We start from the raw sequence: 369,476 nt of genomic DNA, 5'->3' as shown, positions 1-369,476 counted from the left end.
TCGTCGGGGGGGGGGCGGGTGGGGGGGGGGGGGGGGGGGGGCGCGGGGGGGGGGGGGCGCGCGGGGGGGGGGGGGGGGGGGGGCGGCCCCCCCCCCCCCCCCCCCCCACCACCAACCAACAGCGGGTCCGAGTGGGGGCCGGCGGTGAGTGTGTACGTCTCGCGCAACGCGAAGTTGGGCGATTTGCCGCGAGACCGGTCGACATCGGCTCCGCCGGTACAGCCGGGACCGGCCGACCCGCCGCTGCTGACACACGTTTGGCGGACTGTGTTCGAGCGGCAGGCACGGAAGCGCGGTCCGCGATGAACAGCGACGAAGACCGTCCCGTCGGCGCTGGATCGCCCGCGCCATCGGAGCAACCGCCGTTACGGCCGATGGCGCTGCCAGGGCGGCCGGTCGAGGCAGTCCGCGTCGAGCCGTCCCGGCCGCATCTGCCTATGCGTCCGCTATGGCTGTGTCGGCGGTGCGGCCAGCCGTGGCCGTGCGGCGCAGCGAAGGTCGCCCTTCTGGCGGAACACCGGGACAGCCCGGTCAGCCTCTTTCTCTACCTGGCCAGTTGCCTGCACGACGCGATCGACGATCTGCGTCAGCTCCACCCCCACGACACCGGTGGCACCGCCGATGTCTTCGACCGATTCCTCGGCTGGCCCACCCGGCACCGCAGCCGCCGCCCGCCTACGGACGATCCGCAGACACCGGCGAGGACATGAGCGTGCGCGACATCGGAGTCATCACCGCACTGAGGGATTCGCTCCGGGACAGGGCTGATCCTTCGATGTCGACGTTCGGCAGTGCCCGGTCGAGCCAGGCCGGCAGCCACCAGGCGCGGTCGCCGAGAAGATGCATCAGTGCCGGGACCAGGACCAGTCGGACGACAAAGGCGTCGAAGAGGACTCCGGCCGCGAGGCCGAAGCCGAGTGGCCGGATCATCGTGAGGTGGGAGAAGACGAATCCACCGAAGACGGCGATCATGATGATGGCTGCGGCGGTCACGACGACGCGTCCTCGGCGGTGCCCGATGGTGACGGAGAGTCGGGCGGGTCGGCCGTGTGCGAAGGCTTCGCGCATGCCGGAGACCAGGAAGATCTGGTAGTCCATGGCCAGGCCGAACAGGATGCCCATGATGACGATCGGCGCGAAGCTGAGCACGGGCCCCGGTCTGTGCACGCCGAACAGGTCGGCCAGCCAACCCCACTGGTAGATGGCAGTCACCGCGCCCAGTGCGGCGCCGAGGGAGAGGACGTACCCGGCGGTGGCGACGATGGGCACGAGCAGGGACCGGAACACCGCGATCATGATCAGGAGCGACAGCCCGATCACGACGAGCAGGTAGACCGGTAGGGCGTCGGCGAGCTTCCGGGAGATGTCGATGTTGCCGGAGGCCTGGCCGGCCACGCCGATGGTCATGTCCGCCGCGAGTGGTGGTAGGGCACGGAGGTCGTTGACGAGTTGTTCGGTCGTCGTGCTGTTCGGTCCTTCGGCCGGTACGACCTGGAAGGCGAAGGTCTTGCCGTCGGCGGCGACCGCGACGGGTGCGGCGGCGACGACGTTCGGCTGTCGCAGGATCGTCGTGACGATCTCGGCCTGGGTGGCGACCTGGTCGGCTTCGGCGACCGGCGTGGGAGATTCCGCGACGACGAGCAGTGGCCCGTTGATTCCCTCGCCGAAGCCCTGAGCGACCTTGACGAATGCGCGGTACTGGGGGCTGTCCGGAGGTTCCGAGGAGCCGTCCGGCAGGCCGAGACGCAGGGACATGACGGGTACGGCGATGATCGTCAGGACGGCGACGACGAGTACCGTCGCGGCGACGGCCCGTCCCGTGCGCATGGGCTGTGGCGGCTTCTGTCGCCGGACGGTGGCCCGGCTCCGTCCGGGCAGGACGCGCTTGCCCATGAGGCCCAGCAGTGCCGGGGTGAGGGTGATCGACACCAGGACCGCCACCATGACGCAGAACGCGGCGACCGCGCCCATGACCGTGAGGAACGGGATGCCGGTGACCGCGAGGGCGACCAGGGCGACGACCACCGTGGAGCCGGCGAAGACGACCGCCGTTCCCGCCGTGCCGTTGGCGACACCGATCGACTCGTGCACCGGCATGCCGTCGCGGGCCTGACGGCGGTGCCGGTCGAGGATGAACAGGGAGTAGTCGATGCCGACGGCGAGTCCGAGCATGACGCCGAGGATCGGTGTCCCCGACGTCATGTCCACGACGTCGCTGAACGCCATCGATCCCACCACACCGACGCCGACGCCCACGATCGAGGTCAGCAGCGGGGTGAGGGCGGGTATCAGCGCACGTAGCAGGATGAGCAGGACGATCAGCGCCACGGCGAGCCCGATCACCTCGCCGATGCCGAACGGGCTGCCGGCCGTCGCGGCGATGGTCGAGGAGTAGTCGACCGCGACTCCGGGGATATCCGCCTCGTCCAGCGCCGTGGCGATGTCGCGTTGCAGCTCCGGTGACAGGTTGAAGATGCCGTCGCGGAACATGACGGCGGCTACCGCGACGGTTCGGTCCTCGCTGACCGTCCGGATCGACGAGGCGGCACCGCTCAGCGTGGTGGCGTCTTCCATCTGGCGGAGTTGGGCCTCTTGTTCGGCCGTCAACGGCCGAGGGGCGCTCTCCAGGGCGGCGAGACCGGCATCGAGCCGCCTGGACTGTTCGGCGCGCTGCTGCGCGGCGGTGAACGGGTCGATGACCGCGGCTACGCCGTCGCGTTGCCCGATGCCCGCCAGCACCTCGCCGATCCGTGCCTGCTGAGCGGGGGTGAACGCCCCCTCGGCACTGGTGAACACCACCGAGCCGGTGGCGCCGGTCAGTTCGGGAAACGCCTCGACGAGCCGTTCGTTGACCTTCTCGGTCGGGGTGCCCGGGATCGAGAAACCGGTGGCGAGCGAGCCTCCGAAGGTCACCAGCCCGCCGACGGCGAGTGCCAGCACGGCCAGCCATCCGGCGATCACCATCCCGGACCGGCGAGCGCCGAAACGCCCCAGACGGTGCAGAAGTATTGCCACGAAGTCCTCCCCTGACAGCGGCTCCGGGCAGGTGGCCCGCCCGGCCACCAGACAGTAAACCAACACTCGTTGGTTATCCAACACATGTCGGTTAAGTTGCCGCCGAGAAGGACGTGACAGGATCGAGCCATGGATCCACGGGTGGCGCGAACACGGACGAGCCTGCAGGAAGCGCTACTGGCCCTCGCCCGCGAACGCCCCTTGGACGAGATCGCCGTCGGAGACATCACCGGCCGGGCGGGCATCAACCGCAGCACCTTCTACCAGCACTACGACGACAAGGAACAACTCCTGACGGCCGCACTCAAGAGCGCCGTCGACCAGGCCTCCGCCGGAATCCACACCACCAGGCGGGACCCCCTCGTCCCGGGTACCGCACCCGAGATGAGGCTCTATCTCGAACACATCGCCGCCAACGCGACCGTCTACCGGCAGGTCCTGCAGAGCAACAGATCCTCGATCGTCGCCGCAGCTCTCCGCGAGCGGATCGAGGAACTGATCACCAGCGGCCTCGACGCGCCGACCGCCCTCGACGAGGACGACCTGCCCCGCGACGTCCTTGCCGCCGCACTGTCGGGCATGACGATCGGCATCATCACCGCCTGGCTCCGACGCGACCCTCTCCCCGATGCGTCCGTCGCGGCAAGATGGCTCTGGCGCAGCCTCACCCGCCCGGCGGCGCCACAGACTTGACCGACAGGTCCCTTCGAGATCCGCCACGGTTCAGTAGCGTCACAATCCACCTCGACGCGCGGTCGTGTGGAGGTCCGGCGCAGTACCCAGGCTCCGGTCGGCGGATCCCGCCCATCTCTGGAGGAACGATGAGACGACGTGAACTGTCCGGTGGCTCGGGAATCCAGGTCAGCCAACTCTGTCTCGGTGCGATGTCCTTCGGGACCGTGATCGACGAGGCGACCTCGTTCGCGATCCTGGACCGGTTCGTCGAGGCCGGTGGCACCACCATCGACACCGCGAACTGCTACTCGTTCTGGGTGCCCGGTGGGTCCGGCGGCGAGAGCGAGACGGTGCTGGGTCGCTGGCTGGCCAGCCGGGGCAACCGGGACGATCTGGTCCTGGCGTCGAAGGTCGGCTCCGGGTTGGCGGCCGGCGGAGGGGCCGAGGGACTCGGCGCGTCGGTGATCCGGGAGCAGCTCGCCGGCTCGCTGAAGCGGCTCGGCGTCGACCATCTCGACGTCTACTATGCCCACCGGGAGGACCGCGTGACCTCCGACGAGGAGACGCTGGCCACGTTCCACGAGGCGGTGACCGAGGGCAGGGTACGGACACTGGGCGCCAGCAACCACGCGGCCTGGCGGCTGGCCGAGACGCGGGCGTTGGCCTCGGCGCGGGGCTGGACCCCGTACACGGTCGTCCAGCAGCGCTACTCGTATCTGCTGCCGCGTCCGGCGACCGTGCTGCCGGAGGGTGGGCACGTGCACGCCGGGGACGAGCTGCTGGACCTGGTACGCAGCCGCGATCTGACCATGTTCGCGTACAGCACGCTGTTGTGGGGCACCTACACCCGGTCGGACAAGCCGTTGCCGGAGCACTACGCGCACCCGGGCACCGAGCGCCGGTTGCGGGTGCTGGGGTAGGTGGCGGCCGAGTTGGGCGTCACCCCGAACCAGGTGGTGTTGAGTTGGCTGACCGGTGGCGATCCGGCGATCGTGCCGATCGTCGGGGTCAGCTCGGTGGCGCAGCTCGACGAGTGTCTCGCGGCGGCCGACCTGACGTTGCCGACCGAACTGCGCCGACGCCTGGACGAGGCTGCCTGAGCTGCGCTGATGCCTGGACGAACCGCCTGAGCTGCGCCAGCGCTCGGACGAGGCCGCCTGAGCAGGAACGCAACGTGACGGGCCGGGGACACGCGCGACGTCCCCTGCCCGGCTCAGTCGGCGGCGCGGGCGCGGGCCTCGTCCCAGAGGGGCATCTCGCCGGGGTCCTCGCCCGCCTCCGCCGCGTTCCACCAGCCGGTGTCCTCGACGTAGTGGGTGAGCCAGGCGTGCAGGCTCGGCGAGTCGACGAACCAGGCGGCATCGGGGTCGCCGGGGTTGGGTTCGAAGAGCAGCACGGTGCCGTCGGCGGATCGACAGTCCACGCAAGCGTACATGCCGCAGCCCCAGTCGAGTATGGGCAGGACGCCTTCGGGCCAGGCCCACTCCGTACCGGCGGCGTCGGTGCGGGCGGTGAGGTAGACGTCGACGGCCTGGTCGCCGTCGGCTCCGTCGACCAGGCCGAGGAGTTGGTAGTCGGGGCCGAAACCGCCGTTGGCCAGCTCGCCGTAGAGCTGTGCGAGCAGCGGGTGCAGGCGGAAGCCGAGCCGCTGCTCGGCGCGGGCGATGGCGTCCGGAGGCAGGGGCGCCGGCAGGTCGTCGGCGATGTCGTCCGCACGGATCCGAGCGGTGATCCGGGCCAGCAGGGCGTGGTGGTCGTGCACGGGTGGGACCCTGCCACAGCCCACCGACACGACCGCGCTTGACGCAGCGGCGGGAGGCGGTAAGCCTTGTCACGCCTGCGATGCCGGTCGTCGGCGGCGGGCCGAAGGGGTGACCGATGAGGCGCTGGACGTACGACGATGTTCCCGACCAGCGGGGACGTACCGCGATCGTGACCGGCGCCAACACCGGCCTCGGGCTGGAGACCGCCCGGCTGCTGGTGGGCCGGGGTGCGCGGGTGGTGCTCGCCAGCCGCGATCCGGGCAAGGGCGAGGCGGCCGTGGCGCGGCTCCGGGCCGAGTTCCCGTCGGGCGAGGTGCGGTTCCTCCGGCTGGACCTGGCGGATCTCGACTCGGTGGCCGAGTTCGCCGCCGCATACCGGGCCGCGCACGACCGGCTGGATCTGCTGGTCAACAACGCGGGCGTGATGTATCCGCCGCTGCGGCGCACCCGGCAGGGCTTCGAGTCCCAGTTCGGGGTGAACCACCTCGGGCACTTCGCGCTGACCGGTCGGTTGCTTCCGGCGCTGCGGGCGACCGAGGGGTCGCGGGTGGTCGTGGTGGCCAGCAACGCGTACCGCACCGGGCGGATCGACTTCGACGATCTGAACTGGGAGCGGCGGCGCTACGGGCGGTTCGCCGCGTATGCGCAGAGCAAGCTCGCCGTCTTGCTGTTCGCGCTGGAGTTGGACCGCCGGTTGACCGGGGCGGGTGCGTCGGTGCGGGTGACCGCGGCCCATCCGGGGTGGACGTACACCGGCCCGGGCCAGGGGCGGGACCGGTTCGTCGACGTCGTCAACGCCGTCGGGCGGTACGTGGCGATGAAGCTCGACGACGGGGTGCTGCCGACGTTGCGGGCCGCGACCGACCCGGAGGCGGAGAGCGGCAGTTACTGGGGGCCGGCGCACCGGATGGAGAACTCCGGTCCGCCGGTGCGGGCCCGCCGCAGCGCGCGGGCGCTGGACGTCGCGGTGGCGGCGCGGCTGTGGACGGAGAGCGAGCGGCTGACCGGCGTGCCGATCACCGTGGACCCGGTCGAAAGTACCGGGCCCTGAGAGGCGCGGCTCGCCGCCCTCGTGAAACCGGCCATGGACCGGTGACAGTCGATATCGTGTGACGTCGTGCCCGGCGGGACCCGCCCGTACGACACGGCTGAGGCGGTGCGGTATGACGATCACTGCGGACCACGCCGCGTTGGTCGTCGCCGCGCAGGCGGGGGACCGGTCGGCGCGCGACCAGCTCGTCTCGGCGCACCTTCCGCTGCTCTACAACCTCGTCGGCAGGGCGTTGAGCGGGCACCCGGACGTGGACGACGTGGTGCAGGAGACGCTGCTCCGGGTGGTCCGTGACCTGCCGACGCTGCGGGCGCCGGAGAGCTTCCGCTCGTGGCTGGTGGCGATCGCGCTGCACCAGATCGCCGGGCACCGGAACCGGGTCCGCGGTGCGGTCGACCGGCTCGCCGTGGTCGCCACGGTGGAGCACCTGCCCGGTGGCGGTGACGTCGAGGGTGAGGCCATCCTGCGGCTGCACGTGTCGGACCAGCGTCGGCAACTGGTCGAGGCGACCCGGTGGCTCGACCCGGCGTACCGGCCGTTGCTGGCGCTGTGGTGGCAGGAGTGCGCCGGGCGGCTGAGCCGGGCCGAGGTCGCCGCCGCGACCGGCCTGACCGTCGCGCACGTCGGCGTACGCCTGCATCGGATGCGGGAGCAACTGGAGTCCGGCCGCAGCATCGTCGCGGCGCTGTCCCTCCGTGCGCCCTGCCCGGACCTCTCGACGGCGGTCCGTGTTTGGGACGGGCGGCCCACACCGGTGTGGCGCAAGCGGATCGCCCGGCACGTCCGCGACTGTCGGTACTGCGGGGCCGGTGCCGAGGACCGCGTCCCCGCCGAACGGCTGCTGCTGGGCATCGCGTCGCTGGCGGTGCCGACCGGACTGACCGCGGCGCTGGTCGCCAAGGGCCTGCTGACCGGTGCGGCCGGGGGCACTCCGGCCCTGGCGGCGCACACCGTCGCCGGGACTACGGCGGCAGGTGGAACGGCGGTCGCCGGTGGGGCAGCGGTCAGCGGCGGGGTGGCCGCCGGGCAGGGCGGGTCGGTGCTGGGCATGCTCACCCAGGCGGTGGTGGCGCATCCGGTGGCGAGCGTCGCGGCCGGTGCCGTGCTGATCGCCGGCACCACCGTCGGCGTCGCGCTACGGCCGGACCCCGTGCCCGCGCCGCCGCCGGCCGTGGCGGCGCCGGTGACGTCGTCGGCTGCCCCGCCGCGCCCCACCCCGACTCCGGCCGCCACCACCCCGGCCCGCACCCCGGCCGCAGCACCGACGGCGGTACGCCCGTCCGGGCCGGCCGGCACCATCCCGCTGGGCACCTGGTCGTTCGAGTCCGTACGGGCACCGGGCCGGTACCTGACCGTCGACGGTGACCTCGCCGGGCTCGACGAGGTCACCGGGGCCAGCAGTACGCAGGTCCGACGACGCGCCACCTTCACGGTCAGCCGAGGGCTCGCCGATCCGGGCTGCGTCACCCTGCGCAGTGCCGACGGGCGTTACCTGCGGCACGCGAGCCTGCGCCTGCGCCTGCACCCGGACGAGGGCACCCCGCTGTTCCGGGAGGATGCGACCTTCTGTCCCGAACGAGGAGCGACGGCCACCTCGGTGACGATGCGCTCGCACAACTACCCGCACCTGGTGGTGCACGAGCGTGACGTCGGGTTCTGGATCGACTTTCCCGACGGTTCGGAGACGTTCGCGCGGGCGAGTTCATTCCGGGTCCGTACCCCCTGGGCCTGATCGCCGGGCCCGGACTCGCGCGACCGGCGACGCACGATTTCGGCGACGCACTTTTCGTAACGCCGGACCGGCTGCCGGGCCTCCTACTGCGTGGGGCGTCGGCGGCTCACGGCCGGTCGTACGCCGCACGCCGTTCGTCCGAGTCGGCGGGAGTCGCATGCAGGTGAGGCCACGGTCATGACCGAAGAACGTCAGCCGCCGACTCCGCACCAGGTCGTGGCCGAGCCGGCCGAGCATCCGCCGATGCGTCCACTGTGGTTGTGCCGCCACTGCGGTCATCCCTGGCCGTGTACCCGCGGCAAGCTCGCCCTGTTGGCCGACTACGAGGGTGCCCCGGTCAATCTCTTCGTCTATCTGGCGGGTTGCCTGCACGAGGCGATCGACGACCTGCACCGGCTGGATCCCTGTCAGACCGGCAGCGCCGCCGACATGTTCGACAGGTTCCTGGGCTGGCCGAACCGACTGAACCGGCGGTACCGGGTGACCCGGACGGGCGGGCGCGGCGACCGGCCACCGACGGGAAGTCGACCGATGCCGGTCGATCGCGCCGAACGTGCGGACGAGAGCGGTCGACAGGAGCAGGATCGGCTCGGGTAGCGACGAGTCCGGTGTTCGCGCGGTCACCGAGAGATGAACGTCGCCCCGGCGCGGTCCGTCGTGAAGGTGCCGGGCCACCGCCCACCCGAGTTCCGGGGTGTACGGCGGTCGGTCCGGACCTGTCTCGTCCCACGATCAGGAGATCACGCCTTGAGGGTAAATCTGAAGAAGGTCGCCGCCGGAGCTCTCGCCGCGGTCGCGGTGACCTTCGCGCTGCCGGCAAATCCCGCGTACGCCATCAACCGCGTCGACTGTGCCGGGCGGACCGATCTTCTCGCCGTGAGCTATGAGACCAGCAGCGGGATCGGCTCCACCCAGTGCTTCGCGAACGCCGGAGCCGTCGCGGTGAACATCGGCAAGGTGCACCGCGTGAACTCCGGCAACAACAAGGTGACGGTCAACTACGAGTACGCCGGCCGCTACCACTCGACGACGTTGGAGAAGCAGCGCTACCTCAACTTCGCCGCCGTCCGGGTGTACGAGCTGCGGATCTGGTGACGGCCGCCGGTCGCCGTCGGTAGTACGTCAGCGGGGACGGCCGACACGTCGGCCGTCCCCGCTGACGTGCCCGTCTCGGCGGTTACCCGTTCATCAGTCTCAGCATCTGCTGGATCCCGCCCTGCCGGGAGGCGCGGACCCGCTCGCCGAAGGCCCTGGTCTCGGCGTTCTCGCCGCCGTTGCGGACCAGGTTGGCCAGCTCCATCGCGTTGTGCTGGTGGGCCAGGAAGAGGTTCAGGAACGCGGTGTCGAACTCGGCGTCCTTGACCGTCGTCAACGCCTCGATCTCGGCGGGTCCGGTGCCGGGCAGCCCACCGTGGTGGGCGTGCAGGTTGGGCGCGGTGTCGACCTCGGTGGACTTGCCCCAGCTCCTGAGCCAGCCCTCGATCATCTTCAGCTCGTCGGACTCGGTGACCTGCACCGCCTGGGCCAACGTCTTCAGCTCCGGGTCCTGGGCACGCTGCACCGCGGTGGCGGTCATCTGCAGGGCCTGCCGCTGGTGGTGCACGAACATCTGCAGGAACATCACGTCGGTGTCGTTGTACTCGTCGCCGGCCTTGATCTCGGCGACCGTGGTGTCACTCGTCGCGGCGGGCGGCTGCTGCGTGGTGGGCGATCCGCACGCGCCGAGCAGGAACGGCACGACCATGACCGCCGCGACCAGGCGGCGCCTCACAGCGGGAGCCACAGCGCGAGGGTGTAGATCGAGGGCTCCCAACTGTTGATCGCGGTGTGGCCCTGCCGGCACTCGTACCGCCTGCCTTCGAACGTCACCACGTCACCGGTGCGGTAGCTGGCCCCGGCCGCCCAGGCGTCACCGCCGGCTGCCGGCGGCGGGGCCGCGCTGGTCGGTGCGGCGGTGGTGGGTGCGGCGCTGGACGGCGCGGTGCCGGGCCGGGGAGGTGCGGTGGTGGGCGCGGCCGTGGGCGGTGCGGTGGTGGGCGCGGCGGTGGTCGGCCGGGGTGCGGGCGCGGCCCCGCCGCCGCCGACGATCAGGTCGACGCAGTTGTAGAAGGCCATCGGGGTGTCGCCGATGTTCCAGACCGCGAGCAGCCGCTGCCGTCCCGGAAAGTTGCTCAGGTCGATCGTGTGTGACACGGTCGCGTCCGGCTGGGCGTTGCCCTCGTCGATCTCGGCGACCAGGTTGCCGTCGATGAAGTACTGCCAGTCGGCGGTCCGGTGCCGGGCGGTCAGCACCCAGGTGAGCGTCACCGAGCTGCCGACGTTGCGGGCCGGCCAGTCGCGGGACTCGTCGGAGAGTACGGACCACTGGGCCACTCCGCCGTCGCATCGCTGCGAGCCCTTGGGCGCTTCGACGCTCTGCGGCTCGAACTGGATCGGGCCGCAGTCGGTGACCGTCCCGGCCGCGCAGAGTGCCTGCCGGCTGGGCGGGTTGGACACGTATCCGTGGGCCTGGGCGGGCGAGGAGACCGCCAGTGACGAGGCGACCATGCCGAGGGCCACCAGTGGGTAGCTGATCTTCCTGCGCATCTGAACTCCGTACGGCTCGCTGCGGCTGTGACGGCGAGGACGCTAATGCGCGGTTCCATAAAGGAGCCTTAACGGCTCCGGAAAGGATCATGAAAGCCGGTGGCTGCTCCCGAGTCACTCCGGAGCGTGGTCGACCGGCCTGAGCAGGATCCCGACCCGGGCACCACCGAGCGGACTGCGGGTGACCACCAGGTGACCACCCGAGGTCTCGGCGGCCCGCCGCACGATGTCGAGACCGAGGCCGGTCGACCCGGCGGCGCTCACGCCCCGCTGCACCGCCCGGGTCGGGTCGGCGATGCCCGGCCCGGCGTCGTCCACCACCACCCCGTCGGGGGACACGCTGACCCGGAAGGCGGTGCCGTCCGGCGTGTGCGCGAAGACGTTGCCGAGCATCGCGTCCACCACCAGGATCAGCTCGCTGCGCGGCATCGGCAGGACCACCGGCACGTCGCCGCCGGTCACCTCCCACGGGCGCTCCTGGTCCTCGGCCAGCACCGACCAGAACGCCAACCGGTCGGCGAGCACCTCCACCAGGTCGGCGCTCTGCCCGTCCCGCCCGTCGGTGCCGCGTCGCACCCCGCGGATGATCGAGTCCAACTCCTCGTCGAGCAGGTCGCAGGCCTGCCGCATCCGCTCGCCGATCGGGCCCGGCGGCATCGCCTCGGCGTCGAGACGCAGCGCGGTCAACGGCGTCCGCAACCGGTGGGAGAGGTCGGCGGCCAACTCGCGTTCCCGGTTCATCAGCAGCCGTAGGTCGTCGGCCATCGTGTTGAACGACCGGGCCGCGTCCTGGAGTTCACGCGGACCGGCTGGCTCGGCCCGGGCGGTCAGGTCGCCACCGCCGAGCCGCCGCGCCGACGCCGACAGGTCCCGGGTGGCGCGCACCAGCCGCCCACCGAGCCGGTCGGCGAGCAGCGTCGAACCGGCCACCAGGACGATCGCCAGGCCGCCGAGCACGAACCAGGCGGTCCGTACGCCCCGGCGCAGTTCGGTCTCCGGCACGAACACCTCGACGATCACGGTCCGGCCGTCGGCGAGCACGGTGGGTTGCAGGTACGCGACACCGTCGCCGGCCGGGGCCAGCACCGAGCGGCGGTCCCCGGCGGCGCTGCGTACCTGCGCGTCGGTGACGTGGGTGCTGCCGATCGGCGCGCTGTCCGGCAGGTGCACGGCGAGCCGCCCCGCGCTGCCCGCCGTGGTGCTGGCCACCGCGTTGGTGAGCAGCGTCGGGTCGGCGTCCATGCCCAGCACGGTGACCAGCGCGGTGGCCTGCTGGCGGGCCTCGCTGACGGCCCGGTCCCGGGCGATCTGCCCGGTGGCGATCGCCAGCGGCACCAGGAAGGCCAGTGCCACCATCGAGGTGATGGCGATGGCCAGCCGGTTCAGCGCCCACCTCATCGCGGGTCGACCATCATCACGCCCACCCCGCGCACGGTACGCAGGAAACGCGGTCGGGCGGCCGTCTCCCCGAGCTTGCGCCGCAGCCAGGAGATGTGCACGTCGATGGTCTGTTCCTCACCGATCTGCGCCTGGTGCCACACCTCGTTCATCAGCTCCCGACGGCTGACCACCTGACCGACCCGTTCGGCCAGGTACGCCAGGACGTCGAACTCGCGTCGGGTCAGTTGCAGCGGTTGCCCGCGCAGTTCGGCCAGGCGTTGCCGGGGACGGATGGTCAGCTCGCCCACGCTGATCGACTGTGGGGTCTCGTTCGCGGTGGGCCGGGCCCGGCGCAGCACCGCGTCGATACGGGCCAGGATGTGTCCACCGGAGAAGGGTTTGGTCACGTAGTCGTCGGCACCGGCACCGAGCAGGCTGATGATGTCGGTCTCGGAGCGGCGCGCGGTCGCCACGATGACCGGTACGTCGGAGACCGAACGGATCATCCGCAGCGCGTCGGCACCGTCGATGTCGGGCAGTCCGAGATCGAGGATGACCAGGTTCGGTCGCTCGGTGGTGACGATTCTCAGCGCCTCGGCGGCGTGCCCGGCGGGCCGTACCACGTGACCGGCGTCGGTCAGTGCACGGGTGAGGGCGGCCGCGATGTTGCGGTCGTCCTCGACCAGCAGGATCATCGCCATGGCGTACACCATATGGGTAGATGAGACGATGTCCTCGTGCGATCTTCCTGGTGGGCGCCGATCACGGGATGGTGCGTCGCCACCGCGTCGAGCATCGTGCTCGCGTCGATGGCGATCCTGCCCGTGTTGCGGGAGCCGGTTGCCCAGGACCAGGCGCTGAGCCCACCGCCTGCGGTGGAGACGCCCGGACCGCCGACGCCACTGCCCTCGTCGGCACCGCCGCCGACGTCGGCGGCACCGCGACCCAGCGTGAGCCCGACCCCCACCCCGAGCGCCACGCCGGAGCCGGTGGAGAGCCGCCGCCCGACGACGAGCCCGAGCCGGACCACCGCCCCGACCGTGACCACCGAGGACGGTTGGACGGTGACGGTGGGCGACGACGGCGTCCGCAGCTACGTCCGCTCGTTCCGGGTGGAGGGCGGCCAGGCCGTCGTCCGGATGACCTCGACGGGCGTGGTCGAGCTGGTCACGGCGACCCCGGCGGACGGGTACGCGGTGCAGAAGGTGCAGAACTCGCCGGACAACATGGCGGTCTACTTCAACGCGCCGGGACGCAGCTTCATCATCCACGCGATCTGGTGGGACGACCGCCCGTTCGTGCAGGTCAGCAAGGTCGGCTCGTAGCACGGGCCGCCGACCGGCGGGTCAGAAGAGCGTCGTGGGCTCCACCGGGATCGGTTCGGGCAGCGGTGCCAGCTCGGGCACGCGGGCGCGGACCTCGTCGTGGAAGCGGCGGGCGAGCACGGGAGCCTCCGCGTTGTCGGGGGTGTGCACGAACATCGTGGGGGAGCGGCCCTCGCGCAGCCAGTCGACGGTGACGTCGACCCAGCGCTGCCAGCCCTCGACCGTCCGGTCGGTGTCGTCGCGGCCGAGATACCGCACGATGGGCCGGTCGGTCAGCGCGCGGGTGCGCAGTGGCATTCGTGGCTTCTTGGTCCAGGCGTCACGTTCGGCGTCACTGGTCGGCGGGTCGGCGAAGAAGGCGGTGGTGTCGAACGGGACCCATTCGGCGTCCGCCTCGTCCAGCGCCGTCTCCAGCAGCCGGACCGCGTGCGGCTCGGTGAAGAAGGCGGGGTGGCGGACCTCCACCGCGGCCCGGTGGGTGGCGGGCAGCCGGCGCAGGAAGCGGGCCAGCGTGGGTACGTCGTCCGGGCCGAACGAGCCGGGAAGCTGCACCCAGAGGGCGTGTGCGCGTGGGCCGAGCGGTGCCATCGCGTCCAGGAAGACCCGCATCGGCTCGGTGACGTCGGTGAGCCGACGTTCGTGCGTCACCACCTTGGGCAGTTTGACCACGAACCGGAAGTCCGGGCCGGTCTGCTGCGCCCAGGTGGCCACCGTGTCCCGGGTCGGGGTGGCGTAGAACGTCGTGTTGCCCTCGACCGCGTCGCACCACCCGGCGTAGTGGCGCAGCCGTTCGGAGGTCGGCAGCGGGTGCGCCAGCAACCGACCCTGCCAGGACTTGTGTGTCCACATCGCACACCCGACGTGCAGCCGCATGGCCGCGACCACCTCCCCTGCGACGACGTCCACGCCGCCGACGTACGGTATCCGGACCGTCGGTGCGGGCCGGTGACCGGGCGGGCAGTGCCCGGCCCCCGGCGGATCGTCAGCCGTCGGCGTCGGTGCGGTCGACGGTCAGGCTGGAGACGCCGGAGGTGGCGTCGATGTCGTACCGGTCGGTGGCCGACTCCCACTCCGGTGGCGTCAGCACCGTGCCGCCGGCCACGCCGGACTGGGTGGACCCGTCGACGGTGACCGAGCCGGCACCGCCGCCCGCGCGTACCCGCACCGGGGCGGAACCGGCCAGGCGGACGACGACCTGGTTCGCCCCGCCGCCCAGGACGGTGCGTTGGGTGCCCTCGGCCGGCGGCAGGGTCAGCTCGATCCGGCTCGCCCCGGCGGTGAACTCGACGTCGCCGAGCTGGGCGTTCCGCAGGTCGAGGTGTTGTTCCTTGGCGCCGCCGCCGAGCCGGAGATGCCAGCGTACGGAGTGGTGCAGCACCACCTCGACGATGGCCGGCCCGTCCTGGCCGGTGCCGCGCAGGCTGGTGAGCACGCTGCCGTCGGTGAGGGAGACGGCGGGCCGCACACCCGCGTCGCGGGGCGTCGACACCCGGTACGCGTCCGCGCCGAGGTCGTCGGTGCGCAGCCGGACCACATCGGCGCCGTCGAGCAGGACGAAGGTGGCCTCCCGCAGGTCGTCGGCGCTGCCGGTGACGACGTGTCCGGCCCGGCCGTCACCGCGCACCGTGACCCAGGTCCAGGTGGACACCAGCACCACCACCAGGACCAGCAGCACCCCGCCGAGCCACCACCAGAACCGTCGCCCGTCGGCCGCTTGAGCGTTCTCCACGTCGCCTCCCGTACCTCGGTGCCCGCAGAGGGCTACTACCCGCCGGGCCCGTCACCGACTCTTACGGCTGGGAAGGCGTGTGGGCTCACCGCCGACGGCGGTGAGCCCACAGGAACTGCGCTCAGACGCGGGACCACTTCTGGTTGGCGGTGCCGGCGCAGTCCCAGAGTTGCAGCCGTCCGCCGTTGTTCGGGTTGTTCTCCCGGACGTCGACGCACCGGTTCGCGCTGAGGTTCACCAGGTCACCGGCGGGGCTGAGGGTGAACCGTTGGGCCGGGTTGCCGTTGCAGGTGACCAGGTTGACCTCGGTGCCGTTGGCGGTGCCGGCCCAGGCCGGGTCCATGCACTTGCCCATGGCGCGGACGGTGCCGTCGGCGGCGAAGGTCCACGCCTGGGCGGCGGTGGTGTTGCAGTCCCAGATCTGCAACGGTGCCCCGTCGTACGGGTTGGCGCTGGGGATGTCGATGCACCGTCCACTCTGCTGGCCCCGGATCCGGGTGGTGCCGGTGTTGCCGTCCGGGACGTAGCCGTGGACGCGGACGTAGTCGATGAGCATCTGCTGCGGGAACTGGGTGCTGCCGTCGGGGTAGCCGGGCCAGTTTCCGCCCACCGCGACGTTCAGGATCATGAAGAACGGGTGGTCGAACACCCAGCGGTTGCCGCCGAGCCGGCTCGGGTCGATGCGGAAGAACTCCTGGCCGTCGAGGTACCAGCGGATGCTGTTCGGTTCCCAGTCGACCCGGTAGGTGTGGAAGGCGTCGGCCAGCGGCTGTCCGATGACGCGGCTGCCGGTGATCCCGCCGCCGCCGGAGTAGCCCGGCCCGTGGACGGTGCCGTGCACGGTGTTCGGCTCGCGACCGATGTTCTCCATGATGTCGATCTCGCCGGAGGCCGGCCAGCCGACGTTGCCGAAGTCGTTGCCGAGCATCCAGAAGGCGGGCCAGATGCCCTGGCCGCGAGGGATCTTGATGCGGGCCTCGAAGCGGCCGTACGCCTGGCTGAAGGTGGCGGCGGTGAGCAGCCGGGCCGAGGTGTACTCGCATCGACCGTAGTGGCACTGGTAGTTGGCCGGGTTCTCCCGGCGTGCGGTGATGACCAGGTTGCCCTGCCCGTCGTGCACCGCGTTGCTGGTGCTGTTGGTGTAGTACTGCCGCTCGTTGTTGCCCCAGCCGTGGCCGCCGATGTCGAAGCGCCACTTGGACTGGTCGACCGGCGTGCCGGCCGGGGCGTTGAACTCGTCCTGCCAGGTGATTCCGCCGATGGCGGCGGCGGCCGGTGCGGCGGTCACGGGTACGACGAGCAGGCTGGCGACGACGGCCGCGGCGAGGACGGCGGCGCCCCGTCGGAGCCTGCGGGAGATGGTGGACACGATGGGTCTCCTTGGGGTGGGCGGATGAGGCTGGCGCCCCGGCGAGGAGGGGAGAGCGCTCTCCATATCGCAGTCTGTCTATTTCAACAGAATTAGTCAAGGTTGTTAACAGCGATCATGGGGTGGGGCGACGCTCAGTGATCGTCAACCATAGGTTGACGGCAATGGCCCGTCAACCTATGGTTGACGCATGACGAATCCCGTCCAGATGAACAACCCCGTCCGGCTCGACGACCTGATCCAGGCCATCAAGCAGGCCCACCCCGACGCGCTCGACCAGCTCACCGACGCGGTCATGGTCGCCGACCACATCGGCGAGGTCGCCGACCATCTCATCGGTCACTTCGTGGACCAGGCCCGCCGCTCGGGCGCCTCCTGGACCGAGATCGGCCGCAGCATGGGGGTGACCAAGCAGGCCGCGCAGAAGCGTTTCGTGGCCAAGAGCGACGCCGAGCCGATCGACCCGCAGCAGGGGTTCAACCGCTTCACCCCGCGTGCCCGCAACGTCGTGATGGCCTCGCAGAACGAGGCCCGTGCCGCCGGCAACACCGAGATCGGCCCGGTGCACCTGGTGCTCGGCCTGCTCGCCGAGCCGGAGGCGCTGGCCATGTACGTGCTGGCCGCCGGAGGCGTCACGGCCGAGGCGGTACGCGAGGCGGCCACCGCCGCGCTGCCGCCCTCCACGGGCGCGTCCCCGGACCTGATCCCGTACGACGCGGCCGGGAAGAAGGCGCTGGAGCTGACCTTCCGGGAGGCGCTGCGCCTGGGACACAACTACGTGGGCACCGAGCACATCCTGCTGGCGCTGCTGGAGCAGGAGGACGGCGAGGGTGTGCTCACCGGCCTCGGCGTGGACAAGGCCGCCGTGGAGACGGCTACCACGGCGGCCCTGGCCAAGCTCCAGGTGAACGAGTAGCGGATCAGGACTCGGTGGGGAAGCCGTACCGGGCCGCGTGCTCCGGGTCGTCCGGCTCGATCTGGCGCAGTCCGGCGTCGGCGAGGCGCTTGTTGACCTCGTCCAGGTGCTCGCGCACCAGTCGGGCCTCCTCCTCGGTGACCCGCCCCCGGTGCGGCTTCCCGGCATGCTCGACGGTGCCGTAATCGATCTTCTCAGCGGCGCGTCGCGCCTTCGGCGGGCGTACCCGCTCGGCGGTCTTGAGCAGTTGGGCCATCGGCATGTCGGTGGCCATCGCGTCGAACTCGCTCGCGGTCAGCACCACCCGGCGCGGCTCGCCGTTGCCGTGCCGGTCGTGGATCTCGACCACCGCCACGTCCAGCGCGGCGTCGTCGATGGTCTCCACCTCCACCGGCGTCGCGTCCAACTGCACAGGCCCGGCCACCAGGTCAGGGTGCTCGACGACGACGACGCGGACCGCCTCGTCGTCGGGACCCAGCACCGTGCCGCTGAAGTCGGAGACGCGGATCGTCTTCTTGCCCATGTGCGCAGTTGCTCCCGTCGTGACCTGTCGGAGGACCAGCAGACGTTACCCGACAGGTGTGCGAAAGGACGCGCTGGCTCGCCGGGTCGCCCCGGGCGCCGGGGCCCTCAGAGGGTGTTGAGGTGGCGACGGGGAGAGCGGCCCGCCGGCAGCTCGTTCAGGTCATGCCAGGAGAGTGTGCCGAGGTCGGCGCGGTGGCCGCGGTACGAGGGCTGGCCCGGGAACTGTTCGGCGCACCGTCGTGACCGTCTGGTGTCCTGCGCGGATCGATCGTTCGGCTGAATCGGCATGTCCCCCACCGTCCCAGAGAAAGTTGTCCATGTATGGAAATGGATATGACGGCTGGTCGATGGCTCGGGTTCCCGGACGAGGCGTTGGTCACCTGATCGGTACCGCCGCGCGTGGCGGCCGACGTACCGTGATCGGCGGAAGCCGGAGCGACGGTGCGGAGGTGGACGATGCTCGACCGGCGACTCCACCTGCACCTGGCGACCTGGCTCGGACAGTGGCCGGCGGGCCCCGGGCTGCACGTGGTGTGTGCCGGCCGGCGTGCCCGCCCGGCCTGGGGCGGTCGGCTGCGGCCGGCCATCGCGGTCACCGCCGGTGCCAGCACCGTGCTCTCGGTGGCCCCGGACCGGGTCGCGGCGGTCCGCGAACTGGCCCGTCGGCCGGAGTCGCTGCCCCACGCGTTGCCGGCGGCGGTCGGCCATCCGCGCTGGGTGGTGCACGACGACGTCTTCCGGTGGAGCGTCGCTCCCGCACCCCTGCCCGACGTCGGTGAGTGGGTGCCGCCCGGCTCCGCCGGGCTGCCGTCCTGGTTGCGCCTGTTCGACCGGCCGGTCCTGGTGGTGCGCGACGACCGGGGCCGCTACCTGGCCGGCGTCGGCGTCAAGCGGCACGACCGGCACGGCCACGAGCTGGCGGTGGGCACGGTCCCGGCCGCCCGGGGGCGCGGGTTGGCCCGGCGGCTGGTGGCCCAGGCCGCGCGTCGGGTGCTCGCGGACGGCGCGGTGCCGACCTATCTGCACGCCCGGGACAACGCCGCCTCGGCCCGGGTGGCGGAGGCGGCGGGCTTCCCCGACCGGGGCTGGCGGTCGTACGGCGTCTATCCCGGCTGACCGTCGACCTGACGGCAGGGCGCGGACCGTGGATCCCGGGCCGGATCCACGGTCCGCAGCCTCCCCCCAGGCCCACGTGCGGCTCGCTGCGATCACGCTACGTATCCGAGTGGTGGTCGGCAAGTAGCCACCGCGTGGCCCGTGCTGTCGAGAAGTGGACTTGACCTGGCCGGACGCCTCGGCACGGAACCGGCGGCGGGGTGACTCAGCGTGTGGTTTCGGCGTGCCCGGTCAGACCCAGCGCCTCGGCGGCGGCCCGCCCGTTGGCGTGGCTCGCACCGAAGGTGGTGACGAAGGCCTGGACGCCGGCCGGTCGCCAGGCGGCCGGCCATCCCATCTCGACCACCGCCACCGGGTGCGTGGCGGCCAGTGCGGTGGCCAGTTCCCGACCCCCCGGCAGGCGGTGCAGGTGGCGGCCGACCAGCACGATCGGGCGGGTGCCGGCGCGGCGGCGCAGGGCCTCCGGGTCGGCCTCGGCGGCGACCACCCGGATCTCCTCGGTGCCGTCGAGGTGTGGGCCGAGCCCCCACGGCACCCGGCCCTGCGCGACGGTGGAGCGGGCGTACAACTGGACCACCAGTGGCGTGTCCAGCCCGGCCAGCACGCCCTCCACCCGTACCGCCCGACGTGCGGCGGCATAGCCCAGACCGTCGGGGACGACGCTGCTCCCGGGGCGCGCGCTGCGGGTCCAGGCGGCGAGGGCGGCGACGCGGTCGGCGGCCTGCTCCACCCGGGCGCGGTCGAGTCGGCCGTCACCGAGTGCGGTGACGATCTCGGCCGCGACGCTCTCGACCAGGTTCGCGTCGACCGTGGCCCCGATGCAGAGCAGGTCGGCTCCGGCGGCCAGGGCGCGCACCGCACCGGGTGCGACGCCACCGGCGGCGAGGGTGGCCCCCCGCATCTCCAGCGCGTCGGTGATCACGACGCCGTCGAAGCCGTACCCGTCGCGGAGCAGGTCGGTCAGGACGGCGCGGCTGAAGGTGGCCGGCAGGTCGCCGGTGAGTGCCGGGACCCGGATGTGCGCGGTCATCACCGCCTTCGCCCCGGCGGCGATCACCGCCGCGAACGGTGGCAGGTCGCGTCGGCGCAGGAGATCCGGCGACGCGTCCACGGTGGGTAGTTCGTGGTGGGAGTCGGCGATCGTCGCGCCGTGGCCGGGGAAGTGCTTGGCGCAGGCGGCCACCCCGGCGGCCTGGAGCCCGGTGGTCGCCGCCGCCGAGTGGGCGGCCACCCGGACCGGGTCGGCGCCGAACGAGCGGGTGCCGATGACCGGGTTGTCGTCGGCGCTGTTGACGTCGACCGTGGGGGCCAGGTCGACGGTGATGCCCAGGGCGGCCAACTCGGCGCCGATGGCGTGGTAGACCCGGCGGGTGAGGGACACGTCGCCGATCACGCCGAGCGCCGCGTTGCCCGGGTACGGGCTGCCGGTGCCGTGTGCCAGCCGGGTGACGTCGCCGCCCTCCTCGTCGATGGCGACCAGTACGTCCGACCGCCCGTCCCGCAGTGCCGCCGTGGCGCTCGCCACCTGCTCGGGTCGGTGGACGTTGGTGCCGAACAGGGTGTGTCCGGCCAGACCTTCGGCGACCAACTCGACCGCCCAGTCGGGCGGGACCGGACCCGGGTACGCGGCCAGCAGGGTGCCCAGCGCCAGTCGGCGGAGTCCTGGATCGATCCCCACGGGGGTGTCTCCTCTCGGTGCCGGCCGGTGCGGATCTCGTACCGGGTCGGCCGAGAGCCCTGCCTCCACCCGGCCGATACGCTACGGCTACCCGTTCCAAGGTCGGTTTACTGTTACCAAAGCAAGATAGTTAGCAAAGTTTACTAATACATGAGGACATGGCATGAGTGCGACCCGGTTGCCCGGCACCCCACGTCTGTTGCGCGCCCTCAACGACCGTGCGGCCCTGGAACTGCTGCTGGAGCAGGGGCCGCTGACCCGGGCTCGGCTCGGCGAGCTGACCGGCCTGTCCAAGGTCACCGCCTCCCAGCTCGTGGAGCGGCTGGAGGAGCGTGGTCTGGTCGCCCGGGTGGGTGAGCAGGCCGGCGGGCGGGGGCCCAACGCCCAGCTCTACGCGGTGCGGCCGAGCAGTGCGTACGTGGTCGGCGTGGACGTCGGCCCGGAACGGGTGGTGGCCGCCTGTGCCGACATCACCGGCGCGGTGATCGGCCGGGTCGAACAGTCCACCCAGGACACCGACGACCCGGTCGGTGTGGTGCACAACGCGGTGGTGCAGGTGGCCGGCAGTGCAGGTGCGCAACTGTCGAGCGTACGGCGGATCGTGCTCGGCACCCCCGGCCTGGTGGACCCGGGCACCGGCGACATCACCTTCGCGTTCAACCTGCCGCGCTGGCACCGTGGCCTGCTCGCTGCGCTCCGCGACGACCTCGACACCCCGGTGGTCTTCGAGAACGACGTGAACCTGGCCGCGGTGGCCGAGGCGCAGTCCGGCGCGGCCCAGGGCCTGTCGGACTTCGTGCTGGTCTGGGTCGGTGCCGGTGTCGGTCTGGCGATCATGCTGGGTGGTCGGCTGCACCACGGCAGCAGCGGCGCGGCCGGCGAGATCGGCTACCTGCCGGTGCCCGGCGCGCCCATCCCGCGCGATGTCTCCCGACGGGCCAAGCCGGCCTTCCAGCAGGTGGCCGGCGCCGACGCGGTCCGCGCGCTGGCCCGTGAACACGGCTACCCGGACACCGGGGCGGCCGACGCGGTCCGCGCCGCGATCGCCGACGGCACCGCCGGGGGGCCGATGCTCGACGAGGTGGCCCGGCGGCTGGCCCTGGGGGTGGCGAGCACCTGTGTGGTGCTGGACCCGCCGCTGGTGGTGCTCGCCGGTGAGGTCGGTCAGGCGGGCGGGGCGGCGTTGGCCGAGCGGGTGCAGCACGAGGTGGCCGCCATCACGCTGGTCCGTCCCCGGGTGGTGTCCACCGGGCTGACCGAGGAGCCGATCCTGCACGGCGCGTTGCGTACCGCGCTGGACGCCGTCCGGGACGAGGTCTTCGGCTCCACGGTCGGCTGAGCAGCCGTCCATGTGAAGGAATTCTTCAGCATTGGCCCGAAGGTGGCAAGGAGTTGCCGCCTCCGGGTCGGTGCTCGGGTCAGGTCGCGGCGTCGGAACAGCACGAAGGCCGTCACGGTGAGCCGACGGTGAGCGACAGCAGCACGGCCAGCGCCGGCCGCCAGGTCAGGACGTACAGGCCGTCGCAGTAGCCGGACAGCAGGTTGGTGCAGGCGCTGTTACGTCCTCGACCCGGGCGATCGGTACGCCACCGCACCTCCGGCGACTGCTCGGGGGGCGGAGGCGCCCAGCACCCGCCCCTGGGGTGAGGAATGACACGGCGCCTCACCCTACGGCGGGCGCGTACGCCCGTGGGGGCAGCCCGCTGCTGCGTGGTTGGATGGGCGGGTGACTGGTGACCTGATCCCTGGCGCCGGTGGCGCCACCCCCGCCCCCTCACCCGTGGACGCGGATCTGGTGGTCAGCCTCGACGGCGTCGCCGTACGCCGGTCCGGCACCGCCCTGCTGCACGATGTGGACTGGCGGGTCGAGTTGGACGAACGCTGGGTGGTGCTGGGCCCCAACGGTGCCGGCAAGACCACGTTGCTCAACCTCGCCGCCGGGCGGCTGCACCCGACCACGGGGACGGCGCACGTGCTGGGCGAGCGGATCGGCCGTACCGACGTGACCGAGCTGCGTACCCGCATCGGGCTCACCACCGCCGCGCTCGCCGATCGCCTGCCCGCCGACGAGCGGGCCGTGGACGTGGTGATGACGGCGGCCTGGTCGGTGGTGGGCCGCTGGCGGGAGAGCTACGACCCGACCGACGAGTCCCGCGCCCGGGCGCTGCTCGACCAGCTCGGTGTCGGAGCGCTGACCGACCGGACGTACGGCACCCTGTCCGACGGGGAGCGCAAGCGGGTGCAGATCGCCCGGGCGCTGATGACCGACCCGGAGCTGCTGCTGCTGGACGAACCGGCGGCCGGGCTCGACCTCGGCGGGCGGGAGGACCTGGTGGGCCGCCTCGCCGAGCTGGCCCAGGACCCGGACGCCCCGGCGCTGGTGCTCGTCACGCACCACGTGGAGGAGATCCCGCCCGGCTTCACCCACGCGCTGCTGCTGCGCGACGGTGCCGTGATGGCCCAGGGCCTGCTGGAGCACACCCTCACCGCCGACAACCTGACCAAGACCTTCGGCCTGCCGCTGCTGGTCGAACGTCACGGCGAGCGGTACACCGCGCGCGCCGCCTGACGGCGTGAAAGGAAGGGCACCTTTCTCACGCCTGCGGTATAGCAGGGGACCCTTCCTTTCATGCCATCGATCCAGCCGCAGGAGGCTTCCGTGCGCCAGACCCGGATCGTCGTGGTGGGCAGCGCGAACATGGACCTGGTCGCCACCGCGCCGACCCTGCCCCGGCCGGGGGAGACCACGCTCGGCACCGACTTCGTCATGGTCCCCGGCGGCAAGGGGGCCAACCAGGCCATCGCCGCCGCCCGCGCCGGTGCCGCCTGCACCTTCCTCGGCGCGATCGGCTCCGACTCCTTCGGGGTGACCCTGCGGGGCCGGATCACCGCCGCCGGGGTCGACGCGAGCCAGCTCCGCACCAGCTACGGCGCCTCCGGGGTGGCCCTGGTCATGGTCAATGCCGAGGGTGAGAACGCGATCCTGGTGACGCCGGGCGCGAACGCCTCGATGAGCGCGCTCACCGAGGCCGAGCTGGCCGCCGTACGTGATGCGGACGTGCTGGTCGCACAGTTGGAGACCCCGGTGGAGACGGTGACCGAGGCGGCGGTGGCCGCCCGGGCCGCCGGCACCCGGGTGGTGCTCAACGCCGCGCCGGCCATCGCGTTGCCGCCGGAGCTGCTGGCCGCCGTGGACCTGCTGGTGGTGAACGAGAACGAGGCGCAGACGTACACCGGGCGGGGCCGGGACGAGCCACGGGCGTTGCTCGACCTGGTGCCCCGGGCGGTGCTCACCCTCGGTGGGCAGGGCGCCTGGTACGGCGACCGGGAGGGCACCGCCGTGCACGTGCCGGCCGTGCCGGTGGACACGGTGGACTCGACGGCCGCCGGAGACGCGTTCACCGCCGCACTCGCGGTGGCCTGGGGCGAGGGGCGGGACCTGGTCGACGCGGTCCGCTGGGCGGCGGCGGCGGGCGCGGCCTGCGTCCGTCGGCTCGGCGCGAGCGTGTCGCTGCCGCACCGGGTCGAGATCGACCAGCTCTACGTCCCGGGACCCTGACCGGGAGGCCCGTTGCGGCGTCCGTCGCCGGGGCCGGTCGCGCGCGTCGTCGTGGCGTCGCCGTCGGCGCGGAACGCCCGGCGGTACGCCGACGGCGAGGTCCGCATCGTCCGCGCGAAGTGGTGGCGGTAGGTGACCGGCGTGTCGAATCCGACGGCGGCGGCGATCTCGGTGACCGGTGCGTCGCTCGTCTCCAACAGCGCCAGGCTGGATCGGATCCGCTGATCGATCAGCCACCGGATCGGGCTGGTGCCGGTGGCCCGGGCGAAGTGCCGCAGGTAGGTGCGGGGTGACATGTGCGCCTGCCGGGCCAGCCGCGCCACCGTCAGCGGCTCGCTCAGGTGGGCCGACGCCCAGGCGAGGCTGCCGGCGATCCGGTCGTCGTCCGGGCCGGTGGTCACCGGCGCCTCGATGAACTGCGCCTGACCGCCGTCGCGGTGCGGTGGGATCACCAGCCGTCGGGCCACCGCGTTCGCGACCGCCACCCCGTGGTCGAGGCGGACCAGGTGCACACAGAGGTCCAGCCCGGCGGCACTGCCCGCGCTGGTCAGCACGTCCCCGTCGTCCAGGTACAGCACGTCGGGATCCACCGTCACCCGGGAATAGCGGCGGGCCAGCAGGTCGGCGTACCGCCAGTGGGTGGTGGCCCGACGCCCGTCGAGCAGGCCGGCACCGGCCAGCGCGAACGCGCCGGAGCAGAGGGAGACCACCCGGGCGCCGGCCCGGTGCGCCCGGCGCAGGGCGGCGACCAGTGCGGGCGACGGTGTGCCGTGCACGTCGGGCACGCCGGGCACGATCACCGTCTTGGCGGCGGCCAGATCGCCCAGGCTGTACGGGCTGTGCAGACCGGCGCCGCCGATCAGCGGCACCGGGCCGGGACGCTCGGCGCAGAGCCGCAGCGTGTACCAGGGCACGCCGAGTTCGGGCCGGGGGAGCCCGAAGACCTCGGTGACGATCCCGGTCTCGAAGACCGACATCCCCGGGTACGCGAGCACGGCGACGGTGCGGTCCGCCGGAGCCATGGCGGGATGTTAGCGCAGTACGGCGTGACCGCCACTGGTCGTCGTCCCGTCAGCGGTCGAGGATCGAGACCATGACCCGTGCCTTCGCCGTACCGGCCGCCGCGCCGGACGCCGCCGTCACCCACTTCCTCGCCCGCCTGCGGTACGAGACCGACGTCTCCGACGTGTACGCCGACCTGACCTCCGGGGTGCCCGACCTGGTGGTGGTCGACTCCCGCTACGACGACGCCTGGGCGCAGGGCCGACTGCCCGAGGCCGTGCACCTGCCCACCGCCCGGATCGCCGCCGAGGCGGTGGCGACGGTGCCGCCGGGGGCGCGGGTGGTGACGTACTGCTGGGGTCCCGGCTGCGACGGCGCCACCCGGGCGGCGTTGGAGTTCGCCCGGCTCGGCTACCCGGTGAAGGAGATGCGCGGCGGCTACGAGTACTGGGTCCGCGAGGGACTGCCGGTCGTCACCGGGACCGGGGTGACGCGCCGGCCGGTGGACGAGCTGACCGCGCCCCGTCGGGCCGCCTGCGGCTGCTGACCGGGACCCGGGCGGGATCAGCCCGCGTCGTCGCTCAGCTTCTCGCCCCGTCGACGCAGCATGCCCAGGCCGGGGATGCCGGCCACGGCGAGCTTGAGGTCCCGGGTGACGTCGAGCAGGTCGTGCAGGTCCGGGCCGACCCGGTCCAGGGTGGCGAGGATCGGCAGGACGTCCGAGGTGAGGTGTTCACGCAGCCTCGGCAGCTCGTCGACCAGGCGTACGGCGGCGGTGACCTCCTCCTCGCTGAGCTGCTCGACGAAGTGGTTGGCCATCGGGGCGGCCCGGCGCAGCGCCGGCTCGTACGCGGCCAGCAGCTCGGCCGCGGTCGCCGCCGCCTCGGCCGCCGCGCCCACCGTGCCGGCGGCGCGCCCGGCCACCGACGTCGCGGTGTCGACAGCGCCCTCGGCGGCCTGGGCCACCCGGTCGGCGTTGGCCACCACCGTGGCGGCGGCCGTCGACACCTGCTCGGCGTTGGCCACCACCGTGGCGGCAGCGGCCGACACCCGCTCGGCCTCGCCGATCACCCCGGCCGCCGTGGTGGTCAGCTCGGTGGCCTGCCGGACGGCGGTGGTGGCCGCCGCGCTGATCACCGCCACCTCGCGGACGGCCCCGTCGGCGTCGGCGAGCATCTGGTCGGTGCGGTCCAGGGTCTGTTCGACCCGGTCCACCACGCCCTCGATCCGGTCGACCACGCCGTTGATCCGGGTCAGCAGCTCCTCCACGCCGTCGAGCACCGCGAACGCGCGGGTCGGGACCGCCGCGAACGACGCGGCCTGGTCGAGGGCGGAACGGGTGAGACCGACGACCGAGGTCGGCCGGGGAAGAGGGATCGCCATGGAGTCAAGTGTGCGTCGTGCCGGCCAGCGGCACCGCGCGGCCGGTCACCAGTGGTCGCCCTGCTGTTCGACGGCGCGCTGCACCGCCCGGTAGATCTGCCCGAACCGCAGCGCGTCGGGGGTACGCAGCACCATCACCTCCTGGCCCCGGTACTGCACCCACAGCTCGTTGACCCGGTTGCCGCGCTCGTAGGAGCGGTCCAGCCAGCCGAGCGGGATCTCCAGGAACGGCACCAACGCCAGCGCGATGACCACGCAGGCGGCGAAGACGATCAGTGCGGGCATCCACTCGCCCCGGTCCGAGGCCGACCAGGCCAGCGAGATCACGCAGATCAGCCCGACCAGCGGGGGCAGGGACAGCAGCAGGACCAGGACGCCGCGGCCGAGCACCCGTCCCCGTACGGCGAGGGTGGTCTGTCCCTTGGCGTGCCAGACGTAGGTCACTTCGGCCATCGGGATGACGTGTCCTGCGGCCCGGATCGACTCCGACGTCACCTGCACCGTGTCGTCCCGGTAATAGAGCGCCATCACTAAGCCTAACCACCTCCGGGCGTCCCGTGTCTGTCACGCGGAGGTCAGCCTCCGTCACCCGGAGGTCAACTCGGTCAGCGACGGCGGGGCGGCCGGGCCGGTTCGGTCGCCTCCATGGCCCGTTGCACGGCACGGTAGATCTGCCCGAACCGCAGCGCGTCCGGCGTCTGGAGCAGCCGGACCGGGTGTCCGCGCCAGCGGATCCACACCTCCCGCTGGCGGCTGCCCCGGGCGTACGAGCGGTCGAAGTACTCGAAGAGCTGGTCGGCGATGGGTCCGGCGGCCAGGCCGATCAGCACGGAGGTGCCGATGACGGCTACGGTGACGGTCGGGGACTTGTCGAGCCAGATTCCGATGACGATGCCGATGACGGCGAAGACCAGCGGGACGACCATCGCCGCGCCGAGGGCGCCGCGCCCGGCCAGCACCCGCCAGGACAGGGTGCCCCGGTGGTGCCAGACCTCGCTGATCTCGGTCAGCGGGTATGAGTCGCCGTCGACGGTGACGGCGCGGGAGGTGACCTGAACGGACCTGTCGTCGTAGTACGTGACCATCGCGGGAACTCCGGGTGGTGGGACTGGCGGCCAGACTACGTGTCCGACCAGGTGCGCCGTAAGGTTGGCAGGCGACTTCGACGAGGAAGTGAGGGCCAGCGTGGGTGAGTTCGTGCGGCTGGAGACCAGGGACGGCATCGGCACCATCCGGTTGGACCGGCCACCGATGAACGCGCTCAACACCCAGGTGCAGGAGGAGTTGCGGGCCGCCGCGTCGGCCGCCACCACCGACCCCGAGGTCCGCGCGGTCATCGTGTACGGCGGCGAGAAGATGTTCGCGGCCGGCGCGGACATCAAGGAGATGGCCGACATGTCCTATGTGGACATGGCCGACCGGGCGGCCGACCTGTCCAGCGCGCTCGGTGCGATCGCCCGGATCCCCAAGCCGGTGGTGGCCGCGATCACCGGGTACGCCCTCGGTGGCGGCTGCGAGCTGGCGCTGGCCTGTGACTGGCGGGTGGTGGCCGAGGACGCCAGGCTCGGCCAGCCCGAGATCAAGCTCGGCATCATCCCCGGTGCCGGTGGCACCCAGCGGTTGGCGCGGCTGGTCGGGCCGGCGCGGGCCAAGGATCTGATCATGTCCGGCCGGATGGTCGACGCCGACGAGGCGCTGCGGATCGGTCTGGCCGACCGGGTCGCTCCGGCCGGTGAGGTCTACGACGCGGCGGTGGCGCTGGTGCAGCCGTACCTGCGCGGCCCGGTGCAGGCGCTGCGGGCGGCGAAGCTCGCCGTGGACGGCGGCCTCGACATGGACCTGAACTCGGCCCTGGCCTGGGAGAGTCAGCTCTTCGCGGGGCTGTTCGCCACCGACGACCGGCGGGAGGGGATGGCGGCGTTCGTGGCGAAGCGGAAGCCGGACTTCACCGGCCGGTGAAGATGGTTCACATTCCAGCTACCGGCCAGTAGCGTGTGACTCCGGTCGGCCGACGAGAAGGAGCGGGAATGACGGAGCGGATCGAGGGGCACGGCGGGGAACTCGCACTCGCGGCGCTGCGCGCGTACGGGGTGCGGGAGATGTTCACCCTCTCCGGCGGGCACGTGTTCCCGCTCTACGACGCCGCGTACAAGTCCGACTTCCCGATCTACGACGTACGGCACGAGCAGTCCGCCGTCTTCGCCGCCGAGGCGGTGGCGAAGCTCCAGCGTCGCCCCGGCCTGGCCGTGCTCACCGCCGGGCCGGGCGTGACCAACGGTGTGTCCGGGCTGACCAGCGCCTACTTCAACGCCTCACCGGTGCTGGTGCTGGGTGGCCGGGCCCCGCAGTTCCGCTGGGGCTCGGGCAGCCTCCAGGAGATGGACCACCTGCCGCTGGTCGCCCCGGTCACCAAGCACGCCGAGACCGTGTTCACCGCCGACGACATCCCCCGGGCGGTCGCCGCCGCGTTGCGCACCGCGCTCACCCCGCACCGGGGTCCGGTCTTCCTCGACTTCCCGCTGGAGGCGATCTTCTCGGTGGGCGACGCCGAGCTGCCCACGGCGGCGGGCGTCGAGGCGGTCGAGGCCGACCCCGACGAGGTGGCCGCCGCCGCGCGGCTGATCGCCGGTGCGGCCCGCCCGGTCATCGTCGCCGGTTCCGACGTGTACGCCGGTGACGCCGTGGACGCGCTGCGCGCCGCCGCCGAGGCGCTCACCGTGCCGGTCTTCACCAACGGCATGGGTCGGGGCGCGCTGCCGCCGGAGCATCCGCTGGCCTTCGCCAAGGCCCGCCGGGTCGCCCTCTCCGGCGCCGACGTGGTCGTGGTGGTCGGCACCCCGCTGGACTTCCGGCTCTCCTTCGGCGACTTCGGCGACGCCACGGTGGTGCACGTGGTGGACGCGCCGAGCCAGCGCGCCTCGCACGTCGAGACGGCCGTCGCTCCCGCCGGTGACCTGCGGGCGGTGCTCACCGCGTTCGCCGAGTACACCGGCGAGCGGGCCGACCACGGTGACTGGGTGGCGCAGTTGCGCACCGCCGAGGACGCCGCCAAGGCCCGCGACGCCGAGGAGATGGCCGCCGAGACGGACCCGATCCGGCCCGCCCGGGTCTACGGGGAGCTGCGCAGGGTCCTCGCCCGCGACGCGGTCACCATCGGCGACGGCGGCGACTTCGTCTCGTACGCCGGGCGCTACCTGGAGCCGGCCCAGCCCGGCACCTGGCTCGACCCGGGCCCGTACGGCTGCCTCGGCACCGGCCTGGGCTACGCGATGGGGGCCCGGATCACCCACCCGGACCGGCAGGTCTGCGTGCTGATGGGCGACGGCGCGGCCGGGTTCTCGCTGATGGACGTCGAGTCCCTCGTCCGGCAGAAGCTGCCGGTGGTGATCGTGGTCGGCAACAACGGCATCTGGGGTCTGGAGAAGCACCCGATGCGGGCCATGTACGGCTACGACGTCGCCGCCGACCTCCAGCCCGAGCTGCGGTACGACCACGTGGTGAGCGCGCTCGGCGGTGCGGGGGAGACGGTCGCCAAGGCGGCCGACCTCGGGCCTGCCCTGGCTCGGGCGTTCGACGCCGGAGTGCCGTACCTGGTCAACGTGCTCACCGACCCGGCCGACGCGTACCCGCGCTCCTCGAACCTGGCCTGAGCGCGGACCCCGCCCCGGCCGGTCACACCTCGGGGCGGGGTTCCTCGCGCGGCGGGTCGCCCTCGCGTCGGCGCAGGTCGTCCTCGCGCCGACGGAGGTCCTCCTCCCAGCGCTGGAAGAGTTCCTGGTCCTCCTTGCGGGACCGTTCCTCGATCGAGCGCAGGAACTCGGGATCGTCGTCCGGGGCGAGTGGCCGCTGGGGCCCCCGCTCGGCCGGTCGCGCGCCCGTCGACCACATACCGCCACCGTCGGCCTTGCGCTGGCGCCCGGCGACGAACCAGGCGATCGAGCCGATCAGCGGGGCGAAGAGGATCATCAGCAACCAGGCGATCCGGGGTAGGTGACGGATGTCGTCTTCCTCGGCGGACAGGCAGCTGATCAGGGCGCAGACGGCGAGGACGACCTGCACCACGAAGAGGAGGATGTACAGCCGGGCCATGTACCCATCATGTCCTACCGGACGAGATGGTCACACCCCGCGCAGCACCAGCAACACGCCGAGCAGGGCGAATCCGGCCGTCCCCAGCCCCACCAGGGCGAGCGTACGGCCGCCGCCGGCAGCCGCGCCGACGGTGCTGCTCCGCCGCCAACAGAGCGTGACCACCGCCACCCAGCCGAGCACGGCCAGCGCGGCCGGCAGCGCCCCGACGGGGCCGCCGGTGAGGGCGAGCCGGACGGCCAGCAGCACCACCACGGTCATCGCCAACGCGGTGCGCCGCCAGGCCAGCCGGGTCCGCTCGGGTTGCAGCCCGGGATCGCGGACGGCGCTCATCGGCCCACCGCGCCGACCAGCACCGCCACCGTGAGCAGCAGCGCGCCGAGTGCGACGACCAGGGCGAGCACCGCCGGGAACCGGGACGCGGGCAGTTCCCGGCCGAGCCGGATGGCGCGTTCGCTGCGCGCCCAGTGGTCCACCGCCCGGAGTGCGACCACCCCGCCGAGCAGCAGCAGCGCCACCGAGATCACCTCGCGCAGGTGGGACGCGGGCATCTCCGGCAGGAACTGCGCGGAGGCGAGCCCACCGGCGATCAGCGCCAGCCCGGTACGCAGCCAGGCCAGGAAGGTCCGCTCGTTGGCCAGCGAGAAGCGGTAGTCGGGGGTGCGCCCCGCCGACCGCATCTCCTGCGGGTCGAACCAATTCTTGATCAACTGCCACACGCAGGTGATTATCCGGTTCCGGTCGGGCATAACTGGAAACATGGCGGATCTTGACGCGATCACGTTGCGTACGGCGTACGACACCCATCTGCGGCCGGGGCTGCCCGATCCGGTGCCGGACGGGGTCCTGGTCCAGCGGGACGGTCCGGTGTTCCGGGTGCTCGGTCGGGACGGCCGGGGCCTGGTGACCTATCGCGATCTCGACGGTCTGGGCGGCGCCGAGCTGGACGAGTTGATCGCCCGGCAGGTGGCGGTCGCCGTCGAGCGGGGCGAGCCGGTGGAGTGGAAGCTGCACGGCCACGACGAGCCGACCGACCTGCCGCAGCGGCTGCGCGCGGCCGGGTTCACCCCGGAGGCGGAGGAGTCCGTCATGGTCGGGCCGGTCGCGCCGCTGGCCTCCGCGTTGCCGGTGGTGCCGGAGGGCGTACGCCTGCGCGAGGTGACCGGCCGCGCGGACCTGGAGCGGATCGCGGAGTTGGAGACGCAGCTCTGGGGCGAGGACCTGTCCGGCCTGGCCGATGGTCTGGCCCGGGAGATCGACGCCGACCCGCAGTCGATCACCGTGGTGGTGGCCGAGGCGGACCAGACGCTGGTCAGTGCGGGCTGGGTGCGGTATCCGGCGGAAACCACCTTCGCCACGCTCTGGGGCGGTTCGACCCGGCCTCGGTGGCGGCGGCGGGGGATCCACCGGGCGCTGGTCACCTACCGGGCCCGGTCGGCCGGTCAGCGCGATCGGACGCTGTTGCAGGTCGACGCCGCAGTGGAGAGTCGTCCGCTGTTGGAGCGGCTCGGGCTCGTCGTGGTCACCACCACCACGCCCTACGTCTACACTCCGTGATCATGACGCAGCGGCTGACGGACGAGGAGAAGCTGACCCTCAAGACGGGTGCCTTCGGCGCGGTCCTCATGGTCTCGAACGCCGAGCCCGGCCTGTTGGCGGTCTTCCGGGAGAGTTTCGCCGCCTCCGGGGCGATCTCCGATGCCAGCGGGGTGGTGAAGGAGGCGCTGACCAGCGGACCGCTGCCGAAACTGCCGCGCGACTCGGCGCTGGAGATCGAGTCGGTGGTGCTCCCGGCGCTGCGCCGGGCGGTCGGCATCCTGGCCGAGAAGGCGCCGCAGGACGTCGGGGTCTACCGCGAGGTGGTGCTGACCGCCGCGGACCGGACCGCCCGCGCCCATCAGGGGGTCAGTCCGGCCGAGGCCGAGGCGATCGGTCGGATCAAGGACGTGCTGGGCGAGTCGTCCTGACCGACGCCTCCTCCGGTGAGCTGCGTCACGTCCGTCGCGCGGGGAAGCCTATGCTACCGACAGGTAACATCGCCTCGTGGGCAACTGCACAGCAGCCCACAGTTGACCTGACGGCAACAGACACGCAAGGCTGCGCCCCAGACCAGGGGCGATTGAGCACACCACCACAGCAGGAGGGTCGTCGAAGCGCGATGAACATCGTCGTACTCGTCAAGCAGGTGCCCGATTCGGGCGCGGACCGCAACCTGCGTACTGACGACAACACTGTCGACCGCGGTTCGGCGAACAACGTCATCAACGAGATGGACGAATACGCCATCGAAGAGGCGTTGAAGATCAAGGAGGCGCACGGCGGCGAGGTGACGATCCTGACCATGGGGCCGGACCGGGCGACCGAGTCGATCCGCAAGGCGCTGTCGATGGGCCCGGACAAGGCGGTACACGTGGTGGACGACGCCCTGCACGGCTCCTGCGCGGTGGCCACCTCGAAGGTGCTGGCCGCGGCGCTCGGCCAGCTCGGCGCGGACCTGGTGCTCTGCGGTGCCGAGTCGACCGACGGCCGGGTGCAGGTGCTGCCGCACATGCTGGCCGAGCGGCTGGGCGTGGCGGCGCTGACCGGCGCCCGCAAGCTCACCGTCGACGGCGGCACGTTGACCGTCGAGCGCCAGACCGAGGAGGGCTACGAGGTGGTCACCGCCTCCACGCCCGCCGTGGTCTCCGTCTGGGACACCATCAACGAGCCGCGGTACCCGTCGTTCAAGGGCATCATGGCCGCCAAGAAGAAGCCGGTGCAGACGCTGGGTCTGGCCGACCTGGGGGTCGCCGCCGACGAGGTGGGCCTGGCCGGGGCGACCAGCACGGTGCTGGAGCACAGCAAGCGCCCGCCGCGTTCCGGTGGGGTCAAGGTCACCGACGACGGCTCCGGTGGCGTCCAGTTGGTCGAGTTCCTCGCCACCGAGAAGTTCGTGTGAGGGGTGCGGGATATGTCTGAGGTTCTCGTCGTCGTCGAAGCCACTCGGGAGTTCGGCGTCAAGAAGGTCACCCTGGAGATGCTCACCCTCGCGCGCGAGCTGGGCACTCCGGCGGCGGTGGTGCTCGGCGGCGCCGGTGCCGCCGACGCGCTCGCCGGCAAGCTGGGCGAGTACGGCGCGGAGAAGATCTACGCCGCCGAGGGTGAGGAGATCGACGGCTACCTGGTGGCGCCCAAGGCCACCGTGGTCGCCGACCTGGTCAGGCGGGTGCAGCCGGCCGCCGTGCTGCTCGCCTCCTCGCAGGAGGGCAAGGAGATCGCCGCCCGGCTGGCGGTCAAGCTGGACAACGGCATCCTGACCGACGTGGTGGGCCTGGCCGCCGACGGCACCGCCACCCAGGTGGCCTTCGCCGGCTCGACCGTGGTCACCTCCAAGGTGACCCGTGGCCTGCCGCTGGTCACCGTCCGGCCGAACTCGGTCACCCCGGCCCCGGCCGCCGCCACCCCGGCGGTGGAGCAGCTCACGGTGACCGTCGGCGACACCGACAAGCTGGCCAGGGTCGTGGACCGGGTGGCCGAGCAGAAGGGCTCGCGCCCCGAGCTCACCGAGGCCGGTGTGGTGGTCTCCGGCGGTCGCGGCGTCGGCAACGCCGACAACTTCAAGCTGGTCGAGGAGTTGGCCGACCTGCTCGGCGGCGCGGTCGGCGCCTCCCGGGCCGCCGTCGACTCCGGGTACTACCCGCACCAGTTCCAGATCGGCCAGACCGGCAAGACCGTCGCCCCGCAGCTCTACGTGGCGCTCGGCATCTCCGGTGCGATCCAGCACCGGGCTGGCATGCAGACCTCGAAGACGATCGTCGCGGTCAACAAGGACGGCGAGGCGCCCATCTTCGAGCTGGCCGACTTCGGCGTGGTCGGTGACCTGTTCAAGATCGTCCCGCAGGCCGCCGAGGAGATCCGCAAGCGCAAGTGAGGCGTGACCGCGAAGCCGCCGCCCGCAACACCGGGCGGCGGCTTCGTCGTCTGAGCCGAGGGAGCTGATCGGCGGGCCGGGGAGCTGAACCGGCCCGCCGATCAGCCCGTCAAAGAGCCCCTCAACAGGCTGTCCCCGGAGTGGGCGGTGTCGTTGTCGAACCGTTCGGCGGAGACGTCGACAACAGAGTACTTCCCCAGGTCGACGTTGGGCGGTAGCGGCAGCAGCACCTCGTTGCCGGTGCCGAGCACGCCGATCGAGAACATCTCCATGGTGTTCGGGTTGATGAGCCAGACCTCGTAGTACCCCGGCACGGCCGGGAGATTCGCCACATGCGGGTGCAGCTCGCCGCTGTCGAGCACCCGCGCGTCCCCCCGGGCCCGAGCCGGCGTGCTGCCGTACGCGTCGAGCCGGGCGCTGGCCACCACCGTCTGGGCCGGTGGGGCCGGGTCGGTCGCGCAGGTTCTCCCACTTGCCCCGGCAGTGTGGACAACCGTCGAGGTGGGTGCGGTCGGTCTCCTCCGCCTCGCTCTCGCCGAGTGCCGGAAGAGACCAGCCGATCGTGCGCCAGGTGCGGCACCGGTCAGCGGTGCCGACGGCGAGCCGCGCGTCGTGGTGACGGCGGTTCCGGCGTGAGCCCGGCGGCCGGTACTCCGGACTGCGGCCGAGGCGGGCACGGTCGTTAGGCTGAACCGTGATGGCTTACCTGGATCATGCCGCGACCACTCCGATGCTCGACGAGGCACTGGAGGCGTACGTCGCGACCGCCCGCGAGGTCGGCAACGCGTCCTCCCTGCACGCGTCCGGCCGGCTCGCCCGGCGGCGGGTCGAGGAGTCGCGGGAACGGGTGGCCGCCGCGCTGGGGGCCCGGCCGTCCGAGGTGATCTTCACCGGAGGTGGCACGGAGAGCGACAACCTCGCGGTCAAGGGCATCTTCTGGGCGCGCCGGGACGCCGACGGTGGGCGGACCCGAGTGGTCTCCAGCGCCGTCGAGCACCACGCGGTGCTCGACGCGGTGGACTGGCTGGGCGCGCACGAGGGCGCCGAGGTGGGCTCGTTGCCGGTCGACGGGACCGGCCGGCTGCACCCCGACGCGCTGCGCGCCGAACTGGCCGCGCACGGCGACCGGGTGGCCCTGGTCACCGCCATGTGGGCGAACAACGAGGTCGGTACCGTCCAGGGGGTCGGCGACCTGGCCGCGGTCGCCGCCGAGTACGGCGTCCCGTTCCACACCGACGCGATCCAGGCGGTCGGCCAGGTGCCGGTCGACTTCGCCGCCAGCGGCGTCGCCGCGCTCACCGTGACCGGCCACAAGCTCGGCGGCCCGGTCGGCATCGGTGCGCTGCTGCTGGGCCGGGACGTCGCGGCGGTGCCGCTGCTGCACGGCGGCGGTCAGGAGCGTGACGTGCGCTCGGGCACGCTGGACACCGCCGGCATCGTCGCCTTCGCGGTCGCCGTCGAGGCGGCGGTCAAGGGGCAGCAGGAGTACGCCACCCGGGTCGCCGCACTCCGCGACGACCTGGTCCAGCGGGTACGGCAGGCGGTGCCCGAGGTGGTCTTCAACGGCGACCCGACGGACCGGCTGCCCGGCAACGCACACTTCTCCTTCCCCGGCTGCGAGGGCGACGCGCTGTTGCTCCTGCTGGACGCCCAGGGCATCGCCTGCTCGACCGGTTCGGCGTGCTCCGCCGGAGTGGCGCAGCCCTCGCACGTCCTGCTCGCGATGGGCGCCGACGACGACCGGGCGCGCTCGTCGCTGCGCTTCTCGCTCGGTCACACCAGCACCGCCGGTGAGGTCGACGCGCTCATCGCCGCCCTGCCGGCGGCCGTCGAGCGGGCCCGACGGGCGGCGGCGCTGCGGACGCCCCGCTGACGTAGCACGCGTGGCGGTGGGACCGGCTTCGACGCCGGACCGGGACGACCGCCGACCGGCGGCACGGAGATAGGCTCGGCGGGAAGGGAGCGTGGTCCGGGTGAGGGTGTTGGCGGCGATGTCCGGCGGGGTGGACTCCGCCGTGGCGGCGGCACGGGCGGTGCAGGCCGGTCACGACGTCACCGGCGTGCACCTGGCGCTGGCCCGCAACCCGCAGACCTACCGCACCGGAGCGCGGGGCTGCTGCACCCTGGAGGACTCCCGGGACGCCCGCCGCGCCGCCGACGTGCTGGGCATCCCGTTCTACGTGTGGGACATGGCCGACCGGTTCCACGCCGACGTGGTCGACGACTTCGTGGCCGAGTACGCCGCCGGGCGTACCCCCAACCCGTGCCTGCGCTGCAACGAGAAGATCAAGTTCGCGGCGGTGCTGGACCGGGCGGTGGCCCTGGGCTTCGACGCCGTGGTCACCGGCCACCACGCCCGGCTCGGCCCGGACGGGCTGCTGCGGCGCAGCGTCGACCTGGCCAAGGACCAGTCGTACGTGCTGGCGGTGCTCACCCGCGCGCAGTTGGACCGGTCGATCTTCCCGCTCGGCGACTCGACCAAGGCACAGGTCCGGCAGGAGGCCGCCGACCGGGGCCTGGCGGTGGCCGACAAGCCCGACTCGCACGACATCTGCTTCATCGCCGACGGCGACACCCGGGGCTTCCTGGCCCAGCGGCTCGGCGAGACGCCCGGCGACGTGGTCGACGCCAGCACCGGCGCGGTGGTGGGCACGCACGCCGGTGCGTACGCGTACACCGTGGGCCAGCGACGCGGCCTGCACCTGGACCGCCCGGCCCCGGACGGCCGACCCCGGTACGTGCTCTCCATCACGCCGACCACCAACACCGTGACCGTCGGCCCGGCCGAGGCGCTGGAGGTGGCGCAGGTGCGGGCCACCCGTCCGGTCTGGACCGGTGGCCCACGCCCGGACGGCCCGATCGACTGCGAGGTGCAGTTGCGGGCGCACGGCGTCGTGGTGCCGGCCGAGGTCACCGTGGACGGCGACGCGCTCCGTGCCGACCTGCGGCAGCCGGTCCGGGGCGTCGCCGCCGGCCAGGCGATCGTCGCGTACCGACCCGACCCGGCCGGTGACATCGTGCTCGGCTCCGCCACGATCACCGACTGACCGGTACCCTTCGGCCGTGAGTGATCAGGTTTGGCCCTGGCCGGCCGGCGCGGCGACCGGCATCGGATCGCTGCCCGGCACCGACGTCGCCGAGGCGCAGCGGATCGTCCTCGGCGAGTTGCCCACCCTGCCCCACCTGCCGGAGCTGCCGGCCCGTGGCCCGGGCGCGGACCTGATCGGGCGCGGTGCCGGCCTGCTGGTCGAGTTGCCCGTGGAGTTGTACGCGGCCCGCTGGCGGGTGGCCCTGCGCCCCGGTCGGGACCTGCGCCGCGCGCGGGACCTGATGGAACGCGACCTCGACCAGCTCGCCGAGCAGGCCGAGGAGTACGCCGGCCCGATCAAGGTGCAGGCACCCGGTCCGTTCACCCTCGCCGCCTCGCTGGAACTGCCGGTCGGCGGCCGGATGGTGCGCGACCCCGGCGCGGTGCGCGACCTGGCCGGCTCGCTCGCCGAGGGACTGCGCGCGCACGTCGCGGCGGTGGCCCGCCGGGTGCCCCGGGCCGCCGTCCTGCTCCAGGTGGACGAGCCGTCGCTGCCGGCGGTCCTGGCCGGACGGGTGCCCACCGAGAGTGGCCTCGGCACCTACCGGGCGGTGCTGCCGGAGGACGCGCGGGCGTTGCTGGGCACGGTGGTCGAGGCGGTCGGCGTACCGACCGTGGTGCACTGCTGTGCTCCGGACGTACCGCTGGATCTGATCCGGTCCACCGGCGCGGTCGGTGTCGCCCTCGACCTGGACCTGGTCACCGACCTGGACGCGCTGGGCGAGGCGATCGACGCCGGGCTGGGCCTGTTCGCCGGTGCCGCGCCGACCACCGCACCGGCCGGTCGCGCGCCGACCTCGGCCCAGGTCGCCGACCGGGTCCGCACCGTCTGGGACCGGCTCGGCTTCCCGCGTCGCCGACTCGCCGAGCAGGTGGTGGTCACCCCCGCGTGCGGTCTGGCCGGCGCCACCCCGGCGTACGTCCGCGCGGTGCTGTCCGCCTGTCGCGACGCGGGTCGGCGGATCGTCGAGGAGTGAGGTTTCGGCACGCTGCTCGGGGGCAGCATGCCGGGCATGATCGGACGACTGCGTTCCACCGTGATCGACTGCCCCGACCCGCGTGCCCTGGCCGCCTTCTACGCCGAACTGCTCGGCCTGCCGCTGATCGAGGAGGACTGCGACGGCGACGAGTGGGTGGTGCTGGGCGGGCATCCCGGCCACCAGCCCCGGATCGCCTTCCAGCAGGCACCCGACCTGCGTCCGCCGACCTGGCCCGACCCGGAACGGCCGCAACAGTTACACCTCGACGTCACCGTCGACGACATCGAGGTCGCCGAGCGGGCCGCGCTGGCGCTGGGCGCGCGGCGGCTGCCGGGGGAGGGCGAGGGATTCCGGGTCTACGCCGACCCGGCCGGGCACCCGTTCTGCCTGTGCTGGGAGGTCTGACCGTCGCGCCGGCCCGCCCGAGCGGGCATGATCGTCACCATGATCAGCCCCTCGCGCGGGTGGGCCGCCGGCTCGCTCCTCGGACTCGCCTACGGTGACGCCCTGGGCAAGCCCACCGAGTTCCTCAGCGTGGCCGAGATCGAGCGCCGGTACGGCCCGACCGGACCCCGGGACCTGGTCGGTGATCCGGCGTTGGTCACCGACGACACCCAGATGGCGCTCGCGGTCGGCTGGGCGCTGTACGACGCGCCCGCGTACACCCCCGACGCGGTCGAGCCGCTGCTGCGGCAGCGCTTCCTGGCCTGGGCGGCCAGCCCGGACAACGACCGTGCGCCCGGGATGACCTGCCTGCGGGCCTGCGGCGAGCTGTCCCGTGGGCTGCCGTGGCAGCAGGCCACCCAGGTCGAGTCGAAGGGCTGCGGGGCGAACATGCGGGTCACCCCGGTCGGTCTGCTCGACGTCGACCTCGACACCCTCGCCGGGCTGGCCCAGCTCCAGGCCGGGCTGACCCACGGACACCCGACCGCGCTGGCGGCCAGCGAACTGACCGCGTACGCGGTGCGGCTGTTGGTCGACGGCGCGGCGCTGGCCGACCTGCCCGGCCTGCTCACCGCCCGCGCCCGGGACCAGCGCGAGGTCTACCGGGGCGACTGGCTCGGTGACCTGTGGCAGCGCGCGGGCGCGCGGACGCCCGCCGAGTTCGCCGCCCTGGGCTGGGACGAGTGCCTGCGTGCGCTGTCCCGGCTCGACGCGGCGCTCGCCGGAGCGGACGACGGCGGTGACCCGTGCCGGTGGACCGGTGAGGGTTGGATCGCCGAGGAGGCGTTGGCGACCGCGCTGCACTGCGCCGTCCGGCACCCCGACGACCCGGTCGGGGCACTGGCCCGGGGGGCCCGGACCGCCGGTGACTCCGACTCGATCGCCGCTCTCGCCGGGGCGTTCGTCGGTGCCGCCGTGGGGGTCACCGCCTGGCCCGCCGACTGGGCCGGTCGCATCGAGTACGCCGACCAACTCGCCGCCCTCGCTGCCGCCTGGCAGCGCTGACCCGGCGGCGCGGCGGCGCTGACCGGCGGGAACCGGTGGGGTTGTCGGCGAACTGTCCGACCCGCCGGATACCGTGCCGGGGTAGCCATCACAGGAGGTCGCGGGGTGTCCGAGGAAGCCATCGGCGAGCAGGTCAGCGCGGCACAGGAGGCGGCGGCCGGCGCCGAGCCCACCCCGCAGGCACGGGACCGGCACGCCACCCTGAGCCAGGAGCTGACCGAGCACCAGTACCGCTACTACGTGCTCGACACGCCGACGGTCTCGGACGCCGAGTTCGACCGGCTGCTGCGGGAGTTGGCGGCGCTGGAGGAGGAGTTCCCGGCGCTGCGCACGCCGGACTCGCCGACCCAGCGGGTCGGCGGCACCTTCTCCACCGACTTCGCCCCCGTCGCGCACGCCGAACGGATGATGTCGCTGGACAACGCGTTCGCCGACGAGGAGTTGGCGGCGTGGGCCGAGCGGGTCGAGCGGGACGCGGGCGGCCCGGTGCCCTACCTGTGCGAGCTGAAGGTCGACGGGCTGGCGATCAACCTCACCTACGAGTCGGGCCGGCTGGTGCGGGCGGCGACCCGGGGCGACGGTCGCACCGGTGAGGACGTCACCGCCAACGTGCGCAGCATCCGGGACGTGCCCGGCCGACTGACCGACTCGGCGGAGTTCGGGCCGGTCCCCGAGCTGATCGAGGTGCGTGGCGAGATCTACTTCCCGGTCGCCGCCTTCGCCGACCTGAACGCGGGCCTGGTCGAGCAGGGCAAGGCGCCGTTCGCCAACCCGCGCAACGCCGCCGCCGGCAGCCTGCGCCAGAAGGACCCACGGATCACCGCGTCCCGGCCGCTGCGCCTGGTGGTGCACGGCATCGGTGCCCGGCACGGTTTCCAGCCGGCCACCCAGTCCGAGTCGTACTCGGCGTTGCGGGCCTGGGGGCTGCCGACCAGCGACCGCTGGCGGGTGGTGCCCGACCTGACCGGCGTCCGGGACTACATCGCGCACTACGCCGCGCACCGGCACGACGTGGAGCACGAGATCGACGGCGTGGTGGTCAAGGTCGACCCGGTGCCGATCCAGGGCCGGCTCGGCTCGACCAGCCGGGTACCCCGCTGGGCGATCGCCTTCAAATATCCACCCGAGGAGGTCAACACCACCCTGCTCGACATCGAGGTCGAGGTCGGACGGACCGGTCGGGTCACGCCCCGGGCGCTGCTCCAGCCGGTGAAGGTGGCCGGCTCCACCGTCGCGTACGCGACCCTGCACAACGCGCGCGAGGTGGAGCGCAAGGGGGTGCTGATCGGCGACACGGTGGTGATCCGCAAGGCCGGCGACGTGATCCCCGAGGTGCTCGGCCCGGTGGTCGAGCTGCGTCCGCCCGACGCCCGGGCCTTCGTCATGCCCACCGTCTGCCCGGCCTGCGGCACCCCGCTCGCCCCGGCGAAGGAGGGCGACGTCGACATCCGCTGCCCCAACTCGCGCAGTTGCCCGGCGCAGTTGCGCGAGCGGGTCTACCACCTGGCCGGGCGCAAGGTGTTCGACATCGAGGCGCTCGGCTACAAGAGCGCCGCCGCGCTGCTGGACGCCCAGGTGATCACCGACGAGGGGGACCTGTTCTCGCTCGACGCCGAGCAGTTGGCCCGCTCGCCGTTCTTCGTCAACAAGGACGGCAGCCTCGGCAGCAACGCCGTCAAGCTGCTCGACAACCTCGCCGTCGCCAAGGAACGCGAGCTGTGGCGGGTGCTGGTGGCCCTCTCCATCCGGCACGTCGGGCCGACCGCCGCGCAGGCGCTCGCCCGGCACTTCCGGTCGATCGAGGCCATCGACGCCGCCTCCGAGGAGGAACTCTCCTCCGTCGACGGTGTCGGCCCCACCATCGCGGTGAGCATCCGCGAGTGGCTCGCCGTCGACTGGCACCGCGAGGTGATCCGCAAGTGGGCCGACGCGGGCGTACGGATGGCCGAGGAGGCGCAGGGGGAGGGGCCTCGACCGCTGGAGGGGGTGACCGTGGTGGTCACCGGCACCCTGTCCGGCTACTCGCGGGACCAGGCCGCCGAGGCGATCCAGTCCCGGGGCGGCAAGGTCAGCGGCTCGGTGTCCAAGAAAACCGGTTTCGTGGTGGTCGGCGACAACCCCGGCTCCAAGGCGGACAAGGCGGCCGGGCTGAAGGTGCCGATCCTCGACGAGGAGGGCTTCCGGGTGCTGCTCGACTCCGGCGCGGACGCGGCGCGCGCGGTGGCCCGCGTCGACGAGTGACGCGAGACGTGCCGATCTTGCGGGCACTCGCCCGGATACCAACTTAATTACGACTACGACCGATTCGTGGCTGTCGTACCTGGTTTCCGGCCGTCGGGGGCGTTTCATTGGGACACGGCGCGTGAACCCACGCGTCGCGGCCCGTAGCGGGAGGTGTGATGGAGCCGCCCGATCCGCGCAACCTCGTCCCGCCCGGGCGCACCACGCCCTTCGCGGTCTTCGTCGGCCTCGTGCTGGTCGTGGCCGTACTCCTCACCGTCGGGCCGCTGGTGTCGTTCGCCGGGACGCTGCCGGACCTGCCGGCGGCGTTCTGGACGATGGCCGTGCTCGCCGTCGCCTGCGACGCGCGTCCGTTCCTGCCACCCGGCCGGCGGCCCTCCTCGTCCGCCGTCTTCCCGTCGACCTGCTTCACCTTCGCCATCCTGCTCGGCTGGGGTCTCGGCCCGGCGGTCGCGGTGCAGGCGGTCGCGGTGCTGGTCTCGGGGATCCGGATGCGGCACGCCCCCTGGCGGGTCGCCTTCAACGCCGGGCAGTACGCCGTCGCGCTGGCCGCCGCGTACGCCGTCACCCGACTCGGGCCGGGCGGCATCTTCGACGGTGGCCGTCTGGGGTGGACCGACATCGTCGCCATCGGCGGGGCCGGGGTGGCCTGGTTCGCGATCAACTACGGACTGGTGACCACGGCCGTCCGGCTGCGCTTCGGCGAGCGGTGGTGGCCCAACGCCCGGCACGGCCTGCCGTTCGAGCTGCTCTCCACCGGGTCGCTGCTGCTGCTCGCGCCGGTGCTGGTCACCGCTGCGCGGGCCAGTGCCGCCCTGGTGCCGCTGGTGCTGGTGCCGTTGTTCGCGGTCTACCGGATGGCCCGACTCACCGTCGAACAGCACCAACTCGCCGCCATCGACCCGTTGACCGGGCTGCCCAACCGCAAGGCACTGCTCAGCGAGGTCAACGAGCAGGTGCACCGGCACGCCGAGCGCGCCGCCCGGGGTGAGCCCGGCGCCCGCCTGGCCCTGCTCCTGATCGACCTGGACCGCTTCAAGAACGTCAACGACGCGCTCGGGCACGCCGTCGGCGACCGGCTGTTGGTCGAGGTGAGCGCCCGGCTGACCGACCTGGTGCCGGCGCCGGACCTGGTGGTCCGCCTCGGCGGCGACGAGTTCGCCATCGTGATGACCGGGGTGGACGACGTCACCCAGGCCCGCGCCCTGGCCGACCAGGTGGTGCGGGTCCTCGCCGAGCCGGTGGCGCTGGACGGGCTGCCGCTGGACGTCGGCGGCTCCATCGGCATCGCGCTGTACCCGGAGCACGGCGAGGACTTCGCCACCCTGATGCGCCACGCCGACGTGGCGATGTACGACGCCAAGCACCGCAACGACACGGTCGCCGTCTACACCGCCGAGTCCGACCACAACTCCGCCGAGCGCCTGGGCCTGCTGGCCGACCTGCGCCGGGTGCTGGACGCGGGCGCGGCGGGCCGGCCCGCCGCGCCGGACGGGCCGAGCGGCGGGTCGGGAGACGCGCCGGTGGTGCGGGGCGGGGACGGGGCCGCGTTGACCGCGACCCCGGTGGTGCGGCAGCGCGGCGCTGGCCGCTGGTTCCGTCGTCGTCACCGGCCTCCCGTGGTCGCGTCCGACGACGAGCTGATCGCCCGGATCGTCACCGGCGCCGACCCGATCCTGCGCCGTTCCGTCCGGCCCGCCGACCCGGCGGTGGTCCCCGGCGAGCCCTGGTCCGGCCCGGTCGGCGCGCACCGGCCGGGTGACGAGGTCCCGTCCGCCGCCGGTGCGGTGTCCGGCGGCGATCCGGCCGGGGACGCGGGCGAGATCACCATGTACTACCAGCCGCAGATCGCCATCGCCACCGGCGAGGTGGTCGGGGTCGAGGCGCTGCTGCGGTGGCGGCACCCCCGCCGGGGCATGGTCGACCCGGAGGAGCTGATCCGGGTCGCCGAGCAGAGCGCCGTGATGCGCCTGCTCACCCGCCGGGTGGTGGACGACGTGGTCGAGCAGTTGGCCAAGTGGTCGGCCGCCGGTCTGGGCCTGCGGGCGGCGCTCAACGTCAGCGTGCGGGACCTGCACACCGGCGAGATCGCCGACCAGATCGCCGACCGGTTGACCCGCTACGGCGTGCCGCCGGAACGGCTGCAACTGGAGATCACCGAGGGCGCGCTGATGGCCGACCCCCGCCGGGTGCTGACCACCATCACCCGGTTGCACCGGATCGGGGTCGGCATCGCGCTGGACGACTTCGGCACCGGCTACTCGTCGCTGCAACACCTGCGTCGGCTGCCGCTGTCGGAGGTGAAGGTCGACCGGTCCTTCGTCCTCGGGATGACCGAGGACTCCGACGACGCCGCGATCGTCCGGTCCACGATCGAACTGGGCAAGGCGCTCGGGCTGCGGGTGGTGGCCGAGGGCGTGGAGGACGAGAAGACCTGGCGGATGCTGCACGCGGCCGGGTGTGACGCCGCGCAGGGCTGGTTCTACGCCCGGCCGATGCCGGCCGAGGAACTGGTCGCCTGGCTGGGTCGGTACCGGCCGGTGCGCCCGATCGGTGGCCACGAGGAGCCGGACGTACCCCGCCGCAGCCCCCGGTGACCGAAGGGCGGGACCGCCGCGCGTCGCCCGCCCCGCGCGTACCCGGCTCCCCGGTCCGGACGCCCCGGGGAGCCGGGGGCGGCGGGCCGGGCGCGGAACAATAGACTCGCTCCGGTCACCGCGCGTCGCGTCGCACGCCGCGCGGTGGGCGTACGCAGACGCAGGACAGCCACGAAGGGGGCACCGATGGCCGCCATCTCCCGCGAGGAGGTCGCGCACCTGGCGCGACTGTCGCGGCTCGCCGTGACGGAGGAGGAGCTGGACACCTTCGCCGGCCAGCTCGACGTGATCCTCCAGGCGGTCGCCCAGGTGGGCGAGGTCGCCGCCGCGGACATCCCGCCGACCTCGCACTCGGTGCCGTTGACCAACGTGCTCCGCGAGGACGTCGTGACGCCGTGCCTGACCCCCGAGGAGGCGCTGTCCGGCGCGCCCGACGCCGAGGAGCAGCGGTTCCGTGTTCCGCGGATCCTGGACGAGGATGTGGCATCGTGAGCGAGCTTCAGCGAGCGAACAATCAACTCAGCGTGGTGCCTCATGACACTACGCAGCCGAGCGGAGTGGCGTCATGAGCGACCTGACCAGACTCACCGCCACCGAGATCGCCGGGCTGGTCGCCTCCGGTGAGACCTCGGCGGTCGAGGTGACCCAGGCGCACCTGGACCGGATCGCCGCCGTCGACGACCGGGTGCACGCCTTCCTGCACGTCGACACCGAGGGTGCGCTCGCCGCCGCCCGCGAGGTGGACGCCCGGCGGGCCGCCGGAGCGGAACTGGGTCCGCTGGCCGGTGTGCCGGTCGCGGTCAAGGACGTGCTGACCACCCGGGGCGTGCCGACCACGGTCGGTTCGAAGATCCTGGAGGGCTGGCGCCCGCCGTACGACTCGACGATCGTCGAGCGGCTGCGTGCCGCCGGCACGGTGATGCTCGGCAAGACCAACATGGACGAGTTCGCGATGGGCTCCTCCACGGAGTACTCGGCGTACGGGCCGACCCGCAACCCGTGGGACACCGGGCGTATCCCGGGCGGCTCCGGCGGCGGCAGCGCGGCGGCACTGGCCGCGTACGAGGCGCCGCTGGCGATCGGCTCGGACACCGGCGGCTCGATCCGCCAGCCGGGCGCGGTCACCGGCACCGTCGGCGCGAAGCCGACCTACGGCGGCACCTCCCGGTACGGCCTGGTGGCGTTCTCCTCCTCGCTGGACACGCCCGGCCCGTGCGCGCGTACGGTGCTCGACGCCGCGCTGCTGCACGAGGCGATCGGCGGCCACGACCCGCGTGACTCCACCTCCATCCCGGCCCCGGTGCCGGACGTGGTGGCCGCCGCGAAGCTCGGTGCGACCGGTGACCTGACCGGGGTACGCCTCGGCATCGTCTCCGAGTTCGTCGGCGAGGGTGCCGAGCCGGGTGTGATGGCCGCCTTCAACGAGGCCGTCGACGCGCTGACCAAGCTGGGCGCGGAGATCGTCGAGGTGTCCTGCCCGAACTTCGCGTACGCGCTGCCGGCCTACTACCTGATCGCCCCGAGTGAGTGCTCCTCCAACCTGGCCCGCTTCGACGGCGTGCGGTTCGGTCTGCGCATCGGCGACGACGGCAACCGGTCGCTGGAGGAGGTCATGTCGCTGACCCGGGAGACCGGCTTCGGCCCCGAGGTCAAGCGGCGGATCATGCTCGGCACGTACGCGCTGTCGTCGGGTTACTACGACGCGTACTACGGGCAGGCGCAGAAGGTCCGTACGCTGATCACCCGCGACTTCACCGCCGCGTTCGAGCGGGTCGACGCGCTGATCTCGCCGACCACGCCGTTCGTGGCGTTCCCGCTGGGCGCGCGCACCTCCGACCCGTACCAGATGTACCTGGCCGACCTCTTCACCATCCCGACCAACCTGTACGGCGGTCCCGGCATCTCGGTGCCGTGCGGCCTCTCCGACGGGTTGCCGGTCGGGTTGCAGGTGATGGCCCCGACGATGGCCGACGACCGGATGTACCGGGTGGCCGCCGCGCTGGAGAGCGCGGTCGGCACTCTCACGCCGCCGACGTTGTGACGCCGTGCGGGGCGGTTCCGCACCGCCCCGCCGCGCGTCGCCCGGCCCGTCCGGTGACACGAGGTCACCGTTCGGACTCATAACGCATGGTGACGTGCGCGGGTTGGATAGAGTCCGAGCCGCTGGTGAAACGCAAGCATGGGCTTCTAGCCGACTGGAACTGCGATGAAGACGCTGCGGCCGATCACGATTGTCTCGGTGCTCACGATGCTGCTGTTCGGCAGCGCCGCGCCCGTCGTCGCAGCACCTGCCGCCGTCGATCCGGTGATCGCGGATCCGGTGATCGTGGATCCGGCGGTCGTCACCATCTCCGTCACCTCCGACCCGCCGCCGTCCGGGGTGACCGCCCACGAGCCGTACCCGGGTCACACCTTCACCGCCACCGGTGACGACGAGATCCGGTTCGCGCTGGTCGCCGGTGCGATCCCGCCCGGTCTGGCGCTCTCCTCGTCCGGCACCCTGACCGGTACGCCCACCGTGGCCGCCCGCTTCGCCTTCACCGTCCGGGCCACCGGATCGCCGAGCGGGGAGTTCGCCGACCACCAGGTGACCGTGGTCGTGGTGCAGCCGGTCGTCACCGTGACGTCGCCGGAGCCGGTGTCGCCCTGGTACGTCGGGCAGGTCTATCCGACGCACCGGTTCACCGCGTCCGGCGGCACCGCCGGGCACACCGTCGCGCTGGGGTCGGGTGCGCTGCCGCCGGGCCTGTCGCTCTCCTCGGCCGGTGTCCTCGCGGGTTCCCCGAGTCAGGCCGGGCGTTACCGCTTCGCGTTGCTGGTGACCGACGCGAACGGCTTCCAGGGGCAGCAGGACGTCACGCTGGTGATCGCCACGCCGGCCGCCGTGGTCACCTCGGCCGCGCCGCCGCGCGGCACGGCCGGGCAGGCGTACTCGTTCCGGTTCACCGCCGAGGGTGACTCCGACATCCGGTTCGGGCTGGCCGCCGGGGCGCTGCCGGACGGGCTCGTGCTCGACGCGGACGGCGTGCTCGGCGGCACCCCGACCGTCGCCGGCACCTTCGACTTCACCGTTCGTGCCACCGGCACCGCCACCAGTGACACCGAGGAGGTGTCGCTGGTCGTCTACCCGGACCCGACGGCCACCCCGTCGGTCTCGCCGACCCCCACCGAACAGCCGACCGCGTACCCGACCACGCCGTCGCAGAGCCCGACGCCGACCGCCGCCGCGCCGTCGCCGTCCCGGACGACCGGGGCCTGGCTGCCGGTCACCGGGGAGAACTCGGCCCTGGTGCTGATGCTCCTCGGTGTCGTGGCGTTCAGCATCGGCGGCATCCTGCTGGTGGTGGCGTACCGCCGTCGGCAGGGGTTCACCGCGGGGTGACGCCCGACCGAGGCCAGGCGGGCGGAGCGGCTAGGCTGGGCGGCGTTGTGTCCGGATGCCGGCGCGGGCCGGCCACCGCCCGAAAGCTGGAGTTCTCATGACCACGACGCTGCCCGCGTACGACGAGGTCGTCGCGCGATTCGAGCCGGTGATCGGCCTGGAGACCCACGTCGAGCTGGGCACGAACACGAAGATGTTCTGCGGTTGCCCGACCGACTTCGGCGGCGAGCCGAACACCCGGGTCTGCCCGGTCTGCCTGGGCCTGCCCGGCTCGCTGCCGGTGGCCAACAAGGCGGCCATCGAGGCGACCATCCGGATCGGCCTGGCGTTGAACTGCTCCATCGCGCAGTGGTGCCGGTTCGCCCGGAAGAACTACTTCTACCCCGACATGCCGAAGAACTTCCAGATCAGCCAGTACGACGAACCGCTCTGTGTGGACGGCTACCTGGACGTCGAGGTGAACGGCGAGACGGTACGGATCGGCATCGAGCGGGTGCACCTGGAGGAGGACACCGGCAAGACGCTGCACGTCGGTGGCGCCACCGGCCGGATCCACGGCGCGACGGAGTCGCTCGTCGACTACAACCGGGCCGGCATCCCGCTGGTGGAGATCGTGACCAAGCCGATCCCCGGCACCGGCGCGCTCGCCCCCGAGATCGCCCGGGCGTACGTCACCGAGCTGCGCGACGTGCTCCGCTCGCTCGGCGTCTCCGACGTGCGGATGGAGGAGGGTTCGCTGCGGTGTGACGTGAACACGTCGCTGAACCTGCCCGGCGAGGAGTGGGGCACCCGCACCGAGACCAAGAACGTCAACTCGCTGCGCTCGGTCGAGCGGGCGGTGCGTTCGGAGATGCTGCGGCAGGCGTCGGTGCTGGACGCGGGCGGACGGATCACCCAGGAGACCCGGCACTTCCACGAGGACACCGGCGACACCACCCCCGGCCGGTCCAAGGAGACCGCCACCGACTACCGCTACTTCCCCGAGCCGGACCTGGTGCCACTCGCGCCGGACACCGCCTGGGTGGCCGAGCTGAAGGCGGCGCTGCCGGAGCTGCCCCGGCTGCACCGGCGTCGGCTCCAGGAGGCGTGGGGACTCTCCGAGGCGGACATGCAGTCGGTGCTCAACGCCGGTGCGGTGGAGCTGATCGAGGCCACCGTCGCCGCCGGTGCCACCCCGGCCGCCGCCCGCAAGTGGTGGCTGGGCGAGCTGTCCCGGCGGGCCAACGAGACCGGCGTGGAGCTGGCCGACGTGGGTGCCACCCCGGCCCAGGTCGCCGAACTCCAGGGTCTGGTCGACGCCGGCAAGCTCAACGACAAGCTGGCCCGGACGGTGCTGGAGGGCGTGGTCGCGGGCGAGGGTTCGCCCACCGAGATCATGACCAACCGGAACCTGGAGGTCGTCTCCGACACCGGTGCGCTGACCGCCGCGGTGGACGAGGCGATCGCCGCCAACCCCGACGTCGCCGACAAGGTACGCAGCGGCAAGGTCGCCGCGGCCGGTGCGCTGGTCGGCGCGGTCATGAAGACCACGCGCGGGCAGGCCGACGCCAAGACCGTCCGCGAGCTGATCCTGGAGCGCCTCGGCGCCTGAGGTGTAAGGAAGGGACCCTTCTTACCGTCTGGTGTATAGGAAGGGTCCCTTCCTTGCATCCGCACCACCACCCCCCGTCCCCCGACCGGGCGTCAACGACGACGCGCCGGACCCCTGGAGCGCATCGTGAACCAGCACGACATCGACGTCCTCGACGACATCCAGCGCCGGGTGCTCTGGCTCGCCACCCGGATCGTGGACGCGGCCAACCACGACCGCAGCACCGGGGACGGGGTGAAGGTCGGCGGGCACCAGGCGTCCAGCGCCTCCCTGGTCACCGCGATGACCGCGTTGTGGTTCGCGCACCTCGACGCCGAGGACCGGGTCGCGGTCAAGCCGCACGCCTCGCCGGTGTTCCACGCCATCCAGTACCTGCTCGGCAACCTGGACCGGTCGTACCTGACCACGTTGCGCGCCCGGGGCGGACTCCAGTCGTACCCGTCGCGGACGAAGGACCCGGACGGTGTGGACTTCTCCACCGGCTCGGTGGGCCTGGGCGCCGCCGCGCCGCTGTTCGCTGCGGTGACCCGGCGGTACGTCGACGCGCACTTCGGGGCGCGCCCGCACTCCCGGTTCGTGGCGCTGATCGGTGACGCGGAACTGGACGAGGGCAACATCTGGGAGGCGGTCGCCGACCCGGCCACCACCGGTCTCGGCAACGTCATGTGGGTGGTCGACTTCAACCGGCAGTCGCTGGACCGGGTCGTCCCCGGCGTCCGCATCGACCAGTGGCGGGGCCAGTTCGAGGCGGCCGGGTGGCACGTGGTCGAGGTCAAGTACGGTCGCCGGCTCGCCGAGGCGTACCAGCGGCCAGGCGGCGCGGCGTTGCGCGACTGGATCGACGCGATGCCGAACGAGCAGTACCAGTCGCTGTTCGGATTGACCGGGCCGACGCTGCGCGAGCAGTTCCTGGACGGCGCGCCCGAGGGCATCGCCGCGTTCATCGCCGACATCACCGACGAGGACCTGGGCCCGCTCGTCACCGACCTGGGCGGGCACGACCTGGCGGCGCTGCTCGACGCGTACGCCCAGTGCGACGCGGTGACCGACCGGCCGAGCGTGGTGTTCGCGTACACGGTCAAGGGGTGGGGTCTGCCGATCGCCGGCAATCCGCGCAACCACTCGGCGTTGCTCTCCGGTGAGCAGGTCGACGCGTTGCGGGCCGGGCACGGCCTGACCCGGGACACCGAGTGGGACCGCCTCGACCCGGCGTCCCCGGCCGGCATCCGGGCCGGGCAGCGTCGGGAGGCGCTGTCCCGCGCGCCCCGCGAGCGTGCGCTCGGGGTCACCGTCCCGCAGGCCACGAACGTACGCGCCAACAAGCCGATCTCCACCCAGGAGGTCTTCGGTCGGGTGCTGGTCGACCTGGCCCGTGATCAGCAGGTGGGGAAGTACCTGGTCACCACCGCGCCGGACGTGGCCACCTCGACCAACCTGGCCGGGTTCATCAACCGGACCGGGGTGTTCGCCCCGACCGCCCAGCGCTCCTGGGCGTCGGAGTCGATGCTGCGCTGGACGGAGAGCCCCGAGGGGCAGCACATCGAGCTGGGCATCTCCGAGATGAACCTGTTCCTGCTGCTCGGCCAGCTCGGGCTCGCCTGGGACCTGTCCGGCCAGCCGTTGCTGCCGGTGGGCACCGTCTACGACCCGTTCGTGCTGCGCGGGCTGGACGCGTTCCTGTACGGCACGTACTCCGGTTCCCGGTTCGTGGTCGCCGGCACCCCGTCCGGCATCACGCTCGCCCCGGAGGGCGGCGCGCACCAGTCGACCATCACCGCCAGCGTGGGGCTGGCGCTGCCCGGCGTGACCTTCGTCGAGCCCGCGTACGCGGTCGGCCTGGACTGGCTGCTCTGCGACGCGCTCGGGCACATCGCGGGTGCCCCGCAGCCGGTGCCGACCGCCGCGCCGACCGAGGACGGGGCGTACTACTTCCGGCTCAGCACCCGCCCGCTGGACCAGGCGCCGTTCGAGGCGGCCCGGGCCCGGCTCGGTGACGCGGTGCTGCGCCGACAGGTGCTGGCCGGGGCGTACCGGCTGGTCGACGCCCACCAGGCGTACCCGCACCTGGCCGACGCGCCGACGGTGCAACTGGCCGCCTCGGGCGCGGTGCTGCCCGAGGTGCTCGCCGCCGCAGCCGAGTTGGCCGACGAGGGCGTCGCCGCGCACGTGGTGGACGTGACCAGCCTGGACCGCCTCTACCGCGCGTGGCAGCGCACCCTGCGGCAGGGCGTACGCACCGCCACCGTGCCCAGCGTGCCGGGCGCGCTCCGGTCCGCCTTCGCCGACCGGGTGCCGGTGGTCAGCGTGCACGACGCCGCCTCGCACGCGATGGCGTGGCTCGGGTCGGCGGTCGGTGCGCCGGCGGTGCCGCTCGGCGTGGACGAGTTCGGCCAGTCCGGCAGCGTCGCCGAGCTGTACGAGCTGCACGACCTGCTGCCGGGCAGCATCGTCAACGCCGCCCTGGCCGCGCTCGCCCTGCGCTGAGCTGGGCCGGTGCCGGTGCCGGTGCCGGTGCCAGAGCTGGCGCTGGCGCTGGCCCCTGGGCCTGAGCCTGGCCTGAGCCTGGGCCTGGGCCTGGGCCTGGGCCTGCGCCCGGGTCGCTGGAGCGAGTGACGGGAATCGGACTCGTGTCGCCGGTTCGGAGCCCGGTCGGTGCCTGTATCTGTCGCTCCATGTCGGGCTGGGGTAGGCGTGCGTGCGTAGGTCGCGGTATGGGGTTCGGGCCCTTTCGAGCTGACAGCGTCGACGGATCGCGCAGGCTGTGTCGGCAGGTCGCTCACGGCGGATCGCGCAGGCCCGCCGTGAACAGGTTGCCCTACGACGGATCGCAGAGGCCGCCGTCGGCGGGTCGCCTCGCGACGGATCGCGCAGGGTCGCCGTGGACAGGTCGCTCACGACGGTCAGCGACCGGCCGGGTCGGTCCCTCTTCACCGCCGCTGCCGAGAGAAGCTTCTCGGACCGTTCGAGAACCGCGACAGCATGCGCGGATCAGCTCGACAGCAGCCGAGGACGACACCATCGAGCCCCGCGCCCGAGCCGGGTCCCTGCCTCAGCGTGCCGGGGGGCTTTCTCCGGCGGTAGTCGTCAGCGGGTCGGTGTCGGGGTGGGGGTGATCGGCGGGGTCAGCAGCGGCGTCGGCGGCTGCACCACGGTGCGCTCCAGGTTCACCTGCGCCTGGCCGGTGCCGCCGACGGTGATGTCGTCGTACGCCTGGAGTTGCTTGTCCTGGTCGAAGTAGAGGACGGTCATCGCCAGCGGGGTCGGCTCCTCGCCCTCCAGTCCCCGCAGCCCGGCGCCGCCGGTGGAGCCCTGCACCATCAGCGTCGTCGGCTGCTCGCCCGGCACCTCGGGCAGCGTGTTCACCCGCCGGTCGTGGGTGTGCCCGGCGAGCACCAGCGGGCAGGTGCCGGAGAGCGGACCGGCCGAGGCCGGGTCGTGCACCAGCGCGATGTTCACCGGTCGGGGGGAGCTGCGGATGGTGGCGGCGAGCTTGTCCCCGGTGGCGATCAGCTCGTCGGCGGTGGGCTGGTTGAGCCCACCGCTCGCCGGTGAGGTGCTCTTGTCCGGGGTGAATCGCGGGTCGCCGATGCCGGCGATGGTCAGCCCGGCGACCGTCGCGGTGGTGTTGTCCAGCACGATCGCGTTCGGCTGCCGGGCCACCGCCGCGGCGGTCCGGGGCGAGTCGTGGTTGCCGCGGATGTAGACGTAGGGCTTCTCCAGCAGGCTGATCGAGCCGACGTAGGAGGCCTCCGGCTCGCTGCCCCAGTCGGTGATGTCGCCGGTGTCGATCACCACGTCGATGCCGAACTGCTCGGTCACCGTGCGGATGAGCTGCCAGGCGGCCGGGTTGAGGTGCATGTCGGAGATGTGCAGCACCCGCGTGGTGCCGGGCTCCGGCTCGTACACCGGCAGGGCCGACACGGTGGTGTAGAGCTGGGTGACGTTGCCGATGAGCCGCTGGAGCTGTTCGGCGTACCGGCCGTAGTCGTTGGCGATCTTGCGGACGTCACCGACGATCGCCGGGGCGTTGACCAGCAGCCCCTCGTACGTGGGCTCCTCGATCGCCTGCGGCCGGACGGTGGCGGCGGCGGTGCCCAGGCTGCCGGCGCTGATCGCCAGTGCCAGCGCGCCCGCCCAGGCGGCCCGCCGGGTGTCCCGGAACGCCAGCAGCGCCAGCACCAGCGTGGCCAGCACGGTCGCGCCGACGGTCCGCAGCCCGAGCCGCAGTACGCCCTCCTGGACGTCGTCTACGGCCGACTGGGTGGCCCGGTTGATGCTTGCCGGGTCGTCGATCAGGGCCTCGGTGCGGCCCTGGTCCAACGCGCCCAGTTCCACGGTCAGCCGGGTCGGCCCGTCGTGGCTGTCCAGCAGCAGCGCGCCCAGCGGTGGGATGTCGACGGTGGTGCTGCCGTTGACCGCCGGCGAAACGGACAGTCGGGCCTGGAACGGGCCGATGTCGGTGTTGACGTGCCCTCCGGCGAGGACCCCGAGCAGTACCCCGGTCAGTGTGACGACCAGCAGCGCCAGGCCGGCACCCAACCGGCGCAGCCCACTGCGCCGCCCGGCGCGGGGCGAACCGGCGGCGGCGCGCCGTGGCGAGACGAAGCGACGCGGGCGACCGGTCGGGTCGTCCCCGTCCCGATCGCGGTGCGGCTTCTCGTTCTCGTGATCGTCCATGCTGAGATTCTGACCTGCCCGCCTGAGGATCTTGGCAAACCCGAGGTGCTGCGTGTCGAGAATGCCTCAGCTTCGCCCGGCGCCGCCACCTGCGAAAACAAGCCGCAACAAGCGATCATCCTCGGGTGCGGGTCGGCCGCGTCCGTCGTGGTTCGAGGTGCCCACCCAGAACGAGCCGTCCGGCGCGGCGGCGATCGCCCGTAGCCGCCCGTACTCTCCGGTCAGCAGCGCCTGCGGCTGCCCGAGCACGGTGCCGGTGTCGGTCAGCTCGACCAGCCAGAGGCGCTGCCCGCGCAGGCAGGCGGTGGCCAGCAGCCGCTCACCGGCGGCCAGGCCGGAGCAGGACGCCTCGTCGGTGGACCACTGCACGATCGGGTCGACGTACTCCTTGTCGCCGCCGCGTCCCTCGACCTCGGGCCAGCCGTAGTTCTTGCCCTTGGTCACCTGGTTGATCTCGTCCCAGGTGTTCTGGCCGAACTCCACCGCGTACATCCGGTCGCCGACCCAGGAGATGCCCTGCACGTTGCGGTGGCCGAGGGACCAGACCGGGGAGTCCGGGAAGGGGTTGCCCGGGGCGGGCTCGCCCTCGGTGGTGATCCGCAGGATCTTGCCGCCGAGCTTCTTGACGTCCTGCGACTGGTCGGTGTCCCCGGCGTCGCCGGTGCTGGCGTAGAGCTGCCCGTCCGGGCCGAAGGCCAGGCCGCCCCCGTTGTGGACCCCGGCCTTGGGGATGCCGGTGAGGATCGGGGTGGGCTTCTCGCCCAGCCGCATCCGGGCGATCCGGTTGTCCCGATCGGCGGTGTAGTAGACGAAGACCGTGTTGTCCTGCGCGAACTGAGGCGACACGGCGATGCCCAGCAGGCCGCCCTCGCCGGAGGCGACCACGTCGTCGACGGTCTGCCGCTCGGTGATCCTCAGCCCGTCCGGGCTCGACTCCGGGCCGACCTGGACGATCCGGCCGCTGTCGCGCTCGGTGACCAGGGCCCCGCCGTCGGGCAGGAAGGCGATGCCCCACGGCACCCGCAGGCCCTGGGCCAGCACGGTGGCGACCACCTCCTGGCCGCCGCCCGCGGCGCTGGCCGACGGGGTCGGCAGGTTCGGCGGCTCGCCGGCCGGGTCCGGTTCCGGTTCGCCGAGACTGCACCCGGAGGCCGCGAGCAGCAGCGCGGTGCAGGAGGCCGCGAGGAACCCGCGGACCCGACGGGCCGGAGAGTACGGGGGAGCGCTCACCCGCCCGAGCCTAGCCCGCTGTGTCTGTCGGCGTGGAGGTCGGCGGACCCCCGCCCCGGTGGCGGTACGGACGACGGGTCTATCGTCGGCTGGCGTGAAGGTATGGATCCCGCACGAGTCCGGTCACGCCCTGCTCGGTGAGCTGCCGCCGCAGATCACCGTCGAGACGATGGAGGACCCGGCGAGACCGCCCTCGTCGGTGGCGGGTGTCCGGTTCTGGGTGCCGCCCTTCCTCGCCACCCGGGAGACCGTCCCGTTCGCGCACGAGCTGCCGGACCTGGCCGTGGTGCAACTGCTCTCGGCCGGTGCGGACGCCTGGGCCGGCCGGGTGCCGGACGGCGTGATGCTCTGCGACGCCCGGGGTGTGCACGACCCGTCCACCGCCGAGTGGGTGGTCTCGGCGATCCTGTCCCGACTGCGGGCCTTCCCGGAGATGATCCGCGCCCAGGCCGAGCGGCGGTGGGCGTACGACGAGGTGGCGCCCACCGACGAGCTGGCCGGCAAGCGGGTCCTGATCGTCGGTGCCGGGTCGATCGGCACCGCCGTACGGGACCGGCTCGCGCCCTTCGAGGTGGAGTTCACGCTGGTCGCCCGGACGGCCCGCGCGGAGCAGGGGGTGCACGGCGTCGACGAGCTGCCCGAGCTGCTGCCGCACGCCGACGTGGTGGTGCTGCTGGTCCCGCTGACCGATCGGACCCGGGGCCTGGTCGACGAGAAGTTCCTGGCCGCGATGCCGGACGGCGCGCTGCTGGTGAACGCTGCGCGAGGGCCGGTGGCTCGCACCGACGCCCTGCTCGCCGAGCTGTCCACCGGTCGGATCTCCGCCGCGCTGGACGTCACCGACCCGGAGCCGCTGCCCGCCGACCACCCGCTGTGGGGGCTGCCCAACGTGCTGATCACCCCGCACGTGGCCGGCTCGGTACGCGGACTGCTGCCCCGGGCCTACCGGCTGGTCGGCGCGCAGATCCGTCGATTCGCCGTCGGTGAGCGGCCGGAGAACGTGGTGGTCGACGGCTACTGAGCCGTCTCCGGCGCACCCCGGCCGGCGGCGGCCACCAGCCGGGGCAGGTCCTCCCGGCGGACGGCCGGCAGCAGGAGCTGCTCACCGTCGTCGAGCCGGGCGACCGCCCGGCCCTGAGGATCGGCACCCAGCTCGGCCACCTGGTCCCAGGGGATCCGACGCTGCCCGGCCAGCGCGCGCAGGCGCAGCCCGGCGAGGTCGGCGTCGGTGCCGGCCCGCCACGCCCAGACCGCCACCGCCAGCGGCACCAGCAGCACCGGCAGCAGGTAGGAACGGGCGCCGGCCAGCGGCAGGGCACCGATGGTGGCGACGATCGCGGCCACCAGGATGGCCTGGTTGTGCCGGAACCGGGTGGTGTCGGAGCGAGCCATGTCCCGATGATCGCACCAGGCCGGACGCCGCCCGCAGCGGGTCGTCCCCGCCGGCGGGGCACGTGACCGGACTCACTGTCGACTGGCCGTCACTCGCGGCGAACTGACTCGTTCATCGATGTTGGGCGGTGGACCTCACCTGTCGCCGCCCACGCACCGCCGCACCGCCCCAGTGCCCCCTCACGAAGGCGACCGTCGTGCCCGTCGCGTCTGTGTTCCGAGCCGCCGTGTTCCGTGCCGGCGTCCGCTCACCGTTCCTGCCGGAGTCCTGCGTACTCGCGTCGGTCGTGCTGCTCGTCGTGGCCGGCGCGGCCGGTGCGGTGCCGGCCCTGGCGGTGGTGGCGCTCGCCGGTGCGGCCGGGTCCACGCTGGCGGGCGTCCGCCTGTCCCGGCTCGCCACCGGCACCGACGTGTCGTCCGGGCCCAGCGACGGCGGCAGGCTGGCCCGTCGTCGTGCGGCCCGGCCCCGTCGCGCCGCCGCCCTGCTGCACGGTGCCGTGGTGGCCGCCGGTCTGACCGCCGCGGTCCTGCCGCTGGTCTCCGTGGGGCAGCGGCCGACCGCCGCGACGGTCGGACTCCTCGGCACCACCGTCCTGTTCGTCAGCGGCCTGTGGAGCCTGCCCCGGCCGCCGCGACCTCCGTGGCGGGTCCGGCTGCTGCGGGTGCTGGACGCCGCCGCGCCCGGCGTCTGGCTGGTGCTCGTCGCCTGGCTGCTGTTGCCCTACGCCGGCACGGCACCGTCGGTGCGGCTGGTCGCGTCGGTGGCGTCGGGCGTGCTGGCGGTCGACGTGCTGCTCGTGCTGGCCGGTGCCCAGCGTGCGGGTGGTGTCAATCGTTGCCGGGCCGGTGCGTCGGCCGTGCTGTTCGCGCTGGTGCTGTTGACGGTGCTGCCGGCGGGTGCCGGCCGGGTGGCGCTGTTGGCGGTCGGCCCGCTGGTGGCCGGGGCCCTGCTCGTCGCGGCCGGCATGCGGCAGGTGGTGCGGGCGGGAGCCGAACCGGAGAATCGCACGGCCCGGGCCTGGCCGGTGGTGGTGGTCCCGGCCACGGCCGTCGTGCTCGCCGTGGTCCACCAGTTGCAGGCCGGTCTCCTGCTGGACAACACGGCGGTGCTGCTCGCGGTCGCCGCGGTGCCGCCGCTGGTGGCACGGGAACTGGTCCGCAGCGCGCAGAACCTTCCGGCGTCGCCGGAGCCGGCCCCGCCCGCACCGGAGCCGGTGACCGCCGAGAGCCGGGGGCCGGACGGCCGGGCCGGTCTGCTGCGGGCGCTGGCGAACTGGCCGGATCACGGTGCTCTGCTGGTGGTGGACCTGCACCTGAGCGAGTTGCCCGCAGTGGCGCTGCGCGACGACGTGGCGGCCGAGGCGGTCCGCCGGGCACGGACCGTGGTGACCGCCGACGACGAGGTGTTCGACCTGGCCGGCAGCGGACTGGCGGTGGTCACCGCCGCCGGGCCGTTGTTGGCCTACGCGCTGGGCAGCCGCCTGATCGCCGAGCTGCGCCGCCCGTACGAGGTGGCCGGTGCGGTGCTGCGGGTGCGACCGAGCGTCGGGCTGGCCGAACTCACCCCCGGCCGTGGTGAGGACATGCTGCGGCAGGCGGATCTGGCCCGGCGGCGGGCCGCCCAACTCGGTCGGGAGCGGGTCGAGTGGTACGACGCCTACCTGGAGGAGCAACTGGTCCGCCGGCTGGACCTGGAACGGGAGTTGCCGGGCGCGGTCGCCCGGGGTGAGCTGGACCTCGTCTACCAGCCGGTGGTCGATCTGGCGGACCGCTCGCCGGTCGGCACCGAGGCGCTGCTGCGGTGGCGCAGCCCGGTGCTGGGCACCGTGTTCCCGGCGGAGTTACTGCCGGTCGCCGAGGACCTCGACATCGTCGGCGAGCTGGGCGTCTGGGTGCTGGACCGGGCCTGCCGGCAGTTGGCGCACTGGTCCGGCGGCGGTCGGCGGCTCTGGATGTCGATCAACGTCACCACCCGGGAGCTGACCTCGCCGGACTTCGTGCCCCGCACGGCGGCGGTGCTGGACGCGTACGGGGTGGGGCCGGACCAGCTCGTGGTCGAGGTGTCCGACCCCCGGGTGGGTGCCGAGCTGTCGACGGTGGTGGCCCGGTTGGCCGGCCTGCGGTCGATGGGCATCCGGACCGCCCTGGACGACTTCCGGGCCGCGCACGCCTCCCTGGCCCAACTGCGGCGGCTCCCGATCGACCTGCTCAAGGTCGGTCCGGAGCTGGTGGTCCCGAGCGGGGACCAGGCCGGGCCGCTGCTGGACGTGGTGGTCACCGTCGCCGACCGGCTCGGGCTGGAGGTGGTCGCGGAGGGACTGGAGTCCGCCCACCAGGTCGACGGGGCGCAGCGGGCCGGGTGCCGCTACGGCCAGGGCTTCGAGCTCGCCCGCCCGGCGACTGCGGAACGGGTGGAGGCGTACTTCGAGGAGTTCCCGTCCACGTCGCGTTGACGATGGATGTTGCTTAACCGGTTCATGTGCGGGACGGGGGTGGGCCGGTGCTGCCGCGCGGGGTCAGGTGCGCGGTCTCGTCCTCGACGACCACCGCCGCCGCGCCCTCAATCGCCTGGAGCAGGTGTCGGGCGGCGTGCGCGCCGTACGCGGGGATGTCCCGGCCGAGCGCGGTCAGTGGCGGGTGCACCAGCCGGCACAGTGGCGAGTCGTCCCAGGCCACGATGGACAGCTCGGCCGGGACGGTGAGCCCCATCTCCTGGGCCACCGAGAGCCCGGCGATCGCCATCACGTCGTTGTCGTAGATCACCGCGGTCGGCCGGACCCGGGAGCTGAGCAGCCGGCGGGTGGCCCGGGCGCCCTCCTCCCCGGTGTAGTCGGAGGAGACCGTCACCGCCTCGGCCAGCCCCAGGCGCTGGCAGACCTCACCGAACGCCCGGGTGCGGGTCGCCGTGTGCAGCAGGTCGGGCAGGCCGCCGACCCGGGCGATCCGCCGGTGTCCCAACGCGTACAGGTACTCCACGGTCTCCACCAGCGCCGCCGCGTCGTCGGACCAGACGCTGGTCAGCCTGCCGGTGCCCGTGGGGCCGCCGATCACCACGGCGGGCAGGCGCAACTCCTCCAGCACCGGCACCCGCCGGTCGTCGGTGCGCAGGTCGCAGACGAGTACGCCGTCGACCCGCCGTTCGCCCCACCACCGCCGGTAGACCGCGATCTCGGCGTCCTGGTCGGCCACCACCTGGAGGGTCAGCGCGTACGAGCGGGCGGAGAGTTCCACCTCGACGCCGCTGATCAGCTCCATGAAGAACGGCTCGATGCCGAGCGTCTGCGCCGGTCGGGCCAGGATCAGCCCGATCGCGCGGGCGGTCGCGCCGGACAGTGCCCGGGCGGCGCTGCTCGGGCTGAAGCCGATCTCGGCGGCGATGGCGAGGATGCGTTGCCGGGTCGCCTCGGAGACTCCCGGCTGCCCGTTGAGCGCGTACGACACCGCGCCCTTGGAGACCCCCGCCCGGCGGGCGACGTCCGCGATGGTGGGCCGCTTCACCGGCGTCCTTCCTCCTGGTCGCTCTGACTGCCCGCCGGGCGGGGGCGCGGGCGTCGGGCACCAACGCTACCGGTCGGCCGCTGCTGTCCCGGTGTCGGTCCGACAGCGGCGCGTTCGGCCCGCCGGCGCGGTCACTCGTTCGATCCAGTCGACGGGCGGATCACCGGAAGACGCTGTCCATAACGGGCCGTTGACACCGTAAGGGTGCGCCCTTACGGTGGCCTGGCTTATCCGGTTCAGGCGGACGCAGCACCATCGGCAGCTCCAGCAGTGAGATCACCCTGACGATCAACTTCTGGGGCGACATGGAAGGCGCGGTGAAGTCTTGAGCGACGTACGGGGAAACCGGCCGGAACGCCTGCCGTTGCACGACGGCTGGACCCTGCGTCCGCTGCCCGGCCCGCAGGTGCCGCCGGAGGTCGACGGCCGGGTGGTGACGGCCACCGTCCCCGGCTGCGTGCACACCGACCTGCTGGCGGCGGAGCTGATCCCCGACCCGTACCTGGACGACAACGAGACCGCGCTGGCCTGGATCGGTCGTACCGACTGGGTGTACGAGACCACCTTCGACCGGCCCGACGGCGACCACCAGCGGCTCGACCTGGTCTGCGCGGGGCTGGACACGGTCGCCACGATCACGCTCAACGGCGTCGAGGTCGGCCGCACCGAGAACATGTACCGCGCGTACCGCTTCGACCTGACCTCGCTGCTGCGCGCGGAGGACAACAACCTGGTGGTCCGCTTCGACTCCGCCTACCGGTACGCCGAGGCGCAGCGCGACCGGCTCGGCGACCGGCCCAACGCGTACCCGGAGCCGTTCCAGTTCATCCGCAAGATGGCCTGCAACTTCGGCTGGGACTGGGGACCGACCCTGGTCACCGCCGGCATCTGGCAGGAGATCGGCCTGCACGGCTGGTCCACCGCCCGGCTGGCGCGGGTACGTCCGCTGGTCACCGTCGAGGACGGTACCGGCCGGGTGGAGCTGCACGTCGAGGTCGAACGCGCCACCGACGTGCCGGTCACCGTGCACGCCGAGGTGGCCGGTGTGACGACCGAGGCGACGATCCCGGCGGGGGAGCGGTCGGCGGTGCTGACCGTCAGCGTCGACGAGCCGGAGCTGTGGTGGCCGCGCGGCCACGGCGGTCAACCCCGCTACGACCTGACGGTGACGTTGCGCGGGCCGGGCGGTGCGACCCTCGATGACTGGCACCGGCGCGTCGGCTTCCGCTCGGTACGCCTGGACACCACCCCCGACACGCAGGGCGCCCCCTTCACGCTGCACGTCAACGACCTGCCGATCTTCGTGCGCGGAGTGAACTGGATCCCCGACGACGTCTTCCCCCACCGGGTCAGCCGGGACCGTCTGGCACACCGCTTCGACCAGGCCGAGGCGGCCAACGTCAACCTGCTGCGGGTCTGGGGCGGCGGCCGGTACGAGTCCGACGACTTCTACGACCTGGCCGACGAGCGGGGCCTGCTGGTGCAGCAGGACTTCCTCTTCGCCTGCGCGGCATACCCGGAGGAGGAACCGTTGCGCACCGAGGTGGCCGCCGAGGCCGCCGAACAGGTGACCCGACTGGCCGGGCACCCCTCGCTGGTGCTGTGGACCGGCAACAACGAGAACATCTGGGGCTGGCACGACTGGGACTGGCAGCAGCCGCTCGCCGGACGCACCTGGGGACACGGCTACTACCTGGACCTGCTGCCCCGGATCGTCGCCGAGCTGGACCCGACCTGTCCGTACTGGCCCGGCAGCCCGTACTCCGGCCGCGAGGACGTCCACCCCAACGACCCGGCGTACGGCACCACGCACATCTGGAACGTCTGGAACACCGACGACTACACGAAGTACCGCGAGCACCTGCCCCGGTTCGTCGCCGAGTTCGGCTACCAGGCCCCACCCGCGTACGCCACGCTGCGGCGGGCCCTGTCCGACGAGCCGCTGGCCCACGACTCACCCGGCATGGCGCACCACCAGAAGGCCACCGACGGCGACCTCAAGCTCCGCCGAGGACTGGACGCCCACCTGCCCGCGCCGCGCGACTTCGACGACTGGCACTACCTGACCCAGCTCAACCAGGCCCGCGCCATCCAGCTCGGGGTCGAGCACTTCCGCTCCCACCGGGGCTACTGCATGGGCACCATCGTCTGGCAGCTCAACGACTGCTGGCCGGTCACCTCGTGGGCCGCCGTCGACGGCGACGGTCGCCGCAAGCCCCTCTGGTACGCCTTGCGCCGGGCCTACGCCGACCGCCTGCTCACCGTCCAGCCCCGCGACGGCGGCCTGGCCCTGGTCGCGGTCAACGACGGCGGCCGACCGTGGCGCGCGTCGACCACCGTCACCCGGCTCACCCTGGCCGGCGACCCGCGCGCGAAGACCACCCTGGAGCTGGAGGTTCCCGCGTACGCGACGGTGACCGTGCCGTTGTCGACGGAGCTGACCCGGCCGGACGAGGTTCGGGAGGAATCGCTCGTCGCGGACGCCGGCACCGACCGGGCGCTGTGGTTCTTCGCCGAGGACCGCGACATCCGCTGGCCGACCGCGTCCTTCGACGCCGTGGTGGAAGAGGTCGACGGCACCCAGCGGGTACGCGTCACCGCCCGCACCGTCCTGCGCGACCTGACCATCTATCCCGACCGGCTCGACCCGTCCGCCGAGGTCGATGAGGCCCTGGTGACGCTGCTGCCCGGCGAGTCGACGACATTCGTGGTGCGGTCGTCGGCCCCCCTGGACGCGACCGCCCTCACCCGCCGCCCGGTGCTCCGCTGCGTGAACGACCTGGAAGGAAGGGGCCCTTGTTAACGCCTCCGGTAGAGCAGGGGTCCCCTTCTAACACGTGCCGCGCACGCATCCGGCACCGTCGCCATCCCACGGAAACTGTCCATGATCTCTAACGTCCGCCCGGCATGGCGAGACGAACCTCGGTGACCATGACGCGCTCGCCGTCGAACGATGACGTGGACGGCGATGACCTGCCGTGACATCGTGTCGAGTGGAGACGGGAAGCAGATGAGCAGGGCGGTCGAGCAGACGAACCGGGCGATGCTGCGCGCCCGGGACGCGATGGACCGCGCGTACGCGCAGCCGCTGGACATCCCGGCGCTGGCGAGGATCGCGTACGTCTCCGAGGCGCACTTCATCCGCACCTTCCGGGCGACCTTCGGTGAGACACCGCACCGTTACCTGCAACGGCGTCGGGTGGAGCGGGCCATGTACCTCCTCCTGCACACCGCGCAGGACGTGACCGAGGTGTGCCACGCGGTCGGGTTCGGCAGTCTCGGGACGTTCAGTCGTACCTTCCGGCAGATCGTCGGCGAGTCGCCCACCGACTACCGCAAGCGGCGCACCGCACCGACCGCGCCGGTGCCGGGCTGCTTCACCAAGGCGTGGACGAGGCCGAGCAGTTTTGGATAAGCAGCAGGTCAGAGCGTTGCACTAGCGTTCCGGGCATGACGATGAACGCAATCAGCCGCTCCCAGGTCTATGTCCTCGACCAGGATGAGGCGCTCGACTTCTACGTGGGCAAGCTCGGCCTGGAGGTGCACACCGACCAGGATCTGGGCTTCATGCGGTGGCTCACGGTGAACGTCCCCGGTGACCGCCAGCGCGAGGTCCTGCTGGAGAAGCCCGGCCCGCCGAGTCTCGACCCGGCCACCGCCGAGCAGGTCCGCGAACTGCTCACCAAGGGGGCGGCCGGCGGCTTCCTGTTCATGACCACGGACGACGCCCACAAGACGTACGAGGAACTCGTCGGCAAGGGCGTCGACATCACCGACGAGCCGATGGAACGGCCGTACGGGATCGACTTCGGCATCCGTGACCCGTTCGGCAACAAGATCCGCATCGGGCAGATGTTCGACCAGGGGTGAGGCGCGGGCCGGGAGCACCCATGTCTATTTGAAGAACTCTTCAAGTGCTAAAGTCTTCAGTGCGCCGACGGGCGTGGAGGAGGCTGAGGCATGTCCGTGCCGCTGTACCAGGCAAAGGCCGAACTGTTCCGCACCCTCGGGCACCCCGTCCGCATCCGGGTCCTGGAACTGCTCCAGGACGGTCCCAAGCCGGTGCGTGACCTGCTCTCCGCCATCGACGTCGAGGCGTCGAACCTCTCTCAGCAGCTCGCCGTGCTGCGCAGGGCCGGGATGGTCACCTCGCACCGCGACGGCGCCCTGGTGATGTACGCGCTCAGTACGCCCGACGTCGCCGACCTGCTGGCTGCCGGACGCCGGATCCTCGGCGCGGTCCTCACCGACCGGGACGCGCTCCTCGACGAACTGCGTGCCGGCGGACCGGCGGGATGAGTAGCCCTTCGGCCGCGCCGGCTGCCGCGATCCGTTCGGTCGTGGCGGCCGGCGGGCGTCGCCTCGTCGAGCTGCTGCCCGGACGGGCGGACTGGTCTGCGGTCCGTCGCGCGCCCCGCCGGGACCTCGTCGCAGGGCTCACCGTGGCCGTGGTCGCGTTGCCGTTGGCTCTCGCCTTCGGCGTCACCTCGGGGCTCGGCGCGGAGGCCGGCCTGGTGACCGCGGTGGTCGCCGGTGCGGTGGCGGCCGTCTTCGGTGGGTCGAACCTCCAGGTGTCCGGCCCGACCGGCGCGATGACGGTGGTGCTGGTGCCGATCGTGCAGCAGTACGGGACCACCGGTGTGCTCATGGTCGGTGCGCTGGCCGGACTGATCCTGCTCGCCCTGGCTCTCGCCCGCCTCGGCCGGTTCGTCCGGTACCTGCCGGTGCCGGTGATCGAGGGCTTCACCGCGGGTATCGCCGTGGTCATCGCCCTGCAACAGGTCCCCGCCGCACTCGGGGTCACCGACGTCCACGGTGAGCGGGTCTGGGCGGTGGCCGCCGACGCGGTCACCCGTTTCGTCGTGGCGCCTCGGCCGGCCACCCTCGCGGTGGCCCTCGGCGTCGCCGCGGTGATGCTGATCGGCGCGAGGTGGCGTCCCGGTCTGCCGTTCTCGCTCGTCGCGGTGGCCGCCGCCACGCTGCTCGCCGAACTCGCTCCGGTCGACCTGCTCCGGATCGGCGCGCTGCCGCAGGGGCTGCCGGCGCCGTCACTGGACTTCCTCGACCTCGGCGCGGTCGGCGTCCTGCTGCCCGCCGCGCTGGCGGTGGCGGCGTTGGCCGCGCTGGAGAGCCTGCTGTCGGCCACCGTCGCCGACGGGATGACGGTCGGCCAGCGGCACGACCCGGATCGGGAACTGTTCGGGCAGGGCCTGGCGAACCTGGCCGCCCCGCTGTTCGGCGGCATTCCGGCCACCGCGGCGATCGCGCGTACCGCCGTCAACGTACGCGCGGGTGCGGTCTCCAAGCTGGCCGCGCTCACCCACGCGGTGGCCCTCGCCCTGATCGTGCTGGTCGCCGCGCCGCTGGTCGGCCGCATCCCCCTCGCCGCCCTGGCCGGTGTGCTGCTGGCCACCACCGTGCGGATGGTCGAGGCCGCATCGCTGTGGGCGCTGGCCCGCGCCACCCGGGGCGACGCCCTGGTGCTGGTGCTCACCTTCGTCGTCACCGTCGTCTGGGATCTGGTCACCGCCGTGGCCGTCGGCGTCGGCGTGGCCGTCGTCGTGGCGCTGCGCGCGGTCGCCCGCAGCGCCCGGCTGGAACAGGTCCCACTCGACCCCGGTGAGCACACCGCCGAGGAACAGGAACTGCTCGCGGAGCACATCGTGGCCTACCGGCTCGACGGGCCGCTCTTCTTCGCCGCCGCGCACACCTTCCTGCTCCGCCTCTCCGACGTCGCCGACGTCCGAGTGGTCATCCTGCGGATGTCACGGGTCTCCACCATCGACGCCACCGGCGCGCACGTTCTCGGCGATGCGATCCAACGGCTTGAGGGGCGGGGCATCACGGTGCTGCTATCCGGCATCGTGCCCGGTCACGACCAGGTGTTGGACACCCTCGGCGTGGCCGCCCGACTACGCGGCGACGGCCTCGTCTTCCCGGACACACCGGCCGCCATCGCCCACGCCCGCACCCTCGTGCCGGTCAGTCACTCCGGGACGCGGCGGTAGGCGCCGTCGCTGGCCGAGGTGGCCATCGAGGCGTACGCGCGCAGGGCGGCGGAGACCGGACGCTCCCGGTCGACCGGGGTGTACGGGCGGTCCCGCTTCTCCTGGGCGATCCGGCGGGCCTCCAGCACGTCGGCCGGCACGTTCAGGTCGATCGACCGGTTCGGGATGTCGATGACGATCTCGTCGCCGGGCTCCACCAGCGCGATCAGCCCGCCGGAGGCGGCCTCGGGGGAGACGTGCCCGATGGAGAGCCCGGAGGTGCCGCCGGAGAACCGGCCGTCGGTGAGCAGCGCGCAGGCCCGACCCAGCCCCCGCCCCTTGAGGAACGAGGTGGGGTAGAGCATCTCCTGCATGCCCGGGCCGCCCTTGGGGCCCTCGTAGCGGATCACCACGACGTCCCCGGCGACGATCTCCTTGGCCAGGATGGCGGTCACCGCGTCGTCCTGCGACTCGTAGACCTTCGCCGGACCACGGAAGGTCAGGCACTCCTCGGGCACCCCGGCGGTCTTCACCACGCAGCCGTCCGGCGCGAGGTTGCCGTGCAGGATGGCCAGCCCGCCGTCGGCGGAGTACGCGTGCTCCCGGTCGTGGATGCAGCCGTTCGCGGCGTCGGTGTCCAGGCTCGACCAGCGGTTGGTGGTGGAGAACGGCTCGGTGGTCCGCACACCACCGGGCGCGGCGTGGAACAGCTCGATCGCCTCCGGGGTGGCCGAGCCGCCGCGCACGTCCCAGTCGGCCAGCCACTGGTCGAGCGAGGGGGAGTGCACCGCGTGCACGTCCCGGTGCAACAGCCCGGCCCGGTCGAGTTCGCCCAGGATGGCCGGGATGCCACCGGCCCGGTGCACGTCCTCCATGTGGTACTGCGGCGAGTTCGGGGCGACCTTGGCCAGGCAGGGCACGCGACGGGAGATCGCGTCGATGTCGGCGACGGTGAAGTCCAGCTCGGCCTCGCGGGCGGCGGCCAGCAGGTGCAGGATCGTGTTCGTCGAGCCGCCCATCGCCACGTCCAGCGCGACGGCGTTCTCGAACGCCGCCCGGGAGGCGACGACCCGCGGCAGCACCGAGGCGTCGTCGTGGTCGTACCACCGCTTGGCGATCTCCACGGCGGTGCGGCCGGCCTCGACGAAGAGAGACCGGCGTGCGGCGTGGGTGGCGAGCGTGGAGCCGTTGCCCGGCAACGCCAGCCCGATCGCCTCGGTCAGGCAGTTCATCGAGTTCGCGGTGAACATGCCGGAGCAGGAGCCGCAGGTCGGGCAGGCGGAGCGCTCGATGGCGTCGAGCTGGTCGTCGGTGACGGCCTCGTTGGAGGAGGCGACCATCGCGTCGATCAGGTCGATCTTGGAGTGGACGACGCCCTCGATCGCCACCGTCTTGCCGGCCTCCATCGGGCCGCCGGAGACGAAGACCGTCGGTATGTTCAGCCGCAGTGCGGCCAGCAGCATGCCCGGGGTGATCTTGTCGCAGTTGGAGATGCAGACCAGGACGTCCGCGCAGTGCGCGTTGACCATGTACTCCACCGCGTCGGCGATCAACTCCCGGCTGGGCAGGGAGTAGAGCATGCCGGCGTGACCCATGGCGATGCCGTCGTCGACCGCGATCGTGTTGAACTCCCGGCCCACCCCGCCGGCCTCGGCCACCGCCTCGGCGACCAGCCCGCCGAGGTCCTTGAGATGGACGTGGCCCGGCACGAACTGGGTGAAACTGTTCGCGATGGCGACGATCGGCTTGCCGAAATCGTCGTCGGTCATCCCGGTGGCCCGCCACAGGGCCCGGGCGCCGGCCATCGTCCGACCGTGCGTGGAGGTCTTCGACCGCAGCTCAGGCATGCGTACCAGTCTTGCACCGCGAACCCGGTGTCGGACAGGCACACGGACCGTGTCCCAACAGATGCACACCCGATCCCCACGGCGGAAGCCGATCCGGCAGAGTTGACGAGGTGCACACACCCCCGGCCATGATCGGTGTCGCGGTGTCGAGCGCGCTGGTCGCCCTCACGGCCGGTGTGCTGTTCGCCCTGGCGGTACGCCGCCGCTCCGCCCCGCACCGTCCGGCGTACGCGTTGCTGGCCGCGGGCGGCGTGATCGCACTGCTGACCCTGCTGCTCGGGGTGACCGAGGCCCTCACCGTGGGCGGGCACTGGGCACACGAGCAGGCGGAGCGCACCGGCTGGGCCACGCTGGTCGCGTTCGGCACGGCGGCGAGCAGTCTGCTCTTCGGCGCCGGTCTGCTCCGGATGCCGGGGGTCGCCGGCTCGCTGAGTTCCGCCGCCCGGCTCGCCCTGGACGGGGTGATCGTCGGCGCCGCGCTCTGGTTCGTGGGATGGGTGCTGCTCTCCGAGCCGACCCGACTACTCGGCGCGGCCACCCCGACGTCCTGCCCGGCGATCCTGGTCGCGTCGGCCAGCGCGGCGTTGAGCACCGGGTTGGCCGCGATCATGGTCTTCCGCGCCCCGCCGCCCCGAAGTCACCTCGCGGTGCTCGGCGGCGGGATCACCGTGGCCACCGGTGGCGGGCTGGCCATCGCGGCCGGGCTCTGCCAGGGCGGGCCGGGCGTGACCTTCACCGGTGCGGCGGTGCTCGCCCTGGGCCTGCTCGCCGCCGCCCTGGCGGTACGTCGGATCGACCCGCCCGACCAGGTCGCCGTCGACGTGATCCGCCGCGACAGCGAGTACGCCGTGGTGCCGATGGTCGCGATGGCCGCCTCGGCGATGTACCACCTCCTACAGGACGGCCGGTTCGACGGCTCGGCCATCGTCGCCGGCAGCATCGAGGGCTTCGCCCTGGTCGCCCGGCAGTACCTCACCCTGCACGACGTGCGGGCCTACGCCCGGCGGCTCGCCGAGCGGGAGGCGCACTTCCGCCAGCTCGCGCACACCGACGCGCTCACCGGGCTGGCCAACCGGCGGGGCCTGTCGCAGGCGCTGCACCGGTCCGCCGAGGCCCGGGTGCCCTGCGTCCTGCTCGGGCTCGACCTGGACGGCTTCAAGAACGTCAACGACATGCGCGGTCACGACGTCGGTGACGCGGTCCTGGCCGAGGTGGGCCGGCGGCTGCGCGGCAACCTGCGCCCCGGTGACCTCGCCGCCCGGCTCGGCGGGGACGAGTTCGCGGTGCTCGTGCACGGCGGCCCGGCCGAGGCGGGAGTGGTGGCCGAACGGCTGCTCAGGGTGCTCGGCGGCGCCTACGAGCAGTCCGAGGGGCCGGTCTTCCTCTCGGTCAGCATCGGTCTGGCCGGCTGGGCCGAGGAACCCGACGTCGAGCTGCTGCTGCGGCACGCGGACGCGGCCCTGCGCTACGCCAAGCAGCGCGGCAAGAACCGCATCGAGCGCTACGACGGCGCGTACGACCGGTTGCTGCGTCGCCGGAGGACGCTGGAGCACGAGCTGCGCGGCGCGATCGAGCGCGACGAGCTGCGACTGGTCTTCCAGCCGGTGGCCTCGTTGCCGTCTGTGCGTCCGGTCGGTGCCGAGGCGCTGCTGCGCTGGCGGCACCCGGAGCTGGGCAACGTCCGGCCGGACGAGTTCATCCCGCTCGCCGAGGAGTGCGGGATGATCGCCAAGCTCGGCGCGTGGGTGCTGCACCAGGCGTGCTACCAGTTGTCCCGCTGGCTGGCCGAGGGGCACGACGTCTGGGTGTCGGTCAACGTGTCACCGCGCGAGCTGCACGCCGCCGAGTACGTGGGGCAGGTCACCGAGGCGCTGCGCGCGCACCGCGTACCGCCGCAGCGGCTGGTGCTGGAGGTCACCGAACACGCGGTCGCCACCGACCTGGACGAGCTGATCCGACGGCTGACCGCGCTGCGCCTGACCGGCGTGCGGATCGCGCTGGACGACTTCGGCGCCGGCTACTCCTCCCTGGGGCAGTTGCGTCGCCTCCCGATCGACATCCTCAAGATCGACCACAGTCTGGTCGCCGAGCACGAGCCGGTCCGGCCGGTGGGGCGCGACGGCCCGGCCTTCGCGCCGATGGTCGACATCGTGATGCGGTTGGGCCACCAGCTCGGGCTGGAGGTCATCGCCGAGGGCGTGACCAACCCCACGGAACTGGCCGCGGTGGTCGCCGCCGGCTGCCGGTTCGGTCAGGGCGCGCTGTTCGGCTGGGGCGTACCGGCCGAGCACCTGGAGGCGATGCTGGAGGCGGCGACGTCGCCGGGTGCCCGTCCGGCCCGTCCGGTACCGGTGGACGGGACGCCCGCGCGCCCCTTCCCGGCACCCCTTCCGCGCGCACCCGAGGGAGCGTCCGAGCACGTCGGGCCGGGTGCGAGCGGCGTGCCGGACAGGACGCGCCGAGATCCGTGAACCAATATGTGGGATCAGTTGACTCATCGCGTGAGATGCGTCAGGCTTGGCCCATGTCGTCGAACCGGTCGCTGCGAGTACTTACCTGAGCGCACTCTCCTGACCGAGAGTGCGCTGGCCCCGTGCATCTGGCACGTGGGCTTTTTTCTTGCCGTCGAACCCATCGGACGCCGCCGGATCGCCGCGTCCACCCGTGAGCAGCCCCACCCACTCCAGCCGAAGGCAAACCGCCATGACGAGACCCACGCCAGAGACCCTCGCCCATTCCGCCCGGCGGGCCCGTAGCGCCGCCGAGACCACCGACGCCGCCCGCGCCGCCACCCCCACTCCGGCGGTACGCCCCACCCAGGCCCAGGCCCAGGTCTCGGGTGCCGGTTCGCTGGTGCGTTCCCTTGAGGCGCTCGGCGTCGACGTCGTCTTCGGCATCCCGGGTGGCGCGATCCTTCCGGCGTACGACCCGCTCTACGACTCGACCGTCCGGCACATCCTGGTCCGGCACGAGCAGGGGGCCGGGCACGCGGCGACCGGTTACGCACAGGCCACCGGCCGGGTCGGGGTGTGCATCGCCACCTCCGGGCCGGGCGCGACGAACCTGGTCACCCCGATCGCCGACGCGTACATGGACTCGGTGCCGCTGGTGGCGATCACCGGTCAGGTGGCGCGGCCCTCGATCGGTACGGACGCCTTCCAGGAGGCGGACATCCAGGGCATCACGCTGCCGGTGACCAAGCACAACTTCCTGGTGCAGAACGCCACCGAGATCCCCCGGGTGCTGGCCGAGGCGTTCCACCTGGCCTCGACCGGACGTCCCGGCCCGGTGCTGGTGGACATCCCCAAGGACGTGCTCCAGGCGCCGACCACCTTCGCCTGGCCGCCCACCCTGGACCTGCCCGGCTACCGGCCCACCCTGCACCCGCACGGCAAGCAGATCCGGGAGGCGGCCCGGCTGATGAGCAACGCCCGCCGCCCGGTGCTCTACGTCGGCGGCGGTGTGCTCAAGGCCGGCGCCACCGAGGGGTTGCGCAAGCTGGCCGAGCTGACCGGCATCCCGGTGATCACCACGCTGATGGCGCTGGGCGCCTTCCCCGACTCGCACCGGCAGCACCTCGGCATGCCCGGCATGCACGGCACCGTCGCCGCGGTCTACGGCCTGCAGAAGGCCGACCTGATCGTGGCGCTGGGCGCCCGGTTCGACGACCGGGTCACCGGCAAGCTGGACTCGTTCGCCCCGGACGCCGCCGTCGTGCACGCCGACATCGACCCGGCCGAGATCGGCAAGAACCGGCACGCGGACGTGCCGATCGTCGGCGACGCCCGGCACGTCATCGATGAGCTGCTGGCGGCGGTCAACGCCGAGCGCGCGGCGGGCCGTGGCACCGACATCACCGACTGGTGGGCGCAGCTCGACGACCTGCGTGAGCGGTACCCGCTGGGCTACGAGGAGCCCGGCGACGGCACCCTCTCCCCGCAGTACGTGATCAAGCGGCTGGGCGAGATCGTCGGGCCGGACGCGATCTACGTCGCCGGGGTGGGCCAGCACCAGATGTGGGCATCCCAGTTCATCTCGTACGAGAAGCCGCAGACCTGGCTGAACTCCGGCGGCCTCGGCACCATGGGGTACGCGGTGCCGGCGGCGATGGGAGCCAAGGTCGGCATGCCGGACACGGTGGTCTGGGCGATCGACGGCGACGGCTGCTTCCAGATGACCAACCAGGAGTTGGCCACCTGCGCCCTGGAGGGCATCCCGGTCAAGATCGCCGTGATCAACAACGGCAACCTCGGCATGGTCCGCCAGTGGCAGACGCTGTTCTACGGCGAGCGCTACTCCAACACCGACCTCGGCACCCACAAGCACCGCATCCCGGACTTCGTCAAGCTCGCCGAGGCGCTCGGCTGCATCGGGCTGCGCTGCGAGAACGCCGAGGACGTCGACAAGACCATCGAGGCCGCGATGGCCATCAACGACGCGCCCGTGGTGATCGACTTCGTGGTCGGCAAGGACGCCATGGTGTGGCCGATGGTCCCTGCCGGCACCAGCAACGACGAGATCATGTTCGCCCGTGGCGTCCGCCCGACCTTCGACGAGGATGACATCTGATGAGTGAGCGAAGCCAACGAATCATCGAGCGCAGCGAGGTCGTGGCATGACCATGCACACGCTCTCCGTGTTGGTGGAGAACAAGCCGGGCGTGCTCGCCCGGGTCTCCGGGCTGTTCTCCCGGCGGGGGTTCAACATCGACAGTCTCGCCGTCGGTGAGACCGAGAACCCGGACGTCTCCCGGATCACCATCGTGGTCAACGCCGAGTCGTCCCCGCTGGAGCAGGTCACCAAGCAGCTCAACAAGCTGGTCAACGTGCTCAAGATCGTCGAGTTGGACCCGTCGACGTCGGTGGCGCGCGAGCTGCTGCTGGTGAAGGTGCGCGCCGACCGCAGCGCCCGCGCCCAGGTCCTGGAGACGGTCAACCTGTTCCGGGCCCGGGTGGTCGACGTGGCCTCCGACACGCTCACCGTCGAGGCCACCGGCACGCCGGACAAACTCGACGCGCTGCTGCGCGACCTCGAACCCTTCGGGATCAAGGAGATGGTGCAGTCGGGTCTGGTGGCGATCGGCCGCGGCTCGCGCGCCATCACCGCCGGCCCCGCGCTGCGGGCCGCCTGACCCGAGACCGTCGGCCCGTCGCGCGGGCCCTCCGAACCTAACCGCCGGCCCGGCTCCTCCGGCCGCGGCAACCACGAAGCCACGACGGGCCACTGCGGCCGCCGTACGAAAGGGAAGTCATGAGCGTTGAGGTGTACTACGACGACGACGCCGACCTGGGCCTGATCCAGTCGAAGAAGGTCGCCGTGATCGGGTACGGCAGCCAGGGCCACGCCCACGCGTTGTCGCTGCGCGACTCGGGTGTCGACGTGGTGGTCGGTCTGAAGGAGGGCTCGAAGAGCCGGGCCAAGGCGGAGGAGCAGGGCCTGCGGGTCCTCACCCCGGCCGAGGCGGCTGCCGAGGCCGACGTGATCATGGTGCTGGCGCCGGACACCGCGCAGCGGCACATCTACGCCGAGTCGATCGCGCCGAACCTCAGCGCCGGCAAGGCGCTGTTCTTCGGGCACGGCTTCAACATCCGGTACGGCCTGATCACGCCGCCGGCCGAGGTGGACGTGGCGATGGTCGCCCCGAAGGGCCCCGGTCACCTGGTCCGCCGGCAGTACGCCGACGGCAAGGGCGTGCCCTGCCTGGTCGCCGTCGAGCAGGACGCCAGCGGCAGCGCGCTCGCGCTGGCCCTGTCGTACGCCAAGGGCATCGGTGGCACCCGGGCGGGCGCGATCAAGACCTCCTTCAAGGAGGAGACCGAGACCGACCTCTTCGGTGAGCAGGCGGTGCTCTGCGGCGGTGCCGCGGCGCTGGTGCAGACCGGTTTCGAGGTGCTCACCGAGGCCGGGTACGCCCCCGAGGTGGCCTACTTCGAGTGCCTGCACGAGCTGAAGCTCATCGTCGACCTGATGTACGAGGGCGGTATCGCCCGGATGCGGTACAGCGTCTCCGACACCGCCGAGTACGGCGACCTGTCCCGGGGCCCGCGGGTCATCGACGGCCGGGTCAAGGAGGAGATGCGCAAGATCCTCGGCGAGATCCAGAACGGCGAGTTCGCCCGCGAGTGGGTCGCCGAGGACGAGGCCGGCCGCCCCAACTTCGGCAAGTGGCAGGCGGAGGGCGCGGCGCACCCGATCGAGGAGACCGGCGCCAAGCTGCGCGGCATGATGAGCTGGGTCGACCGGCCGATCACCGAGACGGCCTGAGATCTCGGCCACCTGAGAGCACTCTCACCGACGGCACCCGGTCCCGACGTTCTCCCCGACGTCGGGATCGGGTGCCGTGCTGTTCACCGAGGTGGCTAACGATCGTTAACACGCACGTCACGTCCGGTTTGTGAGGGCACTCACCCCGTAGTCCGGGGCACGCCGGCCTACCCGCCCCCTACGATCGCGGGTAGGTGCTCCAGGCGGCACCTGACGGCCATGGCCCCGCCCGCGCCGGGCGCAGCGAAGCGTCCCCGCACCGGCCGACCGCTCTGACGACATCTACGAGGACCAATGACTCCTGTCGTACTGATCGCCGAAGAACTCGCCCCCGCCGCCATCGAGGTGCTCGCCCACGACTTCGACGTCCGGCACGTCGACGGCACCGACCGCCCGGCCCTGCTCTCGGCGCTCTCCGAGGCCCACGCCGTGATCGTCCGTAGTGCCACCCAGATCGACGCCGAGGCGATCGCCGCCGCTGGGCGACTCAAGGTCGTGGCCCGGGCCGGGGTGGGTCTGGACAACGTCGAGGTGCCCGCCGCCACCGCGCGGGGTGTCATGGTCGTCAACGCCCCCACCTCCAACATCGTCTCCGCCGCCGAGCAGGCCGTCGCGCTGCTGCTCGCGGTCGCCCGGAACACCGCCAGCGCCAGCGCCGCGCTCAAGGCGGGGGAGTGGAAGCGGTCCAAGTACACCGGCGTGGAGATGCAGGGCAAGACCGTCGGCGTCGTCGGCCTGGGCCGCATCGGCGTGCTGTTCGCGCAGCGCATCGCCGCCTTCGGCACCCGCCTGATCGCGTACGACCCGTACATCCAGCCGGCTCGCGCCGCGCAGCTCGGCGTACGTCTGGTCGGGCTGGAGGAGTTGCTGCGGGAGAGCGACTTCATCTCCATCCACCTGCCGAAGACCCCGGAGACCGTGGGCCTGATCGGTGAGAAGGAGCTGTCCATCGTCAAGCCGGGCGTGCGGATCGTCAACGCCGCCCGGGGCGGCCTGGTCGACGAGCAGGCGCTGGCCGACGCGCTGGCCGAGGGCCGGGTCGCGGGCGCCGGGGTGGACGTGTACGCGAAGGAGCCGTGCACCTCCTCGCCGTTGTTCGCCTTCGACAACGTGGTGGCCACCCCGCACCTGGGCGCCTCCACCGCCGAGGCGCAGGACAAGGCCGGTCTGGCCGTGGCCAAGAGCGTCAAGCTGGCCCTGCAGGGCGAGTTCGTGCCGGACGCGGTCAACGTGCAGGCCGGCGGCGTGGTCGCCGAGGACGTACGCCCGCTGCTGCCACTGGCCGAGAAGCTCGGCCGGGCCTTCACCGCGGTCGCCGGGGGGATCGCCGCCAGCGTCACCGTCGAGGTGCGCGGCGAGATCGTCGACCACGACGTCACCGTGCTCAAGCTCGCCGCCACCAAGGGTCTGTTCAGCTCGGTGGTGGAGGAGCAGGTCACCTACGTCAACGCGCCGCACCTGGCCGCCCAGCGCGGTGTGGAGGTGTCGCTGACCACCCAGACCGAAACCGTCGAGCACCCGGTCCTGGTCACCGTCCGCGGCGCGCTGCCCGACGGCCGTACGGTGAGCGTCTCCGGCACGGTGACCCACGCCGGCACCCGGGACGTCATCAAGCTGACCGAGGTGGACGGCTTCGACGTGGAGATCGGTGCGGAGGGCATCCTGCTGTTCCTCCGGTACGCCGACCGTCCGGGCGTGGTCGGCACCGTCGGCACCCTGCTCGGCGAGGCCGGCATCAACATCGCCGCGATGCAGGTGGCCCGTCGGGAGGCGGGCGGCGAGACGCTGATGACCCTCACCGTCGACCAGGCGCTCGGTGCCGAGCTGCTCACCTCGGCCGCCGACTCGATCGGCGCGACCGCGGCCAGCGCGGCGGACCTGCGCGACGAGTAGTCCACACACGACCGACAGGGGCCCGGCCGTCGGCCGGGCCCCTCGTCGTGTCACCGTCACCCGAAGGGACCGACGGGTGTCGGTGCGCGGCCGGGCGGCGCGGTCAGCCGGGCAGCCGGACGGCCGGCGGCGGGTAGACCGAGCCGTCCTGTGCGTCGAACAGCATCAGCCGGTATTCGCCGGCCAGCCGCTCGATGTCCAGCAGGACCTGGTCGGGGCAGCCCGGATCCAGGTTCATCTCCACGTGGTCGGCCGCCGCGTGCAGCGGCATCGCCGCCCAGGGCGTCGGTCGGCCGTTCGGCCGGTCGGGGTAGCTGGCGGTGATCGCCCGGTAGAAGGCCACCACCCGTGGGTCCGGTTGGCGTTCGCCGTGCCGGCCGTTCCGGCACTGCTGCACCGCCGCTCGTACGTCCTCGGGCGTCGCCCCGTCCGGCAGGGCCCACACGCTCAGATCGAAACTCACGGCGGACAGCGTGCCATCCGATGTGCACCTTGTCGAAAACGGCCCGGTTGCAAATGCGTTCAGCGTGCCGCTGGAACCATTCCAGATGCTCCCCTGTGGAGCCCTTGCCGCGAATCACGTCAATTCGATAGCGTACGGGGGCGGTTACCGGCCGAGTTCGTGGCAGCGGCCCGTCTTCGGGTGGCGAGGTCGACGTCCGGCCGACCGGCCCGCACCCCTCGATTGCGTGAGCCATGCGCATTCGTCGCCGACCGGCCTCCACGGTCGTTGCCGCGGCCGTGGAGGCCGATCGCTGCTGTCGCCCACACTCGACGCTCCCGCCCCGGGCCGATGTGGGGCCTGCCCGGCCGCTCAGCGCCGGGTGGCGGACAACGCGTGGTAGTCCGAATCGGCGCGGAACCAGGCGAGTCCGGCCGACCCGGCGGCGTACAGGGCGGTGGCGTACGCGTCGGCCACCGAGAGGTCCGGGCCGACCACCGTGGCGGCGACCAGTTCGTCGGCCGGCTCGCCGGTGTGCGGATCCACCACGTGCCCCTGCCGTCCGGTCACCCCCGAGGTGCCGATCGCGCCCGCCGTCATCTCCAGCACCAGCGGTGCCCGGCGCCGGTCGGTCGGGTGGTGCACCGCGATCCGCCACGGCCCGCCGTGCGCGGCGTTGCCGCGTACCACCAGGTCGGCTCCGGCGAGCACGGCGTAGTCGTGGATGCCGGCGGCGCGCAGGCGGGCTGCCGCCCGCTCGACCGCCCATCCGCCGAGCAGGCCGCCCGGGTCGAACCCGCCGGGCACCGCCCAGGCGTCGAACCAGCCGTCCGTGGCGGCCCGCATGGCCGCGCACCGGTCGACCAGCTCCGCCAGCGGCGGGTACGACTCGGCGCTGATCTCGCCCCGACGCAGCCGGGACACCAGGCTCTCCGGTCGGTGCGGGCTGTAGGTCAGGTCGATGGCGCGTAGCTCGGCGACGGCGTCCCGCAGCGCTTCGCCGACGCCTCGGCGGCCGAGCCACTCGGGGGCGTTCAGCAGCAGGCGGTACTCCGCGGTCGAGGTGCGGACGGTGTGCGTGACGGCGATCCGGTCACCGGCCACCGTGCCGGTGCGGTCCGGCTTGGGATCGCGGGTGCCCAGCCGCAGGTCGGGCCGGCGGTAGCGGAAGACCGACGGGTCGATCCAGCGGGTCCTTGGCTGCTCGTCGGTCCACATCGTGTCCGCCCCTTCCTCGACGTCCGCCGCGCCGTTACGCCGACCGTCCGGACCCGGTGGCCCGTTGGAGATCACCGTAGGCAGCGGACATGACCGCCCCATGAATGCCTCCTGGGAAGGTGCTGTGCGTCGGAGATATCCCGAGGATCGGAGATTTCCCGAAAAGTGGAACAGTCGTACCGGGAGGCGGGACGGCAGCGTACGGTCGACCCGATACGAGCGAAGGAGCTGACGGTGGCACGGATCGCGGTGGTGGCCGGGGACGGGATCGGACCCGAGGTGGTCGCGGAGGCCCGCAAGGTCATCGACGCGGTGCTGCCCGGCGTCGAGGCGACCGAGTACGACCTCGGCGCGGCACGTTACCACCGCACCGGCGAGGTGCTGCCCGACTCGGTGCTGGCCGAGCTGGCCGAGCACGACGCGATCCTGCTCGGCGCGGTCGGCGACCCGACCGTCCCGCCCGGCGTGCTGGAGCGGGGCCTGTTGCTCAAGCTGCGTTTCGCCTTCGACCAGTACGTCAACCTCCGCCCGTCGCGCCTGTGGCCGGGCGTGGCCAGCCCGCTGGCCACCGTCAAGTCCGGCGAGGTGGACCTGGTGGTCGTCCGTGAGGGCACCGAGGGTCTCTACGCCGGTGCCGGTGGCGCGCTGCACCGGGGCACCCCGGCGGAGATCGCCACCGAGGAGAGCCTGAACACGCGGCACGGGGTGGAGCGGGTGGTCCGGGACGCCTTCGCCCGCGCCCGTCGGCGCGAGCGGCGCAAGGTGACGCTGGTGCACAAGACCAACGTGCTCACCCACGCCGGATCGTTGTGGGCCCGCACCTTCGAGGCGGTGGCCGCCGAGCACCCGGACGTCACCACCGAGTACCAGCACGTCGACGCCGCCGCGATGTTCCTGGTCACCCAGCCGCAGCGGTACGACGTGGTGGTCACCGACAACCTCTTCGGTGACATCCTCACCGACATCGCCGCCGCGGTCACCGGCGGCATCGGCCTGGCCGCCAGCGGCAGCATCAACCCGGACGGGACGTACCCGTCGATGTTCGAGCCGGTGCACGGCTCCGCGCCGGACATCGCCGGCCGTGGCGTGGCCGACCCGGTCGCCGCCGTGCTCTCCGGCGCCCTGCTGCTCGACCAGCTCGGGCATGCCGACGCCGCCGCCCGGATCACCGCCGCGGTCAGCGCGGAACTGGCCGCCCGGGGCCCGGACGTAACCCTGCGTACGGCCGAGGTAGGCGACCGGATCGCCGCCCAGGTAGCCGCCTGAGGTTGCCGCTGCGTCCCCGGTGATCCCGGTGACGAGGCGTTCGAGGTGCGCGCCGGGCGAATTCCCGGACCTCGGCCCGGCCCCGCGTCGATCAGCGCGTTCCGTGGGCTCCGTACCGGTTGTCGGCTTGCTATCCGTCGGTCGACCTACCCGCTGAACGACCGTTCGGGGTAAGTTTCTGGCACAAAAGTTTTCCGGCATGCGGTCGGCGCATGTCGTCGTCCCCCAGGGAGGTCAGCGCAATGAGCGGTGGTGACAAGCTCGACTTCGAGATCCGTCCGAATCCCGCGCCGGTATCCGCCGCCGATCGGGCCGCGCTGCTGGCCAACCCCGGATTCGGTCGGGTGTTCACCGACCACATGATCACTGTCCGCTACGCCGAGGGCAAGGGCTGGTACGACGCCCGCGTCGAGGCGCGGGCACCGATCCCGATGGATCCGGCCAGCGCCGTGCTGCACTACGCGCAGGAGATCTTCGAGGGGATGAAGGCGTACCGCGCCGCGGACGGCGGGGTGACGATGTTCCGCCCGTACGCCAACGCGGCCCGGTTCAACGTCTCGGCGACCCGGATGGCGATGCCGACGCTGCCCGAGGAGACCTTCGTCGACTCGTTGCACCGGCTGATCGAGATCGACCGCGAGTGGATTCCGGAGGGCGAGGACGGCAGCCTCTACCTGCGGCCGTTCATGTTCGCCAGCGAGGTCTTCCTCGGTGTCCGGCCAGCCAACGAGTACCTCTACTCGGTGATCGCCTCGCCGGTGGGGGCGTACTTCTCCGGCGGGGTCAAGCCGGTGACGGTCTGGGTCTCGCCCGACTACACCCGGGCCGGTCCCGGTGGCACCGGCGCAGCCAAGTGCGGCGGCAACTACGCCGCCTCGCTGGCCGCCCAGGCACAGGCCATCGAGCACGGCTGCGACCAGGTGGTCTTCCTGGACGCGGTGGAGCGCAAGTACGTCGACGAACTCGGCGGCATGAACGTCTTCTTCGTCTACGACGACGGCTCGGTGGCCACCCCGCCGCTGACCGGCACCATCCTGCCCGGCATCACCCGGGAGTCGGTGATCATGCTCGCCGAGGCGGCCGGACACCGGGTCGAGGAGCGTCCGGTGACCTTCGACGAGTGGCGGGCCGACGCCGCCAGCGGTCGACTGCGCGAGGTCTTCGCCTGCGGTACGGCGGCGGTGATCACGCCGATCGGCGTGGTGCGGTTCCCCGACGGGGAGTTCGCCGTCGGCGGCGGTGAGCCCGGCACGGTGACCATGGGCCTGCGTCAGCAGCTCGTCGACATCCAGCGCGGCAAGGGCGTCGACCCGGCCGGTTGGGTCCACCGCGTGCTCTGAGGCGCACTGAGATGCTCTGAGATGCAAGGAAGGGTCCCCTGCTAACGCCTACGGCATAGCAGGGGACCCTTTCTTACATCCGAATACCGCAGCGCCACGGGCGCGGCGGCGGCGTCGGGGTGCGCTCGCTCAGGCGAGCAGGTGGGTGCGCAGGGCGGCGAGCTGTTCGTCGGTGACCCCGGCGTGCCGCAGGTAGTCCTCGACCGAGCCGTGACCCGCCCGGATCTCGCTGAGGAACAGCAGCATCGCCTCGGCCGGCGAGGACAGGAACGGTGCCGGCAGTGGCGCGGCGTCCGGCAGGGTGGCGGCGATCCACTCGCCGAACCGTTGCGATGCCTCGGTGCTCAGCGCGTAGTCCGACGCGATCTCCTCGTCGTCGACGCCGAGCACGGCGAGGGTCAGCCCGCAGACGATGCCGGTGCGGTCCTTGCCGGCCACGCAGTGCACCACCACCGGGCTGTTGGCGGCGTCCGCGATCAGGCCGATCGCCTCGGCCACCCCGGCCGTGCCGGTCCGGGCCAGGTCGGCGTACCGGTCGGCGAGGTAGCGGGCCAGGTCGGTGTGGGACTCGTACAGCCCGGCCCACTCCGCGTGCTCGGGGTGGATGTTGCGGTAGGTCAGCCCGTCGAAGTCGGGGACCCGGCCGTCCCGCTCGACCTCGTGCGGTCGACGCAGGTCGATGACGGTGCGGACACCGAGAGCCGCGAAGGCCTCCCGGTCGCCGTCGTCGATGCGGTGCAGCGAGTCGGAGCGGTAGAGCCGGCCGGTGCGTACGGTGCGGCCGTCGTGTCCCCGGTAGCCGCCGACGTCCCGGAAGTTGAACGTCGTGGTGAACGGGATCCTGCGGTTGACCTCGATGGCGTCCACCCTGTCACGGTAGACGGCCGGCGGGCGGATGCCCACCGGCCGTCAGGCCGTACGCCCACGCGGGGCAGTTGTCAGCGCAGCGGACCGGGCGGAGTGGCCGCGTACGTGTCGTTGTAGTAGCCGCCGAGCTTGTCCCGGTACGCCGGGTCGGTGGCCGTCTCGTCGTACTCGGGAGCGGCCTTGATCTGGTCCTTCTCGCGGTCGACGTAGACCTTCTGCTCGTCGTGGTCGACGTGGTTGACGGTGCCGGCGGGCAGCATGACCTTCTTGCCGAAGATCCACGGCCCGGTGTCGACCACCAGGTAGCTCGCGTTGATCTCGGCGCTGTTGCTGTCGATCTTGCCGATCGACCCGTCGGTGGCCTCGACCTTGTAGCCGACCAGGTTGGCGCCGGCCACTCCGGCCTCGTCCCGGTAGGTCCACGGGTCGAAGGCGCCGGCGGGGGCACCGCCGGGCACCGTGCCCTGGTCGCCCTGGATGGTGACGTCCTCGCTCGACACCGCGCGCAGCGTCGGGTCGGACTGGGTGCCGTGCAGCCCCGGGTCGGGCGTGGCGTGCGTGCTGTCCGGGTTGAGCCTGTCCATGGGATCTCTCCTGCCCCGACTGTGACCAGTCGTCCTCGGAGGAAGGGGTTCGCTGTCCCGGAGACACGTACCCGGCGCGACGTCTTCTACACCCGCTGCGGGGAATCCACCTCGATGTCCCGTCCCGGTATGTGGATTGCCCCTCCCACAGGCTGTCCGAGAGTGGCAGAGTACCCACCGTGACCAGCACCGCCCTCATTATTGGCAACTAGCGCGCCGGCTTTCCCTCTGCCGAGCGCGCAGACCTCCCGCATCCGCGGGGGGTCTTTTTGTTGCGTCGGCCGGTGCCTGTACGAAGGGATCCTCCCCATGACGTTCCAGGTCTACGACACGACCCTGCGCGACGGTGCCCAGCGCGAGGGGGTCAGCTACTCGGTGGTCGACAAGCTCGCGGTGGCCCGGCTGCTCGACGAGTTCGGCGTCGGCTTCATCGAGGGCGGGTGGCCGGGTGCGGTGCCGAAGGACACCGAGTTCTTCCGCCGGGCGCGTACCGAACTCGACCTCAAACACGCGGTGCTGGTCGCCTTCGGAGCCACCCGCCGGGCCGGGGCGGTCGCCGCCGACGACCCGCAGGTGCGTGGCCTGCTCGACGCGCAGACCCCGGCGATCGCCCTGGTCGCCAAGGCCGACCTGCGGCACGTCGAGCGGGCGCTGCGGACCACCGCCAAGGAGAACCTGGCGATGATCCACGACACGGTGACGCACCTGGTCGCCGAGGGACGGCGGGTCTTCGTCGACGGCGAGCACTTCTACGACGGCTACCGCCACGACCCGGCGTACACCGCGTCGGTGGTGGAGACGGCGCTGGCGGCCGGCGCGGAGCGGTTCGTGCTCTGCGACACCAACGGCGGGATGCTGCCCTCCTGGGTCACCGCGGCCATCTCCGACCTCACCGACCGGATCGGTGTCGCGCCCGAGGTGCTCGGAATGCACGCGCAGAACGACACCGGCTGCGCGGTGGCCAACACCATCGCCGCCGTCGAGGCGGGCGTCCGGCACGTGCAGGGCACCGCCAACGGGTACGGCGAGCGGCCGGGCAACGCCGACATCTTCGCCGTCGCGGCGAACCTCCAACTCAAGCTCGGGCTGCCGGTCCTACCGGAGGGCTGCCTGGAGCAGATGGTGCGGGTCTCCCACGCCATCGCCGAGATCGCCAACATCGCCCCCGACACCCACCAGGCGTACGCCGGGGCCGCCGCCTTTGCCCACAAGGCGGGGCTGCACGCGAGTGCGATCAAGGTGGATCCGCTGCTCTACAACCACGTCGAACCCGCGGTGGTGGGCAACGACATGCGGATCCTGGTCACCGAGATGGCCGGCCGGGCCAGCATCGAGCTCAAGAGTCGTGAGCTGGGGCTGGATCTGGCCGGCCATCCGGAGACGCTGTCCCGGGTCACCAACCGGGTCAAGGAACTGGAGGCCGGTGGCTGGTCCTTCGAGGCCGCCGACGCCTCGTTCGAGCTGCTGGTCCGCTCCGAACTGCCGGACGCGGCCCCGGCCCGGCCGTTCGCGCTGGAGTCGTACCGGGTGCTGGTCGAGCACCGCGAGGACGGCGCGGTGGTCTCCGAGGCGACCGTCAAGATCCGGGTACGCGGCGAGCGGGTGATCGCCACCGCCGAGGGCAACGGCCCGGTCAACGCGCTCGACGAGGCGCTGCGCGTCGGCCTCGGGCGGCACTACCCGGAGTTGCGCAACTTCGAGCTGGCCGACTACAAGGTCCGCATCCTGGAGGGCAGCCACGGCACCGGCGCGGTCACCCGGGTACTGGTGGAGACCGCCGACAGCCGGGGCGGTGGCTGGACCACCGTCGGCGTGCACCCCAACGTGGTCGAGGCGAGCTGGCACGCCCTGGTCGACGCGCTGACGTACGGCCTCGACCGGGCCCGCGTATAGCACCGGGCGCGGAGGTAAGGAAGGGACCCCTACTAACGCCTGGAGCACTAAGGGGGTCCCTTCCTTACCTCACATCCGGTGCGGTGCGGAGGGCAGGCGCAGGTCGGCGAGGACCATCCGGTGGTCGCTGCCGGGTAGCGGGTGCACCTCCACGGCGCGTACCGCGATCCGGCGGTCGACCAGCACGTGGTCGATCACGACCGGGGGGATGGGGTCGCCGTCGTACGGTCCCCAGGTGCCGGTGAGTCCGGCGCCCACCGAGGCGGCGGCGTCGACGTACCCGGTGCGCAGCAGGGCACGCAGCGGACCGTGGTCGAGGGTGGCGTTGAAGTCACCGGCGAGGATGCCCAGCGGTCCGTCCGGGGTGGCCGCCGGTTGGGCCGCCAGGTCAGCGCGCCAGCCGGGCACCTGGTCCACCGCGTACGGGGCCGCCGGGTGGACCGACTCGACGCGGACGGTCGGCGCCCCGGGCACCGCCACCGTCGCGTACGCCTGCGTGAAGCTCCATCCGCCACGGAGCTGCCGGACCCCGCCGTCGCCGATCGGGTGACGGGCGTAGAGCCCGGATCCCGGGGTGCCGTCCATCGGGTTGAGCTGCCGGTGGGGGAGCAGGTCGGTCAGGCCCAGCCGATCCAGTTCGGTCCGGGCCTGCGGCGTGAACTCCTGCACCACCAGCACGTCCACCCGCGCGTCGCGGACCAGCGCGACCACCGCCCGTGGGTCGGCGGCACCGGCCAGCAGGTTGGCGGTGAGTACGCGGAGCTCCGGCCCGTCGACTGTCGGCTGCGGCGCGGGCAGCGCGCGGGGGACGACCGCCGCGAGCAGCGCCACCGTGGTCACCGCCGCGACCGCCGCCGGCCAGCGGCGCCGCAGCGCGACCGCGAGCACCAGCGGGATCAGGCTGCCGAGCAGCGCGTACGGCGTGAAGGCCAGCATCTGCACCAGCGGTCCCCGGTCCAGGCCGGCCAGCCGGACCACCGCCCATCCGGCCCCGGGGGCGACGGCGAGCCAGCAGAGCACGGTACGCCCGGACAGCGCCGCAGACCGGCCGAAAGTGATCGTCACAGCAGGCAGGGTAGCCGTCGCCCGCCGATCGGCGGTCGGTCGAGATCCGGTGCGTACGCGACCCGCCGAACAATTCTCACGCCCGATTCGTGAATGCGTCTCTCACATTTCGTGGCGATGATCCGACATCGCCGAAAAGGGTGAAGGGTTATTGACCGGCAGTATTTTCCGGTGTTACGTTCCTGCTGGTCGGGTGGTTGCGATCGGGGAGATATTCCCAGCTCAGAGTGCATGTGGGTCATCGAGTGCAGCCGTTTGCGGGATCGAAAAAAAATGGCGCGTCCGGCCTTCGGAAGCCATTGCGGCCCGACTTGGAAATAGGCAACATCCGCCCCGCGTGTCGCGGGTCGGCGTATCCCCACGGTCACCAAGGGAGACCTGTCATGACCAGATTTTTCCGACGGAAAGCGGCCGCGGTGTCGATCGCGGCCCTGGCACTGGCCCTCGCCGGCGGTGGTATCGCCGCGGCGAAGCCCACCGTGGCGGGCAACCAGCCCACCGCCCGTGCCGCCGCGCAGCAGCCGGCGGTCACCACCGCCTCGATGAACAGCGCCCGGGCCCTGCTGTCCAAGGGCGAGGTCGCCGCCGCCAGCGCCTCCGGGTACGCGACGGCGGTCAACGCCAACGGCACCAAGGCCCGCGGCGACGGGGTCGTGATCAAGTACGGCGTCGGCCAGTACGAGGTGCAGTTCGGCAGCAGCGTCACCACGGGCATCTACGTGGCGACGATCGGCCAAGCGGGCTCCTGCTGCATCCCGCCCGCCGGGGAGGTCTCGGTGGCACCCCGGCTGCTCACCCCGAACGGGGTGTTCATCCAGACGCGCAACTCCGCCGGTGTCGCCGTCGACCTGCCGTTCTTCCTGTTCGTGCACCACTGAGCGTGGCCCGATCACCGGCCCCCACCCGAACGGACGGGTGGGGGCCGGTGCCGTTGTGTGCCGACCGGCCCCTTTCGGGTGGTCCGGGATGGTCCACGTGGTAGCGGTAGCGCTGGGCTGGTCTGGTGCTACTACGTCCGGTAATTCCGACGTTTGTCCGAGGCGCCGTTCGGGAAGCAAGCACCGTGACGGACATCTCGGACACCATGGCCAGCCTGCCCACCCCGGTCGATCCGGACGCGAGCGCTGCCGAGCTGGACCAGACGCTCTTCGAGGTCAAACGCGTGATCGTCGGGCAGGACCGCCTCGTCGAGCGCCTGCTCATCGCGCTGGTCGCCGACGGGCACTGCCTCCTGGAGGGCGTCCCGGGAGTGGCCAAGACCCTCGCCGCACAGACCCTCGCCACGGTCGTGGGCGGCAGCTTCTCCCGGATCCAGTTCACCCCCGACCTCGTCCCCTCGGACATCGTCGGCACCCGCATCTACCGGGCGTCGAAGGAGAGCTTCGACGTCGAACTCGGGCCGATCATGGCCAACCTGGTCCTCGCGGACGAGATCAACCGGGCCCCGGCCAAGGTGCAGTCCGCGCTGCTGGAGGCGATGGCCGAGCGCCAGGTGTCGATCGGCGGACGCAGCTACCGGGTGCCGGAGCCGTTCCTCGTGCTGGCCACCCAGAACCCGATCGAGTCGGAGGGGGTCTACCAGCTCCCGGAGGCGCAGCGTGACCGCTTCCTGATGAAGATCCTGGTCGACTACCCGGACGGTGCCGACGAACTGGCCATCCTCTACCGGATGAGCGCCGACCGCCCCCGGGCGCACCCGGTGCTCGACCCGGACCGGTTGCGCGCCTACCAGCGGCAGGCCGCGCAGGTCTTCGTGCACCACGCCATCGCCGAGTACGTGGTCCGGCTCATCCTCGCCACCCGGGACCCGATCCGGTTCGGGCTGCCGGAGATCGCCCCGCTGCTGGCGTACGGCGCCAGCCCGCGCGCCACGCTCGGCCTGGTCGCCGCCGCGCGGGCCCAGGCGCTCCTGCGCGGCCGGGAGTACGTGCTGCCCGAGGACGTCCGGGAACTCGCGGGCGACGTGCTCTCGCACCGGCTGGTGCTCTCCTTCGACGCGGTCGCCGACGGGGTGACCGCCGAGGCGGTCGTACGTCGCCTGATCGAGGTGGTCCCGCTGCCCCGGGTGGCGGCCACCGGCCAGCCCGAGTACACCCCCGACCTGGCCGCCGCCTGATGGCCCGCCGGTCCGCGCCGGTGCCCGTACCGGCTGATCCGGTGCTCGCCGACCTGACTCCCGACCAGCGGCTGCGTCGGCTGGAGCTGACCGTCACCCGCCGTCTCGACGGGATGCTGCACGGCGAGCACCGGGGCCTGCTGCCCGGCCCGGGAAGCGAACCCGCCGGCAGCCGGGAGTACCGGCCCGGCGAGGACGAGGTACGCCGGATGGACTGGTCGGTGACCGCCCGGACCACCGTGCCGCACGTCCGGCAGGTGGACGCCGACCGGGAACTGACCACCTGGCTGCTGGTGGACGCCACCCCCAGCATGGAGTACGGCACCGCCGCGCTGGACAAACGGGAACTGGCGGTCGCTGCGGTCGCCACCGTCGGGTTCCTCACCACCGGCCCGGGCAACCGGCTCGGCGCCCAGGTGCTCACCACCTCCGGGCTGCGTCGGCTGCCGCCGCGCGGTGGGCGTACCCATCTGCTCGGGCTGTTGCGCGGGCTGCTGGCCGAGCCCCGGGTGGGCGGCCACGACGGGCCGGGTGGGCTGTCGCCGGGCGCGGCCGACCTGTCCGACGCGGTGGCGGGGGTGCACCGGGTGGCCCACCGGCGTGGCCTGGTGGTGGTGGTCTCCGACTTCCTCGACGGCCTGCCCGACGATCCCCGGCTGCCGGCCACCTGGGAACGCCCGCTGCGTCAACTGGCCGTGCGGCACCAGGTGCTGGCGGTGGAGATCACCGACCCGCGCGAGCTGGAGCTGCCGGATGTCGGCCTGATCACCCTGGCCGACCCGGAGACCGGCGAGCGGCGCGAGGTGTGGACCGGCGACCGACGGCTGCGCGAGCGGTACGCGACCGCCGCCGCCGCCCAGCGCGAGCAGGTCCGCGACGCGGTACGCCGATCCGGTGCGACCCACCTGAGCCTGCGCACCGACCGGGACTGGGCGGCCGACATCGTGCGGCACGTCCACGCGCAACGTCGGCTGGCCGCCGCCGGTGCCGGACCGAACCGGCGAGGTGCGGCATGATCTGGCAGTCACCGCTCCGGCTCTGGCTCCTGCTCGGCGTGCTGGCCCTGGCGCTCGCCTACCTGGTGGCGCAACGGCGACGCAGCCGGTACGCGGTCCGCTTCACGAACCTGCGGCTGCTCGACCGGGTCGCGCCGAAGCGCCCGACCTGGCGTCGGCACCTGCCGGCGGGCCTCTTCCTGGCCATGCTGGCCCTGCTGGTGGTGGGTTTCGCCCGCCCCACGGCCGAGGTGCGGGTGCCCCGGGAGCGGGCCACCGTGATGGTGGCGGTGGACGTGTCCACCTCGATGCTCGCCGGTGACGTGGAACCGGACCGGCTCACCGCGGCCAAGAGCGCCGCCCGCCGGTTCGTCGACGGCCTGCCGGACGAGTTCAACGTCGGGTTGGTGGCCTTCGCCGGCAGCGCGGCGGTGCTGGTGCCGCCGAGCACCGACCGAGAGTCCCTGCACGACGGCATCGAGCGTCTCGCCGAAGGGGTGACCGGCGTGCAGGGCACCGCGATCGGCGAGGCGATCAGCACCTCGCTGGGGGCGGTGAAGGCGTTGGACGAGGCCGCCGCCACCCAGCCGCCACCGGCCCGGATCATCCTGCTCTCCGATGGCGCGAACACCTCGGGCATGGACCCGATGGAGGCCGCCGCCGACGCCGTCGCGGTCGAGGTGCCGGTGCACACGATCTCGTTCGGCACGCTGAGCGGCTTCGTGGACCGGGGCGGCCGACCGATCCAGGTGCCGGTGGACGGGGAGACGTTGCAGGCCGTCGCCGAGCAGACCGGGGGCGTCTTCCACGAGGCCGCGACGAGCGACGAGCTACGGGCCGTCTACGACGACATCGGCAGCTCGGTGGGCTGGCGCAAGGTACGGCAGGACGTCTCGTCCCGGTTCATCGGGCTCGGACTGGTGTTCGCGATGGGTGCGGCGTACGGCTCGATGCGGTGGTTCTCCCGCCTGCCCTGACCCGACCCGGCGACCCGACCGGACCGACCCCGGCCGCCACACGTGAGGAGCGTACGAATGGCAGTGCAGACCGGACTCGGTGAGCCACGCGGACCGTGGTTCGTCTCGCCGGACCTCGGCCCGGACGGGCGGGGTGGACCGGACAGGCCGAGTGGGGGCGGGGCGGAGTGGAGTTGGCGCCGTCGGCTGCTGGCGGGGCTGGCGGTGGTCACGCTGTCCACCGGGTCGGGGGCGTTGGCCGGTGGCTGGGTGGCTGGTCGTGACGGTGTGTCGGGTCCGGCTGCGGCCTCCGCCGCGCCGGTGCCGGCCGAGCTGGTCACCGCGGCCGAGAAGACCGTGCCCGGCGTCGTGTCGGTGCTGGTGGGCGGCTCCGGCGGCGCCTCGGCGACCGGCTCCGGGTTCGCCGTCGACTCCGAGCAGCACATCATCACCAACGACCACATCCTGGCCAAGGGGCGCGGCGAGGTGACCGTCGAGCTGCCGGACGGCCGTCGGCTCGCGGCGGAGGTGGTGGGGCGGGAACCGGGCAGTGATCTCGCCGTGCTCCGGGTGCCGTCGTCCGCCGGGCTGACGGCGTTGCCGTTGGCCAAGCCGGGATCGACCCGGGTGGGCGAGCCGGTGCTGGCGGTCGGTTCGCCGCTGGGGTTGCCGGGCACGGTCACCGCGGGGATCGTCAGCGCGCTGGACCGCCAGGTGCGGCTCGGCGACAACCGGCACCGGGCGGTGCAGACCGACGCCTCGATCAACCCGGGCAACTCCGGGGGCCCGTTGGTCAACGCCCGGGGTGAGGTGGTCGGGGTGAACACCGCGATCGCCACCATCGACGGCAACGGCTCGATCGGCATCGGGTTCGCCATCCCGATCGAGCAGGTGCAGCAGACCGCCGACACGATCATCGGCAAGGGCGGCTGATGTCACTCAGGGCTACTGTCCAATTACGAATGGATGCGTGGTCTGTCGGATTTCTGGCGGTCGGTGATCGGAGAATGGAAATATTACGCTGAGTATGGATACTGGCGTGGGTGGAGCGTCCTCTCATCGCGGTCCTCCTGCTGGTGGGCCTCATCATCGGAAGTGGTGTCGGGTCGTCGTACGCGCGGGCCCGGCGCGGCTGGAACGACTACCAGGCGGCGAAGAAGACCGTGCCCGGCGCGCGTCGCGCCGCCTGGCTGCTGATCAAGGTGGTTACCACGAAGGTCGGCGTGATCGCCCTGCTGCTGGTCGGTGCAGTCGCGTACGCGGCGGTCGGCGGCGACGAGTCGAACCGGCCGGAGCCGAATCCGAGCAGCGCTCCGAAGTGATGCCCGACGCGTTAGCCTCGGTGCGTGGACGACGGACTGCGGGTGACCGACCGGTGGAGTGTCCCCGCAGCCGAGCTGCGGGAGCGGTTCTCCCGGTCGTCCGGGCCCGGCGGTCAGGGGGTCAACACCACCGACTCGCGGGTCGAGCTGAGTTTCGACCTGGCCGGGTCGCCCAGCCTGCCGGAGTCGTTGCGGGCGCGGGCGCTGGAGCGGCTCGCCGGCCGGCTGGTCGACGGCGTGCTGACCGTCGCCGCCAGCGAGCACCGGGCGCAGCTCGCCAACCGCGAGGCGGCCCGGGAGCGGCTCGCCGCACTGCTGCGCGAGGCGGTCGCGCCGCCGCCCCCGCCGCGCCGGCCGACCCGCCCGTCGCGGGCCGCCAAGGAGCGTCGGCTCGCCGAGAAGAAGCGCCGCTCGCAGCGCAAACGCGACCGCCGGGTGGACGGCGAGTGACGCGGCCCGCGCATCACGGGGCGAGTTGACGGCGAGCGGGTGGCACGGTGCTTCCGGCCGCGAGATGACTGTCCGTAGTGGAGCGTCAGACAGGGATCGCCGCCAGCAGCCGGTCGCGGAGAACCCCGGCCCGCTCGGCGAACTCCCGCTGCGCCCCGGCGTACGCGGCCCGCCCCTCCGGCGTCTCCACCCGCACCGGCGGGTAGCCGAGCGCCGCCAGATCGTACGGCGAGGCCCGCATGTCCAGCGTGCGGATGTCCCGGGCCAGCGCGAACGCGTCGGCGACCAGTTCCGACGGCACGAGCGGGGAGAGCTTGTACGCCCACTTGTAGAGGTCCATGTTGGCGTGCAGGCAGCCCGGCTGCTCGTGCTCGTGCTGCGTGTCGCGGGTCGGCCGGAGCACGTTGAGCGGACGGGCCGGCGCGGTGAAGAACCGGTACGCGTCGAAGTGGCTGCACCGTACACCCCGCTCCTCGACGACCTCGGCGGTGCGTTCCGGGCTCAGCCGCAGCGGCCAGGCGCGGTGCCGGACCTCCTCCTGGGTCTGCCGGTAGACCATCGCCCACTCGTGCATCCCGAAACAACCCAGGTGGGCGGGGCGTCCCGCGGTCGCTGTCAGCAGGGCGGCGATCCAGCGCACCGACTCGGCACGACGCGCCAGGACGGCCTGGACATCGAGGGTGAGCGCGCCGTCGACCTCCCGGTGGTCCGGGCCGAAGTCGGCCGGGTCCGCCCCGCGCAACAGCACCCCCGCGCCCGGCTGCCACCGGCGCAACTGCGCCGGTCGACACGAGTAGTAGGTGAAGAGGAAGTCCTCCACCGGATGCTTCTCACCCCGACGGCGTCGCTCCAGGTGCCCGGTCAGCCAGCCGTCCACCCGTTCCTCGTGGGCGCGGCGACGGGCCTGCCAGTCGGCCACGTCGAGCACGACGGGAGCGAGGGCGGCGGTCATCGTCCCAGGGTACGACCGCCGCCCGCGCGCCGGTCAGGGCACGTCCACCCGTACGCCGGCGGAGAAGACGCCGCTACGCAGCTCCAGGTGTCGCAACGCCTTCGCGTCGTCGACCGTGAAGACCAGCGGCAGCACCGTCCGGCTGCCCGCCGCCACCGGCTCGGCGAAGACGTCCCGCCCCCGGTTGGCCCGCCGGGTGGCCTGCTCGTCGGTGGTGACCCAGTTGCCGTCCGCCAGGTACGCCCGCTGCAACTTGCCGTGCCAGCTCTGGTGTTCCGGCGTGAGGTTGCGCACCCCCACGGTCGCCTGGCACTGGCGGGCGCCCCGGCCCGGCTCACAGGCCATCCGGTAGACGGTGAACTCGAACGCGTCCTCGCGCAGCGGCACGCCCAGCCCACCACTGATCCCGGTGCCCTTCCAAGCGCCGCTGGTCGGCTGGCTGTCGGTGTCGATCGCGGCGACCCGCCGGGTGGCGGTCCACGCCGCCACGCCGATCGTGACGATGAGCACCGTGGCGGCCACCGGCACCACCAGCCAGACCGGTGGCGTACGGCGACGGGTCGGGGGCCGTGGGGTGGCCGGGCGCGGATAGACCGTCCCCGGTCCGTCCGACGCCAGCGCGGCGGCGACCGGCCGCTCACGCCGACGCCAGGTGATGAAGCCGATGACGCCGAGCACCAGCACCGCGACCGCGCCGGCCAGCAGCGCAGGGGCCTGATGCCGCCAGCCCGACTCCGTCGCGCCGGCCGCCGGTGCGTCCGGCGACGTCCAGGTGGCCGACGCGCAGTCGTACGGCTGCTGGTCGTCGCTGCCGAAGGCGCAGGCGGGCGTGGTCAGCGGGGCTTGCGTGGAGGTGGTGGCCAGCGTGGTGTCCAGTGTCCGGGTGCTGTGCGGCGGCAGGCTCAGACGCCAGGTCACCTCGGTCGCCGCCGACCCGTCGGGGCGTACCTCCCGGCCGCCGCCGCTGATCGTCGTCGCCGTGGCGCCCTGCGGCAGCTCCTGGCGTACCGTCGTGGAGACCGGCGAGTCGCCCCGGTTGCGGACCTCGATGCGGTACCCGGGCGCGGCGGTGTTCTGCGGTCTCACCGCCACGCTGACCTCGGGTTTGGCCGCCGGTGAGGCGACCCGGGTCGGTGTGGGCACCGCCGGCGGGGCCGACGGCATGGTGGGCTCGGGCGTGGCGGCTGCCGCGTACGGCCGTCCGGGCGCCGGAGCGTCCGGGGCGGTCGCCACCGGCAGGACCGGCAGCGCCGTGAGTAGACCGACGCAGTGCACGATCGCCGCGAGCTTGCTGTGGTGTCGTGTCGATGCAGGCATACGAACGAACCTCCGGAGCCGACGCTAGGCGCGCGCGCACGTCGTGCGGGTACGAAGCGACGATTCCCACCCCGACACCGACCGTCGCGGGTAAGCTGCCCCGCCCGAACCGCCCGGGCGGGGTCGGTCCGGACGGGCCGGTCCGTGGACCGGACGGGATCGGCTCGGGCGGTCCGCTCCGGGACCGGACCAGATTGCGCTGGCGGGGCCGGTCTGCGACCGGACTAGATTGAGCTGGTGCGTATCGCTCGTTTCGCTCATGCCAAGGGAATGTCGTTCGGTGTCGTCGAGGGGGAACCGGAGGCGGGTCCGCAGGGGCTGACCGTCGCCGAGATCACCGGACACCCGTTCGGCCAGATCACGTTCAGCGGTGTCCGGTGGGCGCTGTCCGACGTCCGCCTGCTCTCACCGATCCTGCCCAGCAAGGTGGTCTGTGTCGGCCGCAACTACGCCGAGCACGCCGCCGAACACGGCAACGAGGTCCCGAAGGAGCCGCTGCTCTTCCTCAAGCCCTCCACCTCCGTCATCGGCCCCCGGGACGCGATCCGGCTGCCCGAGTTCAGCAAGCAGGTCGAGCACGAGGCGGAGCTGGCCGTGGTGATCGGCGCCCCGGGCGCCCGTCGGGCCGACCGGGCCGCCGCCGAACGGGCGATCTTCGGCTACACCTGCGCAAACGACGTCACCGCGCGGGACCTCCAGCGGTCCGACAGCCAGTGGACCCGGGCCAAGGGGTTCGACTCGTTCTGCCCGATCGGCCCGTGGATCACCACCGATCTCGACGTCACCGACCTGGAGATCCGCTGCGAGGTGGGACGCGACCCGGAGGAGATGGAGGTCCGTCAGCTCGGCCGTACCCGGGACATGGTCTTCGACGTGCCGGCCCTGGTGTCGTACGTCTCACACGTGATGACGCTGCTGCCCGGCGACATCGTCCTGACCGGCACCCCGGCGGGGGTTAGTCCGCTCATCGAGGGGGATACGGTGGCCGTCCGGATCGAGGGGATCGGCGAGTTGGCGAACCCTGTCGTGTCCGCGACCTGATCGCCGTTTGTGCAGCTCAAGGGCGGTTTGGGGAAGTCGATTTGGCCTGTCGGTGCCGGGAGGGTAGAGTTTGTTCCCGGCGCCGCAAGGGGCCGATGGGGTATGGGGTAATTGGCAGCCCGACTGATTCTGGTTCAGTTAGTCTAGGTTCGAGTCCTGGTACCCCAGCGCAGCCGCGATTCGCAAGAATCGAGGTCGCTGGATTCTGGTGGAGTTCAGCGCCGATGCTTCCGCGAGGGGGCTCGGCCTCGGGTTCTGTTAGAGTGTGGCGGCACCACCGCGAGGTGGTGTCGCAATGTGTTCTGGCCCCGTCGTCTAGCGGCCCAGGACGCCGCCCTCTCAAGGCGGTAGCGCCGGTTCGAATCCGGTCGGGGCTACAGATTCAGGTGACGGCTCGTCCCGCTCAGCGGGTCGGGCCGTTTCGCTCTGTCCCGACAGTCGATGCCCGCGCTCCCGGGATGCGTCGCCGACGGGCGCTGGCACTGGCCTGCTGGCCGCCGGTGGGGCGGGCCTCGTCGGCAGCCTCGCCGCCCGGTGCGCCCGACTCTCCGGTGCCGCCGTGCCGACCCCCGGGGCGTCGACGGCGACAGATCTTCACCCGATCGGGTGAAAACCTGCCCCGGCCCTGGCCCGACGACTTCGTCCCACCCCAGATTCCGGCACTGCGGAGGACGCCGCTAGACTACTGCCGCACCGCCCGCAGGGGCGGTGAACCAGGAAAGTCTTGGCCCCGTCGTCTAGCGGCCCAGGACGCCGCCCTCTCAAGGCGGTAGCGCCGGTTCGAATCCGGTCGGGGCTACCACACCCGAAGCCCGTCTCGCCCTTCGCGAGGCGGGCTTCACCCATCCCACCCCCCACCGCCCTGGTGAGTTGACCAAGAAGTTCGCGTCCCGATCGGGTCTTGTCGGTGACCAGAACTCCTTGATCAACCGCGATCGTCGTGGGGTGGGGGTTAGAGGCCGGAGAGGCGTTGGCCGGCGCGGACGACCGCCATCGCGTGGCGTTCGCCGGGGCGGCGGCCGAGGCGTTCGATGGGGCCGGAGATGCTGATCGAGGCGATGACCCGGCCGGTGCGGTCGCGGATCGGCGCCGAGACGCTCGCCACACCCGCCTCCCGTTCGGCGACGCTCTGCGCCCAGCCCCGGCGGCGTACCTCGGCGAGGGTGCGGCCGGTGAACTTGGACCGGGGTAGCAACGGCATCACCGCCTCGGGCGGCTCCCAGGCGAGCAGGATCTGCGCCGCCGAACCGGCCGTCATCGGCAGCACCGAGCCCACCGGGACGGTGTCCCGCAGACCGCTGGCGCGTTCCGCGGCGGCCACGCAGATCCGTTCGTCGGCCCGGCGCAGATAGAGCTGCGCGCTCTCACCGGTGGCGTCGCGCAGGGCGGCCAGCAGTGGCTCGGCGGCGGTCAGCAGCACGTCCGGAGCGGCGTTCGCCAGCTCGCCCAGACGTGGACCGGGACGCCAGCGGCCCTGGGTGTCCCGGACCAGCATCCGGTGGATCTCCAGTGCCTGTGCCAGCCGGTGCGCGGTGGCTCGGGGCAGCTTGGTGCGTTCAACGAGTTCGGCCAGGCTGGCGCCGTCGACACAGGCGGCCAGGATGACCACCGCCTTGTCGAGAACGCCGACACCGCTCATACTGTGTCCCACAAGCCGAAATTTACCTCCCAGAATTTAGGATGTCCAGATGGTGGGAGTCACTCCTGAGCCGAGGACCCTGGCCGAGAAGGTCTGGGACGCGCACGTCGTCCGGTCCGCCGATGGTGAGCCCGATCTGCTCTTCATCGACCTGCACCTGCTGCACGAGGTGACCAGCCCGCAGGCCTTCGACGGGCTGCGGCTCGCCGGTCGCCAGGTGCGCCGTACCGACCTCACGCTCGCGACCGAGGATCACAACACCCCGACCGGGTACGCCGATCCCTCGTTCCGGCAGCGGCGTGGTGACCTGCTCACCATCGCCGACCCCACCTCGCGTACGCAGATCGAGACGCTGCGCCGCAACTGCGCCGAGTTCGGCGTGAAGCTGCACCCACTGGGCGACGAGAACCAGGGCATCGTGCACGTCATCGGGCCGCAGCTCGGGCTCACCCAGCCCGGCATGACGATCGTCTGCGGCGACTCGCACACCGCCACCCATGGCGCGTTCGGTGCGCTGGCCTTCGGCATCGGCACCAGTGAGGTCGAACACGTCCTGGCCACCCAGACGTTGCCGCAGGCGCGGCCCAAGACGATGGCGGTCACCGTCAACGGCCGGCTCGGGCCCGGCGTCACCGCCAAGGACCTGGTCCTCGCGCTCATCACGAAGGTGGGCACCGGCGGCGGGCGCGGGCACATCGTGGAGTACCGGGGCGAGGCGATCCGGGCGCTCTCCATGGAGGGCCGGATGACCATCGCCAACATGTCCATCGAGTGGGGCGCCAAGGCCGGCATGATCGCGCCGGACGAGACCACCTTCGCGTACCTCAAGGGGCGGCCGAACGCGCCGGCCGGCGCGGACTGGGACGCCGCGGTCGCGTACTGGCGGACGCTGCCCACCGACGAGGGCGCGACGTTCGACTCCGAGGTGACGCTGGACGCGGCCGAGATCACGCCGTTCGTGACCTGGGGCACCAACCCGGGCCAGGGCGCTCCGCTCGGCGCGACGGTGCCGGACCCGGACGACTTCGGCACCGAGCCCGAGCGGGCCGCCGCCCGTCGGGCCCTGGAGTACATGGACCTGCGGCCCGGTATGCCGTTGCGGGACCTCTCGGTGGATGTGGTCTTCGTCGGCTCCTGCACCAACGGCCGGCTGGAGGACCTGCGGGCCGCCGCCGACGTGCTGCGCGGCCACCAGGTCGCCGACGGCGTACGCATGCTGGTGGTGCCGGGCTCCGCCGCCGTACGTGAGGCCGCCGAGTCCGAGGGGCTGGACAAGGTCTTCACCGACGCGGGTGCCGAGTGGCGCTTCGCCGGCTGCTCGATATGCCTGGGCATGAACCCCGACACGCTCTCCCCGGGGCAGCGTTCCGCCTCCACCTCCAACCGGAACTTCGAGGGCCGGCAGGGCCGGGGTGGGCGTACCCACCTGGTGAGCCCGCCCGTCGCCGCCGCCACCGCCGTGGCCGGTCGGCTGGCCGCCCCCGCCGACCTGTAGAGAAGGGCTGCGACAGATGGACAAGTTCACCGTGCACACCGGCACCGCCGTGCCGCTGCGTCGGTCCGACGTGGACACGGATCAGATCATCCCGGCCGTGTACCTCAAGCGGGTGACCCGTACCGGATTCGCCGACGGGTTGTTCAGCGCGTGGCGGGAGGACCCGGGATTCGTACTCAACGATGAATCATATTCGGGTGCCTCGATTCTGGTGGCCGGTCCGGAGTTCGGTACCGGGTCGTCGCGGGAGCACGCCGTGTGGGCCTTGCGCGACTTCGGCTTCCAGGCGGTGATCTCGCCGCGCTTCGGTGACATCTTCCGCGGCAACGCCCTCAAGGAGGGCCTGCTCCCGGTCGAGCTGGAATTGAAAGCCGTCGAGGAGATCTGGGCCCTGGTCGAGTCCGACCCGAAGGCCGCGATCACCGTCGACCTCACCGCCCGGCAGGTCCAGGCGGGCGGTTCCACGTGGTCGTTCCCCCTCGACGACTTCAGCCGCTGGCGGCTGATGGAGGGCTTGGACGACATTGGACTCACCCTTCGCCACGAGGCGCAGATCAGTGCCTTCGAGGGCACCCGGTCGCCCTTCCTGCCCCGCGTCGCCTAGCCCGTTCACCCGGCTCCGTCGCCGATTTCGCCCCCACCGGTGCCACCGGTGGGGGCGAATCCGTTACGACACAAGGGCTTTTTTCCACCGAATGTTTGTGTCCGGGCAGCACAGGGCATACCGTGCGCGCAGAATGGCTCGCGTCGAGTCAGTTGCACAATCAGGAGGAAGTAGTGAACAAGGCCGAGCTCATCGAGGCGCTCGCCGTTCGCCTGGGGGACCGGAAAACGGCGACGGCCGCGCTCGACGCGGTCCTCGCTGAGGTCCAGGCGGCGGTCACCAAGGGCGAGAAGGTGGCGATCACCGGATTCGGAGCGTTCGAGAAGCGCGTACGGGGCGCGCGAACAGCCCGCAACCCGCGTACCGGGGAGGCGGTGAAGGTCAAGAAGACCTCGGTGCCGACCTTCCGTCCGGGCGCCGGGTTCAAGGAGATGGTGGCCAACGGCAAGGTGCCGAAGGCCACGGCGGCGGCGAAGAAGACCGCCGCGGCCACCGCCAAGACCACCGGTGCGAAGGCGACCGGTGCGAAGGCGACGGGTGCCAAGGCGACCGCCGCCAAGAAGACGACCACGGCGAAGGCCACCGCGGCCAAGAAGACGACCGCCACGAAGACCACGGCGGCGGCGAAGAAGACGACCGCGGCCAAGGCGACCAAGACCACCGCCGCGGCCAAGAAGACGACCGCCACGAAGAAGGTCGCCCCGGCGAAGAAGACCGCCACGGCGTCCAAGGCCACCGCGGCCAAGAAGACCGCGACGGCCAAGAAGGCACCGGCGAAGAAGGCGCCGGCCAGGAAGAGCGCGACCCGGCGCTGAGCCGGTCGTACGACGAGGGCGTCCGCCGCACGGCGGGCGCCCTCGCCATGTCCGTCCGGTCCGCCCCCAGGCCCGGATCCGGCGGACGTTGACGGGGCGGGGCACGACGCCCAGAATCGCCGGACCACCTCTCGGCGAAAGAGGAATCGTGCTGCGTCAGCGCCATCTCGGTACCGCCACCCTGGCCCTCGGTCTCGTCGTCCTGACCGACGTGCTGCGGGTCTTCCTACCGTCGGTCATCACCATCTTCGGGCAGGCCGCGTCGACCCCGGCCGAGCTGCTCGGGGCGTTCGCCCTCGGCTGGTTCGTGTTGGCGCTCGCCGCGCCGCCGCTCGTCCGGCTGGTCGGCAGCCACGTCGTCGGCGTGGTCGCCGTGGCACTGCTGGGCGTCGCCCGGCTCGCCCTGACCGCCGGCCCCGGCGGCGTCGTGCAGCTCTGGCTCGCCGGTGTCGGTCTGCTCGCCGGTCTGGTGTGGCTCGCCGCGACCGCGACCCGGGGCGCGCGTGCCGTACCCGGACTGGCGCTCGGACTGGCCGCCGCGGCGCTCGGGCACGTGCTGGTCGGCACGTACGACCTTGCCTGGCGGGGGAGTTGGGCGGCGTGGGCGGCCAGCGGTGTGATGGTGGTGGCGCTGCTCGCCGGTGAGGTCCAGCTCGCCCGTCGTTCCGCCGTGGCCGGGCCGGTGCCGGACGGCCGGGCGTGGTTGCTCGTCGGACCGGCGTCGGTACTGGCCGGCATGGTGGCGCTGTCGCCGGCGGTGGTGGGCACCGCGACGTCCTACTGGTTCGGTGCGCCGGGCACCGCCTCGACACCGCTGTTCGCGTTCGCGCCGCTCGGTGTGGCGTTGGCGGTGTTCCTGCTCGCCGCCCTGACTCCGTCCCGGCCACGTGCCCGGCTGGTGTGGCCGGTTCTGCTGCTGGTCGGAGCGCTGCTGTTCGGGTACGGCCCGCCGTCGCTGCTCACCGTCGCCGTGCTGCTCAGCGCGACCGGTCTCGGCGGCTGCCTGGCGCTGGCCGACGGCGTCGCCGGTCCGTCGGCGCGGTCCGCGACCCGGCGGGGATACGCGGCGGTGGGCGGCATGCTCGTCTTCGCGGTCGTCTCGGTGCTCTACTACGCCGCCTACGACCTCGGTTATCCCAACGGGTGGCTACCGGCCCTGGTGGCCGCGCTGACCGGCCTGATCGCGCTGGAGGGCCGTCTTCGGCCCGGTCCGGTCACCGCACCGGCCACCGGGGATCTCGGCGCTCCAGCGGCTGCTCCGGCCGCCGGGGAGCCCACCACGTTCGCCCGGCTGCCCAGGGTGCCGATCGCCGTGCTCGCCGCGCTGACCGCCTTCGCCGCCGCCGTGGTGCACGAGCCGTGGCCGGTGGCGACCAACCGGCCGGGCCCGCCGGAACAGATCCGGGTGGTGGCCTACAACATCCGGATGGGCTTCGGCATGGACGGTCGGTTCGACCTGCCCGCCCTGGAGCGGGCGGTCCGGGAAGCCGACGTGGTGGTGCTCAGCGAGGTGGACCGGGGCTGGCTGCTCAACGGCGGCCACGACACCCTGCATCTCTTCTCCGACCGGCTGGGCCTGCCCTACGTCTTCGCGCCGGCCGCCGACACGCTCTGGGGCGACGCGGTGCTCAGCCGGTGGCCGGTGGACCGGGCCCGGACCCGGGCGCTGCCCGCCGTGGGCGCACCCACCGGCGCGCAGGCGCTCGGCGTCACGGTGGACTTCAGCGAGGGCGTGCGCCTGGCCGTGGTGAGCACACACCTGCAACCGCCGCCCGCCGCGGATCCGGTGGTGCAGGCCCGGGCCGTCGCCGAGTTCGCCACCGGGTACGCCGACGGCCTGCCGTTGGTGGTCGCCGGTGACTTCAACACCGAGCCGGGCGACCCGGCCTTCACCGCGCTCACCGACGCCGGTCTGGTCGACGCGTTCGCCGCCGCCCGTCCGGTGCCGACCAGCCCGGCCGACGATCCGCGCGCGCAGATCGACCACGTCTTCGTCTCACCCGACCTGGTCGCCTCGGACGCCGTCGCGACACCCGGCACCGCCAGTGACCACCTGCCGGTCGCGGTCACCCTCACCCTGCCCGGCGGTGCGGGCTGACGGCGCAGCGGGTCAGAGCCGATCGGCGGCGACGAGGCGGTCGCCGCTGAAGGCGAGCAGCCAACCGGTGCCCTTGTCGGTGGCGTAGTCGCCGTCCTGCCCGGCGAGACGTTCCAGCGCGCCCGGGATCACCTTGCCCTGGCTGCACACCGCCGTACGCGCGCCGGAGGCGGCCAGCGCGGCCATCCGCGCCGCCGCGGCGAGCACCCGTTCGTCGGGCTGCTGACCGGCGAGGGGCTCGTCCAGGTCGCCGCTGATCTCGATCGGCAGGTCCAGCGTCTCGGCCGCCGGGTCCAGGGTCTGTACGCAGCGGCGCGGTGACGCCGACAGCAGTCGGCTCGGCCAGGTCAGCGCGATCAGCGGCGCCACCGCCCGCGCCTGCGACCAGCCACGGTCGTCGAGCGGCCGGGCGGTGTCCGGGCCGGACCAGGTCAATCGCTTACCGGCGTGGCCGTGCCGGACCAGCACCATGGTGGCGGTGACCCGGGGCAGGGCGGCGAACGCGGCCAGCACCTCCGCGTCGTGCGGGTAGCTGGCCAGCGCCACCGCGTCGTCCACGTCGAGCCACCGCACCGCGTCGACCTCGGTGCCGGGCTGGAAGCCACCGGTGCCCATCGCCCGCATCGACCAGTAGTCGACCTCCTTGAGGCTGCCCTCGCTGCGGTACCGTACCGAGGGCAGGCGCACCTCGGGCGCGGCCCGTACGTCCGCCTCCTCGGCGACCTCCCGTACGGCCGCCTCCAACGGATGCTCGCCCGGCTCCAACTTGCCCTTGGGCAGCGTCCAGTCGCCGTACCGGGGGCGGTGCACCAGACAGACCTGGACGTCGTCGTGGGGTCCGGGCCGCCACACCACGCCGCCGGCCGCCCGGATCTCGATCACGTCGGTCATCCGGTCCGTCGCCGTTCCTCCTCGATCATCCGCTCAGCCTATTCCGGTGCCGCTCACCCGGCGGTGCCACCGACCCGACGCAGCAGCATCCCCTGGAGGTGGGCCGGGGGAGTGTCGGTCGTGTCGGTACGCCGGGTCCAGCTCCCGTCGGCGGCCAACTCGAACGCGTCGATGTCGGGGCTCATCGCGGCACCGAGCACCTGGTCCAGCTCGGCCCGCGCCACCGGGTCGCTGACCTGCACCAGTGCCTCGACCCGCCGGTCCAGGTTGCGGTGCATCAGGTCGGCGGAGCCGATCCAGAACTCGGCGTCGCCGTTGTTGCCGAACCGGAAGACCCGGGAGTGCTCCAGGAACCGGCCGAGGACCGAGCGGACCCGGATGTTCTCCGACAGCCCCGGAACGCCGGGCCGCAACGTGCACATGCCCCGGATGATGAGGTCGACGTGGACGCCGGCCTGGGAGGCCCGGTACAACGCGTCGGTGATCTCCTCGTCGACCAGCGCGTTCACCTTGAACTGCACGAGTCCCGGCATGCCCAGCCGGACGTGGGCGATCTCCCGCTCGATGCGTTCGATCAGGCCGCTGCGGATGCCCTGCGGCGCCACCAGCAGCCGCCGGTACGCGGTCTGCCGGCTGTAGCCGGTCAGCACGTTGAACAGGTCGGTCAGGTCGGCCCCGATCTCCGGGTCGGCGGTGAGCATGCCGAAGTCCTCGTAGAGCCGGGCCGTCTTGGGGTGGTAGTTGCCGGTGCCGATGTGGCAGTAGCGGCGGATCTGGTTGCCCTCCTGGCGTACCACCAGCGCGGTCTTGCAGTGCGTCTTGAGGCCGACCAGGCCGTAGACCACGTGACAGCCGGCCCGCTCCAGGGTGCGGGCCCAGCCGATGTTGGCCACCTCGTCGAACCGCGCCTTCAACTCGACCAGCACCACCACCTGCTTGCCCGCTTCGGCGGCGTCGACCAGCGCGTCCACGATCGGCGAGTCGCCGCTGGTGCGGTAGAGCGTCTGCTTGATGGCCAGCACCTGCGGATCGGCGGCGGCCTGCTCCACGAAGCGCTGCACGCTGGTGGCGAAGGAGTGGTACGGGTGGTGCACCAGTACGTCGCCGTCGCGCAGGGTGGCGAAGACGCTGCGCGGCACCTCGCCCTCGGCGAGCCGGGGATGGGTGGCCGGCACGAACGGCGGGTCCTTCAGGTCGGGCCGGTCGGCCTCGCCGTACAACTGCCACAGCGCGGAGAGGTCGAGCAGCCCCCGGACCCGCAGCACGTCCTGGGCGTCCATGTCGAGTTCCCGGACGAGCAGCTCCAGCATGTGGTCGGAGATGGAGGCGGCCACCTCCAGCCGGACCGGCGGGCCGAAGCGGCGCCGGGCCAGTTCCCGTTCCAGCGCCTGGAGCAGGTCCTCGTCGCGGTCCTCGTCCACCTCCACCTCGGCGTTGCGGGTGACCCGGAACAGGTGGCACTCCACCACCTGCATGCCGGAGAAGAGTTGGCCGAGGTGCACCGAGATGACGTCCTCCACCGGCACCATCCGCACGCCGGGCCGGTCCCGGTCGACGCGGACGAACCGGGGCACGTTGTTGGGCACCTTCACCCGGGCGAACAACTCGGGCCCGCCGTCCGGGTCGCGGACCGACACGGCCAGGTTCAGCGACCGGCCGGAGATGTACGGGAACGGGTGGGCCGGGTCGACCGCGAGCGGGGTGAGCACCGGGAAGATCTGCTCCCGGAAGTAGGCGCGCAGGCGGTCCCGCTCGGTGTCGCCCAGGTCGGACCAGCGCAGGATCCGGATGTCCTCGTCGGCCAGCTTGGGCAGCACGTCGTCGACGAAGCAGGTGGCGTGCCGGGTGACCAGGGTGGCGGCCTTCTCGGCGACGAGCGCCAACTGGGTACGCAGCGGCATCCCGTCGCCGCCGCGGACCGGCAGGCCGGCGGAGAGTCGGCGTTTGAGCCCGGCCACCCGCACCATGTAGAACTCGTCGAGGTTGCTGGCGAAGATGGCCAGGAACTTCGCCCGCTCCAGCAGCGGGGTGCGCGGATCCTCGGCCAGCGCCAGGACCCGGGCGTTGAAGTCGAGCCAGGACAGCTCCCGGTTGAGGAACCGGTCGTCCGGCAGCGGCCGGGCCGGCGGCTCGTGGCCGGACGGGGCCGTCTCGCCCGGTTCGGACACCGGGTCGAGAACCTCCTCCAGCCCGGTGGAGGCGTCGGCCGGGTCGGTGCCAGCCGGGTCGGTCGGGCGCCGGGTACGGCGGAAGCGCCCGTCGGATCCCCGGGAGCGACCTGCGTCGCGGCTGGTGTAATCGTCGATGCCGGCGGGACTGGCGTTGCCTTCGCGAGGGGTGCTCACCTGCTCATAATCACCCGATCCGGGTTAACGCAAAATGAACTTCCGCTGGGTTGCGTCAGGACATCGTCGGCAGGGTCACGCGGATCACGTCCCCGGCGGGGTCGGTCTCGACGCGGACCCGCTGGCCGAGTCGGAGCAGCCGCAGTCCGGAGGCGTCGAAGGCGCGGGCCGGGAAGGCCAGCTCCGTGCCGTCGTCGAGCAGCAGCAGTCCGCTGCGGGTCGCCGCGTCGAAGGTCGCCACCGTGCCCTGCATGCCCAGCACCGTACACCGGTGGGGGCGCTCAGCCGGTGAGGCAGTCGGCGGCCAGCCGCGCGGTGCGCGGACCGAGCCCGAGCGCGGCGGCGGCGGCCAGGTCGTCCGGGGTGTCCACGTCCCGCCGCAGGCTGGGCCAGTCGCCGGCCAGCGGTCGGGCACCGCTCGCCGCGTGGGCCACGGCCGAGCCGGGCCCGAAACACGGCCCGAGGGGTACGCCGGCCGGCGCGGCCAGCATTACGGTGCCGGTGCCCGGCGCGTCGGCCACGAAGCAGCGGACGCCCGGTGGAGCGTCCCGTGCCGCGCGCAGCGCCGCCGCCAGTTCGGCCGGGCGCAGCGCCGGAAGGTCGGCGGTGATCCCGGCCACCGGGCCGGACACCTGCGCCGCGCCCTGCCGGAACGCGCCGTTGAGCCCCGCGTCCGCGACGTCCGCCAGCACCCGCGCCCCGGTCGCGAGCGCCTCGGCCCGGACCCGGGCGTCGTCGGTGACCACGAGCACCTCGACCACGTCGGGACAGGCCCGCACCGCGTCGAGGGTGTCGGCGACGAGCGCCAGCGCCAACTCCTCGTGGGGTACGCCGGGCAGCCCACCACGCAGCCGCGACTTGGCGGCGACCAGGCGTTTGACCGGCACCACCATGCTCCAGGGCTGACTCACACCCGTCATCCTGCCAGCCCGGCGGCGGTACCCTCACTGGCCGTACCAGGGGCGAACAGGCATGATTTCGGCTGCGGGCGTCACCGGATCTCTCCGGTGGGCGGGTCGGGGTGGGCACGAGGAGGCACGGTGGGTCGGCGCAGGCTGGGGTTCTGGCGGAGGTTCGCCGTGGTGCTGGTCAAGCCGGTGATGACCGTCTGGACCCGGCGTACCTGGCGGGGCATGGAGCACCTGCCGCAGGACGGTCCGGTGATCATCGTGGCGAACCACATCTCGCACGCCGATCCGCTGGTGTCGGCGCACTTCGTCTACGACGCCGGCCGGTGGCCGCAGTTCCTCGGCAAGGCGAGCGTCTTCAAGGTCCCGGTGGTCGGCTGGATCCTGCACCGGTGCCGCCAGATCCCGGTGGAGCGTGGCTCGGTCGACGCGGCCAAGTCGCTGGAAGCCCTGGTCAAGGCGCTGAACGAGGGCGCGGCGGTGATCATCTACCCGGAGGGTACGACCAGCCGGGAGCCGGACCTGTGGCCGATGAAGGGCAAGACCGGCGCGGCCCGGTTGGCGCTGACCACCGGTGCCCCGGTCGTGCCGGTGGCGATGTGGGGGCCCGAGCAGATATTCGATCCGCGCCGGGCCCGGCTCAACCCGCGTCCCCGCATCCCGGTGACCGTGGTGGCCGGGCCACCGGTCGACCTGAGCCGCTGGGCCGGGGCCGCGCCGAGCCGGGCGGTGCTGGAGGAGATGACCGACGTGATCATGCTGCGGGTGCGGGACCTGCTCGCCGAGATCCGGGGCGGCACACCTCCGCCGCTGTGGCAGCGCGCCTCCCGTGCCAACACCGACCGCCCCGAGGCGACGTCATGAGCGAGCGTCTGCCTCGTGGCGGCACGCAGCGGAGCGGAGTGCCGGCATGAGCGAGCGTGAGCGAGTGAATCGTCATTGCAGGGCGTTGGTGTCTCGTGGCGGCACGCAGCGGAGCGGAGTGCCGGCATGAGCGAGCGTGAGCGAGTGAATCATCGGTGTGGTGCGGTGGTGTCTCGTGGCGGCACGCAGCGGAGCGGAGTGCCGGCATGAGCGGGCATGTGGCGGTGCTGGGGGCCGGGTCGTGGGGCACGGCGTTCGCCAAGATCCTCGGTGACGCCGGGCGGGACGTCACGATCTGGGCGCGGCGGCAGTCCATCGCCGACGTCCTGCGGGACGAGCGGTGCAATCCGGAGTACCTGCCCGGGATGGTGCTGCCGCAGCGGGTCACCGGCACCGGTGACGCCGCCGAGGCGATCGAGGGCGCCGAGATGGTGGTGCTGGCGGTGCCGTCGCAGACGCTGCGCGGCAACCTGGCCGAGTGGGTCGGTCACCTGCACCCCGACGCCACCCTGGTCTCGCTGATGAAGGGCATCGAGCTCGGCACCACCAAGCGGATGAGCGAGGTCATCGTGGAGACCGCCGGGGTGGCGGCGGACCGCGTGGTGGTGGTCTCCGGGCCCAACCTGGCCCCGGAGATCGCGGCCGAGCAGCCGGCCGCCACCGTGGTCGCCGGCACCGACGCCGACCGCGCCGCCCAGGTGCAGCACTCGATCACCACGCCGTACTTCCGGCCGTACACCAACGACGACGTGGTCGGCTGTGAGCTGGGCGGGGCGGTGAAGAACGTGATCGCGCTGGCGTACGGCATCGCCACCGCCATGGGGTTCGGTCACAACACCCGGGCGATGCTGGTCACCCGGGGACTGGCCGAGACGGCCCGGCTCGGGGTGGCCCTCGGTGCCGACCCGCTCACCTTCGCCGGCCTGGCTGGCATGGGTGACCTGGTCGCCTCCTGCTCGTCCCCGTCGGCCCGCAACCGCACCTTCGGCGAGCACCTGGGTCGGGGTGCGACGCTGGAGGAGGCGCGGGTGGCGACCCGGCAGACCGCCGAGGGTGTGAAGAGCGCGCTGGCGATCCGGGACCTGGCCCGTGCGCACGGCGTGGAGATGCCGATCACCGAACAGGTCGAGCTGGTCTGCCACGAGGGCGTCGACCCGCGGCGCGCGGTCCGGGCGCTGATGAGCCGCACCACCAAGCCGGAGTGAGTCGCGTGGACGAGACGCATTCGTTGTCCCCCGAGGAGTACGCCGGGACGTTCGGGTCGGCCGGTGACGGCACCCGGTGCGTACACGCGGGACTGCCCGAGCCGACGCCGGGCGCGCCCTTCCTGCCCGGGCCGGTCTTCGCCGCGCCGTACCACCTGGATCCCCGGCAGGGACCGGCGGCGGCGCCGAACGGCTACGGGCGGCCCGACAACCCGACCCGCCGACTGCTGGAGACGGCCATCGGCGAACTGGAGGGCGGTGGCTGCCGGGTCTTCGCCAGCGGCCAGGCGGCGATCACCGGCCTGCTGCTCGCGGTGCTGCGGGCCGGTGACACCGTGGTGCTGCCCGCCGACGGCTACTTCCCGGTGCGCGCCTTCGCCACCGACACGCTGGCCGGCAACGGGGTCCGGGTGGTGTTCGCGCCGACCGCCGGGCCCTACCCGGACTTCACCGGGGTACGCCTGGTGCTGGTGGAGACGCCCGCCAACCCGGGGCTCGACGTGGTGGACCTGCCCGCCCTGGCCGAGCGGGTGCACGCGGCCGGCGCCCTGCTGGCGGTGGACAACACCACCGCCACGCCGCTCGGTCAGCGTCCGCTGGACCTCGGCGCGGACCTGGTGGTGGCCTCCGGCACCAAGGCGTTGACCGGGCACTCCGATCTGCTGCTCGGCTACCTCGCCACCCGCTCCGCACCGCTGCTGGAGCAGGCCACCGCCTGGCGGACGGTCACCGGGGCGGTGCCGGGGGCGTTCGACGCCTGGCTGGCCCACCGGTCGCTGGCCACTCTCGACCTGCGGCTGGCCCGGCAGACGGCGAACGCGGAGGCGATCGCCCGGCTGCTCGTGGCCCGGCCTGACGTGTCGGGGGTGCGCTGGCCGGGGCTGCCGGACGATCCGGCGTACCCGGTGGCGTCGCGGCAACTGCGGCGGATGCCGGGCGTGCTCTCCTTCGACCTGGCCGACGCCGACCGGGTCGCCCGGTTCCTCGACGCGGCCCGGCTGGTCGGGGCGGCGACCTCGTTCGGGGGCCTGCACACCACCGCCGACCGGCGGGCGCAGTGGGGCGACGACACCGCGCCCGGCTTCGTCCGGCTCTCCTGCGGGGTGGAGGACACCGTCGACCTGGTCGCCGACGTGACGGCCGCGTTGGACGCGGCAGCCTGATGGGGCCCGTCTCCCCGGCCGAGCGCGATGCCCTGGTGCGCCGGCTACGGGAGGCGGGTTGTGTCTGGGCCGAGGACGAGAGCCGGCTGCTGGTGGAGGGCGCCGACGGCCCGGAGACGCTGGCCGGGCTGGTCGACCGGCGGGTCGCCGGTGAACCGTTGGAGTACGTGCTCGGCTGGGCGGAGTTCTGCGGCCAGCGGATCGACGTACGACCGGGGGTATTCGTGCCCCGGTCGCGTACCGCGCTGCTGGTCTCGGCTGCCGTGGCGGTGACCGGACCGGGCGCGGCCGTGGTGGAGCTGTGCTGTGGTTCCGGCGCGGTGACCCGGGTGTTGGCCGGTCGGCTCGCCGCACCCCGACTGGTGGCCGCGGTCGACCTGGATCCGGCGGCGGTGGCCTGCGCCCGACGGAACCTGGCCGACCTGGCGGTGCCGGTGCTCTGCGGTGACCTGTTCGCGCCGTTGCCGGCCGCCTGCCGGGGTGCCCTGGACCTGGTGGTGGCGAACGCCCCGTACGTGCCGACGGCCGCGCTGCCGTTGCTGCCGCCCGAGTCCCGTCGGTACGAGGCGCCGGTGGCGCTGGACGGAGGCACGGACGGCCTGGCGGTGCTGCGCCGGGTCGCCACCTCCGCCTCGCGATGGCTCGCACCCGGTGGGCACCTGGTGGTGGAGGTGGGCGAGGACCAGGTGGACGAGCTGTGGGCGGTGCTGACCGGGGCGGGGCTGGTGCCGGAGGTGGTCCGTGACGACGATCTGGGGGCCACCGCGATGACCGCCTGCCGACCGGTCTGTGCCGGGCACCGGGGCGGGAACGGCCCGGTGGGCATGGCGGGCCGGCGGACCGAGAACTAACCTCGCGTCAGGTTCGGACGGCGGGAGGCGGGTTTCGGGTGGATGGCGCAGCGGTGCCGGTGGTCGTCGGGATCGACAACGGGGGTACGAGCAACAACACCACGGTCCTGACCCTCGACGGGCGGTTCCTGGTGGACGAGTTGGTGGAGACGCCCAGCGAGGTGCAGGCCGGGCCGGAGGCGGCGGTGGCGGCGATGGCGCGGGCCTTCGACGGTGTGCTGAACCGGACCGGGGTGCCCCGCGAGTCGGTCCGGGCGGTCGGGCTGGACACGCCGGGACCGGCCAGCGCCACCGGGGTGATCTCGTCGAAGGGGTCGACGAACTTCTCCCAGCCGGCCTGGCGCGGGTACGACGTGCGCGGCGCGTTGGCGCGGCGGCTCGGGCTGCCGGTGGTCTATCACAACGACGGCAACGCCGCCGCGCTCTACGCCCACCACGTGCACTTCGGTGCCGACGCGATGCGACGGTCGTCGGTGTCGGCGATCGTCGGCACCGGGTTGGGCGGCGGCGTGGTGGAGAACGGCCGGGTGGTGTCCGGCGCGGCGGGGATGGCCGGTGAGCTGGGGCACGTGCAGATCCCGTTGACCGCTGTGTTGGGACCGGAGCAGCCGGTGCCGACCTGCGCCTGTGGTTTCGCCGGTGACGTGGAGAGCGTGGCCTCGCTGACCGCGATCGGGCGCAACCTGTTGCCGTACTGGCTGACGCGCTTCCCGGGGCACCCGCTGGCCGACGAGCCACCGGCGCGGGCGGCCAAGCTGGTACGCGGGTACGGCGAACGCGGTGACGAACTGGCCCGGGAGATCTTCGCGCAGCAGGCGCGGGCGCTCGGCGCGCTGTTCACCATCGCGGCGAACTTCACCGATCCGCACGCGTACTTCATCGGTGGTGGCGTGGTGGAGACGGCTCCGGAGTTCCGCGACTGGTTCCTCACGGCGGTACGCGAGCACACCGCGCTCCGCGCGGAGCAGGCCGCACTGGCCACGTTCGCGCTGGTGCCGGAGCGGGACATGGCCGGTGCGCGGGGGGTCGCGCTCGCCGCGCTGGAGGCGGCCCGGGACCTGCCGGCACCGCTGCCGCTGGTCGGCGACTGACCCGTCTCCGCTGGTCGGCGAGAGCCCGGCCGGCGGTCAGCCCAGTCGGACGCCTTCGAGGACCGGGAAGTCGTACCAGCTCAGCGAGAAGGGCTCGGTGGGGGCGGGGGAGACCGGGAAGACGCCCCACGTGTCGGTCGACTGTCCCGGTGCGACGATGATGTTCTCGCCGGCCCGTTCCGCGGCACACCAGGTGTCGGTGGGGCGTACGGTGCGGCCGTCGGCGAGCGTCAACGCCGAGGAGTTCAAGTCGTCTTCACGGCTCGGGCAGGTCAACGGCCACGGCAGCAGCGAGTCGTTGCGGTAGCGGAAGGTGAGCCGCATCGTGCCGTCGGAGATCTCGGCACCGGTCAGCGTGAGGCGAAACGACGACTCCTGGTAGATCTGCCGGTCCAGCCGGTACGTCTGCCGGTCGGTGTCCGGCGGGGTGTCCTCGGCGTCCCGGGCCGGGGTGCCGCTGCGGTCCGTCGCGTTCTGCGGGCTCTGGTCCGACCCGGCCTCGACCGAGGGCGACCGTGGATCGGCCAGGTGGTAACCGACGAGGGAACCGACGATGGCGAGACTGGCCGTCGCCACGACGACGGCGATCAGGACGCCGTACTTTCTCTCCACACGGACCCCCTGGCTGCTGGGCGGCAACGTCGGCCGTGAAGGTAGCACCGGCGGGGAAGGATGTGGGCATCCGAGCCGGGGCTGACCGGGCCGGCGGTGCCCTTACCGGCCCGGTCAGCGGTCCTGGGTGTGGTGGTACGGCTCAGGGGGTGCGGACCCGGTTCAGCGGGTCGGGGGCGACTGGGCGAAGGCGGTCCAGGCGGTCGGCGGGAAGTGCAGCAGCGGGCCGTCCGGGTCCTTGGAGTCGCGTACGGCCACCGTCCCGGGCACGACCGCCACCTCCACGCAGGCTCCCTCGTCGCCGCTGTGGCTGCTCTTGCGCCACCCGGCCACGGCCACCACGGTGTTGGTCGTCGGTGTCATCCTCTTACCGTCCCTTCAGGGTCTTCAGGAGTAGGTCGCGGCTGTCCGCCGGGCTGAGCGCGACGGTCCGCAGGTGTTCCATGATCTTGGTGCAGGTGCGCAGGTCACCGGGCCGATCCAGGATCATCTGGCCGGCGACGGTCTCCACCGAGGCGATGATCGGGTCCTCCGGGTCGGCGAACTCGAGGATGTGCAACGACCCTCGGGTGCCCCGGTGGTAGCCGGCGACCAGTGGGATCACCTGCACCGTGATGTTCGGCAGATCGCTCATCTTGAGCAGATGGTTGAGCTGCCCCTGCATGGCCGACTCGTCGCCGACCGGGCGTAGCAGCGCCGCCTCGTCGAGAATCGCGTCGAAGATCGGCGGATCCTGCTCGAAGACCCGCTGTTGCCGGTCGAGCCGCAGGTGGACCCGCTCCTCGACGTCGTTGTCGCTGAGCGTGTGCGGTCCGCCCCGCATCACCGCGCGGATGTAGTCGGCGGTCTGCAACAGACCCGGCATCACCGACGGCTCGAAGTTGGCGATGCCGGTGGCCTCGGCCTCCAACGCGATGAAGTCGATGGTGCGCCGGTCGAGCAGGTACGAGTACGAGACCCACCAGCCCGGCTTGCGCGCGTCCTTGGCCAGCGCGACCGCGGCGGCGACGTCCTCGGCCTTGACGCCGTAGAGGGTGAGCAGCGCCCGCACGGTGGCGGGGCTGACCAGTGTCTGCGCGTTCTCGTAGCGGGAGAGCGTGCTCCGGGTGCTGTTGATCTCGTCGGCCGCGGCCTCCAACGTGAGGCCGGCGGCTTCCCGGTGGTGGCGCAGCGCGAGGCCCAACCGGCGAGCGCGAGCGGTCTTCGGTGCCATGCATCGATGGTCGCACGTATTTGGGACTCTGTACATGAGAGAACGTCGGTGAGAGTTGCATTCACGCCCATGGACCTGTCAGTCTGTTAGTGCGTCCTCACCGCCGGTTGTCGTGGCGACGGTGGTGGTGAGCGACCGGAGGGGATGGGGCGCGCGGCGGTCGGGTTATTCCCCCGTACCCGACCGCCGCGTGCCGCGCCAGTTGTCGGCCACCGGAAGGGAATCGACGTGCGAACTGGTCAGCGGGTGTGCGCCGAGCGCCTCGGCGGCCGGCGATGACACGTTTCCTGGTAGTCCTGACCGACGTCCGTCCGTACGAGATGGACGGACGCAACGAGCGGGTCGCCCCGGAGCGCCGACGTCAGGTCGTCGGGGCGAGCAGCCGGGAGGCGGCGGACCGGATCGCCGGCGCGTTCATGGCCCTGGGCATGGTGCGCGCGGGTCGTCAGCGGGTCAAGGTGATCGCCATCGGTCGGCGGCACGCGTTCGGCGAGCGGGAACTGGTCGGTTGACCTGGCCCGGTAACGCACCGTATATGATGCGTTGACCGAATGCGGCCATCCCGCGTTCCCGCCGGGTATCGGTCACCCGTCGCCGCCACCCACAGTAAGGTCATCCGGGAGAGCGCCAGCAGTGCGTCCCGGAAAGGTGACCGCAGTGACCACCCCAGGCAAGACCCGCGTGGCGATCGTCTTCGGCGGCCGCAGTCCGGAACACGGCATCTCCTGTGTCAGCGCCGGGAGCGTGCTCGCCGCGCTGGACCCCGACGAGTTCGAGGTGGTGCCGGTGGGCATCACCCGGGCCGGGCAGTGGGTGCTGACCAACGGCGACCCCGCCCAGATGGCGATCACCGCGCGTCGGCTGCCGGAGATCACCGCCGCGTCCGGTGTGGACGTCGTGCTGCGCGCCGACCCGACCGGCAGCGGCCTGCTGGTGCTCGACCCGGCCGAGGGGACCCGCGCGCTGGCCGATGTGGACGTGGTCTTCCCGGTGCTGCACGGCTCCTACGGCGAGGACGGCACCATCCAGGGCATGCTGGAGATGGCCGGCATCCCGTACGTCGGGGCGAAGGTGTTCGCCTCGGCCGCCGCCATGGACAAGGAGTTCACCAAGAAGCTCTGCGCCGCCGAGGGCATCCCGGTCGTCCCGTACGCGGTGCTGCGCAGCGGGATGACGCTCAGCGAGGCGGACAAGGAGCGGCTCGGTCTGCCGGTCTTCGTCAAGCCCTCCCGGGCCGGATCGTCGTTCGGCGTCAGCAAGGTCAGCGACTGGGCCGACCTGGAGGCGGCGATCGCCTTCGCTCGCGAGATCGACAACAAGGTGCTGGTCGAGGGCGCCATCGTCGGTCGGGAGATCGAATGCGGCGTGCTGGAGGGCGAGGCCGGCGGGACGCCGGAGGCGTCCGTGCTCGCCGAGGTGCGGGTGGTCGGTGACTACGAGTTCTACGACTTCGAGGCCAAGTACATCGACGCGGAGTCCGCCTGCGAGTACGACCTCCCCGCCGACCTGCCCGACCGGGTCACCCGAGAGGTGCGCGACTACGCCGTCCGGGCCTTCGACGCGCTGGACTGCGCCGGACTGGCCCGGGCCGACTTCTTCGTCACCCCGGAACTGGACGTCTACCTCAACGAGATCAACACGATGCCCGGCTTCACGCCGACGTCGATGTTCCCCCGGATGTGGGCGGCGGCCGGCCTGGAGTACCCGAAGCTGGTCGACCGGCTGATCCGCACCGCGCTCACCCGGGGACCCGGGCAGTACTGAGTCCCACCGGCGAGGCGGGGCCCGCCCTCGTCGGCGGCCCGCCGCCGACGGGTGGGTCAGGCGGTGCAGCCGGTGGGCTTCGTGTCGGCCGACGGGATCGACTCGACGACGGTCTCGGAGATCGGGGCGGCCCACTGCAACGCCTCGCCGTAGAAGTGCGGCACCCGCAGGGTCACCTCCGTCTCCCGGTCGACCGTGGTCAGCTCCGTCGCGTCCGGGCCCTCCACCGCATACCAGCAGACCGAGTTGACCAGGTAGAGGTGCGCGTCGCGGGCCAGGGCGGGCCGGTCGGCGCCGCAGGCCACCGTCAGCGCCGGGTCGCCGTACGCGGCGTTCTGCTCGGGACCGGCCGATACCGGCCGCTGCGGCAGGTCACGGACGGTGTCCGGCAACTGTGAGAGCAGGGCACGACACACCACGGTCGGTCGTTCGGCCAGCTCCGGGGCGGCCATCTCGACCGGGGCGGTGGACCGGGGAGCGGCCGTGCTCGGCGACGCCGTGGGCGCGGCGGTCGGCTCACTCGACGGCAGGTTGGCCCAGGCGACCGCGCCCACCAGCAACGCCACCGGCAGCGCCACGGCGGTGGCGATCAGCGCGGCGGAGCGGGTGGTCCGGTCGGGCTTCTCCGCGTCCTCGGCGCGGTCGCCGTCGGCCGCCTTCTCGGTGGTCTCGTCCACTTACAGTCGCACCACCGAACAGGTCAGGGTGCGGGTGATGCCCGGCACCATCTGCACGTTGCTGACGATGAGCTTGCCCAGCTCATCGACGGTGTTGGCCTCGGTGAGCACGACCACGTCGTACGGCCCGGTGACGGCGTCGACCCGGACCACACCGGCGAGATCCGCGATGAGACCGGCCACGTCACGTGCCCGACCGACCTCTGTCTGGATGAGGATGTACGCCTGTACCACGCTCGACCTCCCTCCGTCGCCGCCGTCAAGCGGCCCGAAGGGAGAAAGTACCTTACGGACCAGGGGTGATCCCTATCGGTGGCCAAGGAGAAGCAGTGAGCGAGCGAGCGGAGCGGCTCCACGCGACGACGTCCCGTGTCGGCACGGGGCGTGACGGAGCAGTGGCGTGAGCGTGGCGGGTGTCGGCGAGTTCGGACTGATCGACCGGGTGACCTCCCGCCTGTCGTACGGCGACACGGTGCTGCTCGGCCCCGGTGACGACGCGGCGGTGGTCGCCGCGCCCGACGCCCGGGTGGTCGCCTCCACGGACGTCCTGGTGGAGGGGCGGCACTTCCGCCGGGACTGGTCCGGCGCGTACGACATCGGGCGCCGGGCGGCGGCGGCGAACCTCGCGGACGTGGTGGCGATGGGCGCCGACCCTACCGCGCTGCTGGTGGCGCTCTGCGTACCCGCCGACGCGGACACCGGCTGGGTCGAGCAGCTCGCCGACGGGCTCGGTGCCGAGGCGGCCGAGGTCGGCGCCAGCGTGGTGGGCGGGGACATGTCGGCCAGCCCCACCCTGACCATCGCGGTCACCGCCCTCGGCGACCTGGGCGGCCGTGCCCCGGTGACCCGGGGCGGCGCGCGGTCCGGGGACGTCGTCGCCCTGGCCGGCCGCACCGGGTACGCGGCGGCCGGGTTCACCGTGCTCTCCCGAGGGTTCCGGACGCCCCGGCTGCTCGTCGAGGCGTACCGGCGGCCGGAGGTGCCCTATCCGGCCGGACCGCAGGCCGCCCGGCTCGGCGCCACCGCGATGATCGACGTCTCGGACGGGTTGCTCGCCGACCTCGGGCACGTGGCGAGGGCCAGCGGGGTGAGTGTCGACCTCACCCGGGACGCCTTCGAGGTGCCGCCGCAGATGCGGGACGCTGCCCAGGCGCTCGGCGTCGACCCGTACGCCTGGTTGCTGGCCGGTGGTGACGATCACGCCCTGGTGGCGACCTTCCCGCCGACCACGGCGCTGCCCGCCGAGTGGCGGGTGGTCGGCCTGGTGGGGGAGGGTTCCGGGGTGACCGTGGACGGGCGGCCGTTCGACGGTCCGGGCGGCTGGGATCACTTCCGGTGACCCCGCCCGGTAAGGGGCAGGAGGGGTCGTACCCTTTACCTGTGCAGCAGATCGAGATCCACGTGGTGCCCTTCGACTCCCCGGTCGCGCAACGGTTGATCACCGCCGCGCTGGCCGACCTGGGCGCCCGGTACGGCGGCAGCGGCGACGAGACCCCGGTCGACCCCGCCGAGTTCGTCCCTCCGGCCGGGGCGTTCCTGGTCGCTCACCTGGACGGGCAGCCGGTCGGCTGCGGCGGCTGGCGCAGCCACGGCGACCAGGGCGACACCGCCGAGTTGAAGCGGATGTACACCGCGCCGCAGGCCCGTGGTCGAGGGGTGGCCCGGACGGTGCTCGCGGCCATCGAGCGCTCGGCCCGCGAGCACGGCCGCAAGCGGCTCATCCTGGAGTGCGGCGATCGGCAGCCCGAGGCGATCGCGATGTACACCGGTGCCGGCTACGAGCGGATCCCCAACTTCGGGTTCTACGCCGACGCGCCCGGCTGCCTGTCGTTCGGCCGCACACTCTGACGGTTGCTGTGTAAGGAAGGGTCCCCTGCTAACGCCTGGTGTATAGCAGGGGACCCTTCCTTACACCGAGCGACGCGCGTCTTCCGGGCGCGGACACGACGATGCCGGTGGGCCATCGGCCCACCGGCATCGAACGACAGTGTGATCCCGCGTCAGGCGCGGGCGACCTTGCCCGCCTTGATGCAGGACGTGCAGACCTTCAGCTTCTTGGTCGTGCCGCCACCGGCGGGGGTACGCACCGACTGGATGTTCGGGTTCCAGCGGCGGTTGGTCCGCCGGTGCGAGTGGGACACGTTGTGGCCGAAGCCCGGTCCCTTGCCACAGACGTCGCACACGCTAGCCACGGGATACTCCTGGGTTTGAAACGTTCATGAGGTCGCCGGCAGGTGCTGCCCGGGCAACCTGGCCAGGGTACCCGATGGTTGATCGGGCTGCCCAATCGCCCCCGGCGGGCACCGTCGGCCGCCCTCGACGGCGTCGGGAGCGGCCCGCCGGGATCCGGCAGACTCGCCCGCAGGGCGGCGGCCCGACGGTGCGGGTGGGTCCGGCCGAGTGGCACGGAGATCCCGACCGCGACGTGACACGCCCGGCGACTGTCAGCCTACGCCAGTAGGCTTCCACCGTGCTGGACACCCTCGATGCCGCCGCCGTGCGCCGCTGGTGTGCCAGCGGGCTGGCCACGCTCAAGCGGCACCAGCGGGAGATCGACGACCTGAACGTCTATCCGGTGCCCGACGGTGACACCGGCACCAACCTGGTGCTCACCCTCACCTCGGCCCAGCAGGCCCTGACGATGGACCTCGACACCGGTGCGGACGGCACCTCGACCGCGCACGGGCACGCCCTGCGGTTGCTGGCCCGGGGCGCCCTGCTCGGGGCCCGGGGCAACTCCGGCGTGATCCTGTCGCAGATCCTGCGCGGCCTCGCCGACGCGCTGGGCCCCGTCCCTGAGGTGCGCGGCCGGGAGCTGGCCGTCGCCCTGCGCGCGGCGAGCGACGCGGCGTACGCGGCGGTGGCCCGGCCGGCGGAGGGCACCCTGCTGACCGTGGCGTCCGCCGCCGCCGACGCGGCCGAGCGGGCCGCCGACGGCGAGCTGCCCCGGGTGACGCGGGCCGCCGCGTCCGGCGCGGCGACGGCCCTGGCGCGTACGCCCGAGCAACTGCCGGCGCTGGCCCGCGCCGGAGTGGTCGACGCCGGTGGGCGGGGGCTCTGCCTGCTGTTGGACGCGTTGGTCGAGGTGGTCACCGGGGAGCGCCCGGTGGCGGGCACGCCGACCGCCCGGCCGGTGCCGTCGGTCGCCGCAGGGGAGAGCACGTCCACCGGGTACGCCTACGAGGTGCAGTTCCTCCTCGACGCCGAGCCCGAGGCGGTCCGCCGGATGCGCGCCGAGTTGGCCGCGCTCGGCGACTCGCTGGTGGTGGTGGGGGACGGCAGCCCAACCGGTGGCACCTGGCAGGTGCACGTGCACGTCGACGACATCGGGGCGGCGATCGAGGCGGGCGTGGTGGCCGGTCGCCCATATCAGATCTCGGTGACCCGCTTCGCCGACCAACGGGCCCCCGAGGCGACCCCGGCCTCCGCCGCCGCCCCAGCCCTCGACCACACCCCGGTGCCCGGCGCGGCCTCGACCTCGACCCCCGGCGCGACCCTGGCCGCCGAACCGGTCTCGGCGCACGACGCGGTCCGGGCAGCCGCGCCGGGCCCGGCGCCGGACGGTCGGGGTGCCGTGGTGGTGGCCACCGGACCGGGCATCGCCGAGCTGCTGGCCGGGGAGGGGGCGGTGGTGGTGCCCGGCAACCCGTCGACCGGCGAACTGCTCGACGCGGTCCGGGCGACCGGGGCGGCGCGGGTCGTGGTGCTGCCCAACGACCCGAACGCGCAGGCGGTGGCGAACCAGGTCGCCGTCCAGGCGCACCGGTCGGGCGTGAAGGTCAGCGTGGTGCCCACCCGGTCGCCGGTGCAGGCGCTCGCCGCGCTCGCCGTCCGTGACCCGGCCCGTCGCTTCGAGGACGACGTGATCGCGATGGCCGAGGCCGCCGGGGCCTGCCGGCACGCGGAGGTGTGCCGGGCCGGACGGGACGCGCTCACCGTCGCCGGTCCGTGCCGGGCCGGTGACGTACTCGCCCTGGTCGAGGGGGAGGTCCACCTGATCGGCACCGATCTGGTGGAGACCAGCGTCGCCCTGGTCGACCGGATGCTCGGCGGCGGCGGCGAACTGGTCACCCTGCTCGTCGGCGCGGACGCGCCGGACGGGCTGGCCGAGGCGGTGCGTACGCACATCGTCGGCCGGTGGCCCTTCGTGGAGGTGCACACGTATCCGGGCGGACAGCCGCGTTTTCCCCTGTTGGTAGGTGTCGAATGACCTCGGACGCGTCCACCGTGGACACGCCGCTCAAGAAGCTCGTCGGTGACCGGACCGCCAAGGCGCTCGCCGGTCACCTCGACCTGCACACCGCCGGGGACCTGCTCTACCACTTCCCGCGCCGGTACGACGAGCGCGGCGAGCACACCGACATCCGCGCGCTCGACGTCGGCGAGCAGGTCACCGTGCTGGCCCAGGTGCAGCGCACCGCGGTCCGTCCGATGCGCCAGCGCCGGGGCAACCTGCTGGAGGTGACCGTCGGCGACGGTTCCGGCGGCACGCTCACCCTCACCTTCTTCGGCAACCAGGCGTGGCGGGAACGGGAGCTGCGCCCGGGGCGGTGGGGCATGTTCGCCGGCAAGGTCACCGAGTTCCGTGGCAAGCGGCAGCTCAACGGACCGGAGTACGTGCTGCTCGGCGACCAGACCGACGGGGAGGCCGCGGCCAACGAGCAGGTGGAGGAGTTCGCCGGTGCGCTGATCCCGGTCTACCCGGCGGCTGCCGCCGTACCGACCTGGGTGATCGCCCGCTGCGTACGGGTGGTGCTGGACACGGTCGAGCCGCCGGAGGACCCGCTGCCCGCCACCGTGCGGGCCACCCGCAACCTGATCGGCCTCGGCACCGCCCTGCGGGAGATCCACCGGCCGTCCAGCCGCGACGACCTGTACCGGGCCCGACGCCGGTTGAAGTGGGACGAGGCGTTCGCCGTGCAGTTGACCCTGGTACGCCGCAAGCAGCAGGCCGCCGCCTGGCCGGCCCGGTCCCGCCCGGCGCGGCAGGGCGGGCTGCTCGACGCGTTCGACGCCCGGCTGCCGTACGACCTCACCGGTGGTCAGCGCGACGTCGGCGTGGAGATCGCGGCCGACCTGGCGACGAACCACCCGATGCACCGCCTGTTGCAGGGCGAGGTCGGTTCCGGCAAGACGGTGGTGGCGCTGCGGGCCATGCTCCAGGTGGTGGACGCCGGTGGACAGGCCGCGCTGCTGGCCCCGACGGAGGTGCTCGCCGCCCAGCACCACCGGGGCATGCTCGACCTGCTCGGCCCGCTGGCGCAGGCGGGTCAGCTCGGTGCCGCCGAGCACGCCACCCGGGTGGAACTGGTCACCGGCTCGCTGGGCGCGGCGGCGCGACGGCGGGCGCTGGCCGAGGTCGCCAGCGGGGCGGCGGGCATCGTGCTCGGCACCCACGCCCTGCTCTACGAGGGTGTCGACTTCGCCGACCTGGGCCTGGTGGTGGTCGACGAGCAGCACCGGTTCGGCGTCGAGCAGCGGGACGCGCTGCGGGCCAAGGCCGACCAACCGCCGCACGTGCTGGTGATGACCGCCACGCCGATCCCCCGGACGGTGGCCATGACGGTCTACGGCGACCTGGAGATCTCCACGCTGTCCCAGCTACCGCAGGGCCGCTCGCCGATCGCCTCGCACGTGGTGCCGGCCGCCGAGAAGCCCGCCTTCCTCGACCGGGCCTGGCGCCGACTGCGCGAGGAGGTCGGCAAGGGGCATCAGGCGTACGTGGTGTGTCCGCGGATCGGGGAGGCGGACGCGAAGTCCGGCGGCGAGGAGGAGCCGCCGGAGTTGGACGACAACGGCCGCCGTCCGCCGCTGGCGGTGACCGAGGTCGCCCCGCTGCTGGCCGAGGGACCACTGCACGGGGTACGCATCGGCGTCCTGCACGGTCGACTGCCCGCCGACGAGAAGGACGCGGTGATGCGGTCCTTCGCCGCCGGGGAGCTGGACGTCCTGGTGGCCACGACCGTGGTCGAGGTCGGGGTGAACGTGCCCAACGCGACGATGATGGTGGTGCTGGACGCTGACCGGTTCGGCGTCTCCCAGTTGCACCAGCTCCGGGGACGGGTGGGCCGGGGCAGCGCACCCGGGCTCTGCCTGCTGGTCAGCGAGGCGACCGAGGGCAGCAGCGCCCGGGAGCGGTTGGACGCGGTCGCCTCGACCACGGACGGTTTCAAGCTCGCGGAACTCGACCTGGAGCAGCGGCGGGAGGGCGACGTGCTGGGCGCGACGCAGTCCGGCCGCCGTTCGCACCTGCGGCTGTTGTCGCTGCTGCGTGACGCGGACCTGATCCGGGACGCGCGGACGGAGGCGATCGAGATGGTCGAGGAGGACCCCGACCTGGCCCGGCACCCGGCCCTGGCCGCGTCGGTCGCCGCCCTGGTCGACGAGGACCGCGCCGAGTACCTCGAAAAGGGCTGAACTCCCGCGCTGCACGCCCGCGCCGAACGCCTGCGCTGATCACGCTCGATCAGGGATCGAGTGGCCTCGGCGCGGCTGGAAAGCACTCGATCCTGGATCGAGCACGATCACCGGGCCGCGACGTGTGCCGGGACCGGGCAGGGGCGCCTACGCCGAGGGCGCGCCGACCGGGTGGTCGACGCGCCCTCGGGACTCACACCTCGTCGGGGTCCCGCCTCAGTCGCGGGAGGGGCCCCTCAGACTCGGCTCAGGCGGTGAAGTGGATCCGACGCCGCCGGGCCATCACGAACAGCACCGCGCCGACCGCCAGCAGGGCGATCGCGCCCGCGGCGATGCCGCCGGCCGCCGCACCGGTCACCGGCAGGCCCGGGGGCTCCTCGCCGCCACCGCCACCGCCGCAGTCCTCGGGGGCGTAGACGACCTCGAGCTCCAGGTCGAGTTCGGGCAGGACGACCAGCGCGGTCTCCTCGTCACCGGCCTTGAAGGTGACCTTCTCCGAGGTGCCCGGCGCGACGGTCCGGGTCTCGGTCTTGTCGCCGTAGGTGAACTCCACCTTGACCGGCACGCCACCCTCCGGGTTCGAGGCGGTCAGCGCGAAGGTCTCGCAGTCGGCGTCGGTGGTGACGGTCGGCAGCGGGCAGTCCTCGGGGCGCTGCCACGTGTAGGTGCCGCCCTCGATGACCGCACCGTCGACGAGGACCTCGATCTTGCCGGCGTTCTCGGCGGGCACCACGGTCTCGTTGTCGGCCTTGCCCGGCTCGACGGTGACCTTCTTGGACCAGCCGTTCTCGCCGCGTACCTCGAACTCGACGGCGTAGCGGGAGAGCGAACCGTCGTTGCTCAGCGAGACGGTCACCGTGCCGTCGCAGGACGAGGCGAAGGTGGAGGCCGGGGTGGTGCAGTTCTTGTTGCCGCCGTTGTACCAGCCGGGCGGGCCGGACGAGCGGTTGCCGGGGGCACCCTTCTCGCCGAGCTTCTTGTTGCCGTAGCGCTTGCCGTTCTCGACCAGCGGGTCGATGACCTCGTCCAGGCCGCCCCAGATCAGGTCGACCTGGGTGTGGCACTCCGGGACACCGACGTTCAGTTCGATCTCGGTCTGGGTGCCGCCGAGGAAGTCGCTGGCCGGCGTGCCGTAGACGTACTGCGGGGTGGCGAACTGCGGGCGCGGCGCGAAGTACGACACCAGCGTGAAGTACTGCTTCGCGTCACCGCAGAGCGGCAGGTCGCCCTCCAGCTTCACGGTCGCGGTGCCCTTGGGGCCGTCGAACGTGTGGCTGTACTTGGCGTCGCTGGCGGCGACGCACTTGGGCGCGGGGGCGCACGCAGCGTCGGCGGCCAGGTTGATGCTGCCCTTGTTGGTCTGCTCCCGCCGGTTGTCCCAGCGGCCCTCGACGACGAGCTCGGCGGTCGCGGTGTCGCCCGGCACCCGCTGCACGGCCTCGACGAAGCCGCCTCGCGGGATCGCCACGCCCTGCAGGTCGACGGCCTCGGCGCCCGGCACGAGCACCTGGACCTTCGTCGAGGGGGAGGCCGTCACCTTCTTGATGGTGGCGGCGGTCCTGCGCTCGCTGTTGACCACCTTCCACGTGATCACCCGCTCGCCACTGAGCTGGTCGCAGACGGCGGTGGCGGTGATGGTGGTGTGGTGGGCGGCGGCCGGGGTGGCCACAGCCGCTGCTCCGGTCATGCCGATGAGGGCGGCTGCCAGGACAGCCAGCGGTCGCCGGAGCGACAGCTTGGGTCGGATCACGCGTACTCCCGGGGTGAAGAAGCGTCGGGGTCGGCACAGGTGGACGGACGGCGCCGGCGGAGGCTGCCGCGCCGGAGGAAGGTGCCACCCGTGTCGATGGCCGGCGATGATATGTGGCCGGCACCGGGGCAGACCCTAGCGAGATCGTGTGGAACGGGACAGTCCTCAGCGGGGGCTAAGGATGATGTTATGAATGCGAGATCATTGATATACGGCGGGTGATGGATCGAGGGCTGTTCGCGTCCGGATCGGACGGTCGACGGGTGTCCAGAGCCGCGTACTCGTCGCCACGGTCATCGCGTCCTCGCGTAGCGTCAGGGGCATGAGCAGGAGCGAAGGGTGACCCGGATCGTGGCCGGGAGCCTCGGTGGCCGGCGGATCGCCGCGCCGCCGGGTGCCGGCACCCGGCCGACCTCGGACCGGGTACGGGAGGCGCTGTTCAGCGCGGTGCAGGCGGAGGTCGACCTGGACGGGGTGCGCTTCGCCGACCTGTACGCCGGTTCCGGCGCGGTCGGCCTGGAGGCGCTGTCCCGGGGTGCCGCCCACGTGTTGCTGGTCGAGTCGGACGCGCGTGCCGCGCGGGTGATCCGGGAGAACATCGCGGTGCTGCGGGCCGGGCCCGCGGCGCGACTGGTCGCCGGTAAGGTCGCCACCGTGCTGGCCGGCGGGCCGGAGGGCGACCCGTACGACGTGGTCTTCGCCGACCCACCGTACGCGCTGCCGGACGACGGCGTCACCGCGATGCTCGCCGGTCTGGTCGACGGCGGCTGGCTCGCGCCGGACGCCCTGCTGGTGGTCGAGCGCTCCAGTCGCGGCAACCCGGTCGAGTGGGTGGAGGGCGTCACTGGCCTGCGCAGTCGCCGGTACGGCGAGACCACCCTTTGGTACGGTCGCCGATCATGAGACGTGCGGTGTGTCCCGGCTCGTTCGACCCGGTCACCAACGGTCACCTCGACATCATCGGTCGGGCCAGCCGGCTGTTCGACGAGGTGATCGTCGGTGTGCTCATCAACCAGTCGAAAACGGGCGTGTTCACTGTCGAGGAGCGGATCGAGATGCTCCGCGAGGTGACCGCCTCCTACGACAACGTGCGCGTGGAGTCGTTCCGCGGGCTGCTGGTGGACTTCTGCCGGACCCAGCGGGCGACGGTGTTGATCAAGGGCATCCGGGCGGTCAGCGACTTCGACTACGAGTTGCAGATGGCCCAGATGAACATCGGCCTCGCCGGGGTCGAGACGTTGTTCATGCCGACCAACCCGCTCTACTCCTTCCTCTCCTCCAGCCTGGTCAAGGACGTGGCCAAGTGGGGCGGCGACGTCAGCCCGCACGTCCCCGACCTGGTCCGTGAGGCGTTGAAGGCCCGCCTGACCCCGCCAACCTGACGCGTACCCGCCGAGAACCCGGCGGCCCTCGGCGTCGCGCGCCACCCGGGACACGGGTGCCGGACGGGGTCGCGCGCGACGCGCCGGGAGAGGGGGTGGGGTGTCGTGCGGGTGCCGGGACGACATCATTGGATGAAGCGGGAACTTGGCCGCAGCCCGCATGATGTAGGTCGGCCCGACGAACGACAGGAGTGAGGTACCGGTGGACCCGCTCGACCGCATCGACGAAATGATCGCCATGGTGGAGCAGGCGCGCTCCGTGCCCATGTCGCGCAACAACTGCATGGTCGATCGGGGCGAGATGATCGCGGCCCTGGACGAGCTGCGTGCCGAGCTGCCCGCCGACCTGCGTCGCGCCGCTGCCCTGCTGGAGGAGCGGGACAAGATCATGGAGGCGGGCAAGCGGGAGGCGGACCGGATCATCAGCGAGGGTGAGGCGGAACACGCCCGCCTGGTCTCGGTGAACGAGATCACGGTCTCCGCCGAGCACGAGGGTGCCCGGATCATCGCCGAGGCGCGTGCCGAGGCGCAGCGCCTGCGCGAGGAGGTCGACGACTACGTCGACACCGCCCTGGCCAACTTCGAGCAGTTCCTCACCCGGGCGCTGGCCTCCATCGAACGCGGCCGGGACAAGATGCACGCGCTGCGCGAGATCGGCACCTTCGGCGGTGACGAGGCGGAGCGCCCACTGCCCTTCTGACCCCACGGTCGGTACCCGCCGGTGCGGGCGTACCGCCGCCGAGCCTGTCGCCGACGCGGCCCGGCGGCCAGCCCGTCCCGGCCGGTGCCGCCGATGGCATCCCGCCGACGCCGGGGTAGCCCAGGCCGGCCCCGGTTCGACGGTGGGCCGCCGGTGCAGGTAACCTCGTTTGTCGGCCTCTCACCGGCCGGAGTCTGACTATGCCCAAGAATTCACCCATTTCACTCGACCCCAGGTCGCCGCTGGTCCTCGACACGAGGGAGCTACCGCGCCGGCCTGGTGCGTTGCGTACCGTCAAACGGGTGGTCCCGGCACCGGCGGACCTCGGCGTGGAGTTGATCGGCGTGCCGGAGGGCGCGGACCTCGACCTCGATCTGCGGACGGAGTCGGTGTCCGAGGGCGTGCTCGTCTCGGGGACCGTCAGCGGTCCGGTCCGGGGCGAGTGCGGGCGCTGCCTGCGCGAGATCAACGACTCGGTGTCGGTGACGATCCAGGAGCTGTACGCGTACGAGAACAGCACCACGGACGTCACCACCGAGGATGACGAGGTCGGCCGGATGCAGGGAGATCTGATCGACCTGGAACCGGCGGTGCGGGACGCGGTGGTGCTCGCGCTGCCGACCAACCCGCTCTGCCGCCAGGACTGCCCGGGCCTGTGCCCCGACTGTGGGGTGCACCTGGACGATCTGCCGGCCGATCACAGCCACCAGCAGATCGACCCGCGTTGGGCGGGCCTGTCGCAACTGACCCGTACAGAGGAGTAAGAACCGTGGCCGTCCCCAAGCGCAAGATGTCGCGCAGCAACACCCGGTCCCGCCGGGCGAACTGGAAGGCCGCGGCGGTCGCGACCGTGGCCTGCCCGCAGTGCAAGTCCGCGAAGCTGCCGCACGCCGCCTGCTCCGTCTGCGGCACCTACAACGGCCGCCAGGTCCTCGAGGTCTGACCTGGACGCCGAGTGACGTCTCCGACCACGGGTCGGGCGACGCGCACACCCCGGCGATCGCCCGGTACTCCCGCCGACGCCGGCCGGCTCGCGCCGGCCGGCGTCGCGACGGAGCCGGGCACCGCACGGATCGCCGTTGACCTCCTCGGCGGGGACGACGCTCCCGCCGTCGTGGTGGACGGCGCTCTGCGGGCGGTGCGCGCCGACCCTCACCTGCATCTGCTGCTCGTCGGCCCGACCGAGGTGGCCGGCGTGCTGATCCATGCCCTCGACCCGGCCGAACGCGCCCGGGTCACCGTCCGGCCCGCGCGGACCGCTGTCGACATGGCCGACGAACTGGTCACCGCGCGGACCGACTCCACCGTCCGGGCGGCCGTCGCGGCCGTGCGCGCCGGCCAGGCCGACGCGCTGGTCTCCGCCGGGTCCACCGGCGCGACCGTCGCCGCCGCCGCACTGGGCCTGGGCCGCTGGCCCGAGGTCCGCCGTCCGGCGCTCGCCGCCGTCCTGCCCGCCGTCTCCGGACCGGTGGTGCTGCTCGACGTCGGCGGTTCGCTGGAACCCAGCCCGGCCACGCTGGTCCGGCACGCCGTGCTCGGCGCCGCCTACGCCGGTGCCGCCCACGGCGTCGTCGCACCCCGGGTGGGTCTGCTCTCGGTGGGCACCGAGGCGGGCAAGGGCGACCGGGCCCGCCGGCTCACCGATCCCGTGCTCAGCACCGTGACCCTGCCCGCCGACGCCCGCTACGTCGGCATGGTCGAGGGGTACGACGTCTGCGTCGGCACGCGTGCCGATGTGGTGGTCACCGACGGGTTCACCGGTAACGTGCTGCTCAAAGCCATCGAGGGCGCGTACGCCATGGCTGGTGGACCGCCGCCCGGCGGGGGTGCGCCCCGGGCGGCCGCCCTGCTCGGCGTGGGTGGGACGGTGGTCGTCTGCCACGGTGCCGCCCGCCCCGACGACATCTCCTCCGGCATCGCCCTGGCCGCCCACCTCTGGCGTCGCGACGCCACCGACCGGGTCGCCGCGCTGCTCGCCGGCCACCGCACCGACCGCACCACCGACACCGAGGTACGCACATCATGAGCAACGACAAGCGGCGGAGGCCCTCCGTCGGCCACCTGGAAGCCGCCTTCGGCGTGACGCTGGACCCGGACCTGCTGGAGCGCGCACTCACCCACCGCTCCTACGCGTACGAGAACGGTGGTCTGCCCACCAACGAGCGGCTGGAGTTCCTCGGCGACTCGGTGCTCGGCGTGGTGATCACCACTGCGCTGTTCCACAACCATCCGGACCTGCCCGAGGGGCAGTTGGCCAAGTTGCGGGCCAGCGTGGTGAACATGCGCGCCCTCGCCGAGGTGGCCCGTGGTCTGGGCCCGGACGGCCTCGGCCCGTACCTGCTGCTGGGCAAGGGCGAGGAGACCACCGGCGGTCGGGACAAGGCGAGCATCCTCGCCGACACCCTGGAGGCGCTGCTCGGGGCGATCTACCTCCAGTACGGCCTGGACACCGCCGCGATCGTGATCCACCGGCTGTTCGACCCGCTGATGGCCGAGTCGGCCGGCCGGGGGGCCGCTCTGGACTGGAAGACCAGCCTCCAGGAGTTGACCGCAGCCCTCGGGCTCGGGGTCCCGGAATACCGTATCGAGGGCACCGGCCCGGACCACCTCAAGACCTTCACCGCCTGGGTGGTGGTCGCCGGGAACCGGTACGGCGGCGCCGACGGGCGCAGCAAGAAGGAGGCCGAGCAACGGGCGGCCGAGTCCGCCTGGCGGATGTTGACCGCCGACGCCGAGGCGGAGTCGAGCCCGGACGAGGCCACCGACCCGGCCGGCGAGCCGGACGCGGTGACCGTCGACGGGCGGACCGAGACCGTCGGCGAGGTCCAGGCGCACCGTGCCTGAGCTGCCCGAGGTGGAGACGGTCCGGCAGGGCCTGGCCCGCTGGGTCATCGGCCGCCGGATCGACGTGGTCGAGGTACGGCATCCCCGGGCGGTCCGCCGGCACCAGCCGGGCGGCGTCCACTTCGCCGACGTGCTGGCCGGTCGGACCGTGCTCGACGTCCGGCGGCGGGGCAAGTACCTGTGGCTCCCGCTGGACAGCGGCGACGCCGTGATCGGGCACCTCGGGATGTCCGGGCAGTTGCTGCTGCAACCGGCGGGCACCGCCGACGAGGCGCACCTGCGGGTGCGGTTCCGGTTCACCGACGACGGCCCGGAGTTGCGCTTCGTCGACCAGCGGACGTTCGGCGGTCTGTCGGTGAGCGAGGGCGGTGCCGCCCTGCCGACCGAGATAGCGCACATCGCCCGGGATCCGATGGACCCGGAGTTCTCCGACGACGAGTTCGTGGCCGCGCTGCGGCGACGGCGTACCGAGGTGAAGCGCGCGCTGCTGGACCAGACGCTGATCTCCGGTGTGGGCAACATCTACGCCGACGAGGCGTTGTGGCGGGCGGGCCTGCACGGCGCCCGGCCCACCGACGCTCTCACCGGACCGGCCGCCCGGCGGCTGCTCGGCCACGTCCGGGACGTGCTCGCCGAGGCGATCACCGCAGGTGGCACCAGCTTCGACGCGCTCTACGTCAACGTCAACGGCGAGAGCGGCTACTTCGACCGGTCGTTGAACGCGTACGGCCGGGAGGGGCAGCCCTGTCACCGGTGCGGTGCGCCGATCCGGCGGGAGGCGTTCATGAACCGCTCCTCGTACAGTTGCCCCCGCTGTCAGCCGCGCCCCCGGGGCTCGCTGCGCGGCTGACCGTCGGGGAGCCGCACGGGTTGTCGGTTCAGGGTGCCGGGGTCAGGGCGCGGGGCAGGGCAGTCGCCAGGCGTCCAGGGTGCGGTTCTTGCGGATGGAGGCGAATCCGTAGCCGACGCTGGTGACGCAGAAGTCCGCGGTGCCGCCGGTGTACTCGACGTGGAACACCGGCTTGCCGGCGTCGACGAGGGGCAGCAGCTTCTCACACCGCGCCAGCCGTACGCACTCCTCGTCGACCGCGAAGTCGAGCTCGGGTGCCAGCGCGGCGACCTGCGGCAGGGCACCGAGCAGGCCGGGGGAGAGGTCGAGGGTACGGGCCAGCGCCGCCACCTGACGGTTGAACCGGAGCTGGTGGTCGAAGTCCAGCGGGAACCCGGAGCGCTGGGCGTACCCGTCGGCGTCGGCCAGCAGCACCGCGCCGAAGCCCTTGCCACGGCACAGCCGGAACCGGTCGGCCAGCACCGGACGCAGCACGTCCCACCGGCGTACGTCCAGCCAGGTGCGGTCGGTGCCGGTGGAGGTGGTGCCGCGTACCTCGGCCGGGTAGCGGCTGGCGTCCGGATCGACGGGGTGCACCGACCCGACGTGCACCTGGCAGACCAGCCGGCTGTCGCGGGCGCGTAACGCGGCGGTCTGCGCCGAGGTGGTGCGGACCGGATCGAGCACGAACACGTTCGCCGGGACCTCCGCATCCAGTTCGCCGCGCAGTTGCCACTGCCACTGCCAGTGGCGCGCCGAGGCCACCGGCCAGCTCGTGGGCGCGCCGGGCGGGGGGCGCGGAGGCCGGCAGGCGGCCGGGGCGGCGAGCACCGTGAGCGCCAGGCCGGCCGGTAGCAACCGGCGTACCCACCGCGTCCGGCCCGCCCCGATCCGCATCGCCGTCTCCGCACCTCGCGGGGCGGCGTCACACCGCCCGGGTGAGGTACGCGACGGCGTACCTCACCCGGTCAAACGAGGACAGACCCGATCAGGACTCGCAGTCCGGCCGGGACCGGCGGGTCGGGTCAGCGCGGCGCGGGTCAGCGCGGCGCGGGTCAGCGCGGCGCGGCGAAGACCTGCGTCCAGTACAGTCCGTTGCCGTCGGCCACCCCGACGCCGATCTCGGTGAAGGCGCAGTTGAGGATGTTCGCCCGGTGACCGTCGCTGTTCATCCAGGCGTCCATCACCGCAGCCGGGGTGCGCTGGTTCCACGCCACGTTCTCGCCGTAGGTCCGCCAGGTGTAGCCGACGCGGTCGATCCGGTCTCCGGGGTTGCTGCCGTCACTGCCGGTGTGCGACATGTTCCGGGTGTCGGCCTGGTCCTGGCTGTGCCGCTGGGCGGCGGTCATCAGCTTGTCGTCGATGCTGAGCGCGCCGCAGCCGGCCTCGGCCCGCTCGACGTTGACCAGCCGTACCACCTCCGCCGCCTGCGAGTCGGTGCCCGCCGAGGGGGAGGTGCTGGGCGTACTGGCCCGGTTCTGGCTGCCCTGACGCTCGGTGTTCTGCCGCGAGGGCGCGGTGGTCCGTGACGCCGCCGGGGTGGGGCTGCTGCTGGCCCGGCTCGGTGACGGCGACGGTGACGCGCTGCTCGGCGAGACGCTCGGGCTCGGGCTGGGGCTCGGGGAGTCGCTCGGGTCCAGCACCGGGTCCACCGGGTCGTCCGCCACGGCCGGTGCGGTGGCGGCGGGGATGTCGGCGGCGGTGCGGTCGGTCGTGTCGTCGTCGCCGGGCAGCGCGAGGGCCGCGACGCCGATGCTCACCACGAGGGTGGCCGCCGCGGCGGCGCCGCCGAGCACCAGGGGCCGCCGCAGTCGGCGGCGCTCCCCGCGATCGTCCGGGCCGGCCGGTTCGTCCGGCTGGTCGGCGGTGCCCCGCTGCTCCGTCGGCAGGCCGTACCGGCCGTGGTCGCCGGTGCCGGCGTACGGGCCGTGCTCGCCCTCGACGGTCATGTCGTACCGGTCACCGGCCGTGTCGTACCGGCCGTGGCCGGCGGTCGGGGCGTACCCGTCGTAGCGGTCCGGGGCCGGGCCGGTCGGGTAGCCCGAGGTGGGCCCGGCCGGGACGTCGTACCCCCGGACCTGCGTGTCCCAGTCGGCACCGTGGTGATCGGTCTCCGGTGCGGCGTGCCGGGCCGGCCGCTCGGGGTCGGCCGGTGCGGGCCACCCGGGGATGTTCTGCCCGCCGGGCCCGTCCGGCGTCCAGCCACGGCCGGTCGGGTCGTGGTACCCGGCCGCCGGCTCGACGGCCTGGTGCTGGCCGGCCCGCCAGTCGGTCTCCTCCCGCCGCAGGGAGTGCGCGGCGTCCGGTCGCCACTGCTCGGTCGGCTGGTCGTCGTACCACCGGTCGGCCGAACCTCCCGGTTCGTCACCGAACAGGTAGGCAGACCTCGGTGCGGGCCGGTCGGTCAACCAGGCCGGATCCTCGGTCGGGGCTTCCGGTCGCCGAGGGTGGGCCTCCGGCTCGCGCGGGTCGTTCCAGCCGTGCACGCCTGTCGCCTCCACGGGTCGGGTACGGGCCGTCGTGACGCTACGTGTCGCCCCTGGGGGCAGCAATCCGGCTAAGGAAGAGTTAAGAGGACCCTGTACATCCGGGTGAGGTAATCCACCGGACCGGAGCGTAGAGTCGAGGCGTCCGGACAGAGCGTGTCCGCGCCTGGTGGCAGCCGCCGGTGATCGGTCGGGCCGACGTAGAGATGATCTACGGCCTGCGAGAACTTGACGAATCAGGGGCTCCCGGCTCAATATGTAGGTGTCGCCAGTCGCGCCCGGCCATGCCCAGATCTCGTGGGAGTGGTAGTCGCGTACACCAGGGCGCGCGTTGGCCGGCCTCTCCGGCAGCGCATATCAAGGAGTCAAAATGGCGAAGGCCCTCTATGGCCACGTAGGTGCGGCGCCCGACCGGCGTCTGCTCGACGAGGTCACCCGACTGCGTTCCAGGGTTCAGTCACTGGAGTTCGAGGTCACCCGACTGCGTGCCGAGAACGATCGGCTCGCGGCGGCGGCGGCGGAGGCGGACGATCTGCTCCGTCTGGCCGAGCCGGCACTGACCTGACCCACCTGGTCGCCACAACCGAATAGCACCACCGCACAGCAGCGCGCCGACACGATGTGTGCCGGCGCGCATCTCTGCCCGGCCCCGGACGCCGGCAGGCGGGTCGCGTGGGGTGGGCCACCCGGTGCCGGGTTACCCTGCGGGTTTACCAGGGTCCGCGCAGCCGGGCGACGGTACGGCGGCCACCGGACGAGGATCGGGACGTGCATCTCAAGAGCCTGACGGTGAAGGGCTTCAAATCCTTCGCCTCCGCGACGACGCTCAAGCTGGAGCCCGGGATCACCTGTGTGGTGGGCCCCAACGGCTCCGGCAAGTCCAACGTCGTCGACGCCATCGCCTGGGTGCTCGGCGAGCAGGGCGCGAAGGCCCTGCGGGGCGGCAAGATGGAGGACGTCATCTTCGCCGGCACCGCCGGTCGGGCCCCGCTCGGCCGGGCCGAGGTGACGCTGACCATCGACAACACCGACGGTGCCCTGCCGATCGAGTACACCGAGGTCTCCATCACCCGCCGGATGTTCCGCTCCGGCGAGAGCGAGTACGAGATCAACGGCGACTCCTGCCGGTTGCTCGACATCCAGGAACTGCTCTCCGACTCCGGCATCGGCCGGGAGATGCACATCATCGTCGGCCAGGGTCGGCTCGACGGCATGCTGCACGCCAAGCCGGAGGACCGGCGGGCGTTCATCGAGGAGGCGGCCGGCGTCCTCAAGCACCGCAAGCGCAAGGAGAAGGCGCTGCGCAAGCTCGACGCGATGCAGACCAACCTGAACCGGCTGACCGACCTCACCGCCGAGCTGCGCCGCCAGCTCAAACCGCTCGGGCGGCAGGCCGAGGTGGCCCGGCGGGCCGCCGTGATCCAGGCCAACCTGCGGGACGCGCGACTGCGGCTGCTCGCCGACGACCTGGCCACCCTGCGCACCACGTTGGACAAGGAGATCGCCGACGAGACGGCGCTGCGCCACCGCCGCGAGCAGGTGGAGGCGGAGCACGCCGAGGTGCAGTCCCGCCTCGGCGAGTTGGAGGAGGCGCTGGCCTCCGACGCGCCGCTGCTGGCCGCCGCACAGGACACCTGGTACAGGCTCTCCGCCCTCCAGGAGCGGTTCCGCTCGATCGAGCAACTCGCGCTGGAGCGGCTGCGACACCTCAGCGCGACCCCGGACGACGAACGTCCCGGCCGCGACCCGGAACAGTTGGAGGCCGAGTCCGAGCGGATCCGCGAGCAGGAGGAGGACCTGCGCGCCGCGCTCACCGACGACCAGATCCGGCTCGCCGAGGCGGTCGAGCACCGCCAGGAGCTGGAGCGGCAACTCGCTGCGGCGGAGCGGGAACTGGTCGCCGCGGCCAAGGCGATCGCCGATCGGCGGGAGGGGCTGGCCCGGCTCACCGGGCAGGTGAACTCGGCCCGGGCCCGGACCACCAGCGCCGGTGAGGAGATCGAACGGCTCGCCGCCGCACACACCGACGCGCTGACCCGCGCCGAGCGTGCCCAGGCCGACCTGGACGCGGTCGCCGAGCAGTCCACCGAGGCGGACCGCGACAACGCCGACCTGGACACCCGGCACGCCGAGGCGGTCGGTGCCCAGGAGCAGGCACAGGCCACCGTACGGTCGCTCGCCGACGCCGAACGGGCGGCCGAGAAGGACGCCGCCACCTGGAAGGCGCGGGAGGAGGCGCTCGCCCTGGGGCTGCGCCGCAAGGACGGCGCCGGCGCGCTGCTGGCCCGCGCCGACCAGGTGCCCGGGCTGCTGGGCAGCCTCGCCGGCCTGCTCACGGTCGCCCCCGGCCACGAGGCGGCGCTGGCCGCCGCGCTCGGCGGGCTCGCCGACGCGGTCGCGGTCAGCGGGGTCGACGAGGCCGTCGAGGCGATGCGCCTGTTGAAGATCTCCGACGCCGGGCGCGCCGGCCTGCTCGTCGGCAGCCCCGCCGGGCCGGGGATGTCCGGTGCGGCCGACACGTTGCGCCCCAAACTGCCCGACCGCGCCCACTGGGCCCCCGACCTGGTGGACTGCGACGTACAGATCCGTCCGGCGGTGCACCGGGCGCTGCGCGACGTGGTGCTGGTCGACGACCTCGCCGCCGCGGCCGAGGTGGTCACCGTCAACTCCGAGCTGCGTGCGGTCACCCGGGAGGGTGACGTCGTCGGGGCGTACGCGGCGGCCGGCGGCTCGGCGAAGGCGCCCAGCTACATCGAGGTGCAGGCGGCGGTCGAGGAGGCCCGGACCAACCGGCTCACCGCCGAACGGAGCAGTGCCGACCTGCGTGAACAACTCGTGCAGGCGCGAGCCGAGGTCACCGCCGCCAAGGAGGTGGTGCAGCACGCCGCCGCCGCCAAGCGGGAGGCGGAGAGCCACCGCAACGCCGCCGCCCGACGTCTGGCCGAACTCGGCGCCGCCGCCCGGTCGGCGACGGCGGAGACCGACCGGCTCGGCGAGTCCCGGTCACGTGCCGAGGCGGCCCGGGAACGGGACCTGACCGCGCTGGCCGAGTTGGAGGAGCGGCTGCGGCTGGCCGAGGCGACCCCGATCGACGCCGAACCGTCCACCGAGGAACGCGACCAGCTCGCCGCGATGGTCCCGCAGGCCCGACAGAACGAGATGGAGGTCCGGCTCGCGGTGCGTACCGCCGAGGAGCGGGTGGCCTCGATCGCCGGGCGGGCCGACTCGCTGCGTCGGCAGGCCGCCGCCGAGCGGGCCGCGCGGGAGCGGGCGGCGGCGCGGCGGGCGGCGCGTACCCGGGGTGCGGGTATCGCCCGGGCGGTGGCCGGCGGCGCCCGGGCGGCCCTGACCCGGCTGACCAGCAGCATCGCGCGGGCCGAGGAGCACCGCGACGCGGTGGCGCGGGAACGGGCCACCCGCGAGGCGGAGCTACAGGAGGTGCGGGCCGCCGCGAAACGGCTCGGTGGTGAACTGGAGCGGCTGACCAGCCAGGTGCACCGGGACGAGGTGGCGCGGGCCGAGCAGCGGCTGCGCATCGAGCAGTTGGAGGCCAAGGCGGCCGAGGACTTCGGCCTGACCGTGGAGACCCTCGTCGCCGAGTACGGGCCGGAGCAGCCGGTGCCGCCGACCGAGGCCGAGGTGGCCGCCGCCGAACGGGACGGCCTGCCGGTGCCCGAGCCGGTGCGGTACGAGCGACCGGCGCAGGAGAAGCGGGCCGCCAAGGCGGAACGGGAACTGACCCTGCTCGGCAAGGTCAACCCGCTCGCGCTGGAGGAGTTCGCCGCGCTGGAGGAGCGGTACAAGTTCCTCTCCGAGCAGTTGGAGGACCTCAAGGCGACCCGCCGTGACCTGCTCACCGTGGTCAAGGACGTGGACGACCGCATCCTGGAGGTCTTCGCCAGCGCCTTCGCCGACACCGCGCGCGAGTTCGAGCAGGTCTTCGAGGTGCTGTTCCCCGGTGGCGAGGGCCGGCTGATCCTCACCGAGCCGGACGACATGCTGACCACCGGTGTCGAGGTCGAGGCCCGGCCGCCCGGTAAGAAGATCAAGCGACTCTCGCTGCTCTCCGGCGGCGAGCGGTCGCTGACCGCGGTGGCGATGCTGGTGGCGATCTTCCGCGCCCGGCCCAGCCCGTTCTACATCATGGACGAGGTCGAGGCGGCGCTCGACGACGTCAACCTGGGTCGGCTGATCACGCTGATGGCCCAGTTGCGGGAGAAGAGTCAGCTCATCGTCATCACGCACCAGAAACGGACCATGGAGATCGCCGACGCGCTGTACGGCGTGACCATGCGTGGCGGGGTCACCCAGGTGATCAGTCAACGGCTCAACCGGGCCGACACCGACGACGAGCGGCACGGCCGCGGCGAGGAGAACGGGTAGTGGCTCGGGAACGCGCGACGGCGCTCCTGCTGGACTTCGACGGCGTACTGCGGCGCTTCGATCCGGCGGTGGCCGCCGGGGTGGAGCGGGAGTACGGCCTCTCCGAGGGGGTGCTCGGTGAGATCGCCATGCACTGGGAGGGGCTGCAACCGGTGCTGACCGGCCGGGTCAGCCACGCCGAGTGGGTGTCGAGTGTGGCCGGCGCGCTGGCCGACTCGGCGGGCGGACCGCAGCGGGCCCGGGCCGCCGTCGAGCAGTGGCAGCGCTACCGGGGCGAGGTGGACCCGGTGGTGCTCGACTTCGTCCGCGAGGTGCGGGGTCGGGGCATCCGGGTCGGGCTCGCCACCAACGCCACCGACCTGCTCGACGACGACCTGGCGACGTTGGGGCTGACCGACGAGCTGGACGTGGTGGTCAACTCCTCGGTGGTGGGGGTGCACAAGCCGGCCCGCGAGTATTTCCAGGCCGCCTGCGAGGCCCTGGAGACCGCGCCGGGCCGGGTGCTCTTCGTCGACGACGAGGACCGGGCGATCAGCGGCGCCCGGGTGGCGGGCCTGTCCGCGCACCGGTGGAGCGGCCCCGAGGACCTGCGCTACCTGCGGGCGGCGCTGGCCACCTGAGTGGGCCCTGCGGCCGGGTGCCCGGCGCCCGGTCGCCCGCCGTGCACGCCGCCGCGTCGTGACGTGTTGGGAAGGGGCCCTTCCGCTACCGCAGGCGTTGGCAGGGGGCCCTTCCTTTCAGGGGGTGAGCCGCTGCCGGGCCACCTCGCGCAGGGTGCCGTCGCTGGTGGTGCCCTCGATCACCACCTCCGACCCGCGACCGGCGTTGGTCAACGTCGACACCGCGTTGCCGAAGTACGGCCCGGCCAACTTGCGCCACTTCACGAAGGACCGGCGCACCCCGGCCGTACGGGCCAGGGCGCGGGCCGCTCCGGCCGGACCACGCGCCCAGCCCATCCGCATCACCGGGCGCATCCCGGCCGGCACCTGGTTGTGGATCGGCGAGCAGGTGAGCTGGTGTACGGGCGTGCGGACGTCCGGGTCGGCGAACCGGACCCGGGCCACGTACGAGTGGTGCACGTCGCCGGAGAGCACGCTGATCGAGGCCGGAGCCGGGTACGCGGGTCCGGCGCCCTTGCGGTCGTCGGGCCCGCCCGATGCGCCGCTGCCGAGGCGGGCGAACAACTCGGCGAGACCCTCGAAGGACCGCCGGAACGCGCCCCAGTGCTCCAGGTCGAGGGCGCGGCGCAGCTTCTCGGCCAGCCCGGCGACCCACGGGCGGGACGAGTCGGCGAGCTTCTCGTTCCACGCCTCGACGTGGTGGATGCCGGGCGGCAGCAGCCACGGCAGCGAGGTGCCGACGACCAGGTGGTCGTAGCTGCCGTGGGCCTGGTCGACGAACCAGGCCCACTCGGCGGCCGGCAGCATCGTCCGGCGCCCGGGCACCAGCACCCGGCTGCACCGGCTGTCCAGCATCACCAGCCGGGTCCGGCCCAGGTCGAGCGCGTAGCTCCACTGGTACTGCACGGCGCTCCAGCGCTCGGTGTCGTGCGACAGGTCGGCCTCGGTGTCGACCCGCGCGCCGAACTCGCGCAGCACCTCGGTGGCGTCCTCGGACGCGCGGACCTTGGCGTAGACCGGGTCGGCGTCGATCTCGTCCGGGGACAGGTTGCCCAGGTGCTGGTAGACCCAGTACGACGCCAGTCCGCTGGCGATCCGCTCGGCCCACCAGGGCTGCTCGCGCATGTCCGCCCGCCAGGACGCCGAGGTGTTCCAGTCGTCGATCACCTCGTGGTCGTCGAAGATCATCACGCTCGGCACGGTGGAGAACAGCCAGCGGATCTCCGGGTCGCTCCACGATTCCAGATAGAGCTTGGTGTACTCGTCGAAGCTGACCACCTGGTCGCTGGGGGCGTCCTTGGGCCGACGCCGCCGACGCCGCAGCAACCGTTTCATGGTGGGCGAGGTCTCGTCGGCGTAGACCTGGTCGCCGAGGAGCACCACCAGGTCGGGCAGCGCCGCCGGGTCCGGGTCGGCCAGCACCCGCCGGGTGTACGCGTCCAGCGCGTCCGGCGGGAGCTTGCGGGTGGTCGCGTGCTGGGTGGTCTCCCGGCAGGACCCGAAGAGCAGCCGTACCGGCTGGTCCCGGTCGTCCTCCGCGCGGGTGCGGATCACGCTGGGCGGGAAGCGGCCCTCCGGCGGCGGCCAGGCGACCTCGTCGTCGATCAGCACCTCGTAGGTGGTGGCGCTGTCCGGGGTGAGCCCCTCCACGACCACCAGCGCGTAGTGGTGCTCGTACGCGGAGAAGGTGGCGGCCGTGCCGGAGGCCCCGCCCGGCGTGCGGACGGTGACCGTCGCGGGGGCCGTGGTCTCGACCCACACGGTGGCCCGGGTGCCGACGACCCGCCGGAGAAGCGGACCGATGAGCAGTCGGGCGGTGGGCATGGCGAACCTCCGAGGTGAGGGGGAAACCTCTTCTTCTTACCCCGCCGGCGGCCGTGGCATTGCTGGCTGGGCGAGCCTACCGCTGCGGGAGCGGACGACCGGGGGAGCGGTGGATGAGACGCCGTCGCGGGCATCTGACAGGATTTCGGCATGATGGATTACCTCCTCGTCGCACTCGCCCTGCTCGGCGTGCTGATCCTCGCCGGAGTCGGGCTGGTCGTGCCGCGGCTGCGCCGACGGCCGGAGCCGCCGCTGCCGCGTACGGAGGTCGACACCCGGGCCGAGGAGGACCTGGCCGGACCACCGGTCGAGGCCCCGGAGTCGGATCTGTCCACCGGCGTCCTGGTGGAGCCACCGGTCGTCGAGGCACCGGCCCCGACCGTCGAGGTGCCCGAGCCGACCGCCGGGCGGTTGGTCCGGCTGCGTTCCCGGCTGTCGCGCTCACAGAACGTCTTCGGTAAGGGCCTGCTCGGCCTGCTCAGCCGTGACCGGCTGGACGAGGACGTCTGGGAGGAGATCGAGGACAGCCTGATCACCGCCGACGTGGGTGTCGACGCCACCCGGGAGATCGTCGACCGGCTGCGGGAGCGGACCCGGGTGCTGGGCACCCGGTCGGTCGCCGAGCTGCGTACCCTGCTCGCCACCGAGCTGGTCAACGCGCTCGACCCGGCGCTGGACCGCGCCCTGCACACCACGCCCGCCGACGGCGTGCCGGCGGTGCTGCTGGTGGTCGGCGTGAACGGCGCTGGCAAGACCACCACCTGCGGCAAGATCGCCCGGGTGCTGATCGCCGACGGGCGTACCGTGCTGCTCGGCGCGGCCGACACGTTCCGGGCCGCCGCCGCCGACCAGTTGGAGACCTGGGCCGGCCGGGTCGGCGCGGAGACCGTGCGCGGCCCGGAGGGGGCCGACCCGGCCAGCGTCGCCTTCGACGCCGTCAAGCGCGGCATCGACACCGGCGTGGACACCGTGCTCGTGGACACCGCCGGCCGCCTGCAGAACAAGGTCGGCCTGATGGACGAGCTGGGCAAGGTCAAGCGGGTGGTGGAGAAGCACGGCCCGATCGACGAGACACTGCTGGTGCTCGACGCCACCACCGGCCAGAACGGTCTGGAGCAGGCCCGCGTCTTCACCGAGGTGGTCAACGTCACCGGCGTCGTGCTCACCAAGCTCGACGGCACCGCCAAGGGCGGCATCGTGATCGCGGTACAGCGCAAGCTCGGCATCCCGGTCAAGCTCGTCGGGCTCGGCGAGGGGCCGGACGACCTGGCGCCGTTCGACCCGGCGCAGTTCGTCGACGCGTTGCTGGGTGCCGAATCCTCCGGTCCGACCGCGTAACCTCGGGTGACCAGAGACGATCGCGCGTACGCGGGCTGGCGCGACCCGAGCCACCCGTCGCAGCGCCTCGGGAGACCGTACGTGACTTCGCAGGAGATCCCGCTGCACGGCGGGAACGTGAGCACCGTGGTGCGGGTGGGCGACACGGTCCGGCGCAACGCCGGCCCGTGGACACCGGCGGTGCACGCCCTGCTGCGTCACCTGGAGTACGTCGGGTTCACCGGCGCGCCCCGCGCCCTCGGCATGGACGAGCGCAACCGTGAGGTGCTGTCGTACCTGGAGGGGGAGTGCGGGGAGTACCCGCTGGCCCCGCACTGGGTCACCGACGAGGCACTGGTCACCGTCGCCACCATGTTGCGGATGTTCCACGACGCGCAGTACGGCTTCGCCCCGCCCCCGCAGGCGGTGTGGCGCTCGTTCGGCCCGCCGCCACCGGACACCGAGGTCATCTGCCACCACGACGCCGCCCCGCACAACGTGATCTGGCGGCCGGACGGCACCCTCGGGCTGATCGACTTCGACCTCGCCTCGCCCGGCGCGCGGATCTACGACGTGGCGTACGCGGCCTGGACCTGGGTGCCGATCTTCTCGGACCGGGACTCGATCACGCTCGGCTGGAAGCATCCGGACCGGCCGCGTCGGCTGCGGCTGTTCGCCGACGCGTACGGGTTGATCCCACGGGACCGGCACCGGCTGATCCGGACCATCCGCAAGCGGATCGTGGACCACGTGGAGGGCATCCGCCGGATGGCCGCCGCCGGGGAGCCCGCCTTCGTACGGATCGTGCACAAGGGCCACCTCCGTCGGCCGATGCGGGACCTGCGGCTGCTCGACTACGAACGGCACGCCCTCGAGTACGCCCTGCGCTGATCCATCGGGGGAACGGGGTACGCCGGACGGCCGATCCGCCACCCGCCGTGTCACCGAGGCGTCCGACGTTCTTCACACGTACGAAACAAGCCGTCACGGTTCGGAAACCACTCGGGGACCCTGGGCGAAACAGCCGACAATCAGGCTTCCGCGCAACCGGCGTACGGGCGATGCTGCGCGATGCCGGGAGGGAGGGAATACAACCCGAGAGGAGGCAGCGTGCCGGAGCTAGATTCTGGTGCCACCGCCTGGATTTTGACTTCTGCCGCGCTGGTGTTGCTCATGACGCCCGGCCTGGCGCTGTTCTACGGCGGCATGACGCGATCCAAGTCCGTGCTCAACATGATGATGATGAGCTTCGGAGCGATCGGCCTGGTCAGCCTGTTGTGGGTGTTCTACGGCTACAGCATCGCATTCGGCGACGACATTGGCGGGATCACCGGTGATCTCTCCTACGTGGGTCTTCGCGGGATGTTGGAGAGCGGCACCGAGGGCGGCATTCCCGACCTTCTGTTCGCCGGTTTCCAGTTGATGTTCGCGGTGATCACCGTCGCCCTGATCAGCGGCGCGATCGCCGACCGGGCCAAGTTCGGCCCGTGGCTGCTCTTCGCCGGCCTGTGGGCCACCCTGGTCTACTTCCCGGTCGCGCACTGGGTGTGGGGCGGCGGTTGGATCGGCGAGCTGGGCGTACTCGACTTCGCCGGTGGCACCGCGGTGCACATCAACGCCGGTGCCGCGGCCCTGGCGCTGGCACTCGTGCTCGGCCGACGGGTCGGCTGGCCCAAGGACAAGTTCAAGCCGCACAACCTGCCGATGGTGCTGCTCGGTGCGGCGCTGCTCTGGTTCGGCTGGTTCGGCTTCAACGCCGGCTCGGCGGGTGCCGCCGACGGCGCCGCCGCCGTCTCGCTGATCAACACGCAGGTCGCCACCGCCGCGGCGGTGCTCGGCTGGATCGTGGTGGAGTGGCTCCGCGACGGCAAGCCGACCACGCTCGGCGCGGCCTCCGGTGCGATCGCCGGCCTGGTCGGCATCACCCCCGCCTGCGCGTTCCTGGAGCCGCTGGGCGCGATCGCCCTCGGCCTCATCGCCGGTGCGGTCTGCGCGCTCGCCGTGGGTCTGAAGTACAAGCTCAAGTACGACGACTCGCTCGACGTGGTGGCCGTGCACATGGTCGGCGGCATCATCGGCTCGCTGCTCATCGGCTTCCTGGCCATCGAGGTGCTGGCCGGCGAGGGCAACGACGGTCTGCTCTACGGCGGCGGCATCAAGCTGCTCGGCCTGCAGGCGATCGGTGTGGTCGCGGTGCTGGCGTACTCGTTCGTGGTGGCGTACATCATCGGCTTCGCGATCGAGAAGACCATCGGCTTCCGGCTCAGCCCCGAGGCCGAGGTCGAGGGCATCGACAACGCCGAGCACGCGGAGAGCGCGTACGAGTTCAGCTCCACCGGTGGTGGCGGCGCGTTCGCCGCCGCGGGCCTCACCCCCTCGGCGAAGCCGAAGAGTGAGCCCACCGAAGCGGTAAGCGAAAAGGTCGCCGGCTAACGTTCTCGGAATGGAGGGGTTGGACATGAAGCTGGTGACCGCGGTCATCAAGCCGCACCAGTTGGACGCCGTCAAGGAGGCCCTGCACACGCTGGGCGTGGCCGGGTTGACCGTGAGCGAGGTCCAGGGCTACGGACGGCAGAAGGGCCACACCGAGGTCTACCGGGGTGCCGAGTACACGGTCGAGTTCCTGCCCAAGATCCGGGTCGAGGTGCTGACCGACGAGATCGACGTGGACAAGATCGTCGACGCCGTGGTCGGTGCCGCCCGGACGGGCAAGATCGGTGACGGCAAGGTCTGGGTGACCGGTGTCGAGGAGGTCGTCCGGGTCCGCACCGGCGAGCGCGGCCTCGACGCCCTGTAGAACATCATCGATGACCTCGTCGACCGGGAGGGCAGCCGTGGGAACCGACGGCACAACGGCACTCCCGGTCGACGAGGTCGTCGGCGTACCGGCCGGGATCGGCGCTGCCGCGCGCCGGGCCCGGGCCGACGCGTACGACGCCTGGCTGGCCCGGCTGCTGCCGGACCGGCCGGGCGTCGCGCTGCTCGCGGTCGGCGGGCTGGGGCGACGGCAGTGCGCCCCGTACGGCGACCTCGACCTGGTGCTGGTGCACGCCGGGGTCCCCGGCGTCGACGAACTCGCCGCCTCGCTCTGGTACCCGATCTGGGACGCCGGGCTGCGGTTGGACCACTCGGTACGCACCGTGGCCGAGGCGCTGTCGGTCGCCCAGGACGACGTGAAGGTGGCCCTGGGCCTGCTCGACGCCCGTCTGGTCGCCGGTGACCCGGAACTCGCCGACACGCTGGTCAGCAGCGCCGTCGACCACTGGCGCCGCACCGCCGTACGCCAACTGGCGCCGCTGCGCCAGAGCGCGGCGACCCGCTGGCAGGCCCACGGCGAGCTGGCGTTCCTGCTCGAAGGCGACCTCAAGGAGGCGGCCGGCGGCCTGCGCGACGTCGGCATCCTCAAGGCCATCGCGCTCGCCGGCATCACCGACGCGCTGCGGCCCGCCATCCACGCCGCGCACCTGCGCCTGCTGGACACCCGCGACGCCCTGCACCAGCAGCTCGGTCGTCGGGTCGACCGGCTGCTCGCCCAGGAACGCGCCGGGGTGGCCGCGCTGCTCGGGCTCCGGCCGGCGCCGGCCGAGAGCGAGTCGCGCCCGACTGGGGCCGACGGTGCGGCGCACCCGGATCGGCCCGATCCCGGGCCGGACCGGCGGGCGCAGGCCGAGGAGGGTGACGGCGACGCCCTGTTGCGCCGGGTGGCCGGCGACGCGCGCACCGTCAGCCATGCTCTCGACGACGCGTTCCGCGCCGCCGACCGGCTGCGTTCCGGTCGCCGTCGAGGTGCCGACGGTCGCCCGCTCCGTCGGCCGGTCGCCCGGGACGTGGTCGAGCACGACGGGGAACTGGTGTTGGCCCGCACCGCCATCGGCGCCCGCCCCGACGCCAGCCTCTCGCTGCGGGTGGCCGCCGCGGCGGCGGTCACCGGGCTGCCGATCGCCCGGGCCACCTGTGAGTGGCTGGCCGCGTACTGCCCGCCGCTGCCGACGCCGTGGCCGGTCGAGGCACGCGCCGCGCTGACCACGCTGCTGGGCGCGGGCGCGGGTCTGCTCCCGGCCTGGGAGACCTGCGACCGGTACGGGCTGATCGACGGCTGGCTGCCGGAGTGGACCCGGCTGCGCAGCCTGCCCCAGCACAACCCGGTGCACCGGTTCACCCTGGACCGGCACCTGGTGCAGACCGCGTACGAGGCCAGCCGGCACACCCGCGACGTGGACCGGCCGGACCTGCTGCTGCTCGGCGCGTTCCTGCACGACATCGGCAAGGGCCTGCCGGGCGAAGGTGCCACCGGGCGGCCCGGCAGGCACGAACCCGCCGGCAGCTTCGCAGACCACTCGACCGTGGGCGCGCCGATCGCCCAGGCGATGGCCACCCGGATCGGCCTGCCCGAGCCGGAGGCGGCCCTGATCGGCACGCTCGTCCGGCTGCACCTGGTGCTGCCCGAGGTGGCCACCCGGCGGGACCTCGCCGACCCGGTGACCATCTCCCGGGTGGCCGAGGCGGTCGGCGACGTGACCACCCTCGACCTGCTGTACGCGCTGGTGCGGGCGGACGCCGCCGCCACCGGACCGGGTGCCTGGTCGGACTGGAAGGGGCGGCTGGTCGCCGAGTTGGTGGCCCGGGTCCGGACCACGCTCGACACCGGCACCGTGCCGCAACCCCCGGCACCCGATCCGGCGCTGGTGGTGGGGCCGCTGCCGGTCGTACACCTGACCGGGGACCGGGTGGCGGTGGCCGCGGCGGACCGGCGGGGCCTGCTCGCGACGGTGGCCGGTTGCCTGGCGCTGCACCGGCTGGAGGTGCTCGCCGCCGACGCGTCGACGGTGGACGGCCGGGCGTTGGTGGAGTGTCGGGTGCAGCCGCGGTACGGGTTGGCGCCGGATCCGGTCGCGCTCACCGCGGACCTGCGCCGGGCGGTCGGCGGCGACGTGTCGGTGACACAGCGTCTGCGCGGCCGGGCCGGGCGGGGCACCGGGGCCGAGCCCCGGGTGGTCTGGCACCGGGAGGCCGCCACCGACGCCGTGCTGCTGGAGTTGCGTGCCGCCGACGCGGCGGGCCTGCTCTACCGGGTGACCACCGCGCTGGACGCGGCCGGTGCGCAGGTCCGGGCGGCCCGGATCGCCACCCTGGGCGGGGACGTGGTGGACGTCTTCTATCTCGTCGGCTCGTGGCCCTCCGACGCCGAGCGCGACCGCCTGGAACGCGCCGTGCTCGCCGCGGTGTAAGGAAGGGCACCCTACTAACGCCTCGTGTATAGGAGGGGTCCCCTCCTTACATCCAAGGCGGCGTGGAGCGGGGGTACCGGTGGCCGGATACGCTAGCGGTGGTCGGAGCGCTCATTCGGCCCCACTCGTGCTCGCCGGAACACTGACAAACGGGATGTTCGTGTGTTTGACACCTTGAGTGACCGCCTCTCCGGGATCTTCACCAAGCTCCGCGGCAAGGGACGCCTCACCGACGCCGACATCGATGCGACCGCGCGCGAGATCCGTCTCGCGATGCTGGAGGCCGACGTCGCCCTGCCGGTGGTCAAGGGCTTCATCGCGAACGTCAAGGAGCGGGCTCGGGGGGCGGAGGTCTCCCAGGCGCTCAACCCGGCGCAGCAGATCATCAAGATCGTCAACGAGGAGCTGGTCGCGGTCCTCGGCGGCGAGGGGCGTCGGCTCCAGTTCGCCAAGCAGCCGCCGACGGTGATCATGCTCGCCGGTCTCCAGGGCTCCGGCAAGACCACCCTCGCCGGCAAGCTGGCCCGCTGGCTGCGGACCCAGGGCCACCAGCCGCTGCTGGTCGCCGCCGACCTCCAGCGCCCCAACGCCGTCGGGCAGCTCCAGGTGCTCGGCGGCCGGGCCGGCGTCGAGGTGTACGCCCCGGAGCCCGGCAACGGCGTCGGTGACCCGGTGCAGGTGGCGAAGGCCTCCATCGAGCACGCCCGGCGGTCGGCCCGGGACGTGGTCATCGTCGACACCGCCGGTCGCCTCGGTATCGACGCGGAGATGATGCAGCAGGCCGCGGACATCCGGGACGCGGTCGAGCCGGACGAGGTCATCTTCGTCATCGACGCGATGGTCGGTCAGGACGCGGTGCGGACCGCCGAGGCGTTCCGGGACGGCGTCGGCATCACCGGCGTGGTGCTGTCCAAGCTCGACGGCGACGCCCGTGGTGGTGCCGCGCTGTCGGTCCGCGAGGTGACCGGGCAGCCGATCCTCTTCGCCTCCACCGGCGAGAAGCTGGAGGACTTCGACGTCTTCCACCCCGACCGGATGGCCAGCCGGATCCTCGGCATGGGCGACGTCCTCACTCTGATCGAGCAGGCCGAGGCGGCCTTCGACACCGATCAGAAGGAGAAGATGACCGCCAAGCTGATGGGCGGCGAGCAGTTCACCCTGGAGGACTTCCTCGACCAGCTCATCGCGGTGCGCCGGATGGGACCGATCGCCAACGTGCTGGCCATGATGCCGGGCATGGGGCAGGTCAAGGACCAGCTCGCCGAGCTGGACGACAAGCACTTCGACCGGATCACCGCGATCATCCGGTCGATGACCCCGGCCGAGCGCACCAACCCGAAGATCATCAACGGCTCGCGGCGGGCCCGGATCGCCAACGGCTCCGGCGTCACCGTGATGGACGTCAACCAGTTGCTCAACCGCTTCACCGACGCGCAGAAGATGATGAAGCAGATGGGCGGCATGATGGGCCTGCCCGGCGGTGGCCGACGCAAGGCGACCAAGAGCCCGAAGAACAAGCGCAAGGGCACCAAGGGCGGCAACCGGCCGCGCAGCGGTGCCGGGATGCCGGGTGGTTTCCCGGGCGGCATGCCGCAGCTCCCGCCGGGGATGAGCCCGGACGACCTGGCCGCCGGCCAGGGCCTGCCGCCGGGCTTCAAGCTGCCGAAGATCGACTTCAACAAGCTGGGTAAGCGGGACAAGCCCTAGGTCGACCGGGCCGGGCCGGGGAGCCCGGCCACCGGTCGAAGTAGGACGGCAGCCACTGCGTGCAGTGCCGCGCGAACGGTGTGGCGGCGGGACAGACGCGCCGGCTGAAGCCGGACAGCCGTACGGCGTCCGGGGGACCGGTCCGGTGGAACAGGCCGACCGTGATGCTGAACACGCCGCGCCGGATCGCCGCCTCGACGCCGGCGGCCAGCACGTCGGAGTCGAGGGCGTCCTCGTCGGCCCCCCGGTGGATGAGTTCGCCCGCCACGGCGGGCAGCACGTTGTGGCACAGCACGGTGACGAGCTTCGGATTGGGCGACAGGTCGATCACCGGGGACCGGTAGCCGGTCCGGTTGACGTACGCCTCGGTGAAGGGCAGCAGGACACGCGTGGTGCCCCAGGCGGCCACCAGCCGGGCCGCCGTCGCCGACGCGTCGGCCACCAGCCGCAGATGTGTGGCGAGCAGCGCGTACTGGAGGCGGGGCCGGCGGGCCAGCCGCTGTGCCAGGCGCAGCTCCTCGTCGGAGAAGCAGAGCCGACCGAGCAGGTAGAGGCGTGCCAGCTCCCCGACCTCGGCCTCGGTGAGGCGGGCATCGCCGTGGGTCGGTCGGCCGTCGCTGTCGCTGGTTCGTGCGTCGGTGTCGGTCGGTCGGACGCCGCTGTCGCGACGGCGGGCGTCGGTGTCGCCGCTTCGGGCGTCGGCAGGGGGCGGTGCGTCGGGCCCGGACCGCGGCCCACGGGACCTGAGGCGGCCGGAGGCGAGGGCCTCGTCGAACGCCGCCAGGACGGTGCCGACCCCGGGGCGTACGCCGTCCGGCCCGCCCCGGCACTGTCCGACGAGATCCCGCCAGTGCGTCGAGAGCAGGTGCAGCACCTGCCGACACGACTCGGCCGGCGACGTTCCCGGGTCGGTCCGGCGGTCGATGCTGCGGAGCAGGTGACCGGCGGGGGAGTCGGGGGCGATCGTGGCGCGGGCCCGCGCCATCGCGGCGGAGGTGCTGCGCTCGGCGGACACGGTGAAGTAGTCGTCCAGCTCGTCGTGGTCGGCCGCTCCGAAGTGCACCGCCATCGGCTTGGCCCGGGTCACCCGCTGCCAGTAGTACGACCGGAGTGCCGCCGGGTCGTCCAGGAGCGGGCCGAGAGCATCCGGACCCGGACCGCCGCGCGGCAGGGCACTGCGGACGAGCGACCGGACGAACCGGTCGTTCTCGGCGACCAGATGACCGGGAGCGCTGCGCAGCCACACCTCGGAGGCCAGTTTGGCGGTCTGCATCTCCTCGTTGACGTGCCGCAGGTAGCCGTCGAGTCGCCGCCGGTCAGGTCGCATCGGCGTCGCGATCCGTCGGTCCGGCCGTATCGGTGTCGCGATCCGCCGACCTGGCCGCATCGGCGTTCCGGTCCGCCGGTCCGGCTGTGTCGGCGTCCCGTAGGAACTCCGGCGCGACCAGAGCGGCATACCGCGCGTACAGCCGTGCCGTGACCTGACGCGCGCCGTCGTCGAGCACGAGCAGGTCAGCGGCGAGCGCGGCGCCGAGCGCGCCGAACGCGGCAGCGGTGACCAGCGAGTCCGGGTCGTCGACCCGTCGCGCGGTGCGTTCGAGGTCCAGCACGAAGCGGTGCAGCGAGTCGGCCACCCGGCGCCCGTCGGTCGGCCCCCAGGCCGGGTGTACGCGCCCGGACGGCGCGGCCTGCGGCATGGCCGCTTCGAGGACGCCGAGACAGCGGCACAGCTCCGTCACCGCGTCGTCGTCCTCGGGTGCGGGTGCGCCCTGCCGGACCCAGTCGGCCCGCAACCGCGTCAGGCAGTCGTGGATCTGCTCCGGTGCCATCTCCCGGATGACGATCCGGGCGCGCTTGCGGACCTCCTCGCTCATGTCCGCGTACAACGGCATGTTCAATGGGCCCTGGAGGTCGTACCGCATCCGCCGGACCAGGCGCTCGTCGGCGGACACGGCGCCGTCGCCGGCCAGGTCGGCCTCGCGGAGCCGGTTCAGCGTGACTCCCGCGCTCTGGCGGGCGTACCAGGTGCGGAGGGCCTCACCCGTCAGCAGCCGACGGTCGGTGTCGACCACCAGGCCGGGGCGGCTGAGCGACAGGCGCAGAGCGGCCACGATGCGGGTGACCTCGCCCCGGAGGACCTCCAGGAAGCTCGACCCGGCCGGTCCCGCCAGCAGGAACCGGTCGAGGTCCGAGCCGGTCAGGTCCGGTACGCCGAGTTGGTCGGTCCCGTCGTCGACCCGGTGGAAGGACGCCATGATCGCGCTGCGCGGCGCGCCGGTCGAGGTCCGGTAGCGGTGATGGACCACCCGGCTCGCGGCGAAGATCGTGTGACAGGGCGCGGTCAGGTTCTCCAGGTGGACGACGCGCGGCTGCCGGTCGTCGAAGAACCGGGCCTGGGCGGCCAGCGCCTCGTCGACCCGGGCCCGGGACGGGAAGATGCAACTGTCCTCGTCACTCGACGCCGCACCGCCCGCGTCGACGGAACACTGCCGGAAGAGCCGGTTGGTCCGGGGCAGATAGGTGAGCCCCTGCCCGGCGGGCCCGCGATCCGTGCCCAGCGTCCAGGTCACGATCACCTTGAACTCGTCCATGAACGGGTTGTTGTCGATGTGCAGGGTGTTGTCCCGGGCGACCACGTCGAGTGGCTGCGTGTCCTTGGCCCGCAGGTCCACGATCTTCACCGGTCCACCGAGGGCGTGGGCGACGAGCGCGACCAGCAGCGGGTGGGCGAACGTCTCCCGGAAGTGCGGATCGTCGAGCAGCCGCCGCGAGTGGCTCGCGTTCAGATAGTTGTGCAGCGTGCCCCGGCTGCCGCTGGTGCTCATCTCCGCGTCGTACGCGGTGCGGGCCGCCGCGAAGCGGGCCGCGGACAGCAGACCGGCGAAGCTGAGCGCGCCCTCACCGGCGAGGTCGCGGCTCATGGCGACGAACGCCTCGGCCAGCCGCACGCCGTCCGCCTCGCCTCGACACGCCTGCCCGACGAGCGCCTCGACGGCGCGCCGGAAGTCCTCGGCGACCTCCGGCCGGCGCAACTGGCGGTACGCCTGCGGGCGCGCCAACTCGGCGGCCGACACGAGCGGCGCGTACCTGGTGCTCACGGCGTGGTCGTCCCGACCGTGAGCGTCGACCGGGTCAGGTCGGGATGGCGCTCCAGGCGGGCCAGGGCCCGTCTGACCTCGTCACCGGCGCTCTCGTCACCGAGCTCGGCGTAGGCGTGCGCCAACTGCGCCAGGATCGTCCGCACCGACCGCACGTTGCCGAGCGAGTCCTCCACCCGCCATGCCCGCTCCAGCCAGGTGCAGGCCTGCTCCAGGTCGCCGGAGCGCAGGCCCACGTCCCCGAGCAGGCGCAGCGCCAGGGCCCGGCCGTAGGCGTTCTGCGCGTCCTCACAGATCGACAGGCTGCGCAGCCCGAGGGCGTGCGCCCACCAGTGGTGACCCGTCTCGGTGAGCGCGCGGGCGGCGTCGTACAGGCCGCGCGCCTCGCGTACCGGCTTGCCCGTCCGGCGCGACTCCCGGGCCGCACGCAGACCCCACCGCAGCGCCTCGACGTACTCGCCGGAGCGCAGCGCGAGTTCGGCCATGGCGTGCTGGGCGGAGGCCACCCCGCTGTCGTCGTGCTGGGCGGCGTCGAGCGCCATCGAGGCCCGCAACTCCGCCTTCGCGTCCGCCAGCCGCCCGACGTCGGCCAGGGCCCGGCCCAGAGCCCGCCGGGAGAACGCCTCCATCGCCGGGTCCCCGGCGACCGACGCGGCGACCGCCGCCTCCTGGACGGCGAGTGTCCTGGTCACGTCCTGTCGCCAGTACAGGAACGTGTTCACCGAGCGGGCGAACCGGGTGACGAACGTGAAGTCCCCGGCGGCCGTCGCCTCCTCGACGAGGAAGGTCAGCGACGGTGTCAGCGACTCGAACCAGGCCAGCGCCTCGGTGACGTCGAAGCGGGCGGCGTCAGCCAGGTCGGCCGTCTCCCGGTCCACCGGCGACGGATGCCGGTTCGGGTCGATGGCCCGGTCGGCGGCGTAGCTGAGCGCCAGGTGGACGACGCGGACCCGGCGTGCGTACGCCTGCTGTTCCTCGTCGCTCATCACCCGGGAGCGCGTCTCGGTCAGGTACGCCTTGATGATGTCGTGCATCCGGTAGCGCCCGATGCCGATCTCGTCGACCAGGGAGGCCAGACAGAGGGACTGGAGCAGGCGGTCGCAGTCGCGCCGGGGCAGGTCGAGGATCAACGAGAGCACCGACAGCGAGCACTCGGTGCTCGGCAGCATCGACGCGACGTAGAGGACGCGCCGGGCCGGTGTGTCCAGGTCCTCGACCGACCAGGAGATCACCCGTCCCACCTCGATGCCGAGCCCGGCCCCGTCGAGGAAGCGCAGCGGGTTGCGGTCCGACTCGATGCCCAGCATCGCGTCGCGTACGGTCCAACTGCTGTGGATGGCGAGCTTGGCCGAGACGATGGCGAGCGCCAACGGGTGTCCCTCCAGGAGTTCGACGATGCGGCGGGCGCTGCGGTCGCCCTGCTCGACCCGGACGAACCCGACCCGCTCGGCGAGGAGTTCCACCCCCTCCTCCGTGGTCAGCAGCGGAAGCTTGAGCACCCGGGCCTCGTGCCGGACGCTCATCTCCGGGATGGCGCGGCGGCTGGTGACCACCAGTCCCGACCCGTACCCGGGGACCAGGTCGCGCACCTGGTCGTAGGAGCCCACGTTGTCGACGATGACGAGGCAGCGCCGGCCGGCGGTGGCGGACCGGAACACGTTGCCCCACTCGTCCTCGTTGTCCGGCAGGTCGCCCCGGGTGATCCCGAGCGTGGCCAGGAAGGTGCGTACCGCGTCGCGGGCCTCCATCCGGGGGGTGCCGGAGTACGCCCGCATGTCGACGAAGAACTGACCGTCGGGATAGTTGTCGATGCGCGAACTCGCCCAGGCCAGGGCGAGCGTGGTCTTTCCCGAGCCGGCCAGTCCCCAGAGCATGCAGGAGCGTGACCCCGGTTCGCCCATCGCCTCGTCCATCGCCTGGAGGAGATGGTGCCGGCCGACGATTCTTCCGATCCCACCGGGAAGCATGCGTGGAATTTCCGCCGACCACATCGTCGAGCGTGATTGCTGGACGTAGATCGCCCCGGACGTACCCACCTGGAGCACCTGGTTGGCAGTGAGTTCCCGGGCGACGTTGCGTGGTGTGTTCTCGTCAGCGGGGACCATGTCTTCGCCCTTTCCGGCAACGGATTCCTGGCGGAGATCGGAGCTTCCGATCGGGTCCGCCGGTCACATGGTGACGTCGCCGACGTGCTGGGCCTGGATGAGCTTGCCCACCGTGCTGGAGGTGACCGAGTTGACCGCCCCGCCCGACACCGACACCTGCCGGAGCGCCTCCAGGAGACGGGGATCCTCGGCCGCGTACGCCGAGAGCACCTCGACCAGTCGCGCGGTGTCCTCAGCGGACGGGATCCGGTCCGCGGTCCGCTCCAGCGCCCCGACGACCTCGTCCGGCTCGTTTCTGCGCAGGAATCGTTGCCGAATGGCGTCGACGACCGCGGCCCCGGACCCTTCTGCGATCTTGAGTAGTGCGGCGGAAACGATGGCCTCGATCATTTCGCGACTCCTACCGTCTAAGAACGGCCCACCCGTGTGCGGCGAGGCAAAGATTACCGATCGACGTGACCGCGAGAAAGCCTCTTTCGTGCCGATCATCGCTCGGAAGAAACAATTCTGCGAGCTCTCCACCTGCCCTGACGGCCGCGAGGAGGTGGTGATCGGGTAGGACTGTCACATGGCTCTGCACGTGCGTGGTGTGCTCCTGCCCGACGACGAGGTCCGCGACCTGTGGTTGGTCGGCGACCGGGTCACCTTCGAACCGGTGCCCGGCGCCGAGACGGTCGTCGACGGCGGCTTCGTGCTGCCCGGTCTGGTCGACGCGCACTGCCACATCGGCATCGCCCGGGGCGGCACGCCGATCGCCTCGCTCGACCACGCCCGCGCGTTGGCCCGTACCGACCGGGACGCCGGTGTCCTCGCGATCCGGGACGCCGGTTCGCCGTTCCCGTACCCGGAGCTGGAGGACGAGCCCGACCTGCCGCGCCTGGCCCGCGCGGGCCGGCACGTCGCGCCCCCCAGGCGCTACCTGCGCGACATCGGGTTGGAGGTCGACGCGGCCGAGGTCACCGCCGCCGTGACCGCGCAGGCCGCCGCCGGCAACGGCTGGGTCAAGCTGGTCGGCGACTGGATCGACCGGGGCGTCGGTGACCTGGCCCCGGCCTGGGACGCGGAGACGATGACCGCCGCGGTGGCCGCCGCGCACGCCGCCGGGGCCCGCGCCGCCGTGCACACCTTCAGCGAGTCCGCGGTGGAGATCATGGTGCGGGCCGGGGTGGACTCGGTGGAGCACGGCACCGGGCTGAGCCTCGACCTGATCGACCTGATGGCCCGGCAGGGGACCGCGCTGATCCCCACGATGATCAACATTCGGACCTTCGGCGGCATCGCCGACCAGGCCCGACCCAAGTTCCCCGGGTACGCCGACCACATGCTCGCCCTGCGTGACCGCTTCCCGCAGGTGGTGCGCGCCGCCTACGAGGCGGGGGTGCCGATCTACGTGGGCACCGACGCGGGCGGCGGGATCGACCACGGGCTCGCCGTCGAGGAGATGTTGCTGCTGCACGAGCAGGCCGGCATGTCCCGCACGGACGTGCTCGCCGCCGCCTCCTGGGGTGCCCGTGCCTGGCTGGGCTTCCCCGGCCTCGTCGAGGGCGGCCTGGCCGACCTCTCCGTCTATCCCGACGACCCCCGCCGCGACCTGAACGCCCTGCGTACCCCCACCCGCCTGATCCTCCGCGGCCACCCCCTCCGCTGACCCACCCCCACCCCGCCCGGTCGCGGTCGAGTTCGCGGTCGATCAAGGAGTTCGGGTCGGGTTCCGCGCCTGACGGCGACCCGAACCTCTTGATCAACTCGGGAGGGTGGGGTGGGAGCGGGGGAGGGGACGGGTGGGGCGCATAGGATGTGCGGTCATGGCGCGTGTGCTGACTCCCCGGGCGGAGGACTTTCCCCGCTGGTACCAGGACCTCATCGCGAAGGCGAAGCTGGCCGACAACGGGCCGGTGCGGGGGACCATGGTGATCCGACCGGCCGGCTATGCCATCTGGGAGCGGATGCAGGCCGAGATGGACGACCGGATCAAGGCGGCCGGGGCGGAGAACGCGTACTTCCCGCTGTTCATCCCGGAGAGCTACCTCAAGCGCGAGGCCGAGCACGTCGAGGGCTTCTCGCCGGAGCTGGCGGTGGTCACCCACGGTGGCGGCAAGCAGTTGGCCGAGCCGGTCGTGGTGCGCCCCACCAGCGAGACGGTGATCGGCGAGTTCATGGCCAAGTGGATCGACTCGTACCGGGACCTGCCGCTGCTGCTCAACCAGTGGGCCAACGTGGTCCGCTGGGAACTGCGGCCCCGGGTCTTCCTGCGTACCAGCGAGTTCCTGTGGCAGGAGGGGCACACCGCGCACGCCACCCGCGCCGACGCCCGCGCGTACGCCCGGCAGATCCTGCACGAGGCGTACGAGGACCTGATGGTCAACGTGCTCGGCATCCCGGTGGTGGTCGGGCTCAAGACGGCCCGTGAGCGCTTCGCCGGGGCGACCGCCACGTACACCTGCGAAGGCATGATGGGCGACGGCAAGGCGCTCCAGCTCGGCACCAGTCACGAGCTGGGACAGAACTTCGCCAAGGCGTTCGACATCAGCTACTCCTCGGCCGAGGGCGGCCGGGAACACGCCTGGACCACCTCCTGGGGCACCTCCACCCGGATGCTCGGCGGCCTGATCATGTGCCACGGCGACGACAACGGGCTGCGGGTGCCGCCGAAGCTGGCGCCGGTGCAGGCGTACGTGATGGTGGTCAAGGACGGCGACGGCGTCGGCGCGGCGGCGACCAAGCTCCGCGACGCGCTGCGGGACGCCGGTGTCCGGGTCACCCTCGACGACCGCACCGACACCCCGTTCGGCCGCCGGGCCGTCGACGCCGAGCTGCGCGGCTATCCGGTACGCGTCGAGGTCGGTCCCCGTGACCTGGCCGCCGGCAACGCGGTCGTGGTGCGGCGGACCGACGGGTCGAAGGCGCCCACGCCGGTGGCCGACGTGGTCGGTGCGGTCCTCGCCGCCCTGGAGACCGACCAGCAGTCCCTGCACGACCAGGCGCTGGCCTTCCGTCAGTCCCGCACGGTCGAGGTGGCGACCCTGGACGAGGCGCTGGAAGCGGCGGGCACCGGCTGGGCCCGGGTGCCGTGGTCGGCGGTCGGGGTCGAGGGCGAGGCGAAGGCCAACGGGCAGGGTGTCACGGTCCGCTGCCTGGTCCGCGCCGACGGCTCGGTGCCGGACACCGAGGACGAGCCCGACCTGGTCGCCATCCTGGCTCGCGCGTACTGAGGCGCCGGTCGCGACGGTGAGATTCCAACCGGGCCGCCTGATCGTGCACCGCAACGTCCGGCGGGGCCGGATCGGATGGGTGCGCCCGATGCGCGTGGTCAGCGACGACGACCGGGGCCTGCTCCTCTGGCTGGCCCGGGACACGGCGGTGGCCAGCGAGGTGACCGAGGCCGGCGTGGGCATGCGGGGCGTCCCGTTCGCGGAGTGGGTCGTCTCGACGTACCGGATGGCGACCGGCCGGTGGGTGGGACCGCCGCTGCTGAAGTTCCTGCCGACGGGTGCCGCCCACTCGGTCTGGTGGTTCCAGGACGCGCAGGGGTGCTTCGCCCACTGGTACGTCAACCTGGAGGAACACGGGGTCCGCTGGGACGACGGCGACCTGGCCGGCGTCGACATCGTGGACCAGGATCTCGACGTGGTGGTGCGTCCCGACCTGAGCTGGGAGTGGAAGGACGAGGACGAGTTCACCGAGCGGCTCGCCTTCCCGGAGCACTACTGGGTGTCGGACGAGGCGGCGGTCCGGGCCGAGGGCAAGCGGGCCGTCCGGACCGCAGAGGCGGGCGGGTTCCCGTTCGACGGCACCTGGTGCGACTTCCTCCCGCCGGCGGAGTGGACCGTCCCGCCGGAGTTGCCGCCCGGCTGGGACCGCCCACCAGCCCGCTGACCCCGCCGGTCGGGTGTGATCCGGGTCACCTTCGCCTGTCGGTCGGTGTCGCAGGGCAGGTCCGGTGTGAGGGATCCGGGACCGATCTGGCAGAATGGCTGGCTGGTATCCGGCGCGTGTCCGGCGCCCTCTAACCCGGGCGCGTCGCCAGTCCACCCGAGCGGTCTCCGGCCCAACCCCACTGTGCCGGTCGGCGTTCACCCATGCACACCGCCCATACCGGGCCGGTGATATCGCAACAGGAGCGAAACAACCGTGGCCGTAAAGATCCGGCTCCTGCGGATGGGCAAGATCCGCAACCCGCAGTACCGCATCGTCGTCGCCGACTCGCGCACCAAGCGCGACGGCCGGGCGATCGAGTTCGTCGGGATCTACCAGCCGAAGGAAGACCCTTCGGTGATCGAGGTCAAGTCGGAGCGGGTCCAGTACTGGCTGTCCGTCGGCGCCCAGCCGAGCGAGGCGGTGCAGCGCCTGCTGGAGCTGACCGGTGACTGGCAGAAGTACAAGGGCCTGCCGGCCCCGCCGCCGCTGAAGGTCGCCCCCGAGCGGGCCGACCGCAAGGCGGCGTACGAGGCCGAGGCGAAGGCCGCCGCCGGTCTGGCCGAGACGCCGGCCAAGCCGGCGAAGAAGGCCGCCAAGGCCGCCGAGGCCGAGGCCCCGAAGGCCGAGGAGCCGGCCGCCGCCGAGTCCGGCGAGCAGGCCTGACATGGCGCTGCGGCCGGCGTTGGAGCACCTGGTCAAGGGCATCGTCGACCACCCCGAGGACGTACGCGTCCGGATGGTCGACTCCCGTCGGGGCAAGCGGCTCGAGGTCCGCGTGCACCCCGAGGACCTGGGCACCGTGATCGGGCGGTCCGGCCGGACCGCCAAGGCGCTGCGCCAGGTGATCGGCTCCATCGGTGGGCGCGGCGTGCGCGTCGACATCGTCGACTCGTACTGATGCTGCTCATCGTCGGCAGGATCGGCAAGCCGCACGGCATCCGTGGTGAGGTCACCGTGGAGGTGCGGACGGACGAGCCCGAGACGCGGTTCGCCCCCGGCATGGTGTTGACCACCATGGCGGGGGCGAACGCCGCGAACGGTCGAGGCGCGGCCCCCGCCGGTCCCGGGGTGCCGTTCGAGGTGCCCGACGAGCTGACCGTGGAGTCGGCCCGCTGGCACCAGGGGCGGATGCTGGTCGCCTTCGAGGGAGTGCTGGACCGCGACGTCGCGGAGGCGTTGCGCGGCACCCTGGTCGGAGTGGACAGCGCCGGGGTCGCCCCGCCGGAGGACCCGGAGGAGTTCCTCGATCACCAGCTCGTGGGCCTGGCCGTGGTCACACCGGACGGCGAGCGCCTCGGCGAGGTGGCGCGGATCGACCACGCTCCCGCCTCCGACCTGCTGGTGCTGCGTCGTCCCGAGGGGCGTACCGCGCTGATCCCGTTCGTCAAGGAGATCGTCCCCGAGGTCGATCTCGCCGGTGGTCGTGTGGTGGTCGACCCGCCCGGCGGCCTGCTCGACCTGTAGACCCGGGAGCACCCTGATGCGCGTCGACATCGTGTCGATCTTCCCGGAGTACTTCGCCCCGCTGGACCTGTCACTGGTCGGCCGGGCCCGGACCAACGGCACGCTGCGGCTGGCCATACACGACCTGCGGACCTGGACGCACGACGTGCACCGCACCGTCGACGACACCCCGTACGGCGGTGGTCCCGGCATGGTGATGCGGCCCGAGCCGTGGGGCGACGCGCTGGACGCGCTGGCCCCGCCGGAGCTGCCCGCGCCCCGCCTGCTGGTGCCGTCCCCGGCCGGGGTGCCGTTCACCCAGGCGCTGGCGCACGAGCTGGCCGCCGAGCCGCGCCTGCTGTTCGCCTGCGGCCGGTACGAGGGCATCGATCAGCGGGTGCTCGACCACGCCGCGACCCGGATGCCGGTCACCGAGGTCAGCCTCGGCGACTACGTGCTCTTCGGTGGTGAGGTCGCGGTGTTGGTGATCCTGGAGGCGGTGACCCGCCTGCTGCCCGGCGTACTCGGCAACGCCGGCTCGCTCGACGACGAGTCGCACGCGCACGGGCTGCTGGAAGCGCCGATGTACACCAAGCCGGCGACCTGGCGCGATCTGGAGGTGCCGGCGGTCCTGCGCTCCGGTGACCACGGCCGGATCGCCCGTTGGCGTCGGGACGAGGCGCTGGCCCGGACCGGTCGGCGTCGTCCCGACATGCTCGCCGCGATCGACCCGGGCAGCCTCGACAAGCGGGACGTCGCGGCGCTGGACCGGGCCGGATTTCAGGTGCCCGGGGCGGATGTGGCAAAGTAGGGGGGTTGCCGCAGTCGCCCACACCGTGGACGGCTGCGAGGATCCCCGACCGGGGTCGGTTCCGGCCGGCCACCACCCGGGGATCAGTATCACCCATCCGCGCGCCGAGTGACGGTGCGCCGTGAGCCTCACGAGGACACCACGATGAACATCCTGGACGCCCTTGACGCCCAGTCGAAGCGCACCGACCTGCCCGACTTCCGTGCCGGTGACACCGTCAAGGTGCACGCGCGGGTCGTCGAGGGCAACCGGTCCCGGGTCCAGATCTTCCAGGGCGTCGTCATCCGCCGCCAGGGCGACGGGCTGCGCGAGACGTTCACCGTCCGCAAGCTCAGCTTCGGTGTGGGTGTCGAGCGGACCTACCCGATCAACAGCCCGGCGATCGACCGGATCGAGGTCGTGGTCCGTGGTGACGTGCGCCGCGCCAAGCTCTACTACCTGCGGGAGCTGCGGGGCAAGAAGGCCAAGATCAAGGAGCTGCGCGAGAAGCAGCCGAGCTGACATCGCGCTACGCCACGCCGCCCGAGCTGCGCGTATGCCGTACCGGCCAGACCGCACTACCCTGGTCGGTACGGGCGCAGCCAAGCGGTGATCCGCCGGACAGGCGGATGGACGCCACTGCCGCCCGGGAGGTCTCGACGAGACTTCCGGGCGGTAGTCGTTTCTGCGGACCGGGGAGTGGGCGTGGTACAGGCGCTTGACGACAGCGGCGCGGTCGATCCGTGGCGACGCCGCACCCGGCGCACCAGACCGCAGATGCCGCTCTGGCAGGAGCTGCCGCTGCTGCTCGTCGTCGCGTTCTGCCTCGCGGTGCTGATCCGCACCTTCCTGCTCCAGGCGTTCTTCATCCCCTCCGGGTCGATGGAGGACACGCTGCTGGTCAACGACCGGGTGCTGGTCAACAAGGTCGTCTACACCATGCGCGACCCGGAACGCGGCGAGGTGGTCGTCTTCCGTGGCACCGAACAGTGGGTGCCGCAGGTCGACACACAGCCGCCCACCGGTTTCGCCGACAAGCTGGGCCGCACCATCGGTGACCTGGTCGGCCTCGGCCGGCCCGGCGAGAAGGACTTCATCAAGCGCGTCATCGGGCTGCCCGGCGACCGGGTGAGCTGCTGCGACGACGAGGGCCGGGTGCTCGTCAACGGCACCCCGCTGGACGAGTCGGCGTACGTGCTGCGGGACTCGCCGCTGGAGTTGCCGCCGAACCCGGAGGAGTGCCGCTCCCGGCGGTTCGAGGAGATCGTCGTACCGCCGGGGCAGATCTTCGTGCTGGGTGACCACCGACTGGTCTCGCAGGACGCGCGCTGCCAGGGCCCGGTGCCGATCGACAACGTGGTGGGCCGGGCGTTCGCGGTGGTCTGGCCGTCGAACCGCTGGCACTCGCTGCCGATCCCGGAGACGTTCGCCGGTGTCGCCCCGCCCGCCGGGGCCGGCGGTGCCGCGCCGCCGGTCCGGCCCACACCCGTGGGGGACGTCGTCCTGATCCTCCCCATCGCGGCCACGCTGACCGTTCTCGCGCGTTCCGGACGGTGGTCCTCGACCCGGCAACGTAGGCTCCTTCCGTGATTGACGAGCAGACCGACAAGTCGCGCCACTCGTTCTGGAAGGAACTGCCCATCCTTCTGGGGGTGGCGATCGTGGTCGCGGTACTGGTACGTGCCTTCGTACTGCAGACCTTCTTCATCCCCTCGCCGTCGATGGAGAATACGCTCAAGATCGACGATCGGGTGCTGGTCAACAAGCTGGTGTACAACTTCCGGTCCCCGCACCGCGGCGAGGTGATCGTCTTCAAGGCTCCGGTCGAGTGGAGCGGCAACCCGGCGGGAGAGGACTTCATCAAGCGCGTGATCGGCGTCGGCGGCGACCGGATCGTCTGCTGCGACGACCAGGACCGGCTGGTGATCAACGGTACGCCGCTGGACGAGCCGTACATCTTCTCCTTCGACGGGCGGCGCGACAAGCCGGCGGACCAGGAGTTCGACGTGCAGGTGCCGCCGGGCCGACTCTGGGTGATGGGTGACCACCGCTCCGCCTCCGGCGACTCGCTGGAGCACTACCAGCAGTCCGGGCAGAACATCGACACGGCCACCATTCCCGAGCAGGACGTGGTGGGCCGGGCCTTCACGATCTTCTGGCCGGTCGACCGGGCCACCCTGCTGACCGTGCCCGAGCAGTTCGAGTCGATCCCGCAACCCTGATCCCGGCCGCCCGGCAACGGGTGGCGTGGGAGTTGTCGGCCGGGTCTGGCAGTCTGGTGCGGTGACGGTCTACACCCCGAGGCGCGCCGCCCGCGTGCTCCTGGTCGACGCGGCGGGCAGGTTGCTGCTCTTCCGTGGTGCCGACCCGGCCCGACCGGAGCACGGCCGCTGGTGGTTCACCGCCGGTGGTGGCCTCGACCCCGGGGAGACCTACGCCGAGGGCGCCGCCCGTGAGTTGGCCGAGGAGACCGGGTTGCGGCTGTCCGTGACCGAGATGGGCGAGCCCGTCCACGCCGACCTGATCGAGTTCACCTTCGACGGGGTGTGGTATCGGCAGGAGCAGCGGTTCTTCGTCGTCCGGGTGGCGGCGCACGAGGTCGACACCGCGGGCTTCAACGAGGTCGAGCGAGGCAGCGTGGACGGCCATCGCTGGTGGTCGGCGGCGGAGCTGGCCGGCACCGACGAGCGGTACTACCCGCAGGACCTGCCGCAGGTGCTGGCCCGGGTGCTCGCCGACGGCCCGGCCCGGACCTCGGGTGCGGCATGCTGACCCCGCCCCGCACCGTGGTGCGCCGCGACGCCGGTCTCTACGCGCTGGAGCGCGCCCTGCAACGACGGGGCTTCCGACACGTCGCCGGTGCCGACGAGGCCGGTCGGGGCGCCTGCGCCGGGCCGCTGGTGGCCGCCGCCGCGATCCTGCCCGAGGGGCGGCGCGGCGAGATCGACGGGTTGGCCGACTCCAAGCTGCTCACCCCGGCCAGCCGGGATCGGGTGTACGACGAGGTCGTCGCGCGTGCCCTGGCGTACGCGGTGGTGGTCGTACCGGCCGAGGAGGTCGACGCCCGGGGGCTGCACGTGTGCAACCTGGCCGCGATGCGGCGGGCGCTCGCCTCACTGACTGTGCGCCCGGAGTACGTGCTGACCGACGGGTTCGGCGTGGACGGTCTGGGCGTGCCGGGCCTGGCGGTGTGGAAGGGCGACCGGGTGGCCGCCTGCGTGGCGGCGGCGAGCGTGCTGGCCAAGGTCACCCGGGACCGGATCATGGTGGAGTTGGACGCGGTGCATCCCGGCTACGGCTTCGCCGAACACAAGGGGTACGTCACCGCGGAGCACAGTGCGGCGTTGCGTGACCGTGGGCCGTGCCCGCAGCACCGGTTCTCGTACGTCAACGTAGCCGCCGCCTCGGGGCGGGACGGTCGGCCGCCACGCTCCCGGCGACCGCTGGGTGCAAGCCCGGACGAGCCGATGGAGCGCTCAGCCGCCGCAGGGGGTACCGTCGGCGTGGCGTTGGGCGAGCAGCCTCGGCCTCCGGCGTCGGTGGGGGAAGATGTGGTCATGGAAGGCGGAGTGCGATGAGCGCGGAAGATCTCGAGAAGTACGAGACCGAGATGGAGCTCCAGCTCTACCGGGAGTACCGCGACATCGTCCGTCAGTTCTCCTACGTGGTGGAGACCGAGCGCCGGTTCTACCTGGCGAACCAGGTCGACCTGCACGTGCGCAACTCCGACGGCGAGGTCTACTTCGAGGTCGAGATGCACGACGCGTGGGTGTGGGACATGTATCGTCCCGCCCGGTTCGTGAAGAACGTTCGTGTGATGACGTTCAAGGACGTCAACGTCGAGGAGCTGGAGAAGCCGGACATCTCCCTCCCCGCCGACTCCGGCTTCGGCGGCTGACCCGCACGTCCCCGCCCGGACGGGCATCGTCGGTGGCCCCCACCGCCGCGATCCGTCCACCATGTCCGGTCAGCGGTCGACCTCATCGGTCGGCCGCCCGGTGAACTCGAACATCGTCACCCCGCCCGGCACCGGTCGCGGCGTACGCGTCGGTGCGACTGCCCGCAGTGGTCCGGGCCGCGCCCCGTCCAGCGCCGCGACGAGGCGGGTCCGCACCTCCGTCACCCGTCGGGACAACGACGAGGCGGGGTCGGTGTACCGGTCGTGCCAGGCGTACCAGTCACGTGTCACCCGGTCGAGCCTAGGCGCGGTGCCATAGCAGATCGGCTCCCTCCGGCGCGGCTTGTCCACAGGACGCTCCGCTGTCCACAGGCGAGGCCCGGGGGACGGCGGACAACGATCCGTCGAGTCAGGATCGCCGACATGTCCCTCCGGTCGCTGATCAGACCCGTCCCCTCCGCCGCCCCGGCGTCGCCTGTCTCGGCATGGCCCGCCCTGGTGTGGTCGGCCCTGGTGGCCCGTGCATCGGCGTGGCCCGCCCTGCTGCGGTCCGGATCGGTGGCTGTCCCGGGCGGGCGCGTATCGCCGTGGGGTGGCGAGGTTGTGCCATCTCTTGCCGCGCGTGCGCGCCTGACGGTCACTCCGTGTCCCCTTGCGTGCCGGTGTGCCGTCGTCCCGCCCGCCGATGCGGCACGCCTGCGATCGGCGGCCCGCAGAGGCGGTAGGCGGGGCGTGCTGCTCGCCGGTCCCGTCGCGCTGCTGCCGGTCCTGGCATCGCCGGCGGTCGCGGTCATGCCGCACACCGGTCCGGTGCGAACCGGGCGTGCGGCCGTCCAGCCCGCTGTCGCGCCGCGTCCGGACGTGCCGCTTGCGACTGCTGCATCGCCCTCGCCCGCACCAGCCGCCTCGTTCCCGGTCGTGCCGTTGCGAGTCGCTCCGGAGCGGTCGGTGGAGGTCGAGCGGTTCAGGTGGCCGGTCGACGGCCGGCCGCATCCGGTCCGTCGGTTCGATCCGCCACCCCGACCGTGGCTGCCCGGTCATCGCGGAGTCGACCTGCTCGTCCCGGCCGGGACGACGATCCGGTCCGCCGGCACCGGCACGGTCCTGTTCGCCGGCATGGTCGCCGGCCGTCCGGTGCTCTCCGTCGGGCACCCGGACGGCCTGCGCACCACCTACGAGCCGGTCCAGCCGGACGTCACGGTCGGCACGTCGGTGTCGGCGGGCACCGCGCTGGGCACCCTGCTGCCGGGCCACGCCGGCTGCCCCGAGGCGGCCTGCCTGCACTGGGGTCTGCGCCGGGGAGACGACTACCTCGATCCGCTGGCGCTGCTGGGTCTCGGCCGATCCCGGCTGCTGCCGCTCGACCCGGACCCGACCGTGTCCCACTCCCCGACGATCCGGGACGAGGGGCGGCGCAGCGGCGGGACGTGGTCAGCGTTGGGCGAGCAGGGCGGGCAGGCGGACGGCGAGCCGCTCGTACTCGTCCGGCGAGTTGTACACCTGACCGCAGAGTCGCAGCAGTCCCCGTCCGCCGAAGGTCATGACCGCCACCTGGGTGGCGAGCCGCTCGAAGATCCGGGCCTGCAACGCCCGCGCCGCGTCGAGGTTCGTGGCGAGGCCCGCCGGCAACGGGACGATCCGCATGGCGACGGTCGGTCCGCCGGGATCGAGCAGCTCGGCCGGCGGCACCGCCAGCGCGTCCCCGACCACCCGCTGCCCGTACGCGGCCAGTGCGGCGTTGTGTGCGCGTACCCGGTCCACGTCGAGGCTGCGCAGCGTGTAGAGCCCGGCCGGTGCGCTGAGCCACGCCGTGTAGTCCGCCGTCCCCTGCCACTCCAACCGGCCGGGGAAGCCCGACTCCTGCTCCCAGGAGACCACCAGCGGCTCGATCCGGTCCCGCCAGTCCGGTGACACCACGAGCACCGCGGTGCCGCGTGGCGCGTACCCCCACTTGTGCAGGTTGCCGACCCAGAAGTCGGCACCGATGCTCTGCACCGACGCGGCCAGCATGCCCGGTGCGTGGGCGGCGTCGACCAGCACCGGTACGCCCTGCTCCCGCGCGATCCCGACGATCGCGGCGACCGGGAACAGCCGGGCCGTGGCCGAGGTGACCTGGTCCACCACCAGCAGCCGGGTACGCCCCGGACGCAGCCCGGACCGGACGATCTGCAGGATCTCCTCGTCGGTGGCGGCCAGCGGCACCCGCAGCACACGGTGGGTCACCCCGCTCCGGCGGCATTCCCGCTGCACCGACAGGGTGACTGCGCCGTAGCCGTGGTCGGTGGTGACCACCTCGTCGCCGTCGCGCAGCCCGAGTGACTGGAGCACCACCGCCACGCCGGTGGTGGCGTTCGGGGTCAGCGCGGTGCCGTCCGGGTCGGCACCGAGGAAACCCGCCAGGTGCCGGCGGGTGTGCGCGATCCGGTCGGCCAGTCCCTGCACGAAGAAGCGCAGCGGGTCGGACTCCATCTCGTCGCGCAACCGCTGCTGGGCCCGTTGCGCGACGATCGGCACCGCCCCGAACGAACCGTGGTTGAGGTGACTGGTCGCCGGATCGAGGGAGAAGAGCAGACGGGCGCCCGAGATCGACTCGGGCGGCGGCGGGACGCTCACCTGATGATCGTAACCGCTGACCGGCGTCGCCCGGCCCGCTCCGGTCAGGCGCGGGGGTGGGCCTGCCGGTAGGCCGCGCGCAGCCGCTCCACCGAGACGTGGGTGTAGACCTGGGTGCTGGCCAGCGACGAGTGCCCCAGCAACTCCTGCACTGCCCGCAGGTCCGCGCCACCTTCGAGCAGGTGGGTGGCGGCCGAGTGGCGCAGTGCGTGCGGACTGGTCGGGGGCAGGTCGACGGCGTCGGCGTACCCGGCGACGATCCGGCGGGCGGTCGTCGGGTTCAGGCGCCCGCCCCGAGCACCGAGCAGCAGCGCGTCGCGCGAATCCGGGACTGCCAGCACCGTCCGCCCGTGCCGCAGCCAGTCGTCGAGGGCACGCTGGGCGGGCAGCCCGTACGGCACGGTCCGTTCCCGACCACCCTTGCCGAGGACCCGTACCACCCGCCGGGCGTGGTCGACGTCGGCCACGTCGAGTCCGCACGCCTCGCTGATCCGTACCCCCGTGCCGTAGAGCAACTCCAGCAGCACCCGGTCCCGCAGCCGCACCGCCTCGGCGGCCGGGTCCGGCTCGCCGGGGCCGTCGGCGGGCGGGCGGTGTCCCCGATCCGTCCGCCCGACGTCGGTGTCGGCGGCCTCTGGCACGGCATCGGTGTCGCTGGTCTCCAACGCGGCACCGTGGCCGGCGGTTTCCGGCGCGGTGCCGTGGCCGGTGGCCTTCGACGTGGTGCCGGGGGCGGGGGCGGTGACGCGGGTCGGTGCCTCGACGAGCTGGGCGGCCTGGTCGACGCGGAGCACCGTGGGCAGGGTCCGCTGCGCGCGGGGACTGGCCAGGGTGGCGGCCACGTCGGTGGGCAGCAGCCCCTCCCGGTGCGCCCAGGCACTGAAGGTCCGCGCCGCCGCCGCACGCCGGGCCATCGAGGTGCGGGCCGCGCCCGTCGTGCGTTGCCGGGCCAGCCAGCTACGCACCGTGTCCAAGGTCAACTCGGCGACCTGGGTGCAGCCCATCCGTCGGGCATGCTCCAGCAGGGACACCAGATCCGCGACGTAGGCCCGCACGGTGTGCGCCGACCGGTTGCGGACCGAGGCGAGGTGGCGGGCGAAGTCGTCCACCGCGTCACGCAGCGGCTCCGGAAGCGCCGTGTGCACCGCCCGGGTGCCGCGGACGTCCCGGCCCTGCCCGCCCGTACCCCGCACGGCTGCCAGCGTACGATGGCTCGGCACGGCCCGCGACCAGGCCGACCCGGCGGGACGCTCGCGTCGGGTGGGGACGGCCTCGCCGGCTCACCGGGACCGTGGCGGCGTCCGGCCAGCCGGGTGAGCCAGGGCGTACCCGTCCTCGCGTCGCACCACGAGGGACAGCTCCACAAGCATCGGCAACGTCCGCAGCACCGTGCGGACGGCCAGACCGGCCCTCGCGGCGATGTCGTCCACGCCGACGGTGCCGCGTCGGGGCAGTGCCTCCAGGATCGACCTGGCGTCGTCGTCGAGCGCGTCGGCGGGGTGCTCCGGACCGCGCGGCACCGGCGCCAGGTCACCGATCGGGCCCACCTCCTCCAGCACCTGGGCCAACCCGGTCACCAGCCGGGCCGCCGGATCCTCCCGCAGGATCTCGTGCGCGCCGACCGACATCGCCGAGGTGACCGGTCCGGGCACCACCATCGCGCGCCTGTTCAGGGCGAGCGCGCGCCGGGTGGTCTGGGTCGCACCGCTGCGCGCCGCCGCCTCCACCAGCACGGTGCCCCGGGTGGCCGCGGCGATCACCCGGTTACGGATGAGGAAGCGCGGACGCAACGGTTCGGCCCCCGGCGGCCACTCGCTCACCAGCAGGCCGGTCTCGGCGATCCCGTCGAACAGCGCCGTGTTGCCCAGCGGGTACGGCCGGTCCACCCCGCACGCGAGCACCGCGACGGTCAACCCGCCGGCATTCAGGGCGCCCCGGTGCGCGGCGGCGTCGATGCCGTACGCGCCGCCGGAGACCACCGTCCACTCCCGGTCGGCCAGCCCGTAGGCGAGGTCGGTGGCGACGTGCATGCCGTACGGCGTGGCCGCCCGTGCCCCCACCACCGCCACCGACCGCTCCAACGTCTCGTCCAGCCGCCACCCGCCGCGTACCCAGAAGCAGAGCGGCGGATCCGTCTCGATGTCGACCCGACGCTGCTTGCCGGGCAGCTCCAGCCGGAGATGGCGCAACTGTTCGACGGTCGTCGGCCACTCGTCGTCGTCGGGCGTGACCAGGCGGGCACCGAGCCGGTCGGTGCGGTGCAGCGCCTCGGCGGCGACGGCCCGGGGATCACCGGCCCGGGTCCGCGCGGCCACGGCGTCCCGCAGGCCCTCCTGCGGTGCCCCGCCGTCGAGCAACAGGTCCAGTGCGGCCACCGGCCCGATCTCGGCGACCAACCGGTAGACCGAGCGGGTGCCCGGTTCGGCCAGCCAGGTTAGCGCCACCCGCGCCAGCCGCGACTCCTCGTGCGTGTTCACGTGCCCTCTCCCGTCCTGAGTGTGATGGCCTCGGCGATGTCCTTCCGGTCCGGCTGGGCCCGCCCGTCCAGGTCGGCGATCGTCCAGGCGAGCCGGATGACCCGGTCGAAGCCCCGGGCGGACAGCGACCCGGAGTCCAGTCGTGCGCGCAGGTCGGCGGTGACCGGGTTGGGCAGCCGCCACGGTGCGCGGCGCAGGGCCGGCCCGGGTATCTCCGAGTTGAGTCGACGCCCCACCGCCGCCCACCGTCCGGCTGCGGCCTGCCGTGCGGCGGCGACCCGCGCGGCGACGACCGCCGAGGACTCGTGCGCGGCCGGTTCCATCAGCTCGGCCGCCCGCATCGGTGGCAGGCGCACCTGGAGGTCGATCCGGTCGAGCAGCGGACCGGAGAGCCGGGCGAGGTAGCGGCGGCGGGCCACCGGCGCGCACTCGCACCGGTCGTCGCCGGCCGGGTTCGCACACGGGCAGGGATTGGCGGCCAGCACCAGTTGGGCCCGGGCCGGATACTCGGCACCGCCCCGGCTGCGGGTCAGCAACACCCGACCGTGCTCCAGCGGCTGGCGCAGCGCCTCCAGCGCCGGCTTGCTGAACTCGGGTGCCTCGTCGAGGAAGAGCACCCCACGGTGGGCGAGGGAGATCGCGCCGGGCCGGGCCAGCCCCGCGCCGCCACCGACGATGGAGGGCACGGTGGCGGTGTGATGCGGGGCCTGGAACGGTGGCCGACGGATCAGCCGCCCGCCGGTCGGCAGCAGACCCGCGACCGAGTGCAGCGCGGTCACCTCCAACGCGGCGTCGTCGTCCAGCGTGGGCAGGATCGACGGCAGGCGTTCGGCCAGCATGGTCTTGCCGGCGCCGGGCGGCCCGATCAAGGCCAGATGGTGTCCACCGGCGGCGGCCACCTCCAGCGCCCGTCGGCCGAGCCCCTGCCCGGCGACGTCGGCGAGATCCGGGCCGGTGACCGTCTCCGGTGCGTCGTCGGCCGGCGGTTCGATCAGTGGTCGGCCGTCGCGGACGAAAGAGACCAGCCGGTGCAGGCTGTCCACCCCCCGCACGCGCAGGCCGGGCACCACGGCGGCCTCGGCCGCGTTGCCCGCCGGCACGATCACCCGGTCGACACCGGCCCGGGCCGCCGCGGCCACCATCGGCAGGACGCCCCGGACCGGGCGTACCGTGCCGTCGAGACCCAGCTCGCCGAGGATCGCCACGCCGTGAAGCGGCAGCAGCGGCAGTTCGCCGGAGCCGCCGAGCAGCGCCACCGCGATCGCCAGGTCGAACGCCGAGCCGAACTTGGGCAGGGTGGCCGGCAGCAGGTTCAGGGTGATCCGCCGGTTGGGCCAGCGCTGGCCGGAGTTCACCACTGCGGCCCGGACCCGGTCACGCGCCTCGTGCAGTGCGGTGTCGGGCAACCCGGAGATGACCACTCCGGGCAGGCCCGGTGCGAGATCCGCCTCCACCTCCACCAGGTGTCCCGTCACCCCGACCAGGCCGACGCAGAGCACCCGGGCGTAGCTCATCGCAGACCCACCGGAGACGTGCGCGCCATCAGAAGGCGCCCTTGAGGTGTTCGACCCGGGCCCGGCCGGCTGCGGGCAGCCGGACCGAGAGGACGTCGAAGCGGATCTCGTCGGCGGTGGTGCCGGTGCTCGCGAGCCAGGCGGCGGCGAGCCGGCGCAGGCGACGAGCCTTCTTCGCCACCACGGCCTCGGCGGGACTGCCGAAGCGGGTGGTACGGCGCGTCTTCACCTCGCAGAAGGCGAGTACCGGCCCGTCCCAGGCGATGATGTCGATCTCTCCGGAGGGGCAGCGCCAGTTCCGCTCCACCGGCCGTAGGCCCGTCTCGATCAGGTGCCGGACGGCGCACCGTTCCCCGTAGCCGCCGACCGCCTGGTTCCGCTTGGTCATGCCGGCACCCTGCGCCGGTACGTGCTGCCGGGGCGACCCCGTCGCCGCGGCCTGTGGACAACCGAGGGGGCTGTGGACGACCAGACGATCATGCCTTTCGTGTGCTAGGCGTGCGCTAATCCACGAATCCGGCCGTTACTCTGCGTACCTGGTCGAAATGGCACATGGCCTCTGGCCAGGCGCGGGACGGGAATGGCGTACACCCGGCCGGTCGCATACGGTGCCGACGTGGACGGACGACGCAGCTTTGCCGACGACCAGGAGTCGCGCTGGTACCCGGGTGAACGCGACCGCGGCTACGGCGACCCGGATTGGCGCGGTACCTCGGAGTCGCGGTACCGCGACGACGATCCCCTGACCGCTCCCGAGCAGCGGGCGGACGACGACGACCGGTACGGCTCACCGCGCCGCTTCGGCACCCCTGACCCGCTCGGCGACGCCCCGGCCGAGACCGAGCGTTACCGGGCGTCACGCTTCCGGCGGCCGGACGCCGCCGTCGACCCGGAGATCTCCGGTGAACTGCCGTCCGACCGTCCCGGTCGCCGGGCCGCCCGGGAGGCGACGCCGACCTCCGGCGGAGCGTTGCCGGTGACCGACCCGACCCGGCCGGCACCGCTTGGCGGGTACCCGATCGTGGAGGCCAAGCGGTCGGCCGAGACGGCGAACCCGTTGGAGATGCCGACCGGGCCGATGCCCCCGGTGGCGGCCCGGACGGACCTGCCGAACACCGAGCACCCCTACCCGATCGGCGGTGCCGCCGAGTCGCTGGCCGACCCGGCCGCCGCACACCAGACCGTCGGTACGGGCACCAACTCGCCGCCTGGCGGCACGGGCACCGGCTTCCCCGCCGGTGGTGCGGGGTCCGCGTACCCCGCCGGTGGTGCGGGGTCCGCGTACCCCGCCGGTGGTGCGGGGTCCGGTTTCCCGGGCGGCGGTGCGGAGTCCGCGTACCCGGTCGACTCCGCCACCGCCGGCTACCAGGCGCTGGCGACGCAGCCGGGGCTGCCGGCCGGTGACGGTGTCTACCGTTCGCGTCGTCCGGTGCTCGCGGTGCTGTTCGCCGTGCTGGTGGCGGTCTTCGAGGTGCCCGCCCTGCTGGTGCTGCTGCACGGCGTCACCGCCGATCCGGTCTCCGCCGCCGACGTGCTGACCGGCATGGTGCTGATGATCGGCCTGCCGATCTTCGCGGCCGGCCTCTACGGGCTGCGGACCACCGGCTTCTCGCTGAGCGACGGGGCGCGGGGCTGGCTGCGTCCGCCCACCGCCTACCTGACCGTCGGCCTGGCGCTCTTCCTCACCGCCGCGCTGGCCGCCGCCTGACGGGTGCGGGGAGGGGTGTAAGGACGGGTGTAAGGAGGGGGCCCTTCCTATACCGGAGGCGTTAGCAGGGGGCCCTTCCTTGCACCCGGGCGTGGCGGGGTGGGGAGGGCGCGTACACTGGGCGACTGGCGACCGCCTCGCGCGGTCGACCTCGCGTGCCCTCTCCACGAATCGTCGTGGGGCGACGGCCTCCCTGGTCCCGACCGTGTCGGGCCCGTCATGGCCGGCGACCGGGCGCCAGGATGCCCGACCGCCGGTCGGGCGGAACAACCAGGGACCGCAAGGAGTGCGAACCATGGCCGTCGTGACCATGCGTCAGCTGCTGGAGAGTGGTGTTCACTTCGGGCACCAGACCCGGCGCTGGAACCCGAAGATGAAGCGCTTCATCTTCACCGAGCGTAACGGCATCTACATCATCGACCTGCGTCAGACCCTCGACTACATCGAGAAGGCGTACGAGTTCGTGCGCAACACGGTGGCCGAGGGCGGCAGCATCCTCTTCGTCGGCACCAAGAAGCAGGCCCAGGAGGCGATCTCCGAGCAGGCGACGCGGGTCGGCCAGCCGTACGTGAACCACCGCTGGCTCGGCGGCATGCTGACCAACTTCCAGACGGTGTACAAGCGGCTGCAGCGGATGAAGGAGCTGGAGGCCCTCGGTGACCTCAGCGGCACCGCCGCCGGCTACACCAAGAAGGAGACCCTGCAGCTCTCCCGCGAGAAGATCAAGCTGACCCGCACCCTGGGTGGTCTCCGGGACATGCAGAAGCTCCCGGCCGCGGTCTGGGTGGTCGACACCAAGAAGGAGCACATCGCCGTCGACGAGGCCCGCAAGCTGGGCATCCCGGTGATCGCCGTGCTCGACACCAACTGCGACCCGGACGAGGTCGACTTCCCGATCCCGGGCAACGACGACGCGATCCGCTCGGCCGAGCTGCTGACCAAGGTCGTCGCCGCCGCCGTCGCCGACGGTCTGATCGCCCGCTCCGGTCGTCGCCGGGGCGGCGACGAGAAGCCGGAGGCCGGCGTGGCCACCGACGAGCCGTTGGCCGAGTGGGAGCGTGAGCTGCTCGAGGAGCCGAAGAAGGCCGACGAGCCGCAGGCGGCTGCCGAGCCGCAGCAGCCCGCCGAGCAGCCGGCCGCCGTCGCCGGTCAGTGACCGCACCGCCGCCGGCCACCGTTCGTCCCTGACGGCGGTGGCCGGCGGCGGGCAGACCGGGCACGAACCTCTCGGAACCGGGTAATCGTCACCTCAGTCCATTTCACCCGCAGTCCCAACACCGAAGAGAGAGCCATGTCCCAGATCACCGCGGCGGACGTCAAGAAGCTCCGCGACCTGACCGGCGCCGGCATGATGGACAGCAAGAAGGCCCTGACCGAGGCCGAGGGCGACTTCGACAAGGCCGTCGAGATCCTGCGCGTCAAGGGCGCCAAGGACGTCGGCAAGCGGGCCGGTCGGACGGCCGCGAACGGCCTCATCGCCCACTCCGGTCAGGCCCTGCTGGAGCTGAACTGCGAGACCGACTTCGTCGCCAAGAACGACGCCTTCATCGCGCTCGCCCAGCAGTTGGTCGAGCACGGTGAGCGTTCCGGCGCGAGCAACGCCGAGGAACTGCTGGCCAGCGAGATCGACGGCCGCTCGGTCGCCGACCTGGTCCAGGAGCAGTCCGCCAAGATCGGCGAGAAGCTGGTGCTGAACCGCTTCGCCAAGCTGGACGGCACGGTCGCGGTCTACCTGCACCGCAAGGCCCAGGACCTGCCTCCGGCGGTGGGCGTGCTGGTGCAGTACGCCGGCAAGGCCGACGAGGCCGGCGACGCCGACGCCCGTGGCGCCGCCATGCAGATCGCCGCGATGCGCCCGCAGTACCTCACCCGGGACGAGGTGCCGGCCGAGGTCGTCGAGTCCGAGCGGCGCATCGCCGAGCAGACCGCCCGCGAGGAGAACAAGCCCGAGGCCGCGCTGCCGAAGATCGTCGAGGGGCGGGTCAACTCCTTCTTCAAGGACTTCGTGCTGCTGGAGCAGTCGTCGGTCACCGACAACAAGAAGACGGTGAAGCAGGTGCTGGCCGAGGCCGGCATCGAGATCACCCGCTTCGTGCGGTTCGAGGTCGGCCAGTCCTGACCTCCGGCCGGGCGTACGCGCCCGGGCTGGGCAACGACACGACGAGGAGGCCGCCGGTGTACGCGAGACACACCGCGGTCTCCTCGTCCCATAAGGTCGGCAACGGCAGATGTGCGCACCCGGGCGCGGCAGTGGGGGAAGGACGGGCGGATGACGCAGGTTGTGAGTGACCCGACGCTGGCGGTGGAAGACCCGACGGCACCGCCGCCCGGTCGGGCCCGCCGGGTGGTGCTGAAGCTCTCCGGCGAGGTTTTCGGCGGCGGCGAGATCGGGGTGGACCCGGACGTGGTCCAGGCCATCGCCCGGCAGATCGCCACCGTGGTCCGCCGCGGTGTGCAGGTCTCGGTGGTGGTCGGTGGCGGCAACTTCTTCCGCGGCGCGGAGTTGCAGAAGCGCGGCATGGACCGTGCTCGGGCCGACTACATGGGCATGCTCGGCACCGTGATGAACTGCCTCGCGTTGCAGGACTTCCTGGAGAAGGAGGGCATCGAGACCCGCGTGCAGAGCGCGATCACGATGGCGCAGGTGGCCGAGCCGTACATTCCGCTGCGGGCGATCCGGCACCTGGAGAAGGGCCGCGTGGTCATCTTCGGCGCCGGAGCGGGCATGCCGTACTTCTCCACCGACACGACCGCCGCGCAGCGTGCGCTGGAGATCCACGCGGACGTGGTGCTGATGAGCAAGAACGGGGTGGACGGCGTCTACAGCGCCGACCCCCGGATCGATCCGACCGCCAGCAAGTTCGACGCGATCACCTTCTCCGAGGTGCTGCGCCGCAACCTGCGGGTCGCCGACGCGGCTGCCTTCAGCCTCTGCATGGAGAACGGACTACCGATGCTGGTCTTCGGCGCGCAGGGCGACGACACCATCGTCCGCGCGGTGGGCGGGGACAAGATCGGCACGCTGATCACCACCTGACCCGACCGTCGACGGTGACCTCGGCGGTCCGTCCCGGTGACCCGACAAGCCCACGACGAGCACAAGAAGGAGGCGAGGAGAGCGGTGATCGACGACACCCTCCTCGAGGCCGAGGAGAAGATGGAGCGTGCGGTCGAGCACGCCAAGGAGGAGTTCGGTGCCATCCGCACCGGTCGCGCCACTCCGGCCATGTTCTCCAAGATCATCATCGACTACTACGGCAGCCCCACGCCGCTGACCCAGATGGCGTCCGTGGGCGTTCCCGAGCCACGCATGGCCATCATCAAGCCGTACGACAACTCGCAGATCAACGCCATGGAGAAGGCGATCCGCGACTCGGACCTCGGGGTGAACCCGAACAACGAGGGCAACCAGCTTCGCATCCTGCTCCCGCAGATGACCGAGGAGCGCCGCCGCGACATGATCAAGGTCGCCCGGAACAAGGGCGAGGAGGCGAAGATCGCCATCCGCAACATCCGTCGCAAGGGCAAGGAAGAGCTGGACCGGCTCGTCAAGGACGGCGAGGTCGGCGAGGACGACGGCCGTCGCGCGGAGAAGGAGCTGGACGACGTGACCCAGCGCTACGTGGCACACGTCGACGAGTTGGTCAAGCACAAGGAAGCCGAGCTGCTGGAGGTCTGATCCGCAGCCGCCTCCGGCTCGTACGCCCGGCCTCGTCGATCGTGGGGTCGTCGCCATCCGGCCCTCCGACCGGTACGACAAGCTCATGATCGACGAGGCGGCCGGTGGGTACTGGTGCGTCCTGCGGAGCCTCCCGGTGCAGTAGGCTCGGCACGATTCCCGGCGACCCGGGGGTGAACGGTGGAGATCAACCGGCTTACCGGCCGGCGAATCAGACGGAGCGCCTCGCGCGGGTAGGGGATGGTAGTGGCTGTGCGTCAAGTGGTGGATCTCGTACCGCTGTCGTCCGGTGCGTGATGTCCCACCTCGACCCCTACGGTGGCGCCGAGGCCCGCGGCTGGGACAGCCCCGATCGGCCGACCTCGTTGCCCTGGCCCGATCCGGATCTCGAACCCGGCCCCTGGTCGCGCGGCCCGCGCCCCGGAGCTGAACTCTCCGCCGAGCCGCGCACCCGCCCGCGCCCGCCGGCCGACAACCCGTACGCCCGGCCCGTCGAGGACCGGGGCCCGGCCGGGACCGGGTTCGCCGGCCGACCCGAGCCGTACGACGACCGTGACGTCCCCGGCCGGTACGACGAGTCGGCCGACCCGTACGACGACCCGGACCACGCGCGTGACGGTTCCCCTCGCCGGGCCGACGGGAACGGACGCCGCGACCTGGAGCACGAGGACGCGCCGACGACCCAGCTCGCACCGGTACGCCTCGGCGACGGTCCGGCGCACGACGACGCGCCGACCACGCAGCTCGCCCCGGTGCCGGCCGACGAGGCACCGGAACCCGACGCGGACCCGGCGCAGGCCCGACGCCACCGGGGGCGGCGGCGAGCCGGCGCCGGCCGTCCGGCGAGCCAGCAGACGCCGAGCCGCGCCGGCCGGAACCTGCCGGCCGCGATCACCGTCGGGGTCTGCCTCGGCGCCGCCGTCCTGTTGCCGCTGTTCCTCTACACCCCGGCGTTCCTGCTGCTGATCGCGGCGGCCTACGGCGTGGGCATCTGGGAGATGTCCCGGGCGGTACGCCGTGGCGGCGCCCGGGTCCCGCTGGTCCCGATGATCGCCGGTGGCGTGCTCACCGTCACCCTGGCCTGGTTCGCCGGCCTGGACGCGCTCCTGCTCGGCCTGCTGGTCACGCTCGCCGGCACCCTGGTCTGGCGGCTCGGTGACGGCGTCGGCGGTCTCCGGCGGGACATGACCGCGGCCACCCTGATCGCGGTGTACGTGCCGTTCCTCGGCGGCTTCGCCGCGCTGCTGGCCTCCTCGCCCGGGGACGGCCCGCTGCGGGTGCTGGTGACCCTGGTCGCCGTGGTGCTCTCCGACACCGGCGGGTATGCCGCCGGCGCCAACTTCGGCAAGCACCCGATGGCACCCACGATCAGCCCGAAGAAGTCCTGGGAGGGCCTGGTCGGCTCGTTGGGTGCCGCGGCCCTGGGCAGCGCCGTGCTGCTCTGGCTGCTGTTCGACGTGGCTCCCTGGTGGGGTGCGGTGTTCGGGATGGCGATCTCGGTGGCGGCGGTCGTCGGTGACCTCGCCGAGTCCATGATCAAGCGGGATCTGGGCGTGAAGGACATGAGCAACCTGCTGCCCGGGCACGGTGGTCTGATGGACCGGCTCGACTCGGTCCTGTTCGCGGTGCCGACCGCGTACCTGCTGCTCGTGGTCTTCGTGCCGGCGGTGAACTGAGGCATGGACCAGGCCGGCGTGCCCGGGTCGCGCAGGGGGTCGCAGCGGATGCGCTGCCTCCGGACGGGTGCGTTCCTCGGCGGGCGTGCCAGACTGGACGGGCCATGACGAGTCTGCCCCTGATCCCGGTCGACCCGGACGCGCCCGGCGCGCGCCGGGCGGCGATGCCCCCGACACACCTCGCCGACCTCGACCTGACCGGTCGCAAGGAGTTGGTGACGGAGCTGGGTGAGCCGGCGTTCCGCGCTCGCCAGATCTCCACCCACTACTTCGGTCGCCTGGTGCGTGACCCGGCACTGATGACCGACCTGCCGGCGGCGTCCCGTGACCGGCTGGCCGACCGGCTGCTGCCCCGGCTGCTCGACCCGGTGCGCGAGATGGCCTGCGACGACGGGGCGACCCGGAAGGCGCTCTGGCGGCTGCACGACGGCTCGCTGGTGGAGAGCGTGCTGATGGGCTACCCGGACCGGGTCACCGTCTGCATCTCCAGCCAGGCCGGGTGCGGTATGGCCTGCCCGTTCTGCGCCACCGGCCAGGCCGGGCTGACCCGCAACCTGTCCACCGCCGAGATCGTCGACCAGGCGGTGTACCTGGCCGGGGTGGCGGCCTCCGGCGCGGTCGCCGGGTCACCGCCGAGGCTCTCGCACGTGGTGTTCATGGGCATGGGGGAGCCGCTGGCGAACTACAACCGGGTGATCGCGGCGATCCGTCGACTGGTCGCGCCGGCTCCCGAGGGTCTCGGCCTGTCGCAGCGTCACATCACCGTCTCCACGGTCGGCCTGGTGCCGGCCATCAACCGGCTGGCCAGCGAAGACCTGTCGGTGACCCTTGCGTTGTCGCTGCATGCGCCCGATGATGAGCTTCGCGACGAACTCGTGCCGGTCAACCAGCGCTGGAAGGTGTCCGAGGTGCTGGCGGCGGCCTGGGCCTACGCGGCCCGGACAGGGCGTCGTGTGTCGATCGAATACGCGATGATCAAGGACGTGAACGACCAGCCGTGGCGAGCGGACCTGCTCGGGCGGTTGCTGGCCGGCAAGCTGGCCCACGTGAACCTGATTCCGCTCAACCCGACTCCGGGCAGCCGCTGGGACGCCAGCCCGAAGCCGGTCGAGCGGGAGTTCGTCCGGCGGTTGCGCGACGCCGGGGTGTCCACCACGGTGCGGGACACCCGAGGTCGCGAGATCGACGGGGCGTGTGGGCAGTTGGCTGCCGCTGAGGACAGGGGCACCGACCCGGCCGGGGAGATGTCAGCGTGACCGGGCGTGGCGAACGAGACCAGGAGACATAGTGGCGAGTCAGGGTCAGCGTTTCCGGCGTAAGGCGCTCCGCCGGGGCTACAAGGTTGACGAGGTGGACGCTTTCCTGGACCGGGTCGAGGCGACTCTCGCGGGTCAGCCCGTCGGTGCCCCGGTGGTCTCGCAGGAGGTCCACGACGTCGTCTTCCGGGTCCGCTTCAACGGCTACGACGAGTGGCAGGTCGACCTGCACCTCGACCGGGTCGAGCGGCAGCTGGCCGAGTTGGAGGAGCGCGGCGGCACGGGTGGCGTCCGGGGCAGCGACTCCGGGATGGGCCCGTCGGATCGGATGAGCCCGTCGGATCGCATGGGGCCGCCGGACCGGATGGGCCCGCCCGACCGGATGGGCCCGCCCGACCGGATGGGGCCGCCGGATCGGATGGGGCCGCCCGACCGGATGGGCCCGCCGATGCGTGACGAACGGAGCATGGCGCCGGTGCCGCAGCCGCCGATGCCGCCCCGGTCGATGCCGGCGCAGGCCGGCCCCTACGGTCGCTACGACGAACCGACCGGCGCCTTCGCCGGCGGGTACGACTCGCCGCGTGGCGGGTACGACGGACCGCGCGGTGGCGGTCCGACAGGGCCCGGTGGCCCGATGGGCCCGCCCGGTGGTCAGATGGGTCACGGCGGCCCGCCGTCGCGTGGCCTGCCCGCCGGTCCCGGTGGCTACGGCCCGCCGGAGGGGCGCGGCGGCTACGGTCCGCCGGACGGCCCGGGTGGGTACGGCTCGCCGGACTACGGTCCGCCGGACGGTCCGGGCGGATACGGTCCGCCGGAGGGCCGGGGTGGCTACGGCCCGCCGGACCAGCAGCGGTTCGACGGCTTCGAGGCGGGACGCCACGGCCGGACCGACATGACCGCGGAGATCCGGATGCCGGACCGGGAGCCGCGTCGTGGCCCACAGGGGGGCCCGCCCGGGCTTCCTCAGCAGGCGATCAGCGGCCCGTCGATGGGTGTGCCGTCGCTGGGTGGCCCGCCGGCCATGGCCGGTCCGCCGATGGCCGGACCGCCCGGGAGCGACCTCTACCGGGTGGACGAGATCCGGCGCAGCTTCCAGGTGCGTCGTTTCGGCAGCGGGTACGACCCGGACCAGGTGGACCGCTTCTTCGACACCCTGCTCGGTGGCATGGCCGGCCGGAACCCGATGCCGGTCAACCCGAAGGACCTGGACACGCTCCGGTTCGGGCTGGTGCAGGGCGGCTACTTCGAGGCCGAGGTCGACGCCGCGCTGAAGAACGTGCAGGACATCCTCTTCGGCCGCTGAGGCCCCCCGACACGACGAGGGCCCGTCCCCCGAAAGGGGCGGGCCCTCGTCGTACGTCGTGTCGACCGGACGCCTCAGGAACGCAGGCCGTTGCGCCGCAGCACCGCGTCGCCGATCACGATCAGCAGCAGGAGCGCGGCGACCCCGACCAGCCACAGGTCCTCGACCCTGCCCTCGTGGTTGCCGCAGAGCATGGCCAGCATCGCGAACGCGGTGAGGACCGCGCCGATCCGCCCGGCCTTGCGGTGCCCGGGCTTGTGCTGGTCTGGCGACGTTACCGGCTCGCTTCCCGCCACTGTCGGTCCTTCCTCGCGTTCGGATCTCCGGTTAGTCTGGCACGCCACCCGGGAGGGGACCTGCGGTGGGGCGGATACGCGGAGCCGGACGCCTGCTGTGCCGACCTCGGGACCTTCGGCCCGGCCGGGTGGGGCGGGCGACTATGGCGGCGTCGCGGGGCGGAGACCAGACTGCCTCCGGTAGCGTTCTGACGTACACCTTGATTGTCGTTTTTGAGGGGGAACTGCGGTGCGAGTGACCGGTACCGGCCACGCCAGCATGCGGATCGACACGGCTGCGGGCAGCATCCTGTGCGACCCGTGGGTCAACCCGGCCTACTTCGCCTCCTGGTTCCCGTTCCCGGACAACTCGTTGCTCGACTGGGAGACCCTCGGCGACGTCGACTACCTGTACGTCTCGCACCTGCACCGGGACCACTTCGACGCGGCCCACCTCAAGCGGTACGTGTCGAAGAAGGCCACCGTGCTGCTGCCGGAGTTCCCCACCTCGGAGATGGAGGACGAGTTCCGGGCGCTGGGCTTCACGAAGTTCCTGAAGACCCGTAACGAGGAGGTGTACGAGCTGGACGGTGGCCTGAAAATCATGATCCAGGCGCTGACCAGCCCGACCGACGGCCCGATCGGTGACTCCTCGCTCTGGGTGGAGTACGACGGCGTCCGGCTGCTCAACCAGAACGACGCCCGCCCCACCGACCTGAGCACCTTCGCCGAGCTGGGGCACGTGCACGCACACCTGCTCCAGTTCTCCGGCGCGATCTGGTACCCGATGGTGTACGAGCTGCCGCAGTCGGCGAAGACCGCGTTCGGCAAGCAGAAGCGGGACCGGCAGTTCGACCGCACCTGGCGCTACATCGACGACCTCAAGGCCGACCACGTCTTCCCGATCGCCGGCCCGCCGTGCTTCCTCGACGACGAGCTGTGGCAGTTCAACGACATCTTCGGTGACGAGGGCAACATCTTCCCCGACCAGTCGGTCTTCCTGAGCGAGTACGCCAAGGTGGGCGGCACCAACGGCATCGTGCTGCTGCCCGGCAGCGTCTCCGAGGTGACCACCGAGGGTGCGACCACCACCCACCCGGTGCCGGTCGAGGAGTTCTTCGCCGGCAAGGTCGCGCACCTGGAGGAGATGCGCGAGCGCAAGCGGCCGGTGATCGAGGCGGAGAAGGCGTCCTGGCGGCACCCCGAGGTGGACGTGCTCAAGGAGATGAAGCGCCGGATCGAGCCGCTGCTGGACGAGTCGATCTATCTCGCCAAGGGTGTCGGCGGCCCGGTCCGCTTCGACCTGGTGGGCTACGACGGCGAGAGCATCGAGTCGATCGTGGTCGACTTCCCCGGCAAGCAGGTCCGGCCGTACGCGGACGAGAAGGTGCGCTACCGGTTCCGCACCGAGCGGGCGCTGGTCGAGCACCTGCTGCACATCGGTGAGGTGGACTGGGTCAACTCGCTCTTCCTCTCCTGTCGTTTCTCGGCCGCCCGGATCGGCCAGTACAACGAGTTCGTGTACGCCTTCTTCAAGTGCCTCTCCACCGAGCGCCTCCAGTACGCCGAGGGCTGGTACGACGAGCACGAGCGGGCGGTGGACGCCGAGGACATCACCCTGGGTGACTGGGTGGTGCAGCGGCGCTGCCCGCACCTGAAGGCCGACCTGAGCCGGTTCGGCATCGTCGAGGGCGACCAGCTCACCTGCCAACTGCACGGCTGGCGTTTCGACCTGCCGAGTGGCCGTTGCCTGACGAGCGTCGGGCACAAGGTCCGCGCCCACCGGGTCGGCGAGGAGACCCCGGAGAGCGTCCAGCCCGCAAGCTGACCGATGTAAGGAAGGGTCCCCTGCTATACACGAGGCGTTAGCAGGGGACCCTTCCTTACACACCTCAGACCGGCGGCCGGGCGGCGTAACTGCCGAATTGCGACGATGACTACGATTCCGGGATGCAACCGTCCTCCGGCGTCATCGTGCCCGAATCCGCGCTCGGCTCAACGATCTCCGCGTACCGCACCTGTGAGCTGGCGACGCTCGCCAAGGACGGGACACCGGTCGCCTGGCCGACGTCCGGGCTGCTCCGTCCGGACGGCACCATCCTGCTCACCACCTCGTTGGGCTATCCGCAGAAGGCGTTCAACGTGCGCCGCGACGGCCGGGTGGCGCTGCTCTTCTCCGACCCGACGGCCAGTGGGCTGACCGAACCCGAGCAGATCCTGGTACGCGGCACCGCGCACTGCCCGGACGAGGTGCACACCGAGCCGACCGGGGATCTGGCCGAATTCTGGACCCGGATGTTCCAGCGTCAGCCGAACTGCCGCAAGTACCTCGACTGGCCGGCGACCATGTTCACCGACTTCTACTTCATGCGGCTGCTGATCACCGTCACCCCGACCGAGGTGACCACCCGCCCGCTGCCGAGCACCGAAGCCGGTCGTCCGCTGTCGAGCACTCACGTCGGCGAGGCGTCGGCCGAGGACGGGGACGGGGACGGGGCGCTGATCGGGGCCGAGGTGCTGGCGGCGTACCCGAGTGTGGTGCTGGCGGCCCGCGACGCTGCCGGCGCACCGCTGCTGGTGCGTACCACCGCGACCGCCGGGGCCGACGGCTACCGGGTGGTGGTGCCGGACGGGGTGGACCCGGTCGAGGGCACCGCGTCCCTGCTGGTCCATCGGCACGACGCACAGTTGTGGAACCTGCACAACGCCAACGTGCGCGGTGAACTGGTCCGCGGCGCCGACGGCTGGACGCTGCGACCCCGGAGACTGATCGAGCCCGCCGCCCGGCACCGGGCCCGGATGACGGATTCGCTGCGCACGGTGCGTACCACCCGGGCCGCGACCCGTCGTTACCTGGAGCGGCGAGGCTGGCAACGGCCCAGCGTCCCGTGGGCGGCGTACCGCGCGCTGCGCCCCACGGACTGAGCCTGAGTGTGAGGAAGGGCCCCCTGCTATACACCAGGCGTTAGTAGGGTGCCCTTCCTTGCTCAGCGGCCCAGGTCGGCGAGGATGCGCTGAGCGGCGTTGTGGCCGGCGGCCCCGATCACGCTGCCCGCAGGGTGACAGCCTGCACTTCCCGCGTACACCCCGTCGACACCGGTCGCGTACGGCATCCGGTCGGTGAACGAGACGGTGTTGTCGACGTGGTGGATGTGCCCGCCGGTGATGCCGAAGTGCGCCTCGATGCCGGGCGGCGGCAGCGGCACCGCGTCGGCGATCAGGTCCCCGGTGCCGGGGGCGTACCGTTCGCAGATCTCCACCAGCCGTGCCACGTACCCGGGCAGCGCCGCGTCCCAGGTGGTGTCGGCCAGGTCGTACGGCACGGACTGCACGAACAGCGCCGACGAGTGGTGCCCGTCGGGGTCGGCCAGGGACGGGTCGACGGTGGTGTGCAGATACCACTCGATGGTCGGCTCCTGCGGCAGCCGCCCGGCCTGCACGTCGGCCCACATCGCGCGCAGCGCCGCCATCGGCGACTCGCCCCCGCCACCGGCCAGCGACGCCGATCCGGGCAACAGGTGGATGGTGGACCCGAACGGACTGGGCGCGTCCGGCGGCAGGCAGGAGAAGCGGGGCAGATCGCGCAGCGCCAGGTTGAGCTTGAGCGTGGTGCCGGTGCGTCGGACCGCCGTCATCCGCTCGCCGAGGGCGACCGGCAACGCGCCGTCGGGCAGCAGCGCCATCAGCCGGTACGGGTCGCAGGCGCCCAACACCACCTCGGCGTCGACCTGCCGCCCGTCGGCCAGGACGACACCGGAGGCGGCACCGCCGTCGAGCGTGATCGCGGTGACCGGGGTGCCGGTGACGATTCGGGCGCCGGAGGCCCGTGCCGCGTCGGCGAAGGTCCGCGAGACGGTGCCCATCCCACCTTCGGCGATCATCCAGGTGCCGTCCGAGCCGGGCAGCCGACACATGTTGTGCACCAGGAAGTTGTGCCCGGTGCCCGGGTCGTCCGGTCCGGCGTTGAGCCCGGACAGGCCGTCGGTGACCGCGTACATGCTGACCAGCAGCTCGGACTGGAACTCGAAGCGGGCCAGGTAGTCGGCGACCGAGCCGCGTACCAGGTCGACGAAGACCTGGCGCAGTTCCGGCCGGACGTAGCGGTCGGCGGTGTCCTCGGCGGGCAGCGGCTCAGCCAGCCAGGCCGGGGCGAGGTCGGTGCGCAGGGCGGCGAGCTCCGCCTGCAACGCGTCGTCGGCGGCCACGTCGGCGGGGGAGAAGCACTCGGCGAGCTGGGCCCGGGTGGCGGCGGCGTCGGTGCCGAAGAGGAGGTACGGCGACCCGACGCCGCCCGGGGTGGGCAGGAAGTAGTGCGGGTCCCGGCGGCGCACCGGGATACGGACGTCGAGCGCGGCCAGCAACTCCGGCGGCATCAGCCCGAGCAGGTAGGACCCGGTGGAGTGGCGCAGCCCGGGCACCTTGGGGAAGGGGTTCTCGGTGCGGGTGGCGCCGCCGATCACCTCGGCGGCCTCCAACACCAGCACGTCCAGACCGGCCCGGGACAGCAGGATGGCGGAGACCAACCCGTTGTGTCCGGAACCGACGACCACCACGTCCGCGCGACCCGGAACCTCATCCCTCATCCCCGCACCCTAACCCGTCCGTACCTGGTCCGGGCCGAGTCGATCATGCTGCCGGCGACACCTCGGTGCGGGTGGCGCGGCGGGTACGCCAGTCGGCCAGCGCCAGGGTGGCGGAGTAGCCGGCCAGCACGATCACGTGGAAGAGATAGAGCCAGAGCAGCACGGCCACGGCGGCACCGACCTCGACCAGGCCGCCGAAGGGCACGCCCAGGTCGAGCGGGAGCGATGCGAACAGCACGAACCCGTGCAGGAAGCCGGAGAGGTTGGCGGCGGTGAACGACCCGACCGCCAGCGTGGAGAGCCAGTCCGGCGAGGCCGGACCGACCACCCGGAAGACCCACAGCAGCACCGGGGTGAGCACCAGCCAGACCGCCAGGAAGGACAGCACCACGCCGAGCGCCCCCGCCCAGCCGCCCCGCCGCACCAACTCGGTGGTGGTCGGCAGCGCCAGCAGGATCGCCAGCAGCAGGGCCGGAGCCGGGGCGAGCAGCGGCAGCAGCAACAGCCGGCCCCGCCAGCCGACCAGGTGCTCGTCGGTGCGGGGTGCGGCGACCGAGACGAACGCCCGGCGCAGCCCCTCGCCGTAGAGCGATGCGGGCAGCAGCGCGGCCAGCGCCAGCCACGGTGTGAGACCCACTCCGGCGTCGACCAGGGCGGCCACCGCGTGGGGTGCGCCGATGGCGTCCGGCAGGGTCTCCACGGCGTACGAGGTGAGCCGGCGTACCCGGTCGCCTCCGGCGAGCAGCGAGGTGAGCCAGATCGCCAGCAGCGCCACCGGCACCACCGCGATACCCCCGTAGAAGGTGATCGCGGCGGCATGCAGGGACAGGTCCCGTCCGCGTACCGGGCGGAAGGCGGCCCGGGTGATCCGTCTGGTTCGTCGCCACGCACCGCCCATCCCGCTTCTCTTCCCCCTCGCGGCTGCGCCCACGCCTGGTGTCGCCGGCAGCACACCCAACGCGCGGCGGTCGGCGTCGTTACGATCGGCGGCCATGACCGTGGATGTGACCGAGCGCCTGCTGTTGCGCGAGTGGCGGGACACGCCGGACGAGCTGAGCCGGCTCTACGACCTCTACTCCCGCGAGGACGTGATGCGCTGGCTGGGCGGGGGAGCGGGACGACTGACCGAGCCCGACCAGGCGGCCCCCCGGCTCGCCGCCTGGCGGGAGCGGTACGCCCCGTACGACGGCCGGTACGGCCTCTGGGCGATCGAGGTCCGCCGGACCGGGGTGGTGGCGGGCAGCGTACTGCTCAAGCCGTTGCCCGGGGCCGACGGCCTGACGCCGACCGACGACATCGAGGTCGGCTGGCACCTGCACCCCGACTCCTGGGGACGCGGCTACGCCACCGAGGCGGCCCGGGCGGTGCTGGCCCGCGAGTTCGCCGTCGGCACCGAGCGGGTGTACGCCGTGGTGCTGCCGGGCAACGAGCGGTCCACGGCGGTCTGCCGCCGGCTCGGCATGACCCACCTGGGCCGGCGCACCGACTGGTACGGCGGCACCGAGGTCGAGACGTTCGAGTCGACCCGCCCCGAGCTATCGACGTAGGACTGTCGCCGCTGGTAGAACAGCCAATCATCACGGTGCCGGCGATCACGAGTCCCGGCATCCCACCTCCCTCGAGACGAGGTACGTGCGTGGCTGTTCGACGACCACTCATGGCACTGCTCGCCGCAGTGCTCCTCTTCGGACCGGCGCCCGCCGCCGTGGCGGCCCCGGCCGCCCCGGATCCCGACGGCGCGACGGTCTCCGCACCTCGCGGCCAGTCCGACACCGACCTGCCGTTCACCGTCGGGTCACCGCAGCGGCAGGCCCGTTCCGCCGAGGCACTCGGCCGGCAACCCGCGCCGCCGGTCCCGTCGGCGAAACTGCCCGGCAAACCGCGCAACGACGTGATCCAGGACGTGCCGGTGGAGCTGACCGACGCGTCCATCCCGCTCAACCTCATCCCGTACCACGACATCCCGGCCGCGCTGCGGGCGTTGCAGCGCAGCGACCGGATCAGCGTCGAGGTGATCGGGCAGTCCGTGCTCGGCCGTGACCTGCACCTGGTGGTGGCCACCGCGCCGATGTCCGACGCCGCCTGGAAGAGTTGGCAGAAACTCTCCGACCTGCGGTTCAGCGACCCGGTCGCGGCGCGGGCCACGCAGGTGGCCGGCGGCTACGACACCTGGCGTACGCCGCTGTTCGTGAACAACAACATCCACGGCAACGAGTGGGAGGGCACCGACGCCAGCCTCCAGGTCCTCCAGGAGTTGGCCTTCTCCACCGACCCCGAGGTCGTCGGGATGCTCGACCGCCACGTGATCGCCTTCGTGGTGACCAGCAACCCGGACGGCCGGGTCGCGGCGACCCGGGCCAACGCCAACGGTTTCGACATGAACCGTGACTTCATCACCGCGTCGCAACCCGAGGTCCGCGCCGTGCGCGCGCAACTCGTCCGCTACAGCCCGCTGACCATGCTGGACATCCACGGGTACGTCTCCTGCACGCTGATCGAGCCGACCACCGGCCCGCACGGCGACAACTACGAGTACGACCTCTACATCCGGCACGCGCTGCGCAACGCGCTCGCCATGGAGCAGGCCGTCCTCGCCACCGGCGAGACCCGGGCCTCGTGCGCGGACGGCAACGGAGGTCGGCGTGCCGACATCCCGTTCCGCGACCGGGCCCAGGGCTGGGACGACTGGCCGCCTATCTTCACGCCGATGTACTCGATGTACCACGGCAGCATCGGGCACACCATCGAGGTGCCGCTCAACCCGCGCGGCAACCTGACCGAGGCGGAGCGGCACGAACGTACCCGGATCAACACCGCGGTGGCCCGGGCGTCGATCGAGGGCAACCTGCGGTATGCCACCGAGAACCGGTCGGCGCTGCTGGCCAACCAGCTCGAATGGTTCCGGCGTGGGACCGCCGGGGAGCCGACCCGACCCATCGACGACCCGCTCGCCCTCTCCCTGGCCCGGGGCGGCAACGCCAAGACGCACCCGCAGGGCTTCCCCCGCGCGTACGTGATCCCGGCCGGCGCCGGTCAGCGCAGCGAGACCGCGGCGGCCCGGCTGGTGCAGTTCATGCTGGACAACGACATCGTGGTGCACCGTGCCGCGCGACCGTTCACGCTGGACGGCACGCGCCACGAGGCCGGCGCGTACGTCGTCGACCTGCGGCAGGCCAAGCGTGGCCTGGTCAACGCCCTGCTCGACGTCGGGCGGGACGTGACGAACGACTTCGACGCGATGTACGACATCTCGGCGTGGAGCCACGGTCAACTCTGGGGCGCGACCGTGCGGCGGGTGACCCGGAACGTCACGCTCGACGACAAGGTGCTGCGTCCGGTGACCGAGGCCCGTGCCACCGGTTCGGTCGCACCGGGCAACCGCACGCAGTACGCGCTGGTCGTCGATTCGGTCGCCGGTATCCAGGCGGTCAACCGGCTCCTCGACGACGGGGTGACGCTGGGACGTACCCCCGACGGGACGTTCGTGGTCTCGGCCCGCGCCGCCGTGGTGCGCCCGATCGCCGAGGCGTACGGCGTCGACTTCACCAAGATCACGCCGCCGCGGGCGCGTACCGCCGTGCCGGTGTCCCGGGTCCGGCTCGGGGTCGCGGCCAACGCCGGTGAGATCCACGCGTTGCGGCAGATGGGCTTCGCGCCGATCTCGGTGACGCACACCGCGTTCAACAGCGGGACGCTCTCCTTCGCCGACTTCGACGCGCTGTTCGTCTCCACCACCACCTTCAACCCGCTCGGCCTGGACGCCACCCGCAGTGCGGAGTTCAGCCGGTGGCTGGCCGACGGCGGGACCGTGGTGGGCCGGGGCAGCAGCGGAAAGCTGTTCAACGACCGCGCCGGACTCCTCGACGTCACCATCGCGGCGGGCCGCAGCGACGCCAACGGCATCGTCGCGGTGCACAACGATCCGGCCTCACCGATCACCGGTAACGCGCTGCCGACCGCGTTCGTCGACGCGCCGCAGTACTTCACCCGGGTCGGCGACGGCGTACGCGTCGACCAACGCCTGGCCGCCGAGGGCTTCTTCCTCGCCGGACACTGGGCTGGACAGGAGGCCGCCGCCGGTCACGCCGTGGTGGTCAGCGGCGTGGCGCAGGGCGCGACCGTGACCCTGTTCGGCACCGAACCGCTGTTTCGGGCCCACCCCGAGGGCCTCTACCCCCAGGTCGCCAACGCTCTCTGGCAGTGACCTGACCGACGCGCGCCCCGGCCGGTGCCACCCGCCCCGGCCGGGGCGATCGCGTCGCACTGTCACCGGTCGCCGTTACGATCGCGGACCATGGCGATCCTCTCCACGCCCCGGCTGCTGTTGCGCGACTGGACCGACGAACCCGTGGACCTGACCCGACTCTTCGACATCTATTCCCGCCCGGAGATCGCCCGATGGCTCGGCGCCACGTCCGGCCTGCCGCTGACCGACCCGGCACAGGCCGCCGACCGCCTCGCTTCGTGGCGGCGACGGCACGCCGACCACGGTGACCGGTACGGCACCTGGGCGATCGAGGTCCGCGACACCGGCGTGGTCGTCGGCACCGCCATGCTCAAACCGCTGCCCGGCCGCGACGAGAAGATCCTGACCGACGACATCGAGGTGGGCTGGCACCTGCACCCGGACGCCTGGGGCAACGGGTACGCCACCGAGGCCGCCGAGGCGTTGCTCGACCGGGAGTTCGCCACCGGCACACCCCTCGTCCACGCCGTCGTCGCGCCCGGCAACACCGCCTCGACGGCCGTTGCCCGTCGCCTCGGCATGACCCACGTAGGCCGACGCACCGACTGGTACGGCGGCGAGGAACTGGAAACCTTCGTCCGGCACCGGTTCGCCTGACATGCATCCCGACCCTGCTCTGGCCACCGTCGAGGTGCACACGGTCGCCGAGGCCGAACGCGTCCAGCAGGAGTTGTGCCGACACCTCGACCTGACCGGCGGCCCGGCGACCTCGCCGAGGCTGGTGGCCGGAGTCGACGTCTCCTACGACAAGACTTCCACCCGGATCGTCGCTGCCGCCGTGCTCGTCGACCTGACCACCGGCGTCGAGGTGGAGACCGTCGTCGTCCCCGGCGAGGTGACGTTCCCGTACGTCCCCGGGCTGCTGGCCTTCCGCGAGGTGCCGATCCTGCTCACGACGTTGGGCAGGCTCACCCGCCGCCCCGACACCGTGGTCTGCGACGGGTACGGCCTCACCCACCCACGGCGGTTCGGGCTGGCCTGCCACCTGGGCGTGGTCACCGGCCTGCCCACCTTCGGCGTGGCCAAGACCCCGTTCGTCGGCACGTACGCCGAGCCGGGCCCACGCCGGGGCGACCGGTCGGCGCTGCGCGACGGCGACGAGGTGCTCGGCCACGCCCTGCGTACGCAGACCGGCGTCAAGCCGGTCTTCGTCTCCGTCGGCCACCGCACCGACCTGGACCGGGTGACCGCGTTGACGCTGACGCTGAGTCCGCGCTACCGCCTCCCGGACGTGATCCGTCGCGCCGATTTCCTGTCCCGCGAAGCCCTCCGCCAGGACACGTCCGGTGCGTAGCCGCGATCGGACCATTGCTCAGCGGCGAACGATGGCGAGGCGGCGGAGGCCGACCGACGCTGCACCCGTCGATCATGGAGTTGGGGTTGCGGCAAATAGGTGCAAAAGGTGCAATCCGCAAGCCATTACTCCATGATCGACGGGTCGCCACAACTTCACGAGCCGCTGATCGCCGGGCTCGCCTGAGGTGTGGCGGGGTGGGTGGATCGGCTGTCGCTCCAGCGACAACAGATCTACCCACCGTCTCTTCACCGGTGGGGTCTCCTCGCAGCCGGTCGGGCGGTGAGCGTTGTCGGCGCGGTCTCTCGCGTCGGACGGTCGAGCGCCGATCATCGGTGCTCGGACGGTCTGTGTGATGGCGTGCCGTGCGGGCTGGCCGGTCCGAACGGTGCGAGCGGCGGCGAAGCACCCCGGGTGCATGTGTTAGCAAGGGACCCCTGCTTTACCGGAGGCGTTAGCAAGGTGCCCTTCCTTGCACCGAGGGGGCGTGGGGAACAATGGCGGCGTGACATCCCCCCGCGATCTTGTGTTGTTGGGTTGTACCGGGTCGATCGGTACCCAGGCCATCGACATCGTGCGGCGAAATCCTGACCGCTTCCGGGTGGTGGCGCTCGGCGCCGGTGGCGGCAACGTCGCGCTGCTCGCCGCCCAGGCCCTCGAACTCGGTGTCGAGGCGGTGGGGGTGGCGAAGGCGTCCGCCGCGCAGGACCTCCAGCTCGCGTTCTATGCCGAGGCGAGCCGACGGGGCTGGACCAGCGGCGACTTCAAGCTGCCCAAGATCGTGGCCGGGCCGGACGCGATGAGCGAGCTAGCGCAGTGGCCGTGCGACGTCGTGCTCAACGGGGTGGTGGGGTCGCTGGGGCTCGCGCCGACGCTGGCCGCGCTGCGCGCCGGGCGTACGCTCGCGCTGGCCAACAAGGAGTCCCTGGTCGCCGGCGGCTCGCTGGTCAAGGCGGCGGTGACGCGGCCGGAGCAGATCGTGCCGGTGGACTCGGAGCACTCGGCGCTGGCGCAGTGTCTGCGCGGCGGCAGCCGGGGTGAGGTGCGGCGGCTGGTGGTCACCGCCAGTGGCGGGCCGTTCCGGGGGAGGCGGCGCGACGAGTTGACGGCGGTGACGCCGGAGCAGGCGCTGGCGCACCCGACCTGGAACATGGGACCGGTGGTCACGATCAACTCGGCGACCATGGTCAACAAGGCGCTGGAGGTGATCGAGGCGCACGAGCTGTTCGACGTGCCGTACGCCGACATCACCGTGATGGTGCACCCGCAGTCGGTGATCCACTCGATGGTCGAGTTCGTGGACGGCTCGACGCTGGCCCAGGCCAGTCCGCCGGACATGCGGCTGCCGATCGCGTTGGGTCTGGGCTGGCCGGACCGGGTGGCCGACGCCGCCGCGGCCGTCGACTGGACCACGGCCCACACCTGGGAGTTCGCGCCGCTGGACGACGAGGCGTTCCCGGCGGTGGCGCTGGCCAAGGCAGCCGGCGAGGCGGGCCGCTGCCGACCGGCGATCTACAACGCGGCCAACGAGGAGTGCGTCGCGGCGTTCGTCGCCGGGCGACTGCCGTTCCTCGGCATCGTGGACACGCTGCATCGGGTGTTGGAGGACGCTCCCGATTTCGACGAACCGGGTACCGTCGAGGACGTACTCGAAGCCGAGTCGTGGGCGCGCGGGCACGCGCAGGAGATCATCGCTGCGGCGGTGGAAGGAGCTTGATGTCGTTCGCGTTCGGGGTGGTGCTGTTCGCCCTCGGCATCCTCATCTCGGTGAGCCTGCACGAGGCCGGGCACATGGTCACCGCCAAGGCCTTCGGGATGAAGGTCACCCGCTACTTCGTCGGTTTCGGCCCCACCATCTTCTCCTTCAAGAGGGGCGAGACCGAGTACGGCCTCAAGGGCATCCCGCTCGGCGGCTTCTGCAAAATCGTCGGCATGACGCCGCAGGACGACGACGTCGAGCCCGGTGACGAGAAGCGCGTGATGTGGCGCTACCCGGTGTGGAAGCGCACGATCGTGATGTCCGCCGGCTCGATCACCCACTTCGGGTTGGCGATCTTCGCGGCCTGGCTGGCGGCGATGACGTTCGGCCTGCCCAACCCCAACTTCCCGAGCACCGAGGAGCAGATCCGCGCCGAGCCGGCGGTGATCGCGATCCAGGAGTGCGTCCTGCCGGACACCACCTACCGGGTCTGCGAGGCCGGTGACGCGCCGAGCCCGGCCGGCGCGGGCGGTTTGCAGAACGGCGACCGGATCACCTCGATCAACGGCACCCCGATCACCAGCTACGGCGACCTGCTGACCACCCTGCGGACCACCACGCCGGGCAGCACCGCCACCCTCGGGTACGTCCGCGACGGTCAGCCCGGCACCGCCGAGACCACCCTGGCCACCACCAAGCGCCCGCCGATCGACGACCCGAACGGGCCGGTTACCGAGGTCTCCGCGCTCGGCGTGGGCCTGGTCGTCTCGACTCCCGGCCTGGTCTCCCACGGCCCGATCGACGCGATCGGTGCGACCAGCACCTTCATCGGTGACATGGCCGTCGCCACCGCGCAGGCGTTGCAGCGGCTCCCGGAGAAGATCCCCGCCCTCTGGACCGCCATCACCGGCGGCGAGCGGGACATGGACACCCCGATCAGCGTGGTCGGCGCCAGCATCCTCGGTGGCGAGGCGGTCGCCAACGACGCCTGGGAACTGTTCATCATGCTGTTCATCTCGTTGAACTTCTTCATCGGGGTGTTCAATCTGCTGCCGCTGCTGCCACTGGACGGTGGGCACATCGCCATCGCCTGGTTCGAACGCGTCCGATCCTGGGTGTACGCGCTGCTGCGCAAGCCCGACCCGGGCCGCGTCGACTACTTCAAACTGATGCCCGTCACGTACGCGGTGATCCTGATCGGTGGCGCGTTCACGCTGCTCACGATCACCGCGGACGTCGTCAACCCGATCTCGATCTTCTCAAGGTGAGTGCTTGAAGTGACCGCTGTCAGTCTCGGTATGCCCGCCGTGCCGCCGCCACCGCTCGCGCCCCGGCGGGCGAGCCGTCAGATCATGGTCGGCTCGGTGCCGGTCGGTGGTGGGGCGCCGGTCTCCGTGCAGTCGATGACCACCACGCTCACCTCCGACGTCAACGCGACGCTCCAGCAGATCGCCGAGCTGACCGCGTCCGGTTGCCAGATCGTCCGGGTGGCGGTGCCCAGCCAGGACGACGTGGAGGCGTTGCCGGCGATCGCGCGCAAGTCGCAGATCCCGGTGATCGCCGACATCCACTTCCAACCGAAGTACGTCTTCGCCGCGATCGACGCCGGGTGCGCGGCGGTGCGGGTGAACCCGGGCAACATCCGGCAGTTCGACGACAAGGTCGCCGAGATCGCCGCCGCGGCCTCCGCCGCCGGTACGCCGATCCGGATCGGCGTCAACGCCGGCTCGCTGGACAAGCGTCTGCTGGCCAAGTACGGCAAGGCCACCGCGGAGGCGCTCGTCGAGTCGGCGCTGTGGGAGTGCTCGCTGTTCGAGGAGCACGGCTTCCGGGACATCAAGATCTCGGTCAAGCACAACGACCCGGTGGTCATGATCCGGGCGTACCGCCAGCTCGCCGAGCAGTGCGACTACCCGCTGCACCTGGGTGTGACCGAGGCCGGACCGGCGTTCCAGGGCACCATCAAGTCGGCGGTCGCCTTCGGGGCGCTGCTGGCCGAGGGGATCGGCGACACCATCCGGGTGTCGCTCTCCGCGCCGCCGGTCGAGGAGATCAAGGTCGGCGCGCAGATCCTGGAGTCGCTGGGGCTGCGCGAGCGCGGCTTGGAGATCGTCTCCTGCCCGTCCTGCGGCCGGGCCCAGGTGGACGTCTACAAGCTTGCCGAGGAGGTCACCGCCGGGCTGGAGGGCCTACCGGTGCCGCTGCGGGTCGCCGTGATGGGGTGCGTGGTGAACGGTCCCGGCGAGGCCCGCGAAGCCGACCTGGGTGTCGCCTCCGGCAACGGTAAGGGGCAGATCTTCGTCAAGGGCCAGGTCATCAAGACCGTGCCCGAGGGGCAGATCGTGGAGACCCTGATCGAGGAGGCGCTGCGCCTGGCCGACGAGATGGGTGCCGAACTGCCCGAGGAACTACGCGGCCTGCTGCCCGGCGCAACCGTCAGCGTGCACTGACCCCCGCGACGGCGGGGCGTGCGGCACCGCCGATCGGGCGCTGCCGGGCAGCGGCGTCCGGTTGCCTCGGGAAGGCAACCGGCACCGCCGGGCTTGTGCCGGCAACCGGCACCGCCGGGCCTGGGCTGGCTACGGCACCGCCGGGCTTGTGCTGGCCGCCTGGCCTGTGCTGGCACGGGCACCGGCGGGTGTGTGCCGGTAGATGGCATCGCCGGGCTTGTGCTGGCACCGGCCCCGCCGAGCTGCCTGTGCATCCGCACGGGCATCCGAGACCGCTGGCACGAGGGCGGCCACCGCGCAACCTGGGTGGTCGCCCTCGGCGCGTCCGGCGATCAACGCGCCGGAGTCCCCGCGTAGCTCGCCGCACGTCACCCCGTGGCACGTGATGCCCGCTCGCCATGCCTCCGTCGCCGCCCCGTCGCCGCCCGTCGCAGCATGTCGCCGCACGTCAGCGTGTCGTCGCCGGGTAAGGCCCCGACGCCGGCCGAGATCGTGCTCGATCCAGGATCGAGTGGCTTCATGGGCCGGACGAGACCACTCGATCCTGGATCGAGCACGATCTTGGGGAGCGCCCCGGGGGCATGACGGTCGCGGTCGTGTCCGTGCTACTCGTCGGCTGCCCGAGAGCAGTTCTTTCGGGCAGCCGACCGGCGGCGGGCCTGGGAGGACTGTTCTCTCGGGCAGCCGTCGGGCGAGGGATCCGGGAGGACAGTCCCGGGGCGGACGCCGATCGGTGGATCCGAGGGGACGCCTCCCGGGCGGGTGCCGGGCGCGGGGTGCCCTGAAAGGGGGACGCCTACCGGGACGGCTGTCGGAGGGCGGATCCGAGGGGACGCCTTTCGGAGTGGGTGCCGGGCGGGTGCTCCGAGAGAGGGACCGTCCCGGGGCGGACGGCGGGCACCGGCCCTGAGAGGGGTCCTCCCAGGGCCGGTGCGGGCGCGTGACGGGGTGGGGACTGTGGCGGCCGACGGGGCGGTGGAACCGCGCCTGGTCGGGCGGGGTGGGGTCACTCGGATTCGGCGAGGATGGCGTACAGCTTGCGGCGGGTCTCGTCGAGCACCTGGGCGGCCCGTTCGCGCTGGTCGTCCGTACCGGTCATCATCACCTGGCGCAGCGCGTTCATGGCCTGCGCGCCGGCGTCCCGGATGTCGTGCCAACTGTTGATCGTGTCCTCGGCGACCTCTGCCCAGGGGGGCGTCTGCGCCGCCGTCTCGGCCTCGGGCCGACCCTGTTCGGTGAGGGTGAACCGCTTGCGCCCGCCGCCGGACTCCTCGGTGGCGGCGATGACTCCCTCGTCCTCCAGGAGTTGGAGGGTCGGGTAGATCGAGCCGGGGCTGGGCCGCCAGCCGCCCCCGGTGCGGGAGTCGATCTCCTGGATCATCTCGTAGCCGTGCATCGGCCGCTCGGTGAGCAGCGCGAGCACCGCGCCACGGACGTTCGGGCGGCGTCCCCGCCCCCGGCCGCGTCCGCCCCGGCCGTGGCCGCGTCCGTCGCCGCCGTGCGGGAAGGGGGGACCGGGCGGGAAGGGCGGGAAGCCGAAACCGCGCATCCGGGCCTCGTGTAGGGCGTGTGCCCGTCGGTGGAACCTCATCAGACTGTCTCCTCCGTAGAACTGTCGCTGATGCATCGACGATATATCGGAAACACATCGCCGACAAGTCACCGGCAGGGTGGCGGGGAGTTTTGCGACACACCGTCCGGTAGTGGGTGGTCCCGCCGTCGGGCACCGGTCACTGTCCGCCATCGCGCTCCGTTCGCATCTGGCAGGCTGTAACCGTGTTGACGGCGCCGGTGCGGCAACTGGGGGAGTCGGAACGTCGCGCGGTCGAACGGTTGCTCGACTCCGACCCGTACGCGAGCGCGCAGGTCGCGGAGCGGGTCGCCGCGCGTGGACTGGCGTGGTGGCGGGCCGAGGGCCGGGTACTCGGCTACGGCTCCCGCCGCCAGCTCGAATCGGTCTGCTGGCTCGGCGGCAACCTCACCCCGGTCCTCGCCTCGTCGCAGGCCGTCGCCGCCTTCGCCGAGCTGCTCGCCGGTGAGGAGCGGCTCTGTTCCTCGATAGTCGGCCGCGCCGACGCGGTCCTGGAACTGTGGGACCGGCTCGCCGGCACCTGGGGACCGGCCCGCGACGTCCGCCCCAACCAACCGCTGCTGGCCACCGAGGCGATGCCCGAGGTACGCGCCGATCCGCAGGTGCGCCTGGTGCGCGGCAGCGAGGTCGACCTGCTCTTCCCGGCGGCGGTGGCGATGTACACCGAGGAGGTGGGCGTCTCGCCGCTGGCCGAGGACGGTGGTCGCGGGTACCGCCGCCGGGTCACCGAGATGATCCGCTCCGGTCGGGCGTACGCCCGCTTCGTCGACGGCCGGGTGGTCTTCAAGGCCGAGCTCGCGGTCGTCACCCGGCGCACCGCGCAGGTCCAGGGAGTCTGGGTGGCACCGGAGTGGCGCGGCCGGGGGATCGCCACGTCCGCGATGGCGGCGGTGGTCCGTGACGCGCTGAACCGGGTCGCCCCGACCGTGAGCCTGTACGTCAACGACTTCAACCTGCCCGCCCGGCGGGTCTACGAACGCTGCGGATTCCGGCCCGTCGGCACCCTGGCCACCGTGCTGTTCTGAGGCACCCCGCCGCCCCGGCGACGCCGTCACCCGGCAACCCGGGAGTGGTCTGGCGGTCGCGTCACGCCGCAACCGGGGTGGCCTCCGTCACCGTGTTCCGGCACCCGGTCGGCCCGCCGCCGCCCCCTGGGTCTGCCCCCGGCGAAAATGCGTTGAGCTGCGCGGGCGCGCGGCGCAGTCTGGAACCTTCGCCACGACTCCGGAGGAACCGACCCATGCGCCTGCTCCGTGATCTGTGGGTCACCTCTGCGCGCCGGATGACCCTGGTGGTGGTCCTGATCGTGCTCGGCGGGATCGGTCAGGCGGCCACCGCCGCGCTCGCCGGTCCGGTGCTGGTGCACCGGTCCGGCGGCTTCTTCGTGCTGCTCGCGGTGGCCCTGGTCGTGGTGGTCGCCAGCGATCTGGTGGTCAGCCTGGTGATGGCCGGGGTGACCGCCGACTGGGCCGCCGACCTGCGCCGCCGGCTGTGCCGGGTGGCGATGGGACAACCGATCCCCGCCCTGGAGACCACGCCGGTCGGCGAGATGCTCGACCGGATCGACGGTGACGTGTACGACGTCGCCTCCGGTGTCCGCGGTCCCGGCGTGCGCCTGGCCCAGTCGCTGGCGGTGGGCCTGCTCTCCACGCTGGTGGCGATCACCGTCTGGTGGCCCGCCGGGATCGGCATGCTGCTGCTCTGCGTCCTGCTCGCGATCACCATGCGCCGGCCGGCGAGCCGGATCGCCCCGGCCCGGATGCACGAGGAGGCGGCCTGGTCGGACCTGGCGGCGGTGATGGAGGAGTCCATCCACGGCCAGGACGACGTACGCACCAGCCTGGCCCGCCCGTACGTGTTGCGGCTGTACGCCGGACGGGCGGCCGAGGTGCTGCGGCGCGGCTGGCGGGTGTGGCGGTTGTCCGCCCAGGTCAACACCGTGGCCGCCGGAGTGACCCGGGTCGGTGTCGCGCTGGTCGTGCTCGGTGGGGTGTGGGCGCTGACCACCGGCCGGGTCGACTCCGCCCGACTCACCGCGATCTGGCTGCTCGCCCTCTCACTCGGCATGACCGTCGAGCACGTCAGCCGGATGGTGCCCGAGGTGCAGTACGCCCTCGGCGCGTGGGGCCGGGTCCGACTGCTCCAGGGCGCCGCCCAGGAACCCGTCGGCGGAGCCGCCCCGGTCGACGGCGACCTGGTCATCCGCGACCTGACCTTCCACTACCCGTCGGCCGACGCCGAGCGGGGTCCGGCGCTGCGCGAGATCGATCTGACCTTCGCCCGGGGCCGCTCGTACGCGCTGGTGGGGCGGACCGGCTCGGGCAAGTCGACGCTGGCCAAGCTGCTCACCCGGGCGGTGGACGTACCCCCGGGAACGGTGCTGCTCGGCGGGCGCGACGTGCTCGACCTCGACGTCGACCTGCTGCGCCGGTGGATCGCCGTGGTGCCGCAACGCACCGAGATCCTCGCCGGCACGCTCGCCGAGAACGTCGCGTTGTTCGACCCCGAGCTGCTCGACGCCGCCGCGCGGGCCCTGCACGAGCTGGGTCTGGCCGGCTGGATCGCCGAACTGCCCGCCGGGCTGGACACCCGGCTCGGTGAGGGCGGGCACGTGCTCTCCGCCGGGCAGGAGCAGCTCGTCGCGTTCGCCCGCATCCTGGTCCGCGATCCACACGTGGTGATCCTCGACGAGGCCACCGCCCGACTCGACCCGGTCACCGAGGCGCGGGTGCAGCAGGCCACCGAGCGACTGCTGCGCGACCGTATCGGCATCGTCATCGCGCACCGGCTCTCCTCCGTGCGGCAGTGCGACGAGGTGGTGGTGCTGGCCGACGGCGCGGTCGTCGAGGCGGCCCCGCTGGCCCGGTCGCGTCGCTTCGCCGAACTCCTCGCCGCCGGTGACGCCGACCTGCTCGCCGACCCGGACGCCGACGCGGCCGACCTGCTGGCCGACCCGGACGCCGACCGTGCCCGTGGCGAACCGGCACTGGTCGGCGTCACCGCTGCGGTCACGGAGGTCCATCGCTTCACCGGGTCGTCCGGGCTGACCGCCGTGGTGGATCCCGCGCCCGTCGTCGGACCCGAGCCGGTCGTGCCGACCGACGGCCGGGAGGTGACCGCCCGGGAGGTCGGTGGCCGCGAGTCGGCCCCTACCACCACCGTCGCCGGGGGCGCGGACAGCACCGAGGGACCGACCGACGGTGCCGCCGTCGACCGGCGGCCGGCGTCCCGGGCGCGGACCCTGCGGGAGATCTTCCGGCTCTGCCTCAACGACCCCCGCTACGGCGCCGCCGCGGTGGGCATCTTCGCCGTGCTGGCCGTGCTGAGCCTGGACGGCCCGGTGCTGGCCTGGCTCTGGGCGGACGTGGTCGACGGCACCGGTGACCCGTGGCTGCCCGCGCTGGGCATCGCCGCCGGGTTGGTCCTCGCCATCCCCGCGCACTACTGGACGCACCTGTGGTTCCCGGCCTGGTGGGTCCGGCAGATGCTGCGGATCAGCGCCCGCCTGGTGTACGGCCAGACCGGCCCGCGCCGGGTCAGCCGGCACACCCCGGCCGAGGTGGTGGCGCAGGGCGGCGACACCGAGCGGGTGGTGCAGCTCGCCGACAACGTGCTGGACCAGGCCGTCGGCGTGATCCTGCTGGTCAGCATGACCCTGATCACCGGCAGCGTGGTGCCGGGGCTGTTCTTCCTCGGCACGATGGTGCTCTCCGGCTTCGCCGCCACGGCCTTCGGCCCCCGGCTGGAACGCGCGGCACGGGAGACCGTCACCGCCCGGGCGGCGTTCGCCACCGCACTGGTCTCGGCACTGTCGGCGGCCCGCACGGTGAAACTCGCCGGGGCGACCCGGCCGGTGCTGACCCACCTCGCCGACCTCGACACGGTGCGCAGCGACCGGCAGCGCCGGGAGATCGCCGTCCAGGTCTGGGCCCGCTCCACCCCGTCGATGGCCAGCGGTCTGCTGCCGATCGCCGTCTGGGCGCTGTTCCTGGCCGGCACGATCTCCGCCGGGGCGGCGCTGGTGTCGATCGCCACGCTGGGCGCGGCGCGCTGGTTCGCCTGGACCACCGCCTCGCTGATCTCCCAGGTGCCCTCGGCCCGGGTGTGGACGCGGCGGACGGCGGAGATGACCGGGATCGAGGCGTACTCGGCGCGGGTGCCCGGGATGGACCTGGTGGCGGGCACGGCCACCGCCCCGTCGGTGGCCCCGCGTACGCCGTTGCGGCGGCTGGAACTGGTCGGATTCGGCGTCCGGCACACCGACGGCACGGTCGCCGTACGCGACGTCGACCTGACCGTGACGCGCGGGCAGTTGGTGCTGGTGGTGGGCCCGGTCGGGGCGGGCAAGTCCTCGCTGCTGCGCGCCCTGGCCGGGATCGCCCCGCACACCGGGTCGATGACCTGGAACGGGGAGCCGGTGACCGAGCCGGAGCTGTTCCTGCGCCCGAACCAGGTCGGTTACGTCGGCCAGTTGCCCCGGGTGCTCTCCGGCACCGTGGCCGACAACATCACCCTGGGCCACCCGGTGGACCCGGCCCACGCGGTGGCGACCGCCCAGCTCGAACACGACCTGGCCGCCACCGGAAGTGGCCTCGGGCTGCTCATCGGGCACAAGGGCACCCGGCTCTCCGGCGGGCAGTTGCAGCGCCTGGCGTTGGCCCGGGCGCTGGCGCCGCGTACCGAACTGCTGGTTGCCGACGACGTCTCGTCCGCCCTGGACGTCACCACCGAACTGGCCCTGTGGCAGGCGTTGCGCGAACGCGGCGTGACCGTGGTCGGCTCCACCTCCAAACGGGCCGCCCTGGTGCGGGCCGACCACGTGGTGGTGCTCGTCGACGGTGCGGTGCGGGCCCAGGGGCCGTGGCGCGAACTGGCGTCGCGCTGGGGCCACCTGGCCGGTTGATCCCGGTGCGGACGGGCCGGATCGCTCGACCCGGCCCGTCCGCACCGAGCGCGGCGGAGGCCGAGTCAGACCGCCCGGCGGTACGGGGGCGGCCACTCCGCGTCGACGCCCAGCTCGGCGGCGGCCCGGCGCGGCCAGTACGGGTCGCGCAACAGCTCCCGGCCGAGCAGCACCAGGTCGGCCGCACCGTCGGCGAGCACCGCCTCGGCCTGCGCGGGGTCGACGATCAGACCGACCGCGCCGGTGGGCACCCGCGCCTCGCGGCGGATCCGGGCGGCGGCCGGCACCTGGTAACCGGGGCCGACCGGGATGTCGGCGATCGGCGCGGCGCCGCCGGAGGAGCAGTCGACCAGGTCCACCCCGGCGGCGGCCAGCTCGGTGGCGAGCACCACGCTGTCCTCGACGGTCCAACCGCCGTCGACCCAGTCGGTCGCCGAGATGCGGGCCAGCACCGGCACGTCCGGCCCGACGGCGGCGCGGACCGCGCGGACGACCTCCAGGGTGAGCCGCATCCGCCCCGCCCGGTCCCCGCCCCAGCCGTCGGTGCGCCGGTTGGTCAGCGGGGAGAGGAACTCGTGCAGCAGGTAGCCGTGCGCCGCGTGCACCTCGACGGCGGCGAACCCCGCCTCCAGGGCGCGGGCGGCGGCGGTCGCGAACGCCTCGACCACCCCGGCGATCCCGCCCGGGTCGAGCGCGGTGGGTTCCCGGTATCCCGGCACGAACGGCTCGGCGGTGGGCCCGACCGGCGTCCAGCCGCCTTCCGCGTCGGGCACTCCGCCGCGCTGCGGCGCCCACGGCCGGTACGTCGACGCCTTGATCCCGGCGTGTGCGAGTTGCACGACGGGCACCGCGCCGTGCGCGGTCAGGAACCGGGTCACCGGACGCCACGCGTCGACGTGTCGACCGGACCAGAGCCCGGTGTCCTGTGGGCTGATCCGCCCCTCCGGCACCACCGCGGTCGCCTCGGTCATCACCAGTCCGGCCCCGCCCACGGCCCGGGTGCCGAGGTGCACCAGGTGCCAGTCGGTGGGCAGGCCGTCGGGCCCGGCACTGTACTGGCACATCGGGGCCATCGCGATCCGGTTGGGCAGGGTCACGGTGCGCAGCGCCAGCGGAGTGAACAACGTACTCATCGCGCCATCCTCTCCCGGCCGTCGGGTGTGCGGCCCGGGCGCGAGCTGTGGGGTGGCACACTCCCGCGCCGTGCGGATCGCCGGTCAGCGCCGTGCGGATCGGCGGCCGGACACCAGGGCGAGGGCGGTGGTCAGGCCCCACACCACGGTGACCGCCAGCAGCAGCCGCTCCAGCACACCGACCAGCGAGCCCCGCCCGACGAGCAGCATGGCCAGACCGACCGCCCCGGCGAGCGGCAGCGCCACCGCCGCGGCGATCGTGGCCGGCCCGCGCAGCCGTCGGTCGGCCTGCGGGGCGAGGGCGATCGCGATCATCGCGAAGACCACCGCCGCGGTCGCGGCGATGCTGGCCCCGCCGTGCACCAGGTCCGCCACGCCGGCCGGCTCGAACGGCGGCAACGGGCAGCCGGCGCTACAGGTCACCGCCCCGGACAGCAGCGTGCACAGCGCACCCGCGCCGAGCAGCGCCACCGCGCCGGGCAGCGTCGCCACCTGCCGCAGCACCGCCGCGCCCCGGTGTCCGGCGAGCCGCCGCACCAGTGCCAGGGCGGGGTGCTCGGCCCGTGCCGAATCCGGCGAGCGGACCTCGCCGCGCAGCGCGACCGCGAGCAGCAGCAACGCCGTGGCCAGGCAGAACACCCCGATCCGGTACGTCCACGCGTAGTCGCTCTCGGCCACGCCGGCCTCGCTGACGTACCCGGTGAGGCCCGGTCCCGGACCGGCGACCACGGCGAGGACCACCAGGGTGGTTCCGGTGACCACGCCCAGCGCGGCACCCGCCGCCGCGCGCCCGGCCCGTCCCGACGCCCGGCGGTACGCCGTCGACGGCTCAGCCACGTCCGTGCGGCGTGGTCCAGCCGTGCAGGTCCGGACCGAGCGGCACCACCCCGGTCGGGTTGATCTGGTGGTGGGTGGCGTAGTAGTGCCGCTTGATGTGGTCGAAGTCCACCGTCTCGCCGAAACCCGGGGTCTGGAACAGGTCCCGCGCGTACGCCCACAGCACCGGCATCTCGGTCAGCTTCTGCCGGTTGCACTTGAAGTGCCCGTGGTATGCCACGTCGAAGCGGACCAGCGTGGTGAACAGCCGGACGTCCGCCTCGGTGATCGTGTCGCCCATCAGGAAGCGTCGGTCGGTCAGCCGTTCCGACAACGCGTCCAGCCGGGCGAACAACGCCTGGTACGACTCGTCGTACGCCTGCTGGGAGGTGGCGAAGCCGCACCGGTAGACGCCGTTGTTGACGTCGCGGTGGATCTCCGCCATCACCGCGTCCATCTCCGGGCGCAACGGCACCGGGTACAGGTCCGGCGCGTCCGGTGCGTGCAACCGTCGCCACTCGGTGGACAGGTCGAGGGTGAGCTGCGGATAGTCGTTGGTGACCACCCGACCGGTGAGCGTGTCCACCAGCGCCGGCACGGTGACCCGACCGGAGTAGTCGGCGTCGGTCGCCAGGTACGCCTCGGACAGGAAGCCGATGCCCAGCACCGGGTCGAAGCCGTCCTGGTCGAGCGTGAACCGCCAGCCCCGGTCGTCGCGGATCGGGTCGACGGTGCCCAGCGAGATGGCGTCGCCGAGCCCGAGCAGGTTCCGCACGATCAACGCCCGGTGCGCCCACGGGCAGGCGCGGCACCAGATCAGCCGGTAGCGGCCCGCCTCCAGCGGCCAGCGGTCCTGCGCGTCCGGCCCGCCGCCGGGCGGCGAGGTGGAGTGCGGGGTGACCCGCCCGGTGAACCGGTTGGGCTGCCGGACGAACGCGCCACCGTCACTGGTCTCCGCACGGAACTGGGGTCGGGCCATGCCGACAACCTATCGGGATACGCCGGGGATATCCTGGCCGCCGGACGTCCGGCGGGACCCGACGGGCGGCCGGTGCCCGCCCTTCCCACCCCCGAAGGACTCGCGATGACCGTGGCTTACCTGGTGGCCGGTGTGCGCACCCCGATCGGCCGCTACGCCGGTGCCCTGGCCGGCGTACGCCCCGACGACCTGGCCGCGCACGTGATCCGCGAGCTGGTGGCCCGCCATCCGGGGGTGGACTGGGCGCGTACCGACGACGTGATCCTGGGCTGCGCCAACCAGGCCGGCGAGGACAACCGCAACGTGGCCCGGATGGCCGCGCTGCTCGGCGGGCTGCCCGAGCAGGTCTCCGGCACCACCATCAACCGGCTCTGCGGCTCCGGCCTGGACGCGCTGGCCACCGCCGCCCGCGCGGTGACCGCCGGTGAGGCCGACCTGGTGGTCGCGGGTGGCGTGGAGAGCATGAGCCGGGCCCCGTTCGTGATGCCGAAGGCGACCACCGCCTACTCCCGGGCCGCCGAGATCCACGACACCACCATCGGCTGGCGACTGGTCAACCCGCTGATGCGGCAGGGCTGGGGCGTCGACTCGATGCCGGAGACGGCCGAGAACGTGGCCCAGGAGTACGGCGTGGACCGGGCCGCGCAGGACGAGTTCGCGTACCGGTCGCAGGCGCGGGCCGCCAAGGCCCAGGCCGACGGGCGGCTCGCCGAGGAGATCGTGCCGGTGACCGTGTCGGCCGGGCGGCGCGAGACGCGGCTGGTGGAGGTCGACGAGCACCCCCGGCAGACCTCGCTGGAGAAGCTCGCCGCGCTGCCCACCCCGTTCCGCGAGGGCGGCACCGTCACTGCGGGCAACTCGTCCGGCGTCAACGACGGCGCGGTGGCGCTGCTGGTCGCCTCCGAAGCGGCCGTCGCCGCGTACGACCTCACTCCGCTGGCCCGGGTCTGCGGTGCGGCGGCGGCCGGGGTGCCGCCCCGGACCATGGGCGTGGGTCCGGTCCCGGCGACCCGGCGGCTGCTGGACCGGCGCGGGTTGGCGCTGGCCGACCTCGACGTGATCGAGCTGAACGAGGCGTTCGCCGCGCAGGCCGTCGCGGTGCTGCGCGAGCTGGGTCTGCCGGAGGACGCCGAGCACGTCAACCCGAACGGCGGGGCCATCGCGCTGGGACACCCGCTGGGTGCCAGCGGCGCCCGGCTGGCCCTCACCGCCGCGCTGGAGCTGCGCCGCCGGGGTGGCCGGCGGGCCCTGGCCACCATGTGCGTCGGCGTCGGGCAGGGCATCTCGCTGTTGCTGGAGGCGGCCTGACCGGCCGCGTCGCCTGACGCGACACGACGCGAACGGGAAAGGTGTTCGTGGATCTCCCTCGGGCGTGACCGACCGGCCTAGAGTGGTCAGCATCACGTGACGAGCTGAGGTGCCAGTGCAGACCCCCGACGGACTCCCCTCCGAGATCGACCTCTCGCGGCCCAGCGCGGCCCGGGTGTACGACTACTTCCTGGGCGGCGCTCACAACTTCGAGATCGATCGCCGGTTGGCCGAGCAGATCGCCGCCACCACCCCCCACCTGCCGGCGACCATGCGGGCCGGTCGGGAGTTCCTGCGCCGGGCCGTACGCGTGCTGCTCGACGCCGGCATCGACCAGTTCCTCGACATCGGCTCCGGCATCCCCACCGTCGGCAACGTGCACGAGGTGGCCCGCGCCGACAACCCGAAGGCCCGGGTCGTCTACGTCGACATCGACCCGGTGGCGGTGGCGCACAGCCGGGAACTGCTGGTCGGTGACGAGCTGACCGGCGTGCTCCACGGCGACCTGCGCGACCCGGAGCGGCTCCTGGCCGACGCCGGGGCGTTGGGTCTGCTCGACTTCGACCGCCCGCTGGGCGTGCTGCTCGCCGGGGTGGTGCACTTCGTGCCGGACCCCGACCGTCCCGCCGACGTCCTGGCCACCCTGCGGGCCGCCGCCGCTCCCGGCAGCCACCTGGTCCTCTCGCACTCCACCTTCGAGGACCAGCCACCGGAGATGTTGGACGCGCAACGGCTGTCCGCGCGGACCGCCACCGAGATCACGCTGCGCTCGCGGGCCGAGATCACCGGCTTCTTCGGTGACTGGACGCTGCTCCCACCCGGCGTGGTGCACATGGAGCTGTGGCGTCCCGACGCGCCGTCCGACGTGGCCGCGAACCCGCAACGGTTCGGCGCCTTCGGTGGCGTCGCCCGGAACGACCGGTCCGCCGGCTGACCTGATGTCCGCCGTCGGCGACTCCGGCGGGAACGCCGTGGACCAGACCGGTGCCCAGCGGTACGCGGCAGACTGGGCCCGTGCCGTACGCGGGTTCGGGTTCGTGCCGTTGAGCCCGGCCGAGACCGAGCGGCTGCTGCTCGGGCACACCGTGCGGCTGGCCCGTGCGCTGCTGCACGGCGAACCGGTGACCCCGGCCGCCGAGGAGGTCGGGCGGGCACTGGTGGCGGCCCATCTGATCGCGCCGGGAGTGATCGGCTGGGCGGTGCGTACGCTCGCGGTCCGGTTCCCCACCGAGGTGCTGGACGTCCGGGCGGACCGGTCCGACCTCGCCGACCGGGTCGCGGCGGCGCAGGCGGGCCTGGCCGCCGGTTTCGCCGGTGCGCTGCGCGACCGCACCTTCGACCAGCAGGAGGGGATCGCGCGCTCGGCGTGGCAGGCCCGGGACGACGTGGAGCGGGCGCTGCGCGACAGCGAGGCGCGGTTCCGGGCGGTCTTCAGCGGGGCGGCCATCGGCATCGGCATCGCCGGGATCGACGGCACCATCCTCGACGTCAACCAGAGCTTCGCCGAGATGCTGGGCTACGAGATCGAGGAGCTGCGCCAGACGAACGTGGCGTCGCTGTTCCACACCGACGACGCCGCCGGGATGTGGGAGCTGTACCAGGAGCTGATCGAGGGCAAGCACGAGGCGGTCCGGGTCGAGAAGCGCTACTACCGCAAGGACGGCACCGCCGTCTGGACGGACCTGGCGGTCTCGCTGATCCGGCACGACGACGGCCGCCCCCGGTTCACCGTGGCGGTGGTCGAGGACATCACCGAGCGGTACGAACTCCAGCAGCGGCTGCGGTTCCAGGCGCTGCACGACCCGCTCACCGGCCTGCCCAACCGGACGTTGTTCTTCGAGTCGCTCGGCCGGCTGGTGAACCGGACGCACCCACCCGGCCGGGTCGGCGTCTGCTTCCTGGACCTCGACGGTTTCAAGGCGATCAACGACAGCCTGGGCCACGACCTCGGTGACCGGCTGCTGGTGCTGATCGCCCGGCGACTGGCCGACTGCGTGGCCGATCGCGGCTACCTGGTCGCCCGGATGGGCGGCGACGAGTTCGTCATCCTGGTCGACGGCATCGCCCGGATCGAGGACGTGACCGCGGTGGCCGAGACGGTGCTGGCCGCCGTCGCCGCCCCGGTGCACATCGGCGACCAGCAACTCGCGGTCTCGGCGAGCATCGGCATCGTCGACTCGGACCTGGCCGGCACCAGCGCCACCGAGTTGATGAAGGCCGCCGACACCACGCTGTACTGGGCCAAGGCGGAGGGCCGAGGCCGGTGGGCGGTGTACGACCCGGAGCGCAGCGCCCGGGACATCGCCCGCTCGGCGCTCGCCGCCGAGCTGCCCACGGCCCTGGACCGGGGCGAGTTCGTGCTGCACTACCAGCCGATCGTGTCCCTGCTGGACGGCCGGATGCTGGCGGTGGAGGCGCTGGTCCGCTGGCAGCATCCGGAGCTGGGTCTGGTCGGACCGGACCGCTTCATCGGGCTGGCCGAGGAGACCGGGCTGATCGTCCGCCTCGGTGAGTGGGTGCTGCGGCAGGCATGTCGGGACGCCCAGCGCTGGCACCTCGACTTCCCGGAGGCCCGATTGGTGGTCAGCGTCAACCTGGCGGCTCGCCAGGCCGACGCCCCGGCGATCGTGGACACCGTGGCCGACGCCCTGGCCCAGAGCGGGCTGCCCGCCGCGCTGCTGCAACTGGAGCTGACCGAGAGCGCGGTGATGGGTTCCGCCGGTGAGCCGTTGCGGACGCTGTACCGGCTCGCCGCGCTCGGCGTACGGCTGGCGGTGGACGACTTCGGTACCGGGTACTCGAACCTGGCGTACCTGCGCCGGTTGCCGATCACCTGCCTCAAGCTGGCCGGTCCGTTCGTGGAGGGCCTGCGGGGCGACGAGCCGTCCGCCACCGACCACCGCGACGTACGGATCGTCGACGCGTTGGTCCGGTTGGCACACGCGTTGGAGCTCTGGGTGACCGCCGAGGCGGTGGAGACCGAGGCGCAGGCCGAGCGGCTGCGGTCGCTGCGCTGCGACTCCGCGCAGGGGCGGCTGTTCGGCGCGCCCGGCCCGGCGGAGGCGATCGTCGCCCGACTGCGCGGCGAACCGTCGTGAGCAGAGGCGTCCTGCACGCGGTGTCGCGGCGTCCTGCTCGCGGCTTGGTGGCTCGGCGCGGTGTCCTGCTTGCGTGGGCGACGGCTGGGCGCGGTGTCCTGCTGACGGTTCCGCGGCCCGGCGCGGCGGCTCGGTGGCGGTGCTGGGGCACGATCTCAGCCGACGTGACGTGGGCGAGACGAGCTGATGGGGAGTCGACGTGGAGCTGACGGACACCAACGGCGTGGTGTCGGTGGTCGCCGCCCTGGCCATCCTCGCCGGGCTGGCCGGGGTGGTGGTGCCCGGCCTGCCCGCGCTGCCGCTGTGTTGGGGCGGCGTGCTGGTGTGGACGCTGTTCGGCGGGGCCGGTGCCGGCCGGTGGCTGGTGCTCGGCGCGGCCACCCTGGTCGCGCTCGGCGGCACCGTGGTCAAGTACGCCTGGCCGGGCCGCAACCTCAAGCGGGCCGGGGTACCCACCACCTCGTTGCTCGCCGGTGCGGTACTCGGGCTGATCGGGTTCTTCGTGATCCCGGTCGTCGGGCTGGTGATCGGATTCGTCGGCGGCATCTTCGCGGTGGAACGGCTGCGGCTGGGCGACACCCGGCTGGCCTGGCCGGCGACGAAGCAGGCGGTGGGTGCGGCCGGTCTGTCGATGCTGATCGAGTTCCTCTCCGGCATGGTGATCGGCATGCTCTGGGTGACCGGCCTGGTTCTGACCTGAACCGTCCAGTTCGCGTCGTTCCCACCTCTGCCGTGCGCCCCGCACCGGGCTCGGGTGGGCCGTCGGCGCGGCGCTCGCTGAGCCGTCGGGCCGTCGGGCTGTGGCAGGTCGGTGGCGGGCCGGTGGTGAACCAGTGGCGGGCACGGCGGTGGGTGCCGGGTGGCGGGGACGAGTCGATGGGCACGGCGGATGGGCGTACCGGTGAGAGAGAGGTGACTCGCCCCGCGCCACCGCGGCTGCCGGGCCGGCCGAGGGCCCGGCGGTGGTCCCGTTCCGGACCAGGTCACCGCCCCAGGATGCGTCCGGCCGGACCTGTCGGGCAACGCATTTACCCAGCCGCCCGCCGCCGCATGTTAGGAAGGGTCCCCTTTAGTGCTCCAGGCGTTAATACGGGGCCCTTCCTTGCACAAGGGCGGGGGCGGTGGTTCGGTGATGCTCATGAAGAGAGCCCCGCTGACGCTGGAGCAACTGCGGGTCGCCGTCGCCGAGGGCGAGATCGACACGGTGGTGCTGGCCCTGGTCGACATGCAGGGCCGGCTACAGGGAAAACGGTTCCACGCGCCGTACTTCCTCGACCAGGTGGTCGGGCACGGCAGCGAGGGCTGCGACTACCTGCTCGCGGTGGACGTCGACATGAACACCGTCGACGGGTACGAGATGTCGAGCTGGTCGCGCGGCTACGGTGACCTGGCGATGAAGCCGGACTTCGACACGCTGCGCCGGGTGCCGTGGCAGCCCGGCTCCGCCCTGCTCCTGGCCGACCTGCACTGGCCCGGCGACACCGGCCCGGTGACCGTCTCGCCCCGACAGATCCTGCGCCGACAACTGGACCGGCTGGCCGCGCACGGACTGACCGCGTACGCGGGCACGGAGCTGGAGTTCGTGCTGTTCCGCGACTCGTACGAGCAGGCGTGGCAGCGCGGCTACCGGGAGCTGACCCCGGCCAACCAGTACAACGTGGACTACTCGTTGCTCGGCACCGCCCGGGTGGAGCCGCTGCTGCGGCGCATCCGCAACGAGATGGCGGGCGCGGGGCTCACCCCGGAGAGCGCCAAGGGCGAGTGCAACCTCGGCCAGCACGAGATCGCCTTCCGGTACGACGAGGCGGTGCGCTGCGCCGACCACCACGTGATCTACAAGAACGGGGCGAAGGAGATCGCCGCCCAGGAGGGCATGTCGATCACGTTCATGGCCAAGCCGAACGCCCGGGAGGGCAACTCCTGCCACATCCACTTCTCGCTGCGGGACGCCTCCGGTGGGTCGGCGATGCTGGGCGACGGGCCGGGCCACCTGAGCGTCACCGGGCAGCGGGTGCTGGCCGGGCTGCTCGCCACGATGCGCGAGTTCAGCCTCTTCTTCGCGCCGAACATCAACTCCTACAAGCGGTACCAGCCGGATTCGTTCGCCCCGACCGCGTTGCGCTGGGGCACCGACAACCGCACCTGCGCGTTGCGGGTGGTGGGCCACGGTCAGGGGATGCGGGTGGAGAACCGCGTGCCGGGGGCGGACGTCAACCCGTACCTGGCGATCGCGGCCCTGATGGCGGGCGCGCTGCACGGCATCGAGCAGGAGTTGGAGCTGGGTGAGGAGTGCACCGGCAACGCGTACGACGACGCGGCGGCCGACCGCGTCCCCGGCACCCTCCGGGACGCGCTGACGCTCTGGGAGTCCTCCACCTTGGCCCCGGCGGCGTTCGGCGACGACGTGGTCGCCCACTACACCAACATGGCCCGGGTCGAGTTGGCCGCCTTCGACGCCGCCGTCACCGACTGGGAACTCGCCCGTGGCTTCGAGCGCCTCTGACCGGCCCCAGACCGTCAGCCTGGGCCTCGGCCTCCCGCTGCCCCCGCTGCCCCGCGCCGATCATGGAGTCGTGGCACCCGATCTGTCCTCTTTCGCGGCTTTCACTGCCACCACAACTCCATGATCGGCGCGGAGTTCACGGGTGGTGCGGAGTTCACGGGTGGCGTGGGGGCGCGGGTGGCGGGGACGGCGGCGGGGGCGGCGGGGAGCCGTGCCCGCAGACGAGGCGAGGGGAGTGTGGGTGGGCGTGGCTGAGGTGCGGGATCCGGCCAGCGGGAAGCTGCTGCGCGAGGTCGCGGGGGTGTCGGCGGACGAGGTCGACGCGGCGGTGGCGCGGGCGGCGGTGGCGTACGAGCGGTGGCGCCAGGTGGCACCGGGGGAGCGGGCCCGGCTGTTGCGGCGGTTCGCGGCGGTGGTCGACGCGCACGTGGAGGAGTTGGCCCGGCTGGAGGTCGAGAACGCCGGGCACACCATCGGCAACGCCCGCTGGGAGGCGGGCAACGTGCGCGACGTGCTGGACTACTACGCGGGGGCACCGGAGCGGCTGACCGGACGGCAGATCCCGGTGGCGGGTGGGTTGGACGTCACGTTCCACGAGCCGCTGGGCGTGGTCGGGGTGATCGTGCCGTGGAACTTCCCGATGCCGATCGCCGCCTGGGGACTGGCGCCCGCGCTCGCCGCCGGCAACACGGTGCTGCTGAAACCCGCCGAGCTGACCCCGTTGACCGCGCTGCGCCTCGGCGAGCTGGCCCGGGAGGCGGGGCTGCCCGAGGACGTGTTCACGGTGCTGCCGGGGCGGGGCGACGTGGTGGGCGAGCGCTTCGTCGACCATCCGGCGGTCCGCAAGATCTGCTTCACCGGCTCCACCGAGGTCGGCACCCGGATCATGGCGGGCTGCGCCGCCCAGGTGAAGCGATTGACCCTGGAGCTGGGCGGCAAGTCGGCGAACCTGGTCTTCGCCGACGCCGACCTGGAGAAGGCGGCGGCGGCAGCCCCGTCCGGGGTCTTCGACAACGCCGGTCAGGACTGCTGCGCCCGGTCCCGGCTCCTGGTGCAGCGCCCGGTCTACGACCGCTTCCTGGAACTGCTGGAGCCGGCCGTGCGGGCGTTCCGGGTCCGTCACCCGGCCGACGAGGCCGCCGAGATGGGTCCGCTCATCTCCGCCGGGCACCGGGACCGGGTCGCCGGGTACGTCGACGGCGCGCGGGTCGCCTTCACCGGCTCCTGCCCGGACGGCCCCGGCTACTGGTATCCGCCGACGGTGCTGCTCGCCGACTCGCCCGCCGACCGACACTGGCGCGAGGAGGTCTTCGGCCCGGTCGTCTCGGTGCTGCCCTTCGACGACGAGGCGGACGCGATCCGGCTGGCCAACGACACCGAGTACGGCCTGTCCGGCTCGATCTGGACCCGTGACGTGGGCCGGGCGGTGCGGGTGGCGCGGGCGGTGGAGGCGGGCAACCTGAGCGTGAACTCGCACTCGTCGGTGCGGTACTGGACGCCGTTCGGCGGGATGAAACGCTCCGGTCTCGGTCGCGAGTTGGGCCCGGACGCCCTGCACGCGTTCACCGACGTCAAGAACGTCTTCATCGGCACGGAGGAGTGAGGCGATGCAGCGGTTGCAGGACCGGGTGGCCGTGGTGACCGGCGCGGCCAGCGGGATCGGGCTGGCCACCGTCCGGCGGTTGGCCGCCGAGGGGGCGCGGGTGGTCTGCGTCGACGTCGACACCGAGGGGGGTGCCCGGGCCGCCGAGGAGGTCGACGGGACCTTCGTCGCCGTGGACGTGACCGACGAGGCCGCCGTCCGTGACCTCTTCGACGGGGTGGTCGAGCGGTACGGGCGGGTGGACGTCTCGTTCCACAACGCCGGCATCTCACCGCCGGACGACGACTCCATCCTGGAGACCGGGCTGGACGCCTGGGAGCGGGTGCTGCGGGTGAACACCACCAGCGTCTACCTGTGCTGCAAGTACGTCATCCCGCACATGCGCCGGCAGGGCCGGGGATCGATCATCAACACCGCCTCGTTCGTGGCGCTGATGGGTGCGGCGACGTCGCAGATCGCGTACACCGCGAGCAAGGGCGGGGTGCTGGCGCTGAGTAGGGAGCTGGGCGTGCAGTTCGCGCGCGAGGGCATCCGGGTCAACGCCCTCTGCCCCGGCCCGGTGGCCACGCCGCTGCTGCGGGAGCTGTTCGCCGCCGATCCGGAGCGGGCGGCCCGCCGGTTGGTGCACGTGCCGATGGGGCGGTTCGGCGAACCGACCGAGATCGCCGCCGCGGTGGCGTTCCTGGCCAGTGACGACTCGTCGTTCATGACCGCCGCGCAGTTCGTGGTCGACGGCGGGATCACCGGCGCCTATGTGACACCACTGTGATGTAGCCGACACTTCCGGTCATCGGTCGGGCGATTCGTATCGGTTGATCGACAACTGTCGTGGGCTAATCAGCGTCGCGATCGACTGATGCGTTACGTTCCTGGTTCGGCGGGGTAGAAGTCCGGTCACGGCAGCGATGATCAGGGCACGTCGCGAACAGGCCGGGGAGGCTGCATGAACTCGGCCCAGGGGGGCGTGGACGGGGGTGACCCGTCGGCGACACACGGTGTGGTACCACCGCTGCTCGCGGCGGCGTTCGCGGCCGGTGGCGAGATGGGCACTCTGCTGCGTGACCGCGACTGGTCGGCGAGTCCGCTCGGCGCGCCGGAGCAGTGGCCCACCGCGTTGGGCAACGCGGTGAGCACGATGCTCGCCTCGAAGGCGCAGATCGTCGTCTTCTGGGGTGACGAGCAGCACGCCTTCTACAACGACGCCTACCGGCCGACGATCGGAGACAAGCATCCGGCGGTCCTCGGGCAGCCGGCCCGCGACCACTGGATCGAGACCTGGGACGTGCTCGGGCCGCTGCTCACCGGCGTGGTGCGGACCGGCGACTCGTACCAGGCGCGGGACCACCACTTCCTGCTCGACCGGCACGGCTTCGTGGAGGACGTCTACTTCGACGTCTCGTACGACCCGATCCGGGACACCGACGGCTCGATCGGTGGGGTGCTCTGCATCTGTAGCGAGACCACCGGTCGGGTGCTGGGCGAGCGGCGGCTGCGTACGCTCGCCGAACTCGGCTCCGAGTTGGCCGAGGTGAGCAGCAGCGCGGAACTCGGCCGGGTGGCCGCGGCGGTGCTCGACCGGCACCGGCAGGACGTACCGTTCGGGCTGCTCTACCTGTACGGACCCGACGGCGGCCTGCGGCTGGCCGGCACGAGCGGCCCGGTGACCGGTGTCGAACAGCTTGCCGCCGGGGCGGCCGGTGCTGCCGCCGAGGGCGGCACGGTGCCCACCGTCGACCTGTTCGGCGAGGTGCCGGCCGACGCCGCCGACGAGGCGCTGCTGCTGCCGATCACCGCCACCGCGGAACAGGCCGGCGTGCTGGTGCTGGGGGTGGCCCGCCGGTTGCCGCTCTCCGACGACTACCGCACCTTCCTCGAACTGGTCGCCGCGCAGATCTCCCGGGCCGTCGGCAAGCAGCGCGCGTACGAGCAGGAGCAGGCACGCGCCGCCGAACTGGCCGCCCTGGACCTGGCCAAGACCAACTTCTTCGCCAACGTCAGCCACGAGTTCCGTACCCCGCTGACCCTGGTGCTCGGCCCGCTGGAGGATCTGCTCGCCGACCCGGCCCTGCCGGAGACGTACACCGCGCAGTTGACGATGATGCACCGCAACGCGCTGCGGCTGCTCAAGCTGGTCAACACGGTGCTCGACTTCTCCCGGCTGGAGTCCGGGCGGCTGGCCGCGCACTACGAGCCGGTCGATCTGGCCGACTACACCGCCCGGCTGGCCAGCACGTTCCGCTCGGCCACCGACCGCGCCGGGTTGCGGCTGACGGTGGACTGCCCGCCGCTGCCCGAGCCGGTCTACGTCGACCAGGAGCTGTGGGAGAAGATCGTCCTCAATCTGCTCTCCAACGCGGTGAAGTTCACCCTCGACGGGGAGATCCGCATCGAGGTGCGGGCGGTCGACGGCGTGGCCCGCCTGGAGGTCGCCGACACCGGCGTGGGCATCGTCGCCGAGGAACTGTCGCACGTCTTCGAGCGGTTCCACCGGGCACCGGGGGTGCCCTCGCGTAGCCACGAGGGCACCGGGATCGGCCTGGCGCTGGTCCGGGAGTTGGTCGAGATGCACGGCGGTCAGGTCAGCGCGACCAGTCGGGTCGACGAGGGCAGCCGCTTCGTGGTCACCGTCCCGTTCGGCTCCGCGCACCTGCCGACGGACCGGGTGGCCGAGACCTGCACCGAGCGCGAGCCGGTGCAGAGCGCACTCTTCGTCGCCGAGGCCGAGCGCTGGAGCGACGACCGGGCCGACGTGGGCGAGGTCCGTGGCCCACGCGCGGCGGCGGGCCGGATCCTGGTCGTCGACGACAATCGGGACCTGCGTGAACACGTCACCAGGCTGCTGGCGCCGACCTGGGAGGTGCGCACCGCCACCGACGGCGTGGACGCGCTGCGGCTGGCCACCGACACCGACTTCGACCTGGTCCTGACCGACGTGATGATGCCGCGACTGGACGGCTTCGGCCTGGTCGCTGCGCTGCGCTCCGACCCGCGCACCCGGTACGTGCCGATCGTGCTGCTCTCCGCCCGCGCCGGCTCGGCCGAGGAGGTGGCCGGCCTGGCGGTGGGCGCCGACGACTACCTGACCAAACCCTTCTCCGGGCAGGAGCTGGTCGCCCGGGTGCGGGCCAACGTCGAACTCGGCCAACTGCGCGGCCAGCTCATCCGGCGGTTGGCCGCACTCGCCGACGCGGCCGTGGCGGTGAACACCGCGCGCTCCACCGACGAGGTGCTCCAGGTCGCGGCACGGCACGCGTTGAGTCTCGCCGAGGCGGTCCGGGTGTCCGTCACCGCCGGAGACGCCCGGTTCGAGGCCGACGGCGGCGGCACCAGCGCCGCCGATCCCGCCTTCGTCCTGCCGCTGACCGGGGTGGGCGGCAAGCACCTCGGTGAACTGCGGGTGTGGCGGGCGGTGGCCGAGGCGGCCGGCACGGACGAGGCCGCGTTGACCCAGCTCGCCCGGCTGGTCGGCGTACGCCTGGAGAACGCCCAGCTCTACGAGGTCGAGCACCGCATCGCCACCACCCTGCAACACAGCCTGCTGCCGCGTACCCTGCCCCAGTTGCCGGGTGCGGTGGTGGCCAGCCGCTACCTGCCGGGCAGCGACGACGTCGAGGTGGGCGGCGACTGGTACGACGTGGTGACCCGCGAGGACGACGAGATGGTCCTGGTCATCGGGGACGTGGTCGGCAAGGGGGTGCCGGCCGCGGCGGCGATGGGGCAGTTGCGCAACGCGCTGCGCGCGTACGTGTTGGAGGGGTTCGACCCGGGGGAGTCGTTGACCCGGCTGAACCGGTTGGTCGGCTCGACCGGGTCGCGCTCCTTCGCCACGGTCTTCTGTCTGTGGTTCAGCCCCCGTACCGGTCGGCTGCGGTACGCCAGCGCCGGGCATCCGTCCCCGCTGCTGATCCGAGGAGGCGACGTGGCGTTCCTGCACGACCGGGCGCTGGGCCCACCCGTCGGCGCGATTCCGGGGACGGAGTACGAGACGGTCACCGGCGAGCTGTCCGCCGGCGACCGGCTGCTGCTCTACACCGACGGTCTGGTCGAGGACCGGCACGTCGACATCGACGAGGCGCTGGAACAGCTCCGGGCCGACGCGGCCCGGCCGGGGGAGCACGTGGTGGACCTGGTCGACGCGGTGGTGCAGCGGGTGGTCGACCGGCCCCGCCGCGACGACGTGGCGGTGCTCGCGCTGGAGGCCGCCGAACTCGACCGGTTCGCGCTGCGGCTGCCCGCCGACCCGACCCGGCTCAGTGTGCTGCGCAAGCGGCTGGAGGACTTCCTGGTCGCGCACGGGGTGAACGAGACCGACCTGTTCGACCTGACGGTGGCGGTCTCCGAGGCGGCGGCGAACGCCATCGAGCACCCGGTGGACCCGGTGGAGCCGACGATCGGTGTCGAGGTGACCGTGGAGGGCCGGACGGTGACCGCGACCGTACGCGACACCGGACGTTGGCGGGAACCGACCGGGTCGGGCTTCCGGGGCCGGGGACTCTCCCTGATCGAGGCACTCGGGGAGCTGTCGGTCAGCCGTACCCCGGAGGGCACGGAGGTGACGCTGCGTCGGGAACTCGGTGCCTGAGCCGTCCGGCGCGGCGGGTCAGACCGGCCGCAGCCAGTGCTGCCCGCCCAGACCGGCGATGTGCAGCACGCGGCTGACCTGGCGGGACGGCAACACCGTCAGGGTGTCCGGATAGTGACCGGCGAGCCGCACCACCGCGTGGATCGCCGCCGAGTCGAAGAAGGTCACCGCGCGCAGGTCGAGGGTCAGCCGGGTGGCTGGCTCGCGCAGCGCGGTCTGCGTCATGGTGTCCGCGGTCGCCATGTCGACCTCGCCGGTGACCACCACGCGGAGGTGATCACCGTCGATCTCCGCGCTGGCGGAGAAGACGGGCGGTGCTCCCCCTTGATCCACGCTGACACCTTGACACAGCAGTTGTGGTAGGGCAACAACCGTGGGCCACCGACGGTGACGGGGGCCACCCGGGGCGCGGCGATAGGCTTGCCGCATGACCGTCCGTGCGCCGTTGACCCCAGGCACGCTCTCCCCGTGGCGGCCGGTGCCCGCCCACATCGTCCGACCCGAGTACGTCGGCAAGAAGTCGCCCCGGCCGTGGCAGGGGTCGCACGTGCAGACGCCGGAGACGATCGAGAAGATGCGGGTCGCCGGGCGGCTCGCCGCGCAGGCCACCCAGCTCGCCGGTGAGCACTGCAAGCCCGGTGTGACCACCGACGAGATCGACCGGGTGGTGCACGAGTTCCTGGTCGACCACGGGGCGTACCCGTCGACGCTGGGGTACAAGGGCTTCCCGAAGTCCTGCTGCACCAGCCTCAACGAGGTGATCTGCCACGGCATCCCGGACTCCACGGTGCTGGCCGACGGCGACATCATCAACGTGGACGTGACCGCGTACATCGGTGGGGTGCACGGCGACACCGACGCCACCTTCTGCGTCGGCGAGGTCGACGAGGAGGTCCGGCTGCTGGTCGAGCGGACCCACGCGGCGATGACGCGGGGCATCAAGGCCGTCGCGCCGGGCCGGCAGATCAACGTCATCGGGCGGGTCATCGAGTCGTACGCGAAGCGGTTCGGCTACGGCGTGGTCCGCGACTTCACCGGTCACGGCATCGGCGAGGCGTTCCACAGCGGTCTCTACGTGCCGCACTACGACAGCCCACGGCCCACCGACGTGATGGAGCCGGGCATGACGTTCACCATCGAGCCCATGATCACCCTCGGCACCCACCAGTACGACATGTGGGAGGACGGCTGGACGGTGGTCACCAAGGACCGGAAGTGGACCGCCCAGTTCGAACACACCGTGCTGGTGACCGAGGACGGGTACGAGATCCTGACGCTGCCGTGACCGACACTCCTGCGGCACTGCGGGAACACCACCACGCGGACGTCTCGGGCGGGTGGCTGCGACCCGCCGTCTTCGGCGCGATGGACGGGCTGGTGACCAACATCGCCCTGATCGCGGGTGTCGGCGGTGGCGGCGTCTCGCCGCAGGCCATCGTGCTGACCGGCACCGCCGGTCTGGTCGCCGGCGCGATCTCGATGGCGCTCGGCGAGTACACCAGCGTCCGCTCGGCCAACGAGCAGATCGCCGCCGAGGTGGCCAAGGAACGGCGCGAGCTGGAACGCCACCCCGAGGAGGAGGCCCGGGAACTCGCCGAGATGTGGATGGCGCGGGGGTTGCCCGAGGACCTCGCCGTGCAGGTGGCCGAGGCGGTCCGCCAACACCCGGAGCAGGCGTTGCGGATGCACGTCCAGGAGGAGTTGGGCGTCAACCCGGACGAGCAGCCCAACCCGTGGGCGGCGGCACTGTCGTCGTTCCTCTGCTTCTCGGTCGGCGCGCTGGTGCCGCTGTTGCCGTACCTGCTCGGCGCGACCAGCCTGACGCTGGCCCTGGCGGTGGGCGGGATCGGGCTCTTCGTGGCCGGCGCGATCGTCTCCCGGTTCACCAACCGGCGTTGGTGGACCGGCGGAATGCGGCAGTTGCTCCTCGGTGCCGCCGCGGCGGCGGCCACCTACCTGGTCGGTGCGCTCATCGGCGTCCAGGGCGGCCTGGGCTGAGCCGACGCGCGGTCACCCACTGAGCAGGTCGTCGACGGTCCCGTCGACCGGGCGCCCCCGGGCGGTCAGCTCCGCCGACTGACGGGCCAGCACCGCGCCCACCTCGGTCATGTCCGCCCCGGCCAGCCCGGTCCGCCGGACCGCGTCGCCGGGGTCGCGGAAGTAGGTGCGGCTGAGCAGCCCGTTGACGGTCGCGGCGGCCAGCCGCGCCTCGCCGAGCATCAGCAGGGCCTGGTCCGTCTCGTACCACTCGGCCAGCCGGGCCGCCCGCGCGTGCGCGGCGCTGCCCCGGTACCACGCCCGGCGGGCGGCGCCGCTGAACTCGGCCGGACGGGCCCGGGCCAGCCGCCCGAGATGTTCGTCGCGCTGGGTACGCAGCCATCCGGTCGGGTCGTGCAGCGCCCGCGTCGTGACGTACCGGTCGGCGGTCAGCGGCCATCGCGAGGTGAGCTGCCGGGCCTGACGCAGGCGCTCCTCGGCGGAGGCCACGGTCAGGTCGACGAGCACCCCGTCGACCCGCCGGGTGGCCGAGGGCGGCCCGGCACCGGGCCGGTAGGTGACCACCAGCAGCCCGACCTCGCCGTCCCCACCGCCGTCGTCGTCGCCGTGCGCGAGCGGTCCGTGCACCGCGACGGCGAGCACGTCGGCGGGGAACCGTCGGCGGACCGCCTCGGCGACCCGATCGGCCACCTGCCACCGGGGATCGTCCCGGTGTTCCGGGACACCGTCCACACCGACCACCCCACGATCGCGCCACCGTGCGGACCGTCGCGGGCAGCGACGGCCCGGTCACCGCACACCCTAGTGCGGCGGGGGCGGCCCGTCCGGCGCGTCCGTGCCGTCGGGCGTGCCGGAGACCGTCGGCACCAACCGGAAGACCCGGATCTCCCGGTCACCGGCCCGGCGCACGTACGCCTCGTACGCGGGCCAGGCGTCGACCAGCAGCCGCCACAGGCGTTCGCGTTCGGCACCGGTCGCGGGCGTACCGCGTACCGCGATGCGGCGCCCGGCGACGTCCACTTCGGCGCGCGGCTCGGCGAGCAGGTTCACCGACCAGGCGGGCTGCTGGGTCTGGCCCCAGTTGGAGCCGACCACCACGAACCCGTCGCCGTCCGGCACATAGAGCAACGGGTTGCTGCGCGGCTTGCCGGAGCGGCGGCCGGTGGTGGTGATGACCAGGGACGGCACCAGCCCGAGCGCGACCACCCGGCCCTTGGTCAGCCGACCGACCGCCCGGTCCAGCGGCACCAGCAGCCGGGCGGTGGCACCGAACCAGGGGTGGTGACCGATCCGCCGGGTCACGTCTCGCAGTACGGACATCGGGACATTCTGCATCCACCGGCGTCGGTACGACAACGCTCGCCGACCGTCCCGCCGACGTCCCGTCAGTCCAGGCGGCGCTCCACCGGCAGCCGGGACCGGGTCAGCAGCGCCGCCCCGGCCATCGCCACCAGCGGCACCACCACCAGCACGCCGAGCGTGATCCAGGGCACCACCAGTGGGTACGGCGACTCCACCGGCCACCCCTCGGTCAGCCGTCGGTTGGTGAAGGTCAGGATGATCGCCGCCGAGCCGAGCCCGGCGACGATGCCCAGCAACGAGCCGAGTCCGGCGATCACCCCGGCCTGGCAGAGCGACAGCAGCCTTCGCACGCCCGGACCGGCACCGACCGACGCGAGGGTGGACAGGTCGGCCCGCCCCTCGGCGGCGGCGAGTCCGGTGGCGATCCCGGCGGCCCCCACGGTCACCAGCGCCGAGACTCCGGCCAGCAGGAGCAGGAGCGGCTCGGTGCTGCCGAAGCCCTTGCCGACCTCGAACTGTGCGCCGACCGGACCGAGGGACTCCAACGCGTCGACGAACCGGTCGCGTTGCCGCTGCCCCGGCGGCTCGTCGGCGGCGACCGCCCAACCGACCTGCCGGACGGCGAGGCCGAGGCGGTCGGCCGCGGCGGGCGAGAGCAGCAACCAGGGTGGTCGCAGGTCGCTCCCCGTGGCGTACCCGGGCACGGTCGCGGTGGCCGCGTCCACCACCCGGTCGTCGTCCGGTTCGACCCGCAGGTGCAGGCGGCCGTCGGCGAGGTAGCGCGGGTCGGTCACCACCGCGCCACCCGCGCGCAGGACGGCCGTGGCGTCGGCGACCTCGGCTGGCGTCGCGCCGGTGAGCATCGGCAGCGCCGCGCCGTCGTCGACCGCCACCTGGAAGTAGCCGTCGAGGTGGTCCTCCGACGGCCTCTGACAGCGCTGGTCGGCCCGGGCCCGCCGCTGCTCGGCCTCGCTCATCGCGTCGTAGGGGCGCCACGGGCAGACCTGGTCCGGCGGCGGCACCGCGCTCACCAGGCAGGCGTCGAAGACCGGCCGGCAGCCGGCCTCGATCAGCGGGGCGACCGTCGCGGCACCGAGATGGTTTTGGGCGGCAGCGGTGACGGCGGCCCGGCCGAGTGGACCGTCGGCCGCCGGGTCGTCGGCGGTGACCAGCACCGTCCGGTCCGGCAGCAGCGGCCGGTACCGCCCGTCGGAGCGGATGTCGTCACTGGCCAGGAAGGCACCCAGGGCGACGCTGCCGGCGACCGCCGCCATCACCGCCGAGATGGCCGGCGCGGTCGAGGAACGGTTGCGACTGGCGTCGCGTACCGCGATCCGGGGCGCCAGCGGGAGGAACCGGCCGAGCCGGGCCAGCAGCCCGACCAGCGTCGGCGTGGCGAAGACCAGCCCGAGTTCGCCGAGCACCAGCCCGGCGAGGATGACCGACGAACGGACCATCGCCGCACCGATCCCGGCGATGACCAGCCCGGTGGCGGCCAGCAGCACCCCGACCGCCAGCCAGAGCCGCCGGTGGGTGGGTGCGCCGCGTCGGCCGGCGAGCCCGGCGACCACGTCCTGCCGGGCGGCGGTCCAGGCCGGCGCGAGCGCGGCCAGCACCCCGGCGAGTACGGCGACCAGTGCGATCACGCCCAGCGCCGCCGGCCAGACGCGGTACCCGGCGAAGCGGTGCTGGAAGACGAACTCCTCGACCAGCGGGCGGGCGGCGAACGCGGAGAGCACGCCGAGCGCCACCCCGACGGCGGCACCGAGGCACCCCAGCAGCACGCCGTCGGCGAGCACCACGCGGCGGAGCTGGGCCGCGTCGCCGCCGGCCACGGCGACCAACGCCAGTTCCCGCCGCCGTCGCCGGACCCCCACCGCGAAGGCCGGGCCGACCAGCAGGACCACCTCCAGCAGTCCCAGTCCGCCGATCAGCATCCCGGTGCCGATCGCCTCCGCGCCCAGACTGTTGCCGAGCGGACGGACCGCCTCCACCGGGCTCGACGGAGCGGAGACGCGGGCACCGACCACCACTCCGTTGCGGTTGAGGTGGCGGAACAGGTCCTCGGTGACCGGCCCGGGCAGGTCGACCAGGAACACGGTGTCGTGGTGCAGCGAGCCCGACGGTGCCCCGGCGGGACGGAGGAACGCCATCGGCTCCAGTGACTCCGGGAGTTCGACCACACCGACGACGGTCCGGCTCCCGGTGCCGTCCCCGGCGCTGAGCACGCCCCCGACGTCGACGCCCAGGGTGCGCCGGGCGGCCCGGTTCAGCGCGACCTCGTCGGCGGTGGCCGGCACCCGGCCCTCGTGGACCCGGACGAGACCGGCGGCGAGCGGATCGGTCAGGTCGACCTCGGTGGCGGGTACGTCGTCGCGGATCCGGGTGCCGTCCCGTACCGGCATCGGCACCCCGCGGTGTACCGGGAGGGCCCGGCTGCCCTCCGGGAGCAACCGGAGGACGTCGTCCACGGTGACCGTCTCGGGGATCCGGTCGTCCGGCGCGTCCCATCCGCTGCCGTCGGCGTTCTGGGCGAGCTGCCCCGTACTGACCACCCGCAGTTCCGCGTCGGCGTCGCCGAGCCGCTGGTCCATCTTCTCGGCGGGATCGAGCTGGGCCATGTCCGCGCTGACCGCGATGAACGACAGGGCCAGTACGGGCAGGACGATCATCGCCAGCACCAGGGCGGTACGTCCACGGGCCCGCGTCGCCTCGCGACGGGCGATCCGCAGCGCGGCGCGCCACGACCCGAACGTCTCCGCCAGCCGGCTCCGGCGGGGCTGACCGGGTGGGAGTTCGTGCGACGGCCGCGACTGGGGGAGCAGGCTCACCGGGAGCTGCCGGAGAGCAATGCGTCGATGCCGACCAGCGGGGCGGTCGAGTCGACCTCCACGCCGTCGCGCAGGAACACCACCCGGTCCGCCCAGGCGGCGTGCCGTGCCTCGTGGGTGACCAGCACCCCGGCCGCTCCGCCGTCGACCCGGCGGCGCAGCAGCCGCAGGACGGCCTCACCGGTCTGCGAGTCCAACGCCCCGGTCGGCTCGTCGGCCAGCACCAGACGCCGTTCGCCGACCAGTGCCCGGGCGATCGCCACACGCTGCTGCTGGCCGCCGGAGAGCTGGTCGGGGAACCGGTTGCCGAGTTCGGCGAGACCCACCTCGGTCAGCGCGTCGAGCGCCAGCCGACGGGCCCGCCGTACGCCCGCGCCGTCGAGTTCGAGGGGGAGGGCGACGTTCTCGGCGGCGGTCAGGCTGCCGATGAGATTGAGGTTCTGGAAGATGTAGCCGATCCGGCGACGACGCAGCCGGGCCAGGCCACGCCGGTCCAGGGCGTGCAGCGGCTGTCCCTCGACGAGCACGTGGCCCTCGGTCGGGCTGTCCAGCCCACCGGCCAGGGTCAGCAGGGTGGACTTGCCGGAGCCGGAGGGACCCATCACGGCGACCAGCTCGCCGGGGCGGACGACCAGGCTCACCCCGCGCAGGGCGTGCACCGCGGCCGGGCCGCTGCCGTGGGTGCGGTGCACGCCCCGCAGCTCCAGTACCGCCTCCGGATCTGCCCCGGTGCCGTCGTCCGGTCGGCCGGGTGTGGTGGCGGTGTCGCGGGTCGCCGACGTGGGCCGGTCGTCCGCGCTCACCGCCAGGCCTCCTCAGCACTGCGGCCCGCCGCCTCGGGCAGTGGCGTCGGGCCGGCGGCTGGGGGGCGATGCCGCACCAGGCTGCTCTCGCAGTGGTCGAGCCAGCGCACCTCCGCCTCGGCCTGGAAGACCATCGCGTCGAGCACCAGCCGCCACGGCAGGTCCTCGGGCCGGTCGCTGGAGTACTTCAGCCGGGTCAGTTCCTGGAGAGTCCGCATCGTCGCGGTGCGCTGGGTCTGCACCACGGCACGGACGTCCACCCCCGGTGTGGTCAGCGCCAACGCCAGCTTGATCGCCAGTTCGTCACGGGGTCGGTCGTTGCGACTGATCGGGGTGGCGAACCACAGCGTCAGGTCCGCCCGCCCGGCTTCGGTGATCTCGTACGGCCGCTGCCCGGCCTCGCTCTCCGGCAAGGACCGCACCAGCCCGTCCCGCTCCAGCCGGGACAGGGTGGTGTAGACCTGCCCGATGTTGAGCGGCCAGGTGGAGCCGGTCGACTCCTCGAAGGCGGCCCGGAGCTGGTAGCCGTACATCTGGCCGCGTTCGAGCAGGGCGAGCAGGCCGTGACGGATGGACATGGAACCGGAGTATGCATACCTGGTATGCCATCCGCAACCGGTGCGGACCGTGACGCTGCCTACCCATCGACGGGCATGTCCACCTCAGGCGGGTCGACCCGGGAACGGCACGGTCAGCGGGGTGGTGCCGGCGCTGCGTCGCCACCGCGTCGCCCGGACCGCGTACTCGATCAGGGCGGCCAGGGCGCGCTCCCGCTCGGCGCCGGTGCTGACCGGCAGTGCCGCCCGCCAGAACGCCGCGGTCCGTTCCTCCACCTCGATCGCGAGCCGCAGCGCGCTGGCCCGGTCGGTGACCGGGTAGGGCAGGGCGTAGCCGGCCCGATCCGGCGGCACGGTCCCGCCACCGGTGCTGATCTGCATCACCAGCACGTCCCGTCGGCCCCGGTGGGCCGCCTCCGCGTCGGCGGCGGCCTTCCGATCGTCGCCGGTGAGGCGTACCCCGATCGGGCCGTAGGCCCAGATGGCCGCGTATTCGGCGGTCAGCGCCCCGGCGAGCGCCTCATCCGGCCCGGCCGGCGCACCGCGCCCGGTGGTCCATCCGCTCATCGCAACGCCTCCAGGTGGCTGGCGCGGGCGGCGGCGACCGAGCCCAGCACCGCGGCCCGCTCGGCCGGCGCGGCGGCGCAGGCGGCCTTGGCCGACTCCCGGCCGGAGCGTTCGGCCTGGCGCAGCGCGGCCAGCGCGGCGGCCGGTTCGCCCGGCGGGACGGCGGGGGACCAGGACGCCCCGGTCGGTACGGCCGAGCCGGACGGCGTCGCGGCACCGGTCAGCCGGGCCAGTTCGGCCGCGTGCGCCTCGTGCGACTCGGCGAGTGGGACGAGCCGGGCGGCCAGGTCGGGGTGGGCGGTGGCGGCGGCGCGCAGCCCCGCGGCCAGACTCCACGCCTCGTCGACCAGCGGATCCAGCGGATCCGGCTCCGGTGTCCGCTCGTCCCCGCCGAAGAGACCGCAACCGCTCAGCGGCACGGCGGCCCCACCCAGCGCCAGCAGCGCACCGGCCCGCAGAACCGTGCGCCGGGAAAGCTCGGCGGACCCGTCCGGCCGACTCGTCATGCCCATCACCACCGGACAAGTCAACACCATCGGCGTGGGCCGTGTGGCGCGGTGGCGCCGGTGCGCCGCCCGGGCTCTCCTCCGCCGGGCGCGTTACGCTCTGCGCAACCACCGGCGCGCCCGCACCGGTGGCGTACCGGCATGGCGGCCGACGAGCAGTGGAAGGTCCAACAGATGACGCAGCGTGGCCGTGCCACCAGAACGACGGGGCGACCCCGTGGCGGCCAGGCTCCGCGAGGTGGTCCCGCGCCGCGCAGCGCGCCGGGTGGTCGGGGCGACCTGTCCGCCCGCCGCGAGCGGCTGCGCGAGGTGATCGCGCCGGTCGTCGCCGAGGCCGGCTACGACCTGGAGGACCTGGCCGTCTCCCGGGCCGGCCGGCGGCACGTGGTACGCGTGATCGTCGATGCCGACGGCGGCATCAACCTGGACGCGGTCGCCGACGTGTCCCGGGCGGTCTCGGCGGCGCTGGACGCGGCCGAGGAGACCGGCGGCGACATCGTCGCCGGGGAGTACCAACTGGAGGTCAGCTCGCCGGGGGTGGACCGGCCGCTGACCCTGCCCCGACACTGGCGGCGCAACGTGGGCCGGTTGGTTCGGGTGACCGTGCGCGGCGGCGGGACGGCCGGCGACCGGCAGGTCACCGGGCGGGTGGTCGAGGCCGACGACGAGCGCGTGGTGCTGGAGACCGACGCCGAGCGCGCCGGGTGGGCGTACCCCGAGTTGGGACCGGGCCGGGTGCAGGTCGAGTTCAGCCGCCTCGACGAACTGGCCGAATCAGAAGACCTCGACGACGATGACGACGACGATGTGGAGGACGAGGAGAGGTGAACATAGACCTCGCGGCGCTGCGCGCACTCGAGCGCGAGCGGGAGATCCCGTTCGACACGATCCTCGCGGCGATCGAGACCGCGCTGCTGACCGCGTACCGGCACACCGAGGGTGCGCAGCCGCACGCCCGGGTGGAGATCGACCGCAAGACCGGCGTGGCCCTGGTCTACGCCCAGGAACTGGGCGACGATGGCACGGTGGATCGGGAGTGGGACGACACTCCGCACGACTTCGGGCGGATCGCCGCCATGACCGCCAAGCAGGTCATCCTCCAGCGGTTGCGGGAGGCCACCGACGAGGTGCACTTCGGCGAGTACGCCGGCCGCGACGGTGACCTGGTGACCGGTGTGGTGCAGGCGCACGAGGCCCGGGCCGAGAAGGGCATCGTCACGGTCGACCTGGGCAAGCTGGAGGGGGTGCTGCCCCAGTCCGAGCAGGTGCCCGGGGAGCGGTACACCCACGGCGAGCGGATCCGCTGCGTGGTGGTGCACGTGGCCAAGGGGATGCGCGGGCCGCAGATCACGCTCTCGCGTACCCACCCGAACCTGGTGAAGAAGCTCTTCGCCCTGGAGGTGCCGGAGATCGCCGACGGTACGGTCGAGATCAGCGCGATCGCGCGTGAGGCCGGTCACCGTACGAAGATCGCGGTGCGGTCCACCGTCGCCGGGGTCAACGCCAAGGGCGCCTGTATCGGGCCGATGGGCCAGCGGGTCCGGGCGGTGATGAGCGAGCTGCACGGCGAGAAGATCGACATCATCGACTGGTCCGACGACCCGGCCACCTTCGTCGGTAACGCGTTGTCACCCGCCAAGGCCCTGCGGGTCGAGGTGGTGGACCTGGCCGCTCGGGCGGCCCGGGTGACCGTGCCGGACTTCCAGCTCTCCCTGGCGATCGGGCGGGAAGGGCAGAATGCCCGACTTGCTGCCCGGCTGACCGGTTGGCGGATCGACATCCGGTCCGACGCGGAACAGTCCGGCTCCGGCGGTCGGCCCGGGGCCGATCAGGTCCGGGAGCCAGGCGGAGCGGTCTCGGGTAGCTAGGGGTAGACTCTTTCCAGTGGCACGACGCGCGCTGCCGGAGCGCACCTGTGTGGGTTGCCGGCGGCGAGCACCGGCCAGTGAACTACTGCGGATCGTCGCGGTCGGCAACGAGGCTGGGTTCAGCCTTCGACCCGATCCGGCCCGCAGGATGCCGGGTCGGGGAGCGAACATGCACCCAGATCCGGCCTGCTTCGCGCAGGCAGTGCGGCGTCGCGCCTTCGGGCGCGCGCTGCGCCTCGCCGGGGTTCCGGATGACGGCACCCTCGCGGAGTACCTGACGCGTTAACCACCACGTCCGGTCATCCGACCGGGTGTGGCCGCTAGCAAGGTAGGACGACCGACATGAGCACACGATGAAGTCCCAGAAATGACCAGGCTTCAAGTGCACGAGTGAGGTCGCTGCGGGTGCTGCCCGCACGACCTCGGAGTGAGGAGTGCAGTGGCAGGCAAGGCCCGCGTACACGAGCTTGCGAAAGAGCTCGGGGTCGAAAGCAAGACCGTTCTCGCCAAGCTGAAGGAAATGGGCGAGTTCGTCAAGTCCGCGTCCAGCACCGTCGAGGCGCCCGTCGCCCGGCGACTGCGTAACGCGTTCGTCGCCTCCGGCGGCTCTGGTGCCCCGGCGGCTGCGCCGTCGGCCGCACCGGCTCCGGCGGCAGCACCCACTCCGCCGTCGACCCCCGGCGAGCCCCGGGTGACCGCCAAGCCGACGCCGCCACGGCGTCCGGCGATGCCCGGGCCGAAGCCGAAGGCACCGGTTCCCGGCCCTCCGCCGTCGGCGACCCCGGTCGCCAAGCCGGCGAGTGCCCACGACATCGAGGTGGCCGCCGCCGAGGCGCGCGCCGCCGCGCTGAAGGCCGAGCAGGAGGCCGCGGTCAAGGCCGCGCAGGCCGCCCGCCAGCAGCAGCGCGAGAACGTCCGCCGGGAGCCTCCGGCCGACGGTGGCGCTCGTCCGGGTCCGCGGCCCGGTCCCGGCACCATGCCGCCCCGCCCGGGTTCCCCGGCCGCGGGTCGTCCCGGTGGCCCGAACCCCGGCCCGGGTGGCCGGCAGGGTCGCCCGCCGGCGCGCGGCGCCGGTAACAACCCCTTCGGTATCCAGGGCAGCCAGCAGCAGCGGCCTCCGGCCGCCGGTGCCGGTGGTCCGCGGCCCAGCCCGGCCTCGATGCCGCCGCGGCCGAGTCCCGCCTCGATGCCGCCGCGGCCCAGCCCGGCCTCCATGCCGAGCCAGCGTCCCGGTCGTCCGGGTGGCCCGGGTGCCGGTCGCCCCGGTGGCGGCGGTGCCGGTCGTCCGGGTGGCGGCGGTGGCGGCGGTTACCGTGGCGGCCCCGGTGGTGGCGGCGGTGGCGGTGGCTACCGTGGCGGCCCCGGTGGTGGCGGCGGTGGCGGCGGTTACCGTGGCGGCCCCGGTGGTGGCGGCGGTGCCGGTGCTGGTGGCGGCTTCCGGCCGGGCGGTCCGGCCGGTGGCGGCGGTCGTCCGGGTGGCGGCGGCCGTGGCCGTGGCGGCGGTGCCGCCGGTGCCTTCGGGCGTCCGGGTGGCAAGCCGACCCGTGGTCGCAAGTCCAAGAAGCAGCGCAGACAGGAGTTCGACAACCTGTCGGCCCCGACCATGAGCTCGGGTGCTCCCCGGGGTCAGGGGCAGACGGTCCGGCTCTCCCGTGGCGCCTCGCTGTCGGACTTCGCCGACAAGATCAACGCCAACCCGGGTTCGCTGGTCCAGGAGATGTTCAACCTGGGCGAGATGGTCACCGCGACCCAGTCGTGCTCCGACGACACCCTGCTGCTGCTGGGTGAGCACCTCGGCTTCAACGTGCAGATCGTCAGCCCGGAGGACGAGGACCGCGAGCTGCTCGCGCAGTTCAACATCGACCTCGACGCGGAGGTCGCGGAGGACCGCCTGGTCAGCCGTGCGCCGGTGGTGACCGTCATGGGTCACGTCGACCACGGTAAGACCAAGCTGCTCGATGCGATCCGCAAGGCGAACGTGGTGGCCGGCGAGGCCGGTGGCATCACCCAGCACATCGGCGCCTACCAGGTCCACGTCCCGCACGACGGCGAGGACCGGGCGGTCACCTTCATCGACACCCCGGGTCACGAGGCGTTCACCGCCATGCGTGCCCGTGGTGCCCAGGTCACCGACATCGTGATCCTGGTGGTGGCGGCCGACGACGGTGTGATGCCGCAGACCATCGAGGCGCTCAACCACGCCAAGGCGGCGGACGTGCCGATCGTGGTCGCGGTCAACAAGGTCGACAAGCCGGAGGCCAACCCGGACAAGGTCCGCCAGCAGTTGACCGAGTACGGCCTGGTCGCCGAGGAGTACGGCGGCGAGACCATGTTCGTCAACGTGGCCGCGAAGCCCGGCATCGGCATCGACGAACTCCTTGAGGCCGTGCTGCTCACCGCCGACGCGTCGCTGGAGCTGACCGCTCCGACCGACGGGCCGGCGCAGGGTGTGGCCATCGAGGCGCACCTGGACAAGGGCCGTGGTGCGGTGGCGACGGTGCTGGTACAGAAGGGCACCCTGCGGGCGGGCGACTCGATCGTCGCCGGTGGGGCGCACGGCCGGGTCCGGGCGATGCTCGACGAGAACGGCAACCAGGTCACCGAGGCCGGCCCGGCGCGTCCGGTCATGGTCCTCGGTCTGACCGCGGTGCCCGGCGCCGGTGACACCTTCCTCGCCGCGGCGGACGACCGCACGGTGCGGCAGATCGCCGAGCAGCGTCAGGCGCGGCGGCGGGCGGCGGCGTTCGCCAACTCCCGTGGCCGGGCCACCCTCGAGACGCTCATGGAGCAGCTCAAGGAGGGCGAGAAGACGTCGCTCAACCTCATCCTCAAGGGCGATGTCTCCGGTTCGGTGGAGGCCCTGGAGGACGCGCTGTTCAACCTCGACATCCCCGAGGAAGTCCAGCTCAAGGTCCTCGACCGGGGCGTCGGCGCGATCACCGAGAGCAACGTCATGCTCGCGAGCGCCTCGTCCGAGCCGGTCACGATCATCGGCTTCAACGTGCGGGCCTCGAACAAGGTCCGCGAGATGGCCGACCGCGAGGGCGTGGAGATCCGGTACTACACCGTCATCTACCAGGCCATCGAGGAGATCGAGGCGGCGCTCAAGGGCCTGCTCAAGCCGGAGTACGAGGAGGTCGAGCTGGGCAGCGCGGAGATCCGCGAGGTCTTCCGCTCGTCCAAGATCGGCAACATCTCCGGTTGCATCGTCCGGTCGGGCATCATCCGACGCAACGCGAAGGCGCGCCTGCTGCGCGACGGCACGGTCGTGGCGGACAACATCACGATCAGCTCGCTCAAGCGCTTCAAGGACGACGCGACCGAGGTCCGCGAGGGCTTCGAGTGTGGTCTGACGCTGTCCGGTTACAACAACGTGCAGCCGGGCGACATCATCGAGACCTTCGAGATGCGGGAGAAGGTTCGCGCCTGATCCGGTAGTGACGCACTGATCGAGGGGTTTACGCCGGATGGCGTAAACCCCTTGATCATGCGGGGTGGGGTGCGGGTAGTGTCCGCAGCGATGTTCACCGCAACCGCAGTGTTCGACCTGCTGCTGCCGGGCGACTCCCGGTCGCTGAAGGCGAAGAGATCGTATGTTCGGCCGATCGTGGCGGCGCTGCGCCGCTTCGAGGTGTCGGCCGCCGAGGTGGGTGCGCTCGACCTGCACGGGCGAGCCGAGATAGGAGTGGCGGTCGTGGCCGCGGAGGCGGCGCACGCCCGTGAGGTGCTCGACTCGTGCGAGCGCCTGGTGGCCGGTCGACCGGAGGTCGAGTTGCTGTCGGTACGCCGCCGGCTGCACGGCGCGGACGAGTGATCGGCGGCGGGTGCGGTCACCCGCCGCCCCGCGCACCGGAGCACGTGGCGCGGGTAGGGTTTCCAGTGTTGGGGTCGGTGCGGGCTCCGGTGACGGCGTCGCCGGTCCCGGCCGGCAGCGGGACGCCGTGGAGGTGGCGGAGATGACGGATCCGGCCAAGGTACGTCGGCACGCGGAGCGGGTGCGGGAGCTGGTCGCGTCGGTGGTGCGGAGCCAGATCAAGGACCCGCGGCTCGGCATGATCACTATCACCGACGCCCGGATAACCGCAGACCTGCGCGACGCCACGGTCTTCTACACCGTGCTCGGTGACGCCGCGGCGCAGGCGGGCACCGCCGCCGCGCTGGACAGCGCCAAGGGCATGCTGCGCAGCACCGTCGGCAAGGCGCTCGGGCTGCGCCACTCGCCGACGTTGACCTTCGTCCTGGACGACGTACAGGACCAGGTGAAGCACATCGACGACCTGCTCGCGGCGGCCCGGACCGCCGACGCGGAGGTGCAGCGCCTCGCCGCCAAGGCCGAGTACGCGGGTGAGTCCCAGCCGTACCGGCTGGAAGACGAGGAGGACGAGCCCGAGGCCGAGAACGGCACCGGCACCACCGACACGGACGAGACCCGGAGCGGGGAGCGGCGGTGACCGCCCCCTCCGGCGGTGCGCTGACCGAGTCGGGCCCGGGCGCGGCGCTGCCGGGCCCGGCCCGCCCCGGCGCGGCCGAGGGGGCGGCGGGTGCCGCCGCCCCGGACGCGGCGACCACCGGAGGCACGACGGGTACGGCGACGTCGCCGGACCCGGGCGGGTCCGCGCCGAGCGAGACCGCCTGGGTCGACGCGGTGGCGGCGGTCCGCCGGGTGGTCCCCGACGGCCGGGTGCTGCTGATCTGCCATGTCAACCCGGACGGCGACGCGCTGGGCACCATGCTCGGCTTCGGGCTCGGGCTGCGGCAACTCGGCGTACGCCGGTTGCAGGCGACCTTCCCGGGGCCGCCGGAGGTGCCGGAACCCTTCCGTGGTCTGCCCGGACTGGAGCTGCTGGTGCCGGCGACCGAGGCCGACCCGGAGCCGGACCTGGTGATCTGCTTCGACGCGGCCAGCGAAACGCGCCTCGGTGACCTGGCCGACCGGCTGGCCGGGCCGGGCACCGCGCTGGTGCTCGACCACCACGCCTCCAACGCCGGTTTCGGCGACGTCAACCTGGTCGACCCGGCGGCAGCGGCCACCTCGGTGGTCGCGGAGGAGTTGCTGGCCCGACTCGAGGTGCCGCTGGACGCGGGCATCGCCGAGTGCCTGTACGTGGCGTTGAGCACCGACACCGGTTCGTTCCGGTTCGACGCGACCACGCCGGCCGTGCACGAGATGGCGGCCCGTCTGCTGGCCACCGGCATCCGGCCGGGGGAGATCTCCCGGCGGGTGTTCGACAGCCGGCCGTTCGGCGCGGTACGCCTCTTCGGCGAGGTGCTCGGCCGCGCCCGGTTGGAGCCCGAGGCGGCGGCCGGGCACGGCCTGGTCTGGACGTACGCGACCCTGGACGACCTGGCCCGGCACGACCAGCGGCCGTACGTCCTGGAGGCGCTGATCGACCCGGTGCGCTGCACCGCCGAGGCCGACGTGAGCTGCGTGGTGAAGCAGACCGGGCCGCAGGAGTGGGCGGTATCGCTGCGCAGCAAGGGCGCGGTGGACGTGAGTCGGGTGGCGGTCGCGCTGGGCGGCGGCGGGCATCGACTCGCCGCCGGGTTCACCGGCCGGGGCAGCGTGGACGAGGTGGTCGACCGGGTACGCGCCGAGCTGGTGGTGCCCGGGCCGGGAAGCGGTGTCGACCCCGAGGGGTGATTTCAGGGCCGGCTCGGGGGAGTGTTGCCATACCGCCGCCGGGAGATGACGGGGAGAATCGAGTGATGGAGCAGCCCCACGACCTCACGATCGACGCTCCCCGGACCTGGGAGAGGCCGGTCGTCTGCGTACCGGTGCTGGTGGCCCTCTCGCTGGTCGGCGGCCGGTTCCCGTCGTTCTCCACGGAGGCCAACCTCTACGTCTTCGGCACCGGCGGGCTGCTGATCTGGCTGGGCCTGACCAAGCGGGTGCAGGCCCGCCCGGCACCCGAGCGTCTGGGTTCCGGCGCGGTCTGGTGGACGCTGCCGGTGGTGGTGTTCGGGGTGTTCGAGGGGGCGACCTTCTTCGCGGCGGCCGGTGACGACTTCCCGACCTTCTCGCTGCTGGCCGACCCGTTGCTGGAGGACCGACTGGTCCGTTCCGCCGCCTGGCTGGTCTGGCTCTCGGCGTTCTGGGGGTTGGTGCGCCGATGATGCGTTATCTGGCGATCGGCGGGTTCCTGGTCGGTCTGGTGTTGTTCGCGGTGGTCGAGTGGATGGCACGGCGGGAGGGCTCGCGCATCCCGACGCTCGGCGAGATGTGCGCCTACGTGATGCGCTACGAGGTCGGTCCGGTGCCGGTGGGCCGGATCGGCATGTTCGGCTTCTGGTGGTGGGTGGGCTGGCACTTCCTGGCCAGGTGACCGGGATCCGACCGGTCCAGATGGCGGGAACAGCACGCACCATGTGGACCTGAACGATAACTTGGGAATAGACCGGTGCTGCTGTGGCGCGGGTCACGGGAGCGGAGCCCTACCCGGCGTCGCTTCCCCTCCAGGGTCGACCGACCCGGGCCAACCACCACACCACCCGTCCATAGCTCCGGTGATCCTGGGGCCGGTTCCGGGTGCCTGTCGTACACCGCCCGTGATGCCGTCGCGCCAGTCGGCGCGCGCCCTGGAAGGGGTCCGCCATGCCCGCCAAGCCCAAGACCGAGACCACCGACGAGGCCCGTGAGCAGGCCCGCCGCGCCCTGCAGACCTCGATGGACACCCGTCAGTGACCGTACGCGCCCGGCGGTGACGCCGAGCCGCATCGCGCGTGAGGCGTCACCGCCTCGGACCGGCTGACGGTCCCGGGGCGGCCTGTGCCACCGTCCGCGTACCGACCCGTCGCCTGTGCTTCCACTGTCCTGGCGGACGCCCCGCTCGGGTAAGTGGCACAGGAGCTTGCTCTCCTTACACATCGCGTGCCAGGATCGGCGGCGATGAGCCAGACCTCCGTAGCCGGCCGTGTCGCCTCACCGCGCCGGTTCGCCGCCCTCGCCCTGCCGGCCCTCGTCGTGCTGGCCGCCGAGCCGATCTACGTCCTCGTCGACACCGCGGTCGTCGGTCACCTGGGCCGCGTGCCGCTGGCCGCGGTGGCGGTCGGTGGCACCGTGATGACCCTGACCGCCTGGCTGGGCACCGTGGTCGCCTACGGCACCACCGGCCGGGCCGCCCGCCGCTTCGGCGCCGGTGACCGGGCCGCCGCGGTGGCCGAGGGCGTGCAGTCCTCCTGGCTGGCGTTCGGGGTGGGGCTGCTGGTCGTGGTCGCCATGCAGTTCGGTGGCGGCGCGCTGGCCGGCGCTCTCGCCGGCGGCGGTGAGGTGGGCGAGGCCGCCGGGCAGTGGCTCCGGGTCGCCGCGTTCGGTGCGCCCGGCCTGCTGCTCGCCGCCGCCGGCAACGGCTGGATGCGGGGCGTCCAGGACACTCGACGACCGCTGATGTTCGTGGTCGGTCCGAACCTGCTCTCCGCGGTGCTCTGCCCGGTGCTCGTCTATCCGGTGGGGATGGGGCTGACCGGCTCGGCGGTGGCCAACGCGATCGCCCAGACCATCGGTGGCGTGCTCTTCGTCGGCGCGCTGATCTCCGAGCGGTCGCCGCTGCGCCCGAACCTCCGGGTCATCCGCCAGCAACTCGTGCTCAGCCGTGACCTGCTGATCCGGGGCGTCGCCTTCCAGGTCAGCTTCCTGTCGGCCACCGCCGTGGCAGCCCGGTTCGGTGCCGCCGTAGTCGGCGCCCACCAGATCGCGGTGCAGCTCTGGTTCTTCGCCGCGCTGGTGCTCGACGCGTTGGCCATCGCCGCGCAGGCGCTGGTCGGTGCGGCACTCGGCGGTGGTGACGCGGCGGTGGCGCGGGCCCTGGCCCGCCGGGTCGCCTGGCTGGGCGCGGTCTGCGGCACCGCGTTCGGGGTGCTGGTGGCGGCCGGTGCCGGCGTGGTGCCGGCCCTGTTCACCCCGGACACCGCCGTGCACGCGCAGGCGATGGTGGCCTGGCCGTGGTTCGTCGCGATGCTGCCGCTGGCCGGGGTGGTGTTCGCCCTGGACGGGGTGCTGATCGGTGCCGGTGACATCCGCTATCTGCGCAATCTGACCGTGGCCGGTGCGCTGGGCGGGTTCCTGCCGGCGATCTGGCTCGCCTACGCCTTCGACCTCGGCCTCGGCGGGATCTGGGCGGGCCTGATGCTGTTCGTCGTCGTCCGGCTGGTCGGTCTGGTGCTGCGGCTGCGCAGCGGCGCCTGGGCGGTGACCGGCGCGGTCCGGGACGAGAAGCGGCCGGTCGACGCCGTCGCGTGAGCGTCGACGGATCGGCCATCCGGTCTCCGGCCGGTCGTCCGGTGTCGGGCGGACGCCGGCGGTCTGGCAGGCTTGCACGTCGTGAGCACTGAGGGTCTGATCGTGGTGGACAAGCCCGGCGGCATGACGTCGCACGACGTGGTGGCGCGGATCCGCCGGTTCGCGCGGACCCGGCGGGTCGGCCACGGCGGCACGCTCGACCCGATGGCCACCGGGGTTCTGGTGCTCGGTGTGGGCCGGGCCACCCGGCTGCTGACGTACGTGATCGGAGCGGACAAGAGCTACACCGCCACCGTCCGCCTCGGCCAGTCCACGGTCACCGACGACGCGGAGGGCGACGTGATCGCCACCACGCCCGCCGGCACCCTCACCGACGAGGCGATCCACGCCGCGCTGGCGGACCTGACCGGCGAGATCGACCAGGTGCCGAGCGCGGTGAGCGCCATCAAGATCGACGGACAGCGGGCGTACAAGCGGGTGCGCTCGGGGGAGAACGTCGAGCTGCCGGCCCGGCGGGTCACCGTAGCCCGCCTCGCCGTGTCGGCGATACGTCGCGACCAGCCGGACGTCGTCGACGTGGACGTCGACGTGTCCTGCTCCACCGGTACGTACATCCGGGCGATCGCACGCGACGCGGGCCTGGCGCTCGGGGTCGGTGGGCACCTGACCGCGCTGCGCCGGACCGCGGTGGGCGGCTTCACCCTGGCCGAGGCCGCCACCCTCGACGAGTTGGAGCAGCGCGCGCCCGACGTGGTCGGGGTGCCGCTCGCGGTCGCCGCCGCCCGGTTCTTCCCCCGCCGGGACGCCGGCGCCGACGAGGCGAAGGTGCTCTCCCACGGCGGGCCGCTGGAGCCGGTCGGGCTGGCCGGACCCTACGCGGTCTTCGATCCGGCCGGTGGGTTGATCGCTATCGTCAGCGAGCGGGGTGGCCGGGCCCGTGCGGAGATCGTGCTCGCCCCGGCCTGACGGCGGTGCCGGCCCGGTCGGTGCGGGCGGGCGGACTAGCGGAGGAACAAGCATGCAGCGGTGGCGGGGCTTCGACGCGGTGCCCGGCGGGTGGGGGCGGTCCGTCGTCACCATCGGCGTCTTCGACGGCGTGCACAAGGGGCACCAGGCGACCATCGGCCACACCGTGGCCCGGGCCCGCGAGCTGGGCGTGCAGTCGGTGGTGGTCACCTTCGACCCGCATCCGGCCGAGGTGGTCCGGCCCGGCTCGCACCCGGCGGTGCTCACCGAACCGGCCCGCAAGGCGGAGCTGATCGAGTCGCTCGGCGTGGACGTGCTCTGCGTGGTGCCGTTCACCGCCGAGTTCTCCCGGCTGCCCGCCGAGGCGTTCGTGCACGACGTGCTGGTGGCGCACCTGCACGCCGCCCTGGTGGTGGTGGGGGACAACTTCCGGTTCGGGCACCGGGCGGCCGGGGACGTGGCGCTGCTCGACCGGCTCGGGCGTACGTTCGGCTTCGCCGTCGAGGACGCTCCGCTGGTCTCCGAGGCGGGCACGGTCTTCTCCTCGACCTACATCCGCTCCTGCGTCGACGCGGGGGACGTGCCCGCCGCAGCGGTCGCGCTGGGCCGTCCGCACCGGCTGGAGGGGATCGTCGTCCGGGGTGACCAGCGCGGTCGGGAGCTGGGCTTCCCCACCGCGAACCTGCTCTGCCACCGGTACGCGGCGGTGCCGGCGGACGGCATCTACGCGGCCCGGTTGATCCGTCGGGGACAGCCGCACCCGTTGGCCGCCGCCGTCTCGATCGGCACCAATCCGACCTTCTCCGGCCGGGAGCGGCGGGTCGAGGCGTACGCGCTGGACTTCGACGGCGACCTGTACGGCGAGCGACTCGCCCTGGACTTCGTCGCCCGCCTGCGCGGGCAGGTCCGGTACGACGCGATCGAACCGTTGGTCGCGCAGATCACCGAGGACGTCGCGCAGACGCGCCGGGCGCTGGGCTGAGGGCTCGCCAGGACGATCCGGACCAGGTGCTGGTAGGCTGGCGTGGACGTCGGCTGACCGACGTGGGGCCTCGCTGCCTGCTCGACGCCGCGGACGCGAGGGCCGTTCGTCGCCGGTGCCCTAGCCCGGCCCGACGAACCGTATCGACAACCCATCAGAACAGGGAGAACATGGCGCTCGACCAGCAGGCCAAGGCCAAGATCCGCGAGGAGTACGCGACCGCCGAGGGTGACACCGGGTCGCCCGAGGTGCAGGTCGCGGTCCTCACCAAGCGGATCGCCGAGCTCACCGAGCACCTGAAGGTGCACAAGCACGACCACCACAGCCGCCGTGGGCTGCTGCTGCTGGTCGGCCGTCGCCGTCGGCTGCTCAACTACGTGCAGAAGAAGGACATCAACCGCTACCGGTCGCTCATCGAGCGACTCGGTCTGCGTCGGTGACGTGACGGGGGGAGTGGCCCGCTGGGCCACTCCCCCCGTCGGCGTCCCACCCGAGACACGGGCCGCGCGCACCTGAGACAAGGGGAGCCGTCGGCGTACCGGTCTCCGGTAGTGGCCTCCGGAGGCCCCGGCAGTTCGCCGGTGGTACCGGGCGCTTCGATCGAAGACCGGCCGTCCGTACAGCTCCCGCGTCGTGGCCCCCGATGCGAAGGAGCACCACAGCACCATGACCGAGACCAAACTCGGCACCGAAGTCCGCACCGCCGTGATCGACAACGGGTCGTTCGGCACCCGTGAGATCACCTTCTCCACCGGTCGGCTGGCCCGTCAGGCCGCCGGCTCCGTCATCGCCCAGCTCGGCGAGACGGTCGTCCTCTCCGCCACCACCGCCGGCAAGCAGCCGAAGGAGCAGTTCGACTTCTTCCCGCTGACCGTCGACGTCGAGGAGCGGATGTACGCCGCGGGCCGGATCCCCGGCTCGTTCTTCCGCCGTGAGGGTCGCCCCAGCGAGGACGCCATCCTCACCTGCCGCCTGATCGACCGGCCGCTGCGTCCCTCGTTCGTCAAGGGCCTGCGCAACGAGGTCCAGGTCGTCGAGACCATCCTCGCGCTCGACCCGCAGCACCCGTACGACGTGGTGGCGATCAACGCCGCCTCGATGTCGACGAAGCTCTCCGGCCTGCCGTTCTCCGGCCCGATCGGGGCCACCCGGATGGCCCACGTCGACGGCCAGTGGGTCGCCTTCCCGACCCACGAGGAGCTGAGCCGCGCCACCTTCGACATGGTCGTGGCCGGTCGCGCCCTGGCCGACGGCGACGTCGCGATCATGATGGTCGAGGCCGAGGCCACCGAGCACACCGTCAAGCTGGTCGCCGACGGTGCCCCGGCACCCACCGAGGAGGTCGTAGCCAGCGGCCTGGAGGCCGCCAAGCCGGCCATCCGTGAGCTGTGCCGCGCGCAGAGCGAGCTGGCCGAGGTGGCCGCCAAGCCGGTCGCCGAGTTCCCGGTCTTCCTGGAGTACCAGGACGACGCGTACGACGCGGTCGCCGAGTTCGCACGCGCCGACGTCGCCGAGGCTCTGCAGATCGCCGGCAAGGCGGACCGCGAGGAGGCCCTGGACGCGGTCAAGGCCCGCCTGCTGGACGAGGTCGGCCCGCGTTTCGAGGGTCGGGAGAAGGAGCTGTCGGCCGCCTTCCGTTCGCTGACCAAGTCCGAGGTGCGCGGTCGCGTGCTGCGGGAGCAGGTCCGCATCGACGGACGTGGCCCGCGCGAGATCCGTCCGCTGAGCGCCGAGGTCGGCGTGCTGCCCCGGGTGCACGGCTCGGCGCTGTTCGAGCGTGGCGAGACCCAGATCCTCGGCGTCACCACGCTGAACATGCTGCGCATGGAGCAGGCGCTGGACACCCTCTCCCCGGAGAAGTCCAAGCGCTACATGCACAACTACAACTTCCCGCCGTACTCGACCGGTGAGACCGGCCGGGTCGGCTCGCCGAAGCGCCGCGAGATCGGGCACGGCGCGCTGGCGGAGCGGGCGCTGATCCCGGTGCTGCCGTCGCGCGAGGAGTTCCCGTACGCGATCCGGCAGGTCTCCGAGGCCCTCGGCTCCAACGGCTCCACCTCGATGGGTTCGGTCTGCGCCTCGACGTTGGGCCTGCTCTCCGCCGGTGTGCCGCTGAAGGCGCCGGTGGCCGGCATCGCCATGGGCCTCATCTCCGACGAGGTCGACGGCAAGACCCAGTACGTGACGCTGACCGACATCCTCGGTGCCGAGGACGCCTTCGGCGACATGGACTTCAAGGTCGCCGGCACCCGGGACTTCGTCACCGCCCTGCAACTCGACACCAAGCTCGACGGCATCCCGTCGGACGTGCTGGCCGCCGCGCTCCAGCAGGCGTACGAGGCCCGGCAGACCATCCTCGACGTGATGCAGCGGGCGATCGAGGCCCCGGCCGAGATGTCCGACTACGCGCCTCGGGTCACCACGGTGAAGATCCCGGTCGACAAGATCGGCATGGTGATCGGCCCGAAGGGCCAGACCATCAACGCCATCCAGGACGAGACCGGCGCCGAGATCTCCATCGAGGACGACGGCACCATCTACGTCGGCGCCACCAACGGCCCGTCGGCGCAGGCCGCGGTCGAGCGGATCAACGCGATCGCCAACCCGACCCTGCCCAAGATGGGCGACCGCTTCCTGGGCACGGTCGTCAAGACCGCGCCGTTCGGCGCGTTCGTCTCGCTGCTGCCGGGCCGCGACGGTCTGCTGCACATCTCCAAGGTGGGCGACGGCAAGCGGGTCGAGAAGGTCGAGGACTTCCTCAACGTCGGCGACCGGGTCGAGGTCGAGATCGCCGACATCGACCAGCGCGGCAAGATCTACCTCGACAAGGTCCGGCCGGAGGGCGCTGAGGCGCCCGCCGCCGAGGCCGGTGGCGAGCGGCCGGCCGGCCGCGACCGGGGCGACCGGGCTCCGCGTGACCGGGGCGACCGCGAGCGCGGTGGCGACCGGGGCGGGCGTGGCCCGGAGGGTGGCGAGGGCGGCGGGGACTCCCGTCCGCGGCGCCGCACCCGGCACAGCTGATCGCCGTTTAGGAGTACCGCACCGCTGACCGGCCGGGCGACACCGTCGCCCGGCCGGTTCGTGATCCACCACCCCTCGTCGTACTTGGAAGCAGGTTGCCGTGAGTCGGACCCGCCGTTCGTCCCCGCCCACGGCGCGACCGGGAGGGACACCGTCCGGCGTCCGGCACGCCGCCGCGACCACCCGGGCGGTGACCAGGACGTTGAGTGACGACCCACTGGGCGGTACGGTGCGCCGCACGGTGCTGCCCAGCGGGCTGCGGGTCCTCACCGAGGCGATTCCGGCGATGCGCAGCGTCTCGTTCGGCATCTGGGTGGCGGTCGGCTCGCGGGACGAGACGGGGCCGCAGGCCGGTGCCGCCCACTTCCTGGAGCACCTGCTGTTCAAGGGCACCCACAAACGGGACGCCCTGGAGATCTCCTCGTCGATCGAGGCGGTCGGCGGGGAAACCAACGCCTTCACCACGAAGGAGTACACCTGCTACTACGCCCGGGTGCTGGACGAGGACCTGCCCCTGGCCATCGACGTGATGTGCGACTTGGTCGCCGACTCCCTGATCGAACCGGCCGACGTGGAAACCGAGCGGGGCGTCATCCTCGAAGAGATCGCCATGCACGACGACGAGCCCGGCGACGAGGTACACGACCTGTTCACCCGGGCCGTCTACGGCGACCACCCGCTGGGCCGGCTGATCTCCGGCACGGCGGAGACGGTGACGCCGATGACCCGCCGGCAGATCCAGAGCTTCTACCGCCGCCGCTACGTCGCGCCGCAGATCGTCATCGCCGCCGCCGGGAACCTCGACCACGCGACCGTGGTCCGGCTGGTCCGGTCGGCGCTCAAGGACAGCCCGCTGGACACCGACCCGGCGACGCCCGCGCCGCACCGGCCGACCACCCCGGCGGTACGCACCGAGACCGCCACCGTGGTCGTCCACGCCAAGGAGACCGAGCAGGCGCACGTGGTGCTCGGCAGCCCCGGCATCGACCGGCTCGACGAGCGCCGCTTCGCCCTCGGCGTGCTCAACAACGTGCTCGGTGGCGGCATGTCCAGCCGCCTGTTCCAGGAGATCCGCGAGCGACGCGGCCTGGCGTACTCGGTCTACTCCTACGCCAGCCAGTACGCCGACACCGGCCTGTTCGGCGTGTACGCCGGCTGCGCCCCGGGCCGGGTGCAGGAGGTGCTGGAGCTGACCCGGGCCGAGTTGGCGCGTACCGCCGCGCAGGGCGTCACCGAGGCCGAGCTGGCCCGGGGCAAGGGGATGAGCAAGGGCTCGTTCGTCCTCGGCCTGGAGGACACCGGCTCGCGGATGAGCCGGCTGGCCAAGGGGGAGCTGCTCTACGGCGACCTGGTCCCGGTCGACGAGTTGCTGCGCCGGGTCGACGCGGTCACCCTCGACGAGGTCAACGCGCTCGCCGCCGACCTGCTCAGCCGACCCATGTCGCTGGCCGTGGTTGGTCCGTTCGGCGAGTCGGACTTCGTCGCCTGACCCGGCCGCCCGGGGGTGCGACCGTCGTACCCCCGGGGTGCCGCCGTCCCGATTGGGATAGGTTGTGCCGCGTGACTGACGAGCAGGAGAAGGGCGCGACCGGGCCGATCCGGGTCGGTGTGCTGGGTGCCCGGGGCCGGATGGGCCTCGAGGTGTGCAAGGCCGTCGACGGCGCCGCCGACATGGAACTGGTGGCCACGGTCGACCAGGGTGACCCGCTGACCGCCGTCGCGGAGGCCGGTGCGCAGGTGGTCGTCGACTTCACCACCCCGGACGTGGTGATGGACAACCTGCGCTGGTGCGTGGACCAGGGCGTGCACGCGGTCGTCGGCACCACCGGCTTCACCGGGCAGCGGCTGGACCAGGTGCGGGAGTGGCTCGGCGGCAGGCCGGAGCTGGGCATGGTGATCGCCCCGAACTTCGGCATCGGCGCGGTGCTGATGATGCAGTTCGCCACCCGCGCGGCCCGGCACTTCGAGTCCGTCGAGATCGTCGAGCAGCACCACCCGCGTAAGCTCGACGCGCCCAGCGGCACCGCCACGCACACCGCCCGCCTGGTCGCCGCGGCTCGCGCCGAGGCCGGGTTGGGCCCGATGCCGGACGCGACCACCGACGAGGTGCCCGGTGCCCGGGGCGCCGACGTCGACGGGGTACGCGTGCACGCGGTCCGGGCCACCGGCCTGCTCGCCCACCAGGAGGTGCTCTTCGGCACCACCGGCGAGACGCTGACCATCCGGCACGACTCGTACGACCGGGTCTCGTTCATGCCCGGCGTGCTGCTGGCCGTGCGCGCGGTGCCCAGCCGACCCGGGCTGACCCTCGGCCTGGACCCGCTGCTCGACTGAGCCCGGCCCGGGCGGCCGGGACGCGCGACGCGGGCCCCTCCCGGACGGAGGCCGTCGTGACGGACCGAGGCCGTCGTGACGGACCGAGGCGGTGTCCTACCCCTGCGTCGGGCCCTGTCGAGCTGAACCGTCTGCGCTATCGCTGCCCGGTCGGCCGCCCGTCACCGTCGGTCGGCTACGTGTGATCGGTCGCTGCCGGGCGGGCCGTCGCTGCCGGGCGGGCCGTCGCTGCCGGGCGGGCCGTCGCTGGTTGCTCGCTGCCGAGTGGGCAATCGGTGATCCGTCTCTGCTCTCAGCTCGACAGGCACCGGGGTGGCAGTACGTCTCCGTCGGGGGGCACCGGCGGATCGTGGCCGGTCGGAATAGGGCCGGCGACGGTCGAGCGACGGTCGCCGGGGTAGCGGTGCGTCCGAGCGACGGTCGTCACCGGGCCTGGCCGTCCGAAGGCCGCTCAGTCCGCCTCGGCGGGCGGGGCGGCGGGAGGGGCGGCCGGTTCGCCGGGTTCGCCCGCCTCGGTGGGCACCGCCACGTGCAGGCGGAGTTGCGGCACCAGCATGTCGTCCACGTCCAGCGCCCGGCCCGCCCCGTCGGGCTCCCAACCGGCCGCGCCGAGGAACTTCCGGGACGCCTCGTCGCCCTCGAAGACCCAGGCGAGCGCCCGGGTGAAGCCGGACTCCCGCCACAGGTCCACACTGGCGGCGAGCAGCCGGCTGCCGTGCCCGCGCCGACCCCAGCGCGGCTCCACCAGCAGGTCCGTCACCGCCACCACGCCGGTGCCGAGCGTGTCGGCCGGCTCGTTGGGGGCCAGGGCCTCCGCGTCGACCGGCCCGGAGGCGGCGAAGCCCACCAGATACGATTGCTCGGCCTGTTCGACGGCGACCAGCACCCGATGGGTGTCGCCGGGCGGCTGGCGCACCGCGGCGTCCCACCGCCGCGCGAGCCACGCCTCGTCGAGGTTCTCCAGCACGTGCCGGGGCAGCAGCCGCCGGTAGGCGACCCGCCAGGTCGCGAGCTGGATGCGGGCGATCTCGGCGGCGTCCTCCGGACGCGCCGGGCGGACAAACCCCAGAGCCATGGGACGACAGCCTACGCAGGGTGAGGGAGGCGACGGTGGCGCAGGGTGCCAGGCGGACGGTCGGACAGGTCGTCGCAGTGGTCGTACTCGCCGTCGCGGTGACCGCGTTCCTGTCCGTGGCGGCGGTCCGGCACGGCTTCTTCGACCTGCACGTCTATCGCGGCGCGCTGGTCTGGTGGGTGCACGACGGCGGTGAGATCTACGACTACCTCAAGCCCGGCACCCAGTACGGCTTCACCTACCCGCCGTTCGCCGCGCTGGTGATGCTGCCGATGGCGTACCTGCCCTGGCACGGGGCGATCGCGGTGAGCGTCGCCGCCGGGGTGGCCGCCGCCGCGGTGCTGATCTGGTGGCTGCTGGACCCGGTGTCCCGGCGCGCCGGCTGGACCCGCTGGTTCGCCTTCGCGGTGGCGCTCTGCCTGGCCGCCGCGTTCGAGCCGATGCGCGAGACCATCAACTTCGGTCAGGTCAACACGCTGCTGCTGTTCCTGGTCGCGGTGGACCTGCTGCGGCTGCTGCCGCGCGACAGCCGGTGGGCCGGTGTCGGCATCGGCCTGGCCACCGCGATCAAGCTCACGCCCGGCATCTTCCTGGTCTACCTGCTGGTCACCGGCCGCTGGCGGGCGGCGCTCACCGCCACCGGCACCGCCGCCGGAGCGACCGTGCTGGCCGCCGCGCTGTTCCCGGACGCCTCCCGCGAGTTCTGGACCTCCGCCCTGTGGAACACCGGCCGGGTCGGCGAGCTGGCCTTCGTCTCCAACCAGTCGCTGCGCGGCGTGGTGGCCCGGCTCGACCCGCAGAGCCCCAGCACGCTGGCCTGGCTGGCGCTGGTGGTCGCGACGGTCGTGGTGTGGATCTGGCGGTCGCGGGCCGCCGTGGCGGTCGGTGACGAGGCGGCTGGCCTGGCCCTGACCGGAGCGGTGATGTGCCTGGTCAGCCCGGTCACCTGGGTGCACCACCTGGTCTGGCTGCTGCCGGGGCTGGTGCTGCTGGTGGATCACGGCATGGCCGCTCCGTCGCGTAGCCGCCGACGCCGCCTGCTGCTGGCCGCCGCCACCGTCGGGTACGGCTTCCTGACCAGTCGGATCGTCTGGGCGTGGGAGCAGGACTTCAGCGGGGTCGACGGCTTCCTGTTCGGCAACACGTACGTCTGGATCAGCCTGGCGCTGCTGGCCTTCCTGCCGTTGGGCCGCCGGGACGGAACGCCGGGCCGGGGCGGCCCGTCGACGCCGGTCGCGCGGTCAGCCGTCGAGGCGACCGGTGTACCGCAACTCGACCAGCCCGATCGGCGGACGCCCGCCGGACAGTGGCACCGGATAGGTCGACTCCGCACCATCCGGTGACAGACCGGCTCGTTGGTAGAACCGGCGGGCCCGGTGGTTGTCCGCCAGCACCCACACCCGGTACTCCGACCAGCCGCGTTCCCGCAGGCCGTCGTGCGCGGCCGTGAACAGCGCCGCAGCCGTGCCGTCGCCCCAGTGGGCAGGTGCCACGTAGAGCGCCAGCACCTCGCCGTACGTCGGGTCGAGGTCGCCCCGGTCCTGGTCGTTGCGGTACGGCCCGAACGTGGTGAACCCGGCCAACGCCCCGTCGACCTCGGCGAGCAGGGTGGTGAACGGGTGCTCCGGGTCGGCCGTGCCGAGGGCCCGGCGGCGCTGCGCCCAGGCCACCGGGTTGAGCCGCTCCAACACCTCGTCCGGCATGATCCCGGCGTACCCGGCCTGCCAGCCGCTCACGTGCACTCGGGCGATCGCCTCGGCGTCCTCGGGTTCCTCCCGACGGATGGTGGGCATGGCTCCAGTTCTAGGCGGCGCGCGGCGTCAGGTCCAGTGTCCGCACCGGTGTCGTACGGGTGACGTAGCCTGCGCTGCGATGGTCGCACCGGAATCGCTCTCGCTCGCCCAGGCCCGCCGGGTGGCGCTGGCCGCACAGGGCTTCGCCGACCCGCCGCCCACCGGGGTGCCCACCCGCCGTCACCTGCGGCGGGTGCTCGACCGCGTCGGTCTGATCCAGATGGACTCGGTGAACGTGCTGCAACGCGCGCACTACCTGCCGCTCTACAGCCGGCTCGGGCCGTACCCGGCCGCGCTGCTCGACACCGCCGCCTACCGCCGGCCACGTGACCTGTTCGAGTACTGGGGGCACGAGGCGTCGTTGGTGCCGGTCGGCCTGCATCCGGCGCTGCGCTGGCGGATGGCGCGGGCACACACCGACGCCTGGGGCGGGATGCGCCGCATCGCCCGGGAGCAGCCCGCCCTGGTGGCCTGGGTCCGCGACGAGGTGGCCGCACGCGGCCCGCTGACCGTCGCCGAGATCGAACACGACGCGCCCCGGGAGACCGGCAACTGGGGCTGGAACTGGTCGGCGGTCAAGCAGGCGTTGGAATACCTCTTCTGGGCCGGCGAGGTGTGCGCGGCGGACCGCACCACCTCCTTCGCCCGCCGCTACGACCTGCCCGAACGGGTGCTCCCCGCCGAGGTGCTGAACGCACCGACGCCGAGCGACGCCGAGGCGTACCGCACGCTCGTCGGCGTCGCCGCCCGCGCGCTCGGGGTGGCCGCGGAGGTGGAGCTGCGCGACTACTTCCGCCTGCCGGTGGCCGGTGCCCGGCAGGCGGTCGCCGAGCTGGTCGAGGCCGGGGAACTGCGCCCGGTGACGGTGCCGGGCTGGCGGCAGCCGGCCTGGCTGCACGCGCAGGCCCGGGTGCCCCGCTGGGTCCGCGGCAACACCCTGGTCAGCCCCTTCGACCCGCTGGTCTGGGAACGAGGCCGCACCGAGCGGCTGTTCGGCTTCACCTACCGCATCGAGATCTACGTGCCCGCGCCGCAGCGGGTGTACGGCTACTACGTGCTGCCGTTCCGGCAGGGGGAGCGGTTCACCGCCCGCGTCGACCTCAAGGCCGACCGCAAGGCCGGGGTGCTGCTGGTGCCGGCCGCCTGGGTCGAGCCGGGCGCCGACCCGGGGGAGACCGCCGTGGCCCTCGCCGCCGAGCTGTACCGGCTCGCCGGTTGGCTCGGCCTGGACGCGGTCGCTCCGCCCTCCGCCGGTGACCTGGCCGCGCCGCTGGCCGCCGCGCTGCTGGGCGTGGCAGGTGTACGGTGAGCAACGTGACGAGCGTTGACCGACCGGGCGCCCAGCCACCCCCGCCCGCCGGCCATCCGGGGGACCACCCCGGCGGTCATCCGGGGACTTATCCCGGCGGCTATCCGCCGGGCTACTACCCGCCGATCGCCGAGCCCGACCGCCTCACCCGCTTCGTCACGCGCCTGCACGCGCGCACCCCGCGCTGGGTGGTGCCGCTGGCCGCCGTCGGGTGCGTCGCCGCCGGCATCGGGTACGCGCTGATCAGCGACCCGACCCGCTCCGCGCCGGACGCGCTGCCCAGTTGCCTGCTCAAACTCACCACCGGCCTGGACTGTCCCGGCTGCGGCGGCACCCGAGCACTCTGGTACGTCCTGCAGGCCGACCTGCCGGCTGCCGCGCGGCACCACTTCCTCTTCGTCTTCGCGCTGCCGTTCCTGGCGTACTTCTTCGTCGCCTGGGCCGGCAAGCAGGCGTTCGGCTGGCGCCTGCCCGAGCTGCGCGTCGGTCCGAGGCTGATCGGTGGTTTCCTCGCCGCCTGGCTGGCCTTCACGGTGGTCCGCAACCTCCCCTGGCCCCCCTTCACCGCCCTCTACGTCTAACCCCCACCCCACCCCCCCACCCCCCCCACGGCCTGCACCCCTGCCCCGCGTGATCAAGAAGTTTTGGTCGTTAACGCCGTCGTCCGTGACCGAAAGCTCTTGATCAACGCGGCCGGCGGGGTGGGAAGGCGTGGGGTGGTGGGTGGGGGTGGGGGTGGGGGGTGATGGGTGGGCCAACTACAGTCGCAGGAATGCCGGAGATGGTGCAGCCCCAGGTCAAGCTGATCGCGTGGACCCACTTCGACCCGCCGGAGGACGTGCCGTGGTCGACCGACGCGGACGGGGGACAGGCGCTCGCGGAGTTCGCCGGGCGGGCCTGCTACCAGAGCTGGAAGAAGCCGAACCCGGCGACCGCCACCAACGCCGGCTACCTCGCGCACATCCTGGAGGTCGGGCACCTCTCGGTGCTGGAGCACGGGTCGGTCAGCTTCTACTTCAGCGGGGTCTCCCGGTCGTTCACGCACGAGCTGATCCGGCACCGGCACTTCTCGTACTCGCAGTTGTCCCAGCGGTACGTGCCGGAGCGGGACGCGGCGATGGTGGAGCCGAGGGTGATCGCCGAGGACCCGGAGCTGCACAAGCGGTTCGTCGAGGCGGCCGAGGCGAGCGTGCGGGCGTACAACGAGTTGTTGGCGGGGTTGGAGCAGCACTTCGCCGACGAGCCCAACCCGACGTTGCGGCGTAAGCAGGCCCGGCAGGCTGCGCGGGCGGTGCTGCCGAACGCCACCGAGACGCGGATCGTGGTGACCGGCAACTACCGCGCCTGGCGGCACTTCATCGGTATGCGGGCCACCGAGCACGCCGACGTGGAGATCCGGGAGCTGGCGGTGGAGTGCCTGCGGCAGTTGCAGCGGGTGGCGCCGAACGTGTTCGCCGACTTCGTCGTCTCGACCCTCGCCGATGGCACCGAGGTGGCGGCGAGCCCACACATCGCGGCATCCTGAGCGGGAGAGCCCTTCCGCTCACCGAGGGGTCCTGAGGCCTTCCCCGGCGGCCGACCGCCGGCCGTCCGCTAGGTTGTCACCATGACGCACGACCACCTTGACACACCGGTCCGGGCGGCCTCCCGCCCCTTCGGACGAGTGCTCACCGCGATGGTGACCCCGTTCACCGCCGACGGTGCGCTCGACCTCGACGGCGCCGCGCGACTCGCGGACCACCTCGTGACCGAGCAGGGCAACGACGCGCTGGTGGTCAACGGCACCACCGGCGAGTCGCCGACCACCACGGACGCGGAGAAGGAACGCCTGATCCGGACCGTGGTGGAGACCGTCGGTGAGCGGGCCCGGGTGGTGGCGGGGGTCGGCACCAACGACACCCGGCACACCGTCGAGCTGGCCGCCACCGCGGAGAAGGCCGGTGCGCACGGGCTGCTGGTGGTGACCCCGTACTACAACAAGCCGCCGCAGGCCGGGTTGCTGCGTCACTTCACCGAGGTGGCCGACTCCACTGGCCTGCCGGTGATGGTCTACGACATCCCGCACCGCGCCGGGGTGCCGATCGAGACCGAGACGCTGGTCCGGCTCGCCGAGCACGGCCGCATCGTCGCGGTCAAGGACGCCAAGAACGACATCACCGCGACGAGCTGGGTGACCAGCCGTACGGACCTGGCGTTCTACAGCGGCGACGACGCCTTCACGCTGCCCGCGCTCGCGGTCGGGTGCGTCGGCGTGGTCGGCACCTCGACGCACTTCACCGGGGCCGACACCAAGCGGATGATCGAGGCGTACGACGCGGGGGACACCGCGACCGCGCTCGCCCTGCACCGTCGGCTGCTGCCGCTGTTCACCGGGATCTTCCGTACCCAGGGCACGATCCTGGTCAAGGCGGGTTTGAACGCGTCGAAGCTGCCCGCCGGGCCGGTCCGGTCGCCGCTCGTGGAAGCCACCGAAGACCAGCTCGCCCAGCTCCGCGCCGACTGCGCGGCGGCCGGGCTACCGCTGCCCGAATGATCAAACGACACGACGGACGCCGGGTGACGGCGTCGCAGAATGAGGTGAACGCGTGACCGAGGCGCACAACGAGGAGGCCCAACTTCCCCCGCCGCTGCCGGAGGGCGGACTGCGGATCATTCCGCTCGGCGGGCTCGGCGCCATCGGCCGGAACATGACCGTCTTCGAGTACGACGGCAAGCTGCTGGTCGTCGACTGCGGCGTGCTCTTCCCCGACGTGGAGCAGCCCGGCGTCGACCTGATCCTGCCGGACTTCGGTCCGATCCTCGACCGGCTCGACGACATCCAGGCGATCGTGCTGACCCACGGCCACGAGGACCACATCGGCGCGGTGCCGTACCTGCTCGCCCACAAGCCGGACATCCCGTTGGTGGGCTCCCAGTTCACCCTCGCACTGGTCGAGGCGAAGCTGGCGGAGCGGCGGATCCAGCCGTACACGTTGACGGTGCGCGAGGGCGGCCGGGAGCGGCTCGGTCCGTTCGAGTGCGAGTTCTTCGCCGTCAACCACTCGATCCCGGACGCGCTGGCGGTGGCCATCCGTACGCCGGCGGGCCTGGTCCTGCACACCGGCGACTTCAAGATGGACCAGCTTCCGCTGGACGGTCGGATCACCGACCTGGCCGGGTTCGCCCGGCTCGGCGCCGAGGGTGTGGACCTGCTGCTGTCGGACTCCACCAACGCGGAGATCCCCGGCTTCGTCACCCCGGAGCGGGAGATCGGCCCGGTCCTCGACTCGATCTTCGCGAAGGCGCGCGGCCGGATCATCGTCGCCTCGTTCGCCTCGCACGTGCACCGGGTGCAGCAGGTCTTCGACTCGGCGCTGGAGCACGGCCGCAAGGTCGCGCTGATCGGCCGGTCCATGGTCCGCAACATGGGTATCGCCCGTGACCTGGGGCTGCTCAACATCCCGGCGGGTCTGGTGGTGGGTCTGGACGAGGCCACGTCGATGCCGCCCGAGCAGATCGTGCTGATGTCCACCGGGTCGCAGGGCGAGCCGATGAGCGCCCTGGGCCGGATGGCCAGCGGCGACCACCGGCACATCACGATCGCCCCGGGCGACACGGTGGTGCTGGCCTCGTCGCTGGTGCCGGGCAACGAGACCTCGGTCTACCGGGTGATCAACCGGTTGGCCCGGGCCGGTGCGGTGGTGGTGCACAAGGACGTGGCCAAGGTGCACGTCTCCGGTCACGCTCCCGCCGGTGAGCTGCTCTATCTGCTCAACGTGGTGCGGCCCAGCAACCTGATGCCGGTGCACGGGGAGTGGCGGCACCTGCGGGCGCACGCCCGCCTCGGCATCGAGTCCGGGGTGGCGGCCGACCGGGTGGTGCTCTGCGAGGACGGCGACGTGGTCGACCTGGTGGAGGGGCGGGCCAGCCTGGTCGGGCGGGTCAAGAGCCGGTACGTCTACGTCGACGGTCTGGCCGTCGGTGACGTCAGCGAGTCGCTGCTCACCGAGCGTCGCATCCTCGGTGACGGCGGGTTCATCGCCGCGACCGTGGTGGTGGATTCGGTGACCGGCAAGGTGGTCGCCGGGCCGACCGTGTCCGCGAAGGGCTTCTCGGAGGACCAGCAGGCGTTCAACGCGGTGATCCCGCTGGTCACCGAGGCTCTCAACCGGGCCGCCGCGGACGGCATCACCGACCCGCACCAGCTCCAGCAGATCGTCCGCCGCACCGTGGGCCGCTGGGTCAACGACGCCTACCGGCGTCGGCCGATGATCGTGCCCACTGTCGTCGAAGTCTGAACCGTTCGGTCCATCCGCCCGTACTCCGATCCGGCAGGCGTGCCCCGCGCCCGCCGGGAGGAGCATGGCGGATGGACCGCAGACGATTGACAGCCATCGGTGTCGTGGTGGCGGCGGTGGGCGCGGCGGCGGCGGTGGCCCTGCCGTCCTTCGCCGGTGACGGCAGCGCGCCGAGCACCGCGCCGACCGGCCAGGCCGTGGCGGGCGCCGACGCCGAGGTGGTCGAGGCCATGCGTCGGGACCTGGGGTTGGACCAGGCGCAGGTCGCGGCGCGGCTGAAGACCGAGCGTTGGGCCAGCGGGGTCGTCGACCAGCTCCGGGCGGACCTCGGCGGGGACTACGCCGGTAGCTGGCTGAGCGCCGACGGCGGCCAGCTCAACGTCGGGGTCGCCGACGCGGCCCAGGCACAGCGGGTACGCGCCACCGGCGCGGTGCCGAAGGTGGTGGAGCGCGGCGTCGGCCAGCTCGACGCGATCAAGACCCGGATGGACCGGACCGCCGCGCGGGCCGAGGACGTCTCCGGCTGGTACGTCGACGTCGCCACCAACAGCGTGGTGGTGCTCGCCGCTCCGGGTGCCGAAGCGGCCGGCTGGCGTTTCGTGGCTCGTGCCGGCGTACCCCGCCAGGCGGTCCGGATGGCCACCGAGGAGCAGCCGCGCCTCTTCGCCGACGTCCGTGGCGGTGAGCCGTTCTTCGTCGGCGCAGGCCGCTGCTCGGTCGGCTTCGCGGTGGTCGGCGGCTACGTGACCGCCGGGCACTGCGGCCGGGTCGGTGCCCGGACCTCGGGTGCTGACGGCGAACTACAGGGCGTCTTCCGGGCCTCCTCCTTCCCCGGCGACGACTGGGCCTTCGTGCAGGTCAACCAGAACACCCGGGTGCTGCCCGAGGTGACCGACTTCCGGGGCGGCATCGCCCGGGTCGCCGGTTCGCAGGAGGTGCCGGCCGGGTCGTCGATCTGCCGGTCCGGCTCCACCACCGGCGTGCGCTGCGGCACCGTGCAGGCCCGCAACGCCACCGTCCGCTACCCGGAGGGTCTGGTCAGCGGTCTGGTCCGGACGAACGTCTGCGCCGAGCCCGGTGACTCGGGTGGTTCGTGGATCTCGGGCAACCAGGCGCAGGGCGTCACCTCCGGCGGCTCGGGCGACTGCGTACGCGGTGGCACGACGTTCTACCAGCCGGTCAACGAGATCCTGCAACGCAACAACCTGACGCTGCTCACCACGCAGAACTTCGCCACGTTGGGCAGCCGACGCTGATCCCCCTTCGGCCCGGTCGGACGCGTCACGTCCGGCCGGGCCGTCGCATGTCCGCTCAGGGCAGGGCGGCGACCGCCTCGGCGTACGCGACGCCGGTGCGGACCGCCGCGTCGACCAGCACCGTGACCTGTGCCGGGGCGACCCCGTACGCCAGGTCTGTGGTCACCTCGCCGGCCAGCACCAGTTCACCCCCGCCCGGATCGTGCACGTACGCGCTGGGCAGCAGCCGGTCGCGGTTCCACCCGTTGCAGAACGCGTACGCCTCGGCGCGCCGGGCGGCCGGCAACCGCCGACCGGCGACCACCCGGGCGTGCAGGATCTCGCCGCGTTCCCCGGCCCGCCGGAACTGGATCACCGCGTCGCCCCAGCGCCCGAGCACGGTGCCGGTCGGATCGAGGGCGTACCCGTCGCCGCGCCGGTCCAGCGCCTCGGTGATCATCCCCACGGTCAACGCGCCGATCTCGTCCGCCGGACCGGTCCCGTCGCCCGTCGTGACCTCGACACCGGTCGTGTCGCCACCGGACCCGGCCGGTGGAGGGTCGCCGGGCCACGGCTCGTGGTCCGGCTCGATCTCGTCCTCGCCGGGCAGCGGCACCGGCTCGGCCAGCGGGCGTTCGGCCAGCCAGGCGGCGATCCGGCCGGACTGGTGCCCGGTGCCGTTGCGGGCGTCGAAGCTGCCGGCCAGCGCGGTCGCGACGGCGAGCAGCTCGGCGCCGAGCGCACTCACCGTGACCTGCGCCGCCGGCCGTCCCCGGTACGCCGGTCGGTGCACCGGGCCGTCGCCGTCGTCGGCGGCACGGGCGCAGACCAGCGCGCCGGCGGCGGTGAACTCCATCACCGACCGGTCGTCGTGCGGCTGGTCCAACCGGGGCAACTGCTCGACCAGGATCGCCAGTCCGCGCCCGGGGTACCCGCCGAGGGCGCAGAAGCGCAGGTGGGTGGCGAGGTGACCGAACCCGTCGGGTTCGACCCGGTGCCGCCGGTACGCGCGCACGTGGGCGCGGGCCGCCCGCTGCGTCTCACCGGCCCGCAGCCAGGGCAGCAGGGCCCCGGTCAGGGCCGCTTCGGGCTGGGCGGTGCAGCCGTGCGGACCGTCCAGGACGGACGCGACGACGGCGAGCGCCGCGGTCCAGTCGCCCCAGCCGGCGAGCAGGTCGGCCTGGCGTACCGGCAGACAGTCGGGGCATCCGGCGGCCGGGTCGCCGGTCGCGGCCTGCCACCGGCGTAGCCAGTGCCGGGCGGTGGGCTCGTCGCCGAGGTGGTCGGCGATCCGGCAGCGCACCTGCGCCACCACCGCGTCCGTGTCGTGGCCGTGCAGCGCCGCCGTCGCGACGTCGGTGTCGGTGCCGAGCAGGTGGGCGGCCTGGTCCAGGCCGATGCGGGGGGTGCCGAGCAGGGCTTCGGCGGCATACCGGCGGTAGCGGCGCAGCGTCTCGTCGTCCGGGCCGCCGCGGTCCGGCCGGGTGCGGGCGGCGGCGTCGAGGCAGCGCCGGACGGGCTCGAACAGCCGCCACCGCTCGCCGCCGCGCAGGTGTGTCTCGACCAGTTCGGACCAGGCGGTCCGGGCGGTGGCGGGGTCGCCGACCGCCTCGGCGAGGGCGGCGACGCGTTCCAGTTCGGCGATCCGCGCCTCGCCGTCCGGCATGTCCCGGGCGTCGTGCAGCGCGGCGGCGGGCCGTTCGCCGGGAGCCGGCGCGCTGCTCCGGGTGCGCTGTCGACCCCGTCCGGGGCCGGTCGGCCAGCCGGTCACGACCGCGCCGACCCGACGAGCCGGCCCACCTCGGCGGCCAGCCTGCGGCCGGTGGAGATGCCCCGGCCGAGCAGCCGGTCGAGCTGGTGCGGGGTGACGCCGCGTTCCAGGTCGGTGATCACCTCTCCGCAGACCCGGGCCCGGCCGGCGTCGTCGACGTGGACGAACGCCTTGGGCCAGAACAGGTCGTGGTTCCAGGTGTTGCAGAACCCGTGCAGCCGGGGCACCTCCGCGACCCCGAAGGCGGGCGTGGCCACCGTGCGGACCTGGAGGATCTCGCCGTCGTCCCCGGCACGCAGGAACCAGATGTGGCCCTCGGCCCACCGGCCGACCAGCGCGTCCCCGTCGGCGGTGACCGGGTGTCCCCGGTGCGCCAGCACGGCCGAGACGAGGTCGTGCGTCAACGGCCGCAGTGCCGACGGGTGTCCGGCCAACGGTCCGTCCTCGAACTCCGGCGACGCCATCGGGCACCCTTCGGTCCGGCGATTATCACGGCAGGTGGCGGCGTCCGTGCTGCGACACGCGGACGCGACCAGTAAGACCGGCGTATCCCCGGGACCGCCGTTACGGTGATGCTATGGCGGGCCGTACCTCTCAGGCGAGCCGCCGACGCGGCGCGTCGCCGCGCGGTGGCACGAACAACAGTCGTGCCCGCCAACCGGCGAAGAAGACCCGGGCGCCGGTCCGGCGTCGCACCACCACCCGGGGACCGGGCCCGGCGGCGTACGTCGGGCGGGCGGTCCGTGCGGTGTGGATGGGCCTGGCGCACAGCGTCGGGTGGGCGGTACGCGCCACCGGTCGACAGGCCGCCTCCGCCGCCGACATCGATCCGGAACACCGTCGCGACGGTGCCGGACTGCTGGTGATCGGCCTCGCTCTGCTCACCGCAGGCGCACTGTGGTTCTCCGGGGCCGGCCCGCTGGGCGCCCAGCTCGCCGACACGATCCGGCTGTTCCTCGGTGCCATCTCCATCGTCGTGCCGGTGCTGCTCGGCATCGGCGCGTGGCGGCTGATGCGGCAACCCGGCGACCCCGAGCACCGGGGCCGTGGCCTGATCGGCTGGGGCTCCATGCTGGTCGCCACCGCCGCGATGCTGCACATCGGCCAGCAGCCGGCCGATCCCGGCGAGCGGGACTTCGCCGGTGGCCTGGTCGGCGCGGGCGTGGGCAGCCTGCTGGAGCGTGCCGTCACCGCCTGGGTGGCGGTGCCGCTGCTGCTCCTGCTGCTGGTGTTCGGGCTGCTGGTGGTGACCGCGACCCCGATCAACAAGGTGCCCGAGCGGCTCGGTCTGCTGGCCGGGACCGTGATCGGCCGCACCGAGGAGGAGGACGAGGCCGGGACGCCCGCCACGCCGCCGAGGCGACGGCCGGCGAAGCGTACGCCTCCGCCGATCGACCCGGACGACTTCGAGGACCTGGACGGGGTGGACCTCCAGGAGACCGTCGTCCTGCCGCGCAAGGCACCGTCCCGGGTGCCGGCCAGCCGCAAGCCGGCCGAGCCGCCGGAGCACTCGCCCGCGCCGACCCGGGCCGAGCAGCTCGCGCTGACCGGGCTGGCCGGGGACTACGCGCTGCCTCCGGCGAACATGCTGAGCACCGGTGCCGCGCCGAAGAGCCGCAGCAAGGCCAACGACGAGGTGATCGCGGCGCTGACCGGCGTCTTCGACCAGTTCGACGTGGACGCGGCGGTGACCGGTTTCACCCGGGGGCCGACGGTGACCCGGTACGAGGTCGAGCTGGGCCACGGCGTCAAGGTCGAGCGGATCACCCAGCTCTCCCGCAACATCGCGTACGCGGTGAAGTCGCCCGACGTCCGCATCCTGAGCCCGATCCCGGGCAAGAGCGCGGTGGGCGTGGAGATCCCGAACACCGACCCGGAGAACGTGGCGCTCGGCGACGTGCTGCGGTCGCGGGCAGCCACCAGCGACCACCACCCGATGGTGGTGGCCCTCGGCAAGGACATCGAGGGCGGCTTCGTGGTGGCCAACCTGGCCAAGATGCCGCACATCCTGATCGCCGGTGCCACCGGCGCGGGCAAGTCGAGCTGCCTCAACACCCTGCTGATGTCCATCCTGACCCGGGCCACGCCGGACGAGGTGCGGCTGCTGCTGATCGACCCGAAGCGGGTCGAGCTGACCGGCTACGAGGGCATCCCGCATCTGGTCACCCCGATCGTCACCAACGCGAAGAAGGCCGCCGACTCGCTGGAGTGGGTGGTCCGCGAGATGGACATGCGCTACGACGACCTGGCGGCCAACGGGGTCCGGCACATCGACGACTTCAACCGCAAGGTGCGCAGCGGCGAGATCAAGGCACCGCCGGGCAGTGAGCGGGAGATGCGCCCGTACCCGTACCTGCTGGTGATCGTGGACGAGTTGGCCGACCTGATGATGGTCGCGCCGCGCGACGTGGAGGACTCGATCGTCCGGATCACGCAGCTCGCCCGGGCCGCCGGTATCCACCTGGTGCTGGCCACCCAACGGCCCTCGGTCGACGTGGTGACCGGCCTGATCAAGGCCAACGTGCCGTCCCGCCTGGCGTTCGCCACCTCGTCGCTGGCCGACTCCCGGGTCATCCTGGACCAGCCCGGCGCGGAGAAGCTGCTCGGGCGCGGCGACGGCCTGTTCCTGCCGATGGGCGCGTCGAAGCCGGTACGGATCCAGGGCGCCTGGGTGACCGAGCGCGAGATCGTCGACGTGGTGAAGTTCTGCAAGGACCAGCGCGAGCCGGAGTTCCGCTCCGACGTGCTGACCGCCGCGCAGGAGAGCAAGAAGAAGATCGACGAGGACATCGGCGACGACCTGGACCTGCTGGTGCAGGCGGTCGAGCTGGTGGTCACCTCGCAGTTCGGCTCGACCTCGATGCTCCAGCGCAAGCTGCGGGTCGGGTTCGCCAAGGCGGGCCGCCTGATGGACCTGATGGAGACGCGGGGCGTGGTCGGGCCCTCCGAGGGGTCCAAGGCCCGCGACGTGCTGATCAAGCCGGACGAGTTGGAAGAGGTCCTGGAGGGGCTGCGGGGCACGGAGGGCTGACCTCGGTGCCGCCTGGCCGGTCGGTCGGCGCCGTCGCACCAGACCGACCCGCAGACGTGGGGGGGGGGGGCCCGGGGGGGGGGGGGGCCCCCCCCCCCCGGGGGGGGGGGGGGGGGGCGGCGGGGGGGGGGGGCGGGGCCCGGGGGGGGGGGGGGGGGGGCCCCCCCCCCCCCCCCCCCCCGCCGGGGGGGGGGGGGCCGGGGGGGGGGGGGGGGCCCCCCCCCACGTCTGCGGCGGCGCGGGTCAGCTCGCGAGGGCTGCCGCGAGGACCAGGTTGAGCAGGATCGCGGCCACGCCCGCCCCGGCGGCGTACCAGCCGAGTGGCTTGTCGCCCTGCACCGCGCCGGCCACCCCGAGCCCGACGGCGACCAGGCCGAACAGCAGCGGGAACAGGAACAGCGCGAGACCGGCGAAGACGAAGCCCAGGATCGTGCAGATGCGGGCGGCGTTGGTGCGCGGGCGGGTGCCGGCGTGCATGTTGGCCATGATCTCCTCCGGTGGTCAACTCGTCGTTGATCGGCCAGTACCCATGTCGGGGCGCCGTCCAAACGGCACGCCGGGACACGGGTCAGTGGTAGACCTTGAGCCCGATCACTCCGGCGACGACGAGCAGCAGGCAGAGCAGCCGGGGCACGCTTGCCGACTCGCCCAGCGCGAGCATGCCGACCAGGGCGGTGCCGGTCGCGCCGATCCCGACCCAGATCGCGTAGCCGGTGCCGACCGGGATCTCGCGCAGCGCGTACGCCAGTCCGGCCATGCTGAGCACCAGCGTGACCGCGAAGATCGCGGAGGGGACGGGTCGGGTGAAGCCGGCGCTGCGGTCCAGGGCGATCGCCCACGCCGTTTCGAGAAGTCCGGAGATCACCAGCGCGATCCAGGCCATCGGGTCACCTCTTCAGGTCCGCCCGGGCCGCCGGGGCGCCGGGACGAGTCGGTCCATCACGCGGGGCGTCTTGGCTCACCGGGTACGCCCACGACTCGTCCGGGACGGCCACGGGGGCCGTCGGGACCGACCGTAGCACCGGACGTGGCGGACGCCGCGGGTGAGAACGCTCACCGGGAGTGGACTTCAACCTGACTTCACCTTGCACGATGGCGCCATGACGGTCCTCATCTCCGATCCGGAGGTCGCCGCCGCGCTGGACGCCGCGACCACCGTGGACGCGATGCGCCAGGCCCTGCTCGCCGCGTACGGGGGACGGCTGGTGGCACCGCCCCGGGCCGCCGCGTCGCTGGGCGGGGGCCGGATGGTGCTGACCGCCGGACACCTGCGCGACGAGTGGTACGGCTACCGGTCGTACGACACCTTCGGACACCCGGGCGCCGAGCAGGTGGTGGTGCTGCACGACGGGCGTACCGGGGCGGTGCGGGCGGTGGCGGTGGGGGAGGAGTTGGGGTCCCGGCGTACCGGTGCGACCGGCGGGGTCGCGGTGGACGCCCTGGCCCGCCCGGACGCCACCACGCTGGGCGTGATCGGGTCCGGCCGGATGGCCTGGGCCCAGGTGTGGGCCGTCGCCGCGGTACGACCGCTGCGCGAGATGACCGTGCACAGCCGCTCGGCGGCCCGCCGGGAGGCGTTCGCCGCCCGGGTCCGCGCCGAACTCGGCATCCCGGCCCGCGCGGTGGACACCGTGCGGGCCGCCATCCGGGACCGGGACGTGGTGGTGCTGGCCACCACGTCCACCACGCCGGTGCTGACCGCCGCCGACGTCTCCCCGGGAACGCACGTCAACGCCGTCGGTTTCAAGCAGTGCGACCGGGCCGAGTTCGGTCCCGACCTGCTGGACGCCGCCGCCGTGCTGGCCAGCGACTCCCCGGAGCAGGCCGGCGCGTACGTCCCGCCGATGCTCGCGGCCCAGCCGCCGTACGCCGCCCGCCTGCGCGACCTGGGCGCGGTGCTGGCGGGCACGGCACCCGGCCGCACCGGCGCGGAGCAGATCTCGGTCTTCTGCGCGGTCGGCCTGGCCGGCGCCGAGGTCTTCCTGCTCGACCGCCTGGTCTCGGTGCTCGCCCCGGCGGCCTGACGCCCGCCCGTGCGGCCCGGTGGGGTCCGCCGCCCGGTCCGGCCCGGCTGGTCGGGTCGGCCCGGTCGGTCGGGGTCCGGCCGGGCTGTCGGGCGGGAGCCGGTGGCCCGGTACCCTCGGATGGTGTCTGCCACCTCTCCTGTCGACGACTCCCAGGCGGTGCGTCCGGCGTCGCCCCGCGACCCGGAGCAGCCCGCCGACGGCCGCCGGGTCGCCCTGCTGACCCTGGGCTGTGCCCGCAACGAGGTCGACTCGGAGGAGCTGGCCGCCCGCCTGCACGCCGACGGCTGGCAGGTGACCACTGACGGCGAGGGCGCCGACGTGGTGGTGGTCAACACCTGCGGCTTCGTGGAGAAGGCCAAGCAGGACTCGATCCAGACGCTGCTGGCCGCCGCCGACACCGGCGCCAAGGTGGTGGCGGCCGGCTGCATGGCGGAGCGGTACGGCCGGGAACTGGCCGACAGCCTCCCCGAGGCGCAGGCGGTGCTCAGCTTCGACGACTACCCGGACATCGCGGCCCGGCTGGACGCGGTCGTCGCCGGGCGGGAGTTCGCCGCGCACACCCCCCGCGACCGGCGGGAACTGCTGCCGCTGACCCCGGTCGCCCGGCGGGGCAGCGCGGTGTCGCTGCCCGGCCACGGCACGGTGGCCGAGGTGGACGAACACACCCCGGCGCACCTGCGGCCGGTGCTGCGTCGCCGCCTGGACAGCGGCCCGGTGGCCTCGCTCAAGCTGGCCAGCGGCTGCGACCGGCGTTGCACGTTCTGCGCGATCCCGGCGTTCCGGGGCGCGTTCGTCTCGCGGACCCCGGACGAGCTGCTGGCCGAGGCCGAGTGGCTGGCCAAGAGCGGTGTCCGCGAGCTGGTGCTGGTCAGCGAGAACTCCACCTCCTACGGCAAGGATCTGGGCGACCCCCGTGCGCTGGAGAAGCTGCTGCCGCAGCTCGCGGTGATCGACGGCATCGTCCGGGTCCGCGTCAGCTACCTCCAGCCGGCCGAGACCCGGCCCGGCCTGGTCGAGGCGATCGCCACCACGCCCGGCGTGGCGCCCTACTTCGACCTGTCGTTCCAGCACTCCAGCGAGCCGGTGCTGCGCCGGATGCGGCGCTTCGGCTCGACCGACCGCTTCCTGGAACTGCTGGCCTCGGCGCGGGCCCTGGCCCCGGAGGCCGGCGCGCGGAGCAACTTCATCGTCGGCTTCCCCGGCGAGACCCGCGCCGACTACGACGAGTTGGTCCGCTTCCTCACCGAGGCCCGGCTCGACGCGATCGGCGTCTTCGACTACAGCGACGAGGACGGCACCGAGGCCGCCGGGCTGCCCGGCAAGGTCGCCGCCGCCACCATCAAACGCCGGTACGACAAGCTCAGCGCCCTCGCCGACGAGCTGTGCTCGCAGCGCGCCGAGGACCGCCTCGGCAGCACGGTCGAGGTGCTGGTGGACTCGGTCGACGGCGAAATGGTCGAGGGGCGGGCCGCACACCAGGCGCCCGAGGTGGACGGCTCCACCACCCTGGTCGCCCCGGACGGCGGCGGGGTCGACCTGGCCGCGCTGCGCCCCGGTGACCTGGTCCGGGCCACCGTCACCGACACCGAGGGCGTCGACCTGGTCGCCGTACCCGATGAGATGATCTCGGCGGCGCCCGGCGCGACACGGTGACCGCCGGCCAGGACGAAGCGGGAGAGCGACCAGGTGTGCTGCCGGAGAACGCGCCGATGACCGAGGCGACGGAGTCCACCCCGCTGCCCGTGGTGGCCCGGGTGGTCCCGGTGGTCAACGCCGCCAACGCGTTGACCGGGCTGCGGCTGCTGCTCGTACCGGTCTTCGCCGCCTGTGTGGTGGTCTCCGGCATGACGCACGCCGGGTGGCGCAGCGTCGCCTGCGTGATCTTCGTGGTGGCGTCGGCGACGGACCTGGTCGACGGCTGGATCGCCCGCCGGTTCTCGCTGGTCACCGCGTTCGGCAAGGTGGCCGACCCGATCGCGGACAAGGCGCTCACCGGTGCCGCCCTGCTGCTGCTCTCCTGGTACGCCCAACTGCCCTGGTGGGTGACGGTGGTCATCCTCGCCCGCGAGCTGGGCATCACCGCGTTGCGCTTCTGGGTGATCCGGCGCGGGGTGATCGCGGCGAGCCGGGGCGGCAAGGTCAAGACGGCGCTCCAGATCCTCGCCATCACCTGGTACCTCTGGCCGATGCCCGACACCCTGGCCGCGATCGGCCCGTGGATCATGGCGGCGGCGGTGGCGGTGACGGTGGTCACCGGGTTCGACTACATCGCCCAGGCTCTGCGGCTGCGGCGCGCCCGCTGACCGTCCGCCCGGCGCTGCGGCGAGTAGACCGTCCACTTGTCGGGAAGGATGCAGGGCGTGGGTGTCAAAGAGGGCGAAGGACAGATGGGCAGCGCGGCGGCCGGTGTGGTGCACCGCCTCACCGAGCGACGGGAGACCCTCGCCACCGTCGAGTCGCTGACCGGTGGACTGCTGGCCGCCACGATCGTGGAGATCGCCGGGGCGAGCGCGGTCTACCGGGGTGGACTGGTGGTGTACGCCACCGAGCTGAAGGAGCAGCTCGCCGACGTACCGGCGGATCTGCTGACGGCGCGCGGCCCGGTGGACGGCGACGTGGCCGCCGCCCTGGCCGAGGGCGGGCGGCGGCGCTGCGGTGCCGACTGGGGCCTGGCCACCACCGGTGTCGCCGGGCCGGAGCCGCAGGACGGCAAGCCGGTCGGGCTGGTCTACGTCGCGGTCGCCGGTCCCTCCGGCAGCGAGGTACGCGAACTCCACCTGGTCGGCAGTCGGGACAATATTCGGGGCGAAACGGTCACCGAGGCGCTTCGGATGCTCGCCGCCCACACCCACCGGGACGTCGCCGCCGCAAGCTAGGAGGGCGGGGCGGGATGTCGTGGCGGCCCGCAACGGGTACGGTTGCGGGAAAGCTCCGACAGTCGGAGCCGGTGCGCACCACCGGGCCGGCGGCCGGGCGAACTGTGTCCCTCAGGGGAGGTGCGATGGTCCTGCTACGCCGGGTGATCGGTGACGCACTACGGGCGCGCCGGCAGGGGCAGCACCGCACGCTGCGCGAGGTCTCTTCCGCCGCCAACGTCAGCCTGGGCTACCTGTCCGAGATCGAACGCGGCCAGAAGGAACCGTCGAGCGAACTGCTCGCGGCGATCTGCGACGCGCTCGGCGCCCGTCTGTCCGAGCTGTTGCGCGAGGTCAGCGACACCGTGGCCCTCGCCGAGCAGCTACCGGGCGTGCTGGTGCCGGTGCAGGACGAGCCGGTCGAGGCGACTCCCGTCGGCGCGACGGCGGTGCACAAGGCCACCGGCCGACCGGTGCGTCAGGTCAGCTCGGACGGCTCCGTCGCGGTCGCGGTGCGCCAGGAGTCGCCGCTCAAGGCGACGCTGCGCAGCACCCGGGTCCGCTCCGCCGAACGCACCGACCGGGACGTGGTCTGCGCCGCCTGAGCGTGTTCCACACCGCCTGAGCCGCCGGCCGATGGTCGAGGTGGCGACCGCCGCGTAGGGTTGATCGCAGCGTCCCCCTCGCGCCGGTCCGGATGTCGTGCCGGCGCTCGGCTGGGACGATGGACCCACCATCGCCGGTGGCCGAGCTGGGCCGGCCGGACATGGCGGTTGGCGCAGCGACGTGACTGAGGGGATACGGCGGAGATGGCGAACCCGTTCGTCAAGGGTTGGAAGTACCTGATGGCGCTCTTCGGCGCCCGAATCGACGAGCACGCCGATCCCAAGGTGCAGCTCCAGCAGGCGATCGACGAGGCGCACCGGCAACACCAGGCGCTCGTGCAGCAGGCCGCCGCGGTGATCGGCAACCAGCGGCAACTGGAGATGAAGCTCTCCCGGCAGATGTCCGACGTCGAGCGGTTGCAGAGCAACGCCCGACAGGCACTGGTCCTCGCCGACCAGGCCCGCGCCAAGGGCGACGAGGTCGAGGCCGGCCGCTACGAGCAGTCCGCGCAGACCCTCGCCAGCCAGCTCGTCTCGTCCGAGCAGGCCGCCGAGGACCTCAAGACGCTGCACGACCAGGCGCTCGCCGCCGCCGGACAGGCCCGCCGGGCGGTCGAGAACAACTCGATGATCCTCCAGCAGAAGCTCGCCGAGCGGGCCAAGCTGCTCAGCCAGCTCGAACAGGCCAAGATGCAGGAGACGGTGGCCTCCTCGCTGGAGTCGATGTCGGCGCTCACCGCCCCCGGCAGCACGCCCAGCCTGGACGAGGTCCGCGACCGCATCGAGCGCCGCTACTCCACCGCGATGGGCCGTGCCGAGCTGGCCGGCAACTCGGCCGAGGGCCGGATGCTGGAGATCCAGAAGGCCACGCTGGACGTGGCCGGGTCGGCCCGCCTCGACCAGATCCGCGCCAGCATGGCCGGCGAGCAGCTCGGCGGCGCCGCCGACCAGAACGCCGCCGCCGGTGGCCAGCAGCAGGCGGCACAGACCAACGACCCGGGTGTGGCCCGCCTCGACGAGCTGCGGGCCAGCATGAACCGGGATCGCAACACCGGCGACGCCAGCGCCGCCGGCTGAACCGAGGCGTCAAGGAGGCGACGGTGGCAGCAGACGAGCGCACCCGCTACTTCCGCCGGCTGGGCAAGCTCCGTCGCTCCGCCCGCCGGTGGAGCGTACTGGCCGGCGGGCTCGGCGGTGCCACCGTCATCCTGACCCCGTACGCCGGAATCGGCCTCGCCGACGCCGTCTGGGCCGCCGCGGCCGGCGCCTCCACCGCGCTGGCCGCCTGGCGCTGGGTGGACCTGCGGGCGCTGTCGGCCCAGCCCGCCCCGCCCGCTCTCGATCCCGCTCAGGCCGCCGCCCGCAGCCGTGCCCGCCTGGTCGCCGCCGTGGAGCGGCTACCGGTCGGTGCCGGGGTGGTGGCCGAGGTGCGCCGGGTCCGCTCCCGTGGCGCCCTGCGCGGCACCAGCGCGGCCCAGCCGTGGGAACGACTGGACCGGGCGGCGTCCACCCTGGCGTCCATGGGCGGTCGGCTGACCGGCTTCGCCGAACCCGCCGTCGCCGAGGCCGCCGTGGCCGAGCAGTCACTGCGCGAGCTGGCCAACCGGGTGGCGAGCGTGGAACGCGCGGTACACCTCGCGCCCCCGGACGCCCGTCCCGCACTGACCGAGGCGCACGAGGCGCTCACCGGGCAGTTGGACGCCGGTGTGGGGGCGTACGAGCGACTGGTGGTGGCGGCGGCCGGCTACCTGGCCGAGGAGTACCGCCCCGACAGTGAGCACCCTTCCGCAGCCCGTCTGACGGAGGCCACGGACATGCTGCACGGCTTCGCGTCGGCGCTGTCGGAGCTACGGGCCGTCGGTCGCCCCGCCACCACCTCCTGACCGCCGGACTCCCGTCGTCCCCACCGGCCGCCGTCTCCCTCGACGCGTCGATCATGGAGTTGAGGTCGTAATTGCACGACGATGTGCACCTTTTGTCGCTGCCACAACTCCATGATCGACGGGGCGGGCGGGGTGGGAGGGGCATGCGGGGGTGGTGGGGTGGGCGGGGGTGGCGGGTTTACTTCGGGGTGGTCACTGGGATGGGGCCGGTGTACGGGGACGCGGCCACCACGTTGAACGAGCGGATCCGGTAGTGATAGGTGACGCCACGGGCCAGGCCGGTATTGGTGAAGCCGCGTCCGGTGACGGTGAACGTGGCCAGTTCCCGGGTGAAGGTGGCGTCCAGGGCCCGTTCCACGGTGAAACCGGCTCCCGGGCCGGTGGGGGTGCTCGCCGCCCAGCCGAGTACGACCGTCGCGGTGTCCGGGTCGGGTGTGCTGGTGGCGACGCTGACCGCGGTGGGTACGCCGGGCACCGGCGGGGTGATCACGGTGGCCACCGTGGACCAGGGCGAGGCGACGCCCAGGTAGGTGGTGCGTACCCGGTAGTAGTAAGTGGTGTCGGGGGCGAGCGCGGTGTCCAGGTGGTGGTCGCCGACGCCGATGGCGGTGGTGCCGGGGCCGCTGGTGAAGGTGGGGTTGGTGGCCCGCTGCACGTCGATGCCGGTGGCGAAGGAGCGGTTGGCCCAGCGCAGCGCGGCCCGCAGCGGGGCGGCCGGTGGGATGGTGGCGGTCAGGCCGGTGGGGGCGGTGAGCTGCACCGCGGCCGGGACGCTGTTCGACCAGGCGGAGCAGCTCACCGTGTTCTCCGCGCGGAGGCGGTAGTGGTACGTCACGCCGGGGGTGATGGTGGCGTCGGTGTAGCGGGTGGCGCTGCCGGCCACGGTGATCTCGGTGAGGCCGCCGGTGAAGGTGGAGTCGGTGGCCCGCTGTAGCAGGTGGCTGGTGGCGGCGGGCTGACCGCCGTTGCCGGTCCAGGTCAGGTTGATCGCCGGTAGGGCGGTGGCCGAGCCGGGGGCCGGAGTGGCGTTCAGGCCGGTGGGGGAGCGGGGTGCGACGCGGACCACCAGCGGGCGGCTCATCCCCTGGTCACGCAGGCCCGCCGCGGCGCTGCCCCAGCGGTACTCCCAGCCCAGGTTGACCAGGCGGTTGACCACCGAGGCGGGACGTCCGTCGAGCGGGCTGATCTCGGTGGAGCCGGTGGGTACGCCGGCCGGTCGGGTCGGGTCGAGCAGCCGGATGCTGTCACCGAGCTTGAACGGCAGCGGCGGGGCCTCGGGGCGCAGCGCGATCAGCACGTCCTCGCCCGGGTCGACGCGGACGACCTGCTTCCAGCCGAGTTCGCCGGGGTGTGGTGGCCGGATCCGGCCGTCCCGGCCGACCCGGCTGACCACCTGCACGTCGAGGCCGTCGAAGCGGACCGGGTGGGTGTGTCGGCCGGTGCCGCGTACCCGCCAGAGCTGGGTGCCGTCACCGGGTGCGCCGACGGGTACGGCCGGGTCGCTGACGTGCAGGGTCTCGGTGGCCGGGTCGGCGGGGCCGAGCGGCAGGGTGGGTTCGTCGAGCGGTCCGGCGTGTGGGTGGCCGACGCCGAGGCGGCCGGTGGCGCGGCCGTACTCGGGCTCGAAGACCTGCCGGACGGCCTTGATCGCAAACGGCAGCGTCACCGGTGCGGCGCCGCCGGTCGGCGTGAACGTGACAGCGGCGGCGTGCACCGGGATCCGGGTCGGCGCGGAGACCGTGCCGAAGCAGGCGTCGTAGGCGGGTTGCGGCACGATCGGCGGACGCTGGCCGGCGGCGTACGCGCCGGGCAGCCGCTCGCGCAGCCGGTCCAGGTCGTACGGGGAGGCGGGGGTGCCGGAGACCCGGAACTGCATCAGGGTGCGCGTGTTCGGGCCGTACCCGGGACGGGTCGGTGGCGCGCCGCCCTCGGCGCTGCGATCCGGGCCGCCGGTGTGGTGGTCGTGCCGGTGGTCGAGCGCGGGCAGCGGGGCCGGGGCGTCGTTGTAGAGGATCAGCGTGCTGCCCGGGGCCACGGCGGCGAAGTCCACCAGCACGTCGGCGCTTTCGCCGGGCGCCAGCAGCAGGGCGTGCCCGTCGACGTTGAGCACGGTCGACTCGCGCCGGTCGTACCGGAATCCGATCGGCCGGTTCGGGATCACCACCGGCTCGGGCAGCAGGCCGCCCTCGTTGCCGATCCGGATGAGTTCCGGTCCGGTGGCGGCCGGGTCCGGTACGCCTCCGGGGCGCCCGTCGGTCGGCCAGCCCGTCGGTCGGTCGGGTGCCCGGATCGCGTCGACCATCGGCACCTCGCCCGCGTCGGCGTCGGACAGCCGGCCCTCCGGCGTCCACATCGGCGCGTCCGAGGCGGCCCGGTAGAGCTGGAGGTTCAACCACCGGTCGGCGCAGGCGTTCAGGATCCGCCACCGGTAGACCTTCGGCTTCACCTCCAGGTACGGGTACGCGGCACCGTTGACCAGCACGGTGTCCCCGTAGGCGGCGGGCACCGCGCTCGGGTGCGGCACGCCCGGTGCCTCCGGCGGCTCGTCCGGGTCGGTGACCGGGTCGTGGTGCGGGTTGGGCACGGTGGCGGCGGTGACCTCCGGTCCGGCCGACGCGGCGGTACGCGACCACGGGCCGTAGTCCCAGCGGCCGGTCGGGTTGACGCCCTCCGGGCGGTGCGGGTCCTGTTGCGGCTGGTAGACGTGCGGGTGCCAGAGGCTGCCGCGCGTCCCCCACCGACTGCGATCCCAGGTCGGGTCCTGGGTGGCGAGCTGCGCGTCGTCCGGCACGAAGGTCTTGTCCTCGAAGACCAGCGGGAGTTGGTCGCACGGCAGCACCCCGTCGTCGACCAGCCGCTCCTGTGCCTCGTCGGTGAGCAGACAGAGCGCGACCTGTCCGGAGTAGACGGTCAGCCGGGACAGTCCGGCGGTGTTGTCGTGGAACCAGAGCAGTCGTCCGCTCTGCTCGTTCGGGAAGTACAGCGTGGTGGCGCCCTGGCCCGGGGGTGGCATGTCGGGGACGTGCGCCAGCCCGACACCGGTCGGGTACGGGGTGATCTCCCCGGCCGGAGTGATCCACTGCCACGGGTTGCCGGCGCTGGCCCAACCGGTCGACGCGCCGCTGAGGTGCAGCACCGCCCGGTTCTGTGGGTACGGTGCCGGTCCGCCGAGCGGCCCGGTCCCGGCCCCCGGCACGGTCGGGTCGACGGGCAGGAAGAGGTCGCCGGCCGGTCCGGCGGGAAGCTGGTTGATGAACTTGATCCGTACGGGTCGGCCGCGCCGGGCCAGCACCACCGGCCCGAGGTGCCAGGGCTGCCGGGGCGGTGCCACGGTGTTGTGTCCGTCGACGTCGGTGCCGAGGTTCAGTTGCCGGTAGCCGCGCATCCGGGTGGCCGGCAGGTCGCTGTGCAGGCGTTGGGTGTACTCGGCGAGACCGATCTCGTAGTAGTCGCAGCCGGGGTAGCTGATGGTGTCCGGCACGGCGACCGGCAGGTGCGCGCCGAGCGGCGTTCGCCCCAGCGGGCCGAGACCGGGCAGCGGGTCGACGAACTTGCGGATGCCGGTGCCGCCCACCACCGTCCCGTCGGAGTCGACCACCGGCAGCGGGCTGTACGCGTGATTCGGCACCGTGCCGAACAGCCGGGGCACCGCCGCCGGGTCCAGACTGGCCGGTATCGACGGTCGTCCGGCGGGCGCGCTCCGGGTCGGCGCGGGCGGCGCCTGGGCGGGCGGCGCACCCTGCGGTGCCTGCGCGGGCGGCGCGCCGTGCGACACCTGGGCGGGCGGCGCGTCCTGCGGCATCTGGGCCGGCGGCGCGTCGTGGGGTGCCTGGACGGGGCCGGGGTCCGCGTGGTCCGGGTCGGTGCGGGCTTCGGGGACGGCCCCCGGGCTCGACTCGCCGTCGCGGGTGGCGCGATCCCGCCAGGTCGACCGGAATCTGCGGAACACGGCCATGGCTCTCCCCGGGGTCGGGGCGCGGCGGCCACCACTGCGATGTGGCGTGCGCAGCGCACGACTTTGACTTTCCGTGAGCGCTCAATCGCAGCATGCGATGGCCGGGGGGTGGTTAGGAAGTACCCAATCGTCCCTATCTGGTGACCGCCCGGCGTGTCGGCGCCGCCACTCCGAACCGGCCCGCCACCTGCGCAGACTCCCGTGGAACTTGCGCCCGGGTCGGCGGAACTTCCACGTCGGCCGGCTCAGGCGGCGGGCTGGCAGGCCGGGCACCAGTAGGTGACCCGTTCGCCCAGTTCCTCCTTGCGGATCGCGGTGCCGCAGCGGCGACACGGCTGCGCCCGACGCCCGTACACGTAGCTGGTCTGGCCCCGACGTAGCGAGCCGGTGCTGCTCTGCGTCCACCGTCCCCGGTTCGCGGCCAGCAGGTCCTGCGCCAACCGGACCAGGCCGTCGAGGTCGGGTACCTCCCGGACCGGGGTGCGCGGATGCACCCCGCGCAGGAACAGCACCTCGCACTTGTAGAGGTTGCCGATCCCGGCCAGGTTGCGCTGGTCGAGCAGCGCGACACCGATGGCGGTGTCCGGATGCGCGGCGAGCCGGCGGACCGCCTCCACCGGATCCCAGTCGGTGCCGAGCAGGTCGGGGCCGAGGTGGCCGACCAGGCGGTCCTCGTCGGCGGTGGGCACCAGCGCCACGTCGTGCAGGTGGTAGCCGACGGCGGTCGCGGCGGCGGCTCGCAGCACCACCCGGATCAGGTGCGCCGGGCGGGCGGTCCAGCGTTCCCCGGGGGCGTACGTCCGCCAGGTGCCGTCCATCCGCAGGTGCGAGTGCAGCGTCCAGTGCACCGGGCCGGTGGCGGTGGGAGTGCCGGTGTCGGTCGGGGCGGTCAGGCGGAGCAGCAGGTGCTTACCCCGGCTGGCGCACTCGTGTACCGCCCAGTCGGTCAGGTCGGTGGTGGCCAGCCGGGGCACCCGGAAGTCGCTGCCGGTCAGCCGGGCGCCGGCCAGGGCGCGGTCCAGGACGCGGGCGGTGTTCCAGACGGTGTCACCTTCGGGCACGCCACCATTCTCCCTCACCCGAACCGAATTCGCATGTATCGCTATTTGTATGTCACTTCGGTTCGATCTTCCTATATGAGCATTATCGGGGAGATCTGAGGAGGAAAACGAATGAATCGCATTCGTCTATCACGGTCGACGACCGCGTCGGCCGCCGTCCTGACCGCCGTCCTGGCCGTCACCCTGGCGCCGCCTACGCCCGCCTCGGCCGCTCGCGCCGACACCTGGAACGCCAGCCTGTCTACCGTCGACGCCGACGACGTCAACGTCCGGCACACCCGGTCCGGGCTGCGGCTGGCCGACGCCCGTCCGCCCGGCGTACCGGCCCGCCGCAGCGCTGTCGCCGAGGGGATGCTGGTGGCCGCGCCGCGTACGTTGACCAGCCCGGCCACCCGGGTGCGGGCCGAGGTGACGGCCACCGCCCGGGCCGGTGCCACCGCGAGCGTCCAGGTGCGCGGCTGGCACGGCGGCGGCTGGACGGAATGGCGCGACGCCGTCCCGGCGGTGGTCTTCGACCGGCCGATCGGGCGGGTGCAGACCCGGGTGGTGCTCACCGGAGGCCCGGCCGGTGCCACCGCCGAGGTCCGCGCCGTCCGGTTCACCGCCGACACCGGCGGGGTGGCCGTCGCCGCCGCCACGCCCGGCCGCGTCTACCGGGTCTTCACCACCCGGATCGGCCTGGTCGGCGAGGTGACCGCCAACGGGCACACCGTCGCGCCCCGTGACCATTTCGTGGCGCTCCCGTCGCGGCGGAGCCTCTCCCCGCGCAACAGCGGTGACTACACCGTCCGGGTCTGCACCACCAGCGGCACCCGCTGCACGTACGCGCCGGTATGGGACGTCGGACCGTGGAACACCCGGGACGACTACTGGAACCCCAGCGCCGTCCGGGAGAACTGGAAGGATCTGCCGCAGGGCCGTCCGCAGGCGCAGGCCGCCTACCAGAACGGCTACAACGGCGGGCGGGACCAGTTCGGCCGTACGGTGCTGAACCCGGCCGGGATCGACCTCGCCGACGGGACGTTCTGGGACGGGCTGCAACTGACCACCAACACCTGGGTCGACGTGGCCTACCTGTGGACCGGCACCGGCAGCCGGGCCGTGATCGGCGACGGGCCGCTGAACATCCGTGCCGGAGCCGGCACCGGCTACGCCAGCCGGGGCCTGGCCGCCCGCTACTCCCACGTGCCGGTCGAGTGCTACGTGACCGGGCAGACGGTGACCGGGCCGTACCGCACCACCAACCGATGGAACCGTCTCGCCAGCGGGCAGTTCGTCAGCCACGCGTACGTCTCGGCGGTCTGGGGCCCCACGGTGCCGCGCTGCTGAACACCACCGCGCGCGGAGCCGGGCCGGTGTCCTCCCACGCCGGCCCGGCCTGGGCTCAGGGCACCTCGTCCGGGCGAGGTGCCCGGACCGCGTCCTGGTAGCGGGGGTGGCAGGCGCCGTACACGGCGAAGTTCAGCCGGGCGTGCGACAGGCTCAGATCCCCGTTCGGGCCACCACGGACCACGTCCGCGTCGGCGTCGCCCTGACCGTCGTCGGTCCAGAAACAGACCGGACAGGTGCCGCCGCCGGTCCGGTACGCGCAGCAGGGGCAGGCGGCGGGAACCCAGCGATCGTTCACCGGAACAGCTTTCCACAGTAGACGTTACGGGTGTGTGGCGCGGGGCACCTCGTCGGCGCGTTCCGCCCACACCCGCAGCAGCCTACCCGGTGCCACCCCGAGCAGGTCCACAGCGCGTCCACCGTTCACCGACAGCGCCACCAGACCCGCCGAGTCGGCGTGCACCACCAGGCCGCTGACCGGCGCGTCACCGAACGTCCGCCCGTGCACGGCAGCCCACAGCGAGTCGGTGTCCGGCGGCCGTACCCGCAACCGGGCCGGCAGCGGGGCGAGCAGCTCGGCTGCGGCGGCCACCTGCACGTTGCCGAAGTGGTCCACGGTCAGCACCTCGGCGACGAAGCCGTCCGGTGTGGACTCGACCACCGGGGTCGGCAGGCGTACCAGCGTCGCCGGATCGACCGCCGGACCGGCCTGCGCCATCGGCGCTCCCGTGGCCAGCCGGGCCGCGACCGGCGCGAACACGTCCCGGCCGTGGAACGTGGCGGAGACCCGGGCGGCCCACCACGCCGGATCGGTCAGCTCCACCGCCGCGCGCACCCCGCCCAACGCGTCTGCCGCGTCGCACAAGAGTCCGTTGTCCGGCCCCACCAGCAGGCCCCCGGGAGTGGCCAGCGCGATACCCCGTCGGGCCGTGCCCACACCCGGGTCGACCACCGCCAGGTGCACCCCGCCGTCCGGCAGGTACGGCACCGTCTGGGCGAGCACCGTCGCGCCGCGCCGGACGTCGCCCGGCGGCACCAGATGCGTCACGTCGATCACCCGCACCGCCGGGGCGAGCCGTGCGATCACCCCGTGGCAGGCCGCCACGAATCCGTCGGTCAGGCCGTAGTCGGTGGTGAACGAGACGACCCGATCCACGCTGCTGGTCACGGCACCGCATCGTACGGTCCGCCGCGGGTGCCGGATAGGTGACAGGCCGCCTGACCGACCGGCCACTGCACAGCGCGCCGCCCGCCCGGCAGACTGCTCGGAGTGAGCCACCGGATCTTGCCAGCCCTCGTCCTCGTCGCGGTCACCGCCGCCCTCACCGCCTGCGGTGGTGGCGAGAAGGAACAGTCGTCCGCCGGCGACCCGACGAGCGCACCGCCCCCGGCCAGCGCACCGGCCACCGCACCGGCCCCGTCGCAGACCCCGTCGAGCGCGCCGCCCGCCGCCGAGCCGACCGTGACCGGCAGCACCGAACGCCGCCCACCCAGCCCGCCCCCGGTGAAGCTGCCGCCCCGCAAGACCGGCGAGCCCAGCGCACGCGAGGTCGTCGCCGCGTTCCGGGCCGCCGGCCTCAAGGCGGGCAAGTCCAAGGACCGTTCCGTGGACTGCGGGCCGGACGGACTCGGGCTGGGCTGCTCGGAGATCGTGGTGACCGACGGGGTGGCCGTCTACGTCTTCCCCGACGAGGTCAGCGCCAGCGACATGGCCGAGGTGTGGGCCGGTGCCTCGTTCCGCTCCGGCACCGTCGTGCTCAACTACCTGGAGGCCAGGACGCCCCGCGCCGACCGCCCCGGCTACGAGAAGGCGCTCACCGACCTCGACTGATCCGAGCACCGATCGCGCGGACGTGGCGGCGATCGTGCACGCCGGGACCGGGCGCTCCGGCGTCAGGCGCGCAGCCGCAGACCGCGCGGGGTGGTGCGGAAACCGGCGGCGGTGAGGGCGGCCCGCAGCGGTGACGAGCGGACGGCCGCACCGTCGGCGCGTTCCACCGACATCGGGCCGAGCGCACCGGAGTGGACCGCGTCGGCCAGCGCCTTGCCGGCGGCGGTCAACGCGTCGGCGTCGTCGGTGAAACTGAGGATCGTCCGGCCGCCGCGCTCGACGTAGAGCACCAGGTCACCGGCGACCATCACGACCAGGGCTCCGGCCTTGCGTCCGGCCCGATGGCCGGTGGGTGCCGGGGTGGTGGCATCACCGGAGTCGACCACCCGCTCCGGCCAGGGCAGCGCCGCCCCGTACGGGTTGGCCGGGTCGGTGGCGGCCAGCACCACCGCCGGGGCGCCCCGGGCCGCCCGCCCGCCGTCGAGCGGCTCGGCCAGGGCCCGGATCCGGTCCACCGCGCCGGGCACCGCGAACTGCGCCGCGCCCAGCCCGTCCACGAAGTACCCCCGCCGGGCCGCGCCGCGCTCCTCCATCGCCGCCAGCACCGGATACACCGCCGCGAACCCACCCGGCACCTGCTCGGCGACGACCGCGCCCCGGGTGACGACGCCGTGTCGCTCCAGCAGCACGTCGGCCAGGGCGGCGGCCCGGCGGGTCGGATCGGTGTCCCGCTCCGGCAGCCGGGACCAGCGCCCCGCCACCGTCGGCGGGCCACCCCGGGTCGGCAGGGCCACCCGGCCCGGACGCCGGTAGCGGCCCCGCGCGGCGGTCGGCCGGGACCGGTGCGCGCCACCGCCGCCGAGCAGCGCCCGCAGCGGTGCCAGCGTGTCGTTGGTGAGACGACCCGACCACACCAGGTCCCAGATCACCGCCGTCAGCTCGGCGTCGTCGGTGGACCCGACCCGATCGGCCAGCGGACGGAAGAACATCGCCTGGCCGTCGCCGAGCGCGCCCAGCACCGCGTCGTGCAGGGGCGTACGCGCCGACGTGTCATCCGTCGGCGGCAGTAGCAGCGCGGCGGTGTCCGCGTACGCCAGGCCGACCCAACCGTCACCGCTGGAGATCGCGCCCGCCCCGGCCCACAGCACCTCGCCGCTGGCGCACAACTCGTCGAGTTGGGCGGGGGAGTAGTCGGCCACCCGGGCCGGCAACACCAGCCGTTCCAGGGCCGAGGCGGGCACCGACACGCCCTGCAACTGCTCCACGGCCGCGGCCACCGCCTCGACTCCGCGCGCCGACGAGCCGACCTGCTGCCAGCGGGGCAGGAAGGTGGCCAGCGCCCGGGGCGGCACCGGCTCGATCTCGCGGCGCAGCGCGGCGAGGGACCGGCGGCGCACCATGCGCAGCACCTCCGCGTCGCACCACTGGGTGCCGACCGACTCCGGGGTGAACTCGCCGGAGACCACCCGGCCGGTGGCCCCCAGCCGACGCAACGCCTGCTCCACCACGAACACGCCCAGCCCGAACCGCGCCGCGCAGGTGCTCGCCGCGAACGGCGCGTGCGTACGGGCGTAGCGGGCCACCAGGTCGCCGAGCGGATCGGTGACCGGTTCGAGGTACGCCTCGGCGACACCCACCGGCAGCGCCACGCCCAACGCGTCCCGCAGCCGACCGGCGTCCTCCACCCCGACCCAGCGGTCCTGCCCGGCGATCCGGACCCGCAGCACCCGCCGGGCGGCGGCCAGCTCGGTCAACCAGTCCACCGGCACGCCGCGTGCCGCCAACTCGTCGTCGCTCAGGTCGCCGACCTGGCGTAGCAGCTCGACCACGTCCTCGGCGTCGCGGGGACGACGCTGCGGGGTGAGCCAGCGCAACTGCCGCTCGGTCTCGGCGAGCACCTCCGCGTCGAGCAACTCACGCAGGTCGACCCGACCGAGCAACTCGCCGAGCAGGGCCGAGTCCAGCGCCAGCGCCGCCGCCCGGCGCTCCGCCAGCGGCGAGTCGCCCTCGTAGAGGAAGGCGCCGACGTACCCGAAGAGCAGTGAGCGGGCGAACGGCGACGGGCGCGGCGTCTCCACCTCGACCAGCCGGACCCGGCGACCGGCCAGGTCCCGCATCACCTGGGCCAGCGCGGGCAGGTCGAAGACGTCCTGGAGGCACTCCCGGGCGGCCTCCAGGGTGACCGGGAAGTCGGCGTACTCGCGGGCGACGTCGAGGAGTTGGGCGGCGCGTTGCCGCTGCTGCCAGAGCGGCTGGCGGCGACGGGGGTCGCGGCGGGGCAACAGCAACGACCGCGCGGCGCACTCCCGGAACCGGGCCGCGAACAGCGCCGAGGTGCCGACCGACTCCTCCACGAGCTGGACGATCTCCTCGGGGTCGAAGGCCACCACGTCGGCGCCGGGCGGCGTGTCGGCGGTGTCCGGCAGGCGCACCACGATGCCGTCGTCGGCGGGCAGCACCTGGGCGTCCACGCCGTACCGCTCGGCCAGTCGTCGGCCGACGGCCAGTGCCCAGGGCGCGTTCACCCGCGCGCCGAGCACGCTGTGCACGGCCAGTCGCCAGTCGCCCAGCTCGTCGCGGAACCGCTCGACCACCACCGTCCGGTCGTCGGGCAGCGCGCGGGTGGCGGCCTGCTGCTCGCGCAGGTAGGCCATCAGGTTGCCGGCGGCCCAGTCGTCCAGGCCGGTGGCGCGCAGCGCGGCGGTCGCCTCGTCGTCGCCCTGGCGCAGCAGGCCGCGTACCCGGGCGCCGATGGCCCGGCCGAGTTCGACCGGGCGGCCCGGCTGGTCGCCCTTCCAGAACGGCATCTTGGCCGCCTGCCCGGGCGCGGGGGAGACCAGCACCCGGTCCGGCGTGATCTCCTCGATCCGCCAGGACGAGGAGCCCAGCAGGAAGACGTCGCCCACCCGGGACTCGTAGACCATCTCCTCGTCCAGCTCGCCGACCCGGGCGGCGCGTTCGGCGCCGGCCAGGAAGACGCCGAACAGGCCCCGGTCGGGGATGGTGCCGCCGCTGGTCACCGCGAGCCGTTGGGCGCCCGGCCGACCGGTCAGCAGGTCGGTGGCGCGGTCCCAGACCAGACGGGGACGCAGCTCGGCGAAGGCGGTCGACGGATAGCGGCCGGAGAGCATGTCGAGGACGGCGTGCAGCGCGGAGTCGGGCAGTTCGGCGAAGGGCGCGGCCCGGCGCACCACCGTCGCCAGGTCGGCCACCGGCCACTCGTCCAGCGCCACCATCGCGACGATCTGTTGGGCGAGCACGTCGAGCGGGTTGCGCGGATGGTGCAGCTCCTCGATCGCCGCGTCGCCCATCCGCTCGGCGACCACGGCGCAGGAGAGCAGGTCGCCCCGGTGCTTGGGCAGCACCACGCCACGGGACACCGCGCCGACCTGGTGCCCGGCCCGGCCGACGCGTTGCAGGCCGGCGGCCACGCTGGGCGGCGCCTCGATCTGGACCACCAGGTCGACCGCGCCCATGTCAATGCCGAGTTCGAGGCTGGAGGTGGCGACCACGGCCGGGAGCTGACCGGCCTTGAGCGACTCCTCGATGTGCCGGCGCTCCTCCCGGGAGACGCTGCCGTGGTGCGCGCGGGCGATCACCGGTGGGACTCCCGCCACCGCCCCGGCCTGGGCCATCATCTCCGCCGGTGTCCGGACCGGCCGCCCGGTCGGCGGTGTCGCTCCGTCGGAGGTCTCCTCGGCGCCCTCCTCGACGGCGAGTTCGTTGAGGCGGGCGCAGAGCCGCTCGGCGCTGCGCCGGGAGTTGGTGAAGACGATGGTCGAGCGATGGGCCCGGATCAACGAGTAGACGCGTTCCTCGACGGCGGGCCAGATCGACGCCGACCGGGGGCCGGCGAGGTCGTCCGCCGGCTGCTCCTGCTCGTCGAGGCGGGTCATGTCCTCGACCGGGACCTGGACGCTGACCTCGATCGTCTTGGCGCCGGCCGGGGCCACCACGTCGACCGGGCGGGCGCCGCCGAGGAACCGGGCGCACTCGTCGACCGGCCGGACGGTGGCGGAGAGCCCGATCCGCTGCGCCGGAGCGGGCAGCAGCTCGTCGAGACGCTCCAGGGAGAGCGCCAGGTGGGCGCCGCGTTTGGTGCCGGCGACCGCGTGCACCTCGTCGACGATCACCGTCTCGACGCCCCGCAGTGCGTCCCGCGCGGCGGAGGTGAGCAGCAGGAACAGCGACTCCGGAGTGGTGATCAGGATGTCCGGTGGGGTCCGGGCGAAGGCCCGCCGCTCGTCGGCCGGGGTGTCGCCGGTCCGCATGCCGACGGTGATCTCCGGCGGAGGGAGCGCCAGCCGGGTGGCGGCCTGCCGGATGCCGGCCAGGGGCGCGCGCAGGTTCCGTTCGACGTCGACCGCGAGCGCCTTGAGCGGGCTGACGTAGAGCACCCGGCACCGGTGTCGGGGGTCGTCCGGGGCCGACTCGCGGGCCAGCCGGTCCAGCGACCAGAGGAAGGCGGCGAGGGTCTTGCCGGAACCGGTCGGCGCCACCACCAGGGCGTGCCGCCCGGCCGCGACCGCCGTCCAGGCACCGGACTGCGCCGCCGTGGGCGCGGCGAAGGCCGCCCCGAACCACTCCCGGGTCGCCGGACCGAAGCGGGAGAGCACCCCGGTCGACCCGCCGCTGGAATCCGCCACGACCCCATACTGCCCCCGGGGACCGACATCCTCCCCAGACGGCGACGGAGAGGTATGTCTGTTTAAGGCGTTGCAGGCGTCATGCCCGTAGAATCCGTTAAGTCTTACTTAACTGCTTGCTTGCATCCTGCAACATAAAGTAACTTCACTCGCGGTGTGGCGCGCGGTGAGGAGGTCGGATGGACGTCGAGGAGCGGAGTCCAGGGTCCGGCACCGACGTCCTGGTGCGCAAGGTCGACAGTCATGTCGCCACTCTCCGTACCGGCCTGCACGGCCCCGATCTGGAGTTGGCCGAGCGCCTCGCCGGCTGCCTGCGGGAGTTGATCGCCTCGACGGCCCAGGCCAGTGCCGCCGACCGGGCGCGGGTGCGAGTCGCCGTGCACTATTTCGTGCTCCGCCGGGAGAGCCGAGGCCGGTTACTCTCCGTCCGCTCCCTCGCCGCCGCGCAGCGGCTGGTCAACAAGGCGGCGCGGCAACTCGGCCGTCCGGACCTGATGGTGGAGACCCGCGCCGGATAAGGCGGGTGACCCGCCCCGCCTGCGGTGCCGGCCCAGCCCCTCGTCGGCTCCGCCGAGCCCGGCGCACCACTTCGCGCCAACGAAGGTGAATATGGGCTTTTTTCGGCAAAACGGTGTATTGCCTCCCGGAGATGTCGTCTGATCGCAGGTAGGCGCCGCGCACGCGGAACGGGCGCCGCTGCCACCTCGACCGGGAGCGCGCGTGCTCGTACTGCTGATCCTGCACCTCGTGGCGGCGCTGGCGGCACCGCTGCTGGTCCGTCGGTGGGGTGCGCGCGCCTGCTACCCGCTGGCGCTGGCGCCGGCCGCCGCGCTCGGCTGGGCGGTGTACCGGACCCCCGACGTGGTTGACGGCGGCGCGGTGGTCGAGACGTACCCGTGGATCCCGAAGCTCGGGCTCGACCTGGCCTTCCGGACGACCACCCTGTCCTGGGTGATGACGCTGCTGATCGGCGGCGTCGGCGCCCTGGTGCTGGTCTACAGCGCGCGGTACTTCCCGCCGCCGGCCGTCGGCACGGCCCAGTTCGCCGGGGTGATGGTCGGCTTCGCCGGAGCCATGCTCGGCCTGGTCTTCGCCGACGACCTGCTGCTGCTCTACGTCTGCTGGGAACTCACCACGGTCTTCTCCTACCTGCTCATCGGGCACAGCGCCGAGCGGCGTTCCGCCCGCTGGGCCGCCGCCCAGGCGTTGACCGTGACCACCTTCGGCGGCCTGGCCATGCTGGTCGGGTTCATCATGCTCGGCCACCACGCCGGCACCTACCGCCTGTCGGAACTGTCGCAACACCCGCTGCCCGGCGGGGCGTACCTGATCGTGGCGGTGGTGCTGATCCTGCTCGGGGCGCTGTCCAAGTCGGCCCTGCTGCCGTTCACCTCGTGGCTGCCGGTGGCGATGGCGGCGCCGACGCCGGTCAGCGCGTACCTGCACGCGGCGGCGATGGTGAAGGCCGGCGTCTACCTGCTCGGTCTGCTCGCCCCGCTGCTGGCGCAGGTGGGCCCGTGGCGGCCGGTGGTGCTGGTCGCCGGGCTGGCCACCATGGTGCTGGGCGGCTGGTCCGCGCTGCGGCAGAACGACCTGAAACTGCTGCTGGCGTACGGCACGCTCAGCCAACTCGGCCTGGTGGCGGTGGCGGTCGGGGTGGGCACCCCGGACGCCGCGCTGGCCGGCGTGGCGATGCTGGCGGCACACGCCCTGTTCAAGGCGGCGCTGTTCCTCGTCGTCGGCATCATCGATCACGGCGCGCACACCCGCGACCTGCGCAAGCTGTCCGGTCTGGGGCGGCGAGCCCCGTTCCTGGCGGTGGTGGCCGGGCTGGCGGCCGCCTCCATGGCCGGGGTGCCGCCACTGTTCGGTTTCGTCGCCAAGGAGGCGGTCTTCGCCGCCTTCACCGATCGGCCGGTGGCGCTGGCCGTACTGGTGGTCGGCACCGTGCTCACGGTCGCCTACAGCATCCGGTTCCTCTGGGGCGCGTTCGGCACCCGTCCCGGGCCGGCCCCGACCGACTGGGCCCGGATCCCGGCGGCGATGCTGTGGCCCCCGGCCGTGCTCGCCGGGGCGGGGCTCGTCGCCGGGCCGGCGGCCGGCGCGCTCGACCACCTGATCCGCCCGTACGCGCGCCTCCTCGGACCGGTGCACGCGCACCTGACGCTCTGGCCCGGTGTCAACCTCGCGCTCGGCCTCTCCGCGCTGACCCTCACCGGTGGCGCGGCGCTGTTCGTGCTGCGCGGTCCACTGGCCCCGGTGCTGGCCCGGCTGCGCTCCCCGACCACCGGTCAGCAGGGCTACGAGTGGCTCATCCACCGCTTCGACCGCACCGCCGTGGACGTCACCAGCGTCACCCAGCGGGGTTCGCTGCCGCAGTACCTCGGTCTGATCCTGATCGTGCTGTCCGCCGTGCCGGGCGGGGTGCTGCTGGTCGTCCGGCCGTGGGAACAGTCCCTGAAGCTGTGGGGCTCACCCGCGCAACCGGTGGTGCTGCTGGTGATCGCGATGGCGGCGCTGCTCGCCGTCGGGGCCCGCCGTCGGCTCACCGCGATGCTGCTGGTCGGAGTGACCGGCTACGGCACCGCGATGTTCTTCGTGCTGCACGGCGCGCCCGACCTGGCGCTCACCCAGTTCCTGGTGGAGACCGTGACCATCGCGGTCTTCGTGCTGGTGCTGCGTCGCCTGCCGGAGCGGTTCTCGGTCCGCCCGCTGCGCCGCAGTCGCTGGATCCGCCGCTCCATCGGGCTCCTGGTCGGCCTCACCGTGGCCGGGCTCGCGCTGACCGCCACGGCGGCCCGGCACACCCGCACCATCTCCGAGGACTTCCCCCGGCTCGCCGTCGAGCAGGGGTACGGCCGCAACGTGGTCAACGTGACGCTCGTCGACATCCGGGCCTGGGACACGTTGGGCGAGTTGGCGGTGCTGGTGGCCGCGGCGACCGGGGTGGCGAGCCTGGTCTTCCAGCAGTCCCGCACCGGTCCCCGTCCCCGGCGACTGGACGCCGACCGGGGGGAGAGCCTGGCCGGGCGACCGGTGTGGCTGCGCGGCGGCGCCACGCTGATCGAACGCAACCGCTCGATCGTGCTGGAGGTGGTCACCCGGCTGATCTTCCACACCGCCGTGCTCTTCTCGTTCTACCTGCTGTTCTCCGGTCACAACGCGCCCGGCGGCGGCTTCGCCGGTGGCCTGGTGGCCAGCCTGGCGCTGACCATGCGCTACCTCGCGGGCGGCCGGTACGAGTTGGCCGAGGCCGCTCCGGTCTCCGCGGGCACCGTGCTCGGCGCCGGGCTGGGCCTGGCGGTCTGCGGCGCGGTGACCTCCCTGCTGGCCGGTGGCGCCGTGCTGCAGAGTGCGCGGATCGACCTCTGGTTGCCGGTGATCGGCGACTTCTACCTGATCACCTCGCTCTTCTTCGACGTCGGCGTCTATCTGGTGGTGATCGGGTTGGCGTTGGACGTGCTGCGCAGTCTCGGCGCCGAGGTGGACCGGCACATCGAGGCGGCCGGTGGACCCGAGGGCGGGCTGGCCGTCGAGCGTCGGGGCGGCACCCGATGAGCGCCGGGGCGAACCTGGTCTCGTTCGTGGCGATCGGGGTGCTGGTCGGCTGCGGGGTGACCCTGCTGCTGGAACGCAGCCTGAGCCGGATCCTGCTCGGCATCATCCTGATCGGCAACGGCGTCAACCTGCTGATCATCTTCGGCGGCCGGTCCGGGCGGGCCCCGGTCGTCGGGGTCACCGAGCCGGATCGGATGAGCGACGCCCTGCCCCAGGCCATGGTGCTTACCGCCATCGTCATCACGTTCGGGTTCACCGCCTTCCTGCTCGCCATCAGCTACCGGAGCTGGTATCTGACCGGCGACGACGAGGTGCCCGACGACCTGGAGGACCAGCAGATCGTGCGCCGGGCGGCGCGCCGGGAGGTCTCCACCGCAGACCTCGGCGGGGAGCCGCCGGAGACCGACCCCGAGCAGGTCGACGCGCCCGCGCCGTGGCAGCGCCGCCGCGAGGGAGGTCCGGGATGAGCCGGTACGCGCCACCGCGCCGGGAGCACCGATGACCGCCCTGGTGCCGTTGCCGGTGCTGCTGCCGTTGCTGGGCGCGGCACTGACCCTGCTGCTGGTGAAGTGGCCGGTGCCGCAGCGCATCGTCAGCGTGTTCTGCCTGGCCGCCACGCTGGTGGTGGCGGTGCTGCTGCTGGTGCACGCCTACCGGCACGGGCCGCTGGTGGTGCAGATCGGCGCCTGGCCGGCTCCGGTGGGCATCGTGCTGGTCGCCGACCAGTTGGCCGCCCTGATGCTGGTGGTCTCCTCGGCGGTGACCCTGTGCGTGCTGCTCTACTCGATCGGCCAGGGCCAGGCGGAGACCGGGGAGTCCGCGCCGCTGGCCATCTTCCACCCCACCTACCTGGTGCTGACCGCCGGCGTGACGAACGCCTTCCTCGCCGGTGACCTGTTCAACCTCTTCGTCGGCTTCGAGATGCTGCTCGCCGCCAGCTTCGTCCTGATCACGCTGAACGGCACCCGGCTGCGCATCCGCACCGGCTCGACGTACGTGGTGGTCAACGTGCTGGCCTCGATGATCTTCCTGATCTCGGTGGGCCTGGTGTACGCGGCCACCGGCACGCTCAACCTGGCCCACCTCGCCGCCCGCTTCGACGGGCTGCCCGAGGGCGTACGGCTGAGCCTGCAACTCATGCTGCTGCTGGCCTTCGGCATCAAGGCGGCGGTCTTCCCGTTGTCGGCCTGGCTGCCGGACAGCTACCCGACCGCCCCGGCCCCGGTCACCGCCGTCTTCGCCGGACTGCTCACCAAGGTCGGCGTGTACGCGATCATCCGCACCCAGACCCTGCTGTTCCCCGGCGAGCAGGCCGACCGGGTGCTGATGGTGGTGGCCGGGCTGACCATGCTGGTCGGCATCCTCGGCGCGGTGGCCCAGTCGGACCTGAAACGGCTGTTCTCGTTCACGCTGGTCAGCCACATCGGCTACATGATCTTCGGGGTGGGGCTCAGCACCGTCGCCGGGCTGGTCGGGGCCATCTTCTACGTGGTGCACCACATCACCATCCAGACCACCCTGTTCCTGGTCGCCGGTCTGATCGAACAACGCACCGGCAGCACCGACCTGCGTCGGCTCGGCGGGCTGGCCCGGCTGACGCCCCTGCTCGCCGTGCTCTTCTTCGTCTCGGCGATGAACCTCGCCGGCATCCCGCCGTTCTCCGGGTTCCTCGGCAAGCTCGGGCTGCTCCAGGCGGGGGTGGCCGTCGGTGGCGCGCTGCCCTGGACGCTGGTGGCGGTGGGGACGCTGACCAGCCTGCTCACCCTGTACGTGGCCAGTCGGGTGTGGAACCTGGCCTTCTGGCGTACGCCCTGCCAGACCGTCGAGTCGACCGCACCGCTGCCCGCGCTGACCATCGGGGCCACCATCGCCCTGGTGGTCCTCGGGGTGTCGCTGACCGTGGTGGCGGGTCCGCTGTTCGACGTGACCACCGGCGCCGCCGTCGACCTGCGCGAGCGGACCCCGTACATCCACGCCGTACTGCCGGACGGTCCACCGTGACCCGGACCGACGTCGACGGCGGGTCGGCCGACGGGCCGGGCCGGGACGTACGCGGCCGGGCGGGCCGATGGCGGGACCAGGCCATCGCGGTCGGCTGGCTGGTGCTGGTCTGGAACCTGCTCTGGGGCGAGTTCACCTGGGGCAACCTGCTGGGCGGGATCCTGGTCGGCGCGGCGGTGCTGGTGTTCTTCCCGCTCCCGCCGGTGACCTTCGCCGGGCGGCTGCGGCCCCGGGGACTGCTGGTGTTCGGGGTCCGGTTCGTCGTCGAACTGGTCCGGGCGAGCGTGCACGTCGCCCGGATCGCGGTGCAGCCCGGGTACGTGCCCCGCTCGGCCATCGTGGCGGTCCGGCTACGGGTGCGCACCGACCTCAACCTGGCTCTCACCGCCGAGGCGCTCTCGCTGGTGCCGGGCACGTTGATCGTGGACGTGGAGCGGGAGAGCGCGACGCTCTACGTGCACGTGCTGGACGTACGCCGACGCAGCGACCTCACCGACGCACGCGAGCAGGTACGCGCCGTGGAACAGCGGATCATCGAGGCGGTGGGGTCGACGGCCGAGGTCCGCCGCCTGCGCGCCGACCCGGCCGACAAGGAGTACCCGTGAACACCGTCCTCATCGTCGTACTGGCCGGTCTGCTGTCGGTGACCGCGCTGCTCGCCCTCGCCCGGCTCTATCGTGGGCCGTCGCTGCTGGACCGGGTGATCGCCGCCGACATGCTGCTGGCCACCATGATCGGCGCGGTCGGTGCGGAGGCGGCGATCAACCGGCACGCCACCACGTTGCCGGTGCTGGTGGCGCTCGGCCTGCTCGGCTTCGTCGGCTCGGTGTCGATGGTCCGCTTCGCCGTCCGGGAGAAGCCGTGACGGCCGCGTGGCCGGCCGGCGGGTCGGCCGTGAGCCGGCCGACCGGGTTGTCGATCGTGACCTGGCTCGACGGGGTGTCGCCGGGGGCCGCCGCCGACTGGCTGGACGGGGCCACGCTGGGTGTCGTCGCCGACTGGCTGGGCGCGACCAGCCTGATCGCCGGTGCACTGCTGAGCCTGGCCGCCGCGATCGGGGTGGTGCGCTTCCCGGACGCGCCGACCCGGATGCACGCGGCCACCAAGCCGCAGGTGCTCGGCGTCCTGCTCCTGTTGCTGGGGGTGGGCCTGCGGCTGCGGACCGTCTCCGACCTCGGGATGATCGCGTTGGTCGGGATCTTCCAGTTGGCCACCGCGCCGGTCGCCGCACAGATGATCGGCCGGGCGGCGTACCGCAGCGGGCGGCTGGACCGGCAACTGTTGGAGGCCGACGATCTCGCCGACCGGTGACACGCCGGAATTCGGGCGGAGCGATCAATCCGGCACCTTGCGTCTTGCCCGTCGGGGCGGCGCGCAGCAACCTCTCGCAATGACGGACATCGATCAAGTGGCCGTCCGTCGGCCACCCGTGCACCCACGGTCGGCCGGTGTTCGCCCCCGAACCGGGAGGATCCATGAGACCCCGCACCCTCCGTACCGCCGGGCTCGCCGCGGTCGTCGCCACCGCGACGCTCGCCGCGTCGGCCGTCGCGGGCGCGCCCGTGGCCGGCGCCGCGCCGATCACCGCCGCCGTGGCCGCGCCCGACATCTCCCTGACGAACGTCAAGGGTCACCTCACCCAGTTCCAGTCGATCGCGACCGCCAACGGCGGCAACCGGGCACACGGCCGACCCGGCTACCTCGCCTCGGTCAACTACGTCCGGGCCCAGCTCGACGCGGTCGGCTACACCACCGCCGTCCAGTCGTTCACCTACAACGGTGCCACCGGCTACAACCTGATCGCCGACTGGCCCGGGGGCGACCCGAACGCGGTCGTGATGACCGGAGCGCACCTGGACAGCACCACCACGGGGCCCGGCATCAACGACAACGGCTCCGGCTCGGCCGCGATCCTGGAGGTGGCGCTCGCCGTGGCCCGGACCGGGTTCACCCCCGACCGACACCTGCGGTTCGCCTGGTGGGGCGCGGAGGAACTGGGGCTGCGTGGCTCGCAGTACTACGTCAACAACCTGCCCACCGCCGAGCGGAGCCGGATCAGGCAGTACCTGAACTTCGACATGGTCGGCTCGCCCAACGCGGGCTACTTCGTCTACGACGGGGACAACTCCGACGGGGTGGGCGCCGGGCCCGGCCCGGCCGGCTCGGCCCAGATCGAGCAGACCATCCAGGCGTACTTCACCTCGATCGGCGTACCGACCCGGGGCACCGACTTCGACGGGCGCAGCGACTACGGCCCGTTCATCAGCGTGGGCATCCCGGCCGGCGGCACCTTCACCGGCGCCGAGGGCACCAAGTCCAGCGCCCAGGCGTCACTCTGGGGCGGCACCGCCGGGCAGGCGTTCGACCCCTGCTACCACCGGGCCTGCGACACGCTCACCAACATCAACGACACCGCGCTGGACCGCAACGCCGACGCCATCGCGTACACCGTCTGGACGCTGGCCCAGGTGGCGACCCCACCGCCCGGCACCACGGTCTACAGCGACACCTTCGAGACCGCCACCGGCTGGACCGTCAACCCGGCCGGTACGGACACCGCCACCGCCGGCCGGTGGGAGCGCGCCGACCCCGCCGCCACCAGTAGCTCCGGTGTCGCCACCCAACTCGGCACCACGGTCAGCGGCAGCTACGACCTGGTCACCGGCCCGCTCGCCGGCAGCAGCGCCGGGGACCACGACCTCGACGGCGGCGTCAGCACCGTCCAGTCCCCGACGATCACGCTGCCGTCCACCGGCACGCTGACGCTGTCGTTCTCCTGGTACCTGGCCCACCTGAACAACTCCAGCAGCGCCGACTACCTGCGGGTGCGCGTGGTCGGCAGCAGCACGGTCACCGCGCTCAGCGCGACCGGTGCGGCCACCAACCGGGCGGCGTCCTGGCAGACCGGCGGCGCGGACGTCTCGGCCCTGCGCGGACAGACCGTCCGGATCGTGATCGACGCCGCCGACGCAAGCACCGCCAGCCTGGTCGAGGCCGCCGTCGACGACGTCCGAATCGTGCAGAGCTGACCGCCGAGAGGTAAGGAAGGGTCCCCTGCTAACGCCTCCGGTATAGCAGGGGACCCTTCCTTACCTCAGTGCCTCCACAGGCCGCGAGCCGGGCGTCCCCGCCGGTAGAATGACGGGATGATCGACTCTTCTGCCCAGGAGGGCAGCAGTAGCCAGCCGGGTAAGCCCCGGCATCCACACGACCCGGCGACCCCGGGAGCCCTGAGCCTCCCGTGTTGATCACCGTCGGTCTCGTACTGATCATCGTTCTGACCATCGCGACGGGCTACTTCGTCGCGCAGGAGTTCGGCTACGTCGCCGTCGACCGGGGCAAGCTCAAGCAGAGCGCCGAGGAGGGTGACCAGGCGTCCGCGCGCGCCCTGGAGGTCACCGGCCGGCTGTCGTTCATGCTCTCCGGCGCGCAGCTCGGCATCACCGTCACCACCCTGCTGGTCGGCTATCTCGCCGAGCCCTACCTCGGTGCCGGCCTGGCCGAGCTGCTCGGCGTCTCCGGCGTCTCCACCGCGGTCAGTCTGCCGCTGTCGGTGGCGCTGGCCCTGGTCATCGCGACCGTGGTGCAGATGGTGGTCGGCGAGCTGGCCCCCAAGAACCTGGCCATCGCCCGGCCCGAGCCGGTGGCTCGGGCCCTGGCCCGCTCCACCCTGGTCTACCTGGCCGTCGCCGGACCGGTCATCAAGCTGTTCGACCGGGCCGCGGTACGCCTGCTGCGCCGGGTCGGCATCGAGCCGATCGAGGAGCTGCCCAGCGGCGCCACGCCGGAGGACCTGGAGCAGATCATCGCCGAGTCCCGGCAGGGCGGTCACCTCGACGCCGAGATGTCCGAGCTGCTGGACCGGGGGCTCGACTTCCGGCAACTGACCGCCGGTGAGGCGATGGTGCCCCGGGTCGACGTGCACACCGTCCTGGCCCACGAGCCGATCAGCCGGGTGGTCGAGCTGCTCGACACCGGCCGGTCCCGTTTCCCGGTACGCGGCACCGAGGGCGTCGACGACCTGGTCGGCGTGATCGGCATCGCCGACGTACTCGGGGTGCCCCCGGCGCAACGCGCCACCACCCCGGTCAGTACGGTCGCCGGTCCGCCGCTGCTCGTACCCGAGACGTTGCCGCTGCCGATCGTGCTGGACCGGCTCCGGTCCGGGCACCGGCAGCTCGCCTGCGTGGTCGACGAGTACGGCGGCTTCGCGGGTGTCATCACGCTGGAGGACATCGCCGAGGAACTGGTCGGCCCGATCCGCGACGAGGACGATCCGCCGGAGCGGGCCCCGGCCCGGCAGGAGGACGGTTCGTGGGTGGTGCCGGCACGCTGGCGCATCGACGAGGTCGCCGACAGCACCGGCATCGCCCTGCCCGAGGGCCCCGAGTACGACACCCTCTCCGGCCTGGTGATGCGGGAGCTGGGCCGGGTACCCGAGGTCGGTGACCGGCTGGAGATCAGCCTGCCGGCCGACGGTGAGCACGGGCCGGGGCCGCGTGCCCTGGTCGAGGTGCTCGCGGTGGACCGGCACGTGGCCGACTCGGTCCGGCTCCAACTCTCCGACGGGCCTGCGGAGGTGGGCGCGTGAGCACCGGATTCGCGCTGGTCACCTCGGTGGTCCTGCTGGCGCTCAACGGGTTCTTCGTCGCCGCCGAGTTCGCCCTGGTGGCGAGCAAGCGCTACCGCCTGGAACAGGCGGCGGCCGGTGGCGGTCGGGCGGCGAAGGCCGCCCTCGACGGCGTACGCGAACTGTCGCTCATGCTGGCCGGCGCGCAACTCGGCATCACCCTGTGCACGCTGGGCCTCGGTGCGTTGGCCGAGCCGGCGATCGAACGGCTGGTCGGGCCGCTGCTGCACGCCGTCGGCCTGCCCTACGGCGCCAGCCACGTGATCGCGCTGATCTTCGCGCTCAGCCTGGTCACCTTCCTGCACCTGGTGGTCGGCGAGATGGCCCCGAAGTCCTGGGCGATCACCCACCCGGAGCGGTCCGCGTTGCTGCTGGCCCTGCCGTTCCGGGCCTTCGCTCGGGTCGCCCGGCCGGTGTTGTCGGTGCTCAACGCGGTCGCCAACGCGCTGCTACGGCTGTTCAAGGTCAACCCGCAGGACCAGTTGGCCCAGGTGCACGGCCCGGACGAGTTGCGGATGCTGCTGGAGCAGTCGCACGAGCACGGACTGCTCGGCGCCGCGCAGCACGAGCTGTTGACCAGCATGCTCCAGTTGCAGGCGACCACCGTGGCCCAGGTCATGGAGCCCTTCGATCGGATGGTGACGGTGCGCCGGGAGGACCCGGTGGACCGGATCGAGCAGGTGAGCCGGGACAGCGGCCGGTCCCGGATGGCGGTGCTGGACGCCGCCGGTGACGTCTGCGGCCTGGTGCACGTACGCGAGGCGGTGCGGGCCACCGCCGTCCGGCCGGACGCCCGGGCGGTGGACCTGATGAACGAGGCGATCACCCTGCCCGGCACGGCCACCGTGACCGAGGCGGTGGCCGTGATGCGGGCCCGCCGTTCGCAGCTCGCGTTGGTGCGCAACGGCGGCGGCCCGGCCCGGCCGGTCGGCTTCGTCGCCCTGGAGGACCTGTTGGAGGAGGTCATCGGGGAGTTCGACGACGAAACCGATCCGATCCCACGTGCGGTACGCCGCCTGAGGTAGGAGCGACACGGATGCGGCTGACGGGGGTGTCACCGGAGTCGGGCGGTACGGGCCTGACGGTGCAGACCGCGCTGGCCAATCCGAGCACCCGCCCCGGCCTGCGTCTGCCGGGGCGGGTGAACCTGATCGCCGGTGCGGTCGACGTGCCGGTCCTGCACGTCCGGCTCGGCCTGGTCAGCTCGGTCGAGCCGGACGACCCGGAGGCTCCTCGGCGGCTGGTGCAGTTCCACCAGGCACAGGTGGCCGACGCGCTGGTGCTGCGGGCCAATCGGGCGCGCTCGATCCCGTTCGAGTTCCCGCTGCCGTGGGAGACGCCGGTGACCACGTACGGCGGGGTGCCGCTGCTCAGCCTGCGGATGGGGCTGCGTACCGAGGTGGCGATCGACCCGGCGCTGGACCAGGGCGCCATGGTGCCGGTCTTCGTCCATCCGCTGCCCACCCAGCAGCACGTCCTGGCCGCGTTGGACACGCTCGGGTTCAGCGTGCGTCAGGCGGGTCTGGTCGACGGGCGGCTGCCGGGGGTGGAGCAGACCCTGCCGCTGCACCAGCGGTGGGGTTTCTGGGTGGGGCCGCTCTACGCCGGGCCGATCACCGAGTTGGAGGTGATCTTCGTGGCCAACTCCGCCGGCCTCGAAGTGATCCTCTGGTGCGACCGCCGGCTGGCGCTGGCCGGGATCACCCATACCAGCATCAGCCGGTTCCGGATCTGGCACGTCAACGCCGACCAGCGCGACTGGGTCTCCGTCGTGGACGGCTGGCTGCGCGAGACGATCAACCGGCATGCGGCAGCCGCCGCACAGGCCGACTGGTCGGCCACCATCACCGAGTCCGCCCACGTCAGCCGCCCGCCCGACCGGCCGATCGTCCCCGGCTTCGGCCTGGGCGGCACCGCCGGTGGCGCGGGTGTCGGTGGCGGTGGAGGCGGCGACGGCACCTGACGCCCGCCGCAGTACCCCGCGCACCTTCCCGCGTTGCGGCACCTCGCGCCCATCGGTGTAAGGAGGGGTCCCCTGCTATACCTCAGGCGTTAGCAGGGGACCCCTCCTTTCACACAAGCCGCAGCCGCCCTCAACCCTGCGCGAGCTTGAAGCCGAAGCCGAGGAACAGCGCGCCCACTGCGGTGGTCGCCCCCGCCGACAGCCGGCGGCGACGACGGAACTGGGTGGCCAGGAACGTGCCCGCGAAGATCAGCGCGGTCAGGTACAGCAGGCTGGTGACCTGCGCGATCAGCCCGAGCAGCAGGAAGGACAGCGCCGGCCAGGCGTAGGTCGGGTCGACGAACTGGATGAAGAACGAGACGAAGAAGAGGATCGCCTTCGGGTTGAGCAGGCTGATCATCATGGCCTTGCGGAACGGGCTGCGCATCTCCGCCGGCTTCGCGGCGTCGATCAGCCGCGGCGTGCCCGGGTCGTTGCGGTTTCGCCAGCGCCGCCAGGCGCCGCGCAGCATGGTCACCCCGACGTAGCCCAGGTACGCGGCACCCGCGTACTTGATCACGAGGAAGACCGGCGGGTACGCCTTGAGCAGCGACGCCACCCCGGCGGCGGACAGGATCATGAGTACCGCGTCGCCGACCAGCACCCCGCCCGCGGCCCGGTACCCGACGCCCACCCCGCGCCGGGCGGCGGTGGAGAGGACGAAGAGCGAGTTCGGTCCGGGCAGCAGGATGATGGCGACCGTGCCCAGCACGTACGTCCAGATGTCGGTGATCCCCAGCACGCCCGACATCATCCGGCCGCGTCGGCCCTGGAGAGAAGCCTTTCCCGCAGCCTGACATGTGCGTTCGGCCACTCGTCGGCGGTCATCGAGTACTGCACCGTGTCCCGCCACGAGCCGTCCGGCCGCTGCCGGTGCTTGCGCAGCACGCCCTCCCGGGTGGCGCCGAGCCGTGCGATGGCCCGCTGTGAACGCTCGTTGCGGATGTCGGTGTGCCAGACCACCCGGACCGCGCCGAGGTCGTCGAAGGCGCGGCCGAGCAGCAGCAGCTTCGCCTCGGTGTTGATTCCGGTACGCCACCAGGGCCGCCCGAGGTAGGTGTAGCCGATGGCCACCGACCGCCGGTCGTCGTCGATCTCGTAGTACGAGGTGGAGCCGACGACCACCCCGGTGACCGCGCACCGTTGCGCCCACGCGACCCGCTCGCCACGGTGCTGCGCGGCCAGGGCCGTGGCGATCTCGTCGCGCAGCGCCGCCGGGTCGGCCGGCTGGGGGACGCCCAGGTGCCGCCAGACCTCCGGGTCGGTGGTGGCCGCGTACAGCTCGTCGGTGTGCGACAGGTCCAACGGTTCCAGCCGGACGTGCGCGCCGCGCAGCTCGGCCGGCTCGTGCCAGGGCGTGCCGACCGGCCGCAGGTACGCCGGTACCGGCGCGGTGACCCCGGCGTCGGGCTGTGGCGGTCCGGCGGTCAGCCGCAGCGGTACGACTCCGGCCCAGTGGGGAAGCGTCAGGTCGTCGGGTTCGTCGCGGACGCCGCCGGTGCGCGTACGCACGGACACCTCGCGCAGCGGCAGGGCCAGCAGCGCGGTCTCGGCCAGTTCCCGCCGGTTCGGTGGGCGGCTCTGGGCGGCGTGGCCGGTGCCGGTCTTCTCCATCAGGGCGGTGAAGACCTCGGCACGCAGGTCGGTGTCGGTGACCAGGTGGGCGGTGCCGTGCGCGATCACCGAGCGGTAGTTGGCGCTGTGGTGGAACTGCGACCGGGCGTAGACCAGCCCGTCGAGCAGGGTGACCGCCACGCAGACCGGCAGACCGTCGCCCCGGGCGGCGAGCAGCGGCCGGCTGCCGGTGGAGCCGTGCAGATAGAGCGTGTCGCCGACGCGCACGTGCAGGGTGGGCAGGACGCGGGGCGCACCGTCCACGGTGAAGGCGAGCGCGCAGTGGTACGCCTCGTCGAGCACCGCGTGCGCGGCGTCGCGGTCGTAGCTCATCCGCTCCCGGGAGCGACTGGCGGTGGTGCGGGCGGTCGGCGAGTACATGCTCCCACCTTTGTTCTAGTACAATCTCTTGTTTGTGTCAGCACGCTATCAGGTGACCGGTGCGACGGCCGTCGAGATCTCGGCCAGCATCGAGTCGGGCATCCGCCACGCCGCCCTCGTCCCCGGCGACCCGCTGCCGCCGGTCCGCACGCTCGCCGCCGACCTGGCGGTCAGCCCGGCCACCGTCTCCCGCGCCTACGCCGACCTGCGCCGACGCGGTCTGGTCGCCACCGCCGGCCGACACGGCACCCGGGTGCGCCCCCGCCCGCCGGTGGCCGCCCGCCGCGCCGCGCTGCGCCCACCTCCCGCCCCGGGGCTGCGCGACCTGTCCGCCGGTGAGCCCGACACCCGGCTGCTGCCCCCGCTCGGCCCGCACCTCGCCCGGCTGGCCGAATCCGCCGGTACGCCGGTCGGCTACCCCGACGTCGGCGTGCTGCCCGAGGTGGCCGAGGCCGCCCGGGCGCGACTGGTCGCCGACGGGGTTCCCCCGGCCGAGGTGACCCTCACCGGCGGCGCGCTGGACGGCATCGAGCGCCTGCTCGGCGCGCACCTGCGCCCCGGTGACGCGGTGGCCGTGGAGGACCCGGGCTGGGCCAGCCTGCTCGACCTGATCGCCGCGCTCGGGATGCGGCCGATCGGCGTACCGGTCGACGACGACGGGCCGATGGTGGCCGGGGTGGCCGCCGCGCTCGCCGCCGGAGCGCGGGCGCTGGTGGTGACCAGCCGGGCGCAGAACCCCACCGGCGCGGCCGTCTCCGCCGACCGGGCCGCCGCGCTGCGCGCCCTGCTCGCCGAGTACGCCGACCTGCTGCTGATCGAGGACGACCACGCCGCCGAACTGGCCCGGGTGCCGCTGCACCCGCTGGCCGGCGCGACCGCCAGTTGGGCCTTCCTCCGTTCGGTGAGCAAACCGTTCGGCCCCGACCTGCGGCTGGCCGTGCTGGCCGGGGACGAGACCACGGTGGCCCGGGTGGCCGGACGGGCCCGCGTCGGTGCCGGCTGGGTCTCCACCCTGCTGCAACGCCTGGTGCTCTCGCTCTGGCACGACCCGGCGGTGGCCGCCTCGATCGAGCGGGCCGCCGACAGGTACGAACGACGGCGCACCGGGCTGATCGCCGCACTGGCCGCCCGGGGCCTGCCCGCCCACGGGCGCAGCGGCATCAACGTGTGGCTGCCGGTGGCCGACGAGACCCTCGCCGCGACCGTGCTGCGCGACGCCGGCTGGCTGGCCGCCCCCGGCGCGCTCTACCGCATCGCCGGCCCGCCCGCGCTGCGGATCACCGTCAGCCCGCTGGACGAGGCGGACCTGCCGGCACTGGCCGACGCGCTGGCCCGCGCCGCCCGCCCCGCCCCACCCGCCGGTTTCAGCGCCTGAGCCCTGTTAGGTTCCGGAAATGGAGATCCTCCGACTCGACCACCTCGTCCTCACCGTCGAGTCCGTCGACCGCACCACCGCCTTCTACGCCGACGTGCTCGGCATGCGGGTGGTCCGCAACGGGGACCGGACGGCGCTGCACTTCGGCGACCAGAAGATCAACCTGCACCAGGCCGACCACACCTTCGACCCGAAGGCGGTGGCACCCACCCCCGGCTCCGGTGACCTGTGCCTGGTCAGCGCCGGCTCGATCGACGCCGTCCTGGCCGACCTGACCCGCGCCGGTGTCCCGGTGGAGGTCGGGCCGGTCCGCCGCGACGGTGCGCTGGGCGAGATGACCAGCGTCTACGTACGCGACCCGGACCGGAACCTCGTCGAGATCGCCTGCTACTGAGGCCCACGCCCGGGACCTGCCCGTACGGTCGAACTGCCGGCCTCGTTCGCGTGGCCCGCGCCACACGGGGTAGAACAGTCGACATGTCCGACACCGACACCGCGCCCGGCGCCCAACGGTTCATCCCGCCACAGGCCGACACGCTCGACGACCTGCGCGCCGCCGCGGCCGGCTGCCGGGGCTGCGAGCTGTACCGGGACGCCTCGCAGACCGTCTTCGGTCGGGGCGACGCCCGCGCCCGGGTGGTCTTTGTCGGCGAGCAGCCCGGCGACCTGGAGGACCAGAAGGGACTGCCGTTCGTCGGTCCGGCGGGTCGGCTGCTCCGCAAGGCGGTCGACGACGCGGGGCTGGACCCTCGACATCTGTACATCACGAACGCGGTGAAGCACTTCCGGCATTCTCTACGAGGCAAGCGCCGCATCCACCAGACGCCGGACCGGGTGCACATCACCGCCTGCCGGCCGTGGCTGGTCGCCGAGTTCGCCCGCCTGCACCCGGAGATCGTGGTGGTGCTCGGCGCGACCGCCGCCAAGGCGCTGCTCGGCCCGACGTTCCGGGTCACCCGCCAGCGGGGCGAACTGCTGCCCTGGCCGGCCGCCGCACAGCATCCCGAGGACTTCCAGCGGGTCCCGACGGACAGCGCCGGGCACACCACCGACGCCCCCGCCGCCCGGCTGCTGGCCACCATCCACCCGTCGGCGGTGCTGCGCGCCGACAACCAGGACATCGCCTACGACGGTCTCGTCGCCGACCTGACGGTGGCCGCCCGCGCGCTCACCCGGTGACCGTCCGGCGGTGCCACACTTGCCGCCATGCGGCAGCATCTGCACGAACGCGACCACGACGAGTCCCGGGTGGCCTCACCGGCGCCCGTCGACGTCGTGTCGCTCCAGCGGCGTACCCTGCGCCTGCTCTGCGGCACCCAGGTGCTCGGCGGGATCGGGGTGACCATCGGCTTCGCCGTCGGGGCACTGCTCGTCGCCGAGATCGCCGGCACCGCCGCGGCCGGTCTGGCGCAGAGCGCCGCCGTGGTCGGCGGTGCGCTGTTGGCCGTGCCGATCACCCGGGTCATCACCGGGCACGGCCGCCGGCCGGGCCTGGCCGTGGCTTACGGCGTCGGCGCGCTGGGCGGGACGCTGATCGTGGTGGCTGCGGCGACCCGGTGGATCCCGCTGATCTTCCTCGGCATGTTGCTGTTCGGCGGCGGGTCGGCGGCCAACCTCCAGGCCCGCTACGCCGCCGTCGACCTGGCCGCGCCGGCCCGCCGTGCCCGGCACCTGTCCCTGGTCGTCTGGGCCACCACCGTCGGCGCGGTGGCCGCCCCGAACTTCGCCGCGCTGGCCGACCGCGTCACCGGCAGCTGGGGGCTGCCGGCGCTGTCCGGCCCGTTCGCGTTCAGCGCCGCCGCGTTCGTGCTCGCCGCCGGCGTACTCCTGGTGCGGTTGCGGCCCGACCCGCTGCTGACCGCGCGCCGTCTCGTGGCGGCCGTCCCGGACGCCCCCGGTCGCGGGGTGTCCGCGCCGGCCGGTGAGCGACCCGTCCCCGCGCCGCCGCCCGGCGACCCGGTGGCGGCCGAGCCCGTGCCCGTGCCGCCGGCCCGGCGCGGTGCGGGGATGCGCGCCGCCTGGTCGGTGGTACGCACCCGACCGGCCGCCCGACTCGGCGTGGCCGCCGTGGCCGTCGGTCACCTGGTGATGGTGGCCGTGATGGCGATGACCCCGGTGCACCTGCGGGAGTTCCACCCGGTGGACGAGGTGCTGCCGGTGGTGGGGCTGGTGCTGAGCCTGCACATCGCCGGCATGTACGCGCTGGCGCCGGTGGTCGGCTGGCTCGCCGACCGGCTCGGCCGCCGGGCGGTGATCCTCGGCGGTGCCGGCACGCTGCTCGCCGCCTGCGCGGTCGCCGGCACCGCCGGGCATGACACCCCCCGGCTGGTCGTCGGGCTGGTGCTGCTCGGGCTCGGCTGGTCGGCGACCATGGTGGCCGGTTCCACGCTGCTGTCGGAGTCCGTGCCGGACGCGGTACGCCCCAGCGCTCAGGGCCTGTCCGACCTGCTCATGGGGTTGGCCGGTGCGCTGGCCGGCGCGATCAGCGGGTTTGTCGTGCAGGTGTCGGGATATCCCGTGCTGACCCTGCTGGCGGCGGTCGCGGTGGCCCCCCTGCTGGCGCTAGCGTTGCGGCCGGTGCCGGTGGGCGCACCGGACGAGGAGGACTGATCGACGTGCGGCTGACCGACTTCTGGACGCGGCTGGAGGAGGCGTTCGGCCCCGGTTACGCGGCCAGCATCGCCCGTGACCAGGTGCTGGCGCAGCTCGGCGGGCGGACCGTCGAGCAGGCGCTCGCGGCCGGTACGGAGACGCACGTGGTGTGGCGCGCGGTGGTCGCCGCCTATCCGGACCGGGTGCCCGCCCGGCTACGCTGAGCAGCCGATTCGTTACTTCCGCGTGTCCCTTGCCGACTCGTACACCTGTTCGGCTATTGTCCACAGCGGGGCGCTCGTCCACAGATCACGGCCCGTCGGCTGGTTTTCTGTCGGACCCAGCGCCTAGCGTGTCCCGCGTGACGCGAAGCTCAGGAAAGACGCCGGCGAAGGCAGGGGTGGCAACGATGGCGGCAGGGCCGGACCGGGAGAAGGCACTCGACCTTGCTCTCGCTCAGATCGATAAACAGTTCGGCAAGGGCTCGGTGATGCGGCTGGGGGAGCGGCCGGTCATCCAGACCGCGGTGATCCCCACCAGCTCCATCGCCCTCGACGTTGCGCTCGGTGTCGGCGGCCTGCCCCGGGGCCGGGTCGTCGAGATCTACGGCCCGGAGAGCAGCGGTAAGACCACGGTCGCCCTGCACGCGGTGGCCAACGCCCAGCGGGCCGGCGGCATCGCCGCGTTCATCGACGCCGAGCACGCGCTCGACCCGGAGTACGCCAAGGCCCTCGGTGTCGACACCGACGCCCTGCTGGTCTCCCAGCCGGACACCGGCGAGCAGGCGCTGGAGATCGCGGACATGCTGGTCCGCTCCGGCGCCATCGACATCATCGTGATCGACTCGGTCGCCGCGCTGGTGCCGCGCGCCGAGATCGAGGGCGAGATGGGCGACAGCCACGTCGGTCTACAGGCCCGGTTGATGAGCCAGGCGCTGCGGAAGATCACCGGTGTGCTCAACAACACCGGCACCACCGCGATCTTCATCAACCAGCTCCGCGAGAAGATCGGCGTCATGTTCGGGTGCATGTCGTACTCGACCCGGGTCACCCTGGCCGACGGCACCCAGGAGAAGATCGGCAAGATCGTCAACCAGCGGATGGACGTCGAGGTCCTCTCCTACGACCCGGAGACCGACCGGGTCGAGCCGAAGCGGATCGTCAACTGGTTCAACAACGGTCCGGCCGAGCAGTTCCTCCAGTTCACCGTCGCCAAGTCCGGCGGCAACGGGCGGGCGCAGTTCGCCGCTACCGCCAACCACCTGATCCGCACTCCCGGTGGCTGGCGCGAGGCGGGCGAGGTGATCGCCGGTGACCGGGTGATGTTGGCCGAGGCGCGGCGCCTCAGTGAGCAGCAGTGGCAGGTGGTGCTCGGTTCGCTGATGGGCGACGGCGCTCTCTCGCCGAACCGCCGGGACCGCTCCGGTGTCCGTTTCCGCCTCGGTCACGGCGCACAGCAGGTCGACTACCTCGACTGGAAGGTCTCGCTGCTCGACAACATCGGGCACTCCCGCCGCAGCGACTCCCGAGGCGCGGCCTTCGTCGACTTCACGCCGCTGCCGGAGCTGGACGAACTGCGTCGGGCCGTCTACCTGGGTGACGGTAAGAAGCACCTGAGTTGGGACTACCTCAAGGCGCTGACCCCGCTCGCCCTCGCGGTGTGGTACATGGACGACGGCTGCTTCACGGTCCGGTCCAGGGGTGCGCAGACGCGCACGGCCGGCGGTTCCGGCCGGATCGAGATCTGCGTCGAGGCGATGGCGGAGGGCAGCCGCGACCGGCTGGTCGAGCACCTGCGTGACGCGTACGGCATGGACGTGAAGCTGGTCTCCCGTGGGGCGCGGCAGACGGCGTCGATCATCTTCACCACCGAGTCGTCGGCGAGGTTCCAGGAGCTGGTCGCTCCGTACGTGCCGGTGGCGATGGAGTCGAAGCTGCTGCCGCGTTTCCGTGGCCGGTACGCCGTCGAGCCGCAGTTCGTCGCGGAGGAGCTTACGCCGGTCCCCGCCCGGGTCATCGACGTCCGGGTCAAGCCCAAGGCCCGCTCCATGAACCGGTTCGACATCGAGGTGGAGGGCAACCACAACTACTTCGTCGACGGGGTCATGGTGCACAACAGCCCCGAGACGACGACGGGTGGTCGGGCGCTGAAGTTCTACGCCTCGGTCCGGCTCGACGTGCGTCGCATCGAGAGCCTCAAGGACGGCACCGACGTGGTCGGTAACCGCACCCGGGTCAAGGTCGTCAAGAACAAGGTGGCCGCGCCGTTCAAGCAGGCCGAGTTCGACATCATGTACGGCAAGGGCATCTCCCGTGAGGGTTCGCTGATCGACGTCGGCGTCGAGCAGGCGATCATCCGTAAGTCCGGCGCCTGGTACACCTACGACGGTGACCAGCTCGGCCAGGGCAAGGAGAAGGCCCGCGAGTTCCTCCGGGAGAACCCGGACGTGGCCGCCGAGATCGAGAAGAAGATCCTGGAGAAGCTCGGTGTCGGGGCCGGCGTGGGCGATGCCGCCGGTGGCCCGGAGCTGCCGCCGGTCGACTTCTGATCTGACTCATGGCTGGACGACGCGGGCGTACGGGGCGGGGCTGGGATGCCAGTCCGCCTCGTACGGCCGATGGCACCCCTCGCCCCCGCCGAGGTCGCCGCGCCGCCGGGTCCGGCCCGGCCGCCGGTCCGCCCGACGACGGGACGGGCTCCGGCACGCCGTCGACCGACGGGGCGGCGGGTGGTCGAAGAGCGGGTCCACCCCGGGACGAGGCCGAGGTGGCACGGGAGATCTGCCTGCGGCAGCTCGCGGTGCGTCCGCGCACCCGTGCCGAGTTGGCCACCGCGCTGGCCCGACGGGGCATCTCCGAGGAGACCGCTGTCGGGGTCCTCGATCGGTACGACGAGGTCGGCATCATCGACGACGCCGCGTTCGCCCGGGCCTGGGTGAGCAGCCGGCACGCCGGCCGAGGGCTGGCCCGTCGGGCGCTCGCCAACGAGCTGCGTCGACGTGGCGTGGACGGTGACACCGCCAGCGAGGCGCTGGACGAGTTGGATGAGACCACCGAGGCGGAGACCGCGCGGGCCCTGGTCGAGCGGAAGCTGCGGACGGCTCGGGGTGAGCCGGATGCGGTGTTCCGGCGGCTGGTCGGCATGTTGGCCCGCAAGGGCTATCCACCGGGCGTGGCGATCCGCGCGGTGAAGGACGCCCTGGCGGCGCAGAGCGCCGAGGCGGCCGAGTTCGCCGAGCACCTCGACGCGGACGCCCTGATCGACGCCGAGGGGGACGCGGCGGGCGGTTCGGGCGACTGACCGGAGGCCGGTCCGTTCACCGGTGGCGTTTGTCCGCTGAAGTCCGACTCTGCGGTGGCGCAGAGTGACTGCACAACTTCTCTCCGTCCGGGTGGTTTGATCATGACTTCTTGACCGGAGAGCGTTGGAGTCCTAGCCTCGCCATAAAGGCTCACATTGCCCGACCGGCGCAGGCTAAGCGCACAACATAGATCTCGTAACAGAACAGCATCACTTTGGCCGGTTCGCCGGCTGCATACGTCGAGCACGGACAGGCCGGTCCGGGTCGACGGGACAACTGCACCCGGCCCGCCGACGGTCCAGCGACCGGTCGGCGGAGGAAGCCATCCCACGGCCAGGCGCTCCGGTCGGGCGTCCAGAGCCGTAGGAGCGTGCCCACCGGCATGCTGCCTGCGGCGCGACGTTCAGGGGAGGCGCGCCATGTCGAGGCGGTACGGGTCCATCGGGTGGCCGACATGAGCGGGGGGACTGGTGCACCCGCTGCGGCGGGTGCGGAGGCCACCGACGACGGTGAGCAGAGTTCAGGGTCGCCGGGAGAGCACCCGGCGGCGCCGTTGCGCCGCACCGTGACGACCGGTGCCGCAGCCCGGGGAGCCGCCGTATGAGGGGCCTGGACGTGGTGCTCCTGGTCGCCGTCCTGCTGCTGACCGTGGTGGTGCTCGGCGCGGCCTTCCTCGGGCTGCGGGTGCTGCGCGGCATGCAGTCCCGCCCGGCGCCCGAGGACCCCGCGTACATCGCGGAGAAGGACCGTCAGGAGCAGTCGCTGGCGGCGTTGCGGTCCGCCGCCGACGAGGTGAACAGCACCATCGACGTGGCCAAGTCGGCGGCGTCCGCGGCGCGCGCCGAGGCGGCGGGAGCCAAGGCGGAGGCGAAGTCGGCCCGGGCGGAGGCCCGCCGGGTGCTCGACGACGCCCGCGCCGAGGCGGACGCCGTGCTGGAACGGGCACACAAGCAGGCCGAGGCGGACGCCGAACAGTTACGCACGGCGGCCCGGCGCAGCGGTGAGCGGGAGGTGGCGGTGCTCGCCGCGACCACCCGGGAGCAGGCCGCCGAGGTCGAGCGGCGGGCCACCCGGATGGACGAGCGGGAGCGGCTGCACACCGAGGAGGTGGAACGGCTCGCCGAGCGGGAACGTCAGCTCACCGCCGCGAACGCGGCGTTGGCGACGCGGGAGGCGGCGCTGGCCGTCCGGGAGGCGGAGCTGGCCGAGGCGGAGAACCAGCGGCGCCGGGAGTTGGAGCGGGTGGCCGGACTGACCGCCGACGCGGCCCGTACCGAGTTGGTCGAGGCGATCGAGACCCAGGCCAAGCGGGAGGCGGCGCTGCTGGTGCGGGACATCGAGTCCGACGCCCGGTCCACGGCCGAGCAGCGGGCCCGGCACATCGTGGTCGACGCGATCCAACGGGTGGCCAGCGAACAGACCGCGGAGAGCGTGGTCAGTGTGCTGCACCTGCCGGGCGACGAGATGAAGGGCCGGATCATCGGTCGGGAGGGCCGCAACATCCGGGCCTTCGAGTCGGTCACCGGCGTCAACCTGATCATCGACGACACCCCTGAGGCGGTGCTGCTGTCCTGCTTCGACCCGGTACGCCGGGAGGTGGGTCGGCTGACGCTGGAGAAGCTGGTGCTCGACGGGCGGATCCATCCGCACCGGATCGAGGAGGTGCACGACCTGGCCCGCCAGGAGGTGGACCAGCTCTGCCGACGGGCCGCCGAGGACGCCCTGGTCGAGGTCGGGATCACCGAGATCCACGACGAGCTGGTCACGCTGCTGGGACGGCTGCGTTACCGCACCTCGTACGGGCAGAACGTGCTCAAGCACCTGGTGGAGACCGCGCACATCGCCGGGGTGATGGCCGCCGAGCTGCGTCTGGACGTGCCGCTGATCAAGCGGTCGGCGTTTCTGCACGACATCGGCAAGGCGCTCACCCACGAGGTGGAGGGCAGCCACGCCATCATCGGCGCCGACGTGGCCCGCAAGTACGGCGAGAGCGAGGACGTGGTGCACGCCATCGAGGCGCACCACAACGAGGTGCCGCCGCAGACCGTCGAGGCGGTGCTCACCCAGGCTTCCGACGCCTGTTCCGGGGGACGGCCGGGGGCCCGGCGGGAGAGCCTGGAGGCGTACGTGAAGCGACTGGAGCGGATCGAGGAGATCGCCGCCGGCAAGCACGGCGTGGAGAAGGTCTTCGCGATGCAGGCGGGCCGGGAGATCCGGGTGATGGTCAAGCCGGACGACGTCGACGACATCGGCGCGGCGGTGCTGGCCCGCGACGTGGCCAAGCAGGTCGAGGAGGAGTTGACCTACCCGGGGCAGATCCGGGTGACGGTGGTCCGCGAGTCCCGGGTCACCGAGATCGCCCGCTGACGCCGATGGCCGGTCGGTGGCTTCTCGCCTCCGACCGGCCATCCGGTTGGGGTGTTGCGTCCTGATCGAGGTCAGGTGGTGGTGCCCGCCACCGCCTCGGTCTCCTGAGGGGTGGCCGATCCCGTCATGGGGGCGGCCTGCGTCGGCTCCGGCTTCTTGATCGTCCGACGGCCCTGGGCGAGGCGCCGCTGGGCGTACTCGGCGAGCTTCGACAGCAGGTAGTTGACGGCGATGTAGATGACACCGACGACGAAGTACACCTGGATCGGGTTGTCCAGCACCTGGATGATGAAGCTGCTCTTCCGGAGCACCTCCTCGTAGCTGATGATGAAGCCGAGCGAGGTGTCCTTGAAGACCACGACGAGCTGGCTGATCAGCGCCGGGAGCATGATCCGGAACGCCTGCGGCAGCAGGATCATCCGGGTCGCCTGGAACGAGGTCAGACCGATCGCGTCGGCCGCCTCGCGCTGGCCGCCGGGCAGGCCCTCCATGCCGGAGCGGAGGATCTCACCGATGACCACACCGTTGTAGATGGTCAGGCCGATCACCAGATACCACAGGATGCTGCCCAGGTCCACGCCGAGCACCGGCAGGCCGCTGGCGCAGAAGAAGATCGTGATGACGACCGGCAGTCCCCGGAACACCTCGACGAAGAACTTGGTCACGCCGTTGAGCACCCAGCTCAGCCCGCGTACGACCAGGGCCACCGGCGGCGCCAGGGTGGTGAAGCGACGGCGCATCAGCGCCTTGAGCTGCACCCGCAGGATGGCGAGCAGGGTACCGAAGATCAGCGAGCTGACGATGGCCAGCGCGGCGGCGATCAGCGTGGCCCGGAAGCCCTGGCCGAGCTGGGTCCACACCTGGCCGAAGACCTCGTTGCTCGGGTCGACCAGCGGTCCCCACTTCTCCATCGCGAACTGCTCACGCTCGTCGAGCGGCCGGTAGATGAGGAAGTAGGCACCGGCGACGGCCGCGACGGCGGCGAGCACACTGGAGATGATGGTGATCCGGCGGGCGCGCGGACCGGGGGCGTCGTAGAGGACGGACATCGTCTGGTTGCTCATCGGGCCACCGCCTGACGGCGCTCGATCCGGTCCAGCATCAGGCCGAGGGGGACCGTGAGGATCAGGTAGCCCAGGCTGATGCCGATGAAGACGGGGATGATCGGCAGGCCACCCACGCTGGTGAGCGCCTGGCCACTGGCGGAGAGGTCTCCGGCGACGCCGAAGAAGCCGGCCAGCGCCGAATTCTTGATCATGGCGATCAGCACGCTGCCGAGCGGCACGATCGCTCCTTTCCATGCCTGGGGCAGGACGACGAAGCGCAGGTTCTGCGTGAAGGTCAGCCCGATGGCCCGAGCCGCCTCGGCCTGGCCGCTCGACACGCCGTTGACGCCGCTGCGGACCGCCTCGGCCACGAAGGCGGCCGTGTAGACGCTCAGCGCGATGAACGCGAACCGGAAGTACGGGAGGTCGGTGCCCATACGCTGGAAGACCGCGTCGAGCCCCGGGATCCGGAGGAAGTCGGCGTTGGACCCGAGTGCCGGGAGACCGAACGCCGCGAAGAACATGACAATCGTCAGTGGACAGTTGCGCAGCACCGTGACATACGCTCCGCCGAGCCACCGCAGTGGCGGCACCGGCGAGATCCGCATGACGGCCACGAGGACGCCGAGGATCAACGCCCCCGTGGCCGACAGGATGCAGAGCTGAAGAGTGACAAAGAATCCACTGCGAAAGACGTCGAAATTGTCGACGAGGACGTTCACGAAATCACCCTTCAGCTAAGGGATCAGTAGCGGTCGACGGTCGGGATCTTCGGGTCGGTCGAGTCGACCTTGCCCGCGGTGTCCTTCCAGGCCTTCAGGTAACGGCCGTCGGCGAAGGACGCCTCCAGGGTGTCGTTCAGGAAGGTGCGGAAGTCGTTGTCGCCCTTCTTGAGGCCGATGCCGTACGGCTCCTCGGTGAAGGGCTCACCGGCGAGCTTGAACTGGCCCTCGTTCTGCGACATGTAGCCGGTCAGGATCACGTTGTCCGTGGTGATCGCGTCCACCTGGCCGCCCTTGAGGGCGTCGAGGCACTTGGTGTACACGTCGAAGACGACGAGCTGCTCGGCGACGTTGCTCAGGTACGGCTCGATGTTCTTGGCCGGGGTCGAACCCTGCACCGAGCAGATCTTCTTGGTGGTGGTCTTGAACGAGTCGGGGCCGGTGATCTCGTTCTCGTCGGCCCGGACCAGGATCGTCTGGCCGGCGATGTAGTACGGCCCGGCGAAGTCGATCCGCTCCTTGCGGGTGTCGTTGATCGTGTAGGTCGCGATCACCAGGTCGACCGCCGACTCCTCGATCCGCTGCTCGCGGACCGCGGACGGGGTCTCGACCCACTCGATCTTGCTCTCCGGGATGCCCAGCTCGGCGGCGATGACCTTGCCGATCTCGACGTCGAAGCCCTGCGGGTCGCCGTCGAGGCCCTTGAGGCCGAACAGCGGCTGGTCGAACTTGGTGCCGATCTTGATGGACTGTGCCTTGTTGAGGCGCTCCATCGTGCTGCCGGCGGCGAAGTCCTTGGTCTCGCCGGCGGCGTCGTCGGCGTCGTCACCGCCACAGGCGGTCATGCCGAGGGCGAGGGTGGCTGCCGCGGCAAACGCCGCTATGCGCTTAATACGCACTTTTCATCTCCTTCTGCGACAAAGCTCCGCCGCCGGGGGGACGGCGTGCTCCTATTCGGTCGGAACTAGTGAGTGAGGATCTTGGAGAGGAAGTCCTTGGCCCGGTCGGTCTTCGGGCTGGCGAAGAACTCGTTCGGGGTGGACTCCTCGACCAGCTTTCCGTCGGCCATGAAGATGACCCGGTTGGCGGCGTGCCGGGCGAAGCCCATCTCGTGGGTCACCACGACCATGGTCATGCCGTCCCGGGCCAGCGAGGTCATCACCTCCAGCACCTCGCCGACCATCTCCGGGTCGAGTGCGCTGGTGGGCTCGTCGAAGAGCATCGCCTTGGGCTGCATGGCCAGCGCCCGGGCGATCGCCACGCGCTGCTGCTGACCGCCGGAGAGCTGGGCCGGGTACTTGTCGGCCTGGTTGGCGATGCCCACCCGGTCGAGCAGGGCCAGACCCCGCTCGCGGGCCGCCGCCGGCTTCTCCTTGCGCACCTTGACCGGGCCAAGGGTGACGTTCTCGAGGATCGTCTTGTGCGCGAAGAGGTTGAAGGACTGGAACACCATCCCGACCTCGCTGCGCAGCTTCGCCAGGGCCTTGCCCTCGGCCGGCAGCGTCTGGCCGTCGAACGTGATGGTGCCGGAGTTGATCGGCTCAAGTCGGTTGATCGTGCGGCACAGGGTCGACTTGCCGGAGCCGGACGGGCCGATCACTACGACCACCTCACCCCGGTTCACCGACACCGAGACGTCGTCCAGTACATGCAACGGCCCGAACCACTTGTTGACCGAGTCCAGCACGATGAGCGGTTCGCCCGTCGTCACGTCGTCCACCGTCCCCCTCATTGCTTTGAGGGCCGGATGACCCTCGGTTAGCGGCCACTGTAGGCGGGGCGACATGTCGGTAGACAACTCAGTTGGTCACGGAGCGGTAACACCGACCCGGATCCTGACCTGAAGTCCGAGTTTGCCGGTCAGCGATGGTGCTCACGCGCAGTGACGGAGATCATGGGCTGATGACTGAACGGACACGGCTGACGAGGTACGCCCGCGGCGGCGGATGCGCCTGCAAGATCCCACCCGGCGAGCTGGAGGAGATGGTGGCCGGGCTCGGTCCCGCCGCCGGCGCGGCCGACCTGCTGGTCGGGCTCGATCACGGGGACGACGCGGCAGTGGTCCGGCTGGACGAGCGGACCGGCGTGGTGACCACCGCCGACTTCTTCACGCCGGTGGTGGACGACGCGTACGACTGGGGTCGGATCGCCGCCACCAACGCGCTCTCCGACGTGTACGCGATGGGCGGCACCCCGTTGGTGGCGCTGAACCTGCTCTGCTGGCCCCGTGACGTACTGCCGCTGGAGTTGGCGCGCGAGGTGCTGCGCGGCGGCCGGGACGTGGCCCGGGAGGCCGAGTGTCACCTGGCCGGCGGCCACAGCGTCGACGACGACGGCCCCAAGTACGGGTTGGCCGTCACCGGTCTGGTCCGGCCGGAGGAACTGATCACCCTCGACGGCGGGCGGGCCGGGCTGCCGCTCTCGCTGACCAAACCGCTCGGCGTCGGCGTGCTCAACACCCGGCACAAGAACACCGGGGAGAGCTTCCCCGAGGCGGTCGCCGCGATGACCACCCTCAACCGGGAGGCGGCTCGGGCGGCGGTGGCGGCCGGTGTGCGCTGCGGCACCGACGTGACCGGATTCGGTCTGCTCGGCCACGCGTCGAAACTGGCCCGGGCCAGTGAACTGACCGTGGTGATCGACGTCGCCCGGGTGCCCTATTTGACCGGCGCCGTCGAGGCGGTGCGGGACGGGTACGTCAGCGGTGGCTCCCGCCGAAACCTCGAATGGGTCACCCCGTGGACCGACTTCGGCGCCGTCGGTGAGGCCGAGCGACTGCTGTTGGCCGACGCGCAGACCTCGGGTGGCCTGCTGGTGGCCGGTGAGGTGCCGGGTGCTCCGGTGATCGGCGAACTGCGGCCCCGCAGCGAACACCGCATCGTGCTGCGCTGACCCGCGTCGTGGCCCTGCTGGAGGCGGCCGGCGCGCGGGACGATGCCTCGGCGAGCCGCTGCGTGGGAGCGCGGACCATACCCGATAAACTGTCACCTTCCCGCTACCCGCAGCGATGTGGTGTCGGGAAATTTTGCCCAGAATGGTCACAGACCGGTAACTTGCCCCCGGCTTGGGGCAAATGCCCCCCACCATCGTCAGTAAGGCCCGATCCGGAGGCCGGTGGAACGAGCACAGCGAGGAGGCGGCGTGACCGAGCTGTGGAACTGGAGAATCGACCAGGTACGACCGGTGGAGGTCTACCCGGCACTGGCCGAGGCACTCGGTCGGGTGGTGATGCCCCTGGCCGTGGCCGATCCGGCCCGTCTGCCAACGTACGCGGTGATCTGCGACGTGTGGCAGGCACCGGGGGAGTTCGCCACGATCGTGGACTGTTACGGCGTACCCGACGGGTTGCCCGAGCTGCCCAGCGTCGCGGCGCTGGCCCGGCTGCTCGACCGCAACTGCCTGCTGCGCGACGACACGCTCGACGAGACCCGGCACCTGCTGGTCGCACCCGACGGAAGTATCCGCCCGGTGCACTTCGACGTGCGGGAGACCGACGACGGTGAGGTGCTCAGCGAGCGTCGCCTCTGCACCGAGGCCGACGCGCGCTGTCGGGGCTGGTCCCGGTGCCGGGGGTCGCGGTGGACCCCGGACTCGGTGAACCCCGCCCTAGCCGCCGCCTGAGGTGCAAGGAAGGGCCCCCTGTTAACGCCTCGTGCAGAGCACGGGCACCCTCTTAACGCGGCACGCCCCCCCAGCCGGCTCACAGCGGTACGCCGCCTGCCGGCTCGGCGACGGGACGAGCCGCGGACGCGAGGTTGCAGGTTAACAGGGGGCCCTTGCTCTACCGCAGGCGTTAGTAAGGTGCCCTTCCTTTCACCACGGCCGGCCACGAGGTGCGGCGTCAGCTCGGGCGGGCACCACGGACCACGAGTTCGTCGAGCAGGGTGCGGGTGGCGGCGGCGACCGCGGCCACCGCGGCGTCGAACGCGGCGGCGTTGTGCGCCGCCGGGGCCCGGAATCCGGAGATCTTCCGGACGTACTGCAACGCCGCTGCCTCCACGTCCGCGTCGGTGACCTGTGGGGTGTACGGCTCACGCAGGGTCTTGATGCTTCGGCACACGGCTCCTCCTCGTTCCGACCCTTCCACGGGTCCGGCTACGCTTTGCACGTCATGACTACCGCAGCGGCGGGCGGCCCGCGCACCTACCAGGTGCGCACCTACGGCTGCCAGATGAACGTGCACGACTCCGAGCGCATTTCCGGCCTGCTCGAGCAGGCGGGCTACGTCCGCGCGGGCGAGGCCGACGACAACCCGGACGTGGTGGTGTTCAACACCTGCGCGGTCCGCGAGAACGCCGACAACCGACTGTACGGCAACCTCGGGCACCTGCGACCGGTCAAGGACCGGCACCCGGGGATGCAGATCGCAGTCGGCGGCTGCCTGGCCCAGAAGGACCGCGGCGACATCGTCCGCAAGGCGCCCTGGGTCGACGTGGTCTTCGGCACCCACAACATCGGCTCGCTGCCGGTGCTGCTGGAGCGGGCCCGGCACAACACGGCCGCCGAGGTGGAGATCCTCGAAGCCCTCGACGTGTTTCCGTCGACGCTGCCGACCCGCCGCGAGTCCACGTACGCCGGGTGGGTGTCGATCTCGGTGGGGTGCAACAACACCTGCACCTTCTGCATCGTGCCGTCGCTGCGGGGCCGGGAGAAGGACCGCCGGCCCGGCGACATCCTCAGCGAGGTCCGCGCGCTCGTCGACGAGGGCGTGCTGGAGGTGACGCTGCTCGGGCAGAACGTCAACTCGTACGGCGTGGAGTTCGGCGACCGGTACGCCTTCGGCAAGCTGCTGCGCGCCTGCGGCGAGATCGACGGGCTGGAGCGGGTCCGGTTCACCAGCCCGCACCCGAAGGACTTCACCGACGACGTGATCGCCGCGATGGCCGAGACGCCGAACGTCTGCCACGCGCTGCACATGCCGTTGCAGTCCGGCTCCGACGAGGTGCTGCGGGCGATGCGCCGGTCGTACCGGTCGGACAAGTACCTGGGCATCATCGAGAAGGTCCGCGCCGCCATGCCGGACGCGGCGATCACCACGGACATCATCGTCGGGTTCCCCGGCGAGACCGAGGCGGACTTCGCGCGCACGCTGGACGTGGTCCGCGAGGCGCGGTTCTCCTCCGCCTTCACGTTCCAGTACTCCAAGCGCCCCGGCACGCCCGCCGCGACCATGGACGGCCAACTGCCCAAGCAGGTCGTGCAGGAGCGGTACGAGCGGTTGATCGCCTGCGTGGAGGAGATCACCTGGGCGGAGAACCGCAAGCTGGTCGGTGAGACCGTCGAGGTGCTGGTCGCCGTCGGGGAGGGCCGCAAGGACGAGCGCACCGGCCGGATGTCCGGCCGGGCCCGCGACGGCCGCCTGGTGCACTTCGCGACCGGTGCGGTCGAGCCGGGTTCGATCCGGCCGGGCGACATCGTGCACACCGCGATCACCTACGCCGCCCCGCACCACCTCAACGCGGACGGGGAGCCGCTGTCGCACCGGCGTACCCGGGCCGGTGACGCGGCCGAGGCGGGTCGCTCGCCGCGTACCCCCGGGGTGTTGCTCGGGTTGCCGTCGGTCGGCGCGCCGGCCGTGGTGCCCGCGCCGACGAGCGGCTGCGCCGTCGCGACCTGAGAGCCGGTCGGGGCCCGGCGTGCCGCGCCCCGACCGGCCCGCGCGGTCAGACCGAGATCCGTCCGGCGCCCGCGCCGCCCGTCACGATCGACTTGACGTTGCTCGGCGTGTCCAGGGTGTACGCGTACGGGATTCCGGCCACGCTGCCGCCACTCTGTCCGCTGCCCGAGTTGACGAAGTGGTTGTTGCGGGCCACCAGTGAGCCGGGGCCGGAGTCGCCCTCACCCCGGTGGAACGGGTCGGGAGTGTTCTCGAAGTAGTTGCCCTCGACCAGCACACCGGCGTTCATCGTGGACGCCACGCCGTAGCCGCGCACGTTGCTGTAGAAGTTGTTGTAGACGTGCACCGGGTTGCCGAAGCGGACCCGGGGGTTGCGCTGGTTGCTGCCGTCGAACCAGTTGTGGTGGTACGACACCCGCAGCCTGCCGACGTCCTGACCGGCGTTGTCGTCGCTGTGCCCGAGCAGCATGGTCTTGTCGTGGCTGAACACCCGGTTCCACGACACGGTGATGAAGTCGGAGCCGCGCTTGATGTCGACCGCGCCGTCGTAGCCGGCGCTGAAGGTGTTGTGGTCGACCCAGATGTTGGTGGCCGACTGCTCGATGTTGATCGCGTCGTCGCCCCAGTTGCGGAACGTCAGGTTCCGGATGATCACGTTGCGGTCACCGTTGATGGTGAAGCCGCACCCGACGATCGTCGCGCCCGCGTTGCCGAGGATGGTCTTGTTGGACCGGACCCGCAGCATGCCCGAGCAGTTGATGGTGCCGGAGACCCGGATCACCGCCGCGCTGCTGGAGCCGAGCGCGCTGGTCAGCGCCGAGGCGGTGGTCACCGTGGTGGTGCCGGCGCTGCCACCGCCGCTGGTGCCGCCGTTCTGGGTGGCCCAGCCGACCAGTCCCGTCTGCGGGCCGGGGTTCGGCGGGGGAGTGGTGCCACCACCGAGCCGGACCAACTGCCACCGTTGGTTGGCGCCGTCGATGTCGGCGTACTGCGAGACGATCCCACCGTCGGCGGTGGACCACTGCCACACTTCGAGGGCCTTGTTGCTGTGCCGGCTGATGAACCGGACGTCGCCGTTGGCGGAGTCCGCGAGCCGGAAGTGCTGCTTGGTGTCGCTGCTCGCGGTGACCTGGGTGACCTGTACGCCGTCGTTCGAGTTGGGGATGCTGACGACCTTGCCGGAGTGCCGGTTCCGGAGCTGGTAGTAGCCGCTGCCCACGTCGACGAACTGGAACTGCTGGTTGTTGCCGTCGGCGCGGGTGAACTGCCGGATCTCGCCGCCGTCGGCGGTGGACCAGTTCCACAGGTCCATCGCCTTGCCGCTGTTGCGGTTCACGAACACGTAGTACGCACTGGTGTCGACGGTCGCCGCCGTGGCGGGGGCGGCCGTCACCGCGACGAGCGCCGTGGGCAGCGCGACCGCCGTGGCGGCCAGCGCCGCGAGTCGCCGGGTCAGGCGACGCGTGACGAATGCAAGCACGGAGATTTCTCCTCATCCTCGGGTACGCGGAACGGGCCGGACGACGCGTGGTGTTCGCGGACCGACTGTCGCTGCCCGGACGCGTCCGCGATGCGGCCCGCCACGATCGGGTGCCGGTGGTGCGTCCCGTGGCGTCGGCCTCGATGCGTCATCCGGTCGGCAGGGGGTACGCTCCGGCGCCGGTGACTGCCCTGCCCAGGGGCGGCGGTGCCGGGGTGTTCGCGGAGTGCGGCCTGCCGTCGGACGGAGTGGGTCGGAGTGGCTCGGCGTGTCTGGCCCCGGAGGGCAAACGCTTTCCCCAGGTAACCATAGAATCGGCTCGATGTAAATGTCGTACGTTCACATCGTGCTGACCAGGGGTTTCGGCGACGGAAAAACCCCGGCTCCCATACGGGAACCGGGGTCGTCCGGGGTGCGCTCAGCCAGCCTGTTCGGCCAACTGGAGGAACTGCCGCTTCGAGGCGAGCGCCTGCTCGGCCTCCTTGATCCGTCGGGCGTCGCCGGCCGCCTGGGCACGGGCCAGCCGCTCCTCGGCCTCGGCCACCTGGGACCGCATCTGGGCCAGCAGCGGGTTGTCCTCTCGGGTGGTCCGGCGCCAGGCCGAGTCCATCACCTCGCGGACCTTCTCGTCGATGGTCCGCAGCCGGCGCTCCAGCCCGGCCGCCGCCTCCCGGGGAACCCGTCCGGCCTCGTGCCACTGTGCCTGGATGTCGCGCAGCTTGGCCTGCGCGCCCTTCGGGTCGCCCTCGACGTCGAGCGCCTCGGCCTCGGCGAGCAGCGCCTGCTTGCGCTCCAGGTTGGCGCGCTGCTCGTTGTCCCGTGCCGAGAAGACCTCACTGCGCCGGGTGAAGAAGGCGTCCTGCGCGGCGCGGAACCTCTCCCAGAGCCGCTGCTCGGCCTCCTTGGAGGCGCGCGGGGCGGCCTTCCACTGGTTCATCAGCTCCTTGAGCTGGTTGGCCGTGGACGCCCACTCACTGGAGTCCTTGATCTTCTCGGCCTCGGCGACCAGTTCCTCCTTGACCGTCTGCGCCTGCTTGCGCTGCGCGTCCAGGGAGGCGAAGTGGGCGCCCCGGCGGCGGGTGAAACCGTCCCGGGCGGCGGCGAACCGCTTCCACAGCTCGCCGTCGGTCTTCTTGTCGACCCCCCGGATGGTCTTCCACTCGTCGAGGATCTCCTTGAGCCGGTCGCCGGCGGTCTTCCAGCCGGTCGACTCGGCGGCCAGCTTCTCGGCCTCCTCGACGAGCGCGGTCTTGCGCGCCAGAGCCTCGGTCCGGGCGGCCTCCTTGGCGGCCCGCGCCTCGCCGGCCTTCTCCTCGGCCACCGTGGCGAGCTTGTCGAGCCGGGCGGCAAGGGCGTCGATGTCGCCGACCACGTGTGCCTCGGCCAACGAGGCACGGATGCGCCGGATCGTGCTCAGCGAATGGTTGGCGTCCGCCGCGCCGGAGTTGAGCCGCGCCTCGGTCAGATCCACCTCGGTCACCAGGTCGGCGAAGCGGCGCGCGAAGTGCGCCAACCCCTCCTCGGGTGCTCCCGCCTGCCAGGATCCGACCACCCGCTCGCCCTCGGCGGTCTTGACGTAAACGGTGCCGTCCGCGTCCACCCGTCCGAAGGCAGTCCAGTCGCTCATGTGCCCATCCTCGATCTCCCGGTGCCCAGGGAGCAGCCTCCCGGGCCCGCCACGGCGCAGTCAAAGTTCTCCGGGCATTGTCACAGGTCCGCCCCGGTCCGCGTCGAGCGCCTATCGCCGACCGTGACCATACGGTGTCCTAGCCCTCTGTCGTCACCGTCCGAACCGGCGTGCCGCTTTTCGCCGAACGGCGTACGACCGAGGGGCCCGCCGGCCGGTGCTCGGCGCCACCTGCCCGGCCGCCCGATACGGTTGCCGGGTGCCACTGGTCGCCGCCGCCGTCTGCCCCCACCCACCGCTGCTGGTCCCCGAGGTGGCCGGTGCCGCCGCGCCCGAACTGGACGACCTCCGCGCCGCCTGTGACGCCGCCGTCGCCCGGCTGCTCGACTCGGGCGCGCACGACGTGCTGGTGGTCGGGGCCGCCGAGCGCACCGCCGCGCTCGATCCGCCGTTCCAGGGCAGCTTCGCGCCCTGGGGCCTGCCGCTGGAGGTACGCCTCGGCGACCTCCCCGGTGACCGGCCCGGCACCGACCGCCTACCACTCGGCCTGCTCGTCGGTGCCTGGCTGCTGAATCGTCACCCGTCGCCCGCGTCCGGCGACGCGCTGAACCGTCACCCGTCGCCCGCGTCCGGTGGCGCGACGTGGCGCATGTCGACCGTGGCGGCGGACGCGTCGGTCGGAGCGTGTGCCGACCTCGGTGCCCGTCTCGTGTCCGGCCGACCCTGGGCGCTGCTGGTGATGGGGGACGGGTCGGCCTGCCGGGGCGAGAAGGCGCCCGGCTACGCCGACCCGCGCGCCGAGGCGTACGACGAGACGGTCGCCGAAGCCCTCGCCGACGCGGACGTCGACGCGCTGCTCGGCCTGGACCCCGTCCGGTCGGCGCAGCTCCGGGTCGCCGGGCGGGCGCCCTGGCAGGTGCTCGCCGGTGCGGCGCGGGCCAGCGGCGGCGACTGGCACGGCGAACTGCGGCACCACAGCGCCCCCTACGGCGTGGCCTACCTGGTGGCGAACTGGGAGCGGGCATGAGCGCCCCGGGCACGGTGGTCGCGGTGGTCGGGCCGACCGCGGCGGGCAAGTCGGCGCTGAGCATCGCGCTGGCGCACGCGCTCGGCGGTGAGGTCGTCAACGCCGACTCGATGCAGCTCTACCGGGGCCTGGACATCGGCACCGCGAAGCTCACCGTCGCCGAACGCGAGGGCGTGCCGCACCACCTGCTGGACCTCTGGGAGGTGACCGAACCGGCCAGCGTCGCGGAGTACCAACGACTGGCCCGCGCGGCGATCGACGACATCCTGGCCCGGGGCCGGGTGCCGCTGCTGGTCGGCGGCTCCGGACTGTACGTGCGGGCGGTGCTGGAGCGGTTCGAGTTCCCCGGCACCGACCCGGCGCTGCGCGAACGCCTGGAGGGCGAGCTGGCCGCCGTCGGCCCGGCACCGCTGTACGCGCGGCTGCGCGCGGCCGACCCGGTGGCAGCCGACGGCATCCTGCCCGGCAACGGCCGGCGGATCGTCCGGGCGCTGGAGGTCATCGAGCTGACCGGTCGGCCCTTCACCGCCGCCCTGCCGGAACCGACGCCTTACTACCCGGCCGTCCAGCTCGGCGTCGACCTGGACACGGCCCGGCTCGACGAGCGCATCGCCCTGCGGGTGGACCGGATGTGGGCCGACGGCCTGGTCGCCGAGACCCGCGAGCTGGTCGGCCACGGCCTGGCGCAGGGGCGTACGGCCAGCCGGGCGCTCGGCTACCAGCAGGTACTGCGCTTCCTCGCCGGTGAGCTGACCGAGACCGAGGCACACGACGAGACGATCCGGGCCACCCGACGTTTCGTCCGCCGCCAACGGTCCTGGTTCCGCCGCGATCCGCGCGTACGCTGGCTCGACTCGGCCGATCCGGCACTGATCGAGGCCGCCCTCGGAGCGGCCCGCTCCGCTGCGCCATGATGGAAGGCGTGGAGTTCACCAAGGGACACGGCACCGCCAACGACTTCGTGATCCTGCCCGACCCGGACGGCGCGCTCGATCTGACGCCCGACCTGGTGGCGACGATCTGCGACCGGCGACGCGGCCTCGGCGGGGACGGCGTGCTGCGCGTGGTCCGTGCCGCCAAGCACCCCGACGGCGTGGCCCTGGCCGGCGAGGCCGAGTGGTTCATGGACTACTGGAACTCCGACGGCTCCTTCGCCGAGATGTGCGGCAACGGCACGCGGGTCTTCGTCCGGTACCTGCTGGAGAACGGGCTGGCCACCCCGGGCGACGGCGACCTGCCGGTGGCCACCCGCGCCGGCATCGTGCACGCCCGGGTCGACGGCGACACCGTCGCCGTCCAGATGCGGCGTCCCCGGTTGTACGCCGCCTCGACCGCAGCCCTGGGCGGGCTGGCCCTGCCCGGCACGGCGGTGGACGTCGGCAATCCGCATCTGGTCTGCCCGCTGCCCGCCGGCCTGGACCTCGCCGGCCTGGACCTGACCCGGGCGCCCCACGTCGACGAGGAGCTCTTCCCGCACGGGGTGAACGTCGAGTTCACCGCTGCCGGTGAGGGCGCCGCCGACGGTGACCCGCACGTGCTGATGCGCGTCTACGAGCGCGGCTCGGCCGAGACGCTGTCCTGCGGCACCGGCGCGTGCGCGGTCGCCGCCGTCGCTCTGCACGACGTCGGGCGGGAGACCGGCACGGTCGCGGTCGACGTGCCCGGCGGCCGTCTCACGGTGACCGTCGAGGAGGACTCCTGCTGGCTCTCCGGCCCCGCAGTCCTGGTGGCCACCGGCACCCTCACCCTCACCTGACCACTCCCGGCACCGCGCCCCCGCCCCCGCCGACGCCGCACCCACCGACCGCGCCGATCATGGAGTTGTGGTCGGCGATATGCCCTATTCAGTGGGCTTTGTCTGTGCCACAACTTCATGATCGGCGGTGCCGGCGGTCTCCGGGGCTACCCGACGGTGTGCAGGGCCGGGTAGCCCGGTCTGACGCGTCCAGAGTGCCGGGCGCGGCCGGAGCCGGGCGTCAGCGTGACGGGCGTCAGGGGGTGGCGGAGGCGTTGGCAGCGATCTCGGGGAGGTCGGCCGGGCCCGGGTCGGCGGCGGGGGGCGGGGTGACGGCCGGGTTCTGGGCGGCGGCGCGGACGGCGGCGGCCACCGCCGGGGCCACCCGGGAGTCGAAGACGCTGGGCACGATGACCGTCGGGTTGATCTTCTCCTCGCCGACCACGTCGGCGATGGCCCGGGCGGCGGCCAGCGCCATCTCCTCGGTGAACTCCTCGGCGTGCGCGTCGAGCATGCCGCGGAACACGCCCGGGAAGGCGAGCACGTTGTTGATCTGGTTCGGCTGGTCGGAGCGGCCGGTGGCGACCACGGCGGCGTGCTTGCGCGCCTCCCGGGGGTCGACCTCCGGGTCCGGGTTGGCCAGCGCGAAGACGATCGAGTCCTTGGCCATGGTGGCGACGTCGTCGCCGGTGAGCAGGTTCGGCGCGCTCACCCCGATGAAGACGTCCGCGCCGTTGAGCGCGCCGGCCAGGTCACCGGAGTAGCCGTCCCGGTTGGTGTTCTCGGCCAGCCACTGCCAGGCCGGGTTGAGGTCGGTCTGACCGCGGTGCAGGGCGCCCTGCCGGTCGTACGCGATGATGTCGCCGACGCCCTGGCGCAGCAGCAGCTTCATGATCGCGGTGCCCGCCGCGCCGGCTCCGGAGACCACCACCCGCACGTCGGCGAGCTGCTTGCCCACGACGCGCAACGCGTTGGTCAACGCGGCGAGCACGCAGATCGCGGTGCCGTGCTGGTCGTCGTGGAAGACCGGGATGTCCAGCGCCTCGCGCAGCCGGGCCTCGATCTCGAAGCAGCGCGGCGCGGCGATGTCCTCCAGGTTGATCCCGCCGTACGCGGGCGCGATCGCCTTCACGATGGCGACGATCTCGTCGGTGTCCTGGGTGTCCAGCACCACCGGCCAGGCGTCGACCCCGCCGAACCGCTTGAACAGCGCCGCCTTGCCCTCCATCACCGGCAGCGAGGCGGCCGGCCCGAGGTTGCCCAGCCCGAGCACGGCCGAGCCGTCGCTGACCACGGCGACCGTGTTGCGCTTGATGGTCAGTCGTCGGGCGTCGGCGGGGTTCTCCGCGATCGCCTGGCAGACCCGCGCCACCCCCGGGGTGTACGCCCGGGACAGTTCGTCGCGGGTCCGCAGCGCCACCTTCGAGCTGACCTCGATCTTGCCGCCGAGGTGCAGCAGGAAGGTGCGGTCGGAGACCTTGCGCACGTCCACGCCGTCCAACGTGCTGAGCGCGTCCACGACCTGGTCGGCGTGCCCGGCGTCGGCGGTGTCGCAGGTGAGGTCCACGATCACGTGGGTCGGGTCGGAGTCGACCACGTCCAGCGCGGTGACGATGGCGCCGGCCTCGCCCACGGAGGTGGTCAACCGCCCGATCGAGGACGCATCGGCGGGTACGGCGATCCGGATCGTGATCGAGAATCCGGCACTGGGCAGTCGGGTGGTGGGCACGCGGATCCCCTCCGTCGGCGCTGAACGGCTGGCCCATTTCTACTCGCCCTGCTCGGGCGGCTGGCAGCCGCCCCCGCTTTTGTCCGTTCCGACGGTGGGCATATAGCAGGTGCACCCGGCGTTGACACATGTCAGGATTGCTCGGTACATGCACAGAACGGACAGGAGAGACGCTTGCGCGACCAGGAGACCCACGTTCCATTTCCCGACGACGAGCCCGACGCCACCACCGGCGATTACGAGCTCTCCGAGCGGCAGGCACTGCGACGGGTCCCCGGCCTCTCCACCGAGCTGACCGACGTCACCGAGGTCGAATACCGCCAGCTCCGGCTGGAGCGGGTGGTCCTGGTCGGCGTCTGGACCGAGGGCAGCCAGACCGACGCGGAGAACTCCCTGACCGAGCTGGCCGCGCTGGCCGAGACCGCCGGTTCGCAGGTGCTCGAAGGGCTGATCCAACGGCGTACCCGGCCGGACCCGGCCACCTACATCGGCCGGGGCAAGGTCGACGACCTGGGCGCGGTGGTGCTCTCCGCCGGTGCCGACACGGTCATCTGTGACGGTGAGTTGTCCCCGTCCCAGCTCCGCAACCTGGAACAGCGCACCAAGGTCAAGGTGGTCGACCGGACGGCGCTGATCCTCGACATCTTCGCCCAGCACGCCAAGAGCAAGGAGGGTCGGGCCCAGGTCGAGTTGGCCCAGCTCGAATACCTGCTGCCCCGCCTGCGCGGTTGGGGTGAGACGCTGTCCCGCCAGACCGGCGGTTCCGGCCGTGGCGGCGGCGCCGGTGGCGGCGTCGGTGTGCGTGGTCCCGGTGAGACCAAGCTGGAGACCGACCGGCGGCGCATCCGCCACCGCATCGCCCGGCTCCGCCGCGAGATCAAGGCCATGCGGACGGTACGCGAGACCAAGCGCGCCCGGCGTACCCGTAACTCGGTGCCCGCCGTGGCCATCGCCGGTTACACCAACGCCGGCAAGTCGAGCCTGCTCAACCGGCTCACCGGTGCCGGCGTGCTGGTCGAGGACGCGCTCTTCGCCACGCTCGACCCGACCACCCGCCGCGCCACCACCGCCGACGGGCGCGTCTACACCCTGTCGGACACGGTCGGGTTCGTCCGGCACCTGCCGCACCAGATCGTCGAGGCGTTCCGCTCGACGCTGGAGGAGGTCGCCGAGGCCGACCTGGTGGTGCACGTGGTCGACGGTGCCCACCCCGATCCGCAGGAGCAGGTCCGGGCCGTCCGAGAGGTCCTCGGCGAGGTCGGTGCCGACCGGCTGCCCGAGCTGTTGGTGGTCAACAAGACCGACGCCGCCGACGAGGAGACCCTGCTGCACCTCAAGCGGCTCTGGCCGGAGGCGATCTTCGTCTCCGCGCACCGCGGCCGTGGCATCGACGACCTGCGGACGGCGATCGAGCAGCGCCTGCCACGCCCGGCGGTGGAGTTGCGGGTGGTGCTGCCGTACGAGCGGGGTGACCTGGTGGCCCGCCTGCACCGGCAGGGCGAGGTGCTCAGCACCGCGCACCTGGCCGAGGGCACCATGCTGCACGTACGCGTCAACGAGGCGCTCGCCGCCGAACTGACCGCGTACATCGACGCGTCGCAGGCGGTTCGTGCCGCGCGGTGACCGTCCAGGCGCGTCACCCGAAGGAAACGTGGGGCGTGCGACACTTCCTTCCATGCACCGCACTGTCTCCTCGGTCACGGTTGCGCTCGGCCTGTTCGGGGCCACCGTGGCGGTCACCGGCGTCACTCTCGCCGCGCCCGGGTCGTCGCCACCCGCGTACGCCGCATCGCCGGTGACCGATGTCGCCCCGCCGGTCGCACCGACCGACCGAGGTCCGCTGCTCGCCGCCGGTGCGGTCGCGCCGGTGGCGGCGGCACCGGTGGCCGGCGCGCCGCTGGCGGCGGCCCCCAAGAAGCAGTGTTCGGTCACCGACTCCCGGCTGCGGGAGATGTCCGGTCTGGTGGTCACCCGTAACGGGTACATCGTGATCAACGACAGCACCGACCAGGACAGCCGCAAGCGGGTCTTCTACCTCAACAAGGACTGCGATGTCACCCGCGACGTCCGTTACTCCGGTGCGGGGCCGTTCGACACCGAGGACCTCGCCGTCTCGCCGGACGGCAACACGTTGTGGATCGCCGACACCGGCGACAACATCACCAGTCGGCAGCGCCGCGAACGGGTGGCGGTCTGGAGCATGCCGATCAACGGCAGCAAGTCGCCGGTCCTGCACCGGTTGGCGTACCCGGACGGCAAGCCCCGCGACGCCGAGGCGCTGCTGATCGGCAACGACAACCTGCCGTTGATCATCACGAAGGTGACGTCCGGCAAGGCGGAGATCTTCACCGCCGACGGCGCGCTCAAGACCGGCGACACCGAGCCGGTGCCGATGAAGAAGCTCGGCGACATCGAGTTGCCCAAGACCGACACCGAGAACCCGCTGAGCACCTTCGGGCGGGTGGCGATCACCGGTGCGGCCCGGTCGCCGGACGGCGCCCGGGTGGTGCTGCGCACGTACGCCGACGCCTTCGAGTACGACGTGCAGAACGGCGACATCGTCACGGCGCTGACCACGGGCACGCCCCGGGTGACCCCGCTGGCCGACCCGTTCGGCGAGGCGATCGCGTACTCGCTCGACGGGAAGACCTTCCTGACCGTCTCCGACGCGGGGCACCTCGACGACAACGAGCCGGTCGACATCCTCAGCTACACGCCGTCGACCGAAGGCCCGAAGAGCCTGGCCGACGACCCGGACGCGGTGAAGAACGCGGCCGGTCGGTCGTGGTTCGACGGGCTGACCCTGGACGACATCACCTACCTGATCGCCACCGTCGGTGTGCTCGGCGCGTTGCTGGTGGGCGCCGGCATCGTCGGCATCCTGCGGGCCCGCAAGCGTCCGGTGCCGGCGGGCAAGAGCCGCGACGGCGACGATGACGACGGCCCGAGCCGCACGGACGACGGCTTCGGCCCGAAGGACCGGGGTCGGGGCGCGGTGTACGGCGGGGCCCCGTCCGGTGCCGTCTACGGCGGGTCGGCGAAGGGCGACCGGCCCGAGGGCGCCCGGTCGGGTGCGGTCTACGGCGGTGGCCGTCCGGCGGGTGCCAACGGTGCCCGCCCGGCTCAGAGCGGTGGCGTCTACGGCGGCGGAGGTGGCGGTGGCCGCTCCGGCGACCAGGGTGGCCGGTCGGGTGGCGAGGGCGGCCCGGTCTACGGCGGCCGTCCCGGTGGCGGTGGCCGCCCGTCGCAGGGCGGCGGCGGACGCCCGGCTCAGGGTGGCGGTGGCCGTTCCGGCGGTGGGGTCTACGGCGGTGGCGGTGGCCGGGCCGGCGGGCCGCCCGGTGGCGGCGGGCGCGGTGGCGGTGCCCCGGGTGGCGGTGCCCCGGGTGGTGGCCGCGGCGGCGGGATGCCCGGTGGCGGCGGTGGACGCGCGGGCGGGCCGCCCGGCGGTGGGCGGGGCGGACAGCCCGGTGGTGGCGCTGGAGGCCGCGCGGAGCCGCCCCGGCGGGGTGGACCCGGCGGCGAGCCGGACTACCGGGGTCGGCGTTCCGGTCGGTACCGCGAGGACGGCAACGAGCCGTACGGCCAGATGCCGGGCGGCAACTACGGCTACCGAGGCGACCGGTACTGACGGCAGCCATTGCCGACGGCGGCCGGTGCTGACCTCGGGTCAGCACCGGCCGCGTCGTCGTTCAGATCCGGCGCAGCACCGCGACGACCCGGCCCATGATGGTGGCGTCGTCACCGGGGATCGGGTCGAAGGCCGGGTTCTGCGGCATCAGCCAGACGTGGCCGTCGCGCCGCCGGTAGGTCTTCACGGTCGCCTCGCCGTCCAGCATGGCGGCGACGATCTCGCCGGAGTCGGCGGTCGGCTGCTGCCGGACGACCACCCAGTCGCCGTCGCAGATCGCCGCGTCGAGCATCGAGTCGCCCTTGACCTGGAGCATGAAGACCTCACCCTCGCCGACCAACTCGCGAGGCAGCGGGAAGACCTCCTCCATCGACTGCTCGGCGAGGATCGGCCCACCGGCGGCGATCCGGCCGAGCATCGGCACGTACGCCGGGGTGGGTCGTTGCGAGCGGGCCAGCTCGTCGTCGACGCTGGGGGAGCGGACGTCGACCGCGCGCGGCCGGTTCGGGTCGCGCCGCAGGAAGCCCTTCTTCTCCAACTCCTTGAGCTGGTAGGCGACGCTCGACGGGGAGACCAGCCCGACCGCCTCGCCGATCTCCCGCACGCTCGGCGGGTAACCGTGCCGCTCCACCCAGGTGCGGATGAAGTCGAGGATGCGCCGCTGGCGGGCGGTCAGGTCGACGGTCGCCGGGTCGGGGAAGCCACTGACCACCGGGGTCACCGGGCGCACGGCGGGCTGCCCGGAGCGGGTGCGGGTGACGCTGCGGCGACGGGCGGCCGGCGGACCCGCCTCGATGCTCTGCTGCGGGCTCTGCGGCCGGTTGGCCCGGTCCTCGGTCACGTCCGTCCTCCCTGGTCGGCGCTGGGGTGCCTCGGCGGCTCGTGGTGCGCACGGTGATCTGTCGGCCGGTGCGGCGACCATGGTCACCTCCGGCTGTTCATGACCGTATCGGTGGGATCGGTCATTTTCAAACATCTGTACGACCTATCTCCGCGTGTCGGGCCGGAAAACCGCGACAGTCGTACGCCCGTTCTGATAAATGGTACGCGGGGTCGAACGCGTGTTCGACCCCGTACGGATTGTCGGTGATCCTGTCCGGCCGGACGGTAACCCCCGCCACCGGTCCGCGTTGGTTCTCAGGTCGGGTGGAGAGGGGAGGGCGGGTGACGCGCCGGACACGCCGGTCAACTTGACCTCGGATCGCCAGCGGCATAGGTTCGACCCCTAGATGTAGTAGTCACATGGGCGTAAGTCGCCTACAGGTTGGGTTCGACTACCCACCGCACTTTCCGCGCCGCCGAGCCGGCGGCCGTCCTGCGGGACGGCTCCGCCGTCCCTGCGTGTGCCCGGAGGCGGATGGGGGCGTACCCGAAGTCGATCAAGGAGGTCGGGCGATGCGGTGTCCGTACTGCCGGCACGCCGACTCCCGGGTGGTCGACTCGCGGGAGGCGGACGACGGTCAGTTGATCCGTCGGCGGCGCTCCTGCCCGGAGTGCGGCAAACGGTTCACCACCGTCGAGGAGGCGGTGCTGGCGGTGGTCAAGCGCAGCGGGGTGACCGAGCCGTTCAGCCGGACGAAGATCATCGGTGGGGTGCGCAAGGCGTGCCAGGGGCGGCCGGTCGACGAGGACTCGATCGCGATCCTGGCGCAGCGGGTCGAGGAGACCATTCGCGCCAAGGGGGCCGCCGAGATCCCGAGCCACGATGTCGGGCTGGCCATCCTGGGTCCCCTACGGGACCTGGACGAGGTCGCCTACCTGCGGTTCGCCAGCGTCTACCGGTCGTTCGACTCGCTCGCCGACTTCGAGCAGGAGATCGAGACGCTGCGGGCCGCCGCGCGCGCCCGGGAGGGCGCCGGGGCCGAGACGGCCCACGCGCAGTGAACGTCTGAGCAGCAGTAGTGACAGTCGGATCGCGCGGGGTGCCCGCGTGAGCGAGGGGGCGGATGAGATGCCGGGGGACGGTGTGACAACAAGCAGGTCACGGAACAAGACGAACGCGGGCCTCAAGGTGGAGCGGGTCTGGACCACCGAGGGCGTGCACCCGTACGACGAGGTCGCCTGGGAGCGCCGCGACGTCGTGATGACCAACTGGCGGGACGGCTCGATCAACTTCGAGCAGCGCGGGGTGGAGTACCCGCAGAGCTGGAGCGTCAACGCGGCCAACATCGTGACCACCAAGTACTTCCGGGGCGCGGTGGGCACCCCGGAGCGGGAGTGGTCGCTCAAGCAGTTGATCGACCGGGTGGTCACCACCTACCGCACCGCAGGCGAGGAGTACGGCTACTTCGCCTCCCCGGCCGACGCCGAGGTCTTCGCCCACGAGCTGACCTGGATGCTGCTGCACCAGGTGTTCAGCTTCAACTCGCCGGTCTGGTTCAACGTCGGCACGCCGTCGCCGCAGCAGGTCAGCGCCTGCTTCATCCTCGCCGTCGACGACTCGATGGACTCCATTCTCGACTGGTACAAGGAGGAGGGGCTGATCTTCAAGGGCGGCTCCGGCTCCGGGGTGAACCTCTCCCGGATCCGCTCCTCCCGGGAACTGCTCTCCTCCGGCGGCACCGCCTCCGGCCCGGTCAGCTTCATGCGCGGCGCGGACGCGAGCGCCGGCACCATCAAGTCCGGCGGCGCGACCCGGCGGGCCGCCAAGATGGTCATCCTCGACGTCGACCACCCGGACATCGAGGAGTTCGTGGTCACCAAGGCGCGCGAGGAGGACAAGATCCGCGCGCTGCGCGACGCCGGGTTCGACATGGACCTGGGCGGCGCCGACATCGTCAGCGTGCAGTACCAGAACGCCAACAACTCGGTCCGGGTCTCCGACGAGTTCATGGCGGCGGTCGAGCAGGGCGGCGGTTTCGACCTGCGCGGCCGGCTCGACGGCGCGGTGATCGAGACCATCGACGCGCAGAAGCTGTTCCGCACCATCTCCCAGGCCGCCTGGGAGTGCGCCGACCCCGGCCTGCAGTACGACGACACCATCAACGACTGGCACACCTGCCCGGAGACCGGCCGGATCACCGCGTCGAACCCGTGCTCGGAGTACCTGCACCTGGACAACTCCTCGTGCAACCTGGCCTCGCTGAACCTGATGAAGTTCCTCCGCGCCGACGGCGGCTTCGAGGTGGAGAAGTTCGTCCGCAGCGTCGAGCTGGTCATCACCGCGATGGACATCTCGATCTGCTTCGCCGACTTCCCGACCGAGAAGATCGGGGAGACCACCCGGGCGTACCGGCAGCTCGGCATCGGGTACGCCAACCTCGGCGCCCTGCTGATGGCCTCCGGCCTGCCGTACGACTCGGACCAGGGCCGTTCGCTGTCCGCCGCGATCACCTCGCTGATGACCGGCACGGCGTACCGCCGCTCGGCCGAGCTGGCCGGCATCGTCGGCGCGTACGACGGGTACGCCCGCAACGCCGAGCCGCACAAGCGGGTCATGCGCAAGCACGCCGCCGCCAACGACCAGATCAAGCCGGCCGGCACGGTGGCCACCGCGGTGGTGCGCGAGGCCACCAGGCAGTGGACCCAGGGCAACAAGATCGGCGACAGGAACGGCTGGCGGAACTCGCAGGCCAGCGTTCTCGCGCCGACCGGCACCATCGGCCTGATGATGGACTGCGACACCACCGGCGTCGAGCCGGACCTGGCGCTGGTCAAGTTCAAGAAGCTGGTCGGCGGCGGCTCGATGCAGATCGTCAACCAGACCGTGCCGCGTGCCCTGCGCAGCCTCGGCTACCCCGAGGAGCAGGTCGAGGCGATCGTCGAGCACATCTCCGACCAGGGACACGTGGTGGACGCCCCCGGCCTCAAGCCGGAGCACTACCCGGTCTTCGACTGCGCCATGGGTGAGCGGTCCATCGCCCCGATGGGCCACGTGCGGATGATGGCGGCGGTCCAGCCGTTCATCTCCGGCGCCATCTCCAAGACGGTCAACATGCCGGAGCAGGCGACCGTCGCCGACGTCGAGAAGATCTACTTCGAGGGCTGGAAGCTCGGCCTCAAGGCGCTGGCGATCTACCGGGACAACTGCAAGGTGGGCCAGCCGCTGTCGGCGGCGAAGAAGAAGACCGCCGAGCCGGAGGCGACCGTCACCGCGGTCGAGCCGGTGGTGGAGAAGGTCGTCGAGTACCGTCCGGTGCGCAAGCGGCTGCCGAAGAAGCGCCCCTCGGAGACCATCTCCTTCTCGGTCGGTGGCGCCGAGGGCTACCTCACCGCCTCGTCCTACCCGGACGACGGCCTCGGCGAGGTCTTCCTCAAGATGTCGAAGCAGGGCTCCACCCTGGCCGGGGTGATGGACGCCTTCTCGGTGGCCATCTCGATCGGCCTGCAGTACGGCGTCCCACTGGAGACGTACGTCAGCAAGTTCACCAACATGCGCTTCGAGCCGGCCGGCATGACCGACGACCCGGACGTGCGGATGGCCGCCTCGGTGATGGACTACATCTTCCGTCGCCTGGCGCTGGACTTCCTGCCCTACGAGCGCCGCGCCGAGATCGGCATCTTCACCGCCAGGGAGCGGGCCGCCCAGCTCGCCGCCGAGGCGGAGGCGGAGGCCAACGGCACGGACCTCACCGCGATGGCCGCGTCCGCTCCGGTGGAGGCCAAGCCGGAGGAGCCGAAGAGCGGCCCGGTCGCCCAACCGGCCCAGGAACTCGCCGACGCCGCCGCGATCAAGCCGGCACCGTCGGTCGGTTCCAGCACCGAGCTGCTGGAGGCCGTGATCGGCAAGGCCGCTGATGCACCGCTCTGCTTCACCTGCGGTACGAAGATGCGCCCGGCCGGTAGCTGCTACGTCTGCGAGGGCTGCGGCTCCACCAGCGGTTGTAGCTGACCCGCCAGTACGTACGGGAGCCCCGGGCGCGTCCGCGCGCCCGGGGCTCCCGCACGTCGCGGCCACCCCCAGCCCGACCGACTTCCCCGGCGTTCACCCGTCCCCGTGCCGCCGATCATGGAGTTGTGGCGGTGGCAAAGTAGGCCATCTCGGCGCTTTCCGAGAGCCACTAGTCCATGATCAGCGCGGAGCGGTGCGGGTGTGGCAGGTCGGGTCTTCATCCTGTCGTGGGGGTGGGGGCGGCGGCTGCCTAGACTGCGCGGGATGAGTGGAGAGCGACGGCCCCTGGCGGCACGGCCCCTGAGCGAGCCGCATCCGTCGCGGCTGTCGCCCGGGCACCCCGGCCGTGCGCGGATCATCGCCGCCCACGACGCGGCCCTGGCCGCCGGGGACGCCGGTTACCTCGACCCGGACACCGGGCTGTTCGTACTCAGCGCCGGCTTCCTGGCCCGCCGCGGAACGTGCTGCGGCCGGGGTTGCCGGCACTGCCCGTACGTCGAGTGAACGGTCAGGCGGCGGCGGCGACGAAGACCCGGGAGGCGACCTCGCGGGGCAGCCGGACGCTCTCGCCGGAACGGTCGATCGACACGCCGTCCCGCTCCTGCGCCACGGTGACCGTGGCCCCCGGGTCGACCCCGGCGGCGTGCAGTTGGCGGAGCACCTCGGCGTCGGTCTGCACGCTCTCGCAGATCCGCCGGACGATCACCTTGCCGCTCAGACCGGGGAAGGCGAGGTTGCGCTCGCTCTCGGCGGTCTCCGGCTCGCTCTGGGTGGGCGGACCCAGTTCGTCCAGGCCCGGGATGGGGTTGCCGTACGGTGACCGGGTCGGCCGGTTGAGTAGGTCGTAGACCCGCTTCTCGACCGCGTCGCTCATCACGTGCTCCCAGCGGCAGGCCTCCTCGTGGGCCTCCTCGTAGGGCATCCCGATCACGTTGACCAGCAGCAACTCGGCGAGCCGGTGCTTGCGCATCACCGAGACGGCGGTGGCGCGGCCGAGATCGGTGAGCGTGAGGTGCCGATCGCCCTCCACGGTCAGCAGGCCGTCGCGTTCCATCCGGGCGACGGTCTGGCTCACGGTGGGGCCGCTCTGGCGCAACCGTTCAGCGATCCGGGCGCGTAGCGGCGGCACTCCCTCCTCTTCGAGTTCGAGGATGGTGCGCAGGTACATTTCGGTCGTATCGACCAAGTCGTGAGACTTCATGGTGTCAGCGGCCCTCCGGGTATCGATGGTACCCTGCCGCACCCCGATCGACGGTTGCCGAACCGCCGCCGTCGTCACTGATGGTGTTGACTGGTTGCATGTCCGGTACAGACGATCTTCTGGTCGACGCGCGGTCGCTCGCCGCCGAACTCGACGCTGCCGAACCGCCCATCCTGCTCGACGTGCGGTGGCGCCTGGTCGGCCCACCCGGCCGGGACGACTACGCGGCCGGGCACGTGCCGGGCGCGGTCTTCGTCGACCTGGACACCGCGCTCTGCGGCCCGCCCGGTCCGGCCGGCCGGCACCCCCTGCCCGACCCCGAGGCCCTGCAGACGGCGCTGCGGGCCGCCGGGGTGCGCGACGGTCACCCGGTGGTGGTGTACGACGGCGGCGACGGCATGGCCGCTGCCCGGGCCTGGTGGACGCTGCGCTGGGCCGGGCACCGGCCGGTACGCCTGTTGTCCGGCGGCTACCCGGCGTGGCTCGCCGACGGCCTGCCCACCAGCGACGACGTGCCGACGCCCGAGCCCGGCGACGTGACCGTCCGCCCGGGTGCGCTACCGGTGCTCGACGCCTCGGCCGCCGCGCGCCTGGCCGCCGGTGACGGGGTGCTGCTCGACGTGCGGGCCGCGCCGCGCTACCGGGGCGAGCAGGAGCCGATCGACCCGGTGGCCGGGCACGTCCCCGGTGCGGTGAACGTGCCCGCCCCCGAGTACGTCACCGAGGGCAGCTTCGCCGCCGTCGAGGTGCTGCGGGACCGCTTCGCGTCGGCCGGGGTGGTCGCCGGGTCGCCGGTCGGCGCGTACTGCGGCTCCGGGGTGACCGCCGCGCAGGCGGTGCTCGCGTTGCACCTGGCCGGTCGTCCGGACGCCGCCCTCTACGTCGGATCGTGGAGCGAGTGGGTGGCCGACCCGGACCGGCCGGTGGCCACCGGCCCGGGCACGGACGCCTGACCAGGCCCACTGTGCGGTCGCGTGCGACCATGGGCAGATGTCCGACGACACGGTGGTGATGTGGGACGAGTCGCTGCTCGCCTACGACCTCGGCGACCACCCGCTCGATCCGGTCCGGGTGGAGTTGACCCTCGCGCTCGCCTGGGAACTCGGCGTGCTGCACCGGCCCGGTGTCCGCATGGTCAAGCCGTACCCGGCCGACGACGAGTTGCTCGGCCGGGTGCACGACCCGCGCTACCTGGGCGCGGTCCGGATGGCGCCGCGTGAGCCGTTCTTCACCGGCTTCGGGCTGGGTACCTCGGACAACCCGGTCTTCGAGGGCATGCACGAGTCGAGCGCGTTGATCGCCGGGGCGACGGTGGCCGCCGCCGAGGCGGTGTGGCGCGGTCAGGCGCGGCGCGCGGTCAACGTGGCCGGCGGCCTGCACCACGCCATGACGGACCGGGCGGCCGGCTTCTGCGTCTACAACGACCCGGCGGTGGCCATCGCCCGGCTGCTCGACCTGGGCGCGGAGCGCGTCGCGTACGTCGACGTCGACGTGCACCACGGCGACGGGGTGCAGCAGATCTTCTGGGACGACCCGAGGGTGCTGACGGTCAGCCTGCACGAGACGCCGCTCGCGCTGTTCCCCGGCACCGGGTTCCCCGACGAGACCGGTGGCCCGAACGCCGCCGGTACGGCGGTCAACGTGCCGCTGCCGCCGGGAGTGGAGGACGCCGGCTGGCAACGCGCCTTCCACGCGATCGTGCCGTCGGTGCTGCGCGCGTTCCGTCCGCAGGTGCTGTTCACCCAGTGCGGCGCGGACGCCCACCGCGTCGACCCCCTCGCCGACCTGCACCTGTCGGTGGACGGGCAGCGCGCCACCTACCTGGCCCTGCGGGCGCTCGCCGACGAGCTGTGCGACGGCCGGTGGGTGGCCACCGGCGGCGGCGGGTACGCGCTCGTCGAGGTGGTGCCCCGGGCCTGGACGCACCTGCTCGCGGTGGCCACCGGCGAGCCGCTGGACCCGGCCACGCTGACGCCGCCGGGCTGGCGGGACCTGGCCCGGTCCCGGCGTCCCGGCACCGACATCCCGCTGCGGATGACCGACGACGTCGACCCGAGCTACCAGCCATGGCAGCCCACCGGCGAGCCGAACCCGGTGGACCGGGCCATCGCGGCCACCCGGAAGGCCGTCTTCCCGCTGCTCGGCCTCGACCCGCACGATCCGCGCGACTGAGTCGGCCGGGGGAGGGCCGCCCGAGGTGACGACAACCGAACCAGCCGTGGACGTGCTGCTCAGCGACGGCAGCACGGTCCAGTTGCGACCGATCAGTCCCGCCGACGCGCCGGGCATCGTGGCGATGCACTCCCGGTTCTCCGAGCGCACCCGGTACCTGCGGTACTTCTCGCCGTACCCGCGGATCCCCGAACGCGACCTGCACCGCTTCGTCAACGTCGACCACCGCGACCGGGAGGCGTTCGTGGTGCTCGCCGGCGACCGGATCGTCGCCGTCGGCCGGTACGAGCGGCTCGGCCCGGCCGCGCCCGACGCCGAGGTCGCGTTCGTGGTGGAGGACGCCTACCAGGGCCGGGGCATCGGCTCGGTGCTGCTGGAACACCTCGCCGACGCGGCCCGCCGCAGCGGGATCGTCAACTTCGTGGCCGAGGTGCTCCCGGCCAACGGCGCGATGCTGCGGGTCTTCGCCGACTTCGGCTACCAGATCCAGCGCCAGTTCGCCGACGGCGTGGTGCACCTGACCTTCCCGATCGCGCCCACCGAGGCGACCCTGGAGGTGCAGCGGGGACGGGAGCACCGCACCGAGGCCCGGTCCATCGCCCGGCTGCTCGCCCCGCGTGGCGTGGTCGTCTACGGGGCCAGCGCCACCGGGCAGGGCGTCGGCGCGGCGGTGCTCGGGCACCTGCGCGACGGCGGGTACACCGGGTCGGTGGTGCCGGTGCACCCGACCGCCGCCCGCGTCGCCGGGCTGCCCGCGTACCCGTCGGCGGTCGACGCCGACCTGCCGGTCGACCTGGCCGTGGTGGCGGTGCCGCCGGAGTCGGCGTCCGAGGTGGTCGCCGACGCCGCCGCGGCCGGCGTACACGGCCTGGTGGTCATCTCCGCGGGCTTCGCCGAGGCCGGGATGGCCGGTGCCGCCGCGCAGCGCACGCTGGTCCGCGCGGCCCACGCGGCGGGCATGCGGGTCATCGGCCCCAACTGCCTCGGCGTGGCCAACACCGACCCGGCGGTACGCCTCAACGCCACGCTCGCGCCGCGACTGCCGGAGCCCGGGCGGGTCGGCATCTTCAGCCAGTCCGGCGTGTTCGGGGTGGCGCTGCTGGCCGAGGCGGACCGGCGCGGGCTGGGCGTGTCCAGCTTCGTCTCGGCCGGCAACCGGGCCGACGTCTCCGGCAACGACCTGTTGCAGTACTGGCAGGACGACCCGGACACCGACGTGATCATGTTGTACCTGGAGACCTTCGGCAACCCGCGCAAGTTCGCCCGGCTGGCCCGGCGGATCGGCCGCGACAAACCGGTGGTGGCGTTGGCCTCCCCGGCCCGTCCGCCCGGGCTGGGCGACTCCGCCGGCCCGGACGAGACGGCGGTGAGCGCCCTGTTCGCCCAGTCCGGGGTGATCCGGGTGGACACCGTCGCCGAGCTGCTCGACGTCGGGGCGTTGCTGGCCAACCAGCCGCTGCCGGCCGGGAACCGGGTCGGCGTGGTCGGCAACTCCTCGGCGTTGACCGGGCTGGCGGCCACCGCCTGCGCGGCACAGGGGCTGCGGGTCGCACCGGGGTACCCGGTCGACGTCGGTCCCCGGGCCGGTGCCGCCGAGTTCGGCGCGGCGCTCGCCGGGGCCGCCGCCGACGACTCGGTCGACGCGCTGGTGGTCCTCTTCGCACCGCCGTTGCCGGGGCAGCTCACCGACACCGAGGCGGACTTCGCCGCCGCGCTCGCCGCGCCCACGGCCGACAAGCCGACGGTCGCCACCTTCCTGGTCGGGCAGGCTCCGGCGGGAACACCGGCCTACCCGAGCGTGGAGGAGGCGGTACGCGCGCTGGCCCGGGTCGCCGCGTACGCGCACTGGCGGCGTGGTCCGGCCGGTGTACTGCCCGAGCTGCCCGACGTCGATCCGGTGGCGGCGCAGGCGGCGCTGCGGGCGGACGGGGGCGATCCGGAGGCGCTGCTCGCCGCGTACGGCATCGAGGTGGTCGAGTCGGCGCGGGTCGACTCGGTCGACGCGGCGGTCGACGCGGCCACCCGGCTGGGTTTCCCGGTGGCGCTCAAGGCCGCCGCCGGTGGGCTCCGGCACCGACTCGACCTCGGCGCGGTCCGCCTGGACCTGCCCGACGCCGACACCGTCCGCCGCGCGTACGCCGAGCTGGCCGCCGCGTTCGGCGCGGACGTGCTGGTGCAGCCGATGGTGCCGCCCGGGGTGGCCTGCGTGGTGGAGCTGGTCGAGGATCCGGCGTTCGGGCCGGTGGTGGGCTTCGGCCTCGGCGGGGTCGCCACCGACCTGCTCGGCGACCGGGCCTGGCGGGCGGTGCCGTTGACCGACCGGGACGCCACCGAGCTGGTCGACGCCCCCCGGGCGGCGCCTCTGCTGCGGGGCCACCGGGGTGCCGCCCCGGTCGACCGGGCGGCCCTGGCCGACCTGCTGCTGCGCATCGGGCGGCTCGCCGACGAGCAACCCCGGGTCCGCGCACTGACGCTGAACCCGGTGCTGGCCCGCCCGGACGGGCTGGCCGTGCTGCACGCCTCGGTCCGTACCGGCTCGGCCGCCCCCCGCCCCGACACCGGCCCCCGCCGTTTGTGAAAGGAAGGGCACCCTACTAACGCCTCGTGTATAGCAGGGGACCCCTCCTTACATCCCGGTCGCACACCAGTCACGTCAGGAGGCGTACGCCTCCAGCCGCTGCGCCCGCTCCGGGGCCCGCAGCTTGAGCAGCGTCACCTTCTCGATCTGCCGGATCCGCTCGCGGGACAGTCCGAACTCGCGGCCGACCTCGTCCAGGGTGCGCTGCCGGCCGTCGTCGAGCCCGAACCGCAGCCGGATCACCGCCTGCTCGCGCTGGGAGAGCGTGGCCAGCACGATGCTCACCTCGTTGCGCAGCTCGCCCTGGGCAGCGGTGTCGCCCGGCCCGCCGGCCGGGTCGGCGGCGGCGACGAAGTCACCCAGCGCGCTCTCCCCGTCCTCGCCGACGGCCTGGTCCAGGCTGACCGGCTCCCGGTCGTACGAGATCAGCTCGATCACCTGGAACTCGGGTACGTCCAGCGCGCGGGCGACCTCGGCCACCGTGGGTTCCCGACCCAGCGAGACGGACAGCTCGCGGCGGGCCCGGACCATCCGGTTGACCTGCTCGACCATGTGTACCGGGATGCGGATGGTGCGGGCCTGGTCGGCCATGGCGCGGGTGATGGCCTGGCGGATCCACCAGGTGGCGTAGGTGGAGAACTTGTAGCCCTTGGTGTAGTCGAACTTCTCGACGGCGCGGATGAGGCCGAGGTTGCCTTCCTGGATGAGGTCGAGGAAGGCCATGCCGCGGCCGGTGTACCGCTTGGCGATGCTCACCACGAGGCGCAGGTTCGCCTCCAGCAGGTGGTTCTTGGCGGCCCGGCCCTGCTGCGCGACCACGTTCAGGTCGGCGTGCAGGTCGGCCGAGAGCGGGGTGCAGGTGGACAGCTTCTCCTCGGCGAACAACCCGGCTTCGATCCGCTTCGCCAGGTCCACCTCTTCGGCCGCCGTGAGCAGCTTGGTCCGGCCGATCCCGTTGAGGTACGCGCGAACCAGGTCGGTGGAGACGCCACGCTCGTCGGTGGCGTCCAGGTCGGTAAGGGTGTCGACGCCGTGCTCCGCCTCGGTGCCGGCGCGCATCCGGTGCTCCATCATCTGCAGGGCCATCTCTGTCTCTCCCCGTGTCCGCGTCCGTGCCGTGTCGCCCCGGCCCCTCTGGCAGCCGGTGACACACAGCTTGGCGGGTGAGGCGTAAAACGGGAGTGAGGCGATCGGAGAACCGACAGTGACCGTTCCGTTACCCCCACCTTGCGGGCGGCTGTGCTGGTTCGGCAGATACGACTTGGCGGCGCCGGTTACCGTGCCAGCGGTCGGCCGACGGGCCGACGCAACCCCGTACCCCGGGTGCCGGGGTCGGGCGGACATGCGACGGAGGCAATGGTGGTCTTCAAGCGGCTCATGCAGGCGATGGGAGTCGGCGGCCCGTCCGTGGAGACGGTGCTGACGAACCCGAACTGCCGGCCGGGCGGTGAGCTGACGGGCACCATCGCGGTGACCGGAGGCGAGCACGGGGTGGACGTCTCGTACGTGGCTCTGGGGCTGATGACCCGCGTCGAGGTGGAGAGCGGCGACAACGAGTACGCCACCAACCAGGAGTTCCACCGGCAGCAGGTGACCGGCCCGTTCCGGCTGGAGGCCGGGCAGCGCTACGACGTGCCGTTCCGGTTCCCGGTGCCCTGGGAGACCCCGGTCACCCAGTTGTACGGGCAGCACCTGCACGGGATGACGATGGGGCTGCGTACCGAGTTGGAGGTGGCCCGCGCACTCGACAAGGGTGACCTCGACCCGGTGGCGGTGCACCCGCTGCCGGCGCAGGAGAAGCTGCTGGAGGCGTTGCTGCGGCTCGGCTTCCGGTTCGCCCGGGCCGACGTCGAGCGGGGGCACATCTACGGCGTGCACCAGACGCTGCCGTTCTACCAGGAGATCGAGTTCTACCCCGCGCCACAGTACGCGGGTGCGATGAAGCAACTGGAGGTCACCTTCGTCGCCGATCCCCGGCAGATGCAGGTGGTGTTGGAGCTGGACAAGCGCGGCGGCCTGTTGACCGAGGGCCGGGACGTCTTCGGTCGGTTCACCGTCGACTACGCCACGATGGACCGTACGGACTGGGCGGCGCAGCTCGACGGCTGGCTGCGGCAGTCCCTGCAACGTCGGGGACTCTTCGGCTGACCGTTGACCACGAGGTGGGCGGGCGCCGTGATCCGGGCCCGTCCACCTCGCGAGGCGTCACAGGTCGAGCAGGATGGTGCGCGGCCCGACGTTGACGCTCTCGACCAGCATGTGCGCCCGGAAGCGGCCGGTGGCCACCGTCGCGCCGCGCTGGCGCAGCGCCTCGACCACCGCGTCGACAAGCGGTTCGGCCACCTCGGCGGGGGCCGCGGCGGTCCAGCTCGGCCGGCGTCCCTTGCGCGCGTCGCCGTAGAGCGTGAACTGGCTGACCACCAGGATCGGCGCGCCGACGTCGGCGGCGGACCGCTCGTCGTCGAGGATGCGCAGCTCGTACACCTTGCGGGCCATCGTCCGGGCGGTCTCGACGGTGTCCGTGTGCGTCACCCCGACCAGCACCAGCAGCCCGTCGTCGACCGCGCCGACCACCTCGCCGTCGACGGTGACGCCGGCCCGTCCGACGGTCTGCACCACCGCCCGCATCAGGACCGCACCGGCTCGATGAGACCGCGTTCGACCAGGTGCGCCACGATCGGTCCGGCCGCCTCGGCGAGTTCGTCCGGCGTGACGTCGTGCGCGACGGCGAGCAGCGCGATCTGGTCGCGTAGCGGCAGACGCCCGTCGGCGCCACCCACCAGGGCGAGGACCAGTGGATCGATCTCCTCGGTCCAGCGCAGCCCGTGCGGCATGGCGAGGACCTGTCGGTCGACGCCCCAGCCCTCCGGGCCCATGGTCGCCTCCTGCCGCAACTGGAGACCGTCGGCGGCCCGGTAGCGGGCGTCCAGCAACCCGTCGCCCTGCCGGCGCAGCCAGTCCTGCCGGTCGAACCAGGCCGCGACCCGGTCGCCCATCGGGGCCTCCACCCGTTGCCGCAGGTCCTCCACCCGCAGCACCGGGTCGTCGTGCCCACTCCGGCGCAGCGAGACGATGCCGAAGCCGATCGCCTCCACCTTGTGCGCGTCGAACCAGTCCAGCCAGTCGGCCATCCGCTGCGGGTCGGCCGACTCGCCGACGTCGGTGAGCCACAGGTTGACGTACGCCATCGGGTCGGCGACCTCGCGCTGGATCACCCAGGCGTCCAGACCGGTCCCGGCGAACCAACCGGCCACCCGCTCGCCCCAGTCCTCCCCGGCCACGTGCACCCAGTTCGCCAGGTACTGCATGGTGCCGCCCTCGGTGAGCAGCCCGTCGGCCGCGGCGGCCAGCTCGGCGCCGATCGCGTCGCCGACGCGGCCGGAGTCGCGGTAGACGTGCGTGGTGGTGCCCGGCCCGACCACGAAGGGCGGGTTGCTGACCACCAGGTCGAAGCGTCGTCCGGCGACCGGCTGCACCATGTCGCCGTGCAGCAGTTCCCACCGCTGGCCGTTGAGCGCGGCGGTGGTGGCGGCGAACCGCAGCGCCCGCCGGGAGACGTCGGTGGCGGTCACCTGCCGGGCGTGCGTACTCAGGTGCAGGGCCTGGACGCCGGAGCCGGTGCCCAGGTCGAGCGCGCTCTGCACCGGCTGCCGGACGGCCGCGCCGATCATCGTCTGGGTCGCTCCGCCGATGCCCAGCACGTGCTCGGCGTGCAGGGGCCGACCGGGGCGGGCGCTGCCCGGCACGTCGGCCAGCACCCACCAGTCGTCGCCGTACGGTTCGAGGTCCAGCCCCATCCGCAGCCCGTCGCCGTACCGTTCGACCAGCCCGGCGGCGAGCGCCTCGTCGATCGACAGCGGCGCGAGCGCGGCGGCGACGGCGGCCTCCGGCTCGGTCTGCTCGCAGATGAAGACCCGGATCAGGGTGTCGAGCGGCTCGCCGTCGGCGGTGGCGCGCAACGCGGCCCGGAAGTCGTTACGGGCCACCCCGCCGGTGGCCTGCGGTCCGAGCCGGGTGGCGATGCCGTTGGCGGTGAAGGCGGCTCGCGTCAACGCGGTCCGCAGCGCCTCGACGCCGGCAGGGGAGAGCAGCATGTCGTGTCCGTCCACACCGCCATCCTGCCTGGTGACGTCGGGGCGGGGAGCGGGTGCCCGTGACAATCTCAGTCAATCGAAGAGCATCTCTGTCATATTCATCGATCTAACGCTAGCATCTCATCCATTCGAGTCCATGGGACGCGCCGTCCGGCCATGACCCGGTCGGCCGTTCCGGTTAGGGAGGCAGACGATGTCCTCAGGGTCCACCGCGCGACGGCACGTCATCCGGGCGCTCGCCGTCGTCGCCACCGCGGCGGCCGTCTCGGCGGCCAGCACCACCGCGGCGGTCGCCGCACCCACCGGCGAGATCCGCGGCGCCGGCGCCGCGAACGCGATCAGCGGCAGCTACGTCGTCGTCCTGCGCTCCGACGCAGTCGGCGCCGCCGGTTCGTCGGCGGCTCGCACCGCAGTGCCGGACCGGGCCACCGCCCTGGTCCAGCGGTACGGGGGCAGCGTCTCCGACACCTACTCCGCCGCGCTGACCGGCTTCGCCGCCAAGATGACCGCGAAGCAGGCGGCCCGGCTCGCCGCCAACTCGGCCGTCGCGTACGTCGAGCAGGACCAGGCGTTCACCGTCCAGGCCACCCAGACCAACCCCACCTGGGGCCTGGACCGTATCGACCAGCGGAACCGCCCGCTGAGCGGCACCTACACCTACCCGAACACGGCCTCGAACGTGCGGGCCTACATCATCGACACCGGCATCCGCCTCACGCACAACGAGTTCGGCGGCCGGGCCACCTGGGGCACCAACACGGTCGACACCAACAACACCGACTGCAACGGCCACGGCACCCACGTCGCCGGGACCGTCGGCGGCGCGACGTACGGCGTGGCCAAGTCCGTTCGCCTGGTCGCGGTGAAGGTGCTCAACTGCTCCGGCGGCGGCACCACTGCCAGCGTGGTCAACGGCGTGAACTGGGTGACCGCCAACGCGGTGAAGCCGGCCGTGGCGAACATGAGCCTCGGCGGCGGGGCCAGCAGCACGATCGACAACGCGGTGGCCAACTCGATCGCCTCCGGCATCAGCTACGCGGTGGCGGCCGGCAACTCCAACGCCAACGCCTGCAACTACTCGCCGGCCCGTACCTCGACCGCCATCACCGTCGGCGCGACGACCAGCACCGACGCCCGGTCGTCCTTCTCGAACTACGGCTCGTGCGTGCACATCTTCGCGCCCGGGTCGAGCGTGCTGTCCGCGTACCACACCAGCAACACCGCGACCAGCACGCTGAACGGCACCTCGATGGCCTCCCCGCACGTGGCCGGTGCCGCCGCGCTCGTGCTCTCGGCCAACCCGTCCTACACCCCGGCCCAGGTCAAGAGCTACCTGACCAGCAACGCCACCACCGGCGTGGTGACCAGCCCGGGCAGCGGCTCGCCGAACCGCCTGCTGTTCGTGGTCAACTGACCCTGACGCACACCGGCCCGGCGGACGGCACCACCGTCCGCCGGGCCCGCGCGTGGGAACCGCACACCGGGGGCCGCCCGCCGGACCGGACGAGGTCAGGCGGCCAGGTCGACCGGAGCGCTGCGGTCGGCGCCTGCCGGGAAGACCCGCGCCACCCCGTCCACCCGTACCCCGACCTCGCCGTCCATCGGCACGGCGGCCCCGTCGAGCACCCGGGCGGTGATCGCCGTACCGTCACCCAGCCGCAGGCCGACCAGCGCGTCGTGACCGTGGAAGTCGTGCCGCAGCACGGTGCCGGTGACCCCACCGGGCCCGGCGGCGAGGCGGATCTGCTCCGGCCGGAGCAGCACGGTGACCGGACCGTCGGCCACCGCACCGGCGACCGGCAGTACCCCCAACGCGGTCCGGGCGGTCCCGCTCTCGACCACCGCCGGCAGCAGCACCGCGTCACCGACGAAACCGGCCACCCAGGGATCGGCCGGCTCCCGGTAGACCGTGGTCGGCGCGGCGGCCTGCACCACCCGACCGTCGCGCAGCACCACCACCGTGTCGGCCACCGACAGCGCCTCACCCTGATCGTGGGTGACCAGCACACCGGTCGCCCCGTCGGCGCGCAGTGCCTCGCGTACGTCGTGCCGCAGCCCGGCGCGCAGCCCCGCGTCCAGGGCGCTGAACGGCTCGTCCAGCAGCACCACCGACGGCCGGGGCGCGAGCGCGCGGGCCACCGCGACCCGCTGCTGCTGCCCGCCGGAGAGCTGGTGCGGCATCCGGTCGCCGTACCCGGCGAGCCCGACCAGCGCCAGCACCTCCTCGACCCGGTCGGTGCGTCGGGTGGCCCGGTCCAGCCCGTAGCCGACGTTCTCGGCCACCCGCAGATGCGGGAAGAGGGCACCCTCCTGGGGGACCACCGCGATGCGTCGTCGGTGCGCCGGCAGGTGCCGGCCGCCGCCCGCGACCACCGCGCCGTCGATGCGGATCTCGCCCCCGTCGAGCCGCTCGAAGCCGGCCAGGCAACGCAGCAACGTGGTCTTGCCGCAGCCGGACGGCCCGAGCACCGCGGTCAACCGCCCGGACGGCACGCTGAGGTCGGCGCCGGCCAACGCGGTGACCCGCCCGTACCGCTTGACCACACCGTCGAGCACGACCTCACTCATGCCACCCCTCCACTCCGCCGTCGTCATGTATCGCGCTCCCGGTCGAGCAGGCCGCTGCGGGCGACCAGCAGCCAGGTGGGCACCGCCGAGATCAGCACCAGCAGCGCGGCGTAGGGGGCCGCCGCCGCGTACGCGCCGACGGCCGTGCTCGTCCACAGCTCGGTGGCGAGGGTGTCCGTGCCGGTGGGACGCAACAGCAGGGTGGCCGGGAGTTCCTTCATGCCGGTGAGGAAGACCAGCGCGGCACCGGCACCGATGCCGGGCAGGGTGAGCGGCAGGGTCACCGTGCGCAGCACGGTCCAGGGGCCACGGCCGAGCGACCGGGCCACCTCCTCCAGGCCGGCGGGGGACTGGGCGGCCGCGCCGGCCACCGCACCGACCGCCAACGGCAGGAACAGCGTTGCGTACGCCAGGGCGAGCAGCCACCGGGTCTGGTACAGCGGGTACGCCACGTTGATGCCGAAGAAGATCAGTGAGAGCCCGATCACCACGCCGGGCAGGGCGTGGGACAGGTACGCCAGCCGGTCCAGCGTGGTGGTCAGCGGACCCGGCGCCCGCGCGACGAGCAGTCCCAGCGGCAGCGCCAGCAGCATGGTGAGCGCGGCGCCGGTCAGCGAGACGGTCAGCGAGTTCCCGGCGGCGGTGAGCACCTCGGGCAGGGCCCCCGGTCGGGACACCCCGGCGGCGAGCCGTCGCCCGAGGCTGACCGCCGGTACGCCGAGCGCCAACGCGGCGACGCCCGCCAGTACGGCGATGACCGGCCAGCGGGCCGACCCGAGCGCCAGCCGGGGTGCGGGGCGGCGGGTGCCGCCGAGGCGCGCGTACCGGGCACCCCGGCGGCGGGTGGCGGTCTCGCCGGTCAGTAGCACCACCGTGAGCACCACCAGCACGCTGGAGAGCACCAGCGCGCCGGTCCGGTCGAAGCCGAGGTCGAAGGCGACGAAGATGGCCCGGGTGAAGGTGTCCGCGCGCAGGATGGAGACCGCGCCGAAGTCGGAGAGCACGTAGAGGGCGACCAGCAGCGCACCGGCGGCGGTGGCCGGGCGGATCTGCCGCAGCGTCACCGCGGTGAAGGTCTGCCACCCGCTGCGTCCGAGCGATCGGGACACCTCCTCCTGCGCCGGGTCCGCGCCGCGCAACGCCGCCGCGACCGGCAGGAGCACGTACGGGTAGGAGCAGAGGGTGAGCACCAGCGCCGCCGGCCAGAACCCCTCCAGCCGGGGCAGCGCGGAGACCCAGGCGAAGGCGGCGATGTAGGTGGGCACCGCCAGCGGCAGCGCCGCCAGCACGGCGAAGGCCCGCCGGCCGGGCAGGTCGGTGCGGGTGACCAGGAACGCGGTGGCCACGCCGAGTAGGACGCACGCCGTCGTGACCACGGCGGCCAGCCCGAGGCTGCGCAGGGCGAGCAGCGCGACCCGTTCGGTCCACAGTTCGGCGACGACCGCGTCCCAGCCCGCCTCGGCGGTGCGTACCCCGAGGTAGGCCAGCGGGATCAGGGCGACGGCCACCGCGGCGGTCGAGGCCGCGAGCAACGCCGGTCGTGGCGCCAGTCGCCGCATCCCGCCGGGTACGCCGGACAGGGCCGACCCGGATCGGGACGGCCCTGCGACGGAGGGTGGTGCGGTCAGGGCACCAGGCCCGAGTTCTTGATCATGGTGACGGTGGCGTCGAGGGTGTCCAGGTCGTTCAGGTCGATCTGCGGCACCGCCAGCTCGGACAGCGCCGGCACGTACGCCGGGGACGGCACGCCGTCGATCACCGGGTACTCGTAGGTCTGCTCGGCGAAGAACGTCTGGGCCTCGGTGCCGAGCAGGAAGTCCACGAACTTCTGTACGTCGGCGTTGTCGGCGGCCCGCTTGAGCACACCGACGCCCGCGACGTTGACCAGCGCACCGGTGTCCCCGCCGGGGAAGAAGTGCAGCTTCACCTTGAGCGCGTCCGGCGTGGTGCCCTGCTCCTTGGCGATCTCGCCCAGGTAGTAGTGGTTGACCAGCCCGACGGGGATGGTGCCGGCGCCGACGTCTTCGAGGATCTTGCCGTTGCCGTCGCGGATCTGCGGGTCGTTGGCCTTCAGGCCGCTGAGGAACTGCTCGGCCTTGGCGTCGTCGTGCTGCACCCGGATGGCGGTGACGAACGCCTGGAACGAGGCGTTGGTCGGAGCGACGCCGACCTTGCCCTTCCAGGCCGGGCCGGTCAGGTCGAACACCGAGGCGGGCAGTTCGTCGGCCTGCACCAGGTCGGCGTTGTACGCCAGCACCCGGGCGCGGGCGCTCACGCCGACCCACTGGCCGTTGCCGGCACGGTAGGACGCCGGCACCTTCGCCGTGGTCTCCTCGGCGAGCGTGGTGAACATGCCCTGCTTGGCCACGGTGCCCAGCGCGCCCGCGTCCTGGGCGAAGAACACGTCGGCGGGGGACCGGTCGCCCTCCTCGACGAGCTGGGCGGCGAGCTGCGCGGTGTTCGCGTACCGGGCGTTGACGGTGATGCCGGTCTGCTCGGTGAACTTGTCCAGCAGCGGCTTGACGAGCTGCTCGTTGCGTCCGCTGTAGACGGTGATCGACTTGTCGGTCGACTGGCCCGAGTCTGCTGCCGCGTCCTCCTCACCGGATCCGCAGGCGGCCAGCCCGACGGTGAGCAGACTGGCGGCGAGCAACGCGCCGGTGGTACGGCGGGTGAGAAGCACGATGAACCCTTTCCTCTGCGGCCCGGGACGACCGAGCGCCGAAGTTAGCACAGCCTAACCTAATCCGGAATCAAGCTGAGTGTTGGATCACCTGCTGCCGACCGGAGCGGGCAGGATGAGGGGCATGACACTCGCACTGCCCATCGACCCGGAGGCGAACCGGCTGCTCACGCAGAGTCCGCTGGCGCTGTTGACGGGGATGGTTCTCGACCAACAGATCTCGATGGAGAAGGCGTTCTCCTCGCCGTACGTGCTGGCCCAGCGGCTCGGTCACGACCTGGACGCCCGGGAACTCGCCGAGTACGACCCGGACGCGTTGGTGGCCCTCTTCGCCCAGCCGCCGGCACTGCACCGGTTCCCGAAGGCGATGGCGGCCCGGGTGCAGGAGGTCTGCCGGGCGCTGGTCGACCGGTACGACGGCGACGCCGCCCGGCTCTGGGCCGACCCCGCCGACGGTGCGGAACTGCTCGCGCGGATCACCGCCCTGCCCGGGTTCGGTCGGCAGAAGGGTCAGATCTTCCTCGCCCTGCTCGGCAAGCGGTTCGGCGTACGGCCGCCCGGCTGGCGGGAGGCGGCCGGCGGCTACGGCGACCCGGAGGTCCACCGGTCGGTGGCCGACGTCACCGACGCCGAGTCGTTGCGCCTGGTCCGGGAGTACAAGCAGCAGCAGAAGGCGGCGGCGAAGGCGAAGGCCGCCGGGGGCTGAGCGGCCGGGCGAGGCGATGGCCCGAGGAACGTCGTCGCGGGTGCGGTCGAGGTGACAGGATGGGAGCGACCCCTCGAGGAGGTACACGGTGAAGCATCAGGCGTACCGGCCGATCCTCATCACCGACGCCTCGCGCAGCCAGAACGACCAGCTCACCACCCGGCAGCGGCGGTACGTCGCGATGATGGGCGTCCGGGTGGCGTGTGTGATCGCCGGCGCGATCCTGGTCGGCACGCGGGCACCCCTGCTCTGGCTCTGGCTGCCGCTGGTGGCGCTGGGCATGATCGTCGTCCCGTGGCTCGCGGTGCTGCTGGCCAACGACCGGCCGCCGAAGGAACAGCACCGGCTGATCGGCCGGTCGGCACGGCGGCAGCAGCAGGAGGCGCCGCCGATGAGCCTCACCGCCGAGGAACGACCGCACAAGGTCATCGACGCCGAGCCCTGACGCAGTCCGACCCGGGCAGCACGGGAGTGGCCCGGCCCGGGCAGGACTGGTCGTCGTGAGCGGTTCAGCCGCTCGGCCGGGCACCCACCTGGGAGACCGCCGCCGCGCCGAGGTCGGTGGCCCGGTTCAGGGCGGCCTCCGGAGTCGCCCCGGTCAGCCAGGCGGCGAGCAGCCCGGCCGCGAAGGCGTCGCCCGCCCCCGTCACGTCCACCACCGCCACCCGGCGGGCCGGTGAGGTGACGAGCGTGCCGGTGCGCTCCACCCAGGTGGCGCCCGCCCCACCGCGCTTGACCACCACCCGTCGAGCCGTGGCGGCCAGCGCCCGTCCCTGGGCCGCCGGATCGAGCCCGCCGGCCAGCACCGCCGCCTCGTCGGTGTTCACCAGCAGCAGGTCGACCCCGCGTACCCAGGACAGGAAGGCCGCCGCACCGGCGGCCCGCAGCGGCGCCGCGGAGGCCGCGTCCACGCTGGTGGTGAGGCCGCGCTCGCGGGCGGCGGCCAGCGCGTGCCGCCCCGCCGGGCGGGACTCCGGGTCCAGCAGGGTGTACCCGGACAGGTGCAGGTGGCTCGCCTCCGGTGCCTCGGCCAGCGCCGCGTCGATCTGCTCGGGACGCAGCCGCACGTTCGCCCCGCGCTCGGTGACCATGGTGCGTTCGTCTCCGCCGGCCAGCACGATCACGGTGCCGGTGCCGATCCCGGGCACCGACCGCACCGCGCAGTCGACGCCGACCGCGGTCAGCTCCGCGATCCGGTCCCGGCCCGCGTCGTCGTCGCCGACGGCGCCGACCAGCGTCACCGGCACGCGCTGCGTGGTCAGCCAGGCGGCGGTGTTCGCGGCCTGTCCGCCGCCGGTGAACCGGATCTGGGCGGGCGTGTCGGTGCCCCGGGTCAGCGGGACGGACAACACCGCCACCACGTCGGTGATCACGTCACCGACGACCAGCACCCGGCCGGCGACGCTGCCGCGCCGCGCTCCGGTGCCGGCCCGTACGCCGGATCCGCTCACGCCGTGGCGTCGTCGCGCCGGGTGGCGGCGGCCACCGCGATCCGCGCGGCGAGGTCGGCGTTGCGCAGGATGATCCGGACGTTGACCGCCAGGCTGGCCCCTTCGGTGGCGGAGTGGAAGTGGGAGAGCAGGTACGGGGTGACCGCCTTGCCGCTCACCCCGTCGCGCTCCAGCCGGGCCAGTCCCTCGGCGAGGGTCCGGTCGTGCAGGTCCGGGTCGAGCTGCTCGTCGACCGGCAGCGGGTTGGCGACGACCAGACCACCGTGGTGCACGCCGTGCGCCTCGCGGGCGGCCAGCGCGTCCGCGATCAGCTCGGGCGAGTCGACCGACCAGTCCAGGTCGAAGCCGCTGTCGGTGATGAAGAAGCCCGGGAACCGGCGGGTGCGGTAGCCGACCACGGCCACCCCGAGGGTCTCCAGGCGCTCCAGCGTCGCCCCCACGTCGAGGATCGACTTGACCCCGGCGCAGACCACCGCGATCGGCGTCCGGGCCAGGGTCACCAGGTCGGCGGACTCGTCGAAGGTCTGCGCGGCCTCCCGGTGCACCCCGCCCAGGCCGCCGGTGGCGAACACGCCGATCCCGGCCCGGGCCGCCACCGCGCTGGTCGCGGCCACGGTGGTGGCGCCGTCCGCGCCGGTCGCGGCGGCCACCGCGAGATCGCGTACGGAGAGTTTGGTCACGTCCTCGGCGGTGGCCAACCGGGTCAGCTCGGCGTCGTCGAGGCCCACCACGAGTTCGCCGGAGACCATCCCGATGGTGGCCGGGACCGCGCCCGCGTCCCGGACGGCCTGTTCGATCTCCCGGGCCACCCGCAGGTTGTCCGGCCGGGGCAGGCCGTGCGAGACGATGGTGCTCTCCAGGGCGACCACAGGACGCCGCTCGCGCAGCGCCTGGGCCACCTCGGTGCCGTGGCGAAGGTGAAAGTGGGTCACAGTCGCCCACCGTACTGCCGCCGCCCCGGTCACCTCAGGTGGACCGGGGCCACAGTGACCTGCCAGACTTGTCGGTTGGAGGTGCAGACGTGAGCACAGAGGTCCTGGAGCGTCCGGAGCTGAAGGACGCCGACACCGGCCCGGAGATGTTCCACTACGTCCGGAAGGAAAAGATCGCCGAGAGTGCCGTCATGGGCACCTTCGTCGTGGCACTGTGCGGAGAGACCTTCCCGGTGACGAAGACCCCCAAAAAGGGTTCGCCGGTCTGCCCCAAGTGCAAAGAGATCTACGACTCGTACCGCGAGTGACCCCGGGCCGACCGCCCGTACGCCCGCGTAGCCTGCGGCGGTGACCACCTCCACCGCCCTGCTCCTGGCCGACCTGGCCGGGGTCGCGGTCTTCGCCGCCTCGGGAGCCTCCGCGGCGGTCGCCAAGCGCCTCGACCTGTTCGGCGTGGTCTTCGTCGGTTTCGTCGCGGCCCTCGGTGGCGGGATCTTCCGTGACCTGGTCATCAACGAGGCCCCGCCGCTGGCCTTCGGCGACTGGCGGTACGCGACCACGGCCGCGCTGACCGCCGGAGCGATCTTCTGGCTACACCCGCAGTTCGCCCGGCTGCGGACCACCGTCCTGGTGCTGGACGCGGCCGGGCTCGGCCTGTTCACCGTCGTCGGCACCCTCAAGGCCCTCGAAGCCCAGGTGCCGGCCGTCGGCGCCTGCCTGATCGGCATGCTCACCGCGATCGGCGGCGGCCTGGTCCGCGACCTGCTCACCGGCGAGATCCCGGTGGTGCTGCGGCGGGAGATCTACGCGCTCGCGGCGCTGGTCGGCGCGATCGTGGTCGCGGTCCTGTTCGCCCTCGACCGCACCGGCCCGGCCCCGCTCACCGCTGCGGCGGTGCTGGTCTTCGGCGTACGCCTGGTGGCGCTGCGGCGACGCTGGTCGGCGCCGGTGGCGACGCTGCGTCAGCCCCGCACGGAGGCGTCCGGACCGCCGCCGGAGTGACCGTGACCGTCGCCGCTGCGGCCGTCACCACCCGGTGGACGCGGCGTCACGTCGCGGACCCGGTGCGGTGGCCGACGCGGCGCGGTGACCTGGCGCTGTGGTCGTTGCGGTCGGGCAGTGGCGAAGGGCACCGGACGCCCGGTGTGGCGTCGCGTGGGGCCGGTCGCCGGTCCTGGTTATGCTGAGTCGGCCTTCGCGGCTTGTTCTGCGCGGAGGCGTTTTCGTGGGGCGACTACCGCGCCCCCGGCCCGGGTCCGCCGGCCTGCGGTCGGGACACTGCGTCGGAGAGGAGCGAGCCGTGGCACCCCGGACGCCGGCGCTCGAGACGTTCCCGCCCCTACGGGCCTGGCAACGCAAGGCGATGGTGGAGTACCTGCGCCGACGCAGCGAGGACTTCACCGCGGTCGCCACCCCTGGCGCCGGGAAGACCACCTTCGCCCTGCGGATCGCCGCCGAACTGCTCGCAGACGGCACCGTCGAGGCGGTGACCGTGGTGGCGCCGACCGAGCACCTGAAGACCCAGTGGGCGACTGCGGCGGCCCGGGTCGGCATCCAGCTCGACGCCGCGTTCCGCAACGCCGACCTGCACTCGTCGGCGGACTTCCACGGCGCGGTGATCACCTACGCGCAGGTCGGCATGGCGCCGCACGTGCACCGGCGGCGCACCATGACCCGGCGCACCCTGGTCATCCTCGACGAGATCCACCACGCGGGCGACTCCCGCACCTGGGGCGACGGGGTGAAGGCCGCCTTCGAGCCGGCCGTACGCCGGCTGATGCTGACCGGTACGCCGTTCCGCTCCGACGACAACCCGATCCCGTTCGTCGAGTACGAGCGGGGCGGGGACGGGCTGCTGCGGTCCCGGGCCGACTCCGTGTACGGCTACAGCGACGCCCTGCGCGACGGCGTGGTGCGGCCGGTGCTGTTCCTGGCGTACTCCGGGGAGACCCGGTGGCGCACCAACGCCGGGGAGGAGCTGTCGGCGCGGCTGGGCGAGCCGATGACCCAGGATCTGATCGCCCAGGCCTGGCGTACCGCCCTGGACCCGGCCGGCGACTGGATGCCGCAGGTGCTGCGGGCCGCCGACGCCCGACTGACCGTGCTGCGCGAGGCGGGCATGCCCGACGCGGCCGGTCTGGTGATCGCCACCGACCAGCAGTCCGCCCGCTCGTACGCCAAGCTCATCGAGCAGGTCACCGGGGAGAAGGCGGCTGTCGTCCTCTCCGACGACGTGGGCGCTTCGGCCCGGATCGCGACGTTCGCGGCGTCCGAGCAACGGTGGCTGGTCGCGGTGCGGATGGTCTCCGAAGGGGTCGACATCCCCCGGCTGGCCGTCGGTGTCTACGCGACCAGTGCCAGCACCCCGCTGTACTTCGCGCAGGCGATCGGGCGGTTCGTCCGGGCCCGCCGCCCGGGGGAGACCGCCTCGGTGTTCCTGCCCAGCGTCCCGCACCTGCTCGGGCTGGCCAGCGAGATGGAGGCCGAGCGGGACCACGTGCTCGGCAAGCCGAAGGACCGCGAGGGCTTCGACGACGACCTGCTGGAGCGGGCTCAGCGCGACGACCAGGCCAGCGGCGAGCTGGAGAAGCGGTTCGCCGCGCTGTCCGCCACCGCCGAACTGGACCAGGTGATCTTCGACGGCGCCTCGTTCGGCACCGCCGCCCAGGCCGGCACCCCCGAGGAGGAGGAGTACCTGGGCCTGCCCGGGCTGCTGACCTCGGCGCAGGTGGCGGAGCTGCTGTCCAAGCGGCAGTCCGAGCAACTGGCGGCCCGTAAGCGCCGTGCCACCGAGCGGTCGGCCGAACCGGCGGCCCCGCCCGCGCCGGCGCCGATGAACGCCGCCCAACGCCGAGTCGCGCTACGCCGCCAGCTCAACGCTCTGGTGGCCGCCCAGCACCACCGCACCGGCCAACCGCACGGGAAGATCCACGCCGAGCTCCGTCGCCTCTGCGGTGGCCCGCCCAGCGCCCAGGCCACCATCGAACAGCTCGAAGAGCGCATAGCCACCGTCCAGACCCTCTAACCCCACCCCCCACCCCCTCCCCGTCGGGTGATCAAGGAGTTTGCGTCGGGGCGAGTCGGCGATCGTGGCCCAAATCTCTTGATCACCCGCGTCAGGCGGGGTGGGGGGGTGGGGGTAGACGGAGCCGGCCGGAGGCCCGTGTGGGGCCTCCGGCCGGCGGTGTGTCTCGTGGGTTCTAGTTCGCCATCAGGTCGGCGCCGCGCCAAGTGAACTCCGGGTCCGTCGCGAACCGTACGGTGATCTTCACGAGATCCTCCGCGTACTTGTTGGCGTGGTGCCCACAGAACACCAGCTCACTGCCACCCGAGAGGGTGATCCGGAGCTTGCCGGCGGCATTGCAGCGGTCGCACCGTTCATCGGCGGCCGGGGGGCTCACCGTCTCGGGCGGCGGCGTGAGGGTCGGGGTCATCGCCTTCCTCCTCTGGTCGTCACCGATGAACACTCTCTTCGGTCTTGGTCACCTATCGTGCAACACCCTTGTAGGGCCTCGCCTTCCCTGTGTGCCCGCGGGGGACCGAGGTCACACCTGGCACCGACAGTGTGCCGTGCACCCAGGGTGCCACGTCAACGATCACATTCGTGCAACCACCTGATCACCATCCGGCGTTGACGCCTGGTGGTCAAAACGACACGATCAGTTGACGCGAGCTGATCAGTCGAGATAATCCCGGAGTACCTGGGAACGCGACGGGTGTCGCAGCTTGGACATCGTCTTGGACTCGATCTGCCGGATCCGCTCCCGGGTCACCCCGTAGACCTGCCCGATCTCGTCCAGCGTGCGAGGCTGGCCGTCGGTCAGGCCGAAGCGCAGGCGGACCACGCCCGCCTCCCGCTCGGACAGCGTCTGGAGCACCTGCTGGAGCTGGTCCTGCAGCAGCGAGAAGGACACCGCGTCGACCGCGACGACCGCCTCCGAGTCCTCGATGAAGTCACCGAGCTGGCTGTCGCCCTCGTCACCGATGGTCTGGTCGAGCGAGATCGGCTCCCGGGCGTACTGCTGGATCTCCAGCACCTTCTCCGGTGTGATGTCCATCTCCTTGGCCAGCTCCTCCGGAGTGGGCTCACGGCCCAGGTCCTGGAGCAGCTCGCGCTGGATCCGGCCCAACTTGTTGATCACTTCGACCATGTGTACCGGGATGCGGATGGTGCGGGCCTGGTCGGCCATGGCGCGGGTGATGGCCTGGCGGATCCACCAGGTGGCGTAGGTGGAGAACTTGTAGCCCTTGGTGTAGTCGAACTTCTCGACGGCGCGGATGAGGCCGAGGTTGCCTTCCTGGATGAGGTCGAGGAAGGCCATGCCGCGGCCGGTGTACCGCTTGGCGAGCGAGACGACCAGGCGGAGGTTCGCCTCCAGCAGGTGGTTCTTGGCACGCTCGCCGTCGCGGGAGATCCAGAGCAGGTCGCGCTGCATCTCGCGGACGAGCTTCTCCTCGCCCTCGTCGGCCGCGCGCAGCCGCTCGGCGGCGTAGAGCCCGGCCTCGATCCGCTTGGCCAGCTCCACCTCCTGCTCGGCGTTGAGCAGCGGCACCTTGCCGATCTGCTTGAGGTACGCCCGGACGGAGTCGGCCGACGCGGTCAGCTCGGCGTCCCGGCGCGCCTGCTTGAGCGCCTCGGACTCCTCGTCGTCCCACTCGAAGTCGTTGTCGGTGGCCGAACTCGCCGCGTCGGCCTCGGCGGCCTGGGTCAGCTCGGCCGGCTCCTCGACCACCACGTCCTCGATCTCGGCGGCGAGTTCCTCGGGGTCGACCTCACCCTCGGCGCCCTCGCCCTTGGCCTTGCCACCGGCCTTGGCCGGCTTGGCACCGGTGGCGGCGGCCACCGTCGCCTTGGTGGCCCGGGTGGACTTCTTGGCCGGCGCGACGGCCTTGGCCACGTCGGCGGTGGTGCCGGCGGCCTTGCGCGCGGTCGCCTTGCGGGGCGCCGGTGCCGGTGCCTCGTCGGCCGCGGCGGCCTGCTTCGGAGCGGGCGCCGCCGCCTTCTTGGTGGTCTTGGCGGTGGTGGCCCGGGAGGCGGGAGTGGCGGAACGGGCGGCGGCGACCCGGCGGCGGGTGCTGGCCGAACCGTCGACCACCACGGTCACCCCGGCCTCGGAGAGCGCCCGCAGGATCTTCTTGGCCTGGGCCGGAGTCACCTCGGCGGACTCGACGGTGCGCGCGAGCTGGGCCGACGTGAGCTGGCCGCCGGCGCTCTGCGCGTGGGCGATCAGGGTGTCGGTGAGCGAGCGAACGTCGGCGCCGGTCTGGCGGGGTTCTGTCACGAATGACCTTCCGGAGGCGAAGAGCGAGCACGGCCGGGATCGTCCGGCGCAGCGTGGGGCACCACGCCGGGCGATGTGGTTGAGGAACCCCCGTGTCCCCGGCCGACCGGTCGTCCGGTCGCCCGTGGCGGTGGGCAGGGGTGAATTGTAACGCCGTCTGCGGCGATCATCCTGCGCCGCACGGCTGACCGGCGGTCGAGACCGCCGATTCGGTGCACTTCTGGACTTTGTAAGGATGATACCCGCGCAGGACTCGGAAACCCGGTCGTGCGGGAAGGGGACGGACGATGGACCGCTCGGCGCCCCAGCCAGGGCAGTTGTTGGAGATCGCGATCGACGTGGCACGGGAGGCGGCGGCCACCGCGTACCGGATGCGGGTCGAGGGGGTCTCCGTGGCGGCCACCAAGAGCACCGCCACCGACGTGGTGACCGCGGCCGACCGGGCGGTGGAGCGCCAGATCATCGAGGCGCTGCGTCGGCGGCGGCCGGACGACGCCGTGCTGGGCGAGGAGTACGGCGCCACGGAGCGCGCTCCGACCGCCAGGGTGCGGTGGATCGTGGATCCGATCGACGGCACGGTCAACTACCTGTACGGGCTGGCGCACTGCGCGGTGTCGATCGCCGCCGAGGTGGACGGCGAGGTCGTGGCCGGTGTGGTGCGCAACATCCACACCGGCGAGGAGTGGACCGCGACGGCCGGTGGCGGTGCCTGGCGGGACGGCCGGCGACTGCGCGGCTCCGCCGAGACCGAGCTCGGGCAGACGCTGGTGATCACCGGATTCGGCTACGACCCGGCCCGCCGTGCCCACCAGGCCCGGGTGGTGACCGAGCTGATCGCGCACGTCCGGGACATCCGTCGACTCGGTGCCGCCGCCGTCGACCTCTGCCTGGTCGCCGAGGGGCGGGCCGACGCGTTCTACGAGAAGGGCCTGGCGGACTGGGACCGGGCCGCCGGTGGGCTGGTCGCCACCGAGGCCGGGCTGCGGATCGGCGGGATCGACGGGCAGGGCCCCGGGCCGGACATGGTCATCGCCGCGCCGCCGGACCTGTTCGCGCCCCTGCACGACCGGCTGGCCGCGCTGGACGCCTCGGGCGGCCCCTGATTGTCCGGCCGGGTGACCCGTGGTCGGGCCGCTCGGCCGATCAGATCGACCCGCCCGGCTCGTCCGGTCCACCCGGTCGGACCGATCCGTCGGTCAGTCCTCGACCGGCAGGGGACAGGTGCCCGGCGGGGCCACCGGCGAACCGAGGTCGCCGAGGGACTGGTTGACCTCGGTGGTGGTCGCCAACTGCCGGAAGCCGTTGCCGAGGACCACCTCGACCACGTCGTCCTCGCGCTTGGCGTCGTACTCGTACTCGGCGCTGTTCAGGAAGTACGCCCGCAGCAGGTGGGCCGAGCCGACGCCCTTCGGGCCGTACCGCAGCACCGCCACGTCGTCGACCTGCTTCTTCTGGTTGCCTTCCTTCTGGACCTGGAAGTCGCGGTTGCGGAACTCGTCGCCCACGCTGCCGGCCAACCCGGGTCGGTCGGTGGCGTTCAGCACTCTGATCTTGACGTCCTTGCGCTCGCGCAATGTCACGTCGGCACGCGGCCAGTCCTCCGGGCAGCCCTGGGCGGAGCCCGCGTTACTCTGGGTGTCCTTGACGAGGGCGACGACCACGAAGACCAGGGCGACCACCGCCAACATGCCGACGACAACGAGTGCTCGCACTCGCGCAAAGCTCATCAGGGCGCTCCCGGGCGATGGATGGGTGGCAGCGGCCGTCGGCGTGCGGGCCGTCCCGCCGGCCGCCGGGTACGCCGCTGAGGTTAACGGTTGTCCGACCGTGGCGTGGAAACAGTCCGACATACCGGCGCGCCACCCTGGAACGGGGTACTACTACCCCTATCTTCGTGTCGCCTGAGTCACATTGGGAACAACTTCCCGTGCAGGGGCGTACATCTCAGCCACGAGGGCGGTATACATGCCTCGCCCAAGGGGGGGTAGGTTCCGCGCTCGTCGGGGAGATCCTCTGGCGGTCTGGCCCACACAGACGTCGGGTCGGGTGGCCGACACTTGCGGTGGCCGGCCAGCGGAACCGAAACAGCGTCGTCCGGCGTTACAACCGGAAGCGACAACATCGAAATGGGAGAGTGAAACCGATGGCCACCGACTACGACGCCCCGCGCCGCGACGAGGTCGACCTCGGCGAGGACAGCCTCGAAGAGCTCAAGGCCCGGCGCGTCGACTCACAGTCGGGTGCCGTGGACGTCGACGAGGCGGAGGTGGCGGAGAGCTTCGAGCTGCCCGGCGCCGACCTCGCCGACGAGGAGCTCACGGTCAAGGTGCTACCGATGCAGCAGGACGAGTTCCGCTGTGCCCGGTGTTTCCTGGTGCACCACCGCAGCCAACTGGCAGTCGAGCGCAACGGCGAGTTGATCTGCCGTGAGTGTGTCTGACCGACGGCCCGACACCACCACCACAGCGGCGGCTCCGGCATGGAGCCGCCGCTACCCGGCTCGACGAGCGGTGACGCCCGAGACCTGATTCACTCGTGGGGTGACGCGCCACGCGGTGGCCGTCAGCCGGGGGAGGACAGGCATGGGCGCGCGGCGGCGGTCGAGGCATCGGCCCGGTGCCGCGGCGCCGCGTGGCGGCACGGAGGGCAGCGGAGTGGCGGCATGAGCGAGCCGAACGCGAACGAGCCGAACGCGAGCGGGCGGGACGCGAACGAGCAGGGCACGGACGAGCTGGGCGCGACGGTGGTCGCGCTGACCGCCGACGACGTCGAGCCGGCGACGCGCCGCCAACTGCTCGGGCGTCTGGTGGGGCAGGCCCGGGCCCGGGGCATCGGTGACCTGTTCAAGCCGAAGGCGGCCGTCCGCTGGATGGTCGACACCGTCGCCGAGGTCGCCCCGCACGTACCGATCCGGGACCTGGCCACCCTGCGCCGGCACTTCCCGGGCTTGGACGACGAGCAGTTGGCCGACCGGCTGGTGCGCAACGCGTCCCGGGCGACCGCCGGGATCGGCGCGGCCGGTGGCGGCGCCTCCGCCGTGCAGTGGACGGTCACCCCGAGCCTGCTGTCCGCCCCGGTGCTGCTGGCCGCCGAGACGGTCACCGTGGTGGCGATCGAGCTGAAGCTGACCGGCGAGCTGCACGAGATCTACGGCGCGCCGCTGCCCGGCGGAGGCACCCAGCGCACGGTCGCCCTGGTGCAGGCGTGGGCAAACCGGCGCGGCGTCAACCCGATGATGCCGGGCGTGGGAGTGGGCGCCGTGCTCGGCACCGCCGCCCGCCACGAGCTGCGGGACACCCTGCTCAAGCGGTTCGGCCGCAACCTGACCACGCTGGGGCCGTTCCTGACCGGCGCGGCGGTGGCGAGCTTCCTGAACCGGCGCGCCACCCGGGCGCTGGCCGACGAGCTCCGCGCCGATCTGCGTCGGCAACGGCGGGCGTTGCCCGGCGGGCCACCCGGCCCACCGATGCCCGGTGGGCCGCCTGTGCTGCCCGCTTCCTGACCGACCTTCCGGCGGCTGAGCCCCGGGACAGCGTCGGCAACGGCCCTGAGAGCGCCGAGGAGGCCCGAGGGTGCCCGGGAAGGGGTGGGAGTCAGCGTGTCGCGTCCCGGGCGGCCAGGATCGCCTCGGCGAGCTCGACCGGGCGCCGGGAACTGACCACCCAGAACGGGGTGGGGTCGTCCGGGTCGTCGAGGACCACCTGGACCGCGCCGGATACCCACGGCCGCTGCACCACGAACGCCAGCGGGTCGGCGGCCACCCCGAGCACCTCACGCCGCCCGTCGGCGTCCAGCGCGACGGCGTCGGCGACGAAGCGCACCGGCAGCCGGGCGTCGTCGACCTGCAACTCCCCGCCGGTCACCGCGATGCGGATCCGGCCCAGCCACGCCATGGTCGCCAGCGCGAGCGGGACGAACACCGCGAACGGCAGCCAGGCGCGTACGCCGTCCGCGCCCATCCAGACCTCGACCGCGAGCAGCGCGGCGACCGCGATCCCGGCCGGCCACAACCACCAGGGCAGACGGAGCCGTTCGGCGTACGTCGGGGTGGTGCCGGTGGTGGCGGGGGACGGTGACGTGCTCACTCGTGCCAGGGTACGGCGCGCGGCGGGCCGGGTAGCGGGCAGGATGGCAGGGTCACCCCCAGCGGAACGGACGAAAGAGGTAGACCGTGACCGACCTGGTGCCCGTGCCGGTACGGCAACTCGACCCCGAGCTGCCGCTGCCGGCGTACTCGCATCCCGGTGACGCCGGTGCCGACCTGGTGGCCGCCGCCGACGTCGAGTTGCCGCCCGGCGGCCGGGCGTTGGTGCCGACCGGCGTGGCGATCGCGTTGCCCGAGGGGTACGTGGGCCTGGTCCACCCCCGATCGGGGCTCGCGGCCAGACTCGGCGTGACGGTGCTCAACGCGCCCGGTACGGTCGACGCCGGCTACCGGGGTGAGATCCTGGTCAACCTGATCAACCATGATCGGGACGCACCGGTGAAGATCTCGCGGGGCGACCGGATCGCGCAACTCGTTGTGCAGCGGGTGGCACGGGCGGCCTTCCGGCCGGTGGCCGAGCTGCCCGCGTCCGGACGCGGGACCGGCGGGCACGGCTCCACCGGCGGACACGTCGGGCTGGTGCCGCCGCCGCCCACGGACGGCGTGGACGGAAGAGATGGCACGGTGAGTGCGAACAGCGGAGGGTGGACGCAGTGATCTTCTCCCGAAAGCGGGCCGCGGGACGGCACGCCCGTGACGAGCGAGCCACGGACGCGCTCCAGACCGTCGACGACGCCGGTTCGGCGTCGGAGGCGCCGGCGCGTGGGCCGTACGACGTCTCCGAGGCGCCGGACGGGGTGCAGCGACTCGACCTGGGCAGCCTGCAGATCCCGGCGGTGCCCGAGGTGGAGGTGCGGGTGCAGGCCGACCCGCAGGGGGTGATCCAGCAGGTCGTGCTCGTGCACGGGCCGAGCGCCCTGCAACTCGGCGTCTTCGCCGCGCCGCGCTCCGAGGGCATCTGGGACGAGGTGCGGGAGGAGATCCGCAAGTCGTTGTTCAACGACGGCGCCGCCGCCCAGGAGGTCACCGGCGAGTACGGCGTCGAGCTGCACGCCCGGGTGCGTACCGACGACGGGCTGACGGACCTGCGGTTCGTCGGCGTCGACGGGCCCCGGTGGATGGTCCGGGCGGTGTACCAGGGCGCCGCGGCCACCGACCCGGCCGCCGCCGGTCCGCTGGCCGACTGCCTCGACGGACTGGTCGTCGACCGGGGACAGGAGGCCAAGCCGGTGCGGGAGCCGCTGCCGCTGCGTCTGCCCCGCGAGGCGGCCGGCCAGGTCGAGGCCGAGGCCGAGACGGCACCGGCACCCGGTACGCGCTGAACCCGGCTCCGTCGAAGACGCCGGGACGGCCCACACCGGCGTACGCTGGCGTGAGCCGTTCCGGCGCCGCCGGATCGCGGCGGGTGCCGGCGACGTCCCGGCCGGCGTGGATGGGGTGACGCGGAGGTCATGAGCACCGGCGAGGGTCGGGGTTCGCTGCGGCGCATGCTGCGACGGCTCACCGCCAGCGAGGCCGAGATCGAGGCCCAGCAGTTGCAGCGGGACAGCGCCCGGTGCGGCGGTGTCCCGGCGGCACAGTGTGCCCGGGGCCAGGTGGCCTCGGTCACCGGCCGTCTGCGTACGGTGGTCTACACGCCGCGCACCAACCAGCCGGCGCTGGAGGCCGACCTCTACGACGGCAGTGACGTCGTGACGCTGGTCTGGCTGGGGCGACGGCGCATCACCGGCATCGAACCCGGGCGACACCTGACCGCGAAGGGGCGGATCGCGGTGCGGGACGACCGTAAGGTGATCTACAACCCGTACTACGAGTTGGAGCCGTCGACGTGACTACGCGGGCGCGGCGGATGAAAGGCGGGCGATGACCACCGGACAGCACCCGGCCACCCAGCCGGAGACCGAGCCGACCGACGAGGAGCGGCTGCCGACCGTCGCCGAGCAGATGGCCGACCAGCTCGGCGGCTGGCGGGGGCTGGTGGAGTCCAGCATCCCGGTGGTGGTCTTCGTGGTGGTCAACATCCTCGGCGAGCTGCGCCCCGCGGTGATCGCGTCGGTGGGTGTGGCGGTCCTCATCGGCGTGCTGCGGCTGGCCCAGCGTCGGCCGGTGCGGCACGCGGTCAACGGGTTGTTCGGCATCGGCATCGGTGCCGCCATCGCCTGGCGGACCGGCGAGGCCCGCGACTTCTATCTGCCCGGCATCCTCTACGGCATCGGCTACGGCGTGGCGTTGCTGGTCTCGGCGGTGATCCGGCAGCCCCTGGTCGGCTGGCTCTGGTCGGTGCTGGTGGCCAAGGGCAGCTCCGAGTGGCGGAACGACCCGAAGCTGGTGCGGACCTTCACCGGCCTGACCGTGCTGTGGGGCGTGGTCTGGCTGGCCAAGGTCGGCGTGCAGGCCGGGCTCTACCTCGCGCAGCAGGACACCGCGCTGGGCGTGGCCCGGCTCGCGCTGGGCTACCCGCCGTACGTGCTGCTGTTGCTGATCACGGTCTGGACCGTCCGCCGGGTCATGCGGGAGTCCGAGCCGACACCGCTGCCGAGCTGACGGCTCAGCGCGACTCGCGGGTGCGCTCGACGCTGTCCGGGCCGAGGACCACCGCGCGTACCGCGTCCTCCATCTCGGCGGTGCACACGAAGATCAGCTCGTCGCCGGCCTCGACCGGGTCGTCGGGGGTGGGCACCAGGACCCGCTTGCCGCGCAGGATCGCCACCAGGGCGGCGTCCCGGGGCAGCGGCACCGCCCGCAGCGGCTGCCCGACGTAGGGCGCGGTCGGCGGCAGCGTGATCTCGACCAGGTTGGCCTCGCCCTGCCGGAAGGTCATCAGGCGGACCAGGTCGCCGACGGTCACCGCCTCCTCGACCAGAGCGGCCATCACGCGTGGCTTGCTGACCGCCACGTCCACGCCCCACTGCTCGGTGAAGAGCCACTCGTTCTCGGCCCGGTTGATCCGGGCGACCACCCGGGGTACCGCGAACTCGGTCTTGGCCAGCAGCGAGACCACCAGATTGGCCTTGTCGTCGCCGGTGGCGGCGACCACCACGTCGCAGCCGGCGAGGTCGGCCTGCTCCAGGCTGGTCAGCTCGCAGGCGTCGGCCAGCACCCACTGCGCGTCCGGCACCCGCTCCGGCCGTACCTTCCGCCGTTGCCGCTCGATGAGCATCACCTGATGGCCGTTCTCGATCAGCTCCTGGGCGATCGAGCGACCCACGTTGCCGGCGCCGGCGATGGCGACCCGCATGTCACTGCCCCCTTTCCGGTGCCGCCGCTGTCGCGGTGACCGTGGCCACCATGTCGTCGGTCACCAGCATGAAGACCTGGTCGCCCTCCTGCACCACGCTGGACCCGGTGGGCAGCGTGCCGATGCCGAAGCGGATCAGGTACGCCACCCGGGCCCCGGTGGCCTCCTCCAGTGCCCGGACCGGCCGACCGATCCACTCCTCGTGCACCGGCACCTCGACGATGGAGACCGTGCTGGTCGGATCGCGGAAGATCTCGACGTTGCCCTCGGGCAGCAGGTGCCGCAGCATCCGGTCGGCGGTCCAGCGGACGGTGGCCACGGTGGGGATGCCGAGGCGCTCGAAGACCTGGGCGCGGCGCTGGTCGTAGATGCGGGCCGCCACCCGGGACACGCCGAACGTCTCACGGGCCAGCCGAGCCGAGATGATGTTGGAGTTGTCGCCGCTGGAGACGGCGGCGAAGGCGTCGGCCCGCTCGATCCCGGCCTCGCGCAGCACGTCGCCGTCGAAGCCGGCCCCGGTGACCGTGATCCCGGTGAAGTCCGGCCCCAGCCGGCGGAACGCCTCGGCGTCGTGGTCGATCACCGCCACCGAGTGCCCGCGGCCTTCGAGGCTCTGCGCCAGGGTCGACCCGACCCGGCCACATCCCATGATCACGATATGCACGCTTCCTCCCACGGTGCGTACCGCCGCGCCTCGTCGCCTGTGAGCCTGTCACGTCGGCGTCGCGGACGGGGACCGACGGTACTCCGGCCTCGGGAGCGGCTGCGGGCGACCACCGCGCGTCCCGGCTGGCAGCGGTCGTACGCTTGGCGGTTGTGGCCCGATCCACCTCCCTGTTGAAGCGGCTGCTCGTCGGTCGACCGTTCCGGTCCGACCGCCTCAAGCACACCCTCCTACCGAAGCGCATCGCACTGCCCGTCTTCGCCTCGGACGCGTTGTCCAGCGTGGCGTACGCGCCGGACGAGATCCTCCTGATGCTCTCCATCGCGGGGGCCTCGGCCTTCGTGTTCTCGCCGTGGGTGGCCCTCGGCGTCGTCGTGGTGATGCTGACCGTGGTGGCCAGCTACCGGCAGAACGTGCACGCCTACCCCTCGGGCGGCGGCGACTACGAGGTGGCCACGGTCAACCTCGGCCCCCGGGCCGGGGTGGGGGTGGCCAGCGCCCTGCTGGTCGACTACGTGCTGACGGTCGCCGTGTCGGTCTCCTCCGGGGTGGCCAACCTCGGCTCGGTGATCCCCTTCGTGGCGACCCACAAGGTGCTGATCGCGGTTTGCGCGGTGGTCCTGCTCACCTCCGTCAACCTGCGCGGGCTCAAGGAGGCGGGCAGCGCGTTCGCCATCCCCACCTACGGCTTCATGATCGTCATCATCGGCATGATCCTCACCGGGCTGGTCCGGATCGTGGTGCTCGGCGAGGACCTGCGCGCACCCAGCGCCGACCTGGTGATCGCCGCCGAGTGGCACGACACCACCGGCTGGGCGATGGCGTTCCTGCTGCTGCGCAGCTTCTCCTCCGGGTGCGCCGCGCTCACCGGCGTGGAGGCGATCTCCAACGGGGTGCCGGCGTTCAAGTCGCCCAAGAGCCGCAACGCCGCCACCACGCTGCTGATGCTCGGCCTGGTCGCGGTGACCATGCTGGTCGGCATCGTCTGGCTGGCCCGGCTCACCGGGTTGCAGTTCGTCGAGGACCCGGGCCACCAGATCGTCGCGGGCCCGGACGGGTACGTACAGAAGACCGTCACCGCTCAGCTCGCCGAGACCATCTTCGGATCCGGCTCGATCCTGGGGTTCCTGGTGGTCGGGGTGACCGCCACGATCCTCTTCGTGGCCGCGAACACCGCCTTCACCGGCTTCCCGGTGCTCGGCTCGATCCTGGCCCAGGACCGCTACCTGCCCCGGCAACTGCACACCCGGGGCGACCGGCTGGCCTTCTCCAACGGCATCCTGTTCCTGGCCGCCTTCGCGATCGTGCTGATCATCGGCTTCCAGGCCGAGGTGACCAAGCTCATCCAGCTCTACATCGTCGGGGTCTTCGTCTCGTTCACGCTCTCCCAGGCCGGCATGATCCGGCACTGGAACCGGCTGCTGCGCACCGAACGCGATCCCCGGGTGCGAGCCCGGATGGTCCGTTCCCGGGCGATCAACACGTTCGGCATGGCGATGACCGGAACGGTGCTGGTCATCGTGCTGATCACCAAGTTCCTGCTGGGCGCCTGGATCGCGATCGTCGCGATGGGCGTGATCTATCTGCTGATGCTGGCCGTCCGTCGGCACTACGACCGGGTCGCGGTGGAACTGACCCCGGACGACGGTCGCCCGGTACTGCCCGCCCGCAACCACGCGATCGTGCTGGTCAGCAAGCTGCACCAGCCGACCCTGCGGGCGGTCGCGTACGCGCAGGCCACCCGGCCGGACACGCTGACCGCGTTGACCGTCAACGTGGACGACACCGACACCCGGCAGTTGCAGGCGGACTGGGAGCGGCGGGAGATGCCGATCACGCTGACCGTGATCGACTCGCCGTACCGGGAGATCACCCGCCCGATCCTGAACTATGTGGCGGGGGTCCGTCGGGAGTCGCCGCGCGACGTGGTCACCGTCTTCATCCCCGAGTACGTCGTCGGCCGCTGGTGGGAGAACCTGTTGCACAACCAGAGCGCGCTGCGGCTCAAGGGCCGCCTGCTCTTCGAACCGGGAGTGATGGTGACCAGTGTGCCGTGGCAACTCGCCTCGACCGCCGGCAAGGACCTGGACCGGATGGACGCCACGCTGAGCCGGGGACCGGCGAGGGGGCCCCGGGTGACGCCGCGCAGCACGCTGCCGCCCGGCGCCCCGCCGGCCGGCTCGGTGGCGTCCCGCGACGGCGAGACGCCGGGCGGTGAGCCGCGATGAGCGGGACGACGTCGCGGACCCCCGCCGAGCGTCGGGCCGACACCGCTGCCGGGCCGACCGCGGGCGGGCTGGAGGAGGCCCAGCGGGTCGAGTTGACCGTGGCGGCGGTCGCTCCCGGCGGCCACTGCGTGGCCCGGGTCGACGGGCAGGTGGTCTTCGTCCGGCACGCGTTGCCCGGCGAACGGGTGGTGGCCGAGGTGACCGAGGTGCACCGGGGATTCGTCCGGGCCGACGCGGTGACCGTGCTGGAGGCCGCCGCGCAGCGGGTCACCCCGCCCTGCCCGTACGCCCGGCCGGGCCGGTGCGGCGGGTGCGACCTGCAACACGTCGCCCCGCAGGCCCAACTCGACTGGAAGACCACGGTCGTCCGCGAGCAACTCGTCCGGATCGGCGGGCTCGACGAGGCAGCCTGCGACGCGCTGGGCGTCCGCGTCGAGGCGCTGCCCGGCGGGCCGCTGGGCTGGCGCTCCCGGGTCCGCTACGCGGTCGACGCGGCGGGCCGGGCCGGGCTGCTCAAACACCGCTCGCACGAGGTGGTGCCGATCGACCGCTGCCTGATCGCCCACCCGGCTGTGCAGGACCTGCCGGTGCTCACCTCCACCGGCACCCGGTGGCCGGACGACGAGGCGGTGGAGACGGTCGCCTCGACCGGCGGGGACGTGACGGTGACCGCCGTCGCGGCCGGGCGTACCCGGATCGTCAGCGGCCCGGAGCGGGTGCGCGAGCGGGCCGCGGGCCGGGAGTGGGTGCTGCCCGCCTCGTCCTTCTGGCAGGTGCACCCGGCGGCGGCGGACACGCTCGTCGACGCGGTGGTGGCACTGACCGACCCGCAGCCGGGCGAGATCGCCTGGGACCTCTACGGCGGGGCCGGACTCTTCGCCGCCGCACTGGCCGAGCGGGTCGGCGGGTCCGGCCGGGTCACCCTGGTCGAGTCGGCCGGCGACGGCGTCGCGGCGGCCCGGGAGAACCTGCGCGACCTGCCCCGGGTGGAGGTGGTGGCGGCCCGGGTGGAGACCGCGCTGGCCCGCCGCCGGATCACCGGACCGGTCGACGTGGTGGTGCTCGATCCGCCCCGGTCGGGCGCCGGTGCCCGGGTGGTGCGCGACGTGGTCGCCGCCGGGCCGCGGGCCGTCGCCTACGTGGCCTGTGACCCGGCCGCGTTCGCCCGTGACCTGCGGGCCTTCACCGGGGCGGGCTGGCGGTTGGCGGAGCTGCGCGGATTCGACCTCTTTCCCATGACCCAGCACGTGGAGCTGGTGGGACTGCTGGTGCCCGGCCCGGCCGCCGACTGACCGTCCGGCCGCCTAGCCTGGGCCGATGAAGATCGTCGGGCTGATGTCGGGGACCTCCTACGACGGGGTGGACGTGGCGGTGGCCGAGTTCACCGCCGAGGGCGACACGCTGTGGCTGCGGCCACTCGGACACCGGAGCCTGCCCTACGACGACGAGCTGCGCGCCGCGATCGGCGCGGTGCTGCCGCCGAGCACGACCACGATCGAGGACGTGTGTCGGCTGGACAACCGGTTGGGCGAGGTGTTCGCCGAGGCGGCGGCCGTCGGCCTGGACCTGGCCGGCGGCGGTGTCGACGTGGTGGTGTCGCCGGGGCAGACGGTCTTCCACTGGGTCGAGGGCGGCCGGGCCCGGGGGACCCTGCAACTGGGCGCGGTGGCCCGGGTGGCCGCCCGGGTCGGCGTACCGGTCCTCGCCGACCTGCGCTCGGCGGACGTCGCCGCCGGTGGGCAGGGCGCGCCGCTGGTGCCGGCCTTCGACGCCCTGCTGCTGGCCGGCACCGGTCCGGCGCCCCGGGCGGCACTGAACCTGGGCGGCATCGCGAACCTCACCGTGGTCTCGGCCGCATCGCCGGTGCTCGGGTACGACGTGGGACCGGCCAACGCCCTGCTCGACGCCGCCGCCGAGCGGCTGCTGGGGGAGCCCTGCGACCGGGACGGTGCCCGGGCGGCGGCCGGACGGGTGCACGCCGGGCTGCTCACCGAGCTGCTGGCCGAGCCGTACTACGCCGCCCCGGCACCCAAGTCGACCGGCCGGGAGCTGTTCCACGCCGGGTACCTCGACCGGCGGCTGGCCGCCCTGGACGGGCCGGTGGCCGTCGACGACGTGTTCGCCACGTTGACCGAGCTGACCGCCCGGACCGTGACGGACGCCTGCGACCGGCACCGGGTGGTGGAGGTGGTCGCCGCCGGTGGCGGGGTCCGCAACCGGACGCTGTGGCGTCGGCTCGGCGAGCTCGGCGCCGGGCGGCGGCTGCGTACCACCGACGAGCTGGGCGTCCCGGCGCAGGCCAAGGAGGCGTACGCGTTCGCGCTGCTGGGCTGGCTGTCCTGGCACGGGCTGCCGGGCGCACTGCCCTCGGTGACCGGTGCGGACCGGGCGACCGTGCTCGGCTCCTGGACACCCGCCGGTCCGTCGGCCCGGTCCACCGCCTCCGCCGGGGTGGTGCCGCCACGCCGCCTACGGGTGCGGGCCTGACCTGGCGGTCAGGGAACGGGCGCGGTGACCCGGGCTGCGAGGTGTGCGGAGGCCGATAGACTCTGCGGTCATGAGTGTTGAAGAGGACACGGCCAACCAGGGCCGGCTGCTGGCCACGGTGCACGGTCCCCAGGACGTCAAGCGGATGTCCGCCAGCGAACTGGACATTCTCAGCGCCGAAATCCGTGACTTCCTGGTCGCCAAGGTGTCCCGCACCGGGGGTCACATCGGCCCCAACCTGGGCGTGGTCGAGCTCACCCTCGCCATGCACCGGGTCTTCGACTCTCCCCGGGACCGGCTGCTGTTCGACACCGGTCACCAGGCGTACGTTCACAAGATCGTCACCGGCCGCCAGGAGGGCTTCGACCAGCTTCGTCAGCGCGGCGGGCTCTCCGGTTACCCGAGCCGGGCCGAGAGCGACCACGACATCATCGAGAACTCGCACGCCTCCACCGCCCTGTCGTACGCCGACGGGCTGGCCAAGGCGTACGCCCTGCGGGGCGAGGCGCGCAGCGTGGTCGCCGTGGTCGGCGACGGGGCGCTGACCGGCGGCATGTGCTGGGAGGCGCTGAACAACATCGCCGCCGCCGGCAACCCGCTGGTGATCGTGGTCAACGACAACGGGCGCTCGTACGCGCCGACCATCGGCGGCCTCGCCGACCACCTCTCGACGCTGCGGCTGAACCCGGGCTACGAGAAGGTCCTCGACACGGTCAAGGACGCCCTCGGCTCGACGCCGCTGGTCGGCAAGCCGATGTACGAGGTGCTGCACGCGGTCAAGAAGGGCATCAAGGACGCCGTCGCGCCGCAGGCGATGTTCGAGGACCTCGGCATCAAGTACGTCGGCCCGGTCGACGGGCACGACGTGGCCGCCGTCGAGACCGCGCTGCGCGCCGCGAAGAACTTCGGCGGCCCGGTGATCGTGCACGCGGTCACCCGCAAGGGCTACGGCTACCGCCCCGCCGAGGAGGACGAGGCGGACTGCCTGCACGGTCCGGGTGGCGCGTTCGACGTGGAGACCGGCCAACTGGTCGCCGCACCGTCGGTGAAGTGGACCCACGTCTTCGCTGACGAGCTGGTCGCGATCGCCGACGAGCGGCCCGACGTGGTGGGCATCACCGCCGCGATGGCCGAGCCGACCGGCATCGCGAAGCTGGCCCGCAAGTACCCCGAGCGCACCTACGACGTGGGCATCGCCGAGCAGCACGCGGTCACCTCGGCGGCCGGCCTGGCGCTCGGCGGGCTGCACCCGGTGGTGGGGGTCTACGCGACCTTCCTCAACCGGGCCTTCGACCAGGTCCTGCTGGACGTGGCGATGCACAAGCTGCCGGTCACCTTCGTGCTGGACCGGGCCGGCATCACCGGCCCGGACGGGCCGAGCCACTACGGCATCTGGGACATGTCGGTCTTCGGGGTGGTGCCGGGCCTGCGCATGGCGGCTCCCCGGGACGCCGCCACGCTGCGCGAGGAGCTGCGCGAGGCGGTCGCCGTCGACGACGGACCGACCGTGCTGCGCTACCCGACCGGTGCCGTCGCCGCCGACCTGCCCGCGCTGCGCCGGATCGGCACGGTCGACGTGCTGGCCGAGTCGGCGCGTACCGACGTGCTGCTCGTCGCGGTGGGTGCCTTCGGTCAGCTCGGCATGGAGGTAGCCGCCCGGGTCGCCGAGCAGGGCTACGGGGTGACCGTGGTGGACCCGCGCTGGGTGCGCCCGGTCCCGGCCGAGTTGGTCGAGCTGGCCGCCGGGCACCGCCTGGTGGTCACCGTCGAGGACGGCGTCCGGCTGGGCGGCGTCGGGGACGCGCTCGCCCAGGCCATGCGGGACGCGGGCGTCCAGGTGCCGCTGCGTGACCTGGGCGTACCGGCCGACTGGCACCCGCACGGCTCCCGCGCGCAGATCCTGGCCGACCTCGGCCTGACCGCGCAGGACGTGGCGCGCGACGTCACCGGCTGGATCTCCCGCCTGGAGACCACCCCGGTCGACCCGGCCCGGCTGACGCCCGAGAACACCCCCACCCCGTCCGCCAACTGACACCCCGGGGCGCCTCGCGCTCCCGTCGTGGACTCTCCACCCGCACGCCGCCGTCGTCGGCGTGCGGGTGCCTCGCCCCGTCGATCAGGCAGTCGTGGTCGAAGCTCCCTCGATCATGGAGTCATGGTCGGCTTCGGTGCCGATCATGGAGTTCGGGCTGAGCTTTTGGCGTGTTGCGCCCCTTTTGTCAGGGCCACAACTCCATGATCGCGGGCCTGTCCCGCCCGGTGGCCCTGACGGGGGTGCGCGGTGTGAGGGGTGCGAGGGCCTGTGGGGGTCAGCGGCGGTGACCGGCGGAGCGGTAGTGCGTCTTGTCGTCGGCCGCGAGGCTGAAGGTCTCGCTGCGCTCCGGAAGCGGCGCCACCACCAGGCCGGGACGATCGAGCAGGCGGGTCGTGTCCGGCGGCACCGACAGTGTGGTGTCCTTGGTGGCACGCCAGCTCAGCACGACCAGCGGCTGACCGGGCACCGGCAGTTCGTAGACCTGCAACGGGGTGGTCCGGTCGGCGGGGGAGAGCACCGTCGGGCCGCCGTCCGCCGGCCGGTAGACCAACGCGGTCATCGTGCCGTCGGCGGTCTCCCAACTGAGCTGCTCCAGCTCCGCCGGTTCACCGCCGTTGAGTGCCAACTCGCCGAGGGTCCGCACGGCGACCTTCGACTTCGGCCAGGACGCCGGCACCGAATCCGGGGTGTCCCGGTCGCCGACCCGTCGGGTGACGCTACCGAACGGACCGTCCTCGCCGGCCAGCGCGCAGGTGTCCAGGTCGGCCAGGGCCCGTCGGCCCGAGCCGCTGTCGTCACGCACCAGCGGGTAGCGCGGGTTCGCGGTGCCGGTGCCGAGATCCAGCAGCCGGTCGGCGGCGCGTCCCCGGGGCAGCGACTCGGTCGAGCGCAACGTGGCGGTCACCGGCACCGCCTCGCACTGCGGGACCTCCACCGGGTCGGTCAGGCCGTCGGTCGCCGGTACGGGCCGGCCGTTCGGGCCGACCAGCCGCCGGACCCGCTCCGAGGTGAGGTAGCGCCGCCCGTCGGCGGTCTGTACCGGCAGCACGTCGGAGTAGACGAGATAGCCCGGGTCGGTGTACTCGGTGGCCTGACTGACCTCGTACCCGCCGTCGCCGCCGCTGAGCTGGAGCAGCCAGGACGCGGCCTGGCCGGGCACCGACGCGGCCACCAGGGCCAGCGGTGCGCCGTCGACCTCGCCGGAGAAGAGGATGCCGGAGGAGGGCACGTGCACCCGGTCGTCGATCGGTGAACGCCACTCACGGACCGCCTCGGTCACCGCGGCGGTGGTCGCCGCGTCCTCGGCCAGCGAGCCGCGAGGCGGCCACACGGTCAACGACCCGTCCATGCTGTCGTAGCCGACCCGGAGGTCCTGCGGCCGACGCTCGGCGACCGGGCCGCAGGCGGTGAGGGCGACCAACAGACTGGACAGGCCGGTGGCGGTCAATCCGCGCCAGCGGGCTGGAGCCACCTGTCACGCCCCCGATCACATCGGCCGTCGTTCGGAGGGCAATAGTACGAGACGCCCGGCCGTCGGCTCGCGCCGCCTCACGCTGCGTCGCCCGGGCGGTACACCGGCCACAGGGGACGCCGCGTCGACTTGGGAGCTATCTCCCCACTCGGGTAGACTCCGCCGACTGTGACGCCTGCTGAGACCCGCGCCGCATCGCCGCCGAAATCCGACGTCGTCGCAGGCTCGCCGTCCGAACCCGTCACGCTGGGTGAGGGTACGCGCGACCCCGCGCCGACCATCGACACCACGGCCGACTCCGGCACCACCACCAGCGACGCCCCGGCCCGGTCCGGGACCGCGTCGGCCGTCGACGCCCCGGCCGACTCCGGGGCCACGCCGACGCCCGGCGCGCCGACCGGGGACGAGGACCCGCCGACGGGTGATGCGGCGTCCGGTTCGGCGCCGTCGCGGTGGCGGCGGTTCCGGTGGACCCGCCGTCGGCAGGACCTGGCCGTCTTCGGCGGCTTCCTGCTCACCGCCATCTGGGTGACCAGCCAGATCTGGATGGACCCGGCCGGTCGGGTGGCCTCGCTCTACAGCAGCGACCCGGCACAGGTGCAGTTCTTCCTCGCCCACTCGGTCCGGGTGGTGCTGCACGGCGAGTTCCCGTTCTTCACCGAGCAGTTCAACTACCCCGACGGTGTCAACCTGATGGCCAACACGGCCATCCTGGCGCTGGGTATCCCGATGGTGCCGGTGACCCTGCTGTTCGGGCCCGCCGTCACGTTCGTGGTGCTGGTCACGCTCGCCCTCGCCGGCACCGCCTCGGCCTGGTACCACGTGCTGTCCCGGCACGTGGTCAGCTACCCGCTGGCCGCGATCGTCGGCGGCTGGCTCTGCGGGTTCTCCCCGGCGATGCTGTCGCACGCCAGTTGGCATCCGAACATCATCAGCCAGTTCCTGCTGCCGTTCATCGTGTGGCGGGTCATGGTCATCACCCGCTCCACCCGCCCGTACCGGGACGGTGCGCTGCTGGCCCTGCTGGTCACCGTGCAGGCGTTCATCAACGAGGAGATCCTGCTCTTCACCGCGATGGGCTGCGGCATCTTCCTGATCGCGATGGTCGTCCAGCGTCCCGGACTCTGGTCGGCGGCCTGGCGCCCGCTGGGCAAGGCGGTGGCCACCTGCACGGTGATCGCCGGTGCGCTGCTGGCGTACCCGCTCTACATCCAGTTCGCCGGGCCGATGGCGTACCACGGGCTCAGCGACGCGGTCCGTGACTACGGCAACGACATCGCGGCGTACTTCGCCCCGGGCTCGCCGACCATCGGCGGCAACCAACGGGCCAACGTGAACCTCGCCCCGAACTACTCGGAGGAGAACGCCTTCTTCGGGTGGAGCCTGGCCCTGATCGCGGTCGGCATCGTGCTCTGGCTGCGGCGGGAACTGCTGGTCCGGGCGCTGGCGGCGACCGCCGGGTTCTATGTGATCCTCTCCCTCGGTGAGCGCATCACCTGGTGGGACCGGGAGCTGATCGTCGGCCCGTGGGAGTGGCTGGTCCGGCTGCCGCTGCTCGACGCGGTGGTGCCGACCCGGTTCGGCATGATCGTCAGCGTGGTGGTGGCGATCCTGCTGGCGCTGGCCATCGAGCGCAGCCGCACGTTGGACCTGGACCGGCGGGTGGTGCGGACGCTGACCGTGGCCGGTCTGGTGCTCGCGCTCCTGCCGATCGCACCGATGCCGCTGCCGATGACCTCCCGACCGCCGGTGCCCGACTTCATCACCTCGGACCGCTGGCGCGCCTACGTCGGGCCGGACCAGACGCTGGTGCCGATCCCGGTGCCGAGCATGGGCAACACCCACGGGATGCGCTGGGCCGCCTCCACCAACCTCGACTTCAAGATGCCCGGCGGCTACTTCCTGGCCCCGCGCAACGCCACCACCGGTGACCCGGGCCGCTTCAACGGGCGGCCCAGCGGCGTCGGGAAGCTGCTGGAGGAGGTCGCCACGACCGGCCGTACGCCGGAACTGGACGACCGTCAGCGGCGTCGCTCGCTGGACGAGCTGCGGCACTGGAAGGCGGCCGTGCTGGTGCTGCCGCTGCGCCAGCCGCACTCGGAGCCGCTGCGGCAGACCGTCGAGCAGTTGGTCGGCCCGGCCCGGCAGGAGCTGGACGTCTGGGTGTGGGACGTACGGCCGTTGACCGCTCCGACGGGCTGATGGCCGTCGGCACGGCCGACCGTACCGCCGAGGTGGCGTCGCGCCGTCGCCGGTGGTCGCCCGCGCGTGCCCCGGACGTGGCGGTGCCGGTCGGCTACGTCGCGCTGGCGGCGTGGTTGACCCACCGCCAGTGGGGTCGCCCGGACCGGCTGTTCCACCAGGCCGGTGACCAGATCCTCTTCGAGTGGATGCTGGCCCGCGCGGCCCGTGCCGTGGCCGGGTGGGAGAACCCGCTGTGGAGCGACGCGTTGAACGCGCCCGGCGGCGTGAACCTGATGGCGAACACCTCGGTGCTCGGCCTCGGTGTCCCACTGGCCCCGGTCACGCTGCTGTTCGGGTCGCAGGCCGCCTTCGGTGTCGCGGTGGTGCTCTGCCTCGCCGGCACCGCCACCGCCTGGTACGTGCTGCTGCGCCGCCGTCTGGTCGACACCTGGCCGGCCGCCGCCGTCGGTGGCCTGGTCTGCGGCTTCGCGCCCGGCATGGTGGCCCAGGCCGGTACGCACCTGCACATGGCCGCCCAGTTCCTGGTGCCGCTGATCCTGGCGCTGGTGTTCCGACCCGAGCCGGACGGCCGGGTGTGGCGGCACGGTGTGCTGCTCGGGCTGGTCGTGACGTACCAGGTCTTCCTCGGCGAGGAGGTGCTGCTGTTCGTGGCGCTGGCCTGCGGCGTGTTCGTCGGCGCGTACGCGATCGCCGACCCGTCGGCGGCCCGTCGGCTGGCCCCGTCGACGGCCGGTCGGATCGGGGTCGGCGCGCTGGTGGCCGGGGCGCTGCTGGCGTACCCGCTGTGGTTCCAGTTCTTCGGTCCGGGCCACTACCGGGGGATGCCGTTCCACGCGTACAGCTACCAGTTGGACGCGGCGTCGTTCACCGGCCTCGCCCGACAGACGCTGTTCGGCGAGGACCGCCCGCCCGGCCTGCTGGCGCCCAACCCGACCGAGGAGAACTCGTTCTTCGGCGTCGGGCTGCTGGTGCTGGCCGTGGTGGTCACGGTCTGGCTCCGGCGTCGCCCGCTGGTCCGTGCGCTGGCCGCCTGCGGCCTGGTGTTCGCCCTGCTCTCCCTCGGTGCCCGGGTACGCCTCGACGGACGGGCCACCGACCTGCCCGGGCCGTACCGGCTGGTCGCCGAGCTGCCGCTGCTCGACCACGTGGTGCCGGCCCGGTTCGCGCTGGTCTGCACCCCGGTGCTCGGTGTCCTGGTCGCGCTCGCGATGGACCGCTGGGCTCAGCGGGCGGCCGTCGACATCGCGCCCGCCCGGGACCGGTGGCACGGACCGGTCCGCCTGGTCGGAGCCGCCGCGCTGGCCGTCGCCCTGCTGCCGCTGGTGCCGACCCCGATCCGGACCGTGTCGAGTCGGCCGGTGCCGGCGTTCGTGGCCGACGGCACCTGGCGGGCGTACGTGCCGGCGGGCCGCACGCTGGTCCCGGTGCCGCCGGTGACCAACGCCGGCCGCAGCCCGGGCATGCTCTGGTCGGCCCGGACCGGGCTGGCCTTCACCGCTCCGGGTGGCTTCTTCATCGGCCCGCACGCCCCGGACGACCCGACGGCCCGGTGGGGTGCCCCGGACCGGCCCACCTCGGCGCTGTTGCGGCGGGTGGCGGACACCGGCGTGGTGCCGCCGATCACCGAGGCGGAACGCCGGCAGGCGGTGGCGGACCTGCGGCACTGGCGGGCGGCCGTGGTCGTGCAGGGCGGGCTGCACCACGGCGACCCGGTCCGGCACACCGTGGAGGCGCTGCTCGGCCCGCCGAGGGAGATCGGCGGCGCGCTGGTCTGGGACGTCCGTCCACTTGTCGGTTGAGTCGCGCCCGCACCGGTCGCCCGTGGACCGGATGGCAGACTCGTCGGGGTGAGCGACGTGGCCGCGACGCCGATGGACGGTGAGCTGGAAAGTGTCAGTCTGGTGGATCTCGCCGTCTCCCGGTTGACCCGGGAACTCCTCAGCGGTCGGAGCGAACCGGGTGAGCGCCTGGTGGAGGAGCAGTTGACCCGGCGGTTGGGGATCAGCCGGGCACCGTTGCGCGAGGCGTTGCGGCTGCTGGCGCAGCGGGGGCTGGTCGAGCACGTGCCCCGGCGCGGGGTCCGGGTCGCCACCCTCTCCGCCCGGGACGTCCAGGAGCTGTACGAGGTGCGCGACGTGCTGGAGCGGTTCGCGGTCCGGTCGGCCATCCCGGTGGGACGGGAGAGCGACCTGGTCGGGTTGCGGGCGGCGCTGGACCGGATGCGGGAGGCGACGCGCGCCGGTGACCGGCTGGCGGTCGCCGAGTCGCACCGCACGTTCCACGTCGCGCTGGTGACGCTGGCCGGTAACCGTCAGCTTTCCGGGGTGTACGACTCGATCCTGGTGAAGTTGCAGCTCTACATGGCCATCAACCTGCGCCGCGAGGCGGAGCAGGCGCAACCCCTCGACGGTGTGCACCGGCACGAGCGGCTCTTCGAGGCGGTGGCCGGGGGCGACCCGGAGACGGTCCTCGCCGCCCTCTCCGGGCACGGGGCACGAACGTATCTGGAGTAGCGGATCGGCGGCGGCGTCATGTCGTCGTTACGTCCGGCGCCGGTCCCTGAAACAGAACGGTCGACAATCGACTGTATGCCAGAGCGCATCGGATCGATCTCGGAGTTGCGGTCCGCGTACCGCGAGCATCGCCTCACCCCCGCCGAGCTGGCCGAGACCGTCCTGGAAGGACTCGCCGGGCGAGCCGGTGAACCGGTCTGGATCAGCACCGTCTCCGCCGAGGAACTGCGGACCCGGGCCGCCGCGCTGACCGACACCGACCCGCAGACGCTGCCGCTGTACGGGATCCCGTTCGCGGTGAAGGACAACATCGACGTGGCCGGCATGGTCACCACTGCCGGCTGCCCCGACTTCGGGTACCGGGCCGCCGAGGACGCGCCGGTCGTCCGCCGACTCCTCGACGCCGGAGCCCTGCTGGTCGGCAAGACCAACCTCGACCAGTTCGCCACCGGCCTGACCGGCTCGCGATCCCCGTACGGCAGCGTCGAGAGCGTCTTCGGCGGAGGTCTCGTATCCGGCGGGTCCAGTTCCGGCTCGGCGGTCGCGGTCGCCGCCGGTCAGGTCGCCTTCGCCCTGGGCACGGACACCGCCGGCTCCGGCCGGGTTCCGGCCGCGCTCAACGGGATCGTCGGCGTCAAACCCACCCGAGGGCTGCTCAGCACGGCCGGTGTGGTGCCGGCCTGCCGCTCGCTGGACTGCGTCTCGGTCTTCGCCGTCGACGTCGCGGGCGCCAGCGAGGTGCTGCACGCCGCCCGCGCGGTGAGCATAGCCGACCCCTGGGGGCGTGCGCTCCCGGCCGAGCGGTTCACGGCCCGCGCGCCGGGGACGCTCCGCCTCGGCGTACCCCGGACCGTGGACCTGGAGTTCTTCGACGACGCCGGGCAGGCGGTCCGGTTCGCGGCCGGCGTGCACCGCCTGCGGGAGTTGGTCGGCACCGTGCGGCAGGTCCCGCTGGCTCCCTTTCTCGCCGCGGGGGACCTGCTCTACCAGGGTCCGTGGGTGGCCGAGCGGCTCGCCGGGCTGGACGACTTCCTGCGTACGCATCCGGAGGCGGTCCTCCCGGTCACCCGGACGGTGCTGGAGACCGGGCGGCGCTACGACGCCGTCGACGCCTTCCGGGGGAGGCACCGGCTCCGCGAGTTGCGGGCCGAGGTCGACCGGTGGTGGCAGGAGATGGACGTGTTGGTCGTGCCGACCGTCGGCACGACCTTCACGCTCGACGAGATCGCCGAGGACCCGATCGGACGCAACGCCGTGCTTGGCCGGTACACCCAGTTCGCGAACCTGCTCGACCTGGCCGCGGTGACCGTGCCGAACGGGTTCACCGCCGATGGTCGCCCGGCCAGCCTGACCCTGGTCGGCCCGGCCTTCAGCGACACCACACTGGCCCGGCTCGCCGCCGCCTTCGCCGAGGCCGATCCGGCAACGGCGACCACGTCGGGCACGGTGGTCGCGCCGCCGATCCGGCACGACGGCACACCGCCGGCCCGCACGGAGGTGCTGATCGCCGTGGTCGGGCGGCACCTGACCGGGGAGTCGCGCAACGCCGAGCTGACCGACCTCGGAGCCACCCTCGCCGGGGCGGCCCGCACCGCGCCGCTCTACCGGCTGTACCGGATGCCGACCCCGGACGGCGAAGGGCTGCCCGGACTGGTCCGCGTCGCCTCGACCGCCCCCGACGGCCACCCGATCGAGGTCGAGCTCTGGTCGCTGCCGGCGTCGGCCGTGGGCGGGTTGCTGGCCGAGGTGCCCGCTCCGCTCTCGCTCGGCTGGGTGCGGCTGCACGACGGGCGGGACGTGCTCGGGTTCCTCTGCGAGGCGTACGCGGCCGGCCCGGACGCCGAGGACATCAGCGCCGCCGGTGGCTGGCGCGCGTACCGGCGGGCCGCATGTAAGGAGGGGTCCCCTGCTAACGCCTCGTGCATAGCAGGGGACCCCTCCTAACACCGCCAGCCGACCGTGAACGGAGAAGACAGGAGGAGCGATGGCAACGATCG

The 369,476-nt window shown here is 72.7% G+C and carries 327 protein-coding genes, 3 tRNA genes, 7 pseudogenes and 1 riboswitch (1 of these 338 only partly in view); of the genes and pseudogenes, 227 read left to right on the top strand and 110 right to left on the bottom strand.

What is annotated here, in order from left to right; all coding sequences use genetic code 11:
• Positions 1-18: 18 nt before the first annotated feature.
• Positions 19-306, top strand: coding sequence for a multiple cyclophane-containing RiPP AmcA (amcA, locus tag ACIBMZ_RS08205; RefSeq protein ID WP_396691915.1), 288 nt, complete (start codon positions 19-21; stop codon positions 304-306).
• A gap of 68 nt (positions 307-374) precedes the next feature.
• A complete protein-coding gene (locus tag ACIBMZ_RS08200) occupies positions 375-710 on the top strand; it encodes a hypothetical protein (protein WP_396691914.1) in 336 nt (111 codons plus the stop codon).
• Here ACIBMZ_RS08200 and ACIBMZ_RS08195 read toward each other — a convergent pair.
• Positions 676-3,015: an MMPL family transporter gene (locus ACIBMZ_RS08195; protein WP_396691850.1), complete on the bottom strand. Its 2,340-nt coding sequence runs from the start codon at positions 3,013-3,015 to the stop codon at positions 676-678. The genes ACIBMZ_RS08200 and ACIBMZ_RS08195 overlap by 35 nt on opposite strands.
• Before the next feature lie 129 nt (positions 3,016-3,144).
• On the opposite strand from ACIBMZ_RS08195, the gene ACIBMZ_RS08190 reads away from it, so the two are divergent.
• Both ACIBMZ_RS08190 and ACIBMZ_RS08185 read left to right on the top strand, forming a co-directional pair.
• Positions 3,145-3,708, top strand: coding sequence for a TetR/AcrR family transcriptional regulator (locus ACIBMZ_RS08190; protein WP_396691849.1), 564 nt, complete (start codon positions 3,145-3,147; stop codon positions 3,706-3,708).
• Positions 3,663-4,790 (top strand): annotated as a pseudogene (locus ACIBMZ_RS08185) (aldo/keto reductase). The gene ACIBMZ_RS08190 and the pseudogene ACIBMZ_RS08185 overlap by 46 nt, the downstream one beginning before the upstream one ends.
• 113 nt (positions 4,791-4,903) lie before the next feature.
• On the opposite strand, the gene ACIBMZ_RS08180 reads toward ACIBMZ_RS08185, so the two are convergent.
• Entirely contained in the window at positions 4,904-5,452 is a 549-nt protein-coding gene (locus tag ACIBMZ_RS08180; RefSeq protein ID WP_396691848.1) for an SMI1/KNR4 family protein, read from the bottom strand.
• A gap of 116 nt (positions 5,453-5,568) precedes the next feature.
• On the opposite strand from ACIBMZ_RS08180, the gene ACIBMZ_RS08175 reads away from it, so the two are divergent.
• From ACIBMZ_RS08175 to ACIBMZ_RS08160, 4 genes and pseudogenes are all read left to right on the top strand, one after another.
• Positions 5,569-6,504 (top strand): oxidoreductase, encoded by a 936-nt coding sequence (locus tag ACIBMZ_RS08175; protein WP_396691847.1) that lies wholly within the window; start codon positions 5,569-5,571, stop codon positions 6,502-6,504.
• Between the two features lie 112 nt (positions 6,505-6,616).
• Positions 6,617-8,236 carry a sigma-70 family RNA polymerase sigma factor gene (locus ACIBMZ_RS08170; protein WP_396691846.1) on the top strand — a complete coding sequence of 540 codons (1,620 nt, stop codon included), beginning with the start codon at positions 6,617-6,619 and terminating at the stop codon, positions 8,234-8,236.
• 177 nt (positions 8,237-8,413) lie between these two features.
• Positions 8,414-8,728: pseudogene (locus ACIBMZ_RS08165) on the top strand (hypothetical protein); the annotation flags it as partial.
• A 255-nt stretch (positions 8,729-8,983) separates the two neighbouring features.
• Positions 8,984-9,331 (top strand): beta/gamma crystallin domain-containing protein, encoded by a 348-nt coding sequence (locus tag ACIBMZ_RS08160; protein ID WP_396691845.1) that lies wholly within the window; start codon positions 8,984-8,986, stop codon positions 9,329-9,331.
• 82 nt (positions 9,332-9,413) lie between these two features.
• On the opposite strand, the gene ACIBMZ_RS08155 is transcribed toward ACIBMZ_RS08160, so the two are convergent.
• The 4 genes from ACIBMZ_RS08155 to ACIBMZ_RS08140 form a co-directional block, all read right to left on the bottom strand.
• A complete protein-coding gene (locus tag ACIBMZ_RS08155; protein WP_396691844.1) occupies positions 9,414-10,019 on the bottom strand; it encodes a DUF305 domain-containing protein in 606 nt (201 codons plus the stop codon).
• Positions 10,004-10,822 (bottom strand): lytic polysaccharide monooxygenase, encoded by an 819-nt coding sequence (locus ACIBMZ_RS08150; protein WP_396691843.1) that lies wholly within the window; start codon positions 10,820-10,822, stop codon positions 10,004-10,006. Before ACIBMZ_RS08150 ends, ACIBMZ_RS08155 begins: the two co-directional genes overlap by 16 nt.
• Before the next feature lie 114 nt (positions 10,823-10,936).
• The gene (locus ACIBMZ_RS08145; protein WP_396691842.1) at positions 10,937-12,220 is read right to left on the bottom strand and encodes a sensor histidine kinase; all 1,284 of its coding nucleotides are present in this window, start codon (positions 12,218-12,220) and stop codon (positions 10,937-10,939) included.
• Positions 12,217-12,903 carry a response regulator transcription factor gene (locus tag ACIBMZ_RS08140; RefSeq protein ID WP_396691841.1) on the bottom strand — a complete coding sequence of 229 codons (687 nt, stop codon included), beginning with the start codon at positions 12,901-12,903 and terminating at the stop codon, positions 12,217-12,219. The genes ACIBMZ_RS08145 and ACIBMZ_RS08140 overlap by 4 nt, the downstream gene beginning before the upstream one ends.
• Positions 12,904-13,011: 108 nt before the next feature.
• Here ACIBMZ_RS08140 and ACIBMZ_RS08135 point away from each other — a divergent pair, with 108 nt between their 5' ends.
• Positions 13,012-13,527: a DNA mismatch repair protein MutL gene (locus ACIBMZ_RS08135; RefSeq protein ID WP_396691913.1), complete on the top strand. Its 516-nt coding sequence runs from the start codon at positions 13,012-13,014 to the stop codon at positions 13,525-13,527.
• Between the two features lie 21 nt (positions 13,528-13,548).
• Here ACIBMZ_RS08135 and ACIBMZ_RS08130 read toward each other — a convergent pair whose 3' ends face one another.
• The 3 genes from ACIBMZ_RS08130 to ACIBMZ_RS08120 form a co-directional block, all read right to left on the bottom strand.
• Positions 13,549-14,376, bottom strand: coding sequence for a DUF72 domain-containing protein (locus tag ACIBMZ_RS08130; RefSeq protein WP_396691912.1), 828 nt, complete (start codon positions 14,374-14,376; stop codon positions 13,549-13,551).
• 133 nt (positions 14,377-14,509) lie between these two features.
• Positions 14,510-15,256, bottom strand: coding sequence for a hypothetical protein (locus ACIBMZ_RS08125; RefSeq protein ID WP_396691840.1), 747 nt, complete (start codon positions 15,254-15,256; stop codon positions 14,510-14,512).
• A 121-nt stretch (positions 15,257-15,377) separates the two neighbouring features.
• Positions 15,378-16,625, bottom strand: coding sequence for a family 16 glycosylhydrolase (locus ACIBMZ_RS08120; RefSeq protein WP_396691839.1), 1,248 nt, complete (start codon positions 16,623-16,625; stop codon positions 15,378-15,380).
• A 190-nt stretch (positions 16,626-16,815) separates the two neighbouring features.
• Here ACIBMZ_RS08120 and ACIBMZ_RS08115 point away from each other — a divergent pair, with 190 nt between their 5' ends.
• Positions 16,816-17,541 (top strand): Clp protease N-terminal domain-containing protein, encoded by a 726-nt coding sequence (locus ACIBMZ_RS08115; RefSeq protein WP_396691838.1) that lies wholly within the window; start codon positions 16,816-16,818, stop codon positions 17,539-17,541.
• Between the two features lie 4 nt (positions 17,542-17,545).
• Here ACIBMZ_RS08115 and ACIBMZ_RS08110 read toward each other — a convergent pair whose 3' ends face one another.
• Positions 17,546-18,064, bottom strand: a complete 519-nt coding sequence (locus tag ACIBMZ_RS08110; protein ID WP_396691837.1) for a hypothetical protein — start codon at positions 18,062-18,064, stop codon at positions 17,546-17,548.
• A gap of 122 nt (positions 18,065-18,186) precedes the next feature.
• Between ACIBMZ_RS08110 and ACIBMZ_RS08105 the strand changes: the two genes are divergently transcribed.
• Together ACIBMZ_RS08105 and ACIBMZ_RS08100 are read left to right on the top strand one after the other, a co-directional pair.
• A complete protein-coding gene (locus ACIBMZ_RS08105) occupies positions 18,187-18,309 on the top strand; it encodes a hypothetical protein (RefSeq protein ID WP_396691836.1) in 123 nt (40 codons plus the stop codon).
• A 213-nt stretch (positions 18,310-18,522) separates the two neighbouring features.
• Positions 18,523-19,182 carry a GNAT family N-acetyltransferase gene (locus tag ACIBMZ_RS08100; protein ID WP_396691911.1) on the top strand — a complete coding sequence of 220 codons (660 nt, stop codon included), beginning with the start codon at positions 18,523-18,525 and terminating at the stop codon, positions 19,180-19,182.
• A gap of 205 nt (positions 19,183-19,387) precedes the next feature.
• Here the strand turns inward: ACIBMZ_RS08100 and ACIBMZ_RS08095 are convergent, their stop codons facing one another.
• Entirely contained in the window at positions 19,388-20,860 is a 1,473-nt protein-coding gene (locus ACIBMZ_RS08095; protein ID WP_396691835.1) for a glycoside hydrolase family 3 protein, read from the bottom strand.
• 163 nt (positions 20,861-21,023) lie between these two features.
• On the opposite strand from ACIBMZ_RS08095, the gene ACIBMZ_RS08090 reads away from it, so the two are divergent.
• Complete coding sequence (locus ACIBMZ_RS08090) at positions 21,024-22,199, top strand: ROK family protein (RefSeq protein WP_396691834.1); 1,176 nt, start codon at positions 21,024-21,026, stop codon at positions 22,197-22,199.
• Positions 22,200-22,311: 112 nt separating this feature from the next.
• Here the strand turns inward: ACIBMZ_RS08090 and ACIBMZ_RS08085 are convergent, their stop codons facing one another.
• On the bottom strand, positions 22,312-22,455 hold the full coding sequence (locus tag ACIBMZ_RS08085) for a hypothetical protein (protein ID WP_396691832.1): 144 nt from the start codon (positions 22,453-22,455) through the stop codon (positions 22,312-22,314).
• Between the two features lie 131 nt (positions 22,456-22,586).
• Here ACIBMZ_RS08085 and ACIBMZ_RS08080 point away from each other — a divergent pair, with 131 nt between their 5' ends.
• Positions 22,587-23,429: an ABC transporter ATP-binding protein gene (locus tag ACIBMZ_RS08080; protein WP_396691831.1), complete on the top strand. Its 843-nt coding sequence runs from the start codon at positions 22,587-22,589 to the stop codon at positions 23,427-23,429.
• Between the two features lie 90 nt (positions 23,430-23,519).
• Positions 23,520-24,419, top strand: a complete 900-nt coding sequence (locus tag ACIBMZ_RS08075; RefSeq protein ID WP_396691910.1) for a ribokinase — start codon at positions 23,520-23,522, stop codon at positions 24,417-24,419.
• Here ACIBMZ_RS08075 and ACIBMZ_RS08070 read toward each other — a convergent pair.
• A complete protein-coding gene (locus ACIBMZ_RS08070) occupies positions 24,401-25,441 on the bottom strand; it encodes a helix-turn-helix domain-containing protein (RefSeq protein WP_396691829.1) in 1,041 nt (346 codons plus the stop codon). The two genes, ACIBMZ_RS08075 and ACIBMZ_RS08070, sit on opposite strands and share 19 nt — an antisense overlap.
• A gap of 71 nt (positions 25,442-25,512) precedes the next feature.
• Between ACIBMZ_RS08070 and ACIBMZ_RS08065 the strand changes: the two genes are divergently transcribed.
• Complete coding sequence (locus ACIBMZ_RS08065) at positions 25,513-25,968, top strand: rhodanese-like domain-containing protein (RefSeq protein WP_396691827.1); 456 nt, start codon at positions 25,513-25,515, stop codon at positions 25,966-25,968.
• 17 nt (positions 25,969-25,985) lie between these two features.
• Here ACIBMZ_RS08065 and ACIBMZ_RS08060 read toward each other — a convergent pair whose 3' ends face one another.
• From ACIBMZ_RS08060 to ACIBMZ_RS08050, 3 genes are all read right to left on the bottom strand, one after another.
• On the bottom strand, positions 25,986-26,804 hold the full coding sequence (locus ACIBMZ_RS08060) for a hypothetical protein (RefSeq protein WP_396691826.1): 819 nt from the start codon (positions 26,802-26,804) through the stop codon (positions 25,986-25,988).
• Positions 26,805-26,849: 45 nt separating this feature from the next.
• Positions 26,850-27,332: a DUF6232 family protein gene (locus tag ACIBMZ_RS08055; protein ID WP_396691825.1), complete on the bottom strand. Its 483-nt coding sequence runs from the start codon at positions 27,330-27,332 to the stop codon at positions 26,850-26,852.
• Positions 27,333-27,409: 77 nt separating this feature from the next.
• Entirely contained in the window at positions 27,410-27,889 is a 480-nt protein-coding gene (locus ACIBMZ_RS08050) for a DUF6232 family protein (RefSeq protein WP_396691824.1), read from the bottom strand.
• 100 nt (positions 27,890-27,989) lie between these two features.
• On the opposite strand from ACIBMZ_RS08050, the gene ACIBMZ_RS08045 reads away from it, so the two are divergent.
• Entirely contained in the window at positions 27,990-28,763 is a 774-nt protein-coding gene (locus ACIBMZ_RS08045; RefSeq protein ID WP_396691823.1) for an enoyl-CoA hydratase/isomerase family protein, read from the top strand.
• A gap of 68 nt (positions 28,764-28,831) precedes the next feature.
• Positions 28,832-30,454 (top strand): acetolactate synthase, encoded by a 1,623-nt coding sequence (locus tag ACIBMZ_RS08040; RefSeq protein WP_396691822.1) that lies wholly within the window; start codon positions 28,832-28,834, stop codon positions 30,452-30,454.
• Positions 30,455-30,476: 22 nt separating this feature from the next.
• Here the strand turns inward: ACIBMZ_RS08040 and ACIBMZ_RS08035 are convergent, their stop codons facing one another.
• The 3 genes from ACIBMZ_RS08035 to ACIBMZ_RS08025 are packed head-to-tail and all read right to left on the bottom strand — an operon-like array spanning position 30,477 to position 31,612.
• Positions 30,477-30,893: a PLD nuclease N-terminal domain-containing protein gene (locus tag ACIBMZ_RS08035; RefSeq protein WP_396691821.1), complete on the bottom strand. Its 417-nt coding sequence runs from the start codon at positions 30,891-30,893 to the stop codon at positions 30,477-30,479.
• Between the two features lie 30 nt (positions 30,894-30,923).
• Complete coding sequence (locus ACIBMZ_RS08030) at positions 30,924-31,226, bottom strand: DUF202 domain-containing protein (protein ID WP_396691820.1); 303 nt, start codon at positions 31,224-31,226, stop codon at positions 30,924-30,926.
• Entirely contained in the window at positions 31,223-31,612 is a 390-nt protein-coding gene (locus tag ACIBMZ_RS08025; RefSeq protein ID WP_396691819.1) for a YidH family protein, read from the bottom strand. The genes ACIBMZ_RS08030 and ACIBMZ_RS08025 overlap by 4 nt, the downstream gene beginning before the upstream one ends.
• Positions 31,613-31,652: 40 nt before the next feature.
• Here ACIBMZ_RS08025 and ACIBMZ_RS08020 point away from each other — a divergent pair, with 40 nt between their 5' ends.
• The 4 genes from ACIBMZ_RS08020 to ACIBMZ_RS08005 all read left to right on the top strand — a co-directional run bounded on the left by ACIBMZ_RS08020 (position 31,653) and on the right by ACIBMZ_RS08005 (position 34,803).
• The gene (locus tag ACIBMZ_RS08020; protein ID WP_396691818.1) at positions 31,653-32,450 is read left to right on the top strand and encodes a GNAT family N-acetyltransferase; all 798 of its coding nucleotides are present in this window, start codon (positions 31,653-31,655) and stop codon (positions 32,448-32,450) included.
• Entirely contained in the window at positions 32,447-32,860 is a 414-nt protein-coding gene (locus tag ACIBMZ_RS08015; RefSeq protein WP_396691817.1) for a hypothetical protein, read from the top strand. The genes ACIBMZ_RS08020 and ACIBMZ_RS08015 overlap by 4 nt, the downstream gene beginning before the upstream one ends.
• Positions 32,861-33,051: 191 nt before the next feature.
• Positions 33,052-33,831, top strand: a complete 780-nt coding sequence (locus ACIBMZ_RS08010; RefSeq protein ID WP_396691816.1) for an electron transfer flavoprotein subunit beta/FixA family protein — start codon at positions 33,052-33,054, stop codon at positions 33,829-33,831.
• Positions 33,832-33,843: 12 nt separating this feature from the next.
• Positions 33,844-34,803: an electron transfer flavoprotein subunit alpha/FixB family protein gene (locus ACIBMZ_RS08005; protein ID WP_396691815.1), complete on the top strand. Its 960-nt coding sequence runs from the start codon at positions 33,844-33,846 to the stop codon at positions 34,801-34,803.
• A gap of 101 nt (positions 34,804-34,904) precedes the next feature.
• Here the strand turns inward: ACIBMZ_RS08005 and ACIBMZ_RS08000 are convergent, their stop codons facing one another.
• Positions 34,905-35,480 carry an anti-sigma factor gene (locus tag ACIBMZ_RS08000; RefSeq protein WP_396691814.1) on the bottom strand — a complete coding sequence of 192 codons (576 nt, stop codon included), beginning with the start codon at positions 35,478-35,480 and terminating at the stop codon, positions 34,905-34,907.
• 20 nt (positions 35,481-35,500) lie between these two features.
• On the opposite strand from ACIBMZ_RS08000, the gene ACIBMZ_RS07995 reads away from it, so the two are divergent.
• From ACIBMZ_RS07995 to ACIBMZ_RS07940, 12 genes are all read left to right on the top strand, one after another.
• On the top strand, positions 35,501-36,676 hold the full coding sequence (locus ACIBMZ_RS07995) for a cysteine desulfurase family protein (protein WP_396691813.1): 1,176 nt from the start codon (positions 35,501-35,503) through the stop codon (positions 36,674-36,676).
• Positions 36,677-36,776: 100 nt separating this feature from the next.
• A complete protein-coding gene (gene mnmA / locus ACIBMZ_RS07990; RefSeq protein ID WP_396691812.1) occupies positions 36,777-37,850 on the top strand; it encodes a tRNA 2-thiouridine(34) synthase MnmA in 1,074 nt (357 codons plus the stop codon).
• Between the two features lie 16 nt (positions 37,851-37,866).
• Positions 37,867-38,868 carry a methionine synthase gene (locus ACIBMZ_RS07985; RefSeq protein ID WP_396691811.1) on the top strand — a complete coding sequence of 334 codons (1,002 nt, stop codon included), beginning with the start codon at positions 37,867-37,869 and terminating at the stop codon, positions 38,866-38,868.
• A gap of 36 nt (positions 38,869-38,904) precedes the next feature.
• Positions 38,905-39,276: a VOC family protein gene (locus ACIBMZ_RS07980; protein WP_396691810.1), complete on the top strand. Its 372-nt coding sequence runs from the start codon at positions 38,905-38,907 to the stop codon at positions 39,274-39,276.
• A gap of 39 nt (positions 39,277-39,315) precedes the next feature.
• On the top strand, positions 39,316-40,320 hold the full coding sequence (locus tag ACIBMZ_RS07975) for an ADP-ribosylglycohydrolase family protein (RefSeq protein ID WP_396691809.1): 1,005 nt from the start codon (positions 39,316-39,318) through the stop codon (positions 40,318-40,320).
• A gap of 105 nt (positions 40,321-40,425) precedes the next feature.
• Positions 40,426-42,561 (top strand): NAD-dependent DNA ligase LigA, encoded by a 2,136-nt coding sequence (ligA, locus tag ACIBMZ_RS07970; RefSeq protein ID WP_396691808.1) that lies wholly within the window; start codon positions 40,426-40,428, stop codon positions 42,559-42,561.
• Between the two features lie 158 nt (positions 42,562-42,719).
• Positions 42,720-45,158 carry a putative bifunctional diguanylate cyclase/phosphodiesterase gene (locus ACIBMZ_RS07965; protein ID WP_396691807.1) on the top strand — a complete coding sequence of 813 codons (2,439 nt, stop codon included), beginning with the start codon at positions 42,720-42,722 and terminating at the stop codon, positions 45,156-45,158.
• 186 nt (positions 45,159-45,344) lie between these two features.
• Positions 45,345-45,650: an Asp-tRNA(Asn)/Glu-tRNA(Gln) amidotransferase subunit GatC gene (gatC, locus tag ACIBMZ_RS07960; protein WP_088995614.1), complete on the top strand. Its 306-nt coding sequence runs from the start codon at positions 45,345-45,347 to the stop codon at positions 45,648-45,650.
• Positions 45,651-45,723: 73 nt separating this feature from the next.
• Entirely contained in the window at positions 45,724-47,199 is a 1,476-nt protein-coding gene (gene gatA, locus ACIBMZ_RS07955; RefSeq protein WP_396691806.1) for an Asp-tRNA(Asn)/Glu-tRNA(Gln) amidotransferase subunit GatA, read from the top strand.
• Between the two features lie 165 nt (positions 47,200-47,364).
• The gene (locus tag ACIBMZ_RS07950) at positions 47,365-48,540 is read left to right on the top strand and encodes a putative Ig domain-containing protein (RefSeq protein WP_396691805.1); all 1,176 of its coding nucleotides are present in this window, start codon (positions 47,365-47,367) and stop codon (positions 48,538-48,540) included.
• Between the two features lie 97 nt (positions 48,541-48,637).
• Positions 48,638-50,131: an Asp-tRNA(Asn)/Glu-tRNA(Gln) amidotransferase subunit GatB gene (gatB, locus tag ACIBMZ_RS07945; RefSeq protein ID WP_396691804.1), complete on the top strand. Its 1,494-nt coding sequence runs from the start codon at positions 48,638-48,640 to the stop codon at positions 50,129-50,131.
• A gap of 126 nt (positions 50,132-50,257) precedes the next feature.
• Positions 50,258-52,615 carry a transketolase-like TK C-terminal-containing protein gene (locus ACIBMZ_RS07940; protein WP_396691803.1) on the top strand — a complete coding sequence of 786 codons (2,358 nt, stop codon included), beginning with the start codon at positions 50,258-50,260 and terminating at the stop codon, positions 52,613-52,615.
• 600 nt (positions 52,616-53,215) lie between these two features.
• Here ACIBMZ_RS07940 and ACIBMZ_RS07935 read toward each other — a convergent pair.
• Together ACIBMZ_RS07935 and ACIBMZ_RS07930 are read right to left on the bottom strand one after the other, a co-directional pair.
• Positions 53,216-54,808, bottom strand: a complete 1,593-nt coding sequence (locus ACIBMZ_RS07935; RefSeq protein WP_396691802.1) for a metallophosphoesterase — start codon at positions 54,806-54,808, stop codon at positions 53,216-53,218.
• Positions 54,809-54,874: 66 nt separating this feature from the next.
• The gene (locus tag ACIBMZ_RS07930; RefSeq protein WP_396691800.1) at positions 54,875-56,038 is read right to left on the bottom strand and encodes a PQQ-dependent sugar dehydrogenase; all 1,164 of its coding nucleotides are present in this window, start codon (positions 56,036-56,038) and stop codon (positions 54,875-54,877) included.
• Between the two features lie 94 nt (positions 56,039-56,132).
• Here ACIBMZ_RS07930 and ACIBMZ_RS07925 point away from each other — a divergent pair, with 94 nt between their 5' ends.
• Positions 56,133-57,059, top strand: coding sequence for a 2-hydroxyacid dehydrogenase (locus ACIBMZ_RS07925; RefSeq protein ID WP_396691798.1), 927 nt, complete (start codon positions 56,133-56,135; stop codon positions 57,057-57,059).
• Here the strand turns inward: ACIBMZ_RS07925 and ACIBMZ_RS07920 are convergent.
• Entirely contained in the window at positions 57,053-57,430 is a 378-nt protein-coding gene (locus ACIBMZ_RS07920) for a PH domain-containing protein (RefSeq protein ID WP_396691797.1), read from the bottom strand. The two genes, ACIBMZ_RS07925 and ACIBMZ_RS07920, sit on opposite strands and share 7 nt — an antisense overlap.
• A 197-nt stretch (positions 57,431-57,627) precedes the next feature.
• On the opposite strand from ACIBMZ_RS07920, the gene ACIBMZ_RS07915 reads away from it, so the two are divergent.
• The gene (locus tag ACIBMZ_RS07915; RefSeq protein WP_396691796.1) at positions 57,628-59,883 is read left to right on the top strand and encodes an EAL domain-containing protein; all 2,256 of its coding nucleotides are present in this window, start codon (positions 57,628-57,630) and stop codon (positions 59,881-59,883) included.
• A 22-nt stretch (positions 59,884-59,905) separates the two neighbouring features.
• Here the strand turns inward: ACIBMZ_RS07915 and ACIBMZ_RS07910 are convergent, their stop codons facing one another.
• Positions 59,906-60,928 (bottom strand): LacI family DNA-binding transcriptional regulator, encoded by a 1,023-nt coding sequence (locus tag ACIBMZ_RS07910; RefSeq protein ID WP_396691795.1) that lies wholly within the window; start codon positions 60,926-60,928, stop codon positions 59,906-59,908.
• Positions 60,929-61,253: 325 nt separating this feature from the next.
• Between ACIBMZ_RS07910 and ACIBMZ_RS07905 the strand changes: the two genes are divergently transcribed.
• The 5 genes from ACIBMZ_RS07905 to ACIBMZ_RS07885 all read left to right on the top strand — a co-directional run bounded on the left by ACIBMZ_RS07905 (position 61,254) and on the right by ACIBMZ_RS07885 (position 66,936).
• Positions 61,254-63,731 (top strand): glycoside hydrolase family 2 protein, encoded by a 2,478-nt coding sequence (locus ACIBMZ_RS07905; RefSeq protein WP_396691794.1) that lies wholly within the window; start codon positions 61,254-61,256, stop codon positions 63,729-63,731.
• 207 nt (positions 63,732-63,938) lie between these two features.
• The gene (locus ACIBMZ_RS07900) at positions 63,939-64,343 is read left to right on the top strand and encodes a helix-turn-helix domain-containing protein (RefSeq protein WP_396691793.1); all 405 of its coding nucleotides are present in this window, start codon (positions 63,939-63,941) and stop codon (positions 64,341-64,343) included.
• A 35-nt stretch (positions 64,344-64,378) separates the two neighbouring features.
• The gene (locus ACIBMZ_RS07895) at positions 64,379-64,798 is read left to right on the top strand and encodes a VOC family protein (RefSeq protein WP_396691792.1); all 420 of its coding nucleotides are present in this window, start codon (positions 64,379-64,381) and stop codon (positions 64,796-64,798) included.
• Between the two features lie 90 nt (positions 64,799-64,888).
• Entirely contained in the window at positions 64,889-65,227 is a 339-nt protein-coding gene (locus ACIBMZ_RS07890; RefSeq protein ID WP_396691791.1) for an ArsR/SmtB family transcription factor, read from the top strand.
• Positions 65,224-66,936, top strand: coding sequence for a SulP family inorganic anion transporter (locus ACIBMZ_RS07885; protein WP_396691790.1), 1,713 nt, complete (start codon positions 65,224-65,226; stop codon positions 66,934-66,936). Before ACIBMZ_RS07890 ends, ACIBMZ_RS07885 begins: the two co-directional genes overlap by 4 nt.
• Here ACIBMZ_RS07885 and ilvD read toward each other — a convergent pair.
• The gene (ilvD, locus tag ACIBMZ_RS07880) at positions 66,915-68,762 is read right to left on the bottom strand and encodes a dihydroxy-acid dehydratase (RefSeq protein ID WP_396691789.1); all 1,848 of its coding nucleotides are present in this window, start codon (positions 68,760-68,762) and stop codon (positions 66,915-66,917) included. The genes ACIBMZ_RS07885 and ilvD overlap by 22 nt on opposite strands.
• A 110-nt stretch (positions 68,763-68,872) precedes the next feature.
• On the opposite strand from ilvD, the gene ACIBMZ_RS07875 reads away from it, so the two are divergent.
• The 5 genes from ACIBMZ_RS07875 (at position 68,873) to serA (ending at position 76,919) form a co-directional block, all read left to right on the top strand.
• Positions 68,873-71,233: a putative bifunctional diguanylate cyclase/phosphodiesterase gene (locus ACIBMZ_RS07875; protein WP_396691788.1), complete on the top strand. Its 2,361-nt coding sequence runs from the start codon at positions 68,873-68,875 to the stop codon at positions 71,231-71,233.
• 232 nt (positions 71,234-71,465) lie between these two features.
• Positions 71,466-73,331: an acetolactate synthase large subunit gene (locus ACIBMZ_RS07870; protein ID WP_396691787.1), complete on the top strand. Its 1,866-nt coding sequence runs from the start codon at positions 71,466-71,468 to the stop codon at positions 73,329-73,331.
• 46 nt (positions 73,332-73,377) lie between these two features.
• Positions 73,378-73,893, top strand: a complete 516-nt coding sequence (ilvN, locus tag ACIBMZ_RS07865) for an acetolactate synthase small subunit (RefSeq protein ID WP_396691786.1) — start codon at positions 73,378-73,380, stop codon at positions 73,891-73,893.
• 119 nt (positions 73,894-74,012) lie between these two features.
• Complete coding sequence (gene ilvC, locus ACIBMZ_RS07860) at positions 74,013-75,026, top strand: ketol-acid reductoisomerase (protein ID WP_396691785.1); 1,014 nt, start codon at positions 74,013-74,015, stop codon at positions 75,024-75,026.
• Positions 75,027-75,320: 294 nt separating this feature from the next.
• Positions 75,321-76,919 carry a phosphoglycerate dehydrogenase gene (gene serA / locus ACIBMZ_RS07855; protein WP_396691784.1) on the top strand — a complete coding sequence of 533 codons (1,599 nt, stop codon included), beginning with the start codon at positions 75,321-75,323 and terminating at the stop codon, positions 76,917-76,919.
• Between the two features lie 103 nt (positions 76,920-77,022).
• On the opposite strand, the gene ACIBMZ_RS07850 is transcribed toward serA, so the two are convergent.
• Together ACIBMZ_RS07850 and ACIBMZ_RS07845 are read right to left on the bottom strand one after the other, a co-directional pair.
• Complete coding sequence (locus ACIBMZ_RS07850; RefSeq protein ID WP_396691783.1) at positions 77,023-77,382, bottom strand: hypothetical protein; 360 nt, start codon at positions 77,380-77,382, stop codon at positions 77,023-77,025.
• 351 nt (positions 77,383-77,733) lie between these two features.
• Positions 77,734-78,579 (bottom strand): FAD:protein FMN transferase, encoded by an 846-nt coding sequence (locus ACIBMZ_RS07845; RefSeq protein WP_396691909.1) that lies wholly within the window; start codon positions 78,577-78,579, stop codon positions 77,734-77,736.
• A 234-nt stretch (positions 78,580-78,813) separates the two neighbouring features.
• Between ACIBMZ_RS07845 and ACIBMZ_RS07840 the strand changes: the two genes are divergently transcribed.
• Positions 78,814-79,845 (top strand): 3-isopropylmalate dehydrogenase, encoded by a 1,032-nt coding sequence (locus ACIBMZ_RS07840; RefSeq protein WP_396691782.1) that lies wholly within the window; start codon positions 78,814-78,816, stop codon positions 79,843-79,845.
• Positions 79,846-80,087: 242 nt separating this feature from the next.
• Entirely contained in the window at positions 80,088-81,185 is a 1,098-nt protein-coding gene (locus tag ACIBMZ_RS07835) for a branched-chain amino acid aminotransferase (RefSeq protein ID WP_396691781.1), read from the top strand.
• Positions 81,186-81,314: 129 nt separating this feature from the next.
• Here ACIBMZ_RS07835 and ACIBMZ_RS07830 read toward each other — a convergent pair whose 3' ends face one another.
• Positions 81,315-82,082, bottom strand: coding sequence for a tyrosine-protein phosphatase (locus ACIBMZ_RS07830; protein ID WP_396691908.1), 768 nt, complete (start codon positions 82,080-82,082; stop codon positions 81,315-81,317).
• A gap of 41 nt (positions 82,083-82,123) precedes the next feature.
• Positions 82,124-82,636, bottom strand: a complete 513-nt coding sequence (locus tag ACIBMZ_RS07825; RefSeq protein ID WP_396691780.1) for a PRC-barrel domain containing protein — start codon at positions 82,634-82,636, stop codon at positions 82,124-82,126.
• A 309-nt stretch (positions 82,637-82,945) separates the two neighbouring features.
• Here ACIBMZ_RS07825 and cimA point away from each other — a divergent pair, with 309 nt between their 5' ends.
• Entirely contained in the window at positions 82,946-84,529 is a 1,584-nt protein-coding gene (cimA, locus tag ACIBMZ_RS07820; RefSeq protein WP_396691779.1) for a citramalate synthase, read from the top strand.
• Between the two features lie 69 nt (positions 84,530-84,598).
• Here the strand turns inward: cimA and ACIBMZ_RS07815 are convergent, their stop codons facing one another.
• Positions 84,599-85,594, bottom strand: a complete 996-nt coding sequence (locus ACIBMZ_RS07815) for an endonuclease/exonuclease/phosphatase family protein (RefSeq protein WP_396691778.1) — start codon at positions 85,592-85,594, stop codon at positions 84,599-84,601.
• Between the two features lie 383 nt (positions 85,595-85,977).
• Here ACIBMZ_RS07815 and ACIBMZ_RS07810 point away from each other — a divergent pair, with 383 nt between their 5' ends.
• The 7 genes from ACIBMZ_RS07810 (at position 85,978) to arfB (ending at position 91,433) form a co-directional block, all read left to right on the top strand.
• Positions 85,978-86,472: a hypothetical protein gene (locus tag ACIBMZ_RS07810; protein WP_396691777.1), complete on the top strand. Its 495-nt coding sequence runs from the start codon at positions 85,978-85,980 to the stop codon at positions 86,470-86,472.
• Between the two features lie 185 nt (positions 86,473-86,657).
• Positions 86,658-87,710 carry an AAA family ATPase gene (locus ACIBMZ_RS07805; RefSeq protein WP_396691776.1) on the top strand — a complete coding sequence of 351 codons (1,053 nt, stop codon included), beginning with the start codon at positions 86,658-86,660 and terminating at the stop codon, positions 87,708-87,710.
• Positions 87,710-88,726, top strand: a complete 1,017-nt coding sequence (locus tag ACIBMZ_RS07800; protein ID WP_396691775.1) for a DUF58 domain-containing protein — start codon at positions 87,710-87,712, stop codon at positions 88,724-88,726. The genes ACIBMZ_RS07805 and ACIBMZ_RS07800 overlap by 1 nt, the downstream gene beginning before the upstream one ends.
• Positions 88,723-89,682 (top strand): VWA domain-containing protein, encoded by a 960-nt coding sequence (locus ACIBMZ_RS07795; RefSeq protein ID WP_396691774.1) that lies wholly within the window; start codon positions 88,723-88,725, stop codon positions 89,680-89,682. Before ACIBMZ_RS07800 ends, ACIBMZ_RS07795 begins: the two co-directional genes overlap by 4 nt.
• A gap of 57 nt (positions 89,683-89,739) precedes the next feature.
• On the top strand, positions 89,740-90,594 hold the full coding sequence (locus ACIBMZ_RS07790) for a S1C family serine protease (RefSeq protein ID WP_396691773.1): 855 nt from the start codon (positions 89,740-89,742) through the stop codon (positions 90,592-90,594).
• 110 nt (positions 90,595-90,704) lie between these two features.
• Positions 90,705-90,983, top strand: a complete 279-nt coding sequence (locus ACIBMZ_RS07785) for a hypothetical protein (RefSeq protein ID WP_396691772.1) — start codon at positions 90,705-90,707, stop codon at positions 90,981-90,983.
• A gap of 24 nt (positions 90,984-91,007) precedes the next feature.
• Positions 91,008-91,433, top strand: coding sequence for an alternative ribosome rescue aminoacyl-tRNA hydrolase ArfB (gene arfB, locus ACIBMZ_RS07780; protein ID WP_396691771.1), 426 nt, complete (start codon positions 91,008-91,010; stop codon positions 91,431-91,433).
• An 85-nt stretch (positions 91,434-91,518) separates the two neighbouring features.
• Here the strand turns inward: arfB and ACIBMZ_RS07775 are convergent, their stop codons facing one another.
• Both ACIBMZ_RS07775 and ACIBMZ_RS07770 read right to left on the bottom strand, forming a co-directional pair.
• Positions 91,519-92,385: a 3-methyladenine DNA glycosylase gene (locus ACIBMZ_RS07775; RefSeq protein ID WP_396691770.1), complete on the bottom strand. Its 867-nt coding sequence runs from the start codon at positions 92,383-92,385 to the stop codon at positions 91,519-91,521.
• A gap of 33 nt (positions 92,386-92,418) precedes the next feature.
• Positions 92,419-93,702 carry a hypothetical protein gene (locus ACIBMZ_RS07770; protein WP_396691769.1) on the bottom strand — a complete coding sequence of 428 codons (1,284 nt, stop codon included), beginning with the start codon at positions 93,700-93,702 and terminating at the stop codon, positions 92,419-92,421.
• 237 nt (positions 93,703-93,939) lie between these two features.
• Here ACIBMZ_RS07770 and ACIBMZ_RS07765 point away from each other — a divergent pair, with 237 nt between their 5' ends.
• The 4 genes from ACIBMZ_RS07765 to ACIBMZ_RS07750 all read left to right on the top strand — a co-directional run bounded on the left by ACIBMZ_RS07765 (position 93,940) and on the right by ACIBMZ_RS07750 (position 95,545).
• On the top strand, positions 93,940-94,743 hold the full coding sequence (locus ACIBMZ_RS07765; RefSeq protein ID WP_396691768.1) for a fumarylacetoacetate hydrolase family protein: 804 nt from the start codon (positions 93,940-93,942) through the stop codon (positions 94,741-94,743).
• A gap of 96 nt (positions 94,744-94,839) precedes the next feature.
• Positions 94,840-94,911 (top strand) — tRNA-Gln (locus tag ACIBMZ_RS07760).
• A 136-nt stretch (positions 94,912-95,047) separates the two neighbouring features.
• A tRNA-Glu gene (locus ACIBMZ_RS07755) sits at positions 95,048-95,120 on the top strand.
• 349 nt (positions 95,121-95,469) lie between these two features.
• Positions 95,470-95,545 (top strand) — tRNA-Glu (locus ACIBMZ_RS07750).
• A gap of 150 nt (positions 95,546-95,695) precedes the next feature.
• Here the strand turns inward: ACIBMZ_RS07750 and ACIBMZ_RS07745 are convergent.
• Entirely contained in the window at positions 95,696-96,382 is a 687-nt protein-coding gene (locus ACIBMZ_RS07745) for an IclR family transcriptional regulator (RefSeq protein WP_091671614.1), read from the bottom strand.
• Between the two features lie 49 nt (positions 96,383-96,431).
• Between ACIBMZ_RS07745 and leuC the strand changes: the two genes are divergently transcribed.
• The 4 genes from leuC (at position 96,432) to ACIBMZ_RS07725 (ending at position 101,394) form a co-directional block, all read left to right on the top strand.
• Positions 96,432-97,877: a 3-isopropylmalate dehydratase large subunit gene (leuC, locus tag ACIBMZ_RS07740; RefSeq protein ID WP_396691767.1), complete on the top strand. Its 1,446-nt coding sequence runs from the start codon at positions 96,432-96,434 to the stop codon at positions 97,875-97,877.
• A gap of 16 nt (positions 97,878-97,893) precedes the next feature.
• Positions 97,894-98,481 carry a 3-isopropylmalate dehydratase small subunit gene (leuD, locus tag ACIBMZ_RS07735; RefSeq protein ID WP_350693599.1) on the top strand — a complete coding sequence of 196 codons (588 nt, stop codon included), beginning with the start codon at positions 97,894-97,896 and terminating at the stop codon, positions 98,479-98,481.
• Positions 98,482-98,654: 173 nt separating this feature from the next.
• Entirely contained in the window at positions 98,655-99,296 is a 642-nt protein-coding gene (locus ACIBMZ_RS07730; RefSeq protein WP_396691766.1) for an HU family DNA-binding protein, read from the top strand.
• A gap of 148 nt (positions 99,297-99,444) precedes the next feature.
• Positions 99,445-101,394, top strand: coding sequence for an endonuclease/exonuclease/phosphatase family protein (locus ACIBMZ_RS07725; RefSeq protein WP_396691765.1), 1,950 nt, complete (start codon positions 99,445-99,447; stop codon positions 101,392-101,394).
• Positions 101,395-101,406: 12 nt separating this feature from the next.
• Here the strand turns inward: ACIBMZ_RS07725 and ACIBMZ_RS07720 are convergent, their stop codons facing one another.
• The 4 genes from ACIBMZ_RS07720 to cofC are packed head-to-tail and all read right to left on the bottom strand — an operon-like array spanning position 101,407 to position 105,523.
• Positions 101,407-102,285 carry an NUDIX domain-containing protein gene (locus tag ACIBMZ_RS07720; RefSeq protein WP_396691764.1) on the bottom strand — a complete coding sequence of 293 codons (879 nt, stop codon included), beginning with the start codon at positions 102,283-102,285 and terminating at the stop codon, positions 101,407-101,409.
• A 53-nt stretch (positions 102,286-102,338) separates the two neighbouring features.
• A complete protein-coding gene (locus ACIBMZ_RS07715; protein ID WP_396691763.1) occupies positions 102,339-104,630 on the bottom strand; it encodes an RNA degradosome polyphosphate kinase in 2,292 nt (763 codons plus the stop codon).
• 55 nt (positions 104,631-104,685) lie between these two features.
• Positions 104,686-104,883, bottom strand: a complete 198-nt coding sequence (locus ACIBMZ_RS07710) for a cold-shock protein (RefSeq protein ID WP_396691762.1) — start codon at positions 104,881-104,883, stop codon at positions 104,686-104,688.
• Between the two features lie 28 nt (positions 104,884-104,911).
• On the bottom strand, positions 104,912-105,523 hold the full coding sequence (gene cofC, locus ACIBMZ_RS07705) for a 2-phospho-L-lactate guanylyltransferase (protein ID WP_396691907.1): 612 nt from the start codon (positions 105,521-105,523) through the stop codon (positions 104,912-104,914).
• 147 nt (positions 105,524-105,670) lie between these two features.
• On the opposite strand from cofC, the gene ACIBMZ_RS07700 reads away from it, so the two are divergent.
• The 5 genes from ACIBMZ_RS07700 to ACIBMZ_RS07680 all read left to right on the top strand — a co-directional run bounded on the left by ACIBMZ_RS07700 (position 105,671) and on the right by ACIBMZ_RS07680 (position 110,712).
• Complete coding sequence (locus tag ACIBMZ_RS07700) at positions 105,671-106,402, top strand: lysophospholipid acyltransferase family protein (RefSeq protein WP_396691761.1); 732 nt, start codon at positions 105,671-105,673, stop codon at positions 106,400-106,402.
• A gap of 206 nt (positions 106,403-106,608) precedes the next feature.
• Entirely contained in the window at positions 106,609-107,607 is a 999-nt protein-coding gene (locus ACIBMZ_RS07695; protein ID WP_396691760.1) for an NAD(P)H-dependent glycerol-3-phosphate dehydrogenase, read from the top strand.
• A gap of 5 nt (positions 107,608-107,612) precedes the next feature.
• On the top strand, positions 107,613-108,770 hold the full coding sequence (locus ACIBMZ_RS07690; RefSeq protein WP_396691759.1) for a cystathionine gamma-lyase: 1,158 nt from the start codon (positions 107,613-107,615) through the stop codon (positions 108,768-108,770).
• Positions 108,770-109,621: a putative protein N(5)-glutamine methyltransferase gene (locus ACIBMZ_RS07685; protein WP_396691758.1), complete on the top strand. Its 852-nt coding sequence runs from the start codon at positions 108,770-108,772 to the stop codon at positions 109,619-109,621. The genes ACIBMZ_RS07690 and ACIBMZ_RS07685 overlap by 1 nt, the downstream gene beginning before the upstream one ends.
• A 38-nt stretch (positions 109,622-109,659) precedes the next feature.
• Positions 109,660-110,712: an ROK family protein gene (locus ACIBMZ_RS07680; RefSeq protein ID WP_396691757.1), complete on the top strand. Its 1,053-nt coding sequence runs from the start codon at positions 109,660-109,662 to the stop codon at positions 110,710-110,712.
• A 36-nt stretch (positions 110,713-110,748) separates the two neighbouring features.
• On the opposite strand, the gene ACIBMZ_RS07675 is transcribed toward ACIBMZ_RS07680, so the two are convergent.
• From ACIBMZ_RS07675 to ACIBMZ_RS07665, 3 genes are all read right to left on the bottom strand, one after another.
• On the bottom strand, positions 110,749-111,324 hold the full coding sequence (locus ACIBMZ_RS07675) for a hypothetical protein (protein WP_396691756.1): 576 nt from the start codon (positions 111,322-111,324) through the stop codon (positions 110,749-110,751).
• 162 nt (positions 111,325-111,486) lie between these two features.
• On the bottom strand, positions 111,487-111,687 hold the full coding sequence (locus tag ACIBMZ_RS07670; protein WP_396691755.1) for a DUF397 domain-containing protein: 201 nt from the start codon (positions 111,685-111,687) through the stop codon (positions 111,487-111,489).
• A 4-nt stretch (positions 111,688-111,691) separates the two neighbouring features.
• Positions 111,692-112,537: a helix-turn-helix domain-containing protein gene (locus ACIBMZ_RS07665; RefSeq protein ID WP_396691754.1), complete on the bottom strand. Its 846-nt coding sequence runs from the start codon at positions 112,535-112,537 to the stop codon at positions 111,692-111,694.
• Between the two features lie 275 nt (positions 112,538-112,812).
• Here ACIBMZ_RS07665 and ACIBMZ_RS07660 point away from each other — a divergent pair, with 275 nt between their 5' ends.
• Both ACIBMZ_RS07660 and ACIBMZ_RS07655 read left to right on the top strand, forming a co-directional pair.
• Positions 112,813-113,049 (top strand): hypothetical protein, encoded by a 237-nt coding sequence (locus ACIBMZ_RS07660; protein ID WP_350693618.1) that lies wholly within the window; start codon positions 112,813-112,815, stop codon positions 113,047-113,049.
• Positions 113,050-113,194: 145 nt separating this feature from the next.
• Complete coding sequence (locus tag ACIBMZ_RS07655) at positions 113,195-114,301, top strand: D-alanine--D-alanine ligase family protein (RefSeq protein WP_396691753.1); 1,107 nt, start codon at positions 113,195-113,197, stop codon at positions 114,299-114,301.
• A 56-nt stretch (positions 114,302-114,357) separates the two neighbouring features.
• On the opposite strand, the gene ACIBMZ_RS07650 is transcribed toward ACIBMZ_RS07655, so the two are convergent.
• Positions 114,358-114,978, bottom strand: a complete 621-nt coding sequence (locus tag ACIBMZ_RS07650; protein ID WP_396691752.1) for a DUF3515 domain-containing protein — start codon at positions 114,976-114,978, stop codon at positions 114,358-114,360.
• Positions 114,979-115,212: an Lrp/AsnC ligand binding domain-containing protein gene (locus ACIBMZ_RS07645; protein WP_088646044.1), complete on the bottom strand. Its 234-nt coding sequence runs from the start codon at positions 115,210-115,212 to the stop codon at positions 114,979-114,981. It abuts the gene before it with no gap.
• 166 nt (positions 115,213-115,378) lie between these two features.
• Here ACIBMZ_RS07645 and ACIBMZ_RS07640 point away from each other — a divergent pair, with 166 nt between their 5' ends.
• The gene (locus ACIBMZ_RS07640) at positions 115,379-116,317 is read left to right on the top strand and encodes a thiamine-phosphate kinase (protein ID WP_396691751.1); all 939 of its coding nucleotides are present in this window, start codon (positions 115,379-115,381) and stop codon (positions 116,315-116,317) included.
• Between the two features lie 41 nt (positions 116,318-116,358).
• The gene (locus ACIBMZ_RS07635; RefSeq protein ID WP_396691750.1) at positions 116,359-116,826 is read left to right on the top strand and encodes a GNAT family N-acetyltransferase; all 468 of its coding nucleotides are present in this window, start codon (positions 116,359-116,361) and stop codon (positions 116,824-116,826) included.
• A gap of 152 nt (positions 116,827-116,978) precedes the next feature.
• Here ACIBMZ_RS07635 and rpmB read toward each other — a convergent pair whose 3' ends face one another.
• On the bottom strand, positions 116,979-117,170 hold the full coding sequence (gene rpmB, locus ACIBMZ_RS07630; RefSeq protein ID WP_093401721.1) for a 50S ribosomal protein L28: 192 nt from the start codon (positions 117,168-117,170) through the stop codon (positions 116,979-116,981).
• Positions 117,171-117,448: 278 nt separating this feature from the next.
• On the opposite strand from rpmB, the gene ACIBMZ_RS07625 reads away from it, so the two are divergent.
• Both ACIBMZ_RS07625 and recG read left to right on the top strand, forming a co-directional pair.
• On the top strand, positions 117,449-119,188 hold the full coding sequence (locus ACIBMZ_RS07625; protein ID WP_396691749.1) for a DAK2 domain-containing protein: 1,740 nt from the start codon (positions 117,449-117,451) through the stop codon (positions 119,186-119,188).
• Complete coding sequence (gene recG, locus ACIBMZ_RS07620; protein ID WP_396691748.1) at positions 119,185-121,395, top strand: ATP-dependent DNA helicase RecG; 2,211 nt, start codon at positions 119,185-119,187, stop codon at positions 121,393-121,395. Before ACIBMZ_RS07625 ends, recG begins: the two co-directional genes overlap by 4 nt.
• Before the next feature lie 247 nt (positions 121,396-121,642).
• Here the strand turns inward: recG and ACIBMZ_RS07615 are convergent, their stop codons facing one another.
• Entirely contained in the window at positions 121,643-123,145 is a 1,503-nt protein-coding gene (locus ACIBMZ_RS07615) for a cell wall anchor protein (protein ID WP_396691747.1), read from the bottom strand.
• 339 nt (positions 123,146-123,484) lie between these two features.
• Here ACIBMZ_RS07615 and rsmD point away from each other — a divergent pair, with 339 nt between their 5' ends.
• The 8 genes from rsmD (at position 123,485) to mutM (ending at position 128,921) form a co-directional block, all read left to right on the top strand.
• On the top strand, positions 123,485-124,048 hold the full coding sequence (gene rsmD / locus ACIBMZ_RS07610; protein ID WP_396691746.1) for a 16S rRNA (guanine(966)-N(2))-methyltransferase RsmD: 564 nt from the start codon (positions 123,485-123,487) through the stop codon (positions 124,046-124,048).
• Positions 124,045-124,527 (top strand): pantetheine-phosphate adenylyltransferase, encoded by a 483-nt coding sequence (gene coaD / locus ACIBMZ_RS07605; RefSeq protein WP_396691745.1) that lies wholly within the window; start codon positions 124,045-124,047, stop codon positions 124,525-124,527. The genes rsmD and coaD overlap by 4 nt, the downstream gene beginning before the upstream one ends.
• A 202-nt stretch (positions 124,528-124,729) precedes the next feature.
• Entirely contained in the window at positions 124,730-125,227 is a 498-nt protein-coding gene (locus ACIBMZ_RS07600) for a hypothetical protein (protein WP_131054984.1), read from the top strand.
• Between the two features lie 200 nt (positions 125,228-125,427).
• The gene (locus ACIBMZ_RS07595; protein WP_396691744.1) at positions 125,428-125,991 is read left to right on the top strand and encodes a YceD family protein; all 564 of its coding nucleotides are present in this window, start codon (positions 125,428-125,430) and stop codon (positions 125,989-125,991) included.
• A 5-nt stretch (positions 125,992-125,996) separates the two neighbouring features.
• Positions 125,997-126,170: a 50S ribosomal protein L32 gene (gene rpmF, locus ACIBMZ_RS07590; RefSeq protein WP_091435485.1), complete on the top strand. Its 174-nt coding sequence runs from the start codon at positions 125,997-125,999 to the stop codon at positions 126,168-126,170.
• Between the two features lie 129 nt (positions 126,171-126,299).
• Positions 126,300-127,253 (top strand): phosphate acyltransferase PlsX, encoded by a 954-nt coding sequence (locus tag ACIBMZ_RS07585; protein WP_396691906.1) that lies wholly within the window; start codon positions 126,300-126,302, stop codon positions 127,251-127,253.
• Positions 127,250-128,071, top strand: a complete 822-nt coding sequence (gene rnc, locus ACIBMZ_RS07580) for a ribonuclease III (RefSeq protein WP_396691743.1) — start codon at positions 127,250-127,252, stop codon at positions 128,069-128,071. Before ACIBMZ_RS07585 ends, rnc begins: the two co-directional genes overlap by 4 nt.
• The gene (gene mutM, locus ACIBMZ_RS07575; RefSeq protein ID WP_396691742.1) at positions 128,064-128,921 is read left to right on the top strand and encodes a bifunctional DNA-formamidopyrimidine glycosylase/DNA-(apurinic or apyrimidinic site) lyase; all 858 of its coding nucleotides are present in this window, start codon (positions 128,064-128,066) and stop codon (positions 128,919-128,921) included. The genes rnc and mutM overlap by 8 nt, the downstream gene beginning before the upstream one ends.
• A 42-nt stretch (positions 128,922-128,963) precedes the next feature.
• Here mutM and ACIBMZ_RS07570 read toward each other — a convergent pair whose 3' ends face one another.
• Together ACIBMZ_RS07570 and ACIBMZ_RS07565 are read right to left on the bottom strand one after the other, a co-directional pair.
• Entirely contained in the window at positions 128,964-129,797 is an 834-nt protein-coding gene (locus ACIBMZ_RS07570) for an endo alpha-1,4 polygalactosaminidase (protein ID WP_396691741.1), read from the bottom strand.
• Between the two features lie 158 nt (positions 129,798-129,955).
• The gene (locus tag ACIBMZ_RS07565; protein WP_396691740.1) at positions 129,956-131,386 is read right to left on the bottom strand and encodes a CAP domain-containing protein; all 1,431 of its coding nucleotides are present in this window, start codon (positions 131,384-131,386) and stop codon (positions 129,956-129,958) included.
• Between the two features lie 370 nt (positions 131,387-131,756).
• On the opposite strand from ACIBMZ_RS07565, the gene ACIBMZ_RS07560 reads away from it, so the two are divergent.
• The 3 genes from ACIBMZ_RS07560 (at position 131,757) to ACIBMZ_RS07550 (ending at position 136,389) form a co-directional block, all read left to right on the top strand.
• Positions 131,757-131,951, top strand: coding sequence for a hypothetical protein (locus ACIBMZ_RS07560; RefSeq protein WP_092373577.1), 195 nt, complete (start codon positions 131,757-131,759; stop codon positions 131,949-131,951).
• A 203-nt stretch (positions 131,952-132,154) separates the two neighbouring features.
• Entirely contained in the window at positions 132,155-135,769 is a 3,615-nt protein-coding gene (gene smc / locus ACIBMZ_RS07555) for a chromosome segregation protein SMC (protein ID WP_396691738.1), read from the top strand.
• Entirely contained in the window at positions 135,769-136,389 is a 621-nt protein-coding gene (locus tag ACIBMZ_RS07550) for an HAD family hydrolase (protein WP_396691737.1), read from the top strand. The genes smc and ACIBMZ_RS07550 overlap by 1 nt, the downstream gene beginning before the upstream one ends.
• A gap of 117 nt (positions 136,390-136,506) precedes the next feature.
• On the opposite strand, the gene ACIBMZ_RS07545 is transcribed toward ACIBMZ_RS07550, so the two are convergent.
• Positions 136,507-138,213, bottom strand: a complete 1,707-nt coding sequence (locus tag ACIBMZ_RS07545) for an alkaline phosphatase D family protein (protein ID WP_396691736.1) — start codon at positions 138,211-138,213, stop codon at positions 136,507-136,509.
• A gap of 150 nt (positions 138,214-138,363) precedes the next feature.
• Between ACIBMZ_RS07545 and ftsY the strand changes: the two genes are divergently transcribed.
• From ftsY to ffh, 6 genes are all read left to right on the top strand, one after another.
• Entirely contained in the window at positions 138,364-139,551 is a 1,188-nt protein-coding gene (ftsY, locus tag ACIBMZ_RS07540) for a signal recognition particle-docking protein FtsY (protein ID WP_396691735.1), read from the top strand.
• Positions 139,552-139,557: 6 nt separating this feature from the next.
• The gene (locus tag ACIBMZ_RS07535; protein ID WP_176092960.1) at positions 139,558-140,421 is read left to right on the top strand and encodes an aminoglycoside phosphotransferase family protein; all 864 of its coding nucleotides are present in this window, start codon (positions 139,558-139,560) and stop codon (positions 140,419-140,421) included.
• A 180-nt stretch (positions 140,422-140,601) separates the two neighbouring features.
• Complete coding sequence (locus ACIBMZ_RS07530) at positions 140,602-141,963, top strand: ammonium transporter (protein ID WP_396691734.1); 1,362 nt, start codon at positions 140,602-140,604, stop codon at positions 141,961-141,963.
• Between the two features lie 25 nt (positions 141,964-141,988).
• Entirely contained in the window at positions 141,989-142,327 is a 339-nt protein-coding gene (locus ACIBMZ_RS07525; protein WP_176092961.1) for a P-II family nitrogen regulator, read from the top strand.
• A 10-nt stretch (positions 142,328-142,337) separates the two neighbouring features.
• Positions 142,338-144,758, top strand: coding sequence for a [protein-PII] uridylyltransferase (locus tag ACIBMZ_RS07520; RefSeq protein WP_396691733.1), 2,421 nt, complete (start codon positions 142,338-142,340; stop codon positions 144,756-144,758).
• A 162-nt stretch (positions 144,759-144,920) separates the two neighbouring features.
• Positions 144,921-146,465 (top strand): signal recognition particle protein, encoded by a 1,545-nt coding sequence (gene ffh, locus ACIBMZ_RS07515; protein ID WP_396691732.1) that lies wholly within the window; start codon positions 144,921-144,923, stop codon positions 146,463-146,465.
• On the opposite strand, the gene ACIBMZ_RS07510 is transcribed toward ffh, so the two are convergent.
• From ACIBMZ_RS07510 to ACIBMZ_RS07495, 4 genes are all read right to left on the bottom strand, one after another.
• On the bottom strand, positions 146,434-147,792 hold the full coding sequence (locus ACIBMZ_RS07510) for a hypothetical protein (protein WP_396691731.1): 1,359 nt from the start codon (positions 147,790-147,792) through the stop codon (positions 146,434-146,436). The two genes, ffh and ACIBMZ_RS07510, sit on opposite strands and share 32 nt — an antisense overlap.
• The gene (locus ACIBMZ_RS07505) at positions 147,782-149,563 is read right to left on the bottom strand and encodes a hypothetical protein (protein WP_396691730.1); all 1,782 of its coding nucleotides are present in this window, start codon (positions 149,561-149,563) and stop codon (positions 147,782-147,784) included. The genes ACIBMZ_RS07510 and ACIBMZ_RS07505 overlap by 11 nt, the downstream gene beginning before the upstream one ends.
• Positions 149,560-151,668 carry an NB-ARC domain-containing protein gene (locus tag ACIBMZ_RS07500; RefSeq protein ID WP_396691729.1) on the bottom strand — a complete coding sequence of 703 codons (2,109 nt, stop codon included), beginning with the start codon at positions 151,666-151,668 and terminating at the stop codon, positions 149,560-149,562. The genes ACIBMZ_RS07505 and ACIBMZ_RS07500 overlap by 4 nt, the downstream gene beginning before the upstream one ends.
• Positions 151,669-151,731: 63 nt before the next feature.
• Complete coding sequence (locus ACIBMZ_RS07495; protein ID WP_396691728.1) at positions 151,732-152,058, bottom strand: hypothetical protein; 327 nt, start codon at positions 152,056-152,058, stop codon at positions 151,732-151,734.
• Positions 152,059-152,236: 178 nt separating this feature from the next.
• Between ACIBMZ_RS07495 and ACIBMZ_RS07490 the strand changes: the two genes are divergently transcribed.
• From ACIBMZ_RS07490 to ACIBMZ_RS07430, 13 genes and pseudogenes are all read left to right on the top strand, one after another.
• Positions 152,237-153,316: an amidohydrolase family protein gene (locus tag ACIBMZ_RS07490; protein ID WP_396691727.1), complete on the top strand. Its 1,080-nt coding sequence runs from the start codon at positions 152,237-152,239 to the stop codon at positions 153,314-153,316.
• Between the two features lie 157 nt (positions 153,317-153,473).
• Positions 153,474-154,880: a proline--tRNA ligase gene (proS, locus tag ACIBMZ_RS07485; protein WP_396691725.1), complete on the top strand. Its 1,407-nt coding sequence runs from the start codon at positions 153,474-153,476 to the stop codon at positions 154,878-154,880.
• A gap of 16 nt (positions 154,881-154,896) precedes the next feature.
• On the top strand, positions 154,897-155,544 hold the full coding sequence (locus ACIBMZ_RS07480) for a DUF402 domain-containing protein (protein ID WP_396691723.1): 648 nt from the start codon (positions 154,897-154,899) through the stop codon (positions 155,542-155,544).
• Between the two features lie 255 nt (positions 155,545-155,799).
• The gene (gene rpsP / locus ACIBMZ_RS07475) at positions 155,800-156,249 is read left to right on the top strand and encodes a 30S ribosomal protein S16 (protein WP_396691722.1); all 450 of its coding nucleotides are present in this window, start codon (positions 155,800-155,802) and stop codon (positions 156,247-156,249) included.
• A gap of 1 nt (position 156,250) precedes the next feature.
• Positions 156,251-156,484, top strand: a complete 234-nt coding sequence (locus ACIBMZ_RS07470; protein WP_117226727.1) for an RNA-binding protein — start codon at positions 156,251-156,253, stop codon at positions 156,482-156,484.
• 2 nt (positions 156,485-156,486) lie between these two features.
• Positions 156,487-157,050 (top strand): ribosome maturation factor RimM, encoded by a 564-nt coding sequence (gene rimM, locus ACIBMZ_RS07465; protein ID WP_396691905.1) that lies wholly within the window; start codon positions 156,487-156,489, stop codon positions 157,048-157,050.
• Positions 157,051-157,066: 16 nt separating this feature from the next.
• On the top strand, positions 157,067-157,840 hold the full coding sequence (gene trmD / locus ACIBMZ_RS07460) for a tRNA (guanosine(37)-N1)-methyltransferase TrmD (RefSeq protein ID WP_396691721.1): 774 nt from the start codon (positions 157,067-157,069) through the stop codon (positions 157,838-157,840).
• A 144-nt stretch (positions 157,841-157,984) separates the two neighbouring features.
• Entirely contained in the window at positions 157,985-158,341 is a 357-nt protein-coding gene (rplS, locus tag ACIBMZ_RS07455) for a 50S ribosomal protein L19 (RefSeq protein WP_117226724.1), read from the top strand.
• 183 nt (positions 158,342-158,524) lie between these two features.
• Positions 158,525-159,396 (top strand): annotated as a pseudogene (gene lepB / locus ACIBMZ_RS07450) (signal peptidase I).
• Between the two features lie 9 nt (positions 159,397-159,405).
• Positions 159,406-160,041: a signal peptidase I gene (gene lepB / locus ACIBMZ_RS07445; protein ID WP_396691720.1), complete on the top strand. Its 636-nt coding sequence runs from the start codon at positions 159,406-159,408 to the stop codon at positions 160,039-160,041.
• A gap of 61 nt (positions 160,042-160,102) precedes the next feature.
• Positions 160,103-160,591, top strand: a complete 489-nt coding sequence (locus ACIBMZ_RS07440; protein WP_396691719.1) for an NUDIX hydrolase — start codon at positions 160,103-160,105, stop codon at positions 160,589-160,591.
• Entirely contained in the window at positions 160,585-161,397 is an 813-nt protein-coding gene (locus ACIBMZ_RS07435) for a ribonuclease HII (protein ID WP_396691718.1), read from the top strand. The genes ACIBMZ_RS07440 and ACIBMZ_RS07435 overlap by 7 nt, the downstream gene beginning before the upstream one ends.
• Positions 161,394-161,717: a DUF2469 domain-containing protein gene (locus tag ACIBMZ_RS07430; RefSeq protein WP_007075222.1), complete on the top strand. Its 324-nt coding sequence runs from the start codon at positions 161,394-161,396 to the stop codon at positions 161,715-161,717. The genes ACIBMZ_RS07435 and ACIBMZ_RS07430 overlap by 4 nt, the downstream gene beginning before the upstream one ends.
• 69 nt (positions 161,718-161,786) lie before the next feature.
• Here ACIBMZ_RS07430 and ACIBMZ_RS07425 read toward each other — a convergent pair whose 3' ends face one another.
• Positions 161,787-162,008 carry a hypothetical protein gene (locus ACIBMZ_RS07425; protein ID WP_396691717.1) on the bottom strand — a complete coding sequence of 74 codons (222 nt, stop codon included), beginning with the start codon at positions 162,006-162,008 and terminating at the stop codon, positions 161,787-161,789.
• Positions 162,009-162,509: 501 nt separating this feature from the next.
• On the opposite strand from ACIBMZ_RS07425, the pseudogene ACIBMZ_RS07420 reads away from it, so the two are divergent.
• A pseudogene (locus ACIBMZ_RS07420) lies at positions 162,510-163,082 on the top strand (M23 family metallopeptidase); the annotation flags it as partial.
• A gap of 66 nt (positions 163,083-163,148) precedes the next feature.
• Here the strand turns inward: ACIBMZ_RS07420 and ACIBMZ_RS07415 are convergent.
• The 5 genes from ACIBMZ_RS07415 to ACIBMZ_RS07395 all read right to left on the bottom strand — a co-directional run bounded on the left by ACIBMZ_RS07415 (position 163,149) and on the right by ACIBMZ_RS07395 (position 168,709).
• Positions 163,149-164,330, bottom strand: coding sequence for an aminotransferase class V-fold PLP-dependent enzyme (locus tag ACIBMZ_RS07415; protein ID WP_396691716.1), 1,182 nt, complete (start codon positions 164,328-164,330; stop codon positions 163,149-163,151).
• Positions 164,331-164,374: 44 nt separating this feature from the next.
• Positions 164,375-165,523, bottom strand: a complete 1,149-nt coding sequence (locus tag ACIBMZ_RS07410) for a tyrosine recombinase XerC (RefSeq protein ID WP_396691715.1) — start codon at positions 165,521-165,523, stop codon at positions 164,375-164,377.
• A gap of 87 nt (positions 165,524-165,610) precedes the next feature.
• Entirely contained in the window at positions 165,611-166,807 is a 1,197-nt protein-coding gene (gene dprA / locus ACIBMZ_RS07405; protein WP_396691714.1) for a DNA-processing protein DprA, read from the bottom strand.
• Positions 166,804-168,321 (bottom strand): YifB family Mg chelatase-like AAA ATPase, encoded by a 1,518-nt coding sequence (locus tag ACIBMZ_RS07400; RefSeq protein ID WP_396691713.1) that lies wholly within the window; start codon positions 168,319-168,321, stop codon positions 166,804-166,806. The genes dprA and ACIBMZ_RS07400 overlap by 4 nt, the downstream gene beginning before the upstream one ends.
• A 28-nt stretch (positions 168,322-168,349) precedes the next feature.
• Positions 168,350-168,709 carry a YraN family protein gene (locus ACIBMZ_RS07395; protein WP_396691712.1) on the bottom strand — a complete coding sequence of 120 codons (360 nt, stop codon included), beginning with the start codon at positions 168,707-168,709 and terminating at the stop codon, positions 168,350-168,352.
• 228 nt (positions 168,710-168,937) lie between these two features.
• Here ACIBMZ_RS07395 and ACIBMZ_RS07390 point away from each other — a divergent pair, with 228 nt between their 5' ends.
• The 8 genes from ACIBMZ_RS07390 to ACIBMZ_RS07355 all read left to right on the top strand — a co-directional run bounded on the left by ACIBMZ_RS07390 (position 168,938) and on the right by ACIBMZ_RS07355 (position 177,943).
• Positions 168,938-170,029 (top strand): hypothetical protein, encoded by a 1,092-nt coding sequence (locus tag ACIBMZ_RS07390; protein WP_396691711.1) that lies wholly within the window; start codon positions 168,938-168,940, stop codon positions 170,027-170,029.
• Positions 170,030-170,324: 295 nt separating this feature from the next.
• Complete coding sequence (gene rpsB, locus ACIBMZ_RS07385; RefSeq protein WP_396691710.1) at positions 170,325-171,185, top strand: 30S ribosomal protein S2; 861 nt, start codon at positions 170,325-170,327, stop codon at positions 171,183-171,185.
• Between the two features lie 135 nt (positions 171,186-171,320).
• The gene (tsf, locus tag ACIBMZ_RS07380; protein ID WP_396691709.1) at positions 171,321-172,148 is read left to right on the top strand and encodes a translation elongation factor Ts; all 828 of its coding nucleotides are present in this window, start codon (positions 171,321-171,323) and stop codon (positions 172,146-172,148) included.
• Positions 172,149-172,298: 150 nt separating this feature from the next.
• A complete protein-coding gene (pyrH, locus tag ACIBMZ_RS07375) occupies positions 172,299-173,066 on the top strand; it encodes a UMP kinase (protein ID WP_396691708.1) in 768 nt (255 codons plus the stop codon).
• An 84-nt stretch (positions 173,067-173,150) separates the two neighbouring features.
• Entirely contained in the window at positions 173,151-173,708 is a 558-nt protein-coding gene (frr, locus tag ACIBMZ_RS07370; RefSeq protein WP_131057263.1) for a ribosome recycling factor, read from the top strand.
• A gap of 296 nt (positions 173,709-174,004) precedes the next feature.
• On the top strand, positions 174,005-175,384 hold the full coding sequence (locus tag ACIBMZ_RS07365; protein WP_396691707.1) for a phosphatidate cytidylyltransferase: 1,380 nt from the start codon (positions 174,005-174,007) through the stop codon (positions 175,382-175,384).
• Between the two features lie 104 nt (positions 175,385-175,488).
• Entirely contained in the window at positions 175,489-176,640 is a 1,152-nt protein-coding gene (gene rlmN, locus ACIBMZ_RS07360) for a 23S rRNA (adenine(2503)-C(2))-methyltransferase RlmN (RefSeq protein WP_396691706.1), read from the top strand.
• Positions 176,641-176,671: 31 nt separating this feature from the next.
• Positions 176,672-177,943 carry a DivIVA domain-containing protein gene (locus ACIBMZ_RS07355; protein WP_396691705.1) on the top strand — a complete coding sequence of 424 codons (1,272 nt, stop codon included), beginning with the start codon at positions 176,672-176,674 and terminating at the stop codon, positions 177,941-177,943.
• A 74-nt stretch (positions 177,944-178,017) separates the two neighbouring features.
• Here the strand turns inward: ACIBMZ_RS07355 and ACIBMZ_RS07350 are convergent, their stop codons facing one another.
• Positions 178,018-178,239 (bottom strand): DUF2631 domain-containing protein, encoded by a 222-nt coding sequence (locus ACIBMZ_RS07350; RefSeq protein WP_350693698.1) that lies wholly within the window; start codon positions 178,237-178,239, stop codon positions 178,018-178,020.
• Between the two features lie 229 nt (positions 178,240-178,468).
• Between ACIBMZ_RS07350 and ACIBMZ_RS07345 the strand changes: the two genes are divergently transcribed.
• Together ACIBMZ_RS07345 and ACIBMZ_RS07340 are read left to right on the top strand one after the other, a co-directional pair.
• Complete coding sequence (locus ACIBMZ_RS07345) at positions 178,469-180,046, top strand: Rieske 2Fe-2S domain-containing protein (RefSeq protein WP_396691704.1); 1,578 nt, start codon at positions 178,469-178,471, stop codon at positions 180,044-180,046.
• A 122-nt stretch (positions 180,047-180,168) separates the two neighbouring features.
• Positions 180,169-181,143, top strand: a complete 975-nt coding sequence (locus tag ACIBMZ_RS07340; protein ID WP_396691703.1) for a pyridoxamine 5'-phosphate oxidase family protein — start codon at positions 180,169-180,171, stop codon at positions 181,141-181,143.
• Positions 181,144-181,205: 62 nt separating this feature from the next.
• Here ACIBMZ_RS07340 and ACIBMZ_RS07335 read toward each other — a convergent pair whose 3' ends face one another.
• Both ACIBMZ_RS07335 and ACIBMZ_RS07330 read right to left on the bottom strand, forming a co-directional pair.
• Complete coding sequence (locus ACIBMZ_RS07335) at positions 181,206-182,801, bottom strand: phytoene desaturase family protein (RefSeq protein ID WP_396691702.1); 1,596 nt, start codon at positions 182,799-182,801, stop codon at positions 181,206-181,208.
• Positions 182,802-182,844: 43 nt separating this feature from the next.
• Entirely contained in the window at positions 182,845-183,699 is an 855-nt protein-coding gene (locus ACIBMZ_RS07330) for a YhjD/YihY/BrkB family envelope integrity protein (RefSeq protein WP_396691701.1), read from the bottom strand.
• A gap of 94 nt (positions 183,700-183,793) precedes the next feature.
• Here ACIBMZ_RS07330 and ACIBMZ_RS07325 point away from each other — a divergent pair, with 94 nt between their 5' ends.
• From ACIBMZ_RS07325 to ispG, 7 genes are all read left to right on the top strand, one after another.
• On the top strand, positions 183,794-184,348 hold the full coding sequence (locus tag ACIBMZ_RS07325; RefSeq protein WP_396691700.1) for a GNAT family N-acetyltransferase: 555 nt from the start codon (positions 183,794-183,796) through the stop codon (positions 184,346-184,348).
• An 89-nt stretch (positions 184,349-184,437) separates the two neighbouring features.
• Positions 184,438-187,005: a M14 family metallopeptidase gene (locus ACIBMZ_RS07320; protein ID WP_396691699.1), complete on the top strand. Its 2,568-nt coding sequence runs from the start codon at positions 184,438-184,440 to the stop codon at positions 187,003-187,005.
• 90 nt (positions 187,006-187,095) lie between these two features.
• Complete coding sequence (locus ACIBMZ_RS07315; protein WP_396691698.1) at positions 187,096-187,644, top strand: GNAT family N-acetyltransferase; 549 nt, start codon at positions 187,096-187,098, stop codon at positions 187,642-187,644.
• Between the two features lies 1 nt (position 187,645).
• Positions 187,646-188,341: an endonuclease V gene (locus ACIBMZ_RS07310; protein ID WP_396691697.1), complete on the top strand. Its 696-nt coding sequence runs from the start codon at positions 187,646-187,648 to the stop codon at positions 188,339-188,341.
• Between the two features lie 505 nt (positions 188,342-188,846).
• Positions 188,847-190,058 carry a 1-deoxy-D-xylulose-5-phosphate reductoisomerase gene (dxr, locus tag ACIBMZ_RS07305; protein WP_396691696.1) on the top strand — a complete coding sequence of 404 codons (1,212 nt, stop codon included), beginning with the start codon at positions 188,847-188,849 and terminating at the stop codon, positions 190,056-190,058.
• Positions 190,058-191,308, top strand: coding sequence for a M50 family metallopeptidase (locus tag ACIBMZ_RS07300; RefSeq protein ID WP_396691695.1), 1,251 nt, complete (start codon positions 190,058-190,060; stop codon positions 191,306-191,308). Before dxr ends, ACIBMZ_RS07300 begins: the two co-directional genes overlap by 1 nt.
• A gap of 9 nt (positions 191,309-191,317) precedes the next feature.
• Positions 191,318-192,490 carry a flavodoxin-dependent (E)-4-hydroxy-3-methylbut-2-enyl-diphosphate synthase gene (gene ispG / locus ACIBMZ_RS07295; protein WP_117226690.1) on the top strand — a complete coding sequence of 391 codons (1,173 nt, stop codon included), beginning with the start codon at positions 191,318-191,320 and terminating at the stop codon, positions 192,488-192,490.
• Between the two features lie 1,006 nt (positions 192,491-193,496).
• On the opposite strand, the gene ACIBMZ_RS07290 is transcribed toward ispG, so the two are convergent.
• Entirely contained in the window at positions 193,497-194,081 is a 585-nt protein-coding gene (locus ACIBMZ_RS07290) for a PadR family transcriptional regulator (protein WP_396691694.1), read from the bottom strand.
• Between the two features lie 185 nt (positions 194,082-194,266).
• Here ACIBMZ_RS07290 and ACIBMZ_RS07285 point away from each other — a divergent pair, with 185 nt between their 5' ends.
• Entirely contained in the window at positions 194,267-195,106 is an 840-nt protein-coding gene (locus ACIBMZ_RS07285; protein WP_396691693.1) for a GNAT family N-acetyltransferase, read from the top strand.
• Positions 195,107-195,321: 215 nt separating this feature from the next.
• Complete coding sequence (locus ACIBMZ_RS07280) at positions 195,322-198,984, top strand: ATP-binding cassette domain-containing protein (protein WP_396691692.1); 3,663 nt, start codon at positions 195,322-195,324, stop codon at positions 198,982-198,984.
• Between the two features lie 65 nt (positions 198,985-199,049).
• Here ACIBMZ_RS07280 and ACIBMZ_RS07275 read toward each other — a convergent pair whose 3' ends face one another.
• The 3 genes from ACIBMZ_RS07275 to ACIBMZ_RS07265 form a co-directional block, all read right to left on the bottom strand.
• Positions 199,050-200,117, bottom strand: coding sequence for an NADH:flavin oxidoreductase/NADH oxidase (locus tag ACIBMZ_RS07275; RefSeq protein ID WP_396691691.1), 1,068 nt, complete (start codon positions 200,115-200,117; stop codon positions 199,050-199,052).
• 84 nt (positions 200,118-200,201) lie between these two features.
• The gene (locus tag ACIBMZ_RS07270) at positions 200,202-200,954 is read right to left on the bottom strand and encodes a DUF998 domain-containing protein (protein ID WP_396691690.1); all 753 of its coding nucleotides are present in this window, start codon (positions 200,952-200,954) and stop codon (positions 200,202-200,204) included.
• On the bottom strand, positions 200,947-201,912 hold the full coding sequence (locus tag ACIBMZ_RS07265) for a glutathione S-transferase family protein (protein ID WP_396691689.1): 966 nt from the start codon (positions 201,910-201,912) through the stop codon (positions 200,947-200,949). Before ACIBMZ_RS07265 ends, ACIBMZ_RS07270 begins: the two co-directional genes overlap by 8 nt.
• Before the next feature lie 105 nt (positions 201,913-202,017).
• Between ACIBMZ_RS07265 and pcaF the strand changes: the two genes are divergently transcribed.
• The 8 genes from pcaF to ACIBMZ_RS07225 all read left to right on the top strand — a co-directional run bounded on the left by pcaF (position 202,018) and on the right by ACIBMZ_RS07225 (position 215,006).
• A complete protein-coding gene (gene pcaF, locus ACIBMZ_RS07260; RefSeq protein ID WP_396691688.1) occupies positions 202,018-203,220 on the top strand; it encodes a 3-oxoadipyl-CoA thiolase in 1,203 nt (400 codons plus the stop codon).
• Positions 203,221-203,335: 115 nt separating this feature from the next.
• Entirely contained in the window at positions 203,336-204,154 is an 819-nt protein-coding gene (locus tag ACIBMZ_RS07255) for an SAM-dependent methyltransferase (RefSeq protein WP_396691904.1), read from the top strand.
• A 4-nt stretch (positions 204,155-204,158) separates the two neighbouring features.
• Entirely contained in the window at positions 204,159-206,318 is a 2,160-nt protein-coding gene (locus ACIBMZ_RS07250) for a putative bifunctional diguanylate cyclase/phosphodiesterase (RefSeq protein ID WP_396691687.1), read from the top strand.
• A gap of 199 nt (positions 206,319-206,517) precedes the next feature.
• Positions 206,518-207,018 carry a DUF456 domain-containing protein gene (locus ACIBMZ_RS07245; RefSeq protein WP_396691686.1) on the top strand — a complete coding sequence of 167 codons (501 nt, stop codon included), beginning with the start codon at positions 206,518-206,520 and terminating at the stop codon, positions 207,016-207,018.
• Positions 207,019-207,456: 438 nt separating this feature from the next.
• On the top strand, positions 207,457-208,821 hold the full coding sequence (locus ACIBMZ_RS07240; protein ID WP_396691903.1) for a glutamine synthetase family protein: 1,365 nt from the start codon (positions 207,457-207,459) through the stop codon (positions 208,819-208,821).
• Between the two features lie 247 nt (positions 208,822-209,068).
• On the top strand, positions 209,069-210,424 hold the full coding sequence (locus ACIBMZ_RS07235) for an aldehyde dehydrogenase family protein (RefSeq protein ID WP_396691685.1): 1,356 nt from the start codon (positions 209,069-209,071) through the stop codon (positions 210,422-210,424).
• A gap of 4 nt (positions 210,425-210,428) precedes the next feature.
• Positions 210,429-211,193: a 3-oxoacyl-ACP reductase gene (locus ACIBMZ_RS07230; RefSeq protein WP_396691684.1), complete on the top strand. Its 765-nt coding sequence runs from the start codon at positions 210,429-210,431 to the stop codon at positions 211,191-211,193.
• Between the two features lie 174 nt (positions 211,194-211,367).
• Positions 211,368-215,006, top strand: coding sequence for a SpoIIE family protein phosphatase (locus tag ACIBMZ_RS07225; protein WP_396691683.1), 3,639 nt, complete (start codon positions 211,368-211,370; stop codon positions 215,004-215,006).
• 18 nt (positions 215,007-215,024) lie between these two features.
• Here the strand turns inward: ACIBMZ_RS07225 and ACIBMZ_RS07220 are convergent, their stop codons facing one another.
• Complete coding sequence (locus tag ACIBMZ_RS07220; RefSeq protein WP_396691682.1) at positions 215,025-215,339, bottom strand: STAS domain-containing protein; 315 nt, start codon at positions 215,337-215,339, stop codon at positions 215,025-215,027.
• A gap of 94 nt (positions 215,340-215,433) precedes the next feature.
• Here ACIBMZ_RS07220 and map point away from each other — a divergent pair, with 94 nt between their 5' ends.
• Both map and ACIBMZ_RS07210 read left to right on the top strand, forming a co-directional pair.
• Positions 215,434-216,291 carry a type I methionyl aminopeptidase gene (gene map / locus ACIBMZ_RS07215; RefSeq protein ID WP_396691681.1) on the top strand — a complete coding sequence of 286 codons (858 nt, stop codon included), beginning with the start codon at positions 215,434-215,436 and terminating at the stop codon, positions 216,289-216,291.
• Positions 216,288-217,004: a VIT1/CCC1 transporter family protein gene (locus ACIBMZ_RS07210; protein ID WP_396691680.1), complete on the top strand. Its 717-nt coding sequence runs from the start codon at positions 216,288-216,290 to the stop codon at positions 217,002-217,004. Before map ends, ACIBMZ_RS07210 begins: the two co-directional genes overlap by 4 nt.
• 12 nt (positions 217,005-217,016) lie before the next feature.
• Here the strand turns inward: ACIBMZ_RS07210 and ACIBMZ_RS07205 are convergent, their stop codons facing one another.
• The 7 genes from ACIBMZ_RS07205 to ACIBMZ_RS07175 all read right to left on the bottom strand — a co-directional run bounded on the left by ACIBMZ_RS07205 (position 217,017) and on the right by ACIBMZ_RS07175 (position 223,570).
• On the bottom strand, positions 217,017-217,736 hold the full coding sequence (locus ACIBMZ_RS07205; RefSeq protein WP_396691679.1) for a nucleotidyltransferase domain-containing protein: 720 nt from the start codon (positions 217,734-217,736) through the stop codon (positions 217,017-217,019).
• Between the two features lie 69 nt (positions 217,737-217,805).
• Positions 217,806-218,324 carry a nitroreductase family deazaflavin-dependent oxidoreductase gene (locus ACIBMZ_RS07200; protein WP_396691678.1) on the bottom strand — a complete coding sequence of 173 codons (519 nt, stop codon included), beginning with the start codon at positions 218,322-218,324 and terminating at the stop codon, positions 217,806-217,808.
• A 65-nt stretch (positions 218,325-218,389) separates the two neighbouring features.
• Positions 218,390-221,137 carry an FtsX-like permease family protein gene (locus ACIBMZ_RS07195; RefSeq protein WP_396691677.1) on the bottom strand — a complete coding sequence of 916 codons (2,748 nt, stop codon included), beginning with the start codon at positions 221,135-221,137 and terminating at the stop codon, positions 218,390-218,392.
• A complete protein-coding gene (locus ACIBMZ_RS07190) occupies positions 221,134-221,844 on the bottom strand; it encodes an ABC transporter ATP-binding protein (RefSeq protein WP_396691902.1) in 711 nt (236 codons plus the stop codon). Before ACIBMZ_RS07190 ends, ACIBMZ_RS07195 begins: the two co-directional genes overlap by 4 nt.
• A gap of 92 nt (positions 221,845-221,936) precedes the next feature.
• The gene (locus tag ACIBMZ_RS07185) at positions 221,937-222,518 is read right to left on the bottom strand and encodes a PadR family transcriptional regulator (RefSeq protein ID WP_396691676.1); all 582 of its coding nucleotides are present in this window, start codon (positions 222,516-222,518) and stop codon (positions 221,937-221,939) included.
• An 84-nt stretch (positions 222,519-222,602) separates the two neighbouring features.
• Positions 222,603-223,064 carry a ferritin-like domain-containing protein gene (locus tag ACIBMZ_RS07180; RefSeq protein WP_396691675.1) on the bottom strand — a complete coding sequence of 154 codons (462 nt, stop codon included), beginning with the start codon at positions 223,062-223,064 and terminating at the stop codon, positions 222,603-222,605.
• Positions 223,061-223,570, bottom strand: coding sequence for a hypothetical protein (locus ACIBMZ_RS07175; RefSeq protein WP_396691674.1), 510 nt, complete (start codon positions 223,568-223,570; stop codon positions 223,061-223,063). The genes ACIBMZ_RS07180 and ACIBMZ_RS07175 overlap by 4 nt, the downstream gene beginning before the upstream one ends.
• Before the next feature lie 174 nt (positions 223,571-223,744).
• On the opposite strand from ACIBMZ_RS07175, the gene rimP reads away from it, so the two are divergent.
• From rimP to dapB, 16 genes are all read left to right on the top strand, one after another.
• The gene (gene rimP / locus ACIBMZ_RS07170; RefSeq protein WP_396691673.1) at positions 223,745-224,398 is read left to right on the top strand and encodes a ribosome maturation factor RimP; all 654 of its coding nucleotides are present in this window, start codon (positions 223,745-223,747) and stop codon (positions 224,396-224,398) included.
• Entirely contained in the window at positions 224,395-225,438 is a 1,044-nt protein-coding gene (gene nusA, locus ACIBMZ_RS07165; protein WP_396691672.1) for a transcription termination factor NusA, read from the top strand. The genes rimP and nusA overlap by 4 nt, the downstream gene beginning before the upstream one ends.
• 16 nt (positions 225,439-225,454) lie before the next feature.
• A complete protein-coding gene (locus tag ACIBMZ_RS07160; protein ID WP_396691671.1) occupies positions 225,455-225,724 on the top strand; it encodes a YlxR family protein in 270 nt (89 codons plus the stop codon).
• A gap of 153 nt (positions 225,725-225,877) precedes the next feature.
• On the top strand, positions 225,878-228,868 hold the full coding sequence (infB, locus tag ACIBMZ_RS07155) for a translation initiation factor IF-2 (protein ID WP_396691670.1): 2,991 nt from the start codon (positions 225,878-225,880) through the stop codon (positions 228,866-228,868).
• 90 nt (positions 228,869-228,958) lie between these two features.
• A complete protein-coding gene (locus ACIBMZ_RS07150) occupies positions 228,959-229,252 on the top strand; it encodes a DUF503 domain-containing protein (protein ID WP_396691669.1) in 294 nt (97 codons plus the stop codon).
• Between the two features lie 142 nt (positions 229,253-229,394).
• On the top strand, positions 229,395-229,889 hold the full coding sequence (gene rbfA / locus ACIBMZ_RS07145; RefSeq protein WP_396691668.1) for a 30S ribosome-binding factor RbfA: 495 nt from the start codon (positions 229,395-229,397) through the stop codon (positions 229,887-229,889).
• A gap of 194 nt (positions 229,890-230,083) precedes the next feature.
• A complete protein-coding gene (locus tag ACIBMZ_RS07140; RefSeq protein ID WP_396691901.1) occupies positions 230,084-231,079 on the top strand; it encodes a bifunctional oligoribonuclease/PAP phosphatase NrnA in 996 nt (331 codons plus the stop codon).
• 65 nt (positions 231,080-231,144) lie between these two features.
• On the top strand, positions 231,145-231,552 hold the full coding sequence (locus tag ACIBMZ_RS07135) for a hypothetical protein (RefSeq protein WP_396691667.1): 408 nt from the start codon (positions 231,145-231,147) through the stop codon (positions 231,550-231,552).
• Positions 231,552-231,761: a DUF6186 family protein gene (locus ACIBMZ_RS07130; protein ID WP_396691900.1), complete on the top strand. Its 210-nt coding sequence runs from the start codon at positions 231,552-231,554 to the stop codon at positions 231,759-231,761. Before ACIBMZ_RS07135 ends, ACIBMZ_RS07130 begins: the two co-directional genes overlap by 1 nt.
• Positions 231,762-232,324: 563 nt before the next feature.
• Positions 232,325-233,674, top strand: a complete 1,350-nt coding sequence (locus ACIBMZ_RS07125) for an MATE family efflux transporter (RefSeq protein WP_396691666.1) — start codon at positions 232,325-232,327, stop codon at positions 233,672-233,674.
• A 123-nt stretch (positions 233,675-233,797) separates the two neighbouring features.
• A complete protein-coding gene (truB, locus tag ACIBMZ_RS07120; protein ID WP_396691899.1) occupies positions 233,798-234,640 on the top strand; it encodes a tRNA pseudouridine(55) synthase TruB in 843 nt (280 codons plus the stop codon).
• 52 nt (positions 234,641-234,692) lie between these two features.
• Positions 234,693-235,622 (top strand): bifunctional riboflavin kinase/FAD synthetase, encoded by a 930-nt coding sequence (locus ACIBMZ_RS07115; protein WP_396691665.1) that lies wholly within the window; start codon positions 234,693-234,695, stop codon positions 235,620-235,622.
• 170 nt (positions 235,623-235,792) lie between these two features.
• Positions 235,793-236,062, top strand: a complete 270-nt coding sequence (gene rpsO, locus ACIBMZ_RS07110; RefSeq protein ID WP_117226670.1) for a 30S ribosomal protein S15 — start codon at positions 235,793-235,795, stop codon at positions 236,060-236,062.
• A gap of 226 nt (positions 236,063-236,288) precedes the next feature.
• Positions 236,289-238,643: a polyribonucleotide nucleotidyltransferase gene (locus ACIBMZ_RS07105; RefSeq protein ID WP_396691664.1), complete on the top strand. Its 2,355-nt coding sequence runs from the start codon at positions 236,289-236,291 to the stop codon at positions 238,641-238,643.
• A gap of 100 nt (positions 238,644-238,743) precedes the next feature.
• Complete coding sequence (locus ACIBMZ_RS07100) at positions 238,744-240,132, top strand: M16 family metallopeptidase (protein ID WP_396691663.1); 1,389 nt, start codon at positions 238,744-238,746, stop codon at positions 240,130-240,132.
• A 71-nt stretch (positions 240,133-240,203) separates the two neighbouring features.
• Positions 240,204-240,977 carry a 4-hydroxy-tetrahydrodipicolinate reductase gene (gene dapB, locus ACIBMZ_RS07095; protein ID WP_396691662.1) on the top strand — a complete coding sequence of 258 codons (774 nt, stop codon included), beginning with the start codon at positions 240,204-240,206 and terminating at the stop codon, positions 240,975-240,977.
• Positions 240,978-241,428: 451 nt separating this feature from the next.
• On the opposite strand, the gene ACIBMZ_RS07090 is transcribed toward dapB, so the two are convergent.
• Positions 241,429-242,052, bottom strand: a complete 624-nt coding sequence (locus ACIBMZ_RS07090) for a GNAT family N-acetyltransferase (RefSeq protein ID WP_396691661.1) — start codon at positions 242,050-242,052, stop codon at positions 241,429-241,431.
• Between the two features lie 35 nt (positions 242,053-242,087).
• Between ACIBMZ_RS07090 and ACIBMZ_RS07085 the strand changes: the two genes are divergently transcribed.
• A complete protein-coding gene (locus tag ACIBMZ_RS07085) occupies positions 242,088-243,395 on the top strand; it encodes a glycosyltransferase family 87 protein (RefSeq protein WP_396691898.1) in 1,308 nt (435 codons plus the stop codon).
• On the opposite strand, the gene ACIBMZ_RS07080 is transcribed toward ACIBMZ_RS07085, so the two are convergent.
• On the bottom strand, positions 243,294-243,845 hold the full coding sequence (locus tag ACIBMZ_RS07080; protein WP_396691660.1) for a GNAT family N-acetyltransferase: 552 nt from the start codon (positions 243,843-243,845) through the stop codon (positions 243,294-243,296). The genes ACIBMZ_RS07085 and ACIBMZ_RS07080 overlap by 102 nt on opposite strands.
• 79 nt (positions 243,846-243,924) lie before the next feature.
• Between ACIBMZ_RS07080 and ACIBMZ_RS07075 the strand changes: the two genes are divergently transcribed.
• From ACIBMZ_RS07075 to ACIBMZ_RS07050, 6 genes are all read left to right on the top strand, one after another.
• On the top strand, positions 243,925-245,154 hold the full coding sequence (locus ACIBMZ_RS07075) for a winged helix-turn-helix domain-containing protein (RefSeq protein WP_396691659.1): 1,230 nt from the start codon (positions 243,925-243,927) through the stop codon (positions 245,152-245,154).
• Entirely contained in the window at positions 245,151-245,735 is a 585-nt protein-coding gene (locus ACIBMZ_RS07070) for a DUF2752 domain-containing protein (protein WP_396691658.1), read from the top strand. Before ACIBMZ_RS07075 ends, ACIBMZ_RS07070 begins: the two co-directional genes overlap by 4 nt.
• Positions 245,736-245,935: 200 nt before the next feature.
• Complete coding sequence (thyX, locus tag ACIBMZ_RS07065; RefSeq protein WP_396691897.1) at positions 245,936-246,679, top strand: FAD-dependent thymidylate synthase; 744 nt, start codon at positions 245,936-245,938, stop codon at positions 246,677-246,679.
• Positions 246,680-246,760: 81 nt separating this feature from the next.
• A complete protein-coding gene (gene dapA, locus ACIBMZ_RS07060) occupies positions 246,761-247,687 on the top strand; it encodes a 4-hydroxy-tetrahydrodipicolinate synthase (RefSeq protein WP_396691657.1) in 927 nt (308 codons plus the stop codon).
• Between the two features lie 52 nt (positions 247,688-247,739).
• Positions 247,740-249,431, top strand: a complete 1,692-nt coding sequence (locus ACIBMZ_RS07055; protein ID WP_396691656.1) for a ribonuclease J — start codon at positions 247,740-247,742, stop codon at positions 249,429-249,431.
• A 71-nt stretch (positions 249,432-249,502) separates the two neighbouring features.
• Positions 249,503-250,687 carry a S1 family peptidase gene (locus ACIBMZ_RS07050; RefSeq protein WP_396691655.1) on the top strand — a complete coding sequence of 395 codons (1,185 nt, stop codon included), beginning with the start codon at positions 249,503-249,505 and terminating at the stop codon, positions 250,685-250,687.
• A 55-nt stretch (positions 250,688-250,742) separates the two neighbouring features.
• Here the strand turns inward: ACIBMZ_RS07050 and ACIBMZ_RS07045 are convergent, their stop codons facing one another.
• The gene (locus ACIBMZ_RS07045; RefSeq protein WP_396691654.1) at positions 250,743-252,437 is read right to left on the bottom strand and encodes a YbjN domain-containing protein; all 1,695 of its coding nucleotides are present in this window, start codon (positions 252,435-252,437) and stop codon (positions 250,743-250,745) included.
• Positions 252,434-252,901, bottom strand: a complete 468-nt coding sequence (locus ACIBMZ_RS07040; protein ID WP_396691653.1) for a YbjN domain-containing protein — start codon at positions 252,899-252,901, stop codon at positions 252,434-252,436. Before ACIBMZ_RS07040 ends, ACIBMZ_RS07045 begins: the two co-directional genes overlap by 4 nt.
• 113 nt (positions 252,902-253,014) lie before the next feature.
• Here ACIBMZ_RS07040 and ACIBMZ_RS07035 point away from each other — a divergent pair, with 113 nt between their 5' ends.
• Positions 253,015-255,468 (top strand): DNA translocase FtsK 4TM domain-containing protein, encoded by a 2,454-nt coding sequence (locus tag ACIBMZ_RS07035; RefSeq protein ID WP_396691652.1) that lies wholly within the window; start codon positions 253,015-253,017, stop codon positions 255,466-255,468.
• A 243-nt stretch (positions 255,469-255,711) separates the two neighbouring features.
• Here the strand turns inward: ACIBMZ_RS07035 and ACIBMZ_RS07030 are convergent, their stop codons facing one another.
• Positions 255,712-255,954, bottom strand: coding sequence for a hypothetical protein (locus ACIBMZ_RS07030; protein WP_396691651.1), 243 nt, complete (start codon positions 255,952-255,954; stop codon positions 255,712-255,714).
• Between the two features lie 82 nt (positions 255,955-256,036).
• Entirely contained in the window at positions 256,037-256,351 is a 315-nt protein-coding gene (locus ACIBMZ_RS07025) for a DMT family transporter (RefSeq protein WP_396691650.1), read from the bottom strand.
• A 59-nt stretch (positions 256,352-256,410) separates the two neighbouring features.
• A riboswitch (guanidine-III (ykkC-III) riboswitch) is annotated at positions 256,411-256,476 on the bottom strand.
• 92 nt (positions 256,477-256,568) lie between these two features.
• Between ACIBMZ_RS07025 and ACIBMZ_RS07020 the strand changes: the two genes are divergently transcribed.
• The 7 genes from ACIBMZ_RS07020 (at position 256,569) to ACIBMZ_RS06990 (ending at position 262,838) form a co-directional block, all read left to right on the top strand.
• A complete protein-coding gene (locus ACIBMZ_RS07020; RefSeq protein WP_396691649.1) occupies positions 256,569-257,492 on the top strand; it encodes an ornithine cyclodeaminase family protein in 924 nt (307 codons plus the stop codon).
• Between the two features lie 120 nt (positions 257,493-257,612).
• On the top strand, positions 257,613-259,148 hold the full coding sequence (gene rimO, locus ACIBMZ_RS07015; protein ID WP_396691648.1) for a 30S ribosomal protein S12 methylthiotransferase RimO: 1,536 nt from the start codon (positions 257,613-257,615) through the stop codon (positions 259,146-259,148).
• A gap of 56 nt (positions 259,149-259,204) precedes the next feature.
• Positions 259,205-259,798 carry a CDP-diacylglycerol--glycerol-3-phosphate 3-phosphatidyltransferase gene (gene pgsA / locus ACIBMZ_RS07010; protein WP_396691647.1) on the top strand — a complete coding sequence of 198 codons (594 nt, stop codon included), beginning with the start codon at positions 259,205-259,207 and terminating at the stop codon, positions 259,796-259,798.
• 48 nt (positions 259,799-259,846) lie between these two features.
• Positions 259,847-260,371 (top strand): CinA family protein, encoded by a 525-nt coding sequence (locus tag ACIBMZ_RS07005; RefSeq protein ID WP_396691646.1) that lies wholly within the window; start codon positions 259,847-259,849, stop codon positions 260,369-260,371.
• A gap of 125 nt (positions 260,372-260,496) precedes the next feature.
• The gene (locus tag ACIBMZ_RS07000) at positions 260,497-260,955 is read left to right on the top strand and encodes a helix-turn-helix domain-containing protein (protein WP_396691645.1); all 459 of its coding nucleotides are present in this window, start codon (positions 260,497-260,499) and stop codon (positions 260,953-260,955) included.
• A gap of 204 nt (positions 260,956-261,159) precedes the next feature.
• The gene (locus ACIBMZ_RS06995) at positions 261,160-262,032 is read left to right on the top strand and encodes a PspA/IM30 family protein (protein ID WP_396691644.1); all 873 of its coding nucleotides are present in this window, start codon (positions 261,160-261,162) and stop codon (positions 262,030-262,032) included.
• A 23-nt stretch (positions 262,033-262,055) separates the two neighbouring features.
• Positions 262,056-262,838 (top strand): hypothetical protein, encoded by a 783-nt coding sequence (locus ACIBMZ_RS06990; protein ID WP_396691643.1) that lies wholly within the window; start codon positions 262,056-262,058, stop codon positions 262,836-262,838.
• A gap of 178 nt (positions 262,839-263,016) precedes the next feature.
• On the opposite strand, the gene ACIBMZ_RS06985 is transcribed toward ACIBMZ_RS06990, so the two are convergent.
• Positions 263,017-266,793, bottom strand: a complete 3,777-nt coding sequence (locus ACIBMZ_RS06985) for a hypothetical protein (protein ID WP_396691642.1) — start codon at positions 266,791-266,793, stop codon at positions 263,017-263,019.
• Positions 266,794-267,038: 245 nt separating this feature from the next.
• Complete coding sequence (locus ACIBMZ_RS06980) at positions 267,039-267,854, bottom strand: zinc finger domain-containing protein (protein ID WP_396691641.1); 816 nt, start codon at positions 267,852-267,854, stop codon at positions 267,039-267,041.
• Positions 267,855-267,965: 111 nt separating this feature from the next.
• Between ACIBMZ_RS06980 and ACIBMZ_RS06975 the strand changes: the two genes are divergently transcribed.
• A complete protein-coding gene (locus ACIBMZ_RS06975) occupies positions 267,966-269,183 on the top strand; it encodes a hypothetical protein (RefSeq protein WP_396691640.1) in 1,218 nt (405 codons plus the stop codon).
• Positions 269,184-269,238: 55 nt separating this feature from the next.
• Here ACIBMZ_RS06975 and ACIBMZ_RS06970 read toward each other — a convergent pair whose 3' ends face one another.
• Positions 269,239-269,481 (bottom strand): CPCC family cysteine-rich protein, encoded by a 243-nt coding sequence (locus ACIBMZ_RS06970; RefSeq protein ID WP_396691639.1) that lies wholly within the window; start codon positions 269,479-269,481, stop codon positions 269,239-269,241.
• 24 nt (positions 269,482-269,505) lie between these two features.
• On the bottom strand, positions 269,506-270,339 hold the full coding sequence (locus ACIBMZ_RS06965) for an S-adenosyl-l-methionine hydroxide adenosyltransferase family protein (protein ID WP_396691896.1): 834 nt from the start codon (positions 270,337-270,339) through the stop codon (positions 269,506-269,508).
• A gap of 114 nt (positions 270,340-270,453) precedes the next feature.
• Between ACIBMZ_RS06965 and ACIBMZ_RS06960 the strand changes: the two genes are divergently transcribed.
• Positions 270,454-271,014: a hypothetical protein gene (locus ACIBMZ_RS06960; RefSeq protein WP_396691638.1), complete on the top strand. Its 561-nt coding sequence runs from the start codon at positions 270,454-270,456 to the stop codon at positions 271,012-271,014.
• A gap of 62 nt (positions 271,015-271,076) precedes the next feature.
• Here ACIBMZ_RS06960 and ACIBMZ_RS06955 read toward each other — a convergent pair whose 3' ends face one another.
• Complete coding sequence (locus ACIBMZ_RS06955) at positions 271,077-275,660, bottom strand: ATP-dependent helicase (protein WP_396691637.1); 4,584 nt, start codon at positions 275,658-275,660, stop codon at positions 271,077-271,079.
• Positions 275,661-275,839: 179 nt separating this feature from the next.
• On the opposite strand from ACIBMZ_RS06955, the pseudogene ACIBMZ_RS06950 reads away from it, so the two are divergent.
• The 11 genes and pseudogenes from ACIBMZ_RS06950 to ACIBMZ_RS06900 all read left to right on the top strand — a co-directional run.
• A pseudogene (locus tag ACIBMZ_RS06950) lies at positions 275,840-276,197 on the top strand (hypothetical protein); the annotation flags it as partial.
• Positions 276,198-276,380: 183 nt separating this feature from the next.
• Entirely contained in the window at positions 276,381-279,218 is a 2,838-nt protein-coding gene (locus ACIBMZ_RS06945; protein ID WP_396691636.1) for a Na+/H+ antiporter subunit A, read from the top strand.
• Positions 279,215-279,685 (top strand): Na(+)/H(+) antiporter subunit C, encoded by a 471-nt coding sequence (locus tag ACIBMZ_RS06940; RefSeq protein WP_396691635.1) that lies wholly within the window; start codon positions 279,215-279,217, stop codon positions 279,683-279,685. The genes ACIBMZ_RS06945 and ACIBMZ_RS06940 overlap by 4 nt, the downstream gene beginning before the upstream one ends.
• 31 nt (positions 279,686-279,716) lie before the next feature.
• Complete coding sequence (locus tag ACIBMZ_RS06935) at positions 279,717-281,219, top strand: Na+/H+ antiporter subunit D (RefSeq protein WP_396691634.1); 1,503 nt, start codon at positions 279,717-279,719, stop codon at positions 281,217-281,219.
• Positions 281,216-281,824, top strand: coding sequence for a Na+/H+ antiporter subunit E (locus ACIBMZ_RS06930; protein WP_396691633.1), 609 nt, complete (start codon positions 281,216-281,218; stop codon positions 281,822-281,824). Before ACIBMZ_RS06935 ends, ACIBMZ_RS06930 begins: the two co-directional genes overlap by 4 nt.
• Positions 281,821-282,084, top strand: a complete 264-nt coding sequence (locus ACIBMZ_RS06925; RefSeq protein WP_131053511.1) for a monovalent cation/H+ antiporter complex subunit F — start codon at positions 281,821-281,823, stop codon at positions 282,082-282,084. Before ACIBMZ_RS06930 ends, ACIBMZ_RS06925 begins: the two co-directional genes overlap by 4 nt.
• Positions 282,085-282,200: 116 nt before the next feature.
• A complete protein-coding gene (gene mnhG / locus ACIBMZ_RS06920; protein WP_396691895.1) occupies positions 282,201-282,530 on the top strand; it encodes a monovalent cation/H(+) antiporter subunit G in 330 nt (109 codons plus the stop codon).
• A gap of 164 nt (positions 282,531-282,694) precedes the next feature.
• Positions 282,695-284,248: a M28 family metallopeptidase gene (locus ACIBMZ_RS06915; protein WP_396691632.1), complete on the top strand. Its 1,554-nt coding sequence runs from the start codon at positions 282,695-282,697 to the stop codon at positions 284,246-284,248.
• Positions 284,249-284,460: 212 nt separating this feature from the next.
• Positions 284,461-285,810 (top strand): hemolysin family protein, encoded by a 1,350-nt coding sequence (locus ACIBMZ_RS06910; protein ID WP_396691631.1) that lies wholly within the window; start codon positions 284,461-284,463, stop codon positions 285,808-285,810.
• Complete coding sequence (locus ACIBMZ_RS06905) at positions 285,807-286,874, top strand: hemolysin family protein (RefSeq protein ID WP_396691630.1); 1,068 nt, start codon at positions 285,807-285,809, stop codon at positions 286,872-286,874. The genes ACIBMZ_RS06910 and ACIBMZ_RS06905 overlap by 4 nt, the downstream gene beginning before the upstream one ends.
• 11 nt (positions 286,875-286,885) lie before the next feature.
• The gene (locus ACIBMZ_RS06900; protein WP_396691629.1) at positions 286,886-287,812 is read left to right on the top strand and encodes a sporulation protein; all 927 of its coding nucleotides are present in this window, start codon (positions 286,886-286,888) and stop codon (positions 287,810-287,812) included.
• A 130-nt stretch (positions 287,813-287,942) separates the two neighbouring features.
• Here the strand turns inward: ACIBMZ_RS06900 and leuE are convergent, their stop codons facing one another.
• Both leuE and ACIBMZ_RS06890 read right to left on the bottom strand, forming a co-directional pair.
• Positions 287,943-288,605 carry a leucine efflux protein LeuE gene (gene leuE / locus ACIBMZ_RS06895; RefSeq protein ID WP_396691628.1) on the bottom strand — a complete coding sequence of 221 codons (663 nt, stop codon included), beginning with the start codon at positions 288,603-288,605 and terminating at the stop codon, positions 287,943-287,945.
• On the bottom strand, positions 288,602-289,846 hold the full coding sequence (locus ACIBMZ_RS06890; RefSeq protein WP_396691627.1) for a bifunctional pyridoxamine 5'-phosphate oxidase family protein/GNAT family N-acetyltransferase: 1,245 nt from the start codon (positions 289,844-289,846) through the stop codon (positions 288,602-288,604). Before ACIBMZ_RS06890 ends, leuE begins: the two co-directional genes overlap by 4 nt.
• A 34-nt stretch (positions 289,847-289,880) precedes the next feature.
• Here ACIBMZ_RS06890 and ACIBMZ_RS06885 point away from each other — a divergent pair, with 34 nt between their 5' ends.
• From ACIBMZ_RS06885 to rny, 11 genes and pseudogenes are all read left to right on the top strand, one after another.
• A complete protein-coding gene (locus ACIBMZ_RS06885; protein WP_396691626.1) occupies positions 289,881-291,221 on the top strand; it encodes an aminotransferase class I/II-fold pyridoxal phosphate-dependent enzyme in 1,341 nt (446 codons plus the stop codon).
• 19 nt (positions 291,222-291,240) lie between these two features.
• The gene (locus ACIBMZ_RS06880) at positions 291,241-291,615 is read left to right on the top strand and encodes a VOC family protein (RefSeq protein WP_396691625.1); all 375 of its coding nucleotides are present in this window, start codon (positions 291,241-291,243) and stop codon (positions 291,613-291,615) included.
• 83 nt (positions 291,616-291,698) lie between these two features.
• Positions 291,699-292,400 (top strand): UdgX family uracil-DNA binding protein, encoded by a 702-nt coding sequence (locus ACIBMZ_RS06875; RefSeq protein ID WP_396691624.1) that lies wholly within the window; start codon positions 291,699-291,701, stop codon positions 292,398-292,400.
• 27 nt (positions 292,401-292,427) lie between these two features.
• Positions 292,428-293,831, top strand: coding sequence for an MFS transporter (locus ACIBMZ_RS06870; protein WP_396691623.1), 1,404 nt, complete (start codon positions 292,428-292,430; stop codon positions 293,829-293,831).
• Positions 293,832-293,836: 5 nt separating this feature from the next.
• Positions 293,837-294,037: a DUF3046 domain-containing protein gene (locus tag ACIBMZ_RS06865; RefSeq protein ID WP_396691622.1), complete on the top strand. Its 201-nt coding sequence runs from the start codon at positions 293,837-293,839 to the stop codon at positions 294,035-294,037.
• A 185-nt stretch (positions 294,038-294,222) separates the two neighbouring features.
• Positions 294,223-295,074: pseudogene (gene recA / locus ACIBMZ_RS06860) on the top strand (recombinase RecA); the annotation flags it as partial.
• A gap of 60 nt (positions 295,075-295,134) precedes the next feature.
• A pseudogene (locus tag ACIBMZ_RS06855) lies at positions 295,135-295,689 on the top strand (LAGLIDADG endonuclease); the annotation flags it as partial.
• 171 nt (positions 295,690-295,860) lie between these two features.
• Entirely contained in the window at positions 295,861-296,361 is a 501-nt protein-coding gene (locus ACIBMZ_RS06850; protein WP_396691894.1) for a hypothetical protein, read from the top strand.
• An 8-nt stretch (positions 296,362-296,369) separates the two neighbouring features.
• On the top strand, positions 296,370-297,113 hold the full coding sequence (locus tag ACIBMZ_RS06845; protein WP_396691621.1) for a regulatory protein RecX: 744 nt from the start codon (positions 296,370-296,372) through the stop codon (positions 297,111-297,113).
• 455 nt (positions 297,114-297,568) lie between these two features.
• The gene (locus ACIBMZ_RS06840; protein WP_396691620.1) at positions 297,569-297,718 is read left to right on the top strand and encodes a hypothetical protein; all 150 of its coding nucleotides are present in this window, start codon (positions 297,569-297,571) and stop codon (positions 297,716-297,718) included.
• Entirely contained in the window at positions 297,715-299,481 is a 1,767-nt protein-coding gene (gene rny / locus ACIBMZ_RS06835; RefSeq protein WP_396691619.1) for a ribonuclease Y, read from the top strand. The genes ACIBMZ_RS06840 and rny overlap by 4 nt, the downstream gene beginning before the upstream one ends.
• A gap of 71 nt (positions 299,482-299,552) precedes the next feature.
• On the opposite strand, the gene ACIBMZ_RS06830 is transcribed toward rny, so the two are convergent.
• From ACIBMZ_RS06830 to ACIBMZ_RS06815, 4 genes are all read right to left on the bottom strand, one after another.
• Positions 299,553-300,545 carry an amino acid ABC transporter permease gene (locus tag ACIBMZ_RS06830; RefSeq protein WP_396691618.1) on the bottom strand — a complete coding sequence of 331 codons (993 nt, stop codon included), beginning with the start codon at positions 300,543-300,545 and terminating at the stop codon, positions 299,553-299,555.
• A complete protein-coding gene (locus ACIBMZ_RS06825; RefSeq protein WP_396691617.1) occupies positions 300,542-301,249 on the bottom strand; it encodes an amino acid ABC transporter permease in 708 nt (235 codons plus the stop codon). Before ACIBMZ_RS06825 ends, ACIBMZ_RS06830 begins: the two co-directional genes overlap by 4 nt.
• A gap of 23 nt (positions 301,250-301,272) precedes the next feature.
• On the bottom strand, positions 301,273-302,148 hold the full coding sequence (locus ACIBMZ_RS06820) for a glutamate ABC transporter substrate-binding protein (protein ID WP_396691616.1): 876 nt from the start codon (positions 302,146-302,148) through the stop codon (positions 301,273-301,275).
• Positions 302,149-302,213: 65 nt separating this feature from the next.
• On the bottom strand, positions 302,214-302,981 hold the full coding sequence (locus ACIBMZ_RS06815) for an amino acid ABC transporter ATP-binding protein (RefSeq protein WP_162854365.1): 768 nt from the start codon (positions 302,979-302,981) through the stop codon (positions 302,214-302,216).
• A gap of 170 nt (positions 302,982-303,151) precedes the next feature.
• On the opposite strand from ACIBMZ_RS06815, the gene selD reads away from it, so the two are divergent.
• Positions 303,152-304,141 carry a selenide, water dikinase SelD gene (selD, locus tag ACIBMZ_RS06810; RefSeq protein WP_396691615.1) on the top strand — a complete coding sequence of 330 codons (990 nt, stop codon included), beginning with the start codon at positions 303,152-303,154 and terminating at the stop codon, positions 304,139-304,141.
• A 249-nt stretch (positions 304,142-304,390) separates the two neighbouring features.
• Positions 304,391-304,870, top strand: coding sequence for a hypothetical protein (locus tag ACIBMZ_RS06805; RefSeq protein WP_396691614.1), 480 nt, complete (start codon positions 304,391-304,393; stop codon positions 304,868-304,870).
• A gap of 220 nt (positions 304,871-305,090) precedes the next feature.
• On the opposite strand, the gene ACIBMZ_RS06800 is transcribed toward ACIBMZ_RS06805, so the two are convergent.
• Entirely contained in the window at positions 305,091-305,309 is a 219-nt protein-coding gene (locus tag ACIBMZ_RS06800) for a DUF2277 family protein (RefSeq protein WP_117226614.1), read from the bottom strand.
• A gap of 51 nt (positions 305,310-305,360) precedes the next feature.
• Here ACIBMZ_RS06800 and miaB point away from each other — a divergent pair, with 51 nt between their 5' ends.
• The gene (miaB, locus tag ACIBMZ_RS06795; protein ID WP_396691613.1) at positions 305,361-306,866 is read left to right on the top strand and encodes a tRNA (N6-isopentenyl adenosine(37)-C2)-methylthiotransferase MiaB; all 1,506 of its coding nucleotides are present in this window, start codon (positions 305,361-305,363) and stop codon (positions 306,864-306,866) included.
• A gap of 46 nt (positions 306,867-306,912) precedes the next feature.
• Here miaB and ACIBMZ_RS06790 read toward each other — a convergent pair whose 3' ends face one another.
• A complete protein-coding gene (locus ACIBMZ_RS06790) occupies positions 306,913-308,346 on the bottom strand; it encodes an RICIN domain-containing protein (RefSeq protein WP_396691612.1) in 1,434 nt (477 codons plus the stop codon).
• 418 nt (positions 308,347-308,764) lie between these two features.
• A complete protein-coding gene (locus ACIBMZ_RS06785) occupies positions 308,765-309,973 on the bottom strand; it encodes a DUF349 domain-containing protein (RefSeq protein WP_396691611.1) in 1,209 nt (402 codons plus the stop codon).
• A gap of 259 nt (positions 309,974-310,232) precedes the next feature.
• On the opposite strand from ACIBMZ_RS06785, the gene ACIBMZ_RS06780 reads away from it, so the two are divergent.
• The 3 genes from ACIBMZ_RS06780 to dapF are packed head-to-tail and all read left to right on the top strand — an operon-like array spanning position 310,233 to position 312,756.
• Complete coding sequence (locus ACIBMZ_RS06780) at positions 310,233-311,000, top strand: class III extradiol dioxygenase subunit B-like domain-containing protein (RefSeq protein WP_396691610.1); 768 nt, start codon at positions 310,233-310,235, stop codon at positions 310,998-311,000.
• Positions 310,883-311,914, top strand: coding sequence for a tRNA (adenosine(37)-N6)-dimethylallyltransferase MiaA (gene miaA, locus ACIBMZ_RS06775; RefSeq protein WP_396691893.1), 1,032 nt, complete (start codon positions 310,883-310,885; stop codon positions 311,912-311,914). Before ACIBMZ_RS06780 ends, miaA begins: the two co-directional genes overlap by 118 nt.
• Positions 311,915-311,922: 8 nt before the next feature.
• On the top strand, positions 311,923-312,756 hold the full coding sequence (gene dapF, locus ACIBMZ_RS06770; protein ID WP_396691609.1) for a diaminopimelate epimerase: 834 nt from the start codon (positions 311,923-311,925) through the stop codon (positions 312,754-312,756).
• Positions 312,757-312,991: 235 nt separating this feature from the next.
• On the opposite strand, the gene ACIBMZ_RS06765 is transcribed toward dapF, so the two are convergent.
• Positions 312,992-314,464 (bottom strand): NAD-dependent malic enzyme, encoded by a 1,473-nt coding sequence (locus ACIBMZ_RS06765; RefSeq protein WP_396691608.1) that lies wholly within the window; start codon positions 314,462-314,464, stop codon positions 312,992-312,994.
• A 174-nt stretch (positions 314,465-314,638) separates the two neighbouring features.
• Here ACIBMZ_RS06765 and hflX point away from each other — a divergent pair, with 174 nt between their 5' ends.
• On the top strand, positions 314,639-316,087 hold the full coding sequence (hflX, locus tag ACIBMZ_RS06760) for a GTPase HflX (protein ID WP_396691607.1): 1,449 nt from the start codon (positions 314,639-314,641) through the stop codon (positions 316,085-316,087).
• 52 nt (positions 316,088-316,139) lie between these two features.
• Positions 316,140-318,095 carry a hypothetical protein gene (locus tag ACIBMZ_RS06755; RefSeq protein ID WP_396691606.1) on the top strand — a complete coding sequence of 652 codons (1,956 nt, stop codon included), beginning with the start codon at positions 316,140-316,142 and terminating at the stop codon, positions 318,093-318,095.
• A 61-nt stretch (positions 318,096-318,156) separates the two neighbouring features.
• Here the strand turns inward: ACIBMZ_RS06755 and lexA are convergent, their stop codons facing one another.
• Entirely contained in the window at positions 318,157-318,936 is a 780-nt protein-coding gene (gene lexA / locus ACIBMZ_RS06750; RefSeq protein WP_396691605.1) for a transcriptional repressor LexA, read from the bottom strand.
• A gap of 554 nt (positions 318,937-319,490) precedes the next feature.
• Here lexA and nrdR point away from each other — a divergent pair.
• The 3 genes from nrdR (at position 319,491) to ACIBMZ_RS06735 (ending at position 323,430) form a co-directional block, all read left to right on the top strand.
• Positions 319,491-319,979, top strand: coding sequence for a transcriptional regulator NrdR (nrdR, locus tag ACIBMZ_RS06745; RefSeq protein ID WP_350693877.1), 489 nt, complete (start codon positions 319,491-319,493; stop codon positions 319,977-319,979).
• 67 nt (positions 319,980-320,046) lie between these two features.
• Positions 320,047-322,926, top strand: coding sequence for a vitamin B12-dependent ribonucleotide reductase (locus ACIBMZ_RS06740; RefSeq protein WP_396691892.1), 2,880 nt, complete (start codon positions 320,047-320,049; stop codon positions 322,924-322,926).
• A 264-nt stretch (positions 322,927-323,190) separates the two neighbouring features.
• Positions 323,191-323,430: a DUF5522 domain-containing protein gene (locus ACIBMZ_RS06735; RefSeq protein WP_396691604.1), complete on the top strand. Its 240-nt coding sequence runs from the start codon at positions 323,191-323,193 to the stop codon at positions 323,428-323,430.
• Between the two features lie 4 nt (positions 323,431-323,434).
• Here the strand turns inward: ACIBMZ_RS06735 and ACIBMZ_RS06730 are convergent, their stop codons facing one another.
• Positions 323,435-324,127: a metal-dependent transcriptional regulator gene (locus tag ACIBMZ_RS06730; RefSeq protein WP_396691603.1), complete on the bottom strand. Its 693-nt coding sequence runs from the start codon at positions 324,125-324,127 to the stop codon at positions 323,435-323,437.
• 98 nt (positions 324,128-324,225) lie between these two features.
• Between ACIBMZ_RS06730 and ACIBMZ_RS06725 the strand changes: the two genes are divergently transcribed.
• Genes ACIBMZ_RS06725 through ACIBMZ_RS06715 form a run of 3 tightly spaced genes read left to right on the top strand, consistent with a single transcriptional unit; the run spans position 324,226 to position 328,877 of the window.
• On the top strand, positions 324,226-325,080 hold the full coding sequence (locus tag ACIBMZ_RS06725; RefSeq protein WP_396691602.1) for a sulfurtransferase: 855 nt from the start codon (positions 324,226-324,228) through the stop codon (positions 325,078-325,080).
• A gap of 37 nt (positions 325,081-325,117) precedes the next feature.
• A complete protein-coding gene (locus ACIBMZ_RS06720) occupies positions 325,118-326,299 on the top strand; it encodes an acetoin utilization protein AcuC (protein WP_396691601.1) in 1,182 nt (393 codons plus the stop codon).
• 25 nt (positions 326,300-326,324) lie between these two features.
• Positions 326,325-328,877: a GNAT family N-acetyltransferase gene (locus tag ACIBMZ_RS06715; RefSeq protein WP_396691600.1), complete on the top strand. Its 2,553-nt coding sequence runs from the start codon at positions 326,325-326,327 to the stop codon at positions 328,875-328,877.
• A 75-nt stretch (positions 328,878-328,952) separates the two neighbouring features.
• Here ACIBMZ_RS06715 and sigB read toward each other — a convergent pair whose 3' ends face one another.
• The gene (sigB, locus tag ACIBMZ_RS06710; RefSeq protein ID WP_396691599.1) at positions 328,953-329,963 is read right to left on the bottom strand and encodes an RNA polymerase sigma factor SigB; all 1,011 of its coding nucleotides are present in this window, start codon (positions 329,961-329,963) and stop codon (positions 328,953-328,955) included.
• Positions 329,964-330,236: 273 nt separating this feature from the next.
• On the opposite strand from sigB, the gene ACIBMZ_RS06705 reads away from it, so the two are divergent.
• Complete coding sequence (locus ACIBMZ_RS06705) at positions 330,237-331,025, top strand: sporulation protein (RefSeq protein ID WP_396691598.1); 789 nt, start codon at positions 330,237-330,239, stop codon at positions 331,023-331,025.
• 57 nt (positions 331,026-331,082) lie between these two features.
• Here ACIBMZ_RS06705 and dtd read toward each other — a convergent pair whose 3' ends face one another.
• Together dtd and ACIBMZ_RS06695 are read right to left on the bottom strand one after the other, a co-directional pair.
• Entirely contained in the window at positions 331,083-331,505 is a 423-nt protein-coding gene (gene dtd / locus ACIBMZ_RS06700; RefSeq protein ID WP_396691597.1) for a D-aminoacyl-tRNA deacylase, read from the bottom strand.
• Positions 331,505-332,986 (bottom strand): methyltransferase, encoded by a 1,482-nt coding sequence (locus tag ACIBMZ_RS06695; protein ID WP_396691596.1) that lies wholly within the window; start codon positions 332,984-332,986, stop codon positions 331,505-331,507. Before ACIBMZ_RS06695 ends, dtd begins: the two co-directional genes overlap by 1 nt.
• A gap of 178 nt (positions 332,987-333,164) precedes the next feature.
• Here ACIBMZ_RS06695 and ACIBMZ_RS06690 point away from each other — a divergent pair, with 178 nt between their 5' ends.
• Positions 333,165-334,385: a S8 family peptidase gene (locus ACIBMZ_RS06690; protein WP_396691595.1), complete on the top strand. Its 1,221-nt coding sequence runs from the start codon at positions 333,165-333,167 to the stop codon at positions 334,383-334,385.
• A 95-nt stretch (positions 334,386-334,480) separates the two neighbouring features.
• Here the strand turns inward: ACIBMZ_RS06690 and ACIBMZ_RS06685 are convergent, their stop codons facing one another.
• The 3 genes from ACIBMZ_RS06685 to ACIBMZ_RS06675 all read right to left on the bottom strand — a co-directional run bounded on the left by ACIBMZ_RS06685 (position 334,481) and on the right by ACIBMZ_RS06675 (position 338,225).
• Complete coding sequence (locus tag ACIBMZ_RS06685; protein WP_396691594.1) at positions 334,481-335,539, bottom strand: ABC transporter ATP-binding protein; 1,059 nt, start codon at positions 335,537-335,539, stop codon at positions 334,481-334,483.
• 23 nt (positions 335,540-335,562) lie between these two features.
• Entirely contained in the window at positions 335,563-337,098 is a 1,536-nt protein-coding gene (locus ACIBMZ_RS06680) for an ABC transporter permease (RefSeq protein ID WP_396691592.1), read from the bottom strand.
• A 65-nt stretch (positions 337,099-337,163) separates the two neighbouring features.
• Positions 337,164-338,225 (bottom strand): iron ABC transporter substrate-binding protein, encoded by a 1,062-nt coding sequence (locus ACIBMZ_RS06675; protein WP_396691891.1) that lies wholly within the window; start codon positions 338,223-338,225, stop codon positions 337,164-337,166.
• A gap of 121 nt (positions 338,226-338,346) precedes the next feature.
• Between ACIBMZ_RS06675 and ACIBMZ_RS06670 the strand changes: the two genes are divergently transcribed.
• Both ACIBMZ_RS06670 and ACIBMZ_RS06665 read left to right on the top strand, forming a co-directional pair.
• The gene (locus tag ACIBMZ_RS06670) at positions 338,347-338,928 is read left to right on the top strand and encodes an HhH-GPD-type base excision DNA repair protein (protein WP_396691591.1); all 582 of its coding nucleotides are present in this window, start codon (positions 338,347-338,349) and stop codon (positions 338,926-338,928) included.
• A gap of 88 nt (positions 338,929-339,016) precedes the next feature.
• Positions 339,017-339,373 (top strand): DUF3099 domain-containing protein, encoded by a 357-nt coding sequence (locus tag ACIBMZ_RS06665; RefSeq protein WP_396691590.1) that lies wholly within the window; start codon positions 339,017-339,019, stop codon positions 339,371-339,373.
• A gap of 64 nt (positions 339,374-339,437) precedes the next feature.
• Here ACIBMZ_RS06665 and ACIBMZ_RS06660 read toward each other — a convergent pair whose 3' ends face one another.
• Positions 339,438-340,379, bottom strand: a complete 942-nt coding sequence (locus ACIBMZ_RS06660; protein WP_396691589.1) for a carbohydrate kinase family protein — start codon at positions 340,377-340,379, stop codon at positions 339,438-339,440.
• The gene (locus tag ACIBMZ_RS06655) at positions 340,376-341,311 is read right to left on the bottom strand and encodes a pseudouridine-5'-phosphate glycosidase (protein WP_396691588.1); all 936 of its coding nucleotides are present in this window, start codon (positions 341,309-341,311) and stop codon (positions 340,376-340,378) included. The genes ACIBMZ_RS06660 and ACIBMZ_RS06655 overlap by 4 nt, the downstream gene beginning before the upstream one ends.
• Before the next feature lie 89 nt (positions 341,312-341,400).
• Here ACIBMZ_RS06655 and ACIBMZ_RS06650 point away from each other — a divergent pair, with 89 nt between their 5' ends.
• The 3 genes from ACIBMZ_RS06650 to ACIBMZ_RS06640 all read left to right on the top strand — a co-directional run bounded on the left by ACIBMZ_RS06650 (position 341,401) and on the right by ACIBMZ_RS06640 (position 344,336).
• On the top strand, positions 341,401-341,619 hold the full coding sequence (locus ACIBMZ_RS06650; RefSeq protein ID WP_131057695.1) for a DUF3039 domain-containing protein: 219 nt from the start codon (positions 341,401-341,403) through the stop codon (positions 341,617-341,619).
• 40 nt (positions 341,620-341,659) lie between these two features.
• Entirely contained in the window at positions 341,660-342,313 is a 654-nt protein-coding gene (locus ACIBMZ_RS06645) for a trimeric intracellular cation channel family protein (protein ID WP_396691587.1), read from the top strand.
• A gap of 298 nt (positions 342,314-342,611) precedes the next feature.
• On the top strand, positions 342,612-344,336 hold the full coding sequence (locus tag ACIBMZ_RS06640) for a DEAD/DEAH box helicase (RefSeq protein ID WP_396691586.1): 1,725 nt from the start codon (positions 342,612-342,614) through the stop codon (positions 344,334-344,336).
• A gap of 175 nt (positions 344,337-344,511) precedes the next feature.
• On the opposite strand, the gene ACIBMZ_RS06635 is transcribed toward ACIBMZ_RS06640, so the two are convergent.
• Together ACIBMZ_RS06635 and ACIBMZ_RS06630 are read right to left on the bottom strand one after the other, a co-directional pair.
• Positions 344,512-344,745 carry a hypothetical protein gene (locus tag ACIBMZ_RS06635; RefSeq protein WP_117226588.1) on the bottom strand — a complete coding sequence of 78 codons (234 nt, stop codon included), beginning with the start codon at positions 344,743-344,745 and terminating at the stop codon, positions 344,512-344,514.
• 243 nt (positions 344,746-344,988) lie between these two features.
• On the bottom strand, positions 344,989-346,593 hold the full coding sequence (locus tag ACIBMZ_RS06630) for an RNA polymerase sigma factor (protein WP_396691585.1): 1,605 nt from the start codon (positions 346,591-346,593) through the stop codon (positions 344,989-344,991).
• Between the two features lie 287 nt (positions 346,594-346,880).
• Here ACIBMZ_RS06630 and ACIBMZ_RS06625 point away from each other — a divergent pair, with 287 nt between their 5' ends.
• On the top strand, positions 346,881-347,696 hold the full coding sequence (locus ACIBMZ_RS06625) for an inositol monophosphatase family protein (protein WP_396691584.1): 816 nt from the start codon (positions 346,881-346,883) through the stop codon (positions 347,694-347,696).
• Positions 347,697-347,789: 93 nt separating this feature from the next.
• Here ACIBMZ_RS06625 and ACIBMZ_RS06620 read toward each other — a convergent pair whose 3' ends face one another.
• Complete coding sequence (locus ACIBMZ_RS06620; RefSeq protein ID WP_396691582.1) at positions 347,790-348,305, bottom strand: LytR C-terminal domain-containing protein; 516 nt, start codon at positions 348,303-348,305, stop codon at positions 347,790-347,792.
• A gap of 431 nt (positions 348,306-348,736) precedes the next feature.
• Between ACIBMZ_RS06620 and ACIBMZ_RS06615 the strand changes: the two genes are divergently transcribed.
• Positions 348,737-349,033: a DUF4193 domain-containing protein gene (locus ACIBMZ_RS06615; RefSeq protein WP_007075406.1), complete on the top strand. Its 297-nt coding sequence runs from the start codon at positions 348,737-348,739 to the stop codon at positions 349,031-349,033.
• A 222-nt stretch (positions 349,034-349,255) separates the two neighbouring features.
• The gene (locus ACIBMZ_RS06610; protein ID WP_396691581.1) at positions 349,256-350,095 is read left to right on the top strand and encodes a hypothetical protein; all 840 of its coding nucleotides are present in this window, start codon (positions 349,256-349,258) and stop codon (positions 350,093-350,095) included.
• A gap of 91 nt (positions 350,096-350,186) precedes the next feature.
• Here the strand turns inward: ACIBMZ_RS06610 and ACIBMZ_RS06605 are convergent, their stop codons facing one another.
• Positions 350,187-350,687 carry a DUF3093 domain-containing protein gene (locus ACIBMZ_RS06605; protein ID WP_396691890.1) on the bottom strand — a complete coding sequence of 167 codons (501 nt, stop codon included), beginning with the start codon at positions 350,685-350,687 and terminating at the stop codon, positions 350,187-350,189.
• A gap of 77 nt (positions 350,688-350,764) precedes the next feature.
• Between ACIBMZ_RS06605 and dut the strand changes: the two genes are divergently transcribed.
• The 4 genes from dut (at position 350,765) to ACIBMZ_RS06585 (ending at position 353,182) form a co-directional block, all read left to right on the top strand.
• A complete protein-coding gene (gene dut / locus ACIBMZ_RS06600) occupies positions 350,765-351,295 on the top strand; it encodes a dUTP diphosphatase (RefSeq protein WP_396691580.1) in 531 nt (176 codons plus the stop codon).
• Entirely contained in the window at positions 351,292-351,960 is a 669-nt protein-coding gene (locus ACIBMZ_RS06595) for a DUF3710 domain-containing protein (protein WP_396691579.1), read from the top strand. The genes dut and ACIBMZ_RS06595 overlap by 4 nt, the downstream gene beginning before the upstream one ends.
• A gap of 129 nt (positions 351,961-352,089) precedes the next feature.
• A complete protein-coding gene (locus tag ACIBMZ_RS06590) occupies positions 352,090-352,470 on the top strand; it encodes an OB-fold nucleic acid binding domain-containing protein (protein WP_396691578.1) in 381 nt (126 codons plus the stop codon).
• A gap of 31 nt (positions 352,471-352,501) precedes the next feature.
• Positions 352,502-353,182 (top strand): DUF3159 domain-containing protein, encoded by a 681-nt coding sequence (locus ACIBMZ_RS06585; protein ID WP_396691577.1) that lies wholly within the window; start codon positions 352,502-352,504, stop codon positions 353,180-353,182.
• Positions 353,183-353,186: 4 nt separating this feature from the next.
• On the opposite strand, the gene ACIBMZ_RS06580 is transcribed toward ACIBMZ_RS06585, so the two are convergent.
• Together ACIBMZ_RS06580 and ACIBMZ_RS06575 are read right to left on the bottom strand one after the other, a co-directional pair.
• Positions 353,187-353,876: a potassium channel family protein gene (locus tag ACIBMZ_RS06580; RefSeq protein ID WP_396691576.1), complete on the bottom strand. Its 690-nt coding sequence runs from the start codon at positions 353,874-353,876 to the stop codon at positions 353,187-353,189.
• Between the two features lies 1 nt (position 353,877).
• On the bottom strand, positions 353,878-354,540 hold the full coding sequence (locus ACIBMZ_RS06575) for a potassium channel family protein (protein ID WP_396691574.1): 663 nt from the start codon (positions 354,538-354,540) through the stop codon (positions 353,878-353,880).
• A gap of 152 nt (positions 354,541-354,692) precedes the next feature.
• Here ACIBMZ_RS06575 and ACIBMZ_RS06570 point away from each other — a divergent pair, with 152 nt between their 5' ends.
• The 4 genes from ACIBMZ_RS06570 to dxs all read left to right on the top strand — a co-directional run bounded on the left by ACIBMZ_RS06570 (position 354,693) and on the right by dxs (position 361,287).
• Positions 354,693-356,768, top strand: a complete 2,076-nt coding sequence (locus tag ACIBMZ_RS06570) for an APC family permease (RefSeq protein WP_396691573.1) — start codon at positions 354,693-354,695, stop codon at positions 356,766-356,768.
• Positions 356,765-358,060 carry a class I SAM-dependent RNA methyltransferase gene (locus tag ACIBMZ_RS06565; protein WP_396691572.1) on the top strand — a complete coding sequence of 432 codons (1,296 nt, stop codon included), beginning with the start codon at positions 356,765-356,767 and terminating at the stop codon, positions 358,058-358,060. The genes ACIBMZ_RS06570 and ACIBMZ_RS06565 overlap by 4 nt, the downstream gene beginning before the upstream one ends.
• A gap of 25 nt (positions 358,061-358,085) precedes the next feature.
• Complete coding sequence (locus ACIBMZ_RS06560) at positions 358,086-359,255, top strand: anhydro-N-acetylmuramic acid kinase (protein ID WP_396691571.1); 1,170 nt, start codon at positions 358,086-358,088, stop codon at positions 359,253-359,255.
• A 70-nt stretch (positions 359,256-359,325) separates the two neighbouring features.
• Entirely contained in the window at positions 359,326-361,287 is a 1,962-nt protein-coding gene (dxs, locus tag ACIBMZ_RS06555) for a 1-deoxy-D-xylulose-5-phosphate synthase (protein ID WP_396691570.1), read from the top strand.
• A gap of 277 nt (positions 361,288-361,564) precedes the next feature.
• Here the strand turns inward: dxs and ACIBMZ_RS06550 are convergent, their stop codons facing one another.
• Positions 361,565-362,761, bottom strand: coding sequence for a hypothetical protein (locus ACIBMZ_RS06550; RefSeq protein ID WP_396691569.1), 1,197 nt, complete (start codon positions 362,759-362,761; stop codon positions 361,565-361,567).
• A gap of 279 nt (positions 362,762-363,040) precedes the next feature.
• Between ACIBMZ_RS06550 and ACIBMZ_RS06545 the strand changes: the two genes are divergently transcribed.
• The 5 genes from ACIBMZ_RS06545 to ACIBMZ_RS06525 form a co-directional block, all read left to right on the top strand.
• Positions 363,041-364,963 (top strand): hypothetical protein, encoded by a 1,923-nt coding sequence (locus ACIBMZ_RS06545; protein WP_396691889.1) that lies wholly within the window; start codon positions 363,041-363,043, stop codon positions 364,961-364,963.
• Positions 364,963-366,765 carry a hypothetical protein gene (locus ACIBMZ_RS06540; RefSeq protein WP_396691568.1) on the top strand — a complete coding sequence of 601 codons (1,803 nt, stop codon included), beginning with the start codon at positions 364,963-364,965 and terminating at the stop codon, positions 366,763-366,765. The genes ACIBMZ_RS06545 and ACIBMZ_RS06540 overlap by 1 nt, the downstream gene beginning before the upstream one ends.
• Positions 366,766-366,813: 48 nt before the next feature.
• Complete coding sequence (locus ACIBMZ_RS06535; RefSeq protein WP_396691567.1) at positions 366,814-367,479, top strand: GntR family transcriptional regulator; 666 nt, start codon at positions 366,814-366,816, stop codon at positions 367,477-367,479.
• 75 nt (positions 367,480-367,554) lie between these two features.
• On the top strand, positions 367,555-369,423 hold the full coding sequence (gene atzF / locus ACIBMZ_RS06530; protein ID WP_396691566.1) for an allophanate hydrolase: 1,869 nt from the start codon (positions 367,555-367,557) through the stop codon (positions 369,421-369,423).
• Between the two features lie 40 nt (positions 369,424-369,463).
• A protein-coding gene (locus ACIBMZ_RS06525; RefSeq protein WP_396691565.1) for a cysteine hydrolase family protein crosses the window boundary here: on the top strand, positions 369,464-369,476 show its 5' end (the start). It continues 677 nt past the right edge of the window; only the first 13 of its 690 coding nucleotides appear in the window; it begins with the start codon at positions 369,464-369,466; its stop codon lies beyond the right edge, outside the window.

The organism is Micromonospora sp. NPDC049900, from assembly GCF_044461025.1.
Lineage (GTDB): Bacteria > Actinomycetota > Actinomycetes > Mycobacteriales > Micromonosporaceae > Micromonospora.
This window is presented reverse-complemented; position numbering and strand designations above follow the sequence as displayed.

Excerpts from the sequence above, each read along its gene's own strand:
- ACIBMZ_RS07400 (WP_396691713.1), bottom strand. The coding sequence starts at position 168,321 with ATGAGCTACGCCCGGGTGCTCTGCGTCGGCCTGGTCGGGGTGACGGGA.
- ACIBMZ_RS07225 (WP_396691683.1), top strand. The coding sequence starts at position 211,368 with ATGAACTCGGCCCAGGGGGGCGTGGACGGGGGTGACCCGTCGGCGACA.
- ACIBMZ_RS08200 (WP_396691914.1), top strand. The coding sequence starts at position 375 with ATGGCGCTGCCAGGGCGGCCGGTCGAGGCAGTCCGCGTCGAGCCGTCC.
- ilvC (WP_396691785.1), top strand. The coding sequence starts at position 74,013 with ATGAGCGTTGAGGTGTACTACGACGACGACGCCGACCTGGGCCTGATC.
- ACIBMZ_RS07530 (WP_396691734.1), top strand. The coding sequence starts at position 140,602 with ATGCCGGGAGGGAGGGAATACAACCCGAGAGGAGGCAGCGTGCCGGAG.
- ACIBMZ_RS07020 (WP_396691649.1), top strand. The coding sequence starts at position 256,569 with ATGACGGTCCTCATCTCCGATCCGGAGGTCGCCGCCGCGCTGGACGCC.
- ACIBMZ_RS07240 (WP_396691903.1), top strand. The coding sequence starts at position 207,457 with ATGAAGAGAGCCCCGCTGACGCTGGAGCAACTGCGGGTCGCCGTCGCC.
- ACIBMZ_RS06670 (WP_396691591.1), top strand. The coding sequence starts at position 338,347 with ATGACACTCGCACTGCCCATCGACCCGGAGGCGAACCGGCTGCTCACG.
- ACIBMZ_RS07900 (WP_396691793.1), top strand. The coding sequence starts at position 63,939 with ATGAGCAGGGCGGTCGAGCAGACGAACCGGGCGATGCTGCGCGCCCGG.
- ACIBMZ_RS07310 (WP_396691697.1), top strand. The coding sequence starts at position 187,646 with ATGCATCCCGACCCTGCTCTGGCCACCGTCGAGGTGCACACGGTCGCC.
- ACIBMZ_RS07025 (WP_396691650.1), bottom strand. The coding sequence starts at position 256,351 with ATGGCCTGGATCGCGCTGGTGATCTCCGGACTTCTCGAAACGGCGTGG.
- miaB (WP_396691613.1), top strand. The coding sequence starts at position 305,361 with ATGACTACCGCAGCGGCGGGCGGCCCGCGCACCTACCAGGTGCGCACC.
- ACIBMZ_RS06850 (WP_396691894.1), top strand. The coding sequence starts at position 295,861 with ATGAACCGGTTCGACATCGAGGTGGAGGGCAACCACAACTACTTCGTC.
- ACIBMZ_RS08110 (WP_396691837.1), bottom strand. The coding sequence starts at position 18,064 with ATGGGCAAGAAGACGATCCGCGTCTCCGACTTCAGCGGCACGGTGCTG.
- ACIBMZ_RS08060 (WP_396691826.1), bottom strand. The coding sequence starts at position 26,804 with ATGGCGATCCCTCTTCCCCGGCCGACCTCGGTCGTCGGTCTCACCCGT.
- ACIBMZ_RS06725 (WP_396691602.1), top strand. The coding sequence starts at position 324,226 with ATGTCCGGTACAGACGATCTTCTGGTCGACGCGCGGTCGCTCGCCGCC.
- ACIBMZ_RS07430 (WP_007075222.1), top strand. The coding sequence starts at position 161,394 with ATGAGCGCGGAAGATCTCGAGAAGTACGAGACCGAGATGGAGCTCCAG.
- ACIBMZ_RS06975 (WP_396691640.1), top strand. The coding sequence starts at position 267,966 with ATGAATCGCATTCGTCTATCACGGTCGACGACCGCGTCGGCCGCCGTC.
- ACIBMZ_RS06540 (WP_396691568.1), top strand. The coding sequence starts at position 364,963 with ATGGCCGTCGGCACGGCCGACCGTACCGCCGAGGTGGCGTCGCGCCGT.
- ACIBMZ_RS07665 (WP_396691754.1), bottom strand. The coding sequence starts at position 112,537 with ATGGCACCGAAGACCGCTCGCGCTCGCCGGTTGGGCCTCGCGCTGCGC.
- ACIBMZ_RS07280 (WP_396691692.1), top strand. The coding sequence starts at position 195,322 with ATGCGCCTGCTCCGTGATCTGTGGGTCACCTCTGCGCGCCGGATGACC.
- ACIBMZ_RS07330 (WP_396691701.1), bottom strand. The coding sequence starts at position 183,699 with ATGGGCGGTGCGTGGCGACGAACCAGACGGATCACCCGGGCCGCCTTC.
- ACIBMZ_RS08115 (WP_396691838.1), top strand. The coding sequence starts at position 16,816 with ATGACGAATCCCGTCCAGATGAACAACCCCGTCCGGCTCGACGACCTG.
- ACIBMZ_RS08050 (WP_396691824.1), bottom strand. The coding sequence starts at position 27,889 with ATGGTCACGTACTACGACGACAGGTCCGTTCAGGTCACCTCCCGCGCC.
- rpsO (WP_117226670.1), top strand. The coding sequence starts at position 235,793 with ATGGCGCTCGACCAGCAGGCCAAGGCCAAGATCCGCGAGGAGTACGCG.
- ACIBMZ_RS07660 (WP_350693618.1), top strand. The coding sequence starts at position 112,813 with ATGACACGTTTCCTGGTAGTCCTGACCGACGTCCGTCCGTACGAGATG.
- ACIBMZ_RS07050 (WP_396691655.1), top strand. The coding sequence starts at position 249,503 with ATGGACCGCAGACGATTGACAGCCATCGGTGTCGTGGTGGCGGCGGTG.
- ACIBMZ_RS07135 (WP_396691667.1), top strand. The coding sequence starts at position 231,145 with ATGGAGCAGCCCCACGACCTCACGATCGACGCTCCCCGGACCTGGGAG.
- ACIBMZ_RS07950 (WP_396691805.1), top strand. The coding sequence starts at position 47,365 with ATGAAGACGCTGCGGCCGATCACGATTGTCTCGGTGCTCACGATGCTG.
- rplS (WP_117226724.1), top strand. The coding sequence starts at position 157,985 with ATGAACATCCTGGACGCCCTTGACGCCCAGTCGAAGCGCACCGACCTG.
- ACIBMZ_RS08070 (WP_396691829.1), bottom strand. The coding sequence starts at position 25,441 with ATGGCTCCGGCGGACCGCACCGTCGCCGTGCTCGCGTACCCGGGGATG.
- pyrH (WP_396691708.1), top strand. The coding sequence starts at position 172,299 with ATGACGCAGGTTGTGAGTGACCCGACGCTGGCGGTGGAAGACCCGACG.
- ACIBMZ_RS06635 (WP_117226588.1), bottom strand. The coding sequence starts at position 344,745 with ATGACCCCGACCCTCACGCCGCCGCCCGAGACGGTGAGCCCCCCGGCC.
- ACIBMZ_RS06720 (WP_396691601.1), top strand. The coding sequence starts at position 325,118 with ATGTCCGACGACACGGTGGTGATGTGGGACGAGTCGCTGCTCGCCTAC.
- ACIBMZ_RS07185 (WP_396691676.1), bottom strand. The coding sequence starts at position 222,518 with ATGTCCATCCGTCACGGCCTGCTCGCCCTGCTCGAACGCGGCCAGATG.
- ACIBMZ_RS06840 (WP_396691620.1), top strand. The coding sequence starts at position 297,569 with ATGAGCGGGGGGACTGGTGCACCCGCTGCGGCGGGTGCGGAGGCCACC.
- ACIBMZ_RS06830 (WP_396691618.1), bottom strand. The coding sequence starts at position 300,545 with ATGAGCAACCAGACGATGTCCGTCCTCTACGACGCCCCCGGTCCGCGC.
- ACIBMZ_RS06615 (WP_007075406.1), top strand. The coding sequence starts at position 348,737 with ATGGCCACCGACTACGACGCCCCGCGCCGCGACGAGGTCGACCTCGGC.
- ACIBMZ_RS06585 (WP_396691577.1), top strand. The coding sequence starts at position 352,502 with ATGACCACCGGACAGCACCCGGCCACCCAGCCGGAGACCGAGCCGACC.
- ACIBMZ_RS07035 (WP_396691652.1), top strand. The coding sequence starts at position 253,015 with ATGGCGGGCCGTACCTCTCAGGCGAGCCGCCGACGCGGCGCGTCGCCG.
- ACIBMZ_RS06890 (WP_396691627.1), bottom strand. The coding sequence starts at position 289,846 with ATGTACTCGCCGACCGCCCGCACCACCGCCAGTCGCTCCCGGGAGCGG.
- ACIBMZ_RS07545 (WP_396691736.1), bottom strand. The coding sequence starts at position 138,213 with ATGCCCACCGCCCGACTGCTCATCGGTCCGCTTCTCCGGCGGGTCGTC.
- ACIBMZ_RS08190 (WP_396691849.1), top strand. The coding sequence starts at position 3,145 with ATGGATCCACGGGTGGCGCGAACACGGACGAGCCTGCAGGAAGCGCTA.
- rlmN (WP_396691706.1), top strand. The coding sequence starts at position 175,489 with ATGACGAGTCTGCCCCTGATCCCGGTCGACCCGGACGCGCCCGGCGCG.
- gatB (WP_396691804.1), top strand. The coding sequence starts at position 48,638 with ATGACCACGACGCTGCCCGCGTACGACGAGGTCGTCGCGCGATTCGAG.
- ACIBMZ_RS07325 (WP_396691700.1), top strand. The coding sequence starts at position 183,794 with ATGACCGTGGATGTGACCGAGCGCCTGCTGTTGCGCGAGTGGCGGGAC.
- ACIBMZ_RS07560 (WP_092373577.1), top strand. The coding sequence starts at position 131,757 with ATGGCGAAGGCCCTCTATGGCCACGTAGGTGCGGCGCCCGACCGGCGT.
- ACIBMZ_RS07335 (WP_396691702.1), bottom strand. The coding sequence starts at position 182,801 with ATGAGGGATGAGGTTCCGGGTCGCGCGGACGTGGTGGTCGTCGGTTCC.
- atzF (WP_396691566.1), top strand. The coding sequence starts at position 367,555 with ATGCCAGAGCGCATCGGATCGATCTCGGAGTTGCGGTCCGCGTACCGC.
- ACIBMZ_RS07395 (WP_396691712.1), bottom strand. The coding sequence starts at position 168,709 with ATGACCAAGCGGAACCAGGCGGTCGGCGGCTACGGGGAACGGTGCGCC.
- ACIBMZ_RS07435 (WP_396691718.1), top strand. The coding sequence starts at position 160,585 with ATGCTGACCCCGCCCCGCACCGTGGTGCGCCGCGACGCCGGTCTCTAC.
- pgsA (WP_396691647.1), top strand. The coding sequence starts at position 259,205 with ATGACCGAGGCGACGGAGTCCACCCCGCTGCCCGTGGTGGCCCGGGTG.
- ACIBMZ_RS07980 (WP_396691810.1), top strand. The coding sequence starts at position 38,905 with ATGATCGGACGACTGCGTTCCACCGTGATCGACTGCCCCGACCCGCGT.
- ACIBMZ_RS07975 (WP_396691809.1), top strand. The coding sequence starts at position 39,316 with ATGATCAGCCCCTCGCGCGGGTGGGCCGCCGGCTCGCTCCTCGGACTC.
- ACIBMZ_RS07835 (WP_396691781.1), top strand. The coding sequence starts at position 80,088 with ATGAGCGGTGGTGACAAGCTCGACTTCGAGATCCGTCCGAATCCCGCG.
- ACIBMZ_RS07800 (WP_396691775.1), top strand. The coding sequence starts at position 87,710 with ATGGCCCGCCGGTCCGCGCCGGTGCCCGTACCGGCTGATCCGGTGCTC.
- ACIBMZ_RS07250 (WP_396691687.1), top strand. The coding sequence starts at position 204,159 with ATGTCCGCCGTCGGCGACTCCGGCGGGAACGCCGTGGACCAGACCGGT.
- pcaF (WP_396691688.1), top strand. The coding sequence starts at position 202,018 with ATGACCGTGGCTTACCTGGTGGCCGGTGTGCGCACCCCGATCGGCCGC.
- ACIBMZ_RS07075 (WP_396691659.1), top strand. The coding sequence starts at position 243,925 with ATGGTCGCACCGGAATCGCTCTCGCTCGCCCAGGCCCGCCGGGTGGCG.
- ACIBMZ_RS07895 (WP_396691792.1), top strand. The coding sequence starts at position 64,379 with ATGACGATGAACGCAATCAGCCGCTCCCAGGTCTATGTCCTCGACCAG.
- ACIBMZ_RS07315 (WP_396691698.1), top strand. The coding sequence starts at position 187,096 with ATGGCGATCCTCTCCACGCCCCGGCTGCTGTTGCGCGACTGGACCGAC.
- ACIBMZ_RS08065 (WP_396691827.1), top strand. The coding sequence starts at position 25,513 with ATGACCCGTGCCTTCGCCGTACCGGCCGCCGCGCCGGACGCCGCCGTC.
- ACIBMZ_RS06995 (WP_396691644.1), top strand. The coding sequence starts at position 261,160 with ATGGCGAACCCGTTCGTCAAGGGTTGGAAGTACCTGATGGCGCTCTTC.
- ACIBMZ_RS06935 (WP_396691634.1), top strand. The coding sequence starts at position 279,717 with ATGACCGCCCTGGTGCCGTTGCCGGTGCTGCTGCCGTTGCTGGGCGCG.
- ACIBMZ_RS07720 (WP_396691764.1), bottom strand. The coding sequence starts at position 102,285 with ATGACCGACGTGATCGAGATCCGGGCGGCCGGCGGCGTGGTGTGGCGG.
- ACIBMZ_RS06610 (WP_396691581.1), top strand. The coding sequence starts at position 349,256 with ATGAGCGAGCCGAACGCGAACGAGCCGAACGCGAGCGGGCGGGACGCG.
- ACIBMZ_RS07495 (WP_396691728.1), bottom strand. The coding sequence starts at position 152,058 with ATGATCGAGGCCATCGTTTCCGCCGCACTACTCAAGATCGCAGAAGGG.
- ACIBMZ_RS08145 (WP_396691842.1), bottom strand. The coding sequence starts at position 12,220 with ATGAGGTGGGCGCTGAACCGGCTGGCCATCGCCATCACCTCGATGGTG.
- ACIBMZ_RS06900 (WP_396691629.1), top strand. The coding sequence starts at position 286,886 with ATGCGGCTGACGGGGGTGTCACCGGAGTCGGGCGGTACGGGCCTGACG.
- truB (WP_396691899.1), top strand. The coding sequence starts at position 233,798 with ATGACGTCGCACGACGTGGTGGCGCGGATCCGCCGGTTCGCGCGGACC.
- ACIBMZ_RS07230 (WP_396691684.1), top strand. The coding sequence starts at position 210,429 with ATGCAGCGGTTGCAGGACCGGGTGGCCGTGGTGACCGGCGCGGCCAGC.
- ACIBMZ_RS07175 (WP_396691674.1), bottom strand. The coding sequence starts at position 223,570 with ATGACGAGTCGGCCGGACGGGTCCGCCGAGCTTTCCCGGCGCACGGTT.
- ftsY (WP_396691735.1), top strand. The coding sequence starts at position 138,364 with ATGATGGATTACCTCCTCGTCGCACTCGCCCTGCTCGGCGTGCTGATC.
- ACIBMZ_RS07745 (WP_091671614.1), bottom strand. The coding sequence starts at position 96,382 with ATGAGCGGTGTCGGCGTTCTCGACAAGGCGGTGGTCATCCTGGCCGCC.
- ACIBMZ_RS07520 (WP_396691733.1), top strand. The coding sequence starts at position 142,338 with ATGACCTCGTCGACCGGGAGGGCAGCCGTGGGAACCGACGGCACAACG.
- ACIBMZ_RS07340 (WP_396691703.1), top strand. The coding sequence starts at position 180,169 with ATGCAACCGTCCTCCGGCGTCATCGTGCCCGAATCCGCGCTCGGCTCA.
- ACIBMZ_RS07030 (WP_396691651.1), bottom strand. The coding sequence starts at position 255,954 with ATGGCCAACATGCACGCCGGCACCCGCCCGCGCACCAACGCCGCCCGC.
- ACIBMZ_RS07470 (WP_117226727.1), top strand. The coding sequence starts at position 156,251 with ATGGCGCTGCGGCCGGCGTTGGAGCACCTGGTCAAGGGCATCGTCGAC.
- ACIBMZ_RS07300 (WP_396691695.1), top strand. The coding sequence starts at position 190,058 with ATGTCGTTCGCGTTCGGGGTGGTGCTGTTCGCCCTCGGCATCCTCATC.
- dapA (WP_396691657.1), top strand. The coding sequence starts at position 246,761 with ATGACGCACGACCACCTTGACACACCGGTCCGGGCGGCCTCCCGCCCC.
- ACIBMZ_RS07510 (WP_396691731.1), bottom strand. The coding sequence starts at position 147,792 with ATGCGACCTGACCGGCGGCGACTCGACGGCTACCTGCGGCACGTCAAC.
- ACIBMZ_RS08130 (WP_396691912.1), bottom strand. The coding sequence starts at position 14,376 with ATGTGGACACACAAGTCCTGGCAGGGTCGGTTGCTGGCGCACCCGCTG.
- cimA (WP_396691779.1), top strand. The coding sequence starts at position 82,946 with ATGACGTTCCAGGTCTACGACACGACCCTGCGCGACGGTGCCCAGCGC.
- ACIBMZ_RS07115 (WP_396691665.1), top strand. The coding sequence starts at position 234,693 with ATGCAGCGGTGGCGGGGCTTCGACGCGGTGCCCGGCGGGTGGGGGCGG.
- proS (WP_396691725.1), top strand. The coding sequence starts at position 153,474 with ATGGCGCGTGTGCTGACTCCCCGGGCGGAGGACTTTCCCCGCTGGTAC.
- ACIBMZ_RS06815 (WP_162854365.1), bottom strand. The coding sequence starts at position 302,981 with ATGAGGGGGACGGTGGACGACGTGACGACGGGCGAACCGCTCATCGTG.
- ACIBMZ_RS07180 (WP_396691675.1), bottom strand. The coding sequence starts at position 223,064 with ATGAGCGGATGGACCACCGGGCGCGGTGCGCCGGCCGGGCCGGATGAG.
- ACIBMZ_RS08040 (WP_396691822.1), top strand. The coding sequence starts at position 28,832 with ATGACGGAGCGGATCGAGGGGCACGGCGGGGAACTCGCACTCGCGGCG.
- ACIBMZ_RS07890 (WP_396691791.1), top strand. The coding sequence starts at position 64,889 with ATGTCCGTGCCGCTGTACCAGGCAAAGGCCGAACTGTTCCGCACCCTC.
- ACIBMZ_RS07595 (WP_396691744.1), top strand. The coding sequence starts at position 125,428 with ATGCCCAAGAATTCACCCATTTCACTCGACCCCAGGTCGCCGCTGGTC.
- ACIBMZ_RS08020 (WP_396691818.1), top strand. The coding sequence starts at position 31,653 with ATGGCGGATCTTGACGCGATCACGTTGCGTACGGCGTACGACACCCAT.
- ACIBMZ_RS08090 (WP_396691834.1), top strand. The coding sequence starts at position 21,024 with ATGAGTGCGACCCGGTTGCCCGGCACCCCACGTCTGTTGCGCGCCCTC.
- ACIBMZ_RS08005 (WP_396691815.1), top strand. The coding sequence starts at position 33,844 with ATGTCTGAGGTTCTCGTCGTCGTCGAAGCCACTCGGGAGTTCGGCGTC.
- ACIBMZ_RS07150 (WP_396691669.1), top strand. The coding sequence starts at position 228,959 with ATGTTCACCGCAACCGCAGTGTTCGACCTGCTGCTGCCGGGCGACTCC.
- ACIBMZ_RS08010 (WP_396691816.1), top strand. The coding sequence starts at position 33,052 with ATGAACATCGTCGTACTCGTCAAGCAGGTGCCCGATTCGGGCGCGGAC.
- thyX (WP_396691897.1), top strand. The coding sequence starts at position 245,936 with ATGGTGCAGCCCCAGGTCAAGCTGATCGCGTGGACCCACTTCGACCCG.
- ACIBMZ_RS08140 (WP_396691841.1), bottom strand. The coding sequence starts at position 12,903 with ATGGCGATGATCCTGCTGGTCGAGGACGACCGCAACATCGCGGCCGCC.
- ACIBMZ_RS07790 (WP_396691773.1), top strand. The coding sequence starts at position 89,740 with ATGGCAGTGCAGACCGGACTCGGTGAGCCACGCGGACCGTGGTTCGTC.
- ACIBMZ_RS06785 (WP_396691611.1), bottom strand. The coding sequence starts at position 309,973 with ATGAGCGACTGGACTGCCTTCGGACGGGTGGACGCGGACGGCACCGTT.
- ACIBMZ_RS07080 (WP_396691660.1), bottom strand. The coding sequence starts at position 243,845 with ATGCCCACCATCCGTCGGGAGGAACCCGAGGACGCCGAGGCGATCGCC.
- ACIBMZ_RS06740 (WP_396691892.1), top strand. The coding sequence starts at position 320,047 with ATGCCGGGGGACGGTGTGACAACAAGCAGGTCACGGAACAAGACGAAC.
- ACIBMZ_RS07570 (WP_396691741.1), bottom strand. The coding sequence starts at position 129,797 with ATGCGGATCGGGGCGGGCCGGACGCGGTGGGTACGCCGGTTGCTACCG.
- ACIBMZ_RS07040 (WP_396691653.1), bottom strand. The coding sequence starts at position 252,901 with ATGGCGTCGCCGGAGTTCGAGGACGGACCGTTGGCCGGACACCCGTCG.
- sigB (WP_396691599.1), bottom strand. The coding sequence starts at position 329,963 with ATGGCCCTGCAGATGATGGAGCACCGGATGCGCGCCGGCACCGAGGCG.
- ACIBMZ_RS07695 (WP_396691760.1), top strand. The coding sequence starts at position 106,609 with ATGAGCGGGCATGTGGCGGTGCTGGGGGCCGGGTCGTGGGGCACGGCG.
- ACIBMZ_RS07710 (WP_396691762.1), bottom strand. The coding sequence starts at position 104,883 with ATGCAGGGCACGGTGGCGACCTTCGACGCGGCGACCCGCAGCGGACTG.
- ACIBMZ_RS08055 (WP_396691825.1), bottom strand. The coding sequence starts at position 27,332 with ATGGCGCTCTATTACCGGGACGACACGGTGCAGGTGACGTCGGAGTCG.
- ACIBMZ_RS08175 (WP_396691847.1), top strand. The coding sequence starts at position 5,569 with ATGAGGCGCTGGACGTACGACGATGTTCCCGACCAGCGGGGACGTACC.
- ACIBMZ_RS07275 (WP_396691691.1), bottom strand. The coding sequence starts at position 200,117 with ATGAGTACGTTGTTCACTCCGCTGGCGCTGCGCACCGTGACCCTGCCC.
- leuC (WP_396691767.1), top strand. The coding sequence starts at position 96,432 with ATGGTGGGAGTCACTCCTGAGCCGAGGACCCTGGCCGAGAAGGTCTGG.
- rimO (WP_396691648.1), top strand. The coding sequence starts at position 257,613 with ATGGTGTCTGCCACCTCTCCTGTCGACGACTCCCAGGCGGTGCGTCCG.
- ACIBMZ_RS06940 (WP_396691635.1), top strand. The coding sequence starts at position 279,215 with ATGAGCGCCGGGGCGAACCTGGTCTCGTTCGTGGCGATCGGGGTGCTG.
- ACIBMZ_RS07885 (WP_396691790.1), top strand. The coding sequence starts at position 65,224 with ATGAGTAGCCCTTCGGCCGCGCCGGCTGCCGCGATCCGTTCGGTCGTG.
- selD (WP_396691615.1), top strand. The coding sequence starts at position 303,152 with ATGACTGAACGGACACGGCTGACGAGGTACGCCCGCGGCGGCGGATGC.
- ACIBMZ_RS07365 (WP_396691707.1), top strand. The coding sequence starts at position 174,005 with ATGTCCCACCTCGACCCCTACGGTGGCGCCGAGGCCCGCGGCTGGGAC.
- ACIBMZ_RS06915 (WP_396691632.1), top strand. The coding sequence starts at position 282,695 with ATGAGACCCCGCACCCTCCGTACCGCCGGGCTCGCCGCGGTCGTCGCC.
- ACIBMZ_RS06875 (WP_396691624.1), top strand. The coding sequence starts at position 291,699 with ATGTCCGACACCGACACCGCGCCCGGCGCCCAACGGTTCATCCCGCCA.
- rimP (WP_396691673.1), top strand. The coding sequence starts at position 223,745 with ATGACGCAGCGTGGCCGTGCCACCAGAACGACGGGGCGACCCCGTGGC.
- ACIBMZ_RS06690 (WP_396691595.1), top strand. The coding sequence starts at position 333,165 with ATGTCCTCAGGGTCCACCGCGCGACGGCACGTCATCCGGGCGCTCGCC.
- ACIBMZ_RS08170 (WP_396691846.1), top strand. The coding sequence starts at position 6,617 with ATGACGATCACTGCGGACCACGCCGCGTTGGTCGTCGCCGCGCAGGCG.
- ACIBMZ_RS08100 (WP_396691911.1), top strand. The coding sequence starts at position 18,523 with ATGCTCGACCGGCGACTCCACCTGCACCTGGCGACCTGGCTCGGACAG.
- ACIBMZ_RS07130 (WP_396691900.1), top strand. The coding sequence starts at position 231,552 with ATGCGTTATCTGGCGATCGGCGGGTTCCTGGTCGGTCTGGTGTTGTTC.
- ACIBMZ_RS07770 (WP_396691769.1), bottom strand. The coding sequence starts at position 93,702 with ATGCCTGCATCGACACGACACCACAGCAAGCTCGCGGCGATCGTGCAC.
- ACIBMZ_RS06845 (WP_396691621.1), top strand. The coding sequence starts at position 296,370 with ATGGCTGGACGACGCGGGCGTACGGGGCGGGGCTGGGATGCCAGTCCG.
- dtd (WP_396691597.1), bottom strand. The coding sequence starts at position 331,505 with ATGCGGGCGGTGGTGCAGACCGTCGGACGGGCCGGCGTCACCGTCGAC.
- ACIBMZ_RS06685 (WP_396691594.1), bottom strand. The coding sequence starts at position 335,539 with ATGAGTGAGGTCGTGCTCGACGGTGTGGTCAAGCGGTACGGGCGGGTC.
- ACIBMZ_RS07670 (WP_396691755.1), bottom strand. The coding sequence starts at position 111,687 with ATGACACCGACGACCAACACCGTGGTGGCCGTGGCCGGGTGGCGCAAG.
- ACIBMZ_RS07810 (WP_396691777.1), top strand. The coding sequence starts at position 85,978 with ATGACCAGATTTTTCCGACGGAAAGCGGCCGCGGTGTCGATCGCGGCC.
- ACIBMZ_RS07935 (WP_396691802.1), bottom strand. The coding sequence starts at position 54,808 with ATGGACGATCACGAGAACGAGAAGCCGCACCGCGATCGGGACGGGGAC.
- ACIBMZ_RS07775 (WP_396691770.1), bottom strand. The coding sequence starts at position 92,385 with ATGACCGCCGCCCTCGCTCCCGTCGTGCTCGACGTGGCCGACTGGCAG.
- ilvD (WP_396691789.1), bottom strand. The coding sequence starts at position 68,762 with ATGCCTGAGCTGCGGTCGAAGACCTCCACGCACGGTCGGACGATGGCC.
- leuE (WP_396691628.1), bottom strand. The coding sequence starts at position 288,605 with ATGATGTCGGGCGTGCTGGGGATCACCGACATCTGGACGTACGTGCTG.
- ACIBMZ_RS06625 (WP_396691584.1), top strand. The coding sequence starts at position 346,881 with ATGGACCGCTCGGCGCCCCAGCCAGGGCAGTTGTTGGAGATCGCGATC.
- ACIBMZ_RS07265 (WP_396691689.1), bottom strand. The coding sequence starts at position 201,912 with ATGGCCCGACCCCAGTTCCGTGCGGAGACCAGTGACGGTGGCGCGTTC.
- rnc (WP_396691743.1), top strand. The coding sequence starts at position 127,250 with ATGAGCAACGACAAGCGGCGGAGGCCCTCCGTCGGCCACCTGGAAGCC.
- gatA (WP_396691806.1), top strand. The coding sequence starts at position 45,724 with ATGAGCGACCTGACCAGACTCACCGCCACCGAGATCGCCGGGCTGGTC.
- rny (WP_396691619.1), top strand. The coding sequence starts at position 297,715 with ATGAGGGGCCTGGACGTGGTGCTCCTGGTCGCCGTCCTGCTGCTGACC.
- cofC (WP_396691907.1), bottom strand. The coding sequence starts at position 105,523 with ATGGTGGTGCCGGTCAAACGCCTGGTCGCCGCCAAGTCGCGGCTGCGT.
- ACIBMZ_RS07125 (WP_396691666.1), top strand. The coding sequence starts at position 232,325 with ATGAGCCAGACCTCCGTAGCCGGCCGTGTCGCCTCACCGCGCCGGTTC.
- ACIBMZ_RS06580 (WP_396691576.1), bottom strand. The coding sequence starts at position 353,876 with ATGCGGGTCGCCATCGCCGGCGCCGGCAACGTGGGTCGCTCGATCGCC.
- ACIBMZ_RS07795 (WP_396691774.1), top strand. The coding sequence starts at position 88,723 with ATGATCTGGCAGTCACCGCTCCGGCTCTGGCTCCTGCTCGGCGTGCTG.
- ACIBMZ_RS08135 (WP_396691913.1), top strand. The coding sequence starts at position 13,012 with ATGGCGATCCTGCCCGTGTTGCGGGAGCCGGTTGCCCAGGACCAGGCG.
- ACIBMZ_RS07965 (WP_396691807.1), top strand. The coding sequence starts at position 42,720 with ATGGAGCCGCCCGATCCGCGCAACCTCGTCCCGCCCGGGCGCACCACG.
- ACIBMZ_RS06560 (WP_396691571.1), top strand. The coding sequence starts at position 358,086 with ATGAAGATCGTCGGGCTGATGTCGGGGACCTCCTACGACGGGGTGGAC.
- ACIBMZ_RS06880 (WP_396691625.1), top strand. The coding sequence starts at position 291,241 with ATGGAGATCCTCCGACTCGACCACCTCGTCCTCACCGTCGAGTCCGTC.
- serA (WP_396691784.1), top strand. The coding sequence starts at position 75,321 with ATGACTCCTGTCGTACTGATCGCCGAAGAACTCGCCCCCGCCGCCATC.
- ACIBMZ_RS06590 (WP_396691578.1), top strand. The coding sequence starts at position 352,090 with ATGAGCACCGGCGAGGGTCGGGGTTCGCTGCGGCGCATGCTGCGACGG.
- trmD (WP_396691721.1), top strand. The coding sequence starts at position 157,067 with ATGCGCGTCGACATCGTGTCGATCTTCCCGGAGTACTTCGCCCCGCTG.
- leuD (WP_350693599.1), top strand. The coding sequence starts at position 97,894 with ATGGACAAGTTCACCGTGCACACCGGCACCGCCGTGCCGCTGCGTCGG.
- ACIBMZ_RS07685 (WP_396691758.1), top strand. The coding sequence starts at position 108,770 with ATGGGGCCCGTCTCCCCGGCCGAGCGCGATGCCCTGGTGCGCCGGCTA.
- ACIBMZ_RS07525 (WP_176092961.1), top strand. The coding sequence starts at position 141,989 with ATGAAGCTGGTGACCGCGGTCATCAAGCCGCACCAGTTGGACGCCGTC.
- ACIBMZ_RS07000 (WP_396691645.1), top strand. The coding sequence starts at position 260,497 with ATGGTCCTGCTACGCCGGGTGATCGGTGACGCACTACGGGCGCGCCGG.
- ACIBMZ_RS06735 (WP_396691604.1), top strand. The coding sequence starts at position 323,191 with ATGAGTGGAGAGCGACGGCCCCTGGCGGCACGGCCCCTGAGCGAGCCG.
- ACIBMZ_RS08035 (WP_396691821.1), bottom strand. The coding sequence starts at position 30,893 with ATGGCCCGGCTGTACATCCTCCTCTTCGTGGTGCAGGTCGTCCTCGCC.
- ACIBMZ_RS07490 (WP_396691727.1), top strand. The coding sequence starts at position 152,237 with ATGGCTCTGCACGTGCGTGGTGTGCTCCTGCCCGACGACGAGGTCCGC.
- ACIBMZ_RS07500 (WP_396691729.1), bottom strand. The coding sequence starts at position 151,668 with ATGGTCCCCGCTGACGAGAACACACCACGCAACGTCGCCCGGGAACTC.
- ACIBMZ_RS07845 (WP_396691909.1), bottom strand. The coding sequence starts at position 78,579 with ATGTGGACCGACGAGCAGCCAAGGACCCGCTGGATCGACCCGTCGGTC.
- nrdR (WP_350693877.1), top strand. The coding sequence starts at position 319,491 with ATGCGGTGTCCGTACTGCCGGCACGCCGACTCCCGGGTGGTCGACTCG.
- recG (WP_396691748.1), top strand. The coding sequence starts at position 119,185 with ATGACCTCGGACGCGTCCACCGTGGACACGCCGCTCAAGAAGCTCGTC.
- map (WP_396691681.1), top strand. The coding sequence starts at position 215,434 with ATGACCGTCCGTGCGCCGTTGACCCCAGGCACGCTCTCCCCGTGGCGG.
- ACIBMZ_RS07825 (WP_396691780.1), bottom strand. The coding sequence starts at position 82,636 with ATGGACAGGCTCAACCCGGACAGCACGCACGCCACGCCCGACCCGGGG.
- ACIBMZ_RS06565 (WP_396691572.1), top strand. The coding sequence starts at position 356,765 with ATGAGCGGGACGACGTCGCGGACCCCCGCCGAGCGTCGGGCCGACACC.
- ilvN (WP_396691786.1), top strand. The coding sequence starts at position 73,378 with ATGACCATGCACACGCTCTCCGTGTTGGTGGAGAACAAGCCGGGCGTG.
- ACIBMZ_RS07005 (WP_396691646.1), top strand. The coding sequence starts at position 259,847 with ATGCAGGGCGTGGGTGTCAAAGAGGGCGAAGGACAGATGGGCAGCGCG.
- ACIBMZ_RS07870 (WP_396691787.1), top strand. The coding sequence starts at position 71,466 with ATGACGAGACCCACGCCAGAGACCCTCGCCCATTCCGCCCGGCGGGCC.
- ACIBMZ_RS06680 (WP_396691592.1), bottom strand. The coding sequence starts at position 337,098 with ATGCGGCGACTGGCGCCACGACCGGCGTTGCTCGCGGCCTCGACCGCC.
- ACIBMZ_RS07090 (WP_396691661.1), bottom strand. The coding sequence starts at position 242,052 with ATGGCTCTGGGGTTTGTCCGCCCGGCGCGTCCGGAGGACGCCGCCGAG.
- tsf (WP_396691709.1), top strand. The coding sequence starts at position 171,321 with ATGTCCCAGATCACCGCGGCGGACGTCAAGAAGCTCCGCGACCTGACC.
- ACIBMZ_RS07200 (WP_396691678.1), bottom strand. The coding sequence starts at position 218,324 with ATGTCCGTACTGCGAGACGTGACCCGGCGGATCGGTCACCACCCCTGG.
- ACIBMZ_RS07920 (WP_396691797.1), bottom strand. The coding sequence starts at position 57,430 with ATGGCTCGCTCCGACACCACCCGGTTCCGGCACAACCAGGCCATCCTG.
- ACIBMZ_RS07995 (WP_396691813.1), top strand. The coding sequence starts at position 35,501 with ATGGCTTACCTGGATCATGCCGCGACCACTCCGATGCTCGACGAGGCA.
- ACIBMZ_RS07105 (WP_396691664.1), top strand. The coding sequence starts at position 236,289 with ATGACCGAGACCAAACTCGGCACCGAAGTCCGCACCGCCGTGATCGAC.
- coaD (WP_396691745.1), top strand. The coding sequence starts at position 124,045 with ATGAGACGTGCGGTGTGTCCCGGCTCGTTCGACCCGGTCACCAACGGT.
- ACIBMZ_RS06870 (WP_396691623.1), top strand. The coding sequence starts at position 292,428 with ATGCGGCAGCATCTGCACGAACGCGACCACGACGAGTCCCGGGTGGCC.
- ACIBMZ_RS08030 (WP_396691820.1), bottom strand. The coding sequence starts at position 31,226 with ATGAGCGCCGTCCGCGATCCCGGGCTGCAACCCGAGCGGACCCGGCTG.
- dxs (WP_396691570.1), top strand. The coding sequence starts at position 359,326 with ATGAGTGTTGAAGAGGACACGGCCAACCAGGGCCGGCTGCTGGCCACG.
- rbfA (WP_396691668.1), top strand. The coding sequence starts at position 229,395 with ATGACGGATCCGGCCAAGGTACGTCGGCACGCGGAGCGGGTGCGGGAG.
- ACIBMZ_RS08150 (WP_396691843.1), bottom strand. The coding sequence starts at position 10,822 with ATGCGCAGGAAGATCAGCTACCCACTGGTGGCCCTCGGCATGGTCGCC.
- ACIBMZ_RS06985 (WP_396691642.1), bottom strand. The coding sequence starts at position 266,793 with ATGGCCGTGTTCCGCAGATTCCGGTCGACCTGGCGGGATCGCGCCACC.
- ACIBMZ_RS07290 (WP_396691694.1), bottom strand. The coding sequence starts at position 194,081 with ATGAGGTTCCACCGACGGGCACACGCCCTACACGAGGCCCGGATGCGC.
- rpsB (WP_396691710.1), top strand. The coding sequence starts at position 170,325 with ATGGCCGTCGTGACCATGCGTCAGCTGCTGGAGAGTGGTGTTCACTTC.
- gatC (WP_088995614.1), top strand. The coding sequence starts at position 45,345 with ATGGCCGCCATCTCCCGCGAGGAGGTCGCGCACCTGGCGCGACTGTCG.
- ACIBMZ_RS06755 (WP_396691606.1), top strand. The coding sequence starts at position 316,140 with ATGCACCGCACTGTCTCCTCGGTCACGGTTGCGCTCGGCCTGTTCGGG.
- ACIBMZ_RS06730 (WP_396691603.1), bottom strand. The coding sequence starts at position 324,127 with ATGAAGTCTCACGACTTGGTCGATACGACCGAAATGTACCTGCGCACC.